313 protein-coding genes, 1 other RNA gene and 1 riboswitch are annotated in these 345,721 nt (G+C 64.1%); of the genes, 178 read left to right on the plus strand and 136 right to left on the minus strand.

From position 1 onward, the window contains the following. The first annotated feature begins 44 nt into the window (after positions 1 to 44). The 13 genes from HD842_RS20440 (at position 45) to HD842_RS20500 (ending at position 12,460) form a co-directional block, all read left to right on the plus strand. Positions 45 to 710: a YbhB/YbcL family Raf kinase inhibitor-like protein gene (locus tag HD842_RS20440; RefSeq protein WP_183556760.1), complete on the plus strand. Its 666-nt coding sequence runs from the start codon at positions 45 to 47 to the stop codon at positions 708 to 710. Positions 711 to 752: 42 nt separating this feature from the next. Beyond that, positions 753 to 1,427, plus strand: coding sequence for a histidine phosphatase family protein (locus HD842_RS20445; protein WP_183556777.1), 675 nt, complete (start codon positions 753 to 755; stop codon positions 1,425 to 1,427). A 112-nt stretch (positions 1,428 to 1,539) separates the two neighbouring features. Continuing rightward, positions 1,540 to 1,731 (plus strand): hypothetical protein, encoded by a 192-nt coding sequence (locus tag HD842_RS20450; RefSeq protein WP_183556779.1) that lies wholly within the window; start codon positions 1,540 to 1,542, stop codon positions 1,729 to 1,731. Further along, positions 1,728 to 2,189, plus strand: a complete 462-nt coding sequence (locus HD842_RS20455; protein WP_221290775.1) for a PIN domain-containing protein — start codon at positions 1,728 to 1,730, stop codon at positions 2,187 to 2,189. The genes HD842_RS20450 and HD842_RS20455 overlap by 4 nt, the downstream gene beginning before the upstream one ends. Before the next feature lie 209 nt (positions 2,190 to 2,398). Further along, complete coding sequence (gene dusB / locus HD842_RS20460) at positions 2,399 to 3,424, plus strand: tRNA dihydrouridine synthase DusB (RefSeq protein ID WP_183556789.1); 1,026 nt, start codon at positions 2,399 to 2,401, stop codon at positions 3,422 to 3,424. Between the two features lie 116 nt (positions 3,425 to 3,540). Beyond that, complete coding sequence (locus HD842_RS20465; protein WP_005667930.1) at positions 3,541 to 3,774, plus strand: helix-turn-helix domain-containing protein; 234 nt, start codon at positions 3,541 to 3,543, stop codon at positions 3,772 to 3,774. A 91-nt stretch (positions 3,775 to 3,865) separates the two neighbouring features. Next, the gene (gene purH, locus HD842_RS20470) at positions 3,866 to 5,452 is read left to right on the plus strand and encodes a bifunctional phosphoribosylaminoimidazolecarboxamide formyltransferase/IMP cyclohydrolase (RefSeq protein WP_183556791.1); all 1,587 of its coding nucleotides are present in this window, start codon (positions 3,866 to 3,868) and stop codon (positions 5,450 to 5,452) included. Positions 5,453 to 5,639: 187 nt separating this feature from the next. Further along, entirely contained in the window at positions 5,640 to 6,179 is a 540-nt protein-coding gene (ruvC, locus tag HD842_RS20475) for a crossover junction endodeoxyribonuclease RuvC (protein WP_183556793.1), read from the plus strand. A 15-nt stretch (positions 6,180 to 6,194) separates the two neighbouring features. Next, positions 6,195 to 6,773 carry a Holliday junction branch migration protein RuvA gene (gene ruvA / locus HD842_RS20480; RefSeq protein ID WP_183556795.1) on the plus strand — a complete coding sequence of 193 codons (579 nt, stop codon included), beginning with the start codon at positions 6,195 to 6,197 and terminating at the stop codon, positions 6,771 to 6,773. A 13-nt stretch (positions 6,774 to 6,786) separates the two neighbouring features. Beyond that, positions 6,787 to 7,863 (plus strand): Holliday junction branch migration DNA helicase RuvB, encoded by a 1,077-nt coding sequence (gene ruvB, locus HD842_RS20485; protein WP_183556797.1) that lies wholly within the window; start codon positions 6,787 to 6,789, stop codon positions 7,861 to 7,863. Between the two features lie 129 nt (positions 7,864 to 7,992). Further along, on the plus strand, positions 7,993 to 10,329 hold the full coding sequence (locus HD842_RS20490; RefSeq protein ID WP_183556799.1) for an ATP-binding protein: 2,337 nt from the start codon (positions 7,993 to 7,995) through the stop codon (positions 10,327 to 10,329). Then, complete coding sequence (locus tag HD842_RS20495; RefSeq protein WP_183556801.1) at positions 10,326 to 10,793, plus strand: response regulator; 468 nt, start codon at positions 10,326 to 10,328, stop codon at positions 10,791 to 10,793. Before HD842_RS20490 ends, HD842_RS20495 begins: the two co-directional genes overlap by 4 nt. Then, entirely contained in the window at positions 10,784 to 12,460 is a 1,677-nt protein-coding gene (locus HD842_RS20500) for an ATP-binding response regulator (RefSeq protein ID WP_183556803.1), read from the plus strand. The genes HD842_RS20495 and HD842_RS20500 overlap by 10 nt, the downstream gene beginning before the upstream one ends. Here the strand turns inward: HD842_RS20500 and HD842_RS20505 are convergent. Further along, positions 12,452 to 12,907 carry a hypothetical protein gene (locus HD842_RS20505; RefSeq protein ID WP_183556805.1) on the minus strand — a complete coding sequence of 152 codons (456 nt, stop codon included), beginning with the start codon at positions 12,905 to 12,907 and terminating at the stop codon, positions 12,452 to 12,454. The genes HD842_RS20500 and HD842_RS20505 overlap by 9 nt on opposite strands. Before the next feature lie 248 nt (positions 12,908 to 13,155). Here HD842_RS20505 and HD842_RS20510 point away from each other — a divergent pair, with 248 nt between their 5' ends. Genes HD842_RS20510 through HD842_RS20520 form a run of 3 tightly spaced genes read left to right on the plus strand, consistent with a single transcriptional unit; the run spans position 13,156 to position 16,707 of the window. Further along, a complete protein-coding gene (locus tag HD842_RS20510) occupies positions 13,156 to 14,967 on the plus strand; it encodes a CIA30 family protein (RefSeq protein WP_183556807.1) in 1,812 nt (603 codons plus the stop codon). A gap of 16 nt (positions 14,968 to 14,983) precedes the next feature. Next, positions 14,984 to 16,105: a sensor histidine kinase gene (locus HD842_RS20515; protein ID WP_183556809.1), complete on the plus strand. Its 1,122-nt coding sequence runs from the start codon at positions 14,984 to 14,986 to the stop codon at positions 16,103 to 16,105. After that, positions 16,102 to 16,707, plus strand: a complete 606-nt coding sequence (locus tag HD842_RS20520) for a response regulator transcription factor (RefSeq protein ID WP_183556811.1) — start codon at positions 16,102 to 16,104, stop codon at positions 16,705 to 16,707. Before HD842_RS20515 ends, HD842_RS20520 begins: the two co-directional genes overlap by 4 nt. Positions 16,708 to 16,827: 120 nt before the next feature. On the opposite strand, the gene HD842_RS20525 is transcribed toward HD842_RS20520, so the two are convergent. Then, positions 16,828 to 17,664: a dienelactone hydrolase family protein gene (locus HD842_RS20525; protein ID WP_183556813.1), complete on the minus strand. Its 837-nt coding sequence runs from the start codon at positions 17,662 to 17,664 to the stop codon at positions 16,828 to 16,830. Between the two features lie 1,196 nt (positions 17,665 to 18,860). On the opposite strand from HD842_RS20525, the gene HD842_RS20530 reads away from it, so the two are divergent. The 3 genes from HD842_RS20530 (at position 18,861) to HD842_RS20540 (ending at position 20,595) form a co-directional block, all read left to right on the plus strand. Continuing rightward, entirely contained in the window at positions 18,861 to 19,145 is a 285-nt protein-coding gene (locus tag HD842_RS20530) for an EexN family lipoprotein (RefSeq protein WP_183556815.1), read from the plus strand. A 306-nt stretch (positions 19,146 to 19,451) separates the two neighbouring features. Further along, on the plus strand, positions 19,452 to 19,991 hold the full coding sequence (locus HD842_RS20535; protein WP_183556817.1) for a GNAT family N-acetyltransferase: 540 nt from the start codon (positions 19,452 to 19,454) through the stop codon (positions 19,989 to 19,991). Between the two features lie 253 nt (positions 19,992 to 20,244). Further along, a complete protein-coding gene (locus tag HD842_RS20540; protein WP_183556819.1) occupies positions 20,245 to 20,595 on the plus strand; it encodes a hypothetical protein in 351 nt (116 codons plus the stop codon). 421 nt (positions 20,596 to 21,016) lie between these two features. Here the strand turns inward: HD842_RS20540 and HD842_RS20545 are convergent, their stop codons facing one another. The 4 genes from HD842_RS20545 to HD842_RS20560 all read right to left on the minus strand — a co-directional run bounded on the left by HD842_RS20545 (position 21,017) and on the right by HD842_RS20560 (position 22,712). Next, a complete protein-coding gene (locus tag HD842_RS20545; RefSeq protein ID WP_229424868.1) occupies positions 21,017 to 21,517 on the minus strand; it encodes a hypothetical protein in 501 nt (166 codons plus the stop codon). 61 nt (positions 21,518 to 21,578) lie between these two features. Next, complete coding sequence (locus HD842_RS20550) at positions 21,579 to 21,920, minus strand: SMR family transporter (protein ID WP_183556821.1); 342 nt, start codon at positions 21,918 to 21,920, stop codon at positions 21,579 to 21,581. A 38-nt stretch (positions 21,921 to 21,958) separates the two neighbouring features. Further along, positions 21,959 to 22,411: a DUF2147 domain-containing protein gene (locus tag HD842_RS20555; RefSeq protein ID WP_183556824.1), complete on the minus strand. Its 453-nt coding sequence runs from the start codon at positions 22,409 to 22,411 to the stop codon at positions 21,959 to 21,961. A gap of 106 nt (positions 22,412 to 22,517) precedes the next feature. Continuing rightward, positions 22,518 to 22,712, minus strand: a complete 195-nt coding sequence (locus tag HD842_RS20560) for a hypothetical protein (protein WP_183556826.1) — start codon at positions 22,710 to 22,712, stop codon at positions 22,518 to 22,520. A gap of 232 nt (positions 22,713 to 22,944) precedes the next feature. On the opposite strand from HD842_RS20560, the gene HD842_RS20565 reads away from it, so the two are divergent. Further along, entirely contained in the window at positions 22,945 to 24,423 is a 1,479-nt protein-coding gene (locus tag HD842_RS20565; RefSeq protein WP_183556828.1) for an alanine/glycine:cation symporter family protein, read from the plus strand. On the opposite strand, the gene HD842_RS20570 is transcribed toward HD842_RS20565, so the two are convergent. The 3 genes from HD842_RS20570 to HD842_RS20580 are packed head-to-tail and all read right to left on the minus strand — an operon-like array spanning position 24,420 to position 28,845. Continuing rightward, positions 24,420 to 26,822, minus strand: coding sequence for an ABC transporter permease (locus tag HD842_RS20570; RefSeq protein WP_183556830.1), 2,403 nt, complete (start codon positions 26,820 to 26,822; stop codon positions 24,420 to 24,422). The genes HD842_RS20565 and HD842_RS20570 overlap by 4 nt on opposite strands. Before the next feature lie 10 nt (positions 26,823 to 26,832). Continuing rightward, entirely contained in the window at positions 26,833 to 27,513 is a 681-nt protein-coding gene (locus HD842_RS20575) for an ABC transporter ATP-binding protein (RefSeq protein WP_183556832.1), read from the minus strand. Between the two features lie 39 nt (positions 27,514 to 27,552). Beyond that, the gene (locus HD842_RS20580; protein WP_229424869.1) at positions 27,553 to 28,845 is read right to left on the minus strand and encodes an efflux RND transporter periplasmic adaptor subunit; all 1,293 of its coding nucleotides are present in this window, start codon (positions 28,843 to 28,845) and stop codon (positions 27,553 to 27,555) included. Positions 28,846 to 29,025: 180 nt separating this feature from the next. On the opposite strand from HD842_RS20580, the gene HD842_RS20585 reads away from it, so the two are divergent. From HD842_RS20585 to HD842_RS20595, 3 genes are all read left to right on the plus strand, one after another. Beyond that, positions 29,026 to 30,357, plus strand: coding sequence for a sigma-54-dependent transcriptional regulator (locus tag HD842_RS20585; protein WP_183556834.1), 1,332 nt, complete (start codon positions 29,026 to 29,028; stop codon positions 30,355 to 30,357). After that, the gene (locus HD842_RS20590; RefSeq protein ID WP_183556836.1) at positions 30,347 to 31,564 is read left to right on the plus strand and encodes a sensor histidine kinase; all 1,218 of its coding nucleotides are present in this window, start codon (positions 30,347 to 30,349) and stop codon (positions 31,562 to 31,564) included. Before HD842_RS20585 ends, HD842_RS20590 begins: the two co-directional genes overlap by 11 nt. A 152-nt stretch (positions 31,565 to 31,716) precedes the next feature. Beyond that, positions 31,717 to 32,742 carry an MBL fold metallo-hydrolase gene (locus HD842_RS20595; RefSeq protein WP_221290777.1) on the plus strand — a complete coding sequence of 342 codons (1,026 nt, stop codon included), beginning with the start codon at positions 31,717 to 31,719 and terminating at the stop codon, positions 32,740 to 32,742. Here HD842_RS20595 and HD842_RS20600 read toward each other — a convergent pair whose 3' ends face one another. The 6 genes from HD842_RS20600 to HD842_RS20625 all read right to left on the minus strand — a co-directional run bounded on the left by HD842_RS20600 (position 32,743) and on the right by HD842_RS20625 (position 41,633). Next, on the minus strand, positions 32,743 to 33,426 hold the full coding sequence (locus HD842_RS20600) for a transglycosylase domain-containing protein (RefSeq protein ID WP_183556840.1): 684 nt from the start codon (positions 33,424 to 33,426) through the stop codon (positions 32,743 to 32,745). Further along, positions 33,426 to 34,571: an acyltransferase family protein gene (locus tag HD842_RS20605; RefSeq protein WP_183556842.1), complete on the minus strand. Its 1,146-nt coding sequence runs from the start codon at positions 34,569 to 34,571 to the stop codon at positions 33,426 to 33,428. Before HD842_RS20605 ends, HD842_RS20600 begins: the two co-directional genes overlap by 1 nt. Before the next feature lie 32 nt (positions 34,572 to 34,603). Then, positions 34,604 to 36,733 carry a TonB-dependent receptor plug domain-containing protein gene (locus HD842_RS20610; protein ID WP_183556844.1) on the minus strand — a complete coding sequence of 710 codons (2,130 nt, stop codon included), beginning with the start codon at positions 36,731 to 36,733 and terminating at the stop codon, positions 34,604 to 34,606. 8 nt (positions 36,734 to 36,741) lie between these two features. Then, positions 36,742 to 38,307 carry a M23/M56 family metallopeptidase gene (locus HD842_RS20615; RefSeq protein ID WP_183556846.1) on the minus strand — a complete coding sequence of 522 codons (1,566 nt, stop codon included), beginning with the start codon at positions 38,305 to 38,307 and terminating at the stop codon, positions 36,742 to 36,744. Then, positions 38,307 to 38,687: a BlaI/MecI/CopY family transcriptional regulator gene (locus tag HD842_RS20620; RefSeq protein WP_183556848.1), complete on the minus strand. Its 381-nt coding sequence runs from the start codon at positions 38,685 to 38,687 to the stop codon at positions 38,307 to 38,309. Before HD842_RS20620 ends, HD842_RS20615 begins: the two co-directional genes overlap by 1 nt. Before the next feature lie 147 nt (positions 38,688 to 38,834). Next, positions 38,835 to 41,633 (minus strand): valine--tRNA ligase, encoded by a 2,799-nt coding sequence (locus HD842_RS20625; RefSeq protein WP_183556850.1) that lies wholly within the window; start codon positions 41,631 to 41,633, stop codon positions 38,835 to 38,837. A gap of 245 nt (positions 41,634 to 41,878) precedes the next feature. Between HD842_RS20625 and HD842_RS20630 the strand changes: the two genes are divergently transcribed. Beyond that, on the plus strand, positions 41,879 to 43,129 hold the full coding sequence (locus HD842_RS20630) for a hypothetical protein (RefSeq protein WP_183556851.1): 1,251 nt from the start codon (positions 41,879 to 41,881) through the stop codon (positions 43,127 to 43,129). Between the two features lie 326 nt (positions 43,130 to 43,455). On the opposite strand, the gene HD842_RS20635 is transcribed toward HD842_RS20630, so the two are convergent. After that, the gene (locus HD842_RS20635; RefSeq protein WP_183556853.1) at positions 43,456 to 43,785 is read right to left on the minus strand and encodes a hypothetical protein; all 330 of its coding nucleotides are present in this window, start codon (positions 43,783 to 43,785) and stop codon (positions 43,456 to 43,458) included. Positions 43,786 to 44,386: 601 nt separating this feature from the next. On the opposite strand from HD842_RS20635, the gene HD842_RS20640 reads away from it, so the two are divergent. Then, positions 44,387 to 44,620: a hypothetical protein gene (locus HD842_RS20640; RefSeq protein WP_183556855.1), complete on the plus strand. Its 234-nt coding sequence runs from the start codon at positions 44,387 to 44,389 to the stop codon at positions 44,618 to 44,620. 50 nt (positions 44,621 to 44,670) lie between these two features. On the opposite strand, the gene HD842_RS20645 is transcribed toward HD842_RS20640, so the two are convergent. The 6 genes from HD842_RS20645 to HD842_RS20670 form a co-directional block, all read right to left on the minus strand. Next, a complete protein-coding gene (locus HD842_RS20645; RefSeq protein ID WP_183556858.1) occupies positions 44,671 to 45,297 on the minus strand; it encodes a recombinase family protein in 627 nt (208 codons plus the stop codon). 136 nt (positions 45,298 to 45,433) lie between these two features. Continuing rightward, entirely contained in the window at positions 45,434 to 46,336 is a 903-nt protein-coding gene (locus HD842_RS20650) for a hypothetical protein (RefSeq protein WP_183556860.1), read from the minus strand. Positions 46,337 to 46,612: 276 nt separating this feature from the next. After that, positions 46,613 to 46,828, minus strand: a complete 216-nt coding sequence (locus HD842_RS20655; RefSeq protein WP_183556862.1) for a hypothetical protein — start codon at positions 46,826 to 46,828, stop codon at positions 46,613 to 46,615. After that, positions 46,825 to 47,268 (minus strand): hypothetical protein, encoded by a 444-nt coding sequence (locus tag HD842_RS20660; protein WP_183556865.1) that lies wholly within the window; start codon positions 47,266 to 47,268, stop codon positions 46,825 to 46,827. The genes HD842_RS20655 and HD842_RS20660 overlap by 4 nt, the downstream gene beginning before the upstream one ends. Positions 47,269 to 47,279: 11 nt before the next feature. After that, positions 47,280 to 47,492, minus strand: a complete 213-nt coding sequence (locus HD842_RS20665) for a hypothetical protein (protein WP_183556867.1) — start codon at positions 47,490 to 47,492, stop codon at positions 47,280 to 47,282. 352 nt (positions 47,493 to 47,844) lie between these two features. Continuing rightward, the gene (locus HD842_RS20670; protein WP_183556869.1) at positions 47,845 to 49,533 is read right to left on the minus strand and encodes a recombinase family protein; all 1,689 of its coding nucleotides are present in this window, start codon (positions 49,531 to 49,533) and stop codon (positions 47,845 to 47,847) included. Between HD842_RS20670 and HD842_RS20675 the strand changes: the two genes are divergently transcribed. The 9 genes from HD842_RS20675 (at position 49,532) to HD842_RS20715 (ending at position 56,976) form a co-directional block, all read left to right on the plus strand. After that, positions 49,532 to 50,608, plus strand: coding sequence for a hypothetical protein (locus tag HD842_RS20675; RefSeq protein ID WP_183556871.1), 1,077 nt, complete (start codon positions 49,532 to 49,534; stop codon positions 50,606 to 50,608). The two genes, HD842_RS20670 and HD842_RS20675, sit on opposite strands and share 2 nt — an antisense overlap. 143 nt (positions 50,609 to 50,751) lie before the next feature. Next, complete coding sequence (locus HD842_RS20680) at positions 50,752 to 51,045, plus strand: hypothetical protein (RefSeq protein ID WP_183556873.1); 294 nt, start codon at positions 50,752 to 50,754, stop codon at positions 51,043 to 51,045. 56 nt (positions 51,046 to 51,101) lie between these two features. Continuing rightward, a riboswitch (TPP riboswitch) is annotated at positions 51,102 to 51,214 on the plus strand. 77 nt (positions 51,215 to 51,291) lie between these two features. Continuing rightward, positions 51,292 to 53,217 carry a phosphomethylpyrimidine synthase ThiC gene (gene thiC / locus HD842_RS20685; RefSeq protein WP_229424870.1) on the plus strand — a complete coding sequence of 642 codons (1,926 nt, stop codon included), beginning with the start codon at positions 51,292 to 51,294 and terminating at the stop codon, positions 53,215 to 53,217. After that, positions 53,218 to 53,421, plus strand: coding sequence for a sulfur carrier protein ThiS (gene thiS / locus HD842_RS20690; RefSeq protein WP_183556875.1), 204 nt, complete (start codon positions 53,218 to 53,220; stop codon positions 53,419 to 53,421). Positions 53,422 to 53,441: 20 nt separating this feature from the next. After that, entirely contained in the window at positions 53,442 to 54,275 is an 834-nt protein-coding gene (locus HD842_RS20695; protein WP_370660871.1) for a thiazole synthase, read from the plus strand. After that, positions 54,272 to 55,015 (plus strand): bifunctional hydroxymethylpyrimidine kinase/phosphomethylpyrimidine kinase, encoded by a 744-nt coding sequence (locus HD842_RS20700; protein ID WP_183556877.1) that lies wholly within the window; start codon positions 54,272 to 54,274, stop codon positions 55,013 to 55,015. The genes HD842_RS20695 and HD842_RS20700 overlap by 4 nt, the downstream gene beginning before the upstream one ends. A gap of 10 nt (positions 55,016 to 55,025) precedes the next feature. Further along, entirely contained in the window at positions 55,026 to 55,640 is a 615-nt protein-coding gene (gene thiE / locus HD842_RS20705) for a thiamine phosphate synthase (RefSeq protein ID WP_183556879.1), read from the plus strand. A 38-nt stretch (positions 55,641 to 55,678) separates the two neighbouring features. Then, entirely contained in the window at positions 55,679 to 56,392 is a 714-nt protein-coding gene (locus HD842_RS20710; protein WP_183556881.1) for an ion channel, read from the plus strand. A 59-nt stretch (positions 56,393 to 56,451) separates the two neighbouring features. Then, a complete protein-coding gene (locus HD842_RS20715; protein WP_183556883.1) occupies positions 56,452 to 56,976 on the plus strand; it encodes a GNAT family N-acetyltransferase in 525 nt (174 codons plus the stop codon). Here HD842_RS20715 and HD842_RS20720 read toward each other — a convergent pair. Then, complete coding sequence (locus HD842_RS20720) at positions 56,971 to 58,098, minus strand: metallophosphoesterase (protein ID WP_183556885.1); 1,128 nt, start codon at positions 58,096 to 58,098, stop codon at positions 56,971 to 56,973. The genes HD842_RS20715 and HD842_RS20720 overlap by 6 nt on opposite strands. A gap of 282 nt (positions 58,099 to 58,380) precedes the next feature. Between HD842_RS20720 and HD842_RS20725 the strand changes: the two genes are divergently transcribed. The 4 genes from HD842_RS20725 to hpaR all read left to right on the plus strand — a co-directional run bounded on the left by HD842_RS20725 (position 58,381) and on the right by hpaR (position 61,782). Beyond that, complete coding sequence (locus HD842_RS20725) at positions 58,381 to 58,740, plus strand: hypothetical protein (protein ID WP_229424884.1); 360 nt, start codon at positions 58,381 to 58,383, stop codon at positions 58,738 to 58,740. Between the two features lie 75 nt (positions 58,741 to 58,815). After that, complete coding sequence (locus HD842_RS20730; protein ID WP_183556889.1) at positions 58,816 to 59,922, plus strand: S-(hydroxymethyl)glutathione dehydrogenase/class III alcohol dehydrogenase; 1,107 nt, start codon at positions 58,816 to 58,818, stop codon at positions 59,920 to 59,922. Between the two features lie 211 nt (positions 59,923 to 60,133). Next, positions 60,134 to 60,979 (plus strand): hypothetical protein, encoded by an 846-nt coding sequence (locus HD842_RS20735; protein WP_183556891.1) that lies wholly within the window; start codon positions 60,134 to 60,136, stop codon positions 60,977 to 60,979. Positions 60,980 to 61,293: 314 nt separating this feature from the next. Continuing rightward, positions 61,294 to 61,782 (plus strand): homoprotocatechuate degradation operon regulator HpaR, encoded by a 489-nt coding sequence (gene hpaR, locus HD842_RS20740; protein ID WP_183556894.1) that lies wholly within the window; start codon positions 61,294 to 61,296, stop codon positions 61,780 to 61,782. 56 nt (positions 61,783 to 61,838) lie between these two features. Here the strand turns inward: hpaR and HD842_RS20745 are convergent, their stop codons facing one another. Further along, positions 61,839 to 62,384: an SRPBCC family protein gene (locus HD842_RS20745; RefSeq protein WP_183556896.1), complete on the minus strand. Its 546-nt coding sequence runs from the start codon at positions 62,382 to 62,384 to the stop codon at positions 61,839 to 61,841. A gap of 167 nt (positions 62,385 to 62,551) precedes the next feature. On the opposite strand from HD842_RS20745, the gene HD842_RS20750 reads away from it, so the two are divergent. Beyond that, positions 62,552 to 62,953: a GFA family protein gene (locus HD842_RS20750; RefSeq protein WP_183556898.1), complete on the plus strand. Its 402-nt coding sequence runs from the start codon at positions 62,552 to 62,554 to the stop codon at positions 62,951 to 62,953. Positions 62,954 to 63,032: 79 nt separating this feature from the next. Continuing rightward, the gene (locus tag HD842_RS20755) at positions 63,033 to 65,345 is read left to right on the plus strand and encodes a UvrD-helicase domain-containing protein (protein ID WP_183556900.1); all 2,313 of its coding nucleotides are present in this window, start codon (positions 63,033 to 63,035) and stop codon (positions 65,343 to 65,345) included. A gap of 73 nt (positions 65,346 to 65,418) precedes the next feature. On the opposite strand, the gene HD842_RS20760 is transcribed toward HD842_RS20755, so the two are convergent. The 3 genes from HD842_RS20760 to HD842_RS20770 form a co-directional block, all read right to left on the minus strand. Then, positions 65,419 to 66,204, minus strand: a complete 786-nt coding sequence (locus HD842_RS20760) for a BPSS1780 family membrane protein (RefSeq protein WP_183556903.1) — start codon at positions 66,202 to 66,204, stop codon at positions 65,419 to 65,421. Next, a complete protein-coding gene (locus tag HD842_RS20765; RefSeq protein WP_183556905.1) occupies positions 66,201 to 67,196 on the minus strand; it encodes a homoserine kinase in 996 nt (331 codons plus the stop codon). The genes HD842_RS20760 and HD842_RS20765 overlap by 4 nt, the downstream gene beginning before the upstream one ends. Positions 67,197 to 67,259: 63 nt before the next feature. Continuing rightward, the gene (locus tag HD842_RS20770) at positions 67,260 to 67,802 is read right to left on the minus strand and encodes a hypothetical protein (RefSeq protein WP_183556907.1); all 543 of its coding nucleotides are present in this window, start codon (positions 67,800 to 67,802) and stop codon (positions 67,260 to 67,262) included. A 193-nt stretch (positions 67,803 to 67,995) separates the two neighbouring features. Between HD842_RS20770 and polA the strand changes: the two genes are divergently transcribed. Continuing rightward, on the plus strand, positions 67,996 to 70,770 hold the full coding sequence (gene polA, locus HD842_RS20775; RefSeq protein WP_183556909.1) for a DNA polymerase I: 2,775 nt from the start codon (positions 67,996 to 67,998) through the stop codon (positions 70,768 to 70,770). Positions 70,771 to 70,863: 93 nt separating this feature from the next. After that, complete coding sequence (locus HD842_RS20780; protein ID WP_183556912.1) at positions 70,864 to 73,812, plus strand: hybrid sensor histidine kinase/response regulator; 2,949 nt, start codon at positions 70,864 to 70,866, stop codon at positions 73,810 to 73,812. On the opposite strand, the gene HD842_RS20785 is transcribed toward HD842_RS20780, so the two are convergent. Then, complete coding sequence (locus tag HD842_RS20785) at positions 73,809 to 76,052, minus strand: TonB-dependent siderophore receptor (RefSeq protein ID WP_183556914.1); 2,244 nt, start codon at positions 76,050 to 76,052, stop codon at positions 73,809 to 73,811. The genes HD842_RS20780 and HD842_RS20785 overlap by 4 nt on opposite strands. Positions 76,053 to 76,280: 228 nt before the next feature. Between HD842_RS20785 and HD842_RS20790 the strand changes: the two genes are divergently transcribed. Continuing rightward, entirely contained in the window at positions 76,281 to 77,165 is an 885-nt protein-coding gene (locus HD842_RS20790) for a dienelactone hydrolase family protein (RefSeq protein WP_183556916.1), read from the plus strand. Between the two features lie 352 nt (positions 77,166 to 77,517). Beyond that, positions 77,518 to 78,216, plus strand: coding sequence for a ZIP family metal transporter (locus HD842_RS20795; protein ID WP_370660872.1), 699 nt, complete (start codon positions 77,518 to 77,520; stop codon positions 78,214 to 78,216). Between the two features lie 142 nt (positions 78,217 to 78,358). Here HD842_RS20795 and HD842_RS20800 read toward each other — a convergent pair whose 3' ends face one another. From HD842_RS20800 to HD842_RS20810, 3 genes are all read right to left on the minus strand, one after another. After that, positions 78,359 to 79,213, minus strand: coding sequence for a sulfurtransferase (locus tag HD842_RS20800; protein ID WP_183556918.1), 855 nt, complete (start codon positions 79,211 to 79,213; stop codon positions 78,359 to 78,361). Between the two features lie 10 nt (positions 79,214 to 79,223). Beyond that, positions 79,224 to 80,144 carry a DMT family transporter gene (locus HD842_RS20805; protein ID WP_183556920.1) on the minus strand — a complete coding sequence of 307 codons (921 nt, stop codon included), beginning with the start codon at positions 80,142 to 80,144 and terminating at the stop codon, positions 79,224 to 79,226. A 72-nt stretch (positions 80,145 to 80,216) separates the two neighbouring features. Beyond that, positions 80,217 to 81,317, minus strand: coding sequence for an aromatic ring-hydroxylating oxygenase subunit alpha (locus tag HD842_RS20810; protein ID WP_183556922.1), 1,101 nt, complete (start codon positions 81,315 to 81,317; stop codon positions 80,217 to 80,219). Positions 81,318 to 81,648: 331 nt separating this feature from the next. Here HD842_RS20810 and HD842_RS20815 point away from each other — a divergent pair, with 331 nt between their 5' ends. The 3 genes from HD842_RS20815 to dxs are packed head-to-tail and all read left to right on the plus strand — an operon-like array spanning position 81,649 to position 84,680. After that, on the plus strand, positions 81,649 to 81,915 hold the full coding sequence (locus HD842_RS20815; protein WP_229424871.1) for an exodeoxyribonuclease VII small subunit: 267 nt from the start codon (positions 81,649 to 81,651) through the stop codon (positions 81,913 to 81,915). Continuing rightward, positions 81,912 to 82,805 carry a polyprenyl synthetase family protein gene (locus tag HD842_RS20820; protein ID WP_183556924.1) on the plus strand — a complete coding sequence of 298 codons (894 nt, stop codon included), beginning with the start codon at positions 81,912 to 81,914 and terminating at the stop codon, positions 82,803 to 82,805. The genes HD842_RS20815 and HD842_RS20820 overlap by 4 nt, the downstream gene beginning before the upstream one ends. Then, positions 82,806 to 84,680: a 1-deoxy-D-xylulose-5-phosphate synthase gene (dxs, locus tag HD842_RS20825; protein ID WP_183556926.1), complete on the plus strand. Its 1,875-nt coding sequence runs from the start codon at positions 82,806 to 82,808 to the stop codon at positions 84,678 to 84,680. Positions 84,681 to 84,769: 89 nt separating this feature from the next. Here the strand turns inward: dxs and HD842_RS20830 are convergent, their stop codons facing one another. From HD842_RS20830 to HD842_RS20855, 6 genes are all read right to left on the minus strand, one after another. Continuing rightward, positions 84,770 to 85,693 carry a hypothetical protein gene (locus HD842_RS20830; protein WP_229424872.1) on the minus strand — a complete coding sequence of 308 codons (924 nt, stop codon included), beginning with the start codon at positions 85,691 to 85,693 and terminating at the stop codon, positions 84,770 to 84,772. 119 nt (positions 85,694 to 85,812) lie between these two features. After that, entirely contained in the window at positions 85,813 to 86,490 is a 678-nt protein-coding gene (locus tag HD842_RS20835) for a TorF family putative porin (protein WP_183556928.1), read from the minus strand. Then, on the minus strand, positions 86,442 to 87,719 hold the full coding sequence (locus HD842_RS20840) for a S8 family peptidase (RefSeq protein ID WP_183556930.1): 1,278 nt from the start codon (positions 87,717 to 87,719) through the stop codon (positions 86,442 to 86,444). The genes HD842_RS20835 and HD842_RS20840 overlap by 49 nt, the downstream gene beginning before the upstream one ends. Continuing rightward, positions 87,716 to 88,387, minus strand: a complete 672-nt coding sequence (locus HD842_RS20845) for a zf-HC2 domain-containing protein (protein WP_183556931.1) — start codon at positions 88,385 to 88,387, stop codon at positions 87,716 to 87,718. Before HD842_RS20845 ends, HD842_RS20840 begins: the two co-directional genes overlap by 4 nt. Further along, positions 88,384 to 88,971 (minus strand): RNA polymerase sigma factor, encoded by a 588-nt coding sequence (locus HD842_RS20850; RefSeq protein ID WP_183556933.1) that lies wholly within the window; start codon positions 88,969 to 88,971, stop codon positions 88,384 to 88,386. Before HD842_RS20850 ends, HD842_RS20845 begins: the two co-directional genes overlap by 4 nt. Positions 88,972 to 89,097: 126 nt before the next feature. Then, positions 89,098 to 90,000 (minus strand): DMT family transporter, encoded by a 903-nt coding sequence (locus HD842_RS20855; RefSeq protein WP_183556935.1) that lies wholly within the window; start codon positions 89,998 to 90,000, stop codon positions 89,098 to 89,100. A 94-nt stretch (positions 90,001 to 90,094) separates the two neighbouring features. Here HD842_RS20855 and HD842_RS20860 point away from each other — a divergent pair, with 94 nt between their 5' ends. Then, positions 90,095 to 91,048 (plus strand): LysR family transcriptional regulator, encoded by a 954-nt coding sequence (locus tag HD842_RS20860; protein WP_183556937.1) that lies wholly within the window; start codon positions 90,095 to 90,097, stop codon positions 91,046 to 91,048. Here HD842_RS20860 and HD842_RS20865 read toward each other — a convergent pair. The 3 genes from HD842_RS20865 to HD842_RS20875 are packed head-to-tail and all read right to left on the minus strand — an operon-like array spanning position 91,045 to position 93,069. Beyond that, positions 91,045 to 91,791 (minus strand): SDR family oxidoreductase, encoded by a 747-nt coding sequence (locus HD842_RS20865; RefSeq protein ID WP_183556939.1) that lies wholly within the window; start codon positions 91,789 to 91,791, stop codon positions 91,045 to 91,047. The genes HD842_RS20860 and HD842_RS20865 overlap by 4 nt on opposite strands. A 27-nt stretch (positions 91,792 to 91,818) precedes the next feature. After that, the gene (locus HD842_RS20870) at positions 91,819 to 92,511 is read right to left on the minus strand and encodes a 2OG-Fe(II) oxygenase (RefSeq protein ID WP_183556941.1); all 693 of its coding nucleotides are present in this window, start codon (positions 92,509 to 92,511) and stop codon (positions 91,819 to 91,821) included. A 3-nt stretch (positions 92,512 to 92,514) separates the two neighbouring features. Next, complete coding sequence (locus HD842_RS20875; protein WP_183556943.1) at positions 92,515 to 93,069, minus strand: cob(I)yrinic acid a,c-diamide adenosyltransferase; 555 nt, start codon at positions 93,067 to 93,069, stop codon at positions 92,515 to 92,517. A gap of 80 nt (positions 93,070 to 93,149) precedes the next feature. Here HD842_RS20875 and HD842_RS20880 point away from each other — a divergent pair, with 80 nt between their 5' ends. The 7 genes from HD842_RS20880 (at position 93,150) to HD842_RS20910 (ending at position 99,081) form a co-directional block, all read left to right on the plus strand. Next, a complete protein-coding gene (locus HD842_RS20880; RefSeq protein WP_183556945.1) occupies positions 93,150 to 94,631 on the plus strand; it encodes an FAD-linked oxidase C-terminal domain-containing protein in 1,482 nt (493 codons plus the stop codon). Beyond that, complete coding sequence (glcE, locus tag HD842_RS20885) at positions 94,631 to 95,689, plus strand: glycolate oxidase subunit GlcE (RefSeq protein WP_183556948.1); 1,059 nt, start codon at positions 94,631 to 94,633, stop codon at positions 95,687 to 95,689. Before HD842_RS20880 ends, glcE begins: the two co-directional genes overlap by 1 nt. Positions 95,690 to 95,701: 12 nt before the next feature. After that, positions 95,702 to 96,928 carry a glycolate oxidase subunit GlcF gene (gene glcF / locus HD842_RS20890; protein ID WP_183556950.1) on the plus strand — a complete coding sequence of 409 codons (1,227 nt, stop codon included), beginning with the start codon at positions 95,702 to 95,704 and terminating at the stop codon, positions 96,926 to 96,928. 37 nt (positions 96,929 to 96,965) lie between these two features. Continuing rightward, a complete protein-coding gene (locus HD842_RS20895; RefSeq protein ID WP_183556951.1) occupies positions 96,966 to 97,193 on the plus strand; it encodes a type II toxin-antitoxin system Phd/YefM family antitoxin in 228 nt (75 codons plus the stop codon). Positions 97,194 to 97,330: 137 nt separating this feature from the next. Beyond that, a complete protein-coding gene (locus tag HD842_RS20900; protein ID WP_183556954.1) occupies positions 97,331 to 97,645 on the plus strand; it encodes a hypothetical protein in 315 nt (104 codons plus the stop codon). Between the two features lie 72 nt (positions 97,646 to 97,717). Then, positions 97,718 to 98,182, plus strand: a complete 465-nt coding sequence (locus HD842_RS20905) for a hypothetical protein (protein WP_183556956.1) — start codon at positions 97,718 to 97,720, stop codon at positions 98,180 to 98,182. Further along, positions 98,182 to 99,081, plus strand: a complete 900-nt coding sequence (locus HD842_RS20910) for a DUF2145 domain-containing protein (protein ID WP_183556958.1) — start codon at positions 98,182 to 98,184, stop codon at positions 99,079 to 99,081. The genes HD842_RS20905 and HD842_RS20910 overlap by 1 nt, the downstream gene beginning before the upstream one ends. 12 nt (positions 99,082 to 99,093) lie before the next feature. Here HD842_RS20910 and HD842_RS20915 read toward each other — a convergent pair whose 3' ends face one another. Further along, positions 99,094 to 99,582 (minus strand): glutathione peroxidase, encoded by a 489-nt coding sequence (locus tag HD842_RS20915; protein ID WP_183556960.1) that lies wholly within the window; start codon positions 99,580 to 99,582, stop codon positions 99,094 to 99,096. Positions 99,583 to 99,774: 192 nt separating this feature from the next. Here HD842_RS20915 and HD842_RS20920 point away from each other — a divergent pair, with 192 nt between their 5' ends. Continuing rightward, positions 99,775 to 102,048, plus strand: coding sequence for a TonB-dependent receptor domain-containing protein (locus tag HD842_RS20920; RefSeq protein WP_183556962.1), 2,274 nt, complete (start codon positions 99,775 to 99,777; stop codon positions 102,046 to 102,048). 144 nt (positions 102,049 to 102,192) lie between these two features. Next, positions 102,193 to 104,325 (plus strand): TonB-dependent receptor plug domain-containing protein, encoded by a 2,133-nt coding sequence (locus HD842_RS20925; protein ID WP_229424873.1) that lies wholly within the window; start codon positions 102,193 to 102,195, stop codon positions 104,323 to 104,325. A 149-nt stretch (positions 104,326 to 104,474) separates the two neighbouring features. Here HD842_RS20925 and HD842_RS20930 read toward each other — a convergent pair whose 3' ends face one another. Further along, positions 104,475 to 105,611, minus strand: coding sequence for a PilT/PilU family type 4a pilus ATPase (locus tag HD842_RS20930; protein ID WP_183556964.1), 1,137 nt, complete (start codon positions 105,609 to 105,611; stop codon positions 104,475 to 104,477). A gap of 9 nt (positions 105,612 to 105,620) precedes the next feature. Further along, positions 105,621 to 106,664 (minus strand): type IV pilus twitching motility protein PilT, encoded by a 1,044-nt coding sequence (locus HD842_RS20935; protein WP_183556967.1) that lies wholly within the window; start codon positions 106,662 to 106,664, stop codon positions 105,621 to 105,623. Positions 106,665 to 106,718: 54 nt separating this feature from the next. Here HD842_RS20935 and HD842_RS20940 point away from each other — a divergent pair, with 54 nt between their 5' ends. Both HD842_RS20940 and proC read left to right on the plus strand, forming a co-directional pair. Then, positions 106,719 to 107,420, plus strand: a complete 702-nt coding sequence (locus HD842_RS20940; protein ID WP_183556969.1) for a YggS family pyridoxal phosphate-dependent enzyme — start codon at positions 106,719 to 106,721, stop codon at positions 107,418 to 107,420. A gap of 10 nt (positions 107,421 to 107,430) precedes the next feature. Further along, a complete protein-coding gene (proC, locus tag HD842_RS20945) occupies positions 107,431 to 108,243 on the plus strand; it encodes a pyrroline-5-carboxylate reductase (RefSeq protein WP_229424874.1) in 813 nt (270 codons plus the stop codon). Between the two features lie 153 nt (positions 108,244 to 108,396). Here the strand turns inward: proC and HD842_RS20950 are convergent, their stop codons facing one another. The 4 genes from HD842_RS20950 to ubiA all read right to left on the minus strand — a co-directional run bounded on the left by HD842_RS20950 (position 108,397) and on the right by ubiA (position 110,309). Continuing rightward, entirely contained in the window at positions 108,397 to 108,699 is a 303-nt protein-coding gene (locus HD842_RS20950) for a hypothetical protein (RefSeq protein WP_183556973.1), read from the minus strand. Further along, complete coding sequence (locus HD842_RS20955) at positions 108,683 to 109,066, minus strand: phage holin family protein (RefSeq protein ID WP_183556975.1); 384 nt, start codon at positions 109,064 to 109,066, stop codon at positions 108,683 to 108,685. The genes HD842_RS20950 and HD842_RS20955 overlap by 17 nt, the downstream gene beginning before the upstream one ends. Before the next feature lies 1 nt (position 109,067). Then, entirely contained in the window at positions 109,068 to 109,388 is a 321-nt protein-coding gene (locus HD842_RS20960; protein ID WP_183556976.1) for a DUF883 family protein, read from the minus strand. A gap of 66 nt (positions 109,389 to 109,454) precedes the next feature. After that, positions 109,455 to 110,309, minus strand: a complete 855-nt coding sequence (gene ubiA, locus HD842_RS20965; RefSeq protein WP_183556978.1) for a 4-hydroxybenzoate octaprenyltransferase — start codon at positions 110,307 to 110,309, stop codon at positions 109,455 to 109,457. 304 nt (positions 110,310 to 110,613) lie between these two features. On the opposite strand from ubiA, the gene HD842_RS20970 reads away from it, so the two are divergent. Both HD842_RS20970 and HD842_RS20975 read left to right on the plus strand, forming a co-directional pair. Then, a complete protein-coding gene (locus HD842_RS20970) occupies positions 110,614 to 112,116 on the plus strand; it encodes a PhoX family protein (protein ID WP_183556980.1) in 1,503 nt (500 codons plus the stop codon). Positions 112,117 to 112,147: 31 nt separating this feature from the next. Beyond that, a complete protein-coding gene (locus HD842_RS20975; RefSeq protein WP_183556982.1) occupies positions 112,148 to 112,720 on the plus strand; it encodes a PEP-CTERM sorting domain-containing protein in 573 nt (190 codons plus the stop codon). Positions 112,721 to 112,900: 180 nt separating this feature from the next. Here HD842_RS20975 and HD842_RS20980 read toward each other — a convergent pair whose 3' ends face one another. After that, positions 112,901 to 113,746: a rhomboid family intramembrane serine protease gene (locus HD842_RS20980; protein ID WP_183556984.1), complete on the minus strand. Its 846-nt coding sequence runs from the start codon at positions 113,744 to 113,746 to the stop codon at positions 112,901 to 112,903. 409 nt (positions 113,747 to 114,155) lie between these two features. Here HD842_RS20980 and HD842_RS20985 point away from each other — a divergent pair, with 409 nt between their 5' ends. Next, positions 114,156 to 115,862 (plus strand): mechanosensitive ion channel family protein, encoded by a 1,707-nt coding sequence (locus tag HD842_RS20985; RefSeq protein WP_183556986.1) that lies wholly within the window; start codon positions 114,156 to 114,158, stop codon positions 115,860 to 115,862. Here HD842_RS20985 and HD842_RS20990 read toward each other — a convergent pair. After that, positions 115,840 to 116,787, minus strand: a complete 948-nt coding sequence (locus HD842_RS20990) for a LysR substrate-binding domain-containing protein (RefSeq protein ID WP_183556988.1) — start codon at positions 116,785 to 116,787, stop codon at positions 115,840 to 115,842. The two genes, HD842_RS20985 and HD842_RS20990, sit on opposite strands and share 23 nt — an antisense overlap. Before the next feature lie 146 nt (positions 116,788 to 116,933). Here HD842_RS20990 and HD842_RS20995 point away from each other — a divergent pair, with 146 nt between their 5' ends. Genes HD842_RS20995 through HD842_RS21010 form a run of 4 tightly spaced genes read left to right on the plus strand, consistent with a single transcriptional unit; the run spans position 116,934 to position 120,966 of the window. Beyond that, the gene (locus HD842_RS20995; protein ID WP_183556990.1) at positions 116,934 to 118,124 is read left to right on the plus strand and encodes a PilT/PilU family type 4a pilus ATPase; all 1,191 of its coding nucleotides are present in this window, start codon (positions 116,934 to 116,936) and stop codon (positions 118,122 to 118,124) included. A gap of 12 nt (positions 118,125 to 118,136) precedes the next feature. Further along, positions 118,137 to 118,610, plus strand: a complete 474-nt coding sequence (gene rfaE2, locus HD842_RS21000; RefSeq protein ID WP_183556992.1) for a D-glycero-beta-D-manno-heptose 1-phosphate adenylyltransferase — start codon at positions 118,137 to 118,139, stop codon at positions 118,608 to 118,610. A 5-nt stretch (positions 118,611 to 118,615) separates the two neighbouring features. Then, positions 118,616 to 119,785, plus strand: coding sequence for an aminotransferase class V-fold PLP-dependent enzyme (locus HD842_RS21005; RefSeq protein WP_183556994.1), 1,170 nt, complete (start codon positions 118,616 to 118,618; stop codon positions 119,783 to 119,785). Beyond that, positions 119,785 to 120,966: an SGNH/GDSL hydrolase family protein gene (locus HD842_RS21010; RefSeq protein ID WP_183556996.1), complete on the plus strand. Its 1,182-nt coding sequence runs from the start codon at positions 119,785 to 119,787 to the stop codon at positions 120,964 to 120,966. The genes HD842_RS21005 and HD842_RS21010 overlap by 1 nt, the downstream gene beginning before the upstream one ends. Positions 120,967 to 120,971: 5 nt before the next feature. Here the strand turns inward: HD842_RS21010 and HD842_RS21015 are convergent, their stop codons facing one another. Both HD842_RS21015 and HD842_RS21020 read right to left on the minus strand, forming a co-directional pair. After that, positions 120,972 to 122,126, minus strand: a complete 1,155-nt coding sequence (locus HD842_RS21015) for an epoxide hydrolase family protein (protein WP_183556998.1) — start codon at positions 122,124 to 122,126, stop codon at positions 120,972 to 120,974. 66 nt (positions 122,127 to 122,192) lie between these two features. Beyond that, complete coding sequence (locus HD842_RS21020; protein WP_183557000.1) at positions 122,193 to 122,624, minus strand: pyridoxamine 5'-phosphate oxidase family protein; 432 nt, start codon at positions 122,622 to 122,624, stop codon at positions 122,193 to 122,195. Positions 122,625 to 122,699: 75 nt separating this feature from the next. Between HD842_RS21020 and HD842_RS21025 the strand changes: the two genes are divergently transcribed. Continuing rightward, positions 122,700 to 123,401 (plus strand): TetR/AcrR family transcriptional regulator, encoded by a 702-nt coding sequence (locus tag HD842_RS21025; protein WP_183557002.1) that lies wholly within the window; start codon positions 122,700 to 122,702, stop codon positions 123,399 to 123,401. Here the strand turns inward: HD842_RS21025 and trmL are convergent. Both trmL and HD842_RS21035 read right to left on the minus strand, forming a co-directional pair. Beyond that, positions 123,383 to 123,853, minus strand: a complete 471-nt coding sequence (gene trmL / locus HD842_RS21030) for a tRNA (uridine(34)/cytosine(34)/5-carboxymethylaminomethyluridine(34)-2'-O)-methyltransferase TrmL (RefSeq protein WP_183557004.1) — start codon at positions 123,851 to 123,853, stop codon at positions 123,383 to 123,385. The genes HD842_RS21025 and trmL overlap by 19 nt on opposite strands. A gap of 24 nt (positions 123,854 to 123,877) precedes the next feature. Continuing rightward, positions 123,878 to 124,609 (minus strand): ComF family protein, encoded by a 732-nt coding sequence (locus HD842_RS21035; protein WP_183557006.1) that lies wholly within the window; start codon positions 124,607 to 124,609, stop codon positions 123,878 to 123,880. 60 nt (positions 124,610 to 124,669) lie between these two features. On the opposite strand from HD842_RS21035, the gene HD842_RS21040 reads away from it, so the two are divergent. The 7 genes from HD842_RS21040 (at position 124,670) to HD842_RS21065 (ending at position 130,594) form a co-directional block, all read left to right on the plus strand. Beyond that, complete coding sequence (locus HD842_RS21040; RefSeq protein ID WP_183557008.1) at positions 124,670 to 125,584, plus strand: methyltransferase domain-containing protein; 915 nt, start codon at positions 124,670 to 124,672, stop codon at positions 125,582 to 125,584. Between the two features lie 298 nt (positions 125,585 to 125,882). Continuing rightward, complete coding sequence (gene coxB / locus HD842_RS21045; protein WP_183557010.1) at positions 125,883 to 127,076, plus strand: cytochrome c oxidase subunit II; 1,194 nt, start codon at positions 125,883 to 125,885, stop codon at positions 127,074 to 127,076. A gap of 39 nt (positions 127,077 to 127,115) precedes the next feature. Then, positions 127,116 to 128,741 (plus strand): cytochrome c oxidase subunit I, encoded by a 1,626-nt coding sequence (gene ctaD / locus HD842_RS21050; RefSeq protein ID WP_183557012.1) that lies wholly within the window; start codon positions 127,116 to 127,118, stop codon positions 128,739 to 128,741. A gap of 10 nt (positions 128,742 to 128,751) precedes the next feature. Beyond that, complete coding sequence (locus HD842_RS23875; RefSeq protein ID WP_221290780.1) at positions 128,752 to 128,859, plus strand: cytochrome oxidase small assembly protein; 108 nt, start codon at positions 128,752 to 128,754, stop codon at positions 128,857 to 128,859. Position 128,860: 1 nt separating this feature from the next. Next, positions 128,861 to 129,442 carry a cytochrome c oxidase assembly protein gene (locus HD842_RS21055; RefSeq protein WP_183557014.1) on the plus strand — a complete coding sequence of 194 codons (582 nt, stop codon included), beginning with the start codon at positions 128,861 to 128,863 and terminating at the stop codon, positions 129,440 to 129,442. Next, positions 129,429 to 129,638 (plus strand): DUF2970 domain-containing protein, encoded by a 210-nt coding sequence (locus tag HD842_RS21060; protein WP_183557016.1) that lies wholly within the window; start codon positions 129,429 to 129,431, stop codon positions 129,636 to 129,638. Before HD842_RS21055 ends, HD842_RS21060 begins: the two co-directional genes overlap by 14 nt. A gap of 80 nt (positions 129,639 to 129,718) precedes the next feature. Continuing rightward, positions 129,719 to 130,594, plus strand: a complete 876-nt coding sequence (locus HD842_RS21065; protein WP_183557018.1) for a cytochrome c oxidase subunit 3 — start codon at positions 129,719 to 129,721, stop codon at positions 130,592 to 130,594. A gap of 187 nt (positions 130,595 to 130,781) precedes the next feature. On the opposite strand, the gene HD842_RS21070 is transcribed toward HD842_RS21065, so the two are convergent. Further along, positions 130,782 to 130,982 (minus strand): twin transmembrane helix small protein, encoded by a 201-nt coding sequence (locus HD842_RS21070; protein ID WP_183557020.1) that lies wholly within the window; start codon positions 130,980 to 130,982, stop codon positions 130,782 to 130,784. Between the two features lie 33 nt (positions 130,983 to 131,015). Between HD842_RS21070 and HD842_RS21075 the strand changes: the two genes are divergently transcribed. The 7 genes from HD842_RS21075 (at position 131,016) to HD842_RS21105 (ending at position 137,044) form a co-directional block, all read left to right on the plus strand. Beyond that, positions 131,016 to 131,741 (plus strand): SURF1 family protein, encoded by a 726-nt coding sequence (locus HD842_RS21075; protein ID WP_183557022.1) that lies wholly within the window; start codon positions 131,016 to 131,018, stop codon positions 131,739 to 131,741. Continuing rightward, positions 131,719 to 132,327: an SCO family protein gene (locus HD842_RS21080; RefSeq protein ID WP_370660865.1), complete on the plus strand. Its 609-nt coding sequence runs from the start codon at positions 131,719 to 131,721 to the stop codon at positions 132,325 to 132,327. The genes HD842_RS21075 and HD842_RS21080 overlap by 23 nt, the downstream gene beginning before the upstream one ends. Before the next feature lie 24 nt (positions 132,328 to 132,351). Beyond that, entirely contained in the window at positions 132,352 to 133,509 is a 1,158-nt protein-coding gene (locus HD842_RS21085; RefSeq protein WP_183557024.1) for a COX15/CtaA family protein, read from the plus strand. Further along, the gene (gene cyoE, locus HD842_RS21090) at positions 133,509 to 134,402 is read left to right on the plus strand and encodes a heme o synthase (protein WP_183557026.1); all 894 of its coding nucleotides are present in this window, start codon (positions 133,509 to 133,511) and stop codon (positions 134,400 to 134,402) included. Before HD842_RS21085 ends, cyoE begins: the two co-directional genes overlap by 1 nt. Before the next feature lie 27 nt (positions 134,403 to 134,429). Beyond that, positions 134,430 to 135,020 (plus strand): SCO family protein, encoded by a 591-nt coding sequence (locus tag HD842_RS21095; RefSeq protein WP_183557027.1) that lies wholly within the window; start codon positions 134,430 to 134,432, stop codon positions 135,018 to 135,020. A gap of 29 nt (positions 135,021 to 135,049) precedes the next feature. After that, positions 135,050 to 136,129, plus strand: coding sequence for an AI-2E family transporter (locus HD842_RS21100; RefSeq protein ID WP_183557029.1), 1,080 nt, complete (start codon positions 135,050 to 135,052; stop codon positions 136,127 to 136,129). Between the two features lie 153 nt (positions 136,130 to 136,282). After that, complete coding sequence (locus tag HD842_RS21105) at positions 136,283 to 137,044, plus strand: SDR family NAD(P)-dependent oxidoreductase (protein WP_183557031.1); 762 nt, start codon at positions 136,283 to 136,285, stop codon at positions 137,042 to 137,044. 67 nt (positions 137,045 to 137,111) lie between these two features. Here the strand turns inward: HD842_RS21105 and HD842_RS21110 are convergent, their stop codons facing one another. Next, positions 137,112 to 137,288: a hypothetical protein gene (locus HD842_RS21110; protein WP_183557033.1), complete on the minus strand. Its 177-nt coding sequence runs from the start codon at positions 137,286 to 137,288 to the stop codon at positions 137,112 to 137,114. A gap of 153 nt (positions 137,289 to 137,441) precedes the next feature. After that, a complete protein-coding gene (locus tag HD842_RS21115) occupies positions 137,442 to 138,542 on the minus strand; it encodes an NADH:flavin oxidoreductase/NADH oxidase (protein ID WP_183557035.1) in 1,101 nt (366 codons plus the stop codon). Between the two features lie 202 nt (positions 138,543 to 138,744). Between HD842_RS21115 and HD842_RS21120 the strand changes: the two genes are divergently transcribed. Beyond that, entirely contained in the window at positions 138,745 to 139,044 is a 300-nt protein-coding gene (locus tag HD842_RS21120) for a putative quinol monooxygenase (RefSeq protein ID WP_183557037.1), read from the plus strand. Between the two features lie 37 nt (positions 139,045 to 139,081). Here HD842_RS21120 and HD842_RS21125 read toward each other — a convergent pair whose 3' ends face one another. Next, positions 139,082 to 139,297: a glutaredoxin domain-containing protein gene (locus HD842_RS21125; protein ID WP_183557039.1), complete on the minus strand. Its 216-nt coding sequence runs from the start codon at positions 139,295 to 139,297 to the stop codon at positions 139,082 to 139,084. Between the two features lie 891 nt (positions 139,298 to 140,188). Here HD842_RS21125 and HD842_RS21130 point away from each other — a divergent pair. Together HD842_RS21130 and HD842_RS21135 are read left to right on the plus strand one after the other, a co-directional pair. Then, positions 140,189 to 140,581 carry a hypothetical protein gene (locus HD842_RS21130; RefSeq protein WP_183557041.1) on the plus strand — a complete coding sequence of 131 codons (393 nt, stop codon included), beginning with the start codon at positions 140,189 to 140,191 and terminating at the stop codon, positions 140,579 to 140,581. A 92-nt stretch (positions 140,582 to 140,673) separates the two neighbouring features. Continuing rightward, positions 140,674 to 141,240 (plus strand): DUF3617 domain-containing protein, encoded by a 567-nt coding sequence (locus HD842_RS21135; protein WP_183557043.1) that lies wholly within the window; start codon positions 140,674 to 140,676, stop codon positions 141,238 to 141,240. A 13-nt stretch (positions 141,241 to 141,253) separates the two neighbouring features. Here HD842_RS21135 and HD842_RS21140 read toward each other — a convergent pair whose 3' ends face one another. Beyond that, positions 141,254 to 142,534: an Nramp family divalent metal transporter gene (locus HD842_RS21140; protein ID WP_183557045.1), complete on the minus strand. Its 1,281-nt coding sequence runs from the start codon at positions 142,532 to 142,534 to the stop codon at positions 141,254 to 141,256. A gap of 309 nt (positions 142,535 to 142,843) precedes the next feature. On the opposite strand from HD842_RS21140, the gene HD842_RS21145 reads away from it, so the two are divergent. Continuing rightward, a complete protein-coding gene (locus HD842_RS21145; RefSeq protein ID WP_183557560.1) occupies positions 142,844 to 143,872 on the plus strand; it encodes a glycerophosphodiester phosphodiesterase in 1,029 nt (342 codons plus the stop codon). 152 nt (positions 143,873 to 144,024) lie between these two features. Beyond that, complete coding sequence (locus HD842_RS21150; protein WP_183557047.1) at positions 144,025 to 145,707, plus strand: alkaline phosphatase D family protein; 1,683 nt, start codon at positions 144,025 to 144,027, stop codon at positions 145,705 to 145,707. A gap of 46 nt (positions 145,708 to 145,753) precedes the next feature. On the opposite strand, the gene HD842_RS21155 is transcribed toward HD842_RS21150, so the two are convergent. The 5 genes from HD842_RS21155 to nhaR all read right to left on the minus strand — a co-directional run bounded on the left by HD842_RS21155 (position 145,754) and on the right by nhaR (position 150,897). After that, positions 145,754 to 146,113 carry a hypothetical protein gene (locus HD842_RS21155; protein ID WP_183557049.1) on the minus strand — a complete coding sequence of 120 codons (360 nt, stop codon included), beginning with the start codon at positions 146,111 to 146,113 and terminating at the stop codon, positions 145,754 to 145,756. A gap of 28 nt (positions 146,114 to 146,141) precedes the next feature. After that, on the minus strand, positions 146,142 to 147,692 hold the full coding sequence (locus tag HD842_RS21160) for a hybrid sensor histidine kinase/response regulator (protein WP_183557051.1): 1,551 nt from the start codon (positions 147,690 to 147,692) through the stop codon (positions 146,142 to 146,144). Positions 147,693 to 147,698: 6 nt separating this feature from the next. Continuing rightward, positions 147,699 to 148,502, minus strand: coding sequence for an alpha/beta fold hydrolase (locus HD842_RS21165; RefSeq protein ID WP_183557053.1), 804 nt, complete (start codon positions 148,500 to 148,502; stop codon positions 147,699 to 147,701). An 86-nt stretch (positions 148,503 to 148,588) separates the two neighbouring features. Continuing rightward, positions 148,589 to 149,929: a hemolysin family protein gene (locus HD842_RS21170; protein WP_183557055.1), complete on the minus strand. Its 1,341-nt coding sequence runs from the start codon at positions 149,927 to 149,929 to the stop codon at positions 148,589 to 148,591. A gap of 59 nt (positions 149,930 to 149,988) precedes the next feature. Beyond that, on the minus strand, positions 149,989 to 150,897 hold the full coding sequence (gene nhaR, locus HD842_RS21175) for a transcriptional activator NhaR (RefSeq protein ID WP_183557057.1): 909 nt from the start codon (positions 150,895 to 150,897) through the stop codon (positions 149,989 to 149,991). Between the two features lie 116 nt (positions 150,898 to 151,013). Here nhaR and HD842_RS21180 point away from each other — a divergent pair, with 116 nt between their 5' ends. From HD842_RS21180 to HD842_RS21195, 4 genes are all read left to right on the plus strand, one after another. After that, the gene (locus tag HD842_RS21180; RefSeq protein ID WP_183557059.1) at positions 151,014 to 152,060 is read left to right on the plus strand and encodes a DUF475 domain-containing protein; all 1,047 of its coding nucleotides are present in this window, start codon (positions 151,014 to 151,016) and stop codon (positions 152,058 to 152,060) included. 253 nt (positions 152,061 to 152,313) lie between these two features. After that, positions 152,314 to 152,889, plus strand: coding sequence for a TerD family protein (locus tag HD842_RS21185; protein WP_183557061.1), 576 nt, complete (start codon positions 152,314 to 152,316; stop codon positions 152,887 to 152,889). A 63-nt stretch (positions 152,890 to 152,952) separates the two neighbouring features. Then, entirely contained in the window at positions 152,953 to 153,648 is a 696-nt protein-coding gene (locus tag HD842_RS21190; RefSeq protein ID WP_183557064.1) for a TIGR00266 family protein, read from the plus strand. A 12-nt stretch (positions 153,649 to 153,660) separates the two neighbouring features. Next, on the plus strand, positions 153,661 to 154,245 hold the full coding sequence (locus tag HD842_RS21195) for a TerD family protein (RefSeq protein WP_183557066.1): 585 nt from the start codon (positions 153,661 to 153,663) through the stop codon (positions 154,243 to 154,245). Positions 154,246 to 154,293: 48 nt separating this feature from the next. Here the strand turns inward: HD842_RS21195 and HD842_RS21200 are convergent, their stop codons facing one another. After that, a complete protein-coding gene (locus HD842_RS21200) occupies positions 154,294 to 154,590 on the minus strand; it encodes a hypothetical protein (RefSeq protein ID WP_183557068.1) in 297 nt (98 codons plus the stop codon). A 16-nt stretch (positions 154,591 to 154,606) separates the two neighbouring features. After that, positions 154,607 to 156,775 (minus strand): TonB-dependent receptor plug domain-containing protein, encoded by a 2,169-nt coding sequence (locus tag HD842_RS21205; protein ID WP_183557070.1) that lies wholly within the window; start codon positions 156,773 to 156,775, stop codon positions 154,607 to 154,609. A 153-nt stretch (positions 156,776 to 156,928) separates the two neighbouring features. Between HD842_RS21205 and HD842_RS21210 the strand changes: the two genes are divergently transcribed. The 5 genes from HD842_RS21210 to HD842_RS21230 all read left to right on the plus strand — a co-directional run bounded on the left by HD842_RS21210 (position 156,929) and on the right by HD842_RS21230 (position 164,352). Further along, positions 156,929 to 157,333 (plus strand): GntR family transcriptional regulator, encoded by a 405-nt coding sequence (locus HD842_RS21210; RefSeq protein WP_183557072.1) that lies wholly within the window; start codon positions 156,929 to 156,931, stop codon positions 157,331 to 157,333. Continuing rightward, positions 157,330 to 158,190 carry an ABC transporter ATP-binding protein gene (locus HD842_RS21215; RefSeq protein WP_183557074.1) on the plus strand — a complete coding sequence of 287 codons (861 nt, stop codon included), beginning with the start codon at positions 157,330 to 157,332 and terminating at the stop codon, positions 158,188 to 158,190. Before HD842_RS21210 ends, HD842_RS21215 begins: the two co-directional genes overlap by 4 nt. Then, on the plus strand, positions 158,187 to 159,581 hold the full coding sequence (locus tag HD842_RS21220) for a hypothetical protein (protein WP_183557076.1): 1,395 nt from the start codon (positions 158,187 to 158,189) through the stop codon (positions 159,579 to 159,581). The genes HD842_RS21215 and HD842_RS21220 overlap by 4 nt, the downstream gene beginning before the upstream one ends. A gap of 213 nt (positions 159,582 to 159,794) precedes the next feature. Further along, the gene (locus tag HD842_RS21225) at positions 159,795 to 161,411 is read left to right on the plus strand and encodes a methyl-accepting chemotaxis protein (protein ID WP_183557078.1); all 1,617 of its coding nucleotides are present in this window, start codon (positions 159,795 to 159,797) and stop codon (positions 161,409 to 161,411) included. Positions 161,412 to 161,505: 94 nt separating this feature from the next. Continuing rightward, positions 161,506 to 164,352 carry a PAS domain-containing hybrid sensor histidine kinase/response regulator gene (locus HD842_RS21230; RefSeq protein ID WP_221290781.1) on the plus strand — a complete coding sequence of 949 codons (2,847 nt, stop codon included), beginning with the start codon at positions 161,506 to 161,508 and terminating at the stop codon, positions 164,350 to 164,352. Between the two features lie 113 nt (positions 164,353 to 164,465). Here HD842_RS21230 and HD842_RS21235 read toward each other — a convergent pair whose 3' ends face one another. The 4 genes from HD842_RS21235 to HD842_RS21250 are packed head-to-tail and all read right to left on the minus strand — an operon-like array spanning position 164,466 to position 170,812. Continuing rightward, positions 164,466 to 167,741 (minus strand): CHAT domain-containing protein, encoded by a 3,276-nt coding sequence (locus HD842_RS21235; RefSeq protein ID WP_183557080.1) that lies wholly within the window; start codon positions 167,739 to 167,741, stop codon positions 164,466 to 164,468. After that, the gene (locus HD842_RS21240) at positions 167,738 to 169,582 is read right to left on the minus strand and encodes a caspase family protein (protein WP_183557082.1); all 1,845 of its coding nucleotides are present in this window, start codon (positions 169,580 to 169,582) and stop codon (positions 167,738 to 167,740) included. Before HD842_RS21240 ends, HD842_RS21235 begins: the two co-directional genes overlap by 4 nt. After that, positions 169,582 to 170,199: a hypothetical protein gene (locus HD842_RS21245; protein ID WP_183557084.1), complete on the minus strand. Its 618-nt coding sequence runs from the start codon at positions 170,197 to 170,199 to the stop codon at positions 169,582 to 169,584. The genes HD842_RS21240 and HD842_RS21245 overlap by 1 nt, the downstream gene beginning before the upstream one ends. Then, positions 170,192 to 170,812 carry an RNA polymerase sigma factor gene (locus HD842_RS21250; RefSeq protein ID WP_183557086.1) on the minus strand — a complete coding sequence of 207 codons (621 nt, stop codon included), beginning with the start codon at positions 170,810 to 170,812 and terminating at the stop codon, positions 170,192 to 170,194. Before HD842_RS21250 ends, HD842_RS21245 begins: the two co-directional genes overlap by 8 nt. Positions 170,813 to 171,043: 231 nt before the next feature. Here HD842_RS21250 and HD842_RS21255 point away from each other — a divergent pair, with 231 nt between their 5' ends. The 3 genes from HD842_RS21255 to HD842_RS21265 all read left to right on the plus strand — a co-directional run bounded on the left by HD842_RS21255 (position 171,044) and on the right by HD842_RS21265 (position 173,026). Further along, the gene (locus HD842_RS21255; RefSeq protein WP_183557088.1) at positions 171,044 to 171,850 is read left to right on the plus strand and encodes a hypothetical protein; all 807 of its coding nucleotides are present in this window, start codon (positions 171,044 to 171,046) and stop codon (positions 171,848 to 171,850) included. 48 nt (positions 171,851 to 171,898) lie between these two features. After that, positions 171,899 to 172,654, plus strand: coding sequence for a DUF4852 domain-containing protein (locus HD842_RS21260; RefSeq protein ID WP_183557091.1), 756 nt, complete (start codon positions 171,899 to 171,901; stop codon positions 172,652 to 172,654). Between the two features lie 66 nt (positions 172,655 to 172,720). Then, the gene (locus HD842_RS21265) at positions 172,721 to 173,026 is read left to right on the plus strand and encodes a hypothetical protein (RefSeq protein ID WP_183557093.1); all 306 of its coding nucleotides are present in this window, start codon (positions 172,721 to 172,723) and stop codon (positions 173,024 to 173,026) included. 73 nt (positions 173,027 to 173,099) lie between these two features. Here the strand turns inward: HD842_RS21265 and ggt are convergent, their stop codons facing one another. Both ggt and HD842_RS21275 read right to left on the minus strand, forming a co-directional pair. Then, on the minus strand, positions 173,100 to 174,866 hold the full coding sequence (gene ggt / locus HD842_RS21270; RefSeq protein WP_370660866.1) for a gamma-glutamyltransferase: 1,767 nt from the start codon (positions 174,864 to 174,866) through the stop codon (positions 173,100 to 173,102). A gap of 2 nt (positions 174,867 to 174,868) precedes the next feature. Beyond that, positions 174,869 to 175,297 carry a hypothetical protein gene (locus tag HD842_RS21275; protein WP_183557095.1) on the minus strand — a complete coding sequence of 143 codons (429 nt, stop codon included), beginning with the start codon at positions 175,295 to 175,297 and terminating at the stop codon, positions 174,869 to 174,871. Between the two features lie 177 nt (positions 175,298 to 175,474). On the opposite strand from HD842_RS21275, the gene pstS reads away from it, so the two are divergent. The 3 genes from pstS (at position 175,475) to HD842_RS21290 (ending at position 179,965) form a co-directional block, all read left to right on the plus strand. Continuing rightward, positions 175,475 to 176,503, plus strand: a complete 1,029-nt coding sequence (gene pstS / locus HD842_RS21280) for a phosphate ABC transporter substrate-binding protein PstS (protein ID WP_183557097.1) — start codon at positions 175,475 to 175,477, stop codon at positions 176,501 to 176,503. 90 nt (positions 176,504 to 176,593) lie between these two features. Beyond that, positions 176,594 to 177,256 carry a winged helix-turn-helix transcriptional regulator gene (locus HD842_RS21285; RefSeq protein WP_183557099.1) on the plus strand — a complete coding sequence of 221 codons (663 nt, stop codon included), beginning with the start codon at positions 176,594 to 176,596 and terminating at the stop codon, positions 177,254 to 177,256. A gap of 21 nt (positions 177,257 to 177,277) precedes the next feature. Then, positions 177,278 to 179,965, plus strand: coding sequence for a bifunctional diguanylate cyclase/phosphodiesterase (locus HD842_RS21290; RefSeq protein ID WP_183557101.1), 2,688 nt, complete (start codon positions 177,278 to 177,280; stop codon positions 179,963 to 179,965). Positions 179,966 to 180,002: 37 nt separating this feature from the next. Here HD842_RS21290 and yghU read toward each other — a convergent pair whose 3' ends face one another. From yghU to HD842_RS21320, 6 genes are all read right to left on the minus strand, one after another. Next, positions 180,003 to 180,845 carry a glutathione-dependent disulfide-bond oxidoreductase gene (gene yghU / locus HD842_RS21295; protein WP_183557103.1) on the minus strand — a complete coding sequence of 281 codons (843 nt, stop codon included), beginning with the start codon at positions 180,843 to 180,845 and terminating at the stop codon, positions 180,003 to 180,005. A 284-nt stretch (positions 180,846 to 181,129) separates the two neighbouring features. Then, positions 181,130 to 182,020 carry an RNA polymerase sigma factor RpoH gene (rpoH, locus tag HD842_RS21300; protein ID WP_183557105.1) on the minus strand — a complete coding sequence of 297 codons (891 nt, stop codon included), beginning with the start codon at positions 182,018 to 182,020 and terminating at the stop codon, positions 181,130 to 181,132. Positions 182,021 to 182,607: 587 nt separating this feature from the next. Further along, complete coding sequence (ftsX, locus tag HD842_RS21305) at positions 182,608 to 183,528, minus strand: permease-like cell division protein FtsX (RefSeq protein ID WP_183557107.1); 921 nt, start codon at positions 183,526 to 183,528, stop codon at positions 182,608 to 182,610. Further along, positions 183,525 to 184,196, minus strand: a complete 672-nt coding sequence (locus HD842_RS21310) for a cell division ATP-binding protein FtsE (RefSeq protein ID WP_183557109.1) — start codon at positions 184,194 to 184,196, stop codon at positions 183,525 to 183,527. The genes ftsX and HD842_RS21310 overlap by 4 nt, the downstream gene beginning before the upstream one ends. 23 nt (positions 184,197 to 184,219) lie before the next feature. Continuing rightward, complete coding sequence (ftsY, locus tag HD842_RS21315; RefSeq protein WP_183557111.1) at positions 184,220 to 185,383, minus strand: signal recognition particle-docking protein FtsY; 1,164 nt, start codon at positions 185,381 to 185,383, stop codon at positions 184,220 to 184,222. 99 nt (positions 185,384 to 185,482) lie between these two features. After that, entirely contained in the window at positions 185,483 to 187,180 is a 1,698-nt protein-coding gene (locus HD842_RS21320) for a thiamine pyrophosphate-binding protein (protein ID WP_183557113.1), read from the minus strand. Between the two features lie 368 nt (positions 187,181 to 187,548). On the opposite strand from HD842_RS21320, the gene HD842_RS21325 reads away from it, so the two are divergent. From HD842_RS21325 to HD842_RS21365, 9 genes are all read left to right on the plus strand, one after another. Continuing rightward, entirely contained in the window at positions 187,549 to 188,547 is a 999-nt protein-coding gene (locus HD842_RS21325) for a hypothetical protein (RefSeq protein ID WP_183557115.1), read from the plus strand. Next, positions 188,544 to 189,365 carry an SUMF1/EgtB/PvdO family nonheme iron enzyme gene (locus HD842_RS21330; RefSeq protein WP_183557117.1) on the plus strand — a complete coding sequence of 274 codons (822 nt, stop codon included), beginning with the start codon at positions 188,544 to 188,546 and terminating at the stop codon, positions 189,363 to 189,365. The genes HD842_RS21325 and HD842_RS21330 overlap by 4 nt, the downstream gene beginning before the upstream one ends. A 44-nt stretch (positions 189,366 to 189,409) precedes the next feature. After that, positions 189,410 to 189,613 (plus strand): hypothetical protein, encoded by a 204-nt coding sequence (locus tag HD842_RS21335; RefSeq protein WP_183557119.1) that lies wholly within the window; start codon positions 189,410 to 189,412, stop codon positions 189,611 to 189,613. Between the two features lie 141 nt (positions 189,614 to 189,754). Beyond that, positions 189,755 to 190,102, plus strand: an RNA gene (gene rnpB, locus HD842_RS21340) — RNase P RNA component class A. A gap of 58 nt (positions 190,103 to 190,160) precedes the next feature. Next, complete coding sequence (gene glpK, locus HD842_RS21345; protein ID WP_183557122.1) at positions 190,161 to 191,654, plus strand: glycerol kinase GlpK; 1,494 nt, start codon at positions 190,161 to 190,163, stop codon at positions 191,652 to 191,654. A 177-nt stretch (positions 191,655 to 191,831) separates the two neighbouring features. Further along, positions 191,832 to 192,344: a Csu type fimbrial protein gene (locus tag HD842_RS21350; protein WP_183557124.1), complete on the plus strand. Its 513-nt coding sequence runs from the start codon at positions 191,832 to 191,834 to the stop codon at positions 192,342 to 192,344. A gap of 12 nt (positions 192,345 to 192,356) precedes the next feature. Next, complete coding sequence (locus tag HD842_RS21355) at positions 192,357 to 193,094, plus strand: fimbrial biogenesis chaperone (protein WP_183557126.1); 738 nt, start codon at positions 192,357 to 192,359, stop codon at positions 193,092 to 193,094. 14 nt (positions 193,095 to 193,108) lie between these two features. After that, complete coding sequence (locus tag HD842_RS21360) at positions 193,109 to 195,571, plus strand: fimbria/pilus outer membrane usher protein (RefSeq protein ID WP_183557129.1); 2,463 nt, start codon at positions 193,109 to 193,111, stop codon at positions 195,569 to 195,571. A 4-nt stretch (positions 195,572 to 195,575) separates the two neighbouring features. Then, positions 195,576 to 196,559 (plus strand): Csu type fimbrial protein, encoded by a 984-nt coding sequence (locus tag HD842_RS21365; RefSeq protein ID WP_183557152.1) that lies wholly within the window; start codon positions 195,576 to 195,578, stop codon positions 196,557 to 196,559. Between the two features lie 19 nt (positions 196,560 to 196,578). Here HD842_RS21365 and HD842_RS21370 read toward each other — a convergent pair whose 3' ends face one another. Further along, the gene (locus HD842_RS21370) at positions 196,579 to 198,873 is read right to left on the minus strand and encodes a putative bifunctional diguanylate cyclase/phosphodiesterase (RefSeq protein WP_183557155.1); all 2,295 of its coding nucleotides are present in this window, start codon (positions 198,871 to 198,873) and stop codon (positions 196,579 to 196,581) included. 325 nt (positions 198,874 to 199,198) lie between these two features. Here HD842_RS21370 and HD842_RS21375 point away from each other — a divergent pair, with 325 nt between their 5' ends. Further along, positions 199,199 to 200,689: a sensor domain-containing diguanylate cyclase gene (locus HD842_RS21375; RefSeq protein WP_183557170.1), complete on the plus strand. Its 1,491-nt coding sequence runs from the start codon at positions 199,199 to 199,201 to the stop codon at positions 200,687 to 200,689. Positions 200,690 to 200,848: 159 nt separating this feature from the next. Continuing rightward, positions 200,849 to 201,256 carry a response regulator gene (locus tag HD842_RS21380; RefSeq protein WP_183557173.1) on the plus strand — a complete coding sequence of 136 codons (408 nt, stop codon included), beginning with the start codon at positions 200,849 to 200,851 and terminating at the stop codon, positions 201,254 to 201,256. 10 nt (positions 201,257 to 201,266) lie between these two features. Here HD842_RS21380 and udk read toward each other — a convergent pair whose 3' ends face one another. The 5 genes from udk to HD842_RS21400 all read right to left on the minus strand — a co-directional run bounded on the left by udk (position 201,267) and on the right by HD842_RS21400 (position 203,734). Next, entirely contained in the window at positions 201,267 to 201,908 is a 642-nt protein-coding gene (udk, locus tag HD842_RS21385; RefSeq protein WP_183557176.1) for a uridine kinase, read from the minus strand. Positions 201,909 to 201,993: 85 nt separating this feature from the next. After that, the gene (locus HD842_RS21390; protein ID WP_183557179.1) at positions 201,994 to 202,251 is read right to left on the minus strand and encodes a hypothetical protein; all 258 of its coding nucleotides are present in this window, start codon (positions 202,249 to 202,251) and stop codon (positions 201,994 to 201,996) included. A gap of 280 nt (positions 202,252 to 202,531) precedes the next feature. Then, positions 202,532 to 202,921 carry a response regulator transcription factor gene (locus HD842_RS21395; protein WP_183557182.1) on the minus strand — a complete coding sequence of 130 codons (390 nt, stop codon included), beginning with the start codon at positions 202,919 to 202,921 and terminating at the stop codon, positions 202,532 to 202,534. Further along, a complete protein-coding gene (locus HD842_RS24315; RefSeq protein WP_267875191.1) occupies positions 202,911 to 203,042 on the minus strand; it encodes a hypothetical protein in 132 nt (43 codons plus the stop codon). Before HD842_RS24315 ends, HD842_RS21395 begins: the two co-directional genes overlap by 11 nt. Positions 203,043 to 203,098: 56 nt before the next feature. After that, the gene (locus HD842_RS21400) at positions 203,099 to 203,734 is read right to left on the minus strand and encodes a response regulator (protein WP_183557185.1); all 636 of its coding nucleotides are present in this window, start codon (positions 203,732 to 203,734) and stop codon (positions 203,099 to 203,101) included. A gap of 504 nt (positions 203,735 to 204,238) precedes the next feature. Between HD842_RS21400 and mraZ the strand changes: the two genes are divergently transcribed. The 18 genes from mraZ (at position 204,239) to lpxC (ending at position 224,416) form a co-directional block, all read left to right on the plus strand. Then, a complete protein-coding gene (gene mraZ / locus HD842_RS21405) occupies positions 204,239 to 204,667 on the plus strand; it encodes a division/cell wall cluster transcriptional repressor MraZ (protein ID WP_183557569.1) in 429 nt (142 codons plus the stop codon). 7 nt (positions 204,668 to 204,674) lie between these two features. Then, complete coding sequence (gene rsmH, locus HD842_RS21410) at positions 204,675 to 205,634, plus strand: 16S rRNA (cytosine(1402)-N(4))-methyltransferase RsmH (RefSeq protein WP_183557188.1); 960 nt, start codon at positions 204,675 to 204,677, stop codon at positions 205,632 to 205,634. Further along, positions 205,631 to 205,903, plus strand: a complete 273-nt coding sequence (ftsL, locus tag HD842_RS21415) for a cell division protein FtsL (protein ID WP_183557193.1) — start codon at positions 205,631 to 205,633, stop codon at positions 205,901 to 205,903. The genes rsmH and ftsL overlap by 4 nt, the downstream gene beginning before the upstream one ends. Beyond that, complete coding sequence (locus tag HD842_RS21420; protein WP_183557196.1) at positions 205,900 to 207,675, plus strand: peptidoglycan D,D-transpeptidase FtsI family protein; 1,776 nt, start codon at positions 205,900 to 205,902, stop codon at positions 207,673 to 207,675. The genes ftsL and HD842_RS21420 overlap by 4 nt, the downstream gene beginning before the upstream one ends. Beyond that, positions 207,675 to 209,210 carry a UDP-N-acetylmuramoyl-L-alanyl-D-glutamate--2,6-diaminopimelate ligase gene (locus tag HD842_RS21425; RefSeq protein WP_183557200.1) on the plus strand — a complete coding sequence of 512 codons (1,536 nt, stop codon included), beginning with the start codon at positions 207,675 to 207,677 and terminating at the stop codon, positions 209,208 to 209,210. Before HD842_RS21420 ends, HD842_RS21425 begins: the two co-directional genes overlap by 1 nt. Then, positions 209,210 to 210,733, plus strand: a complete 1,524-nt coding sequence (locus HD842_RS21430) for a UDP-N-acetylmuramoyl-tripeptide--D-alanyl-D-alanine ligase (RefSeq protein WP_183557203.1) — start codon at positions 209,210 to 209,212, stop codon at positions 210,731 to 210,733. Before HD842_RS21425 ends, HD842_RS21430 begins: the two co-directional genes overlap by 1 nt. 1 nt (position 210,734) lies before the next feature. Further along, positions 210,735 to 211,904: a phospho-N-acetylmuramoyl-pentapeptide-transferase gene (gene mraY / locus HD842_RS21435; RefSeq protein ID WP_183557206.1), complete on the plus strand. Its 1,170-nt coding sequence runs from the start codon at positions 210,735 to 210,737 to the stop codon at positions 211,902 to 211,904. Positions 211,905 to 211,914: 10 nt separating this feature from the next. Continuing rightward, the gene (gene murD, locus HD842_RS21440) at positions 211,915 to 213,408 is read left to right on the plus strand and encodes a UDP-N-acetylmuramoyl-L-alanine--D-glutamate ligase (protein ID WP_183557209.1); all 1,494 of its coding nucleotides are present in this window, start codon (positions 211,915 to 211,917) and stop codon (positions 213,406 to 213,408) included. Then, positions 213,408 to 214,625: a putative lipid II flippase FtsW gene (gene ftsW / locus HD842_RS21445; protein WP_183557212.1), complete on the plus strand. Its 1,218-nt coding sequence runs from the start codon at positions 213,408 to 213,410 to the stop codon at positions 214,623 to 214,625. The genes murD and ftsW overlap by 1 nt, the downstream gene beginning before the upstream one ends. Then, positions 214,622 to 215,707, plus strand: coding sequence for an undecaprenyldiphospho-muramoylpentapeptide beta-N-acetylglucosaminyltransferase (gene murG / locus HD842_RS21450; protein ID WP_229424876.1), 1,086 nt, complete (start codon positions 214,622 to 214,624; stop codon positions 215,705 to 215,707). The genes ftsW and murG overlap by 4 nt, the downstream gene beginning before the upstream one ends. Next, on the plus strand, positions 215,704 to 217,092 hold the full coding sequence (murC, locus tag HD842_RS21455; RefSeq protein WP_183557215.1) for a UDP-N-acetylmuramate--L-alanine ligase: 1,389 nt from the start codon (positions 215,704 to 215,706) through the stop codon (positions 217,090 to 217,092). The genes murG and murC overlap by 4 nt, the downstream gene beginning before the upstream one ends. A gap of 2 nt (positions 217,093 to 217,094) precedes the next feature. Continuing rightward, entirely contained in the window at positions 217,095 to 218,084 is a 990-nt protein-coding gene (locus HD842_RS21460; protein WP_183557218.1) for a D-alanine--D-alanine ligase, read from the plus strand. Between the two features lie 5 nt (positions 218,085 to 218,089). Next, positions 218,090 to 218,926, plus strand: coding sequence for a cell division protein FtsQ/DivIB (locus HD842_RS21465; RefSeq protein WP_183557221.1), 837 nt, complete (start codon positions 218,090 to 218,092; stop codon positions 218,924 to 218,926). 13 nt (positions 218,927 to 218,939) lie between these two features. Next, positions 218,940 to 220,172 (plus strand): cell division protein FtsA, encoded by a 1,233-nt coding sequence (ftsA, locus tag HD842_RS21470; RefSeq protein ID WP_183557224.1) that lies wholly within the window; start codon positions 218,940 to 218,942, stop codon positions 220,170 to 220,172. Positions 220,173 to 220,335: 163 nt separating this feature from the next. Then, positions 220,336 to 221,535, plus strand: coding sequence for a cell division protein FtsZ (ftsZ, locus tag HD842_RS21475; protein WP_183557227.1), 1,200 nt, complete (start codon positions 220,336 to 220,338; stop codon positions 221,533 to 221,535). Positions 221,536 to 221,855: 320 nt separating this feature from the next. Then, positions 221,856 to 222,359, plus strand: coding sequence for a peroxiredoxin (locus HD842_RS21480; RefSeq protein ID WP_183557230.1), 504 nt, complete (start codon positions 221,856 to 221,858; stop codon positions 222,357 to 222,359). A 226-nt stretch (positions 222,360 to 222,585) separates the two neighbouring features. Beyond that, on the plus strand, positions 222,586 to 223,428 hold the full coding sequence (locus tag HD842_RS21485) for a DMT family transporter (RefSeq protein WP_183557575.1): 843 nt from the start codon (positions 222,586 to 222,588) through the stop codon (positions 223,426 to 223,428). 52 nt (positions 223,429 to 223,480) lie between these two features. Further along, on the plus strand, positions 223,481 to 224,416 hold the full coding sequence (gene lpxC, locus HD842_RS21490; RefSeq protein WP_183557233.1) for a UDP-3-O-acyl-N-acetylglucosamine deacetylase: 936 nt from the start codon (positions 223,481 to 223,483) through the stop codon (positions 224,414 to 224,416). 15 nt (positions 224,417 to 224,431) lie between these two features. Here lpxC and HD842_RS21495 read toward each other — a convergent pair whose 3' ends face one another. Beyond that, positions 224,432 to 224,923, minus strand: a complete 492-nt coding sequence (locus HD842_RS21495) for a DciA family protein (RefSeq protein ID WP_183557578.1) — start codon at positions 224,921 to 224,923, stop codon at positions 224,432 to 224,434. Between the two features lie 279 nt (positions 224,924 to 225,202). Between HD842_RS21495 and secA the strand changes: the two genes are divergently transcribed. The 4 genes from secA (at position 225,203) to HD842_RS21515 (ending at position 230,861) form a co-directional block, all read left to right on the plus strand. Further along, positions 225,203 to 227,989: a preprotein translocase subunit SecA gene (secA, locus tag HD842_RS21500; RefSeq protein WP_183557237.1), complete on the plus strand. Its 2,787-nt coding sequence runs from the start codon at positions 225,203 to 225,205 to the stop codon at positions 227,987 to 227,989. A gap of 327 nt (positions 227,990 to 228,316) precedes the next feature. Further along, positions 228,317 to 229,555 (plus strand): bifunctional glutamate N-acetyltransferase/amino-acid acetyltransferase ArgJ, encoded by a 1,239-nt coding sequence (gene argJ / locus HD842_RS21505; RefSeq protein ID WP_183557240.1) that lies wholly within the window; start codon positions 228,317 to 228,319, stop codon positions 229,553 to 229,555. Positions 229,556 to 229,557: 2 nt separating this feature from the next. Next, on the plus strand, positions 229,558 to 230,445 hold the full coding sequence (locus HD842_RS21510) for an ATP-binding protein (RefSeq protein WP_370660867.1): 888 nt from the start codon (positions 229,558 to 229,560) through the stop codon (positions 230,443 to 230,445). Continuing rightward, the gene (locus tag HD842_RS21515; RefSeq protein WP_183557247.1) at positions 230,442 to 230,861 is read left to right on the plus strand and encodes an NUDIX domain-containing protein; all 420 of its coding nucleotides are present in this window, start codon (positions 230,442 to 230,444) and stop codon (positions 230,859 to 230,861) included. Before HD842_RS21510 ends, HD842_RS21515 begins: the two co-directional genes overlap by 4 nt. 90 nt (positions 230,862 to 230,951) lie before the next feature. Here the strand turns inward: HD842_RS21515 and yidD are convergent, their stop codons facing one another. The 5 genes from yidD to HD842_RS21540 all read right to left on the minus strand — a co-directional run bounded on the left by yidD (position 230,952) and on the right by HD842_RS21540 (position 233,939). Continuing rightward, the gene (gene yidD, locus HD842_RS21520; protein WP_183557250.1) at positions 230,952 to 231,407 is read right to left on the minus strand and encodes a membrane protein insertion efficiency factor YidD; all 456 of its coding nucleotides are present in this window, start codon (positions 231,405 to 231,407) and stop codon (positions 230,952 to 230,954) included. A gap of 1 nt (position 231,408) precedes the next feature. Next, entirely contained in the window at positions 231,409 to 231,609 is a 201-nt protein-coding gene (locus HD842_RS21525) for a DNA gyrase inhibitor YacG (protein ID WP_183557253.1), read from the minus strand. A 15-nt stretch (positions 231,610 to 231,624) separates the two neighbouring features. Next, a complete protein-coding gene (zapD, locus tag HD842_RS21530) occupies positions 231,625 to 232,380 on the minus strand; it encodes a cell division protein ZapD (protein ID WP_183557256.1) in 756 nt (251 codons plus the stop codon). An 87-nt stretch (positions 232,381 to 232,467) separates the two neighbouring features. Beyond that, entirely contained in the window at positions 232,468 to 233,073 is a 606-nt protein-coding gene (gene coaE, locus HD842_RS21535; RefSeq protein WP_183557259.1) for a dephospho-CoA kinase, read from the minus strand. Further along, a complete protein-coding gene (locus HD842_RS21540) occupies positions 233,070 to 233,939 on the minus strand; it encodes a prepilin peptidase (RefSeq protein WP_183557262.1) in 870 nt (289 codons plus the stop codon). Before HD842_RS21540 ends, coaE begins: the two co-directional genes overlap by 4 nt. Positions 233,940 to 234,134: 195 nt before the next feature. On the opposite strand from HD842_RS21540, the gene HD842_RS21545 reads away from it, so the two are divergent. From HD842_RS21545 to HD842_RS21585, 9 genes are all read left to right on the plus strand, one after another. Further along, positions 234,135 to 235,478, plus strand: a complete 1,344-nt coding sequence (locus HD842_RS21545) for an MBL fold metallo-hydrolase (RefSeq protein ID WP_183557265.1) — start codon at positions 234,135 to 234,137, stop codon at positions 235,476 to 235,478. Positions 235,479 to 236,260: 782 nt separating this feature from the next. Further along, on the plus strand, positions 236,261 to 236,986 hold the full coding sequence (locus tag HD842_RS21550; protein WP_183557268.1) for a gluconate 2-dehydrogenase subunit 3 family protein: 726 nt from the start codon (positions 236,261 to 236,263) through the stop codon (positions 236,984 to 236,986). Positions 236,987 to 236,988: 2 nt separating this feature from the next. Further along, on the plus strand, positions 236,989 to 238,764 hold the full coding sequence (locus HD842_RS21555) for a GMC family oxidoreductase (RefSeq protein ID WP_183557271.1): 1,776 nt from the start codon (positions 236,989 to 236,991) through the stop codon (positions 238,762 to 238,764). Between the two features lie 12 nt (positions 238,765 to 238,776). Further along, positions 238,777 to 240,165: a c-type cytochrome gene (locus HD842_RS21560; protein WP_183557274.1), complete on the plus strand. Its 1,389-nt coding sequence runs from the start codon at positions 238,777 to 238,779 to the stop codon at positions 240,163 to 240,165. A gap of 340 nt (positions 240,166 to 240,505) precedes the next feature. Continuing rightward, positions 240,506 to 241,210 (plus strand): MarC family protein, encoded by a 705-nt coding sequence (locus HD842_RS21565; protein WP_183557277.1) that lies wholly within the window; start codon positions 240,506 to 240,508, stop codon positions 241,208 to 241,210. A gap of 30 nt (positions 241,211 to 241,240) precedes the next feature. Beyond that, positions 241,241 to 242,266 (plus strand): porin, encoded by a 1,026-nt coding sequence (locus HD842_RS21570; protein WP_183557280.1) that lies wholly within the window; start codon positions 241,241 to 241,243, stop codon positions 242,264 to 242,266. A 187-nt stretch (positions 242,267 to 242,453) separates the two neighbouring features. Next, complete coding sequence (locus HD842_RS24400) at positions 242,454 to 244,142, plus strand: methyl-accepting chemotaxis protein (RefSeq protein ID WP_308638664.1); 1,689 nt, start codon at positions 242,454 to 242,456, stop codon at positions 244,140 to 244,142. A gap of 138 nt (positions 244,143 to 244,280) precedes the next feature. Then, positions 244,281 to 248,312, plus strand: coding sequence for a Pls/PosA family non-ribosomal peptide synthetase (locus HD842_RS21580; RefSeq protein ID WP_183557282.1), 4,032 nt, complete (start codon positions 244,281 to 244,283; stop codon positions 248,310 to 248,312). Between the two features lie 8 nt (positions 248,313 to 248,320). After that, positions 248,321 to 248,920, plus strand: coding sequence for a 4'-phosphopantetheinyl transferase family protein (locus HD842_RS21585; protein ID WP_183557284.1), 600 nt, complete (start codon positions 248,321 to 248,323; stop codon positions 248,918 to 248,920). 45 nt (positions 248,921 to 248,965) lie between these two features. On the opposite strand, the gene HD842_RS21590 is transcribed toward HD842_RS21585, so the two are convergent. The 11 genes from HD842_RS21590 to uraH form a co-directional block, all read right to left on the minus strand. Next, positions 248,966 to 249,394 (minus strand): MarR family winged helix-turn-helix transcriptional regulator, encoded by a 429-nt coding sequence (locus HD842_RS21590; protein ID WP_183557287.1) that lies wholly within the window; start codon positions 249,392 to 249,394, stop codon positions 248,966 to 248,968. Further along, complete coding sequence (locus tag HD842_RS21595; RefSeq protein ID WP_183557290.1) at positions 249,391 to 250,308, minus strand: alpha/beta hydrolase family protein; 918 nt, start codon at positions 250,306 to 250,308, stop codon at positions 249,391 to 249,393. Before HD842_RS21595 ends, HD842_RS21590 begins: the two co-directional genes overlap by 4 nt. Positions 250,309 to 250,493: 185 nt before the next feature. Next, entirely contained in the window at positions 250,494 to 251,555 is a 1,062-nt protein-coding gene (locus tag HD842_RS21600) for a S41 family peptidase (protein WP_183557293.1), read from the minus strand. Positions 251,556 to 251,691: 136 nt separating this feature from the next. Beyond that, on the minus strand, positions 251,692 to 252,924 hold the full coding sequence (locus tag HD842_RS21605) for a type II secretion system F family protein (RefSeq protein WP_183557297.1): 1,233 nt from the start codon (positions 252,922 to 252,924) through the stop codon (positions 251,692 to 251,694). A gap of 20 nt (positions 252,925 to 252,944) precedes the next feature. Next, positions 252,945 to 254,669, minus strand: a complete 1,725-nt coding sequence (gene pilB, locus HD842_RS21610; RefSeq protein ID WP_183557300.1) for a type IV-A pilus assembly ATPase PilB — start codon at positions 254,667 to 254,669, stop codon at positions 252,945 to 252,947. 301 nt (positions 254,670 to 254,970) lie between these two features. Next, complete coding sequence (locus HD842_RS21615; RefSeq protein WP_183557303.1) at positions 254,971 to 256,539, minus strand: methyl-accepting chemotaxis protein; 1,569 nt, start codon at positions 256,537 to 256,539, stop codon at positions 254,971 to 254,973. Between the two features lie 66 nt (positions 256,540 to 256,605). Beyond that, positions 256,606 to 257,007: a hypothetical protein gene (locus HD842_RS21620; protein WP_183557306.1), complete on the minus strand. Its 402-nt coding sequence runs from the start codon at positions 257,005 to 257,007 to the stop codon at positions 256,606 to 256,608. A gap of 9 nt (positions 257,008 to 257,016) precedes the next feature. Continuing rightward, complete coding sequence (locus HD842_RS21625) at positions 257,017 to 258,243, minus strand: hypothetical protein (protein WP_308638669.1); 1,227 nt, start codon at positions 258,241 to 258,243, stop codon at positions 257,017 to 257,019. Positions 258,244 to 258,468: 225 nt separating this feature from the next. Then, on the minus strand, positions 258,469 to 258,831 hold the full coding sequence (locus HD842_RS21630; protein ID WP_183557312.1) for a hypothetical protein: 363 nt from the start codon (positions 258,829 to 258,831) through the stop codon (positions 258,469 to 258,471). 51 nt (positions 258,832 to 258,882) lie between these two features. Beyond that, positions 258,883 to 260,232: a DUF4153 domain-containing protein gene (locus HD842_RS21635; RefSeq protein WP_183557315.1), complete on the minus strand. Its 1,350-nt coding sequence runs from the start codon at positions 260,230 to 260,232 to the stop codon at positions 258,883 to 258,885. 1 nt (position 260,233) lies between these two features. Continuing rightward, a complete protein-coding gene (uraH, locus tag HD842_RS21640; RefSeq protein ID WP_183557318.1) occupies positions 260,234 to 260,587 on the minus strand; it encodes a hydroxyisourate hydrolase in 354 nt (117 codons plus the stop codon). Between the two features lie 105 nt (positions 260,588 to 260,692). Between uraH and puuE the strand changes: the two genes are divergently transcribed. From puuE to HD842_RS21690, 10 genes are all read left to right on the plus strand, one after another. Further along, positions 260,693 to 261,646, plus strand: a complete 954-nt coding sequence (gene puuE / locus HD842_RS21645; RefSeq protein WP_183557321.1) for an allantoinase PuuE — start codon at positions 260,693 to 260,695, stop codon at positions 261,644 to 261,646. A gap of 204 nt (positions 261,647 to 261,850) precedes the next feature. Further along, on the plus strand, positions 261,851 to 263,320 hold the full coding sequence (xdhA, locus tag HD842_RS21650) for a xanthine dehydrogenase small subunit (protein ID WP_183557324.1): 1,470 nt from the start codon (positions 261,851 to 261,853) through the stop codon (positions 263,318 to 263,320). A gap of 10 nt (positions 263,321 to 263,330) precedes the next feature. Next, positions 263,331 to 265,664 carry a xanthine dehydrogenase molybdopterin binding subunit gene (xdhB, locus tag HD842_RS21655; protein ID WP_183557327.1) on the plus strand — a complete coding sequence of 778 codons (2,334 nt, stop codon included), beginning with the start codon at positions 263,331 to 263,333 and terminating at the stop codon, positions 265,662 to 265,664. Between the two features lie 2 nt (positions 265,665 to 265,666). Beyond that, positions 265,667 to 266,671, plus strand: coding sequence for a xanthine dehydrogenase accessory protein XdhC (gene xdhC, locus HD842_RS21660; RefSeq protein WP_183557330.1), 1,005 nt, complete (start codon positions 265,667 to 265,669; stop codon positions 266,669 to 266,671). Next, the gene (gene guaD / locus HD842_RS21665; RefSeq protein WP_183557333.1) at positions 266,671 to 267,975 is read left to right on the plus strand and encodes a guanine deaminase; all 1,305 of its coding nucleotides are present in this window, start codon (positions 266,671 to 266,673) and stop codon (positions 267,973 to 267,975) included. Before xdhC ends, guaD begins: the two co-directional genes overlap by 1 nt. 222 nt (positions 267,976 to 268,197) lie before the next feature. Next, complete coding sequence (locus HD842_RS21670; protein WP_183557336.1) at positions 268,198 to 269,691, plus strand: adenosine deaminase; 1,494 nt, start codon at positions 268,198 to 268,200, stop codon at positions 269,689 to 269,691. A 511-nt stretch (positions 269,692 to 270,202) separates the two neighbouring features. Next, the gene (locus HD842_RS21675; RefSeq protein ID WP_183557339.1) at positions 270,203 to 273,622 is read left to right on the plus strand and encodes a TonB-dependent receptor; all 3,420 of its coding nucleotides are present in this window, start codon (positions 270,203 to 270,205) and stop codon (positions 273,620 to 273,622) included. 212 nt (positions 273,623 to 273,834) lie between these two features. Beyond that, positions 273,835 to 275,520, plus strand: a complete 1,686-nt coding sequence (locus tag HD842_RS21680; protein ID WP_183557342.1) for a bifunctional metallophosphatase/5'-nucleotidase — start codon at positions 273,835 to 273,837, stop codon at positions 275,518 to 275,520. 16 nt (positions 275,521 to 275,536) lie between these two features. Continuing rightward, on the plus strand, positions 275,537 to 276,610 hold the full coding sequence (locus tag HD842_RS21685) for a S1/P1 nuclease (RefSeq protein ID WP_183557345.1): 1,074 nt from the start codon (positions 275,537 to 275,539) through the stop codon (positions 276,608 to 276,610). Between the two features lie 101 nt (positions 276,611 to 276,711). After that, positions 276,712 to 277,587, plus strand: a complete 876-nt coding sequence (locus HD842_RS21690; RefSeq protein WP_183557347.1) for a MipA/OmpV family protein — start codon at positions 276,712 to 276,714, stop codon at positions 277,585 to 277,587. A gap of 190 nt (positions 277,588 to 277,777) precedes the next feature. On the opposite strand, the gene HD842_RS21695 is transcribed toward HD842_RS21690, so the two are convergent. The 12 genes from HD842_RS21695 to HD842_RS21750 all read right to left on the minus strand — a co-directional run bounded on the left by HD842_RS21695 (position 277,778) and on the right by HD842_RS21750 (position 290,832). Next, positions 277,778 to 278,275 carry a hypothetical protein gene (locus HD842_RS21695; RefSeq protein ID WP_183557350.1) on the minus strand — a complete coding sequence of 166 codons (498 nt, stop codon included), beginning with the start codon at positions 278,273 to 278,275 and terminating at the stop codon, positions 277,778 to 277,780. Next, positions 278,275 to 278,532: a hypothetical protein gene (locus tag HD842_RS21700; RefSeq protein ID WP_183557353.1), complete on the minus strand. Its 258-nt coding sequence runs from the start codon at positions 278,530 to 278,532 to the stop codon at positions 278,275 to 278,277. The genes HD842_RS21695 and HD842_RS21700 overlap by 1 nt, the downstream gene beginning before the upstream one ends. 14 nt (positions 278,533 to 278,546) lie before the next feature. Further along, positions 278,547 to 280,547, minus strand: a complete 2,001-nt coding sequence (locus HD842_RS21705) for a DKNYY domain-containing protein (RefSeq protein WP_183557356.1) — start codon at positions 280,545 to 280,547, stop codon at positions 278,547 to 278,549. Between the two features lie 77 nt (positions 280,548 to 280,624). Continuing rightward, positions 280,625 to 281,221, minus strand: a complete 597-nt coding sequence (locus HD842_RS21710) for a hypothetical protein (protein WP_183557359.1) — start codon at positions 281,219 to 281,221, stop codon at positions 280,625 to 280,627. A gap of 48 nt (positions 281,222 to 281,269) precedes the next feature. Beyond that, entirely contained in the window at positions 281,270 to 281,767 is a 498-nt protein-coding gene (locus tag HD842_RS21715) for a hypothetical protein (protein ID WP_183557362.1), read from the minus strand. A 20-nt stretch (positions 281,768 to 281,787) separates the two neighbouring features. Next, the gene (locus tag HD842_RS21720; protein ID WP_183557365.1) at positions 281,788 to 282,795 is read right to left on the minus strand and encodes a hypothetical protein; all 1,008 of its coding nucleotides are present in this window, start codon (positions 282,793 to 282,795) and stop codon (positions 281,788 to 281,790) included. 271 nt (positions 282,796 to 283,066) lie between these two features. Next, positions 283,067 to 284,680: a methyl-accepting chemotaxis protein gene (locus HD842_RS21725; RefSeq protein ID WP_183557368.1), complete on the minus strand. Its 1,614-nt coding sequence runs from the start codon at positions 284,678 to 284,680 to the stop codon at positions 283,067 to 283,069. A gap of 253 nt (positions 284,681 to 284,933) precedes the next feature. Continuing rightward, on the minus strand, positions 284,934 to 285,899 hold the full coding sequence (locus HD842_RS21730) for an ABC transporter permease (protein WP_183557370.1): 966 nt from the start codon (positions 285,897 to 285,899) through the stop codon (positions 284,934 to 284,936). Positions 285,900 to 285,902: 3 nt separating this feature from the next. Further along, positions 285,903 to 287,009 (minus strand): ABC transporter permease, encoded by a 1,107-nt coding sequence (locus tag HD842_RS21735; RefSeq protein ID WP_183557372.1) that lies wholly within the window; start codon positions 287,007 to 287,009, stop codon positions 285,903 to 285,905. Then, positions 287,006 to 288,535: an ABC transporter ATP-binding protein gene (locus HD842_RS21740; RefSeq protein WP_183557375.1), complete on the minus strand. Its 1,530-nt coding sequence runs from the start codon at positions 288,533 to 288,535 to the stop codon at positions 287,006 to 287,008. Before HD842_RS21740 ends, HD842_RS21735 begins: the two co-directional genes overlap by 4 nt. Positions 288,536 to 288,631: 96 nt before the next feature. After that, positions 288,632 to 289,648 carry a BMP family lipoprotein gene (locus HD842_RS21745; protein ID WP_183557378.1) on the minus strand — a complete coding sequence of 339 codons (1,017 nt, stop codon included), beginning with the start codon at positions 289,646 to 289,648 and terminating at the stop codon, positions 288,632 to 288,634. Positions 289,649 to 289,893: 245 nt separating this feature from the next. Next, entirely contained in the window at positions 289,894 to 290,832 is a 939-nt protein-coding gene (locus HD842_RS21750) for an alpha/beta hydrolase (protein ID WP_183557381.1), read from the minus strand. 211 nt (positions 290,833 to 291,043) lie between these two features. Here HD842_RS21750 and HD842_RS21755 point away from each other — a divergent pair, with 211 nt between their 5' ends. From HD842_RS21755 to pcp, 4 genes are all read left to right on the plus strand, one after another. Further along, a complete protein-coding gene (locus HD842_RS21755) occupies positions 291,044 to 291,346 on the plus strand; it encodes a YciI-like protein (RefSeq protein WP_183557384.1) in 303 nt (100 codons plus the stop codon). A 77-nt stretch (positions 291,347 to 291,423) separates the two neighbouring features. After that, positions 291,424 to 292,128: a DUF969 domain-containing protein gene (locus HD842_RS21760; protein ID WP_183557387.1), complete on the plus strand. Its 705-nt coding sequence runs from the start codon at positions 291,424 to 291,426 to the stop codon at positions 292,126 to 292,128. Then, a complete protein-coding gene (locus tag HD842_RS21765) occupies positions 292,125 to 293,081 on the plus strand; it encodes a DUF979 domain-containing protein (protein ID WP_183557390.1) in 957 nt (318 codons plus the stop codon). The genes HD842_RS21760 and HD842_RS21765 overlap by 4 nt, the downstream gene beginning before the upstream one ends. Before the next feature lie 2 nt (positions 293,082 to 293,083). Beyond that, on the plus strand, positions 293,084 to 293,734 hold the full coding sequence (pcp, locus tag HD842_RS21770; RefSeq protein ID WP_183557583.1) for a pyroglutamyl-peptidase I: 651 nt from the start codon (positions 293,084 to 293,086) through the stop codon (positions 293,732 to 293,734). A 434-nt stretch (positions 293,735 to 294,168) separates the two neighbouring features. Here the strand turns inward: pcp and HD842_RS21775 are convergent, their stop codons facing one another. Beyond that, entirely contained in the window at positions 294,169 to 294,582 is a 414-nt protein-coding gene (locus HD842_RS21775; RefSeq protein WP_183557394.1) for a DUF2141 domain-containing protein, read from the minus strand. Between the two features lie 141 nt (positions 294,583 to 294,723). Here HD842_RS21775 and HD842_RS21780 point away from each other — a divergent pair, with 141 nt between their 5' ends. Continuing rightward, entirely contained in the window at positions 294,724 to 295,248 is a 525-nt protein-coding gene (locus HD842_RS21780) for a sterol desaturase family protein (protein ID WP_183557398.1), read from the plus strand. Here the strand turns inward: HD842_RS21780 and crtB are convergent. From crtB to HD842_RS21820, 8 genes are all read right to left on the minus strand, one after another. Continuing rightward, complete coding sequence (crtB, locus tag HD842_RS21785) at positions 295,154 to 296,149, minus strand: 15-cis-phytoene synthase CrtB (RefSeq protein WP_183557401.1); 996 nt, start codon at positions 296,147 to 296,149, stop codon at positions 295,154 to 295,156. The two genes, HD842_RS21780 and crtB, sit on opposite strands and share 95 nt — an antisense overlap. Beyond that, positions 296,146 to 297,672: a phytoene desaturase gene (locus tag HD842_RS21790; protein WP_183557404.1), complete on the minus strand. Its 1,527-nt coding sequence runs from the start codon at positions 297,670 to 297,672 to the stop codon at positions 296,146 to 296,148. The genes crtB and HD842_RS21790 overlap by 4 nt, the downstream gene beginning before the upstream one ends. Further along, positions 297,669 to 298,880, minus strand: coding sequence for a lycopene beta-cyclase CrtY (gene crtY / locus HD842_RS21795; protein WP_183557407.1), 1,212 nt, complete (start codon positions 298,878 to 298,880; stop codon positions 297,669 to 297,671). The genes HD842_RS21790 and crtY overlap by 4 nt, the downstream gene beginning before the upstream one ends. Next, complete coding sequence (locus HD842_RS21800) at positions 298,873 to 300,174, minus strand: glycosyltransferase (RefSeq protein WP_183557410.1); 1,302 nt, start codon at positions 300,172 to 300,174, stop codon at positions 298,873 to 298,875. Before HD842_RS21800 ends, crtY begins: the two co-directional genes overlap by 8 nt. A 38-nt stretch (positions 300,175 to 300,212) precedes the next feature. After that, on the minus strand, positions 300,213 to 301,214 hold the full coding sequence (locus tag HD842_RS21805; RefSeq protein ID WP_183557413.1) for a polyprenyl synthetase family protein: 1,002 nt from the start codon (positions 301,212 to 301,214) through the stop codon (positions 300,213 to 300,215). A 160-nt stretch (positions 301,215 to 301,374) separates the two neighbouring features. After that, positions 301,375 to 302,283: a LysR family transcriptional regulator gene (locus HD842_RS21810; RefSeq protein WP_183557416.1), complete on the minus strand. Its 909-nt coding sequence runs from the start codon at positions 302,281 to 302,283 to the stop codon at positions 301,375 to 301,377. A 19-nt stretch (positions 302,284 to 302,302) separates the two neighbouring features. Then, positions 302,303 to 303,220, minus strand: coding sequence for a pseudouridine-5'-phosphate glycosidase (locus HD842_RS21815; RefSeq protein ID WP_183557419.1), 918 nt, complete (start codon positions 303,218 to 303,220; stop codon positions 302,303 to 302,305). A gap of 13 nt (positions 303,221 to 303,233) precedes the next feature. Beyond that, positions 303,234 to 304,340, minus strand: a complete 1,107-nt coding sequence (locus tag HD842_RS21820; RefSeq protein WP_183557422.1) for a carbohydrate kinase — start codon at positions 304,338 to 304,340, stop codon at positions 303,234 to 303,236. Positions 304,341 to 304,588: 248 nt separating this feature from the next. On the opposite strand from HD842_RS21820, the gene xapA reads away from it, so the two are divergent. The 7 genes from xapA (at position 304,589) to HD842_RS21855 (ending at position 312,356) form a co-directional block, all read left to right on the plus strand. Next, positions 304,589 to 305,431 (plus strand): xanthosine phosphorylase, encoded by an 843-nt coding sequence (xapA, locus tag HD842_RS21825; protein WP_183557425.1) that lies wholly within the window; start codon positions 304,589 to 304,591, stop codon positions 305,429 to 305,431. A 27-nt stretch (positions 305,432 to 305,458) separates the two neighbouring features. Continuing rightward, positions 305,459 to 306,652 (plus strand): phosphopentomutase, encoded by a 1,194-nt coding sequence (locus HD842_RS21830; RefSeq protein ID WP_183557428.1) that lies wholly within the window; start codon positions 305,459 to 305,461, stop codon positions 306,650 to 306,652. Continuing rightward, entirely contained in the window at positions 306,649 to 307,605 is a 957-nt protein-coding gene (gene deoC / locus HD842_RS21835) for a deoxyribose-phosphate aldolase (RefSeq protein WP_183557430.1), read from the plus strand. Before HD842_RS21830 ends, deoC begins: the two co-directional genes overlap by 4 nt. Before the next feature lie 13 nt (positions 307,606 to 307,618). Next, the gene (locus HD842_RS21840) at positions 307,619 to 309,997 is read left to right on the plus strand and encodes an aldehyde dehydrogenase family protein (protein WP_370660868.1); all 2,379 of its coding nucleotides are present in this window, start codon (positions 307,619 to 307,621) and stop codon (positions 309,995 to 309,997) included. A gap of 173 nt (positions 309,998 to 310,170) precedes the next feature. Further along, on the plus strand, positions 310,171 to 311,493 hold the full coding sequence (gene deoA / locus HD842_RS21845; RefSeq protein WP_183557434.1) for a thymidine phosphorylase: 1,323 nt from the start codon (positions 310,171 to 310,173) through the stop codon (positions 311,491 to 311,493). A 10-nt stretch (positions 311,494 to 311,503) separates the two neighbouring features. Next, positions 311,504 to 311,908, plus strand: a complete 405-nt coding sequence (locus HD842_RS21850; protein ID WP_183557437.1) for a cytidine deaminase — start codon at positions 311,504 to 311,506, stop codon at positions 311,906 to 311,908. Positions 311,909 to 312,032: 124 nt separating this feature from the next. Continuing rightward, positions 312,033 to 312,356 (plus strand): hypothetical protein, encoded by a 324-nt coding sequence (locus HD842_RS21855; RefSeq protein WP_183557440.1) that lies wholly within the window; start codon positions 312,033 to 312,035, stop codon positions 312,354 to 312,356. A gap of 53 nt (positions 312,357 to 312,409) precedes the next feature. On the opposite strand, the gene HD842_RS21860 is transcribed toward HD842_RS21855, so the two are convergent. Continuing rightward, a complete protein-coding gene (locus HD842_RS21860) occupies positions 312,410 to 312,946 on the minus strand; it encodes a DUF2058 domain-containing protein (protein ID WP_183557442.1) in 537 nt (178 codons plus the stop codon). Between the two features lie 91 nt (positions 312,947 to 313,037). Further along, the gene (locus HD842_RS21865; protein WP_183557445.1) at positions 313,038 to 313,448 is read right to left on the minus strand and encodes a VOC family protein; all 411 of its coding nucleotides are present in this window, start codon (positions 313,446 to 313,448) and stop codon (positions 313,038 to 313,040) included. A gap of 112 nt (positions 313,449 to 313,560) precedes the next feature. Between HD842_RS21865 and HD842_RS21870 the strand changes: the two genes are divergently transcribed. Then, positions 313,561 to 314,232: a DUF2076 domain-containing protein gene (locus HD842_RS21870; protein WP_183557448.1), complete on the plus strand. Its 672-nt coding sequence runs from the start codon at positions 313,561 to 313,563 to the stop codon at positions 314,230 to 314,232. A 20-nt stretch (positions 314,233 to 314,252) separates the two neighbouring features. Here the strand turns inward: HD842_RS21870 and HD842_RS21875 are convergent, their stop codons facing one another. After that, positions 314,253 to 315,065, minus strand: coding sequence for a helix-turn-helix transcriptional regulator (locus tag HD842_RS21875; protein ID WP_229424877.1), 813 nt, complete (start codon positions 315,063 to 315,065; stop codon positions 314,253 to 314,255). Positions 315,066 to 315,166: 101 nt separating this feature from the next. Between HD842_RS21875 and HD842_RS21880 the strand changes: the two genes are divergently transcribed. Beyond that, on the plus strand, positions 315,167 to 316,060 hold the full coding sequence (locus tag HD842_RS21880; RefSeq protein ID WP_183557454.1) for an SDR family oxidoreductase: 894 nt from the start codon (positions 315,167 to 315,169) through the stop codon (positions 316,058 to 316,060). An 18-nt stretch (positions 316,061 to 316,078) separates the two neighbouring features. On the opposite strand, the gene chrA is transcribed toward HD842_RS21880, so the two are convergent. From chrA to HD842_RS21910, 6 genes are all read right to left on the minus strand, one after another. After that, on the minus strand, positions 316,079 to 317,314 hold the full coding sequence (gene chrA / locus HD842_RS21885) for a chromate efflux transporter (protein WP_370660869.1): 1,236 nt from the start codon (positions 317,312 to 317,314) through the stop codon (positions 316,079 to 316,081). Positions 317,315 to 317,316: 2 nt separating this feature from the next. Next, positions 317,317 to 318,090: a LytR/AlgR family response regulator transcription factor gene (locus tag HD842_RS21890; protein WP_183557457.1), complete on the minus strand. Its 774-nt coding sequence runs from the start codon at positions 318,088 to 318,090 to the stop codon at positions 317,317 to 317,319. A 31-nt stretch (positions 318,091 to 318,121) separates the two neighbouring features. After that, positions 318,122 to 319,027: a sensor histidine kinase gene (locus HD842_RS21895; protein ID WP_183557460.1), complete on the minus strand. Its 906-nt coding sequence runs from the start codon at positions 319,025 to 319,027 to the stop codon at positions 318,122 to 318,124. A 3-nt stretch (positions 319,028 to 319,030) separates the two neighbouring features. Next, the gene (locus HD842_RS21900; RefSeq protein ID WP_183557463.1) at positions 319,031 to 319,309 is read right to left on the minus strand and encodes a hypothetical protein; all 279 of its coding nucleotides are present in this window, start codon (positions 319,307 to 319,309) and stop codon (positions 319,031 to 319,033) included. A gap of 161 nt (positions 319,310 to 319,470) precedes the next feature. Continuing rightward, entirely contained in the window at positions 319,471 to 320,085 is a 615-nt protein-coding gene (locus tag HD842_RS21905) for an energy transducer TonB (RefSeq protein ID WP_183557466.1), read from the minus strand. 20 nt (positions 320,086 to 320,105) lie between these two features. Then, on the minus strand, positions 320,106 to 320,645 hold the full coding sequence (locus HD842_RS21910; RefSeq protein WP_229424878.1) for a GNAT family N-acetyltransferase: 540 nt from the start codon (positions 320,643 to 320,645) through the stop codon (positions 320,106 to 320,108). A 151-nt stretch (positions 320,646 to 320,796) separates the two neighbouring features. On the opposite strand from HD842_RS21910, the gene HD842_RS21915 reads away from it, so the two are divergent. After that, on the plus strand, positions 320,797 to 322,089 hold the full coding sequence (locus HD842_RS21915) for an aspartate aminotransferase family protein (RefSeq protein WP_370660870.1): 1,293 nt from the start codon (positions 320,797 to 320,799) through the stop codon (positions 322,087 to 322,089). Positions 322,090 to 322,096: 7 nt separating this feature from the next. Here HD842_RS21915 and HD842_RS21920 read toward each other — a convergent pair whose 3' ends face one another. Together HD842_RS21920 and HD842_RS21925 are read right to left on the minus strand one after the other, a co-directional pair. Then, the gene (locus HD842_RS21920) at positions 322,097 to 323,848 is read right to left on the minus strand and encodes an allantoate amidohydrolase (RefSeq protein WP_183557475.1); all 1,752 of its coding nucleotides are present in this window, start codon (positions 323,846 to 323,848) and stop codon (positions 322,097 to 322,099) included. 97 nt (positions 323,849 to 323,945) lie between these two features. After that, entirely contained in the window at positions 323,946 to 324,884 is a 939-nt protein-coding gene (locus tag HD842_RS21925) for a LysR substrate-binding domain-containing protein (RefSeq protein ID WP_183557478.1), read from the minus strand. Between the two features lie 162 nt (positions 324,885 to 325,046). Here HD842_RS21925 and HD842_RS21930 point away from each other — a divergent pair, with 162 nt between their 5' ends. Together HD842_RS21930 and HD842_RS21935 are read left to right on the plus strand one after the other, a co-directional pair. Then, positions 325,047 to 326,291 carry a urate hydroxylase PuuD gene (locus HD842_RS21930; protein ID WP_183557481.1) on the plus strand — a complete coding sequence of 415 codons (1,245 nt, stop codon included), beginning with the start codon at positions 325,047 to 325,049 and terminating at the stop codon, positions 326,289 to 326,291. Then, positions 326,288 to 327,544, plus strand: coding sequence for a M20/M25/M40 family metallo-hydrolase (locus HD842_RS21935; protein WP_183557484.1), 1,257 nt, complete (start codon positions 326,288 to 326,290; stop codon positions 327,542 to 327,544). The genes HD842_RS21930 and HD842_RS21935 overlap by 4 nt, the downstream gene beginning before the upstream one ends. 163 nt (positions 327,545 to 327,707) lie before the next feature. Here HD842_RS21935 and HD842_RS21940 read toward each other — a convergent pair whose 3' ends face one another. Continuing rightward, positions 327,708 to 329,420 (minus strand): vWA domain-containing protein, encoded by a 1,713-nt coding sequence (locus HD842_RS21940; RefSeq protein ID WP_183557487.1) that lies wholly within the window; start codon positions 329,418 to 329,420, stop codon positions 327,708 to 327,710. A gap of 122 nt (positions 329,421 to 329,542) precedes the next feature. After that, positions 329,543 to 331,939 (minus strand): S9 family peptidase, encoded by a 2,397-nt coding sequence (locus HD842_RS21945; RefSeq protein ID WP_183557490.1) that lies wholly within the window; start codon positions 331,937 to 331,939, stop codon positions 329,543 to 329,545. 650 nt (positions 331,940 to 332,589) lie between these two features. On the opposite strand from HD842_RS21945, the gene HD842_RS21950 reads away from it, so the two are divergent. From HD842_RS21950 to HD842_RS21980, 7 genes are all read left to right on the plus strand, one after another. After that, positions 332,590 to 333,234 (plus strand): ANTAR domain-containing response regulator, encoded by a 645-nt coding sequence (locus HD842_RS21950; RefSeq protein ID WP_183557494.1) that lies wholly within the window; start codon positions 332,590 to 332,592, stop codon positions 333,232 to 333,234. A 34-nt stretch (positions 333,235 to 333,268) separates the two neighbouring features. Continuing rightward, on the plus strand, positions 333,269 to 334,420 hold the full coding sequence (locus HD842_RS21955) for a CmpA/NrtA family ABC transporter substrate-binding protein (RefSeq protein ID WP_183557497.1): 1,152 nt from the start codon (positions 333,269 to 333,271) through the stop codon (positions 334,418 to 334,420). 255 nt (positions 334,421 to 334,675) lie between these two features. Then, entirely contained in the window at positions 334,676 to 335,983 is a 1,308-nt protein-coding gene (locus HD842_RS21960) for an MFS transporter (RefSeq protein WP_183557500.1), read from the plus strand. A gap of 11 nt (positions 335,984 to 335,994) precedes the next feature. After that, positions 335,995 to 338,559 (plus strand): nitrite reductase large subunit NirB, encoded by a 2,565-nt coding sequence (gene nirB, locus HD842_RS21965; protein ID WP_183557503.1) that lies wholly within the window; start codon positions 335,995 to 335,997, stop codon positions 338,557 to 338,559. Positions 338,560 to 338,570: 11 nt separating this feature from the next. Then, a complete protein-coding gene (gene nirD / locus HD842_RS21970) occupies positions 338,571 to 338,918 on the plus strand; it encodes a nitrite reductase small subunit NirD (protein ID WP_183557506.1) in 348 nt (115 codons plus the stop codon). 14 nt (positions 338,919 to 338,932) lie between these two features. After that, positions 338,933 to 340,162, plus strand: coding sequence for an NAD(P)/FAD-dependent oxidoreductase (locus tag HD842_RS21975; RefSeq protein WP_183557592.1), 1,230 nt, complete (start codon positions 338,933 to 338,935; stop codon positions 340,160 to 340,162). A gap of 11 nt (positions 340,163 to 340,173) precedes the next feature. Then, positions 340,174 to 342,867, plus strand: a complete 2,694-nt coding sequence (locus HD842_RS21980; protein WP_183557509.1) for a nitrate reductase — start codon at positions 340,174 to 340,176, stop codon at positions 342,865 to 342,867. Here the strand turns inward: HD842_RS21980 and HD842_RS21985 are convergent, their stop codons facing one another. Both HD842_RS21985 and HD842_RS21990 read right to left on the minus strand, forming a co-directional pair. Continuing rightward, a complete protein-coding gene (locus HD842_RS21985; protein ID WP_183557512.1) occupies positions 342,868 to 343,836 on the minus strand; it encodes a TerC family protein in 969 nt (322 codons plus the stop codon). A 507-nt stretch (positions 343,837 to 344,343) separates the two neighbouring features. Beyond that, entirely contained in the window at positions 344,344 to 344,781 is a 438-nt protein-coding gene (locus HD842_RS21990; protein ID WP_183557514.1) for a hypothetical protein, read from the minus strand. Between the two features lie 40 nt (positions 344,782 to 344,821). On the opposite strand from HD842_RS21990, the gene HD842_RS21995 reads away from it, so the two are divergent. Further along, positions 344,822 to 345,205: a GNAT family N-acetyltransferase gene (locus HD842_RS21995; protein WP_183557517.1), complete on the plus strand. Its 384-nt coding sequence runs from the start codon at positions 344,822 to 344,824 to the stop codon at positions 345,203 to 345,205. Positions 345,206 to 345,721: the final 516 nt, after the last annotated feature.

Below are 345,721 nucleotides of genomic sequence, written 5' to 3' on the forward strand. Positions count from 1 at the left end.
CCCCGGCTGGCTCCAGGTGTCAAACCCAGTAGCCGGGAGGAATCATGCGCATTTGGAGCAATTCGTTTACCAACGGGGCCGCCATGCCCGCCGCCTGCGCGTTTGCCGTGGGCGACTCTGCCGCCCACGTCAGGCTGTCGAGCAACCGCAACCCGCATATCGCCTGGGCCGACGTACCGAACGGCACCGAATCGCTGGTGCTGGTCTGCCACGACCCCGACGTCCCGCGCGATGGCCGCCGCGTCAATGTCGACGGCTGCACGGTGCCGCTGACGGCGCCACGCATCCACTTCTTCCACTGGACGCTGGCCGATATCCCCGTATGCCTCACGGCGCTGGCCGAGGGCAGGTTCTCCAACCGCGTCACGCCGCACGGCAAACCGGGTCCGCTGGTGCCGTTCACCATCAAGAACGGCACCGAGCACCAATTGCGCCATGGCCTCAATGACTATACCGACTGGTTTGCCGGCGCCCCCGGCATGGCCGGCGAATTCTATGGCTATGACGGCCCGTGCCCGCCCTGGAACGACGAGCGCGTGCACCACTATGTCTTTACCCTGTATGCGCTCGATATGCCGCGTCTCCCGCTCACGGGCCGCTTCACAGGGCTGGAAGCCCGCATGGCCATCTACGGGCACATCCTCGATGAGGCGTGCATCTTCGGCACCTATGCACTCAATCCCCACGCCGTCGCCGATCTGCCAAAATAGCGCTTCCATCCGATTGCCCCGAGGTTCGGGCACAAGAACCTCATGACCCTGACCACGGCGCCCCAGGGCGCGACCACGATCCTGCTCATCCGCCACGGCGAAACCGCCTGGAATGCCGAACGCCGGCTGCAGGGCCATCTCGATATCCCGCTCAATGCCGAAGGCGAGCGCCAGGCGGCGCTGCTTGGCGCGGCACTGGCCGGCGAAGCCATCGACCACGTGCTGTCCAGCGACCTGGGCCGTGCCCGGCAAACCGCCGAAGCGATCCTGTGCGTGCGCGGCGCAACGACGGCGTTGCAGGTCGATCCCCAATTGCGAGAACGCTGCTACGGCGGCTTCGAAGGCTTGCTCTATAGTGAGATCGCGGCCCGCTATCCGGCGGACTTTGCCGCCTGGCAGGCGCGCAATGTCGACGCAACGCTGCCACCGGGCAAAAACCAGGGTGAATCGTTCCGCGCCTTTTTCGACCGCGTCACGACAGCAATCGTGGCCCACGCCGCCCGCCATTCGGGGCAGACGCTCGCGCTGGTGGCGCACGGTGGCGTGCTCGAGTGCGCCTACCGGGCCGCGCTGGGCCTGGCCCTGGACACCCCGCGCGACTTCAAGGTGCACAACGCCAGCATCAACCGTTTTGCGGTCGAGCAGGGCAAGCTGCGCCTGCTTAGCTGGGGCGAAGTCGAGCATCTGCGGCAAGTGGCCCTGGACGATTTGCCGTAATGTCATTCGTCGAGCCGCCCTGTCTGCATCGGTTGGGACCCAGGCCGACGACACCTCGCTGCAATTGCGCTACACTCACCCTACGATCGAATTGCGTAGCGGGAGGTGCAAGATGAGCGAGGCGATGTATCGCAGCAAGCGCAAGGAGCCGGCTGTGCCAGAGCCGCCGTTGACGCCTGTGGAAGCTGCCCGGCAACGCCGTCTGGCTGCGCTGAAGATGGCGGCAGGGCTGTGGAAAGACCGCACTGACACAGTGAAAGATGGTGTTCAAGCGCAAGAGCAACTAAGAAACGAATGGCGTTGATTTTATTCGACACCAATATCTTCATCGACATGCTCAACGGCGTTCACGAAGCCGCAACCGAGCTTGGGAGGTACGATTTTCCGGCCATCAGCACAATTACATACATGGAATTGCGCGTTGGCCAAATTGCTCGCCCCCATGAGGTACCGATCCTCGACGCATTGCTCGCAGAATTCACAGTACTACCGCTGGATCCGCAAATTACCGAGCTTGCCATCGACATCCGCGGCAATAGCCTCATCAGCGGTCCCAAAGTAAAACTTCCGGATGCAATCATTGGCGGCACCGCCGCTGCCTATGGCATGCCGATCGTCACACGAAATCCAACGGATTTTTCGTGGTCGGGTATCGTCGTTCACATTCCATACGACTATGACTCGGCAACTGGCCAAGTCACCAACGTGCGCCCGGCATTCACCGATTTCAAACCTCGTCCCACGCTCACGCGCATCCGCTGACGCGTTTTGTATCCACGATCCGCCTCTGCATTGCCTATGAGCGATGACGCTGCAACGTCAATCACTGAGCGCGGTGCGACCCAGGCGAAAGCTAATTAGCACAACTTGCCAATATCGCACACACAACAATTTGAAAAATTGTGCTGATAAATTGAGCAGCGCTTGAGGTAAAATAGCAGGTTCCCGTGTCACTTTTGAGTCTGCCAGCTGTGCAAATAGGTCCTTATCTCCTGCGTAATAACGTCTTTGTCGCGCCGATGGCTGGTGTGACGGACCGTCCGTTCCGGCAACTGTGCAAGCAGCTCGGCGCGGGCTATGCGGTGTCCGAGATGGCTGCGTCCAATCCGCGCCTGTGGGCCAGCGAAAAGACGTCGCGCCGGATCGACCACGCGGGCGAGATGGAGCCCAAGGCGGTGCAGATCGCCGGTGCCGATCCGAAAGACCTCGCCGATTGTGCGAAGTTCAACGTCGAGCGTGGCGCGCAGATCATCGATATCAATATGGGGTGCCCGGTCAAGAAGGTGTGCAACAGCTGGTGCGGGTCGGCCCTGTTGCAGCACGAAGACCTGGTCGAGCGCATCCTGCACGCGGTGGTCGAGGCCGTCGATGTGCCGGTCACGCTGAAATTCCGCACCGGCTGGGATCGTCAAAACAGGAACGCGCTGCGCATTGCGCGTCTGGCCGAGCAGGCCGGCATCCAGATGCTGACCCTGCACGGCCGCACCCGGGCCGATGGCTACAAGGGCGACGCCGAGTACGACACCATCCGCGCGGTGAAGGCGTCGGTCGGCATCCCGGTGGTGGCCAACGGCGACATCACCACGCCCGAGAAGGCAAAGTTCGTGCTCGACTACACGGGGGCGGACGCCGTCATGATCGGCCGGGCGGCCCAGGGCCGGCCATGGATCTGCCGTGAAATTGATCACTTCCTGCGCACGGGCGAGCACATGCCGGCGCCGCTGGTGGAAGAGGTGCGCGAACTGATGCACGAGCACTTGCCGGCGCACTACGCTTTTTATGGCGAGTTCATCGGCGTACGCACCGCGCGCAAGCACATCGGTTGGTATGTCCAGGACTTGCCAGATGGCGAGGAATTCCGTCAGCGCATGAATCTGCTGGAATCGACCGCCGAGCAACTTGCGGCGATGGATGACTTCCTGAAATCCCAGCACCGCCATGGCGAGCGGTTACAATACCGCCCCGCGCTTCCCGCCGTGGACGCGATCGCGGCATAGAAGACCAGCACGACAAGCGACAAGAAGAACAATTGGGGACGCGCTGCCCGCAGATGCAGCAAGCCAGTGCAGCAAGCTGGGCAGCAATCACACAACCAGGATGAAGCAGCAAAGACATGAGCAAAGAAAGTATCCAGGAAGTCGTCCAGAAGAGTCTTGAAGACTATTTCAACGATCTCGGCGAGCAAAAACCGACCAACATCTACGACATGATGGTGTTGACCGTCGAAAAGCCCGTCCTTGAAGTGGTCATGTCGCGCGCCGACGGCAACCAGTCGCATGCCGCGCAGATGCTGGGCATCAATCGCAATACATTGCGCAAGAAACTGCAAGAGCACGGGCTGCTCTAAGCGTTGCCGGTTGGCTGCGCTTCCTGCGCGGCCCCGGAGACCCAACGGTCTCCACGTCCGGCGCCAGGAATTCTCAACCATAGGCCTCACCATGATCAAACAAGCTCTCATTTCCGTATCCGACAAGACCGGCGTGCTCGATTTCGCACGCGCGCTGAACCAGCTGGGCGTGAACATCCTGTCCACTGGCGGCACCGCCAAGCTGCTGCAAGAAAATGGCGTGCCCGTCACGGAAGTGGCCGATTACACCGGTTTCCCGGAAATGCTCGATGGCCGCGTCAAGACGCTGCACCCGAAAGTGCACGGCGGCATCCTGGCCCGTCGCGATTTCCCCGAGCACATCGCGAAACTGGAAGAGCACAATATTCCGCAGATCGACATGGTCGTGGTCAATCTGTACCCGTTCCAGCAAACCGTCGCCAAAGAGCAATGCTCGCTGGAAGATGCAATTGAAAACATCGACATCGGTGGCCCGACCATGCTGCGTTCGGCTGCCAAGAACCACCGCGACGTGGTCGTGGTCGTCGATCCGGCCGACTATGGCGTCGTGCTGGCGGAAATGAAGGGCTCGGGCGGCGACGCCGGTCCGGTCAGCTACGAGACCAAGTTCCGCCTGGCCAAGAAAGTGTTCGCACACACCGCCCAGTACGACGGCGCGATCACCAATTACCTGACCAGCCTGGGCGAAGACCGCGCACACGCGACCCGCTCGAACTTCCCGGCCACGCTGAACATGGGCTTCGAGAAAGTCCAGGAAATGCGCTACGGCGAGAACCCGCACCAGGGCGCCGCCTTCTACCGCGACCTCGTCACGATCGACGGCGCGCTGGCCAACTACCGCCAGCTGCAAGGTAAAGAGCTGTCGTACAACAATATCGCCGATGCCGATGCGGCCTGGGAATGCGTCAAGTCGCTCGGCGGCCTGGGCCAGGCGGCCGGTTGCGTGATCGTCAAGCACGCCAATCCGTGCGGCGTCGCCATCGGCGTCGATGCACTGGACGCGTATTCACGCGCGCTGCAGACCGATCCGACCTCGGCCTTTGGCGGCATCATCGCCTTCAACGTCGAAGTCGATGGCAAGGCGGCCGAAGCGCTGGCCAAGCTGTTCGTCGAGGTGCTGATTGCGCCGAGCTTTACCGCCGAAGCACGCCAGATCATGTCGGCCAAGCAGAACGTGCGTCTGCTGGAAATCGCTCTGGGTGCCGGTCAGAATGCCTACGACGTCAAGCGCGTTGGCGGCGGCCTGCTGGTGCAATCGCCGGACGCGAAGAACGTCGGCATGGAAGACCTGCGCGTCGTTTCCAAGCTGCAGCCATCGCCGCAGCAGCTGCAAGACCTGATGTTCGCATGGCGCGTGGCCAAGTTCGTCAAGTCGAACGCGATCGTGTTCTGCGGTAACGGCATGACGCTGGGCGTCGGCGCCGGCCAGATGAGCCGCATCGACTCGGCGCGCATCGCCTCGATCAAGGCCCAGAACGCTGGCCTGAGCTTGACCGGCTCGGCCGTGGCGTCGGATGCATTCTTCCCGTTCCGCGATGGCCTGGACGTCGTCGTCGATGCCGGCGCGACCTGCGTGATCCACCCGGGTGGCTCGATGCGCGACCAGGAAGTCATCGATGCCGCCGACGAGCGCGGCGTCGTCATGCTGTACACGGGCACGCGTCACTTCCGTCATTAATTGCAGTAATCTAAACGCGTGGACGGCATAGCCGTCCACCCTACGATGAAGTGTAGGGTGGGCGGCTTCGCCGCTCACGCGTTCAAATCACGTATGATTTGTGGATGGTTTCCCCAAACCGTCATGCACCTGTGTTTTTGCACAGTATTTTTCCCACGAACACCCCCAGCCGGGGTAACATTCCAGCATGATTATTCTCGGCATCGACCCGGGCCTGCGCACGACGGGGTTCGGCGTCATTGAAAAACACGGCACGAAGCTGCGCTACATCGCTTCGGGCACCATCAAGACCGGGCTGGAAGGCGCCTTGCCGCCACGCCTGAAAGTCATCCTGCACGGCGTCAGCGAGATCATCGCGACCTACCAGCCGGCCTGTTCCGCCATCGAAAAAGTGTTCGTCAACGTCAATCCGCAATCGACCTTGCTGCTGGGCCAGGCGCGCGGCGCGGCCATCACGGCGCTCGTGGGCGCCGATCTCGATGTGGCCGAATACACGGCGGTGCAGGTCAAACAAGCAGTTGTCGGCACGGGCCGCGCGGCCAAGCCGCAAGTGCAGGATATGGTTGCGCGCCTGCTCAAGCTGCCGGGCCTGCCGGGCAGCGACGCCGCCGATGCGCTTGGCGTGGCCATTTGCCATGCCCACACGATCGACACGCTGGCCCTCTTGGGCGCGATTGCGCCCGACATGATCGGGCTGCGCATGAAAAACAGCCGTCTCGTCTCATAACAAGGAATTTATTCGATGATCGGTCGTCTCTCCGGAACCCTGCTCGAAAAAGCGCCGCCGCATGTGCTGGTGGATTGCAATGGCGTCGGCTATGAAGTCGATGTGCCGATGAGCACGTTCTACAACCTGCCGCACACGGGCGAAAAAGTCGTCCTGTTTACGCACCTGACCGTGCGCGAAGATGCGCACCTGCTGTTCGGCTTTGGCAGCGCCGCCGAACGCGCGCTGTTCCGGCAGCTGATCAAGATTACCGGTGTCGGCGCGCGCATGGCGCTGTCGATCCTGTCGGGCATGACCGTGGCCGAGCTGTCGCAAGCCGTCACGCTGCAAGAGACAGGCCGCCTGGTCAAGGTGCCCGGCATCGGCAAGAAGACCGCCGAGCGTCTGCTGCTGGAACTCAAGGGCAAACTTGGCGCCGATATCGGCATGGTGGCCGGCGTGCCGCGCGACGACACGCAGACCGACGTGCTCAACGCGCTCGCCGCGCTGGGTTACTCCGACAAGGAAGCGCTGCTCGCGATCAAGAACATGCCAGCCGGCGCCGGCGTCTCGGATGGCATCAAATTTGCGCTCAAGGCGCTCTCCAAAGCCTGACCGGAAGTAAGCAATGAGTATCCAGACCGACAATTTTACCGAACAGCGCGTGATCGACGCCGCGCCGGCCTCGCCCAACGAAGAGGCGATCGAACGCGCGCTGCGGCCCAAGCAGCTCGACGAATACGTCGGCCAGGAGAAAATCCGCGACCAGCTCGAGATCTTCATCACGGCTGCGCGCAACCGGCGCGAAGCGCTCGACCACACGCTGCTGTTTGGCCCACCGGGCCTGGGCAAGACGACGCTCGCGCACATCATCGCGCGCGAGATGGGCGTGAACCTGCGCCAGACCTCGGGCCCCGTGCTCGAGCGCCCGGGCGACCTGGCGGCATTGCTGACCAATCTCGAGCCGAACGACGTGCTGTTCATCGACGAGATCCACCGCCTGTCGCCGGTGGTCGAAGAGATCCTGTACCCGGCGCTCGAGGACTACCAGATCGACATCATGATCGGCGAAGGCCCCGCTGCGCGCTCCGTGAAACTCGACCTGCAGCCGTTCACGCTGGTGGGCGCGACCACGCGCGCCGGCATGCTGACCAATCCGCTGCGCGACCGTTTCGGCATCGTGGCGCGCCTGGAGTTCTACAACGTCCCCGAGCTGACCAAGATCGTGCTGCGCAGCGCCGCGCTGCTGGTGGCGCCGATCGACGAAGAAGGCGCGCGCGAAGTGGCCAAGCGCGCCCGCGGCACGCCGCGTATTGCCAACCGCTTGCTGCGCCGCGTGCGCGACTTCGCGCAGGTGAAAGGCACCGGCGAGATCACGCGCGACATCGCCGACCGCGCATTGAAAATGCTCGACGTCGACAGCGTGGGCTTCGACGTGATGGACCGCAAGCTGCTCGAAGCAGTGCTGTTCAAGTTTGCCGGCGGCCCGGTCGGCATCGGCAACCTGGCCGCCGCCATCGGCGAAGCGGCCGACACGATCGAAGACGTGCTCGAACCCTTCCTGATCCAGCAAGGCTATCTGCAGCGCACCCCGCGCGGACGCATCGCCACGCCGCTGGCGTACCAGCACTTTGGGGTGACCGCGCCGCGTATCAGCCCAACGGGCGACTTGTGGGACAGTCTGCCGCCAGGGCAGGGCGCTTGACCGCTTGATGTGCTTGTCCGAAAACCATCGGTTTTCGGCCGCACACGACGATTATTTACCCTGTTCTCATGTAAGTGCTACTCTTCGCCCCTTCGTCTAGCAAACGGCCATGCGATAAAGAGTTACTCAATGAGTCGCAGCACCCTGCCGTTCCCGTACAGTATCAAGCGCCATGGCGTCTCCCTGTCCAACTGCGATGATGAGCCGGTGCAGACCCCGGGCTGCATCCAGGCGCATGGCTTGCTGCTGGCGCTCAGTCTTGACGACCTGATCGTGCGTCAGGCCAGTGAAAACTGGCCGCAGCGTACCGGCCTGGCCATGAGCCAGGTACTGGACCAGCCCCTGGCCGCCGTCGTCGGCCCCGATGCGGCGCAGTGCATCGTGCATGCGATGCGCACCGAAGTCCTGGAGCGCAATGCGCTGTACGTGCTCACGGCGCCGCTGCCCCATGCTCCTTGCCGCGACATCGCGATGGACTTTTCGGTGCACCAGGCCGACGGCGTCCTGATCGTCGAGATCGAGCCGGCCAGCCAGCCGGGCGACACGGTCGTGACCGACAGCGACTATTATTCGATGGTGAAAACGACGCTGGTGCGCCTGAAGTCGGCCAGCAGCCTGAGCGCCTTCTGCGACATCGCCGCCAACGAGGTACGCCGCACGACGGGCCTGGACCGCGTGATGATCTACCGCTTCCATCGCGACGAGACGGGCGAAGTGATCGCCGACGCGCACCGCAGCGACCTCAATTCGTGGCTGGGATTGCGTTATCCGGCCAGCGACATTCCGGTGCCCGCGCGCGCCATCTTCAAGCGCATCGGCGTGCGGCCCTTGCCGGACGTGGACGGCGCGCTGATGGAGATCGCGCCGCTGCTGAACCCCGTGACGGGGCGGCCACTGGACATGACCTATTGCGCACTGCGCGGCGCGTCCGTCATGTATACCGATTACCTGCGCAACATGGGCGTGGCGGCCACACTGACGATGCCGATCCTGCGTGATGGCCGCCTGTGGGGCCTGATCGCGTGCCACCATTACGCGCCGATCGTGCTGCCCTATACCTTGCGCGCGGCCGCCGAATTCCTCGGCCAGGTCACGTCCCTCGAAATCGCCTCGGCCGAGGGCCGGGAACACCTGGAATACCGGCTGAAGCTCGAGGCCGCGCACCAGGCCGTGCTGGGCCAGGCTCTCGCGGACGGCAACTACGCGGCGCTGACGCATGGTGCGCCTTCGCTGCTCGACGGGATCGACGCGGGCGGCGTGGCGGTATCGGAGAATGGGCAGTGGAGCATGGCGGGCGCCACGCCGGATGCGCAGCAGCTCACGGCACTGGCAGCCTGGCTGACGCTGCACAGCGCGCGCCTTGCCGATGGCGGCACGGTCATCGCGCTGGACGACCTGGGCCGCGCGTATCCCGAGGGGGGCGACGCGCTCGGTTGCTGCAGCGGCCTGCTGGCATTTCCGATCTCGCAGCGCAGCCAGGGCGACTGGGTCATCTGGTTCCGCCCCGAGCAGCTGCAGACGTATCGTTGGGGCGGCAATCCGTACGAAGCCGGCAAGGCCACCGCGGAGCACGGCACGCGCCTGACGCCGCGCCAGAGCTTCGCCGTGTGGCAGGAAGAAGTGCGGGGCCGCGCCGAACCATGGAAGCCGGTCGAGATCGAGGCGGCCAAGAACCTGCGCCTGTTGATGCTCGACGTCGTCGTCGCACGCGCTGAACAGCTGGCGGCGCTGAACACGGATCTGGTGCGCAGCAACGATGAACTCGATGCGTTTGCCTACGTCGCCGGCCATGATCTGAAAGAGCCGCTGCGCGGCATCCACAAGTACGCCCACTTCCTGCTCGAAGAAACGAAGGCGGGCCGCCCGCTCGACGCCCAGGGCCGCGAACGCATCGACGCCATGCTGCGCCTCACGGTGCGCATGGACAGCCTGCTCGACGCGCTGCTGCACTTTTCGCGCGTCGGCCGGCTCTCGCTCGCGCGCCAGCCAATCGCGCTGGGCGACGTGGTGGCCGAGGCGACCGACATGCTGGGCGCGAGTCTGCTCGGACGCGACATCGACGTGCAGATTCCCCGCCCGCTGCCAACGATCTCGTGCGACCGTATTCGCGTGCGCGAAGTATTCGCCAACCTGATCTCCAACGCCGCCAAGTACAACGACAAGCCGCAGCGCCACATCGAGATCGGCTACCTCGATCCGGTCGATGGCGCGGATGTCGTTTCCACGTTCTACGTGCGCGACAACGGCATCGGCATCGACACCAAGCACAGTGAGCGCGTCTTCATGATGTTCAAGCGCCTGCACACGCGCGACGCGTACGGGGGCGGCAGTGGCGCCGGCCTGGCGATCGTCAAGAAGCTCGTCGAGCAGCACAATGGCCACAGCTGGTTCACGTCCGAACTGGGCGTGGGCACCACGTTTTATTTCACGCTGATCGGCGCCGGCATGAAGCAGCCAGGCGCATGACGCCCCTGGTGCGGAGCGACTTGCCGCCCATTCTGGTCGTCGACGACAGCGACGAGGATTTCGACACCGTCTCAATTGCCGCGCGGCGCGCCGGCATCGGCAACCTGCTGGTGCATGCCATGGATGCCGACGACGCCAGGCGCCAGCTGTTCGCCGTGCCTGGCGCAGACTACGCCTTCATGCTCCTGGACTGCAACCTGCCGGGTGAAGACGGCCTGACGCTGCTGGAAGAAGTGCGCCGCCATCCGCAGCGCCGCACGCTGCCCGTCATCGTGCTGACAGCCAGCATCAACCCGCGCGACCGGGACGCGTTCTATGCGGCCGGCGGCAACGCCTATCACGTCAAACTGGTGAACTTCGAGGACGGCCTGGCCAACCTCGAGAGCATCTTTCGCTACTGGCTGACGCACGTCGTCCTGCCGGGCGCGGACACATCATCGACTGGAAAACCCTTATGCCCGTGACCTGTGACACCGATCGTCCCTGGCGCATCCTGCTGGTCGATGACAATGCGCTGGACCGCGCGGATGCCAAAGCGGCGCTGCTGGGCGGGCACGATCGCCGCTACCAGTTCGTCGAAGCGACGTCCGCGAACGAGGCGATGCATCTGTGCGCGAGTTCGGCGCCGTTCGACTGCATGCTGCTCGACTTCTTTTTGCCCGATGGCGATGCGCACGACGTGCTGGCGCGCCTGCCGTGCGACGCCGACAAGATTCCGCACCTGCCGGTCGTGATCCTGACCGGCGTGGCGGGCACGGAGAGCCGCGCGTCGCTGCGCCACGGCGCCCAGGATTTCGTGGGCAAGGCCTGGCTGGGCCGCGAAAGTCTAACCTGGGCCGTCGAAAACGCCATCGAGCGGCGCAAGATCGCGCGCGAAGTCATGGCCGAACGCCACCTGATGGACAACCAGCGCCAGTACCTGTTCGAGGCCGAACGCACCGCGCGCCTGGAAAGCGAACGGGTGGCGCTGCTGAAGGACGAATTTCTCGCCACGCTCAGCCATGAGCTGCGCACGCCACTGGCCGTGATCGTCGGCTGGGCCGGCGTGCTGCAACGCGCGCAGGACAACCCTGCCACGGTCAAGCGCGGCGTCGACGCCATCGCGCGCAATGCCGGGCTGCAGGCCAAGCTGATCAACGATCTACTGGACATGAACCGCATCGTGACCGGCAAGTTGATCCTGGATCTGCAGCGGGTTGACCTGGGCGTGCTGCTCGATTCGGCCGCCGAATTCTTGCGTCCGCTCGCCATCGAGAAGGGCGTCGAGATCCGGATCGACACGCATGACGGCGCGCCGCTGGAACTCGATGGCGATCCGGTCCGCCTGCAGCAGATCTTCGCCAATTTGCTGGGCAACGCGCTCAAGTTCACCCCTGGCGGCGGCGCGATCACCCTGACGGCGCGGCGCCGCGACGATGCGCAGGTCGCGGTGACGGTGCACGACAACGGCGAGGGCATCGATGCGTCATTCCTGCCGCAGTTGTTTACGCGCTTCAGCCAGGAAAACAGCAAGGCTGCGCGCGTGCATGGCGGGCTGGGGATCGGGCTGTCGATCGTCAAGCAGTTGACCGAGCTGCATGGCGGCACCGTCAGCGGCGACAGCGCCGGCGTGGGCCAGGGCGCGACCTTCACGGTGATGCTGCCACTGCGCGCCATCGAACAGGTGGGCGGCGACGCGGCTGGCACGGTCGCGCAAGCAGGAGCAGAAGCAGAGGCAGAATCAGAGGCGGATCAACTGATGCTGATCGACCTGCGCGGCGTCAGCGTGCTGCTGGTGGACGACAACGAAGACATCCTGGAGCTGAGCCGGCGCGTGCTGGAAGAGCGGGGCGCCGCTGTCGTTACCGTGAATTCGGTCGTGGCGGCGCTCGCGCAATTAAGCGCTGTGCGCCCGCAGGTGCTGGTCAGCGATATCAGCATGCCCAAGCTCAATGGCTACGACCTGATCCGCACGGTGCGCAATGACATGCGGCTCGATGAATACATGCTGCCGGCGGTGGCGATGTCCGCGTTTGCGCGGCCACTGGACCAGCAGCGCGCCTTGCAGGCGGGGTATCAGGCGTATGTGATCAAGCCGCTGCAGCCGCATCTGCTGATCCGGGCGGTGGCGCGTCTGGCAGGGCTAGTGTAATGACGCCAACTGCCGCGCAGCGCGCCAGCGCAGCCAGGCCTGCGTCTGCGCGCGCAGCACCGGATAGACGAACGTCAGGTACAGCGTCAGCGTGAAGCCAAGCAGCACGCCGGCGGTCCACATGAAGGCAGGCGCGGCGCCGCGCCACAGCAAGGCAGCGCAAAAGGCGAGGGGCACGGCCAGCAGCAGGGCGGCCAGTGCGCGCAGCAGGCCAGAGCGGCGCAGCAAGTGGCCGGCCATCCCGGTCACGAAGAAGGCGCACGCGCCGAGCACGAGGCAGGCCAGCGTTGCTGCCGCCTTGCCCGCGTGCGGCGTCATGGCGCCGGCCGGGAGCAGGATCGCCGGGGCGACGAGCACCAGCATGCCGGCGGCAAAGCACAGCAGCCGCAGGATCGTCATGGCGATTTTTCGCGCGGCAAAGTTGACAGGGGTGGTGTTCTGGCTCATACGAGATCGATTGCATTATTCAGCCAGCACGGCAGTGTGACAAAGATAGCACACAGGCAATATTGCGGTCTTAATTACTGTCTTTGGCACACGACAGATTTGTCCTTGTTTTGCCGTGAATGTGTCGTTCAGATGTAGCACGGGCCTGGTCGCACATGACAGTTGTCATCCGATAGTGATGGCAAGTGCGCCTGTCGGCATACCCGCGCGATCGCCATACTGGTTTCACACCAACCCGTGAGGAAACCATGTCCACCATCGTCGCAAAAGCGGCAGTTGCCGCAGCCGGTCTGTCCCTCTCCTGCCTGGCGCTGGGCGCCGCCACCCTGGTCCAGGACGTACGCGTCTTCGACGGCAGGGCCGTGCACGAACGGCGCTCGGTGCTGTTCGATGATGCGCGCGTCGTCGATGCGGATTTTCTCGGGTCGGCCCCGGCAGGGGCGCGCATCGTCCAGGGGGCCGGGCGCACGCTGCTGCCGGGCCTGATCGACGCCCACACCCACGCGTTCAGGCAATTCGACCTGCCGGTGCTGTTTGGCGTGACGACCCAAATCGACATGTTCACCGCCGTGCCGGTCATGCAGGACGCCAAACGCAGCATGGCTGCAGGCAGGCATGCGGGCCAGGCCGACCTGTTCTCGGCCGGCACCCTGGCCACGGCGCCGGGCGGCCATGGCACCCAGTTCGGCGTGCCGATCCCGACCCTGAACAGCCCGGACGAGGCGCAGGCCTTTGTCGATGCCCGCATCGCCGAAGGCTCCGACTTCATCAAGATCGTGCTGGAAGCGGGCGGGCACGGTATCGGCGCAATGAACTCGCTCGACATCGCAACCGCCACCGCGCTGATCGAGGCGGCGCACCGGCGCGGCAAGCTGGCCGTGGTCCATGTCAGCACCGAAAAAGATGCCCGTGCTGCGCTCGAGGCGGGCGCCGACGCGCTGGTCCATCTGTTTCTGGGCGCGGCGCCCGATGCCACAGCGGTCGACAGCCTGGCCAGGCTGGCCAAACGCAAGAATGCCTTCGTGATCCCGACCTTTACCGTGATGGAAAGCATGGCCGGCGTGCGCGGCGACGACTTGCTGGGCGATGCGGACCTGGCGGCGCTGGTCGAACGCGAGGGCGCGACGACCCTCAAGGCGCGCTACGGCCAGCAGGCGCAGCCCCAATTGCTGGCCATGCCGAAGGCGGTTACCGCCGCATTGGCGAAGGCGGGCGTGCCCATCCTGGCCGGCACCGATGCCGGCAATGCGGGCACGCTGTACGGCATCAGCATGCACCGCGAACTGGCTGCGCTGGTGGAGGCGGGTTTGACGCCGACTGCTGCACTGGCCGCCGCCACGAGCGCGCCGGCCGCCGCCTTCCGGCTGGGCCGGCGCGGTTGTATCGCCACGGGCTGCAAGGCCGACCTGCTGCTGGTCGAGGGCGACCCGACACGCGACATCACGGCCACGCGCCGCATCGTCGAGGTGTGGAAAGACGGGCAGAGCGCGAATGCCCTGCGCGACGCCAGGCGTGAACAGGTCGCGCAGGAGCGCGGCGCATCGACGCGCCAGGGCTTGCCGGCCGATGGACGCATCAGCCAGTTCAGCGCGGCGAAACTGGCCAGTCCATTTGGCAGCGGCTGGATGCCATCGACTGACCAGTACGCCGGCGGCAAGTCGACCGTCAAGCTCGACGTGCTGCCGGCGCTGTCCGACGGGCAGGTACCGCTGGCGGTGCAGGCCAGCGTCGCCCCCGGCCTGCCGTATGCGTGGTCGAGCGTCGCCTTCATGCCCGGTGCGCAGCCGATGCAGCCGGCCGACCTGAGCGCGGCCCGGGTCTTGCGCTTCAAGGTGCGCGGTGACGGTAAAACCTACCAGGTGATGCTCATGGGCGCGGCCAATGGCCGGCCAAGCAGTGTGCCATTCGTCGCCGGCCCGGAATGGGCGGAAATCAGCGTGCCACTGTCGGCCTTTGCCGGCATCGATCCGGCGGCGGTTGCCATGCTAGCATTCAGTGCCGGGCCACAGCCGGGCGAGTACCGCTTCGAACTCGCCGACGTGCGCCTGCTGGCGCAATAACGATCACGGAGTCACGATGACGACGACCTTCAGGCAGGTGCTGGCGCGACCGTGGATGCCGGCCGACTACGGCGCATTGCAGTACACGTGGCTGCTGTCGCTGGGCTACCTGTTCTGGAAGTTTTATTACGTGAGGCCCGGCGTGGTCGAGGCGGCTCTGCTGGCGCTGACGATCATCCTGTTCGTGCCGCTGTACTGCGCCAGCTTCTGGCCCCGCGGCTGGCGCGTCGGCGCCTGCGTGGCAGCCACGTGCCTGATCGGCGCTGCCTGGGCGCCGTGGAATCCGGGCGCTGCCTGCTTCTTCATCTTTGCCTGCGCCATGTGCGCCCGCATTCCCGGCACGGCTCGCCCCGTGTGCGCCATGCTGGGCGTGATTGCCGGCGGCGCGGTCGTTGCCTTGCTGATCCCGCAGATGCAGATGGTGTTCCTGCTGCCGATCCTGATGGCCGGCATGCCGGTCGGCCTGTCGTGCATCATGGATGCCCGGCTGCGCACGTCGCGCACGCTGCTCATGCGCAAGCAGGAAGAGGTCGAGCACATGGCGCGCATCGCCGAGCGCGAACGCATCTCGCGCGACCTGCACGACCTGCTGGGCCACTCGCTGTCGATGATTGCGCTGAAGGCCGAACTGGCGCGCAAGCTGGCGCGGCGCGATCTGGCGGCCTGCGAGCGCGAAATCGCCGACATCGAAACCAATGCGCGCGGTGCGCTGGCCGAGGTACGCGCCGCCGTGACGGGGTTTCGCCACGGTGGCCTGGTGCAGGCGCTGGCCAGTGCGCGCGCCAGCCTGCTGGCAGCCGACGTACTCCTCGACGAGCGCATCGAGCGCATCGACCTGGCACCGGCGGCCGAACACGTGGTGGCGCTGGCCGTGCGCGAAGCCGTGACGAACATCGTGCGCCATGCCGGGGCGTCCCACTGCACGCTGAGTCTGGTGCAAGAGCAGCAGGATGGGCAGACGCACGCCGTGCTGCGCGTGCTCGACGACGGCAAGCTGCGCAGCACGGATGGCCTGCAGCAGGGTAACGGCCTGGCCGGCATGCGCGAGCGGGTGGCGGCGCTCGGTGGGCGCTTGTCGCTGCAGGCCGGCGCCGGCCTGGCGCTCGAATTGCACGTGCCGGCGGGAGCATCGGCATGATCCGCATCCTGATCGCCGAAGACCAGACGCTGGTGCTTGGCGCGCTGAGCGCGCTGCTGCGGCTCGAGCCCGACTTCGATGTCGTGGGCGGCGCTGCGGATGGGCGTGCAGCGCTGGCACTGTGCGAGCGCCTGGTGCCGGACATCGTGCTGACCGATATCGAGATGCCGCACATGACGGGCCTCGAACTGGCGCAGGGCCTGGTTCAGCGCAAGCTGGCGTGCCGTGTCGTGGTCGTGACCACGTTTGCGCGCAGCGGCTACCTGCGCCGCGCGATGGAAGCGGGCGTGCGCGGCTATCTGCTGAAAGACGCACCGGTCGACGCGCTGGCGGCGGCAATCCGCGTCGTGCACGGCGGTGGCCGCGCAATCGCGCCCGAGTTGGCGCTGGAAAGCTGGAACAGCGGCAGCGATCCGCTGACCGAGCGCGAGCGGCAGGTATTGCGGCTGGCGGGGGAAGGGCGCAGCAGCAGCGAGATCGCGCGCCAGGTGCATCTGTCGGAAGGCACGGTGCGCAACTACCTGTCCGAGGCGATCAGCAAGCTGGGGGCCGGGAACCGCGTCGAAGCCTACCGGTTGGCGCGCGATGCCGGCTGGTTGTAGTCGTCGGCGTTGCCGACAAAGGACGCATGTCTGCAATGCCTCGGCCGGGATGGGGAAGTCAGTGCCTCAACCACGTTCGCATCGCGCCCGGCCACCGCCATCCACCTCTCGTCAAACGGTCTAAGGCTCACGGTTGATGCCGAGTTGTATCTGCATGAAGGATATGACCCGACGACGGGCATCCACTGGATCTTTCCCTGTCGGGGCGAAGTCAAAACCATGGCCAGCTTTTGGATAAACCACCATCTCCACTTGGTTACCCAGCGTCTGCGCTTTTAAAAAAGCCGCGTTGCCGTCGCTTAGTGGCACCAACTTGTCGTCAGCACCATGAAGTATCAGCAATGGCGGCAGCTTGCGTATTGCACGCTCCAGTTCATCGGATTGTGGCAGGCGCGCATAGAATACGGCCAAGGCCGCGATATCTGGATTATCGGCAGCGCTGGCAATCGCGAGTTTGCCTCCCTGCGAAAATCCGATCAGTGCAACGCGACCGTCGGCCCTTGGTTGCCTGGCGACGATACGCGCGATCTCGCGAACCAAGCGTGTCCATTCCTTGAACCTCACATCATAGTCGATGGTCTTGAATTGCCGGGCCGCGACGGCCCTGACATCGCTGGCCGAATAGTAATTGACCACGTAAGCATCGATTCCCTTGGAAGCCAGCGCACGTCCATACCGCTGGAAGTCCGCAGCGCAAGCTTCAACGCACTGATAGCCGTGCAGTAAGAGAACAGAAGGGCGTCTGACTTTCCCCGGCGCAGAGTAATGCATCACGGCGACCGAACGTTCGCTGTTTTTGCTTAGCATCGAATTTTCCGCGTTCGTTTCCGAAGCGGCTGCCAACCGAAACGAAAAGGCCAGAAAGAAGATAGTGATAAAGCCAAACGTCCTGCAAAGTGACATAGAAAAATTTCGAGTTGGGTTGACTATTTGGTCGCGTTTCTGGCCGAATGGCACAAGGTTTCCAGTATCGCATTTGTTCGAAAGCCTACGTTACCAAGTTTCAAGTCTGAGAGCGCTGAACGACTATGCAGCCTGGCGCACGTGAGTGCAAGACAGCCTGGGACATTGAATCCTGAGTCACCTGTGATTTTCCGAAATAGATGCGACGTTGGAAATTGCTGCGACGACCGCAGGCGTGAAGTAGCGAAGTTCACCGCTTCTTGCTGGGTTACACTGAGTGCGAAGAACTTCCGCTTTCGGCCAAAAGCAGTTCTTCGGATCATCTTAGATGCTTTCTTCTATTCTGAACATATGTTAAAAAAATCAGTCATTGCTGGGGCAATTGGAATTTTCGTAAGCGTTATCGCTGTTTCGCTTTGGATGCAAAAAAGCTCCATCGGCGTGTTGATGATGAGTTTTTTTGGGATGGAGTGAAGAGTCAAGAAATTTCCCCCAGCTATGTGGCCGCTTTGGGTCGGTACCGGCCCGTCGTGATAGTCAGTGCTTTTTTAAGCGAAGCAGCCTGCTAAGCTGACACAAACGGCCTGTTTCGGCCAAAAGCGGTCCTTCGTGACAGTCCGTGAATTTCTCGATCCGGCAACCTGCTATGCTGGCTGAATGTTCAGATGCGGCTTAAAGCAGCCCATATGGAATCTACAGACAACTTAAATTAACTCAGAGTGAGAAGGCGCCATGAATATAAGCAAGAACTTTATCACCCAGAGCATCCTTGTTGGATTAGTCATTGCCGTGCTCGTCGTTGCTTATGAATATAATTTTGGTTCAATATCTGGCAATTATTGGATAAGAGGCATAGGCACAGGAATAATCTGCGGTTTTGCAACAGTCATTTTTTTATCGATGTGGAATAAAAAACGTTGATGAGTATCTGAATATGTTCGGCTCCTGCCCTTCGTGACAGTCTGCGATTTTTCTGCCCTGGCGACATAAATTCCAGACCAAGAGCTTCGCCCTTCGTCCAGCAAGGTCCGCTTAGAGCCGATAGCTGCCGGTCGAGACAGTGTGTGAATTTTCTAGATCGACGATCCGCTAGACTGATACGAACGGCCGAATTTGACCAAGTCCGGACATTGGTTTTTTGCAATTTTTCGGTTTTGATAAACCGTCTTTTTCGAGAGTTAGAGCCCGCTATGCTGCGTCCAGCGGCTAGCAATGCGGGTCGATTTTCCCTTTCACTTTCTAGAACTAAAATGAAAAAATCTACTATTTCAATGGTCATGGTGGCCGTCCTCTCAATCCTAAGCGGCTGCCAAGAAGAAAAGCCGGTCGACGTTGTACAGACGGTGGATTGGTACAAAGCCAATAAAGCCGAACGTTTGGAAATGCTCGCCAAGTGCAAAAATAATCCAGGCGAGCTGGCAGCTACGCCGAACTGCATTAATGCAAGTAGAGCCGCATCCGCAATTACATGGGGTGCAAAAGGCGGCATTCAGGTGGAGCCACTGACAGCCGAGGACCTTAAAAAAAATAGGTGATTTGAGTATGACGAACGCTGCATTAAACAAGCTGCAGATAGGGCGCGTGGAATCGCTATATGATTTGAATGAGCACATTACGACGCTTTCTACCGGTACTTTTTAGCTATAGCACTGTGATTGCCACGCGGCCGTCCACTTTGGGTCGTACCAGCCAGTCACGGCCACCGCTAAATTTTCAACCGGGCAGCCTGCTATACTGGCTCGACCGGCCGGACTCGGCCAGAAGCGGAAGTTCGAGCCACAGCATAATTTGTCAAAATAAAGGACGTCGTGCAACCTCAGCCGCTCATAACGAACTCAGGCGTGTCTATCATCCCCGTTGCGGTCGAACACGCAATTGCCCTCGCGTCATTGGTCGAGAAAAATATCGAGCACCTAGCGGCCTTTCTTCCTGCTGTCTCAAATCTATCCTCAGTCGAGGCCGCAAATGATCATCTTTGCTCTGCCTTGGAACGAGCCTCAAAAGGTGATATTTTTGAGTGGCACCTTTTTGTTGAAGGGGCATTATGCGGATCGATACGTCTCAAGGATATCGACAAAGAGGATCAAAAAGCGAAGATTGGATATTTTATTGATCGGCAATACGCCGGGAGAGGCATAGTCACTTCAGCGGTGTCTACAGTCCTCGGATTCTGCTTCGGACCACTCAACCTGAACAGGATAGAGCTGCGGTGTGCGATAGGAAATGCGCCTAGCATGCGGGTTGCCGAGAAATTGGGATTTATGCATGAGGGGACCTTACGACAAGAAGAATGCCTGAACGGTGTTTTCGTGGACCAACACATTTATGCGCTGTTGAAGCACGATTTCGAACTTTATTCACACTCTTCAATGTCCCGTTAGCGTCCTCGTAAGATCTGGTTAGGGTCGGTAGCGGCCTGTCGTGACAGTCAGTGCTTTTTCAAGCGAAGCAACCTGCTAAGCTGACACAAACGGCCTGTTTCGGCCAAAAGCGGTCGTTAGGCAGCACTTACCTACACACTCAACAATTTCGCCAAGTAACCCAATGTCTGATCAGAAGTTCACTGATAAGTTCGGTGCTATGACTTAAGTCTCGGCAGGAGGCAGGTATGAAACGGAACTTGAAGTCCCCCACATGGGGTCGTTGAAATCAACTATTTCCGCTGAAGAGTTCGAGGAAGGCTTGGAAAAAACATCGGCGTTTATAGCTTGGTTGAGCGAGAACGATTCCGAATTTAAGATTTCCTTGGAGCATGAAATCCAGAACTATGACCTTATCTGGGACGACGTTTGGGACTCAGTCTTAGGTAACGAATGGGTTGATGCAGAGGATGGCTTTCTTGGCGAATACCTTCGTTATGAATCTGTCGACTTCCTGCACGGCGCCGTACACATCTGGATCGACACTAGCGGCCTCCACATGGACCACAAGATCAGAGCAACCATTAGCGACACGATGCAGATTCGATGCTGCGAGCTGATGTGAACTTGTAGTGCGAGACGTACCCCCGTTTCTATTAGAAAGGTCCGCGCGAAGCTCTGCTATGGGTCGGAAGCAGCCGGTTCCGGTCCCTGTCTCTGTTGGTGGCGTCACGACGTTGTGAGGTTAGGGACGCAGCGGGCCGCGGCTATTTCGGTATCCCTAAGGGTCGGTCGCAGGCATTCAGCGAAAATTCGTCGCAGCTATCAGCAAAATCTGGTGGGCGCAGCCCGGCGCCGCAGTACTTTTCGTCGCATCTATTCCAGAAAGTCACATCACCTCGTTAGAGTACGTCCGCTTGCGCAGATATGCTACGAGATCATCGGCAAGGAATGCCGAAGCTCGCCCGACCTTGGTGCCTGGCAGTTTGCCTGCCGCGGCCAGCGATAGCGCGTACTGCCTGTCAATTCGAGAGATTCGGCGCACTCTATGATTTCGAATGAAAGTCGCCGCGCGGCCGGCTCAGCTGGTTCCAGGCAGGTGTTTTACCACCGCGCCGGGGCGGCGCTGGTGGCTGTGGCACATGCATCAACGGATAGATGAAACTGCAATAAAGCAGGACCGTGTGCACCAGGAAGAACGTGCACAGGTAGACCATCAGCATATTGCTGCCATGCCAGATGACGATACCGCTGGCGCCGAACGGCACCATCAGCAGCAGCGCCGCGAACGAGCGCAGCATGGCGTCGCGCCCCATGCGGTGGCCCGCCATCGCCACCAGAAAGAACCCGCCCGAGCCCAGCGCCACGCCTACCAGCACGATGTACGGTTCGAGCCAGTCGGGGATGCCATGCGCTGTCGAGGCCAGCAGCGCAGCCGGCAGCAGGATGGCAAACACGCCGGCCGCCATGCTCAGAAGCCGCAGCACGCGCATTTCGCGCCCGCGAAAAACGGGGCGTGCGGTACGCGTGATCGGGATGGGTGTCATGGTGCGAATGATCGGGATGGGGCCGGATGTAACGTCCGGGCGCACGACGCGGTTGACATGGTCAGTGGCCGACGCTTTTTGAAAACAGGTTGATGACCAGCACGCCGGCGATGATCAGGGCCAGGCCGGCGATGGCCGCCAGATCCAGGCTTTGCTTGAAATACAACCAGCTGACGATCGAAATGAGCACGATGCCCACGCCCGACCAGATCGCGTAGGCGATGCCGGTTGGCAGCACGCGCAGGCTGAAGGTGAGCAGGTAGAACGACAGGGCGTAGCAGCCGACCGTGATCAGGCTGGGCAGGGGGCGGGTGAAGCTGTCGGAGGCTTTGAGGGCCGTGGTGCCGATCACTTCGGCAACGATGGCAAATCCGAGATAGAGGTAAGCGAGGTGCAGGGTCATGGACAATAAAACGGCCCGTCGCCGGGCCGTGGTAATGATTACTGCTCGCGCTGCCAGGTCTGGGTGCGCCCGAACATCGGCGCGCCGATGTAGCCGCGCACTTCGAGCTTGTTGCCGTTGTCGGCCAGCGTGGCTTTGCTCTTGTAGGTCTTGCCGGCGGCCGGGTCGAGGATTTCGCCGCCGGTGTAGTCGCCGCCGTCTTTCTTCAGGCCCGACAGGATCGTCATGCCGATGATCGGCTGGTCCTTGCGCGCGTCGCTGCATTTCCCGCACAGCGGGTTCTGCTCTTCGGATGGCGCGCGGTACAGTTTTTCGATCTTGCCGGTCAGGACGCCGCCTTCTTCGGTGATCCGCACCAGCGCTTTTGGCTTGCCGGTCTTGTCATCGATGGTTTTCCAGGTGCCGACAGGCGAGGTGGCCTGTGCCCACGCAGCGGCGGGCAGGGCGAGCATGGTGGCGGCGATCAGGCTTGCTTGAATCAGGTGGCGCATGGTGGTGTCTCCAGTGTTGTTGTAGGTACGGCGCCAGTGTAGCCTACCGCTTCGCCCGTGTGACAGGTTGACGCCCGAGGATGTCTTCCAATCGCGCAGCACGCGATCATGGCGCGTTGCGCACGTCTTCCGGTGTGACCTGGTGGCGTCGTTCGGCCGGGCGGGTGAGCACGCGCAGGCTCACTTCCAGCGGCACGCCGAGCGTTGCCAGTTCGCGCGCCGCAGGGCGGGCCTCGATCGACACGTCGTGCAGCACGGCGTCGATGAGGAGGGAGGTCTTGTAATCGCTTCGTCGGTCCATGGTGGGGTCGTATCATGTCCACCACGCTTTAGATCGTCAGCAATTGGTGCGCCGATTGGGCACGCCTGCACCAGCAGCGCCCATTTTCCGTCCATCCTGAGCCAGCCCGGCGCATGGCGCCACAGGGCCGAAAAAATGATGTTAATTCCCTACGGAATCATGTAACTTGTGCGACGTCACGGCGGCGATATGCCGCCCTTCCTGAACCCCTCAACGCAGGAGTCGCACCCCCATGCTCGACCTGGTCAACGCAGTCAACGGTATCATCTGGAGCCCCATCATGATCGCCCTGTGCCTCGGGGCGGGCTTGTATTTCTCGATCCGCGGCCGCTTCCTGCAGGTGCGGCACATCCGCGAGATGCTGCGCCTGATGCGAGAAGGGAAGAGCTCGGAGCAGGGCGTGTCGTCGTTCCAGGCGCTGGCCATGACGCTGGCCGGCCGCGTCGGCACCGGCAATATCGCGGGCGTGGCAACCGCCATCACGTTCGGCGGCCCCGGCGCCGTGTTCTGGATGTGGGCCGTGGCCTTCCTGGGCGCCAGTTCGGCCTTCGTCGAATCGACGCTGGGCCAGGTCTACAAGGAGCAGATCGGCAACCAGTACCGCGGCGGCCCGGCGTTCTATATCGAAAAAGGCCTGGGCATGAAGCGCTACGCCTGGACCTTCGCCATCGCCACGCTGTTCGCCACGGGCCTGTTGCTGCCGGGTGTGCAGGCCAACTCGATCGCCGAAGGCCTCAAGACCGCCGCCGGCATCGATCCGCTCTATACCGGCATCGGCCTGGCCGTGGTGCTGGCCGCGATCATCTTCGGTGGCGTCAAGCGCATCGCCCATTTCGCCGAGATCGTGGTGCCATTCATGGCGGCCGCCTACATCCTCGTGGCCGTCGTGGTGGTGGCGATGAACATCGAAGCGCTGCCTGGCGTGCTGCGCCTGATCGTCAGCTCGGCCTTCGGCCTGGACGCGGGCTTTGGCGCCATGCTCGGCATGGCGATCCAGTGGGGTGTCAAGCGTGGCATCTATTCGAACGAAGCCGGGCAGGGCACTGGCCCACATGCGTCGTCGGCGGCCGAAGTGAGCCACCCGGCCAAGCAGGGCCTGGTGCAGGGCTTTTCGGTCTACATCGACACGCTGTTCGTGTGTTCGGCCACCGCCTTCATGCTCCTGGTCACAGGTCAGTACAACGTCGAAAATACTGACGGCACGGCGCGCTTCATCGGCGTGCAGGGCGTGGCGTCGGGCCCGGGCTATGTGCAGACCGCGCTCGAAAATGTGCTGCCGGGCTTCGGTGCGCTGTTCGTCGCGATCGCGCTGCTGTTCTTCGCGTTCACGACCATCGTCGCCTACTACTACATCGCCGAAACCAATATCGCTTACATGGACCGCCATAACCGCCATCCGTGGCTGGGCGTGCTCCTCAAGCTGTGCATCGTCTCGGCCACCATCTATGGCGCGGTCAAGACCGCTGACGTAGCCTGGGGCCTGGGCGACATCGGCGTCGGCCTGATGGCCTGGCTGAACATCGTCGCGATCTTCCTGCTGCGCAAGGACGCCTTCAAGTGCCTGCGCGACTACGAAGCGCAGAAGAAGGCCGGCAAGGAACCCGAGTTCGACCCGGTCGCACTCGGGATCAAGAATGCGCATTACTGGGAAGCGCGCGCGAGCGCGCTGAAGGCCAAGCCGGCCAGCGCGCCCGCAGACGTCGCGCGCTAGTCGCGCAGCGCCAGCACTGGCCGCATGCGCATTGCCGCCAGTGCGTGCCGCAGCGCTGCTGCCAGCACCACGATGCAGGCCAGCGCCAGCCCGATCGCCAGCGTCCAGCCACCCACCGGCGCCTGTTCGGCAAAGCCGCCCAGATAGCGCCGGATCGCCAGGTACGCCAGCGGCAGACCGATGGCCGCGCCGGCGCCCACCAGCAGCGCGAACTCGCGCGCCACCAGCAGGCCGATGGCGCCGTTGCCCGCGCCGTACAGCTTGCGCAGCACGATTTCGCGCGTCCGGCGCTGCACGCTGTAGGCAGCCAGCACATAGATGCCAAAGGCGGCGATGGCGCTGGCAATCACGCTGGCCGCGCCCAGGAGCTTGGCCAGGCGCAGGTCATCGGCGTAGAACAGGTCGGACGCCACTTTCTGCATGCGCATCACCGACAATGTCTCGTTCGGGAAGTGGCGCGGCCACAGCGCTTCGATGGCCCGCGCCGCCGCATCCGGATCACGGCGGGCGCGCACGATGAACATGCCCACCTGGTCGCGCACATAGTAGGCAATCGGCGGTTGGGCGTCGCGCGCCGAGCGGTGGCGCAGGTCCGGTGCCACCCCGACGATCTGCATGCCGTTGCCCGATCCGCCCGGCCTGACGAGGGTCTTGCCAATGGCATCCTCCGGGCTGGCGTAGCCCAGCTTGCGGGCTGCGGACGCATTGATCACCACGCGCCCCGGCTCGTTCTGCCGGTCGAGTGCCGGATCGTACAGGCGGCCTGCCACCGGCTTGATTCCCAGCACCCCGAAGAATTCGGGGCTGACGGCGTACAGTCCGAGGTCGGCGGCGATGCCCCCTTCACGGCGCAGGCTGACGATATTGTGGCCGACGCTGAAGGGCATGTGCGACAGCGCCACGCCGGCAACGTCCGGCAGGCGCGCGATCTCGTCCCGCAAGGCGCGGATGCGCGGGTCGCGCGCATCGTTCGCGGCTGGCGCCATCAACAGGGGCGTCATGTCGAAGCCGGGATCCAGGGTGCTTGCATGGCGCGTCTGCCAGGCCACGGCGAGCGTGGTTGCAATCAGGCCCATGGCGGTGGCCAGCTGCACCACGGTGAGCGCGCGCCGCGCCCACAGCCCGCGCGCCGTTTCGCTGTTGCCGCGGCCGGCCAGCGCCGCGCTGGCGCACACACGCAGCGCCGACCAGGTGGGCCAGGCGCCAGCCAACAGGCCGAGCACCAGGCCAAGCGCCAGCGTGGCCGCCAGCGCGCCGGGGCTGAACATGCGGTCCAGTTCGCGCTGCACAAGGTCGGAAAACACCGGCAGCAGCAGCCACGCCAGCAACAGGCCAAGCAGCGTCGCCACCAGGCACACCAGCACCGATTCGGCCAGGAACTGGCGCGCCACGGCCGGCGCCGAGGCGCCCAGCACCTTGCGCACGGCGATTTCACGCTGGCGCGCCAGGGTGCGCACGGTGGCCAGGTTGACATAGTTGGTCGCCGCCAGCAGCAGGATCAGGCCGGCCACCGCGGCCAGCCCGAACATTCCCTGGCGATTGCCGCGCAGTGCAAACGTGCTGTCCAGATCGGGATCGAGATAGGCATCCGCAAGGGGGCTCAGGCGATACTCGATGAAGTCGCGGCCGCCCAGCGCGGCGACCTGCTCGGCATATTCGCGCCGCACCAGCGATGACTGGCGCAAGCCGCGCCGTACGTTGTCCAGCACTGCTTGCGGATCAGCCCCCGGCAGCAGTTTGAGGTAGACGCTGCCGGCCGTGAAGCCCCACGACCTTTCCATGCTGCTTCGCGACGCCTCCTTCAGGAATGGCCCCTTGATGCCGGACAGCGCTTCGTAGGGCGTGGTGGTTGCCGCCGGCTGGTCGGCCAGCACCGCCGCCACGCTGTAGGTCGCGCCATCGCCCTGCAAGGTCGCGCCGACCACGTCGACGCGGCCGAACAGCTTGATGGCGGTGGCGCGCGTCAGGGCCAGCGCGCCGGGCCGGCTCAGGGCCAGCGTCAGGTCGCCGGCCAGCACCTTCGGTTGAAAGATCTGCTCGAACGCCGGATCGACCAGGGTCAGGCCGAAGGCGCGCACGTCCTTGCCGACCCGCGCATCGAGCCCGCGCTGCATGAAGGCCGTGGCCAGCACCGGCTGGCCGCTGGCCAGCGCCGCGTCGCGCGCCGGCATGCTGGCCGTGGCCCACCCGTCGCCCAGCAGCGGCAGGTTCCAGTGTTCCAGCAGCTGGTAGACGCGTTCGTGTTGCGGCACGTGCCGATCATACGAAAACGCATGGCGCACCAGCCCAAGCAGCAGGAAGCAGGTCGCGATGCCCACCGCCAGTCCCAGGATGACGACGGCCGAATACGAGCGGTCCTTGGCCAGCAGACGCCAGCCGATACGAAAGTCACGCAGCATGCCGGTCTCCTTACGCCGCGCGCAGCGCGTCGACCACGATGCGCCCGTCGAGCAGGTGCAGCGTGCGCGAGGCCTGCGCCGCGTGGGCGGGCGAGTGGGTCACCATGACAACCGTCGTGCCTTCGGCATTGATGGTGCGCAGCAGGCGCATCACCTCGTCGCCGTGCGCGGTATCGAGGTTGCCCGTCGGTTCATCGGCCAGCAGCATCGACGGCCTGGCCACGAGTGCGCGCGCGATCGCCACGCGCTGCTGCTGGCCGCCCGACAATTGCGACGGACGGTGCCCGCTGCGGTGGCTGATGCCAAGGCGTTCGAGCATCGCGCCCACGCGGCGGCGCCGTTCGGCAGCCGGGGTGCCCGTGTATTCGAGCGCCAGTTCGACATTCTCGAACACGCACAGTTCTTCGATCAGGTTAAAGCTCTGGAAAATGAAACCGACCGCGCCGCGGCGCAGCGCGTTCAGGCGCGCCTCGCTCCAGCCGGCGACATTCTGGCCATCGAACCAGTAGTCGCCCGACGTCGGCACATCGAGCAGTCCGAGCACGCCAAGCAGGGTGGATTTGCCGCAGCCGGATGGACCGGTGATGGCGACGTATTCGCCGGCGCCGATCTCGAGATCGATGCGGTCCAGGGCCGTGGTGCGGACTTCGCCGGCCACGTGGATCTTGGTAACGCCTGAGAGCTTGAGCATGTAAATTCCTGGTTGATGGTGGGGATGATAAACGCTGGACTAATGTGTCAGCCGCAGCCGCTCGGTCTTGCCGAAGGCGTCGTAGCCGGACACGATGACCTGTTCGCCTGCCGCCAGGCCGGCGAGTACTTCGACCTGCGTATTGCTGCGCCGCCCCAGGCGCACGGCGCGCCGCTCGGCATGGCCGCCATCGGGCGCGACCACGAACACCCAGGCGCCGCCGCCGTCGTTGGCAAACGCGCCGTTGGGCAGCAACAGGGCCTTTGCCGACTGGCCGAGCGTGAGCTGCACGTCCATGCCCTGGCCGGGGCTGATCACGGCCGGCTGGCCGCGCACGAATGCCAGTTCGGCGGTGAAGCGGCCTTCCTTGATCTGCGGGTAGACGGTCAGCACTTCCAGCGGCCAGCTCTGGCCATCCTGTACCAGCCGGCCCTGGCGGCCGGGCGCAATGCGGCTCAGGTAAAACTCGTCGACCTGCGCGCGCAGCTTGAAGCGGTTCGGATCGTCGATGCGGCCGATGGCCTGGTCCTGGCGCACGGCTTGCCCGACCAGCAGGCGAAAGTCGGTCAGCACGCCGGCGCTGGGCGCGCGCACGGCCAGCGCATCGACGGTGGCGCCCACCAACGCCAGGCCCGAGGCCAGGCCGTCGATCGCCCCCTCCATCTGCGTCAACGCGCGCCGGCGCACGCTTTGTTCGAGGTCGATGCCGCGCTGTTCCTGGGCCAGCAGATGACGCGCCTGCGTGAGCTTGTCGTGCGATTCTTCCAGCGCCACCGCCGAGATGAACCCCTTGCCGGCAAGCTGGCTGCTGCGCGCGTACTGCTTCTCGGCCTGCGTGAGCGCGAACGTCAGTTCGCTCAGGCGCCGCCCGTAGTCGAGGCGCACTGCCTCTTGCGCTACCTGCAGATTGGCCAGGTTGGAAATTTGCTGCGCGTGCTCCGCCTGGCGCGCCAGCAGGTCAAGGTTGCGCTGCGGGTTCGACAGGCGGAACAGCAGGTCGCCTTTCTTGACGGCCTGCCCGTCGCGCGCAAACACTTCTTCGACCCGCCCCGATTCGACCGCATCGAGCATGATCGAATTGAGTGGTTCGGCCAGCGCGCGCACGACGATCTCGTCGCGAAACACGCCGGCAGCGACGCTGGCAATGCGCACGTCGCGCGTTTCGACTTCCAGGCCGCGCGGCAGCAGCTGCCATAGCAGCCAGGCGACAAGGCAGCCGGCAAGCGGCAGGGCAAGCAGCAGGGCAAAGCGTGCTGCGCGCAGCCCGGGACGTTGTGGGAGCGGGGTGTCCATGGCGACGCCGGTGACGGCGGGGTGGGAAATGTGGTCCATGCCAGCCTCATTGCAAACGCCGTGCCATGGTGTTTTTCCGGCCCCTTCGGCCGTGTTTCAGGCAGAACTGTCCGGTTCCGGACAGTGGCAGTGTGCGTATCCGGACAGGTGGCCGGATGGACCCGCACGGGCACGACCGGCGCTGCTAAAATGCCCGTTGACCTGCCCACCCCGACCTCCATGCCTGACTCCACCGCGCGCATCCTCATTCTCGACGACGACCCTGACGTCGCCTGCGCCGCACAGATGCTGCTGCGTCGGCGCCACGGGGCGGTGACCACGCTGGACGATCCGGCGCGCCTGGCGCCCGCACTGGCCGCAGGTGTGCCCGACGTGGTGTTGCTCGACCTGAACTTCACGCCAGGGCGCGTCGATGGCGGCGAAGGCCTGGCCGTGCTGGACCGCCTGCGCGCCCTGGCGCAGCCGCCAGCGGTCATCGTGTTGACTGCGTACGCCGACGTGCCGCTGGCGGTCGAAGCGCTCAAGCGCGGCGCGACGGATTTCATCACCAAGCCCTGGGACAATGCGCGTCTGCTGGCGGCAGTGGATGCGGCACTCGCGCGCCGCGCGGGCAGCAAACCTGCAGCATCGACGGACTGCCTGATGGGCGATTCGCCCGCGATGCGCGACGTGAAAGCGATGATCGCCAGCGTGGCGCCGACCGAGGCCAACGTGATGGTGCTGGGCGAGAACGGCGTGGGCAAGGAACTGGTGGCGCGCGCCATCCACGCCGCCTCGCGCCGCGCCGCCGCGACTTTCCTGGCGGTGGACATGGGCGCCTTGCCGGAAGCGACGTTCGAGAGCGAATTGTTCGGCCACCGCCGTGGATCGTTCACCGATGCGAAGGCCGACCGCGCCGGCCGCTTCCAGGCCGCGCAGGGCGGCACGCTGTTCCTCGACGAGATCGGCAACCTGGCGCTTGGCGCGCAGGCCAAGCTGTTGACGGTGCTCGAACGGCGCCAGGTAACGCCGCTGGGCGCCGACCGTCCCGAGCCAATCGATGTGCGCATCGTCAGCGCCACCAATCTCGACGAAGCGCGCATGTTCGACGCAGCCGTATTTCGCACCGATCTGCTGTTTCGCCTGAATACCATCGTGATCCGCGTGCCGTCGCTGCGCGAGCGCCAGGGCGATATTCCGGGACTGCTGCATCACTACCTGTCGCTGTATGAACAGCAGTACGGCCGGCCCGTGCGCGAACTGGCGCCCGGCGCGCTCGACCGCCTGGTTGCGTACGACTGGCCCGGCAATGTGCGCGCACTGCGCCATGCCTGCGAGCGCGCCGTGATTCTCGGGAGCCGGCCCGACTATCACGTCGACGACTTCCGGCTGGTCGCACCGGCGAGCGCGGTGGCGCCGGCAGGCGGCGCGGACTTCAAGCTCGGCGCGCTGGAACGCGACACCATCGCCGCTGCCATGGCGCAGGCCGGCGGCAATATCAGCCTGGCCGCGCGCCTGCTGGGCCTGAGCCGCGCGGCGCTGTACCGCAAGCTGGGCAAGCATGGCATCTGATACCCGCCCCCACGCGGCCATCGCGATCGCTCTGGCCGGGATGCTGGCGCTGGCGTTTGGCGCCGGCATGTCGCTGGACTCGCCGCGCGTGCTGGTGTTGTGCGCACTGGCCGGCGTGCCCTTGCTGGCGCTGCTGTGGTGGTGCCTCGGTCGCCTGGCACGCGCCGGGTGCCTGCCGGTGACCGAGGCGCCGCCGGCAATCGGCATCGAGCAGCGCGCACTGCTGGCCAATGCGCTGGCGTTCGAGGCGCGGCTCGAGCACGCGCCCATTGCATTGTTCTGCATCGATGGCGTCCAGGTCGCACCCCTCAATGCCAGCGCACGCAAGCTGGTCGCGCCGGGCCGGGCCGCCGATCCGGGCGCGTTGTATGGGCAGCTGGCCGCGCAGGCGGATGGACGGCGTTTGATCGACTTCGACACCGAACGCGGCGTCGAGCGGGCATTGGTTGCCGTGTCGATGCTGACGCTGCACGGCGCGCCGCAGCGCCTGGCCGCCCTGATGCCGGTGGAGAGCGAACTGGAAGCCGAGGCGCTGGGCGCCTGGCGCCAGCTGGTGCACGTGCTGACCCACGAGATCATGAATTCGCTCACGCCGATCGCCTCGCTGTCGCGCACCGCGCACGATCTGGTGGCTGAATTTCAAGCCAGTCTGCCGGCCGACGTTGGCGCCGATCTGACGACGGCGCTCGACGCGATCAATCGCCGTGCAGACAGCTTGGTGACATTTGTCGCCAGCTACCGCAGCCTGTCGAACGTACCGCCCGCGCAGCCCGAGCGCGTGCGCATCGAGGACCTGTTCGCGCGCGTCGCCGCGCTGGTGGCGCCGGCCTGGCGCGCACGCGGCGGCACGCTCGTGTTCTCGGCCCTGCCAGCGTCACTGGAACTGATGGCCGATCCGGGACAGCTGGAACAGGCCCTCATCAACCTGCTCAAGAATGCATTCGAGGCGACCGCATCGAACGGAGGCAGCGCCTGGGTCGAGGCGCGCCTGGTGCGAGGTAGCCGCCTGCATATCACCGTGCGCGATGACGGCCCGGGCGTGCCCGATGCGCTGGTCGCGCATATCTTCACGCCGTTCTTCACGACCAAAAAGCAGGGCGGGGGCATCGGGCTGGCGATGGTGCGGCACCTGATCCATGAAAATGGCGGCGCCGTGCGGTATGCGAAGTCGGTCGGGCCAGGCGCCCGCTTCGTGATCAGTTTCTAATTCACTGCTAGATAGACAAAAACATGGTCATCACGGTTTCGCCAAACAAGTGTCACTTGCTGGTGAAGTGGTTGTAGACGGTGTACTTTTATTGAATCGACGATCTCATGCGCCTGCTTATCGGCATCATTTTTCTGGGAGCTCTCGCTACCATGGCAATCTGTACCCCTGTCTCTGCAACGACGACCGCGCCAATCTCGCCTCAATACCACGACGGTAAATACCGCAATCCGGTCGCCATGCACAAGCTGGGTGCCGGCGGCATTGCCAAGCTGTGGTGGGCTTTCCTGTTCGACAAGCGGGCCGGGACCACGCCACAGCAGGCGGTGCCGGTGCAGCCGCTGACCCGGGCGGCACTGCTGGCCGCGCCCGACAACACGCTGTACCGCCTCGGCCACTCGACGATGCTGATCAAGCTCGCCGGTGAGTTCTACCTGACCGACCCCGTGTTCTCGCAGCGTGCATCGCCCGTGCAGTGGTTCGGCCCGGCGCGCTTTCATGCGCCGCCCATCTCGATTGACGAACTGCCGCCCATCAAGGCGATCATCCTGTCGCACGACCATTACGATCACCTCGACTACGCGGCGATCATGGCGCTGGCGCCGAAGACGTCGGTGTTCCTCACGCCCTTGGGCGTGGGCGACCGGCTGGTCGACTGGGGCATCGATCGCGCCAAAGTGCGCCAGTTCGACTGGTGGCAGGACGCCGAGATCGACGGCGTGCACTTCGTCGCGACGCCGGCCCAGCACTTCTCGGGGCGCGGGCCGCTCGACGGCAACTCGACGCTGTGGGCGTCATGGGTGATCCGGCACGACGACCTGCGCCTGTTCTTCAGCGGGGACACTGGCTATTTCAAGGGCTTCAAGGAGATCGGCGCCAGGTACGGACCATTCGACATGGCGCTGATTGAAACCGGCGCCTACGACAAGCTCTGGCCGGACATCCACATGCAGCCGGAAGAAACGCTGCAGGCGTTTGTCGACCTGAACGCAGCCTGGCTGCTGCCGATGCATAACGGGACGTTCGACCTGGCGCTGCACCGCTGGCAGGAGCCGCTCGACCGGATCGAGACGCTGGCTGATGATCGGGGCATCAAGCTGGCCACGCCGGAGATGGGCGAAGCACTGAGCTTGACGCAGCCGCATGCCGGCGGGCGCTGGTGGCATGGCCTCAAGTGATCACGCGCCGCAGTGCGCCAGTGTTGTATCGAACCAGCCGTGAGCCTTGCAGGTGCCCTGCACCAGCGCACGCACCCGTGCCACGCGCGTGGCATACGCTGCGGGCTGCCTGACAGGATGGTACGCGTTGGGTGCCTTGATCATGGCAACCAGGCCAATGAATTCTTCTTCGCTGGTCTGTTCCAGCGACTTGCCGAGATAATTCCGGGACGCCGCTGACAAGCCCATGATCTGCCTGCCGTTGTGCGTTCCCAAATAGACATGGGTGGTGTACAGCGCCAGTTGTCGCGCCTTGGACAGCCTGGCATCGAGCACCACGGCCATCGCATCACGGCCCAGATCGATCCGTTTGCAGCATGCGAAGACGCCGCGGTACAGGGCCTGCAACGCGCCGCCAGCCCCGCCCAGGTCCGCACCTTCGAGGTAGACGTCGCGCGCGACCGCGCCCGAGATCGTCGCAAAGCCCTGGCCGCTGGTCAGGCTCACGCCGTGGTGTACGAAGAAGGCAGGATCTTCGACTCGCAGCAGGATCTGCGTCTGCCGCGCGGACAGGGGCGCGTCAGCGATTGCAGGCATGTGCGCAGTGACAGTGTCAAAGGTGGCCCAGGCCCAGATGACGACAAGGAGCAGATAGCCCGCCACCATCGCGGGCAGGATCGACAGCCAACGGGTTCGTCGTCGCATCACACGCCTTTGACGGGCGCCTGGCCCACGGATGGTCTGCGCTGCAAACCCAGATGCACGGCGCCGTGTTCGAGCAGGCGCGCCAGCGCGTAACAGCACAGCAGCACCGGCACGTAGACGACGAAGGTCCAGGTTTGCACATTGCCCATCAGCGCGCGGTACAGACCCACGGTGCCAAGCACGATGAACATGTGGAACAGGTATAGCTCATAACTGAGGCTTCCCATGCGCGCCAGCCATCCTAGCCCGCGGCGCGGCGCAGGTGGCTGCGCGTGAAAGGCCAGTAGCAGCAGGCAGGCGCCAACGCACATCATGTACATGCCGGACTTGAACAGATGACGGTAGACCACGTCCGACCAGCCCAATGCCAGCACGAGGCACAATGCACCAGCCAGGCCCATGATGCGGGCCCCTCGCTTGCCTGGCTGCCACCGGCACGCCAGCAGTGCACCGAGCACGCCCCAGGCCAGCGCCGCCATCCCGGGCAGGTATGCTTTTTCCCACCAGACCTCATCGCTCATCGGCACCAGCGAGCGCAGCGGTTGCAGTCCCAGCGCCAGCACGACGAGCATGCCGATCAGGACACGGCGCGGTAGCCACAGGCACAGCAGCGGAAAGCCCACGTAGAACACCTCTTCGATCGACAGCGACCACAGGACATCCCAGCCCGCCGGCGCCCAGCCAGTGCGGCCCTCGTACCAGTTAAACGTGAACGTCAGCGCCGAACCGAGCAAGCCGGCCAGCGAGTGGCGGTCGGTCTCTGGCATGAATCCCGGCACCTGGCACACGGCCAGCAGCGAGAGCAACGTCAGGGCCAGGCCGAGCAGGGGCAGGATGCGCCGCGCGCGGGCGCGGTAGAAGCGGCGCAGGTCGACCCGTCCAATGTCGCCATCGCATTCGATGATACGCAGCGTGATCAGAAAGCCCGACAACGTGAAGAAGATGAAGACTGCTTCGTAGCCGTTGAAGCTGATGGCGTCGATCAGTCGCTTGGGCAGCCACTGGCCAAGCAGGCTTGGACCCAGCGGCAGGCGAAACGGCAAGGCCAGATGGTGCACGATCACGAGCAGGATCGCCAGGCCACGCAGGCAATCGATGCCGACGTTGCGCCGCGCGGCGTGCCAGTGGGGAAGGGAAGTCGTCATGCGGTGCTTTCCAGGGTGATTGCTGCCATTGTCTACAGGGAGTGCTCCCATACCAGGCGCCAGGTTGCGCGCACCCGATATGTCGTTGCGCGAATCAGCGGCGCGTTGCCTTCGAACGTGCGCCGTTCGCGAACGTCTTGCTGCAGCAGGTCCGAGACCGACAGCCGCAGGCGCGATCTTGCATCACGCTTCCACAGTGCGTAAAGGTCAAGCTGGCGTTTCATGCTGTCTGCATCGACGATCGATGCGCTGCTGCGGCTGACAACGCGGCTGGTGTGGGTATAGCTGCCGCCGATGTCGATGCGCCCGCTCGCTGTGCTGTAGTCCAGACCCAGATTACCGTTGTACGCCGGCTGCCCGGCGATGCGGTTATCTGGTCCCGGCACATTGTCGACACGCGACCAGTTGCGCGCCAGGTTCACGCGTGCCGCCAGTCGGCCGATCGTGGCCTTGCCTTCGAATTCGATGCCACGCACGGTCGCCATGCCTGCATTGACCGGCGTCGCGGTCCACACACCCAGGTTCTGCCTGATATCGATGAGCGTGATGTCGCGGATGCGTTTGTGGAATGCGCTCACGCTGGTCATGCCGTTCTTGCCGAAGGTACGCTCCCAGGCCACGTCGACGCCAAGTGCGAGTTCCGGGCGCAGGCCCGGATTGCCCTGCTGGTCGGGGTTGGTGGCGCTGTTGTTGTTGTCGACCGTGTAGCGGCGCGGCATCAGCTGGACAATGTTCGGCGCCTTGTAGGTGCGGCTCACGGCCAGCCGAAAACCATCGCGGGGCCCCGTGTCGCCATCCGGGCGCGCGCGCCGGTACAGGGTCTGGAAGACCGGGCTCCAGGCCCCGGCATCGACGTCGACGGGGGCTGCCGCATTGCCTTCGCCGGTCGTGCGCACCTCTTCGCGGCGCAGGCCGACGTAGGCTGACCAGGCCGGGGTGATGTCCCATTCGTCCTGGATGAAGAAGGCGCTGCGCGTTACCTGCGCGCGGTAATCTTCGTCGCTGGTCAACAACTGTGCACCGTTGCCATCGACCTGGCGCTCGCGCCGGTACTCGGTGCGCATCTTGCGGCCGGTTTCCCAGCCGGCGGCCAGTGTATGGCTGCCCCACAGCGGGCGGCGCCAGCTTCCACTGCCAGTCCACTCGCGTTCCGTCGGTCCGGAGGCGACGGCATTCGTGCGCAGCAGCGTCCCGTCAAGACTTCTGCCGCGATAGACAAAATCGGCATCCCTCGTTGTATAAAAACTGGACAGCTTGAGCGCCAGCCGCGCGCCGGCATCGAGCTTGCGGTTCCAGGCCAGGTCGGCGTAGCCATGCAGCGGGTCGGTCCGATAACCCTGATCGGAACGCGGATAGGCGGTCGGGTTGCCAAGCATGGTCGACTCCAGCTCGCGCTTGGCGTTATCGATGCGGCGCCGGCGCAGATAGCTTTGCGAGGTGATGCTGTCGCGGCCATTCGGTTGCCAGGTCAGGCGTGGCGCCAGTTCCAGCACGTCTTCGACCTGGTGCTCGAACCAGTCGGTGTTGCGCAGCAGGATGGGGCGCGTGCCTTCTTCGCGCGTGACCGCCTCGATCGGATTGCGGTTGCGCCTGAGCGTCGCCGACAGTGAGTACGCGAGCGGGCCGAGGCGGGCGCTGTGCTGCGCCAACAGTTGCGGAGCGGCGTAGCCGGCAATCAGCGCGCTGCCGGCTTTGATCTCGTTCGTGCCGGCGCTGGCACGCCGCAGGATGACATTGATGGAGCCTGCCACCGCCTGGCTGCTTGTCTCGGCCGTGGCCACGCGTCCGATCTCGATGCGCTCGATCATGCCGGGCTCGAGCGACTCGAGCGAAAAGCCGGCCGGTGCCGGCACGCCATCCAGCAGGATGGCGACGTAGTCTCCACCCAGGCCGCGCATGCGGATGGTGGGCGGCGCACCGGGACTGCCGCCGAGCGTGATGCCGGGCTGGCGCTTGAGCACATCGGCCAGGCTGGTATCGCCATGGCGCACGATGTCGTCGTGCCGGATCACGATCGCAGTGGTCGTGGCCTGCGTGCGCAAGGTGTCGGCGTCGGCCTTGACCATCACCTGCTGCATCGGTGCGGGTGTGGTCTGGGCCAGCGTCGCGGCGTGCGCCGCCACCAGCAGCGCGCAGGCGCTGCCGTTTCGGATGATTCGCATGGGATGTCTTACCGGTCGGTGGGGACGGGGTTGCCTTGTGCCTCGCGCCGGGCGATGGCCTTTTTGGTGGCGTGCTGCAGCAGGTCGGGAAGCATCTGCACCGGATCGAGGCGCTGCCGGCCTTCCCAGTACTCCAGGTGCAGGTGCGGCCCGGTGGCCTTGCCACTGGCGCCCGAGGTGCCAAGCAGGTCGCCGGCCTTGACGCGCTGGCCAGGAGCCACGTCGATGCGATCGAGATGAATCAGCAGCGAGCTGGTGTCGGCCCCATGACCGACGCGTACATAGTGGCCCCAGGCGGCATCGAAGGCCGCTTCCAGTACCGTGCCGGCGGCGACCGCCAGGACCGGTGTGCCGCGCGGGGCCGCCAGGTCGATGCCGTGGTGACCCTTTGGCACGCTCGGACTGAGCACGCCGTACAGGCTCGTGATGCGTGGCTGGTCGAGCGGGTAGCGCCAGGTTGCAAGCGGTGCGTGCGGCGCGATCGGCGGCGTCGGGGCAAGGATAGGCGCGCTCGCCGAGAAGGCCGGTTGCAGCGCTGCACCGAGCAGCGCGAGTGCGGCAACGCCGCCGCCGACCAGCAGGCGGCCTTGTGCCGACAGGCGCGGTGGCCGGGCGGCCTGCATCCGCTGCACCCGGCCGACGATGCCCGGACTGCCGAATGCCGCACCTGCTTGCCATCCGGGTTTCCAGCCCGCCTGCAAGCCCGCTTGCCGCCGCAGTTGCGCCACCAGAGCGCCCGCATAGCCCTGGCGTTCGCGGTTCGATGCGCCGGAAAGCACGGCATCGTCGCAACCCAGTTCCACCGCCTCGCGCAGCGCGCCGTCCAGGCGTTGATACGGCCGGTTGAACCAGAACAGCAGGGCGAGCATGCCCGAGACCGTGAGCCACAACGGATCGGCGCGGCGCCAGTGGGTCAGCTCATGCTCGACGATCATTTGCTGCTGCCTGACGTCAAGCGCCGACACGTGCGCCGGCAGCAGCAGGGAAGGGCGCCGCACGCCATGCAGCATGGGAGAAATCGGGAGGTCGATCGTACGCACTGTGAGGCGACCGGCGATAACAGTACGCTGGGCCGGCGTCATGCCGGGCCAGGCGCGCAGTTCTGCATCGTCAACGCGGCGCGTCTGGCGCAGCAGCACCGTCCAGCAACGCTGCATGCGTAGTCGCTTCACGGCGTGAAAAGTCAGTCCGGCCAAATAAGCGGCCAGCCAGGCGACGGGCAGATAGCGCAAGACGGTGTCGATCGGGTCCTGCGCCGGCGCCGGGGGCAGCGCCAGGGTTGCCTGCGTCAGCGGCGGCAGCACATCGGGTTCGACCGTCAAGGCGTGCTGGGCGGCAGGCGCTGGCAGGATCAAGGCTGGCGCAATCGCGCTGCGCGGCAGCGGCAGCGGTGCAGCGGCCAGCAGGAACACCAGCACCACGGCCGCCTGGCCGCCCAGCCACACGCTGCGGTGCGCCAGCAGTGCCGGCCAGCGCCGTGCTGCCAGGCGCAGCAGCATCGACAGGGCGAACGCGAGCACCAGGCTGCCTGCGCAAGCCACGGCAAAGTGCACCAGCAGCCACGAACCGGTCATCATGCCTCGTCCTCGGGCCAGTCCTGCAGCAGGCTGTCGAGGCGTTCAAGTTCGTGCTCATCGACCAGTTTGCTACCGGTGAACATCGACGCGGCCAGCGGCGCGTCCATCTCCATCACGCGCCGGCTGAAGTCATGCGCAAACGCTGCCAGCGTGCCGACCTTTTCCAGCAGCGGGCGGTAGACCTGCAGACCGCCGCTGGCCTCCTGTGCCACCATGCTCTTGTCGAGCATGCGCTCCAGCGTTTTGCGGGTCGATGAAAACGACCAGGCCAGTTCATCCTCGACTTGTCCATGCAGTGCGCGCGCACTGAGCGGTGCGTCGCGCCACAGCGCCTTGAGCAGGCATAGTTCAGTCGGTGATGGAATCGCTGCAGTCATGAATTCTCCTTGTCAGGAGCGATTATGCGACACTTGTCACATGCTCGGCAAGCAGTTTGTGTGACACATGTCGCACGCATAAAAACGGCAGCGTAAACGAACAACGCGGCCACCCGGGCCGCGTTGTTCGTCTACACCGTCAGCTGCTTACGCCGCTGCCAGCTTCTCCAGCTGCTCCTGCATCTTGCTGAGCGTGGCCGAGAAGTTTGCCACGCGTTCCTGCTCCTGTGCCACGACGGCGGCCGGGGCGCGCGCGACGAAGCTCTCGTTCGACAGCTTGCCGTTGGCCTTGGCGATTTCGCCGGCCACGCGCGCGATCTCCTTCGACAGGCGCTCGCGTTCAGCGGCGACGTCGATCTCGACCTTGAGCATCAGCTTGGTGGTGCCGACGATCGACACGGCCGCTGGCGATTCCGGCAGTGCGTCGACGATCTGCACTTCAGCCAGCTTGCCCAGCAGCTGGATGTACGGTGCGAACACCGCCATGTCAGCGCGCCCGGCATCGCTCGACGGTTCGACGATCAGCGGCACGCGCAGCGACGGCGCCAGCGACATCTCGCCGCGCAGGTTGCGGGTGGCGTCGACCAGTGCTTTCAACTGCTCCATCCAGGCTTCGGCGCCTTCGTCGATCTGCGTCGCATCGGCCTGCGGATACGGTTGCAGCATGATCGTCGGGCCGGTCTTGCCGCTAAGAGGCGCGATGCTCTGCCACAGCGCTTCGGTCACGAACGGGATGATCGGATGCGCCAGACGCAGGATCACTTCCAGCACGCGCAGCAGCGTGTGGCGCGTCGCGCGTTGCTGCGCTTCGGTGCCTTGCTGGACCTGGACTTTCGACACTTCAAGGTACCAGTCGCAGTATTCGTCCCAGACGAACTTGTAGATGCTGTTCGCAATATTGTCGAAGCGGTAGTCGGCAAAGCCCTTGGCGACATCCTGCTCGACGCGGTTCATCAGCGAGATGATCCAGCGATCCGCCTGCGACAAATCTTCCGGTGCCGGTGCACCGCAATCCTTGCCTTCGGTGTTCATCATCACGAAGCGGGTTGCGTTCCACAGCTTGTTGCAGAAGTTGCGGTAGCCTTCGGCGCGGCCCAGGTCGAAGTTGATGTTGCGGCCCAGCGACGCGTAGCTTGCCATCGTGAAGCGCACGGCGTCGGTGCCGAACGCCGGGATGCCATCCGGGAATTCGCGGCGCGTGGCCTTGCCGATTTTCTCGGCGGCGCGCGGGTCCATCAGGCCCGTGGTGCGCTTGGCCACCAGCGTCTCGACGTCGATGCCGTCGATCAGGTCGATCGGGTCGAGCGTGTTGCCCTTCGACTTCGACATCTTCTGGCCTTGCGAGTCGCGCACCAGGCCGTGCACGTAGACGGTCTCGAACGGCACCTTGCCGGTGAAGTGCGCGGTCATCATGACCATGCGCGCCACCCAGAAGAAGATGATGTCAAAGCCCGTGACCAGTACCGACGACGGCAGGAACATTTTCATGTCCGGCGTTTCTTCGGGCCAGCCCATGGTCGAGAAGGGCACCAGCGCCGACGAGAACCACGTGTCGAGCACGTCGTCGTCGCGGCGCAGCGCGCCGGTGATGCCGGCAGCTGCGGCCTTGGCCTGCGCCTCGGCTTCATCGCGCGCGACGACGATCTGGCCGTCTTCGGCGAACCAGGCCGGGATGCGGTGGCCCCACCACAGCTGGCGCGAGATGCACCAGTCCTGGATGTTGCCCAGCCACTGGTTGTAGGTCGTGCTCCAGTTGTCGGGCACGAACTTGATCTCGCCGCTGGCGACTTTTTCCAGCGCCACGTCGGTGATCGACTTGCCCGGATTGAACGTGCCTTCCGGCGCCGGCTTGGTCATCGCGACGAACCACTGGTCGGTGAGCATCGGCTCGATCACGACGTTGGTGCGGTCGCCCCGCGGGACCATCAGCTTGTGCGGCTTGATCTGTTCCATCAGGCCGAGGGCTTCGAGGTCGGCCACGATCTGCTTGCGCGCGGCGAAACGGTCCAGCCCCTGGTACTGGGCCGGGCCGTTTTCGTTGATCTTGGCGTCGAGCGTGAAGATGCTGATCGGCGCGAGGCCGGCGCGCTGGCCAACCGCGTAATCGTTGAAGTCGTGGGCCGGCGTGATCTTCACGCAGCCGGTGCCGAATTCCTTGTCGACATAGCTGTCGGCGATGATCGGGATTTCGCGGCCCGTCAATGGCAGCGTCAGTGTCTTGCCGTGCAAATGCAGGTAGCGTTCATCGGTCGGGTCGACCGCGACGGCGACGTCGCCCAGCATCGTTTCAGGACGCGTGGTGGCGACCGTCAGGTGGCCGCTGCCGTCGGTGAGCGGGTACTGGATGTACCACATGAAGCCGTCTTCTTCCTGCGAGTCGACTTCGAGGTCGGACACGGCCGTGCCGAGCACCGGGTCCCAGTTCACCAGGCGCTTGCCGCGGTAGATCAGGCCCTGCTCGTACAGGCGCACGAAGACTTCGACGACCGATTTCGAGCGTGGCTCGTCCATCGTGAAGTATTCGCGCTGCCAGTCGGGCGACGTACCCAGGCGGCGCATCTGGCCGGTGATCGTGCTGCCCGATTTTTCTTTCCACTCCCAGACTTTTTCGAGGAACGCGTCGCGGCCCAGGTCATGGCGCGAAATCTTTTGCGCGTCCAGCTGGCGCTCGACGACGATCTGGGTGGCGATGCCGGCGTGGTCGGTGCCCGGAACCCATGCGGTGTTGTAGCCGCGCATGCGGTAGTAGCGCGTCAGGCCATCCATGATCGTCTGGTTGAACGCGTGGCCCATGTGCAGGGTACCGGTGACGTTCGGCGGCGGCAGCTGGGTGCTGAAGGAGGGCTTGCCCTCGTCCATGGTCGCGGCAAAGTAGCCGCGCTGCTCCCACTCGGCGCGCCAGAACTGTTCAATATCGGCTGGCTCGAAAGACTTGGCTAATTCCATGATGTGGTCTGTGTGAATTTTGCGAAAGAAACCATTATAGGTCACCTTCCAGCGCCAGCCTATCCTGGCAACGTCGCTGAATTGCCACTCGTTGTCCAGCTCGTTTGAATCCTTCTTTGTTTGACCGGGCTCCTTGATCTACCTCCAGATGCGCACGTGATTCCTCTGAATATCTGCAGCCTCGACGAACCATCACCCCCACTCCACTGGTCGAACGAGGGCTTTTTGACCATGAGGAGAACACCATGTCACAACTCGACCCAACCGGGATCGATAATGCAAACGAAGACGCCATCGGCGACACCGGCGTGATGACCTATGAAGAAGTGTCCGGGCTGTCCAATGGCGATCTGGGGATTCCCGAGCCGTACGACACCGGGCCCACCGGCGCTGCGCCCGGGATTGCTGCGGGGCCGGGCATCGCGCCTGCCCCGCAGGTGCCCTTGCCGATCCCCTCGCTGCCCATCCCGTCCATACCGGCCATCAAGAAGGCAGTCAGCGGTTGCTACGCCAGTTCGCTGGGCAGCTTCCAGCTCGATCTGCGGGTCGACGTCGACCGCAACCGGCCGATGCGCCGGGTCAGCGGCGACTTTTACCAAACCAGCGGCAAGACCAAGTCGTACTTCGGCTCGTTCGTGGTCGACAGTCCGACCGTCACCGTGTCGACCACCCGCATCGTCGTCAAGGGCATGGGCCGCTTCACGTTCTCGGCCGGGGCGCCGGTAATACAAGTCACGATCCCGCGCGTGAACATCTTCCAGCCGCAGGCCGCGGCCACGCTGCAGTTCTTCACGGTTAACAATACGCCGGGTGCGTCCTACCATTGCCCGTTCTCGTCACTGCATTTCCGCACGGTGCGTATTGAAACCGACAGCGTGTCCGACGTGAAGACCACGCCGTTTTCGAGCTACAACACGGGCTCACTGCCTTCGGGCGGCAGCGCCCGCACGGTCAATGTGGTCAGCGCCTTTGGTGAAGCGGGCATCGGCATGGTGCCCACTGCCGGCAACAACGTCATCGATGTCAGCGCGGCCGGGGCCAACGCCACCTGGAGCAATGCCGAGCTGCACGCGTCGATGCAGCAGCATTTTTCCCTGTGGGGCGACCTGCAGCAGTGGTGCGTCTGGCAGCTGGTGGCACAGCAGCATGACCTGGGCACGGGCCTGTACGGCATCATGTTCGACCAGCAGGGCAAGCAGCGCCAGGGCTGCGCCGTGTTTCACGCCGGGATCGGCGGTGCCACGGCCGAGCAACACCGGCTGCAGCTCTACACCTACGTGCACGAACTGGGGCATTGCTTCAACCTGATTAGGTCGTGGCGGTTTGCACGCACTATTTTAATCAGGGATAGAACAGGTTGGCACGCGTGCAGCGTGCGAAGACGGCCAATTTGGAAAGTTGCGAAAATACTAAAATTTCAAATTTCAGATTGCCCTTTGCCGAAGGCACCCCCCCTCCTGATTTGGAAAATATCCAAGTGTCGAACGGCTCACTGAACAGGTTTGTATGTACAGCGGAAGGGTGATGTTTCCCCAGCGGAATATCTGTGGGCAGATTTGGGAAAAGTCGAAGTGTCGAGCGGTGCATTGAACAGGGCAGGGGTAGTTACCTGCATTCAATGTTTCCAAAATGAAATATCTTGGGTAGCGACTCTGCTTGTTAATGGCGAAAATGCGACAGGTACTTCTGGCGACAGCGGATTTAAGATATCTACAGTGCCTCTAGGAGGCTCTCAGAGGCTCTAGGAGGCGTCCAGAACGTTTCAGGCTAGGTCGGTATAAACCGGCCCTCTGCGGGGCTGTGTGGGGGCGCTGGTGGGGCGTCACGTATTTGGGCTTACTTTGCGCTTGCCCATTTCCGGGATGGCGGGGCCACTGTCGAGCATGACAAGCCACGACTGTCTGAATTCCACGACTTGACCCGCATCATCGTTGATCTGTTCGTAGCCGGTCAGCGTCATACGTCCCTCTGCCAACCATACGATCTGTGTATCCCGCAATTCCGCTCGTACTAACTCCCCCTGTGAGAGCTTGGCTACCTTCGTCGGCCTGTTTTTGCCTTGGTCGGTGGTATCTGCGATTGCAAGCTGTCCGCGTGTACCCGCCGCATCACGTAGCACGCGCCTGTCTATCTCGATACCCTTGTTTCGCATCTTCACAATCCGTACGTGCAAGGCTTACCCCCATGATCCACTGCGATTGTGACTGCTATTAAGCGCTCCAATCATCGTCAATTCTTTCACTTCATCAGCAGAAAGATGTGAGTGGTAACGGAGGTCGCGCTATGCGCGTGGCAGCGGCGATTTAATCGTGTCTATGGCGATAGCCACAGGCCAATATGCTGCATCTGCTTAACCTGCATGTATACGCCGATGCGCTAATCTCACGGCGTCGAATCGGGAATAAAAGGCGGCTGTACGCGATAAGTCTGCGGAATCGACAAACGAATGCTACGGCAAACGGAGAAAAGTGCTTTATCATCTAAGCATCCGATGGCGAAACACAGTTATCGTGGATACGTCGAGTAGGAAGGGCGGTTGGAGGACCGACCCCCTACTCTCCGAAAGTAACCCCGTGCTGAAGAAGCTATTCAACAGCATGATGCTAAGAACTGGGAGGGATTAACAGGCTACACCGTAAGAAGCGGGATAGACTGGGCACATACTCTACTATGAACTTCATGCCCATTCTATGCCCGTGTACTTGGTTTGTTCAAGCGGTTTTCGTAAAAACCTATACACGGAAGGATAGTTTATGAAAGACAACAACCCTCTTACGCAGAGTGATAATCGTGGTAAAAGCTTCCTTTTGGCAGGGAAGCTGACTGCAACTATTACGGCTGTCAGTATCGCCTTGCCAAACTTGGTGGCGCTTCTAGAGGCTATCGAGCGCAATCGCTTTGCCAGCTGCACCACAGCCATCGTGATCGTTGCATGGTTCTGTCGTGACGTTAGCCTTGCTTTGGTAAACAACCCCCAACGAAGCTAACCATAGCTGACTGGTAGGCTTGACCGTACTAGCGTCGAGCCTACTTTTATTCATGCTGCTGCTTGGCTCGCTTTCAGTAGCTCTGCTTGCTTCGCTACGGTGCCACGGCTGCAACCTACCAGTTCCATAATCTCCTTCCAGCTTGATTGCCCCGCCTTCAAATGGCGTTGGATCAGGGCGTTACGGTCGGTGTCTTCCTTACGTCCCTTGTACGCGCCTTTGGCCTTGGCCTTCTCAATGCCCTGTGCAGCACGGCGGCGGCGGTCTTCGTAGTCCTTACGGGCGATAGCGGCCAGCATGTCCAACATCATGTCGTTGATGGACGCGAACATACGCGCCGTTGTTGGATCGCTTACCGCCATCATCCAAGAGGTAGGCAGGTCTTGAGCCACCACGCGGATTTCTTTTTCCTTCAGAGTCGTTTTGAGTGTGTCCCAATCCTTTTCGTCCAGACGGGACAGGCGGTCTACCTGCTCCAACAACAGAATGTCGCCCTTTTCGGCGTCTGCGATCAGGTCCAGAAGGGCCGGACGTTGGAGCGATGCGCCTGATTCGTTTTCGACGTACCACGCTGCCACGGTCAGGTTACGTTCAGCGGCGAATGCCTTCAGTTGCTCTTTCGCACGGCTGGCGTCTTGTTGATTGGTACTGGCCCTGAGATATGCACGGACAAACATGGAAGTTCCTTACGGTTTGGGTTAATTAGTCTATTATACGTGGTCTATTAAATGCAGTCCAGTATAAGTGGTACATTTTAATTTCGGCTTGGGCTTGGCCCTTACCGATGAGTGATCTAGTTAGGCCATAGCCTATTTAGACCGACAATCTGACCTGTCTTGCGGGTTGTCGTTGGCGTAGTACCGCGTCAATCTCGGCTAGGGTTTGGTAGGCTGGCGCTGGGTGGCTGGCTGCGTACCCTGAAAAGCTGAACACGTGATCGAGGTCGTATCGAATCGCCATCAGTCCTTTGTGAATGCCCCGCTTCGAAAGGTGCGCTTGAATCTCGGTAAGGTTCAGGCCAGCATCGACAGCTTGCTCATAGACATCTCCCAGATAGGCAAAGCCGACAGGCGACAGGGGCAGGGTTGGTAGGGGCATCGTTTCCTCTTGTTCGTTAGTGGCGTGTGCGGCCTGTTCTGGGGCCTTCGTGGCCCTGTTGCGGCTGGCGCTGTAGATCGTCCCGACGACGCCTGCTTTGCTTCGCACTTTGTAGATGTATGCGATCCATTCCCGGCAATCGTGGCGCTTGACGCCTTCTTTCTTCGGAACGTACATGTAAGGCTGTCCACCATGAATCCCGAGGTCATCACCGGGCGGTGCAATGTGGAATTTGACGCCGTACAGCGCCAGCTTGGCCCGTAGCCCGGTTGCCCCTGCTTTGTTGTTGAGGATGGCAATGGGTTTGTGGGTGCTGGCTTCGATCATCAGGAACACGTGACGGTGTAGCGCCTTGTGCGATTCCTTTTCGCTGTCGTACTCGTAAGCTGCTCGCCATTCCACGCGCATCCCGGCATCACGAAGAAGCTCTAGAAGTCGATCTAAGGCTTTCTGGTAGCTGGCCCGGTCTGTCGATCCGAACAGGACGATGTGCCATAGCTGTGCATTGATGAAGGTGTGAGTGTTGATCCAGTCGCAGGCTGCTTTGTAGTGCCTTACCGAATGAATACCGCCATTCTTGAGCGTGTCTGTCGTTTTCGTAGTTGTTCGCTTCGTCATGTCTTCTTTCTGGTTTGTTGTTAATGATCCATAGTTCCTCCTGTCTGCTTGGTGGCCTACTTGGTCAGCTACTCTTGCTTGCTACTCCTTACTATCTAGACTCAATTTCTTTCGTTCAACGGGCCGGGGCCGGTTCTCCTATGAAGGCGACGTTTCCGGGCCGCTGTCATGAAAACCGCTTGACGCCGTGAAAACGACGCTTTACCATAGGAGTGTTAGTAGAAATCCGCCTTCCCCATGCGTTCCTGTTATTCGCATAGTGCGGGCGTTCTTCGTTTACTTGGCCTTGCCCGGTTTCCACACCCTGCCGAACTTTGCCAACAGGGCCGTGATCTTGGCGTCACTGACGCGTGGCTTTGTACGCGCCCCGCGTGGGTTAGCGGCAACACGTTTAGAGCCGGATTCGTTCGCGGTAGTCGCACGTGTGCCGACGCGTTGAACTGGCACAAGAGCAGTGGACACCATCAGCGGGGAGAAGATTACTTCGCTCATGCCATCGCCTCTGCTGCTGCCTTCATGGCCGCTAGTTCTGCTTCATGTTGGGCTACTTTCACCGCCATTGCAGCTCTGCGTGCGGCCTGCTCACGTTCGCGGACCAGCTGGGCTGCTGCGGCTTCGATGTCGCGGGTACGCTGGAATTCGGCCTGCTCGATTGCGTCTGCTAGATCAGCGTCGGCGGCTTCCAAGTACATCGGATTTGGAGTACCAAGCTCTAGGGCGGCGTGTAGCTGGCCTGTTGCCGGGAACGTCTGTACAAGCGTTAGCATGTAGCCTTTGCGCACCATTGCCGTGATCTTTTGCATGGTTTCGAAGATAGGCCCGATGAGGGTCATTGTCTGGGGCTTTTGTGGCGTGACGGTCGGGACCGGGGCCGCTGCTGATGTCGGTGCCGGAGCTTCCGGTGCGACGATTGCTGTTGTTACTTTGCTCATTGTTGCCTCTATCAGATTGATTTTTTGCGTAGAAAATTAGCGACCGTGGCCCTGTTGAATGGCTTGCCGGTCGGTGATCTGTAGCCTGCTCCATTCAACATCCCGGCGATCTGGCGTTGCGGGGTGGTGCTGCGCAACGACGTGATAAAAGCGGTCACGGCGGCGTAGTAGTCAGGTGTCTTGCGTGGCTTTCCGAAAGCCGGTGCTGCGTCTTGATTGCCCATAGGGGAATCCTCCAAAGAAAATTGGATAACAAAGTCTTGTCATCGGTGCTGCGTTAGTGGGAAGTTTTATCGTTGGCGAGCGGGTTTTGCCTGTCGCACTTGATAGCAGAATTCTACATCACATCGCTCAAAAAGTCAAGGTTTTAGATCACCACTCTTATCGAAATGCAAGGAATAAATTGTTACACAATGTAACCGCCATCGCATAGCAAATCGGCATCATCCCGCCGTGATGGGGGTCGAGATGAGGCGTATTTCCTGCAAGAGCTTTCTGATTGAAACGAGCCGGATTTCTTAACTAAGCGGCTGTTGGGGAAGGGGTATGTAATCCGGCGTGGGCTGGTGCTGCCTGTTAATAACCGTCGCGTGTATCATAGCCTTCGTTCTCGTATTCCTCATCGCCCATATCGTTTTCATCGTTGTTGATGAATGGCGTGAATGTACCGTCCTGAATTTGAATGATTGCGCTGTATTCATGGTTGGCGGGCATAGCGCCAATCTTATCTTCCTTGCCCAATACTAGATCAAAAGCAGGCTTCCCATCCTTAACGATATGGAATCTCTGGTGAGAAGTATTAATTCCAATCTGTACTTTTAATCGCTTTAAAATTGAATTTGCTCTTGAGCGTCCAGTAAAGGATTCCAAGTCCAAGCGTGAAAAGAAATCAGCCTTATCCACGATTTGATCCGCAGCAAGGTCAGCAATATAATCCTTCTCTTGCTTTTCCAGAGCCTTTACAACGTCCTCCGCCTCATAGATAAGGGATAAGATAGTCTCAGAGTCCCGCGTGGCGTAGTCGCCTCTGAAACGCTTCAGCTTGGCACGCTCGGCGGCTAACTTCCCTGTCACCACATCTAGCTTTGCATTTATCTCGCTGGCGCTACTTTGCACCAAAGCTAGAATGTTCAGCTTAGCCAATATCTCTTTAAATACCGGCTCCAGCTTATCAAGGCGAATGCTTACGGCTTCGCATTTGCCACGCTTTGCAGAGTAGCAGCGAATCCACCGCTGTTTGTTTCCTTCAATCAGCTTTCCCTTTACCTTCTTCCCTGTGCCATAGCTGTGCAGGCGGCTACCACACAGGGCGCACGTAGCTAAGCCTTGCCATATCTGGAATTCTGGTGGGTGTTTTCGGGCCTTATGATGATTACGGCTTTCCGTTGCCGCTCGCGCCTTTTCAAAGGTGTCTGGATCAATGACTTCAGGATAATAGTTCTTAATCGGCTCTCCTCGGTTTACACGCTTTCCTTCGATTAACGTAGTAGGTTGATGATAGCCCATTACTGAAATACTGGTTATTACCTTGTAGATGCCCGACGATCCCCACCCAAGCTCGGACCGTGGTGCGTTTATACCTTCTTCGTTCAACATACGGGCGATTGTCTCTCTACCATAACCATCGATCGTGTACTGGAATATCTTCTTAACGGCTTTGGCGAAATCATTAGGGGCGAAACCTATAGGCTTCTTCTTTAGATTCCCATCGTTTTCATCATAAACGGGATCAAGCCATGCCGGGCAGACCTTGCTTAGTTTAATCGTGGCGGCATTATTATGCTTATTTTGCCAAGCCTCCAATAGGCGTACCGACTTCCACAACGATTCCTTGTGCGACCTTGACATTTCAAGAATCGATTGGAATAGATCATAATCGTCAGTGGAATCGTGGAGATAGGTCTTGTTGCTTTGCAGAGTATGAATGTTAATGCCTGCATTTAATATGTCTAGGAATCTCGGTAGTGCTGCGCGTACCCTCTCCCGACTGAGCCGATCCAGTGATTCAATGATTAGCGTGGAGCCTACCGGGATCGCTCCCTCTTTCACGAAGTTGTAGAACTTTGAAAGTGACGTTTCGTCGTCGTGCAAGCTTCCGTCGAAAGCCGATACGCCCTCGTCGAAGAACACGTAAGCAGTTTCGCTCACGAGGGTAAGGTTGTTCTCTTTGCAATATCTCTGAGTGGCTTCAAACTGACGGCGGTAGCTGTCGCCCTTGGCTTGCGATGGGTCGGAGAACCGAATATAGGAATAGGCTTTGGTCATGAGTGCAGTCTATCTCAACTTGATGCACTCGTGGCAAAAATCGTATGCCAATCCACCCAAACCCAACCGTCCTGAAGCGCTGTCGTGGATGAACTACCCATGGTACTACCCGAATGGCGGCGCGCCCGGCTTCTGGAGCAGCTTCGACTTCCGTTTCGACGACGAAGAGCTGATCCACCTGCGCCACGGTTTCCGCAACGACGTCATCATGGGCGGCAACAGCTTCACGAGCGGCGCCTCGCTTGGCCGTGACGTGATGGCCGATCCGATCTCGGACGAATCCGGCTTGGTGCTCGATATCTCGACCCACCAGCGCAGCTTCGCGCTGGGCGAGCCGGTGGTGCTCCAGCTCAAGCTGCGCGCCACCGACACGCGCGGGCGCCGCGCCCACACGTGGCTGCATCCGAACTATGGGCTGGTGAAGGTCATCATCGAACAACCTGGCGGCCGGCTCTGCGCCTACGAGCCGATGATCGATCACCTGGTGGGCGAACGCCAGACCATGCTCGGGGTGGACAATCCGGTCCAGGACAGCGCCTATATCGGCTATGGCAAGGATGGTTTCTATTTTGACCAGCCGGGCCAGTACCGGGTGCGGGCCGCGTATGCGGCGCTCGACGGATCGCAAGTGCTGTCCGATATCCTGACGGTGCGCGTGCGCTATCCGGTCAGCACTGACGACAACGTGCTGGCCGACCTGTTCATGGGCGAAGACCAGGGCGCGCTGTTGTACCTGCAAGGGTCGGACAACGACACGCTGCGCTCGGGTAATGCTGCCTTCGACCAGGTCCTCGACCGCTTCGGCACGCATCAGATGGCCGCCTATGTGCGCATGGTCAAGGGCGTCAATGCCGCCCGCGCGTTCAAGACAGTGAACGCGGGCGAGGGCAAGCCGCTGTTTGTGCGCGCAGCGCGTCTCGACGAGAGTGTTGCATTGCTCTCGAGCGCCACCCACGCCAAGGTACTCGATCCGGTGTCCCAGGGCGAGTTGCTCACCTGCCTGGCCACGATCCAGGATGGTACTGCGGCGACTGGTGCGACCGGGCCGGGCACGCGGCCGCACCGCAAGGCATGATCCATGCTGGACCGCAGGGGCTGCGCCGGGCAATCGGGCTGGTCGGGCTGGTCGTGCTGGCGTTACTCTGTTCCGGACAAGCCTGCCGTTCAGGCGGCTTGTCCGGCAAACCTGTTGCAGTCAATGGAAAGGCGAGGCAAGCGATGACGTTACGCGTGAGGTTGGGCGAGGGGTTTCAAGACAATACGGTCAGCGTGCGGGTCGACGGCAAGCAGGTCTATGACCGGCCGAACGTGAGTACCGACCTGACGATTTCGCGTGCGGATTCGTTCGATGTGGCGGTCGACGGCCCCAGCGTGCAGCTCGAGGTGGCGGTGCAGGGCGGGCCGACGGTGCGCCGGGTGGTCGAGCCGGCGCAGACGCCGTTCGTCGAAGTGCGTTTCATCGACGGCGCTTTGCATTTGCTGCCATTGCCGGCCGAGCCGCCGATGTTGTAACCATGAGGCCCATTCAATAGTTGTTCGGCTATAATCCACCCGCTGCCATCACTGGCAGCAAACGCTAGGGGTCCTGCGTGTCGTTGCTTTTACAACGATGCGTGGGTGAGAAATACCCTCCGAACCTGATCTGGATAATGCCAGCGAAGGGAAGCAGCCGATTCGCCGCAAGCGTGCGCACATTGCGCCCGACCTTGCCGCACCCGGTAACTCCTTTGCTGGCTCTCATGCACGCAAGGGAGCCACATGAACGCACCGCCGAAGTCTTCGCAACTGTTCGATGCCGCCACCGCCACGGTGGACCAGGCAGCCATCGCATCGCTACCCAATTCCCGCAAGGTCTACATCGAAGGCAGCCGGCCCGATATCCGCGTGCCGATGCGCGCGATCAGCCAGTCGGCCACGTCCGACAGCTTTGGCGGCGAACCCAATCCGCCGCTGTTCGTCTACGACACGTCGGGGCCGTACACCGAACCGGCTACCGCGATCGATATCCGCAGCGGCCTCGCGCCGATGCGCCAACCATGGATCGACGCGCGCGGCGACACCGAGCAACTGGCCGGGCCATCGTCCCAGTATGGCCAGCAGCGGCTGAACGATCCGGCCTTGAGCGCGCTGCGCTTCGATCTGCAGCGCGCGCCCCGTCGCGCCAGGAGCGGTGCCAACGTCACGCAGATGCACTACGCGCGCCAGGGCATCATCACGCCCGAAATGGAATTCATCGCGCTGCGCGAAAACATGCAGCGCAAGGAATACATCGCGTCGCTGCATGCGTCCGGCCCGATGGGCAAGCGGGTCGCCGACCTGATGGGGCGCCAGCATCCGGGCCAGTCGTTCGGCGCCAGCATCCCGGCCGAGATCACGCCCGAATTCGTGCGCTCCGAGGTCGCGCGCGGCCGCGCCGTCATCCCCCTCAATATCAACCACCCTGAAATCGAGCCGATGATCATCGGCCGCAATTTCCTGGTCAAGGTCAATGCCAATATCGGCAATTCGGCCGTGACTTCGTCGATTGGCGAAGAAGTCGAAAAGATGACCTGGGCGATCCGCTGGGGCGCCGACACGGTGATGGACCTGTCCACCGGCAAGCATATCCACGAAACGCGCGAATGGATCCTGCGTAACAGCCCGGTCCCGATCGGCACGGTGCCGATCTACCAGGCGCTGGAAAAGGTCAATGGCAAGGCGGAGGACCTGACCTGGGAGATCTTCCGCGACACGCTGATCGAACAGGCCGAGCAGGGCGTCGACTACTTCACGATCCACGCCGGCGTGTTGCTGCGCTACGTGCCGATGACGGCGAATCGCCTGACGGGCATCGTCTCGCGCGGCGGCTCGATCATGGCCAAGTGGTGCCTGGCGCACCACCGCGAATCGTTCCTGTACACCCATTTCGAAGACATCTGCGCCATCATGAAGGCGTACGACGTGACCTTCAGCCTGGGCGATGGCCTGCGCCCCGGCTCGATCTACGACGCCAACGACGAAGCGCAACTGGCCGAACTGAAAACGCTGGGCGAACTCACGCAGATCGCGTGGAAGCACGACGTGCAGACGATCATCGAGGGCCCCGGCCACGTGCCGCTGCACCTGATCAAAGAGAATATGGACCTGCAGCTCGAGCAGTGCCATGAAGCGCCGTTCTACACCCTCGGGCCGCTCACGACCGATATCGCGCCCGGCTACGACCACATCACGTCCGGCATCGGCGCGGCCACGATCGGCTGGTACGGCACGGCGATGCTGTGCTACGTGACGCCCAAGGAGCACCTGGGCCTGCCCGACAAGCAGGACGTCAAGGACGGCATCATCACGTACAAGATCGCCGCCCACGCGGCCGACCTGGCCAAGGGCCATCCGGGCGCGCAATTGCGCGACAACGCGCTGTCGAAGGCGCGTTTCGAATTCCGCTGGGACGACCAGTTCAACCTGGGCCTGGATCCCGACAAGGCGCGCGAATTCCACGACGAGACACTGCCCAAGGATTCGGCCAAGGTAGCCCATTTCTGCTCGATGTGCGGCCCGCATTTCTGCTCGATGAAGATCACGCAGGAAGTACGTGCCTACGCCGCCGCCAAGGGCGTGCAGGGTGAAACAGCCTTGCAGCAGGGGATGCAGGAAAAAGCGATCGAGTTCGTGCGCGATGGCGCCCGGCTGTACCGGGAGGTCTGAATGACATCCATCGAAGTCAACGGCGCGCCGTGCGGCGTGCCGCCGGGCCAGACGCTCGCCGGGCTGCTCGAACAGCTGGACCTGAGCGGGCAGGGGATGGCGCTGGCCGTCAATCGCGAGGTGGTGCCACGCCAGCAGTGGCCGACGCGCCGCCTGCAGGCGCAGGACCGGGTCGATATCGTGCGCGCCATCGGTGGCGGCTAAAGGAGAACAGGATGAATGTCATGAACGAAAACATGAAACCAGACGGGCAACCGGATGTACTCACCATCGCCGGGCGCGCCTATCACTCGCGCCTGCTGGTGGGTAGCGGCAAATACCGCGACCTGGCGCAAACGCGCGAGGCCACGCTGGCGGCCGGCGCCGAGATCATCACGGTGGCGATCCGCCGCGTCAACATTGGCCAGGACCCGAACGCGCCCAGCCTGCTCGACGTGCTGCCGCCGTCGGAGTTCACCATCCTGCCCAACACGGCCGGCTGCTTCAATGCCAAGGACGCGGTCTACACGCTGCAGATGGCGCGCGAGCTGCTGGGCGGGCGCAACCTCGTCAAGCTCGAAGTGCTGGGCGACGCCACGACGCTGTTCCCGCACATGCCCGAAACGCTCAAGGCCGCCGAAACGCTGGTGCGCGACGGCTTCGACGTGATGGTCTATTGCAGCGACGATCCGATCCAGGCCCGCATCCTGCAGGAGATCGGCTGCGTGGCCGTGATGCCGCTGGCGTCGCTGATCGGCTCGGGGATGGGCATTCTCAATCCGTGGAACCTGTCGCTGATCATCGAGCAGGCCACGGTGCCGGTGCTGGTCGATGCCGGTGTGGGCACGGCGTCGGATGCCGCGATCGCGATGGAACTCGGCTGCGACGGCGTGCTGATGAACACCGCGATTGCCGGCGCGCGCGACCCGGTGCGCATGGCGCGCGCGATGAAGCATGCTGTGCTGGCCGGGCGCGACGCCTACCTGGCGGGGCGCATGCCGAAGCGTTTCGCAGCCTCGCCGTCGTCGCCGGTCGATGGCAAGATCACGGGCGACGTCAGTGGTAACGTCACCGCATGACACCGTGCGTGCTGGTCTTCGCCGGGCTCGATCCCGGCGGCGGCGCGGGCCTGGCGGCCGACATCCTGGCCATTGCCGCGCAGGGCGCCCACGCGCTGCCGGTGGCCACGGCGCTGACCTGCCAGGACAACAACCGCGTGTTCGAAGCGCACCCGGTCGACGCCGGCCTGGTCGCGCGCCAGGCCGCGCCGCTGGTCGCGGCCTTCGACATTCGCGCCGTCAAGCTGGGCATCCCCGGCAACGCGGCCAATGCAGCGGCAATCGCGGCCATCATCCGCGACCTGCGCGCACGGCAGCCGGCGTTGCCGGTGGTGCTCGACCCGGTGCTGGCCAGCGGCCATGGCGATGCGCTGGGACCGGGCAGCGCCATGGCCGCCTTGTCCGATTTGCTGACGCTGGCGACGATCGTGCTGCCCAATCTGCCAGAGCGCGCTGCGCTGGATATGCCAGGCACTAGGCAAATGCTCGTCACGGGCGGCCATGCGCCGGGCGACACGGTGATCAACCGCTGGCTGCAGGACGGTCAAGCGTTGCGCGAGTGGCGCTGGCCGCGCCTGCCCGACACCTACCACGGCAGCGGCTGCACGCTGGCCGCAGCGCTGGCGGCGCGCCTGGCGCTGGGCGAGTCAATGGCCATCGCCCTCGGGCACGCGCAGGCTTACACGCACGCCACGCTGGCGCAATCGTTCGCAGTCGCGCCGGGTCAGCGCATTCCGCGCCGCCTGCCTCAACCACATTGAAGGAGCCACCATGCAAGGCCTGTATCTCGTCACACCGAACTGGAACGACACCGACCGGCTGCTGGCCGCCACCGACGCCGCACTGCGCGCCGGCGCCGCGCTGCTGCAGTACCGGCACAAGGAGGCAGACGCGCGCCTGCGCCTCGAACAGGCGACGGCGCTGCTGGCGTTGTGCCGCCGCCACGGCTGCCCGCTCGTCATCAACGACCATCTCGACCTGTGCCAGGCGATCGACGCCGATGGCGTTCACCTGGGGCATACGGATGGGGCGATCGCCGTTGCCCGCGCGCTGCTGGGTCCGGCCAAAATCGTCGGCGCCTCGTGCTACGGCGAGCTGGCGCTGGCGCGCGCTGCGCGCGATGCCGGCGCCAGCTATCTTGCCTTTGGCGGCTTCTATCCGTCTCCGGTCAAGAAGTACACATTCGTGACGCCGCCGGCACTGCTCGAACAGGCACGTGCCGAGTTCACGCTGCCCCTCGTCGTCATTGGCGGCATGACGCCGGGCAACGCCGCGCCGCTGGTCGCGCGGGGCGCCGACATGGTCGCGGCAATCACGAGCGTGTACGGGGCGGCCGACCCGCACACGGCCGCGCACGCATTCGGGAGCCTGTTTTCGGCCGGCTGAACCTACAATGGCAGTACTTACGACTTTGTCCTGCCGCCATGATCGCTCCACGCCTGTTCATCCACACCCGCCGCCATCCGTCCGCCATCCTGCTGCTGGTGCAGCTGCTCGGCATGCTGTCCTATCCGTTCATCGAAGGCACCCGAGCCGGCCAGGTGGCGTTCAACTGCTTCGGCATCGTGGTGCTGGCATTTGCCATCCGCATGGTGCGGCGCACGCCCGGCGAAGTGCGCGTGAGCTGGGCGCTGGCGGTGCCGATCATCGCGCTGCTGCTGGCGCAGATCCTGCTCGGCTATAACCACCTGCTGGCCTGGTCGTCCGGGCTGGAAGCGCTGTTCTACTTCTATGCGGCCGGCAGCCTGATCGCCTACATGATGGAAGACGAACGGGCCACGACCGACGAGCTGTTCGCGGCCGGCGCCACCTTCACGCTGCTGGCCTGGGCCTTCACGCACATGTACATCCTGCTCCAGGAAGTCCAGCCCGGCACCTTTGCCGCCGCCGTCAACGCGGGCGCGCCGCGTACCTGGACCGAGCTCAATTACCTGAGCTTCGCGCTGCTCTCGAGCACGGGCATTGGCGACGTGATTCCGCTGACGCCACCGGCGCGGGCGCTGGCCAGCGTCGAGATGCTGGTCGGTTTGATGTACCTGGCAGTGGTCGTGGCACGGTTGATTGCCTTCACGACCCGCAACCGGATCGAGGTCGGCCGCGCACGCAAGCGCAAGCTGGAAGAGTGGGAACAGGATTGAGCCACAACGCTAGAATTGCTTGCTAGAATCGTCCTCCGACAACCAACAGGAGCACGTGCATGGCGTACCAACTGGCTACTTTCACGATTCGCAGTTTCACGCCGGATGAATGGCCAGCCTATCGCGCGCTCCGCCTGTGCGCGCTGGAAGACGCGCCCGACGCCTTCGGCAGTACGCTGGCCGCCGAATCCACGCGGCCGCCCGAAGAATGGGCGGCGCGCATGGCCCGCGCGGCCACGTCCGGCATCGACCATCCACTCGTGGCCCATGTCGCTGGCCAACCGGTCGGGCTGGCCTGGGCGAAGGTCGACGCGGACGACCCGGCCCTCGTGAACCTGTTCCAGATGTGGGTGGCGCCCGAAGCGCGCGGGCAGGGCGTGGCCGCGGCCTTGCTGGCCGAAGCGGTGCGCTGGGCGCGGGCGCGCGGCGCCACTGCCATGCAGCTTGGTGTCAATTGCGCCAACGATGGGGCAGTGCGCCTCTACACGCGCGCCGGCTTCGTCGCCACGGGGTGGCAAGAGCCGATGCGGCCCGGGTCGGATCAGGTCGAGCAGCGCATGCGGCTGGTCATCGCAGGATCATGAACGCGCCGTCTGGCGCCGCAGCGTGATCCGGGTCAGCTCGGACGGCACGCCCAGGCGCAGCGCGAAGCCCGGCCACAATGCGGTGCCGTTGTTCAGGTACAGCGTCATCCCGTCGACATCGTAGCGGCCCGACACGAAACCGTTGTTGGCACGCGCCACCACCCGGTCGAGCCCGACAATCATCCCGCCATGGGTGTGGCCGGACAGTTGCAGCGCGACGCCGCGGCTGGCGGCGTGGCGGGCATTGCGCGGCTGGTGGTCGAGCAGGATCACCGGTGCGCCGGCCGGCGCACCGCGCAAGGCGGCATCGACATCGGGCGGCGCGGCGCCGGTCTGTGGGGCGGTCACGTCGTTGACACCGGCCAGTACCAGCTGCCCGGCGCCGCGCTTGAGAACGGTATGGCTGTTGTCCAGCGGCGTCATGTTCAGCCCCGCGAAATACGCCATCCACGCCTTGTGGCCGAAGAAGTACTCGTGGTTACCGGGAATGACCCAGACGCCGTCGGGTGCGCGCAGGTCGCGCAGCGGCGCCACGTCGCGTTCGCGGTGCGCGATATTGCCGTCGATAAGGTCGCCGGTAATGACGATCAGGTCGGCGTCCAGCGCATTGGCGTCGGCGACGACCTTGCGCGTCCAGGGCGCGTCGAACAGGCGGCTGATATGCAGGTCGGTCAGGTGCACGACCTGATAGCCGTCGAATTCGTGCGGCAGGTTCTTCACCTCGATCAGCACGTCTTCGAGTGACGGCGACTTGATCGCCTGGTTCACGCCCAGGGCTGCCAGCAGCGCAGCCGCAATGGCGATGCCGTAGCGCAGGCGCGGCGCAATGGCCACGCGCCGGCGCCGGATCGCCATCACGATCAGGGCGCCGGTATCGACCAGCAGCTGGAACACGGCCAGCAGCAGGATCGCGCCGAAGCCCCAGTTGAACAGGATCACCAGCCCTTTCGGGAATTCGGGCGAGAACACGCTGCCCGAGGACAGGCGCGACCACAGGTGGTATTGCGAAATCAGCACCAGCACGACGGCGCTGGCCACTTTGGATTTCGTGGACAACGGCAGTGGCCAGAGCCAGCGCACCAGGACCAGCAGGCAGGGAAGGCTGAACATCAGATGAAACATCAGGTGCGCTCCGTTCGTGCCGGGAAGCGGCCTGCAGTTGTCGGGGTGGTGAGTGGGCGCGTCATGACGCCCACGGAATGAGTCGAGTAAATATGCATCGTGCGGTCTGCCTGAATAATTCAACCGGTAAGCATAGCCCAGATTGGCATCAAGCATAGGCGGCCTCGCCAGCATGAACCGGGCGCGGTATAGTCTTCGATGAAACGCCAGTGCCGGCACGGTGGCTGGCACGGACCCGATCATGATTGGATGGCCATGCAGAAAATAGAGTTCGCCATGTTGATGCGCCTTGCCCAGGCGTCGGCGGCAGTCACGATCCCATGCACCTGTATCGAGGCTCCCCTGAACGCCTGGATGGCGCAGCCGTTGACGCTGGAACTCGACCGCTTCGAAGACATCGGCACCTTGCTCGATGATCCGTATGACGAGCCCACGTTCACCGAATACCATCCGGCTGGAACGCGCTACGAGAGTGTGGACGCCCCCATCGCGCCGCATTTCTATCCGTATAACCGCTGCACGGTGGCGCGCTGCATGACGTGTAGCCGGGTTTACCTGCGCTACAACGAGGCCGGCGGCTACTTTACCGAGTGGCGTATCCGCGCGCTGCAACCCGCCTTGCTGGTGGACGCGCGGCCTTGATGCCGCAAGCTTGTTATCATGACGTTTTGCAGCGCGCCTGCGCGCGCCGGTCCATTCAAGCAACGGGAAAACGACATGAAAACCAAGGCAGCAATCGCGTGGAAGGCGGGTCAGCCGCTGACGATCGAAGAAGTGGAACTCGAAGGCCCGAAGGCCGGTGAAGTACTGGTCGAGATCAAGGCCACCGGCATTTGCCACACCGACTACTACACGCTGTCGGGCGCCGACCCGGAAGGCATCTTCCCGTCGATCCTGGGCCATGAAGGCGCCGGCGTGGTGGTCGATGTCGGCCCGGGCGTGACCAGCCTGCGTAAAGACGATCACGTGATCCCGCTGTACACGCCGGAATGCCGCCAGTGCAAATTCTGCCTGTCGCAAAAGACCAATCTGTGCCAGGCAATCCGCTCGACGCAGGGCCGCGGCCTGATGCCGGATGCAACGTCGCGCTTTTCGATCGACGGCCAGCCGATCTATCACTACATGGGCACGTCGACCTTCTCGAACTACATCGTGGTGCCCGAGATCGCCCTGGCGAAGGTGCGCAACGACGCGCCATTCGACAAGATCTGCTATATCGGTTGTGGCGTGACCACCGGCATCGGCGCAGTGATCTTCACCGCCAAGGTCGAGGCGGGCGCGAATGTGGTCGTGTTCGGCCTGGGCGGCATCGGCCTGAACGTGATCCAGGCAGCCCGGATGGTGGGCGCCGATAAGATCATCGGTGTCGACCTGAACCCGGAACGCGAAGCGATGGCGCGCAAATTCGGCATGACCCATTTCATCAATCCGACCCAGGTCGAGAACGTGGTCGACGCCATTGTTCAATTGACCGATGGCGGCGCCGACTACAGCTTCGAGTGCATCGGCAACGTGAACACGATGCGCCAGGCGCTCGAGTGCTGCCACAAGGGCTGGGGCAAGTCGATCATCATCGGCGTGGCCGCTGCCGGCCAGGAAATTGCCACACGTCCGTTCCAGCTGGTGACCGGCCGCGAATGGAAGGGCTCGGCCTTCGGCGGCGCGCGCGGGCGCACCGACGTGCCGAAGATCGTCGACTGGTATATGGAAAACAAGATCAATATCGATGACCTGATCACCCATCACCTGCCGCTCGACCGCATCAACGAAGGCTTCGACCTGATGAAGTCGGGCGAGTCGATCCGCTCGGTGGTCGTGTATTAATTCAAGGCAGGCCTTGCGGCTTGCGTTGTATGCATGAATTGAACGCGGCCTTCGGGCCGCGTTGTCGTTCTGAGTCTCGATTGACGGCCTGCGCCGCGATTTCGACGGCCTGTCGCAGTGTGCTGGTTCATGGCGGGAGCGGCGGCTAGAGTGATGTCATCGCCGGCTGCGTCCGGCCCGTTGCCATTGTCCCTGGCCCAAGGAGAACATCATGCCGCATCCTGCACCGCTCACACGCCGACTGGCGCTTCCTTTCATTGGCCTGGCGCTGTGCGCCGCGTCGCTTGCATTGACCGTGCCCATCCAGGCTGGCGCGCAGGAGGCCAAACGCGCAGTGCGTGTGACGCAAGGCGAGCCGTACGCGCTGGTGCGCGGCAAGGAAGGCAGCTTCAATATCAGTGGCAGCAGCGACGACTGGCCAGCGGTGAAAGCGGCCCAGCGCGCCATTCCCGGCGAGTTCATCTGGTTCCGTGAAGCCGGGCGCGATTACGTGATCCAGGATGCCGCGGTGATGGCCAAAGTGCGTACCGCCTGGGCGCCGCTGGACCGGCTGAGTGCCCGCATGGACGTGCACAGTAAGGAGATGGATGTCCACAGCAAGAAAATGGACGCCCTGGGACGCGAGATGGACCGGGTTGCCGTCAGCAAGGACAACCTGCCCAGCGAGCGCGACATGCGTGAAATCGATGGCGGCATGCAGGCCCTGAGCCAGCACATGGAACGCCTGAGCAGCCAGATGGAAACGGCACGTGACCAGGCCGAGCGCGAGCGCCTGAGCCGCGAGATGGCAGCGACCGGTGCGCGCATGAATGCTGCGGGCCGGCAGATTGGCCAGGCCTACGACTCGCCGCAGATACGCAAGTCACACGCCTCGATGGAGGCAATTGGCCGCCAGATGGAAGAGGCCGGCAAACCGATGCATGTGCTGGGCGAACAGATGGGCATGCTGGGCAAGGAGATGGAGCGCGAAAGCAAAGTCGCCGATAAAACAGTGCGCGCGTTGATCCGCGATGCGCGGGCGAAGGGCCTGGCGCGACCGGCGCCGGTTGCGGGTTGATGATGGCGCCAGGTAGGGTGGGCGGGTATCCCGCCCACGCGTCCAAACACCCTCGCTCCGTGGTATGCGAGATCGGGTTGAACGCGTGGGCGACAGAGCCGCCCACCCTACAGCATCAGGCCATCGAACCGCCGTTTCGTGCGTCGGAACGCCTGCGGTAATATCTGTTCACAAAAAATTCGCATGGAATCGGCTGCGTGAAGCGAAATCCACGGGGCTGGCAAGTATATTAGTCAGCCAGGCACGACTGCGGCGCTCGTTGCGCAGCGGTCGATGCAGAACCAGAGACAGAATTACCTATCACGGAGCATTCCTTGGCACGCCGGATCACCCACCGCAATCTTCCCCAGCTTTTTCTGAAGGCGCGAGAGTCGTTGTTGCTGCACTTCCGTCCCATCCTCAACCACTTCGGTGTGACCGAACAGCAATGGCGTATCCTGCGCGTGCTGGACGAGCATGAGCAACTGGAGCCACGGGAGATGTGCGAACTATGCCAGATCCTGAGCCCGAGCATGACGGGCGTGCTGTCGCGGATGGAAGAGCTGGGGCTGATCGAGCGCCAGCGTGTGGCGGCTGACCAGCGCCGCATCTGGGTGCGCCTCGCGCCCAAGGGCGACCGCCTGATCGACGATATCGCGCCGCTCATCGAGCGCCAGTACAAACTGATCGAAGCGGCCTACGGTGCGCAGGTCGTGGCCGATCTGTCGCTGGCGCTCGAAGGTTTTATTGCCGCGCAGACGACGCCGGTCGAGCGCGTCGCACTGCCGGCGTCGATCAAGCCGGTCAACAGCCGCCGGCCGTAGCCGGCGTGCCTGTGCCAGCGTGGATCGAACAATGCTGCTCGACCCACGCTGCTCGATCAATGCTGATCGACCTTGCCGCGCCAGGCGCCGGTTTCACTGCCACGCTGCTCGAGCAGTTCCTTGAGGTTAGCCAGGTTGGCGCGCGTTTCCATGCGCACGGCGCCCAGGGCGTCGCCCAGGGTTTCCAGCGCGCCTTCGGGCTCGTAATCCATTTGCAGCGCGATGCGCGTGACCGTGTCCGAGATCTTGTGGAAGGTGACGACGCCGCCGTTCTTGACGCCAGTGACGCTGCGCCACGCGATGCGGTTGTCCGGGATTTGCTCGGTGATCTCGGCATCCCACTCTTTTTCTTCGCCGGCGACGTTGGCACGCCAGTGCAGGTGCGTGTCGTCGAGCTGGCGGATTTCCTTCACGCTCTTCATGAATTGCGGGAAGTCTTCGAACTGCGTGAACTGGTTATAGGCGGTGCTCACCGGCACATTGATCTCGATGGTTTCGACGATTCCCGAGCTGGCGCCAAAGCCATTGTTTCCCTTGAATTTTTTCGACAGTATGACACCGCCGACGGCCAGTGCGGCCATGGTCACTACGCGTCCTAGCATGATCATTCTCCTTGTTAAGGTTTTCACGAGCTTGTCGCAAAGCTGGTGTTAACATAAGCGAAACACTCGTCACACGGCGCGCGCTTGCGAAGTTTGAACTCAGACGATTGAGCGCAGTTGATGAGATTTCCTCGACGAAATGTACGAAGATAACGACAGGAGACGAGATGACGTTCATTGGCGGATGTTCCTGCGGCGCAGTCCGATTCGAAACCGATGGCGAGCCGTTCAATAGCACGTTGTGCCACTGCGCCGATTGCCGCAAGGCGTCGGGTGCGCCGGCGTTTGCATGGTTCAGTGTCGCCAGCAATTCGCTGCGCTGGATTGCCGGCCAGCTGGCGGTACGCCGGTCGAGCAGCCAGGCCGTGCGCGGCTTCTGCGCGGCGTGCGGCACGACACTGACCTACCAGGACGACAAGTGGCCCGACGAGATCGATATCGCCACTGCCAGCCTGGATGACCCGAACCAGGTGCCGCCAGCCGATCACGTCTTTGTACGCAGCCGCCTGGGCTGGCTCAAGCTCGATGACGGCCTGCCGCAATTCCAGACAACCCGCACGAACGGTTAGTCAGTAACTCGCACATTCGTCACGCGTACGCCACGAAACTGGATGGGCATACAGTATATGGCGGCGGTATAATGGCCGGATGCTGAAACTCGATACCCTGAATCCTGAACAATTTGCCGCCGTCACCTTGCCGGCGCAAAGCGCCCTGATCCTCGCCGGCGCCGGCTCGGGCAAGACGCGCGTTCTGACCACGCGCATTGCCTGGCTGATCCAGACCAATCAGGTCTCGCCCGCCGGCATCATGGCGGTGACGTTCACGAACAAGGCCGCGAAAGAAATGCTCACGCGCCTGTCGTCGATGCTGCCGATCAACACGCGGGGCATGTGGATCGGCACGTTCCACGGCCTGTGCAACCGGCTGCTGCGCACGCACTACCGCGACGCCGCGCTGCCGCAGACGTTCCAGATTCTCGATTCGCAAGACCAGCTCTCGCTGATCAAGCGCATGCTCAAGGCGCACAACGTCGACGATGAAAAGTACCCGGCCAAGGCGCTGATGTACTTCATCAACAACGCGAAAGACCAGGGCTTGCGCGCGTCGCAGGTCGAGGCCTACGACCCGATCGAGCGCCGCATGGTCGAGCTGTATGAACTGTACGACCAGCAATGCCAGCGCGAAGGCGTCGTCGATTTCGCCGAACTGCTGCTGCGCTCCTACGAACTGCTGTCACGCAACACGCCGCTGCGCCACCACTACCAGATGCGCTTCCGCCACATCCTGGTCGACGAGTTCCAGGATACCAACGACCTCCAATACAATCTGCTCAAGCTGCTGGCGGGGCAGGGCGAATCGGGCGGCGGCGCCATCTTTGCCGTCGGCGACGATGACCAGAGCATCTATGCCTTCCGCGGCGCCAACGTGGGCAATATGTCGGCGTTCGAACGCGACTACCAGGTCAAGAACCTGATCAAGCTCGAGCAGAATTACCGCTCGCATGGCCACATCCTCGACAGCGCCAACTTCTTGATCGCCAACAACGCCAAGCGTCTGGGCAAGAACCTGCGCACGGATGCCGGCCAGGGCGAGCAGGTGCGCGTCTACGAAGCCTCATCGGACCTCGAAGAAGCGCAGTGGATCATCGAAGAATCCAAGAGCCTCATGAACGAGGGCATGGGCCGCAACGAGATCGCGATCCTGTACCGCAGCAACGCGCAGAGCCGCGTGATCGAGCATGCGCTGTTCGCGGCCGGCATTCCGTACACCGTGTATGGCGGCCTGCGCTACTTCCAGCGCGCCGAGGTCAAGCACGCGATCGCCTATCTGCAGCTGATGGACAATCCGCACAACGATTCGGCCTTCATGCGCGTGGTGAACTTCCCCACGCGCGGCATCGGTGCGCGTTCGATCGAGCAGTTGCAGATGGCGGCCGACAGTTACGGCATTTCGCTGTATGCGGCCGTGCCGTACATGACGGGCAAGGCCGGCACCGTGCTGGGCAATTTCGTCAAGCTGATCGAAGGCGCGCGCTTCGAGACCCAGCAATTGCCGCTGCCCGAACTGGTGCGCGTGGTGCTCGAGCGCAGTACGCTGCTGACGCACTACGGCAACGAAAAAGAAGGCGCCGACCGCATCGAAAACCTGGAGCAAATGGTCAGCGCCGCGACCCAGTTCGTACAAGAAGAGGGCTTCGGCACCCAGGCGCCGGCCCACCTTGGCCCGCCGGCGCAGGCGCAGGCCGGCGAATCGGTCGTGTTCCAGGATGGCATCGAAATCCTCGATGGCGGCGCGCCGCTGCCCACCGTGATGTCGCCGCTGTCGGCCTTCCTGTCGCACGCGTCGCTCGAAGCGGGCGATGCCCAGGCGCAGGCCGGGCAAGAGGCGCTGCAACTCATGACAGTGCACTCGGCCAAGGGCCTCGAATTTGACGCCGTGTTCATCACGGGCCTCGAAGAAGGCCTGTTCCCGCACGAGAGCAGCGCGCGCGAAGCCGACGGTGTCGACGAAGAACGGCGCCTGATGTACGTGGCGATCACGCGCGCGCGCCGCCGTCTGTACATGAGCTTTACGCAGCAGCGCATGCTGCACGGCCAGACCCGCTTCAACATGAAATCGCGCTTCTTCGACGAACTGCCCGATGAATCGATCAAGTGGCTGTCGCCACGCGTGCAGGGCAACTGGTTTGGCGGGCGCAAGTCGACGACGGCATGGGACGACGCCAAGTTCCGCGAAGGCGGCAGCGACAACAAGATCGCGCAGCAGATCACGCAAAAGGCCGGCAACGGCACCGGTTGGCGCGTGGGCGAGAGCGTGGTCCACGCCAAATTTGGCGAAGGCGTGATCGTCAATATCGAGGGCGGCGCCGGCGCGGCGCGGGCCCAGATCAACTTTGGTTCGGCGGGGGTGAAGGTGCTGGATCTGTCGATCGCGAAGCTGGAGCGGGTGGGCCGCTAAGGGAAAAGCAAACAATGGCGGCATGGCCGCCATTGTTTGCTGATTGCTGCTGATTGCTGCTGATTGTTGCTGATTACCGCTGCTTGTCGAGGCTGACCTTGCTGCCTGGCTCTGCTGGTGGCTTGCCGAAGATCTCGCGGTAACCCACATACAGCGCGCACTGCAGCAGCAGGATGAACAAAAAGATCACCCACATGATCACGACGCGGGCGATGCTGCTACCGCCCAGGATGACGGCGATCACCATGCACACGGTAAAGAAGATGCCGAACCACGCCAGCAGCATCACGATGAAGATGCCGGCGCTGCGCTTGACGGCAAAAAAGCTGTAGAACACGGCCTTGAACGGCGGCATTTTCTGCCAGTAGGTCAGCGGCGCGGCAAAGCACAGCGAAATCAGCGCCACCGCGTCGAGCGCGAAAATCAGGAACATCGCCAGCACGTCCTGGCCTGCCAGCACGGCCGGGGTGCCACTGGTGCTCTGGGCCTGTACCTGTTCCCAGAAGTCAGGCTGCACGGCAAAGCGCGTGATCAGTGTCAGGATCAGCGACACGCCCAGGTAGACGATGCCGACCTTGCACAGCTCACGCAGCACCGGCTTGCGAAAACCCGTCAGCGCCACGGCCGGCGTGACGCGCTGGCCGTTTTCGATCATCGAGCACGCCATCATGAACGCCATCGAGAACGAGGGAATCAGCACCACCGCCACCATCGCGCCCAGCAGCGGCACGGCGCTGATCAGGATGCTGACCAGAATATTGGCGAACAGCAGCGTGGTCAGCGCGGCCGGTTGTTGACGAAACAGCAGGGCGCCATTTTTGAGCCAGGTCCAGCCGGTAGATGCAGGTAGTTTGTTCATGTAATGACAGTGGTGGGCAAGCCCGGCGCGGGGTGCGCAATGCGCTCGCGCAGAATACGTTCGAAATGGGTGGGGTCGTGCGGCGTCAACAGTTCGGCCGCGCGGGGAAGGTGCAGATCATACAGGCGTGACAGCCAGAAGCGTAGTGCGCCCGCGCGCAATAGTGGTTGCCAGGCGTCGCGCTCGTCGTCGGTGAACGGGCGCACCGCGTGGTAAGCGTCGAGCAGGGCGCGCACGCGTGCTTCGTCCAGCTCGCCCGTGGCGAGGTCGACGCACCAGTCGTTGACGGTAACGGCCACGTCGTACAGCCAGGTGTCGATGCCGGCAAAGTAAAAGTCGAAGCAACCGCTCAGGCGCTCGCCCTCGAACATCACGTTATTGCGAAACAGGTCGGCGTGCACCGGGCCGCGGGTCAGGTTGGCATAGGTAGCGCTTGCGGCGAATGTGGCCTGGAACGCGACTTCGTCCCGCAGCAGCGTGGCTTCGGCTTCGCTCAGGAGCGGCGCCACCTCGGGTGCGGTCGCTGTCCACCAGTCGATACCGCGCAGGTTCGGCTGCTGCAATGCAAAGTCCTGCGCCGCCAGATGCATCCGCGCCAGCATGCGGCCCACTTCGGCGCAATGCACGGGCTGGGGAGCGAGTTGCGAGCTGCCATTCAGGCGGCTGACGATGATCGCCGGCTTGCCGTGCAGGCTCACGATCAGCTCGCCATCGTTGTTGGGCACCGGCGCCGGCACGGGAATGCCGCGCCCGGCCAGGTGGCGCATCAGGTTGACATAGAAGGGGAGCTGATCGAAGCGCAGGTTCTCGAAAATCGTCAGCACGTAGTGACCGGACTGCGGACCGGACTGCGTACCGTGCTGAGTATTCAGGAAGAAATTGCTGTTGTCGATGCCGGAGGAAATGCCTTCGAGCCCGACGGCCTGGCCGAGGGGGAACTGCTTGATCCACTGGTGAAGGTCATCCAGTGAGACCGCGGTAAAAACTGCCATGAGCTAGCAAGAAAGAGAAGTGGACGATGGCCGGAGACTGCCGCGCGAACGCGGCAGGCGGGATCATTGTTTGGTGGTCGGCTCGAGCGCAGGTGGCGGCGGCACATCGGCGCGCGCCGGGATCGTCCCGGCTGCACCGGCACGGGCTGGCGCCGCGGCAGCTGGCTGCTCGTCGGTGTTCTGCTTCTTGGGATTGCCAAAATCAAATTCCATCACTTGCCATTGTGGGGCGCGGATGCTGCTGCCCGAGATATCGCCTGGTTGGGCATTTCCCGGTGCAACGTTGGGCTTCATGGTGTAGCGGCTTGGGCCGGCTTGCACTTCGACTTCGTTGATCTTGCCATCATTGCCGCGTTTCTCGGTAATGACTGTGCCTTTGCGCGGCGGAATCGTCGTGGCCGGCACGTCGCTGCCCGGCTCGATGCGTTCGAGCTGCGGCGGCGCGTCGCTAGGCCGCTGCTGCTGCGCTGGCTGGGCTGGCGTCGTGGCGCGTGGCGCCGGCTGGGTCTGCGTTTGCGGTGGAGTCGTCGGCTGCGCCGAGGCCAGGCCCGCGTGGGCGAACAGGCACAGCGTCAGGAAGGCAAAGCGGGGTGTCGAGCGCAGCATGATGGTCACCTAATGTCGTTTAGTCCATTGTAGCAAACAGTACCGCCTCCCTGTGAAACGTGTGCCACATCCCATCATTGCTGCGAGGCATTGAGACGCTGGAGCGGGCGCTGCTCATCATGCGGATTCTGCGATAATGGTGACGACCCTGGCGCCACCCTGACGCCGCATGCTTACCTGATTTTCGCCCCCTATGGACAATACCCTTCTGCTCGTCGACGGTTCCAGCTATCTCTACCGCGCCTTCCATGCATTGCCCGACCTGAGGAGCCCGGATGGCTTCCCGACCGGCGCCATGCACGGCATGGTCAATATGCTGCGCCGCCTGCGCGCCGACTTCCCGGCCGCCTACATCGCCTGCGTGTTCGATGCCAAGGGCAAGACCTTCCGCGACGACCTGTATCCCGAATACAAGGCCACGCGGGCGTCGATGCCGGAAGACCTGGGCAAGCAGATCGAGCCGATCCACGAAGTGGTGCGGCTCATGGGCTGGCCGATCCTGATGGTCGAGGGTGTCGAGGCCGACGACGTGATCGGCACGCTGGCCGTGCAGGCCACCGCGCGCGGCATGAACACGGTCGTCTCCACCGGCGACAAGGATCTGGCCCAGCTCGTCAACGACAAGGTCATGCTGATCAACACGATGAGCAACGAGCGCCTGGACGACGCCGGCGTGCTGGCCAAGTTCGGCGTGCCGCCGAACCGCATCATCGATTACCTGACCCTCGTCGGCGACACCGTCGACAACGTGCCGGGCGTGCCCAAGTGCGGTCCCAAGACGGCTGTCAAATGGCTCACGCTGCACGGCTCGCTCGACGGCGTGATGGAAAACGCCGGCAGTATCGGTGGCGCCGTGGGCGAAAACCTGCGCGCGGCGCTCGACTGGCTGCCGAAAGGCCGCGAACTCATCACCGTGAAAACCGACTGCGACCTGGTCAAGCACGTGGTGTCGTTCGAGGAAACGCTCATTGGCCGACCGGAAGACGCCGACGCGCTGCGCGAATTCTTCAGCCGCTACGGCTTCAAGACGATGCTGCGCGACCTGGGCGGCGCCAAAGCCGGCGACGGCAGCGTGCGCCCGGCCGCCGGCAGCGCGCCGGGCGGTGGTCCGCTCAATTCGCCGGAAGGCGCGCAGGCCACGCTCGATGGCATGCCGGTCATCAAGGGCGAGTACGAAACGATTCTGACTGACGCGCAGCTCGACGCGTGGCTGGCGCTGATCGATGCTGCTGCACTCACGTCGGTCGATACCGAAACGACGTCGCTCGATCCGATGACGGCGCAGATGGTGGGCATTTCGCTGTCGGTCGAACCGGGCAAGGGCGCCTACATCCCGCTGGCGCACCGCTACGCCGGTGCACCGGACCAGCTCGAGCGTGAACACGTGCTGGAAAAGATGCGCGCCTGGCTGGAAAATCCGGCCAAGCCCAAGCTCGGCCAGAACCTCAAGTACGACATGCACATCTTCGCCAACCATGGCATCACCCTGAAGGGCATCGTGCACGACACGCTGCTGCAGTCGTATGTATTCGAGTCGCACAAGCCGCACGACATGGACACGATGGCCATGCGCCACCTGGGCTACACGACGATTCCGTTCGTCGATGTTTGCGGCAAGGGCGTCAACCAGATCTGCTTCGATCAGGTCGAACTGGGCCGCGCCACCGAGTACGCGGCCGAGGATTCCGACATCACGCTGCGCCTGCACGGGTCGATGCTGCCGCACGTCGAAGCCGACAAGGGCCTCACCTACATCTACCGCGACATCGAGATGCCGACGATGGAAGTGCTGCACAAGATCGAGCGCAACGGCGTGCTGATCGACAGCGAGCTGCTGGGTGTGCAATCGAACGAGCTGGGCAAGCGCATGCTCGAACTCGAGCAGCAGGCCTACGAGCTGGCCGGCGGCCCATTCAACCTGGGTTCGCCGAAGCAGATCGGCGAGATCTTCTTCGTCAAACTCGGCCTGCCGGTGATCAAGAAGACCGCTACCGGCGCGGCGTCGACCGACGAAGAAGTGCTGCAAAAGCTCGCCGAGGATTACCCGCTGCCAAAGATTCTGCTCGAGCACCGTGGCATGTCCAAGCTCAAGTCGACCTATACCGACAAGCTGCCGAAGATGGTCAATGCCAGCACGGGCCGCGTGCACACCAATTACTCGCAGGCGGTGGCGATCACGGGGCGCCTGTCGTCCAATGAGCCGAACCTGCAGAATATCCCGGTGCGCAACGCTGAAGGGCGCCGTATCCGCGAAGCCTTCATCGCGCCGCCGGGCAGCGTGATCGTCTCGGCCGACTATTCGCAGATCGAGCTGCGCATCATGGCGCATATCTCGGGCGACACCGCGATGCTCAAGGCCTTTGCCGATGGCGAAGACATCCACCGCGCGACGGCCGCCGAGATCTTCGGCATCCCGCCAGCGGACGTGCAGAGCGAACAGCGCCGTTACGCCAAGGTCATCAACTTTGGCCTGATCTACGGCATGAGCGCGTTCGGCCTGGCGGCCAACCTGAACATCGAACGGGGCGCAGCGGCCAATTATATTGAACGCTATTTCGCGCGCTTCTCGGGCGTGAAGCAGTACATGGACGAGACGCGCCTGCAGGCCAAGGCGCGCGGCTATGTCGAAACGGTGTTCGGCCGCCGGCTGTGGCTGCCCGAGATCAATTCGCCGAACGGCCCGCGCCGCGCCGGCGCCGAACGGGCCGCAATCAATGCGCCAATGCAGGGCACGGCCGCCGACCTGATCAAGCTGGCGATGATCGCCGTGCAGGGTTGGCTCGAAACCGAACAGCTGGGCACGCGCATGATCATGCAGGTGCACGATGAACTGGTGCTCGAAGTGCCGCAGGCGGAGCTTGAACTGGTGCGCGTGAAGCTGCCCGAACTGATGGCTGGCGTGGCAACGCTGAAGGTGCCGCTGGTGGCCGAAACGGGCGTCGGCGCAAACTGGGAAAAGGCGCACTAACCGTAGGGTGGACGGCTACGCTGTCCACGCGTTGACCCAAAAATCCGTTACAGAACGCGTATTTTTCTCGCAATTTATATGTGAGAATAAGTGATGTTTACGCAACCTGACTACGCGGCACTGTTCGCGGCCTCGCCGTATCCTTACCTGCTCATCAACCGGGATTTCACCATCATTGGTGCGAATCCCGCGTATCTGGAATCGACCGGGCGCACGGCGCAGCAGATCGTTGGCCAGCACATCTTCGAAGCGTTTCCGACCGATCCAAACGACCCCGCATCGACCAACGTCGACGAGGTACGCCGCTCGATCGAACAAGCTTTTGCGACGAAGCAGCCGCACACCAGCGCGCTGCTGCGCTATGCGGTACCGCGCGAAACGCCGGGCGGCCACGTGTTCGGCGAGCGTTACTGGAGCGCGATCCATACACCGGTGTTCGATGCCGCCGGCGAGGTCGCCTTCGTGGCGCAAAACGCCATCGATGTCACGGATCTGTACCGCTTCGACGCCGCCACCGGCGCCTACCATCTCAGGCATGGCGCGCATGCGGTGCCCGACATGCCGCAGATGACCCGGCCGCAGATGCACGAGGCAATGACGCGCATCCTGAGCCTGGAGCGCAGCCAGTTGCAGACAATGTTCAACCAGGCGCCGAGCTTCATCGCGGTGCTCACCGGCCCAGATCACGTCTTCGAGATGGCCAACGAAGCGTATTACCAGCTGGTCGGGCGCCGGGAGCTGATTGGCAAACCCTTGCTCGACGCCCTGCCCGAGCTGGCGGCGCAGGGCGTGCGCCGCGTATTCGATGGCGTCTTCGCGGGCGGCAAGCCGGTTGTGCTGCGCGATTCATTGATCTCGCTGCAGCGCCGGCCGGATGGCGCGCTGGAACAACGCTACGTCGATCTGCTGTGCCAGCCGATCTTCGGCCACGACGGGCAGGTGACGGGCATCTTCGCCCAGGGCAGCGATGTCACCGAGGCCTATCACGCGGCGCAGGCGCTGTTCGAAAAAGTCCAGCAGCTCGAAGAGGTCCGCGAAAACCAGACCTTCCAGCTCACACTGGCCGACCGCATCCGGCAGCTCGCCGACCCCGATGACGTGACCGAGGCAGCCTGCGAGCTGCTGGGCCGCGCCCTGCAGGTGTCGCGCGTGCTGTATGCGCAGATCGACGACGCCGCCGGCACCGTTGCGATCGTGCGCGACTGGACCGCCCAGGGCGTGGCGAGCCTGGCCGGCAAGGCCATGGTCATGGACGATTTCGGCCCGCCGATGATCGCCGCGTTGCGCGCCGGCCAGACCGTCGTCAACCACGATGTCGCGCGGGACAGCCGGACCGCGGGCAATACCGGCATCTATGCGCAGATCGGCGTCGGCGCCGACCTGCTGGTCCCGTATATCAAGGCCGGAAAGATGCGGGTCGTGCTGACGGTGCAGAATGCTTCGCCGCGGCGGTGGCGCGAGGCCGAGATACGGATGGCGCAGGAGACCGCCGAGCGCACCTGGTCGGCGGTCGAAGCGGCGCGCGCGCACGCCGCGCTGCGCCGTGAACGCGACCAGAGCCAGAGCATCTTCGACAGCATGGGCGAGGGCTTCGCGGTGCTCGACAAGGACTGGAACATCCTGCGCATGAACGCCGAAGGCCTGCGCCTGACCCAGCGCCGCGCCGAAGATGTCATCGGCCACAACCACTGGGAAGTCTGGCCCGAACTGCGCGCTACCCCGGCCGACGCGGTGTTCCGGCGCGTGATGAGCACCGGCGCTCCCGGGATTCTCGAGCTGGCCCACCGCATGCCCGATGGGCGCCAGGCCTGGATCGAAACGCGCACCCACCGCTCGCTCGATGGCGGCATCGCGTTCTTCTTCCGCGATGTCACCGAGCGCCGCGAAGCGCAAGAGCAGCTCACTGCCGCCGACCGGCGCAAGGATGAATTCCTGGCGATGCTGGCGCACGAACTGCGCAATCCGCTCGCACCCATCGGCGCGGCCGCCGACCTGCTGCAACGGGCGCGGCTCGATGAAGCGCAGGTGCGCAAGACCAGCCAGGTCATCGGGCGCCAGGTGCGCCACATGACGAGCCTCGTCGACGATCTGCTGGACGTCTCGCGCGTCACGCGTGGCCTGGTGGCGCTGCACACCGAGCGCCTGGACATCCGGCATATCGTGAACGACGCGATCGAGCAGGTCACGCCCCTGATTCACGCGCGCCGCCATCACCTGGCGCTCGAATTGCCGCCGCAAGCGCCGCTGGTCGAGGGCGACCACAAGCGCCTGGTGCAGGTGCTGGCCAACCTGCTCAGCAATGCAGCGAAATACACGCCCGAAGGTGGCCACATCACCTTGGGCACCGAAGTGCGCGCCACGCACGTGCTGCTGCGGGTGGCCGACAACGGCATCGGCATGGCGCCCGAACTGGTCGCGCGTGCGTTCGAGCTGTTTTCGCAGGCCGAGCGCTCGTCCGACCGGTCGCTGGGCGGGCTGGGACTGGGTCTGGCGCTGGTGAAAAGCCTGGTCGGCCTGCATCACGGCACCGTCGCCTGCGAGAGTGCGGGGCAGGGCAAGGGCAGTACCTTCACGGTGTGCCTGCCGCGCCTGGACAGTGAGGTCGCGGCCGCAGGCGCGTTGGCCGCCGGCCCGGTGAGCGCACCGGCGCCGTCAGACCATCTTCGTATCATGGTGGTGGACGACAACGTGGATGCCGCGACGATGCTCGCGCTGCTGCTCGAATCGAACGGGCACGAGGTGCGCGTCGAGCATGCGGCGTTGCCGGCGCTGGCTGCGGCCGAGCACGCGGCGCCGCATGTGTACCTGCTCGATATCGGCCTGCCCGACCTCGATGGCATCGAACTGGCACGGCGCCTGCGCGCCCGGGCCAGCGCGCAGCGCGCGGTGCTGGTGGCGATCACCGGCTACGGCCAGGAGCAGGATCGCGCGCGCACTGCGGCCGCCGGCTTCAACCACCATCTGGTCAAACCGGTCGACATGCAGAAGCTGTACGCGATCCTGGGCGAAGTCTGCTCTGCGCGCGTGCGGGACAGTGCTTAGAACGTCGCGCGCAGCGTGGCCGATGCCGTGCGCGGCTCGGCGTAGTGCAGGCCGTTGTAAAAGCCCACCCGGTTGTAGTAGATCTTGTTGAAGACGTTGTTCAGATTGACGCTGGCCGTCAGGTTCTTGTTGATACGGTAGCTGGCCATCAGATTGGCCAGCCACACCGACCCTTGTTCGATGCGCGACAGGCTCGTGACCGGCGCCCCGCTGGCGGCGTAGCTGCCGGTCGGCTTCTGCGCAGTGTTCCACAGATTGCTCTGCCAGTTCACGCCGCCCCCGAGTGCATACTGGCCGTCGGCGCCGAAGCGGTAACTGGTAAACACCCGCAGCAGGTTGCGTGGAATGACCGTATTGATGGCCACGCCCTGCGCGTTACGCGAGCGCGTATGGCTGTAGCCTGTCGTCAGATTCCATTGCCGTACGATCTGGCCTGATGCTTCGACCTCGACGCCATCGATGACATTGCCCTTGCCGGTGGTGCGGTATGCCTGCACCGCGCCCGGCAGCGAATTGGGGGGCACGCTGTCGTCGATTTCGGCGACGTTGTCCTTCTTGCTGCGGAAGATCGCTGCGGAGAAGTTCATGCGCCGGTCGAACAGTTCGGCCTTCACCCCGGCCTCGATATTGTTGCCCTCGACCGGATCGAGGAGGACATTGCCCACATCGCGGAAATTCTGTGGCTGGAAGATGCTCGTGTAGGCGGTGTAGGCCGTCCATTGCTGGTTCAGGTCGAACAGCAGGCCAATATACGGTGTGACGATATCGTCGTTGGTAAAGCCGGTGGTGGTCGTGACGGGGCCGGCGGCACTGAAGTTGCGGGTATGGGTCGTGTACTTGCCATGTCGCACGCCGACGACGGCCTTCAGCGCATCGGACAGATTCAGGCGCGTGGCCAGGAAAGCCGCCTTCTGGTCAACCTGGCCGATGCTGGTCGGGACCGCGCCGACCGTGGTCGGAAATTCAGGCACGTCGCCACTCCAGCCGCGCCAGTCGGGGATCGCGCCATAGCCCGCCGGGACCGCGCCGAGCGTGATGCGCGGCGAGACCGTTTCGCGCTCGGCCTTTCCCCAGCCGAAGACCAGGTCGTGCTGGCGACCGAACAGGTCGAATTTGCCGTCGATGTTCCATTCGAGGACGTCCATCGTTTCATCGGCCGGGAAGCGACCGTAGGCCACCGTGATGCCGCTGCCGTCGGGCCGCGGGTAGCCGCCATAGCCGAAGTACAGGCTGCCATCCTGTTCGCGATCGGCCGTGGTCCAGCCGGCGCGCAGGCGCCAGTTGCGGTTGAAGCGATGTTCGAGCGTGGCGAAGGTTTTTTCTTCCAGCAGATTCCACGACGCCCACGGCGTGGACAGGTTCAGGTCATGCGGCATGTTCGCCAGCGAGCCGTCGGCGTTCCAGTACGGGACCGTTCCCCAGGTCGACCCGCGCGGGGCGGACTTCTGACGCTCGTGGCCGATTGCCAGTACCGTTGCCGGGCCCAGGTCGGCCTCCAGGATGCCGTACACGGCGCCCAGGTCCTGTTCATACAGCGGGCGGAACGATTTCGCTTCTTGCTTGGCCACGACGAAGCGTCCGCGCAGCTTGCCGTCGAAGGCGAGCGGGCCACTCACATCGAGTTCGGCGCGGCGCAGGTCGTGCGTGCCGATGCGCAGCGCGGCATTGGCCTGGAAGGTCCTGGTCGGGCGCTTGCGCACCTGGTTGATCGTGGCCGACGGATCGCCCGCGCCGGTGGTCAAGCCAGTGGCACCCCGTACCACCTCGATGCGGTCGTAGACCACGTTGTCGCCATTGGCCTTGAGCGAGCTGCCGAACAGGTTCAGCATGCCGTCGACCTGGAAGTTGTTCACTGCGTAGCCCCGCGCGTTGTAGGTCACGCGTTCGGTGTCGTTGTAGTTGACGTAGATGCCAGTGACCTGCTGCATGGTGTCGGCCAGCGTCTGCAGGCCTTGCTCTTGCATGCGCTCGCGCGTGACGATCGAGAGCGACTGCGGGGTCTCGCGCGGCGTCAGGTTCAGGCGCGACCCGGTGGTCAAAGGGCCGGTCGTCGTGTACGAACCACTTCCTTCAGTCGTCGCGTCGCGCGCGCCGGTAATGGTCACCGCCTGCAGCGTGGTCGGGATGGTTTCCGGTGCCTCTTCGGCCTGGGCATGCCAGGACGGCAGGATGCCGAGGATGGCGGCGGTGCAAGTGCGAAGGACGAGGCAGCGAGGCAGCAAGGAGCGTGGCGGGAGCATGAGCAGGTCTTCTCGGTATGAATGAATGAATGAGCGATGACTGGACACGCCCGTCAGCGTTGCTGAAGGGATGGTCCTGTCAAGATGCTCTAAATTATAATGCGAATCATTCTCATTTGGAAAGTGTTATCACGTCATCATCGGGGCGTATGCGTATGCGTATGCGTGTGCCGGGCTGCACCGATGCTAAACTCGCAAGCCTGTCCACCACTGATCGAAGGGATGACCATGAAAGACCTCGTCAACGACGCCGGCAGTCTGCTCGGCGCGAGCGCATACACCGATGGCGTCGGCCGCCGCGACTTCATCCGGGCCGCCATCGGCACCGGCTTTGCCGCCAGCGCGCTGCCGGTCATGGCGCAGACCCAGATCCAGACCGATACCGACGGCCTTGACGCCGGCGATACCATCCTTGTCATCGATGGCCAGGACGTGCCGGTCTATCGCGCCCAGCCCAAGGGCAAGACGGGCGTGCCGGTGATCCTGGTGATCTCCGAGATCTTCGGTGTGCACGAATACATCAAGGACGTCGTGCGCCGCTTCGCCAAGCAGGGTTATATGGCGATTGCGCCCGACCTGTTCGTGCGCCAGGGCGACGCGACCAAGGCCCCGAGCACGGCCGAGCTGATGAAGAACATCGTCTCGAAGACGCCCGATGCACAGGTGATGTCGGACCTCGACCGCGTGGTCGCATGGGCCAAGCAGCGCGGCGGCGACACCGAGAAACTGGGCATCACCGGTTTTTGCTGGGGTGGCCGCATCACCTGGCTGTACGCGGCGCATAACCTCAACGTCAAGGCGGGCGTCGCCTGGTACGGGCGTCTGGTCGGCGAGGCAACCGCCACGTCGCCCAAGCACCCGATCGATTTTGCCCAGAACCTGAAAGTGCCGGTACTGGGCCTGTACGGCGCGAAGGACACCGGCATCCCGGTCGAATCGGTCCAGCGCATGCAGGCCGCGCTCGACAAGGGCAACAGCCGCTCGACGATCCACGTGTACCCGGAGTCGGGCCACGCCTTCCACGCCGACTACCGCCCGATGTACAACGCGGCCGACGCGCAGGATGGCTGGAACCGCGCGCTGGCGTGGTTTGCCAAATACGGCGTCGCCTGATCTAGGGAAGCACTGATTAATTCATGGCGGCGGACTTGGCGTTGAAAAGAGCCATCCTGCGGCGTTGCAAATTCTCGCAATAGCTCGCTATTGCTTCGATTTTGCGCCTTGCAGGCTGACTTTTTCAACTGCCAATTCCATCCCCCAGAATAAATCAGTGCTTCCCTGGCAGGCTTTGCCTTGGACGAGGGCAGGCCGGGAGCGGTACAATGCCCGGTTTGCGGCTCGTCGCACGTACAGAACAAGAGGCCTTCAAATCGACCCGTTTTCAGCCCCATTCATCGACCCGACCCTGCGCTCGATCCTGCTCGCGACGCTCGTCGCCGGCGTTGTCAGCATCTCCGGGGCTGCCATTTTCTCGTTTGCCCTGCTGTCGAAAGTGGTGGAAAAGATGGTCAGCCTGTCGGTCGGCATCATGCTGGCCACGTCGCTGCTGCACGCGCTGCCGGAAGCATTCGATTCGGGCGCCGATACCAGGAGCCTGTTCGCCACGCTGCTGGGCGGCTTGCTGGCCTTCTTTTTGCTGGAAAAGGTCGCCCTGCTGCGCCACTCGCACCACCACGAAGGCGACGGTCACCACCACGCCCATGGCCACGATGCGCGTGAAGCGGGCAAGGCCGGCTGGATGATCCTGCTCGGTGACGGCATGCACAACTTCACCGACGGCATCCTGATCGCCGCGGCCTTCCTGGCCAATCCGGAGCTGGGCATCGTTACCGCACTGGCGATCGTCGCCCATGAAATCCCGCAGGAAATCGGCGACTTCATCGTGCTGCTCAATGCCGGCTTTTCGCGCCTGCGCGCGTATGTGTTCAACCTGCTGTGCAGCCTGATGGCGGTGGCGGGGGGCTTGCTGGGGTATTACACGCTGGACCGGGCCAGCGGCCTGATTCCGTACGTGCTGGTGTTTGCGTCGTCAGGGTTCATCTATATCGCGGTGAGCGACCTGATGCCGCAGATGCAGCGGCGTTCGACGATGCGCGAGTCAATCCCGCAGGTGGTGCTGATCGGATTGGGCGTGGCGATCGTCGTCGCGTTGCACGCGTTTTGATGTTGAATTAGTGGCAGCGCTGCGGACTTGGGTTCCAGCCTCCGCTGGAACGAGATGTTTGTGTCGCGTGTCGCAATCGCCGCTTTTAGCTGCTTGCATGGAAACCGTCGTTCCAGCGAAGGCTGGAACCCAGGTCGGTTGACTAATTCGCGCCTTTGGCGACTGGCCGTGCCGGATCGCCGACCCACTCGCTCCACGACCCCGGATACAGCGCGGCGCCCGGCAAGCCTGCCACTTCCAGTGCCAGCAGATTGTGGCAGGCGGTCACGCCCGAGCCGCACTGCATGATGGCTGCGGCAGGATCGTCGATCAATGCGCCCAATTCCTCGCGCAGCTGCGCGGCATCCTTGAAACGCCCGTCAGGTCCCAGGTTGTCCTTGAAGAAGCGGTTCTTCGCGCCGGGAATATGCCCGCCCACCGGATCGATGGTCTCGTTCTCGCCGCGATAGCGATCGGCCGCGCGGGCATCGATCACGATCCGTTTGCCGCTTTCCAGATTGTCCAGCACCTCACGCACCGTCACGGTCGGCACGAACGGCGCCCTTACGCTGAACGAACCGCGCGGCCTGGTGCGCACCTCGGTCGTCAATGGCTGCCCAGCTGCTTCCCACGCTGCCATCCCGCCATCGAGCACCGCCACCGCCTCGTGTCCCAGCCAGCGCAGCAACCACCACAGGCGCGCCGCGAACATGCCGCCGTGCGCGTCATACGCCACTACCTGCGTGGTGTCGTCGATGCCGAAGTCGCGCAGGGCTTCGGCCAGCGCGTCTTTGTCGGGCAGCGGATGCCGGCCCAGGAACACGCCATCGGCGCCGTTCTTGGCACCCGACAGCACCGTCTCGATATCGGCAAATACCGCGCCCGGCAGGTGGCCGCTCGCGTAAGCGCCACGGCCGGCGGCCAGGTTCATCAGGTCGTGGCGGCAATCGACGACGACCCAGGCCGGGTCGTCGATGTGCGCAGTCAGGTCGGCGGCAGAGATCAGGGTCTGGTGCATGACGGTTCCTTTACGTTTCGCTGGCGATCGGATCGGTGTCCTTGACGACGGCGCCACGCGCCGTCTTGCGGGTATTGTAGAACGTCGCGGCCACGCCCGACACCAGGATCACGCCCACGCCCAGCCACACGTGCCAGTCGAACGTGTCATTCCACAGCAGCAGGCCCCACAGGCACGAGAACACGATGCCGGTGTACTGCAGATTGGCCACCACCAGCACCTTGCCGACGCGGTAGGCGCGCGTCATCGCCATCTGCGCCATCAGCGCCGCGGCGCCAATGCCGGCCAGCAGCAGCAGGCCATACGGCGTATGAGCATGGAACACGGCGCCCTTCGGTCCGTCGCCGGCCAGCGTGGCCAGCAGGCCCACAACCGCGGTGGTGAGCGAAAAGAAGAACACGACGCGGTATTCCGGCTCGCCCAAGAGGCCCAGTTTGCGCACCTGCATATAGGCTGCGGCGGACACCACCGACGAGCACACACCGGCCAGGGCGCCGAGCCACTGCTGGCTTTCGACCGCCGGCTGCAGCACCATCGTGACGCCAAAAAAACTCATGCCGATGGCGACGACCAGTGGCCACTCGGCGTGTTTGGTGCGGGTCCACCAGCCCAGCGCGAACATCCAGGCTGCGATCCAGATCGGGGCCATGTAGTTCAGCGTCATGGCCGTGGCCAGCGGCAGGCGGCCGATGGCGAAGAACCACATCCACAGCGCGGTTACGCCGACGAAGCTGCGGATCAGGTGCGATTTGGCGAACGGCGTCCTGAACGTGCCGCCACGGTGGCGCACCATGGCCAGCAGGATGACGGTGCCGATCAGGCCCCGATACATCAGCAGTTCGGACGTGGAGTAGAACTCGGAGGCGAGCTTGACGCCCGCGCCCATCGCGGCGAACGCGAAGCTGGCGAACAGCATCCAGAGTGAAGCCATGGTATTCCCAATAAAAAAAGGAGGGGCAGCCGACTGGCCACACCCTCCGCAGCGCTGCGTGTCACGACACCCCTAAAGCGCCATCTTGCTGCGATACCACTCATGGAAGTGCTGCATGCCGTCTTCCATGGGCGACTGGTAGGGACCGACCTCGTTGACGCCGCGCGCGACCAGGATCTTGCGGCCGGCATCCATGCGCAGGCCGATTTCATCGTCCTCGACCGCCGTTTCCATGTACGCAGCGCGTTCGGCCTCGACGAATTCGCGCTCGAACAGCATGATCTCTTCGGGGTAGTAGAACTCGACCACGTTGCGCGTCTTGTCCGGACCATCGGGCCACAGCGTCGACACCACCAGCACGTGCGGATACCACTCGACCATGATGTTCGGGTAGAGCGTGAGCCAGATTGCACCGTACTTCGGCGGCGTACCGTTGTTGAACTTGAGGATCTGCTCCTGCCAGCGTTTATAGGCAGGCGAGCCTGCCTTTTGCAGCGCGCGGTTTACGCCCACGGTCTGCACGCTGTAGTCGGCGCCGAATTCCCATTTCAGGTCATCGCACGAGACGAAGTTGCCCAGGCCCGGGTGGAACGGTTCGACGTGGTAATCCTCGAGGTAGACCTCGATGAAGGTCTTCCAGTTGTAGTCACACTGGTGCACTTCGACGTGGTCGAGCATATAGCCCGAAAAATCGAGGTCTTTCGTCACCGACAGCTGGCCGAGCTTGTCCATCACGTTGTAGCCGTTCTGTTCGAACAGCAGCCCGTTCCAGTTCTGGAGCGGGGTCTTGGACAGGTTCAGGCACGGGGTGTCGGCAAAATGCGGCGCGCCGATCAGTTCACCCTTCAGGTCATAGGTCCAGCGGTGCAGCGGGCAGACGATGTTCGTCGCATTGCCGCGCCCATTGAACATGAGCGCCTGGCGATGACGGCAGACGTTGGACAGCACCTCGATGCCGTTGGCATTACGCACCAGCATACGGCCTTCGTGCTCGGCAGCGAGCGTGGCGAAGTCGCCCGTTTCGGGCACCATCAATTCATGGCCGACGTAGCGCGGGCCATTCACGAACAGCTGCTGCATCTCTTGTTTGAGCAGCGCCTCGTCAAAATACACAGTTACCGGAAGCTGCGCGTTGGATCGCGCCAGCTTGGCGTGGGTAGCCAGATCGGACATCCCAACCCCCCTTAAATAAGCATCCAAAGAAGAGAAAGAATCCAAAGACCAGTATTTAAGTAAAGGAATACGGTATTTCGGACAGAACCGGCGATTATACTTCGGAACGAGCTCTACCGTCTCGGTCCCGCGCGCGGCTGTTGCGTGCGCTGGTGGGGAAATTGCCTTCGTGGCATGATTTTCATGATGAGGGAGGGCGTGGCCCAATCGATGGACGGGGCTGCATGTTGCGAATGGTGCAATGTGCGCCCCCCGTGGTGTGGGATTGATCTAAAATACGCGATTGGATTGACCCACGGCGCACAACTGGACGCCCTTACGATACCGACCTATGGCAAAGAATATGACAGCGGGCAGCGCAGCAGCAGCGGCGGCGCCACCCGAATCCTTCGAGGGGGCGATGGCCGAACTGGCCCAGCTCGTGACACAGATGGAGTCCGGCGCCTTGCCGCTGGACGCCTCGGTCGCGGCGTATGCGCGCGGCTCCGAACTCGTCAAGTACTGCGCAGGGCAGCTCGAGAAGGTCGAGTCGCAGGTCAAGGTACTTGAAGGCGACATGCTCAAGCCGTTCTCGGGCGACGACGAGGGCGCGCAATGAGCGCGCTGGCGTTCGCCGACTGGACCCGCCAGGTCCAGCACGACATCGAGGGCGCGCTCGACGCGTTCCTGCCGGCGGCCACCCAGGTGCCGCACAAGCTGCACGAAGCGATGCGCTACACGACGCTGGGCGGCGGCAAGCGCGTGCGCCCGCTGCTGGCGTACGCCGCCGGCGCGCTGTTCGACGCCGACCCGGCCGCGCTCGCGCGGGTGGCGAGCGCCGTCGAAATGATCCACGTGTATTCGCTCGTGCACGACGACATGCCGTGCATGGACGACGACGCGCTGCGCCGCGGCAAACCGACGGTGCACGTGGCCTACGACGAAGCGACTGCGCTGCTGGTGGGCGACACGCTGCAGGCGCAGGCCTTCACCGTGCTGGCCGAATGCGCCACCGTACCGCCGGCGCGCCTGTTGACGATGGTGCGCCTGCTGGCGCAGGCCGCCGGCTCGAACGGCATGTGCGGCGGCCAGGCCATTGACCTCGACAGCGTGGGCCTGGCCCTGACGCGCGACGAACTCGAACGCATGCACCAGCTGAAAACGGGCGCCATGCTGCGCGTGTCGGTGCTGCTGGGCGCGCTCGCGGGCCGCGACCTGACGCCACTCGAAGTCGAGGCCCTGAACGCCTATTCGGCCGCGATTGGCCTGGCGTTCCAGGTGGTCGACGATGTACTTGATGCGACCGCCGACTCGGCCACGCTGGGCAAGACCGCCGGCAAGGATGCGGCCGACAACAAGCCGACCTATGTGTCGATCCTCGGCCTGGCGCGTTCGCGCGACCTGGCCGAGCAATTGCGGCGTGACGCGCATGACGCGCTGGCGCCATTCGGAGAACAAGCACAGCGGCTGCGTGAACTGGCAGACCTGATCGTGCAGCGGAAGGCCTAAATGAACCTGCTAGACAATATCAACGACCCGTCCGACCTGCGCAAGCTGCCGCGCACCCAGCTCACGCCACTGGCCAAGGAGCTGCGCCAGTTCCTGCTCGAGTCGGTCTCGAAAACGGGCGGCCACCTGTCGTCCAACCTGGGCACGGTCGAACTGACCATCGCGCTGCACTATGTGTACGACACGCCGCGCGACCGCATCGTCTGGGACGTCGGCCACCAGACCTATTCGCACAAGATCCTCACGGGCCGCCGCGGCCGCATGCCGTCGCTACGCCAGTTGAATGGCCTGTCGGGCTTCCCGAAGCGCGACGAGAGCGAGTACGACACGTTCGGCACCGCCCACTCGTCGACCTCGATCTCGGCCGCGCTCGGCATGGCCGCAGCGGCCAAGATCAAGGGTGAAGACCGCCACGCTATCGCCGTCATCGGCGACGGCTCCATGACCGCCGGCATGGCGTTCGAGGCCCTGAACAATGCGGGCGTCGAAGACGACGTGAACCTTCTGGTCATCCTGAACGACAACGACATGTCGATCTCGCCGCCGGTCGGCGCGCTCAATCGCTACCTGGCGCGCCTGCTGTCGGGTCAGTTCTACGCCGCTGCCAAGAACGTGGGCAAGAGCGTGTTGCCGGCGCCCGTGCTCGACCTGGCGCGCAAGCTCGAAGAACATGCCAAGGGCATGGTGGTCCCGGCCACGATGTTCGAGGAATTCGGCTTTAACTACATCGGCCCGATCGACGGCCATGACCTCGAATCGCTGATCCCGACGCTGGAAAACATCAAGAAGCTCAAGGGCCCGCAGTTCCTGCACGTGGTGACCAAGAAGGGCCAGGGCTACAAGCTGGCCGAGGCCGAGCCGATCCTGTACCACGGCACCGGCAAGTTCAATCACCTCGAAGGCATCAAGCCGGCCACCGCGCCGGGCAAGATCACCTACACCGAAGTCTTTGGCAACTGGCTGTGCGACATGGCAGCGGCCGATCAGCGCCTGGTCGGCATCACGCCGGCGATGCGCGAAGGCTCGGGCATGGTCCGCTTCCACCAGGAATACCCGCAGCGCTACTTCGACGTCGGCATCGCCGAGCAGCATTCGGTGACGTTCGCGGCCGGCATGGCCACTGAAGGGGTAAAACCTGTATTGGCGATCTACTCGACGTTCCTGCAGCGCGGCTACGACCAGCTGATCCACGACGTGGCGCTGCAGAACCTCGACGTGACCTTCGCGCTGGACCGCGCGGGCCTGGTTGGCGCCGACGGCGCAACCCACGCCGGCAACTACGACCTGGCCTATCTGCGCTGCATCCCGAACATGGTCGTCATGGCTGCGTCGGACGAAAACGAATGCCGCCAGATGCTCACGACGGCTTACCACTATCCGGGCCCTGCGGCTGTGCGCTATCCGCGCGGCGCCGGTGTCGGCACGCCAATCGTGGAGGCCTTGAACTCGATCGAGATCGGCAAGGGCGAAGTGCGCCGGACCGGCAAGAACATCGCCATCCTGGCGTTCGGCTCGATGGTCTCGCACAGCATCCTGGCCGGCGACGAACTCGATGCGACGGTCGCGAACATGCGCTTTGTGAAGCCGCTGGACGTCGACCTGGTCAAGCGCCTGGCGCAGGAGCACGACCTGATCGTGACGGTGGAAGAGGGCTGCATCATGGGCGGCGCGGGCGCTGCCGTGATGGAAGCGATGGCCGCTGCCGGCATCGCCAAGCCGGTGCTCAATCTGGGCTTGCCGGATACCTTCATCGACCAGGGCGATCCGGTGGCGCTGCTGTCGTCGGTGGGCCTGGACGCCAAGGGCATCGCGGCATCGATCCGTGTGCGCCTGTCGGCATCCGGCGAACCGCGCCTGGTGGTCAACAACGGCTGACGCGGCTTCTTCGCCGTTTCTGCGCGGCTTGACGCAAAAAAGGGCTGGCGATTTACGCCAGCCCTTTTTTTATCCCGTCTGTTTGACGGTTATTGCGCCTGGTGCCCCTTGAGACGGTCGGCTTCGGCCACCGGGAACGGCGCGCCGAGGACGACAGCGCCGCCGCGGGTGCGGTTCTGGGCCTGGCACTTGTGCGTGCAGGCAGTGGCTGGTGGCGCCACTTCAACGGCATCCTCGCCCATCACCTGACCCATGCGCCCGCCGCTGGCGACGGACCATTGTGACACGCCGCCGCAATGCTGGACCCTGGCCACGCCGCCGGTACGGGTGACGATATTGTTGGTGCACAGCGGTTCGGCGATGCGGTCGGCGAACTGCGGGCTGTCGCGACCGACGAATTTCGCCGCGTAGTCGTTGCCGAAATTGATGCGGGGCGTGACGGTCAGCGTGGTGTCCTTGAACGGCACCGTATCGCCTTCACGGTTACGGAAATTGCGGTTGTCGAAGTAGAAGGCGCTTTGCGCCAGCTTGTGCGTGAACACGGTTTTGGTTTCGTCGCTGCGCTCGACTTCCATCTGGAACAGGCCGCCGGTGGCGCAATCCTTGGCCTGGATCTTCATCGTGACGCCCGGCCCGCTGCGAGTCAGCACGATGTCGGCCGAACTGCTCAATTCGACGCTGACGGCGCCGTTCAGGACCAGGCCCCGGTGATCGGGCATCTTGCTGTCGAAGACGGGCGTGGCCTTGCCACCCGTGATGTCCTCCTTGTTGGCGGCGCCAGTCAGCGTGTAATTGAGCACGCCGAACGAGGCGGCATCGACATCGAACTGGACGTAGCGGCCCTGTACCCGAAACACCGATGTCACGGCGCCCGGCGCGACCGACACCGTTTGCGCGCCGCGTTTGCCCAGCACCGTGAAGCCGCCGCTCTCGCAGCCGGCCGAATCTGCTGCGTACGCAGCGTGCGCAGTCATCAACAGGCCCATGCTGCAAGCCACCATCCAATTTTTCATGCTGTTCTCCGTTGTCGGAACGTGGCGCCCGATGCGCTGGTGTTCTGAACCGTTAATACCCTCGCTCGCGGCCAGGGTTCAAAGAAGATCAACAAATTTTTTCAAGGGATGCGGACGTGTCAAAAATGGTAGCTGGCGCTGGCCGTGAACGCACTTGGCTTCGGGAAGTCAGGCAGGTAGGTCCGCCAGCGCGCCTGCCAGCCGGCCTGCAGCGTGACATCGCCAACGTCGGTCACGAGCGCGATGCGCACGTCGGCGCTGTCCCTGGCCGCGACGCCGTCATAGGCAAACGGATGCAGCACACCGACGTGGGCGGCCAGGCGCAGTGTGTCGGTGAGGGGGTAGGCGCCGCTCAGGTCGAGGTAGACGCTGCGCCCTTCGCCATAGTAGGTAGGGGAGTAGAACACGCGTATGCTGGCGCGTTGCAGCGCCACGCCGGCATAGAACTCGTGGTAATTCCGGCGGCCATCCCGCAGATAGGTGTTGCGCGTGACGCCCGCGTCCCATGACAGCGTCGACGTCAGCCTGCGGGCCCTGCCGGCATAGGCAGTCAGCTGGCCCTGCGTGCGATTGTCGAGCGTGACGGGCGACGCGAAGGCGCCGCCGTACCAGCCTGCGGCGGTGTCGTGCTCGAGCCGCAACTGGAGCGCGGGGCGCGTGTACAGCGCGACGCCGCGGCCGGCATATTCCGAAACCAGTGTGAGATCGCCACTGGTCTGGGCCCGTGCGTCCTTGTACAGCGGCAGGGTCAGCGCAAGCGCAAGGAGGATGGCGCCGTGGCGACGGTGGAAGGGCATAGGCAGACGCAGGTGTCAGCTGCCCGTGACAGGGCGGCACATGCGTCAATGTTACCACCCGTCCGCGCTGCCACGGCGCCGTCCGTCTGGCGCCGCAGGGTCTGTGCGACCGTGCCCGGCTGGCGCTCGGCCAGCAGCGCCGCGAGGCCAGCCACGTGCGCCGCCGCATACGACGAGCCGGACACCATATGCCAACGCTGGCCCGGTGCGCAGGTCGGGATGTCGGTCCCGGGTGCGTACACCAGCGTCGACGGCGCCGGGTGGCGGTCGCCTGGCCGCGCGACCCCGATCACGCCCGGCAGCGCGGCCGGGAAGCCGCCGTCGGGCATGCGCGGGTCGGCCGCAGCCACGACGATGACGCCGCGCGCCAGTGCCGCCTGCAGCAACGCTTGCAGCAGGCGGTCGGCTGGCCCGGCCAGGCTCAGGTTGATGATCCGGGCGCCGTTTTCAAGCGCATAGTTGATTGCCTTGCCGAGCGTGAGGCTGTTGCAGCGCGCAGGCCGCGCACCGGTTTCCCAGCAGGCGCGCAGGGCCATCAGTTTGACGCCCGGCGCCACGCCGGCGATGCCCGCGCCATTGCCGGCCAGTGCGCCGATGATGCCAGCCACTGCCGTGCCATGGACCTCGGCGACATCGCCGCTGTCGTCGACGAAGTTGCGGCGCACCTTGATGCGCCCTGCCAGGTCGGGGTGGTCGGCATCGACACCGCTGTCGATCACCGCGACGCTCACGTTGCGCCCCGTGCTGACGCGGTGCAGGTCAGTCAGGTGCCAGTCGTGGCCGGCCGGCTGCAGCGGGTAGAGCGGATCGCCGCCGTCCTGCGCCTGGAAATCGGCCAGCGGCTGGGCCCATGCCACGCGCGCATCGTGCGCCAGCGCGGCCACCACGCGCTCGATCGGGGCGTCATCGGATTCTTCCATCACGAAGCAGTCGACGCCGATGGCCGGCATCGGCCAGCTGTCGAGGAGGCGCAAACCGTGCGCGGCGGCGATGTCGCTCGCCACGCGGCGGCGCGCGGCGCTGCCGCCATCCTTGAGGTAACCGCCGCCGTACGATGCATCGGGACGAAAGTGCTGCGCTGGCAGGCGCAGCATCACCAGCACCTGTCGGCGCGCGGCCTGCGCCAATGGGTCGGCGTGGTCCTGTGCATGGTCCTGTGCATGCACCGGCACGCCGGCCAGGCCGAGCAGGGCGGCGATCAGGGTCGCCCAGGCGAGCAGTCGGTTCATGGACTGGCCTGCATGCCGAGCGGCTCGGCCAGCGTGACGGCCGATTCGGTGCGCAGGCGCGCCGCGACATCGGCCGGCGCTTGCGCGCTGCCCAGCATCCACGCACCCGTGACCGTCGGGCCACCGACGATGTGCGCGCCGCTGGCTGTCACGATGCGGCGCAGTTCATGTTCGGGCGTGGCCGGCTTGAAGGTCACGGCCACGATGCTGTCTGCCCCGGTGTCGGCGCCGAGCACGCGGTACGCGTCGTCCTGTACCGCCACCTGCGCCGCCATCTGCGTGTCGCCGGACGGGCGCACCAGCAATGCGCCCAGCACGACGATGGCGCAGAACTGCAGGCCCACGGCGGCGCGCAGCCAGCGCCCGTCATTGGCGGCAAGGCGCGTGCGCCAGCCGGGGATCACGGGCGCCGCATCCGCCGGCGCCACCGCATCGAGCTGCGGCAGCAGGCGCGCGAACGCCTTGTCCACGTCCAGGCCTGGTGCCGGCAGGTCGCCGACATCCTGCAGTGTGTACAGCGTATCGAGATCGGCCCGGCATGTGGCGCAGGTAGCCAGGTGCGCCTGGACGCGCCGCAGCTCCGCACCGTCGAGGCGACCGTTGGCCAGCCAGGGCAGCAGGTCCTGCGCCTCGCGATGCGCCGCCTCGCGATCAGACTCGCGGGTCATGACCGCACCTCGATCTGGCCTTCCAGCAGCACGGCCAGGCGCTTGCGGGCATGGAACAGGCGGGTTTTGATGGTATTCACTGGGCACTCCATGATCTCGGCAATCTCTGTGTAACTCATGTCATGATAAAAAGTCAGCTGGAACGCAGTACGCTGCGCCAGCGGCAATTGGGCCAGCGCGGCATGGACCGCACCGGTCAGCTGCAGCTGCGCCAGTTGCCAGTCGGGCCGGTCGGCCTCGATACCCTCGCGTTCATCGCTGCCGGCGTCGACCGGCTCGTCCAGCGCCTGCAGGCTTTTGCAGGCGCGCCGGTAGGCAATGGCAAAAATCCACGTCGAGACCTTGCTGCTGCCATTGAACGTCGCCGCCTTGCGCCAGACCACCAGCAGCGTGTCGTTGACGATTTCCTCGATCAGCGGCGCGCTGCGCGTCATGCGCTGCAGGAAGCGCGCCAGCCGCGGGTGGTAGGCCCGGTACAGCGTCTCGAAGGCGCGCCGGTCGCCCGTTGCGACACGCCCGATGAGTTCCGCTTCGTCGTGCTCCGTGCGCGCCGCGGCCGGTCTGGCGTCAAATCGTTGTTCCACGCACGTCCTCTCGTTCTTCTACGGTAGATACCCCGCCACGCCGAAAAGGTTCATGGCGTCGTCACGATTGTCGAATGGGGGCATGCTGCATGCTAACTGACAGCAGCAGGGCAGCGTGCGGCTTTTTCAGGATTTGGCGGTGCGTGTGCACAGATACACGGCGCCGGCCGTGACGGCAAAGCCGGCGATCGACATGGGGCCAAGCCGTTCGCCCAGGATAGCAAAGCCCATCAGCGCCGTCGTTCCCGGGATCAGATAGAACAGGCTGGCGACCCGGCTCGCGTCGCCGCGCCGCATCATCAGGAACAACAGGCTGACGGCGCCGATGGAATTGACGACCGACAGCCAGCCGGACGCCAGGATCAGCGTCGGCGTCCATGCCACCTGCCAGCCTTCCAGACCCAGTGCCAGCGGCAACGCGACGGCGGTGGCCACCGCCAGCTGGATGCAGCCGCCGGTGCGCAGATCGAGGCCGGTGCAGTACTTCTTCTGGTACAGCGTGCCGAGTGTGATGCCGGCCAGGGCCAGCAGCACGGCGCCGATTCCGGCGGCGCCCGTGCCCCAGGCGACCCCCTTGCCAAGCGCCACCAGCTGCACGCCGGCAATGCCTGCGATGAGGCCCATCCATTGGCGCACGCCAACGCGTTCGTGCAGGAACACGCCCGCCCCGAATGCGGTACAGAGAGGCATCGCGCCAATGATCAGCGCCGAGACGCCTGCGCTCACGCCCAGTTTCAGGCCCGTGTACAGGCCACCGAACTGCAGCGCCTGGACCAGCAGCCCGACGACGACGAGATGCGCGTACTGCGCGCGCTGGCGTGGCCACGGCGCGCGGGTGACGATGGCCACGAGCAGCAGCACCAGCGCCGCCAGGCCAAAGCGCAGCACCAGCAATGTGAACGGGCCGGCGAAGGGCAGGGCCAGCTTGCCGACGACGTAGCCGGAACTCCACATCAGGATGAACAGCATGGGCAGCACAAGCACGGGTGGCGCCAGGCTGACGGGAAGGGCAGTACGCAACGTGGTCATGATGGTCTCCGGTGGTGAGAAGACAGCATACGACCCCCTGTTTACCGATACAATCCTCTGTAATTACAACACATTGTTTCCAACAGGGATACGCATGCCCGGTTTAACACCACGCGACTTTTCGGATATCTGGGCCTTCGTGCGGGTCGTCGATGCCGGCAGCTTTTCGGAAGCAGCGCGCCAGATGGGGACCACCAAAGCCAGCATCAGCAAGGCGGTCGCGCGGCTGGAAGCGGCATTGCAGGTCAAGCTGCTGAACCGGTCGACGCGCCGCATCGGCCTGAGCGAAGCGGGGCGTGACATCCACCAGCATGCGCTGCGGATGGTCGAGGAGGCCCGGGCCATCGAGTCCACCGCTGCAGGTCAGCAGTCCGGGCCGGGCGGCACGTTGCGCGTTTCCACGTCGATGGCGTTCGGGAATGCGCAGCTGGCGGCGCTGCTGCCGGCATTCATGGCGCGTTACCCGGCTGTGCGCGTGGTCCTGCAACTGCAGGACCGGTATGTCGACCTGGTCGAAGAGGGCATCGATGTTGCCCTGCGGCTGAGCCCAAAGGTCGATCTGATGAGCGCTGTCGCGCGGCCGGTCGCGCCGCTGAACTATGTGCTGGCCGCGTCACCGGGCTACCTCGAACAGTATGGTGTGCCCGCCGATCTCGCCGCGCTGCATGAGCACCGCTGCCTGACCTTCGGCGACTCCGGCCCCGCCGGCGGCTGGCAATTCGACGTGGCAGGCGCGCGCCTGCAGTTCAAGCCCGCCGCTGCGCTGGCCATCAACAGCAGCCAGGCCTTGCGCGAGGCGATGCTTGGCGGCGCCGGCATCGCGTTGCTGCCGACCTTTGTCGTGGGCGAGGATATGCGCACCGGGCGCGCCGTCCATGTGCTGCCGGCGCTTGCGCCGGTGGGCATGTTCGGCACGCACGTGCTGGCGGTGTACCGTGAAAACCGCTTCCTGCCGCAGAAGGTCAGGGTGTTCATCGACTTCGTGCTCGAGCACTTCGGCGAGCATCCGCCCTGGGATGCGTTCCTTCGCCGCCCTGCAAGCCGTTAGACGATCCCGCCATTGACCCGCAACGTCTGGCCATTGACCCAGGCGCCCTGCGGACCGACCAGGAACGCCACCGTATCGGCGATATCGTCCGGCGTGCCGAGCCGTTCGAGCGGCGCCATCTTGCCCAGGCGCTCGACCAGCTCGGGTGTCTTGCCTTCCATGAACAGGTCGGTCGCCGTCGGACCCGGGGCCACGGCCGTCACCGAGATCCCCTTGCCGCGCAATTCCTTGGCAAAGATATTGGTGAACGTTTCAACCGCTGCTTTCGAACCGGCATAGATGGCGTAGCCGGGCAGCGCCAGGCCGATCACGCTGCTGGAAAAATTGACGATGCGGCCGTTGGACCGCATGCGTGTGGCGGCCAGGCGCAGCATGTTGAACGTGCCGCGCGTGTTGATGGCGAAGATGCGCTCGTACAGGGCGTCGTCGGTATCGGCCAGCATGGTCGTGCCGGGCTGGATGACGCCGGCGTTGTTGATGACGATGTCGACACCGCCATACTCCGCTTCGGTCGCATCGAACAACCGTGCGCAATCGCTTGCGTTGGCCACATCGCCCTGCAGCGCGATGGCCCTGCCACCGGCTGCCTCGATGGCCTGCACGACGTCGTCGGCATCGCTAGCGCGGTGGGCGTAGTTGACGACAACGGCGATATTGTCTTGCGCCAGGCGCAGTGCAATCGCCCGGCCGATGCCGCGCGAGGCGCCCGTGATGATGGCGACTTTACTGATATTGGTATCCATGCTTGCCTTCTCGGTGATCAAGGTGATTTATGTGAACAGCGTCTCGGCGCGCTGGTACAGGATCCACGAGGTGGCGATGTATTTGTCGCCACTGACCGCCACATTGCCCCGGTGCGTGTGCGTAAAGCCCGCCGGTGCGATGACCAGCCGGCCTTGTTTGGGGGCGATCTTGCGGCCCTGGTAGAGGAACTCGGTCTCGCCGCCCTCGGCCACATCGTTCAGGTAGACCATCCACAGCAACACGCGATGAAGCGATTCGCAGCTTGCGTTCTGCGGATAGATCTCGGAATGCCAGTGGTGATAGCCGCCGCTGCCGCGCAGGTATTTTTGCAGGTTGATCGTGCCGGGCCGGTACAGCACGCGCAGCAACTCATCGATGTTGGGCTGCCCCAGTTCGTCGAAGTTGGCCATCGACAGCACGGTCGGCACGCCCGTCACGGGATGCTCGAGCGTGGGCGAGAGTGACCCCATCAGCAGCATCCGGTAGCGTTCGGCGTAGGCAGCCAGGTGGCGCGCCATCGTGTCCACCAGGAGGCCCGTGGCGTCGGCCCACTCGGGATGCTGGTTGATCGTGATGTCGTAACTGTCCTTCTTGACGACATCGACGCCGTTGCCCGTCTGCCCGCGCACCACCTTGTCGCTGGCGTCGAAGCGCTCCATGAGCGCTTCGCACTGCTGCGCGGTGAGCGCGTCGTCATAGACGCCGATGAAGTCGTCCATGACTTATCTGGCCTTGCGCTCGTGGTTCCACAGCACGTCACCCCCGCCCGCGAAGCGGTTCAGTACGCGCGCCAGCACGAACATCAGGTCGGACAGGCGATTGACGTACTGGCGCGGGTGCGCGTGAATCTCTTCTGCCTTCGACAGCGCGACGATCGCGCGTTCGGCGCGCCGGCACACCGTGCGGCACAGGTGCGCCGTGGACGCCGCGCGCGAACCGGCCGGCAGGATGAATTCCTTCAGCACCGGCAGGTCGGCGTTGTATTTCTCGAGCATGGTGTCAAGGCGCAGCACGTGTTCTTCCTTGATCATCTGGTAGCCCGGAATGCACAGCTCACCGCCCAGGTCGAACAGGTCGTGCTGGATGCCCACGAGTTCGTCGCGCAGATCCGCCGGCATGTCTTCGCACAGCAGCAGGCCGACAAAGGAATTGAGTTCGTCGACTTCGCCCAGCGCGTGGATGCGCGCGCTGTCCTTGCCGGTGCGGCTGCCGTCGCCGAGGCCCGTGCTGCCATCGTCGCCGGTGCGGGTTGCTATTTTTGAGAGGCGGTTGCCCATGATGTTCTCTTATGCAGTAGGGTGAAAATACGATGGCATGAGGATACGACAAAACCTGTCGATTTGCTTACAATCGACCCATGTCTTCGTCCAATCCAGCCTTGCCTGACCGACGTGCGCAGGTCGTCGCCGCGCTCCTGGCGCGTGTGCCCGCCGCATGCGTCCTGTTTGCGCCCGAAGACACGCGGCCCTACGAATGCGATGGTCTGGCCGCCTACCGCCAGTTGCCCATGATCGTGACGTTGCCGACCGACGAAGCGCAGGTGCTGGCCATCCTGGCCGTGTGCCGCGCATTGAACGTGCCGGTGGTCCCGCGCGGCGCCGGCACCGGCCTGTCGGGCGGCGCGCTGCCGATCCACGATGGCGTCGTGCTCTCGACCGCGCGCATGAACGCCATCAAGCGGGTCGATCATCTGGCGCGTACCGCCGTCGTGCAGCCGGGCGTGCGCAACCTGGCCATTTCCGAAGCGGCTGCGATCCACGGCCTGTATTACGCGCCCGACCCGTCGTCGCAGATTGCCTGCACGATCGGCGGCAACGTGGCCGAAAATGCGGGCGGCGTGCATTGCCTCAAATACGGTCTGACGATTCACAACGTGCTGCGCGTGCGCGTGGCCACGATCGAGGGCGACATCGTCGAACTGGGCGGTGGTGCGCTCGATGCGCCGGGCCTGGATCTGCTGGCCGTGTTCATCGGCTCGGAAGGCATGCTCGGCATCGTTGTCGAGGTGACGGTAAAACTGGTGCCCAAGCCGGCGCTGGCGCAGGTCATCATGGCCTCGTTTGCCGACGTGGTCACGGCCGGCAATGCGGTGGCCGACGTCATTGCGGCCGGCATTATCCCGGCGGGCCTCGAGATGATGGACCGCACCTCGGTGCGCATGGTCGAACCGTTCGTCAAGGCCGGTTACGACCTGGACGCCGCTGCGATCCTGCTGTGCGAAGCCGATGGCACAGCGCTCGAAGTGGCCGAGGAAATCAGCCGCATGAGCGCGGTGCTGGCGCGCGCCGGCGCCACCGCGATTACCGTCTCGCAGAGCGAAGCGGAGCGCGGGCGCTTCTGGTCAGGCCGCAAGAATGCGTTCCCAGCGGCGGGGCGCATCTCACCCGATTACTACTGCATGGACGGCACCATCCCCCGCAAGCAGCTCGCGCGCGTGCTGGCCGGGATCGCGGCGATGGAAGTCACGTACGGCCTGCGCTGCTCGAACGTGTTTCATGCGGGCGACGGCAATATGCATCCGCTGATCCTGTTCGACGCCAGCGTGCCGGGCGAATTCGATCGCGCCGAAGCCTTCGGCGCGGCCATCCTGGCGCTGTGCGTCGAGGTGGGCGGCACCATCACGGGCGAGCACGGCGTGGGCATGGAAAAGATCGGGTCGATGTGCGTGCAGTTCGGACGCAAGGAGCTCGACGCCTTCTTCGCCGTCAAGCACGCGTTCGATCCGTGCGCGCTGCTCAACCCCGACAAGGCCATCCCCACGCCGCACCGCTGCGCCGAATTCGGCAAGCTGCACGTGCACCACGGCCAGGTGCCGTTTCCAGAATTGCCGCGCTTCTGATGAACACCATCGAACACTTCCAGCAGCAGGTCAGGGCGGCCGCCGCCAGCGGGCAGGCCCTGTGCATCCGTGGCGGAGGCACCAAGGACTGGTACGGTGGCGCGCCGGCAGGCGCCATCCTCGATACACGCGCCCATACCGGCATCGTCGACTACGAGCCGACCGAACTCGTGATCACGGCGCGCTGCGGCACGCCGCTGGCCGAGATCGAGGCCGCGCTGGCAGAACGCAACCAGATGCTGGCGTTCGAGCCGCCGCATTTCGGTCCGCACGCCACGCTGGGCGGCGTGATTGCCAGTGGCTTGTGCGGCCCGCGCCGCGCGACGAGCGGCGCCGCGCGCGACTTCGTGCTGGGCGCGACGCTGCTCGATGGCCGCGGCGACGTGCTGGCCTTCGGCGGGCGCGTCATGAAGAACGTGGCCGGCTACGACGTCTCGCGCATGCTGGCCGGCTCGCTCGGTACGCTGGGCGTGCTGCTGGAAGTCTCGGTCAAGGTGCTGCCACGGCCCTTTGCCGAAACGACGCTGCGGTTTGCACTGGACGAGATCGATGCGCTGCGATCCCTGAACATGTGGGGCGGCCAGCCCTTGCCCATCTCGGCCAGTGCCTGGGTCGACGGCGAGCTGGCGCTGCGTTTGTCGGGCGCCGAGGCAGCGGTCGATGCCGCCGTGCGAAGTCTGGGTGGCGAGGTGATGCCGGAGCCCGATGCATTCTGGCGCGCCGTGCGCGAGCAACGCACGTCATTCTTTGACGGCGACGGTGCGCTGTGGCGCCTGTCGGTGCCATCCACCACCGGCGCGCTGGTGCTGGGCGGCGCGCAGATGATCGAATGGGGCGGCGCCCAGCGCTGGTTGCGCGCGGATGGTGACGCAGGTACTGCGCAGGCGATCCGGCGCACCGCGCAGGCCTGCGGCGGCCATGCGACGCTGTTCCGGGGCGGCGACAAGTCGGTCGGCGTGTTCCAGCCGCTCGCGCCCGCGCTGGCGCGCATCCATGCGCGCATGAAAGACGCGTTCGATCCCGCGCATATCTTCAACCCCGGTCGCATGTACCCATAAGGCGCACAAGACATGCAAACCACGTTGGCCGATTTCATCAAGGGCACGCGCGAGGGCACCGAGGCCGAAGCGATCCTGCGATCCTGCGTGCACTGCGGCTTTTGCACCGCCACCTGCCCGACGTACCAATTGCTGGGCGACGAACTCGATGGCCCGCGCGGGCGCATCTACCTGATCAAGAACGTGCTCGAAGGCGCCGAACCAACCCGCAAGACCCAGCTGCATCTGGACCGCTGCCTGACGTGCCTGAACTGCGAAACCACGTGCCCGTCGGGCGTGAAGTACGGGCGCCTGCTCGACATCGGCCGCAAGCTGGTTGACGAGCGCGTAGCGCGGCCCCTGGGCGAGCGGCTCACGCGCACGACGCTCAAGGCCTGTCTGCCTCGCGCGGGCCTGGCCACACCCGCATTCAGGGCAGGGCGCCTGCTGCGGCACCTATTGCCGGAGAAGCTGCAGGCCAAATTGCCGCCCGTGCGCGCGGCGGGTCGCTGGCCGACGCGCACCCACCCGCGCAAGATGCTGGTGCTCGATGGCTGCGTGCAGCCCGGGATGGCGCCGAATATCAACGCCGCCGCGGCGCGTGTGCTCGATGCGCTGGGCGTGCAGCTGACCGTGGCGCCCAAGGCCGGCTGCTGCGGCGCGCTGCGCTATCATATGAACGACCAGGACGGCGGGCTGGATGACATGCGCCGCAATATCGATGCCTGGTGGCCAAGCGTTGAAAACGGCGCGGTCGAGGCGATCGTCATGACCGCATCGGGCTGCGGCGTCACCGTCAAGGAATACGGCCACCTGCTGGCGCATGATCCGGCGTACGCCGCCAAGGCCGAACAAATCAGCGCGATGACGCGCGACCTGTCGGAAGTCTTGGCGCTATTTCAGGACCGCATCGCCGCACTGGCAAAGGGGAAGGGCGGCCCGCCCGTGGCGTACCACCCACCGTGCACGCTGCAGCATGGTCAGCAAATCCGAGGCAAGGTCGAAGGCGTGCTGCAGGCGGCCGGCGTGGACGTGGTGCTGTGCGCCGACAACCACCTGTGTTGCGGTTCGGCCGGCACCTATTCGGTGCTGCAGCCGGCCATCTCGCTCGCGCTGCGCGAGCGCAAGCTGGCCAGCTTGGCCGCGACGGGGGCTGACCACATCGTGTCCGCCAATATCGGGTGCATCGCGCATTTGCAGGCAGGGACCGGGACGCCCGTGACGCACTGGATCGAGCTGCTGGAGCAGATGCTGTCGTGATCTGCATTTTTTTCTACCAATGCAAGCGTGAATGCATATGAGAATCTTCAATTTGCCTGACCCGCATGTGACTCTTGAGTCTGTTATCGACCACGCTGTCCAGGATGCCGACGTGATGGTGATTGCGCGTTGCAATGCCCCAAACGCGGTTGTCATGTCGTTCGACTATTACAGCAGCCTGATGGAAACGATGTACTTATTGGGCACGCCAGCAAACGCTGCTCACCTGGCGAAGTCGCTTGCTCAGGCGCGAAAGGGAACATGAGGTATCGAAGGGTGCGCCGGACTGGATAGCGTGGTAAATATCGTGTCTTTGCGTGGATCGGCGTGAGGCGAGGCGCGTCAAGCGCGCCCGTGGTAGCATCGCCCCGACCCCAGCAACGAACACCAGCAGGAACGATCTTGAGCTTTACCTTTCAACTCGTGCGCGAGGACGAAGACAGTCCGCGCGCCATCGTCTTCGAAGACAGCAGCACCCCGGGCCTCGTGCCGGTATGGGAGGCCGCCGGCGTCTACGACGCGCTCTACAACAGCGATGGCCAACTGGCGCGCGACGTGTCGCGCCGGCTGGCGTATGGCGTCGATCGCCTGAATGACGATCCCGGGCTTGCCAACCTGCTGCCGCCTGGCCTGTCGATGGATGTGGCGATCCGCTTCCTGGACAACGTCACGCGCGGCTGCATCACCCACGGCGCGGCACGCATTCAGACGCGATAAAATTGCCCTATGGTCATTCGGCGCAAGGGCTTGTACCATAGGAGCGTTCTGCTCGCCAAATGAAAGAGTTTTATGACCTTGCCTATCCTCTCCCGCACGCTGTGCCTGACCCTGTTCGCCGCGGCCTGCAATGCGCCTGCGCAGGCTGACAGCTTTGCGTCGTCCGCGTCCAGCGCCGGCTCGGCGTCGTCGGCCAGCATTTCCGATTCGGTCAGCGGTTCCAGCAACAGCTCGAGCGACAACGACAAGGTCGCCGCCGGCCAGTACCGCGTGATCAATATCGCGCACGCCCCGAACAAGCCCGACACCACCCGCCTCACGCTGCGCGCAACCGCTGCCGGCCAGGCCCGTTCGTTCGAGCTTGACGTGCCCAACCGCGCCCTCGCGACGCGCACCGTGATCGCGGGCGACGTGGTCCAGGTCAATGAGCGCGCCTACGGCTACGAATTCGCCTACGCCGACACCCAGCGGCCATTCTTCCTGGCACTGCAGGATGAGTGGTACCGCGAACTGGGCTCGCGCAAAGTCACGATCTGATGCTCGTGCGCCAGGCTGCGCTGGCGCTGCTGTTGTGTGCGAGCGGCAGTGCCTGGGCTGGCTTTCCCACCTTCTGCGACCGCTCGCGCGACCTCAACGCGACCGAGCAGGACCGCGTGCTGCGCTTTGCCGGCGTGGTCAAGCAGGAGCTGGCGCGTTCGAACGGCAAGGTCGCCCTGATCGCGCGCGCCGGCACGGACCTGAGCCGCTTCGATCTGGTGTATTCACACGCCGGCGTCGCACTGCGCGACACGCCGGACAGCCCGTGGGCCGTGCGCCAGCTGTACTACGAATGCGACGAGGCGCGTCCGTACATCTTTGACCAGGGCATCGCCGGCTTCGCGCTGGGCGCCGATGCACCGGGCAAGGGCCATATTGCCTTGATGTTCCTGCCGGATGACGACAGCGCATCGCTCGAACGCGCCGCCCGTGACAAGGCGCTGGCGCTGGCCCTGCTGGCCGGTCAATACAGTGCCAACGCCTATGCCTACGGCACCAAGTACCAGAACTGCAACCAGTGGGTGGCCGAGCTGATGGCCAGCGCCTGGGGCGGCGCGGCCGGTGAAGGCAACGCGCGGAAAAAAGCACAGGCCTGGCTGCGCGCGAACGATTACGTCCCCGGTCCGGTCAAGGTGCCATCGCACTTCACGATGTTCGCCGGGCAGTTCGTGCCGCTCGTGCACGTGGACGACCACCCGGTGGAAGACCTGCACGCACTATCGCTGCAGGTCAGCGTGCCGGCATCGATCGAAGCGTTCGTGCAGCGCCGCGCGCCCGACACGCAGCGTGTGGAAATCTGCCATGACGAGCGCCGCATCGTCGTGCGGCGCGGCTGGACGCCACTGGGCGCAAGCTGCGAGCCGCAGCCCGGCGATGAAGTGATCGCCATTGCGCCGTGAGCGCTGGCGCAATCAGACCCCGTTCGCCAGCACCTTCTCGATATCGCTGCCCAGGTCTTCCGGCTTGGTGGTCGGCGCATAGCGCGTGACGACCGCGCCTTCGCGGTTGACGAGGAATTTGGTGAAGTTCCATTTGACCGCTTCAGTGCCCAGCACGCCGGGCGCTTCGCCCTTCAGGAAGCGAAACAGCGGATGCGCGTCGTCGCCATTGACGTCGACCTTGGCGAACATCGGGAACGTCACGCCGTAGTTCTTTTCGCAGAAGGCGCCGATCGCTGCTTCGTCGCCCGGTTCCTGGTGCCCGAACTGGTTGCACGGGAAGCCGAGCACCACGAGGCCCTGGTCCGCATAGCGGCGCTGCAGCGCTTCGAGCCCCTGGTACTGCGGCGTGAAGCCGCAGGCGCTGGCCGTATTGACGATCAGGAGCGCCTTGCCGCGGTAGCGCTGCAGGTCGACCGGCTGGCCGTCGAGGGCAGTGGCGTTGAAATCGTAGGCATTCATTTGAGGTCTCCTTGTTGTAAACAATGCAGTTTACGCTACTGCTGACGAACGCACGGCAGAGCGTTGGCCCCGGCGGTGTCCGTTCGCCGATCAATGCTGTGACATTTCGCCGTCTTAGCATTTCTTAACAAATTCCGGGCATGACGCGTGCGACAATCACGCTCGTCCAAACGTCCCGTCACCCAGGTATTCATGTCACGTCACCGTTCTTCCGCTCTGTTATTCGCGCTGCTGGCGCCCGTCTGCGCATTGGCCCAGGAAACCGCCGTCCGGCCGGCGGAACCCGTCACCGGCGCCGTGACGCCGACTGCCCCGGCGCTGCAGGGGGCCGAGGTTCCCGTCGCCTCCACCGTCGCCGTGACGGCCGCGCGTTCGTCGAACCGGATCGACCGCCAGGCGTATGACGTCAAGAGCGACGCCGCCTCGACCAACGACACGGTGGCCGACACGCTCAACAAGGTGCCGTCGGTGGCGGTGGATGCGGATGGCAACGTGACGCTGCGCGGGCGCAGCAATGTGCAGATCCTCGTCGATGGCAAGCCGTCGGCGATGATGCAGGGCGAGAACCGCGCTGCGGCGCTGGGCGCAATCCCAGCGGCCGATCTCGATTCGGTGGAAGTGATCAACAACCCCGGCGCGCAGTTCGGCAACGAAGGCGGGGGCGGCCCGATCATCAACCTGGTGATGCGGCGCGAGCGCACGCCGGGCGGCTTCGGCGCCGTCAATGCGAACGTCGGGCCGGAAGGGCGCGCCAATGCGTCGAGCTTCGGCAGCTACACGACCGGGCGCATGAGCGTGCAGGGCGGCGTGTACGTCCGGCGCGACACGCGTGGCTCCGACGGCGAAACAAACCGCGACCGGATCGATCCGCTCACCGGCGCCGTGGCCAGCAGCACACAACGCTCCAGCAGCGAGACCGACACCGAGGCCGTGGGCATGAACAGCTCACTGACCTACAACCTGGGCGACAAGGACGTGCTGTCGGCCAAGGCCAGCTTCTCGGCCAACGGCAGCGACGGGCAGTCGCAGGAACGCTATCGCGGCCTGAACGCCGACGGCAGCATCGACGGCGACTACCTGCGTTCGAGCGTGCGTGACAACGACAACCGCAGCTACAGCCTGAGTGGTGGCCTGGATCACAAGGGCGCGCGCCCCGGTGAAATCCTCAAGCTCGACCTGCGCCTGTCGGGCAACAAGGGCGAGGCCGACACGCGCTTTGCCAGCGATTACACGGTGCGCCCCGCCAATTCGACCGCGCCGCGAACGCACCAGAACAACCTGACCGAAACGCGCGTGATCGACTTCACGGGCGACTATGAACTGCCGGGCGAGAAGGGCGTGTTCAAGGCGGGCTACAAGGTCGCGCAGAACAGCAATGTGTTCGACACGCGCTTTTTCAATGTCGATGAGGCGACGCTGGCCGAAAGCCTCAGTAACCAGCGCACCAACCGCTTCGAGCTCGATGAAACGACGGTGGCGTTGTACGGTACCTATCAACTGCGCCTGGCCGAAAAATGGGGCTTGCTGGGCGGGTTGCGCACCGAGTACACCGACCTCGATCTGAACCAGGTCACCACGAACGTCAAGGCCAACAACCATTACTTCGACGCGATCCCGAGCGCATTCCTGACCTACGACCTGTCAGACGACACGGCGCTGCGCCTGAGTTACGCGCACCGCATCCGCCGGCCGGGCGCGGGCGACCTCAATCCCTTCGTCGTCTACCGCGACGAAACCAACGTCTCGTCCGGCAATCCCGACCTGATGCCCACCAAGACCGACTCGATCGAGCTGGGGCTCGAGACCAAACTGGGCAAGGTCGAGACCAATGTGCGCCTGTACGCGCGGCGCGACTCGGACCTGATCCAGGAGCGACGCACCTTCATCTCCGACACCGTGCTGCTGACCACGCGCGAGAACGCCGGCAGCAGCAACTCGGGTGGCATGGAATTCACGTTCAGCGGGCGCGTGACCCCGAGCTTGACGGTCAACGCCAGCGGCAATCTGGGGTACTCCGAGCAATCAGTACTGGGCAACAGCCAGGACGACAAGCGCAGCGCCACGTCGCTCAGTGGCCGCGCGCGCGTGAGCTACCAGATCAATCCGACCAACAGCCTGCAACTGGTGCTCAATGCGCAGGGCAAGACGCTGTTCGGCGAAGGCTACCGCCAGCCGACGCGCAGCGCTGACCTGAGCTACCGCCGCAACCTGAGCCAGGCCCTGAGCCTCGTCGTGAACGTCAACGATGTCTTCGACTCGCAGAAAACCGAATCGATCACCGAGACCGACCGCCTGCGCGAATACAGCATCCGTCGCCAGGAAGGGCGCCTCGTGTATGTCGGGCTGTCGTACCGCTTCGGTAGCTTTGGTGGCGCGGGCGGGCGCCGACCGGATGGACCGCGGGGCGGGCCCGGCGGTGGACCAGGGTTCGGGCCACCGGGCGGCGGCATGGGACCCGGCGGGTGAGCGTTTGACCCGTATGCGGGTCGGGTAATTTGACGACGTGCTGTTCGCAGCAGCAGGGGCATGACAGAATACGGCACCTTTGAATTTGCCATGACTGCCCCCCAGATGCTTCGCCCCACGCTCGTCGCGCTTTCCCTGTCTGCCTTGCCTGCTTACGCTCAGAACACCGCGGCACCGGCACTCTCCACGGACACTGTCCAGAAGGTCGAAGTCAAGGCCGACGCCAACGGCTACGATCCGCGCCGCGACGATACCGCCAGCAAGATCGTCGTGTCGACCGAGGAAATCCGGCGCTACGGCGACACCTCGGTGCTCGACGTGTTCAAGCGCCTGCCAGGGATCACCGTCAGCGGCGGCGCAGGGCGTGGCGGTGGCGAGATCCGCATGCGTGGCCTGGGCAGCGGCTACACGCAGATCCTTCTGAATGGTGAGCGCGCGCCGGCCGGCTTCGACATCGACCAGCTTTCGCCCGATTCGATCGAGCGCATCGAAATCCTGCGCGCCGCCAGCGCCGAGTTCTCGACCCAGTCGATCGCAGGCACCATCAATATCGTCCTCAAGCGCGCGGTGAAAAAGGCGCAGCGCGAACTGCGCGTGGGCTACGGCAAAAGTGGGGAGGTCAGCAATCCTTCCGCCAGCCTCACCATGTCGGACCGCGTCGGCAAGATGTCGTATTCGCTCGCTGCGAGCGCCTGGCGCTACGAGTTCGATCGCCCGTCGCCATTTGAGGAGTCGCAGATCGACGCGGCTGGGCGTCCTACCTTTTTGCGGCGCAGCGAGCAGACCGATCGTGGCAGCCCGCAAGGCATCAACCTCACACCACGGCTGAACTGGAGCCTGGAGAACGACGACACGGTCAGCTGGCAATCGCTCGTCGCGCACCAGCGCAACAACTACCAGGGCAGCACTTCGACCGAGACTATTCTTGGCCTGCGCCCTCTGTACGACGAGCGCGACGTGCGCAGCAAGGGCACCAACACGACGCTGCGTTCGGACCTGACCTGGATGCATAACCTGGAAGAAGGCGCCAGGTTCGAGCTGAAACTGGGCGTGAACGGGTCGCGCAGCCGCGGCAACTGGCATGAAGACGACTTTCGCACGCTGGACAGTGTTGATCGTCTGGCGCGCGACTCCACCGTGCTCAGTGCCACTGACGAAGTTGGCGTTACCGCGGTGGGCAAGTATTCGCGGCCATGGAAGAAGGACCACGCGCTGTCGATGGGTTGGGACGGCGGCCATACCTTGCGCGACGATGGACGCGGCGAACTGGAGCTGTTCCCGCTCGCCGGCAGCACGCTGCGCCGCGATGAAGATTACGACGCCACCCTCAAGCGCCTGGCGCTGTTCGTGCAGGACGAGTGGAACGTCACCAAGCAATGGTCGATGTACGCGGGCCTGCGCTGGGAAGGGCTGGAGACGCGCAGCAGCGGCAACACATTCGACACCAGCACCAACCGCGCCAGCGTCTGGAGCCCGCTCGCGCAGACGCTCTACAAGCTGCCGGACAGCCGCGACCAGGTGCGCCTGGCATTGACGCGTACGTTCAAGGCGCCGGCGGCCAGCAACCTGATCCCACGGCGCTTCACGACCCCGAACAACAGCCAGACCGACCCTGACTACCGCGGCAATCCCGACCTCAAGCCCGAGCTGGCGACCGGCATCGACGCGTCCTACGAACATTATTGGGCCGAGAAGGCGCTGCTGAGCGCCAGCGTATCGGTACGGCGCATCAGCGACTACACGCGCCAGGGCCTGCTCTTTGAAGACGGTCGCTGGATCCAGACGCCGGTGAATGATGGCGACGCGCTCACGCGCAGCCTGGAGCTCGAGGCGAAGTTTCCGCTGTCGGCCGTGCTGCAGGACGTGCCGGACATCGACCTGCGCGCCAGCCTGGCGCGCAACTGGTCGCGGGTCGATGCGGTGCCGGGGCCGGACAACCGGCTCGATCAGCAGGTGCCGGTGTCGGGCACGCTGGGCGTGGACTACAAGACGCCCGGCGGCAAGCTCACGACAGGCGCGAGCTTCGCCTTCAAGAACGGCGGCAACGTGCGTGTGAACGTGGAGCAGTCACGCTACCAGAGCGTGCGGCGCGAACTGGATGTGTATGCGCTGTGGAAGCTCAATCCAACTTACCAGCTGCGGCTGGCGGCAACCAATCTGCTGGCGCAGGATACGGTGTCCGAATCGCGCTACGTGGATGACAACGGCGTGCAGCGCAGGACGACGTTTTCGGATGGGCAGGCGATGGCGCGGGTGACGCTGGAGTCGCGGTTCTAACCGGGACGCGCCACCTGAAAACGTCGTTCCCGCGAAGGCGGGAACCTAAGTCCTGTGCATTGCCACGAAAGTGCCCGTCGGTGGCTGTGCTCGAGCTTGGGTTCCCGCCTGCGCGGGAACGACGGTGACGAGGTTGATGCTACAAGCGGCTACACTAACCCCAGCGCCTCCGTCCCGCTCGAAAAATCGCGATTCTTCGCATGCTTGCTATTGAGCTTGATGTTCAATCGCAGGTCGTTGACCGAGTCCGCATTGCGCAGCGCGTCTTCGTAGGTGATCTTGTCGGCCTCGTACAGGTCGAACAGCGCCTGGTCGAACGTCTGCATCCCCAGCTCGCGCGACTTCTTCATGATTTCCTTGATCTCATGGACTTCGCCCTTGAAGATCAGGTCCGAAATCAACGGTGAGTTCAGCAGGATTTCGATCGCCACCACGCGGCCCTTCGATTCCTTCTTCGGAATCAGGCGCTGCGACACCAGGCCTTTCAGGTTCAGCGACAAATCCATCAGCAGTTGCTGACGGCGCTCTTCGGGGAAGAAGTTGATGATCCGGTCCAGCGCCTGGTTGGCGCTGTTGGCATGCAGCGTGGCCAGGCACAGGTGGCCCGTTTCGGCAAACGCGATGGCGTGTTCCATCGTTTCACGGTCGCGGATCTCGCCGATCTGGATCACGTCCGGCGCCTGGCGCAGCGAGTTTTTCAGGGCTGCTTCAAAGCTGTCGGTGTCCACGCCCACTTCGCGCTGCGTGATCACGCAGTTCCGGTGCGGGTGGACGAATTCGACGGGGTCTTCGACCGTGATGATGTGGCCGTAGCTGTTCTCGTTGCGGTAGCCGACCATCGCCGCCAGCGTCGTCGACTTGCCCGAACCCGTCGCGCCGACCATGATCACCAGCCCGCGCTTGGTCATCACGACGTCCTTGAGCGTGTCGGGCAAGCTCAGTTCCTCGAACTTCGGGATCGCCGTGGTGATCACGCGCAGCACCATGCCCACGCAGCCCATCTGCATGAAGGCCGAGACCCGGAAGCGTCCCAGGTCGCCCGGCGTGATGGCGAAATTGGCTTCGCGCGTCAGCTCGAAGCCGGCCCCCTGCTTGTCGTTCATGATGGCGCGCGCCAGGTCGCCCGTGTGACCGCTGGTGAGGGGCTGGCTCGACACGGGCGTCATGCGCCCGTCGATCTTGATCGCCGGCGGAAAGCCCGCCGTGATGAACAGGTCCGAGCCGCCCTTGGTCACCATCAGGCGCAGCAGGTCGAACATGAATTTGGTAGCCTGGTCGCGTTCCATGGATCGCCCTTAGCCGAGGAAGTTTTCGGGGATCTTGGCGGCGCTGCGCGCAGCAACCGACGAGATCATGTTGCGGCGTACGAGGTCGGTCAGGTTCTGGTCCAGCGTCTGCATACCCACGTTGCTGCCGGTCTGGATGGCCGAGTACATCTGGGCGATTTTCGCTTCGCGGATCAGGTTACGGATGGCTGGCGTACCGATCATGATTTCGTGCGCCGCCACGCGGCCCGAGCCGTCCTTGGTCTTGAGCAGCGTCTGCGAAATCACCGCCTGCAGCGATTCGGACAGCATCGCGCGCACCATCTCTTTTTCCTCGGCCGGGAACACGTCGACGATACGGTCGATCGTCTTGGCGGCCGACGACGTGTGCAGCGTGCCGAACACGAGGTGGCCCGTCTCGGCGGCCGACAGCGCCAGGCGGATCGTTTCCAGGTCGCGCAGTTCGCCGACCAGGATCGCGTCCGGATCTTCGCGCAGCGCCGAGCGCAGTGCATTGCTGAACGAGAGCGTGTGCGGGCCGACTTCGCGCTGATTGATCAGGCATTTCTTGGAGTCGTGCACGAATTCGATCGGGTCTTCGATCGTCAGGATGTGGCCATATTCCTGCTCGTTGAGGTGATTCACCATCGCCGCCAGCGTGGTCGATTTGCCCGAACCGGTGGGGCCGGTGACCAGCACCAGGCCGCGGGGTTTGAGCGCCAGTTCGCCGAAGATCTTCGGCGCGTTCAGGTCTTCGAGCGACAGGATCTTGGACGGAATCGTGCGCAGCACGGCGGCAGCGCCCCGTTCCTGGTTGAAGGCGTTGACACGGAAACGCGCCAGGCCCGGAATCGCGAACGAGAAGTCGCACTCGAGCACTTCTTCGTACTGCTTGCGCTGGCCGTCGTTCATGATGTCATAGATCATGCCGTGCACGTCCTTGTGCTCCAGCGGCGGCAGGTTAATCCGGCGCACGTCGCCATGGACGCGGATCATCGGCGGCAGGCCGGCCGACAGGTGCAGGTCCGAGGCCTTGTTCTTGACCGAGAAAGCGAGTAATTCCGATATGTCCATTTATAATCCCAATGCCGCAAACGGCCTCAAAAATATTTCCTATAGAAAATCATTATGTCCATAATCGCCGGGAACTTGCAAGCTGTCGAAGCGACAATCACCGATGCTGTAAAGGCATCGGAACGCACCAGAAACGACGTCCAGTTGCTGGCCGTGTCGAAGACGTTCCCTGCGCAGGCGGTGCTGGATGCGATGGCCGCCGGCCAGCTGGCGTTCGGCGAAAACTATTTGCAGGAAGCGCTCGACAAGATCGCAAGCGTCGCGCAGGCGCAACCAGATGCGGCCGTCGAGTGGCATTTCATCGGCCCGATCCAGAGCAACAAGACGCGGCCCATCGCTGCCAGCTTCGCCTGGGTCCATACGGTCGAGCGGCTCAAGATCGCGCAGCGCCTGTCGGAGCAGAGGCCGCCCGAACTGGGCCCGCTGAATATCTGCCTGCAAGTGAACATCAGCGGTGAGGCCAGCAAGAGCGGCGCAACGCCTGAAGAATTACCGGGGCTGGCGCGTGAGGTGGCGCAACTGCCGAACCTGCGCCTGCGCGGCCTGATGGCGATCCCCGAGCCCACCACCGATATCGCGGCACAGCGCGCCGCCTTTGCCCGCGTGCGCGCCCTGTTCGACGCGCTGCGCGCCGACGGCCTGGAAATGGACACGCTGTCGATGGGCATGTCGGGCGACCTGGCGCCCGCGATTGCCGAAGGCGCGACGATCGTGCGCGTTGGCAGCGCCATCTTTGGCAAACGCGATGACACCTGACAGGATCACCATGAACATCGTCTTTATCGGCGGCGGCAATATGGCCGCGGCCCTGATTTCCGGGCTCGTGAAGGTCGCGGGTTCCGGCGCGCAGATCCACGTGGTGGACCGCAATCCCGAAGCACTGGAGCGTCTGGCGCGCGAGTATGGCGTGCGCACTGCGACTGACATCGACGAGGGGGTCCAGCACGCTGAAGTCGTCGTGCTGGCCGTGAAGCCGCAGCAGATGCGCGAAGTGGCCACAGCACTGGCGCCGCACCTGACGCGCCAGCTGGTGCTGTCAATCGCGGCGGGTATCCGCAGCAGCGACCTGACGCGCTGGCTCGGTGGCTACGACGCCATCGTGCGCACGATGCCGAATACACCAGCGCTGATCGGCATGGGCGTGACGGGTCTGGCGGCGCAGGCGGGCGTGAACGCCGCGCAGCGCGAGCAGGCCGACGCCGTCATGCGCGCGGTCGGCAAGACTGTGTGGCTGGACGACGAGGCGCAGATCGATGCGGTGACGGCGGTGTCGGGTAGCGGGCCGGCCTACGTGTTTTACTTCCTTGAAGCGATGCAGGAAGCGGCGCGCGCGATGGGCCTGAATGCGGAGCAGGGCAGGGAACTGGCGCTGGCCACGTTCACGGGCGCAGCGCAGCTGGCGGCGCAGTCCGATGAAGCAGTCGACGTGCTGCGTGCGCGCGTGACGTCAAAGGGCGGCACGACGCACGCGGCAATCGAGAGCATGGAAGCGGCAGGCGTGAAAGGCGCGATCGTCGCAGCGATGCAGGCCGCAGCGGCGCGTGGCAAGGCACTCGGGGACGAGCTGGGTCAGGATTGAGCGTGCGGTGCCTGTAAAAAGCTTGGGTTCCCGCCTTCGCGGGAACGACGGTCTGGAGGCTGGTTGCCACGATCAACATCCGTAGCTGCCAACCCTAAAACCGTCGTTCCCGCGCAGGCGGGAACCCAAGTCAGTTCGCGAACCGCAAACCGTTCAATGTACTTCGAACTTCCGCCACCCTAATACGGGCAGCACCTTCTGCGCCAGCTTGTAGGCCGACAACGCTGCCGTGATCGCACCTACCACCCAGGTCGGCTTGGTCAGCAGGATGCCAACCCCGACGCCGGCGGCGGTCAGGATGGCTTTCTTGTGCTGCACCACGTAGCCCGTGGTGCCGCCCATCGCCGACGGCGTGCGCAGCAGCGTCACGTCGGCCGACATCTGGGCGCGCTGTTCGGCGCATTGCGCGGCCAGCAAGCGGCGGCGCACCGCCAGTGGTTCAGATTTTGACGTCATCGATCGGCTCTCCTTTGACAGCTTGCGCATCCTTGCGCAGTTCGGCCAGCGTGGCAGCCATGATTGGTCCACGGTTCGTCAGGTCGCCACGGACCTTGAAGAACGCCAGCACACTGCCCAGCGCGAACAGCAGCGTCATACCGCCGACGGCGAGCAGGCGGTGTGTATCCCAGAACAGCACCAGCACGAACAGAATCAGCAGCAGCACCGCGACCAGGCCGAAGAAGGCGGCCGCGATGCCCCAGGCCACATAGCCGAACAGGCGGTGCGTTTCTTCCTGCAGTTCGAGCGTCGCCAGCTCAAGCCGCGTGCGCAGCATGGCCAGCAGCGTGGCCCCGATGCGCGAAATGGTCGCGGGGATCGTCATCTTATTTACGGACGATCAGCATGCCGATGACGACACCGATGGCAGCGCCCAGGCCAACCGATTTCCATGGGTTGTCCTTGACGTATTCGTCGGTGGCCTTGGCGGCGACCTTGGTGCGCTCGACCACGGTTTCTTCGGCGTTGATCAGGCCGACCTTGGCCGAGGCCAGCGTCTGCTCGAACTTGGCCTTGGCCGACTTGAACTCTTCGCCGGTCAGCTGGCTGCCGTTGCGCAGCCACGATTCCGCGTCGCCGATGACGCTTTTCAGGTCGTCGACCAGCTGGTCGCGGGTATTGGACTGGGTCGGGATTTTTTGGATCATATTGGGCCTCTTGGTTTGGTGGTCGATCACGCTGCAGCAGCAGCGATGAATGCATTTTGGATAATATTAACCTAATGCATAATCTAGTGCGACACCAATGAACAGTGCGGCCCCCAGCCAGTTGTTATGGCGGAAGGCCTTGAAGCAGTTCATCCGGTCGCGATGACGGATCAGCGTGTAGTGATACAGCGCGATCGCGCCCGCCACCGCCACCCCGGCCACGAACCACCAGCGCAGGCCCAGCGACCAGCCGCACAGCAAAAAGATGGCCAGCGACGCGCCGTAGCACAGCATGATCGCGGCCACGTCGAAGCGCCCGAAGGTGATCGCCGACGTCCGCATGCCCAGCTTGATGTCGTCATCGCGGTCGACCATCGCATACGCGGTGTCGTAGGCCACCGCCCAGAACACGTTCGCTACCAGCAGCCACCAGGCCACGCTAGGGACCGCGCCCTGCACGGCGGCAAACGCCATCGGGATGCCGAAGCCGAACGCGATACCCAGGTAAGCCTGCGGAATGGCGAAGAAGCGCTTGAAATACGGGTAGGTGCCGGCAACCACCACGGCCACCACCGACAACTGCTTGGTCAGCGCATTGAGCGGCAGGATCAGCAGGAACGACGCGATTGCCAGCACGGCCGCGACCATCACCGCTTCCCAGCCCCGGATCTTGCCGCTCGTGAGCGGGCGGTCGACCGTGCGCTTGACGTGGCGGTCGAAGTCGCGGTCGGCGTAGTCGTTGATGGCGCAGCCGGCTGATCGCATCAGCGCCGTGCCGATCACGAAGATCGCCAGCACATCGAGGGCCGGCACGCCGCCCGAGGCCATCCACAGCGCCCACAGGGTGGGCCACAGCAGCAACAGGATGCCGATCGGCTTGTCGGCCCGGATCAGGCGAAAGTAGAGCGCCAGCTTGTTCATGTGTTCGCTTTTTTGTCGCAAAAAATATTGATCGGAAGACAGCAATTCTAGCCGGTTTGGGGACGCTGCGCGGCGCACCCTTGCCGCAGCAGGCCGCATGCGATGTGCATGACAGGCAGATGTCACGACCAACCGTGCAGGGTAAAAAATTGTCTTTTTGTTGTCATTAACTTGACATGATCGTTTGCTTTAATGCATCGGTCCAAGCCGGGGTGGTAAGGACAGGCGGGCCGCCGCTCAGGCGCTGCCAACATTCGAGATGCCGGTCCACCGGCTCGCACGTCCAATCAATGGAGAAGTACACATGAACAACCACGACACGTCGCCGTCGCGCCGCAACCTGCTCAAGGGCATCGCCGGCGCCAGCGCGCTGCCATTCGTTGGCGCCTTCGCCGCGCTGCACGCCCGTGAAGCTGCCGCCGCCAATGGCGTCACCGCGCTGGTCGACAGCCCGTACGGCCCGATCGCGCCGACCAATGACCTGAGCACCGGCCTGCCGCTGCTGCAACTGCCGCCTGGCTTCACGTACAAGAGCTATGGCTGGCGGGGCGACATCATGACCGACGGCCGGCCATGCCCGGCGGGCCACGACGGCATGGGCGTGATCGCCACCCGCAAGGTCGGCCGCAGCACCGAGCAGGTGTTGGTGCGCAATCATGAAATCACCAGCAGCGCAGCTGGCAATTTCATCAACGCCTACAGCTTCTACGACGGCGGCACGATCAACACCACCACGACCAACCGTTCGTGCGGCGGCACCACCAATCTGGTGTTCCGTGACGGCGACTGGGTCAGCATGACGCCAAGCCTGGGCGGCACCCAGCAGAACTGCGCCGGCGGCGTCACGCCGTGGGGCACGTGGCTGACCTGCGAAGAAGTCGGTTCCGACGCGATCACTGCCGGCGGCAAGAAGCACGGCTACGTGTTCGAAGTGACGGTCGATCCGCGCCAGACGACCGGTCAGCCGATCGTGAACATGGGCCGCTTCGCGCACGAAGCCGCCGCCGTCGATCCGACCAACTGCAATGTCTACCTGACCGAAGATGCATCGGGCAAGTCGGGCTTCTACCGCTACGTGCCAGACATCAAGACCGGTGCGGCCGGTTCGCTGGCGCGCGGCGGCGTGCTCGAGATGGCGAAGGTCAAGGGCGTCAACAACGTCAACCTGGCCACTGCATCGGTCGACCTGACGTACGAACTGGAATGGGTGTCGATCCCGAACCCGGACGCCAACCGCGGCAACAGCGTGGGCCTGAACGGCCAGGCAATCAGCAATGCCGCCGGTCCGTTCAACCAGGGCTGGGCCAAGGGCGCGCTGCGCATGAACCGCGGCGAAGGCATCTTTTACACCAAGGGCAAGCTGTACGTGATGGACACGTCGGGTGGCCCCGTCAACCGTGGCGCGATCTGGGAGCTGGACCTGGCCAGCCAGACGCTCAAGTGCATCTACTCGAGCCCGAGCCCGCTGATCGGCAATATGGGCGACAACCTGGCCGTCAGCCCGCGCGATGGCCTGCTGATCTGCGAAGACTCGTCCAGCCCGATCACCGATTCCTTCGGTTTCGGCCAGCGCCTGATGGGCCTGACGGGCGCCGGTGACGCCTACATCTTCGCCAAGAACAACGTGAACCTGACGACGGCCCAGCTGACCGCCGCCGGCAAGTCGACGGCGCTGGCCGGCGATGGCCGCGGCAATGAATTTGCCGGCGCCTGCTTCGATCCGACCGGCCGCTACCTGTTCGTCAATATCCAGACGCCGGGCATCACCTTCGCAATCTCGGGTCCATGGGCCAAGGGTCCGCTGTAATTTTCACCGTATTCATTCAAGGATATTCACCATGACCATCAACAAATTCATTACCGCCGGCCTGGTTGCGCTGGCGTTCTCGACGTCGAGCCACGCGGCGCTGCTGGTCAGCTCGAACAGTGCGGCCGGCAATGCCGTGACCGACTACAGCGCCGCCGGCGCTGTCTCGTTCGATCTGGCGCTGGGCAATTTTGCCGGCACGACGCTCAACTTCGTGCTGCAGGAAGCTGACCTGGCTGGACCGCTGAGCCTGAGCGCAATGGTGTTCAACCTGAGCGGCATGTCGTTCCCGCAGTTTAACTTTGGCTTGCAGGGCATTCGTTTCGCGGCGCCGGGCACCGTGACCGCGTTCTCGCAGGATCTCAGCGTCAATAGTTCGTTCTACAACGCGGCGATCACGTTCGCCAATGGCGAGCCGGCCGAGTTCCAGTTCGGGAACCCGACGCTCGTCAATGGCCGCAGCGACTGGCTGCTCGATACCACTGGCATGCGCGCTGGCGACACGTTCTCGATCGTGGCCGAAGTGCCGGAACCGTCGACGATCGCGCTGATGCTGCCGCTGCTGCTGGGTGGCTTGATGGTGGCCCGTCGCCGCCAAGGCTGATCGGCCTAGTTGCGTTGCTTTGAACGCGTGGACGGCATAGCCGTCCACCCTACGGATTTGCTCTAACGCAAATCAATTTCGCCCCGCGCTATGCCACGTGACGTTGAACGTGTGGGCGGCGTAGGGTGGGCGGGTATCCCGCCCACGCGTTTAGCGCAATTTTGCGCCGCGTGGACGGCGTTACGGGCGTTCCGGGTTCACGGCCCGCGCCGCGTCGCGCTGCGCGGCGAGCACCTCTGATGCACGCAGGATGTGCGCGATCCGGCTGACCTGGTCGGACGGCGGCTGCCTGACCAGCACCACCAGCACGCCCAGGCTGACGGCGAACACGACTGCCGACTGCACCGCAGTACCGATCCGCAACACGCGCCCCGGCAGCATCAGCAAGGCGCCAATGGCGATCCCGGCCAGCGCGCCACCGACGTGGGCCGCGTTATCGGTGCCGGTCATCAAGAAGCCCATGCCGATATTCAGCACCACCACCTGGAAGATGACTTTCAATTCGATTTTCGCCGCCGTGCCGGCGCACAGCGCATGCACCAGCAGGGCGCCGGACGCGCCGAGCAGCGCGCCGGATGCGCCAATGCTGACCGTGGTCGCGAAATGCGGCGTGAAGCCCATGGCCGATGGCACTAGCTCGTAGCTCGTGTTGCGCACGGCCACGCCTGCATACCACCAGGCGCTGGCCAGCCCACCGAACAGGCCCGACAACAGATAGAGCAATGCAAAGCGTGTGCGGCCCCAGACCGCCTCGGACAATGGCCCGATCTGCGACAGCATGAACATGTTCAGGCCCAGGTGCAGCGCGCCGCCGTGCAGGAACATCGACGTGACGAGCCTCGTCCAGTCGCCAGTGAGAGTGTAGGGGCCAAGGTTGCCGCCCCAGGCAGTCAGGTCGGCCGGGCTGGGCGACATCCAGTCGACGCCGTTCATGCCCAGATACACCCAGGCGCCCATATTGAGCAGGATGAGCCAGAAGGTGGGGGAGGTGAAGAAGCTCGGGCGCGTGCCCGGTGTGGTCTGCATGATTGTTACCGAAAATAAATTATCGGTGAAAATAGCACCTTTCAACGAAGCCGTCGATTCGATATCGCTCGTTCATTGCCAATCGCCTGCGACATCCTTGCGCTGCCAGCAATAGTGCGGGCATGACATCGGCAGGATGCTAGACTTTGGTTCCCGGGCACCACTGTCCGGCCATCCAGACCGATCGCATCGCAGGTCCGGGCCAGCGCATTTGCCCCGGCACGGCATGTGCATCGCCGCGCATCGACAGGCGCGCCATTACCCGTGCGCGCTTGCCAGGAATGCGACGCACCAGTCGCTTGCCATCCCGCGGATGTCGCGGTGTCCGCACCGTCACTCCCGCCCGGGCCGCGCCATGCGCCATGCGATCAAACACGTGCAAGGAGTCGTTTTGAATAGAATATTTTCCATGAGATTACTGGTCTCGCTGTCCCTGGCATTATTGCTGGGGCTGACCCAACCGCCGGCGTTTGCCGCCGGCCAGGATGCCGAGGCCCCCGCCGCCGCTGAACCCGCCGTCCCCGATCCGCTCAAGCGCGAGACCCCGCGCTCCATGGTCTCCGGCCTGCTTGGCGCGCTTGGCCAATCCGACTACGATCGCACCGCGTTGTACTTCGACTTGCCGCCAGCAACCAGCTCGCGCCAGCGTACCAACGCGGTGGAGCAAGCGCGCGCGTTCCATGCGGTGCTGGACGATGGCGGCACGCTCGACACCTTCATCACGCTCTCTAACGACCCCAACGGCAAGGTGAGTGACGACTTGCCGGTCGATCAGGAGCGCGTCGGTGAGATCGCCATCCAGGACAAGAAAATCCCGGTGCTGCTCACGAAAGGGCAGGACGGCGAGCACCAGGTGTGGCGCGTCTCGCGCGAGACGCTCACCCAGATCACCGCAGCCACCAAGCGCGCGCCCGTGGTCACCGAGCCTGCGGCCGACCAGGTCGTCGTCGCCGGCGCGCCGCTGAAGGATTGGGCGCTGCTGCTGGGCCTTGGCGTGCTGGTATTCGGCGGCTTGTGGATGCTGTCGGCACTGATCGTGTTCTGCATGCGCAAACTCGTGCCCGATCCGGAAGCCAATGGCCTGTACCGCTTCTTCGAGGCGGCGTTGCCGCCGGTGAGCCTGTTGATCGCTGTCGGCGTGTTCTACAACTGGGCCGAGCAGCTGCCGGTGTCGATCGTGGCGCGCCAGACCTTGCTGCGCTACACCGGCATCGTTTCCGTCATCGCGCTGGTGTGGTTCGGCCTGCGGCTGGTCGATGCGATCTCGGAACTGGCGATCGCCCGCATGCAGCGCAGCCAGCGGCGCCAGGTCATTTCGGTCATCACGCTGGCGCGCCGCGCCGCCAAGGTGATCCTGCTGGCGTTTTCGTGCATTGCGATCCTGAGCACCTTCGGCATCGACGTCACGACGGGTATTGCGGCGCTCGGTATCGGTGGTATCGCGCTGGCGCTGGGCGCCCAGAAGACGGTGGAAAACCTGGTCGGCAGCGTGACCGTGATCGCCGACCGCCCGATGCAGGTGGGCGACTTCATCAAGGTCGGCGACGTGGTGGGCACCGTGGAAGACGTCGGCATCCGCTCGACCCGCATCCGCACCAACGAGCGCACGGTGGTGACGATTCCGAATGGCGACCTGTCGGCGCGCCAGATCGAAAACTACGCTGCGCGCGACCGGTTCCTGTTCAATCCGGTGATCGCGATCGCTTATGGCAACTCGTCGGCCAAGCTGAAGGAAGCGATTTCCATCGTCCAGCAAGTTCTCGCCGAAGAAAAGAACATGGCGGAAGGGCACCGCGCGCGCCTGGGCAGCATCAGCGAGCGCGCCTTCAATATCGAGGTGTTTTCCCACATCGATGTGCACGAGTTCGACACGCAGGTGATCATTCGCGAAAAGCTGCTGCTGACGATCTTCGAGCGGCTGGAAGCGGCTGACATCAGCCTGGCGTTCCCGACCCAGACCATCGTGTTCTCGCCGTCGCAGCTCGAGGCGGTCAGGGGCGGGTCTGCGGCCAACGGCGATGCGGCCGATGTAGACGAGACCGCCAAAGCCGTTACACCCGCGCTGCCAGCGCCGCCAGTCGTCTGGACTGACGCTACGCCGCCGCCTCGTACGTGATCATCTCCACGCCGGCCAGATGACATTCACTCACCGCCTGCATCACCGCATCGATGGCGGCGCGGCGGGTGAAGCTCTTGCGCCAGGCGATCACGACGCGGCGCGACGGCGCCGGCCTGGTGAACGGCACATAGGCCAGCAAGCCGTTCGACTCGCTCAGGTCGGTGACCGACGCACGCGGCAGCACCGTCAGGCCGATGCCGCTGGCAACCATATGGCGGATCGTTTCCAGCGACGAGCCTTCGAACGTGCGCTGCATGCCGGTGCCACCGCCCGGCGCCGAGAAGCGCGCCATTTCCGGACACACTTCCAGTACCTGGTCGCGGAAGCAGTGGCCCGCACCGAGCAGCAGCATCGTTTCGCTTTTCAGGTCTTCGGCCGAAATTTCCTTGCGCTTGGCCCACGGGTGGTGTTTGGGCATCGCCACGATGAATGGCTCGTCGTACAGCGGCTGCACCGCCATGCCGTGGTCCGGCAGCGGCAGCGCCATGATCGCGGCGTCGAGCTCGCCCTGGCGCAGCAGTTCGAGCAGCTTGTGCGTGAAATTCTCTTGCAGCACCAGCGGCATCTGCGGCACCGTCTCGATCAGGTTTTTGACCAGTGGCGGCAGCAGGTACGGGCCGATCGTGTAGATCACCCCCAGGCGCAGCGGGCCCGCCAGCGGATCCTTGTTCTGTTTGGCCAGTTCCTTGATGGCAGCGGTCTGCTCCAGCACGCGCTCGGCCTGCGCCACGATCTGGGCGCCCAGGGGCGTGACGGAGACTTCGGAGCCGCCGCGCTCGAACAGCAGCACGCCCAGCTCGTCTTCCAGCTTCTTGATGGCGACCGACAGCGTGGGCTGGGCCACGAAACAGGCTTCGGCCGCGTGGCCGAAGTGCTTGGCGCGGGCGACGGCGACAATGTATTTCAACTCGGTCAGGGTCATGGTAGGCGTCTCGGCAAGGCGCGCTGCCGGCGCCTCGCGAGAGCGGGGCAGCAGGGCGCGCGCCATGAAATAATGGTGTAGCGAGAATGATAGTCGATATAATCTCTTGATAGGCTCCGCCTATGCATCTTTTCTGAAAGGCCCGCATGTCCACCACGTTTGGCCCGGCGGAAGCCCAGGTCTATATCCATAAACTGCTCACGGTGATGCATCACCAGGGCGGCTCCGACCTCTTCATCTCGGCTGATTTCCCGCCGAGCATGAAATACCAGGGCGCCATGAAAGCCCTCAGCCAGCAGCGCCTGAGCGGCGAAGTCACGCGCGCGCTCGCGGTCTCGCTGATGAACGAGCGTCAGCGCGCCGAGTTCGAAACAGAGATGGAGTGCAATTTCGCGATCTCGCTGCCCAACGTGTGCCGCTTTCGCGTCAACGTCTACGTGCAGCAGCAAAGCGTCGGCATGGTCGTGCGCACCATCTCGTCCGAGATCCCCAACTTTGAAAAGCTCGACCTGCCCGAGGTGCTCAAGGATGTCGTGATGACCAAGCGCGGCCTGGTGCTGGTCGTTGGCGGCACCGGTTCGGGCAAGTCGACGACGCTGGCGGCGATGATCGACTACCGCAACAACAATTCGGCCGGCCACATCATCACGGTGGAAGACCCGGTTGAATACGTCCACAAGAACAAGAATTGCCTGATCACGCACCGCGAAGTGGGCGTCGATACGCTGTCGTGGCATAACGCGCTGAAGAACACGCTGCGCCAGGCGCCGGACGTGATCCTGATCGGCGAGATCCGCGATACCGAAACGATGGAGCACGCGATCGCGTTCGCCGAAACGGGCCACCTGTGCCTGGGCACGCTGCACGCGAACAATGCCAACCAGACGATGGACCGGATCATCAACTTCTTCCCGGAAGAGCGGCGCAACCAACTGCTGATGGACCTGTCGTCGAACCTGCGCGCCATTGTTTCGCAGCGCCTGGTGCGTACCGAGGACGGCAAGGGCCGCAAGGCCGCCATTGAAATCCTGCTCAACACGCCGACGATTGCCGAGATGATCCTGAAAGGGAACTTCCAGAGCATCAAGGAGATCATGCACAAGTCGCGCGAGCTCGGCATGTGCACGTTCGACCAGGCCTTGTTCGAGCTGTACAACAAAGGCTTCATCAGCTACGACGAAGCGATCCGCAATGCCGACTCGGCTAACGGCCTGCGCCTGCAGGTCAAGCTATCGGGCGAGCGCAAGGAACCGGGCCTGCCGGCCGGCGCGGCGCGGCCATCCGAATTGTCGATGGCGCTCGATGAAGAACCCGACGACGAACTGCCCAAACACTGACACTGAATACCCATGCCTTCATTTGAAAACAAGCTCTGCACGCGCGCCGACCTGGCTGCGCGGATCGCCGCACTGCCAAAGCCGGTGGTGCTGACCAACGGCGTATTCGACATCCTGCACCGTGGCCACGTGACCTATCTGGCGCAGGCGCGCGAGCTGGGCGCCTCGCTCGTGGTGGCAGTCAACACGGATGCGTCCGTCAAGCGGCTGGGCAAGGGCGACGACCGCCCGCACAACACGCTGGCCGATCGCATGGCGGTGCTGGCTTCGCTGGAATCGGTCAGCCTGGTGGTCGAATTCGACGAACAGACGGCGCTCGAAGTGGTGCAGGAAGGCCGGCCCGATATCTATGCCAAGGGCGGCGACTACGTCATGGACCAGATTCCCGAAGGGCAGGCCGTGCTGGCCTATGGCGGGCGCGCGGTGGCGATCGACTTCAAGCATGACCGCTCGACCACGAAATTAGTGGCGCGGATCCGGGGCTGACCCGCATGGCCAAACTCCCTGTGATGCCGGCACTGGCCAGCCTGTATCCGCCAGCGCCCGACGGCATCGTCAATCTTGAGCACGGCTATTTTGGCGCGATGGCGCAGCCGGTGCAGGCGGCGCTGGTCGAATCGGTCGACTATCTGAATCATCATCTGAGTCCGTTCCTGCGGAGCAGGCAGGCCTTCGAGCATGGCGGGGTGCTGTGCGCGCGGCTGGCCAAGCTGATCAACGCCGAACCGTATGAGATCCTGCTCACGCGCAGCGCGAGCGAATCGATGCAGGTGCTGATCGGCCAGTACCACCGGCTGGCGCCGGGCGACGGCGTCCTGTGGAGCAACCTCGATTATCCGGCGATGCGCTATGCGATGGCGTGGCTGGAAGGACGGCGCGGCGTGGTGCCGACCGAACTGCAATTGACGCTGCCCTTGTCCGGTGATGCGCTGCTGGAACAGTATGCGACGGCGATCCGCGATACGCCGGGGCTGAAATTGCTTTTGCTCTCGCAAGTATTTCCGGCCAATGGCCAGTCGGTGCCGGTGCGCGAGATCGCCGCACTGGCGCGGGCGCGCGGCGTCGATGTGCTGGTCGACAGCGCGCATGCGCTGGGCCAGCTGGACGTCGACGTGCAAGCGATGGGCATCGACTTCGCGGGCTTCAACCTGCACAAGTGGATCGGCGCGCCGCCGGGGCTGGGCTTTGCGTACATCCGGTCGTCACGCCTGGACCGGATCGAGCCGCACTTCGGCGACCGCGATTATCCGGCGGACGATATCCGGGGGCGCCTGCATGCCGGCATGCCGCCGATGAGCGCGATCATGGCGGCGCCGGTGGCGCTGGACGTGCATGCGCAATTGGGCGGCTCCCCCGCAAAAGGCGCGCGGCTCGCGTGGCTCAGGAATTACTGGGTGCAGCGCGTGGCGGACCTGCCGGGCCTACAGTTGATGAGTCCGTTGGTGGGCGACACGGCGCTGGCGGCGTTCACGATCGACGGCATGCGCGCGCGCGACGTGCAGGCGGCGCTGCTGGAGCGCTTTGGCGTGTTCACGGTGGAGCGGCCGGTGGGCGCCGCCAGCCTCGTGCGGGCCACGGTGGCGTTGACGACCACGGTGGAAGAACTCGATCGCCTGGTGGAGGGCTTGACGGTGCTGACCCGCGAAGCGGCAGGTGCCTGATGACGGGCACGTCGATGTACACGCTCTCGCCCATTCCCGCAGACCTGATCCATGGCGCGGTCGAGCTCGAACGCACCGATGCCGGCCTGCTGCCGCAGCGTTTGCCGGCCTGGGCGCTCGCGCAGCACCTGGATGTGCAACTGGCGCTGGCTGCGGCGCAGCCATCCGGCGTGCGGCTGGTGTTTCGGACGACGGCCCGTGTCGTCGAGGCGCTGGTGCTGCCAACCAAGCGCCGCTACGGCAAGATGGTGCCGCGGCCCGACGGTATCTTTGATCTGGTGGTCGATGGGAAGCTGCTTGCCCAGGCGAGCGCGCCGGGTGGCAAGCTCCTTGAGATCGACATGATCAGCGGCGCAACGCGGGTACATCCGGGCGAGCCGCACTGGCTGCGCTTTACCGACCTGCCGGCGGGCGACAAGACCGTCGAACTCTGGTTGCCGCATGACGAGACGACCGAGCTGGTGAGTTTGCGCGCGGATGCGCCGGTGTCGCCGCTGTTGGCAGGCAGCCAGCGCCGCTGGCTGCACCATGGCAGTTCGATCAGCCAGGGCTCGAATGCGACCCACCCGACCGGCATCTGGCCTGCAGTGGCTGCCGGTCTGGCCAACGTCGACCTGTTCAATCTTGGCTTCGGCGGCAATGCCTTGCTCGATCCGTTCACGGCGCGCACGATCCGCGATCTGTCGGCGGACCTGATCAGCCTGAAGCTCGGCATCAACCTCGTCAACACCGACCTGATGCGCGTGCGCGCGTTCGGGCCGGCCGTGCACGGCTTTCTCGACACGATCCGCGAAGGGATGCACCGGAGCACGCCGCTGCTGGTGATTTCGCCGACCTGGTGCCCGATCCACGAAACGACGCCGGGGCCCACCATGTTCGATGGCAAGGCCATGGAGCAGGGCAGGCTCCTGTTCCGTGCGATGGGCAACGACGCCGAGCGGCGTCAGGGCAAGCTGACGCTGGGTGTGATCCGCGAGCAGTTGCAGAGGATCGTCGCGCAGCGGGCAGCGACCGATGCGCACATCCATTACCTCGATGGCAGCGCGCTGTATGGGGCCGCGGACAACGCGCACCTGCCGCTGGCGGATGCGCTGCATCCGGACGCTGCCACGCACCGGCTGATCGGCGAACGGTTTCATGCGCAGGTGTTTGCCGATGGCGTGTTCGGCCATCGGGGCTGATTTGCTCAGAGCATCGTGCGGAACGTTGCGCGCAGATGCTCAACGAAAGTGGCCGGGTTTTCCATCGCCGCGAAGTGGCCACCGCGTTCGGCCTCGCCAAAGAAGCGCAGGTCGGCGAAGCGCGATGCGGCCCATCGCTCCGACAGCCGCATCTGCTCGCCTGGAAACATGCTGATGCCGGCTGGCAGGGGCAGCGGGGCAGTGGGCATGCCGCGCGCCATCTCGCGTGCGCCTTCCCAGTAAAAACGTGCCGAACTGGGTCCGGTATTGGTCAGCCAGTACATCATCACGTCGTCGATCAGGCGGTCCGGCGCGATCGTGCGCTCCGGCTGGCCGTCGGTATCGGACACATCCTGGAACAGCGCGTACAGCCAGCTGGCCAAGCCCACCGGCGAGTCGGCCAGCGCAAACGCGACCGATTGCGGGCGCGTGCACTGGAGCTTCATGTAGCCCGAATAGTCCTTTTCGTAGCGCGCGGCATCGTCGAGCATGCGCTGTTCTTCTGGCGTTGCGTCAGCGATTTCCTGCTCGGTCGGGTGAAACATCACCATATTCAGGTGGATGCCCGCCAGGCCCGGCACGCGCATGTGCGCCATGGCGCTCGTGACCGCCGCGCCCCAGTCGCCACCTTGCGCCACCCAGCGCTCGCCATAGCCGAGGCGGCGCATCAATTCCGCAAACGCCTGCGCCGTGCGGCCCACGCCCCAGCCCGGTTCGGTCGGCTTGTCGGAAAAGCCAAAGCCGGGCAAGGCTGGAATCACCAGATGGAATGCATCGGACGCCAGGCCGCCATGCGCCTGTGGCTGCGTCAGCGGACCGATCAGCTCGCGAAATTCCAGCACGGAGCCCGGCCAGCCATGCGTCAGCAGCAGTGGGGTCGCGTTCGGTTCCGGTGAGCGGATATGCAGGAAGTGAATGCCCAGCCCATCGATGACGGTACGGCTGCTGCCCCATTCGTTGAGCGCCGCTTCCGTGCTGCGCCAGTCGTAACCGTCCTGCCAGCGTTCCACCAGTGCGCGGATGCGGGCCAGTTGCGGGCCCTGCGAGGTGTCGTTGACGGTCTCGGTATCGGGCCAGCGCGTGCGCGCCAGGCGGTCGGCAAGGTCGGTCAGGTCGGCGTCTGGAATATGGATGGGAAATGCGTCGATTGCAGTGTGCATGGCGGGCCTGTCAAGTCGGTGATGGGGCAGTGGGCAGGGCCGGCGCGGCCCAGGTCCTTTTGGGTTTTACAGAACGATCTCGCCCTGGTCGGCGCTGCTCCAATAGTGGATTCGGGCGGCGCGAACGCGTATCATGACCAATCCCGGCGTGTCGACGCCTTGCTCGAACCAATGGTCGAGCCCTGCCGTCCAGTGCTCTGCAAACATGGCTTTGTCGCGAATCAGTTCCGCGTTGCCTTGTACCGCGATGAACAGCGGTGGCTGCCCATGTGGTCCAGGGGCACCGGTAAAGGTCAGACCGACCGCTGCGTCGCCCTCGATGTCCGCCACCGTACGGGCCTGGTCGTAGGTGAAAAAGTAGCTGTCCCCGTCATAATCGACCTCGCCGTTGTTGCTCATGGGCCGGCTGGCGAAAGCGCCGCCTTCGGTGCGGGTCGAGAGCATGCCAAAATCAATGGCCCTCATATTGTCAGATAGAAATTTCAAACGCATGTCCATCGCTTCACCTTTGATTGAGAGTCCAGAAACTGAACTATACCATTCAGTTCAGTTTATTATGATGACTATTTTGCCATGCGCGTGACATCCAACCTGCAGGAGCCAGAACCAGCGCCAGCCACACGTAAGCGCGGTGGCCGGCCATCTGCCGAGCATGCTGGCGAAGTGGACCGCCGCATCCTCGACGCAGCGACAACCCTGTTCCTGCGCGCGGGTTTCGATGCAACGAGCTGCGACCAGGTCGTCGCCATGGCGGGCGCCGGCAAGGCAACGCTGTACGCGCGCTACGCTAACAAGGATGCGTTGTTCAGCGCGGTCGTGCACCGCGCGCTTGAGGGCACGGCGCCGGCTGCGCCCGACCTGGCGCCTGCCATGTCGATACGGGAACGCTTGCGCGCAGTGGGGCTGCATCTGCTGCAGCAGGCGCTCACGGAAGAGTCGGTGGCGCTGCTGCGGGTCTGTTTGACGACCGCGCAGCGGCTACCAGAATTGTCGCGGATGGTGGACCAGTCTGGACGCGACAGCGGCGTGGCGAGCATCGTTGACGCGCTGGCCGGGCCGGCGCAAGACCAGGCCGCAGCGGCCACGGCCGTCGCGCAGCGCTTCATCGACCTGGTCATCGTGCCGCAGCAGATGCGCGCGCTGGTTGGCGACGACCGCGAGCAACTCGACGCCGCCGCACCACGCCGGGTCGATGAAGCCATCGACCTGCTGGCGCGCGCCGGTCTGCTCGAAGCCTTCGAGGCAGTAACGCCGGTTCAGGCGCCGCCGGCGTAGCCGTTCTGGCGCCAGGCTTCGTAGACGACGACTGCCACGGTATTGGACAGGTTCAGGCTACGGTTGTCGGGTCGCATCGGCAAGCGGATGCGCTGGGCGGGTGGGAAGGTCTCGCGCAGGGCAGGGGGCAGGCCGCGCGATTCCGGGCCGAACACGAATACGTCGCCCGGCTGGAAGTGGGCCTCGGCGAAGGGCGCCGAGCCGTGCGTGGTCAGGGCGAACATGCGCGCCGGATCGGGTTGGGTGTCCGCCAGAAACGCATCCCAGTCCTTGTGCACCTTCATCGTCGCGTAGTCGTGGTAATCGAGCCCGGCGCGGCGCATCTTGGCGTCGTCCAGCGGAAAGCCGAGCGGCTCGATCAGGTGCAGTTGCACGCCAGTGTTGGCGCACAGGCGGATCACATTGCCGGTATTCGGCGGGATTTCTGGTTCGACCAGGACGACGTGGAACAACGTGCTTCTCCTTGATGATGAGGCTTATCCATGCGGCGGGGTGCGCGCGAAGACGATGTTCGTCACGCGCGCGGCGCCCGCCCGTTTCAATACGGCGGCAATTTCTGCCAGCGTGTGGCCGCTCGACATGACATCGTCGACCACGCCCACATGCCGGCCATGTACGTCGAACGTGCTGCTCACGCCAAACGCGCCCCGCACGTTCCTGCGCCGGTCGCCTGGTGCGGCGCCCGATTGCGGCGCTGTCTCGCGCAGCCGGTGCAGCAGTTGCGGGACGACCGGTACGCCCAGCGCGCGGGCCAGTGGGCGCGCGACTTCGAGCGCCTGGTTGTAGCCGCGCTCGATCAGGCGTGCCGGGCCCAGCGGCACCGGGCACAGCACGTCGGGCAATGCCCGCGACTCGGACGCGATGGCCGCATGCAGCACCCGCGCCATCCACGGCGCCAGCGCCAGTTGCGCGCCAAACTTCAGCTGCAGCACCAGGCTATCGAGCGGCGATGCGTAATCACAGGCTGCCCAGGTGGCGTCGAAGGGCGGCGCCTGCGCCAGACAGGCGCCGCAATGCCGTGTGCTGTCCAGCGCGCCGGTCGGGTTGGCGCAACAGGGGCAACGCGGCGCCGGCGCCACATACGCCTGCTCGCAAGCCGCGCACACCGCCGCCCGCGCCTGACCGCCACAGAGTGCGCAGCATGAGGGCAGGAGCGCGTCCAGCAGCGCGTGCACGAGGCGCATCGGCAGCGGGCGAAGGTCCGGCATCGGCTCGGCGTCCCACAAACGGTTAAACTGCCCACATTATCTCATCACGCATCCGATCCCATGGCATCTCCTCAATCCCCGTCCAAGCTGAGCGCGCCCATTGACCTGTCGCGTGTGCGCAACCTGTTCGCGCGGCCCGAACGTATTGCGTCGTCGGATTTCCTGCGCCGCGAAATCGCCGCGCGCATGCACGAGCGCCTGGCCCTGGTGAAGATCATCCCGAAGCAAGTGCTCGACGCCGGCTGCGGCCCCGGGGGCGACCTGGCCCTGCTGCAAAAGACCTATCCCTCGGCGCAGATCGTCGGCCTGGATGGCGCCGGCGCCATGGCGCGCGCGGCGAAAAAGCCGGGCGCCTCGGGTTCGCTCAATCAGTTATTGAGCCGGCTGATGCCGGCCAAGGCAGGTGTCGACATTCTGTGCGGTGACTACGGCAACCTGCCGCTCGGCCCGAACTCGGTCGATTTGTTGTGGTCGAACTTGGCATTGCACTGGCATCCGCTGCCCGACCGCGTGTTTGCCGAATGGCGCCGCGTGCTGCGCGTCGAGGGCTTGCTGATGTTTTCCAGCTTCGGTCCCGACACGTTCACCGAACTGCGCACGGCATTTGCGGCGCTGGATGCCTACCCGCACACGTTGCCATTTGTCGACATGCACGATTTCGGCGATCAGCTGGTCGAGGCGGGCTTTTCGACACCGGTCATGGACATGGAGCGCATCACGGTCACCTACGACACGCCACAGGCGCTGCTGCGCGATGTGCGCGCACTGGGCGGCAATCCGCTCGAATCGCGCCGGCGCGGCTTGATTGGCCGTGCGGCCTGGCAGCGTGTGCTCGCTGCGCTCGAGGCGCAGCGCCTCCCCGATGGCAAGCTGGGCCTGACGTTCGAAGTGATCTATGGGCACGCGTTTCGCCCGGCCCCGCGCCAGACGGCAGCTGGCGAATCGATCGTCCGCTTCCAGCCACGCAAGCCGTAACGGCGTCGCCGTGCACGGGCAGATTGGCGGGGCCCCCGATATTCCTTGAATAAAAATTAGTGCTTTAGATATAATCAATTGCTATTTTTCACGTCTAGCCGATAGAATCGCTTGAAAAAGCGGCATCGCAAGCCGCGAAACAGAGTCAAAACAGAAACAGAAAAAGAATTGCAGCAGCCGCAGAGATGCCCCGGCACGGCATCGGTGTTCTGCGGCCAGCACGGAGCGGCGTCGTTCGTTCGTGGAATGGCTGACCGTTTAAAAATAATTCTTATTTTTTGGGTGGTTGGGGACATACATGACATATGCAACGCGACTTCGGGCCGTGCTGTACGGCTGTGCCGTACTCGGCGCCGCCGCTGGCTCTGCGCCTGCTTGGGCGCAGCAACTGACGGGCCGGCCTCAGGAGCACCAGCTCAATATGCAGGCCCCGGTCACCGCCGTCGGCGCCGACATCTACGGCTTGCACATCTGGATGATGATCGTCTGCCTGGTGATCTTCGTCGCCGTGTTCGGCGTCATGTTCTACTCGGTCTTCAAGCACCGCAAATCCCTCGGCCACAAGCCGGCCACCTTCCACGAATCCACCGCTGTCGAAATCGCCTGGACGATCGTGCCGTTCCTGATCGTCATCGGGATGGCGCTGCCGGCCACCAAGACCGTCGTCGCCCTGAAAGACACGTCCAATGCCGACCTGACCATCAAGGCCACCGGTATGCAGTGGAAATGGGGCTACGACTACCTGAAAGGCGAGGGCGAGGGCATCTCGTTCCTGTCAAACCTGTCCACGCCACGCTCGCAGATCGGTGAGCCCGGCGTCGCCCCCACTGAGGCCCGTACCGAGAACTACCTGCTCGAAGTCGATAACGAGATGGTCGTGCCGGTCAACAAGAAGATCCGCATGGTGTTCACGGCCAACGACGTGATCCACGCCTGGACCGTGCCGGCGTTTGCCATCAAGCAGGATGCGATCCCCGGCTTCGTGCGCGACGGCTGGTTCAAGGCCGAGCGGCCTGGCGTGTACCGCGGCAACTGCGTCGAGCTGTGCGGCAAGGACCACGCGTTCATGCCGATCGTCGTGCGCGTCGTGTCCGATGCCGACTACACGGCCTGGGTCGCAGGCAAGAAAAAAGAGATGGCGGCGCTGGCCGACGACCCGACCAAGGTCTGGACCATCGACGAACTCAAAACCCGTGGTGAAGCCGTCTACACCGCCAACTGCGTGGCCTGCCATCAGGTCAACGGCAAGGGCATCCCGGCCGCGTTTGCGGCACTGGACGGCTCGCCGAATGTCTTGGGCAGCAAGGCGCACCAGATCGACATTTTGCTGCACGGCCAGAAGAGCGGCAAGTTCCCGACCGCGATGCCGGCCTGGCCGCAATTGTCCGACACCGAGATCGCCGCCGTGATCACCTATACCCGCAATTCCTGGTCGAACAAGGCTGCGGAAAATATCGTCCAGCCGGCCGAAGTCCTGGCCGCCCGCAAATAATGTCCGCCACCAACGCACGTAACGAGCAGGGGTAACGCCATGAGCACCACGACGATCGACCACGCACCAGGTCACGGCAATGAGCACGGCAATGAGCACGGCCACGCACACGACGAACACCACGACCATCCGCACGGTTGGCGTCGCTGGGTGTATGCCACCAACCACAAGGACATCGGCAGCCTGTACCTGTGGTTCTCGTTCATCATGCTGCTCTCGGGCGGCGTGCTGGCGCTGATGATCCGGGCCGAGCTGTTCCAGCCCGGCCTGCAGTTCGTGCGCCCCGAATTCTTCAACCAGCTCACCACGATGCATGGCCTGATCATGGTGTTCGGCGCGATCATGCCGGCCTTCGTCGGCTTTGCCAACTGGATGCTGCCGCTGCAGGTCGGCGCATCCGACATGGCGTTTGCGCGCATGAACAACTTCTCGTTCTGGCTGCTGCCACCGGCGGCGATCCTGCTGGCCACGTCGTTCCTGGTGCCGGGCGGGGCCACCGCTGCCGGCTGGACGCTGTACGCGCCGCTGTCGACGCAGATGGGCCTGGGCATGGACATGGCGATCTTCGCGATGCACATCATGGGCGCCTCGTCGATCATGGGCTCGATCAACATCATCGTCACCATCCTGAACATGCGCGCGCCCGGCATGACCCTGATGAAGATGCCGATGTTCTGCTGGACCTGGCTGATCACCGCCTACCTGCTCATCGCCGTGATGCCGGTGCTGGCCGGCGCGATCACGATGACGCTGACCGACCGCCACTTCGGCACCTCGTTCTTCAATGCCGCTGGCGGTGGCGATCCGGTGATGTACCAGCACATCTTCTGGTTCTTCGGCCACCCCGAGGTCTACATCATGATCCTGCCGGCGTTCGGCATCGTCTCGCAGATCATTCCGGCGTTTGCCCGCAAGCCGCTGTTTGGCTACGCCTCGATGGTCTACGCAACGGCGTCGATCGCGATCCTGTCGTTCGTCGTCTGGGCGCACCACATGTTCACGACCGGCATGCCGGTCACGTCGCAGCTGTTCTTCATGTACGCGACGATGCTCATTGCCGTGCCCACCGGCGTCAAAATCTTCAACTGGGTCGCCACGATGTGGAAGGGCTCGATGACGTTCGAGACGCCGATGCTGTTTGCGGTCGGCTTCATTTTCGTGTTCACCATCGGCGGCTTCACGGGCCTGATCCTGGCGGTCACGCCAATCGACATCCAGGTGCACGACACCTATTACGTCGTGGCCCACTTCCACTACGTGCTAGTGGCCGGCTCGCTGTTCGCGCTGTTCGCGGGCTTCTATTACTGGGCGCCAAAGTGGACCGGGCACATGTACCCGGAAGCGCGCGGCAAGATGCACTTCTGGCTCTCGCTGATCACGTTCAACGTCACGTTCTTCCCGATGCACTTCCTGGGCCTGGCCGGCATGCCGCGCCGCTATGCCGATTACGCGGTGCAGTTCACCGACTTCAACATGATCGTCTCGATCGGCGCATTCGGCTTCGGCTTCAGCCAGGTGTACTTCCTGTTTGCAGTCGTGCTGCCGACGATCCGCGGCGGCGCCAAGGCGCCCGCGAAACCGTGGGAAGGCGCCGAAGGCCTGGAGTGGACCGTGCCGAGCCCGGCGCCGTTCCACACCTTTGAAACGCCGCCGCTGGTGAAGTAAGGACAATCCGATGACCGCGCCACGCAAACCCAATAACCTGAGAACCGCGCTGTGGCTGGCCGGCCTGGCGCTGTTCTTCTTCATCAGCGTGTTCGTCAAGTTCACGCTGCTGCGCTGAGATGGCCACCGGCGTCAAACTGCTGCGCCTGAACCGCCGCACCTTCGGCAAGCTGGTGGTGGTGGCCGTGGCGATGTTCGGCTTCGGCTATGCACTGGTGCCCGTGTACCGGCAGATTTGTGAAGTCCTGGGCATCAACGTGCTCACGCAGCAGGATGGGTTTGTCGCGGCGCCGACCAATAGCCAGGTCGACAAGTCGCGCACGATCACGATCGAGCTCGACGGCAATTCGCAGGGCCCGTGGCGGTTCCGGCCGACCACGCGCAGCATCGATGTGCATCCGGGCGAACTGGCCACCGTCATGTACGAGGTCGTCAACACGCAGGGCAGGGCGGTCAAAGCGCAGGCGATTCCCAGTTACGCGCCGCAGTCGGCCACGCCGCACTTCATGAAGGTCGAGTGCTTCTGCTTCCGCGAGCAGACGCTGGCCCCGAACGAAGCGCGCCAGATGCCGGTGGTGTTCTTCATCGATCCCAAATTACCGCGCGAAGTGAAGAACATCACGCTGTCGTACACGTTTTTTGAAATTGGCGGGGCGTTCAAGGCTGCCGCCGCGCCGAAAGAAGGCGATGCAAACGGATAAGCCCCATCAGCGCAAGGGGAGTTTTCTGGCCAGCATGAAGGCCGTGCTGTGGTCGTTCTTCGGGGTGCGCAAGCGCGCCGATTACGAGAACGATGCGGCCAGCCTGAACCCGGTCCACGTGATCGTCGCCGGCCTGATCGGGGTGGCGATCTTCATCGGCCTGATCATGCTGGCGGTGAGTTTCGCGGTGGCATAAGTACGTCATTCCCGCAGAGGCGGGAATCCAAGCAAGCATGCATGACGCAACAATCAACAGCATCGCCCGAGGAGATAAAGATGAGTTCGTCACAACCAGCTTCGCCACAGACCGCCGCGCCTTATTACTTCGTTCCCGGCCCCTCGCGCTGGCCGCTGCTGGCCGGCCTGTCGATGCTGGTGACGATGGCCGGCGCGTCGGGATGGGTCAACGGGCTGCCGTTCGCGATGCCCGTGTGCCTGACGGGCATTGTCGCGATGCTGGTCGTGCTGTACTTCTGGTTCGGCGAAGCAATTGGCGAATCCGAATCCGGGTTGTACGGCAAGCGCATCGATTTGTCGTTCCGCTGGTCGATGAGCTGGTTCATTTTCTCGGAAGTGATGTTCTTCGGCGCGTTCTTTGGTGCGCTGTTTTATGCACGCGTGATTTCGATGCCGTGGCTGGGCGACCTGGATCACCAGATCCTGTGGCCTGATTTTTCGGCGCACTGGGGCAATACCGGACCGGCCGGCATCGTCGAGGGGTTCCGCACGATGGGGCCGTTCCCGATCCCGACCATCAACACGGCGCTGCTGCTGACGTCGGGCGTGACGCTGACCATTTCGCACCACGCCCTGCGCGCCGGCCACCGCGCCAAGACGGCGTTCTGGCTGGCCGCGACCATTTTGCTGGGCGCCGTGTTCATGGGCTTCCAGGTGTATGAATACATGCACGCCTACCAGGACCTGAACCTCAAGCTCACGTCGGGCATCTACGGTTCGACCTTCTTCATGCTGACCGGGTTCCACGGTTTCCACGTGACGATGGGCGCGATCATGCTGTCGGTGATCCTCTACCGCGTTCTGCGCGGGCACTTCACGGCCGAGCACCACTTCGGCTTTGAAGGCGCCGCATGGTACTGGCACTTCGTCGATGTGGTGTGGCTTGGGCTGTACGTGGTGGTGTACTGGCTGTAACGGGGGTGGGGCGATGGTTGAACGCGTGGAAGGCGGAGCCTTCCACCCTACGGTCATCTGGCACGGTCGATCATTCCAGGGCGGATGGGTCCAATGATGACCTGGCATCGCTCATCGTAGGGTGGACGGGTTCCCCGTCCACGCGTTCACGCTCATGCAACGCCGTCAACCCTGATCCACGTGCACCTCAACGCAAACCCGTCGGCGCAATCCACCCCATCTGGTGCGCCGCCAGCAGGCACAGGAACAGCACGATCGACAAGCCCACCCGCAGCGCCAGCGCATTGACGGTGCGGTTGGTGCGCCCCTTGTCGCGCATCATGAAGAACAGGGCCGACGCCAGGCTGGCCAGGATCAGGACGAAGGCGATGGCAACGAAGATTTTCATGATGGACCCGCGAAAGGTTGAGAATTCATTGTAATGCGCTTCGCCTTCCGATTTCGCCCCGTCGCCCTGATTGCAGCACTGATTGTGGCCCTCATCGGCATCCTGCTCGGCAACTGGCAACAGGACCGGGCCGCCTACAAGACCGACCTGCAGGCGCGCCAGCTGGCGCGTGCCGCCGAGCCGCCATTCAACCTCGATCCCAACATCGCCGCCTCCCCGGATCTTGAATTTCGCCGCGTGCGTGTGCACGGCGAATTCATTGCCGGCTGGCCCGTCCTGCTCGCGAACCGCCCGCGCGGGAGCCAGTCCGGGTTCTATCTCGCAATGCCGTTTAAAATAGCGGGTGCGGACGAGCACGTGCTGGTGCTGCGTGGCTGGTTGCCGCGCCAGGCCGAGTTCGACAAGCTGCCAACGTTTGCGACGCCAGCCGGGCCGGTCACGCTCGAAGGACGGCTCGTCCTGTCCGCTGGCAAGGTGATGGAACTGGGCGACGGCCCGCCGCTGGCGCCGGGCGCGGCGGTGCAGAACCTGACGCCGCAAGCGCTCGCACAGGCAAGCGGCCTGCGCCTGCTGCCGTTCCTAGTGCAGCAAACGTTGCCGGCGACGCCGGCAGACCTGATGGCGCGCGACTGGCCGCTGCCCGAGGCAGGCATCGACAAACACCGCGGCTATGCCTTCCAGTGGTATGCACTGGCGGCGCTGGCCCTTCTTTTTTATGTGATGACGGGATTTCGACGTGGCTCAAGAACAACTCGCTGACCCTGACACCGCGCGCCGCCGTGGCCGCCTCAAGCTGCTGCTAGTGCTGCTGATCTGCGCTGCGCCGCTGATCGTGTCGTACATTACCTTCTACATCGTCAAGCCGACCGACCGCACCAACTACGGCACGATCCTCGATGCGCGCACGCTGCCGATCCCGCAGATGGCCACGACCACGCTCGACGGCCAGCCGCGCACGCTCGCCGACCTGAAAGGCAAATGGGTCATGCTGCGCGTGGGCGGGGGCAAGTGCAACGATGAATGCATGCGCCAGCTGTACGCGATGCGCCAGTGGCGCACGATGCAGGGCAAGAACATGGAACGCATGGAACGCGTGTGGCTGATCACGGACAGTGAACCGCTCGACACCGTCATGATGCGCGAATACGACGGCATGGAATTGCTGCGCGCGCCGGCTGCGACGGTGGCGAAGTGGCTACCGACCGAAGCAGGCCACCCTCCGAGCGACCATATCTACCTGATCGACCCGCTGGGCAACCTCATGATGCGCTTCCCGTTCCAGCCCGAACCGGGCCGCGTCTACAAGGACATCGCCAAACTGCTCAAGGCATCGGCCATCGGCTGAACCACGTTACCGGTAAAGAATCACATGGACCTGTCTTCCCTCATACACCTCGGCCTGATGGGCCTGCTCGTGGCCAGCCTGCCGCTGGCGATCGTCTGGATGTCGTCCGACGCCCACAAATACCGCAAACTGGTCTGGGTGATGGTGTTTTTGACGTTCGACCTGATCGTGTTCGGCGGATTCACGCGCCTGACCGACTCGGGCCTGGGTTGCCCGGACTGGCCGGGCTGCTACGGCGAAGCCAACCCGTTCCTGGCGCACGAGCAGATTGCCGCGGCCGAAGCGGCGATGCCGACCGGTCCGGTCACGGTGGCCAAGGCCTGGATCGAGATGATCCACCGCTACCTGGCGATGGGCATCGGCGCGCTGATCCTGGCGCTGCTGTTCACGTCGGTAAAACAATGGCGCCGGACGCACGACGCCGTGTTCCAGCCGGCCATGCCGATCGCGTTGCTGGCCTCGGTGCTGGTGCAGGGCGCTTTCGGCGCCTGGACCGTCACGCTCAAGCTGCAACCGGTGATCGTCACGATCCACCTGTTGCTGGGCATGACGCTGCTGGCGATGCTGGTCTGGATGGGCTGCCGCGAAGACGCGCTGCTCAAGCGGCCGGCGCCGTTGCAGGGGCCTGGAATGATCGCGCGGCTGCGCAGTCTGCGCTGGCTGTCGCTACTCGCCGCCATCGTGCTCACCGTGCAGATCGCGCTGGGCGGGTGGGTAAGCACTAACTATGCAACCATGGCCTGCGACACGTTCCCGCTGTGCCAGGGTGCGATCGTGCCGGAACTCGACTTCGAGCATGGCTTCCACCTGTGGCGCGAGCTGGGCAAGACGATGGAAGGGCATTATTTGCCGTTCTCGGCGCTGGTGGCGATCCACTGGGTGCACCGCGCCTTTGCGCTGGCCGTCGTGCTGGTGCTGGGTCTGGCGGCGTGGCGTGCCTGGCGTCTGCCGGCGCTGGGCAAGACCGCACGCCTGCTGGTGCTGGTCATGGTGGCGCAGCTGTTCACCGGCATCGCGACCGTGTATTTCAGCTTCCCGCTGGCGATTGCCGTCATGCATAACGCCGGGGCGGCGCTGCTGGTGATTTTGGTGACCATGTTAAACTACCGGGTGAAGTTCCAACTCGACGCGGCCTGCGCTGTCCCAGCGCCCGGACTCGCCGCGTCCGCAAGCACCCATTGATGACAACCCAGACAGCCATTTCCAAGCCCCAGAGCCGTTTCTCGCAGTATTGGACCCTGACCAAGCCGCGCGTGACGAAGCTGGCGGTATTTTGCGCCGTGATCGGGATGTTTCTCGCCACGGACGGCTTCCCGGGCTGGCAAACGCTGATCGCCGGCACCGCCGGTATCTGGCTGCTGGCGGCCGCCGCATTCGCTGTCAATTGCCTGGTCGAGGCGCGCGTCGATGCGCGCATGACGCGCACCGCGCGCCGCGCCACCGCCTCGGGCGAACTGAGCACGACGCAGACCGTGGTCTTTTCGTCGATCATCGGCGGCCTGGGCATGCTGGTGCTGTACACGCTCGTCAATCCGCTGACCATGTGGCTGACCTTCGTCACGTTCGTCGGCTACGCCTTCATCTACACGCTGCTGCTCAAGCCGAACACGTCGCAGAACATCGTCATCGGCGGCCTGTCGGGCGCGATGCCGCCCGCGCTGGGCTGGGCGGCGGTGGCCAACGAAGTCCCGATGGAAGCATGGCTGCTGGTCCTGATCATTTTCATGTGGACCCCGCCGCACTTTTGGGTGCTGGCGATGTACCGCCGCGAAGACTACGCGCGCTCGGGCCTGCCGATGCTGCCGATCACGCACGGCATGAAATTCACCGGCCTGCAGGTGTGGCTGTACACGATCGGCCTGGCCGCCACCACCTTGCTGCCGTTTGCGGTCGGCATGAGCGGCCTGATCTATCTGGCGGCCGCGGTGCCGCTCAATGCGGTCTTCCTGCGCCACTCCTGGCGCGTGCACCGCAACTACAGCGATGCGCAGGCGCGCAAGACGTTCACCTGGTCGATCGTCTACCTGTCGCTGCTGTTCGCGGCGCTGCTGGTCGATCATTATTTCAAGTTTTGATTCGCAAGTTCTGATGATGGGTTCAAGATGAAACGACTGCTGACCATCGCGGCGTTCTCGGCCGTGGCGCTGTTTGCCACCGGCTGCGACAAGCTGCGCGACAAAGCCCCGGCGTTCCACAACACGGACGTGACGGGCGTCGACTATGCCAAGGGCTTCACGCTGACCGACCACACCGGCAAGGTGCGCACGCTGGAAGACTTCCGCGGCAAGATCGTCGTGATGTTCTTCGGCTATACCCAGTGCCCGGACGTGTGCCCGACCACGATGGCCGAGATGGCGACTGTGCTGAAAGAACTGGGCCCGTCGGCCGACGAAGTGCAGGTGCTGTTCGTCACGGTCGATCCCGAGCGCGACACGCAGGAACTGCTGTCGCACTATGTGCCGGCGTTCGACAAGCGCTTCATCGGCCTGTACGGCGACGCTGCCGCGACCGCGAAAGTGGCCAAGGAATTCAAGGTGTTCTACGCCAAGGCACCGGGTGCCGACGCGAGCAGCTACACGGTCGACCACACGGCCGGCAGTTTCGTGTTCGACAAGCAGGGCCAGCTGCGCCTGTTCGTGCGCCATGGCCAGGGGCCGGGCCTGATCGCCCACGACCTGCGCCAACTGCTATGATGCCGTAAATACCACTTCCCTGAGGCAGCATGGAGCAGCAACGACCCGGCAGGAACTACACCCGCATCGCCATGGTCATCCTGCTCACGCTGGGCTGCCTTTATGTGCTGCGGCCGTTTTTGCCGGCGATCCTGTTCGCCGCAGCCGTCGCCATTTCGAGCTGGCCGCTGTACCTGCGGCTGCTCACGCGCCTGAACGGCCAGCGCACAATCGCAGCGCTGACCATGACGCTCTCGCTCACGCTGCTGTTCATCATTCCGCTGTCGATGGTCGCCTACAACCTGGGCGACGACGTCGCGCGTGGCTTCGGTGAACTGCGCCTCTTGATCGAGCACCGCGAACTGGCGCCGCCCACCTGGCTGCGCGACATCCCTCTGGTCGGCCCGTCGGTCGAGACCTATCTGAACGACCTGATCGCCAGCCGCGAGCAGATGCTGGCGCTGGCCCAGCGCATGCTCGAACCGGCGCGCCACTGGCTCGTCAAAGGCGGGCTGATGCTCGGCACCGGCGTCGTGCAAATGAGCCTGGCCGCATTCGTGAGCTTCTTCCTGTACCGCGACGGTAATGGCTTGCTGTCGATCATCGAAGTGACGATGCGTAAGGTGATGGGGGAGGGTGCAGACTCGATCCAGGCCACCGTCAGCCAGACGGTGCGCGGCGTGATGTACGGCCTGCTCGGCACTGCGCTGGCGCAGGCGATCGTCGCCGCCATCGGCTTTGCGATTGCCGGCGTGCCAGCCGTGCCGCTGCTGTCGGTGCTGATCTTCCTGACGTCGCTGATCCCGTTCGGCCCGCCGCTGGTCTGGGGCGGGGCGGCGCTCTGGCTGTTCGCGCAAGGCGAGACCGGCTGGTCGATCTTCATGACGGTCTGGGGCGCGGTCTTGATCAGCGGCGTCGACAACGTCGTGCGGCCGATGCTGATCAGCCGTGGCAGCAGCCTGCCGTTCTTGCTCACGCTGCTCGGCGTGCTGGGCGGCCTGATCGCGTTCGGCTTCATCGGGATGTTCATCGGGCCGGTCTTGCTGGCAGTCGGTTACTCCTTGATGAGCGAGTGGACCGGCACCGAAGACCCCATCGTCAAGCACGACGAAGAACGCATCGTCGAATAGCGTTCACCTGGGTTTTCCTGCTGGAACCGTAAGAGGGGTGCGCGAACCCCTGTGCTATCGTCGACAGCACATTCTCGTGAACCAACAAGGCGTGATGAATGGCTCGCTTGCCGCGCGCAACCGGGCTGTTTCTGCCTGCTCGAAAGGAATTCAATGAACCGTTTCAACGATAAAACTGTCCTCGTCACCGGCGCCGCATCCGGCATCGGCCTGTCGGCTGCCCGCCGTTTTCTGGACGAGGGCGCCCGTGTCGTCATGCTCGATATCGATGGCGATAAACTCGACAAAGCTGCTGCCAGCCTTCCCCAGGATCGCGTGCTCGTGCAGGTCGGCGACACCGCCGACAAGGCCACCGCAACGGCAACCGTCAAGGCGACGGTCGAGCGCTTCGGCGGCCTGCATATCCTGATCAACAACGCCGGTATCGCGACGGACGGCGACATCATGGCCACCAGCGAAGAAGACTTCGCGCGCGTCATGGCCGTCAATGTCACCGGCTACTATCACATGGCCAAGGCGGCAATGCTTGAACTCGTCAAGACCCGCGGATCGATCGTCATGACGTCATCAGTCTCGGGGCTGGGTGGTGACTGGGAAATGTTCGCCTACAACACGTCGAAAGGCGCGGTCAGCAATATGGTGCGCGCGATGGCAATGGATGCAGCCAAGGACGGGGTGCGCGTTAACGCGGTCAATCCAAGCTTTACCGACACCGGATTGACCCAGGATATGATCAAAAAGCCCGAGCTGGTCGCCAAGTTCAACGAACGCATGCCGCTGGGCGCGCCGGAAGATCCGGATGGTGTTGCAGCCGCGATGGCGTTCCTGGCGAGCGACGATGCGCGCCTGATTACTGGCGTAAACTTGCCGGTGGATGCGGGCTTGATGGCGTCGAACGGCCAGCCGCCGCAGTAAAACACTGGCAGCACGGGGCGATGCGTTTGGCATGCCCCGCGCTGCAAGAGAATGTCAGGCGAGGCGCTTAGCCGCCGCCAATACCCACAATCACATGGCCACTGCCGCCGCATTGCGGGCATGCCTTGCCGTCCGGAAGTGTGCCTTTGCCGGCACAGGCGTCGCAGACGTCTTCGCCGGTACCGGGCGTACCGGGTTCGGCGTCGTCGCCGGGATTGAGGTCGTGTTCGGGATGAATGCTCATGATGCTCCTCGTTGCTGATCGGTCAACCGATTGTAGTGAGGTTTTCGAGCGGGTGGCGCGAGGCAGGCACTGCAGGAAACGCGCGCGCCCGAATCGCTTGCCGGACAACGGTTCGGCAGTCAGGGCAACGCTCCCTGCCTGCCGAAACACGGCTTACTTCTGCATGCTGTAACGCTCGAGCCAGTGCGCATACGGCGCCGGCAACACCCAGGTTGGACGCTCGATGCCAAGCTCTTTGGCCGCTTCCAGCGGGTAGTGCGGATTGGCCAGGTGGGCGCGGCCGACCATGACCAGGTCCAGCTGTTCGTCAGCCACGGCGCGTTCTGCCAGGTGCGGACCGTCGAAGCCCCACGCCGATGCGACAGGAATGCCGGCTTCGTCACGCACGCGCTTGGCCACCGGGCCCAGGAAGGCAGGGCCCCACGGGATATTCACATCCGGAATCGTGAAGTTGACGCTGACACTCAGCATGTCCAGGCCGCGCTGGCGCATCATGCGAATCAGTTCGATCGACTCATTCACCGTTTGTTCATCGTTGCCATCGTATTCGATGACGCCAAGACGCGCGGTCAGCGGCAGGTTGGCTGGCCAGACTTCGCGCACGGCCTCAAGCGTCTCGAGCAAAAAGCGGCTGCGGCCGGCGAAATCGCCGCCGTACTGGTCGGTGCGCTTGTTGGAGTGCGGCGAAAAGAAGCTCTGGCCCAGGTAACCGTGGGCAAAGTGCAGTTCGAGCCATTCGAAGCCGGCAGCAAGTGCGCGGCGGGCAGCGTCGACGAAATTGGCCTTGACGCGCGCGATGTCGTCCAGCGTCATTTCCTTCGGCACTTTTGGCAGGTTCTTGCCGAAGGCAATCGCCGACGGTGCGATGGTGTCCCACCCATACGCATCGTCCGATGGAATATGGTCATCGCCTTCCCATGGACGGTTGGCGCTGGCCTTGCGGCCGGCGTGGCCGATCTGGATGCCGGCGACCGAGCCTGCGGCCTTGATACGGGCGGCGATGTGGGCCATGCCCTCGACCTGTGCATCATTCCACAGGCCGGTACAGCCCGGCGTGATACGGCCTTCGGGCGAGACTGCGGTCGCTTCGACGATCACCAGACCTGCGCCGCCACGGGCAATGCTGGCGTAGTGCGTCTGATGCCAATCGTTGACGAAGCCGTCATTGGCGGTGTACTGGCACATTGGCGGCACCGCGATACGGTTGCGCAACGTGACGTCTTTGAGGGTGAACGGGGTAAACAAGGCTGCCATGAATTTTTCGTTTTCTTAACATAGGGGTCAAGCCGCGGTCTGCGCCGCGGCGGTCGGCCAGTATAGAAGGAAGGCGGAAAACGTGCTGGCGAGGCCAGCATTTTGCGGTCGGACCGGTCGATTTGTGCCCAGCGCCCGTTGCGGAAGTTTCCCCTGGCGCCCTTGTGATAATCTTGTCGGTCGCTCACTTTCAGGGACCACCATGACCTTGCCCGTCGTCGCTATTTTTGTTGCCAAGCCCGGTTTGGAAGAGAAACTGGAAACACTGTTACGCAGCGTTGTCGAGCCGACGCTGCGCGAGGAAGGATGCATCAGCTACCAGGTGAACCGCGATATCGCCAATCCACGTCGCTTCGTGTTCACCGAGGAGTGGCAGAGCAAGGCCGACCTTGACCGGCATCTTGCAACGCCACATCTGCGGATGCTGTCGGAGCAGATACCGGCGTTGATCGAATCGAGTGATGTGATCTTGCTGGCGAAGGTTGCTGGCGGTCCGGCATAAGACGGAGGGCGCCTGGCGCCGGCCAGGCGGCTGGCTTTTACTTCTCGCCTAAAAAAGCGACGAGTTCTTCATGCCCGCCAATGCGCTTGCCGTCAATATAGGTCTGCGGTGTCGTTTCGACGCCCTCGGCCTGCATGAACGAATCGACTTCGCTCCGGGTCGTCAACTGATGATCCTCGACCTGGTAACCCGCCTGTTGCAACAAGTCGAGTGATGCGACGCCGAATGGGCAAGTATGTTCCGGGGTGACCATGCGGTGCAGTGTTGCTTGCTTCGATTCCATTGAGATATAACCTTTCTTGAAAAGCTCAGTTGCTTATGGCAACGCGACGAGCGGTGACATTGGAAGTCCGAGATTAGGCGTGTGGTACGGGCCGCGCCGTGCGTGAACGCACGCACATCCGTAAATCACGGAGCTTAATTCTGGCAAGTGATCCCTGGGTTTTCCATGGGTCAGGTCCGGCCCTTCATCGCCTGCTTGTCGAGACAGTGGGCGGCTTTTCCAGCAGGGCAAGCTGCTACGATAGATGCAACGACCAGGTTGGCCACCACTTCACACCTACGCTCCTGACTATTGGAGGCAATTTGAAAACACGTTTCGCATTCTTGATGATCGCTGCACTAGCTGGCTGTGCCAGCGAAAAGTCTCAAGCAGAGAAGGCTGGCGCAACCGCTGCGATCACGTCCACTTTGACGCGACATGCAACCGCGAGCTCGTCGTACACCGATCTGATCAGCGGCCAATCTCGCCTACCATCAGCGATCGATTTTGACGTCGCGTGGGACGAAATCGCACATAGAGGCAATACGAGATGGGAATGCCGTGGAGTTCCTAGCGGAAAGCTCATCGCCAGCTCACTGTGTGCAGACAAGCCAATGGTTGACTTGCGATGGCCAGACAAGAAGGCGCCGCCAAATTATAGCGGCGTCATTGTTGCCGACTAAGCGGCTACGTGACGATGCACCATTTTCCCTGGAAGACGGCATCGGCGGGTCGCTCAAGTGCATCTGGTGTGGCGGGTAGGTAACCACCCCTGTGGCCGCATACAACCATCTTTGCAAACCAGGAAGAATGGTGAAAGCAGTATGCTTCCGGCGCATGTAAACCGGTATTTCATCATCGGACGAGGAGGAATGCAATCCAATGCTTAGAGCGTATGCCTACGTTGATGGCAGTGATCTCGATGAGATCGGCGACCAATTGGCCGAAGTGTTCGCCAATTTCCTGCCTACTTGGGGTATTTCATCCGCCCGACTCGTCAACGATAAGTCTCCCCGTACGCCTGATTTGCATGGCGATGACCTGCCGGACTGGAACCTTGGCTTGAACTTTGAAACAGAACGACTCTCACTAGCTGAATTCAACCAGTTGATCCTGTTTTTATCCCGGACAGCAGAGCAGACACAGCGGGAATTCGTCATCGGTGGGTATGGGCCTTCGTCCCGGTTCGCTGAGGACTGGGGGTATATTGGCACGCACGTCGAACGGCCTGAGCTCCAGTCTCTTCAAGATATTCTCGTTGGACCTCAACGATGAGTCCGACCGCCCGCTTGCCAGTTGCACGACCTCAGAATTCACTCCCTGGCCGAATCGCATACACTGAAATACTCTACCTATCAGGAGCCAGTATGCGAACAACAAGCGCCGCACACATCGTCCTTGTCCTTGCCAGCCTGTGTGCAGGGCAGGCATTCGCACAGCAACCGGTCATCAAACCCGGGCTGTGGCAGATCGATATGACGCTGCCCGACAAGGCCAGTAGCAACCCGCTGGGGGGCTACCTCGAAATGATGAAAAGCCAGATGGCCATGATGACGCCCGAGCAGCGCGCGCAGATCGACAAGATGATGGCCGCCAATGGTACCGAACTGAATGGCGATGGTTTGCGCACGAGACAGTGCATTACCCGGCAAAACATCACCGACTTCGATTTGTTCGGTAAAAAAGGCGCGGATTCCTGCACCAAGAAGATGACGCCAACCGCTGGCGGAATGAATGTGAGCATGACCTGCGCCCAGCCCCGGATGAAGGTCGACGCCGTCCTGAAGGCCGAGAGTGAGACATCGTATCGGTTTGAATCAGTCACGACCGTACCGGGGCCGGGTGGCGCCGACATCAGCCAGAAATCAAACGGCACCGGAAAATGGCTGGGAAGCGATTGTGGCAAGACCGCTGCAGCAGCGGTTGGCCGGTAACGGGCACGCCCGTTCAGGCGAGGGCAAACATGCACGCCACAGCGAGCGCCATCACCGACGTGCATAGCCATCCAAGGATTTTCAAGCGCCGGGAGATGGTCAATGCGCCCATGACGTCGTGGCGCGCTGCCATCAGCAGCATCACGGCCATGATCGGGATCGAGACGACGCCGTTGATAACGGCGCTCCAGTAGAGCGCCTTGATCGGGTCGATGGGTGCGTAGATCAGTGCCACCCCAAGCAGCGTCGCCAGAACGATGATCGCGTAGAAACGCGGTGCCACGGCCGGCTTGTCCTGCAAGCTGTTTTTCCATTCGAAGGTGCCCGCCATCGCGTAGGCAGCCGATCCCGCAAGCACGGGAATTGCCAGCAGGCCGGTGCCGATGATGCCAAGACTGAAAAGGGTGAACGCGAATTCGCCGGCAATCGGCCGCAGCGCTTCGGCCGCCTGCGCCGAGGATGAAATGTCGGTGATGCCGTGCAGGTGCAACGTCACGGCAAAGGTCAGCATGATGGCAAATGCCACGGCATTTGAAAACCCCATGCCAATATAGGTATCGACCTTGATACGGTCGAGGCTTGCCTTCGCTTCGGCCGGTGCATATTTCAGGGCCCGCGCGTCGGGTATCGCACGCAGGTTTTCGACTTCCTGCGATGACTGCCAAAAAAACAGGTACGGGCTGATGGTGGTGCCGAATACCGCGACAATCGTCGTGACGTACGCAGCCTTCCAGGGCAGGTGCGGGAACGTGATCAAGCCGACTGCGACTGTGGCCCATGGCACCCTGACGACAAACACGGTCACCACGTACGCCAGTAGCGCCAGCGTCATCCATTTCAGGATGCGCACATAGCGGGTGTACGGAATCATCACCTGCAGCACGGCGGACAATGCGCCGAAACCGATCGCGTACACATGTGCGGGGCCGCCTATTACCAGCCGCAGGGCGTCGCCCATTGCCGCGATGTCGGCGGCGATATTGATGATATTTGCAAGCAGCAACAGCATGACGATTGCATACAGCAACGTCTTCGAATAATGGCGCCGGATATTGGTGGCCAAACCATGCCCCGTCACCACGCCAATACGTGCGCTGACAATCTGGATGCCGACCATCAGCGGATAGGTAAATATCACCGTCCACAGCAACCCGAAACCGAATTGTGCACCGGCCTGCGAGTAGGTTGCGATGCCGCTCGGATCGTCGTCGGCCGCGCCGGTGATCAGGCCAGGTCCTAATTTGGACAGTAACGTGGTGGGTTTTTCTGCGAACGCCGGCAGGGACTCTTCCATAATTGCAGGCTATTCCATTTACTCATGCATGGTCCAGAACGGACTGGAGGGGATGTTCATCACTTTCCCACGAGTCTAACGTGTTAATTCGTCTTGTAGGATATTTCTTACACGGCCCTGATAGCGATGGTGACGCCTTGAACGCAGCGTTGTCAACAACACATTGGCACGCAAATTCATGCCACTGTCATCATGCCGAATTAGCATCCCTCCGTCAGCCCCGCCGATATGGCGCTGACAACTTCTGATGCGCTCGCCCGTCATGCGTGGCGCGAAATAACTCATCACACTTGAAGAGGGTTTGCTTTTATGAAAACGTCGTATCTGGGACTGTTGCCGCTTGCGGCCATGCTGTTCGCGCCGGTCGCCGCCCATGCCATGCCGGTATCGACGCTCACCGGTGAACGTCCGCTCGTCATTTCCCACCGCGGCGCCAGCGGGTATCTGCCGGAAGAGTCGGTGCAGTCCTATCAACTGGCCATGCGGATGGGCGCCGACTATATCGAAGGCGACGTCTACCTGACCGCCGACAACAAGGCCGTGATGCTGCATGACGGCACCTTGAACGCCACGACGAACGTCGTCGCATTCGCAGCCACGCATCCCGAGATCGCCGCCCTGCGTTCCAGCAACGGGACCTACGATGTGCGTAAATTCACGCTGGCGCAGCTCGAGCAGTTGTCCGTGACGTGCCGCAACGCCAATGGCTACTGCACCGACAAGACCTATTTCAACCCGGCCATTTCGTACAGCTTCACGTCGTACGACGCCTTCCTCGACCTGGCCTACAACCATTTTCTGGAAACCGGTGTCGCCATCGGCGTCTTCCCCGAAGCCAAGCAAAGTGGGCTGGAGGTGGCGGAAGCCATCCTGGCAGGCCTGACCAATGCGAAGTACAACGGCTACTTCACGACGGCGGGCCGCGCCCTGACGCAGTCCTTCAACGCGGCGCAGGTGGAATACCTGAACGCCAACTCGTCCATTCCGGTCAGCTATCTGGGCGTCTGCCCCACCACGGCGGCAGGGGCGGCTGCGGTCGCCGCCATCGCCGACGGCATCGGTCCATCGGCGGGTCAGCTCAGCGCAGCCTGCGTGCAGGCTGCGCACGATGCCGGGATGACGGTCACGCCGTACACGTTCCTGAACAACCCGGCCAGCTACGAGGCGGCCTACAACCTCGGTGTGGACGGCGTCTTCACCAACTATCCGGACATCGCCGTCACCGTGCGCGACCAGGTATTCGGCCCGGCCACGCCAGTGCCCGAGCCGCATTCGCTGGCGCTGCTGGGGCTGGGTCTGGCCGGCATCGTCGGATTGAAAAAGCGCAAGCAGGCTTGATCACGCACGTGATTGGCACGCCCGGCCGGCATATCCGATCGGGCGTGCAAATCATGCCCAGCACTTCATGCCCCGTGCATCGCCCGCGTCATCAGAGCGTCATCGGCGCTGGCTAAGATTTGCCGTCTTTCACTTTTACCAATTGCCATCCCATGAACCAATCGCATTCGCGCCGCAATTTCATTCGTACCTTCTCCCTCGGCACCGTCGCCGTGTCGGCCCTCCCGCTCGCGGCCTGCGGCGGTGATGGCGACGACCGCACCGTCAGCTTCGCGCATGGCGTGGCCAGCGGCGATCCGCTGGCCGACCGCGTCATCCTGTGGACGCGCATCACGGCCACCGGCACTGCCGACATCGATGTCGGCTGGGAGATTTCCGAGACGAGCGACTTTTCGCGTACGGTGGCCTCGGGCAGCCTGCGCACTGGCAGCGCCAGCGACTTCACGGTCAAAGTGGATGCCACCGGCCTGACGGCCAACCGCAGCTATTTCTACCGCTTCGGCTGCTACGGCCAGCTCTCGCCGGTGGGGCGTACCAAGACGCTGCCAACCGGCAGCGTCTCACGCGTGCGCTTTGCCGTGTTCAGCTGCTCGAACTACCCGGCCGGCTACTTCAACGTGTACGCCGATGCCGCCAGGTTCGACGATATCGATGTCGGCCTGCACCTGGGCGACTACATCTACGAATACGCCGCCGGCGGCTATGCGTCGCAAAACGCGGGTAACCTGGGGCGCGTGTCGAAGCCGGCCACCGAGATCATCACGCTGACGGATTACCGCATCCGTTTCCAGCAATACCGCACCGACCCGGACCTGCAGGCGGTGCATGCGCGCATGCCCTTCATCGCTGTCTGGGATGACCATGAACTGAGCAATGACACCTGGAGCGGTGGCGCCGAAAATCACGACCCGGCCACGGAAGGCCTGTGGTCGGCGCGGCGCCAGATGGCGATCCAGGCGTATCACGAGTGGATGCCGATCCGTGTGCCGGATGCCGCGCGCCCGGACAGGATCTACCGATCGTTCGATTTCGGCAACCTGCTGTCGCTGCACATGCTGGACACCCGCGTGATCGGTCGCGACAAGCAGCTGGCCCTGGCCAGCTATGTCGGCGCCGACCGCAGCTTCAACAGCGCTGCCTTCACCGCTGACGTGACGAACCCGGCGCGCCAGCTGATGGGCACGGAGCAGACCGCGTGGCTGCGCAACCAGATGAGCAAGTCGACGGCCACCTGGCAGATCCTGGGCCAGCAGGTACTGATGGCGCGCATGCTGCTGCCGGCGCCGATGGTGCTGGGCACGACGGGCTATGCGGCGTACTTCGCGATTGCTGCCAAGGTCAAGGCCGGCGTGGCGCTGAGCGCCGCCGAACAGCAGCTGCTCGCGGCCACGCCGGTGCCGTACAACCTCGATGCCTGGGATGGCTACCACGCCGCGCGCGAGACGGTGCTGAACATGGCGCAGACGCTGAACAAGAACATGGTGGTGCTGGCGGGTGACACCCACAATGCCTGGGCCAGCGACCTGGCCGACCAGCAGGGGCGGGCAGTGGGCGTTGAATTCGGCGTGCCGGCCGTGACCTCGCCTGGTTTCGAAAGCTATTTCCCGACTGTTGCGCCGGCCATCGTGGCGGGCGGCATGGAGCAGCTGATCGGGCCGCTGCAATACGCCGAGACGGCCTCGCGCGGCTTCGTGGTGCTGACGGTCACGCCGACCGAAACACGGGCCGAGTACCGTTATGTCGATACGGTCACGTCGAAAACGTACAAGGCGGTCGTCGGCAAGACGCTGCGCATGTTGCCGGGCGCAGCGAACCGCAAGATCGTCGCCGCCTGACGTAGAGCATGGAGCGAGGCGCAAGTCCTCGCTCCCCTTCATACCATCAACACATTCCCAGCTGCCAGACGAGTTTCTCGCGATCCTTTTCCAGCAGCTGCACCTCGACCCCCTTGCTGGCCGAGCGCGTGATCACGACCGTCTTGTGAAAATACGCGTACTGGATGCTGACCGCGCCCGAACTCTCGCTGCGCTTGACGTCGGCCCGGTCGAAATTGAGCTTCAGGTTCTGCAGGATCTGCGCATCGGGCCAGTCGGCCGACAGGCGCACGTGGCGCGTGCGGTCGTCGCCATTGGCCTGCGGGTAGACGCGCTCGCAGGCGTGGGTGGGCGCTGGCGCCACGACGAACGCAGACAGTGACAGCAAGCCTGCTGCAAGAAGGTTCAGGGACAAGGCGCGGGTCATGTTGTCGATGCCGGTGAGGAACAGGTGCTTACTGTAGCAGCAAGCGCAGCCGCTCGATATCGATCGGCTTGGTCAGGTGATGATCGAACCCCGCATCGCGCGCCAGTTGCCGGTCGCGCTCCTGGCCCCAGCCCGTCGCCGCAATCAGTTTGGTGCTGGCGCAGGCATCCAGCCCGCGCAGGCGCCGCGCCAGCTCGTAGCCATTGAAGTCGGGCAGGCCGATATCGAGCAGCGCGACCTCGGGCAAGAAGTCCGGCGCCAGCGCCAGTGCGCCGGCCGCCGTATGCGCCAGCAGCGTCGTGCAGCCGAACAGCTCGAGCATCGTCGCCATCGTCTCGGCCGCATCGACATTGTCATCCACCACCAGCACCCGCAGTGGCGCCGGCTGGCCAGGCGCCGTTGCTATTTCTTCCGCCACCACACAACCCGCGATCAGCGGCAGGCGCAACGTGAACTGGCTGCCGCGGCCCGGGCCATCGCTCTCGACCAGGATCTCGCCACCATGCAGCAGGGCGATGCCGCGCGCTAGCGCCAGACCGATGCCCAGGCCGCCGCAGGCGCGCTCGCGCCCCGGTTCCAGCTGCGTGAACAACTGGAAGATCGTCCCCAGCGCGCCCGCCGGGATGCCGATGCCGTTGTCGCGCACGCGCAGTTCGGCGTGACCGGCCTGGCCCGCCAGTTCCACATCGATCAGCCCGCCATCGGGCGTGTACTTGGCTGCGTTGCCCAGCAGGTTGATCACGACCTGCGCCAGGCGCGTGGCATCGCCATCCACCGTCAGCGGCGCCTCTGGCAGCGCCAGGCGCAGCGTGTGGCGCGCCGCCGTCATCATCGGCGCCATGTCGTGCACCGCGCCGCGCACCAGCGCCGCCATGTCGACCGGCGCGCGCCGCAGCTGCATGCGGTTCTGCGTGATGCGCGAGACTTCCATCAGGTCGTCCACCAGCCGCGTCAGGTGGCGTAGCTGGCGGTCGAATGCGCCGATCACGCGCGCGTCGTCGTCGTTGCCGTGCTTGATCTTGAGAACGTCGAGCGCGCTGCGCATCGGGGCGAGCGGATTGCGCAGCTCGTGCGACAGCGTGGCCAGAAATTCATCCTTGCGCAGGTCGGCCGCCGACAACTGCGTGTTCGCCGCCTGCAGTTGCAGGTCGCGCTGGCGCTGCACGTTGTGGGCGCCGTCGGCGGCCTCCGACTTGCACAGCAGTGCGTTTTCGTAGGCATGTCTGCCACCGGCGCGAAACAGTGCCCAGTGGTCGATCTCGCGATCGCCATCGCGCTGGCGCACGAGCTGGAGCAGTACCGGCAGCCGCGCGCCGCCCGCCATCAAGAGGTCGACCTGGATGTCGTGCGCCGCGCCCTCGCTCTGCAGGCGCGGCACGCAGCACGTGTAGTGGAACAGGCGGGCGCTGGCCGGCAGCAGGTCGTGCAGGCGCGTGCCCACCAGCGCGCCGGGGGCCATGCCGAGCCACGCATGCAGGCTGGCATTGGCCGTGAGGATCATGCCGTGTGCATCGGTTGCCATCAGGCCGCAAGCAGCCTGGTCGAAGAACAGGTCGGTCGCGGTGAGGGCAGCGTTCATGGATGGTCAGCTTGGCTGCTGTGTGAGGAAGGTGTCGATTGCGGCCGAGACGTCGGTCGGCGCACTCATGTGCGGACAGTGGCCGACATTCGGTACCAGCGCGAACGTGCTGCCGGGCAGGTTCTGGTGCAGCCATTGGCCGGCCGTGCGCGGCGCAATCAGGTCGTCGCTGCATTGCAGGATCAGCGCCGGCGTCGTGGACCTGGGCACATCAAGGCGGTGGTCCGAGCGGAACGTGACGCTGGCAAAGTGATGGGCGATCTCGGGATCGTTGCGGCAGAAACTGGCCGTCAGCCCGGAGGCCAGATGGGGCTGGTTGGGCGCGCCCATGATGGTGGGTGCAAGGCTGTGCGACCAGGTGATGAAGTTCGTCTCCATCGTCTCGAGCAGTTCGTCGATGTCGTCGCGCGTGAAGCCGCCCGTGTAGTCGCCGTCGTTGATGTAGCAGGGCGACGGACTGACCATGATCTGCGCGGCGAAGCGCTCGGGCGCGGCGATCGTGGCCAGCATGCCGATTGTCGCGCCGACCGAGTGCCCGACAAACACGACCGGGCCACTGGCATGGGCGTCGATCAAAGCGAGCAGGTCGTCGGCGTGACCCTGCAGCGTCGAATGGCGGGCGCGGTCATAGGCCGACAGGTCCGAGCCGCCGGAGCCGACGAGATCGTAGGTGAGGACGCGGTACCGGTGCTGGTAGGCGGGGGCGAGGTGACGCCACATCGTCTGGTCGCACCCGAAACCATGGGCAAATACCATGGTGGCGGCGCCCTGGCCGGCGAGGTGAACGTTATGGCGAAGCTGGGCGGACATTGAATGCCTCTCGTCGGTTCACGCAGATATACACAAAAAATAGCATCATTCTTGTGTAATGTCAGCAATGCCGATGTAAAAGGCGGTTAGTCGTGGTCGTCGTTCTCGCCAGCGCGGGTCAATTGCGGGATCACCTTGACCAGCAGGATGCGCGGGCCATTCATCTTCTTGACCACGACATCGAACTGCGGAAAACCAATGCGCTGGCCTTGCTTGGGGATGTCGCCCAGCTTGGCCATCAACAGGCCGCCGACCGATTCGACATCGTCCAGCCCCATTTGTTCGTTGTCGATGTCGATGCCCAGCAGGCGTTCGAGCGAGAAGATCGGCAGGCTGGCCTTGCCGATCCAGGTGCCGTCGGCCTGCTTGAGCCAATCGTTTTCGTTCATCCGGAATTCGTCGCGGATCTCGCCGACCATCGCGCCCAGCAGGTTGTCGAGTGTGACGAAGCCAACCGGGCGCTTGCCCTTTTCGCCGATCAGCGCGAAGTGGGGCGCGCCGCCGCGGAAGCGCCGGAAGATGTCCTGCGCCGGCGTGCGCGCCGAAATCGATTCGACCGGTCGCAGGAACTGGGTCAGATCGCCAATGGGCCGGCCCGACTGCAGCGCGAAATACAGGTCTTTCAGATGGACGATACCGATGACTTCTTCACCGTCCTTGTCGAAATACGGGTAGCGCGAAAAGCGGTTGCGGCGCACGGTTTCCAGGTTCTGCTCAAGCGAGCGGCTGGCGTACAGGGCGCTGACTTCGTTGATCGGACGCATCAGCTCGGACACGGCCAGCTGGCTGAAGTCGAGCGACTGGGCCAGGATATTGCGGTCGTCCTGCGTGATCTTTTCAGCCGGGTTGCTGGTGCGCAGGATCAGTTTGAGTTCGTCCAGCGAGTAGTGGTGGTCGTGCCCGCCCTTGCCGGCCAGGCCCGCCACGCGCAGCAGCGTATTGGCGCTCGCATTGAGCAGGGCGATCGCCGGGTACATGGCCCAGTAGAACGCATACAGCGGGATCGCGCACCACAGCGCCACCGATTCCGGCAGCCGGATCGCCAGCGTTTTCGGGGCCAGTTCGCCCACCACGATGTGCAGGAACGAAATCACCGAGAACGCGACGATGAACGAAATGCTGTGGATCAGCTCTTCGGACGTGACGCCGACAAACGCGAAGACCGGTTCGAGGAGGCTGGCGAAGGCCGGCTCACCGACCCAGCCCAGACCCAGCGATGCCAGCGTGATGCCCAGCTGGCAGGCCGACAGGTAGGCGTCGAGCTTGCCGTGGACTTTCTCCAGGATGCGTCCGCGCAGGCCGGTGGTCTTGGCGATGGCGTTCACGCGGGTCTTGCGCAGCGTGACGATACTGAATTCGGCGGCGACGAACAGGCCGTTCAGCGCGACCAGAAACAGGGCGAGAACGAGGAAGAGGATATTTTCCATGCTGGAGATGTATTAACAAAAGGCAAAGCAAGAGGGCATTGTACAACCCAACACGGCCCTTATCCGTCTGCTAACGCGCCTTTGTGCACGGCTGACAGGATTGCCTCGACCGCCGGATGCTTGATCTTGCGTTCATTCGAGATCGCATAGAAGTGTTCGCGCACCTCCGGCACCCGCCCGACGAGCTCGGCGCCGAGCTGGTAGTCGATGTCAGCGGCGGGCGCGGCCGGCGTGAAGAACAGCCCGAGGCCGCGCCGGCCGAAGGTATTCAATAGCGCGTTGTCCTCGAACTCGCCGACCACGTCGGGCCGGATCGCATGGCGCTCGAACCAGTCGTCGATCTTGCCGCGCAGGGCGTTGTTGCGCGTGGGCAGCAAGAATGGCGCACCGTGCAGCGACGCCGGAAAGTCGTCACGGTACTCGTGCGCCAGCGCTGCGGCGCCGACGACGAACATCTCGCTTTCGGACAGCAGGTGGCTGAACACGCGCAGCGTGGTGCCGGTGGGCACGGCGCGGTCGGTCAGCACGACATCGAGCTTGTGCAGCGCCAGGTCGCCCAGCAGCGCCTCGTACTGGTCTTCGTGGCACACCAGACGCACCGGCGTGGCCAACTGAGTCGTTACCTCGAGCAGGCGGTAGGCGGTGAACTTGGGCAGCGAATCGGAAATGCCCACCGCCAGGCGGATGCGCGTGCTGTCGGAAGCGTCGAGCGCTTCCTGCATCTGCTCGCCCAGCAGGAAGATCTGGTCCGCGTACGACAGCGCCAAACGACCGGCTTCGGTCAGATTGAGGCGCCGGCCTTGCTGCGTGAACAGTGCCTTGCCAAACGCCTGTTCAAGTAAGGTAAGCTGCGTACTCACTGTCTGGATGGCCAGGCCAAGGCGCTCGGCAGCGCGCGTAATGCTGCCTTCCTTGGCAACCACCCAGAAGTAATAGAGGTGGCGAAAGTTGGGGAGTGCGTGGCTCATGGCTTCTGTTTTTCGGAAGTAATCTTCCAATTATCTTCGCTTTTTCAATCGCTTGGCAACCTTTACAATTGTTCGTCAGCACCGTTTTTCATAAATCTATAAGAGGGGAAATATTAATGAAGTACTTTACCTGGTCATTCATCGTGACCGCGGTCTGTCTTGCCCTTGCGGCATGGTGGGGATTCGATCATGGTGGCACGTCGGGCATGATTACCGCGCTGGGCGTGGCGGCCATTCTGGCCGTCATGGAAGTCTCGCTGTCATTCGATAACGCGGTGGTCAACGCCTCGGTCCTCAAGACCTGGGACGAGTTCTGGATCAAGCTCTTCCTGGGCGTCGGTATCATCATCGCCGTGTTCGGCATGCGTCTGGTGTTCCCGCTGGTCATCGTGGCCGTGGCTGCCGACCTGGGCGCGGCGGAAGTGTGGAACCTGGCGCTGACCAATCCAAAAGCCTTCTCGATGCACCTGACCAACCACCACGCTGAAGTGGCGGCATTCGGCGGCATGTTCCTGCTGCTGGTGTTCCTGAACTTCATGCTGGACGATGAAAAAGAAACCCACTGGCTGGGCAACTTCGAAGCAAAACTGGGTTCGCTCGGCAAAGTGTCGTCGATCGCCGTCATGATCGCCATCGCCGCGCTGCTGTTCAGCCTGACGTATGTTGATGAAGCGCAGAAGATGGTCGTTGCGATCGCCGGTATGTGGGGCATCCTGGTCTATGTTGCTGTCGATATGCTCAGCAGCCTGCTGGAAAAGAGCGAATCGGGCGAGGGCGCTGTCGGTGACGCGGTCAAAAAAGGCGGTATCGGTGGTTTCCTGTACCTCGAAGTGCTGGATGCGTCGTTCTCGTTCGATGGTGTGATCGGCGCATTCGCGATCACCAGCGACGTCGTGATCATCATGCTGGGCCTGGCAATCGGCGCGATGTTCGTGCGTTCGATGACTGTGTTCCTGGTGCGCAAGGGCACGCTCGATGAATACGTCTACCTCGAGCACGGCGCGCACTACGCGATCGGTATCCTGGCCGTGATCATGCTGGCCAGTATGAAGTGGCACGTGCCAGAGCTGATCACCGGCGGTGTGGGCGTGGCCTTCATCCTGGCGTCGCTGTGGAGCTCGATTCAGTACAAGAAGAAGCACGCCGCACTCGCCGGCGCGTAATGTGATGGCTTCGCCGTCCACTCTACGTGGCTGATCTTGCGGCAACGATCGACGCGTGGACGGGGTACCCGTCCACCCTACGTGGCAACGGTTCATTGATGTAGGGTGGACGCGGACGGCGAGGCGGCTCTGCCGTCCACGCGGTGATGGTTGGCGGTAGAGCCGCCATAGCAGTACAGAATTCGCTGCGAGTGGCAGAACACCAGCTCGCGGCGCTTGCAACCCGGTGTTCACAATTTAGGAGATTCTCATCATGGCAATCAGTCTGCAAAAAGGCGGCAACGTCAACCTGTCGAAAGAAGCACCAGGCCTGACTTCACTGAAAGTCGCACTCGGCTGGGACATTCGCGCCACCGATGGCGCAGCCTTTGACCTCGACGGCGCTGTGTTCCTGCTCAATTCGTCCGGCAAGGTCCGTTCGGATGGCGACTTCATCTTCTATAACAACCTGAAGTCGAGCGACGGTTCGATCGTCCACTCGGGCGACAACACGACCGGCGCCGGCGATGGCGACGACGAATTCGTCACCATCGACCTGACCAAGGTTCCGGCTGACGTCGACAAGGTCGTCCTGGGCGTGACCATTCACGATGCCGAAACCCGTCGCCAGAACTTCGGCATGGTCGGCAAGGCGTTCATCCGCTGCGTCAACAACGCCACCAACGCCGAAGTCGCGCGCTACGACCTGTCGGAAGACGGTTCGACCGAAGCGGCCATGATCTTCGGTGAGGTCTACCGCAACGGCGCGGACTGGAAATTCCGCGCAATCGGCCAGGGCTTTGCCGGCGGCCTGGGCCCACTCGCCCGCAACTACGGCGTCAACGTTTAATCATGCAAGCCAGGGCGCTTCTGCGGAGGCGCCCTGCGTGGAACCTCATTCTAAGGAAGCCAAATGCCAGTATTTACCGTGACCGGGGACGTCGATCCTTTCCTTCATGTGTCGATGAAGCAGGGCGAGACCATCTATTGCGAATCCGACGCGATGGTGATGATGGAATCGACCCTCGACCTCAAAGGCAAGATGAAGGGCGGGCTCGGTAGTGCGCTGATGCGCACCTTTGCCAACGGCGAGTCGTTCTTTCAGCAGCACATCGAAGCCACGCGCGGCGATGGCGACTGCCTGCTGTCGCCAACCCTGCCGGGTGCGATGCAGACGGTCGATGTCGGCCCGAACCACTACATCATCAGCGATGGCGCGTTTGTCGCGGCCACGTCCGGCGTCGACCTCAAGGTCCGTACGCAAAGCCTGGGCAATGCGCTGTTTGCCAACAGTGGCGGCTTCTTCGTCACCGAGACAGGTGGCCAGGGCCAGGTGGTGGTGTCGGGCTTCGGCTCGATGTCGGTGCTGGATGTCGAGCCGGGCAAGGACGCGATCATCGACAATTCGCACGTGGTGTGCTGGGACAGCACGCTGCGCTACGAAATTTCGATCACGACCGGCACCAGCGGCGGCTTCCTGGGTAACCTGATCAACAGCCAGACCAGCGGCGAGGGCATGGTCCTGCGCTTCTCCGGTCGTGGCAAGGTGTATGTATGTTCGCGCAACCGCACTGCATTCAAAGCCTGGATGCAGCAGCCAGCGAAATAACGGAGGAACACAATGTCAGTCAATCTGCAAAAAGGCCAGAAGATCTCTCTGGACAAGGAAGCCGGTGGCGGCCTGTCCCGCGTGACCATGGGTCTGGGTTGGGATGCGATCAAGTCGAAGGGTTTCTTCGGCTTCGGCGGCGGCAAGTCGGACGCCGTCGACCTGGACGCATCGGTGGTCATGTTCGACGAGTCGAACAAGCCGGTGGACGTGATCTGGTTCCGCCAGCTCAAGAGCAAGGACGGCAGCATCGTGCACACGGGCGACAACCGCACCGGCGCCGGTGATGGCGACGACGAGCAGATCACCGTCGACCTGAACGCTGTGCCGGCATCGGTCAAGGCACTGGTCTTCACGGTCAACAGCTTCACCGGGCAAACCTTTGCCACGGTTGAAAACGCTTACTGCCGCCTGATCAATGCAGCCAACCAGCAGGAAGTCGCGCGCTTCAATCTGTCGGTGACGGGTTCGCACTCGGCGCAGATCATGGCCAAGCTGTACCGCCATGGCGGCGAGTGGAAGATGCACGCGATCGGCGAGAACGGCAACGGCCGTACGTTCGACGACCTGATGCCGCAGATTTCAGTGCATTTGTAATCGGCGTGATTGTTTGACCACAGAGCCGGGGCCATGTGCCCCGGTTTTTTATTGCTGCGGCAAGCCTTCGCAAATATGGCGGCACAGTTTTTCCGTATCGTCCTCGTGCTTTTCGATGATCGACGCTTCGCGTTCCTTGAGCTGTGCCAGCTTTTGCGGATCGGTCTCCTTGCTTTTTTCGTCGTTCAGCGTCGCCATCCTGTGCGCAAACTGTTCGTTCTTCGCCGTGGATGGGCCCACTTCGGCGCATGCGCGCATGCAGCTGCCGTACGTCCTTGGGGCAGCAGTGGCGTGCGAAGCGATGCATGCCAGTGCCAGTGCCAGTGCGGTGATGATCTTGTTCATGGTTTCTCCCGGTAAGTCATAGTCTGGTTTCCAGCCGAATCGCCACGCGCGAATGGTTGGACGTATCGGTCGTGCGCCGCACGATCTCAGCCGCGCCCAGATACTCGTCGATGCGTGACCGTGTGCGTGGCACGAGATTGTCGAGATTGAGCACCAGCCTGGTCTGCTTGCTGACCGTCCAGCTCGCATTCATGCTCAGCACCCGCTTGCCCGATTCATACACGCGCTGGTTCACGCTGTCGCGTACCCAGTCGCCCGGCAGATAACTGGCGTCGATGCCCAGCTTGACCGGCACCGCCTGGAGCGTATAGCTGCCGCCCACCTTGGCGCGCCATGGCGATTGGCCGGACAGACGGTTGTCGGGGCCCGGCAGGTCGCTCAGCGTCGAGTCGGCCAGGCCCACGCTGCCATGCAGGTCCAGGCGCGTCAGATGGCTGCCGATATCCTTGCCCGACATGCGTGCTTCCAGGTCCAGCCCCCGGATCCGGGCGCTGCCCAGATTGGCCTGGCGGCCGATGTAGCGCGGTGTGCTTGCCCACGGCACATCGGCCAGCGCGATCTCGTAGCCGGTCTTGTTGCTGATGTTGCGAGAGTAGGCCTCGAGTGTGATCTCGCTGTCCTTGCCGATGCCATGGCTGTACGACAGGTTCACACCCAGCGCCCGCTCGGGCTGCAGGCCGGGATTGCCGGCAGTGTCGGCGGTATCGAGCGTGTTGGCACCGCACAGCATCTGGCCGCGACACGGTGCAAACGTGTTGATCACGGGGCGCCACAGCAGTTCATCGAAAAACGGCGCGCGAAAGCTGCGCGCGACCGAAAGCCGGAGCTGGCGCTTGCGGTCAGCGCCGAGCTTGCGCGACACGTGCAGTGACGGCGCCCACATCGTGAAGCCGGGGCTGCTGCTGGCCGTGCCTTCGCGCAGACGATAGGCGCGCCGCTCGACCGAGCTGCCGATGTTCACGGCCCAGCTGCGATTGATGCGCCATTCGTCCTGCAAGAACAGCTCGCTACTCGTCAGGCGGGCCGTGTCGCTACGGCCCAGGACAGCCAGGCTGTAGTCGGGCACGCCATTGAAGAAGTCGCTGTAGGAATTGTTGGCCCGGTTGTGCGCGAACTTGGCGCCAGCCGTGATCGCATGGCCGTTTTCGAACTCGTTTGCGTAGTCCACGTGCAGGAAGGTATTCGTGCTGACGGACGTCGGGCGCGATACCAGTTCGTCCATGAGCGCCGCATTGCTGGTATCGATGCGCAGCGCATCGCTGTCAATGTGGGCGCGGTTCACGTTCAGCTTCACGCTCAGGCTGCTCTCGGGATCGATGCGCCAGTCCCAGCGCAAGGGAATCTCGAGCGACGTCATCGCACTGTCGCCATCCTGGCGCGTGAGCAGGGTGCTGCCGTCGCGCCAGAAGCGTTGTTGCCGGCTGCGTCGCGGCCCACCGAAATAACTGGCCGCCGGACTGAATGTCAGCGTGTGCGCGTTGTCGACGTTCCAGGTGAACTCCCCGGAGGCGCTGACGATGTTCGCGGCATTGCGGTTGCGCGCCTGGCCGGTGTAGGCCAGAACCGGCACGGCAAAAGCGCTCTCGCGGGTCGCGATGTAGTCCATCCGGCTGGACACCGGCTTGTGTACGGCCGACAGGCGCACGCTGTACACGAGCGGCTTGCCGTCGATCGGACCACCCGTCGACCAGGCCACATCGGCGCCAGGAAGCCCAGCCGTCGCTGACAGGCCGGCATTGACCTGTGCCAGCCGCGTCTTCTGCGCTTTGCGGCGGATGATATTGATCGTGCCGGCGATGCCGATCGGGCCGGTCGCGGCAGTACTCGATTTGATGATCTCGATGCGCTCGACATGCACCAGGTCGAGCGTGAACGTGTCGCCCTGGGGCGGCATGCCGTCCACCAGCACCTGCGTGTAGCCGGGCAGGCCGAGCAAACCGATGCGTCCATCCTTGCCGACGCTGACCGACGGCTCACGGTTGAGCAGCTCGCCGACATTCTGCAGGCCGCTTTCGGCGATGCGCACCTTGCCGATGACTACTTTACCGGCAACAAAATCACGACTTGCCTCGACGTCGCCCTGGGCGCCGTTGACGACGACTTGCTGGGGCGTGGCCGTATCCGGTGGTTCGGCCCTGGCCACGGCCGACAGGCAGACAGCAAAACAAGTGAGTGCAAAACGCATCCGGCGACATCTCGTGTGACAACCAAAGAAGCTTAGCAGCCCAGTCACGCCGAATTATCAAACAATGTCACGGTTGCAATAATCTCGAATCACCGCATTGACAAGGCCCACCATCGCGGTTACTGTATTAACCAACTAATACACTAATACGCAATGGCCACTTCACTGTTTTCGATCATCCCCGGCTCTTCCGATCCGATCTACCGGCAACTGGTCGATCAGGTGCGGCGCCTGGTTGCCGGTGGCCAGCTGGCGCCCGGCGCGGCGTTGCCCTCGGTGCGTGACGTGGCCCAGCAGTTGACGGTCAATCCGATGACGGTTTCCAAGGCTTACGGCCTGCTCGAACTCGAAGGCGTGCTCGCTCGCCGGCGCGGTGTCGGCATGGTCGTGGCCGATCGCGCAGCCGGTGGGGGCGAGGGCACTGCTGCCGATGCCACTGATCGCGCCGCGCTGCTGCGGCCCACGCTGGAACGCGCTGCGCGTGAAGCGCGCGAACTTGAACTCGATCCGGCCACCGTGCTCGCTCTTTTCACACTCATTCTCAAGGAGTCACCGTGACACCATCCCCGATCCAGATGCGCGGCGTGGCCAAGCAGTTCGGCAGCAAGGCCATTCTCGATAACCTCGACTGGGAAGTGCGGGCCGGGCAGGTGGTTGGCCTGCTCGGGCGCAATGGCGCCGGCAAGTCGACGTTGATGGAGTGCCTGCTGGGCCTGCGCGAGACCGATGGCGGCAGCGTCCTGCTGTTTGGCGAACCGCTGAATGCGTTGACGGACGCAACGCGCGCCCGCATCGGCTACGTGCCGCAGAAATCGGATCTGTTCGAGTGGATGACGGCGCTGCAGATGCTGGATTACTTCAAGGCCATGTATCCGCGCTGGAACGACGCGAAGGTCGCGTCGCTGCTCGACCGCTGGGGCTTCGATGGGCTCATGCGCAACAAGCCGATCCGCAGGCTCTCCGGCGGCGAACAGCAGCGCCTGTCGATCGTTCGCGCACTGGCGCATGATCCCGAGCTGCTGGTGCTCGACGAGCCCGCGTCGGCGCTCGATCCGGCCGGCCGGCGAAGCTTCCTGGCCGAGCTGGTCGACGGCGTGATCGAGCAGGGCACCACGGTGGTGTTTTCGACGCACATCCTGACCGATCTGGAGCGCGTGGCACCCGATGTGGCGTTTCTCAAGAATGGCCGCATCGCGCTGCAGGGCGAACTCGACACCCTGCTCGATGGTGCGCGCCGCGTGATCGGCCCGGCCAACCTGCTGGGCGCCGCCTTGCCGGGCGAGCTGCGCCGCAGCCAGACGGGCGATGGGTCCGTCTGCGTCATCGTGCAGGGTGGGGCGCCGCTCGCTGACACGCCAGGCGTACGCGTCGAGCCGCTCGGCCTGGAAGATCTGTTCATCGAGGTCACGCGGTGAGCGCGCGTCTGCAACAGTACCGCATGCTGTGGCAAGCCGCGCATGCGCACATCCATCCCCGTGCGCAAACGGTTTTGTGGTCCGCCATCGTCATCCTGACCGTGGCCATGGCGCCTCTCATGGGCGCGGTGTATGGCGTACTGGCCGGGCTCGGCTGGGCCTTGTGCACGCCAGCGGGTCTGCTGCTGTTTGACTGGACCTTTGCTTTTGTTCCAGGCGCGCTCGGCGTGAACACGCCCGCCAATGCCCAACTGGTGCCGGCCATGCGCACTCGTCTGGTCGAGCTGGTGCTGCTGGTCTGGTTAGCTGCAGTCGGCTTGCTGGCTGCAGGGCTGCAGTTGATCCCTGAGACGCCGCACCTGGTGCTGCCATTCGCCATGGCCGGCACACTGGGCGCGGCGATGCTGGTCGCTGGTGTCGGCGCGGGTGTGGTCCTGGTGCTGCCATTCTTCTTTTCATTCCTGAGCGACGAATGGCAGGAATGGCTGCGCGACGCTGCCGCGCAGCCCGGCGTCGTGCCGCTGCTGGCAGTGGCCATGGTCCTGCTCGCCGTCCCGGCGGTGCGGTCGCTATTTCCTCGTGGCGGCGAGCGCCACTGGGCCATGCGCGAGCATCTGGCCCTGTGGTCAGGCGGCAGCGGCGGCAGCGCCTGGTGGGAAGGCACACGCCGGTACTCGGTGCGCCGTTTCCGTGCACGCCATGGGACGAGGCGGCATACGCCGGGCGCGCTGCTGCTGCGTGCACTCGGCCCGGATCTGTTCTACCTGATGGTGTCGACAACCCTGGGTGTGGCACTGGCCTTCGCTGCCATCACCTGGCACTTGCGCGGCACGCTCATCGCTCAAGAGACTGTGCCCACGATGGTGATGATCGGCGCCGTCATGCTGTGCTTCTTGTTTCCCGCTGCCGCCGTGCCATTCTGGCTGGCACGCACCCGCGGCGAGCAGGCGCTGGTACGGCTGGCGCCGGTGTCGCCGGTCGATCCGGCCCGCTTCAACACGCTGCTGGCCCGGACCATGCTGCGACAGGGTCTGGCGGTCTGGGCCTGGTGCTCGGCGGTTTCGCTGTTGTTGGCCCTTGCCAGCGGCGCTGGCGGGATCGAACTGGTGTGGCAGGCGTGCCTGTGCTGCGTCACCTTGCCGGCACTGGCCCTCGTGCTGCGCGACCATGCGCGTGCGCCGCGCTGGGGTATGGTGTTCTACGGACTGGCGGCGCTCGGACTCAGCCTGATCGGCCCGATCCTGGCCGTGTTTGGCGCAAAGTGGCTGGGCTGGCCGGTCTGGTCCATCGCAACGCCCATTGCACTCGTTCTTACCGCCACGCTCGTGCAGCGGCGCTGGCGGCGCATGTGCAGCGCGCCGATGGCATTTCCGGCCGGCCGCCTTGAATGACGAACAACCGGCATTTAACAATCTGGCGTGGCCTTCTCAGCAAGCTTGCCGACAAAACCGACAAGCAGGCCATGCTGTTGTTGCTTGAGGACAACTACTTTGCACGATATTGAACGTCAGACTCTCTTTTTTGACGAGAAGTAGTCACTTCCGGGCTATCGTCTTTCTGTTGCGGTATTCACTCCGCGCAAGAAAACTTTATCCAGGGCCCCCATGCTTTCCAAATTAACATTGCGTTTCCGACTGATCGCCACGCTGGCGGTCCTCGGTCTTCTCATTGCCGCCATTGGCGTGCTCGGCATCTACGGCATGCGTTCGAATCATGCTGCGCTTGAGCAGGTGTACAGCAACCAGCTCGCCTCGAGCATCGCGATCAACAATTCCAAGAATTTCCTGAACCGCGCCCGGTTTGGCCTGGATCGTGCGGTTTTTCACCCGGAGGCGCCCGACGTCGCCAAGACGATCACGCGTGCCAAGGGCTTCATCGACGATGCCAACAAATCGTGGCAAACCTATCTGAGCATGCCGCGCGATGGTGAAGAGTCAGCACTGGCCAAGACGCTGGAAACCGAACGCACACGCTACATCAACGACGGCATGCTGGCACTGGCGACTGCCCTCGAGCAGGGTAATAGCGAGCGCATCGAAGCGCTGTCGATGAAAGAAATGACGGCGCTGTACGGTGTCTTCGACAAGGCCTCGGTTGCCTTGGACGATTACCAGCTGGCCACTGCCCGCCACGAGTTCGAGTCCAGCCTGGCGCTGTTTACCACATTGATGTGGGCGGCCGGTCTGAGCGTCGTGTTCGGCCTTTTGCTGGCGATCGTGTCGTCGGTGCTCTTGCTGCGCGCAATCATGCGGCCACTCGAACAAGCCATCGGCCACTTTGACGCGATGGCCCACGGCGACCTGTCGACGACGGTCGTCGTCGATCGCCAGGATGAAATGGGCGCGCTGCTCAAGGGCCTGGCCTCGATGCAGGAGCAGTTGTCCGGCACCGTGCGCAGCGTGCGTGACAGCAGCATGTCGATCGCCACCGCCAGCGCTGAAATCGCCGCCGGCAACATGAACCTGTCGGGCCGCACCGAGCAGCAGGCCAGCAGCCTGGAAGAAACCGCGTCCTCGCTGGAAGAACTGACCAGCACCGTGCAGCACAATGCCGACAACGTCCGTCAGGCCAACAATGTGGCGCGCTCGGCGTCCGAAGTCGCCATCCGCGGCGGCAAGCTGGTCGGGGACGTGGTCGAGACCATGAGCGCGATCAACGCGTCGTCCAAGCGCATCGTCGACATCATTTCCGTCATTGACGGTATCGCATTCCAGACCAATATCCTGGCGCTCAATGCGGCCGTCGAAGCAGCGCGCGCTGGCGAGCAGGGCCGGGGCTTTGCGGTCGTCGCCAGCGAAGTGCGCAATCTGGCGCAGCGCTCGGCGGCGGCAGCTAAAGAGATCAAGGAATTGATCGGCACATCGGTGACCAATGTCGAGGCGGGTACGGCCCTCGTCGACAGCACGGGCACCACGATGAACGAGATCGTTTCGAGTGTGAAACGGGTCTCGGACATCATGGCCGAGATCCTGGCTGCCGGTGAAGAGCAGACGTCGGGCATCGGCCAGATCAACGAAGCGGTCAGCCTGATGGACCAGGCAACACAGCAGAACGCGGCCCTGGTCGAAGAAGCGGCGGCCGCCACCGGCGCGCTGCAAGAGCAGGCCCAGGCGCTGCAGCAGATGGTGAGCGTGTTCAAGGTCGATGCACAGGCGACCGGGCAGCAGCACGGGCGCGCGCTCGGGCACAAGGCGCAGCAGCGCATCGCCATCGCAGCGTAGTGCAAGCGGGCGCACTGCCCATGCCATAATGCCGGCATCATGAGCGTGCGCACCCCATTTCCGCTGACAGCCGGCCCCGCAGCCTGTCGATCCCATGCGTGATCCCAACGCATTTCCCATCGACGGCGGGGCGCTCGGCGCCGCGATTCGCGAGCATGACTGGGCCGCCACGCCGCTGGGGCCCATCGAGGATTGGCCGGCCACGCTGCGCACCGGCGTGAGCATCGTGCTCGGTTCGGCGTTCCCCAGTTTTCTGGTCTGGGGCGCCGGGCAAACCCTCCTGTACAACGATTCCTACGCCGAGATACTGTGCGACAAGCACCCGCGCGCACTGGGCGGCAGCTTCCAGGCTGCCTGGCCCGAAATCTGGGACGTGCTCGCGCCGCTGGTCGACCGCACGCTGATTGGCGGCGAGTCGTACAAGATGCACGATCTGCCGCTGGTCATGCAGCGCAAGGGCTATGCCGAGCACACCTGGTTTACGTTTTCGTACGGCCCGGTGCGCGGCGACGACGGCGAGATCCTTGGCCTGCTATGCACCTGTATCGAAACCACCGACACCATCCTCACCCGGCGCCGCCAGGTGGCCGACGAGGCCGTGCTGCGCGAGCACGAAAGCAATTCGCGCATCGATGCCGAGCGGGTGCAGCTGGCGCTGTCCGCTGGCGCCATCATCGGCACCTGGTTCTGGGATTTGCCAACCGACCGGTTCACGGTCGACGAGGCATTCGCGCGCGCCTTCGGCCTTGATCCGGCGCTCGGGCGCGTCGGCCTGAGCCTGGCCCAGATTGTTGCCACGGTCCATCCCGACGACCAGGCTGGCCTGGCGCAGGCGATCAACACCGTCATCGCGCGCGGTGGCCATTACGCCCACCAGTACCGCGTCAGGCGCACCGACGGGCGCTACTACTGGATCGAGGCCAACGGCCGGGTCGATCTGGCGCCGGATGGCACCGGGCTGCTGTTCCCGGGCGTGCTGATCGACGTCGAGGGCCGGCGCGCGGTCGAAGCAGAACGCGACCAGGCGATCCTCAAGCTGCGCGCGCTCAACGAGCAGCTCGAGCAGAAAGTCATTGCCCAGGCGCTGGCGCGTGGCCGCACCTGGCAGGTCAGCCCGGACATCCTGGGCGTGCTCAATGCCGACGGCTTCGTCGAAACGTCGAACGCGGCCTGGGAAGCCAGCCTGGGCTGGACCGAGGAGGAGATCGCCAGCACCCACTTCATGGAGTTCGTCCATCCGGACGACCAGGCACTGACCCAGGCCGTGTGGCGCGACGCACTCGAGCGCGACATCCCGGCGCTGCGCTTCGAAAACCGCCATCGCCACAAGGCCGGCGGCTGGCGCTGGCTGTCGTGGGTGGCCGTGCCGGACGACGGCAAGGTGTATTGCTCGGCGCGTGACGTGACCCTTGAAAAAGAAGCGCAGGCCGAACGCGACCGCATGTGGGACACGTCGCCCGACCTGCTGCTGACGATCGATTTCAATGGTGTGTTCCGGCGTGTCAATCCGGCCTGGACCCACTTGCTCGGTTATACCCCCGAGGAACTCGTTGGCCATCACGTCACTGAATTCGTCGTGGCCGAGGACCACGCCCCGACCGTCGACGCCAACCTCGCCGCAGCCGAAGGCGGGCAGCCGCGCCTGGTCAACCGCTATCGCCACAAGGATGGCTCGACACGCTCGATTTCGTGGGTCGCCGCGCCGGCGGGCAGCGTGACGTATGCGACCGGCCGCGACATCACGGTCGAACGCGAGCGCCAGGCCGAGCTCGAGCGCGCCCAGGAGCAGCTGCGCCACTCGCAGAAAATGGAAGCAGTCGGCCAGCTCACCGGTGGCCTGGCGCATGACTTCAACAATCTGCTGGCCGGCATCGCGGGCAGCCTGGACCTGGTCAAGATCCGCATCGCGCAAGACCGCGTGGGCGATGTCGACCGCTACATCGGCGTGGCACAGGGTGCGACCCGGCGCGCTGCCGCGCTGACCCATCGCCTGCTGGCGTTCTCGCGCCGCCAGACGCTTGCGCCCACGGCGATCTGCGTGAATGCCATGATCGATGGCATGCTCGACATGATCCGGCGCACGGCCGGCCCCGCCGTGCAGGTAGAGCCGCGCGCCGAGCGCGCGCTGTGGGCAGCGCTGGTGGACCAGTCGCAGCTCGAAAACGCGCTGCTGAACCTGTGCATCAACGCGCGCGACGCGATGCCGGCCGGCGGCGCGATCACCATCGAAACCGCCAATCGCCAGATCGACCCCGTTGCCGCCCGCGCGCTCGAACTGCCGCCTGGCGACTACCTGACGCTGTCGGTATCCGACGCCGGCACCGGCATGGCGCCGGACGTGGTGGCCAAGGCCTTCGACCCGTTCTTCACGACCAAGCCGATCGGGCAGGGCACGGGGCTGGGCCTGTCGATGATCTACGGCTTCGCCAAGCAGTCAGACGGCCAGGTGCACATCGATTCAGCGGTAGGGCGGGGCACCACGGTGAGCATCTACCTGCCGCGCCACCGCGGCCAGGCCGAGGGTGTCGATACCGCGCAGCCGGTGGCGCTGGCGTCGCCGGACGGCCGCGGCGAGACGATCCTGGTGGTCGACGACGAGCCGAGCGTGCGCATGCTGGTGGTCGACCTGCTGGAAGACCTGGGATACCACGTGCTGAACGCCGAAGATGGCGCTGGCGGCCTGGCCTTGTTGCAATCGGGCGCGCGTATCGATCTGTTGATTACTGACGTCGGCTTGCCCGGGATGATGAACGGGCGGCAGATGGCCGATGCCGCGCGCGTGGCGCGGCCCGAACTGAAGGTGCTGTTCATCACTGGCTATGCCGAGACCGCCTTGCTCGACAACGGGCAGCTGGGCCCTGACATGGCGATCCTGACCAAACCGTTTTCAATCGATACGATGGCGCAGCGGGTGCGGGATATGGTGGCGCGGCACGGGTGACCGAAGGATCACCAGGCCGGCTTTGCGTATCTGATGAAGAAGCCCGAGGCGCTGGGTCAGCCGCGTCACAGCGTGCGCAGCCCGTTGTTCGTAGTACGCGCCGACGTCGGACATCAGGATCCCAGCAGCGTGAAACCGGCCCAATAGTAGGGATGCCCCTGCACCGGTGCCAGATCCGGTTGGTCGATGGCTTTCAGGCCGCGTGCAGGTTCGGTGCCGTTCGGTGCCGCACTGCGGATCTGGCGTAACTGGGCTTCGCGCAGCGCCTCCGGCTTGCCGGCACCGCGTCCGAGCGCTCGGTAGAAGTCAGTCATCAATGTGGCGGTCGAGCGATCGGATACGCGCCACAGGCTGGCCAGCACGTGGCGTGCGCCACGCTCGCGTGCCAGCCAGGCCAGGCCGGCCAGTTCGCGGCCGGTGGCATCGAGCCCGGCCGGCACGGCGGTTTCACAGGCCGACAGGGTCAACAGATCCAGTCCGGCAAAGTGAAAGCGCGCCTGCGCCAATTCGGCCAGACTCAGTTGCTGACCATCGCCCAGCACCAGGTACGAGCCGTCGTTGCGGCCTGGCTGCAGCACGAAGTGACTGGCGATGTGCACCATGCTGTGCTGTTGCAGCGCACGCTCGAGCGTGGCGGCTGTGAAGCCGGCGTCGAGGTGGATCCGGCTGGGAATCCGCCCTGCCGTTCCGACGGCCCGCAACTCGCGCACCACGAAAGGCAGGGCTGGCAAGTCGCCGCTGGCCTGGCTGTGGCCCAACAGGGCGACCGATCGTGGCCGCGTAGGCGCTGACGGCGTGACTGTCGCATCATCCATGCCGGCACTGCCGGTCACCTGCAAGGGCAGGCGCTCGACCAGCCACTGGCGGCCATCGTGTAGCATGGCAAACGGCAGATAACGTAGCACGCCACCCAGCGACAGTGTCAGCGTGCGCGCCCGCGTCAGTTCCGGCAGCACAGGCCCCAGTAATTGGCGGAACAGGCGCTGGGCGTGTGCACGCGGGTCCTTGCCGGGTGCTTGCGCCAGACGACGCAGCAAGGCGATGTCGTGTACCAGGCTGGCTGGATCGGCATCGAGCGTGACGACGCGCGCGCTGCGATCGTGCTGCACGACGATGCGCAGGCGGCGTTCGCCCACGAGATAGGTCAGATGCAGTCGGCCTGGTGGCAAAGCAGCGCTGGTGTTCGCCGTCCAGGTCGCATCGCCTGGCACGCTGGCGGCGCCGGTCGCCGCTGGCACGCCCGATGGGGCCGGCGAACTCCAGGCCGCCGTCGCCTGATCGAGCAAATCGTTCATGGCCTCTTGCGCTGCAGCCAGCTCGTCCGGGCCATTGGCACTGCCCTGCGCATGACGCGCACGTGCTTGCGCCAGCTTTTGTGCAAGCTGCTCCAGGATGCGTGTGTGCAGCGCGAATTGCTGCTCGGCCGCTGCGTCGATGCCGTCGAAATGCAGGCGCACGACGCGGACATCGTGTCGCTCGCCGGCGGCTGCATTGGCGCCCGCATCCGCGCCACGCACCAGGTCGTGGAATTCGTTTTGCTCCATCATCGCCAGTACGCGCTCGGCTTCACCGATACGGTGCCGATCCAGCAGCTGGTCCACCAGTTGCTGATACGCTGCCTTCTTCAACTGGAGAAAGCTGTGTTGCTGCTCGATCGGCAGGCCGGTCGTGTTTTCGCGCACCGCTTGCAAGGCATTGACCGCCACCTTGCCGAGAAAGACCGCATGCGCGCCAGTATCGAGCGCACTGAGCTGAGCAGCGGCCCGCGCCTGCAACAGGGGGGCACGGTTGGCCAGCCCGATCGCCATTGCGCGTGCTCCCTGCATGCGCGCCAGTGCGGGGTCGGTCCCGCGCGCATTGAGCGCAGCAGCATCGAGCAGGGCGCTCGCATAGGCAGGGTGAGATTGTCCGCGCTCAGTAGCCACCTGCCGCGCGAGGACGTTACTGCGTTCGGCCAGCGCGGCCAGGTCGGCTGCGCCGATACCGTCGTGCTCGGCGCGTACCACGTTCAACGCCAGCGCGACGTCCAGCTCGCTGCCGGCGAGGGCCGGCAGTCCGGCCATCCGCTGCGAGAGCGCGGCCAGAGCGCTCTCGGCCTGAGCCGGCCGGCCCTGGGCGCGCAATGCTTGTGCGCCCAGCATGACGCCGGCACTCTCGTCAGCCCACATCTGGCCATGGCTGCGTGCCAGGGCCGCGGCGCGGTCGGCTTGTTCCAGTGCCGCGCCAGCCTGGCCAAGGGCCAGCAGCGCCCTGGCATGATCGAGCTGGTGCGCCACGCACGAGGCAGCCACACCGCCCGGGATCGCCTGGCATGCCTTGAACGCCGATTGCGCGGCCGCAGCCGAGCGTCCGAGACGGTTGTTGGCAAGCTGTGTCTTGGCCACGTCTTGCCAGGCGTTCACGGTCTGGGCATGGTACTCGCCCAACGCGGTCCGGCGGATGCGCAGCACGTGCTCGGCCTCGTCCGCTGCCTGTGCCGCTTCGCCCAGCCGAAGGTGGATGCGAGCCACGCGCGCCAACGCGTAGCTGCTGTCAAGCGCATCGGGTCCGAAGCGGCGCACGGCGCTGGCCAGTCCCAGTTCGGCAAATGCCAGTGCTGCTGTGTCGTTCCCAGCCTGGGTGTGCCAGGCTGACATGTCCTGGACACTGGTTTGGGTCTCGGTCCTGTCCTGGCCAAATGCCGCCAGCCGAATGCGGTACGCGCGCTCGAGATAGTAGTACGCCTCTTGCATCTTGCCTTGACCGAGCAGCAGTGCGCCGACATCCCGCATGCCCCAGGCGTGATCAGTGCTGTCTGTGCCTGAGGTGCCCTCCCAGATGTCCATGGCCTGGCGCGCATACGGCAGCGCGCGCGCATAGTCGCGTGTGATCATGGCGATGCCCGACAGGTTGGACAGCGACGTGCCGTACGAACTGGACTTGGTGCCGGCCAGCCGCGCCTTTGCCAGAAGCGCTTTTTCGCCCCATTCCCATGCCAGATCGTAGCGGCCCCATTGGCGGTACAGGTACATCAGCTCAGCTGGGAAGTACATGTTCTCGCGCTCCGGATCGCCATCTGCCAGTGGACCGCTGTCGATCTGCTGGCGCAGCGCCAGGCCTTCGAGCAGGGACGACTCGCTTTCGGCAAAGCGGCGCAGCAATTGCAGGCCCTTGCCATAGGCAAGCAGGCTGGCCGAGATACCGCGCTGGTCGGCTGCCGTGCGGCACAGGCGCAGCGCCTCACTGAACGGGACAATGGCATCCTGTAAGCGTTCTTGCTCGACGGCCTGCGCGCCCTGTTCGATCAGCGCATCGGCGGCGGGCCGGCAGCCGGGCGCGGCATGTACCGGCAGCAGGCTTGTTGCCGCGCACAGCCATGCGACCGATGCGAGCATGCGCAGACGCATCATTGACCAGTTCCCGATGTCACACGCCAGCTGATGCGTGCCACCTGTGCCAGGTCGGCATCACGCCGGGTGGCCAGCGCGACGCCGCGTTGCTGCGCTTCCGCCGTTACGCCGCGCAAGGGCTCGAACAGCACGAAGCGGCGTGGCAGCGCGTCCTGGCTGGTTGGTGCGGCCACCAGTGCCAGCCATTCCGGTGCCCCGGCAAGGCCTTGCCGCGTGACCTCGAATTCGCGTTCGAAGCGGCTGACCTGCGACGGCATGGCGGGAGAAAGCCGGTTGCTGTCGCCTTCAAAAGGTGGAAACACACGGGTGGCAGCCCCTGTCAGCGGCAGGTGCACGATGCCGACGTCAACGGATTGCTTGCTGTCGTTTTCGACAATGATGCGCAGGCGCGTGCCGACCGCCAGCAGGCCCAGGTCGCGGTCGGTGAACGGCAGGCTGACGACTGTCTGGCCGGGCGCCTGGACTTCAATGCGGGCCGCCAGCAGTGGCGCCAAGTTCGAGGTGGCGGGCAGCGCCAGCAGCGAGGCGATGCCTGCGGCACGGCCACGCAGCGCTGGCAGTTCGCTGTCGCGCAGGCGCAGGCGCAGCGCGCTGCGGCCGGGCAGGGTAAGGTCAACCATGCGCACGCCGCGCTGCCGGCTCACCAGCGTCAGAATGGGTGTACTTGCCGGGGCCGGCGTAACTGGCTGGCGCCGGGCCCAGCCAGTGGTCGCCGTGATGCTGTCGTTCGGCATGAGCCGCGCTTGATTCCAACCCAGCTCGGTAACGCGCCAGGTACCTGCGTCGCGCTGCAGCACGTCGCCCGACTGCAGACCATCGAGACGCCCGTACGGCACGAACCAGCCGCGTTCATCCTGACGGACCGGCCACAATTGCGGCGCCTCGACATCGGTCCAGAGCGTCTGCTCCAGTGCGCCTGCATACACTGGCGAAGGGCGCGCGCTGGCCGGCAGCCGGCGGGCATCGAGCGCCTGGCGGTAGTACCCGTTGATCAGGCTTGCCCAGGCCAGATAGCTGGCCGGGTTGTCGCGCAAGCCGGCGATCACGGCCCGCGTGAAGATGCCTCGTGCCTGGCCGGGATAGTCGCTTGCCAGCGCCTCGGCGCTGCGTTGCTGCGACTCCGCGGCAAAGAAGCCGATGAACTGTGGTCGTTCGCCTGGCCCCCTCGCGTCGGCAGGGGCTGCCTGTGCGCGTGCCAGAGATGCAGGGCGGCCGCTGACGCTGCTTATCGCTGGCGACCAGCCAAGCTCGGTACTGGACAGGCCTCGCCAGGCCAGGCCGGCGTCGCCGCGCGTGCTGCCAGCCGCATGGCAGCTGTCGAACACGGCCACGACCTGGACGCGCCGGGCGGCAAGAGCATCGATCACCCTGCCGATATCGGTGCTGCTGACGGCGCCCGCCAGCTGCCGGCTACGCGCATCGATACGGGCATCCTGCGCCAGCAGATGCACCTGCTGGCCGGAGGGCGTTTGCCACAGCCCCGGCTGGCCCGGCAGCAGGAGACCGTGGCCGGACCAGTAGAGCACCAGCACGTCGCCTGGCCGAAGCGTCCTGCCCAGGCGTGTCATATGGTCGAGGATCGCGGCACGGGTGGGCATGCCCGCGCCGGCCACGCCGTCGGCCAGGCTGACGATGTGGGCGGGTGCGAAGCCTTGCGCCAGCAGCGCATTGCGCATGGCCGGCACGTCGTGGCGTGGCCCGCTGAGCCAACCGCTGCGGGGCAGCGCCGGCATGCTTGATACGCCCACCAGCAGGGCGTGGCGTTCGGCGGCGGCAAGCGGTGCCTGCAGGCCGATGGCAACCGTCCAGGCCCAACAGAGTGCGACACAGTGGCGCCGCATCAGGGAGGCGGTCCGGCCACGAGCACGGTGGACTCGACAACCACGGCACTGGCGCGCAGCTGCACCACGGCTGCGGCAGGGTCGCGCGCCTGCAGCAGGTAGCGCTGGCCGCCCTGCGGTCCGGCAACAATGCGCGACTCGGCCCGGATCAGCGCCGCCTCGACCTGCGCCAGACTGGCATCGGCGGAAAAACGCACCTCCAGATTGGCCGCTGGCGTGGCCACGCCCAGCGGCGCGTTGCGCCACGCTATCTCGGTATCGGGCGTGCTGTACAGCATCCATCCCTGCATTACGCAGACACCTGCCAGCGTGGCCATGAGCGCAGGTGCCAGGGCGGGCCCCAGGAAGCTGGCCCCCAGACGCTGCCACCAACTGCTGCGGGGCACGGCAGTATCCGGCTTGGCGATGCGACGCTTCAACTCCGCAAGACCGGTGTCGTTATCGACCTCCTCCATCTGCGCAGCGATGGCGGCGCGCACGTCACCCAGCAGAGCGGCCTGCGTCTTCCATGCTGCGTCGCTCTCGAGCAATGCAGCAATGTGACGGGCATCGTCTCCTTCGACATGACCGTTGAGATAGTCGGGCAGGCGTTCCAGCAAGCGTTGTTGTTCATCCATGGCGTCCACCTTCTTGTACGAACCAGCGCTCCAGGCACGATTTCAGATTGAGCCGGCCATGAAACAACCGGGTCTTCACGGTACCTTCAGGAGCACCCTGGATACGCGCGATGTCGCGTACCGATAAATCCTCGAGCGCCCACAGGGTCAGGCTTTCTCGCTGCAGCGGATTGCGCAGGCGTTGCAGGCAGCGCTGCACCGCCGTGTGACGCTGCGCGGTTTCGCGGAGCGCAAGCGGATCGGGCGCTGTCTCGGCATGCATGCCTGCCTCGAGTTCGAACGTGCTGTCGTCACTGAACATGTCCTCGGCCGCCTGTCGCTTGCCATGGCGGCGAATCTGATCGACCGTCTTGTTGCGGGTGAGTGTGAGCAGCCAGGTCACGAATTCGACGCGCCCGTCATAACGCAAGGGATCGCGCCACAGGTCGTGAAAGACATCGACCGTGATCTCGCCGGCGATGGCATCGGCGTCCAGGCCGCAGCGCACCAGTTTGGCGTGGGCGAACACCCTGACCTTGCGTGACCAGTCCCGATACAGCGCGTCGAGCGCGCGCTGGTCACCGCCGGCCATGGCTGCCAGCAGCTCGCTCGGTGATAGTGACTGCATGCTCATGTCTGCCTCCGCGAAGGCGTCACGACGGCCATTTTGGGTGTCTGATGGTAACCATGAGCAAGATTATCAGTTACAAGATCACGCTTTGTCGACGGAAATGATGAAATTAATACACAAAAAAATAATCTTCAACGAATCGAAAAATAAATTGAACCGGTGGCGTGGTGGTAACGAACAAGACGGCAACAGGCTGCGTTCGCAGTTCTGAAACCTGAAGAGGAACCCACCACCATGAAACATCGCGGCAAGATTTTGCGGGATACAAACACCGGCCCAGGCCTGTTGAGTAGCGACGGCGTACAGCATCCATTCACACTGGAATCGCATTGGAAATCAGACATCCCGCCGAAGGTCGGCATGGTGGTCGATGTGACGTTCGATCCGGCCGGCGGCCTGGGAATGCTGATGCCAGTGGCCGATTCCCAGCTGGCTAGGGAACAGGCCGAGCTTGCCGTGCAGGCAGCCAGGGCCAGGAGCGGTGAACTGGCCGCCGGCATGACCGCGCGTTTTGGTGTGCCGACCATGTTGGCGATGGCCGCGCTCGTGGCGGGCTGGTTCGTCCTCAACACGATTGCGATCCAGATGTCGGCCCAGTTCGGCATGGGGCTGACGTTCTGGAAAATCCTGGGCATGATCAATTCGCCAGCCGGGCTGCTGATGGGATTGGATGGCGGCAGCGGCGGCGGCAGCAGCGGCATCTACGGCGTTATGTGCATCGTCGCGCTGGTTGCACCATTGGCGCCGCAGTTCTGGAAAGACAAGCGCGCCCATCTTGGCGGCCTGCTGCCGCTGGCCTTCATGCTGGTGATCGCGCTGATGATCTACCTCGGCATCAACGACGGCCTGAAGCAGGCGCAGGGCGTGGCCGGCTTTATGGGCGGCAACAATGCTTCTCGCATGGCCGAAGACGTCAGCAGCATGATGCTGCGCGAAGCCATGCGCGCCATTTCCATCGGTGCTGGCGGTTATTTGTCCCTGCTTGCCAGCCTCTATCTGGCCGGTCGCGGCGCCATGAAATTTCTCGCAGCCCGCGCTTGAATTCAAGCCGCCATTTTCTCCATCCAAGAATCATCCACAAGGAACATCATGTCCCACTTCGCATCTCCGCTGGCCGCCTTGTTGGCGCTTTCCCTGCTCGCCGGCCTGACCGGCTGCAAAGACAAGGCGCCGACCGATACCGCCATCACACCCAACCTGGCTGACGCCGCAACGCCCGCCGCCGTCGAGGAGCGCGTCAAGGAAGCGGCCCGCGCCAAACTGCCCAAGGGTGACCCGAGTACGCCTGCCGGCAGCTATATCGATCTCGACAGCGGCAACCAGATCATGTTCGCCTACCTGGGCGTCGCCGGCATGCCGATCGATTACAACGAGGTGGCTGGCAGCTATTCGCGGGACTACATGATGGCGTCGGACGAGTTCAAGAAAAACGATCTGCTCAATGCGTTGAAAGTCAAGATTGACGCTGGTGTGGCGCAAGCAGCGCAGCAACGCTACGTGAAGCTGGAGGTCGCAGACTCGGTCGGAAAATACGACTTCGAGAAAAAGGGTTTCCCGCTTGATTCGTCGGTGTGGGAAAAAGGCTCATACCGCTATTTCAACGACAACAGCAGCTACAAGATCGGCTTTAACAACGGCGCGGACTTTCGCTACCTGAACGTGCCCGAAGAAGACAAGGCCCGCGCGATCGAGAGTCTGCGCAGCAAGAATGAAACGATGCGCACGGTGGTGTATGGCTATGTGCAGGATGCCGACATCAGCAAGAAAGTGGTGCAGGCGCAGATTCTCAAGGTCGAACTGGTCAGCAGGAACGGCGACGTCCTTGCCACCCGCACTGCGCAATAACGATCATGCCGGACGGCGGCCTGCCGTCCGCATTCATTCAATCAACGATATCCCATACCCATCATCATGCAAAAAATCGTCACGACAATCGTTTCCCTGTGCGGCCTTGCCTTGCTCGCCGCATGCACCACCGTTGCGCCCAATACCATCCGTGAGGTCAACGACAATGAGGTCGCGCGCTGCAGACTGGCCGGCCCGGTTCAGGGCGCCGATGCCGTGTTTGTCGGCCTGAGCGCCGCAATCGGCTCGAAGAATGCGCGGGCAAAGGCGATGAATCAGGCGGTACGCCTGCAGGCAACCGACGTGGTCTGGTCACAGCAGGGCACCAGCATGACCAGCGAATGGGTGGGCAAGGCGTACGTCTGCAAATAAACCATTTTTAAAACCCGGAATCGGCTTGTCGGCACGGGGCGATCCGGTGATGGCGCCTCGTGCCGGCCGATGTTCAGTGGCCGCGCCGCTGCACCAGCGCCGTACCCGCTCCATGGCGCTTGCTTTCGCTGACTGCGGTTACGGTGCCATCCGGGTTGAACACCAGCGCATTGGCCGCGCCGATTTCTTCTGGTGGTGATTCCCAGCGCTGGCCGAAGCGCGCGAGCGCCGTTGCCTGTGCGCTGCCCCCAAAGCCCGGCTCGACCGATGTGGTGGCGGCGTTGCGCTGGCTGATGCGCGGGGCATCCACTGCCTGGTGCATCGGCATGCCGAAGTCGACGTAGTTGACGATCGTTTGCAGCACGGTCGTGATGATCGTCGCGCCGCCCGGGCTGCCCACTGAAAATGCCGGCTTGCCATCCTTCAATGCAATCGTCGGCGCCATGCTGGAGCGGGGCCGCTTGCCGGCTTCGGGCACGTTGGGGTGCGGGCCGGCGAAGTCGAAGTCGGTCATCTCATTATTGAGCAGGAAGCCGTAGCCTGGCACAACAATGCCGCTGCCGCCCCACGATTCGATCGTGAACGTGTACGCGACCACGTTGCCATCCTTGTCTGACACCGTCAGGTGTGTCGTGTGCAGGCTTTCCGGTGGAGGCCGGATGCTGGCACGCACCGGTGGCAGCAGCGGCACGCTGGGATCATTCTGGAATGCATACGGATTGCCTGCCGCCACCGCGCCCGGTGCGGCCTGCTGCAGCGAGATCAGTGCGCGGCGCGTGGCAGCAAAGTCCTTCGACAGGAAGCCCGCCAGCGGCGCATCGATGTATTCGGGATCGGCCAGATAGGCGTTGCGGTCGGCGAACGCGAAGCGGCTCGCTTCGATATACAGGTGCTCGGCCTGCGCGCGCGGCAGGGCTTTCAGGTCGTAGCCTTCGAGGATATTGAGCGCATGCGCGACCGTCGTGCCGCCACTGCTGGGCAGCGGCATGCCATACAGTTCATAGCCGCGGTAGGTGCTGCGCAGGGCAGGGCGGATACGTGCCTCGTAGTTGGCCAGATCGGCTAGCGTCATCGTGCCAGCGCGGACATTAACGCCCTTGGCCACGGGCGGGCGGTTGACGGTGTCGACGATCGCGCGCGCCATCGGGCCTTCGTAGAATGCTTTCACGCCGCCCGAGGCGATGGCGCGGTAGGCCCGCGCCATATCGGGATTGCGCAGCAGCGTGCCGGTAGGGATGGCCTTGCCGTCGTGCAGGTACAGCGCGCTCGTCGGTGTGAACTGGCGAAACTTGGCCAGGTTCTGGTCGACCAGGCCATTGAACGTGGCGTTGACCCGAAAGCCCGTGTCGGCCACCGCGATGGCCGGCGCCAGTACCTGCGCGAAGCGCATGCTGCCGTAGCGTTCGAGCGCCTCGTGCCAGCCGCGCACCGTGCCCGGCACGCCCACTGCCGCGCCGCTGGCCACCGCCGTGTCGAAGTCGATCGGCTTGCCATCACGCTCGAACAGCGTGGGGCCGGCCTTGGCTGGCGCCGTCTCGCGGTGGTCGATCGTGATCACCCGTTTGTCCCTGGCCAGATAGATCACCATGAAGCCGCCGCCGCCGATGCCGCAGCTGAACGGATCCGTCACGCCCAGCGTGGCGGCTGCGGCAACGGCCGCATCGACTGCATTGCCACCGTTGTTCAGGATGGTCAGCGCGGCTTGCGAGGCCTGCGCGCTGATGGTGGCAACGGCGCCGCCGTGCCCCGTCGCGACGGGCGCGCCGGTGGCGGGCGCAATGACGATCGACAGGACCAGGCCGCAGGCCAGTGCGGCATTGACCGGCGAGCGGGCCGCCACGATTACGTACCGTACATATTGAGCACCACCGGATACGACGCCGGCTTCGCCTCGATCATGCCGCGCGCCGGTGGCTCGAACGAGCGGTCGAGCTCGACGCGCGCGCCGCGCAGCGCCGGCGATGTGAAGCCCGGTTTGCCCGGCACCAGCCAGAATGCCTGCGCCACGTTCTGGATGCGCAGCGTGAAGCGGTAGGCGACACGCCCGGCCACGATGCAGCGTGCATTGTCCGGGCAGCGGGTGTCGTCGGCACCTTCATAGGTCAGGCTCAGGCGCTGTTCGGGCGCCAGCAGCAGGCTCTGGCTTTCGCTGAGGTTGTACTGCGCGTCCGGCAGGCGCTCCGGCGCGGCGCAGCCGGACAACAGGCCAGCGCCGAGGCAGACGGCGGCGGTGCAGAAGACGCGGGCCGGACGGAAGATCGAGGGGCGCATGGTGTCATCCAGTGTTTGGCAGGGAAAACCCATGATAGCAAAAGCGCAAGCGCAGCGGCGCGGCATGATGCGCCCGGGCGTCATGAACACGACGATTGTGAAGTCATAAACAGGTCATATTCGCAGGCTATTCTTTGTCCCGTAGTGCAAAACATATCCCTCAACTAAGGAATAACAATGTTCAAAAAGATCCTCGCCGGCGCCGCTGCCGCACTCGTGATGACGACCTCGTTTGCCGCCGACATGACCGGTGCAGGCGCTACCTTCCCGTACCCGATCTACGCCAAGTGGGCCGAGGGTTACAAGGCAGCGACCGGCAATGGCCTGAACTACCAGTCGGTGGGTTCGGGCGCCGGTATCAAGCAGATCAAGGCCAAGACCGTCGACTTCGGCGCGTCGGACATGCCACTCAAGGCAGATGAGTTGGACAAGGAAGGCCTGATGCAGTTCCCGGCCATCATGGGCGGCGTGGTTGCCGTGGTCAACGTCGACGGCGTGACCCCAGGCCAGCTGAAGATGACCGGCCCGGTGCTGGCTGACATCTACATGGGCAAGATCACCAAGTGGAACGCCGCGCCGATCGCCGCGTTGAACCCGGGCGTCAAGCTGCCGGACACCGACATCACCGTCGTGCACCGTGCTGACAGCTCGGGCACCTCGTTCCTGTGGACCGACTTCCTGGCAAAAACCAGCCCGGCCTGGAAAGAAAGCATCGGCTCGGGCACCACCGTGAAGTGGGCCGTGGGCGTGGGCGGCAAGGGCAACGAAGGCGTCGCCGCCAACGTGCAGCGTATCAAGGGTTCGATCGGCTACGTCGAGTGGGCTTACGCGAAAAAGAACAAGCTGTCGCACACCCAGCTGCGCAATAAAGAAGGCGTCGATCTGCAGCCAAGCGACGACGTGTTCAAGGCAGCTGCGGCGAACGCCGAGTGGAACAAGACCCCAGGCTTCGGCGTGGTCCTGACCGACGGCGCTGGCAAGCAAAGCTGGCCAGTCACCGGCGTGTCGTACATCCTGATGCACAAGGAACAGGCTGATGCGAACAAGGGCAAGGAAGTCGTCAAGTTCTTCGACTGGGCCTTCAAGAACGGCGCGCCAGCAGCAGCTGAACTGGACTACGTCCCGATGCCAGCCAGCGTCGTCAAGCAAGTGCAGGATGCCTGGAAAGCCAACCTGAAAGACGCTTCCGGCAAAGCGATCATGTAATCAGGCAGGTGAAGTAACGATCCGGCAGCGCGACTGCCGGATTTTTTTATCAGCACATCCAACCTCGGCATCTCACAGACTGGGTATCCCATGACAATGGCGAACACGATCGTCCTGGTGATTGACGACAAGCCGGCCATCGCCGAACTGCTCAAATTTTCACTGCACGAGGACGAGTGGGTCTGGCACAACGTGCCGAGCCTGGCGCAAGCCTGGGACTTCATCGGACGCGAACGGCCCGAACTGCTGCTGCAGGAATCGATGCTGCGCAACGAAGGCGGCATGCGCCTGCTGGCCCGCCTGCGCGGCGACAGGCGTCTGCGCGAACAACCCGTCATCCTGCTGGCGGCCGAATGTGCTGAAGGCGAGCGTCCGCTGGCATTGCCGGCGCCGGTCACCCATCCCGAATTCATTCCGCAGGCGCCGATCGGCGAAGCGCGCGAACTGTCGCCCGAATCGCGGGTGCTGCGCTCGGGCCGCCTGGTGCTCGATCCGCTCAGCTGCAGCGTCAGGGTCGGCAACAGCCGGGTCGAAGTACGCCACGCCGAATATCGCCTGCTGCGATTCTTGCTGTGCCATCCGGGCCAGGTCTTCTCACGCTCACAATTACTTGAACAGCTGTGGGACGCGCACCAGTCGCTCGACCAGCGCACCGTCGACGTCCACGTGCTGCGCCTGCGCAAGGCGCTGGGCCGCGCCAAATCGCTGATCAAGACCGTGCGTGGCGCCGGTTACATGCTCGCGCCAACCTGACATGCAGTGTTTGCCGGCAGCATGAGCCACCACCCCCGTATCGCGCCTTCCATCACGCCTCACCGCAACAAGCGCTACCTGGTGCTGGCATGGCCGCTGCTTGCGCTGTTGCTCTGCATTGCGCTGTGGGGCGCGACCCTGGTGCGGGTGGACGCCGAACAGGAGCGCGTTGCCGGCCAGATCCGCAAGGATGCCGCTGCCTACGCCGAAGCCTACGAGCAGTACATCACGCGCTCGGTCGCGCAGATGGACCAGATCACGATGCAGCTCAAGTTCAGCTGGGAGAACTCGCGCAAGCCGGAACTCCTGGCGGACATGCGGCGCGACGGCATGTTCACCGACAGCGCCTTCCACGTGGTCGCCGTGCTCGACCGACGTGGCATCGTGCGTTCCAGCACGCGGCCCGGCCTGGTTGGCGCCGACCTGGCGGACGGCCCGTATTTTTCGCGCCACCGCGACAACAATTCGACGGCGCTGCGGCTGGGCACCACGCCGGTGCAGTTCGGCGCGGCCGACGACGTGGTGCTGTTCACGCGCCGCCTGGATGACCGCGAAGACGAGTTCGACGGTGTGATCATGATGGCGGTCGATGCGCGCTACTTCACGTCGTTCGTCAGCCCGGCCACGCTCGGTGCCGGCGGCATCGTGGCGCTGGCCGGCAGCGAAGGGCGCCTGCGCGTCGAACAGCGCAGCGACGGCGCCGCGTTTTTCGACACTGCCACGCTGCCGCGCCGCGGCGCCGCCTGGTCGGGCGAGCAGGGCGTGCGCGAAGTCGATGGGGCGAATGGCTTTGCCGACGGCCAGTCGCGCGTGCTGGGCTGGCGCCAGTCGCCGGTCTATCCACTGGTCGCACTGGTCGGCTTGCCGCGCGCCGATACGCTGGCCGCGACCAATACCTACTGGACCGACAGCCGCGACCGCGCCATTGCCGCGACGCTGTGCCTGATGCTGCTGGGCGCCGTCGGCGCCGTGCTGGCGCAGCGCGCGCTGCAGCGCGGCACCGAACAGGACGACGTACGGCGCGCCTACCGCACCGCCACCGAAAGCGGCAACGACGGCTTCTACATGGCAGCCGCCGTGCGCGGGCGGGATGGGCAGATCGTCGACTTTCGCATCGTCGACTGCAATGAACGGGGCGCCTTCTTCTATGGCATGACGCGTGACGACCTGGTCGGCGCGAGCCTGGCCGAGATCGACACCGGCCTGTTCGGCGAAGAATTGCTGGCCACCTACCGCAAGGCGATGGAGACGGGCTTCCATGAGGACGACCGCAAGATGCCAAGCGACAATCGCCTGAACATCAGTTGGGGCCGGCGTCGCCTGGTGCGGGTCGGTCATGGCCTGGCCGTCACGCTGCAGGACATCAGCGAGCGCAAGGCCCACGAGTCGCAGCTCGAGCGCCTGGCCAACGTCGACTCGCTGACGGGCCTGGCCACCCGCCACGCGTTGTTGGAGCGCATGCCGGCGATGCTGGCACAGGCACAGACCGCCGACATGGGGGCGGCGCTGCTGTTCATCGACCTGGACGAATTCAAGCACATCAACGATTCGCACGGCCACGCCACCGGCGACGGGGTGCTCAAGTGCGCGGCCCAGCGCCTGCTGTCGCTGCTGCGCCCGTCAGACCAGGTGGCCCGCTTCGGCGGCGACGAATTCGTCGTCCTGCTCACGCCCTGCGATGGCGAGCGCCAGGCGGCGTCGGTTGCGGCGCGCATCGTCGAGGCGTTTGGTGTGCCGTTCCTGCTGGGCGACGAGCTGCACGCGGTGGGCGCATCGATCGGCATCAGCATGTACCCGCGCGACGGCGCCGATGCCGAGACGCTGGTGCGCCACAGCGATATCGCCATGTATGTCGGCAAGAATGACGGCAAGGGCCAGTACCGCTTCTTCGATCCATCGCTGTCGACGACGCTCAATTCACGCGCGCGCCTAAAGCAGCACATTCTGGAAGCGCTCGAGGGCGACCAGTTCGTGCTGCATTACCAGCCGCGTGTCGATGCCCGCAGCGGCGAGTTGCTGAGCATGGAAGCGCTGGTGCGCTGGCGCCATCCGACGCTGGGCATGGTGGCGCCGGGCGACTTCATTCCACTGGCCGAATCGACCGGCCTGATCGTGCGCATCGGCGAAGCCGTGATCGACAAGGCGTGCGCGCAACTGGCCGCGTGGCGCGAGGCCGGCGTGGCGCTGGTGCCCGTCTCGATCAATGTCTCGCCCAAGCAGTTTTTGCGCGGCGGCGTGCAGCGGCAGCTGCGCGCGGCGATGGCGCGCCACGGCGTGCCGGCCAGCCTGATCGAGGTGGAAATCACCGAGTCGGCGATGATGGGCGACCAGGACGACATCCTGGCCGAACTGGCGGCGCTGCGCGCGCTGGGCGTGAAGCTGCACGTGGACGACTTCGGCACGGGCTACTCGTCGCTGTCGCAATTGCAGCGCCTGAAAATGGACGTGCTGAAGGTCGACCGTGCGTTCACGAACGAGCTGGCCAGGTCGAAAGAGGGCAAGGTGTTCTTCCAGGCGATCGTGTCGATGGCGCACGCGCTGGGGATGTCGGTCGTGGCCGAGGGCGTGGAAACCGCCGAGCAGCTGGCGATCCTGCGCGGCCTGGAATGCAATGAAGTGCAGGGTTACTTCATCGCGCGCCCGATGCCGGCGCACGAGATGGCGGTGTTGATGGCGCAGCGCTATTTACTTGAGATAACAGCAGCTTGAGATAGCGGCGGCGCCGTCGTGAGCGCCGCCGCGACGATCAGTCGAGGTCGGCAGCGCTGTGGCGTTCCAGCACCTGGTCTTCCGCCGGTCCGAACGACCGGTTGACCTTGCGCCCACGCACCACGGCCGGCCGCGCTGCGATTGCATCGGCCCAGCGCTTGACGTGCTTGTACTCGTGCACCGACAGGAATGTGGCCGCTTCGTACAGCTGACCGAGTACCATGCCGCCATACCATGGCCAGATGGCCATGTCAGCGATCGTGTAGTCGTCGCCGGCCATGTAGCGGTTGTCGGCCAGATGGCGATCCAGCACGTCGAGCTGGCGCTTGGTTTCCATCGCGTAGCGGTCGATCGGGTATTGCAGTTTTTCCGGCGCATACGCGTAGAAGTGGCCAAAGCCGCCGCCCATGAATGGCGCCGAACCCATCTGCCAGAACAGCCAGTTCATCGTCTCGGTGCGCGCCACGCCATCTTTCGGCAGGAACGCGCCGAACTTCTCGGCCAGGTACACGAGGATCGCACCCGATTCGAACACCCGCACGGGCTCGGCGCCACTGCGGTCGACCAGGGCAGGGATCTTCGAATTCGGGTTGGCGTCAACGAAGCCGCTCGAGAACTGCATGCCTTCGTTAATGCGGATCAGCCAGGCATCGTACTCGGCGCCCGCATGGCCGGCGGCCAGCAGTTCTTCGAGCATGATCGAGACTTTCACGCCATTGGGCGTGGCCAGCGAATACAGCTGCAGCGGATGTTCGCCGACCGGCAGCGCCTGGTCGTGCGTCGGTCCGGCGACCGGGCGATTGATGTTGGCAAAGGCGCCGCCCGGGGTGGCGGGCGGGGTCCAGACAGTTGGTGGGACATACGGCGTTGAATCAGGCATGGCGTTTCCTTGAGCTGACGTGTCAGAAGAACCATTCTAGCCAATGGGCGACAAACGTGTCGGCGGCGGCTTCACGCGTTCAAGTTACCCCGGTTTCGTGGCGGCCACGTGTTGTTGAACGCGTGGACGGGGAACCCGTCCACCCTACAAAAATACCGTAGTGTGGGCGGCTATGCCGCCCACGCGTTCAACGGAACCACAATCCGCCAAGTCGGGGTTGAAAAGCGCAACGCCACATAAGAAAAAACCCCGCCGAAGCGGGGTTTGGGAGATGGCAGAGGGGCTCAGACAAACGCCGTCAGCGCACCCTTCATCTTTTTGAGGGCAGCCGACTCGATCTGGCGAATCCGCTCGGCCGACACGCTGAATTCTTCCGCCAGCGTGTGCAGCGTGGCACCCGACCCATCGTCGTTGGCCAGCCAGCGTGCTTCGATGATGCGGCGCGAACGCGGATCCAGCTTGCCGAGCGCCGATTCCAGGCCTTCGGACTGCAGGCGCGTGACTTGCTGGGCTTCGAGCACCTTGGTCGGCTCTTGCTGCTCCGACGACAGGTAGGCGATCGGCGAGAACTTGTCGTCTTCGTCGTCGGTTGGCGACTCGAGCGCGATATCGCGGCCCGACAGACGGGTTTCCATCTCGATCACTTCTTCACGCTTGACGCCCAGCAGCTTGGCCAGATCATCGACCTGACCCGGCGACATCGCATCCAGGCCCACCTTGTTGCTGCGCAGGTTGAAAAACAGCTTGCGCTGCGCCTTCGTCGTCGCGACCTTTACGAGGCGCCAGTTCTTGAGAATGTACTCATGCATCTCGGCCTTGATCCAGTGCATCGCGTACGACACCAGGCGCACGCCCTGGTTCGGGTCGAAACGCTTGACTGCCTTCATCAGGCCGATATTGCCTTCCTGGATCAGGTCCGCGTGCGGCAGGCCGTAGCCCAGATAGCCACGCGCGATCGACACCACCAGGCGCAGGTGCGACAGCACCATCTTTTGCGCTGCGTCGAGATCGTTATCGTCGCGCAGCCGCTTTGCCAGCGACATCTCTTCTTCGTGCGTCAGCATCGGCAGGCGGTTCACTGCCGAGATGTACGCATCGATATTGCCGAGATTGCCGGTGAAACCTAGTCCCAGAGCACGATTGCCGGTCGGGACCAATGCGGATTGTGCGGACATGTTTATTTCCCTTTTAATAATCTTGCTGCATCCTGACGGGCCTCGGCCTCATGCCGGTGACACCATCCTGAAGCCAACATCGCTTCGTCATGCGGATACTTTTGCTTGAAATTTGATTGCCTTGGACCATATATTAGCACTCCCCCAAAGAGAGTGCCAGAACGTGGCCAGAACTTAAGACTGTCCAAAGTATTGCCTATGGGAATTAAATCCGCAAGCAAACTTACTGTAGAACAGCACTTGAATATTCGTTTGATTCAGATCAGAACCGAGCCGATAAACACTGGAAATCGCGTACAGGTTCAGAGTAAGGCGCGACAGACAAGCTCTCTGTTGAATGGCGCACGTACGAATGGGACGGCCTGTAGGAGTTCTACGCAAGACAGCGTAGGGAAGTGCGAAGCGACCGTAGGAGCATTAGCGCACTGCGGCGCATTCCGACGGTCAGGTAATCGGGGAGGCAGCGCAACGGCCGCCTCGCCCTGCTATGGAAGTGGTGCCACTTCCGCCATTTTCAACACCCTGAATCAATCTTTTTTATTCAGCAATATTGTAGGAGTGCCGTTGCCGGCACTCCTGTAGCGCTGTCAGCGCCCCCGCGCTAGGTGACGCCGTACCGACAGCATGGCGCCGATCAGGCCCAGTCCAGCGCTCACCGCCAGCAAGCCGGCAATTTCCAGTCCGCCCAGCGCCATCAGCTGGAATTGTGAGCCATACAGCCGCGCAAATTCGGCGATGGCGCCATTCAGTGGGTGCAAGGCAAGCGCCACCACGCCCAGGGCCACGCCGCCGGCGCACAGGCCGAGCAGGGCGCCCGTATAGAAGAACGGGCGGTGAATGAAGTCATTGGTCGCGCCGAGCAGTTGCGAGACGGAGATTTCTTCTTTCTGCGTCAGCACCTGCAGGCGGATGGTATTGAACACCACGGCGATGACGACGATGCCGAGCGTACCGGCCAGCAGCAGCAGGGCCAGGCGCAGGATGCCCAGCAGCGCAGCCAGGCGCTTGACCCAGGCCGAGTCGACCTGCACCGTCTCGACGCCGGGCAGGGCGCGCAGGCGCTCGGTGATGGCGTCGACCTGCGCGGCGGCGCCGGCGCTGGCAAAGCCGCCCAGCTTCATCACGTAACTGTCCGGCAGCGGATTCTCGCCCAGCGTTTCCAGCACCCCGCCCAGGCTGCTGCGTGCCTTGAGCGATTCCAGCGCTTCTTCGCGCGGCACGAACATGACTTCGCCCTTGCCCTGCGCGACGATCTGGCGAATCTGCGGCAGCAGGGCCTGTGCATCGGGCCGGCTGACATCTTCGCGCATGAACAGGCTGATCTCGGGGTCGACCGACAACTGCTCGGACAGCGGCCGTACATTGTCGAGCAGGGTCAGGCCAGCAAACGGCAGCGTGAGCGCCAGCGCGACGACGAGCACGTTGAACAGGAAGCTGCCGGGCGACTTGCGCACGGTCGACAGCGCGGCCACCAGGGCGAAACGGTGCTGGCGCAACCACGGGCTCATGCTGCACCTCCGACCAGTTGGCCATTTTCGAGGCGGATGACGCGCTCGGCGCGCTCCAGCACGTAATCGTCGTGGGTCGAGATCACGCACGTGACACCCACTGCATGGAACGAGCGCAGCGCATCGAGCACCTTGTCGGCCGCGACGCGGTCGAGGTTGGCGGTCGGTTCGTCGGCCAGGATGATCTGCGGCCGGTTGACAATCGCACGGGCCACGGCCACGCGCTGCTGCTCGCCGCCGGACAGTTCCAGCGGCATCGCGCGCGCACGATCGAGCAGGCCGACCTTGTCGAGCGCGGCGCGGGCGCGCTGCTCGGCTTCGGCCGTGCGCGCACCGGTTACCAGCATCGGCAGCATCGTGTTGGCCAGGATATTGCGGTCGTTGAGCAGGCGTTGCTGCTGGAAGATGATGCCGATATTGCGGCGCAGGAACGGGATCCCGGCCGGCTTGATGCGCCCGACGTCATGCCCGCTGACGATCACCTTGCCGCTGGTGGGCCGCTCGACGCCGGCGACCATTTTCATCAGGGTCGACTTGCCTGCGCCCGACGGGCCGGCCAGGTAGACCAGCTCGCCCTTGCCGATGGCGAGCGTGACGTCGTGCAGCGCATAGCTGCCCTGCGCGTCGCCGTGCGTGTACTGCTTCGATACTGACTGGAATGCAATCATGGTGTCCTTGTTCGATCAGCCGCTCAGCCGAGCAGCGCGTCGACGAATTCTTCGGCATTGAATGGCTGCAGGTCTTCCAGCTTTTCGCCCACGCCGATGAAGTACACGGGAATCGGGCGGTTCTGCGCGATTGCAGCCAGCACGCCGCCTTTCGCGGTGCCGTCGAGCTTGGTAACGACCAGGCCCGTCAGGCCCAGCGCATCGTCGAATGCCTTCACTTGCGCCAGCGCGTTCTGGCCCGTGTTGCCGTCGATGACGAGCAGGATTTCATGAGGCGCGCCCGCCATGCCCTTGCCGATTACGCGCTTGATCTTTTTCAGCTCTTCCATCAGGTGCAGCTGGGTCGGCAGGCGGCCGGCCGTGTCGATCATGACGACATCGGTACCGCGCGCCTTGCCGGACTGGACCGCATCAAAGGCAACGGCAGCAGGATCGCCCGACTGCTGCGAAATCACGGTCACGTTGTTACGCTGGCCCCAGACCATCAACTGCTCGCGCGCGGCGGCGCGGAACGTGTCACCCGCAGCCAGCAGCACCGACTGGTCGAAGCTTTGCATGTGCTTGGCTAGCTTGCCGATGGTGGTGGTCTTGCCGGCGCCGTTCACGCCCGCGATCATCATCACCAACGGGTCGTGGCGGCCCAGCTCGAGCGGCTTTTGCAACGGCAGCAGCATCTCGATCATCAGGCTCTTGAGCGCCGTCTTGACGGCGGGCGCGTCGAGCAGCTTGTCTTCCTTGACCTTGCGGCGCAGTTCGGTGAGCAGGTGTTCGGTGGCACCGATGCCGGCGTCGGACATCAGCAGCGCTGCTTCGAGTTCGTCGTACAGGTCTTCGTCGATGCGCGCACCGACGAACAGCAGCGACAGGTTGCTCGAGGTCTTGGACAGGCCGGCCTTCAGGCGCGCCATCCACGATTGTTTCTTTTCCAGCTCGGTGGTGGGGCGCTCGGCGGTTTCCGGGAACAGGTTGCTGCCTTCGTGCAGCACGCTGACCTCGGTCTTGAGGTCAGGCTTGAGGTCGGGCTTTACCTCGGGCTTGGCGTCCTTCTTGATATCGGGCTTGGCCACGGCTGGCGCCGGCGGCGCCGGCCTGGTGGCAGGCGCGGCAGGCGCCGCGGGTGCAGCAGGTACAACAGGTTCCGGCGCCGGGGTATCGGGCGCTTTCTTTCTTTTGAAGAAGCTGAACATAGTGTCTGGTGGGGGACTTCGTGCGAACGCCGGCGGGGCCGGCGATGAAAAAACGTGCGAATATTTTACCAGAGCAGCAATACGTTCCCGCTTTGCGCGCTAGCGTGCTCCTTTTGCGGCCTCGGCCTGTGCACGCATCATCTCGAGCGTGGCGTTCGGGGTGATCAGATTGCCGTCGTAGCGCAGCTCGATCACGGCCGGCAGCTGTTCCTGCGCCGTGTAGGCCAGCGCGCGCGCCAGCGCCGGTGCAAAGTCGGCGGTCTGGTCGACCACTTCGCCATGGCCGCCATAGGCGCGCGCCAGCGCCGCGAAATCGGGATTGTGCAGGTTCGTGCCCGACACGCGGCCCGGATAGGTGCGCTCCTGGTGCATGCGGATCGTGCCGAACATATTGTTGTTGAAGACCAGGATCACGACGCCGGCGCCGTACTGCACGGCAGTGGCCAGTTCCTGGCCGGTCATCATGAATTCGCCGTCACCGGCAAAGGTCACCACGGCGCGCTCGGGATGCACGATCTTGGCCGCGACGCCGCTCGGCACCGCATACCCCATCGCGCCATTGGTCGGCGCCAGCTGCGTGCGCATGCCGCCATAGCGGTAGAAGCGGTGCGCCCACGACGCGTAATTGCCGGCGCCGTTGGTAATGATCGCGTCCGCTGGCAGGGCGCTTTGCAGATCCTGCACCACTTGCCACAGGTCGAGCGGGACGCCTTCGCGCAGCAGGGCAGGTTGCGACTGCCACGCGGCCAGCTCAAGCCTGGCCTGCGTCACGCTGTCGTGCCAGGTGGCCTCGACCGGGTCCATCGCGGCGAGCATGGCGCACGCCTGCGGCATGCCGGCAGCGATCATCAGTTCGCCCTGATACACGCTGCCCAGTTCTTCGGGATCGGGATGGATGTGCACCAGGCGCTGGGCCGGCACGGGCGCGGCCAGCAAGGTGTAGCCGCCGGTCGTCATTTCGCCCAAGCGCGGGCCGATGGCGATGATGAGATCCGCATCTTTCACGCGCGCGGCCAGCTTCGGATTGATGCCGATGCCCACGTCGCCAATGTAGTTCGGATGCGCGTTATCGAGCAGGTCCTGGAAGCGGAACGTGCAGCCCACCGGCAGGTGATTGCGCTCGGCGAACTGCGCCAGGTCGGCGCACGCTTGCGCAGTCCAGGTGCCGCCGCCCAGCAGCACGACCGGACGCTCGGCCTCTGCCAGCATCGTGCGCAGTTGCGCGATCTGCTCGGCAGATGGTGCCCCGTGCGCTGGCGTGTAGGCACGCGTGTCGGCGACTTCCGCCAGCGACACCAGCATGTCTTCGGGCAGCGCCAGCACCACCGGACCGGGACGGCCGCTGGTGGCGACCTGGAACGCGCGCGCCAGGTATTCAGGGATGCGGTCAGCGCGGTCGATCTGGGCCACCCACTTGGCCATCTGGCCATACATGCGGCGGTAGTCGATTTCCTGGAACGCTTCGCGATCAACGAAGTCATTGCCGACCTGGCCGATGAACAGGATCATCGGCGTGGAATCCTGGTAAGCCGTGTGTACGCCGATCGATGCATTGGTGGCGCCCGGCCCGCGCGTGACGAAGCAGATGCCCGGCTTGCCGGTGAGTTTGCCGTAGGCCTCGGCCATGAACGCCGCGCCCCCTTCCTGGCGGTTGATCACAAACCGGATGTTCGAATCGTGCAGCGCGTCGAGCACGTCCAGGTAGCTTTCACCCGGGACACCGAAGGCGGTATCGACGCCGTGAATGGAGAGGGCATCGACCAAGATCTGGCCGCCGGTGCGGGAAGGGTGCGTCATGGGGGGATCATCCTTGATGTTTTGGCTTAGGTATTTTATGTGAGCGGTTGACACGCGGCTTTTGAAATGGCGACACGAATTATCAGAAAAGACAGGTGTGACGGTTGTCCGCTGTCGGCATGTACGACGTCGGCGTGACCAACAGTGCAGATAATCGGTGCTCCGTAAAGTCATTGACATAGCCGATGTTGAGCGATAACCTTCTCATAAGGGCTGGAGACGCCCCGCTGGATCGTCGGCGCCGCCAACGCCGAGAGCAAGTCTCACGTATCGAAACATCGAACGACAATCATTGCGACACACGCCCATTAATCCATTGCACTTCCCACTGGCGGCCTCGGGGATGTTGGATGGAACCGGAGAACGCTGTGTCTAATCAAATCAAACCCCTGTCAACGCCTGGTTATTTGCTCCTGCGCGATGGCCACGCTGTTCCACTGCACGGAATCTCCCCTGACCATATCAAGGCAGGGGCCAAAGAACGTGTTTCAAACCTCGACATCGATTCCATAAGACATCGGCAGTGCTTGACAGCTATTGTTGATCGCCTTGGTTTTGCCGGTGACTTCGGCACTTTCCAGCAGCAAGGCTGGCCCGAATTCCAGCGCTTCCTCAATCGAAAAGGTTGTACTCGCCAGGCCGGACTTTTCCCATCGGAACATGGCGGCTGTATCGACTTGCACTTCGGTACATACGGAGGGCCGAGGCCGCGCGAGCTTGCAGACCGCATTTTTGCAGATTCAGACGCGATTCCAACCCGCGTGTTTCTTGGTTATGGCGTTGATTGGCAAGCTTGGGACAGTGGCAATGGCATCGTCGCGCCGGTCGAAGCCATTGCATCAATCGGTGCCGATGAAAACACTGCAGCACAGTATGCGAAAGAACTATTCGGATGTCGTCACGATCTGGCAGGTCAGTGGGGGTTCCTTGACGACAAACTGATCGATGGCCCGTTACTGACCGTCGTGGACAAAAGTTACTGGCCGCCCGGCTCTTCTAAAGAGGAACGGCATCGGCACCTGGAGAAGGTCACTGCTGCAGTCAAGGCGTTTCGAAAAGTATTCGACTCCCGGCATAATGGATGGGTTGATGTCCTTCCCTACAATAATAATCTCGTCGTACTTCGTGCACACGATGGCTGTTGGAACGTCTTATGGCGAAACTACAGGGAAACAGAACCTCCACGAGCCATGCAGTCGGAAGATGATTCTGATCTGGACGTAGAAGATATGCCCTCGTGTCTGAGGAGTCAGGTAGCGCATCAGCGCGCGATCTATTTGCGGCAAGACCTCTGGGACGAGAGGGAAAGCATGACGCCGAGCAGGCGTTCTACGATCGGGGCGGGAGCATTCCTGAACGCCAGATGACTGACAACACGGCGGTCATGACAGTGTGGCTGCGCCAGCAGGGGAAACTCCCTGTACCCGAATTTGTTTCTCACGATCGAGATCTGCCGCCGGGCTTCAGCGTGGTAGCTCTCGGCGGACGTGTGGTTGCGGTGAGTGAGATGATCAGCGTCGGTGCATTCCGAAGCATGCTTCGTGATAGCGGTTACGACGAGCGACAGCGAGAGCGAAGTGAACCGTGGAGCCGAGCCAACGAAGACGTTTCGAATGAAATGCCGGTAGGTGCTTCGTGGTTTGACGCACAGGCGTTCTGCGCTTGGAAGGAAAAGGAGCTCGGCGTCATGCTTAGACTTCCAACGCGAGATGAACTTCGTACGCTTCGTCCAGCCTTTTCGCCGCACTATGAGCGGCTTGCGATGCTTGATTTTCCATGGGAACACTACCCGCCGCTCCCCATTTTGGACGCTACGAGAGTAATGCAGGAGCATGAAGTCCCCTCGGCCGTTGCCTGGTCCGAACCGCGGTTTTTGGGACATGGGAAAGACGTACCTGAGTTCCCTGAAGACAGCGGGTTGTCGCTCACGTCGCGCAAGCGCTGGATTACGGACTTTCCGCCCCGTGCTCCGTGGAAGAGTTCAATACCTATCGCGCAGTACTATGGACTTACGTTCATTGATGCATGGGATACCTGCGAGTGGTGTCAGGAAAAGGGTTGGGTAAGCGGTCGTTTCTGGGAAGGTGCGATTGGTGCAAGCTCTTGGGGAGGTTACAAGAACATGAAGACGACTTTCAGACTCGTTATGGATATTGAGGACCTAAACCGCAGGCCACCAAACTGAGCATTTTTTATATCAGGAGAAAATTATGAGCAAGAATAGCGGAAATGGACATGCGTCTCAGGGAGCAGGTAAAAGCTCGGGGTCAGGTAAAAGTTCAGGAGGCGCCGCTGGTGGGCGACCTGGTGCGGGCGCCGGAAAAGGTCCTGGCAATGCAGGTGGTTGGCCAAGCACAACAGGAGGGGTTTCTGGGGGAAATCGTAGCAATGGTAAAGCACGCTGACACCGGCTTGTTCAACCTACCGAGGTGACACCGGGCATCTGACATAAATATAGTCGGGTATTGGGAAGGCGAGGCCGGCACAAACACCTGTCGGCTATACCTGTAATTCGCTTGCAGCGTCGGCAAGAATGGCGGCACTGCGCCCAGCCATCGGTTACAATGCCCCCGTGAAGCAGGCCAGGCAGTCGCTGGTCCACGCCGCAAGGTCGTGGACGGGAGGAAGGTCCGGACTCCATAGAGCAGGGTGACGGTTAACGGCCGTCCGCCGAAATCCGCTGGCGCAAGCCAGTGGTACAAGGCGAGGAATAGGGCCACAGAGACGAGCGTATTTAGTTACGGTGAAACGCGGTAACCTCCACTCGGAGCAATTCCAAATAGGCACGCGTTGATGTTGCTCGCGGAGCGTGCGGGTAGGAAGCTTGAGCGCTGGAGTAATTCAGCGCCTAGAGGAATGATTGTCCAAGTGTCGCCGCAAGGTGGCGCTACACAGAATCCGGCCTATCGGCCTGCTTTACACATAATTCATGACGCGCACCGCTCGGTGCGCGTTTTCCCGGTCGTTCCGGAGACCGTCAGTGACCCACTACATCCTCGCCCTCGACCAGGGCACCACCAGTTCGCGCGCGATCGTGTTCGACGACGCCGGCGTGGCCGTGGCCAGCTGCCAGCGCGAATTTCCCCAGCATTTTCCGCAGCCCGGCTGGGTCGAGCACGATCCGCTGGACATCTGGGCCAGCCAGCTTGCCTGCGCGCGCGCCGCGCTGACCGACAGCGGCGTCGACCCTGCGCGCATTGCCGCGATCGGCATCGCCAACCAGCGCGAAACGACGCTGCTGTGGGACCGCGTTACCGGCGAACCCGTGGCCAACGCCATCGTCTGGCAAGACCGGCGCACGGCCGGCGCCTGCGACCGGCTGCGCGAGGCGGGCAGGGCGGCCATGATCGCCGAACTGACCGGCCTGGAACTGGACGCGTATTTTTCGGCCACCAAGCTGCAATGGTTGCTCGACCATGTCCCGGGCGCCCGCCAGCGCGCCGAGCGGGGCGAGCTGGCCTTTGGCACCGTCGACAGCTATCTGGTCTACCGCCTGTGCGGGCGCCACGTGACCGACACCAGCAATGCGGCGCGCACGATGCTGTTCAACATCCACACGCTGGCCTGGGATGACGCCTTGCTGGCGCTGTTCGACATCCCGCGCGCCGTGCTGCCCGAGATCGTGCCCAGCAGTGGCCTGGTCGGGCATGCCGCCGCCGAGTGGTTCGGCCACCCGATCCCGATTGCCGGGATTGCCGGCGACCAGCAGGCAGCCACCTTTGGCCAGGCGTGCCATCGCAAGGGCATGGTCAAGAATACCTATGGCACCGGCTGCTTCATGCTGATGCATGCCGGCGCTACGCCACCGGTATCGCATCACCGCCTGCTGTCGACGGTGGGCTGGACGCTCGACGGGCGCAGTGATTACCTGCTCGAAGGCAGCGTCTTCATGGGCGGCGCCACGGTGCAGTGGCTGCGCGATGGCCTGGGCATCATCCGCCAGTCGCGCGAGGTCGAGGCGCTGTCCACCAGCGTGCCCGACAGCGGGGGCGTGATGCTGGTGCCGGCATTCACCGGCCTGGGCGCGCCGCACTGGGATCCATACGCACGCGCCACCATCCTCGGCATGACGCGCGGCACCACGGCCGCCCATATCGCGCGCGCCGCGCTCGAGGCGATTGCCTACCAGAGTGCCGACCTGCTTACCACGATGCAGAAGGATGCTGCCTGCGCCGTTACCGAACTGCGCGCCGATGGCGGGGCGGCGCGCAACGACCTGCTGATGCAATTCCAGGCCGACCTGCTCGGCATTCCCGTGGTGCGCCCGCGCGTGACCGAAACGACGGCGCTGGGCGCCGCCTGGCTCGCCGGCCTGGCGTGCGGTGTCTGGGAGTCGCCCGCAGCACTCGAACACCAGTGGCAGGTCGACACCTGTTTCGAGCCCCGAATGCCGGCCGAGCGCCGCGCGGCGCTGATGGCGCGCTGGGCGCGGGCCGTTGCGCATGCACGGTCCTGGGCCGAGCCGGAGGATTAAATCCGCTGCTGGATGACAACGATGCAACGAGTGTTGCAAAAAACCAGCAAATCGCGCAGATTCAGCAGAATTGAAAAAAGCGCTTTGATTCCACATGGAAACACATGTATCATATTTTCTGAGTTGAGCAAGACGATGCGCGTCGCGGTGACAGCGCCCTTGAATCTGGAGAATATGATGATGACCACCCCAAAACGTATCCGTGTCCTGGCTGCTGTCCTGGCTGCTGTCATGCCTTTCACCACGGGCGCGGCGGTGTACTCCAAGAGCAAGAGCAGCACCTTCGACGTCACGATGCGCGTCGTGGCCGACTGCACCATCGCCGCCAACGGCATCGACTTCGGCCAGACCGGTGTCATCACCTCGGCGCTCACCGGCTCGTCGAACATCAATGTGACCTGCACCAACACCACGCCCTACAATGTGGGTCTGGACGCCGGCACCGGCGCCGGTTCGACCGGCACCACGCGCTTCCTGAGCGGCACCGGTGCCAACGTCGACACCGTCGCCGTCAACCTGTACCGCAGCGCCGGCTCTAGCCTGTGGGGCAATACCCAGGGCACCGACACGCTGGCCGGCACCGGTACCGGCACTGCGCAGACGCTGACCGTGTACGGTGAAATCCCGGTCCAGAAGGCGCCGACGCCGGACAACTACAAATCGACGATCACCGCGACCATCTACTTCTGATCGGAGTCGTGCATGCGGGGTTTCTTCTCCATCGCGCTGGCGGCGGCACTGTGTTCCGGTACGGCGGCGCACGGCGCCAACCTGCAGATTTCACCGGTGTCGATCAGCTTCCAGCCTGGCCAGAACTCGGCCGGCATCCAGTTGCAGAACAATGGCGACACGCCGCTGTACGGCCAGGTCCGGGTGTATGCCTGGGACCAGCGTGATGGCATCGACGCCTTGACCCCAACCACGCAGCTCGTGGCCAGCCCGCCGATCATCGAGATCGCGGGCAAGAGCGCCCAGACGATCCGCCTCGTGCGCCGCGCCGGCGCCCCAGTCGGCACACCCGCGACGCCGGGCGGCGCCGAACAGACCTACCGCATCCTGATCGATGAACTGCCACGTGGCGATCCCCAGCAGGCCAACGTCGCGATCCGCCTGCAGTATTCGGTCCCGGCGTTCGTGCTGCCAAGCGATACCCAAGCTGCCCCGCAGATCGAATGGAGCACCTTCCAGCGCGCCGGCGCGTGGCACCTGCGCGCCCGCAATACCGGCGCGCTGCATGCGCAGATCGGCGCCACCAGCGTGACGGTCGGCAGCCGCGACGTCGTGCTCAGCAAAGGCTTGCTGGGTTACGCACTGCCAGGCCGCACGCGCGAATGGGCCTTGCCCGCCGACGTTGCCGGTGCACTGCCGGCGCCGCTCGCCATCGCCACCAACGTCAACGCCAAGCCGCAGTCCGCCAAGGCGGCCGTCGCGCGCGACTGACGACCGGGGCAGCCATGCACACGCGCCACCGGGCGTGGCGGGCCCTGAGGTCGTCGTCCCTGCCCACCTGCCTGCTGGCCCTCGCCATCACACCTGTCACCCCCATCGCGGCGGCGGCCGCCATGGTGGCCGCCGCCCCGGCCTCGGCCTCGCTGGCCGCGCTCGAAGCGCAGGCCGGCCTGGTGGCGGCCCAACCCACCGAACTGTATCTGGACGTGTCGATCGACGGCCAGCCCACGGGCCTGCTCGTCTCCGTACTCCAGCAGGGCGCCAGCCTGCGCATGACGGTCGAGAGCCTGCGCGAACTGGGGCTGGACCCGGCGCGCTTTGGTGTCGCCGACCGCACCGATTTTCTGCTCGACGAGATCGATGGCATGACCTGGCGCTACGACAGCGCCGCCCAGACGCTGGCGCTGACCCTGTCGGATCGCCTGCGCGTCGCGCGCGTGATCAGCGCGCGCACCGTGCGCGCCAGCGGTGCTGGCCAGGCCAGCCGCGGCATGCTGCTGAACTACAACGTGTTTGCCCAGAGCAGCGGCGGCTCGGTGGCCAGCAACCTCGATCTGCGTTATTTCGATCCGTACGGCAGCTTGAGCAGCACCGGCGCGGCCATCCTGCGCGGCGAAGAGCGCGGCTACACGCGTTACGACACCACCTGGACTTACGCCAACCAGGACCGCTTGACCACCGTGCAACTGGGCGACACCGTCACCCCGGCGCTGAGCTGGTCGCGCGCGCTGCGCCTGGGCGGCATCGAGTGGCGCCGCAACTTCGAGTTGCGCCCGGACCTGGTGACCTATCCGGTGGCCTCGATTGCCGGTTCGGCGGTCGTCCCTACGAGCGTGGACCTGTTCGTCAACAACGTGCGCCAGTTCAGCACCAGCGTGCCCACCGGCCCGTTCGTGGTCGACCAGGTGGCGGGCCTGAACGGCGCCGGCCAGGCCACCGTCATCACGCGCGATGCGCTGGGGCGCGAAGTTGCCACCACGCTGCCGCTGTACGTCGACACCCGCCTGCTGGCGCGCGGCCTGACCGATTTTGCCGTCTCCCTTGGCGCACTGCGGCGCGACTACGGCGTGGCATCGTTCCGCTACGGCGGTCCGGCGGCGGTGGGTTCGGTGCGCCACGGCTGGACCGACCGCATGACGCTGGAAGGGCATGCCGAAGCCGGCAGCGGCCAGGTGCTGCTCGGCGGCGGCGTGCTCGCGCGCGTGCTCGGCGCCGGCGTGGCCAGTGGCGCACTGGCGGCCAGTGCCGGCCGCTACCGTGGCTGGCAAGCCACGCTCGGCTACCAGTACGTGTCGCCGCGCTTCGCGCTCGACCTGCAATCGATCCGCGCCAGCGCTGGCTTCGGCGACCTGGGCACGCTCGAAGGCACGCCGGTGCCGCGCGCGCTCGACCGGGCCAGCATCAGTACGGCATTCGGCGGCAACAGCTTCAGCATGAACCTGATTCAGCTGCGCACGCCGCTGGTGGCGGGCGTCGCGCCGCTGCTCGATCCGTTTGGCAATCCGTTGACCAGGCTGACTGCGCCGGCCCTGACCCCGACCCCGGCTCTGGTGACGCGCACCGTGTCGCTGGCCTGGTCGCGCAGCGTCGGCCTGCGCGGCTACTTCAGCCTGGGCGCATTCCAGGATCTCGAGCGGCGTGCCGAGCGGGGCATCACGGCCACCTTCAGCATGGCCTTCGATTCGCGCGTGGCGGTCAACGCCAATGCGGGGCGCCAGCGTGGCGAGCAGGTGGCGTCGGTGTCGATGGGGCGCGCGCCGGACTTCGACGGCGGCCTCGGCTGGGCCGTCCAGGCGGGCAAGACCGGTGCGCAACGCTACGACCAGGCCCAGCTGCAATACCTGGGCGCGCACGGCCGCGCAATCGTGTCGACGCAGCGCGTGGGCGAGAGCCGCAACACGAGCCTGGATGTCAGCGGCGCCATCGTCGCGATGGATGGCGCGCTGATCACCGCTCGCAATGTCGGGCGTGGTTTTGCGCTCGTCTCGGGCGGCGCGCCCGACCTGCCGGTGCTGCAGGACAATCGCCCGATCGGCCGCACCGACCGCAACGGGCGCCTCTTGGTGCCTGACCTGCAACCGTACGCCGCGAGCCGGATTGCGATCGACCCGTCGTCGCTGCCGTCCGATACCCGCATCCCGCACACGGTCCTCGAAATCGTGCCGCGCCAGAATGCCGGCGTGGTGGCGCGCTTCGCCATCGAGCGCTATGCAGCTGCAACGCTCACGCTGGTACGCGCCGATGGCACGGTGCCCGACGTCGGCACGCTGGCGCGCCTGGACGGCAGCGAACTGACCGCGATGGTCGGGTACGATGGCGTCCTGTTCATCGAAGGCTTGCGCGCACAGAACCGCGTGCGCGTCGGCAGCGGCAAGGATGTGTGCGAAGTGCGTTTCGACTACAAGCCGGTCGCGGGCGAACTGCCCGTGATCGGACCGCTGGTTTGCCAGCCCCTGCAAGGAGAATGACCAAATGATCGCAATCTGCCGCCTGATCCTGATGACTGTCACGCTGTGGTTGCTGGCCGCCACCGCGGCGCGCGCCGACAACTGCGTGGCCACGATGACCGATGTCGACTTTGGCGTGGTCAGCCCGATCGCGGGCAGCGACGTGACCGCCAGCGGCACGCTGACCGTCACCTGCTACTGGACTGTGGGAACCAATCCGCTGCTGCTGCCGGCGGCGAACGTCTGCGTCAACCTGGGCGTGGGCCCGGGGGGCGGCACTGGCGCCCCGCGCTATCTGCTCAACGGCAGCAACCGCATGGCCTTCAACCTCTACACCGACAGCTCGTACACGGCGGCCAAGATCTGGGGCAGCACCGCCAGCACTATCGGCGCCAGACCGATCAACGGGACGCTGGTGGGCTTGCTGGGCCTGGGCGGGGTGACGCAAAGCTTCACCGTGTACGGCAAGATTCCGGCGGCGAGCTTGGTGGGCGTGGCCACGGTCGGCAATGCCGATACGCTCTATGGCGCCAGCTTCGCCGGCCACGGCACCGTGCAGTACGGCTTTGGCAGCGTGCCGTGCACGGGCGGGGCCAGCGCGGCGTTCTCGTTCCAGGCACGCGCCACGGCGGTTAATAATTGCCTGATCAGCACCAGCAACCTGGCCTTTGCCAGCGGCAGCCCGATCACCGACCAGCGCATCAGCGCGCCGCTGAGCGTGGCATGCACGGCCAACAGCACCTACCAGATCGCGCTGAACGGCGGGGTGTCGAACAATCCGGGAGCGCGCACGATGAAGAACAGCGTGACCGGGGAGACGCTCGGCTACCGGATTTCATCGACGCCCGACGGCGCGGCCTGGGGCGACGGCACGGCCAGCACCACGGTCTACAGCGGCACCGGCACCGGTAGCGCGCAGAACGTCATGATGTACGGGATCGTGCCGCGCCAGCGCGCCCCGACGCCGGGCGACTACCGCGACACGGTGACGGTGTTGCTGATGTTCTGATGACAGGTTGGTGCGCCGTTCAGGCCGCGGCTTCGAGTTGGCTGATCAGTTCGCCCAGCGGCATCGGGCGGCAGAACAGGAAGCCCTGCATGCACGGTTTGCCGTGCGACGCGAGAAACTGCGCCTGTTCCCGGGTTTCGATGCCTTCGGCGACCACGCGCAGGCCAAGCTGGCCGGCCATGGCGAGGATGGACTTGACCAGCGCCGTGCCATTCACGTCGTGCGGCATGTCGCGCATGAAGCCCTTGTCGATCTTCAGTTCGTACAACGGCATTTTCTGCAGATAGGCCAGGCTCGAGTAGCCGGTGCCGAAGTCGTCGATCGAGAACCGGATGCCCAGCTCGGCCAGCACATGCATCCGGGCGACGGTCGCGTCCATGTTCTCGACCAGCAGGCCTTCGGTCAGCTCGAAGATCAGCTGGGTGGCGGGCACGCCCGTCTCGGCGAGGATCGAGCGCACCACGTCGACGAAGTCGGCTTGCTGGAACTGGCGCGGGCTGACGTTGACCGACAGCGGCAGCGCGTGGCCGGCGCGCGACAGGCGCAGCCAGGACAGGCAGGCCTGCCGCAGCACCCAGGTCCCCAGCGGGACGATCAGGCCGGTTTTTTCGGCGATCGGAATGAACACGTCGGGTGGCACGAGCACGCCGTCGGCACGGCGCCAGCGCAACAGCGATTCCGCACCGATCGGCTGGCCGTCGGGGCTGACCTGCAGCTGCAGGTGCAGCGCGAACTCGTCGTTGTCGAGGGCATTGCCCAGATCGCGTTCGAGCATCAGCGTATTTTCGGCGGCGGCCAGCATGGTCGTCTCGAACAGGGCGGCGCCATTGCGGCCTGCGGCCTTGGCATGGTACATCGCCGTATCGGCTTCGCGCAGCAGGTCCTGGGCGGTCTGCTCGGGCCGGGTAGGCAGCGAAATGCCCACGCTGCCCGACGACTGGTAGACCTGGCCATCGATGTCGATGGGCCGGCGCAGGGCGGTGCCGACGCGCTCGGCCAACGCCACTGCGGCGGCGGTGGCCGCGCTGGCGTCGTCGCCCAGATGCTCGGCCAGCACGACGAATTCGTCGCCACCGAGGCGCGCCACGGTGTCGCGCCGGTGGACGGTATCGCGCAGGATGCCGGCCACGTGTTTCAGCAGCGCGTCCCCGGTCGCATGGCCGCGCGCATCGTTGACGCTCTTGAAGTTGTCGAGGTCGAGATAGAGCACGGCCCCGATCCCTTCGCCGCGCTGCGCCTTGTCGGTCAGGGCGCCCAGGCGCTCCATCAGCAACCGGCGGTTCGGCAGTTCGGTCAGCACGTCGTAGAACGCCAGCTTGCGGATCGATTCGGCCGACTGGCGCTTTTCGGTGATGTCGCGGCCGACAGCCACCCAGTGCGTGATCGGTCCGCCTTCGCCGGCGAACGGCACGATATCGACTTCCACCCAGCGCGGTTCGCCTGCTTTCGTGTAGTTGACCAGTTGCGCCGACGCCGGTTCGTAGCGCGCCATTGCATCCGACAGCGCAGCAACGGTTTCGGTGCTGGTTTCCGGTCCGTGCAGCGCATGCAGGCTTTGCCCGATGATTTCGTCGATGCGATAACCGCTGTGGCGCTCGAACGCAGCGTTCGCGAAGATGATCGGTTGGTGTGAGGCTTTGCCGTGAACCGCCTGGACAATCAGCACCATGTCCTGCAAGCCTGCCAGTGCAGCCGACGTCAGCTGCCATTCCTGATTGACACGGCGCAGTGCGGTGCGTTCCTGCTCGAGGGACGCGGAGACGGTGTCCGCCTTGTTCAGCGAGCGCGACAAGCCCTTGAGCACGCTGCCGGCCGTCAGCGTGCCCAGCGCGCCAACGCATGCATAGTTGAGCGCGAAGAGCAGTACGCCCACGGGCGAGTCGCTCGCGAGGTCGCCCATGGTCAGCTCGCTGTATCCGGCCAGGCCGAGCACGATCATGGCCAGGGCGCCGGCGCCGATCGTGGCATACGCCGCGCGCTGTCCCAGCAGGATCACGGCGATGACGGGTATCGCGAGAAGGTAGCAAAGGCCGACCGCGCCAACCGAGACGATTGAACCGACGGCGACGAAAAACAGCATGGCCAAAAAGTTGACAACGCGTGTCGTGTGCGACCAGCGGTCGAAACGCCAGATCGCCAGGATCCACGCCAGTGCGATCGTGTCCATCAAGGCGACTTGCGCATAGCCCCGGTACGCAGCAACCAGCGCGCTCGGCACCGCCACGACCAGCGCCAGTACGAGCACTGCCGACATCAGCCTGGCGAAGGCCCGCACGCGCCACCGGAAGAGGTCCCGATTGATTCTATGAGGCATCCAGGCTGTCCAAAAATAGTGCGATCATATGTAAATTTCTATCAGGAAACATTCTATCAGTTTGTATCGGATCACATCGTTTGATGCGTCCCTGTTGCGCGCACGCGACCATTGGCCAGCTTCCCATGCTCGCCCGTCCGGCCCTGTATCTAAGCGATGAACAGAACGAGGCTTCACGTTCTAATCTGCAAGACATTTCCAATAGGAACTATTAAGCTGTCGGGAATCTTTCTTTTTCCTCGTTGCCATTCTTGCCATGCCGCCTTCCGCCGATCTCAACCTGCTCCGCCTGCAACATCTCGACGAGCGGCGCAGACCGCTGGTCGTGCGGTCGATTATTCTGATGGCGGGCTTCTGCCTGTTGCTGATCGGTCTGCATGGGTGGAGCCTGTGGGCGTCGCGCCAGGGGGAACTGGACCAGACGGCAATCAGCACCGAAAACATGGCGCGCGCGCTGGCCTCGCACGCCGAGCGCTCGCTGACCGTGGCCGACTCGGTGCTGGCGGAGATGGTCGAGCGGGTCGAGCAGTCAACCACGCAGCCAGTGGACGCACGGCGCCTGCATGCACGGATGGCGCGCATCACCCGCACCAGCGAAGAAGTGCGTGAGTTGTTCATTTACGGCGCTGACGGCATGCGGCTGGCAACCTCGCTGCCAGCAGTCCTACCGGGCAGCAATATCGACCGTGAGTTCTTCCGTTACCACATGACCCATACCGACCTGGGCACGCGCATCGGCAAGCCGATCTTCAGCCGCTCCACCGGCGTCCAGACGATTCCCGTGTCACGCCGGATCAACCGCCCCGATGGCAGTTTCGGCGGGGTTGCGATGGCGTCGCTCAATCTGGATTATTTCGGCAAGTTCTACGACAGCTTCGATGTCGGCCGCACCGGCACGATCATCCTGGCCATCGATGACGGCACACTGCTGTATCGCCGCCCGTTCAACGCCGTGATGGTGGGGACGAGCATCAGCAACGGTCCCGTGTTCCAGACCTATGCCAAATCGGGCCCCGTCGGCACAGCGATGATGACCTCCAGAATCGATGGCGTCGAGCGCCTCTACAGTTACCGCCACCTGGACGGCTTTCCGCTGCTGGTGGCGACGGCCCAGTCGAAGGACGAAATCCTGGACGGCTGGTGGATGGCCGTGATCAAGATGAGCTGTGTGGTCGTGTTCGCCGTGTGCATGCTGGGCTGGGGAGGGCACCGCATGATCAGCCAGTTGCGCGTGCGCGAAGCGCTGGAGTCCGAATTGCGCGCGGCGCGCAGCGCGCTCGAACTGCACAATGTATCGCTGCGCCACCTGGCCGACGTCGACGCCCTGACCGGGCTGGCCAACCGGCGCCGCTTCGACGAAGTGCTGGCCGTCGAATACGAACGGGGACGCAGGAGCGGCCTGCCGTTTTCGCTGATCCTGCTCGATGTCGACCACTTCAAGAAGTTCAACGACTGCTATGGCCACGTCGCCGGCGACGACTGCCTGCGCCGGGTCGCGGGCGCGATCGCGTCGGGACCACGGCGACCGACCGACCTGACGGCGCGCTACGGCGGCGAAGAATTCGCCATCATCCTGCCCGATACCGACAGCGACGGCGCCCGCGCGGTGGCCGAGAACATCCGGTGTGCCGTGCAGGCACTCCGCCTGGCGCACGAGGGAAGTTCCTACGGCCATGTCACGGTCAGTCTCGGGGTCCATACCTGCGACCAGGCCGATGGCACGTGCGGCGCGCCGCTGGCCGCCATCGAAGCCGCGGACCGCCTGTTGTACCAGGCGAAGATGGATGGGCGCAATCGCCTTGTCGCCGGTCCGTAGCAGCGGCAGGCAGCGTGGGGCTGAACGGTTGCCTCAGATTGGCGGGACATCCGCCGGACATGGCACAACGCCAGGGCAACAGCTCGTCTATACTGTATTGATGATGCCGACGACCAGCACGACCCCCACGAAGCGATTCACCGGAAGCCAGACTGTGCAATGACCAAGACAGACAATGCTGCCAAAAAAGTCATTCTGGTCGTCGAGGATCTGCCGTTCGACGCCGAATTCACGCTGCAGGCGCTGGAAAAATTCGAAGGCAGCGTCGATGTCGATGTCGCGCGCGACGGCTGGGATGCGCTGGTCCTGATGAAGCAACGTCATTTCGACCTGATCCTGATGGACCTGAAGATGCCCCGGATGGATGGCTTCGAGACGATGATCCTGATGCGGGGCTACCAGCTGCAGTACGACGTGCCGTTGATCATCCTGACCAACTCGGATCTCCACACCGACCGCGAGCGTGCCCGCCAGCTCGGCGCCGTCGACTATGTCCACAAGTCGGGCGACCTGGCCCGGTTCAGATCCGCGCTGCAGGCCACCGTCGAAAAGCACATGCGCATCTGAGCGCCATGGTTCAGGGCCGCTTCGAGCGGCCGATGATGCTCGCGACCTTGGTGGTGATCATGTCGACCGCCGGGCCGTTGGCGCCATGGGGCAGGATCACGTCGGCATTGCGCTTGGTGGGTTCGATGAACTGCTTGTGCATCGGCCGCACGGTGTCCAGGTACTGGCTGACGATGCTCTCCAATGAACGGCCGCGTTCGGCAATATCGCGCTGCATGCGGCGGATGAAGCGCACGTCGGACGCCGTATCGACAAAGATCTTCAGCGACATCATGTCGCGCAGATCGGCGTCGTACAGCGCAAACAACCCCTCGACCACGATCACCGGCGCCGGCTTGACAGGAATGGTCTTGTCCGAGCGGTTGTCGATCGTGAAATCGTACTCGGGCATCGCGATCGCCTCGCCGTTGCGCAGCGCCTGGACGTGCTGGATCAGCAACGGCCAGTCGAACGCGTGCGGATGATCGTAGTTCTGCTTGCGGCGCACTTCAGGGGGCAGGTCGGACTGGTCGCGGTAGTAATCGTCCTGCATCACGATCGAGACCATGTCGGCGCCGAACGACGCCAGTACCTGCTGGGAGACCGTGGACTTGCCACTGCCGCTGCCACCGGCGACCCCGATGACGAATGGCGAAAAAGGAATGGAATTCATCCCTGCATGATACCGGAGAGGCGCGCAGGCCGACAGGGCGGGCCTGGCGCTGATTTGGCCCTGACCTGGCCCGAATGGCGGAGGGTTAGAAGTAGACGGTAACGCGGCCAGCGTCCGGGCCGGCGCTGCGCAGCGATGGCGCGGCCGGGGCATCGAGAAGATACGGCGTGGTCGCGCTGGCGCACTGCACCTGCACGGCGGCGCCGGCACTGATCGAGCAGGTAGCCACGATCGTCAGGCGCGCTTCGAAGCTTGCCGACACCACGTGCGCATCCGCACCGACCGGCAAGGTCAGGGTGGCGGTGGCCAGGAGAGCAGCAAGGAAACGAAGGGAGCGCGACATGCTTTGTGGTGGGCAACTTGCCCGTAGATGATCGATGAAGACCATCATAGCCACATCGGCAAAGCCGTGTGCGAACGCTGTGTGAAACGAGACGAAGAGAGGATTTAGCGGTATTTCGGGTTTGACGGTATTTACTTGCCGGTTCGACCGAATATGTTTCGCAGGTCGAGAACTTGACCCCGAAGAATTGCGATAAAGATAAAACAGTTGTCGGATTTGCGGATTTTTAACGAATTAGAGAATAGTCTCTAAAAGCAATATTAGTTTCAAAAAAGAAATATCAGGCCGTGTTTTCCGGCAGACTCGCCAGCAATCCCGATACCGCGTCGATCAGTTCGATCGGGCTGAACGGCTTGACGATGTACAGATCGGCGCCCGCATCCATGCCGGCTGCAACATCGCTTTGCTGGCCGCAGGCCGACAGCAGCACGATCTTGACGCCGGCATTGGCCGGATCCTGCCGCAGCCGCGCGCAGACGTCGAGGCCACTCTCGCCGGGGCCGAGCCAGATGTCGAGCATGACGACGTCGGGCCGCTCGGTCGCAAACAGGGCGAGCGCCTGTTCGGCGTTGGACGCTTCGACGATGCGGCCCAGTGCCTGCAGGCTCAGCGAGATCAGCAGGCGCAGTTCGTCTTGGTCATCGACGACAAGAATGGTGTTAGCGGGCATCGCCGTGCTCCTGCCGTAAATGCAGGCTGATAGCACCTATCCGGTCGCACCGCAAGACCGGCAGGGTAGGCAGGGCAGGCAAGATCGGCAGGATCGGCATGGAGGCCAGGGTGGCGGTCATGGATAGGCTGGCATGAAAGGCGCGTCGGTGCGCCGAGCATAGCAGTTCTTTGCTGATCAAGCGCGCGCCAGACCGTGTTCAACAGCAGCGCGCAATTCGCCAAATGGCACCGGTTTCGGGAACACCGGAATATCGGCAGGCAAGCCCATCGCCTTGATCGTTGCACGGTCCAGGCCGCTGACCACGATCATGCTCATGCCGGCGCTGCCGCTGTCTTCGCGCAGCGTGCGGATCATGCGGAATCCGTCCATGCCCGGCATGTTCAAGTCGCTCACCAGCAGGTCGGGACGCTCTTCGCCGATGCGGATCAGGGCCTCGAAGCCGTTGTTGGCCTTGACCACGTCCAGGTCCATGCCCCAGCCGGCCATCTCGAGTTCGTACAGGCGCAGCATCAGGGGATCATCGTCCACCACCAGCACGCGCCGCGTCGAGCACGCCGGGGCGACCGGCGCGGCGGGTGGCGGTGCGTGCGCGGCGATGGCAACGCGACGCCCTTCGACCAGGCGATTGACCGATTCCAGCGTGATGCGGCGATGGCCGCCGGCCGTGCGCCACGCTTGCAGCGTCCCGCTCTCCACCCACAGTTGCACCGTGCGATGCGACACGCCAAGGACTGCGGCCGCCTCCTTGGTCGAGCAAAAGTCGGCGGCGTTGTACGGTGCTGCCGGCTGCAGGTCGGGGGAATTTTTCATATTTGCCGATGTTACGTTTTAAGTTTCCCAAAGTCAAAATAGTTAACCGGATAAATGAAGCATTCCTTAAACCAAAAGTCGTTATCCGGCGCTGTCAAATCGGAGCATAGCGCATTGGCAAGTTCTTGGGGTGCATCAGAGTGCTGGATGCCCGTACAGTGGTTTCAAACGCACGCTGGTTGTTACTTTACGTCAATTTTATTCTTTGCCTTGCGCTTGCACAAACGTAAATATCTGGTTGCGGAATGAGGCACGACCTTCACTGTGACGGCTAAGTCCCTAATTTAAAGGAATATTTTGAATTGTCGAGTACCCCAAACAAGCACCTAAGTCATTGGTTTCATTGGCAAAATTAGGAAAGCACGGTTGGGATTTCGCTTGACCGTCAACATTGCTTCCACTAAAGTGGGAAACAGTGTGAAAAAGTGTCGATTTGTGGGAAGAAATCCAGATCCCGGCGCCAGACAACAACGACCAACCGAATTCTCCAAGCTAGGCATTTACGTGTTCCAGGGCGCGTCAGCGATCAACCTCGATGCAAAAGGGCGGATGTCCATTCCAGCCAAGCATCGTGACGCCCTGACACTTCAGTGCGAAGGTCGCGTCACGCTGACCAAGCATCCACAGGGCTGCCTGTTGTTCTTTCCGCGCCCGGTGTGGGAAGAGCATCGCAAGCAGATCGCTGCCTGGCCGATGTCGGCCCGTTCGTGGCAGCGTATTTTCCTTGGCAATGCCGTCGATGTCGAGCTCGACAGCGCCGGACGGATCCTGATCTCCCCCGAGCTGCGCGCTGCAGTCGGGCTCGAGAAGGAAGTGATGATGCTCGGTATGGGCAGCCACTTCGAGATCTGGAACGCCGCCAAACTGGCCGAGGACGAGGCCGCAGCTGTGGCTGGCGGCATGCCGGATGTACTTTCCAATTTTTCTTTCTGAGGCGCCGATGACGGATTCTTTGACGGTGCCTGATTATCAGCATCGCACGGTGCTACTTGACGAAGCAGTCGATGCGCTCGAGCTGAGCGGCGCACGTGCTGCCGGTACGTATATAGACGGGACCTTCGGTCGCGGCGGTCACAGCCGCCTGCTGCTGTCGCGCCTGGCGCCGGAAGGGCGCCTGATCGCGTTCGACAAGGACCCGCAAGCCATTGCAACCGCGGAGCAGATCAACGATCCGCGTTTCAGCATTGTTCACGACAGCTTTGCCACGATGGCCGACGCGCTTGCCGCGCGCGGCATTCATCAGGTCGACGGCATCCTGCTTGACCTGGGCATTTCGTCGCCCCAGGTCGACGACGCCAGCCGCGGCTTCAGCTTCCGCCAGGACGGCCCCCTCGACATGCGCATGGACACCACGCGCGGCATGTCGGCGGCCGAATGGGTCGCGACGGCAGAGCAAAACCATTTGGAAAAGGTGATACGCAATTATGGAGAAGAGCGGTTTGCTTTTCAGATTGCAAAGGCGATTGTTGCTCGCCGCGCAGTCGAACCAATTTCAAGCACACGACAGCTTGCCGCAATCGTGGCAAGCACGGTCAAAAGCAGGGAGAAAGGCAAGGATCCGGCAACCAGGACCTTTCAGGCTATCCGGATTTTCATCAATCAAGAGCTTGAAGACCTCGAAGCGGGGTTGACCGCTGCCTACAGCATGCTTGCGCCCGGCGCGCGCATGTCGGTGATCAGCTTTCACTCGCTGGAAGACCGCATGGTCAAGCAGTTCTTCGCATCCAAAGCCAATGTCGAACAGCCCGACCGGCGCCTGCCGATCCGCGCCGTCGATTTGCCGCAGCCGTTGATGAAGCTGATCACGAAGATCAAGCCATCGGATGCCGAAGTGTCGGACAACCCGCGCTCGCGCTCGGCCGTGCTGCGCGTCGCTGAACGCCTGGGAACGCCGACATGAGCGTGAAGGTCAATGTGTTTCTTACCACGCTGCTGGTCGGCTGCGCGCTGTCGGTCGTCAATGCCCGCTACCAAGCGCGCCATTTGCTGATCGAACTCGAACGCCTGCAGCAGCATGCGCGCCAGCTCGACGTCGACTGGGACCAGCTCCAGCTCGACCAGTCGCGCCTGGCCAAGAACGACCGCATCGAGCAGATCGCCCGTTCCGAACTGAATATGGCACCGCTCACGCCCGCCCGTACCCAATACCTGACCGAAGGCGCCCCATGACGCGCGGTGCTTCCAAATCCGGCGCACGCGTTGCTGCCTCGAAGGGCGTTGCATTCACCAAGAGCCCGGTGCTCGCGGTGCGCCTGCCCGACTGGCGCTCGCGCATGGTGCTGTTTGTCCTGTTCGCGTCGTTTGCTGCGCTGGGCGCGCGCGCCGTCTGGCTGCAGGGCGTGTCGAACCAGTTCCTGCAAAGCCAGGGCAAGAGCCGCTACGAGCGCACGCTCGAACTGCCGGCCACCCGTGGCCGCATCCTCGACCGCAACGGCGCCGTGCTGGCCACGTCGCTGCCGGTGCGCGCCGTGTGGGCGATCCCCGAAGACGTGCTGGCCTCGCCGCCGGAGAAAATCACCGCGCTGGCCAAGCTGCTGGGCATGCCCGAAGCCGACATCCGCAAGAAGCTCGACTCGGACCGCACCTTCGTCTACCTGAAACGCCAGGTCGAAATGCCGGTGATCGCCGAAATCGAGAAGCTCAAGATCAATGGCCTCGACACGCGCAAGGAATACAAGCGCTTCTACCCGCAGGGCGAAGTCGTTACCCACCTGGTCGGTTTCACCAACGTGGAAGACAAGGGCCAGGAAGGCATGGAGCTGCAACACCAGAAAACGCTGATGGGCGTGCCTGGCAGCCGCCGCGTGATCAAGGACCGCCTGGGCCACATCGCCGAGGATCTGGGCATGTTCCGTGAACCGCACCAGGGCCGCGACCTGACGCTGTCGGTCGACAGCAAGCTGCAGTACATCGCCTTTACCAGTATCAAGAACGCCGTCGAGAAGTTCAATGCGAAGGCCGGCGCCGCCGTGGTGCTCGACGTCCATACGGGCGAAGTGCTGGCGTTGGCGAACTACCCGACCTACAACCCGAACGACCGCTCCAAGCTGACCGGCGAGCAGCTGCGCAACCGCGTCATCACCGACACGTTCGAGCCGGGTTCGACGATCAAGCCGATCACCATCGGCCTGGGCCTGGACACGGGTCGCATCACGCCTGACACGGTGTTCGACAACAACCCGGGCTGGATGACGATCACCGGCAAGCGCATTCGCGATACCCACAACTACGGCGTGCAGACGGTCAGCGGCATCATCCAGAAGTCGTCGAATATCGGCGCCGTCAAGGTGTCGCAGCGCATCCCGCCGCAGGAAATGTGGGAGATGTACACCAAGGTCGGCTATGGCCAGGCGCCGCGCTTCGGCTTCCCGGGCGCGACCGCCGGCCGCGTGCGGCCATGGAAATCGTGGCGTCCGATCGAGTACGCGAACATGGCCTTCGGCCACGGCCTGTCGGTCTCGTTGCTGCAGATGGCGCGCTCGTACATGATCTTCGCCCGCAACGGCGACATCATTCCGCTGTCGTTCGTGAAGGTCAACGAAGAGCCGGTCGGCCAGCAGGTGATTTCGCCCAAGACCGCAGCGCAGGTGCGCACGATGCTCGAATCGGTGGTCGGTCCACAGGGCACGGCGTCCAAAGCGCAGGTCGCCGGCTACCGCATCGGCGGCAAGACCGGTACGGCCGAAAAACTCGTCAACGGCCGCTACTCGCGCACCAACAATATCGGCTACTTCGCCGGCATCGGGCCGATGTCCAAACCGCGCTTCATCATCGCCGTGATGGTCGACGATCCGAGCGGCGCCCTGCGCACCGGCGGCAGCGTCGCCGCACCGACGGCCGCCGACCTGTTTGCCAGCGCGCTGCGCGCGGCCAACGTGCCGCCCGATTCCTCCATCACGGACATCATCATTCCGGAAGTCCCACTCGAGGAGAGCATGTGATGAGCCCAGACCTGAACGATATCCGCAGCTGGATCGCCGCCGCCGCACCGGGCGGGGGTCTCGTTTCCGACTCGCGCCGCGTGCAGTCGGGCGACGTGTTCTTTGCCTATCCGGGCGACGCGCAGGATGGCCGCCGCTTCATTGGCGCCGCTGCCGACGCGGGCGCCGCCGCCATCGTGTATGACGATCAGGACTTCACCTGGCCTGACACCGTCACGACGCCACACCTGGCCGTGGCGGGCCTCAAGCAGCTGGCCGGTCCGATCGCGCATGCGGTGCTGGGCCAGCCGGACAGCGCGATGTTTACCGTCGCCGTCACCGGCACCAACGGCAAGACCTCGTGCGCGCTGTGGACGGCGCAAGCGCTGGCGCGCCTGGGCGAAACCGCCGGCGTGATCGGCACGCTGGGCGTGGGCGTCATCGCGCCCAAGGCAAAGACCGAAGCGCAGTTCGACGTCACCGGCTACACGACGCCGGACGCCGTGCTGCTGGCGCAGACGCTGGCGGAGCTGAACGGCAAGGGCGTCACGGCGCTGGCAATCGAAGCCTCGTCCATCGGCCTGGTGCAGCAGCGCACGGCCGGCATGCATGTCGACGTGGCGATCTTCACGAACCTGACGCGCGACCACCTCGACTTCCATGGCGACATGGCCAGCTACGAAGCGGCCAAGGTCAGGCTGTTCGAGTGGCCCGGCCTGAAGCACGCGATCGTGAATCTCGACGACGCAGCCGGACAGCGCCTGGTGGCGCATTTGCGCGCGAACTTCCCGGCGCTGGCCGTCACGGGCTATACGCTGAACGCCACTGCTGCTGTGCCGGATGGCGTGGCCGTCCTGCGCGCCAGCGGCATGCGCAGCAAGAACGCCGGCACCGAATGCCAGGTCGAGACGCCGGCAGGCAGCGCGACCATCCGCAGCCGCCTGGTGGGCAACTACAACGTGAGCAATACGCTGGCGGTGCTGGGCGCCTTGCTGGCGCGCGGCGTGGCGCTCAAAAGCGCGGTCGAGGCGATTGAATCGCTGGCTCCGGCGCCGGGCCGCATGCAGCAGATGGGCGGGCAGGATGCACCGATGGTCGTGATCGACTACGCGCACACGCCGGACGCGCTGGAAAAAACCCTGGACGCGCTGCGCCAGGTGGCGGCCGACCGCGGCGGCCAGCTGTGGTGCGTGTTTGGCTGCGGGGGCGATCGCGATCCGGGCAAGCGCCCGCAGATGGGCCGCATCGCGCAGGCCGCCGACCAGGTGCTCGTCACCAGCGACAACCCGCGCAGCGAAGAACCAAGCGCCATCATCGCCCAGATCGTGGCGGGGATGGATGCCAATGCCCCGGGCTCGCGCCTGCAGACGGTGGAAGACCGCGCGTCGGCCATTCTGCTGGCCGTGAAACAGGCCGCCAAGCAGGACGTGATCCTGCTGGCCGGGAAGGGCCATGAGCCTTACCAGGAAATCAAGGGACGCAAGATGCCGTTTTCGGATACGGACCACGCTTCGCTCGCATTGACGGCGCGGCTTACCATGTTGAGGACGCATTGATGCGCGGTACGCTCGCACAACTCGTGGCGGCCATTCCCGGCGCGCGCCTCGTCGGCGCGGATGTCGCCTTTGGCGGCGTGTCGACCGACAGCCGCAAGGTCGACGCCGGCGCGCTGTTTGTCGCATTGCGCGGCGAATCGTTCGACGCCCACGATTTCCTCGACCAGGTCGCCGCGCGCGACGTCGCGGCGGTGGTCGTGTCGACGCTGCCGGCCGGCTGGACGCTGCCGGCGATCGTCGTGCCGGACACGCTGGTCGCGCTGGGCCGCATCGCGCATGCCTGGCGCTCCGGGTTCGAGTTGCCCGTCATCGGCGTCACCGGTAGCAACGGCAAGACGACGGTCAAGGAAATGATCGCGTCGATCCTGGCGGCGGCAGTGGGCGAAGAAGCGCGCCTGGCCACGCAGGGTAATCTGAACAACGAGATCGGCGTGCCACTCACGCTGTTCCGCCTGACGGCCTCCCATCGCGCGGCGGTGGTGGAGCTGGGCATGAACCATCCGGGCGAGATCGCGCGCCTGGCGGCCATCGCCGCGCCGACGGTCGCGCTGGTGAACAATGCGCAGCGCGAGCACCAGGAATTCATGCATACGGTGGAAGCGGTAGCGCGCGAAAATGGCGCCGTGCTGCAAGCGCTGGCACCAAATGGCGTGGCCGTGTTCCCGGGCGACGACGAGTACACCGGCCTGTGGCGCGGCCTGGCTGCCTGCGACGTCATCACGTTTGGCCTGTCTGACGCCTGCGACGTGCGCGCGAGCTACACCAGCAACGGTTTCGGTAGCCTGCTGCACGTAACAACGTCGCTTGAGCGTGATACAGCGGCAACGCAATCAACGTCGTTCCCGCGCAGGCGGGAACCCGAGTTGCCAGCGCCGTCGGCTGCGGATGCAGTGGTGGCAGCACATGCTGACCTGGATTCCCGCCTGCGCGGGAATGACGGTCTTGAAGATGCGGGCGACAACAGGTTCACAGTCACACTTGCAGCCGCAGGCGAGCACAATGTGCGCAACGCGCTGGCCGCGATCGCCTGTGCGCTCGGCGCTGGCATCGACCAGGACGCCATCGTGCGCGGCCTCGAAGCCTTCGCACCGGTGGGCGGGCGCCTGCAGCGCAAGCAGGCTGCTGGCGGCGCGACCGTCATCGACGACACCTACAACGCCAATCCCGACTCGATGCGCGCTGCCATCGACGTGCTGGCCGCGTACCCGGCGCCGCGCATCCTGGTGGTGGGCGATATGGGCGAAGTTGGCGCGCAGGGCAAAGAATTTCACGAAGAAATCGGGGCTTACGCAAAGACGCGTGGCATCGACACCGTGCTCGCGACGGGCGAGCTGGCGCGCCATCTGGCCGCGTCGGGAGCACAGCATTACGAGCAGTTCGACGAGTTATTGGCAGCACTGGATAAAAAACTGGGCAGCAATACGGACGCGACTGTGCTGGTGAAGGGCTCGCGTTTCATGAAAATGGAACGCGTGGTCCTGCACCTGACCGGATCAACCCCCCTTGGCAAGGACGCCCACTAATATGCTTCTCTGGCTCGCACAATACTTTCAGGACTATCTCGGTCCGCTGCGCGTGTTTAACTACCTCACGTTCCGCGCGGTGTTCGCCACCATCACGGCCATCACCATTGGCCTGGTGGCCGGCCCGATCGTCATCCGCAAACTGACCGAACTGAAAGTCGGCCAGGCCGTGCGTACCTACGGCCCGCAAAGCCACCTGACCAAGCACGGCACCCCGACGATGGGCGGCGTGCTGGTCCTGATCGCAATTGGCATCTCGACGCTGCTGTGGTGCGACCTGTCGAACCGCCTGATCTGGCCAGTGCTGGTCGTGACGATGGGCTTTGGCGCCGTCGGCTGGGTCGACGATTACCGCAAGGTGGTCTACAAGGACCCGGAAGGCATGCGCTCGCGCGAAAAATACTTCTGGATGTCGCTGATCGGCATCGCTTCGGCCCTCTACCTGGCATTCTCGGTCTCGGCCGCCAATCCATGGGAAGTCGCGCAACTGTTCTACGCCTGGGTGCAGTCGGGCTTCTCGATGAGCCTGCCGCCGAAGGCCGACCTGATCGTCCCGTTCTTCAAGACCATCAGCTATCCGCTGGGCGTCTGGGGCTTCATCGCGCTGACCTATTGCGTGATCGTGGGCGCGTCCAATGCCGTGAACTTCACCGACGGCCTCGATGGCCTGGCAATCATGCCGACCGTGATGGTCGGCGCGGCCCTGGGACTGTTCGCGTACCTGACCGGCAGCGTGACGTTCTCGAAATACCTGTTGATCCCGTATATCCCGGGCGCCGGCGAACTGCTGATCTTCTGCGGCGCGATGGCCGGCGCGGGCCTGGCCTTCCTGTGGTTCAACGCGCACCCGGCCCAGATGTTCATGGGCGACGTCGGCGCGCTGGCCCTCGGCGGCGCACTCGGCACGATCGCCGTCATCGTGCGCCAGGAAATCGTCCTGTTCATCATGGGCGGCGTGTTCGTGGCCGAAACGCTGTCGGTGATCATCCAGGTGACCTGGTTCAAGTACACGAAGAAGCGCTATGGCACCGGCCGCCGCGTGTTCCTCATGGCGCCGCTGCACCACCACTTTGAACAAAAGGGCTGGAACGAAACCAAGGTCGTGGTCCGCTTCTGGATTGTGACCATCGTGCTGATCCTGGTTGGTCTCTCTACATTGAAACTTCGCTGAAACTGGGCTGATGAATTACAACGGCAAACTCGCACTGGTACTGGGCCTCGGTGAATCCGGGCTCGCGATGGCGCACTGGCTCGCGCGGGGCGGCGCACGCGTGCGCGTGGCCGATACGCGCGCGGAACCGCAACGCCTGCCGGCGCTGCGCGCGGCCGCGCCCGATGCGCAGTTCGTCGCTGGCGAATTTGGCGCCGACCTGCTCGAGGGCGTCGACTTTGTCGCCGTCAGCCCGGGCCTGGCCCCGGAGCGCGAACTGGCTGCCATCATGCCTGCTGCCGCTACCCGCGACATCCCTGTCTGGGGCGAGATCGAACTGTTTGCCCAGGCGCTGGCGCACCTGCGTGAGACCAACGGCTATGCGCCGAAAGTCATTGCGATCACGGGCACCAACGGCAAGACGACGGTGACGAGCCTGACCGGCCTGCTGTGCCGCCGCGCGGGGTTGACCACGCGGGTGGCCGGCAATATCAGCCCGGCCGCGCTGGACGTGCTGCGCGAGTCGATCGATGCGAACGAGTTGCCGCAAGCCTGGGTGCTGGAGTTGTCCAGCTTCCAGTTGCACACCACCTTCAGCCTGCAGGCCGACGCTGCGACGGTGCTGAACCTGACCCAGGACCACCTCGACTGGCACGGCACGATGGATGCCTACGCGGCCGACAAGGCGCGCATCTTTGGCCCGGACACCGTGCGCGTCCTGAATCGCGACGATGCGCGCGTGATGCGCATGGCGGTCGATGCGCCGCTGTTCACCTTTGGGACCGATGAACCGGTCGACGCCGACAGCTTTGGTCTGATCGACGAGCGCGGCGTGCTGTGGCTGGCCAACGCCGTGGCGGGCGAGGCGAGCGACAAGAAACTGAAACGCGGCGAAATCCGCGAACAGGTCGACGCCATCGTGAGCCGCCTGATGCCGGCCGATGCGCTCAAGATTCGCGGCCTGCACAATGCGGCCAACGCACTGGCCGCGCTGGCCCTGTGCCGCGCCTGCGGCCTGCCGCTCGCGCCGCTGCTGCACGGCTTGCGCGAGTACGCGGGCGAACCGCACCGCGTCGAACTGGTGGCCACCATCGACGGCGTTGACTATTACGACGACAGCAAGGGCACCAATGTCGGCGCCACTGTCGCTGCGCTGCAGGGCCTGGGCAAGGCCTTTGCCGGCGCCGACCAGCAGATCCTGTTGATCGCCGGTGGCGATGGCAAGGGGCAGGACTTTTCGCCGCTGGCCCAGCCCGTGGCCGCGTATGCCCGCGCCGTGCTGCTGATCGGCCGCGATGCGCCTGCCGTGCGCGCCGCGATCGATGCGACCGGCGTGCCGGCCTTTGACCTCGACGACCTGCCGCAGGCGGTGCGCCGCGCAGCCGGTCTGGCACGTGCCGGTGACGCAGTGCTGCTGTCCCCTGCGTGCGCCAGCCTGGACATGTTCACCAATTACGCGCACCGCGCGCAGGTGTTCGTCGAGACCGTGCGCGACATCGCACTCGATAAAGGGCAGGAGATCTGATGGCCTTCCAGCTGCCCTTCAAGTTTTCCGGCAATGCTGTCGACGCCACCGTCGACGGGCGCAGCCGGCCGTCCAAAATGATGGACTACGACCAGCCGCTGGTCTGGGTCACGCTGCTCCTGATGCTGTTCGGGATGGTGATGGTGTATTCGGCGTCGATTGCGCTGCCCGATTCGCCGAAATTCCGCTATCTGCAGGACCGCAACGAATACTTCCTGTACCGCCAGGCGGTCTACATCCTCGTCTCGATGGTGGCTGCCGCGGTCGTGTTCCGCGTGCCGATCGCGGTCTGGCAGCGCCATGCGCCGATGATCTTCATCGGCACGCTGGTGCTGCTGGTGCTGGTGCTGATTCCAGGCCTGGGCGTGTCGGTCAACGGCGCGCGCCGCTGGCTCTCGCTCAAGGTCTTCATGGTGCAGCCATCCGAGATCATGAAGATCGCCGTGGTGCTGTACGCGGCCGACTTCACGGTGCGCAAGCAAGAGTACATGCACAAGCTGACCAAGGGCTTCGTGCCGATGGTCGTGGCCATTGGCCTGGTGGGCGGCCTCTTGCTGATGGAGCCGGATCTGGGCGCCTTCGGCGTGATCGTCTGCATCGCCATGGGCATCCTGTTCCTGGGCGGGATCAACATCATCTGGTTCGGCGGCATCGGCGCGCTGCTGGTCGTGATCTTCAGCGCGATCATCGCGCTCTCGCCGTTTCGCCGTGCGCGCATGTTCGCTTACCTGAACCCGTGGGAAGAGGGCAACGCCCTGGACAAGGCATACCAGCTGACGCACTCGCTGATCGCGTTCGGGCGCGGCGAGATCTTTGGCGTGGGCCTGGGTGGCTCGGTCGAGAAACTGTTCTACCTGCCCGAAGCGCACACCGACTTCATCATGGCCGTCATCGGCGAAGAACTGGGCCTGGTCGGCGTGCTGGTCGTGGTGGCGATGTTCTACTGGCTCGTCAAGCGCGCCTTCGACATCGGCCGCCAGGCGATCGCGCTGGAACAGGTGTTCGCTGGCCTGGCCGCCAAAGGCATCGGCATCTGGATCGGCGTGCAGACCTTCATCAATATGGGCGTGAACCTGGGCCTGTTGCCCACCAAGGGCCTGACCTTGCCTTTGATGAGCTTTGGCGGTTCGGGCGTGCTGTTCAACTGCGTCGGCCTGGCGATCCTGCTGCGCATCGATTACGAAAATCGCGTGCGCATGCGCGGAGGCCGCACATGACCAAAAAGCTGATGATCATGGCCGCCGGCACCGGTGGCCACATCTTCCCCGGCATCGCGATCGCGCAGACGATGCGCGCGCGCGGCTGGGAGGTGAGCTGGCTGGGCACTGCCCACGGCATGGAAACCGATCTGGTGCCGAAGGCCGGCATCGACATGGACACGATCGACTTCGCCGGCCTGCGCGGCAAGGGCCTGGCGCACACCATCAAGGGCGCGCTCAAGATGGCGGCCGCCTTTGCGACCTGCCGGCGCTACCTGGCCGCGCGCCGGCCCGACGTCGTGCTGGGCATGGGCGGTTACGTGACAGTACCGGGCGGCATGATGGCGCGCGCCGCCGGCATCCCGCTGGCCCTGATCAATGCCGACGCCGCGCTGCTGCTGTCGAACAAAACGCTGACGCCATTGGCGCAGCGCGTGCTGTTCGGCTTCCCGGCCGATTTCGGCAAGGCGGCCGGCAAGGCCGTCGTCACGGGCAACCCGGTGCGCCAGCAGATCCTCGATCTGCCCACGCCCGCCGAACGCTTCGCCGGTCGCACGGGCGTGCTGCGCGTGCTGGTCGTGGGCGGCAGCCTGGGGGCCAAGGTGCTCAACGATGGCGTGCCGGCAGCCTTGGGCCTGATCGACCCGGCTGCGCGGCCGGTCGTCACGCACCAGTCGGGCAAGAAGAACATCGATGCGCTGCGCGCCGCGTATGCGCGCGCTGGCGTGCAGGCCAATGTGGTCGACTTCATCGACAATATGGCGGCGGCGTATGCAGAGGCCGACTTGGTGATCTGCCGCGCCGGTGCGATCACGGTGTCCGAACTGACGGCGGCCGGCGTGGCCAGCGTGCTGGTGCCGTTCGTCGCCAGCACCACGAGCCACCAGCGCGACAACGCCATCTGGATGGACGGGCAAGGCGCGGCCGTGCACCTGCCGCAGGGTGAACTGAATCCACAGCGACTGAAAAGTCTGCTGCAAACGACGCGCGAGCAGTGTCTGGCCATGGCGCAGGCGGCAGCGCGCGTCGGCCAGCGCGACGCCAACGAGGCGATCGCGCGCGAACTCGAACAACTTGCAGCAAGGGTAAAAGCAGCATGAAACACAAGATCAAGAACATCCACTTCGTGGGCATCGGCGGCAGCGGCATGAGCGGCATCGCCGAAGTGCTGCTCAATCTCGGCTATCAGGTGTCGGGCTCGGACCTGGGCAGCAATGCCGCCAGCCAGCGCCTGGCCGACCTGGGCGCCAAGGTGTACCTGGGCCACCACGAAGATCACGTCACGGGCGCCGACGTCGTCGTGACCTCGACCGCCGTCAACGAGGCCAACCCCGAAGTGGTGGCCGCGCGTACCAACAAGGTGCCAGTGGTGCCGCGCGCGATCATGCTGGGCGAATTGATGCGTCTGAAGCGCGGTATCGCGATTGCGGGCACGCACGGCAAGACGACCACTACCAGCCTGGTCGCATCGGTGCTGGCGCAGGGCGGGCTCGATCCGACCTTCGTCATCGGTGGCCGCCTGACCGCCGCCGGCGCCAATGCGGCGCTGGGCAGCGGCGACTACATCGTGGCCGAAGCCGATGAGTCGGATGCGTCGTTCCTGAACCTGTCGCCGATGATCGAAGTGATCACGAACATCGACGCCGATCACATGGAAACCTACGAGCACGACTTCGAGAAGCTCAAGAGCGCGTTCGTCAATTTCACGCACCGCCTGCCGTTCTACGGCCGCGTCATGCTGTGCATCGACGACAAGCACGTGCGCGAGATCCTGCCGCAGGTGACCAAGCCGGTCACCACCTACGGTTTTTCTGAAGAAGCCGAAGTGCGCGCGCTGGATGCCTATGCCGACGGCACCCACATGCACTTCACCGTGCGCCAGGAAGGCTACGCCGACACCAAGTTCGTGCTGAACCAGCCCGGCATGCACAATGTGCTCAACGCCTGCTCGGCGATTGCGATTGCGCGCGAAATCGGCATCGACGACGCCGCCACCGCCCAGGGCCTGCTGGAATTTCGTGGCGTGGGCCGCCGCTTCACGCGCTACGGCGACGTGGCGCTGGCGTCCGGCGGCAGTTTCACGCTGGTCGACGACTTCGGCCACCACCCGGTGGAAACCGAAGTCACGCTGGCCGCCGCGCGCGCCGCCTACCCGGGCCGGCGCCTCGTGCTGGCCTTCCAGCCGCACCGCTACAGCCGCACGCGCGACCTGTTCGAAGACTTCGTCAAGGTGCTGGCCACGCCGGACGTGCTGCTGCTGGCCGATGTGTACCCGGCCGGCGAAGCGCCGATCGTGGCCGCTGACGGCCGCGCCCTGGCGCGCGCACTGCGCACGTCCAGCAAGATCGAGCCGATCTTCGTCGAGTCGATCGCCGAGATGCGCGACGCCATCCTGAACGTGGCGCGCGACGGCGACGTCGTGCTGACGATGGGCGCCGGCTCGATCAGCGGCATTCCGCAACAACTGACCACAGCGAAAGGCTGAGCATGACGACGACCATTCAACTTCTCGATGCCACCGTCTTCGGCAAGGTCGGCGTCCTGTTCGGCGGCCGCTCGGCCGAGCGCGAAATCTCGCTCATTTCCGGCAACGGCGTGCTGCAGGCGCTGAAAAGCCGCGGCATCGATGCGCACCCGTTCGATCCGGGTACGCACAGCCTGGCCGACCTGGCTGCGCAGGGTTTTGACCGCGTGTTCATCGCGCTGCATGGCCGCTACGGCGAAGACGGCAGCCTGCAGGGCGCCCTCGAGCAGCTGGGCATTCCGTACACCGGCAGCGGCGTGATGGCGTCGAGCGTCGGCATGGACAAGATCACCACCAAGAAGCTGTGGCTGATGGAAGGCGTGCCAACGCCAAAATACGCGACGGTCGACGCCGACACCGACCTGGATGCGCTGGTGGCCGAACTGGGCCTGCCGCTGATCGTCAAGCCGCCGCTCGAAGGCTCGAGCATCGGCATCACCAAGGTCACCGACCGCGACCAGCTGGCCGACGCGATCGCGCTCGTGGCCAGCATGGACGATGCGGTACTGGCCGAGCAGTTCGTGACCGGCCGCGAATTCACGGTCGCCGTGCTGGGGCAGGGCGCTGCTGCCCGCGCGCTGCCGATCGTCGAGATCGTCGCGCCCGAAGGCAAGTACGACTACCAGAACAAGTACTTCACCGACGACACGCAATACCACTGCCCGGCGCCGTTGCCCGACGAACTGACGCAGCAAATCCAGCGTCACGCCGTGAACGCCTACCGCGCGATCGGCTGCGAAGGCTGGGGCCGCGTCGATGTGCTGGTACGCGAGAGCGACATGCGGCCGTTCCTGCTCGAGGTGAATACGTCCCCGGGCATGACGACGCACTCGCTGGTGCCGATGGCGGCGCGCGCAGTGGGCATCGGCTACGAAGACCTGTGCGTCGAGATCCTGCGCTCGGCGCGGCTCAAGATGGGCAACCGGGGTGCGAAACCCGAAGCGAAGGACTGAGCGCAATGTGGCATGACGTCCGCTCCCTCAATGCAACCGCCAGCTTCCTGACGGCGCTGACGGTGCTCGCCGCGCTGGTGACCGGCGTCTGGTGGCTGTCGCAGCGCCCGATGTTCGCACTGGGCTCGGTGACGGTGGAGAGCATGTACGGGATCGACCTGAAACACGTGAACGAACTGACCGTGCGTAACGGCGTGGTCGGTAAAATTCGCGGCAACTTCTTTACCGCCGACCTGGAACAGGTGCGCGCGACGTTCGAGACCGTGCCCTGGGTACGCCGCGCCACGGTGCGCCGCGAATGGCCCAACGCGCTGGTGGTCGAAGTCGAAGAGCACGAGGCACTCGGCACCTGGGGCGACGAAGGCCGCCTGCTGTCGGTCAAGGGCGACGTGTTTACGGCCAATATCGCCGAAGCCGACGATGAACAGACGCTGCCGGAGTTCGACGGACCGGTGGGCAGCGAGAAGGATGTGCTGGCGCGCTTCAATGAATTGCGCACGGCGTTTGCCAAGGTGGCGCTGGTGCCACACGCGTTGTCGCTATCGAATCGCTATGCATGGACCGTGAAGCTGGATAATGGCATGAGCGTCGAACTGGGACGCGAACAGGATCGCAACACGTTGAACAAGCGCGTCGCGCGTCTGGTCGGCGTGTACCCGCAGCTGGTGGCCCGGCTGCAGGAGGGCCGTATCGATACGATCGATATGCGCTATCCGAACGGACTGGCCTTGTCGTCGGCGGCGCTGAACGTGCCGCTGGATGCGACCAAGCCGGTCAAGGCAGCCAAGAAGCCCAAAGCCGCACCGAATACAAAAACCAATACAACAACCAAGCAAATCTGAGCAGGCTACAGCAATGACAAAAGACGCGAAAAACCTGATCGTCGGTCTCGACATCGGCACCTCCAAGGTGGTGGCCGTGGTCGCCGAAGTGATGTCCGACGGACGCCACGAGGTGATCGGGCTGGGTCAGCACGAGTCCAGGGGATTGAAGAAAGGCGTGGTCGTCAACATCGAGGCCACCGTCGAATCGATCCAGCGCGCGCTGGAAGAGGCCGAGCTGATGGCGGATTGCAAGATCCGCAACGTCTATGCCGGCATCGCCGGCAGCCATATCCGTTCGTTCAATTCGAGCGGGATGGTGGCGATCAAGGAGAAGGAAGTCACGGCGACCGACGTGGCGCGCGTGATCGAGACGGCCAAGGCGGTGAACATCCCGACCGACCAGCAATTGCTGCACACGGTGCCGCAGGAATTCATCGTCGACAACCAGGAAGACGTGCGCGAGCCGATCGGCATGAGCGGCATCCGCCTCGAAGTGCGGGTGCACATCGTCACCGGTGCGGTCTCCGCGGTACAAAACATTGTAAAGTGCGTGCGCCGCTGCGGTCTCGAGGTCTCGGACCTGATCCTGCAGCCGATGGCGTCCGCCGACGCGGTGCTGACGGTCGACGAGAAAGAACTGGGCGTGGTGCTGATCGACATCGGCGGCGGCACCACCGACATCGCGGTGTTCTCGGACGGCGCGATCCGCCACACGGCCGTGATCCCGATCGCGGGTGACCAGATCACCAGCGACATCGCGATGGCCTTGCGCACACCGACCGGCGAAGCCGAAGATATCAAGATCCGCTACGGCGTGGCCAAGCAGGTGCTGGCCGACCCGGGCGAGACACTCGAAGTGCCAGGTCTCGGTGACCGCGGCCCGCGCGCCCTGTCGCGCCAGGCGCTGGCGGCCGTGATCGAGCCCCGGGTGGAGGAGCTGTTTGCGATGGTGCACCAGGCGGTGCGCGAATCGGGCTACGAAGGCGTGCTGTCGTCCGGCATCGTCCTGACCGGCGGCAGCGCGATCATGCCCGGCATGATCGAAATGGCGGAAGACATCTTCCTCAAACCGGCACGCCTCGGCACGCCGGACTACCGCGGGCAATTGGCCGATGTGGTGCGCAGCCCCCGCTACGCCACCGTGCTTGGCTTGCTGCTCGAAGCAAAGAAACAGTACCTGCGCGGGCACATCGTCACGCGCCAGGATGGTTCGGTGAAGGCAGTCTGGCAGCGCATGAAGGAGTGGATCGCGGGGAACTTCTGACGCACATGCAATCGCACTAGCACTTGGTAACAAATTAGGTAGCGAAATTTCATCACGAATTACAGTTTTTTACATACAATCGCAGATACCGGTTTGAGGCGGCGAACCAGATACGCACAGGCCTCGTTCCCGTAACTGCACTTTGAAAATTAGGGAGCACATCATGGAGTTCGATATGGTCGATAACGCAGCACTGGGGACCGTGATCAAGGTCGTGGGCGTCGGTGGCGCCGGCGGCAACGCGGTTCAGCACATGATCAATAAAGGTGTATCCGGTGTCGAGTTCATCGCCGCGAACACGGACGCGCAAGCGCTGGCCGTATCGAGCGCCGGCAACATCATCCAGATCGGTGACTCGGGCCTGGGCGCAGGGATGCGTCCTGAGGTCGGCCGCCAGCTCGCCGAACAATCGCGCTCGCGCATCGAAGACGCACTGCGCGGCGCGCACATGGTCTTCATCGCAGCCGGCATGGGCGGCGGCACCGGTACCGGCGCCGCACCGATCGTGGCCGAAGTGGCCAAGGCGATGGGCGCGCTGACCGTGGCTGTCGTTTCAAAGCCGTTCTCGTACGAAGGCCAGAAGTGCATGGACGTGGCCGAAGCGGGCCTCGAAGAACTGACCAAGCACGTCGACTCCCTGATCGTCATCCTGAACGAAAAGCTTGAAGACATCTACGAAGATGAAAGCATGCTCGACTGGATGCAGCACGCCGACGATGTGCTGAACAACGCGGTTGCCGGTATCGCCGAGATCATCAACGTGCCGGGCCACATCAACGTCGACTTCAATGACGTCAAGACGATCATGGGCGAGCAGGGCAAGGCCATGATGGGCACCGCGACCGCCGCTGGCGTCGACCGCGCGCGCATCGCTGCCGAGCAGGCTGTGGCTTCGCCGCTGCTCGACGGTATCGACCTGTCGGGCGCCAAGGGCGTGCTGGTCAACGTGACCGCAAGCCGTGGCCTGAAGGGTAAAGAGATCAAGGAAGTCATGGCCGCCGTGCGCGCCTTCGCCGCGCCGGACGCGTCGATCGCCCAGGGTATCGCTTACGACGACTCGATGGGCGACGAGATCCGCGTGACCGTGGTCGCAACGGGCCTGGGCAAGAACAAGAAGTCGATCCAGCTGGTCCAGCCGCAACAGGTCATGCGCACCGGTACCTACGATGCGCCAGTGATGCAGGGCGCTGCAGCCGTGCCGGGCGGCCTGACCGCCGGCAAGGCCAGCCCCGATGCGCTGGGCGGCATGAAGCAGCCAGCCGTGTGGCGCCGCGAGCAGGCATCCGAGCAGGTGCAGGCGATGCAGCGCAATGGCGTCGAGACCTACGACATTCCGGCGTTCCTGCGCAAGCAGGCGGACTGATGTTCGCATGATGGTCGGCGCAGGCTGACTAGAGTGCAAGAGGCCAGCGCAAGCTGGCCTTTTCGTTTGCGCGGCGCTTGCGCGCTGCTTCCAGCCCTGCCGGCCAGCTGCCACGACACACGTCATTCCCGCGCAGGCGGGAATCCCAGTCCTGAGCGCTACCGCTATGTATGGCAAATGTGGCTGCGCGTGCAACTTGGGTTCCCGCCTTCGCGGGAACGACGTGCCGGGGGAGTGGTCAACTGCCGAGGCAATGCCCTGCACACCCCTCCCGGATCGGCGATAATGGCCGGATTCACACAACCTTCACAGGAGCGAACATGAGCATCCAGATTGGCGAACGCCTGCCCGACGGCACGCTGGCTGAATTCATCGAGAACGAAACCGCAGGCTGCAGCCTGGGCCCGAACACGTTCCAGGTCGCCGATCTGGTCAAGGGCAAGAAGATCGTCATCTTCGGCCTGCCAGGCGCGTTCACGCCGGGTTGCTCGGTGCAGCACGTGCCGGGCTACGTCAAGCACGCCGACGCGCTTAAAGCCAAGGGCATCGATGAAATCTGGTGCATCTCGGTCAACGACGCGTTTGTGATGGGCGCCTGGGGCCGCGACCAGAAAGCCACCGGTATCGTGCGCATGATGGCCGACGGTAACGCCACGTTCACCAAGGCGCTGGGCCTGGACAACGATTACTCGGCCCACGGCATGGGCGTGCGCTCGAAGCGCTATGCGATGCTGGTCGACGATGGCGTGGTCAAGACGCTGGACCTGGATGCCAAGGGCGTCGAAGCGTCGAGCGCCGAAGCGATGCTGGAAAAGCTGGGCTGATTTCGATCATCCGTTTTGTGGTGTGCCACGGTGCGTTGAACGCGTGGACGGCATAGCCGTCCACCCTACGGTGCAGGGCAGTTCGTAGGGTGGACGGGTTTCCCGTCCACGCGTTCAACAAACTCTGACTGAACGACATCGGCGCCGCGGCGCCGTTTTTTTTACCGCCAACCAGGACAACCTCACCGTGAAGCGCCCATCCGGAAACCTGTACAGCATCTACGCGATGCTGCTTGCCGTCTTCATGTTTGCGCTGATGGACACGGCCATGAAGCTGCTGTCGGCGCGCTATCCGGCGCTGCAGGTCGCGGCTCTGCGGGCCATCTGTTCGCTGCCCCTGATTGCCCTGTACGTGGCCTGGCGCGGTGCGTTTGCCGGCATCTTCCGGGTGCGCTGGCCGATGCACCTGCTGCGCGCCGGGCTGGGCATCCTGATGCTGGCGCTGTTCGCATTCGGCCTGCAAAAGCTGTCGCTGGCCGAAGCCTATTCGATCTTCTTCATTGCGCCAGCCCTGATCACGGCGTTGTCGGTGCTGCTGCTGCGCGAGCGCGTCGACCTGGCGCGCTGGGTCGCCATCGGTGTCGGGCTGATTGGCGTACTGGTCGTGCTGCGCCCCAGCGGCGCGGGCTTCCTGACGGTGGGCGGCCTGGCGGTGCTGGGGTCGGCCGCCTGTTACGCCGTCTCGGCGATCACGGTGCGCGTGCTGTCGCGGACCGACCGCAGCGAGCACACGGTGTTCTGGCTGATGGTGCTGATCGCCATTGGCGCCGGCGCCCTGGCGGCGCCTGACTGGGTACCAATGTCGGCCCGTGACATTCCGATCCTGTGCGGCCTGGCGGTGTCGGGCTTCATCGGCCAGCTGGCGATCACCGAAGCGTTTTCGCGCGGCGAAGCGTCGAGCGTGGCGCCGTTCGAATACTCGGCCCTGGCCTGGGGCGTTGGGCTGGACTGGCTGCTGTGGCGCGCGCTGCCCGACAGCTACACGCTGCTGGGCGCGGCGATCATCATCGGCAGCGGCCTGTATCTGATCCGCCACGAGAAAGAGCATGTCGAAGCCGAGCATCCTTGACGAGCAGGGGAGGGGCGCAGCAGCGCAGGAAGCGCTGGGCTATAATCGATCCATGCTGAAACAACGAACCATCAAGGAACTGGTCCGCGCTACGGGCGTCGGACTGCACTCGGGCCGCAAGGTCGAACTCACGCTGCGCCCGGCCGGTCCGGACACGGGCATCGTGTTTCGCCGGGTCGATCTCGATCCGATCGTGTCCATTCCCAGCTCCGCGCACGTCGTGGGCGACACGCGCATGGCGTCGGTCCTGATCAAGGACGATGCGCGCGTCTCGACCGTCGAACACGTGATGTCGGCCTGCGCCGGCCTGGGCATCGACAACCTCGTCATCGACGTGACGGCCGAGGAAATCCCGATCATGGATGGTTCGGCATCGTCGTTCGTGTTCCTGCTGCAGCAGGCCGGCGTGCAAGAGCAGCCATCGGCCCGCAAGTTCATCCGCGTGCTGAAGGACGTCGAAGTGCGCCAGGGCAGCGGCGCGGCCGAAAAGTGGGCGCGCCTGTCGCCGCACAATGGCTACAAGCTCGACTTCTTCATCGAATTCAATCACCCGGCGGTCGATGGCACGATGCAGCGCGCGAGCGTGGACTTCGGCGACATCACCTATGTTCGCGACGTGGCGCGTGCGCGCACGTTTGGCTTCATGCAGGACGTGGAAAGCCTGCGCGGCATGGGCCTGGCGCGCGGCGGCTCGTTCGAGAACGCGATCGTGATGGATGAATACCGCATCCTGAATGCCGACGGCCTGCGCTACGAGGATGAATTCGTGCGCCACAAGATTCTCGACGCGATCGGCGACCTGTACCTGGTTGGGCATCCGCTGCTGGCCAGCTACACGGCCCATAAATCGGGCCATGCGCTCAACAACGACCTGCTGCGCGCCTTGCTGGCGCAGCCGGATTCGTACGAGATCGTCAGCTTTGATGCACTCGATACCGCGCCGCCGTCGTACGTCAAGCAGATGACGCGGGAGTGGGCGCAGAGCTGATCCGGTCTGCTGCCGCTATCGTCTCTTTGCCGCCAGCGCCCTGAGCGCCGCCACCAGATCGTGATTGTGCTTGTCGTCCGGCAGTGACGCGGCCAGTTCCTCGAACGCGCGCACGGCCGTCGGCGGCAGCTCCAGCGTGCGCATCTCGGGTTTGTCGGGCAGCGCGCGCGTGACCTGCACCTTGATGCGGGTCGATTCCACCTGCCAGCCGCGCCCGATGAGCGTGCTCTGCAGCTTGGGCAGCATCTGCTTGAGCCGCGCCGCCAGCGCCGAGCTGGGCACGGCAAGAATCAACACCCCTTCCTGGAACGACAGCACATCGCAGTTGTGAAACACGGCCGGCAGCGCCGCGGCGCAATCGGCCTGCAGGCGCGCCATGCGCGTGATGGCCGGCATCAGGCTGGCCAGGCGGTCGTTCGAGCGCAGGAAGTCGGTGGCGGCGTGCGAGGTCTGCCGGTTCTTGGTGCCGAAGATATGGACCGGGCGCTTTGGGGGAGGTTGCTGCATGCTCGGAACATACCACAGCGCGCGGCAGATGGGGAAACCCCGGCGCAGCGCCGGGTCGCGGGCAATGCAGGGTGGGATTTTGCAGGCCATACGAGGCAGTCTGATAACGTTTCTGTCCCTGCGGGACTTGTTATCCTGCCCACGATCCCCAAGTGTGGCCGAATCGCATGATAAAATCAGTGGTTATTTGCCTAACGCGGTCTTTGGTGAAATCTGTTGATATCATCTTGGCTCCCTCATTGGCGTCTATTGCGGCGTATTTAATACTAGAAACCAAGCATGTCATTCCTGACCCAGATTTTCGGCAGTCGCAACCAGCGACTGCTCAAGCAATATCAAAAGACCGTGCGTGTCATCAACGCGCTCGAGCCACAGATGGAGCAGCTCTCGGACGCGGAACTGCAAGCCAAGACGCCTGAATTCAAGGACCGGCTGGCCAAGGGCACGACCCTCGACGAGATCCTGCCGGAAGCATTCGCCGTCTGCCGCGAAGCGGCCAAGCGCGTGATGAAGATGCGCCACTTCGACGTCCAGCTGATCGGCGGCATGGTCCTGCACCAGGGCAAGATCGCGGAGATGGGCACGGGCGAGGGCAAGACCCTGATGGCCACGCTGCCGGTCTACCTGAACGGCCTGTCGGGCAAGGGCGTGCACGTCATTACCGTCAACGATTACCTGGCACAGCGCGATGCTGACCAGATGGGCCAGCTGTACGGCTGGCTGGGCCTCACGACCGGTGTCAACCTGTCGCAGCTCGACCACGACAGCAAGCAAAAAGCCTACAGCTCGGACATCACGTACGGCACCAACAACGAATTCGGCTTCGACTACCTGCGCGACAATATGGTCTACGACCTGCGCGAGCGCGTCCAGCGCGGCCTGAATTTCTCGGTGGTCGATGAAGTCGACTCGATCCTGATCGATGAAGCGCGCACGCCGCTCATCATCTCGGGCCAGGCCGAGAACCACACCGACCTGTACATCCGCCTGAACGCGGTGCCGCCACAGCTGGTCCAGCAAATCGGCGAAGAAACGCCGGATGGCAAGGGCAAGATCGAAGTCCCGGGCGACTACCTGAAGGACGAAAAAGCGCACACCGTGCTGCTGACCGAATCGGGCCACGAGCACGCCGAAGCGATCCTGACCGAGATGGGTCTGCTGCCTGAAGGCGCGTCGCTGTACGATGCCGGCAACATCACGTTGATCCACCACCTGTACGCGGCGCTGCGCGCCCACGTCCTGTACCACAAGGACCAGCACTACGTGGTGCAAAACAATGAAGTCGTCATCGTCGACGAATTCACCGGCCGCCTGATGACGGGCCGCCGCTGGTCGGATGGCCTGCACCAGGCCGTCGAAGCGAAAGAGGGCGTGCGCATCCAGAACGAGAACCAGACGCTGGCCTCGATCACGTTCCAGAACTACTTCCGCATGTACGGCAAGCTGGCCGGCATGACCGGTACGGCCGACACCGAAGCGTTCGAATTCCAGGAAATCTACGGGCTGGAGACCGTCGTCGTCCCGCCGAACCGGCCGTCGCAGCGCAAGGACCGCCAGGACCAGGTCTACAAGACGTCCGACGAGAAGTACAACGCGATGGTCATGGACATCCGCGACTGCTACGAGCGCGGCCAGCCGGTCCTGGTGGGCACCACCTCGATCGAGAACTCCGAGCTTCTCTCGGGCATCCTGACCAAGGCGAACCTGCCGCACAACGTCCTGAACGCGAAGCAGCACGCACGCGAAGCGGAAATCGTCGCGCAGGCGGGCCGTCCCAAGATGATCACCATCGCCACCAATATGGCCGGCCGTGGTACCGACATCGTCCTGGGTGGCAATATGGGCAAGCAGATCCAGCTCATCGAAGCCGATGGCAGCTTGAGCCCCGAGCAGAAAGCTGCCCAGTCGCAGACGCTGCGCGACGAGTGGCAGTCGCTGCACGACCACGTGGTCAATGCCGGCGGCCTGCACATCATCGGCACCGAGCGCCACGAATCGCGCCGCGTCGACAACCAGCTGCGCGGCCGTTCGGGCCGTCAGGGCGATCCGGGTTCGTCCCGCTTCTACCTGTGCCTGGACGACGCACTGCTGCGCATCTTCGCGGGCGACCGCGTGCGCGCGATCATGGACCGCCTGAAAATGCCGGAAGGCGAACCGATCGAAGCGGGCATCGTCTCGCGTTCGATCGAGTCGGCCCAGCGCAAGGTCGAGGCCCGCAACTTCGACGTGCGTAAGCAATTGCTCGAGTACGACGACGTCGCCAACGACCAGCGCAAGGTGATCTACACCCAGCGTAACGAACTGCTCGAAGCGACCGACATCAGCGAGATGATCAATTCGCTGCGTGTGGGCGTGTTCACCGACCAGGTGCGCATCCATGTGCCGGCCGAATCGGTCGAAGAACAGTGGGACGTCAAGGCGCTGGAAACAACGCTGGCGGGCGAGTGGAGCCTGAACGTGCCGCTGCAGCAGATGCTGCAGGATGAGCCGAACCTGAACGACGACGAACTGCTCGAGCGCGTGCTGACGGCGGCCGAAACGTCGTACAACAGCAAGGTCGGCATCGTGGGCCGCGAATCGTTCGGTGGTTTCGAGCGCAACGTCATGCTGCAGAGCGTCGACACCCACTGGCGCGAACACCTGGCGGCGCTGGACCACCTGCGCCAGGGTATCCACCTGCGCGGCTACGCACAGAAGAACCCGAAGCAGGAATACAAGCGCGAAGCATTCGAGCTGTTCAGCAGCATGCTGGATCTGATCAAGAATGAAGTGATCCGCACTGTCATGACGGTCCACATCCAGTCGCGCGAAGAAGTCGAAGCAGCCGAAGCGGCAATGGCGGCGCAGGCGGCCCAGCTCGAGAACGTCAACTACCAGCACGCCGACTACAACCCGTCGGCCGCGCCGGAAGAGCTGTTCAATCCGAACCCGAACAAGGGCGGTGAAGGCGACGCAGTCTCGGCCGAAGACCACAGCAGCTATATGGGCGTGAAGGTCGGCCGCAACGACCCATGCCCTTGCGGCAGCGGCAAGAAGTTCAAGCAGTGCCACGGCAAGCTGGCGTAAGCGCAGATTGCAGTTAGCATGTGGAGGCGGCCGGGGAAACCTGGCCGTTTTTCATTGAGGACACTGATATTTTCGCAGGTGGGCGTAGGGTGGGCGGCTATGCCGTCCACGCGGTGATCGTTATCGGGCGATATCACGAACGGCCCTTCGTTTTAGTGTCGGAAGACCGGGCGGCCAACCATCACCGCGTGGACGGGAAGACCCGTCCACCCTACGCATCAAGTGAAAACGGAGGGGAAACGCGGCCGGTTTATTTTGGCCCGCAATTTCGTACGGGATGATCGTGCCGTTACAATAAGCGATTCGAATTTTTCCAACGAGATCACCATGGCCGTCAATTCCCCCCTGCCAGTCGCAGCCGACCTGAAACCCGTCAACGGCATCGAGATCGGTTTCGCCGAAGCCGGCATCAAGAAGCCCAACCGCAAGGACATCCTCGTCATGCGCGTGGCCGAAGGCGCCACTGTCGCCGGCGTGTTCACGCTCAATCGCTTCTGCGCTGCGCCGGTCCAGGTCAGCAAGGCCAATCTGGCCGCCGTCAAGAATGGCGGCGCGCCGATTCGCGCGCTGGTGGTCAATACCGGCAACGCGAACGCCGGCACGGGCGAAGAGGGCCTGGCCAATGCGCAGGCCACCTGCGCCGAGCTGGCCAGGCTGCTGGATATCGAGCCGGGCCAGGTGCTGCCGTTTTCGACCGGCGTGATCCTGGAACAGCTGCCGCTGCAGAAGGTCGTCGCCGGCCTGCCGGCCGCGGTGTCGAACCTGAAGGCGGATAACTGGTATAACGCCGCCGAGGCGATCATGACCACCGATACCCAGCCGAAGGCCGCGTCGCGCACCGTCACCATCGGCGGGCACACCGTCACGATGAGCGGCATCAGCAAGGGCGCCGGCATGATCAAGCCGAACATGGCCACGATGCTGGGCTACCTGGCGTTCGATGCCAAGGTCGCGCAGCCGGTGCTCGATGAACTGGTCAAGCACGCGGCTGACCACTCGTTCAATGCGATCACGATCGATGGCGATACGTCGACCAATGACTCGTTCATCATCGTCGCCACCGGCGCCGGTTCGCTCGTGATCGACAAGGCCGAAGGCGCTGACTACGAAGCGTTGAAAGATGCCGTCACCGACATCTCGCGCAACCTGGCGCAGCAGATCATCCGCGACGGCGAAGGCGCCACCAAGTTCATGACCATCACGGTCGACGAAGGCGCGGACGTAGCGGAATGCCGCAAGATCGCCTACGCGATCGCGCATTCGCCGCTGGTGAAAACCGCGTTCTTCGCATCCGACCCGAACCTGGGCCGCATCCTGGCCGCCATCGGCTATGCCGGCGTGGACGATCTGGATGTCACGAAGCTCGACCTGTACCTGGATGACGTCTGGGTCGCCAAGGCGGGCGGGCGCAATCCCGACTACAAGGAAGAAGACGGCCAGCGCATCATGAAGCAGTCCGAGATCACGGTGCGCGTCAAGCTCGCGCGTGGCGACGCCACGGCCACGGTCTGGACCTGCGACCTGTCGCACGACTACGTCACGATCAACGCCGACTACCGGTCCTGATGGTGACGTCGCCACTGGACCAGTTTCTGCGCCGCGCCGAAGGGCTGCTCGAGCGCCTCGAGGCGGTGCTGCCGGCCGCGCATGCGCGTGAGCCGGACTGGAAGCGCAGCACGGCCTTCCGCTGGCGCCGGCGCGCGGGCGGCGCCGGCAACTACCTGCAGCCGGTGCTGCATGCGTCCACCATCAACCTGGACGACCTGCACCACGTGGCCGCGCAAAAGCGCCAGATCGAGCAGAACACGCGCCAGTTCGTCGCGCGCCGCCCGGCCAACAACGTGCTGCTCACTGGCGCGCGCGGCACCGGCAAATCGTCGCTGATCAAGGCGTGCCTGAACGGCTACGCCGACCAGGGCCTGCGCCTGATCGAAGTCGACAAGGCCGACCTGGCCGACTTGCCCGACATCGTCGACCTGGTCGCCGGCCGGCCCGAGCGCTTCGTGATCTTTTGCGACGACCTGTCGTTCGAAGAGGGTGAGGCGGGCTACAAGGCGCTGAAGGTCGCGCTCGATGGCAGCATCTCGGCGCAGTCCGACAATGTGCTGATCTACGCGACGTCCAACCGGCGTCACCTGATGCCCGAGAAAATGTCGGACAACGCCAGCTATCAGCATGGCGCCGATGGTGACCTGCATCCGGGCGAGACGGTCGAAGAGAAAATCTCGCTGTCCGAGCGTTTCGGTTTGTGGCTGTCGTTCTACCCGTTCCGCCAGGATGACTACCTCGCGATCGCCGGCCACTGGCTGGCGAGCTTCGGCTGCACGCCGGAGCAGATCGCGGCGGCGCGACCCGAAGCGCTGCAGTGGGCCTTGCAGCGCGGCTCGCGTTCGGGCCGTGTGGCCTGGCAGTTCGCGAAAGACTACGCAGGCAAGTTGCCGGATCAAGCCGCATGAGTGATGTGAACATTCAACCCGTCGATGTTGCCGTCGGCGTGCTGATGCGCCCGAATGGCGACGTGCTGCTTGGCCAGCGCCCGGACGGCAAGCCCTACGCCGGCTATTGGGAATTCCCAGGCGGGAAAGTCGAAGCGGGTGAAGACATCTTCGCAGCGCTGCAGCGCGAGTTCATGGAAGAACTCGGGGTGCAGGTTGTGAGCGGGGAGGCCTGGTGCTGCGTCGAACACGTCTACGAGCACGCGCACGTGCGCCTGTATTTCTATATCTGCCGCGAGTGGCTTGGTGAACCGCAAAGCCTGGAAGGGCAGGCGTTTGCCTGGCAAGGTTCGTATGGCGTCAGCCCGCTGCTGCCGGCCACGATCCCGCTGCTCGAATGGCTCGACCGCGTCCGTTTTCCGGATCGCATAACGTAAAGTTCGGTAGCGCAGGCCCCTTGCCAGCGCCGACTTCAACTGGCGAAGGATCCTGGGTGTGTCGTTCCGCGACGGCGTCGGGATGGCAGATCAGCGCGGCTGACGCGACTTCTTGCGCGCGTCGCCCCAGCCGCGCAGCCAGCGCGTGAGCCAGCGGTCGACCTTGTCGCACGCGCATTCCCCCGCTGCCTGGCAACCCAGACTCGCCAGAGCATTGCCCAGCGGCCTGCTGCAGCAATCGCACGGCAGCAGGTCGCACTCCCCACGCTGATAATGCAAGACAGGATTGGGCGCCGCAACCACACGTGCAGCCAGCGCGCGGTCGTGCGCAGCACCACAACGCCGCAACTGGCGCCGCAGGAGCGGCAATCCCAGCCTCAGGCCATGGCGCGCAATGACACGGTAGCCATGGCCCGAGCAGCTGGCGCGGCCCGTGGTGGCGCGCCAGGCGCAGGAAAAACCCTTGAGGGGAGAGAGGTGGCGCTGGTACAGGCGAATCGCCCACAGCGCCAGGCGCGTGCCGGTGGAATGCGGCGCGCGACCCATGTCAGCGCTGTGGCTGCGGTGGTGGCGGCTCGTCGAACGGATCGAGCGGGTCGGCCGGCACGGCGCCGGGGATGACGAATTTCTCTTCGGCCCAGGCGCCCAGGTCGATTTGCTTGCAACGCTCGGAGCAGAACGGGCGATACTTGTTCGCCTCGATCCATTCGACTTTCTTGCTGCAGGTAGGGCAGGAGACAACGGTCATCGTACGGTCAATCGGTTAAAAATTACAGAGCGTCAGGTCGAACGGCACGTCCACCTCGAGCGGCTTGGGCTTGCAGTCGCCGTCCTGGCTGGTAAAGCGCACCCACAGCATGTACTTGTTGGCCGAGATCTCGGGGATCGCGCCCGTCGTTTCGTCGAGCGTCAGGCGCAGCATCTGGTAGATTTTACCCTGCAACATCTGCTGGTAGCTGCCAGCGGCGGCGAACATCTTGACCGATGCGCCTGAATTGCGCAGCAGGCGCAGCACCAGCGACAGTGCTTCGAGCAGCGGCGAGAGCGGGCCAAACCAGCCCATGATGTCGTCAAAACGCTTGTCGAACGGGCGCTTCTGCCAGGCAAAATACGACGGCAGGTCGAACTCGCAGGCGCCGCCCGGGATGATCGTGCGGCCGCGAATGCTCATGAGCCACTCGTTCTCGCGCACGTTCTGCCCGGTCTTGCCCTGGCTCGCGACCAGCGCGCTGCTGGCTGCATCGAGTTCGGCCAGCACGGCGTCGAGCGTTTCGGCCACGACGGCCGGATTGCTGCGGTAGGCCAGCAGCGATTGCTTCTGGCGCTCGAGCTCTTGCAGCAGGTCGGATTTGAGATCGGCGCGGCCGGCCACTTCCAGCATGTCGAAGATCGTCGCGAGCGCGACATGGTGCTGCATCGGGTGTTCCTGATGCACGAAGAACTTGAATTTTTCGTACAGGTCTTCCAGCCGCAACAACGTGCGAATCCGCTCGTTGAAAGGGTATTCGTAGACGATCAAAATGACATTCCTCTGAATGTAGGCTGGAAGGCAACTGCGTGATTCTGAACCATGCGGGCCGAAATTACAAACCCTGCATCACTATTGTTACAGACTTAACGCGAGATACCGTTCATGCAATGCTTGCACCTGCGCCCGCAGGGCCTCCAGGCCGGCGTCGTTGTCGACGACATCGTCGGCTTCGGCCAGGCGCCGGGCGCGCGTGACCTGGGTTGCCATGATCGCGCGCACCTCGTCGGCGGAGAGGTGGCTGCGCTGCATGACGCGCGCCACCTGCGTGTCTTCGCTGCAGTCGATGGCCAGCACGCGCGTGACCCGTTCGCGCCAGCTGCCCGATTCGATCAGGAGTGGTACGACATAGATCACGTAAGCGCCCGTGGCCGCCTGGCCGGCTGCCTCGGTCGCGGCGCGGATGCGCGGGTGCAGGATGGCTTCCAGCCGCGCGCGGGCGGTGGCATCCGAAAACACGAGGGTGCGCATGCGGGCGCGGTCGAGCGCGCCGTCCGGTTGCGCGAAGTCGGGCCCGAACTCGGCCACGATGGCCGGCATCGCCGCACCCTGTGGCGCGGTCAGCGCATGGGCAATGACGTCGGTGTCGACGATCGTCGCGCCCAGCGCGGCAAACAGGTCGGCGACCGTGCTCTTGCCGCAACCGATGCCGCCGGTCAGTCCTACCGAAAACGCCGGCGTCATCCGAACAGACCCGCCGTGAAGCCGCCCAGCTGCGCGCCGTACAGCATCGTCAGCAAGCCCGCCGCCGCCAGGTAAGGGCCGAAGGGGATGGCCTTGTCGCGCGCGCGTTTGGCGAACACGATCAGGCTGATGCCGACGATGGCGCCGACGACCGACGACAGCAGGATGATGGTCGGCAGCGCGGTCCAGCCCAGCCACGCGCCCAGGCCGGCGAGCAGCTTGAAGTCGCCGTAGCCCATGCCTTCCTTGCCGGTGGCAAGCTTGAACAGCCAGTACACGGACCACAGCACCAGATAACCGGCGGCGGCGCCGATGACGGCGTCCTGCAGCGGCACGAAGGTGCCGTGCAGGTTGATGAGCAGGCCCGCCCACAGCAGCGGATAGGTCAGGTCATCCGGCAGCAACTGCGTGTCGTAGTCGATGCACGTCATCGCGATCAGCAGCCACGCGAACAGCAGGCTGCCCATGCCCATCGCGCCGCTGCCGAAGGTCCAGACCAGCAAGCCAGACACGATGGCGGTGAACAGTTCGACGGCCGGATAGCGCGGCGAGATCGGCGTCTTGCACTTGCGGCACTTGCCGCCCAGGACGAGATAACTGATGACCGGGATGTTTTCCATCGCCGTGATCCGGTGCCCGCAGCACGGGCAGGCAGAGCGGGGGACCGTCAGGTTGAAGCGGTCCGTGTGCGGTGGCGGCTGGCCACTTTCTTGCGCAACATAATTGTCGGACTCGCGCTGCATCATCTTCGGGATGCGGTAGATGACGACGTTCAGGAAGCTGCCGACCAACAGGCCCAGGAGGGCCGCTACCAGCGTGGGTGCAAGCTGCGCAGGGAGCGCGAACAAAAGGGATTCCAGGGGCATGTCGGTCGTTTCGGGTCGGGTGGCATGCAGTACGGGCAAGCTGCACGGAGATTCTGTAGAACAACCTTATTGTAGGGCGTTTCCCCCGTTTGGCGAAGCGCTTTGCCGGTTCCCGCGCACGATTGCGACGCCTCACGCGTGGTGCGCGGCCACGCACCAGACTCGATCGTATCGACGCCCCGTGCCATCACCCCCATGCAAACGCCGACCTTCACCTTCCTGAACCACGCCAGCTGGTTGCTGCGCACTGACGGTGCGCTGTTGCTGGTTGACCCGTGGCTCGAAGGCACCGTGCACAACAATGCCTGCCGCCTGCTCGACGACGTTACCCGCGACGCGCACGTGATCGACGAACTCAACGCAAGCAGTTTGCCGGTGTTTATCTGGTGCTCGAGTAGCCGGCCCGAGCACCTGTCGCACTCCTTCGTGCAGCGTTTTCGCACCGAGTTTCGCGGCATCGCCACCTTCCTGTGCCGCGAGGGCGACTGGCGCCTGGCGGACGCACTGCGGCGTCACCGCCTGCCCATCGCCACATGCCCCGTCGGGGCGCCGCGCGCGCTGGCCCCCGGCCTGCACCTGACGGCCCATGCCAGCGACGAGGGCGAGTCCTATTGCCTGATCGCGTGCGGGCAGCACACGCTGCTGCACTTGGGCGAACGGGCGCTAGTCAGCGGCGCGGCATGCCGCCGCGCCGCTGCGCAACTGCGTGCGGCGCAGGTCCGTATCGATCTGCTGCTGACCAGCTTTGCCGCCCATGCAACGCCGGGCGAAGCAGCAGCCGAGCGCGGCATCGGGCGCATGGCGTGCCAGATCGACGTTTTCCGGCCACGGCTGGTCGTGCCGGTCGCATCGTTCGCGCACTTCAGCCGCATCGACAACACGTGGCGCAATCACGGCCGTCCCACGCCACTGGACGTGCTTGATGCGCCAGCGCTGGCCCCGCTGCGTGGCATCGTCCGGTTCATGCGGCCCGGTGCGCAGTTCGATCTGGCCACTGCAACGCCGGCCGCCTTGTGCGCGCAGCACACCGAAGCGCTGGCGTACTGGATGGCGCGCTGGCGAGAGCAACCTGCGCCGTTGGCGCGTCCGGCTCAGGCCACGCTGGCCGAGCTGAAAGAGGCGTTCGCCAGTTATCGCGACCGCGTCGGTGTGCATCTGTACGGTCTGCCCAGCCTGCTGGAATGGCTTTGCATACTGCGCCCGCTGCACCTTGCGCTGCCGGACCTGCACCGGACGATCGTGCTGTCGTACCGGCATGGCCTGCGCCCACTGGCGCGCGACGCCTGCGCCGATATCGCGATGTGTTCGGGCACGGCGTTGTACCTGCTGCGCGACGGGGATGGGTTCAACACGACGGTTGCGGGCGGTTGTTTCCAGAGCATGCGTGCGCAAGGTATGCCGATGTTCAGGCGTTTCTTCTTGCCGCAGCGCGTATGCCAGCGTGTGCTGGCGCGGCAACGGCCATGGAGTATTGGCGCTGCGCTGCTGCGTGCGACATTGGTTTGGGCATGGCGTGCAATACGTACACCATTGTCGTGAATGCATAGCCTGAATTAACTGCGCCACTGCCAATTACCAGCCGAATCCAATGCCGGCGTGATGCTATATCGGTAATGTATTTGCTCTCATCATATTGGGTGATAGCAGCATTAAAAATATGCATGGGGCTGTCATTACATCTTCAGCCAACTATTACCGCGCAGATACTGAAAATATTATTAGCTTGATATTATTAGGAATTCTTTTTCATCTGATGTGGGCAGTAAAAATCGGATGATAGGGTGTTTTCAGGGATTGACGACGACTGTTACAGTGTTTCATTTATGCAACGTGTGAAGTTTTTTGTTGTCACATGCTGAGCCCATGTCGATGTGCCGGCAGCAGCCTGCAGCAGCGGCGCTCGCCTCCCTTAGACGCCGATTGCGGTGTTGTCTCCCCATGCGCTTTTCCTCTAGTCATTTCCAGAATGGGTCCATAGCGACACATTTGTATTGACGATGATTTCAGTGTATCCGTGCGGCAATTACTTGGTGCAGCGGTGTATCCGCATAGGTGCGCACTCCACCTAATACATTAAAACTCTTGAAATTTCTGAATATTCGAATGTTTCATTTGTAAATATATTAGTGGTACGGACGCTGGTTTCCCTATACGGCAATTAGCACGGTCGTATTACTGCAAATCGGCATCAATCAACAAACCCGTAATGGATCGCGCCAATTCCGGCGCCGGGATTTTCAATAGCGTATCAAGATCAGCATGGTTATCATGCGAGATGCCTGATGCATATATATCCAACGTCAATATGGAGCAAAGACATTATGTCCGATGACCAGCAATCTCCTTCCCGGCGCCGCACGCTCATCAAGACCCTGGTGTTCGTGCCGATGGGTGCGGGCGCTGCAGCGGCGATCCAGCAGAACTTGCCCAACGCGACGGCCGCAGCGCCGGCCGAAGGCAAGCCAGATGCTTACACCCCAAAATTCTTCACCGCGACCGAATGGAAATTCGTCATCGCTGCCGTCGATCGTCTGATTCCGCATGACCAGCACGGCCCTGGCGCCGTCGAACTGGGCGTGCCCGAATTCCTCGATCGCCATATGCAGAGCCCGTACGCCGCTGGCGCGATCTGGTATATGCAGGGGCCATTCCTCGAAGCGACGTCCGAATTCGGCTACCAGGGCAAGCTGGCGCTCAAGGACATCATCCGCGTGGGCATCAAAGCCGTCGACGCGCATTGCGCCAGCAGCTTCTCGGGCAAGGCGTTTGCCGATCTCGACCTGCGCATGCAGGAGGCGGTGTTGAAAGATCTCGAAGAAGGCAAGATCAAGCTGGCCGACATTTCGTCGAAGCTGTTCTTCGCTGATTTCCTCGCCGAAGTGCGCGCCGGCTACTTTGCCGACCCGAGCCACGGCGGCAACAAAAACATGGGCGCATGGAAGATGATCGGCTACCCCGGCATGCGGGGCGATTATCTCGAGTGGGTCAAGATTCGCGACAAACCGTATCCGCTCGGACCGGTCGATCTGGCGGGACGGAGAGGATAAGCATGGCAATCGTAAAACCAAAAACAGATGCAGTGATCGTTGGCATGGGCTGGGTTGGCGCCATCATTGCCAAGGAATTGACGGACGCCGGCATGAACGTCGTCGTGCTCGAGCGCGGTCCTGACCGCGACACGCAGCCCGACTTCGCCTATCCGCGCGTGATCGACGAGCTCGAAGGCTCGGTGCACCGCAAGTACCTGCAGTCGCTGGCGCAGGAAACCATCGCCATCCGCCACAACGGCACGACGTCGGCGGTGCCGATGCGTCGCATGGGCTCGTTCAAGCCGGGCACGGGCGTCGGCGGCGCCGGTTCGCACTGGTCGGGCTGCCACTTCCGCGCGCTGCCAGAGGATTTCAAGATCCGCAGCATCATGGAACAGAAGTACGGCAAGAAGATCCTGCCGGCTGGCATGTCGATCCAGGATTTCCCGATCACGTATGAAGATCTGGAACCGCACTTCGACCACTTCGAATACGTGTGCGGCACCTCGGGCAAGGGCGGCATCATCAATGGCGCGCAAGTTGCTGGCGGCAATCCGTACGAAGGCTCGCGCTCGCGCGAATTCCCGCTCGGGCCCAACCCGGACTACCTGGGCGCCGAATACTTCTACAAGGCCGCCAACGCGATGGGTTACCACCCATACCCGATCCCGGCCTCGAACGCCTCGGGCACCTATGTCAACCCGTACGGTTGCCAGATGGGTCCGTGCAACTTCTGCGGCTTCTGCTCCGACTATGGCTGCCTGAACTACTCGAAGGCAAGCCCGAACGCGAACATCCTGCCGGTGCTGCGTGGCCGCAAGGGGTTTGATCTGCGCACGATGGCGCAGGTCATGAAGGTCAACCTGACGCCGGACGGCAAGATGGCCACCGGCGTGAACTACCTCGATGCCCAGGGCCGCGAGACCGAGCAGCCGGCGGACATCGTCATCCTGGCCGCATTCTCGCTCTACAACGTGCACTTGATGCTGCTCTCGGGCATTGGCCCGGCCTACGATCCTGTCACCAAGACCGGTACCGTCGGCAAGAACTACTCGTACCAGAACCTGAACCGCGTCTCGCTGTTCTTCGACGAGACCGTGCATGCCAACCAGTTCATGGGCATTGGCGGCGGCGGCGCCACGTTCGATGACCTGAACGGCAACCGCAACGATCCGACCAAGACCGGCTTCATCGGTGGCGGCATCATCTGGGCGCGCCAGCCGGGCGGCGGGCCAGTGCGCGGCATCGCGACCGCGCCGGGCGTACCGGGCTGGGGCAGCGACTGGAAGAAGGGCGCCAAGGAAGCGATGCGCCATTCGTTCTACTTCGAAGTGCAGGGCTCCTGCATGTCGTACGACGATGCCTACCTCGACCTCGATCCGAACTACAAGGATGGTTTCGGCCGGCCATTGCTGCGCATGACGTTCGACTGGCACGAGAACGAAATCATCGCGTCGCAATACTTGGTCGGCAAGGCGCAGGACATGTGCCAGGTGCTCAATCCATTGGCCATCAAGGGCGATGCGAAAAAGGCGGGCAGCCACTACAACATCAACCAGTACCAGAGCACGCACACGGTTGGCGGCGCGATCATGGGCGACAACCCGAAGACGTCGGCCCTGAACAAGTATCTGCAGTCGTGGGATGTGCCGAACGTGTTTGCGCCGGGCGCCAACGCGTTCCCGCAGAACAATGGCTACAACCCGACCGGCATGGTCGGCGCGCTGGCGTACTGGTGTGCCAAGGCGATCCGTGAGCAGTACATCAAGAACCCAGGCCCACTGGTCCAGGCATAAGAGGACGAACAGATGACGACGAAAAAACCTGTGAAAAAAGTCCTCCTGACCCTTGGCATCGTTGGCGCGCTGGTGGTTGCCGGCATGTATGGCTATGCGGTCGCGCCGACCGAGACGCGCAAGATCGAACCCGGTCCGCAGCTTGCAGCAGGCGCCAAGCCTGATGCCGGCCTGATCGAGAAGGGGCGCTATGTCGCCACCGCCTCGGACTGTATCGCCTGCCACACGGCGCCAAGCGGCAAAGCCTTCGCGGGCGGCCGCGTGATCCAGTCGCCGATCGGCAATATGTACTCGACGAACATCACGCCGGACAAGGCGACCGGTATCGGCAACTACACGCTGGACGATTTCGATCGTGCGATCCGCCACGGCATCACGCCGACCGGTGGCACGCTGTATCCGGCGATGCCGTTCCCGTCGTATGCCCGCATGAGCGACGACGACCTGCGCGCGCTGTACGCCTACTTCATGCATGGCGTGGCGCCGGCAAGCGCCGCGAACCGCGCGGCCGACATCCGCTGGCCGCTGTCGATCCGCTGGCCGCTGGGCATCTGGCGCAAGACCTTCGTGCCGGTGCAGGGCCCGATGGACCTGTCGAAGTACGCCGACCAGCGCATCGCGCGCGGCGCCTACCTGGTGCAGAGCCTGGGGCACTGCGGCACCTGTCACACCCCGCGCGCCGCCACGCTCAATGAGCTGGCGCTGGACGAGTCCGGTCCTGAGTACCTGGCTGGCGGTCCGCTGATCGACGGCTGGCTCGCAGTGAACCTGCGTGGTGACAAGGTCGACGGCATGGGCAACTGGAGCGAGAAGGATATCGTCGATACCCTCAAGACCGGTCGCAACAGCCATTCCGGCGTGCTCGGCGAGCCGATGCAGGACGTCGTCCTGCACAGCACGCAGAACATGACGGATGACGACCTGAGCGCCATGGCAGGCTATCTCAAGACGCTGCCGGCCACGGGCAACAAGAAAGCCAGCTTCACGGCCAGCACGGCAACGGTCGACGCCATCATGAGCGGCGACGATAGCCAGCGCGGTGTCCAGCTATATCTGGACAATTGCTCGGCCTGCCACCGTGTCGACGGCAAGGCCTCGGGCAATGTGTTCCCTGCGCTGCCGGGCAACCCGACCGTGCTGCAGCAGGACCCGAGCTCGCTGATTCGCGTGATCCTGGCCGGCGCACGCCTGCCATCGACGAAGACGGCGCCATCGGAGCTGGGCATGCCGGGCTTCGCATGGCGTCTGTCGGACGAAGAGACGGCGCACTTGACCACCTTCGTGCGCAATGCCTGGGGTAACAAGGCCGCGCCAGTCGGTGCAGCCGATGTGGCCAAGGTGCGCAAGGCACTGAAGGACCACGAAATCCACGAGATGGACAAGGGCGATACCAAGCACTAAACGTGTGAGGGTAGCGTGACGGCGGCGCCGTCAGTGCAGGGTCATTCACGTGATCCGGTGCTGGCGGCGCCGCTTTTTTTTCCACGGGTAGGGTGGGGCGGGTTTCCCGCCCACGCGTTCAACACACCTTCGCACACCGCGGAGCGACGCCAGGCGTGTGTCCATCCCGCCCGACCTTCCTGTACAGTTTATGCTGTGAGACTAAGAGCCCCCGTGACGACGGCAGGTTCGACATCGGCACGCGTCGTGTTTCGCTTGAAGGTGTGCACGTGAACAACCCCACGCCAGCGCTGCATGCGCGGGCACCCGAGTTCAGCCTGACGGGGCTGCCGGACTACCCATGACGATCGAACTTGTTCTAGTTGCTGCCAGGAGCTTCCTGTTTGTATTGGTGACGATGTTGCCAATCCTTAATCCGGCCGCGACCGCGCCGATTTTCCTGAGCCTGACCGAAGGCGCGTCGCCAACGATCCGGGCACTGCTGGCACGCCGCATCGCCCGCAACATGTTCTGGCTGATGGCCGGTTCGATGCTGATCGGTTCGTACGTCCTCGATTTTTTCGGCATCTCGCTGCCGATCGTCCGCATTGGTGGTGGCCTGATCCTGGCGTCCGTCGCCTGGCGCCTGCTCGGGGCGACGCCTGCCACCCCCGACAGCCGGGCTTCCCTGGCCGAGACCTTCACACCCGAACATGCGCAGCGCCAGGCCTTTTATCCGCTGACCTTCCCGATCAGCTGTGGGCCGGCCTCGATCGCCGTCGCCATCACGGTCGGCGTCGCCCTGCATGATGTCAAGGTGGTGTTTTCACTGGCGCGCATGGGCGGCGCCTTGCTCGCCCTGGGCCTGATTGGCGTGCTGCTGTACCTCGCGTTCCGCTACGGCGAACATTTCCTGCGCCTGATCGGCGAAGCCGGCACCGCCGTCTTCCTGCGCCTGACCGCGTTCATCCTGCTGTGTCTGGGCGTGCAGATCGTCTGGGACGGGGTGCGCGAACTGGTGCTCGGGCTGATGCCGGTAGCTACCCATCTTGCCGCTTTAATTTGACCTTATGGTCCTGACCTTTGGAGACCATCAATGACTTTCCTCACCACCACACCTGCCCGCATGGCGTTTGCATTATCGGGCTCGCTCTGCTGCAGCGCCGCGTTCGCGCAGGACACGCCGGAACTCGATTTCTACGGCTCGCTGCGCACCCAGGTCGAATCAGTCCACCCAGATCGTGCTGATTCCTATACCGGCCTGCGCGACGCGTATTCGCGCGTGGGCATCAGCGGCAAATACCCGATCAATGCAAATCTGGCGCTCGTCGGACAGGTCGAACTGCCGGTCGATGTCGCCAATGCCAGGCTGCGCGACCCCTACGACCAGGATGAAAACATCCGCATCGCCAGCGTCGGGGTGAAGGGCACGCTCGGCGCGCTCACCTACGGCCAGCAGTGGATGCCTTACTACAACGCCGTGGCAGCGCCGGTGGACATGTTCAGCACGTACTACAGCGGCTATGCGACCTACACCGTATTCCGGGTGGCCAAGACGCTGGCGTACTCAACCCCGACCTACAACGGCCTGTCGTTTGGCGCAGGCTATGCGCCCAGCAGCGGCAACCGCCGCTCGACCTCGCGCATCGACGACCGCCGCTGGCAGGCAGTGGCCACGTATGTCCGCGGCGACACCCGCCTGGCGGCAGGCGTCGATGACCGCGGCGACGCGGGCTATGGCAAGAACCGCATCTACGGCGTCACGCTGAGCCATCAGGCCGATGCCTTGTACCTCGCAGTGAAGTACGAGGCATTCGAGACGGGCAACCGCCAGCCTGGCAGCTTCTCGACCGATGGCAACCGCGCCATCAATCTGTATGGCCACTATGCGCTGGGCAAGAGCACGATCAAGCTGATGCTTGCCAAGGTGGACAACTACGGTGACGAGATCATCCACCTCGGCATCGATTACGCGCTGTCGCGCGACGCCAGGTTGTTTGCCGAGTTGTATCGTGAAGCCGAAACGGCGGCACTGACGACGCGCCGTGGTGGCCTGGCGGACGTGGATGGCGGTGTGCGTGGTGGTCGTGCGCTGGCGGTGGGGCTGCGTTACGATTTCTGATGTGGCGGGCAGGGCGCAGGAACGCAGGATGCCGTGCAGCGCCGGCTCGATGGACCTCGGTTGCATGAAAACCACAACGGTCTCAAGATGGTTGCGCAGGCTCGTACTACGAACATCCCGCGAGAAGTAATGCATCACACACGCAAAATAATTTTCCACTAGGAAACTTCATGCTGTGTGGGTGACAATGCATTTCATCCCTTCTCGTGTCGCGACCTACCGAATCATGCTGAAAAATCTCAACGTCACCCGCAAACTTGGTTTGCTCGTCGCCATCATGCTGGCGGCAATGATCGCTTTTGGCTGGAGCGCCCATACCGGCCTGCAACGGGTCTCGGCTGCAGGCGCTGAAGTTGGCCACGTGCGCCTGCCGTCGATCCATGGGCTGCTGTCAGTCAGCGAAGGACAGACGGCAGTGAAGGGCTACGACATGTCGGTAGCGCTGTACCAGAACAATCCTGATGCGCGGCAGCAGCTGGATGCCATTCTTGAGCACCGCCGCAAAGCCTGGGAACGGATCGATGCTGGCTGGCGCCTGTATGAGCCTCTGCCACAGACGCCCGAAGAGACCGTACTCTGGAATCAGTTCCAGGGCGAGTGGAAGGCCTGGCAAGTCGCGGAAGAACAGGTTGCCCGTACCATGACTGCGCTTGCGGGCAATACGTCACCCGAGCGGCGGCAGGAACTGTTTGCGTCTTTCTTCCAGCAGGTAAGCGCTGCCGAACCGCTGTTCGTGCGCTCTGAAGGGACATTGGAGAAAATCGTGGCCCTCAATAACGCCATTGCCAGTGCCAGCATCGAGATGGCCGACGACAGTGCCGCCGCTGCACGGATGGCAATGGTGACGGTCGCCCTGGTGGCGCTGACGATCGCCACCATCTGCGCCGTCGCCATTACGCGCAGCATCGTGCAGCCACTGCGCCAGGCCGTGTCGGTGGCATTGACCGTCGCCGCCGGCGACCTGACGAGCGTCATCGTCGTCAGCGGCAAAGATGAAACCAGTCAACTGCTCGGCGCGCTAAAGCAGATGAACGACAGCCTGGCCGGCATTGTGGAACGTGTCCGGGCCAGCACCGAGACCATCGCGATCGCCTCCTCGCAAGTAGCGGTGGGCAGCCAGGATCTGTCGTCCCGTACCGAAGAGCAGGCATCGTCGCTCGAGGAAACCGCATCGTCGATGGAGGAACTCACCTCTACGGTCAAACAGAATGCCGACAACGCACGCCAGGCCGATGCATTGGCCGCGCAGGCTTCCCGGGTAGCAGTCCGTGGCGGGGAAGTGATTGCCGGCGTGGTCGATACCATGGACGGCATCAACCGCCATTCGAGCAAGATTGCCGACATCATCGGCGTGATCGACGGCATTGCGTTCCAGACCAACATCCTGGCGCTGAACGCCGCGGTCGAAGCGGCGCGTGCGGGTGAGCAGGGGCGAGGCTTCGCCGTGGTCGCCGGTGAAGTGCGCACGCTGGCGCAGCGCAGCGCGAGCGCGTCGAAGGAAATCAAGGCTCTCATCAATGAATCGGTGGTCCAGGTCGCCCAAGGGACACGACTGGTGGGCGACGCCCGCGCCACCATGACCGAAGTGGTCGACAGCATTCGCCGTGTGAACGACGTGATGTCCCACATCAGTGCCGCCAGTGCCGAACAGTCATCCGGCATCGAGCAGATCAACACTGCCGTCGTACAGATGGATCAGGTGACACAGCAAAACGCGGCCCTGGTCGAAGAGGCAGCCGCTGCCGCCGAATCGATGCAGAACCAGGCAGCCCAGCTGACGCACGTGGTGTCGTCGTTCAAGACCAATCGAGCAGTCGCGCAGCAGGGCGGAGCAGCGCGCGTGTCCGCCCGGACGCTGCCAGCATTGCCAGCATAAAAAAGACTGATCGCCGTCCTCTTTGAGGGAAGCGATCATTCCCGTGGCTTGCGGGTGTTGCCGGACGCGCCGTGACGATCTGAATTTTTTGTTTTACAGCATCCTTGCGTAAATGCGTCTCAGCCTTATGTGGTGTCGATGAAAAATTCTATTTCCTCGACGCAGCATCCCGACATCCTGTACGGACCCCACCAGCCCGAGCTGCTGCGCGATGAAATCCTGGCCGACCTGCTCGAAGCCAGCGCGCAGCGAGCGCCCGACCAGCCCGCCTTCGTGTCCGGCGCACGCCAGCTCAGCTACCGCGAACTCGACGAGCAGGCCAGCCTGGCCGCCTCGCGCCTGATCGACTCCGGCATCGGGCCAGGCGATATCGTTGGTCTGTGGATGCCACGCGGGATCGACCTGTTGATCATGCAGGCGGCAATCGCCAAGACCGGGGCCGCCTGGCTGCCGGTCGACGAAGACACGCCGGCCGAGCGCCTGCTGGTTTGCATGACGGACGCCGGGTCGCCGGCGCTGGTGACCAGCGAACGGATGCGCGAGCGTCTCGGCAGTATTACCCAACCCATCCACATGGCCGAGGATCTGCTGCTGCCGGCAACCGACGACTACGTGCTCAAGCGTCGTGGCGTGGTGTCGGGGAGCGCGCCGGCCTATGTGATCTACACGTCGGGGTCGACCGGTAAGCCGAAAGGCATCCTGATCGACCAGCGCAGCATCTGTCACTTCCTGCGCAGCGAGAACGCGGTGCTTGGCGTGCGTGCGGATGACCGTGTCTACCAGGGCTTCTCGGTTGCCTTCGACATGTCGTTCGAAGAAATCTGGATTTCCTACCTGGTCGGCGCGACGCTCTGGCTCGGACCGAAAGAAGCCGCGGGCGATCCGGAAGCGCTGCCGCGCCTGCTCGCCGAAAACGGCGTCACCGTGCTGCATGCGGTGCCGACCCTGCTGTCCCTGTTCGCCCAGGATGTCCCGAGCCTGCGAATCATCAACCTGGGCGGCGAGATGTGTCCGGAAGCCGTGGTCGAGCGCTTCTCGCGACCCGGCCGTGTCATGTTCAACACGTATGGTCCGACCGAAGCGACGGTTTCGGCCAGCCTGGCGCGCATGGAACCGGGACGCACGATCACCATCGGCGATCCACTGCCGAACTATGGTCTGCTGGTCATCTCGACCGAGACCGACAAGGGCCTGCAGATCCTGCCGCGCGGCGCCACCGGGGAACTGTGCATCACCGGTCCCGGCCTGTCTGCCGGCTACCTGGGCCGCCCTGATCTGACTGTCGAAAAATTCCTGCCCAACCCATGGGCCAGTGGCAGCGACGATGCGCGCCTGTACCGCACGGGCGACCTTGCGCGCATCGAACCGGACGGGCAGGTCGTGTGCCTGGGCCGGACCGACGATCAGGTCAAGATCCGCGGTTTTCGCGTGGAACTGGGCGAGATCGAGGCCGTACTGGCCCAGCAGGACGGCATCGGTACCACCGCCGTCCTGCTGCGCAAGGACGATGGCATCGACCGCCTGGTCGCCTATCTGGTACCGACGCCGGCAGCGACCGACGAACAGCTTGCGAGCGCCACGCTGCGCACGGCGCTGTCCGGCCGCCTGCCGCCCTACATGGTGCCGAGCCGCTTTGAAGTCCTTGCGGTCATGCCGCGCCTGACCTCGGGAAAGATCGACCGCAAGGCCCTGAAGGCCATGGCACTGAGCGCGCCACTGCCGAGCGACCTGGCGGCATCGGACGCGCCGGAAACCGCGGGTGAGACCGCCTTGTTTGCGGCCCTTGCCCAGTTGTTCCCGGGCCAGCCGATCCGGCGCGAGCAGGATTTCTTCTCCGACCTGGGCGGTCACTCGTTCTTTGCCGCCCGCCTGGCAAGCGCGTTGCGCCAGGATCCGCGCTTCGCTCACATGACGGTGGGCGACATCTACCAGAAGCGCCAGATTGGCGCGATTGCGGCCAGCCTCGATCAAGGCGCGGGAACGGCGGCGATGGAGGCCGACTGGACCCCGCCGCCGGCAAGGCAGCGCTGGCTGTGCGGCCTGGCCCAGCTGGCGGTCTTTCCGTTGCTGGTGACGCTGCGCATGGCGCAGTGGCTGGCGCCGTTCTTCGCGTATCACTACCTGACCGGCGAGCCCGGCGACAGCGTTCCCCGGGCGGTCGCGGCGGCGATCGGCGTGTTCCTGCTGGCAACGGTCATGGAGTTCGTGCTGGCAATTGGCGGTAAATGGCTTGTCGCCGGGCGGCTCAAGCCTGGCTCGTACCCACTGTGGGGCATGACGTACTATCGCTGGTGGCTGGCCGACCGCCTGATCGATGCGGCGCCCACCTACCTGCTCGCCGGGTCGTCGCTGTACACCTGGTGGCTGCGTCTCTTGGGCGCGAAGATTGGCGACGATGTCGTGATCGGCTCGATGACCGTGCGCGCGCCTGAACTGCTGCAGTTTGGTGACAACGTCAGCATCGGCAATGCCGTCAATATCGAGAACGCGCGCGTGGAGCGCGGCCGCCTGCTCCTGGGCAGTGTCACGCTCGAAGACGACGCCTTCGTGTCGTCGTACGCCATCTTGGAAGGGAACACCCGCGTGGAGCGGCATGGCCATCTGGAGGGCCAGTCGGCGCTGCAGGACGGTGGTGTCGTGCCCGCAAACCGCGTCTGGAAGGGCTCTCCGGCACGCGATGCCCATGCGTTCGATCCATCGGCACTGCCGCCGCGCCCGCACACGAGCCAGCTGCGCCGCGCAGGGGAAGCGCTGTTCTTCGTTTTCGGCATCCTGCTGGTTGCGACGCTGTTCTTCATGCCGGTGTTCCCGAGCTTGTTGCTGATCGACTGGTTCGACGAGCGCGGTGCGCTGGCCTGGCTGCAGGCGAGCACCATCGAAGGCCAGCTGGTGCGCTACTTCGTGCTGGCGTTACCGGCCAGTGCCGTGCTGGTGTTCCTGACCATGCTGGTGTCGGCGGCGATCCGCTGGGGCTTTTTGCCGCGCATCCAGCCGGGCCGCTACGCTGTCCACTCGAACGCCTATTGCAAGAAGTGGCTGGTCAGCCATATCCAGGAGTCCAGCCTGAACGTCCTGCACGGCATCTACGCCACTGTCTACGCGCCGTTCTGGTACCGCCTGCTGGGCGCCAAGGTGGGACGCGATGCCGAGATCTCCACCGCGCTGGGCGTGGTCCCGGACATGCTGACGCTGGGTGACGAGACTTTCATTGCCGACGCCGTGATGCTGGGCGACGAACATGTCGATGGCGGCTGGATGACGATGCAGCCGACCGTCGTGTCGAACCGCTCGTTCGTCGGCAACGGCAGCTACATCCCGGACGGCACCATCCTGCCGGAGGGCGTGCTGGTTGGCGTGCATACCCACGCTCCGGACAACGAGCGCATGACGGCCGGCGACACGTGGCTCGGCTCGCCCCCGATTCGCCTGCCCGCGCGCGAACAGGTCGGCGGTTATCCGGAGCACCTGACCTACAAGCCATCGCCCCTGCGCCGCCTGGGCCGCTCGCTGGTGGAAGCCTTCCGCATCGTGGCGCCGCATGCCATGGTAATTACGGTCGGCTACACGGTAGTGCTGGACCTGATGCCGATCGCGGGGGCAGGGCACTGGGGCGCTGTCATTGCCTACCTGGCGTTGATCGGGCTGGCCTACGGCATCGGTAACTACCTGTTCGTGCTGGCCTTCAAGTGGCTGTTACTGGGCCGCTACGAGAAGCGCGCGGAGCCGATGTGGACGCCGTTCGTGTGGTTGTCCGAAGGCGTCACCAATATGTACGAAGGCATTGCGGTGCCCAACTTCATGCGCTACCTGCGCGGCACGCCATGGCTGCCAGTCGCCTTCCGCCTGCTCGGCTGCCACATCGGCAAGGGCGTGTACATGGACACCACCGACATCACCGAGTTCGACTGCGTGCACATTGGCGACCATAGCGAACTCAATGCGCTGTCCTGTCCGCAGACCCACCTGTTCGAAGACCGGGTGATGAAGATCGACCGGGTCGATATCGGCAGCAAGGTCTACCTCGGCCCGCGCAGCGCGGTGCTGTACAGCGCTCGGGTGGGAGATAACGCGCGCCTGGGACCACTGACGCTGGTGATGAAGGGCGAGCATATTCCGGCCGCGACGAGCTGGGTTGGTCTGCCTGCGGCGCCTTTACGGGCGGCGGGGTGAGTGTGGTGATGCCTCTGGCCATTTGCTGGGCTGGCGACGCCAGCGGTTCCCCGCTTGCTGTGCCACCTGGCCTGGCGTTGCTGGGTGTACGCGGGCAGTCAGACCGTGAAGCGGCCCGGCTGCGCATTCGTGCTGTCCTGACAGCGGCGCTGGCCGCGCATGTCGGCATCGATGCGGGCCGAATCGCACTGCATTCGCCGCAGGGTGTTGCGCCCTGGGCGATCGTGGCGCTGGACGCCGGGGATCAGCGGGTTGCACTGTCGATCAGCCATGACGGCAACCTCTCGGTAGCGGCGTATTCCTTCAATGGTGCGGTTGGTATCGACGTGATGTCAATCTCGCCGGTGCCGGACTGGCGGGCAGTGGCGCGCGATTACCTGGGACCGGAAGCAGCCCGTAAGCTGGCAGCCCGGTCCGAGGGCGAGCGAGATGCCGCGTTTGCGCGTGCCTGGAGCGAACACGAGGCACGCCTGAAGTGCCTTGGCCTGCAACTGGCCGAGTGGTGCGACGAGCGCGCCGTCGCGCTGCAGGCCTGCCGCTGCTTTCCGCTGGCGCTGCCGGACGGCTACGTGGGTTATGTCGCGCTGCCGGCTATATCACCTGCGTGATGTCAGACCTGAACGCTTTACCGAGATGAAATAGCGTCGCAACTATCATTCCAGGTCGCCCACGTGTGAGAGCCAACGTGCAACGGTCGCCAATTCTTCGCTGGAGAAACCGTCGCTCATCCGTTTGTTCAGCTCTTTGAGCATCTCCCTGCTTCGTGCACTTGCTTCCTCGCCGGATTGCGTCAGTCGCAGCCGGGTTACTCTTCCGTCATCACGGTCAGCAATGCGTTCGATCAGCCCCGAAACTTCCATGCGTTTGGAGAGGTTGGTGGTTGCCGCAGGCGCTACCTGCAATGCCTGGGCAATCTCGCCAATCGTGGCCTGGTTGCGCGATGCCAGCAAAAAAAGAAGCCCGACTTGTGCTGTGCTGATCCCTTCCCACGTCCCCGGCCTGGTTTCGGTCCAGCGCTGCAGTTTTCGGTGGGCCTGATTGACCAGGAAAACGAAGCGCGGAGATTTGACGTCGTTGCTCATGTCGTACTCTGTTTCGTTTGCAGATCATCGGCAATATCGGCAGGTTCGCCGTCGACATGCCTGAGTTGTTCCAGTAACCAAGACCCAATCTGCGGCCATAGACGTTCTGAACGTTTGCGGAAGAACCCCATGTGCCCGATGACCGGCAGGTTAGCGTCACGCGGCGCAATCTGATGCCGCTCTATTTTTGCGTTGACAAGTGGTGCAATGAGCATACCGATTGCGTCCGGGTTGGCCCAGGGATCGTCATCGAAGCCCACGACGAGCAGGGGTATCTGCACGCGCGCCATGCGCCGCTCGGCGTCCATTGCAGGATCATCGAAAAAATAGCGAGGCAGCGTTGTCCAGCGGCTCCATTGCAGCATCACATTACGGGGCAAGTCTTCGCCAAGTCCAAGTTTGCGTCCAGGCATGTAGCCAAGCACTGAGCACAGCAGCGGCGCGAGGATACGCATGATTGTCCATACCTTGATTCGTTCTGCAACGCCGCGAATTGACGCAGTCACCCCGGCATGCGCAGCAATCAGTACGGCGGCGCGAAGCGAGTTCGTGTGCTCCGAGAGAGCAAGGGCATGTCCGCCCAAGCTGTGTCCAACCGCGAACATTGGCAGAGCGGGAAAGCGTGCAGCAGCCCAGCGTGTGACTGCGCCCACGTCGTCGTCCATCCAGTCGGACATCGACACAGTGAGGCCGCGCAGATCAGCAGGGCGCGATCGTCCCGTGCCACGGTAGTCATAAGTCACCACGTTCAAACCCAGCGTTAACAGATAGCGCGCGAACGATTCGTAATAACGTTGCGTGACCGCTGTTCCGGGGTGCAGAAGCACGACCGCCCTGGCGCCACGCGTCGTCCAAAGACTTCCCCCGATGTTGCCGTCTGCAGGAAGCGTGATGTGGAAGGGTTCTGAATTCATGATGGCGCCATTTAGTTAACGTGTTAAATAAATTAGCATGAGTGAAGCGACGGTACAAGTATCAAAATGAAGATGGGGCGTATAACCTTACGGACCATGGCGAGCGGCTTTTGGCCAGGCGCTGACCTACCTGGACGGCAGCGGTCCATCCGACTCGAACGATCAACGGCTTGGTTCGATCGCTGTTACTTGCGCCCGGTGGCACGACAACTGGCAGAGTTCTCCGCGACCCATTCAGCAGCGCTGGCAACCCGATCAACTAAACTCTCTCCCGGGTTGATCGGGTGCATCGGTGCAATCCCTCCATGAATCACCGGCCCTTTTCCAAGTGCATATCGGGACTGCGTCAACACCAGGGTCGAACCATCCGGCAAAGGATACGTCGCGTTGGCAGTCGTCATCCCTGACGAGGTGCTGCCGAAGGTCTGCACTCTGGCCTCGCCCAGCAGAGCAATCAACAACATTTCACCCGCACTCGATGTGCGTTTGTCGGTGACGACCGCCAGCGGTCCCTTGTCGAAGCGGTTCAACGGATTGGCACGGCCTTCACCCGCCCTCTGGCGCATGTCTTCCAGGCCAGCACGATTCATCAGCGTCGTGCGCTTTCCGTCGCGGTCGACCCACATCGCGTTGTTGGCATCGCTGAACAAGGGATACATCGCCACGAGGGGTGGCCAGGCGTTCCCACCAGTCTGCTCGCTCAGGTCGACCACCAGGGCGCAGGCGTCGGCGATGTCGGGCGTTGTCCCGGCCTCGTCATGAAAGCGTGTCAGGTAGGGGCCAAGTGCCATCGTCGTGCTATTGACGACAGGCGGCGGTGTCCAGCGCAGGACTTTGCCTTTGCTTGTTTGCAGCACCTGGAAAGTCGCCGGTGGAAGATCGTTTGACGTTGATTGCGTGCTCCGTGTGGTCAAGTCATGGCTTGCAGGGATCAGGAAGCTATGCCCGTTCGTGTCGAGGGTCGCCAGGAGACCAGTGATGCGTGTGTACAGCCCTGTCCGGTCGATTTCCAGCGGTTGACCGTCAAACATAGCCAGCAGTGCCATCCTGGCCCGGTCATATTCAGCCTGCTGGCGTGGGTACAGGCCACGGCTTTCGACAAGCGCGACCGTCTTGCTGGCGACTTCACGTGCCAATGAAACAGACATGGTTTGGGCAGGCGCTTCAGCACCGACGGCAGGCGTTAAAAACATCGCAGCCAGGACCGCGATGCCAAATGCTCGATGCATATTGAGATCCGCTTCCATATGAGAGGAGGATCAAAAGTTTGGCACACTCAACGCGGGAAAGATGCGCACATTTTCACGGGCCTGAAAAGGCTGCTCCTGCCTGAGCTCCACGGCGCGTTCACCGCAACGTTTTCCGAAACCCTGCAGACCCCACTTACACCACCGACCCAAGCTTAAAGATCGGCAAATACATCGCGACCACCAGCCCACCGATCAGCACACCCAGAATCACCATGATCAACGGCTCCATCAACGACGACAGCGCCGCGACAGCCTCGTCGACTTCTTCCTCGAAGAAGTCGGCGACCTTGCCCAGCATGGCGTCGAGCGAGCCGGATTCTTCGCCGATCTGCACCATCTGGATCACCAGGTTCGGGAACACGTCGACATTCTGCATCGACGCCGTCAGGCTGGTGCCGGTGCTGACCTCGTTCTGGATCTTGCGTGTCGCTTCCAGGTAGACAGCATTGCCGGACGCGCCACCGACCGAGTCGAGCGCTTCCACCAGCGGCACGCCGGCGGCAAACATGGTGGCGAGCGTGCGGGTCCAGCGCGCGATGGTGGCCTTGCGAATCACGGGGCCGAAGATGGGCAGGCGCAGCAGCAGGCGGTCCATGGCCTGCTGCATCTTGAGCGAGCGGCGCCAGGCCTGGAAGAAGAAATAGCCGGTGGCGAACATCGAGCCGAAGATCAGGTACCACCAGGTGACGAAGAAGTCCGAGATCGCCATCACCACCAGCGTGGGCGTGGGCAGGTCGGCGCCGAAGCTTTCGAATACCTGCTTGAAGGCCGGCACCACCCAGATCATGATCACGGCGGTGACGATGAACGCGATGGCCAGGATGGCGATCGGGTAGGTCAGCGCCGACTTGATCTTGCCCTTGAGCGCGAGCGTTTTCTCTTTGTAGATCGCCAGGCGCGTGAGCAGGTCTTCCAGAATACCGGCCTGTTCGCCGGCCCCGACCAGGTTGCAGAACAGCGGATCGAAGTACAGCGGGAACTTGCGGAATGCGCGGTTCAGGCTGGTGCCGGTTTCGACGTCGTTGCGCAGGTCCTGGATCAGCTTGGCCATCGACGGGTTGCCGTGGCCCTTGCCGACGATGTCGAACGATTGCAGCAGCGGCACGCCGGCCTTCATCATGGTCGCGAGCTGGCGCGTGAACATGGTCAGGTCCTTGTCGGTGATTTTCTTACCGCTGCGGTAGACCTTCTTCTTGACCTTGGTGACCATGATGCCCTGGCGGCGCAGGGTCACGTTGACGATCGCCTCGCCGCCGGCGCGCACTTCGCCGCGCACGGTGCGCCCGGTCTTGTCCTTGCCTTCCCACGCGTACACGTTCTCCTTGACCTGTGCGCCGCGGCTCTTGGGGGATAGGGAAGTTGCCATGGGGGTTCCTGTTCAGGGTCTTATTCGTTGGTGCAGCCGAGGACTTCTTCGACGCTGGTCAGGCCTTGCTTGACTTTCATGAGGCCCGAGCGGCGCAGCGAGTTCACGCCTTCCTTCTCGGCCTGGGCCGCGATTTCCATCGCGTTGCCGTTGCCCAGGATCAGCGCCTCGATCGCGGGCGAGATCGGCATGATCTGGTAGATGCCGACCCGGCCCTTGTAGCCCGAGCCCAGGCAGCGGTCGCAGCCGACCGGGCCGTACGGCTTCCACGTGTCGTCGATATCGGTCTCGCGGTAGCCGGCGGCAAGCAGCGCGTCGTGGCTTGTCTCGAGCGGCTGCTTGCAGGTGCACAGGCGGCGCGCGAGGCGCTGGGCCGTGATCAGGATGACCGACGAGGCGATGTTGAACGGCGCCACGCCCATATTCATCAGGCGCGTCAGCGTCGACGGCGCATCGTTCGTGTGCAGCGTCGAGAACACCATGTGGCCCGTCTGCGCGGCCTTGATCGCGATGTCAGCCGTTTCCAGGTCGCGGATCTCGCCGACCATGATGATGTCGGGATCCTGGCGAAGGAACGACTTCAGGGCGACAGGGAAGGTCAGACCGGCTTTTTCGTTGACGTTGACCTGGTTCACGCCGGGCAGGTTGATCTCGGCCGGGTCTTCCGCAGTCGAGATATTGATGCCCGGTTTGTTGAGCAGGTTCAGGCAGCTGTACAGCGAGACGGTCTTGCCGGAGCCGGTCGGGCCCGTCACGAGCACCATGCCATAGGGACGGGCAATGGCGTCGAGAAGCAGCGCCTTCTGGTCCGGGTCGTAACCGAGCGCGTCGATGCCCATCTGGGCCTGGGTCGCATCCAGAATACGCATGACGGTCTTTTCGCCGAACAGCGTGGGCAGCGTGCTGACGCGAAAATCGATCGTGCGCGTGGCCGACATGATCAGGCGCATGCGGCCATCCTGCGGCACGCGCTTTTCGGCGATGTCCAGGCGCGCCAGCACCTTGATGCGCGAGACCAGCTTTTCGCGGATCGCCAGTGGCGGCGAGGCGTGGTCGCGCAGCACGCCGTCCACGCGCAGGCGGATGCGGTAGAACTTTTCGAAGGGCTCGAAGTGGATGTCCGATGCACCCATCGTCACCGCGTCGATCAGGATCTTGTTCAGGAAGCGCACGATCGGCGCGTCCTCGACATCGTTGGCCGCCTCGGGCGGCGCGGCTTCCTTGTCGTCGTCGGCGAACTCGATCGCCGCTTCTTCGCCGGCCAGGTCGCTCAGGTCCTGCTCGGCGCCCTTGGCGATGGCTGCCAGCAGGGCCAGCAGGGCGTCGTGCGGCACGATGACGGGTTCGACCGTGGCCTCGCTCTGGAACTTGATCTGGTCCAGCGCCTGGCTGTTGGTGGGGTCGGACAGCGCGACCGACAGCTTGTTGCCGCGCTTGGCCAGCGCGATCACGCGCTGGGCCTGCATCAGCTTGGCGTCGATGGCGCTGGCGGGCAGCACGCCCACCGAAAAGGCCGACAGGTCGAGCAGCGGATAACCAAAGGTCTCGGCGCAAAACGCAGCCAGCGTGCGCGCCTCGATGGCGCCGCTGGCCAAGAGGGCATCGATGAACGCGATCTTTTCCTGCGCGGCTTTCTTGTGCAGCATGTCCGCCTGCACGGCGCTCAGGCGGTTGGCCTGGACGAGCGCGCGCGCAAGGCCCGACAACGGTGTGCCGGTGGTCGGATGAGGGAGGACTGCTGCCATATGAGCCGGGTGTGGGTACCTCAGGAATGTGACCAGAACGCCAGAGTCACCGGCGGATCAAGGGATGATGCCTATGGGCATTAATTTTGTAAAGGATTTGGTGTGACGTGCAGCAAGACGGGCATGTGGACAATCTGGCATGGCATGCCGGATCGTCCACATGGCGCTGCGCCCATCGGTCGCGCTACAGAGTGAGCCGCCTTGGCGGCGATGAAACACTCTTGGTAAAGCTATTACGGTTGTGGTCGCCTTGCAAAGCTGGGTTTTCGCAACACTTCAGCTCGCTAATTTTGCATGCGTGTCAGTGCGTGAGCGCCAGGCGCGTGCTCGATGTCGAGCCACTCACGCCAGGCGTATGCGCGAGCTTGAACACGGCCAGCGCATCGGTCAGGTGGCCGGTCTGGCCCGTCAGCGATTCGGCGGCGGCTGCTGCTTCCTCGACCAGCGCCGCATTTTGCTGCGTCATCGCGTCGATGCTGCCGATGGCCAGGCCAATGTCTTCGATGCCCGCGTTCTGGCGCGTACCCGCATCGCGGATCTCGAGCATGATGGTTTGCACCTTGCCCACGGCCTCGACGATCTGCGCCATCGTCACGCCGGCCTGGTCCACCAGCGCGCTGCCGGCGCCGACCTTGGCGACCGAGTCGCCGATCAATTCCTTGATCTCCTTGGCGGCCGATGCCGAGCGATGCGCCAGCGTGCGCACTTCGCTGGCCACCACGGCAAAGCCGCGGCCCTGCTCGCCGGCGCGGGCTGCTTCAACGGCCGCATTCAGGGCCAGGATATTGGTCTGGAAGGCGATGCCGTCAATGGTCGCGATGATGTCGACGATCTTTTTCGACGAAGCGCTGATGTCGCCCATCGTCGTGACCACGCCACCGACGACGTCGCCGCCGCGTGATGCGATTTCGTTGGCTGTGACCACCAGCGCACTGGCTTCGCTGGCATTGGCGGCATTCTGGCGCACTTCGCCCGTCAGCTCGGCCATCGCGCGCGTGGTGCGGTCGACGTTCGAGGCCTGCGATTCAGTGCGGCTGGCCAGGTCGGCGTTGCCGCTGGCGATCTCGCTGCTGGCGCTGGCGATGGCATCGGCCGACGCTTTGATGTCGCCCACCAGCGTCGACAGGCGGGTGCGCATTTCCTTCAGCGCGGCCAGCAGGCTGCTGCTGTCGCCCGCGTCGGTGTGGATCTCCATCGACAGGTCGCCGGCGGCCACCGCCTGCGCGATCGTGCGCGCATAGGCCGGCTCGCCGCCGAGCTGCTGCCAGATCGTGCGAACCATGAACCACGAGATGGCTACCAGCACCGCGATCACGATCAGGGCCGACAGCACCATCGCGATCACGGTCTGGCGCACGCTGTTCTGGCTGGCTTCGATGCCGGCGGCGAACTGGCGCTGGGCCAGATCGGCTGTCTTGGCCAGGTCGGCATTGAGCGCGGCCAGCGCCTTCTGCATGGCGCCGACGGTGGCCTGCGGGTCGCCTTGCTCCATCTCGAGCATGATGCGGGCCGACGACAGTGCCGGCGTGTAGTAAGCAGTGAATTCGGTATTCAGGCGTGCGCTCGTGGCTTGCTGGCCAGGGATCTTGGCGAGCTGGTCGAGTGCGGTGCGCACCTTGGTGGCCTGGTTGTTGGCCTGGTCGACGAGCGCCTTGTCGTTCTCGGTGACGGCATCGGTCAGCATGACGGTGACGGCCCCGATGTCGAGCGACAGGACCTTGACCGCGTCCATCAGCGGATAGTCCACCGACTCGGTGGTGGTGATCGACTTCAGGGCGCCGTTCGCGATGGTCGCGCTGATGCCGGCCCCCAGGCCGAAGATGATGGCGGAAATAATGGGCAGTGCCCAGATCCTGCGCTTGATGCTCATGCTTGTCTCCAGATACAACGCCCGCCACGCGGCGCAGAGCCGGTGGCGGGCGTGGTTAGTGCTTGCTTATGGGGTGAGGACGACCTTGACGCTCGCATCGACGGCGCTCTTGTCGATGTAGCCGATGGCCTTCGGGTTGGCGGCGACGGCGGCCTTGACGCCGGCACTGTCGGCGACTTCCTTCGGCATCGTGGCCTTGCCGGTAAACACCAGCTTGGACCACAGGGCTTTGGCCTGGGCCGCGTCCTTGTCCGCGACCTTCTTGTAGAACTCGGCGCGTACCGGGGCGTTGTCGGGCTGGTCGATCGGCGTCATCGACGTCGATTTACCCAGGAAGAACTGGGCGACCTGATCCTTGGTCAGTGCGCTTTCGGCGGCCTTCGGATTGACGACGACAACCACTTCGGCCAGAGCCGGCAGTGCAGCGAAAGCGGTGCTCAGGCAGGCAGCGATGAGAATTTTTTTCATGGGCGCTCCTTAGAACACGAAGTCGAGGGCGACGGCGCCGACGGTCACAGGACCGGAGAAACCTGGCTTGACATTGATGAACAGGCCGCTGCCGGTTGGCTTGATGCGGTCGATCTGCACCTTCAGTGCGGCCGACTTGTAGAAGTCCCAGCGCACGCCGATGGTGTCGGTGGTCTGCTCGCCCTGGCCAACGCCCGAGACGGCAATCCGGCTCACGCCGGCGCGCAGCGCCTGCAGGGTCGGGGTGCAGGCGACCGGGAAGCCGGCGGGGCAGGCGGTCGGCACGGTGTTGTTGATGGTGCTGTCGATCTTCAGTTCCGAGCGCGTGTAGTACGGCAGGAACTTGCCGATGCGGTAGCCGCCCATCACGTACCACGACGTGGTGTCGTTGATGTAGGTCTCGGTCTTGCGCTTGGCAAATTCGCTTTGCAGCACGAAATTGTTCCAGTCAGCGGTCAGGCCGATCGAATTGAACGTGCCCTTGTCGCCCTTGGCTTCCACCTCGCTTGCCAGCGCGGTCAGCTGGGGCAGGCGATAGCCGGCACCGGCGGCGCGCAGCGAGCCGACCAGCGTATTGAGCGATGGCAGGTCGTCGAGCGTGACCTTGGTGCGGGCGTGGCCCACGCGCAGCGTGAACGGGCCGTTTTCGGCCACCAGGTTCAGTGCCAGGATGTCCTTGCCGCGCACGTGGAAGCTCGTCACCGGCGCCTTGGTGCTGCCGGCTGCGAACTGCGTGGTCAGGCTGGTGTTGCCGAACTCGTGGCGCCAGGTGATGTCGGCGCCATCGACGCTGTTGAACGGCACTTGCGAATACACTTCCGACGGCGGGCGCAGCATCGTGTTGGCATAGCCCACGTTGCGATAATCCGAGATCATGAAGATCGGCAGGCCGACGCGGCCCACGCGCACGCTCAGTTCATCCGAGATGCGGAACTTGGCGAAGGCCCAGCTCAGTTCGGCGCCATAACCTTCTTCGGCATCCTTGCGCACCAGACCTTGCGCGGTCAGCGACAGCCAGTCGTTGACGGTGTAGTCAGCCTGCAGGCCGAGGTTCGAGTCGATACCGGTGCGGAAGTCGCCTGCACTGCCACTGGCCTGGTTCGGACGGGCAAATTCGGCGCGGTCTTCATCCGCGTAGGTAGCGGCAGCGGTGCCGAAGCCGCTGATTTTGACGGCGTTCTCCTGTGCTTGTGCGACCGACGCGCACAGAGGCAGCGCCAGAAGACTGGCGATCATTGTTTTTTTCATAATAGGGGTATGCTGAAACGTAAGCTGCTGGAAACGACGGCGCTGACAAGGGCAGCAGGCAGGAGCGCCGGTACATACTGGAATTTATTCTATCCAGACGGCAATATTTACGGCAACAGTTTTATGACATACCGAGAGTATTGGAGACATTTCCGGAAGGAATGTGGCCTGACTGACACACAACGTCGTCAGGACACATTCCTTTATGGCAAGTTACTCAACAGGCTTGACGGACGACACAGTGCAGTCCAGATGACCGGGATCGTTTTGCAGGGGAATGCGGCGGCCGTCGATCTCCAGATCCGCCAGCACCGGCGGCGCGGCGCGCAGGCGCCCAGCGCGCATGGCGTCGAACAGCGTTGCGCAATCGCCGTACAGCTCAGGCAGGGTGGCAGCCAGTTCCCAGGCGCCGTGCGCATCCTGGCGCAACACGGCGCTTTCATGGCCATTGCCATTGACGTTGCGGCCGACCACGACGACCTCTGGCCGACCATCGCCGCCCAGGTCGAGCACGAACGCGTCACACACCGCGCCCTGGGTGCGCATGCACCACGGCAGGCGCGTCGATTGCTGCATGCGGCGCCAGTTGTTCTGCGCGAAGCCTGCCGGCAGCGTGGCGCCCGTCGGCTACACGTGCAGCTGCTTGACCATGTTGATGGCGCCGGTGTCCGGGGCAGGCTGGCGCAGGTCCGCCAGTTCGGTCCGCAACCAGGCGGCATCCGGGCCGGTCGTGCTGCTCTGCAGCCGGGCCAGTGCGTCGCGGCCGTAGCGCTCGCCGTGATGCCAGAGATGGTCCACGTCCAGTTGCCGTAACGTGATCTGGCCGGCATCCAGGCGCGCCAGCTGGCTGGCCACGGCGATGCGTCCGGGGTCAAGCAGTGGCGAGAGCAGTAGCACCAGCACGCCGAGCACCGTGAAGGCGGCGGCGATGTTCACGCCGGCCAGTGTGGGCAACCAGCCCCGCCGCGCGGCCGCCGCCGCATAGCCGCTGGCGTAGCACACCGCCACCAGCAGGCAGGCGGCGGCGATCACGCGGTTGGTCGACCAGCCATGATCGAGCACGCGCAGCGCGAGCGCGTACGCCGCGAGCAGCGTCAGCGGCGCCAGCAGCAGGCTCGCCACGCGCGCCGAAACGGCGATGATGCGCACCGGGCGCTCGCTGCCATCCTGCCAGGCCGCATTGATCAGCACCACAAAGCAGGCTGCCGCTGACAGCAGCATCCCGGCGGCGCTGCGCGTGGCCCACAGCGGCGCAAGCCCGGTAAATGGCAGGCTGGCCAGGAAGCCGCCCACCAGCAGGGTGAGCACCGGCAGGGTCCACGACAACAGTACATGCACCAGATTGCGGATGCCGCGCACGATGGCCGGCTTGACGTCGGTCAGGTGCATCGCGCTGGCAAAGGCGAAGGCGGTGACGGGAATGGAAAACCAGGCTTTTTCCATGGCCTGGCTCAGGAAGTCGAGCCGGATCAGGTCGAACAGCGATGCGCCCATTTGCAGCACGAGCCAGGTTGCGCCGACGAACAGGGCGCTGAAGACGAGCTGCAGGCCAAGCGTCCACGCCACGTCAAAATACGTGGCATACGCTGCGATGCGCCGGCGATCGCGCGCGCCGGCGAGCACCAGCGCGTGGGCGATGAAGCAACCGGCCGCCAGGCACGCCGACAGGGCGTCCGACGGCGTCGGTCGCAGTGCATCGACGCCGCCCAGCCGGCGCCAGACATCGTGGATCGCCAGCAGCACGATCGCGATGGCTGCGGCGCTCACCCAGCCTGCCAGCGTCCGGCGCGTCACATGCCCGAGGGCGCTGATCAGAATTACCGGCAGCAGCACGCCCAATAGCACCAGCGGCGCGAACAGCAGGGGAGCGGTCGCGGGCCAAAGCTTGTCCTGCAGGGCCGTGTAGAGCAGGTACAGCAACACGCCCTGGATCAGGCCAATGCCGATGCGTGCGGGGCCAAGCCGGTGCGGCGCCAAGCTAGCTGCCCCGGTAGGTCGAGTACGACCAGGGCGTCATCACCAGCGGCACGTGGTAATTCTGGTCCGTGGCCGCGATGCCGAAGCCCAGCGTGATGCGGTCCAGAAAGCGCGGGGTGGACAAGGCCACGCCGCGCGCCGTGTAATAGTCGCCCGCATGAAACACCAGCTCATACTGGCCGGGCTGCATCGTTGCCTCCTCGAGTAGGGGCGTGGCGCAGCGGCCGTCGTCGTTCGTCACGTCGGCCTTGAGCAGCGTGCGGCCCGCCGCGTCGATCGCATACAGCTCGACGGTGATGCCGGCGCCGGGGCAGCCGTGCGCGGTGTCGAGTACGTGGGTGGTGAGTTTGCCCATCCGGTCTCCCATATGTGGTGGATGCGTTGCGGTATGCGTCGCATCTTATACCGCTGTTCGCCCAGCGCTATATGATCAGGCTTATATCATTCTTCGGAGTGCTTCATGTCCACGACCTATCCACGCGACCTGGCCGGCTACGGCCGCACGCCGCCTCATCCGCAGTGGCCGGGCGCGGCGCGCATCGCGCTGCAGTTCGTGCTCAACTACGAAGAGGGCGCTGAAAATAACGTTCTGCATGGCGATGCGGCGTCCGAGACCTTCCTGTCCGAGATCGTTGGCGCCAGCGCCTTCCCCGCGCGTCACATGAGCATGGAGTCGCTCTACGAATACGGCTCGCGCGCCGGCCTGTGGCGCCTGCTGCGCCTGTTCGAGGAGCGCAAGCTGCCGTTGACCGTGTTCGGCGTGGCCCAGGCGCTGGCGCGCCATCCCGAGGCGGTGGCCGCGTTCCAGGAGCTGGGCCATGAGATCGCCTGCCATGGGCTGCGCTGGATCTCGTACCAGAACGTCGACGAAGCCACCGAGCGCGCGCACCTGCACGAAGCGGTGGCGATTTTCCGTGACCTGACGGGGGCGGCGCCGCAGGGCTGGTACACGGGACGCGACTCGCCCAACACGCGCCGCCTCGTGGTCGAGCATGGCGGCTTTGCCTACGACGCCGACCATTACGGCGACGACCTGCCGTTCTGGCAGCAGGTCGACGCGGCCGGCCCGGATGGGGTGGTGCGCCGCACGCCGCACCTGGTGGTGCCGTACACGCTCGACACCAACGACATGCGCTTTGCCTCGGCCGGCGGTTTCAATTCGGGCACGCAGTTCTTTGATTACCTGAAGGACGCGTTCGACGTGCTGTACGCCGAGGGCGACCCGGATGGCCTGAACCAGCCCAAGATGCTGTCGGTCGGCCTGCATTGCCGCCTGGCGGGCCGCCCGGGCCGCACGGCGGCGCTGGCGCGCTTTCTCGATTATGTGGGCCGGCACGACAAGGTCTGGGTCACGAGGCGTATCGATATCGCCAATCATTGGAAAATGGTGCATCCTTGGCTTGACCACAAGTAGGGTGGGCGGATTTCCGCCCACGCGTTCAAACCAACCGTGCTCTGTGGTGTGCGACGGCAAGTCGGACGCGTGGACGGCATAGCCGTCCACCCTACGTATATGCCTTTCGATATGAGCGATATCACATATTGGTTATAGGTTGGCGGGCGCCGAATGGTAGCCTTCCGCCTTTGGCGTCCAGCAATCCACTCACCAAAGACAGGCATGTCAGAACCGATCCGATTCCTCTACCAGGGCCAGGTGCGCGAACTGCGCGACGTAAAGCCCACGCAAACCATCCTGCAGCATCTGCGGGAGGACTTGCGCTGCACCGGCACCAAGGAAGGCTGCGCCGAGGGCGATTGCGGCGCCTGCACCGTCGTGATCGGCTCGCTGGAAGATGGCGAACTGGCGCTGCGCGCCGTGAACGCCTGCATCCAGTTCACGCCGACCCTTGATGGCAAGGCGCTGTTCACGGTCGAAGACCTGGCGCAGCCCGATGGCGCGCCCCATCCCGTGCAGCAGGCGCTGGTCGAATGTCACGGCTCGCAATGCGGCTTTTGCACGCCGGGGTTTGCGATGTCGCTGTTTGGCATGTACCTGAAGCAGGAAGGGCGCGCGCCATCGCGCTGCCAGATCAACGATGCGCTGTCCGGCAACCTGTGCCGCTGCACCGGCTACCGCCCGATCATCGACGCCGCGCGTCGCATGGTCGAACTGCCGCCGGTTGCCTTCGATCGCGCTGCGCTGGCCGAACGCCTGCGCACGCTGCAGCGCAGCCACGGCTTCACCTACGCTGCGCATGGCCAGCACTTCCACGTGCCGCGCACCGTGGCCGAGCTGGCGGCGCTGCGCGCAGACCATCCGGCCGCCGTGCTGCTGGCCGGTTCGACCGATGTCGGGCTGTGGGTCACCAAGCAACTGCGCGAACTGGGCGACGTGATCTATCTTGGCCAGGTCGCCGAGCTCAAAACGATGCACGAACAGGACGGCATGCTGGAGATCGGCGCCGGTGTCTCGCTGCAGGACGCTTATCAGGCACTGGCTGCGCGCTATCCCGCCGAACTGACGGAACTCTGGCAGCGCTTCGCGTCGCTGCCGATCCGCCATGCCGGCACGCTGGGCGGCAACGTGGCCAACGGCTCGCCCATCGGCGACTCGATGCCATGGATGATCGCACTGGGCAGCCAGGTGGTCCTGACCAGCAGCGCCGGTACGCGCGTGCTGGCGCTGGACGACTTTTACCTGGGCTACCAGAAGAAGGATCTGCGGCCCGGTGAATTCGTCCAGGCCGTGCGCGTGCCGCTGCCGCAATCGCGTCCGGGCCTGCGCTTTCGCACCTACAAGCTGGCCAAGCGCTTCGACCAGGACATCTCGGCCGTGTGCGCTGCGTTTGCCATCGTGCTCGACGGCGAGACGATCGTCGACGCCCGCATCGCGTTCGGCGGCATGGCCGCAACGCCGCAGCGCGCTGCGCAGGCTGAGGCCGCGCTAATGGGCCAGCCGTGGAACGAAGCCGTCTTGACGGCGGCCATGGCGGCGCTGGGCCGCGACTATGCGCCGCTGTCGGATGCCAGGGCCTCGAGCAGCTACCGGATGCGCACGGCGCAGAACCTGCTGCGCCGCTTCTGGCTGGAGACTCGCCTGCACGATCCGCTGCCCGCGCAGGCAGTCAATGCCTTTGCCGGCGCCTGAGGAGACGACCATGAACGACGGCGGCATCAAGAACCTGGACGCCTGGGCCGAAGTGGGCCGCGCCCGCAAGCACGAATCGAGCGAACTGCACGTGCGTGGCGGCGCGACCTTCACCGACGATATCGCCGAGCTTGCCGGCACGCTACATGCGGCGCTCGGCCTGTCATCGCGCGCGCATGCGCACATCACTGCCATCGACCTGGCTCCGGTGCGGGCCAGCGCTGGCGTGGTCGCCGTGCTGACCGTGGCCGACATCCCGGGCCTGAACGATTGCGGCCCGATCATCCACGACGATCCGATCCTGGCCGATGGCCTGGTGCAGTACGTCGGCCAGCCGGTCTTCATCGTCATTGCCGACAGCCACGACAACGCCCGGCGCGCGGCGCGCCTGGCGCAGGTGACCTACGAAGACCTGCCCGCAATCCTGACGCCGCAGGCAGCGCGCGCTGCGCAATCGTACGTGCTGCCGCCCATGCGCCTGACGCGTGGCGATGCCGAAGCAGCGTTCGCGCGCGCGCCGCACACGGTCAAGGGCCAGCTGTACGTGGGCGGGCAGGAGCAGTTCTACCTCGAAGGCCAGATCGCGTATGCGATTCCCGGCGAAGACCGCGGCATGCACGTGTACTCGTCGACCCAGCACCCGAGCGAGATGCAGCACGTGATCGCCCATGCGCTCGGCCTGCATTCGCACCACGTCACGGTCGAGTGCCGCCGCATGGGCGGCGGCTTTGGCGGCAAGGAATCGCAGTCGGCGCTGTGGGCCGCGGCGGCCGCCATCGCCGCGGTGCGTACGGGCCGCCCGGTCAAGCTGCGCGCCGACCGCGACGACGACATGCTCGTCACCGGCAAGCGCCACTGCTTCCATTACGAGTACGAAGTCGGCTACGACGAAGAAGGCCGGATCCTGGCCGCGCGGGTCGATATGGTCACGCGCGCCGGCTACTCGGCCGACCTGTCCGGGCCTGTCGCCACGCGCGCAGTCTGCCACTTCGACAATGCGTATTACCTGTCCGACGTCGACATCCGCGCCGCCTGCGGCAAGACCAACACGCAATCGAACACCGCGTTTCGCGGCTTCGGCGGTCCGCAGGGCGCGATCGCCATCGAATACGTGCTCGACGAAATCGCGCGCAACCTGGGCCGCGATGCGCTCGATATCCGGTGCCTGAATTTCTACGGCAAGCAGGAGTGCAACGTCACGCCCTATGGCCAGACGATTGTCGACAATGTCATCCCCGAACTGGTGGCCGAGCTGGAAACGGGCAGCGACTACCGCGCGCGCCGCGCGGCCGTGGAGGACTACAACCGCACCAGCCCCGTGCTCAAGAAGGGGCTGGCGCTCACGCCGCTCAAGTTCGGCATCGCGTTCAATGTCACGCACCTGAACCAGGCCGGCGCGCTGGTGCACGTCTACGTGGACGGCTCCATCCTCGTCAACCACGGCGGCACCGAGATGGGGCAGGGCATCAACACCAAGGTGATGCAGGTCGTGGCGCACGAGCTGGGCGTGGAGCTGGGGCGCGTGCGCGCCACCGCGACCAATACCAGCAAGGTCTCGAACACGTCGGCCACCGCCGCCTCGACTGGCGCGGACCTGAACGGCAAGGCCGCGCAGGATGCCGCCGGCAAGATCCGAGCGCGCCTCGCGCAATTCGCGGCGCAGCAGTACGGGGGCGCGGCCAGCGACGTGCGCTTCGCGGCCGGCACTGTGTTCGTCGCCGGCCTGGCGCTGCCGTTCGAGGAGCTCGTCGCCAAGGCCTACCTGGCGCGCGTGCAGCTGTGGTCCGATGGCTTCTATGCCACGCCTGGCCTGCACTGGGACCCGAAGACGATGACGGGCCGCCCGTTCTCGTACTTCGCGTACGGCGCGGCGGTGTCCGAAGTGGTGGTCGACACGCTCACCGGCGAATGGAAGCTGCTGCGTGTCGACGCACTGTACGACGCAGGCCGCTCGCTCAATCCGGCGATCGACATCGGCCAGGTCGAAGGCGCGTTCATCCAGGGCATGGGGTGGTTGACCACGGAAGAACTGTGGTGGAACCCGGCCGGCAAGCTGATGACGCATGCGCCGTCGACCTACAAAATACCGGCAGTCTCGGACTGCCCGGAGGATTTTCGCATCGCGCTGTTCGACAACGCCAACGTCGAAGACAGCATCCACCGCTCCAAGGCCGTGGGCGAGCCGCCTCTGCTGTTACCATTCTCGGTCTTCTTCGCGCTGCGCGACGCCATCTCGAGCGTGGGCGGGCACCGGGTCAACCCACCACTGAATGCTCCCGCGACGAGCGAAGCCATTCTGGATGCGATCGCGTTCGTCGAGGGCGCCGCCGGCGCGCGCGCTTGACGATGGACTGGTTGCGCGCCTGTGGCGATGTGCCGTCCGTGCTGGTCACAGTGGCGGCCGTGAAGGGCTCGGCGCCGCGCGAGCCGGGCGCGAAGATGCTCGTGCGCGCGCACGACTTTGACGACACCATCGGCGGCGGCCATCTCGAACACCGCGCGCTGGAGATTGCGCGCACGATGCTGCAGCTTGGCGAAGCGCGCCGTTTCGAGCGCTTTGCGCTGGGCCCGAGCCTGGGCCAGTGCTGCGGCGGCGTCGCCTGGCTGGCGTTTGAACGTGTCGATGCCGCGCAGGTCGAGATTCTTCGCGCGCGCCGCAATGTCGACACCTGGCGCCTTGTTGCGCTGGACGGCGCGTTCGAATGGGCTTTGTTCGACGACGCGGCGCTGCTGGCGGGTACGCCGGCCGCACCGGCATTTGAACGCGCGCTTTACGCCCGGGTGCTGGACGGCGAGGGCGCTCGCCGCTGGCTGCTCGACCCGGTACTGGCGCCGCGTGCACACCTGATGCTGTTCGGCGCCGGCCATGTCGGCGCCGCCATCGTGCGCGCGCTGGCCGAGCTGCCATGCCGCGTGACGTGGGTCGACGAACGCGACGTCATGTTCCCGGCCTCCATCCCCTCGAACGTGAGGATCGAGGCGACCGATACGCCCGAGGCGCTGGTAGAACACGCCGCGTCCGGCACGAGCTTTCTCGTCATGACCCACAGCCACGCGCTCGACCTGCGCCTGTGCCATGCCATCCTGGCGCGCCCAGCGTATCAGGCCACGCCCGACTGGTTTGGCCTGATTGGATCAAGCACCAAACGCAGCCAGTTCGAAGCGCGCCTGCGCGAGCGCGGCATCGACGATGCGCGCCTGGCCAATATGGTCTGTCCGATCGGCCTGCCCGATATTGCCGGCAAGGCCCCGGCCGTGATCGCCGCATCGAGTGTGGCGCAATTGCTGGCCGTGTGGGAAGCTGCAGGCCACACTGCATATCACCCAGAACCTCAACCGGAATTTCTGTAATGCCCACTGCATCACCCAATGTGCAGGCCTATCGCGCCAGCCTGCTGCACTTTCGCGCCGATCCGGCGTTCGACGATGGCGCCGCGCTGTTGTATGAAGACGGCCTGCTGATCGTCGAGGATGGCCGCATCCAGGCCGCCGGCGACTACGCCGCGCTCGCACCCACGCTGCCTGCTGGCCTCGAACCCGTCGACTACCGCGGCAAGCTGATCGTGCCCGGCTTCATCGACACGCACCTGCATTACCCGCAGACCGACATGATCGCCTCGCCGGCCCCGGGCCTGCTGCCGTGGCTCGAGACCTATACCTTCCCGACCGAGCGCCGCTACGAAGATCACGAAGATGGCCGCACCACGGCCGACTTCTTCCTCGACGAACTGCTGCGCTGCGGGACCACCACGGCGATGGTCTACTGCACCGTGCACCCGCAATCGGTCGACGCGTTCTTTGCCGCGAGCGAAGCGCGCAACCTGCGCATGGTGGCCGGCAAGGTGCTGATGGACCGCAACTGCCCGGACTTCCTGCGCGATCTCGAAGGCGAGCTTGGCGAGAGCGAAGCGCTGATCAAGCGCTGGCACAAGCGCGGCCGCGCACTGTACGCGATCACGCCGCGCTTTGCGCCAACGTCGACCGAAGCCCAGCTGCGCCTGACGGGTGAGCTGGCGGCGGCGTACCCGGACACCTTCATCCAGACCCACGTGGCAGAGAACCGCGACGAGTGCACCTGGGTGGGCGAGCTGTTCCCGCAGGCGCGCAGCTATCTGGACGTGTACGACAGCTACGGCCTGATGCGCCCGCGCGCAATGTTCGGCCACTGCATCTGGCTTGACGACGAGGATATGGCGCGCATGGCGGCCACCGGCTCGGCCGCCGCCGTGTGTCCGACGTCGAACCTGTTCCTGGGCAGCGGCCTGTTCGACTTCGAGCGCGCCGACAAGGCCGGCATGCTGCTGTCGCTGGGCACGGACGTGGGCGCCGGTACGTCGTTCTCGCTGCTGCAGACGATGAACGAAGCGTACAAGGTCGCACGCATGAAGGGCAGCTACCTGACGGCGCTGCGCATGTTCTATCTCGCCACGCTGGGCGCGGCGCGCGCGATGGGGCTGGCCGAAACGATCGGCAGCTTCGCTCCCGGGCTCGAAGCCGACTTCGTGGTGCTTGACCGCGAGGCGACGCCGCTGATGGCGCGCCGCACGGGCCACAGTCACTCGCTCGAAGAGCTGCTGTTCGCGCTGGCGCTGCTGGGGGATGATCGTACGGTGGCCGCGACGTATTCGTATGGCCGCCTCGTCCACGAACGTTAATTTGCCGAGGTCACGTAGTGTGGAAGGCTCTGCCTTCCACGCGTTGATCGTTGGCGGCGCCGTTCTCGTACCGGATGATCTGCTGCCAACCATCACCGCGTGGACGGCGCAGCCGTCCACCCTACGCACAAGAGTCACGGCGGCGGTCCAAGCTGCAATATTGCCAACCCCGGGCGAAGGCGTTAGAGTCTGACGCTTGCCATCCATCCTGAAAGTCTCACCATGCACAAGTATTTGCCCGGCAGTGCGCTGCTGGCGCTGGCCGTCGTCGCTTCGCCCGTCCTGGCCCGTGCGCCATCGGTCACCGCCAACGAAGCGGCCACCGCGCGCCACTACGCCAGCCTGATCGAGGGCAGCACGCCGCGCCTGTCCGAGCTGACGATGTTCTTCACGCAGATGCCCAAGGGTGGCGATTTGCACCACCATTATTCGGGCGCGATCTATGCCGAGACCTATGTCGATTTCGTCGACAAGCAGGGCTTCTGTATCGACAAGACCACCTACCGCATCGAGACCGACAAGGCGACCATCGCCGCGCAGCGCGCCAAACCGGCTGCCCAGCGCACCTGCCTGTCGGGCGCAGAGGTCAATGCCGACGAAAACACCTGGCGCGAGCTGGTCAAGCGCTGGTCGAACAAGGATTTCAGTAACCACGTCGCCATCCAGCCGGCGCCGGACCGCCTGTTCTTCGGCACCTTCGGCTACTTCGGCCCGGTAGCCAACGACAATCTGCGCGAAGGCCTGCAAGAGATCAAGGCGCGCGCCATCGCCGAGAATGTCGGCTACATCGAAACGATGTTCCTGCTCTCGCCGTTCGTGGCCAACGCCGCCTTCGACACGAGCACCCGCGCCAGCGTGAACGACGACGCGGCGCTCGGCGCCCAGTTGCGCGCCGAGCTGGCGGCGCTGGACGCCAACGCGGCCTACAACACGTCGATCGACAGCTTCGTCGCGCAGATCAATGCGGCATCCGAAGGCATCGACGACGAGCGCTTCACGATGCGCTACCAGAACTACACGCTGCGCCTCCTGGGCCCGTCGCAGGTGTTTTCGGCGATGGTGTCGAGCTTCAAGGCCGCCGCCAAGGGCGGACGCATCGTCGGCGTCAACATCGTCGGCCAGGAAAGCCTGCACGTGTCGATGCGCGACTACCTGCTGCACATGAAGATGTTCCGCTTCCTGAAAACGGTGTATCCGGACGTGAAAGTGGCGATGCATGCGGGCGAGCTGGCGCTGGGCGAGGTGCCACCGGAAGGCCTGAAGTTCCACATCGACAGCGCCCTGGGCATTGCCGGCGCCGACCGCATCGGCCATGGCCTGGACCTGGCGCATGAAGCCAATGCACCGGCGATCATCAAGACGATGCGCGAGAAGGATATTCCGGTCGAAATCAACCTGACCTCGAACGCGTTCATCAGCGGCGTGGCCGGTGCGGATCACCCGATCCACCTGTACCGCAAGTATGGCGTGCCGTACGTGATTTCGACCGACGACGCCGGCGTGACCCGCCACACGCTGTCGCACGAGTACGTGCAATTTGCCAGCCAGTTCAAGCCGTCTTACGCTGAAATCAAGAAAGCGTCATACAACAGTATCCGCTACGCCTTCCTGCCTGTGGCAGAAAAGCAACGCTTAACAAAACAGCTCGATGGGCGCTACGCCCAATTCGAGGCGCAGGTTGCTGCCATGGCGACTCAGGCAGCGCGCGCGAAATAAAGTGTGTCATCCCCGATCCGGCGCTCGCCGGATCGCCTGCCTGTCATAAACAACCTTCGACTTTTCGGCACTAAGTTAACCGGGAAGAAAGGTTTGTCGTCTTCTTGCTACACAATTCTGTGTTGCACCGCTGGTTCTACTGATTTTTCACCGAAAAAATTTCGCCGTGGAATGCCACGCATATAATTCCGCCATGTCATAAAGCGCGCCAAATGACACCATTTCTGTCGCGTAACGACAACGCCGGCGGGGTGATTTATACGGAAAAGCTCTGAATAGCCAAGCCAAATTGAATTTGTCGGGCTGAAAACGCTGATGCATATTGGCGCAATTCTGGTGTAAATCAAACCACACATCGTGTCATTTTGTTGAAACATTGTACCGATACAATCGCAGCCGCTTGCCGGCTGAATCACTGGCGCGGCACGACGAATACAACAAGCAGTAAAGCAGGGGAGGACGTCCGTCGGACGTCCAACAAACAACTTTGAAGTTCTTTTTGGGGTAATCAATGATCACTCAGCAGCAGATCCGGCTCACCAAGTTGGCGCTGGCTTTGTCAGTTGCGTTGGCGGCGTCGCCGTCGTTCGCACAGAACACTACTTCGGCCGTCGGTGGCCGTATCTCGAACGTCTCGGGTCAGCCGGCTGCCGGCGCGCAAGTGCAGATCCTGCACACCGAGTCGGGTTCTGTCAGCAATGTCGTAACCGACGCTGAAGGCCGCTACGTTGCACGTGGCCTGCGCGTGGGTGGTCCTTACACCATCACTATCACCAAAGACGGGATTACCCAAACCCGTAACAACGTCTTCCTCGACCTGGCACAGACCGCAGAAGTCGACGCCACCCTGGGCGTGCAGACCGTGACCATCGCCGGTACCGCATCGCGTTCGGAAGTCTTCACGAGCAACAACATGGGTGCGGGCACCGCCATCAGCAACACCCAGCTCCAGACCCAGGCATCGATCCAGCGTAACCTGCAAGACTATGCGCGTGCCGACCCGCGCGTGTCGCAGACCGACAAGGACCGTGGCGAAATCTCGGTCGCCGGCCAGAACTCGCGCTACAACTCGACCACCATCGACGGCGTCGCCATCAATGACACCTTCGGCCTGGAAGCCAATGGCAGCCCGACCGCGCGTCAGCCGATCTCGATCGAAGCGATCCAGTCGGTGCAGGTCAACGTCGCCAACTACGACGTCACCCAGAAGGGCTACACCGGCGCGAACATCAACGCCGTGACCAAGTCGGGTACCAACACCTACAAGGGCGGCGTGTACTACGTGTACCGCAACGACAATCTGTCGGGCGACCGTTACAACCCAATCACCGACGTCTACACCGACGCGCCGAAATCCAAGGAAACCACCAAGGGTGTCTGGGCATCGGGTCCGCTGATCCAGGACAAGCTGTTCATCTACGCTCTGGCCGAAAACTTCGAGAGCTCGCGTTCGAGCCCTGAGTTCGGCGCCATCGGCAGCGGCGCCGGCACCACCGTCGGCATCAGCCAGTCGTCCATCTCGGAAGCCCAGCGCATCGCCCAGCAGACCTACGGCGTCGACATCGGCAGCACTGCCGTGCCGACCGGCTCGATGCTGACCTCGAAAGAGCGCCTGGTGAAGTTCGACTGGAACATCACCGACGAACACCGCGCCAACCTGCGTTACGCCAAGACCGAACAGGGCGAGCCGTTCTACCCGGGCTTCTCGGCGACCGGTGTCGGCCTGTCGTCGAGCTTCTACAACCAGGGCAAGTCGATCGAGACCACCGTTGCCCAGTTGTTCTCGGACTGGACCCCGAATTTCTCGACCGAGCTCAAGTTCTCGAACCGCGATTACGATTCGGTCCCGGTCAACGCGACCCGCACGCCATCGATGGCCCTGCAGTTCAGCGGCGCACTGCCGGCTGACGCACCAAGTGGCCTGTCGACCGCCAACCGTAACATCAACTTCGGTACCGAGTTCAGCCGTCACAACAACGTGCTGCGCAACAAGACCAAGGATCTGTACGCCGGTGCCAACTGGATCGTGGGCGACCATGAAATGAAGTTCGGTGCCGACTACACCAAGAACGATGTCTACAACGCGTTCCTGCAGGGTATCAACGGCTCGTACACCTACGCCTGCCTGGATTCGGCGGATGCGAACTTCTACAGCTTCGGCGCACTGCCAAGCTGCGCACGTGCGACCAATGCACAAGTGCAGCAAGCTGTGCTGGAGAACTTCCGCAGGGGTCGTCCACTGAGCTACAGCCAGCAGCGCGCGCTGCCAGGCGCATCGCTGAATGATGCGGTCGCCGAGTTCAGCACCAAGAACACCGGCCTGTTCCTGCAAGACACCTGGACCGTCAACGACCAGCTGACCCTGACCTACGGCGTGCGCTACGACCGTAACGATGTCGGCGGCCGTCCATTGGCCAACATCGCTGCTGGCCAGCCACTGGTGGCCGGCAACCCAGCCACCGGCGCGCGCCAGTCCGGCGGCTTCGGTCTGGACAATACCCGCACCATCGACGGTACCGACCTGATCCAGCCACGCTTCGGCTTCAACTACCGTTTCGACAAGTCGCCACGTCCAACCCAGATCCGCGGCGGCTTCGGCCTGTTCCAGGGCGCGGCAGCCACCGTGTGGATGTCGAACCCGTTCTCGGGCACTGGCGTGGCCACCGCCACGATCAGCTGCTCGGGCACCGGCGCCACCCGCTGCCCGACCACCGGCGGCCTGACCAGCTTCAATCCTGACGCCCAGCCTGCCATTTCCGGCGCGATTCCGGCCGCGGACGTCAACTTCCTGGATCCAAGCTTCCGTCAGCCATCGATCTGGAAAACCAACCTGGCGTTCGACACCGAACTGCCATGGTACGGCCTGGTCTTCGGCGCTGAAGCGCTGTACACCAAGAACAAGAACGGCATCTATTACGAGCACCTGAACCTGGGCGCAGCAACGCGCAACGGTTCGGATGGCCGTCCGCTGTTCTGGAACGCAGCCGGCCTGAGCACGGCGTGCTACGGCGTGTCGAACAACACGGCGAACATCATCACCAGCTGCGGCGCGGTCAACCGTTCGCTGAACAACCGCAGCTTCGGCAACGTGCTGGTGGCGCGTGATACCGACAAGGGCGACGCGAAAGTGCTGACCATGTCGCTGTCGCAGCCGATGACCAAGGGCTTTGGCTGGTCGGTGGCGTACACCTACACCGATGCAACCGAAGTCTCGCCGCTGACGTCGTCGGTGGCCAACTCGAACTTCAACGGCCGTTCGTCGTTCAACCCGAACGAAGAAGTCGCCGCGACCTCGAGCTACGCCATCAAGAACCGCGTCAATGCGCTGATGAACTTCCAGAAGAAATTCTTCGAAGGCTACAACACGCGTCTGGGCGTCTTCTACGAAGGTCGTGAAGGCCGTCCATACAGCTGGACGTTCAACAACGACATGAACGGTGACAATCTGGCCGGTAACGACCTGATGTACATCCCGACCGCCTTCGGTTCGAACGAAGTCGCGTTCGCAGGTGACACCGCAACGAACCGTGCCAACGAGCAGCGCTTCTGGGACGTCGTCAATGCGAACAAGGGCCTGAGCAAGGCTGCCGGTGGTGTCGTCAAGCGTAACAACTCGACCGCTGAATGGGTCAACACCTTCGACGTGCGCATCAGCCAGGAAATCCCGGGCATCTTCGCACGCAACAAGGCGACCTTCTCGCTGGACTTCATGAACTTCGGCAACCTGCTGAACAAGAAATGGGGCCGTACCGAAGAGATCAGCTTCCAGGGCTCCGGTGGCCAGGCACGCAGCTTCGTCGACGTCGCTGGTATCGATGCACAAGGTCGTTATGTCTACGTCGTGCGTAACGACGTCGAGCGTCAAGACCTGAAGCAAGCCAAGGGCGAGTCGCAGTGGGCAATCCAGGCAACCCTGCGTTACGAATTCTAAGCAGCGCGAATTGGTAAATTGAAGTAGCCTGAGGTAACCAGAACGGCCGGTGGAAACACCGGCCGTTTTTTCATCAAAAAAGTCCGCAGCCCTGCTGCTGTAAGGATTTCCTGCGCACAGGTGGCATGGGATAATGCCTGCTGTTGCGCTTATCCAAGCCCCGCTGTCCGGGTGCCGGCCACGCCGGCCCGATTCCATAAAAGGTGTTTTTCATGATCGTCTCGCGTCGCGCAAGCGCCCGTCTGTCCATACTCACCGTTGCGCTGCTGCTGGCCGGCTGCGTGACCGCGCCGCAGGGCCCGGTCACCATCAACCTCGTGTCGCTCAATGACTTCCACGGCAATCTGGAACCAAGCCGTTATGTGCTCAAGGGCGCCGACGGCAAGGACCAGGTCATGCGCGCCGGCGGCGCCGAAGCAGTGGCTGCGGCCCTGCAGGCCTGGCGCAAGGAAGACAAGGAGTTGCTGCTGGTGTCGACCGGCGACATCGTCGGCGCCAGCCCGGCGCTGTCGTCGCTGTGGGCCGACGAGCCGACGATCGAAGTGATGAACATGCTGAACCTGCGCGCGAGCGCGGTGGGCAACCATGAATTCGATGGCGGCCGCAAGGAACTGCTGCGTCAGCAGAACGGCGGCTGCGATTCGCCGCACCCGACCAAGGCCTGCAAGTTCACGCCGAATTTTGGTGGCGCCAAATTCACGTACCTGGGCGCGAACGTGATCGACAAGGTCACCGGCAAGCCGATCATCCCGGGCTTCACCATCGAAACCGTCAAGGGCATCAAGGTCGGCCTGGTTGGTGTGGTGCTGCGCGATACGCCGAACATGGTGGTCGCATCGGGCATCGCGGGCTTGACGTTCGGCGACGAAGCCGAAGCGATCAACAACGCGCTGCCGGCCATGCGCGCGGCCGGTGCCAAGGTCATCGTGGCCCTGGTGCACCAGGGCGGCCGCACGGTCGAGTCGCCGTTGCAAACCGGTTGCAGCAAGCTGACGGGCGACATCGTCCCCGTTGTCCGGAAGATCGACCCGTCGGTCAAGCTGGTGCTGACCGGACACTCGCACCAGGGCTATCTGTGCGACGTCGATGGCCGCGTCGTGACCCAGGCCGATACGGCCGGCCACCTGCTCACGCGCGTGTCGATGCAGGTCGAACCAACCACCGGCGCGGTCTCGAACCTGACCGTCGCCAACGTGGTGATGAAGCCGGGCGAGTATCCGGCCGATCCGAAGATCGTCGCGTATGTCGCGCAAGTGAAAGAGCGCAGCGAAGCCGCCTTGACGCGCCCGATCGCCAAGATCGCCGTCGCGCCGCTGCTGCGCAAGAATAACGACGCGGGTGAATCGCCCCTTGGCAGCCTGGTTGCCGATGCGGCGCTGGACTCTGCGCGCAGCCTGGGCGCGCAGTTCGCGTTCATGAACAATGGTGGCGTGCGGCGTGATCTCGAGGCAGGCGCTGACAAGACCGTCAACTTTGGCCAGGCCCAGGCCGTGCTTCCGTTCGGGAACACGACCGTCGTGATGAACCTTACGGGCGCGCAGATCCGCAACCTGCTCGAACGCCAGTGGCCCGAAGGCCCGAACGTGTCGTCCAGCGTGCTGCAAGTCTCGCAGGGCTTCACCTACACGTGGGACGCAAAGCGGCCGGCTGGCACCCGCCTGGTGCCGGGCAGCGTCAAGCTCGATGGCAAGCCGCTGGTTGATACCGCAACATACCGCCTGGCGCTGAATAACTTCCTGGCCGAAGGCAGCGACGGCTATCCGGAATTCGCACTGGGCACCGAGCGCATCGATACCGGCCTGCGCGACCTGGACGGCTTCATCGCCTACCTGAAAAAACTCGAAGGGCAGGGCGCCGCGCTGGCCCCGGCTACCCCGCGCATCGTGCGCCTCAATTAAGTACACCAGGACCATCATGAAAAAACTCGCATGCGTGCTGGCGCTCACCAGCGCCTTCGGATTACTGGGCGCATCGGACGCCGCCGCCTGGGGCCGCGACGGCCACCGCGCTGTCGGCTCGATCGCCGACAAGCTGCTCAAGGGGACCAATGCCCAGAAGCAGATCGCACTGCTGTTGCAACCGGGCGAATCGCTGGCGTCGGTCGCCAACTGGGCCGACTGCGTCAAGGGCACGTACTGCGGCCCGCAGACGCCAGAGATGGTGGAATACGTCGAAGGCAATCCGCGCCACAGCGAATACCATTACACCAACGTGCCGTTCCAGCTCGATCACTATCACGAGCATGGCGTGGGCACGAGCGATGTCGACATCGTGCAGACGCTGGAGCAGTGCATCGCTGTCTTGCAGGGCAAGACCGATCCCGCGCTGAACCCGCACAAGTTCACCAAGCGCCAGGCCCTGATCCTGCTGGCGCACTTTGCTGGCGACATCCACCAGCCGCTGCACGTCGGTTCGGCGTTCGTCAGCAAAGACGGCAAGTTCATCGTGCCGAAATCACGCGCCGAGATCGACGACGCGCTCGTGTTCGATTCGCGCGGCGGCAACAACCTGCTGCTCGATGACGAGAAACTGGCAGCGCTGTCGAAAGGGGTGATTCCTGCTGCAGAAGCGGGCGATGCGCCGGTCGTCATCAAGGAAGGCGTGCCGAAGGCGCTGACCAAGCCGTTCCACTCGTACTGGGACAGCACGACGGTCGACTATGCATTCCGCCGCATCAAGACGCGCACGCCGGAGCAGTTCGCGGACGTGGCGATTGCCAGCGCGCCGCTGGTCGCGAAAGCCAAGGGCGACGTGGCCACCTGGCCCGTGCAGTGGGTGGAAGACGGCCTCAAATCCGCCAAGCTGGCGTATGCCGACGTGGTGCCGGGCAAGCTGACGCCGCAAACCGGCAAGAAAGGCGAGACCTACTACACCTTCGCGCTCGAAGTGCCGGCCAACTATCCGGTGCCGAGCTCCGAAATCGCCAAGACCCAGCTGATCAAGGGCGGATACAACCTGGCCGCGATGCTGCAGGCAATCTGGCCGTAAGCCCACGGCATGCAGCGCGCGGATTGTTCGCGCGCGCGGTGCACTTTTGGCACGGCCTCGGATAGAATCCGGTCATCCCCCGACCAGACTCCCGAGGCCCCATGCACGTTCCATTGAAGGCTGCCATCGCGGCAGCCTGCCTGTTCCCCGCACTCCACGCTCACGCGCAATCGCCTGTCGGCGCCAGCCTGCCGCTGTGGGAATTCGGCCTTGGCGCCGCCGCCCTGAGCACGCCGGCATATCCCGGCGCCGACGACCGTACCACCCGCGTCCTGCCCATCCCGTTTTTGCTCTACCGCGGGGAAGTGCTGCGTGCTGACCAGTCAGGTATCGGTGCGCGCCTGTTCCGCTCCGATCGGCTTGAATTCGACGTCGGCTTGTCAGGCGCCTTGCCATCCGATTCGGACGACGTCGAGGCGCGCGCCGGCATGCCGGATCTGGGTGCGCTGTTCGAATTTGGCCCGCGCCTGAAAATCCGCGTGGCAGATATCGACGCGTTTGGCGGTCAACGCGGCCGCCTGCGCGCCGAACTGCCGCTGCGCGCCGTGATCGAAGCACGCGGCGGCCTGCGGCGCCAGGGCTGGACGTTCGAGCCGAAGCTGGCCTACGAGACGCGCGGCGAGCGCGGCCTGTGGTCGTTCGAAGCCAATACGTCGGTGGTGTTCGGCGACAAGCGCATCAATCGTTATTTCTATGAAGTCGCGCCGCAGTATGCAACCGCCAGCCGCGACGCCTACAGCGCCGACGCCGGCCTGGTGCTCGCGCGCGTGGGGCTGTTTGCGACGCGCCAGCTCAATCCCGATGTGCGCCTGTTCGGCTACGTGCGCTACGAGTCGTACGCCGGCAGCGCCAACCGCGACAGCCCGCTGCACCTGAAGAATTCGGGCACGTCGGCCGGTATCGGTTTTGCCTGGACGCTGGCGCGCTCGAGCCGCCGCGCGGCGGGCTTCGAGCCGGTCGATCCGGTCACGCCATGACGTGACGCAGGCAAGGCTGGCGCTTGGAGGCAATCAGTTTCACGGCTTGTTAATGGCACCATCAGAAATCGGCAAGCAAAAGAGCGGCATGTAAAAAGAGCGGGATACTCGCCGCTCTTTTTACATGCCGCTCTTTTTTCCTCAGGCCGTCACGACGCAGTATGAGCGTCGCTCGGCGCAGTTTCAGCGATTACTTCGGCTTGTAAGAAACACGACCCGACAATCCAATCGTACCGGCGCCGTTCGACAAGTCTTCAGTGCCGCTCAGCGAGCCGCCGCCGGTTGCGTGAAAATAGGTGCCGGAGCCGCCGGTGATGGTGAAGGTGCCACCGTTCATGACGTAGGCAGTGCCTGCGCCGGTAGGGACGAACTGGCCACTGTAGTCGGCGAAAATCTGGTCGCCGTTTGGATACAGCAGGATGAACTTGCCCTTGCTGAAGGTGAACGTCGTGCCGGACTGGGCGAAGCAATCACCGCCGACGAACGCGACTGGCGTACCTTCAGCCGTCTCTCCGTGGCCGGCAAGCTTGCCGCCGAGGGTGGACGCACATTGCGGCGCAGGTCCCACTTTTTCATTGAATACGCCTTTGACTTCAAGCGCCTTGACCACGTTCGGACCGGCCGAGGCCGAGAACGAGGCGGCCATCAGGACCAGGCTGGACAGGAGGCGTACGGAGACAGTCTTCATTACAATAATTCCTTGGCTGTTAAAAAAATGATATTGCACATACTAAGATAAGAGAACAAATCCTCTTGCGCGCACGATTCCATTTTTTCACGTTGTTGCAGGTTGCCCACATGCTCCGGCGTCACTGGCCCGGCCGGATCGCCATTGAGGGTGTCGATGCCATGCCGTTCGCTGACCAATTTTCTGCGCTGGCAGGGAGGGCCGGTCCAGTTCGAGCGGTGCAGTGTCGTCGCGGAGAAGTCCCGGTGTTCGATCATCAATGTGACCGGACCTACCACAGCAGGTAGTCCGCTTGGCTCACTTCAGTCAGTCCGGCATAGCCGTCGTATCGGTAGAACCGCCGCTTGTCGCGCGCATGGCGATCATCGAGAAACGTTAGCGTGGCCAGGTCGATGCGCCTGGCGCTCACCGGACGCCGGCCACAAAACAATTTGCGCGTGCCCAGCTGCAGAAAATGAGGATGCGGCACCGAGACTTCTTCCGGGCTGAACTCGACATTCAGTGGCTTGCCATCGACCATGATCAACGTGTCGCTAAACGCATAAGTGCCCAGTATCTGCGTGTTTTTTGGGTCGAGGTATTTTTTTGCCTGCCCCATGTAGTAAATGGCACGGCTATCTCTGGCCCAGCCATAACCGCAGCTCACGAAGGTGGCCATGTCAGCCTTCAAAATGGGCTGAGGACAGTAATAGAAAACCCGGTGGCAATAGATTGTTTTACCGTCGCTCAGGTAAGTCGAATCAAATGCGCGGAAATGTTCCACCGACTTGGTAGAAAACCGTTCAGGAACGTCTTTGTCAGCGGAATGAAACGGGATCAAATACAAGCCATTGACATCGCCACACAGATGTTCCCCCAGTAACTTGAAACTGGCCGCATCCAAACCGATGATCAGCCGTCCATGAAAGTATACCTGCTGGCCCAGTTCAAAACCAAGACCAATAACACGTCGCACCGGGATTTCTTTTTGTGGTGCCGCCTGCGCTTCCTCCTGCGCTTGCAAGCGGTGCCACCAGTAATCCGTCAGCTCCGGATGCGCCTCGAAAAATGGCGCCCACTGCAAATGCATTGCCGCGTCGAGTATCCCGTTGCTGCCCAGCGGCCCATTTCGATGGCCTGCCAGTATTGGCCAGTAATTGCTGCCTGCATCATATAACTGCGCCACGATGAAACTGTCCAGGTCCACCTGCAGCGGCTTCTTGCGAAAGTACGCGCGTTGATGATCGCGGTAATAGTCGAATCCGAGGTGTTGAAAGCTGGGACCGTGGGCGCCGCGCAGACGCGTCCCTGCTGCATATACAAACTGATCATCCACGGCAAAATAGTCGTGATGGTATTCATGCGCAGACACTACGCGGCCAATTTCATCAAATACTGGTTGCGTGCATTTGAGCAATTGAAAATCTCCCACATAGCGAATGGACTTTCCCGTCACGTAATACGCACGTTGCTTGTCCTTGGCATAACGTTCATTGAGTACGGTGAACGTGGCCAGGTCAGCATTGTCGATGCGGTAAAAATATTCGTATGAAATGCTTGAACCCTGCTGTGCCTGCACGATAATCGACTCGCCATCCGTCCCCCAGCGCTGCGCAAGCATGTGAAAGGCCTCTGGATTGGCGATATGCAAAGGCGTGCCGTCCTTTTGATGTAATGGCTTGAATCCTCTGTAAACTTGCCCGTTGATGACGCGGTAGTCCGGGTGATTGGTATAAAGAACCTGGTCGTGCGCGCTCGCGATGACCTTTCCCTGCAAAAAAATATGGGCGCCGTCGCTGAACATCGCGCAATCGGCTGATACAAAATTGGGCGCCGGCTCGAGTAGAGCAAGATCCTGATGCTTTACGCCCACCATCAAGGTGACAGAATATTCACCAAACCAATAGGCGCTGGACTGGTCCCTCCAGTATTCGTAACCCAGTTTTTCTAGCGTACCTTCAAAACGAAATGGTAACGCCTGCACCGTATGGTAGCCATATCGTTCGTGGTAATGCGGGAGCAGGTAATAATCACGCTGACTGTCGCGCAACAAACCTGGGTTGGTTCGATGTCGCCAGATTGTCCGCCGAACACACAACGGCGATGGCGGAAAATGCCTGGCGCTTGCCTCTTGAGCGATTTCAACGAGCGGCTTTCCTTCAAGCGCGAGCATCATGTAGACATCGCGTGCAGGATCGTCGCCCAGTAATGCCCCGTCCATGAACGCGAAGTCCCCATGCCATTCAAGGTCAAGTGACTCCCACTGCGTAACATCCATATCAGGCGTCGTCATCGTTGCATTCCAGGATAGTAAGTCGATCGCTTGAAATTTTTGCAAGAAAAACCGCACACTTCAGGTGCAGTGGTTTATTACACCAATGCCTCTACCCACTCGGTACTGGCGCCGAATCTTACGCAATATGCTTTCTTTTGCTCAGTATCCAAACATCGAAAGAACGGTGAAAAGTAGTGGTCGTTGTAATACGCCTGCGCTCCCTGCATCGCGCCGCCCCACCAAGCCGGGTTGTAATCCTCAAATGCAAGCCATGGCGGGGGCGGTGCAAAACGCGATTGATCGATGGCGTCAAGGATCGTGATGCTGTCAGTTACCAGGCTGACCACATAGCCTCCGAATTCCTCGGTGACCTGGAAGCACACACGCGCATCGCCCACGGCACTTTTTTTCTGGACCACTGCTACGCCATGAAACTGTTTCTGCGCCTCAGCAAGAAAGTCATGCTCCACAATGGTCATGAAATTTTTCAGCTCGCTTTGAACGATCAGGACAGCGACGTAGATGGCATGAATGCTGGCCGGCTCCAACGAAGACTTTTGCGGATACGCACTGGACAGGTCTGTCTGTTCCGCTCGAACTGGATGAGGGAAAAGCAGCCGCAACTCGGTTGGTGAGTAGCCAAGAACCTGCTCAACCAGCTCGGACCGGAAAATTGTTGATATGGGATTCAATTAGTCGCGCTGGGAGATGAGTATTGTCTTCGATGGCTTTGTTGTGCTTTAACTGGCACGGATTCTGTCAATGATCTGTTGAGGCTCATTCACCAAGAACGGCTCGCCAAGGGTCTCTACCATTCCCTCGGGCAGGTGTCCGATGCTCTCAAGCTGGCCGACGACAAGCGAGTCATTACCAGGCCAGAACAAAGCAGAGTGCGTAGTTTGCAGAAGGCGCAGCAGTGCCGCATAGAAGTCCTGATGCCCGGCTGGCCTGTTGACCATGAACCCGTCCGTCATTGGTTGTGCATCGGTAGCTATCTCAACGGTCAGGTACACGTCCGCGCAATCCCTCACCACGACGGGGTACTCGCGACCATTCAACTGCACCACTGGCGGAACGTCTGGTGAATCAAGAACTGGGTATTCCAGTTGCCACAAGAGGCCGCTTCCCGTGTGTTCGCGGCTCACAATGGCTGCCTGAAATGCAGACTCAGCAGCCGACAGGGGGAAGGAGTGAGGTTGACCCCGCTCGTAGCTATTAAAAAAGATATCGAAGCTCATTGTTTACCTGTCTGTGGTGATCACTCCGGAGGAGGCGTCGACAGGGCGAGGTCGGGCGGGACCAGGTAGGTGAAGCTCTTCGGATCGAACATTACCTTCCACTTGCGCGCTTCGACCGCCTGGCCGTCCTGGCTGCCCGACAGCGTGACGGTGATTGGCGCTGGAATCGTGCCGTTGACGACGCCGACGCGGTAGCGCCAGCGCCGCTTGTCGCAGCGCAGCGGCTCTTCGGGTTCTTCGATATCCATCTCGGTTTCGTCGACGCCGTGGCTACCCAAGTCGGGCGGGGTAGTGCTGTTGTAGGCATCATAGGCGGCCTTGACCTCGGCGCATGGCTGGGCCGGAACGTATTCGCTCGAGCCCGGAAAAGCAGTCAGGATTGCGACGCTGTCCTTGTGCGGTGCCAGCACATTATTAGTCACCGTAACCGGCGAATGGTTCGGATCGCTTCCGGTCTGGGTCTTGATCACCCAGCCCCAAAGGTTCTCGCTCAATGCTTCGAAGTAGACCTGTTCGGGTTGCACGGCGACGCTTGCACTGTACTGCACCTGCAAATTGGCTGCGGTCAGGTTGCCATCGCGTGTTTCGTTCGGTTGCACGTGGAACGCGCCGTAGCGCGCACGGTCACTGCCGTCGACGGCGACGCCGCTGGTCACGAAATACATCTCGTCGCCAATGGGGTTATCCGGGATTTTGACTTGCTGCACCACCCGCATGATGTAGGTGACGTCGTCGTCGTCGACATACACCCAGCCCTTTTTCGCGGCCGAGTATTTGCCGTAGGCGTCGCCCATCACATCATCGATGACGGTCGCTTCATCGATGACAACGCGTTCGGGCGCTGGTGTGATGCTGTTGTGATGGTAGATGGCGTAAGCGAACGTCAACAGCGCCAGCAAACCGACCGCAGCCAGCAGATACAGGAGCACGCGCAGCGAGCGGCGGCGCCCACGCCCGCTCCCGAGCGCCGCGGCATCAATCTCGCCTCCAGCCGGCGCAGGAGCCGGGTGTTCCTTCAGATCGTCCATCGAGCCATCACGCAAATGAATAATGTTACTGATAATCACTCATTGTACGTTCAGTGCCAGGGTTTGAAACGGCATCCGTGCGCGGCTATGCACAGTGCTTGAACGCTTTGGGCAGGAGCAATGAACGTGGTGTCGGAACACGCTGTCCCTCTGGAGTATCGTTGACTGCGACGGCCAGCGCGGTTCTGTCCCATGACGCGTCACTTCCCTTCACGCATACAAAAAACGCCGGGCGAACCCGGCGTTTAACAACAACACAGCAGCCCCCGCCTTATGCCGCCTCGCGCATCCCCAGCGCTGGCCGCGCCGCGCTCTTGAGGGCCGGACGCGCCTGCTGCGCTTCGAAGCGGAACGTCGACACCAGCTGCGACAGCGCCTTCGCCTGCTCCCGCATCGACGTCGATGCGGCGGCCGCTTCTTCGACCAGCGCTGCGTTCTGCTGCGTTACCTGGTCCATTTGCGCGATCGCCTGGTTCACCTGTTCGATGCCGGCTGACTGCTCCTGGCTGGCCATGGCGATGCCCGACATGATGCTGGTCACGCGGCCGATGCTGTCGACGATTTCCTGCATCGTCGCGCCGGCATCCGACACCAGGCGGCTGCCTTCCTCGACCTTGGCGCTCGAGTCGCCGATCAGGGTCTTGATCTCTTTCGCTGCTGCGGCCGAACGCTGCGCCAGATTGCGCACTTCAGAGGCCACGACCGCGAAACCGCGGCCCTGTTCACCGGCACGCGCTGCTTCGACTGCCGCGTTGAGCGCGAGGATATTGGTCTGGAACGCGATGCCGTCGATGACGCCGATGATGTCCACGATCTTCTTCGACGAATCGGTGATGGCGTCCATCGTCTGGACGACGCGCCCGACCGTGTCGCCGCCGCGGCCGGCCACTTGCGAGGCGTTCTGCGCCAGCGTGTTGGCTTCGCGGGCGTTGTCCGCATTCTGGCGCACGGTCGAGGTCAACTCTTCCATCGACGATGCGGTTTCTTCCAGCGCGCCGGCCTGCTGCTCGGTGCGGGCCGACAGTTCGAGGTTGCCGGCCGAGATCTGGTCGGCCGCTTCGGCGATGGTTTCGGTACCGGTGCGCACCTGGCTGACGATGCCGACCAGGTTGTCGTTCATGTCCTTCAGGGCGCCCATCAGCGCGCCCGTCTCGTTCCTGCCCTGGACGACGATCTGGCTGCTCAGGTCGCCCGTGGCGACGGTCTGCGCGACCAGCACGGCTTCTTCGAGCGGGGTCGTGATGCGACGGCCGATCCACCAGGCGAACAGGCCGCCGCAGACCAGCGCGAGGGCGGCCAGCGTGACCTGCAGCTTCAGGCTCGTTGCGAAGCTCTCGTCGATCTTCACCGAATCGGCGGCCACGACGTCCTGCTGGAACTTGACGATGGCGCGCAGGCTGTCGAGATACGACTGCACGCGCGGCAGCATGTCGGTATTGAGGAAGTTGCGCACGGCCGCATCGTCGCCGGCCGCCTTCTGTGCCATCACGCTCTTGCGCGCCTTGCGGTAGCCTTCGCGCTGCTCGTCGACCTTGGCAAACAGGGCCATCGCGGCGGGGTTGTTCGCCAGGCTCGTGGTCAGTTCCTTGTGCACGACGTCCGAACGCTTGGACGATTCGGCGATCGCGTCGAGGAAGTATTTTTCATCGTTCGCATCGGCCATCTTGATCGCGGCGATCGTGCGCGCGGCGTTGGTCTCGATGATGGCCTGCCATTCCTGCAGCAGGGCGAGGCGGTGCAGGCTCTCGCCGGTCAGCTCGTCGGTCAGGTTTTCCGCTTTCTGCATCTGAAACTGGCCAATGCCAACCAGCAGCACCATCGCAGCGAGGATGGTGGCGAAGCCGCCGAGGATCAGCGTGCGGATCTTGAGATTTTGAAAGTTCATGAAATTCCGTCTATCGGTGAAAAGCAAAATTCGTGGCATACAAAGTATTGCCACAAGGCATTGCATTTTCACAGATTCGGAACAGAAAATCCGGAAAAATTGTGCGAAGCACAATGACTTTCGCGGAATGTGGCGCGCTGTGTACGCGTTGTGCACGCGCTGTAATGACGAAGTTTTCGCAGTACGTGCACCCTGAAACGTTTGACGCTGCCAGGGTGGCAGCGTCATTGTTCAGGCACCGGCCGGCGAACGATCAGCGCGACTTGACGAACGGCTTGCCCAGCGCCTTGGGCGCCACCGACTTGGCCATCAGGCCCGCCAGCACGACCACGGTAACGATGTACGGAATCATCTGGATCAGCGAACCCGGGATGCGGCCCACGACCGGCAGGTCGACGCCTTCGATCTGGATCTGCACCGCGGCAAAGAAGCCGAACATCATGCAACCGAGCACCGTGTGCACGGGGCGCCAGTTGCCGAACACCAGCGCCGTCAGTGCCAGGTAGCCGGCGCCGGCCGACATGTCGCGCAAGAAGAAGCCGCTCTGGACGATCGACAGGTAGGCGCCCGAGAACGAGCACAGCACGCCGGCGATGATCATCGCCGTGTAGCGGGTGCGCTGGACCGAGATGCCGGCCGCGTCCGCCGCATGCGGGTTTTCGCCACAGGCGCGCAGGCGCAGGCCGAAGCGGCTGTAGAACAGCACCCAATGCACGATCGGGAGCAGGGCGAAGGCCAGGTACACCAGCACCGAGTGCCCGCCGATCAGGCTGCCGTAGACCCAGCCCAGCACCGGCACGTCGGCCACCAGTTCGGTCCCAGGCAGGATCACGCTCGCCAGGCGCGCCTCGCCGAGGTCCGGCGTGCGCCCGCCCTGCTGGAAGAAGTACTGGGCGACGACGAACGTCAGTCCGCTCATCGCGATATTGATCGCGATGCCGGCCACGAGCTGGTTGCCCTTTTGCGTGATCGAGACGAAGGCCTGGATCAGTGCCAGCACGACGGAGGCGACGATGCCGGCCGCGATGCCCAGCCACGGATCCTGGTAGGTGTAGGCAACGCCGGCCGAGACGAAGGCCGACGCGAGGATCTTGCCTTCGAGGCCGATGTCGACCACGCCGCTGCGCTCGGCGAACAGGCCGGCCATGGCCGCGAACATCAGCACCGGCGCGTTGCGGATGGTGGAGACGACGATACTGGCGAACTGGAAGTCTTCCATGGCTTATCCCTTGCTTGCGCCGTTGTTGGAGCGTGTTGCGTTGATCAGTTTGAGTACCGCCGGCGCGTACATGTTTTCCATGGCGCCGCAGAACAGGATGATCAGGCCCTGGATGAAAATGAAGGTCTCTTGCGGGATGTTCGGTTTTTCCAGCGACAGGTCGAACCCGCCCTGGATCAGCGCGCCGAACAGGATGGACGAGAGCAGGATGCCCACCGGATGCTGGCGGCCCATCAGCGCAATCGCGATGCCGATGAAGCCTGCCCCGGCCGGGAAGTTCAGGCTCAGGTAGTGGGTCGAGCCGAGGATCGAGTTCACGGCCGCCAGGCCCGCCAGGGCGCCCGAGATCAGCATCGCAATGATGATCGTGCGGCTGATCCGCACGCCCGCATAGTGCGCGGCGTGGGCGTTCAGGCCCGTCGCCTGCAGGCGGTAGCCCCAGCTCGAACGCGACACGGCCACCCAGTAGACAACCAGCGCGACCAGGGCCAGGATAAAGGCCAGATTCAGCGGCGTGCTCTCGCCGAAGAACGGCAGCCAGTTCGACAGCAGCGGGATCGCGGCAGCGTCGGTGAAGGTGCGGCTGGCCGGGTTCTGGTCGCCCTCGGGGATCATGTACTTGACGATGATGAAGTTCATCAGGCCGGCGGCGATGAAGTTGAACATGATGGTCGTGACCACCACGTGGCTGCCGCGCTTGGCCTGCAGGTAGCCCGGCAGGAAGGCCCAGGCGGCACCGAAGACGGCGCTGGCAACGATCGCCAGCGGGATCAGCAGCCACGGCGAGAGCGTCGCGTCGAACGCCAGCATCGCCAGCGTCAGGCCCAGGCCACCCAGATACATCTGGCCTTCGGCGCCGATGTTGAACAGGCCCGCCTTCATCGCGATCGACACGGCCAGGCCGGTAAACACGAAGGTCGACGCGTAGAACAGCGTGTAGCTCAGGCCTTCCGGATTGATGACGGCGCTGTTGACGAGGATTTGCAGCGACTCGACCGGGCTTTCGCCCAGCAGATGGATCACGAGCGCCGCGACCAGCAGGGCAGAGAGCAGATTCAGGACCGGCAGGACAAAGCCCGAGGCCCAGCGTGGGAGTTCAGTGGTTTTCATGATTTGTGCATCCCGCCCATCAACAGGCCAATGCGGGTCGTGTCGAATTCGTCGATCGGCAATTCGCCGGTAATGCGCCCGCCCGACATCACGATGATGCGGTCCGCCAGCGCGCGCACTTCTTCCAGCTCGGTGGAGACCAGCAGGATCGCGACGCCCTCGTCGCGCAGGCGCAGCAACTGCGTGTGGATGCTCTCGATGGTGCCGATGTCCACGCCGCGCGTGGGCTGGCCCACCAGCAGCAGCTTGGGCGCCGCAGAGACCTCACGCGCGATGACGACCTTCTGCTGATTGCCGCCCGAGAGCAAGCCGATGCGCACGTTGGGGTCTTTCGGGCGCACATCGAAGGCCTCCAGCAAATGGGCGCAGCGCTTGGCAATGGCGTCGAAATCGAACAGGCCCATGCCTTTCGTGACGCGCTCCTGGTAGCCGAACACGGTGTTCTGCATGACCGAGAAATCCTTGATCACGCCGTCGCGCAGGCGGTCTTCCGGCACGTGGCCGATGCCCATGTCGCGCAATTCGGCGGGCAGGCCGTCGGCGTTCGAGCGGCCGGCCCAGGGCAGAGGCTTGCCTTCCACAGCCACGGTGCCGGACGTCGGCAGGCGCATGCCCGACAGGATGTGCATCAGCTCGCTCTGGCCATTGCCCGACACGCCGGCAATGGCGACGATCTCGCCGGCGCGCACCGAGAGGGCGATGTCGCCCAGCAGCTGCACGCCGTTGGCGTCTTTCAGTTGCAGGTTCTCGACCTGCAGCACCGGGGCGCCCGGCGCATACGGTTTGCGCGGCAGGTTGCCTTCGATCGGACGGCCGACCATCATATTGGCCAGCTGCTCCTTGCTGGTGTCGACCGTGGCGACGGCGCCGGCCAGGCGGCCGGCGCGCATCACGGTCACCTGGTCGGTGATGTCCATGATCTCGCCCAGCTTGTGGGTGATCAGGATGATGGTCTTGCCCTGTTCCTTGAACAGCCGCAGGATGTCGAACAGCGATGCGATTTCCTGCGTGGTGAGCACGGCGGTCGGCTCGTCCAGGATCAGGATCTCGGCGCTGCGGTAGATCTGCTTGAGGATTTCGACGCGCTGCTGCGCGCCCACCGACAGGTCGGAAATCACGGCCAGCGGATCGACGTCGAGGTGGTAGCGCGCGCAGATCTCGCGCAGCTTCACTTCCGTCTCGCGGCGTTTCTTCGACAGCTTGAAGGCGCCTTCGGCCCCAAGCATCACGTTGTCGAGCACCGTCATGTTCTCGACCAGCATGAAGTGCTGGTGGACCATGCCGATGCCAAGGGCGATGGCTTCCTGGCTCGAGCGGATCTGCTGCTCCTTGCCGTTGATGACGAGCTGCCCGCTGTCGGCATGGTAGTAGCCGTACAGGATGCTCATCAGGGTGGATTTGCCCGCGCCATTTTCGCCGATCACACCATGGATCGAACCCTTGGCGATCGAGAAGCTGACGTCGGCGTTCGCCTGCACCGGCCCGAAGGCCTTGCTCACGTTGCGAAATTCTACGGCTGGCTGCATTGCGATCTGTCGTAAAAAGGAAGTGTGCTTATCATTCAAAAGCGCGCCGGACCGGTAATCAACCGGCGCGGCGCGCTTCGAATGGAATGAAGGTGATCAGACCGGGCAGGAACTGCCGGCGCGGTAATCGATGACCTTGATCTTGCCGTTGATGATGTCCTGGCGTACGCCGTTGACGCGCTTTTCGATTTCCGGCGTGACGACCGCGCGGTTATCCTTGTCGAGCACCCAGTCGACGCCGCCTTCTTTCAGGCCCTTGTAGGTGACGCCTGCTTTCCAGGTGCCTTTCTTGACTGCCATGAACGAGTCATACACGGCCACGTCGACGCGCTTGACCATCGAGGTCAGCATCGTGCCCGGGTGCAGGTAGTTCTGGTTCGAGTCGACGCCCACGGCCAGCTTGCCCTTGGTCTTGGCCATCTGCAGCGCGCCCATGCCGCTGCCGCCGGCCACGGCGAAGACCACGTCCACGCCACGGTCAAATTGCGCGCGTGCCAGTTCGCCGCCTTTGGCCGGGTCGTTCCAGGCTGCTGCCGTGGTGCCGACCATGTTCTGGATGATTTCCGCTTTTGGTGCCTGCGCCTTTGCGCCCTGGCCATAGCCGCAAGCGAATGCGCGGATCAGCGGAATGTCCATGCCGCCGACAAAGCCGAGCTTCTTGGTCTTGGACGCCATGGCCGATGCCACGCCGACCAGATACGCGCCTTCCTGCTCCTTGAACATCACCGATTCGATATTCGGGCCTTGCGCCACGCTGTCGATCAAGATGAAGCGCACGTTCGGGAATTCACGGGCGACTTTTTGCACGGCCTGGGTTTGCGAGAAACCGATGGCGGCGATCAGGTCGACCTTCTTGCGCGCCAGACCGCGCATGACTTGCTCGGCCTGGGTATCACTATTGGCCTGGACCTCGAACACCTTCACGCCGGTCTCTTTCGAGAAGCGCTGCAGGCCCTCGAAGGCCGACTGGTTGAACGACTTGTCGAACTTGCCGCCCGCATCGTAGACCATGCCGAATTTCGGCGCGGCGATCGGTGCGGTCGATGGCGCTGCCAGCGCGCTGCCGGCAAGGCACATGGCCGCCACGGTGATGCTGAGTTGCTTGAATTTCATGGTTGAGCTCCTGGAATAGCGATATTGTACCCGCCGCATGCCTTGCGATGGGATCGGCTGCGCGATTGTCGCAGCACGGCGCCGTGCAAGTGGTTACGGTTTGTATCTGGGGAGGGTCGTTGAGGCCAGGCCCGCGCCCTTCGGGCACAAGCTGTCAAATATGCATCAAGCTGCAAGTTGATGACAAATACGATTTTACTTCCCAATTTATTCGCTGGAAATATAAATGCTGACAAATTCGGCGATTATTTTGCGGTGAGGGCCAGATCGGGCGCTGCCGCCGTCGTTTCGACGGGTGGCGTGGCATTGGCCACGGCATCGGCCACGGCAGCAGCAGCGGCCGGCGTCACCGGCGCGCTGAACTGGCGCGTGAGGAAACCGGCGACCATGTCGTGCGTCGCTTCCAGATACGGGATGGTCATGTGGTCGGAATCCGGCACCACTTCGTCGGCCACCAGCGCGCCCAGCTTGGCCACCAGGAGGTCGGTGTGGAAATGGGGCACGACGTCGTCGCTGGCGGCGCGCAGCACGTAGGTAGGCGCCTTGAGCATCGGTGCGTACTTGATTGACTCGAAGCGGTGGCGCAGCATGTACTCGATGGGCATCACGCGGAAGCGCCGCTTGGCAATCGCCAGGATCGAATCGTACGGCGTGATCAGCACGACCGAATGCGCGGGGCGTTCGCGCGCCACCTGTACGGCGACACCGGAGCCCAGGCTGCGGCCGACCACGGCGATGCGCTGCGGGTCGACCTGGCCGCGTGTGGCGAGCCAGTCGTAGAGCAGGGCGCCGTCCTCGATCATGTGGATCTCGGCCGGGATGCCTTGCGAGTCGCCATAGCCGCGGTAATTCATCGCCAGCACGGTCATGTTGGGAAACAGCTTGCCGGCGTCGCGCGCGACCCACGACACTTCTTCGGAGCGTCCGCCGAAGTACAGCACGGCAGGGCGCGGGCCGGGAATGACGGGCGTCATCAGCCAGCCGGCCAGGCGCGTGCCGTCCTTGGCGCGCAAGACGACAGGGCGGGTGCGGTGACCGCTTGAACGGGGACTTTTCACTTCGCGTTCGAGCGTCGGATTGAACACAAGGCGGCGCTGGTTGGCCGCGACGGCAGCGGTCAGGCCCAGCCACAGCATGCTGGCCAGTCCAGTGAGTCCCGCCGCCATTTTTTTCGAGGTGTCCATGCTTGCAAGTCTACGCCTGCTGTCGAGTTTTGTTCTTAGAGGCATTCTTCTATGCATGGTCAATGATGGTTTGTCAGCCTAAAAAGTTGTTTTATTCCAACATGGCAGAGGCTGCCCTATGGTAGCGATGCCGGACGGCACGCTTGCGCCGCCGGTTTGGGTTTCCGGTAGGATTGATGCATCCGGCCACGTGCCATCTCCTGGAGTCTTTGTGCATTTTCTTCTGACCTATGATCTGGCCCCCGACTATCTCGAACGTCGCGGTGAATTTCGCGACGCCCACCTGGCGCTGGCGTGGGAAGCGCAGGAGCGTGGCGAGCTGATTCTTGCCGGTGCCATGGCCGAGCCGGCCGACAAGGCCGTCCTCGTGTTCGACTGCGAGACCGCAGAGCTGGTGCAGCTGTTCGCGGCGCGCGACCCGTACGTGCTCAATGGCCTCGTGCGCGCCTTCCACGTGCGCCAGTGGAATACGGTGGTCGGTGACCTGGCGACCAATCCCGTCCGGCCCGGCTAACCTTCATCCGACATTCGCCTCGGCGCCCCATGAACATCGGGTAAGATTGCCCGCGTTTATCACCGCCGGGGAAAGCAATGCAATCTGCTGTGAATCTGTGGCCACTGCTCGGCGTGGTCGTCATTGTGGTCGGGTTCGTGCTGCGCGCCAATCCGGTGCTGGTGGCTGTGGCCGCCTGCGGCGTGACCGGCGTTGCCGCCGCGATGTCGGTCATGACGCTGCTCGAAACGCTTGGCGCTGCCTTCCTCAAGACCCGCAACCTGCCACTCATCCTGCTGCTGCCGCTGGCCGCCATCGGCCTGCTCGAGCGCTTCGGTCTGCGTGACCGCGCCCAGGCCGCCATTGGCAAGGTGCGCTCGGCCACCGCCGGGCGCCTGCTGATCGTTTACCTGTTCGCGCGCGAGAGCACGGCAGCGCTGGGCCTGACCAGCCTGGGCGGGCATCCGACAATGGTGCGCCCGCTGGTCGCGCCAATGGCCGAAGCAGCGGCCGAAGCGCAGCACGGTCCGCTGCCACAGCGCATCCGCTACCGGATCCGCGCGATGTCGGCGGCCACCGACAATATCGGCCTGTTCTTCGGCGAAGACATCTTTGTGGCGTTCGGCGCCATCGTCCTGATGCACACGATCCTGCAGGCCGAAGGCATCGAGGTCAATCCGCTGCACATCGCGCTGTGGGGCATCCCGACGGCGATCACGGCGTTCGTCATCCACGCCTGGAACCTGCGGCGCCTTGACGCCGAGATTGCCCGCGCCGTGCTGGACGAGAAGGGCGCCGTATGACGCTCTCGATCGATCACTTCTACATTCTCGTCGGCCTGCTGCTGGCGGCCGTGGCCATCATGAACCTGGTGGACCGCAGCAATCCGCGGCGGGTCACGACGGCCCTGTTCTGGGGCCTGTACGCGCTGCTGTACCTGGCGGGCGAAGCGCTGCCGCTGGCGGCGGTCGGCGCCCTCATGATCGGCATGGCGCTGCTGGCCGGCTTTGGCGGCGTCAAGGCCGGCCAGCCCAAGGCGCTGGCGCCCGAAGCGCGCCAGGCCAGCGCCGCGCGGCTGGGCAACCGCCTGTTCATCCCGGCGCTGCTGCTGCCGCTGGTGACGGTCATCGGCGCGACCCTGCTGAAGGACGTGCAGCTGGGCGGCCTGCCGCTCCTTGATCCGGCCCACATCACCATCGTCAGCATGGGCTGCGGCGCGGTCGTGGCGCTGATCGCTGCCTGCTGGCTCACGCGCGCCACGCCGCTGCAGGGCGTGCGTGAAGCGCGCCGCCTGGTCGATGCGATGAGCTGGGCCGTCGTGCTGCCGCACATCCTGGCGGTGCTGGGCCTGCTGTTTTCCGAAGCGGGGGTCGGCAAGGCAGTGGCGCACCTGACGACGACCTATATCGGCCTGGATTCGGCGTTCATCGCGGTGGCCGTCTACTGCCTCGGCATGGCCTTGTTTACGATCGTGATGGGCAACGGCTTTGCCGCGTTTCCCGTCATGGCAGGCGGCGTCGGGATTCCGGTGCTGGTGGGCGTGTACGGCGCCAACCCGGCCGTGATGGCGGCAATCGGCATGTTCAGCGCGTATTGCGGTACCCTGATGACGCCGATGGCGGCCAACTTCAATATCGTGCCGGCGGCGCTGCTGGAACTGCCCGACAAGAACGCCGTGATCCGGGCCCAGATCCCGAGTGCGCTGCCGATCCTGGTGGCCAATATCTTTTTGCTCTACTTTTTGATGAACCTGTGATGATCAAGACTGTGTTGCTGACGGGCTTCGAGCCGTTCAATGGCGCCACCATCAATCCGGCCTGGGAGGCTGTGCGCGCGCTGGAAGGCTGGCAGGGCGACAGTTTTCAGGTCGAGGTGCGCCAGTTGCCGTGCGTGTTCGGCGACGCCATCGAGGATCTGACGGCGCTGATCGATGAGCTGCATCCGGATGTCGTGATCGCGGTGGGCCAGGCAGGCGGGCGGCCGGATATCTCGGTCGAGCGGGTGGCGATCAATGTCGACGATGCGTCGATTCTGGACAACGGCGGGCAGCAGCCGGTCGATACGGCGATTGCCGCCGATGGTCCGGCCGCGTATTTCTCGACGCTGCCAATCAAGGCGATCGTGCACGCGTTGCGCGCACGGGGGCTGGTGGCGGGGGTCTCGCAGACGGCCGGCACGTTCGTTTGCAACCATGTGTTCTATGGCCTGATGCATCACGCGGCGATGCAGCCGCAGCCGATCAAGGCAGGCTTTATCCACGTGCCGTTTTTGCCGGAGCAAGCAGCCGCGCGGCCGGATGCGCCACCGTCGATGGCGCTGGAAGACATCATCGCCGGGGTCAAGCTGGCGGTGGAAGTCACGCTCGGCGTCGACACCGACCTGCGCGAAGCAGGCGGCGCGACGCACTAACTCGTCCTGAAGACCGTCGTTCCCGCGCAGGCGGGAACCCAAGTCATCAGCGCAGCCACCAGTGCAAATGACAGTGGCCCAGCGCGCACACTTGGGTTCCCGCCTTCGCGGGAACGACGCTGGTGTGGCGCACTGACATATCCTGAAAACCGTCGTTCCCGCGCAGGCGGGGACCCAAGTCATCAGCGCAGCCACCAGTGCAATTGACAGTGGCCCGGCGCGCACACTTTGGTTCCCGCCTTCGCGGGAACGACGCTGGTGTGGCGTACTGACGTGTCCTGAAAACCGTCGTTCCCGCGCAGGCGGGGACCCAAGTCATCAGCGCAGCCAAGCGGGCAATCGATAGTGGCCTGGCGCGCACACTTGGGTTCCCGCCTTCGCGGGAACGACGCTTTAGTGGGTTCCCGCCTTTGCGGGAACGACGCGGTGGTGGATTACCGCAGCTTGATCGTGGTGACGGCTTTTTCGTCACGCAGCTCGAATGCGGCATCCTCGAAGCTCGGCGGACCGAAGCGGCCACGGGCATCGCGGCTGAATGCGTACGGCTCTTTCGGGATGCCCAGCACGTTGCGATCGAGCTTGCCGTTGTCGTTCTCGTCCTGATACGACAGCACGGCCCACGAACCGGTCGGTACGCCATCGACCGTGACGACCGTCTCACCCGCCTTGGCCGGGGCCGAGCCCGAATACGCGCAATCCTTTAAAAAGGTCGTCTTGTCGCACACGGCGACGAGCACCTTGCCCTTGGCCGTGACGCCCTGGACGCGCACTTCGATCGATGCGGCCGAGGCGCTGCCTGCGGCGCAGAATGCTGCGGCGAGTGCTAAAGTACGAAAAGTCGATTGCATGTATTCTCCAATGGTTCAATTGTTGGTGTATCGTGTTTGACCGCCTGCCGCCGTTGCTGCGCTACCGTGCGCGGCGGTCGCATGTTAGGCTGTCGGCATCCGCTTCCATGCCCGCCATCCCATCAAGGCGCTTACTTCATTATGCTGCTCAACGCGCTCATCGTTATCGCCACCATCGCCTTCATGGAATTGTTTTCCATCGTCGCGCACAAGTACATCATGCACGGCTTCGGCTGGGGCTGGCACCGCTCGCACCACGAGCCGCGCACCGGCTGGTTCGAAAAGAACGACCTGTACGCCGTTGTCTTTGCCGGCATCGCCATCGCCCTGATCTGGTTCGGCACGCGCGGTTACGGGCGGATCGAATGGATCGGCGCCGGCATGACCGGCTACGGCCTGCTGTACTTCATCGCCCACGATGGCCTGGTGCACCAGCGCTGGCCGTTCCGCTACGTGCCGCGCAGCGGCTACTTCAAGCGCCTGTACCAGGCCCACCGCATGCACCATGCGGTCGAGGGCAAAGAGGGCGCCGTGTCGTTCGGCTTCCTGTACGCGCCGCCCGTCACCAAACTCAAGCAGCAGTTGCAGGCCCAGCAGAACCAGTTGCGGGGGCCGCGCGGCCAGGCCGCTGCCACAGACCACGCCGCACCGGCAGCTCGCGACTAGCCCCAAAACGCGAGGCCAGCGCCTGCAGCCCGCCCAGCGCGAGCAGGCGCAGCTTGGTCGCCTTTGACGTGCCGACCCGCTTGTCCCACGCGCGCGGTCCGCGCCGTTTCACTTCCACCCCGATCTGCCGATACACATTGCGCGCCGTGGCAATCGCCCACGCCGAGCGCAGCGGCAACGCCGCCAGGCCGATCGATGCCGACGCGTAGTAGGGCTCCGCATGGTCCACCAGGCGCGCAGCCACTGTCGCCAGTGCGGCCCGGTGGCGCGGCAGCGCGACCAGATCCGGCTGGATGCCGGCCTCGAGCAGCCACGCGTCCGGCACGTAGCAACGGCCGATGGCGGCGTCGTCGATGATGTCACGCGCGATATTCGTCAGCTGGAACGCGAGGCCCAGGTCGCAGGCCCGGTCGAGCACCGCCTCGTCGCGCGCGCCCATGATCGACGCCATCATCAGCCCGACGACGCCGGCCACGTGGTAGCAGTAGCGCAGCGTGTCGTCGATCGTGCGATAGCGCGCCTCGTTGACGTCCATCGCAAAGCCCGCCAGGTGATCGTACGCATAGCGCGGCGCGATCGCGTGGCCCAGCGCCACTTCCTGGAACGCGGCAAAGGCCGGGTCGCGCATCGGCTCGCCCTCGTAGGCGCGGCGGGTGTTGTCGTACAGCCGGTCGAGTTCGAACGGCGCATCGTGCGTGACCTGCGCCATCGGGGCGCTGGCAAAGCCCAGCTCCTGGCCGTCGACGACGTCGTCGCAGTGGCGGCACCACGCATACAGCATCAGCACGGCACGCCGCGTGGCCGGCGGGAACAGTTTGGCCGCCGCTGCAAAGCTCTTCGACCCGACCTCGATGGTCTGGGTCGCGTGCGCCATCAGGTTCTGGCCAGCCTGCGTCGTCATCGCAGCCCTCCGGCATGCGCTCCCGCGTTGACACCTTCGAGCATCAGGCCGGCCGTGGCCTTGGCCGAACCGATCACGCCCGGCACGCCCGCGCCCGGGTGGGTGCCGGCGCCGACCAGGTACAGGTTCGGCAGTTCGGCGTCGCGGTTGTGCGGACGGAACCAGGCGCTTTGCGTCAGGATCGGCTCGAGCGAGAAGGCCGAACCCACGTGCGCATTGAGCTCGTCGCGGAAGTCGTTCGGCGTGAAGATGCGGCTCGTGACCAGCTGGCTGCGCAGGCCCGGCATGTAGCGCTTCTCGAGGTAGTCGAAGATGCGGTCGCGGTAGCGCGGCCCTTCGACATCCCAGTCGATCGGCGCATTGCCCAGGTGCGGCACCGGCGCGAGCACGTAGTGGCTGCCGCAGCCCGGTGGCGCCAGCGACGGGTCGGTCACGCACGGCGCGTGCAGGTACAGCGAAAAGTCGTCGGCCAGCTTGTCGCTCTTGAAGATCTCGGTGATCAGGTCCTTGTAGCGCGCGCCGAAGCAGACCGTGTGGTGCTGCAGCTGCTCATGGTGCTTGTTCAGGCCGAAGTAGATCACGAACAGCGAATTGCTCCAGCGCTTCTTGCGCAGCGTCTCGCCCTGGCTGCTGCCGCGACCGTGGTTGCTCAGCAGGTTGGCGTAGGTGTGCACGACGTCGGCATTCGAGGCAACGGCGTCGGCCGGGAACCAGCGGCCGTCTTCGAGGCGCACGCCGCTGGCCAGGTTGCCGACGGTTTCGATGCGCGCCACGGGGGCGTTCAGTTCGAGCTTGCCGCCCATGTCCTGGAACAGGCGCACGAGGCCATTGACGAGTGCACCGGTGCCGCCGCGCGGGAACCAGACGCCCCAGCGCCGTTCCAGCGCGTGGATCAGCGTGTAGATCGAGCTGGTGGCAAATGGATTGCCGCCCACCAGCAGCGAATGGAACGAGAAGGCCTGGCGCAGGTGCTCGTTCTTCACGAAGCGCGAGACCATGCTGTAGACGCTCTTCCATGCTTCGAGGCGCGCCAGCTTCGGGCCGGCGTTGATCATGTCGCGGAACGACAGGAACGGCACCGCGCCCAGCTTCAGATAGCCCTCGTCGAACACGGCTTTCGAATAGGCGAGAAAACGCTGGTAGCCGGCCACGTCAGCCGGATTGAGGGCATGGATCTGGCGGTCGAGCGCTTCCTGGTCGTTCGCGTAGTCGAAGAAGGTGCCGTCTTCCCAGCACAGGCGGTAGAACGGCGTGACCGGCAGCATTTCGACGTAGTCGCTCATCTTCTTGCCGCACACCGTGAACAGTTCTTCGATCGCGGTCGGATCCGTGATGACGGTGGGGCCGGCGTCGAACGTGAAGCCCTGGTCTTCGTAGACGTAGGCGCGGCCGCCCGGTTTGTCGCGTTTTTCGAGCAGGGTGGTCTGCGTGCCGCCGGCCTGCAGCCGGATGGCCAGGGCCAGGCCACCGAAGCCGGCGCCGATCACGACGGCGCGCTTGGGTTCGATTTTCATCTGGTTCATTCGGGATTCCTGATCTGATGTGGTTGTGTCTTGCGGACGGCGACGAAGGCTTCCATGACCGGGACCGGCGGCTTGCCGGTCAACAGGCGCAGCTTGTCGGCGAATGTCAGGCGGCCGGCGTAAAAGCGCGCGATCATTGGCGCGCCCAGGCGGTAAAAGCGCTGCATCACGTGCCAGCGGTGGTCGGGGCTGCCGGCCATGAACAGCATGCGGTTGAGCATGCGGAAAAAGCCCTGGCGCTGCCACTCTGCGCGCGCCTCGGTGCGGATCGCGGCAAACAGTGATTGTGCCGCAAATGGCGCTGCAAGGTCGGGCAGGGCCGCAATGCGTTCGGCCAGGCGCACGGCCACCGGCAGCGAATAACCGGTCGTCTGGTGAAACAGGCCGGCGCGCAGGCCGACGGTGGGCTGGCCGTCCAGCGCAGCCCAGAAGCGGTCGAAGTCGCCGGCCAGCACGATCGGCAACGAGCCCTGTTCTTCGCGCAGCACGTCGCGGATCTGCCAGCCGCGCCCGGCCGCGTAGGCGGCGATGTTGGCGCGCAGCCGTTCCGGTTCCCAGACCGAGCTGTCGACGTAATGGGTGTCTTCGATCAGCACGCGGTCGGGGCCAAACGGCAGCAGGTAGACGAAGCGGTAGCCGCCTTGCTGGGCCACGCTCGCATCCATGATCAACGGCTGGCTCAAGCCGTGCGGCGCGTGCAGGCGTACTTCCTGGCCCAGAAAGGTCTGGTAGCCAAGCGCCAGGTGCGGGCTGGCGCTGGGGCCGCGCCCGTCGATGACGGCGTGCGCATGCAGCAGCGTGCCATCGGCCAGGCGCACGCTCGTGGGCGTGACGGCGTCGATCCGCACGCCGGTGCGCAGCAGCGGGCCGAGGGCGGCTTCGATCGTGCGCGCAAAATCGGGCGAGGCAATGCTGGCGTAGCCGCCATTCAGCGCGCGCGCGTGTTCGGGGAACACGACGTCGTAGCCGGGCCAGCGGTGCGAGACAAGCGGCGCGATCCAGCGCAGCTGGGCCGCCGTCAGGTCGCTGTCGTGGAACGACCAGGTATGGTTGCCGCCCAGGTGCCGGCCCTGCTCGAGCAGCAGGATGCGCAGTTCTGGGCGCTCAGTCTGCAGGCGCCAGGCGATCAGGCTGTTGGCCAGGCCGCCGCCGACCAGGATCAGGTCATGGTCGATGCTGTCACGACTACTGTTGCTGCGCTCATCCATGGCTGGCCACCGCCGTTGGCAGGTGCAGAGCGGTCTCGATGATGTCGGCTGCGCGCGGCGCACCACCGGCAACGCGGATCGCGTCGGACAATGGCGCCATGCGTGCAGCGAAATCCGGTTCGGCCAGCAGCCGGCTCAGCTTGCGCACCAGGTCGGCCACACTGCTCATGCGCGGTGAGGCGCGCAGACCAACGCCACTGTACTCGACGCGCGCCGCGCCGCCCGGGTGGTCGAAGGCAATCGGCAGCGCCAGGATCGGCGTGCACGCCGCCACTGCTTCCATGATGGTGTTCGCGCCGGCATGCGAGACGATGGCGTCGGCGCGCGCCAAGACGGCCAGTTGCGGTACATAGGCGTGCACGCGCGTGCTGCCGATGGCTTCGAGTGCGCGCACCTGCGCGTCATTCAGGCCGCCGCAGTGGGCGATCAACAGGTCGGCATCGAGCTGCTTGCAGGCCTTGGCGATGCGCTTGAAGAGGCTGTAGCGGTCGCTCACCAGCGTGCCGAGCGACGCGTAGATGAACGGGCGCTTGCTGGATGCCGGCGGCAGGAACGGCGCCAGTTCTTGGGGGCTCAAGGCCGGCGCCACATTGGCCGCGTGCAGCGGCCCGACATGGTGAAAATGCGCCGGCAGTTCGCGGCGCGGGAAATCGAAGCCCGGCACGATCTGCGCAATCTGCGCCAGCGGCGACAGGCATTCGTGCAGCATGCTGCGCGGTGGCAGGCCAAGGCGTTGGGCCTGCGCCGCAATCGCGCGGTGGTGCGGGCCCATCATCCAGTCATACACGCGCGTGCTGCCTTCGACGATCTTGAAGGCGCGCTCGCTGTCCTCGTACACGAACGGCATCACCGGCAGCGGAATGCCCGGCTCGCGGTTGACGGGCAGGGCGCACGCGATCGAGATGAACGGCATGCCGATGCTCTCGGCCACCATGCCGCCGGCCGCTTCCATCTGGTCGGCCAGCACGCAGTCGACCTGCAGCGCCTTCAGCGCGGCCGGCAGTTCGCGGCACAGCATCTCGGTGCTGGCGGCCATGTCGAGGATCACGCGGCGCAGGCCCAGCGGGCTGCCGGGATTGGCCACGCGCGCGAGCATCGCAGGCAGCGAGCCGGCCGGGTGGGTGGCCGCGCCGATGGCGTGAAAGCCGACGCGCGCATCCTTGACGTAGGCGGCCGCGTCCGGGCGATGGATGAAGGTGACGCGGTGGCCGCGCGTGACGAGTTCGCGCGCCAGCACCATCAGCGTGTTGAAGTGGCTATACAGGGCCGGAGCCACGACCGCGAAGTGCGTCATGCGAGGGGTGATCAGATCAGGGATTCGATTCGGAGAATTCAGTTCAGGCGCAACTCGGCCAGCTGGGGGCTCGGACGCAGTTCGCGCGGCTTGGCAGGTTCGGCGATAAAGCGCGTGCCCTTGGCTTCCTTGGCGAACAGCGCGCCCATGAAATGCCGCGTGCGGCCCTTGCCGCCGACGGCGGCGCCCAGGCAGCGATCGGCCTCGATCAGGCAGGCCGACAGGCGGCGCTGCGCTTCGTCGAAGCCGAGCGTATTGATCAGGGTGGCCTTGCCGATGTCCTTGCCGGTGTCCTTGCCCGTGATCGCGCTGTCATTGCCGGCGCCGTCCAGGAAGTCATCCTTGATCTGGAACGCCTGGCCGGCTGCCAGCGCAAAGGCGCGCAGCTGCTGCGACACGCTTTCGTCGGCATGGCACATGATCGCGGCCATATCGACGGCAACGCCCAGCAGCAGGCCGGTCTTGAGTTCATTGGTGGTGGCAATCGCCTCGGGCGAGCGCGCGCCGCCGTGCAGGTCTTCGAACTGGCCGCGCACGAGGCCCTGGTCGCCCACCGTCTGCGCCAGCGTCGCGACCAGGCGCGCACGGGTGGCCGGCTGGATATCCTGGGATTGCGACAGCACGCCAAAAGCGCGGCTCAGCAGGGCCACCGAGGCCAGAATGGCGACGTCCTGGCCGAACTGGATGTGGATTGCCGGTTTGCCGCGGCGCAGGCTGGCGTCGTCCATGCATGGCAGGTCGTCGAGAATCAGCGACGCCGCATGCACCAGTTCGACCGAGCAGGCCACGTCGATCAGGGCAGGCGAGGCGCAGCCGAGATCGCGCGCCACCAGCATGACCAGCAGCGGACGCATGCGCTTGCCGGCTGACAGGGCCGACGTGCGCATGGCCTTGGCCAGGCTGTCGGACTGGCCGTTTGCGCTCAATAGTTGTTCAATGCGGTCGTCGATCGCCGAGCGCAGCGTGTCGATGTCATCGAACACGGCGTCGTCGAATTTTTTCAGGCGGAGCCCGTCGTAGCGCGGCGTTGCTGTAGTCATACGAGCTCCTCTGGAAAATTGATGGTCTTGATAACTATCATACCGGACCCAAAGTTAAAAAATAATTAATTGGCCTCAATCGTGCGTAGTTTCCTGCCTAGAAATTATACACATGCATGCAAAAAAGCAATGCATGACGGGTCAATATCGGTTCGATAGTTCACGCGGCAGGTGGATCGGGGAAAAGGATTTTCAGAAACGCCCGCACCACCGGCGCATCGTCCTGTGCCGGGTAACTGATGTACAGGTTGGCCGACGGCGCATGCTCGTTAATTGGCAGGAAGCGCACCCCCGGCCAGCCGATGCGGCTCGTCGTTTCCGGCATCAGGGCCACGCCCAGGCCAGCGCCCACCATCGCCAGCAGCGTCTGCGGCTCGGCCGCTTCCTGGAAAATGGTCGGCTCAAAGCCTGCGTTCACGCAGCATTGCATCAGGTAGCGCGGCTCGGCCGACTGGTCCAGGTGCAGCGTCAGCATCGGCTCGCCGGCGATGTCGAGCAGCGAAATTGCGTCACGGCTAGAGAGCGGATGGCGCGCATTGACGGCCACGCAGAACTGCTCCTTGAAGCACAGCTCCTGACGTAGATTGGCAGCCTTCAGCACGTCCGGCTCGATGCGCGGCTCGCGCCAGAAGCCCACGTCAATCTGCTTGTTGCGCAGTGCTTCCCACTGGTCGTTCGGGCCCAGCTCGTGGATCGTCCACGTCACGCGCGGGAAATCCGTCTGGAAGCGTTCGAGCAGGCCCGGAATCGGCCCCCACATCGCCGAGCCGACGATGCCCACGCGCAGCCGGCCCACCTGGCCGCGGTCGATCTGGCGGATGGTGTCAATTGTCATGCGCATCCGGCCCAGCAGGTCGGCTGCCTCGACCATCAGCGCGCGTCCCGCCACGGTCAGCTCGAAGCTGCGCGTCGTGCGGGTAAACAGGCGCACCCCCAGTTCGCTTTCGAGCTTCATGATCTGCTGCGACAGCGGCGGCTGCGAAATATGCAGGCGCTCGGCGGCGCGGCTGAAGCTCTTTTCTTCAGCCACCGCCAGGAAGTACTTCAGTTGTTTCAGGTCGATCGACATGGGCGGCTACGCTGACGACTCAGGCCGCGCGGTGGTTCAGCGCCACGGCTAGGCGCGCGCCGATCAGCGCGTTGTGCTTGACCAGTGCGATATTGGTGGCCAGGCTGCGGCCCTCCGTCAGCTCCTTGATGCGGCCCAGCAGGAACGGCGTGACCTTCTTGCCGGTGACGTTCTGGCTCGCCGCTTCGCCCAGTGCCTGCGTGATGATGGTGTCGATTTCGGCGGGCGCCATCGCGGCGTCAGCCGGCACCGGATTGCTCACCACGACGCCGCCGGCCAGGCCGAGCTGCCACTTGGTGCGGATGAACGCCGCCTGGTCTTCGGGCGAGTCGATCTGGAAGTCGGCCTGGAAGCCGCTCTCGCGCGTGAAGAAGGCCGGAAAGCCGGGCTGGCCGACGCTCAGCACCGGTACGCCATGCGTTTCCAGGTATTCGAGCGTCAGGCCAATGTCGAGGATCGATTTGACGCCAGCGCAGACGACCGCCACGCTGGTCTGCGCCAGTTCCTGCAGGTCGGCCGAGATGTCGAAGCTCGTTTCGGCGCCGCGGTGCACGCCGCCGATGCCGCCGGTGACGAAGACTTCGATGCCGGCCAGCTGCGCGCAGATCATCGTCGCAGCGACGGTGGTTGCGCCCAGGCGCGCCTGCGCCAGCACGTAGGCCAGGTCGCGCCGGCTCACTTTCATTGCGTCCGGCGAGGCGCCCAGCAGTTCGAGCTGATCGTCCGACAGGCCGATGCAGATCTTGCCGGCAATGACGGCGATCGTGGCCGGCACGGCGCCGGCGTCGCGGATGATCTGCTCGACTTCGCGCGCGGTGCGCACGTTCTGCGGGTACGGCATGCCGTGCGAGATGATGGTCGATTCGAGGGCGACAATCGGTTTGCCGGCGGTGCGGGCGGCGGCCACTTCGGGCGAGAGCAGGAGGAAGTTGTGCATGAGAGGTCTCTGGTTAGTCTTTAAGAAGGCGCGGGCTGTCGACAGGTTCGTCGAGCAGTCCAGGCGCAAGTTGTGGGCAGACGGTCTGCGCGCAGCCGATGGTCATGGCGGACAGGGCCAGGCCGCGGCGGCAGGCCAGGTCGAGCGATGAGGCGCCGCTGTACAGGCTCCAGCAGACGGCAGCGGCAAACGCGTCGCCGGCGCCGGTGACGTCGACCACGTCGACGGCGGGTGCGGCCAGGCTGCGCAGGCCATCGGGCGTTGTAAACATGACGCCCTGGGCGCCGCGCGTGACGATCACGTCCTGCGCGCCGTCGGTCTGCAGATCAAGGCAGGCGCGCGCGATTGCGGCCTCGCTGTCCATCGCGCGGCCGGCGCGTTCTGCCAGTTCGCCCAGGTTCAGGATCAACAGACGCAGGCCGCGCAGGTCGCGTGGCAGGCGGTTGATCTTCGGTTCGGACACGGCGACGACAACCATCGGCACGCCGCCCGCCAGTGCGTCGCCCAGCAATCCGGCCACGGCATCGTGCGGCAGGTTCAGGTCGGCCACGATCAGTGCGGCGCCGGCGCGCTGTGGCGCGCGGCTGGCAAAGAACGCCGGCGTGAGCGCGTCGTTGATCGCCATGTCGGCCAGCGCGACGCGCATCTCGCCATCTTCATCGAGCACCGCCGTGTAGGTGCCGCTGGCGGCGCCATCGACCAGCAGCACGCTGCGCGTGTCGATGCCCGCTTCGTCGGCATGCGCGAGCAGTGCGCGGCCCGAGGCATCCGGGCCGACTGCGGTGATGAGGCTGGTGGGGGCGCCCAGGCGCGCGAGGTTCTCGGCGATATTGCGCGCCACGCCGCCGAACGACTCGGTCTGGCGCGCCGGATTCGACGTGCCCAGGGCCAGCGGGCCGAGCGAGCGCAGCTTGCGGTCGAGGTTCGACGCGCCGATGCAGACGACAGGGCGGTGATCCGGCAGCACATAGGCGCGGCCCAGGATGCGCCGCTCGCGCACGAGGGTGGCAATATAGTTGGCGACGGCCGAACGCGACAGACCCAGCCGGGCCGCCAGGTCTTGCTGGGAGATGAACGGGTTGGCGCGGATCAGCTCGTACAACTGGTCTTTTTTGGGCATCGCTCGGCAAATGATTTAAACTTATGTCCGGCAATCCTAGACATTTGTCATGGCGCCGTCAACGTCGGCGTGGTCCTGCTAATTTATCGCGAAAACATATAAATCGGGAAGAAAAAGTGTATTTGCCATACATATCGGCATTCATGCATAGTTATAATATTCAGCTGACCAGATGCCGCCGCGCCTGACAAGGCCGCGCCAGTCTCACTCCCATCCCCCGGATTCACCAGAACTTCACAAGGAATATCATGTCCAGCAATCTCCCGTTCGACGCCGCCGACATCATCCGCGCCCGCAAGCCGGGCTTCGCACCGCGCGTCGCGCTGATCCTCGGCTCCGGACTGGGTGTGCTGGCCGAACAGATGACGGACGCCGTCTCGATCAGCTACGCCGACCTGCCGGGCTTCCCGATCAGCACCGTGCACGGCCATGCCGGTGAACTGGTGCTGGGCCAACTGGCCGGCGTGCCGGTCGCCTGCATGAAGGGCCGCGGCCACTTCTACGAAGGCTACGGCCCGGGCGTGATGACCAACGCCGTGCGCACCCTCAAGCAGATCGGCTGCGAACTGCTGTTTGTGACGAATGCCGCGGGCTCGCTGAACATCGAAGCCGATGCCGGCTCGCTGGTCGCGATCACCGACCACATCAACTTCTTGCCGGGCAGCCCGATGTCGGGCCCGAACGACGAGCGCTTCGGCCCGCGCTTCTTCAGCATGTCCAATGCGTATGACGCCGAGACGCGCGAGCAGGTCAAGGCCGTCGCAAAGGAGAAGGGCATCGTGCTGAACGAAGGCGTGTACCTGGCCGCCGCCGGCCCGCACTTCGAGACCGTCGCCGAAATCCGCGCCTTCAAGACGCTGGGCGCCGATGTCGTCGGCATGTCGCTGATCCCTGAAGTGATCGCGGCGCGCCACTGCGGCCTGAAAGTGACGGCCGTCTCGGCAATCACCAACCTGGCAGAAGGTCTGTCGCCGTTCGCGCTGTCGCACGAGCAGACCCTGAAGTACGCGGCGATCGCGGCCAAGGACATGGTCACGCTGATCCATGCGTATATCGAGCGCCTTGGTTCGACCCCACGCGCAGACGCTTAATCACACTTACCGAAAGCGAGCGATCCAATGTCCCGTGCATTCATCCTCCTGCTGGACTCCTTCGGCCTGGGCGCGCTGCCCGACGCCGACAAATATGGCGACCTTGATGCCAACACCTTCGGCCACATCGCCGAATGGGCCGCGAAGGAAGGCAAGCCGATGGCGCTGCCGAACCTCGAGCGCCTCGGCCTGGGCGCGGCCGGTCACAAGGCCAGCGGCGAATGGGCGCCGGGTTTCAGCCAGCGCGACGGTTTCACCGGCGCCTGGGGCATCGCGCGCGAACAGTCGACCGGCAAGGACACGCAAAGCGGTCACTGGGAAATCGCCGGCGTGCCGGTGCTGTTCGACTGGGGTTACTTCCCGAAGACCGTGCCGTCGTTCCCGAAGGAGCTCACTGACAAGCTGCAGGCGTTGACCGGCGTGCCGGGCTGGCTGGCCAACTGCCACGCCTCGGGCACCACCGTCATCAACGACTTCGGCGATGAACACGTCGCCACCGGTAAGCCGATCCTGTACACGTCAGCCGACTCGGTGCTGCAGATCGCCGCGCACGAAGAGCACTTCGGCCTGGAGCGCCTGTACGCCGTCTGCGAAGCGGCCTATGAACTGGTCAAGCCGTACAACATCGGCCGCGTGATCGCGCGGCCGTTCACGGGTGCCAACGGCGACTACAAGCGCACATCGAACCGCCACGACTACGCTGTGCCGCCGGTCGCACCGACGCTGCTGGACCACGTCAAGGATGCGGGCGGCGACGTCTTCGCCCTCGGCAAGATCAGCGACATCTATGCGGGGCAGGGCGTCACGCGGCGGATCTTGGGCCCGGACAATATGGCGCTCTTTGACCGCCTGCTCGAAGTGGCCGACGAAGCGGGCGACAAGTCGCTCACGTTCGTCAACTTCGTCGACTTCGACATGCATTTCGGCCACCGCCGCGACGTCGCCGGCTACGCCAACGCGCTGCACGAACTGGATGCGCGCCTGCCGGCATTCATGGCCAAGCTGAAGGACGGCGATCTGGTCGTACTCACGGCCGACCACGGGTGCGATCCGACCGCGCCGGGTTCGGACCATACCCGAGAATACATCCCAATGATCTTCTTCGGCCCGAACGTCGCGCCGCAGGAACTGCCGGTGGCCGACACCTTCTCGGATATCGGCGCCACGCTGGCGAAACACCTCGGCGTCAAACCACTTTCGAACGGAATCGCACAGCTATGAGCCAGCCGCTGGACTTCAAACGCAACGTCGCCATGGACCTGGACCTTGGCCTGATCAACAGTCTCAAGGTCAACCGCAACGCGGCCGACCGCCGCGCCGCGAGCCTGGCGAACCGCCGCACGGTGAAAAAGGAATACCAGGCCGCATGGCTGGTGCGCGCGATCGAGTGCATGGACCTGACTACGCTGTCGGGCGACGATACGCCAGGCCGCGTTGAGCGCCTGTGCATGAAGGCGATGCGCCCGCTGCGCGCCGATCTGATGGCCGCGCTGGGTCTCGAGACCCTGAGCACCGGCGCCGTCTGCGTGTACCACGAGATGATCACGCCAGCCGTCAAGGTGTTGCAGGGCCGCTTGCCGATCGCTGCGGTGTCGACGGCATTCCCGGCCGGCCTGTCGAGCATGGAAACCAAGCTGCGCGAGATCGAACTGTCGGTCGCTGCCGGCGCCACCGAAATCGACATCGTCATCACGCGCCAGCACGTCTTGCTGGGCAACTGGCAGGCGCTGTACAACGAGATGGTGGCGTACCGCCAGGCTTGCGGCGACGCGCACGTCAAAGCCATCCTGGCCACCGGTGACCTGGTCACGCTGGAAAACGTGGCAAAAGCCTCGTGGGTCTGCATGATGGCCGGTGCGGACTTCATCAAGACCTCGACCGGCAAGGAAGGCGTGAACGCCACCATCCCGGTCTCGCTGGTGATGGTGCGCGCGATTCGCGACTACCACGAACTGACCGGTTTCCAGGTTGGCTACAAGCCGGCCGGCGGCGTCTCGACGGCGAAGTCGGCGCTGCAATACCTGACCGTGATGAAGGAAGAACTGGGCAACGACTGGCTGCAGCCGCACCTGTTCCGCATCGGTGCATCGAGCCTCCTGACCGACATCGAACGCCAGCTCGAGCATTACGTGACCGGGAACTACTCGGCCGCCCATCGTCACGCGCAACCTTAAATCCGGATACGTCATGCCAACAATTAAAGAGATTCTTCAGACCATGGACTACGGCCCCGCTCTCGAGACCACCAAGGAAGCGCAAGCATGGCTGGACGGTCACGAGCGCCGCTTTGGCCTGTTCATCGACAACGCCTGGAGCGACGCTGGTGAAACGTTCGCCACGACCAATCCGGCCGATGGCGTCGAACTGGCGCAGGTCACGCAGGCGACGGACGATGATGTCGAACGTGCCGTCGCAGCCGCGCGCCGCGCGCAGCCGGGCTGGGTCGCGCTGGGTGGCCATGGCCGCGCCAAGATCATGTACGCGCTTTCGCGCCTGCTGCAAAAGCACGCGCGCCTGTTCGCTGTGCTTGAAACGCTCGACAACGGCAAGACGATCCGCGAAACGCGCGACGCCGACCTGCCGCTCGTGGCCCGCCATTTCTACCATCACGCCGGCTGGGCGCAGCTGCAGGCCGAAGAATTCGCGGACTACCGCGCCGTCGGTGTTGTCGGCCAGATCGTGCCGTGGAACTTCCCGCTGTTGATGCTGGCGTGGAAGATCGCGCCAGCGCTGGCTGCTGGTAACACGGTGGTGTTCAAGCCGGCCGAGTACACGCCGCTGACCGCCTTGCTGTTTGCCGAACTCTGCCAGCGCGCTGGTGTGCCCGCCGGTGTCGTCAACATCGTCACGGGCGATGGCCGCGTCGGCGAGGCCATCGTCAACCATCCGGGCATCGACAAGATCGCGTTCACCGGCTCGACCGAAGTCGGGCGCCTGATCCGCAAATCGACCGCCGGCAGCGGCAAGAAGCTGTCGCTCGAACTGGGTGGCAAGTCGCCGTTCATCGTGTTCGATGATGCCGACCTGGACGCCGCCGTCGAAGGCCTGGTCGACTCGATCTGGTTCAACCAGGGCCAGGTCTGCTGCGCCGGTTCGCGCCTGCTGGTGCAAGAGTCGGTGTACGAGCGCTTCATCAAGAAGGTCAAGGCGCGCATGGAAACCCTGCGCGTCGGTTCGCCACTGGACAAGTCGAACGACATCGGCGCGCTGGTCGATCCGGTGCAGCAGCAGCGCATCCACGGCCTGGTGGAATCGGCCCGCGCCGAAGGCTGCGAAGTCTGGCAACCGGCCGGTGAGCTGTCGACGTCGGGTTCGTGGTACCTGCCAACCCTGATCACGGGCGCGTCGACGTCGGCCGCCGTGGCGCAGGCCGAAATCTTCGGGCCGGTGCTGGTGGCGATGAGCTTCCGCACCCCGGCCGAAGCCGTCCAGCTGGCGAACAACACCGTCTACGGTCTGGCCGCCTGTGTCTGGAGCGAGTCGATCAGCCTGGCGCTGGACGTCGTCCCGCAGATCAAGGCCGGTGTGGTCTGGATCAACACGGCGAACCAGTTCGATGCAGGCTGCGGTTTCGGCGGCTACAAGGAGTCGGGCTATGGCCGCGAAGGCGGCAAGGAAGGCATGTACGAATACCTGACGCCGCTGTCGGAAGATGCACGGCCTGCGGCGCCGGTGTTTGCCGCGAAGGGCGCCGTGAAAGCAGCGGACGCCGACAGCCCGTTCGCGATCGACCGCACCGCCAAGCTGTACATCGGCGGCAAGCAGGCGCGCCCTGACGGCGCCTACAGCCGCGCGATCAATGGCGCGAACGGCGCGTTCCTGGCCGATATCGGCGAAGGCAGCCGCAAGGACATCCGCAACGCTGTCGAAGCAGCGCACAAGGCGGCCGGCTGGGCCAAGGCCACCGCGTACAACCGCGCGCAGGTGCTGTACTACATCGCCGAGAACCTGGCGATCCGCGCCGACGAATTCGCCGCGCGCATTGCGCAGCAGACCGGTTCGACCGACGCTGCGCGCGAAGTGGCAGCCTCGGTCGAGCGCCTGTTCTACTGGGCCGCCTGGGCCGACAAGTACGACGGCCAGGTGCACCAGCCGCCGATGCACGGCATCACTGTGGCGCTGAACGAGCCAGTGGGCGTGATCGGCATCGTGTGCCCGAACGAGAACCCGCTGCTGGGCTTCATCTCGCTGGTGGCACCAGCGCTGGCGCTGGGCAACCGCGTGGTGGCGGTGCCGTCGGAACAGTATCCGCTGTCGGCGATCGACCTGTACCAGGTGCTCGATACGTCGGACCTGCCGGGTGGGGCGCTCAATATCGTCACCGGATCAAGCGACGAGCTGGCGCGCACGCTGGCCTCGCACGGCGAGATCGACGCCGTGTGGCGCCATGACGGTTCTGCCGATGGTTGTGCCGAAGTCGAGCGCCTGTCGAGCGAGACGCTCAAGCGCACCTGGACCGGCGGCGCGAAAGGGCGCGACTGGTTCGATCCGAAGCAGGCCGGTGGTCGTGTCGTGCTGCAGCATGCGAGCCAGGTGAAGAACGTCTGGATTCCGTACGGCGTCTGACGTCCTGACTCTTCTTCAACCCTTAACTTCCTGACGACGTAGGGTGGGCGGCTATGCCGCCCACGCGGTGATCGGTAGTGGCGCCGCTCTCGTGCGCGAGCTGGCACACGCCAACCATCACCGCGTGGGCGGGGAACCCGCCCACCCTACGCCGCCGACGCGAAAGCACCAATATGTTCCTCCCCCAAGAAATCATCCGCAAAAAACGCGATGGCGGCATCCTGTCGGCCGAAGAGATCCAGTTTTTTGTCCGCGGCATCCCTGACGGCAGCGTCACCGAAGGCCAGATCGCCGCGCTGGCGATGGCGGTCTACTTCAACGACATGACGATGGATGAACGCGTCGCCTTCACGCTGGCGATGCGCGACTCGGGCCAGGTCATGGAATGGACATCACTGGACCTGCCAGGTCCGGTCGTCGACAAGCACTCGACCGGCGGCGTCGGCGACGTCGTCTCGCTGATGCTCGGCCCGATGATCGCGGCCTGCGGCGGTTTCGTGCCGATGATCTCGGGCCGGGGCCTGGGCCACACCGGCGGCACGCTCGACAAGTTCGACGCAATCCCCGGCTACAGCACCGTGCCTGACCCGGACACCTTCCGCCGTGTCGTCAAGGACGTGGGCGTGGCCATCATCGGCCAGACCGCCCAGCTGGCGCCGGCCGACAAGCGCTTCTACAGCATCCGCGACACCACGGCGACCGTCGAATCGGTGGCCATGATCACCGGCTCGATCCTGTCGAAAAAGCTGTCGGCAGGGCTCGATGCGCTGGTGATGGATGTGAAAGTGGGCAGCGGCGCCTTCATGCCGACGGCGGAAAAATCGCTGGAGCTGGCCGAATCGATTGTCAGCGTCGGCAATGGCGCCGGCACCCGCACGTCGGCCATCCTGACCGGCATGAACGAGTCGCTGTGCCATGCAGCCGGCAATGCGGTGGAAGTGCGCGTCGCCATTGACTACCTGACCGGCAAGGCGCGCCCGGCACGCCTGCACGAAGTGACGATGGCCCTGTGCGCCGAGATGCTGGTGATTTCCGGTCTGGCAGGCACGGACGCCGAAGCACGCGCCAAACTGCAGACCGCGCTTGATTCGGGCGAAGCGGCCGAGCGCTTCGCGCGCATGGTCACGGCGCTGGGCGGCCCGGCCGACTTGATGGACAAGCCGGATGCGCACCTGGAAACGGCGCCTGTCATCGTGCCCGCGCCAGCCCTGCAGGCCGGCTACGCCGTCTCGGTCGACACCCGTGGCCTGGGCCTGGCGGTTGTCGGGCTGGGTGGCGGCCGTGTGCGGCCACAGGACACCATCGACTTCGCCGTGGGCCTGACTGGCCTGGTTGAACTGGGTGATCAGATTGCCGTCGGCCAACCGCTGGCGATGGTGCATGCACGTTCGGCGGAGGCCGCTGAACGCGCCGTGCGCCAGGTGCAGGCGGCTTACCAGATCGGCGACACGCAGCCCGCTGCCGAGCCAATGATTCACCGCATCGTCCGTCCTTGAAAGAAACGCCATGACCTACACAAAACTGATCGATGAAGCGCGCGCCGCGCGCGAGCTGGCGTACGCGCCGTATTCCAACTTCCAGGTGGGGGCAGCGCTCGAGTGCAAGGATGGCCGCATCTTCCGCGGCTGCAATGTGGAAAATGCCGCCTACGGCCTGTGCAATTGTGCCGAGCGCACGGCGTTCTTCAGCGCCATTGCCAACGGCTACAAGCCGGGCGATTTCGCGGCGCTGGCCGTGATCGGCCAGACCGAAGGCCCGATCGCGCCGTGTGGCGCCTGCCGGCAAGTGATCCTGGAATTGGGTGGTAATGAATTGCCGGTGATCCTGACCAACCTGACCGGTGCCATCTTCGAAACCACGGCAGCGGCGCAGTTGCCGAATGCATTCGGGGGCCAGGACCTGCAGTCCTGAAGGAAAGTGTTCATGGCGCGCAGAAACGTCTGCGGGCCATGATCGCAGCTTCGGTCAATCAACCCTTGTAATCGCCAAGTTGATCACAAAGTGATGATATATACACATCGACTTGGAGCTTGTTATGAAAAAATTGATCGTCTTGCTTAGTGGCGTCGTCATCGCGTCAAGTGCCGCAGCCCAGACCACCCCGACCACGCCGCAGCCAGCCAAAGCAGGGGCTGCCCAGCAAAAAGCACCGGTGATGGGCACTGCGGACAAGCGCGCCAATCCTGCAGCCGAGCCGGAAGACAGTGCGAACTCGGTCTCGACCGATTTCCAGGGCACCAGCAAGCAGGAAACCACGGCGGCAGGCATGGGCCAGCCTAAGAAGCAGACGGAGCGTACCTCGAGCGCGAGCCGGACTGGCTCAGCGACGCAGAACATCGAAGACAAGACCAAGAAATAATGTAGTACTGGAACGGCGTCGCAACGCCGTTCCAACCCCGTTCTAGCCCCGCATCACCACATCAGATCGTCCGGAATCTTGAAGTCCGCGTACGGATCGTCCTCTTCTACTTCCTGTACTTTCTTCTTGATCTGCACGACGATCGACGCATCGCGCTGGGCGATTTTTTCGCCGATGATGCGTGGCACCAGCTCGAAGCTGCCATTCATGTGCACGATCACCAGGCGACCCGCGACCAGGTGCTCGACAATCTGCGACGTCACGTGGATGCGCTCGATCTTGGTGCCGAACGTGAAGTTGTAGGGCACATCACCCTTGCCCTTGGGCTGCTTGTTCTTCTGCACCATCTGCGCGATCTGCGCCAGGATGGCTTTTTGCGCTGCGGCCGCATCGCGCTGCGTGTTCAGTTCACGCGCACGCTCGGCGTTCTTGCGCTGCAGCTCGAGCGCCGCTTCGCGCGCCTCGTTGACCGACTCCACGCCCGTGCGCAGCTCGTGCTTGTGCTGTTTGCTTTTTGCCTGGGTGACCTGTTTGACCTTCTTCTTGTCGACCAGGCCGGCCTTGAGTAACTGCTCTTGCAGCGAAACCATAATGTGCTTTCCCTAAAGATGACGGGCCGCCCGATCACGAAGGCGGCGCAAGGGCGCTAGCATAGCAAACAAGCGCCGAGCCGAGCCAGCATCAGGCGGCGCCCCACGGATCGTAGGTGCCGACCTGCCACAGATGGCCCTCGGGATCGCGGCAGGCAAATGCGCGCCCGCCCTGCGGCGCGTCGCCGATCGGCTGGGTGATCACCGCGCCACTGCCGAGCACGCGGGCATGCACGGCGTCGGCATCGTCCACATGAAGCCAGATCGTTTGCGTCAGCAAGCCGCCAGCCTGGGCCGGTGTCGCCAGCAAGCGGCCATAGTCATCTTCCGAGTGGGTGCCGATCATGACCATGCCATCGCCCAGTGTGAGCTCGGCATGGGCAACTTCGCCCTGCCGGCCCGGGATGCAACGCCGTATCGTGAAGCCGAAATTCGTGCACAGCCAGGCGAGCATGGCGGGGGTGTCGTGGTAACGCAGGCAGGGGACGACGGTGGAAGGCATGGCACGCTCCCGGTTCGGTTGGTTGGAACAGCGAAGACAATCCAAAGATGCTTGAAATTTCGACAACGGGCCCACAATGTAAGCATATCGTACCTTCCAACCGGAGACCATCATGAACCCGTCAGACGAAAAAATCTTGCAGGACTTCCTGGGCCAGCTGGTCCAGGCCCGTGGCGTGACGAAAGATCCGCAAGCCGATGCGCTGATCCAGCGCGCCGTGGCCGAGCAACCGGACGCCGCCTACCTGCTGGTGCAGCGCGCTCTGCTGGTTGAGCAGGCGCTGGGCAATGCCAAGGCGCGCATCGCCGAGCTGGAACGTCAGACCACGAAAGGCAGCGGCGGGTTCCTCGACGCGAACACGTGGGGTAATTCGGCGCAAAGCAATCCATCGTCACCAGCGCAGGCGCCAGCGCAAGGCGCAGTGCAGGGTACGGCAGCACCGGCGCGCAGCGGCGGCTTCCTGGGTGGCGCTGGCGGCGGCATGCTGGGCACGATCGCGGCCACGGCGGCTGGCGTAGCAGCTGGTAGTTTCCTGTTCCATGGCATCGGCAATCTGCTCGATCACGATGGTGCGGGAAGCGGCGCGGAAGGTAGCGCCAATCATTTGCTGGCTGATGCCGGGACGGGTGAGGCGAACAGCGGTGGCGCGCTCGCCGATCAAGCGGGCATTGGCGCCATCGACGAACCGGGCGCGGCCGACGATCCGCTGGCCGACAGCAACCATGGCGATGAGCCGAGCGGGTTCTTCGACGGCGACGGGTCGGACGAGGGCGTGTTCGGCTGAATAAACCGACCGGCACAAGCTCAGCCGGTCACGAGCGCCGTGATCCTCGCCGCATCCTCCGGCGTCGCCGGGTTATAGACGACCATCGACAGATCCGGCCGGCTATCGACGGCAAACGACGAATATTCCAGCGCGAGCCAGCCGGCTACCGGATGGTGCAACTGCTTCGTACCTTCGCCGTAGGTGCCGACATCCCGGCTTTGCCACAGCGCGTCGAAGTCCGGGCTGCGCTCGCGCAGTTCGCGCACCAGCGGATCCGACTGGACGTCGACACCAGCGCGCGTCATATCGGCCCGGAATGCCGCAACGACGAACCGCGCCACGCTGTCCCAGTCGCGCTGGGCGGCGCGGGTGGCGGGGTCACAAAAGATGCGGCGCAGGATATTGCGTTGCTCGGGCGTCGCGCTGTCGTAGCCGAACACCGCCGCAGCGGCGCGGTTCCAGGCGACCACATCCCAACTGGCGGTCTTGATGAAGGCCGGGCTGGCCGGTAATGCGTCGAGCACGCGCTGGATGCGCGGCGAGATTGCCGCGTGCGGTGCATGGTGAGGGGCTGGCGGGCGGCCGAGCGCCAGCAGGAACAGGTGCTCGCGCTCGGCCCCGGTGAGCATCAGTGCCCGTGCGATGCGCCCAGCGACCTCAGCTGACGGTGCGCCGCCCCGGCCCTGTTCCAGCCAGGTGTACCAGGTGGTGCTGATGCTGGCGCGCTGCGCGACTTCTTCGCGCCGCAGGCCAGGCGTTCGCCGGCGCGTGTTGCCCAGCCCGAGCGCTGCTGGGTCGAGGCGGGCACGGCGGTCTTTCAGGTAGCTGCCCAGCGGATTGTCGCGGCTCATTGCCCCATCCATCCTGTTACCTCTTATACCCGTATAAAGTCACTACTTTACCCGGATACGCAGCCCGTCGATAGTGGACATCTACCCAACAGGAGGATGTCATGCATGTATTCATTACCGGTGCGACCGGATTCGTCGGCACTGCCGTGGTACAGGATTTACTTGCCGCCGGCCACACCGTCACCGGCCTGACGCGGTCGGAAGCCGGTGCGGCGGCTCTGGCCGCGCTTGGCGTGCGGGCGTGGCGTGGCACGCTCGATGATGTGGAGGGACTGCGCGACGCGGTTGCGGCGGCCGATGGCGTGATCCATACCGCGTTCGATCACGACTTTTCACGGTACGCCACCAACTGCCAGCAGGACCGGCGCGCGATCGAGGCGCTGGGCGCGGCGCTCAAGGGTTCGGATCGCCCGTTGATTGTGACGTCAGGCATGGTGCTCGATGTGCAGGGCCGACCGGCGACCGAGGAGGATGTGACGTTCCCGCTCAGCCCGGCCTATCCGCGCGCATCGGAACATGCCGCCAGCGCGCTGGTCGCGCGCGGTGTGAATGCGTCAGTCGTGCGCCTGCCGCCATCCGTGCACGGTGAGGGCGATCATGGCCTGGTGCCGATGATGATCGGTTTCGCCCGCACAAAAAGGGTGGCGGCATTTGTCGACGATGGCGCCAACCGCTGGTCGGCGGTGCATCGTCTGGACGCCGCGCGCGTGTTTCGTCTGGCGCTCGAGCGCGCCGCCCCGGGCGCGCGGTATCACGCCGTGGCCGAGGAGGGCGTCCCATTCAGCGAGATCGCAGCGGCGATCGGACGCCGGCTGGGCGTGCCGGTGACCGGCATCGCGCGCGCTGCAGCAGCGCAGCACTTTGGCGCACTGGCGCATTTCGCCGGCATGGACGTGCCGGCGGCGTGCAGCTGGACGCGCAAGGCGCTGGATTGGCATCCACGCCAGGGCACGCTGATGGAGGATGTCGACAGCACGCGTTATTTCCCGGCTTGATCGGGCACGCGACGCTCGTCAGACGGGCGTCATCAGCACGCCGGTTGCGGCTGCCAGGGCCACGACGAGCCAGGCCGGCGCGCGCCACGTCACCAGCAGCAGGAAGCAGCCCAGCGCCACGGCGGCGTCACGCAGGTCGAGCACGGCGCTCGTCCAGACGGGGTTGTACAGCGCGGCGCCGAGGATGCCCACGACGGCGGCATTGGCACCCATGACCGCGTGGCGCAGCGCGCGCTGGCGCTGCAGTCGGGCCCAGAACGGCAGGGCGCCGTAGACGAGCAGCAGCCCCGGCAGGAACAACCCTACCAGCGCCACGCAGGCGCCGCCCACGGCGGTCGCGCTCATCCCGGCCTGCGCGCCAAGGAATGCGGCAAATGCAAACAATGGTCCGGGCAGTGCCTGGGCCATGCCATACCCCGAGAGGAACGTTTCGCTGCTGATCCAGCCGCTGGCAACGGTTTCGGCCTGCAGCAACGGCAAGACCACGTGGCCGCCGCCGAACACGAGCGCGCCCGAGCGGTAGAAGGCGTCGAATAAAGCGAGCGGCCGGTACTGGGTGGCAGCGGCGGCGACGGGCAACAGCACGAACAGCAAACCACACAGGACCAGCGCGGCGATGCCACCCGCCACGCTGATCGGAAACGCAAGCGGCGCAGCGCCGTGCGGGGCCTCCCCGCGACACCAGGCCCACCCGGCCAGCGCGCCGGCCGCAATGGCAATCAACTGGCCACCGGGACCGGCGGCAACGACCACCATTGCGATGGCGGCCAGGGCAATCACCTTGCGCTGCCAATCGGGCGTCAGCGTGCCCGCCATGCCCCACACGGCCTGCGCGACAACGGCCACCGCCACCAGTTTCAGCCCGTGCACCGCGCCGGTGGCCAGCGGGCCGGTCGTGACGGCGGCCCCGAGCGCCCAGGCGAGCATCAGCAGCGCCGACGGCAAGGTAAAACCCAGCCACGCCGCGCAGCCGCCCAGCACGCCCCCGCCGCGCAGCACGCCGAGCGCAAAGCCAACCTGGCTCGACGCCGGGCCGGGCAGGAACTGGCACAGTGCGACCAGTTCGCCATAGCGCGCGTCGTCCAGCCAGCGGCGGCGCAGGACGAATTCATTGCGGAAGTAGCCCAGGTGGGCGATCGGGCCGCCGAACGAGCGCAGGCCCAGCAGCAGGAAGATCCGGAAGATGGCGAACACAGAACTGGCGCCTGCGCCATCGGCAGCAGCGTCGGTCGTTGGGGCGGTGTGGTCGTGCACGACTACATCTGCTGGAACAGCGTACTGTGATTGCGGCTGACTTCCAGCGCCTCGGGATACCCGTGCAACGTGAGCATCTGCCGGCCACGCAGGTCGCGCCGCACTTCGGCGATCGCATCGACCCGCACCAGCGTCGAGCGGTGGATGCGCCAGAATTCGTCCGGGTCGAGGGCTTCTTCGAGTTCCTTGAGCGTCTTGCGGATCAGGTGCTGGGCGGTAGCCGTCTGCACCCGCGTGTACTTGTCGTCGGACTGGAAAAACAGCACCTCGGACGTCGCGACCATCCGCAGACTGGTGCCAGACTGGGCCTGGATCCAGCGCAGATAAGCCGGTTTTGACGAAGGCGCCGCGCGACCCAGCAGCTGGTCACCCAGTTGTGCCAGCCGCGCCAGTTGGGCGCCGATGTCCTGCGGCTTGTGCTCGAGCTGGCGGCGCAGACGCGCCACCGTGGTATCGAGCCGCGCCAGCGTCACCGGCTTGAGCAGGTAATCGATCGCACCATGCTCGAACGCTTCGACCGCGTACTGGTCGTAGGCGGTGGCAAACACGATGTGGCAGTCGGCGTACAGCTGCCGCGCCGCGTCGATGCCGCCCATGCCCGGCATGCGGATGTCGAGGAACGCGATGTCCGGCTTGTGCTGCGCCGCCAGCGTCACCGCTTCGACGCCGTTGGCGGCTTCGGCGACGATGCGCAGCTCGGGCCACGCCTCGTGCAGGCGCGCCCGTAACTGGTCGCGCATCAGGGCTTCATCATCGGCAATCAGGGCAGTGGGCATGGCGGAGTGCATCGCGGAGTGCATCGGAATATCAACCGTCTTCGGTCATCCGGTACGGCAGGCGAATCGACACGCAGGCGCCGCCCGTCACGGGTGCTTCGATCACGAGTTCGGCCGACGTGCCGTACAACAGCGCCAGGCGTTCGCGGATATTCGCCAGGCCCACGCCGCTGCCGGCATGCAGGTTGAAGCCGACGCCGTCGTCCAGAACATCGACATGCAGCGTGGCGCCTTCGACCCGCGAGCGCACGACGATCGTGCCGCCGGCAACCTTGGGCTCGAGCCCATGCTTGATCGCGTTCTCGATCAGCGTCTGCAGCATCATCGGCGGGAACGGCGCACTGCCGAGAAAATCGGGTACCTCGAAGCGGACGTGGAGCCGTTCCTTCATGCGCGCCTGCATGATGGCGAGATAGGCGCGCGAGAGTTCGACCTGCTTGCCCAGCGTACCGCCGGTGCCGCCTTTGCCCATCGCCCCGCGCATCTGCGGCAACGACGCGCGCAGGTATTCGATCAGGTGGCCGTGCACGCGCGCCGCTTCCTTTGGATCGGTTTCGATCAGCTGGCCGATCAGCGCCAGCGTGTTGAACAGGAAGTGCGGCTCGACCTGGGCCTGGAGCGTGGCCATCTGCGCTTCGGTCAGGCGCCGTTCGAGATTGGCCACGTCGGCCTTGCTCGACGCATCGCGCGCCAGCAGTTCGGCGCGGCGCTTGCCGCCGGCAAGTACCTTGACGCCGAACGAGACCAGGATGAACCAGATCGCCGGTTCGACCAGGTTGACGAACAGACCCGCGACGAAGCCCAGGAACCAGACCAGGTACAGCTGGCGCCATTCGATCAGCGCGAGCCAGTCGAAGAAGCGCCACCACAGGGCGCCCGCTTCGCGCATGGCATCGCGCACGAAGTCGAGCGCGCGGTTGATCTGGACCGCTGCCATCGCTTATTCTCCGCTCGTGTGGCGCAGGCGGCGCTGTGGGCGGCCAAACACGGCCACGGCGACGAACTTCAGTACCAGCAGGCCAACGAACAGGGCCAGCACGATCGGCACGATGGTGACCAGCGCGGCGAGGGCGATGGCGAGCACCAGCAGCACCGGCCACGGCATGCGGGTCAGGTAGCGCGCGCCGGCTTTGGCCAGGCGCCAGGTGGTGCGGCCGGCCACTTCGGCGTTGCGCAGGATCGACTGGAAGCGGCTGGCGGGCGTATGAATGGTTTTCACGTGCAGTCCTTTCAAAGAGTGATGACCCTACTGTAGGGATGCAGCCGGCCCAGGCCAAGGGCGATCCGACGAACGGTGCGATTTCCGGGGCGAGCGGTCGTCAGCGTGGATGAGCGGGGCACGGTTTTGCGTGTCAATACGGCGACGCTGCACGATGGGTGTTACGGCGCAATGAGCTTGAGCGCTTCCTGGCGCATCACGTCGAGCATGCCCGCCTGCGGCGTGCGTGCGCAGCCGGCCAGCGTCGCGTCGAACAGCGTGTCGGCCGGCGGAAAGGTGCGGTGTTCGCCTTCACGTTGAAAGCTGTAGATCAGTTTGCCGACGCTCTCGTAGAACACGGGCAGTTCGCGCAGGCTGCGCTCCGGGAACGTTGCGCTGTGGTAGGCCACATCGACGTTCAGGTCGGCGCAGGTCTTGGTGGCGATGGTCGACGGGTGATCCTTGCGGAAGCCGTACGTGACCATCCCACTGGGGGCGCCGTCCGCGCCGGCGATGTCGAGCCGCTTGGCCATGCCGAGTGCCAGCGCATCGAGATCGGCCGAGCGCGACGAAGCGCGCACCGTCGCTGCCGCCTTGCGGCCCCGTGTGCCGGGCGTGAGTTCAATCGCGACCATGCCCTGAACGCCCTGCCGCACGAGTGCCTGCGGATAGCTGGCGTCGCTGGCATAGATCGTGATTTCGCGCCAGGCCGGCACCGTGGCCTGCGCTGCGACCGATTGCGGGGCCAGCCCAAGAACTCCAAGCGCCAGGGTCGAACACGCTGCGATGGTTTTCATGGGAGGCCTTTGGATCGTTGTCAGGACGCCTTGCGGTCGTTCCAGTAATCGCGCAGCAGGCCGTAGAACACGGTATCGGCGTATTCACCGTGCACGCGCCAGCGCTGCGGCATGAAGCCTTCCTTGCGAAAACCGAGTTTTTCCAGCACGTGGGCGGACGCGTCGTTGCGCGGGTCGATGTCGGCCTCGACCCGGTTGATACCGACCTCGTTGAAGCCGTGATCGAGCACGGCTTCGATCGCTTCGCTGGCGTAGCCGTTGCCCCAGTGGCCGCTGGCGATGGCGTAGCCCAGTTCGCAGCGGTTGTACTGGTTATAGAAGTGGTGCAGGGCGACGGTGCCGATCACTTCGCGGCTGCCCGCCAGCTCGATGGCAAAGCGCAGCTCGGTCTCGTCGCGGTAGGCTTCGAGGGCGCGCGCGATGGCGGTGTCGGCCATCGAGATGTCGGTCCACGGCTCGGCGCTCCAGTAGCGCACGACGGTGGGGTCGGAAAAAATGGCATACAGAGCCCGTGCATCGGTGGCGGCCAGCGGGCGCAGCATCAGGCGTTGGGTGGTCAATACAGGGGTGCTATAAGTCGACATGGGTTTGCATTGTCATAGTTGTAAGCGTTAGCATACCATCGACTCGGGGCGTACAGACAAGCGCCGCACTGTTGACCATTGCCATCGAGGCAGGAGAATCGTCATGCACCAGGCCAGGCCCAGCACCATGTCATCCTTCTGGATGCCATTCACGAACAACCGCGACTTTAAACGCGACCCGCGCCTGCTGGTCTCGGCCGAAGGCATGTACTACCGCGACGTCGACGGTAACCAGGTGCTCGACGGCGCGGCCGGCCTGTGGTGCGTGCCGTGCGGGCACGGCCAGCCAAAGATCGCGGCGGCGATCGCGCAGATGGCCGGCCAGCTCGACTTCGCACCCACGTTCCAGATGGGGCATCCGGCTGCGTTCGAACTGGCCGAACGGCTGATCGATTTCAGCGGGGGCCGTTTCTCCCATGTGTTTTATACCAACTCCGGTTCGGAAGCGGTCGACACCGCACTCAAGATCGCGCTGGCCTACCACCGGCTGCGCGGCGAAGGCGGGCGCACGCGTTTGATCGGCCGCGAGCGCGGTTATCACGGCGTGGGCTTCGGCGGGCTGTCGGTCGGCGGCATCGGCGCCAACCGCAAGGCGTTCGGCCCGCTGCTGCCGGGTGTCGACCATCTGCGCCACACGCACGACCCCGAGCGCAACGCCTTCGCGCGCGGCGAACCCGAACACGGCGCCGAGCTGGCCGACGACCTTGAACGCATGCTGCTGCTGCACGATCCGTCGACGATCGCCGCCGTGATCGTCGAACCGGTGGCCGGTTCGACCGGCGTCTTGATTCCGCCCAAGGGCTATCTGGCGCGGCTGCGCGCGATCTGCGACCGGCACGGCATCCTGCTCATCTTCGATGAAGTCATCACGGGCTTTGGCCGCCTGACCACGCCGTTTGCGGGCGACTGGTTCGGCGTCGAACCCGACATGATGACGACCGCGAAAGGCATCACCAATGGCGCCGTACCGATGGGCGCCGTGTTTTCCAAGGGCTTCATCCACGACGCGTTCATGGACGCGCCGCCCGGCATCGAGCTGTTTCACGGCTATACCTATTCGGGCCACCCGCTGGCGTGCGCCGCGGCGCTGGCCACGCTCGACGTGTTTGCCGAGCAGGGCGTACTGGCCAATGCGGCGGCCATCCAGCCGTATTTCGAAGAAGCGCTGCAGTCGCTGCGCGGCCTGCCGCACGTGATCGACCTGCGCTCACTCGGCATCATCGCCGGCATCGAGCTGGCCCCGATCCCGGGTCAGCCGGGCGCGCGCGGCTATGCGGCGCTCAAGGCGGCGTTCGCCGACGGGCTGTTGATCCGCACGACGGGCGACATCATCGCGCTGTCGCCGCCGCTGGTCATGGAGCGGCAGCATGTGGATGAATTGTTCGGCAAGCTGGCGGATGTGTTGAAACGGCTGGCTTGATCCGGCGTCAAGCTTGCGGCAAATCCAGCAAGAAGTCAGAGAAGACCCGTCCCGCAATATCGGCATCATCGGCCGTCATCGTCTCGAGCGGATTGTGGCTGATTCCGCCGTTGCCGCAGCGGACGAACAGCATTGCCACGTCGGTCAATTCTGCCATGCGCATGGCGTCGTGGCCGGCGCCGGATGGCAGGTCGACATGGGGCAGGCCAGCCCGTTCCACCGCTGCGCCCAGCTGCGCCATCAGGCGCGGCGCGCACGGTACGGCATCGATCTCCAGCAGCTTGACCAGCCGCTCGCCGATGCCGCGCGCGGCGCAGATGGTACTGATGCCGGCCAGGATATCGGCCACCGCAGCCAGGCGCACCGCATCGTCGGCGGCGCGGATGTCGAGTGACAGGCGACACGCGCCGGGAATCACGTTGACCGAGCCGCCCGGCACCTCGAGCTGGCCAACCGTGCCGACCAGCGCCGCGCCCTGGCGGCAGCGCGCTTCCACCAGCAGCACGATCTCGGCGGCGGCAGCGGCCGCATCGCGCCGCATGCCCATTGGCGTGGTGCCCGCGTGGCTGGCCACGCCGCGCAGTTCGACGATATAGCGTGAGCTGCCGGCAATCGCGCTCACCACGCCCAGCGGCAGGCCGCGTTCGAGCAGCACCGGGCCTTGCTCGATGTGGACTTCTACAAAGCCGAGCAGCAGCGCCGGATCGCGCGCGATGCCGGCGATATCAGAATGGTCGTGGCCAGCCTGCGCCAGCGCGTCCCCGAGCGTGACGCCGTCGCTGTCGACCGCGCTTAATAAACCCATGTCGAAGCTGCCCGTAATGGCGCTGCTGCCCAGGAACGTGCTGCGAAAACGCACGCCTTCTTCTTCGGCAAACGCGATCACCTCCAGGTCGTACGGCAGGCGCTGGTCGCGCGCGTGCAGGTCGGCGACGACGGCGATTGGCAGCAGGATGCCCAGGCGCCCGTCGTACTTGCCGCCATCGCGCACGGTGTCGTAGTGCGAGCCGGTCGCCAGCGTGTTTGCGCCCGGCTGCGCAGCGGCGTAGCGGCCGACGACATTGCCTACCGCGTCGATGTGGACCGTCATGCCGGCCTCGCGCATCCAGCCGGCGATGCACGCGGCGGTGCGCTGGTGGGCCGGCGTCATGTAGGCGCAGGTCAGGTTCGTTTCAACGTCGCTGATGGTGCCGAGCGTTTCGCACCAGTCCATCACGCGCGCGCCAAGCGACGGCGTCACACCCAGCAGCGCGTTCAGGCGGATCTCGGCGATGCGGTGCACCTGGCGCAGCGCTTCGCGCAGCTCGTCGCCGCGCGCATTGCCGATGCGCCGCTCGAAGGTGGCGATGATGGCCTGGCGCGACAGGCCCTGGCCGGTCGGCCCCTTGACCGCGAGGATGAACGGAAAGCCGAAGCGGCCGTTGTAGTCGGCATTGAGCGCATGCAGCTGCGCGTACTCGTGCGGCGTGCAGCGGTCCAGCCCCGAGCTGGCTTGCTCGCTCGTGGATTCGGCGGTCAGGGCGCCGGCGATCGCCGCCTTGCCCGCCAGTTCAGGGTGAGCGCGCAGCAGCGCCAGTTGCTCGTCGATGCTGGCCGCGTCTACCACCGACTGCAAGGCGCGCTTGAGCGCGGCCAGGCTGGCGAACGGGCGGGCCTGCGCCGCGCGCGCGGCGATCCATGGCGAATGTTCGTAGATGCCGCGCAGGGCCTCGACAAAGCCGGCGGCTTCGCATGCGTTCAGCGTCGCGATCGTGGTCATGTGCGCTCCATGGTGGTCAAGCGATCGATGATACGGGCTGGCGGTGGCTGCGCCCATATCGCCCGGCGGATGGCTGCCAGCAGCCGGCGCATATAGACTAGCCCTGCACCAGGGCGCGCGCCGCGCTGCTGACCTGGTCGCGCAGCCATTTGTGCTCGGTTGACTGGTGCACGCGCTGGTGCCACAACTGATAGAAGCGCATCGGCGGAAACTTCACCGGCACCGTGAAGCTTTTCAAAGGCAGCGTCTTCTCGTAGGCGCGGATGAACTGGCGGCCGGTGGTCAGGACCAGGTCACTCTGCGTGAGCATGTAAGGGATCACGCCGAAGTAGGGCGACTCCACCGCCACGCGGCGCTGCAGGCCCAGGCGCTCGAGATGCGCGTCGATCACGCCGTGGTACCCGGGCAGCATCTGGGTCGGGGCGACGTGGGGCAGGTCGAGATAATCCTCGAGCGTCATTGCGTCCGGCGCCGTGCGCCGCGCGTATGGGCTGTCGGCGCGCATCGTGCAGATGATCGGGTCTTCGAACAGCTTCGAGATGTGCAGGTGCGCCGGCGGCTCGTCCCAGTTGGCGATCACCAGGTCCATGTCGCCGTCGGACAGCATGCGCAGATAATCCTGGCCCGGCCCCAGCGCATGGATCACGACCTTGCTGCCGGGCGAGCCGCGGCGCAGCAGCGCCACGACGTTGGGCAGGAAGCGTGCATCGAGGTAGTCCGGCGCGGCGATGTGGAAGGTGCGCGTGGCGTCTTCGGGCTGAAACGGTGCCTTGCGCACGAACAGGCTCTCGGCTTCGTCCAGAATGCGCTTGGCGGGCTTGAGCAGACCTTCTCCGTGCTGCGTGGGCACCATGCCGCGCGCGCCGCGCACGAGAATCGGGTCGCCCGTCAGCTCGCGCAACTTGCGCAGCGAGGCCGAAATCGAGGGCTGCGGTTGATTGAGTTTGAGCGCCACGCGCGAGACGTTTTTCTCCACCAGCAGCAGGTAAAGGATGCGGATCAGGTGCAGGTCGAGGTTGCGGGGAAGGCTGGACATGGCCGTGCAATCTTGGTTGTATATCGAGTCGGATATGTCGAATATACGCCGATTTTGTTGTTGCAGAAATGGAAATCAGCGTATCGTCAAGCCGTCGGTCGCTCTGGTTGCACTGGCGCGCTTGCGTATGTTCCCTTGAATCTGCGACCCTGAAGGACGCCCATGTTCGACCCCGGATACCTGGCCCCCTACGTTCTCGAATGGCTCAATCTATTGGTGCGCTGGCTGCACATCATCACCGGCATCGCCTGGATCGGCGCATCGTTCTACTTCGTCTGGCTCGACAACACGATTAAGCCGCCGGCGCCCGGTTCGGACCTCGAGCGCAAGGGCGTCGCCGGCGAGCTGTGGGCGGTGCACGGCGGCGGCTTCTACAACCCGCAAAAATACCTGGTGGCGCCTGCCGAACTGCCAAAGGAGCTGCACTGGTTCAAGTGGGAAGCCTATTCCACGTGGCTGTCGGGCTTTGCGCTCCTGAGCATCGTCTATTACATGAACGCGAAAGCGATGATGATCGACCGCAGCGTGGCCGATCTGTCGAGCGGGCAGGCGATCGGGATCGGCATCGGCAGCCTGGTCGTGGGCTGGATCGTCTACGACCTGCTGTGCCGCTCACCGCTGGTGCAGCGCCAGCTGGCCTTTGGCGCGACGGTCTTCCTGTTTTTGGTTGGCAGCAGCTGGGTGCTCACGCACCTGCTCAGCGGCCGCGCGGCGTACCTGCACGTGGGCGCGATGATCGGCACGATGATGGTCGCGAACGTGGCGATGCTGATCATTCCCGGCCAGCGCAAGATGGTGGATGCCATGCTGGCAGGGCAGAAGCCCGACCCGGTCCACGGCATCAAGGCCAAGCAACGCAGCGTCCACAATAATTACTTCACGCTGCCGGTGCTGTTCATCATGATCAGCAACCACTACGCGATGACCTACAACCACCCGCATGCGTGGGCGGTGCTGGGCGTGATCATGCTGGCCGGCGTGCTGATCCGCCACTTCTTCAACCTGCGCCACAAGGGCCGTATCGAATGGCGGTACCCTGTGGCGGGCGCCGCGCTGCTGCTGGGGCTTGGCGTGCTGCTGGCGCCGGCCCGGCCGGTGCACGTCGATCCGGTCGTTACCACTGCGACCACCGACGCCGCACGCTTTGCCGAGGTCCGCACGATCATGGGGGCGCGCTGCGTTTCGTGCCATGCAGCGCAACCGACGCAGCCCGGCTTTGCGGCCGCGCCGCTGGGCGTCATGCTCGAAACGCCCGAGCAGATCGGCCAGAACGCTGCGCGCATTTACCAGCAGACCGTGCAAACCAGGGCCATGCCGCTGGCGAATCTGACGCACATGACCGATGCTGAACGCGCCGTGGTCAAGGCCTGGTTCGAGGCCGGCGCCAACACAGGAAACACACGATGAACGCATTGCAGACACGCCTGACCGACTGGATCGACGCGCACTTCGATGACGAAGTGGGCTTCCTGCAGGCCGTCGTGCGGATCCCCACCGATACGCCGCCGGGCAACAACGCACCGCATGCCGAGGCCGTGGCCGACATGCTGGAGGGCGCCGGCTGGCCGGTTGAGCGGCACGCGGTGCCGTCGCAGCAGGTCGTCGACTACGGCCTGGAAAGCATCACGAACCTGATCGTGCGCCGGCCGTATGGCGGGGACGGGCCGACGCTCGCGCTCAATGCGCATGGCGATGTCGTACCGCCGGGCGAAGGCTGGACCCATCCGCCTTATGGCGCCGTGATCGAAGATGGCTACCTGTACGGGCGCGCGGCGGCAGTATCTAAAAGCGACTTTGCCACCTATGTCTTCGCGGTGCGCGCACTCGAAGCACTGGGCGCGCCGCTGCGTGGCGGCGTCGAGCTGCACTTTACTTATGACGAAGAATTCGGCGGGCTGCTGGGGCCGGGCTGGTTGCTGGAGCAGGGCCTGACGCAGCCCGATTACGTGATTGCCGCCGGTTTTGGCTACAGCATCATCACGGCGCACAACGCCTGCCTGCAGCTGGTAGTGACGGTGCACGGCAAGGCCGGCCACGGCGCGATGCCCGACACAGCGGTCGATGCGCTGCAGGCAGCCACGCGCGTGCTGAACGCCATCTACGGCGACCTGCCACGGCTCAAGACCATCAAGTCGGGCGTGCCCGGCATCGATTCGCCGACGATGCTCGTCGGGCGCATCGACGGCGGCACCAATACCAACGTAGTACCTGGCAAGGTGGTGCTGAAGCTCGACCGGCGCATGATTCCCGAAGAAGACCCGGTCGCGGTCGAAGCGCAGGTACGTGCGCTGATCACGGACGCGGTGGCCGGTATGCCCGGCATCCGGCTCGAGGTCAAGCGCCTGCTGCTGTCGCAGGCATTGCGCCCGCTACCCGGCGCGCAGCCGCTGGTCGAGAGCCTGCGCCGCAACGCACACACTGTGCTGGGCGAAGCGATTCCCGCTGTCGGCACGCCGCTGTATGCCGATGCGCGCCTGTACGGCGAGCGCGGTATTCCGGCCGTCCTGTATGGGGCCGGGCCGCGCACGGTCACGGAGGCCAATGCGAAAAAGGCGGACGAGCGGCTGGCGCTGGACGACTTGCGCCGCGCCACCAAGGTGGTGGCGCTGACGCTGCTGGACATGCTGGGCGTCGAGGCGCAGCAGGCCGTCAGTCGTTAGCATCAGCACGTCGTTCCCGCGAGGCGGGAACCCAAGTCAGTAAGCATACCGCGTTGATCGAACTTTGATGCGACGCGGGCAACCTCGGGTTCCCGCCTGCGCGGGAACGACGGTTTTACGTGTCGCTGATCGCATGATGCCATCGTCCCTCAGACCTGGCACATCAGGGCCGTCCGGTTGCCCCGGCCTGGTCCAGCGATTCCGCCATCCGCACGAGCTTGACGAACTCGGCGCGATAGCCGTCAGTGTCGGCGCCCCGTGCGTCGTTCGCCAGCGTGGCGATGTCGGCGTAGCTGTAGTCGCTCACCTGCGGCTCGCCGCGCAGGCGCTGGCCGAACGCGGCCACCGCCACCGCGAAGCGCTGGTCGGCCGGCGCGGCGGCCAGCGTGGCGTGCGCCGTTGCCGGGCGCACCGGCTGCTCGGCCAGGCGGCTCTTGCTCTCGCCCGGCAGCTTGTAGCGCACCCGCACGAATGCCAGCTCGTCATTTTTACCCGCCGGGACGGCTGTCTTGCCGGTGCCATAGCGCAGTGGGTCGACCAGTTTGCCTGCGCCCGCTGCCGGCGTGATCTCGTAGATCGCGGTCACCGTGTGGCCGGCGCCCATGTCGCCCGCATCGACCTTGTCGTCCTTGAAGTCCTGGCGCGCCAGCATGCGCGTTTCGTACCCGATCAGGCGGTAGGCCGCCACGCGCGCCGGGTTGAACTCGACCTGCATCTTGACGTCGTTCGCGATCGGGAACATGGTCGAGCCAAGTTCAGCCTGCAGCGCCTTGCGCGCTTCCAGCAGCGAGTCGATGTAGGCGGCATTGCCATTGCCCGACTGCGTAAGGCGCTGGATCAGCGCGTCGTTCAGGTTGCCGTTGCCGACGCCGAAAATCGACAGGTAGACGCCGCTCTTGCGCTTGCCGGCGATGAAGGTTTCGAGCTGGCGCGGGTCCTTCACGCCAATATTGAAGTCGCCGTCGGTGGCCAGGATGATGCGGTTGACGGCTTTCGCATCGAAGTGGCGTTGGGCCATGGCGTAGGCGCGCTCCAGGCCATCGCGGCCGGCCGTACCGCCGGCTGCCTGCAACGCATCGATGGCGTCGATGATCTTCTGCTTGTCGCTGCCCGTGGTCGGTTCGAGTGCCACCGCCGTGCCATTGGCATAGGTGACGATCGCCACCCGGTCCTGTTCGCGCAGGCCCTGTGCGAACAGGCGAAAGCCCTGCTTGAGCAGCGGCAGGCGGTCCTGCGCGGCCATCGAGCCGGACACGTCGACCAGCAGCACGACGTTCATCGGCGGCCGTTCGGCGCGCTGCAGGTCGTAGCCGCGCACGGCCACGTGCAGCAGCTGGTTGTCCGCATTCCAGGGGCTGGGCATGGTGGCCGTGGTCAGCGCGAATGGCTGGCTGGCCTTGCCAGGTGCGGCATAGGCATAGGGGAAGTAGTTCACCATTTCCTCGACCCGCACGGCGGCCGGTGGCGGCATGCGGCCCGCGTTCAACTGGCGCCGCACGTAGGCATACGAGGCGGTATCGACATCGCTGCTGAACGTCGATACGGGTTGTTCTTCGACCAGTACCGCGCGGTTGGCCTGGACATCGGGGAAATGCTCGGCGTCGGGTGCGTAGCTCGGGGATCGGGAAAGCGCCGCGAAAGGCGACATGGCGGCGCGGCGCTGGAAGGTCGTCGGCGGCACGCCGGTGTAGCCTGAATACGAAGAGATCGCGCTGCCGGTCATCTCGACCCGCGTACCGGGTGCCGGCGCCGGCGGCGCCGGTGGCGCTGCGGCGGTATCCGCTTGCAGTTGCTGCGGGGCGCTGCAGGCTGCCAGCAGCAGGGTCGTTGCAAGGAGGGACAGGGCGGGCAGGGCGGCGGCGCGCGAGCGTGGCATGGCAGGACCTCATGACGTGATGGTTGTCATAAGGTGCACCAGCCGCGCGCCGCCGGCAATCGCGCTTACATCCTGTAATGCCTATGCATGCAGGGTATGCGCAGCGGTTGCCGGCGCGTGGATTACTTCTGCTTGAGCGAGCGCTCGAACAGCTGATAGATCCGGCGGTACTGGTCGTACCAGGCTTCGGGCTGCACGTAGCCGTGGCGTTCGAGCGGGTAGCTCGCCATCTCCCAGTGGTCCTTCTTCATCTCGATCAGGCGCTGCGCCATGCGCACCGAGTCCTGATACAGCACGTTATCGTCGATCATGCCGTGCGAGATGAGCAGGTGGCCCTTGAGGTTCTGCGCGTACTCGATCGGTGACGATTTTTTATACGCTTCCGGGTCGATGTCCGGCGTGTTGAGGATGTTGGCCGTGTACTCGTGGTTGTAGCTGGTCCAGTCGGTCACGGGGCGCAGCGCGGCGCCGGCCTTGAACACGTCCGGTGCGCGCATCAGCGCCATGAAGGTCATGAAGCCGCCGTAGCTGCCGCCATACACGCCGATATTGTTGGCGTCGCCCTGCTGCTGGCCGACCAGGTACTTCACGCCGTCGAGGTAGTCGTCCAGTTCCGGGTGGCCCATCTGGCGATAGATCGCGGTGCGCCATTTTGCGCCATAGCCTTTCGAGGCGCGGTAATCCATGTCCAGCACGATGTACCCCTGCTGGACCAGCAGGTTATGGAACATCTGCTCGCGGAAGTACACCGGATAACGCTTGCTGACGTTCTGCAGGTAGCCGGCGCCGTGCACGAACATCACGACCGGGTAGGTCTTGCCGGCTTCCAGCTGCGCAGGGCGATACAGCTTGGCGTGCACCGGATCGCCACCGGCGCTCGATGGCACGGCCACGTATTGCGGCTCGATCCACTCGCGTGCCTTGAAGTCCGGCGTGCGGGTGTCGGTCAGTTTGGTGGCGGCGCCGCCCGAGACGGGCACGGTCGCGATCTGGACCGGCGTGTAGCTCGACGACCAGTGCACCAGCAGCTTGTTCTGGTCCGGCGACAGGTTGAAGCGTTCGACGCCGTCGAGCTTCGTCACTTCGCGCACCGCGCCGCCTTTGGCGCTCACGGCGCAGACTTCGTAGTCGCCCGGCGCTTCGTGGTTGCACAGCATGTAGGCGGTGCTGCCATCTGCGCTCCAGCGCACGTCGCTGGCTTCCCATTTGCCCGAGGTCAGCGCGCGTGGCGCGGCCGATCCGGCGGCCATGGTGTCCTGCGTGTACAGGTGCGAGTAGCCCGATTCTTCCGACAGGTACCACAGCGTACGGTTGTCCGGCAGCCAGCCGAATTCGGCGTTGTCGTAATTGACCCAGGCGCCGTCGGTGACGCGGTTCAGGGGTTTGAGCTTGGCGTCACGCAGGTCGACGCTGGCGATCCAGCGGTCCTTGTTGTCGACCGAACGCAGCATCACGGCGACGTTGGCGCCGTTGCTGCTCCAGTCGATCGCGTTGCGGCCACCCGAGACGACCACCGGCCGGTTGCCCTTGAGCGGGTCCTTCTTGGCAGCGGCGCGCAGCGCGGCCAGCGGATCGACGGTGATGCCGGGCAGGGTGTCGAAGCCGATGTCCTTGATGGTATTGGTGCGCAGGTCGACCAGTTTCAGCGAATGCGCTGGCGGCATATTGCGGCCCACGCGCGTGCGCACGTCTTCCGTTTCTTCGTAACCCGACTCGTTCACGTAGCGCGGCATCTTGCCCACGCGGCCCTTGTCGGCGCCCTTGGCGGCGGTGACGACCAGCAGCCAGCGGCCGTCCGGCGACAGCGAACTGGCCTCCAGCGTGACCTTGTCGCCCAGGTAGACGGGCGTTGGCGCCATCGAGGTATCGACCCGGCGCAGTTCGTCGTTGCGGGCGCGCAGCGCGTCGCGGTCATCCTTCTGGCGCTTGAGGTGCTCGATCAGGCGCAGCTCGGTCGCGCGGTAGGCGTCGTCTTCCGGTGCATTCGGGTCCTTCGCCGCGCGCGGCAGTGCGGCCGGGCCGGTGACCCGGGTGACGCGGTCCCACACATACCAGTCGGTCCCGATGCGGTACTGCACCGAGCGTTCGTCGGCCGCGTACTGTGCGTTGCCAATACGGCTCGCGCCGCGCGTGACCTGCACCAGCTGGCCCGATTTCAGGTCGCGCTCGAACAGGTCGTTGTTGCGGATGACCAGCATGCGCGTGTTGTTGCGGTTGTAGACCACGTCGGCGCTGTCGATCTTCGTCAGCTCGGTGTCGCTCACCATCTGCGCCTTGCCGGTGTTCGCGCCGGCCTGGAACGTGTCGCGCACGGGCGAGCCGGTGCGCTTCTGCTTGTAGTACACCTGCTTGCTGTCCCAGCTGAACCAGGCGTCTTCCACCGGCGTGCCGATCCAGTCGGGATGGCTCATGGCCTGGTCGAGGGTGATGGGTGTCGGTGCTGCTGCTGCCGGCAGTGCGATCGATGCCAGCGAGGCCGCGAACGAGGCCGCAAAGAGGGTGAGTGCAGGTGTGCGCATGGGTATGTGGTAAGTGAAAAAAGGGCTTTCTGGCCAGAAATGCGAATGCATTCTAGCGCAGCCACTTGCCACGGCGCGCGGATTGGAGAAGGTTTTTTTACTATAAATACAAACGCCGGCAGTATGTCAATACGGCCGGCGCTCGGTAAAACAGGCGGATTATTCTGCCTTCAACGGGCATGTGCCTTGAAGCTTACATTGCCTTGAACGGGCCTTTTGGCGGACGTGGCAGGTACATCGAGACGCGGGCGGCAACGGTCAGCACGGCCAGGGCGATGGTCAGGTATTCGAGTGGATGCATGATTAACCCCGCACCGATGGAGCGTAACCGCCGTGGGCGATGTACAGGTCTTGCGAGAAACTACGGATAGCGGCGATGGCCGCTGCGAAGAAATTGGTTTGCTGGATAGCTGCAGTCATGTTGCGCTCCTGGTTAAATACTGTCATGTTGCGTTGCAGTATAAGAGTCATCGAGTCATAAGAAAACTTTTCATTCGTGATTCCCGCGATTCATGAAACGAATAATTGTTTAGTTGCTCACTGGAAAGATATGCGGTTGACGCATATCTCGACAGTGGTTACACGCATAAGAAGGGCAAGGATTCAATGCAATGGGGCAACACGGTACGATTCTTGCATGCAAAAACAGCATGAAACCGCGAGACACAACAACCCCACATTTGCGCATTGTTGTCGTGCTGTCCGCAACGGCACCCGGCGCCGACCCCGATGCGGCGCAGGCAGCGCAGACCCGGCGCAGTACTGCGCTGCGCATTGGCCTGCTCGAATCGGGCTACGATCTGGTCGCATCGCTCCCGGCCGACGTGTTCCTGCCCGAGCGCATCGCGCAATTGCAGCCCGACCTGATCATCCTCGACAGCGAGTCCGACGCGCGTGACGTGCTCGAACACATCGTGATCGCCACCCGCGACGCGCGCCGGCCCATCGTGCTGTTCACCGAAGACGACGCCCCGGCCAGCATGGACGCCGCACTGGAAGCGGGCGTGTCGGCGTACATCGTCGCCGGTCTGCAGGCCGAGCGCGTCAAACCGGTGCTCGACGTCGCACTGGCACGCTTCCGGCGTGAGCAACGGCTGCTGGATGAACTGAGCGACACGCGCCAGAAGCTCGCTGAGCGCAAGGTGCTCGACCGCGCCAAAGGCATGTTGATGACGCGCTACCAGCTGACCGAAGACCAGGCCTACCAGCGCCTGCGCAGCCTGGCCATGAACAAGAACATGAAGCTGGTCGACGTCGCGCAGCGCCTGATCGACGTGGAAGACCTGCTGGGCTGAGCGCCCCGCAGCTAACAAGAACATCAGGATATCTATGACATTGGCAGGCAAGGGCGCATGGATCGCCGGTACCGACCGTCCCGAGATCGAAACCATCCGCATCGGCTTCATGCCGCTGGCCGATTGCGCGCCTTTGGTGATGGCGTCGGTGCTGGGCTTCGATGAACTGTACGGCGTGCGCTTTGCACTGAGCCGCGAACAATCCTGGACCGGCATGCGCGAGCACCTGGTGGGCGGGCAGCTCGATGCGGCGCAGGCGCTGTACGGCATGGTGTATGGCATTCAGAACGGCATCGGCACCGGCCAGTGCGACATGGCCGTCTTGATGAACCTGAACCAGAATGGCCAGAACATCACGCTCTCGCGCACCTGGGCCGACGCGGCAGCAGAACCGGGCGGGCTGGCGCGCCTGGTGCAGGCCGGGCAGCGCCTGACGCTGGCGCACACGTTCCCGACCGGGAACCACGCGATGTTCCTGTATTACTGGCTGGCCGCGCAGGGCGTCGATCCGATGAAGGACTGCCGGGTGGTGACGGTGCCACCGGGGCAGATGGCGGCCAGCCTGGCGGCCGGTCATATGGATGGCTTCTGTGCGGGCGAGCCGTGGGGCCAGCGCGCGCTGCGCGACGGCGCCGGTGTGCAGGCCGCGTCGAGCGAGCAGGTATGGCCGAACCATCCCGGCAAGGCGCTGGGCACGCGCGCCGCTTTTGCCGCCACCCACCCGAATGCCTGCCGCGCGATGATCGCCGCGCTGCTGCAAGCCGCGCGCTGGCTCGACGCCTCGCGCGCCAACCGCGAAGCGGCGGCCGAGGTGCTGGCCAGTCCTGCATACGTCAATGCCAGCCGCGAGACGCTGCAGTACTGCCTGGCCGGCGCGGACGAAGGCGCGGCCTGGCGTGGCCACAACGGCCTGCGCTTTTACGGGGACGGCGAAGCGAACTTCCCGTGGCTGTCCGACGGCATGTGGTTCATGACGCAGCACCGCCGCTGGGGCTTGCTCCGCACCGATCCCGATTACCTGGCGCTGGCGCAGCAGGTCAACCGCATCGACCTGTATCGCGAAGCGGCCGAGCGCACCGGCACGCCGCTGCCTGCCGCCACGCTGCGCACGTCCACGCTGATGGATGGCCGGGTCTGGGATGGCAGCGATCCGCACGCTTTCACTCAAGACCTCGCACCGGCGTGACGCCAATCGCGGTGCATGCGAGTGCATCATTTTGGGGAATGGTGCACCGCAATGCAGCGTCGAGCGGGCGCCGGTTGCCGGCCTCGCCCTGAACCGCGCGTGGCACGCTTCTTGCTGATACAGAGCACAGGATCAATGACGATCTCCTTCATATAACGCCAGCCCAACGACGGGCCGGCACCAGGACAACGGCGTCCGCAGCTTCTGCCCCAGGCAGCAGCGCGGACGCCTTTTTGTTTTCCAAGGACGAAAATCATGACCGGCAAAGCAGACAACATCAACCTCTTCTCGTTCCAGGGCGCGCCGATGCGGGCCTTCCACCTGACCTGGGTGGCCTTCTTCATTTGCTTCTTCGCGTGGTTCGCCTGCGCGCCACTGATGCCCGTCATCAAGGGCGAGTTCGGCCTCTCGATGGAGCAGATCGCCAACATCAATATCGCGGCGGTGGCGATCACGATTTTTGTCCGCCTGCTGGTCGGCCCCCTGTGCGACCGCTACGGCCCGCGCAAGACCTACACGGGTCTGCTGCTGATCGGCGCGATTCCCGTGCTGGGCGTGGCCATGGCACAGAGCTACGAAACCTTCCTGCTGGCGCGCCTCGGTATCGGCGCGGTCGGCGCCAGCTTCGTCATCACCCAGTACCACACGTCGGTGATGTTTTCGCCCAAGGTGGTCGGTACGGCCAACGCCGCCGCTGCCGGCTGGGGCAATGCCGGTGGCGGCGCGGCGCAGGCGTTGATGCCGCTGCTGCTTACTGCCGTCGTGATGCTGGGCGTGAGCCAGTCGATGAGCTGGCGCGTGGCGCTGGTGGTCCCGGGCGTCATGATGATCGTCATGGCCTTTGTCTACTGGCGCTATACGCAGGATTGCCCGGCCGGTAACTACGACGACCTGCGCAAGACCGGCAACCTGCCGGCCAGCGCCGGCAAGGGCGGCTGGGCCAGTTTCACCGAAGGCTGCCGCAACCACCGCGCCTGGCTGCTGTTCGTTACCTACGGTGCCTGCTTCGGCATCGAGATCTTCATCCACAACATCGCCGCCGTGTACTACGTCGATCACTTCGACCTGACCCTGGGCCAGGCCGGCATGGCCGCCGGCAGCTTCGGCCTGCTGGCGTTGTTTGCCCGCGCGCTGGGCGGCTGGCTGTCGGACCGCGCTGCCAGGGGCGGTGACGTCAATCGCCGCGTGACCATCCTGTTTGTCCTGATGATCGGCGAAGCACTGGGCCTGTTGTGGTTCGCGCAGGCCGACGGCGTCGTGTTCGCCGTGGTGGCCATGCTGGTGTTTGGCCTGTTCACGCACATGGCCTGCGGCGCGACCTATGCGCTGGTGCCGTTCGTGGCGCCCAAGGCGCTGGGCGGCGTGGCCGGCATCGTCGGCGCCGGGGGAAATGTCGGCGCCGTCGCCGCGGGCTTCCTGATGAAAGGCACGGGTGACATCCAGAGCACGCTCACGATCCTGAGCGGCCTGGTGGTGGTGGCCAGCCTGTGCGCGCTTGGCGCGCGCTTCGGCAGCACGTCCCGCATCCCGTCCAGCACCCCGTCCGCAACCGTTGCAGCATAAAGGAGAACGTCATGCATATCGTCGTCATCGGCCACGGAATGGTGGGCCACAAATTTCTCGAAACGCTAGCTGCCAGCAGCATGCTCGACCCGGCGACACCGCTGCGGGTCACGGTGCTGGGCGAAGAGCCGCGCCCGGCCTACGACCGCGTGCACCTGTCGGAATTCTTTGCCGGTAAAAGCGCGGACGACCTGTCGCTGGTCGCGCCGGGCTACTTCGAGCGCGCCGAGCTGGCCGAGCGCGTCGTGCTGCGCCTGAACGCAAAGGTAGTGGCCATCGACCGCGCCGCGCAATCGGTGCTGCTGGGCGACGGCAGCGCGGTCTCCTACGATCGCCTGGTATTGGCCACCGGCTCGTACCCGTTCGTGCCGCCCGTGCCCGGCGCCGAGCGCAAGGACTGCTTCGTGTACCGCACGATCGAAGACCTCGAGAAGATGAAGGAATGCGCCGCCCGCGGCGACGGCACGCGCCAGCGCATCGGCGTCGTCATCGGCGGCGGGCTGCTGGGCCTGGAGTGCGCCAAGGCGCTGCGCGACCTGGGCCTGCAGGCGCACGTCGTCGAATTCGCACCGCGCCTGATGGCGGTGCAGGTCGACGATGCCGGCGCGCGCGTGCTGCGCACCCGCATCGAAGAACTGGGTGTCGGCGTCCACACCGGCAAGAACACGCTGGCCATCGTCGATGGCGACGAGACCACCCACCGCATGCAGTTCGCCGACGGCACAAGTCTGGACACCGACATGATCGTGTTCTCGGCCGGCATCCGCCCGCGCGACGAACTGGCGCGCCAGGCGGGGCTCGAGCTGGGCGCGCGCGGCGGCATCGTCATCGACGGCCAGTGCCTGACGTCCGACCCGCACATCTACGCGATCGGCGAATGCGCGCTGTGGAGCGGCCAGCTGTTTGGCCTGGTGGCGCCGGGCTACGACATGGCGCGCACCGCCGCGCGCCATGTGCTGGGCGCCGAATGCGGCTTTGCCGGCGCCGACATGAGCACGAAGCTCAAGCTGATGGGCGTGGACGTGGCCAGCCTGGGCGACGCACATGGCACCACGCCAGGCAGCCGCAGTTACCAATTCCTCGATGAGCGGCGCCAGACCTACCGCAAGATCGTCGTCTCGAGCTGTGGCAAGTACCTGCTCGGCGGCGTGCTGGTGGGCGACGCCGCATCGTACGGCGCGCTGCTGCAGACAATGCTGAACAAGATCGAGCTGCCCGAAGCGCCGGAATACCTGATCCTGCCCGAGAGCGGCAACACCGTGCGGCCTGCGCTGGGCGTGGACAAGCTGCCGGCCACGGCGCAGGTCTGCTCGTGCAACGACATCTCGAAGGGCGCGCTGTGCGAGGCGGTGGCCGGCGGCGCGACGACGATCGGCGCGCTGAAAAGCTGCACCACGGCCGGCACGGCCTGCGGTGGCTGCGTGCCGCTGGTGACGCAGGTGCTGAACGCCGAACTCAAAAAGCTGGGCGTGGCCGTCAACAACCACTTGTGCGAGCACTTTGCTTACTCTCGCCAGGAGCTGTACCACCTGGTGCGCGTGGAAGGCATCAAGGAATTCGGCGAACTGCTGGCGCGCCATGGCCGTGGCCTGGGTTGCGACGTCTGCAAGCCGACCGCCGCGAACATCCTGGCCTCGGTGTGGAACGATTTCGTGCTCAAACCGAAGCACGCCAGCCTGCAGGATTCGAACGACTACTTCCTTGGCAACATCCAGAAGGACGGCACCTACTCGGTCATACCGCGCATGGCGGGCGGCGAAGTGACGGCCGATGGCCTGATCGCCGTGGGCATGGTGGCCAAGAAGTATGGCCTGTACACCAAGATCACGGGCGGCCAGCGGGTCGACCTGTTCGGCGCGCGCGTGGACCAGTTGCCGTCGATCTGGGAAGAGCTGATCGACGCCGGCTTCGAGTCGGGCCATGCCTACGGCAAGTCGCTGCGCACCGTCAAATCGTGCGTCGGCTCGACCTGGTGCCGCTATGGCGTGGGCGACAGCGTGGGCTTTGCCATCGAACTGGAAAACCGCTACAAGGGTTTGCGCGCACCGCACAAGATCAAGTTCGGCGTGTCGGGCTGCACCCGCGAATGCGCCGAGGCGCAGGGCAAGGACGTGGGCCTGATCGCCACCGACAAGGGCTGGAACCTGTACGTATGCGGCAACGGCGGCATGAAGCCGCGCCACGCGGAACTGATCGCATCAAACCTGACCGAAGCTGAAGTGGTGCGCCTGACCGACCGCTTCCTGATGTTCTACGTGCGTACGGCCGAACGCCTGCAGCGCACGTCGACCTGGCGCGAAAACCTCGAAGGGGGCCTTGAGTACCTGCGCCAAGTGGTGGTCGAGGACAGCCTGGGCATCGGCGGCGAACTCGAGGCGCAGATGCAGCACGTGGTCGACACCTACGCCTGCGAATGGAAGGAAGCGATCACCAATCCGGCCGTGCGCAGTCGCTTCCGCCACTTCGTCAACAGCGAGGAAACCGACAGCAACGTGGTGTTCGTGCCCGAGCGCGGGCAGGTGCGCCCGGCCACGTTCGATGAGCGCCGCCGCACGATTCCCATCGCCGTGGCTTGAGGAGAATGACCATGCATCGTGATACCCAACTTGCCAACTGGACGGCGGTCTGCCGGCTCGACGAGATCGTTCCCGACACCGGCGTGTGCGCGCTGCTCAACGGCCGCCAGGTGGCCGTGTTCCGCATCGGCGACATTGAGCCGCGCGTGTTCGCCATCGATAACTACGACCCGAACTCGCAGGCCGCCGTGCTCTCGCGCGGACTGGTGGGCAGCATCGGCGAGCGCATCGTCGTGGCCTCGCCCATCTACAAGCAGCACTTCGACCTGGCCAGCGGCGAGTGCCTGGAAGCGCCGGCGCAGTCGGTGGCGAGCTATCCGGCCCGGATCGATGGCGCCGTCGTCTGGGTCGCCGCATGAGCACTACGAGCACCATGAGCGCAACGCACAGGCCCGCGCTGGTGGTGGTCGGCAACGGCATGGCCGGGATGCGCACGGTCGAGGAACTGCTCGCGCTGGCCCCTGGCATGTACGACATCACCGTGTTCGGCGCCGAACCGCACGTGAACTACAACCGCATCATGCTCTCGCCCGTGCTGGCCGGCGACAAGACGCAGGACGACATCGTGCTGCATCCGCGCGCCTGGTACGCCGAGCATGGCATCACGCTGCACACGGGCGACCCGGTCGTGGCCATCGACCGCCGCCGCCGCATCGTGTGCTCGCAGTCGGGCGTCGAGGTGGCGTATGACCGCCTGCTGCTGGCCACCGGTTCGCAGCCGTTCATCGTGCCGGTGCCGGGCGCGGATCTGCCGGGCGTGGTGGGTTTTCGCGACCTCGATGATGTCGACACGATGCTGCAGGCGGCGCGCGACGGCCGGCACGCGGTGGTGATCGGCGGCGGCCTGCTGGGACTGGAAGCGGCCAATGGCCTGCTGCGGCGCGGGATGGACGTGACGGTCGTGCACCTGACCGGCAGCCTGCTGAACCAGCAGCTCGATGGCGATGCATCGCTGCTGCTCAAGGGCGCGCTCGAGCGGCGCGGTTTGCGCATCCTGCTGGGCGTGCAGACCGAGGCCATCCTGGGTGACGGCAAGGTGGCATCGGTGCGCCTGTCGGACGGCGTCACGCTGCCGGCCGACCTGGTGGTGATGGCAGCCGGCGTGCGCCCGAACGTGGCACTGGCACGCGCGGCCGGCCTGCATGTCGAGCGCGCGATCGTTGTCGACGACACGCTGCAAAGCTACGACCCGCGCGTGTATGCGGTGGGCGAATGCGTCCAGCACCGCCGCGCGACCTTCGGCCTGGTCGCGCCGATCTGGGAACAGGCGCGCGTCTGCGCGGCGCACCTGGCCGGCTTCGGGCACCGCCGCTATGTGCAGCAGGCCGTGGCTACCAAACTCAAGGTGACGGGGATCGATCTGTACTCGGCCGGCGACATCGTCGGCGGTCCGGGTACGCAAGACCTGGTGCTGCGCGACCGCCGCTCCGGCATGTACAAGCGCCTGGTCCTCGACGGCAATCGCCTCACGGGCGCCGTGCTGTATGGCGATGTGGCCGACGGCCCCTGGTATTTCGACCTGATCGGGCGCGGTGTCGACATCTCGGCGCTGCGCGACCGCCTGTTGTTCGGCCCTGCGTTGTGCGACGCGCAGGCTGCCTAGAAAGCGACTCCATGACCATCCAGATCCACGCTGTGCGTACCACCTGTCCTTACTGCGGCGTCGGCTGCGGCGTGAAGGCGACCGCGCTGCCCGGTGGCGGCGCGACGATCGAAGGCGACATCGACCATGCCGCGAACCGCGGCCGCCTGTGCGTGAAAGGCTCGGCGCTGGGCGAGACGCTCGATCTGGACAGCCGCCTGCTGCATCCGGCCGTGCGGCAGGGAGGGGCGCTGGCGCGCGCCAGCTGGGACGAGGCACTGGATACGGTGGCAGAAGGCTTCGCCCGCATCATCGCCGAGCACGGACCGGACGCGGTGGCGCTGTACGTGTCCGGCCAGATCCTGACCGAGGATTACTACGTCGCCAACAAGTTCATGAAGGGGTACGTCGGCAGCGCCAATATCGACACCAACTCGCGCCTGTGCATGTCGTCCGCCGTGGCCGGTCACAAGCGCGCTTTCGGCGAAGACGTGGTGCCGGGCTGCTACGAGGATTTCGAGCTGGCCGACCTGATAGTGCTGGTCGGCTCGAACGCGGCCTGGTGCCATCCGACGCTGTTCCAGCGCATCGTAAAAGCCAAGGAAGCACGCCCTGACTTGCAGATCGTCGTGCTCGACCCGCGCCGTACGGCCACCTGCGAGCTGGCGGACCTGCACCTGGCGCTCAAGCCCGGCAGCGACGTGGCGCTGTTCAACGGTCTGCTGGCGCACCTGGCGCGCAGCGATGCGTTCGATGCCCACTACGTCGCATCGCACACGACCGGCCTGGAGGCAGCGCTCGATGTCGCCAACGCAGGCGACGACGTCGCGCGTGTCTGCGGCCTCGATCCGGACGACCTGCAGGCGTTCTACGACCTGTTTGCCCGCACCGAAAAAGTGGTTACTGCATTCTCGATGGGCGTGAACCAGTCCAGCAGCGGCACCGACAAGGTCAACGCGATCATCAACTGCCACCTGGCCACCGGCCGCATCGGCCGGCCCGGCATGGGGCCGTTCTCGCTGACGGGCCAGCCCAATGCGATGGGCGGGCGCGAAGTGGGCGGCCTGGCCAATATGCTGGCGGTCCACCTGGACCTGGACAATGCCGGGCACCGCGACGCCGTGCGCACGTTCTGGGATGCGCCGCGCATCGCCGACAAGCCGGGCCTGAAAGCTGTGGACCTGTTCCGTGCGATCGAAGCGGGCAGCGTCAAAGCGGTGTGGATCATGGCGACCAATCCGGTGGTCAGCATGCCGGACGCCGACCAGGTGCGGCGCGCGCTGGCGGCCTGCGAGCTGGTGGTGGTGTCGGATGTCATGGCCAGCACCGACTTGGCGCCGTATGCGCATGTGGCGCTGCCGGCGCTGGCCTGGGGCGAGAAGGATGGCACGGTCACCAATTCCGAACGGTGCATCTCGCGCCAGCGCGCCTTTTTGCCGGCGCCGGGCGAGGCGCGGGCCGACTGGCGCGCGCTGTGCGATGTCGCGCAGCGCATGGGCTACGCCGGGTTCAACTTCGACAGCGCGCATGCGATCTTCGACGAACACGCGCGCCTGTCGGCCTGGAAGAATGACGACGATGGCCACCGCCGCGCATTCCGGCTCGATCCGCTGGTGGGGCTGAGCCGCGCCGCGTATGACGCGCTGCAACCGGTGCAGTGGCCGCTGAACGCAGACGGGGAGGGCACCGCGCGCCTGTTCGGCAGCGGTGGCTTTTCGTACCCGGACCGCAAGGCGCGCTTCATCGCGACGGGCGTGCGCGCACCGGCCAATGTGCCTTGCAGTGAGTTCCCGCTGGTGCTCAACACGGGCCGCCTGCGCGACCAATGGCACACGATGACGCGTACCGGCAAGTCGCCGCGCCTGGCCGGCCATGCGGCCGAGCCGTTCGTTGACCTGCACCCGCACGATGCGCTGCTCGCTGGCGTGCGCGAAGGTGAACTGGCCCGCATCAGCTCACGCTGGGGCGCGATGGTCGCGCGCGTGGCGCACGGCGGCGGTATCGCGCGCGGCGCCGCGTTCGTGCCGATCCACTGGAACGGCCAGACGGCGTCCGATGCGCGGGTGGGGGCACTGGTCAATCCGGCCGTCGACCCGGTGTCGGGCGAGCCCGAGTTCAAGCACACGCCGGTACGGATCGAGCCGTTCGGCGTGGCCTGGTATGGCTTCATCATGAGCCGGCACGATCTCGCCCTCGACCAGGTGGCGCACTGGACGCGGGTGCGCGGCAGCGGCTTCATTCGCTATGAGCTGGCCGGGCGCGCACCGGTCACGCCCGACATGGCGCGCGCGTTGCTGGGTGCCGGTGACGACGCCGATGCGGACGCCGACTGGATCGAGTACCAGGATCAATCGGCAGGCATGCTGCGCGCCGCGCTGCTGGTCGACGGGCGCCTCGAAGCCTGCCTGTTCGTGGCGCGCGTGCCCGATCTGCCAGCGCGCGCGTGGCTGGGTGGACTGTTCGCCGCCCCTGAACTGGGGCCGCGCGAACGGGCCACGCTGCTGGCCGGCCGCGCCGTGCAAGCCGGGCCCGACCCCGGACCGACGGTCTGCTCGTGCTTCGGCGTTGGCCGCAACACGATCTGCGCCGCGATCCGGGCCGGGGATCTGCAGACGCCGGGGCAGGTGACGGCCTGCCTGAAGGCGGGCGGCAACTGCGGCTCGTGCATCCCGGAGATCAAGTCGCTGCTGCACGAGGTGCGCTTCGCCGCCGCCGCCGCGGCGTGATCAGCCAGGCGGCGTTTTCGGGATGGGTTTGGAGGTGAGCAGACTGGCCACCACCGACCCTGCCAGGATCACCCCGACCACGCCCAGCGCGATGCCGGTCGGGATCTTGTAGATATCGAGCAGCAGCATCTTGATGCCGATGAAGATCAGGATCCCCGCCAGACCGTACTTGAGCAGGTGGAAGCGGTCCGCCATGTCGGCCAGCAGGAAGTACATCGCGCGCAGGCCGAGGATAGCGAACACGTTCGACGTGAACACGATGAACGGGTCGCTCGTGACGGCGAAGATCGCCGGAATCGAATCGACCGCGAAGATCACGTCCGTGATCTCGACCATGATCAGCACCACGAACATCGGCGTGGCAAAGCGCAGGCCGTCGCGCATGATGAAGAACTTCTCGCCATGGTATTCGTCGGTGATCCGCATGTGGCCGCGCAGCCATTTCAGCACCTTGTTGTCGGCCAGGTCGGGTTCGCTGTCGGCCGAGATCAGCATCTGGATACCGGTGTAGAGTAGGAATAGCCCGAAGATGTAGAGGATCCAGTGGAACTGGGCCAGCAGGAGCGCGCCCAGATAAATCAGGATCGCGCGCAGCACGATCGCGCCCAGCACGCCATACAGCAGCACGCGCTTCTGGTACTGCGGTGGCACACCGAAAAAGCCGAACAGGGTGATCCAGACGAACACGTTGTCGACCGCCAGCGATTTTTCGATCAGGTAGCCGGTGAGGTATTCAAGCGACTTGGCCTTGGCCACGACCGGGCCGGCAATGCCTTCCAGATACCAATAGAACCAGGCGCCAAAGGCCAGCGCCACCGAGATCCAGATCAGCGACCAGATGGCCGCTTCTTTGGTGCTGACCTTATGGTCGCCCGACGTTCTGAGGCCAAAGAAGTCGATGGCCAGCATGACGACGACGAACGCGGTGAAGGAGAGATAGAGAGTGGGTGTGCCGACCGATTCGATCATGTTGACTCCGTGGAGTGGCAATGGACGCTGGGGGCGCGTGCTGACCGGCACGCGCTGTCATTACAGCATGAATTTTTTGGGCATGCCGCACGCATGAAGGTCCTTGATGCGCGCGTTTGATGACGGGGGCTAAAGGCGAATGAGCCGCTTGTCAGGGCTGTATCGGGGCAGACAGCGGGTGATACAGAACGTGAGAAGTGCTCCAGGTTAGTGAAGAGCGCGAAGTACACTTTTCGTAAAAATGATCAGGATAGACTGGTCGGACAGGCCGAAATCCTTGATCTCTAAACCGATTTTTGGCGTGGTGCGGGCTTGGGAAGAATGCGTAAACTCGCGCTCGATACGGTGGCGTACTGCGAGGGGATGACGAACGCTGCGAGAAGGCAGAAATTATCTTATCGAGCACGGCCTTGGCACAGAACAAGGCCATGCTGCGACGGGGATCATGATCAAACGAAACCCTACAAGTAGGTAACGCTGCCTCAGCTCCCAAGTTACGATTCCAAGCTACTTTAGAGCCGTTTTACCTTTAGCGACGCAGACCGCTCGCGCACTTTCATTGGCAGCAATGTGCGCAGCTGTTCGACCTACGCCAGACCCACAATCAGCGTGAGCTAGAGTGTAGTAGGCGGTAGTAACTTCCACGGGAACTTGCGCCCCACGCAATGTGACCATTATTGATTCAGTTTTCTTTTCTCTAATAGAACAGCCAATATCATTACCGGCCCAAGAGCGGATAGAACCTTCAGGCTCGAAGCTGAACGAGGAAAAGAATCGGCCTGCCGGCGCTTCGATCCATTTAAAATCTTTCACCTCATTGCCGCTATCGGACACGCAGCGCTCTTCCCCACCTGTTTTTTTCTCGAAGTTTTGAAGGTCTTCGGCGAATAGTTCCGATGTGAATGCAAGAACAAATAAAAAACTTGCTGCTTTTAAATTTTTCATTTTCTTACTCCAAGAAATTTGTAATGTAGGAAGGCGTACATTGAATGAATTGATGATTAATTCAGTTTACGTCAATTTACTTTCATTTTCAACTAACCCCAGCTTTGTTGTCAGTACTTTGCAAAGTATCGGCGCCGAGCCACTGCTAAAATTTGAATTGGAAAGCCGTCAATGGTTTGAACGAAATATTGCCGCCCGCAACGCCGCTTTCTATTCATTGGAAGGCTTTACGGACCATGTCGCCTCTTATTTATCTGGTCTTGATAACAGAGCCCGGTATCCGCTGGTTATCGAAGATTTCGGAGAAAAAATAATTGGTCGAGCGAACCTGAAAGATATTGATGGAGCGGAAAGATCGGCAGAAGTCGGCTGCCAGATTGCGGCGAACGCATGTGAATCTTACTCTAAGAAATTTGTAATTTAGGAAGGCGTATTTTCAGGCGTACACTGAATGAATTGATGATTAATTCAGTGTGCCTCAATTTGCTTTCATTTTCAACTGACCCCAGCTTTGTTGTCAGTACTTTGCAAAGTATTGACGCCGAGCTACTGCTGAAGTTTGAATTGGAAAGCCGTCAATGGTTTGAACGAAATATTGCCGCCCGCAACGCCGCTTTCTATTTATTGGAAGGCGTTACCGACCATGTCGCCTCTTATTTATCTTATCTGTCGTTCGGGATCAGGTCTGACATTTGGACACGGACTCTAACGTGGTCAAACGTGTTCGCCTTCCAACGCCATTGCTGAGGAAGGATGGGCTCGTTCCGGGCGCCGTCGCCTAAAACTGGAGATAGATGAAAACGTCAACTCTGAACGAATTGGAATTGTGCAACGCTGAGGCCGTTTCCAAATGTCAGACCTCGTATATTGAAGATGCCAGCGCACCAGTAGATAATATTGTTGATGTGGCCGGTCGGGGTGACACTGTTCAGACTGAGTG

This window comes from Massilia aurea, assembly GCF_014200505.1.
Taxonomy (GTDB): domain Bacteria; phylum Pseudomonadota; class Gammaproteobacteria; order Burkholderiales; family Burkholderiaceae_D; genus Telluria; species Telluria aurea_B.

Coding starts and splice junctions, on each gene's coding strand:
- HD842_RS20440 (WP_183556760.1), top strand. CDS start 45: ATGCGCATTTGGAGCAATTCGTTTACCAACGGGGCCGCCATGCCCGCC.
- HD842_RS20445 (WP_183556777.1), top strand. CDS start 753: ATGACCCTGACCACGGCGCCCCAGGGCGCGACCACGATCCTGCTCATC.
- HD842_RS20450 (WP_183556779.1), top strand. CDS start 1,540: ATGAGCGAGGCGATGTATCGCAGCAAGCGCAAGGAGCCGGCTGTGCCA.
- HD842_RS20465 (WP_005667930.1), top strand. CDS start 3,541: ATGAGCAAAGAAAGTATCCAGGAAGTCGTCCAGAAGAGTCTTGAAGAC.
- purH (WP_183556791.1), top strand. CDS start 3,866: ATGATCAAACAAGCTCTCATTTCCGTATCCGACAAGACCGGCGTGCTC.
- ruvC (WP_183556793.1), top strand. CDS start 5,640: ATGATTATTCTCGGCATCGACCCGGGCCTGCGCACGACGGGGTTCGGC.
- ruvA (WP_183556795.1), top strand. CDS start 6,195: ATGATCGGTCGTCTCTCCGGAACCCTGCTCGAAAAAGCGCCGCCGCAT.
- ruvB (WP_183556797.1), top strand. CDS start 6,787: ATGAGTATCCAGACCGACAATTTTACCGAACAGCGCGTGATCGACGCC.
- HD842_RS20490 (WP_183556799.1), top strand. CDS start 7,993: ATGAGTCGCAGCACCCTGCCGTTCCCGTACAGTATCAAGCGCCATGGC.
- HD842_RS20495 (WP_183556801.1), top strand. CDS start 10,326: ATGACGCCCCTGGTGCGGAGCGACTTGCCGCCCATTCTGGTCGTCGAC.
- HD842_RS20500 (WP_183556803.1), top strand. CDS start 10,784: ATGCCCGTGACCTGTGACACCGATCGTCCCTGGCGCATCCTGCTGGTC.
- HD842_RS20505 (WP_183556805.1), bottom strand. CDS start 12,907: ATGAGCCAGAACACCACCCCTGTCAACTTTGCCGCGCGAAAAATCGCC.
- HD842_RS20510 (WP_183556807.1), top strand. CDS start 13,156: ATGTCCACCATCGTCGCAAAAGCGGCAGTTGCCGCAGCCGGTCTGTCC.
- HD842_RS20515 (WP_183556809.1), top strand. CDS start 14,984: ATGACGACGACCTTCAGGCAGGTGCTGGCGCGACCGTGGATGCCGGCC.
- HD842_RS20520 (WP_183556811.1), top strand. CDS start 16,102: ATGATCCGCATCCTGATCGCCGAAGACCAGACGCTGGTGCTTGGCGCG.
- HD842_RS20530 (WP_183556815.1), top strand. CDS start 18,861: ATGAAAAAATCTACTATTTCAATGGTCATGGTGGCCGTCCTCTCAATC.
- HD842_RS20540 (WP_183556819.1), top strand. CDS start 20,245: ATGGGGTCGTTGAAATCAACTATTTCCGCTGAAGAGTTCGAGGAAGGC.
- HD842_RS20545 (WP_229424868.1), bottom strand. CDS start 21,517: ATGACACCCATCCCGATCACGCGTACCGCACGCCCCGTTTTTCGCGGG.
- HD842_RS20550 (WP_183556821.1), bottom strand. CDS start 21,920: ATGACCCTGCACCTCGCTTACCTCTATCTCGGATTTGCCATCGTTGCC.
- HD842_RS20555 (WP_183556824.1), bottom strand. CDS start 22,411: ATGCGCCACCTGATTCAAGCAAGCCTGATCGCCGCCACCATGCTCGCC.
- HD842_RS20560 (WP_183556826.1), bottom strand. CDS start 22,712: ATGGACCGACGAAGCGATTACAAGACCTCCCTCCTCATCGACGCCGTG.
- HD842_RS20565 (WP_183556828.1), top strand. CDS start 22,945: ATGCTCGACCTGGTCAACGCAGTCAACGGTATCATCTGGAGCCCCATC.
- HD842_RS20570 (WP_183556830.1), bottom strand. CDS start 26,822: ATGCTGCGTGACTTTCGTATCGGCTGGCGTCTGCTGGCCAAGGACCGC.
- HD842_RS20575 (WP_183556832.1), bottom strand. CDS start 27,513: ATGCTCAAGCTCTCAGGCGTTACCAAGATCCACGTGGCCGGCGAAGTC.
- HD842_RS20580 (WP_229424869.1), bottom strand. CDS start 28,845: ATGGACCACATTTCCCACCCCGCCGTCACCGGCGTCGCCATGGACACC.
- HD842_RS20585 (WP_183556834.1), top strand. CDS start 29,026: ATGCCTGACTCCACCGCGCGCATCCTCATTCTCGACGACGACCCTGAC.
- HD842_RS20590 (WP_183556836.1), top strand. CDS start 30,347: ATGGCATCTGATACCCGCCCCCACGCGGCCATCGCGATCGCTCTGGCC.
- HD842_RS20595 (WP_221290777.1), top strand. CDS start 31,717: ATGGCAATCTGTACCCCTGTCTCTGCAACGACGACCGCGCCAATCTCG.
- HD842_RS20600 (WP_183556840.1), bottom strand. CDS start 33,426: ATGCGACGACGAACCCGTTGGCTGTCGATCCTGCCCGCGATGGTGGCG.
- HD842_RS20605 (WP_183556842.1), bottom strand. CDS start 34,571: ATGACGACTTCCCTTCCCCACTGGCACGCCGCGCGGCGCAACGTCGGC.
- HD842_RS20610 (WP_183556844.1), bottom strand. CDS start 36,733: ATGCGAATCATCCGAAACGGCAGCGCCTGCGCGCTGCTGGTGGCGGCG.
- HD842_RS20615 (WP_183556846.1), bottom strand. CDS start 38,307: ATGACCGGTTCGTGGCTGCTGGTGCACTTTGCCGTGGCTTGCGCAGGC.
- HD842_RS20620 (WP_183556848.1), bottom strand. CDS start 38,687: ATGACTGCAGCGATTCCATCACCGACTGAACTATGCCTGCTCAAGGCG.
- HD842_RS20625 (WP_183556850.1), bottom strand. CDS start 41,633: ATGGAATTAGCCAAGTCTTTCGAGCCAGCCGATATTGAACAGTTCTGG.
- HD842_RS20630 (WP_183556851.1), top strand. CDS start 41,879: ATGTCACAACTCGACCCAACCGGGATCGATAATGCAAACGAAGACGCC.
- HD842_RS20635 (WP_183556853.1), bottom strand. CDS start 43,785: ATGCGAAACAAGGGTATCGAGATAGACAGGCGCGTGCTACGTGATGCG.
- HD842_RS20640 (WP_183556855.1), top strand. CDS start 44,387: ATGAAAGACAACAACCCTCTTACGCAGAGTGATAATCGTGGTAAAAGC.
- HD842_RS20645 (WP_183556858.1), bottom strand. CDS start 45,297: ATGTTTGTCCGTGCATATCTCAGGGCCAGTACCAATCAACAAGACGCC.
- HD842_RS20650 (WP_183556860.1), bottom strand. CDS start 46,336: ATGACGAAGCGAACAACTACGAAAACGACAGACACGCTCAAGAATGGC.
- HD842_RS20655 (WP_183556862.1), bottom strand. CDS start 46,828: ATGAGCGAAGTAATCTTCTCCCCGCTGATGGTGTCCACTGCTCTTGTG.
- HD842_RS20660 (WP_183556865.1), bottom strand. CDS start 47,268: ATGAGCAAAGTAACAACAGCAATCGTCGCACCGGAAGCTCCGGCACCG.
- HD842_RS20665 (WP_183556867.1), bottom strand. CDS start 47,492: ATGGGCAATCAAGACGCAGCACCGGCTTTCGGAAAGCCACGCAAGACA.
- HD842_RS20675 (WP_183556871.1), top strand. CDS start 49,532: ATGAGTGCAGTCTATCTCAACTTGATGCACTCGTGGCAAAAATCGTAT.
- HD842_RS20670 (WP_183556869.1), bottom strand. CDS start 49,533: ATGACCAAAGCCTATTCCTATATTCGGTTCTCCGACCCATCGCAAGCC.
- HD842_RS20680 (WP_183556873.1), top strand. CDS start 50,752: ATGACGTTACGCGTGAGGTTGGGCGAGGGGTTTCAAGACAATACGGTC.
- thiC (WP_229424870.1), top strand. CDS start 51,292: ATGAACGCACCGCCGAAGTCTTCGCAACTGTTCGATGCCGCCACCGCC.
- thiS (WP_183556875.1), top strand. CDS start 53,218: ATGACATCCATCGAAGTCAACGGCGCGCCGTGCGGCGTGCCGCCGGGC.
- HD842_RS20695 (WP_370660871.1), top strand. CDS start 53,442: ATGAACGAAAACATGAAACCAGACGGGCAACCGGATGTACTCACCATC.
- HD842_RS20700 (WP_183556877.1), top strand. CDS start 54,272: ATGACACCGTGCGTGCTGGTCTTCGCCGGGCTCGATCCCGGCGGCGGC.
- thiE (WP_183556879.1), top strand. CDS start 55,026: ATGCAAGGCCTGTATCTCGTCACACCGAACTGGAACGACACCGACCGG.
- HD842_RS20710 (WP_183556881.1), top strand. CDS start 55,679: ATGATCGCTCCACGCCTGTTCATCCACACCCGCCGCCATCCGTCCGCC.
- HD842_RS20715 (WP_183556883.1), top strand. CDS start 56,452: ATGGCGTACCAACTGGCTACTTTCACGATTCGCAGTTTCACGCCGGAT.
- HD842_RS20720 (WP_183556885.1), bottom strand. CDS start 58,098: ATGTTTCATCTGATGTTCAGCCTTCCCTGCCTGCTGGTCCTGGTGCGC.
- HD842_RS20725 (WP_229424884.1), top strand. CDS start 58,381: ATGCGCCTTGCCCAGGCGTCGGCGGCAGTCACGATCCCATGCACCTGT.
- HD842_RS20730 (WP_183556889.1), top strand. CDS start 58,816: ATGAAAACCAAGGCAGCAATCGCGTGGAAGGCGGGTCAGCCGCTGACG.
- HD842_RS20735 (WP_183556891.1), top strand. CDS start 60,134: ATGCCGCATCCTGCACCGCTCACACGCCGACTGGCGCTTCCTTTCATT.
- HD842_RS20745 (WP_183556896.1), bottom strand. CDS start 62,384: ATGCTAGGACGCGTAGTGACCATGGCCGCACTGGCCGTCGGCGGTGTC.
- HD842_RS20750 (WP_183556898.1), top strand. CDS start 62,552: ATGACGTTCATTGGCGGATGTTCCTGCGGCGCAGTCCGATTCGAAACC.
- HD842_RS20755 (WP_183556900.1), top strand. CDS start 63,033: ATGCTGAAACTCGATACCCTGAATCCTGAACAATTTGCCGCCGTCACC.
- HD842_RS20760 (WP_183556903.1), bottom strand. CDS start 66,204: ATGAACAAACTACCTGCATCTACCGGCTGGACCTGGCTCAAAAATGGC.
- HD842_RS20765 (WP_183556905.1), bottom strand. CDS start 67,196: ATGGCAGTTTTTACCGCGGTCTCACTGGATGACCTTCACCAGTGGATC.
- HD842_RS20770 (WP_183556907.1), bottom strand. CDS start 67,802: ATGCTGCGCTCGACACCCCGCTTTGCCTTCCTGACGCTGTGCCTGTTC.
- polA (WP_183556909.1), top strand. CDS start 67,996: ATGGACAATACCCTTCTGCTCGTCGACGGTTCCAGCTATCTCTACCGC.
- HD842_RS20780 (WP_183556912.1), top strand. CDS start 70,864: ATGTTTACGCAACCTGACTACGCGGCACTGTTCGCGGCCTCGCCGTAT.
- HD842_RS20785 (WP_183556914.1), bottom strand. CDS start 76,052: ATGCTCCCGCCACGCTCCTTGCTGCCTCGCTGCCTCGTCCTTCGCACT.
- HD842_RS20790 (WP_183556916.1), top strand. CDS start 76,281: ATGAAAGACCTCGTCAACGACGCCGGCAGTCTGCTCGGCGCGAGCGCA.
- HD842_RS20800 (WP_183556918.1), bottom strand. CDS start 79,213: ATGCACCAGACCCTGATCTCTGCCGCCGACCTGACTGCGCACATCGAC.
- HD842_RS20805 (WP_183556920.1), bottom strand. CDS start 80,144: ATGGCTTCACTCTGGATGCTGTTCGCCAGCTTCGCGTTCGCCGCGATG.
- HD842_RS20810 (WP_183556922.1), bottom strand. CDS start 81,317: ATGTCCGATCTGGCTACCCACGCCAAGCTGGCGCGATCCAACGCGCAG.
- HD842_RS20815 (WP_229424871.1), top strand. CDS start 81,649: ATGGCAAAGAATATGACAGCGGGCAGCGCAGCAGCAGCGGCGGCGCCA.
- HD842_RS20820 (WP_183556924.1), top strand. CDS start 81,912: ATGAGCGCGCTGGCGTTCGCCGACTGGACCCGCCAGGTCCAGCACGAC.
- dxs (WP_183556926.1), top strand. CDS start 82,806: ATGAACCTGCTAGACAATATCAACGACCCGTCCGACCTGCGCAAGCTG.
- HD842_RS20830 (WP_229424872.1), bottom strand. CDS start 85,693: ATGAAAAATTGGATGGTGGCTTGCAGCATGGGCCTGTTGATGACTGCG.
- HD842_RS20835 (WP_183556928.1), bottom strand. CDS start 86,490: ATGCCCTTCCACCGTCGCCACGGCGCCATCCTCCTTGCGCTTGCGCTG.
- HD842_RS20840 (WP_183556930.1), bottom strand. CDS start 87,719: ATGAACCGACTGCTCGCCTGGGCGACCCTGATCGCCGCCCTGCTCGGC.
- HD842_RS20845 (WP_183556931.1), bottom strand. CDS start 88,387: ATGACCCGCGAGTCTGATCGCGAGGCGGCGCATCGCGAGGCGCAGGAC.
- HD842_RS20855 (WP_183556935.1), bottom strand. CDS start 90,000: ATGACCACGTTGCGTACTGCCCTTCCCGTCAGCCTGGCGCCACCCGTG.
- HD842_RS20860 (WP_183556937.1), top strand. CDS start 90,095: ATGCCCGGTTTAACACCACGCGACTTTTCGGATATCTGGGCCTTCGTG.
- HD842_RS20865 (WP_183556939.1), bottom strand. CDS start 91,791: ATGGATACCAATATCAGTAAAGTCGCCATCATCACGGGCGCCTCGCGC.
- HD842_RS20870 (WP_183556941.1), bottom strand. CDS start 92,511: ATGGACGACTTCATCGGCGTCTATGACGACGCGCTCACCGCGCAGCAG.
- HD842_RS20875 (WP_183556943.1), bottom strand. CDS start 93,069: ATGGGCAACCGCCTCTCAAAAATAGCAACCCGCACCGGCGACGATGGC.
- HD842_RS20880 (WP_183556945.1), top strand. CDS start 93,150: ATGTCTTCGTCCAATCCAGCCTTGCCTGACCGACGTGCGCAGGTCGTC.
- glcE (WP_183556948.1), top strand. CDS start 94,631: ATGAACACCATCGAACACTTCCAGCAGCAGGTCAGGGCGGCCGCCGCC.
- glcF (WP_183556950.1), top strand. CDS start 95,702: ATGCAAACCACGTTGGCCGATTTCATCAAGGGCACGCGCGAGGGCACC.
- HD842_RS20895 (WP_183556951.1), top strand. CDS start 96,966: ATGAGAATCTTCAATTTGCCTGACCCGCATGTGACTCTTGAGTCTGTT.
- HD842_RS20905 (WP_183556956.1), top strand. CDS start 97,718: ATGACCTTGCCTATCCTCTCCCGCACGCTGTGCCTGACCCTGTTCGCC.
- HD842_RS20910 (WP_183556958.1), top strand. CDS start 98,182: ATGCTCGTGCGCCAGGCTGCGCTGGCGCTGCTGTTGTGTGCGAGCGGC.
- HD842_RS20915 (WP_183556960.1), bottom strand. CDS start 99,582: ATGAATGCCTACGATTTCAACGCCACTGCCCTCGACGGCCAGCCGGTC.
- HD842_RS20920 (WP_183556962.1), top strand. CDS start 99,775: ATGTCACGTCACCGTTCTTCCGCTCTGTTATTCGCGCTGCTGGCGCCC.
- HD842_RS20930 (WP_183556964.1), bottom strand. CDS start 105,611: ATGGAACGCGACCAGGCTACCAAATTCATGTTCGACCTGCTGCGCCTG.
- HD842_RS20935 (WP_183556967.1), bottom strand. CDS start 106,664: ATGGACATATCGGAATTACTCGCTTTCTCGGTCAAGAACAAGGCCTCG.
- HD842_RS20940 (WP_183556969.1), top strand. CDS start 106,719: ATGTCCATAATCGCCGGGAACTTGCAAGCTGTCGAAGCGACAATCACC.
- proC (WP_229424874.1), top strand. CDS start 107,431: ATGAACATCGTCTTTATCGGCGGCGGCAATATGGCCGCGGCCCTGATT.
- HD842_RS20950 (WP_183556973.1), bottom strand. CDS start 108,699: ATGACGTCAAAATCTGAACCACTGGCGGTGCGCCGCCGCTTGCTGGCC.
- HD842_RS20955 (WP_183556975.1), bottom strand. CDS start 109,066: ATGACGATCCCCGCGACCATTTCGCGCATCGGGGCCACGCTGCTGGCC.
- HD842_RS20960 (WP_183556976.1), bottom strand. CDS start 109,388: ATGATCCAAAAAATCCCGACCCAGTCCAATACCCGCGACCAGCTGGTC.
- ubiA (WP_183556978.1), bottom strand. CDS start 110,309: ATGAACAAGCTGGCGCTCTACTTTCGCCTGATCCGGGCCGACAAGCCG.
- HD842_RS20970 (WP_183556980.1), top strand. CDS start 110,614: ATGAACAACCACGACACGTCGCCGTCGCGCCGCAACCTGCTCAAGGGC.
- HD842_RS20975 (WP_183556982.1), top strand. CDS start 112,148: ATGACCATCAACAAATTCATTACCGCCGGCCTGGTTGCGCTGGCGTTC.
- HD842_RS20980 (WP_183556984.1), bottom strand. CDS start 113,746: ATGCAGACCACACCGGGCACGCGCCCGAGCTTCTTCACCTCCCCCACC.
- HD842_RS20985 (WP_183556986.1), top strand. CDS start 114,156: ATGAGATTACTGGTCTCGCTGTCCCTGGCATTATTGCTGGGGCTGACC.
- HD842_RS20990 (WP_183556988.1), bottom strand. CDS start 116,787: ATGACCCTGACCGAGTTGAAATACATTGTCGCCGTCGCCCGCGCCAAG.
- HD842_RS20995 (WP_183556990.1), top strand. CDS start 116,934: ATGTCCACCACGTTTGGCCCGGCGGAAGCCCAGGTCTATATCCATAAA.
- rfaE2 (WP_183556992.1), top strand. CDS start 118,137: ATGCCTTCATTTGAAAACAAGCTCTGCACGCGCGCCGACCTGGCTGCG.
- HD842_RS21005 (WP_183556994.1), top strand. CDS start 118,616: ATGGCCAAACTCCCTGTGATGCCGGCACTGGCCAGCCTGTATCCGCCA.
- HD842_RS21010 (WP_183556996.1), top strand. CDS start 119,785: ATGACGGGCACGTCGATGTACACGCTCTCGCCCATTCCCGCAGACCTG.
- HD842_RS21015 (WP_183556998.1), bottom strand. CDS start 122,126: ATGCACACTGCAATCGACGCATTTCCCATCCATATTCCAGACGCCGAC.
- HD842_RS21020 (WP_183557000.1), bottom strand. CDS start 122,624: ATGGACATGCGTTTGAAATTTCTATCTGACAATATGAGGGCCATTGAT.
- HD842_RS21025 (WP_183557002.1), top strand. CDS start 122,700: ATGCGCGTGACATCCAACCTGCAGGAGCCAGAACCAGCGCCAGCCACA.
- HD842_RS21035 (WP_183557006.1), bottom strand. CDS start 124,609: ATGCCGGACCTTCGCCCGCTGCCGATGCGCCTCGTGCACGCGCTGCTG.
- HD842_RS21040 (WP_183557008.1), top strand. CDS start 124,670: ATGGCATCTCCTCAATCCCCGTCCAAGCTGAGCGCGCCCATTGACCTG.
- coxB (WP_183557010.1), top strand. CDS start 125,883: ATGACATATGCAACGCGACTTCGGGCCGTGCTGTACGGCTGTGCCGTA.
- ctaD (WP_183557012.1), top strand. CDS start 127,116: ATGAGCACCACGACGATCGACCACGCACCAGGTCACGGCAATGAGCAC.
- HD842_RS23875 (WP_221290780.1), top strand. CDS start 128,752: ATGACCGCGCCACGCAAACCCAATAACCTGAGAACCGCGCTGTGGCTG.
- HD842_RS21055 (WP_183557014.1), top strand. CDS start 128,861: ATGGCCACCGGCGTCAAACTGCTGCGCCTGAACCGCCGCACCTTCGGC.
- HD842_RS21060 (WP_183557016.1), top strand. CDS start 129,429: ATGCAAACGGATAAGCCCCATCAGCGCAAGGGGAGTTTTCTGGCCAGC.
- HD842_RS21065 (WP_183557018.1), top strand. CDS start 129,719: ATGAGTTCGTCACAACCAGCTTCGCCACAGACCGCCGCGCCTTATTAC.
- HD842_RS21070 (WP_183557020.1), bottom strand. CDS start 130,982: ATGAAAATCTTCGTTGCCATCGCCTTCGTCCTGATCCTGGCCAGCCTG.
- HD842_RS21075 (WP_183557022.1), top strand. CDS start 131,016: ATGCGCTTCGCCTTCCGATTTCGCCCCGTCGCCCTGATTGCAGCACTG.
- HD842_RS21085 (WP_183557024.1), top strand. CDS start 132,352: ATGGACCTGTCTTCCCTCATACACCTCGGCCTGATGGGCCTGCTCGTG.
- cyoE (WP_183557026.1), top strand. CDS start 133,509: ATGACAACCCAGACAGCCATTTCCAAGCCCCAGAGCCGTTTCTCGCAG.
- HD842_RS21095 (WP_183557027.1), top strand. CDS start 134,430: ATGAAACGACTGCTGACCATCGCGGCGTTCTCGGCCGTGGCGCTGTTT.
- HD842_RS21100 (WP_183557029.1), top strand. CDS start 135,050: ATGGAGCAGCAACGACCCGGCAGGAACTACACCCGCATCGCCATGGTC.
- HD842_RS21105 (WP_183557031.1), top strand. CDS start 136,283: ATGAACCGTTTCAACGATAAAACTGTCCTCGTCACCGGCGCCGCATCC.
- HD842_RS21110 (WP_183557033.1), bottom strand. CDS start 137,288: ATGAGCATTCATCCCGAACACGACCTCAATCCCGGCGACGACGCCGAA.
- HD842_RS21115 (WP_183557035.1), bottom strand. CDS start 138,542: ATGGCAGCCTTGTTTACCCCGTTCACCCTCAAAGACGTCACGTTGCGC.
- HD842_RS21120 (WP_183557037.1), top strand. CDS start 138,745: ATGACCTTGCCCGTCGTCGCTATTTTTGTTGCCAAGCCCGGTTTGGAA.
- HD842_RS21125 (WP_183557039.1), bottom strand. CDS start 139,297: ATGGTCACCCCGGAACATACTTGCCCATTCGGCGTCGCATCACTCGAC.
- HD842_RS21130 (WP_183557041.1), top strand. CDS start 140,189: ATGCTTAGAGCGTATGCCTACGTTGATGGCAGTGATCTCGATGAGATC.
- HD842_RS21135 (WP_183557043.1), top strand. CDS start 140,674: ATGCGAACAACAAGCGCCGCACACATCGTCCTTGTCCTTGCCAGCCTG.
- HD842_RS21140 (WP_183557045.1), bottom strand. CDS start 142,534: ATGGAAGAGTCCCTGCCGGCGTTCGCAGAAAAACCCACCACGTTACTG.
- HD842_RS21145 (WP_183557560.1), top strand. CDS start 142,844: ATGAAAACGTCGTATCTGGGACTGTTGCCGCTTGCGGCCATGCTGTTC.
- HD842_RS21150 (WP_183557047.1), top strand. CDS start 144,025: ATGAACCAATCGCATTCGCGCCGCAATTTCATTCGTACCTTCTCCCTC.
- HD842_RS21155 (WP_183557049.1), bottom strand. CDS start 146,113: ATGACCCGCGCCTTGTCCCTGAACCTTCTTGCAGCAGGCTTGCTGTCA.
- HD842_RS21160 (WP_183557051.1), bottom strand. CDS start 147,692: ATGAACGCTGCCCTCACCGCGACCGACCTGTTCTTCGACCAGGCTGCT.
- HD842_RS21165 (WP_183557053.1), bottom strand. CDS start 148,502: ATGTCCGCCCAGCTTCGCCATAACGTTCACCTCGCCGGCCAGGGCGCC.
- HD842_RS21170 (WP_183557055.1), bottom strand. CDS start 149,929: ATGGAAAATATCCTCTTCCTCGTTCTCGCCCTGTTTCTGGTCGCGCTG.
- nhaR (WP_183557057.1), bottom strand. CDS start 150,897: ATGAGCCACGCACTCCCCAACTTTCGCCACCTCTATTACTTCTGGGTG.
- HD842_RS21180 (WP_183557059.1), top strand. CDS start 151,014: ATGAAGTACTTTACCTGGTCATTCATCGTGACCGCGGTCTGTCTTGCC.
- HD842_RS21185 (WP_183557061.1), top strand. CDS start 152,314: ATGGCAATCAGTCTGCAAAAAGGCGGCAACGTCAACCTGTCGAAAGAA.
- HD842_RS21190 (WP_183557064.1), top strand. CDS start 152,953: ATGCCAGTATTTACCGTGACCGGGGACGTCGATCCTTTCCTTCATGTG.
- HD842_RS21195 (WP_183557066.1), top strand. CDS start 153,661: ATGTCAGTCAATCTGCAAAAAGGCCAGAAGATCTCTCTGGACAAGGAA.
- HD842_RS21200 (WP_183557068.1), bottom strand. CDS start 154,590: ATGAACAAGATCATCACCGCACTGGCACTGGCACTGGCATGCATCGCT.
- HD842_RS21205 (WP_183557070.1), bottom strand. CDS start 156,775: ATGCGTTTTGCACTCACTTGTTTTGCTGTCTGCCTGTCGGCCGTGGCC.
- HD842_RS21210 (WP_183557072.1), top strand. CDS start 156,929: ATGGCCACTTCACTGTTTTCGATCATCCCCGGCTCTTCCGATCCGATC.
- HD842_RS21225 (WP_183557078.1), top strand. CDS start 159,795: ATGCTTTCCAAATTAACATTGCGTTTCCGACTGATCGCCACGCTGGCG.
- HD842_RS21230 (WP_221290781.1), top strand. CDS start 161,506: ATGCGTGATCCCAACGCATTTCCCATCGACGGCGGGGCGCTCGGCGCC.
- HD842_RS21235 (WP_183557080.1), bottom strand. CDS start 167,741: ATGATGCGTCTGCGCATGCTCGCATCGGTCGCATGGCTGTGCGCGGCA.
- HD842_RS21240 (WP_183557082.1), bottom strand. CDS start 169,582: ATGCGGCGCCACTGTGTCGCACTCTGTTGGGCCTGGACGGTTGCCATC.
- HD842_RS21245 (WP_183557084.1), bottom strand. CDS start 170,199: ATGGATGAACAACAACGCTTGCTGGAACGCCTGCCCGACTATCTCAAC.
- HD842_RS21250 (WP_183557086.1), bottom strand. CDS start 170,812: ATGAGCATGCAGTCACTATCACCGAGCGAGCTGCTGGCAGCCATGGCC.
- HD842_RS21255 (WP_183557088.1), top strand. CDS start 171,044: ATGAAACATCGCGGCAAGATTTTGCGGGATACAAACACCGGCCCAGGC.
- HD842_RS21260 (WP_183557091.1), top strand. CDS start 171,899: ATGTCCCACTTCGCATCTCCGCTGGCCGCCTTGTTGGCGCTTTCCCTG.
- HD842_RS21265 (WP_183557093.1), top strand. CDS start 172,721: ATGCAAAAAATCGTCACGACAATCGTTTCCCTGTGCGGCCTTGCCTTG.
- HD842_RS21275 (WP_183557095.1), bottom strand. CDS start 175,297: ATGCGCCCCTCGATCTTCCGTCCGGCCCGCGTCTTCTGCACCGCCGCC.
- pstS (WP_183557097.1), top strand. CDS start 175,475: ATGTTCAAAAAGATCCTCGCCGGCGCCGCTGCCGCACTCGTGATGACG.
- HD842_RS21285 (WP_183557099.1), top strand. CDS start 176,594: ATGACAATGGCGAACACGATCGTCCTGGTGATTGACGACAAGCCGGCC.
- HD842_RS21290 (WP_183557101.1), top strand. CDS start 177,278: ATGAGCCACCACCCCCGTATCGCGCCTTCCATCACGCCTCACCGCAAC.
- yghU (WP_183557103.1), bottom strand. CDS start 180,845: ATGCCTGATTCAACGCCGTATGTCCCACCAACTGTCTGGACCCCGCCC.
- rpoH (WP_183557105.1), bottom strand. CDS start 182,020: ATGTCCGCACAATCCGCATTGGTCCCGACCGGCAATCGTGCTCTGGGA.
- ftsX (WP_183557107.1), bottom strand. CDS start 183,528: ATGAGCCCGTGGTTGCGCCAGCACCGTTTCGCCCTGGTGGCCGCGCTG.
- HD842_RS21310 (WP_183557109.1), bottom strand. CDS start 184,196: ATGATTGCATTCCAGTCAGTATCGAAGCAGTACACGCACGGCGACGCG.
- ftsY (WP_183557111.1), bottom strand. CDS start 185,383: ATGTTCAGCTTCTTCAAAAGAAAGAAAGCGCCCGATACCCCGGCGCCG.
- HD842_RS21320 (WP_183557113.1), bottom strand. CDS start 187,180: ATGACGCACCCTTCCCGCACCGGCGGCCAGATCTTGGTCGATGCCCTC.
- HD842_RS21330 (WP_183557117.1), top strand. CDS start 188,544: ATGACTGACAACACGGCGGTCATGACAGTGTGGCTGCGCCAGCAGGGG.
- HD842_RS21335 (WP_183557119.1), top strand. CDS start 189,410: ATGGACATGCGTCTCAGGGAGCAGGTAAAAGCTCGGGGTCAGGTAAAA.
- HD842_RS21350 (WP_183557124.1), top strand. CDS start 191,832: ATGATGACCACCCCAAAACGTATCCGTGTCCTGGCTGCTGTCCTGGCT.
- HD842_RS21355 (WP_183557126.1), top strand. CDS start 192,357: ATGCGGGGTTTCTTCTCCATCGCGCTGGCGGCGGCACTGTGTTCCGGT.
- HD842_RS21360 (WP_183557129.1), top strand. CDS start 193,109: ATGCACACGCGCCACCGGGCGTGGCGGGCCCTGAGGTCGTCGTCCCTG.
- HD842_RS21365 (WP_183557152.1), top strand. CDS start 195,576: ATGATCGCAATCTGCCGCCTGATCCTGATGACTGTCACGCTGTGGTTG.
- HD842_RS21370 (WP_183557155.1), bottom strand. CDS start 198,873: ATGCCTCATAGAATCAATCGGGACCTCTTCCGGTGGCGCGTGCGGGCC.
- HD842_RS21380 (WP_183557173.1), top strand. CDS start 200,849: ATGACCAAGACAGACAATGCTGCCAAAAAAGTCATTCTGGTCGTCGAG.
- udk (WP_183557176.1), bottom strand. CDS start 201,908: ATGAATTCCATTCCTTTTTCGCCATTCGTCATCGGGGTCGCCGGTGGC.
- HD842_RS21390 (WP_183557179.1), bottom strand. CDS start 202,251: ATGTCGCGCTCCCTTCGTTTCCTTGCTGCTCTCCTGGCCACCGCCACC.
- HD842_RS21395 (WP_183557182.1), bottom strand. CDS start 202,921: ATGCCCGCTAACACCATTCTTGTCGTCGATGACCAAGACGAACTGCGC.
- HD842_RS24315 (WP_267875191.1), bottom strand. CDS start 203,042: ATGACCGCCACCCTGGCCTCCATGCCGATCCTGCCGATCTTGCCTGCC.
- HD842_RS21400 (WP_183557185.1), bottom strand. CDS start 203,734: ATGAAAAATTCCCCCGACCTGCAGCCGGCAGCACCGTACAACGCCGCC.
- rsmH (WP_183557188.1), top strand. CDS start 204,675: ATGACGGATTCTTTGACGGTGCCTGATTATCAGCATCGCACGGTGCTA.
- ftsL (WP_183557193.1), top strand. CDS start 205,631: ATGAGCGTGAAGGTCAATGTGTTTCTTACCACGCTGCTGGTCGGCTGC.
- HD842_RS21420 (WP_183557196.1), top strand. CDS start 205,900: ATGACGCGCGGTGCTTCCAAATCCGGCGCACGCGTTGCTGCCTCGAAG.
- HD842_RS21425 (WP_183557200.1), top strand. CDS start 207,675: ATGAGCCCAGACCTGAACGATATCCGCAGCTGGATCGCCGCCGCCGCA.
- HD842_RS21430 (WP_183557203.1), top strand. CDS start 209,210: ATGCGCGGTACGCTCGCACAACTCGTGGCGGCCATTCCCGGCGCGCGC.
- mraY (WP_183557206.1), top strand. CDS start 210,735: ATGCTTCTCTGGCTCGCACAATACTTTCAGGACTATCTCGGTCCGCTG.
- murD (WP_183557209.1), top strand. CDS start 211,915: ATGAATTACAACGGCAAACTCGCACTGGTACTGGGCCTCGGTGAATCC.
- ftsW (WP_183557212.1), top strand. CDS start 213,408: ATGGCCTTCCAGCTGCCCTTCAAGTTTTCCGGCAATGCTGTCGACGCC.
- murG (WP_229424876.1), top strand. CDS start 214,622: ATGACCAAAAAGCTGATGATCATGGCCGCCGGCACCGGTGGCCACATC.
- murC (WP_183557215.1), top strand. CDS start 215,704: ATGAAACACAAGATCAAGAACATCCACTTCGTGGGCATCGGCGGCAGC.
- HD842_RS21460 (WP_183557218.1), top strand. CDS start 217,095: ATGACGACGACCATTCAACTTCTCGATGCCACCGTCTTCGGCAAGGTC.
- HD842_RS21465 (WP_183557221.1), top strand. CDS start 218,090: ATGTGGCATGACGTCCGCTCCCTCAATGCAACCGCCAGCTTCCTGACG.
- ftsA (WP_183557224.1), top strand. CDS start 218,940: ATGACAAAAGACGCGAAAAACCTGATCGTCGGTCTCGACATCGGCACC.
- ftsZ (WP_183557227.1), top strand. CDS start 220,336: ATGGAGTTCGATATGGTCGATAACGCAGCACTGGGGACCGTGATCAAG.
- HD842_RS21480 (WP_183557230.1), top strand. CDS start 221,856: ATGAGCATCCAGATTGGCGAACGCCTGCCCGACGGCACGCTGGCTGAA.
- HD842_RS21485 (WP_183557575.1), top strand. CDS start 222,586: ATGCTGCTTGCCGTCTTCATGTTTGCGCTGATGGACACGGCCATGAAG.
- lpxC (WP_183557233.1), top strand. CDS start 223,481: ATGCTGAAACAACGAACCATCAAGGAACTGGTCCGCGCTACGGGCGTC.
- HD842_RS21495 (WP_183557578.1), bottom strand. CDS start 224,923: ATGCAGCAACCTCCCCCAAAGCGCCCGGTCCATATCTTCGGCACCAAG.
- secA (WP_183557237.1), top strand. CDS start 225,203: ATGTCATTCCTGACCCAGATTTTCGGCAGTCGCAACCAGCGACTGCTC.
- argJ (WP_183557240.1), top strand. CDS start 228,317: ATGGCCGTCAATTCCCCCCTGCCAGTCGCAGCCGACCTGAAACCCGTC.
- HD842_RS21515 (WP_183557247.1), top strand. CDS start 230,442: ATGAGTGATGTGAACATTCAACCCGTCGATGTTGCCGTCGGCGTGCTG.
- yidD (WP_183557250.1), bottom strand. CDS start 231,407: ATGGGTCGCGCGCCGCATTCCACCGGCACGCGCCTGGCGCTGTGGGCG.
- HD842_RS21525 (WP_183557253.1), bottom strand. CDS start 231,609: ATGACCGTTGTCTCCTGCCCTACCTGCAGCAAGAAAGTCGAATGGATC.
- coaE (WP_183557259.1), bottom strand. CDS start 233,073: ATGACGCCGGCGTTTTCGGTAGGACTGACCGGCGGCATCGGTTGCGGC.
- HD842_RS21540 (WP_183557262.1), bottom strand. CDS start 233,939: ATGCCCCTGGAATCCCTTTTGTTCGCGCTCCCTGCGCAGCTTGCACCC.
- HD842_RS21545 (WP_183557265.1), top strand. CDS start 234,135: ATGCAAACGCCGACCTTCACCTTCCTGAACCACGCCAGCTGGTTGCTG.
- HD842_RS21550 (WP_183557268.1), top strand. CDS start 236,261: ATGTCCGATGACCAGCAATCTCCTTCCCGGCGCCGCACGCTCATCAAG.
- HD842_RS21555 (WP_183557271.1), top strand. CDS start 236,989: ATGGCAATCGTAAAACCAAAAACAGATGCAGTGATCGTTGGCATGGGC.
- HD842_RS21560 (WP_183557274.1), top strand. CDS start 238,777: ATGACGACGAAAAAACCTGTGAAAAAAGTCCTCCTGACCCTTGGCATC.
- HD842_RS21565 (WP_183557277.1), top strand. CDS start 240,506: ATGACGATCGAACTTGTTCTAGTTGCTGCCAGGAGCTTCCTGTTTGTA.
- HD842_RS21570 (WP_183557280.1), top strand. CDS start 241,241: ATGACTTTCCTCACCACCACACCTGCCCGCATGGCGTTTGCATTATCG.
- HD842_RS24400 (WP_308638664.1), top strand. CDS start 242,454: ATGCATTTCATCCCTTCTCGTGTCGCGACCTACCGAATCATGCTGAAA.
- HD842_RS21580 (WP_183557282.1), top strand. CDS start 244,281: ATGAAAAATTCTATTTCCTCGACGCAGCATCCCGACATCCTGTACGGA.
- HD842_RS21585 (WP_183557284.1), top strand. CDS start 248,321: ATGCCTCTGGCCATTTGCTGGGCTGGCGACGCCAGCGGTTCCCCGCTT.
- HD842_RS21590 (WP_183557287.1), bottom strand. CDS start 249,394: ATGAGCAACGACGTCAAATCTCCGCGCTTCGTTTTCCTGGTCAATCAG.
- HD842_RS21595 (WP_183557290.1), bottom strand. CDS start 250,308: ATGAATTCAGAACCCTTCCACATCACGCTTCCTGCAGACGGCAACATC.
- HD842_RS21600 (WP_183557293.1), bottom strand. CDS start 251,555: ATGGAAGCGGATCTCAATATGCATCGAGCATTTGGCATCGCGGTCCTG.
- HD842_RS21605 (WP_183557297.1), bottom strand. CDS start 252,924: ATGGCAACTTCCCTATCCCCCAAGAGCCGCGGCGCACAGGTCAAGGAG.
- pilB (WP_183557300.1), bottom strand. CDS start 254,669: ATGGCAGCAGTCCTCCCTCATCCGACCACCGGCACACCGTTGTCGGGC.
- HD842_RS21615 (WP_183557303.1), bottom strand. CDS start 256,539: ATGAGCATCAAGCGCAGGATCTGGGCACTGCCCATTATTTCCGCCATC.
- HD842_RS21620 (WP_183557306.1), bottom strand. CDS start 257,007: ATGAAAAAAATTCTCATCGCTGCCTGCCTGAGCACCGCTTTCGCTGCA.
- HD842_RS21625 (WP_308638669.1), bottom strand. CDS start 258,243: ATGATCGCCAGTCTTCTGGCGCTGCCTCTGTGCGCGTCGGTCGCACAA.
- HD842_RS21630 (WP_183557312.1), bottom strand. CDS start 258,831: ATGCAGCAATCGACGCGCCTGCCGTGGTGCATGCGCACCCAGGGCGCG.
- uraH (WP_183557318.1), bottom strand. CDS start 260,587: ATGGGCAAACTCACCACCCACGTACTCGACACCGCGCACGGCTGCCCC.
- puuE (WP_183557321.1), top strand. CDS start 260,693: ATGTCCACGACCTATCCACGCGACCTGGCCGGCTACGGCCGCACGCCG.
- xdhA (WP_183557324.1), top strand. CDS start 261,851: ATGTCAGAACCGATCCGATTCCTCTACCAGGGCCAGGTGCGCGAACTG.
- xdhB (WP_183557327.1), top strand. CDS start 263,331: ATGAACGACGGCGGCATCAAGAACCTGGACGCCTGGGCCGAAGTGGGC.
- xdhC (WP_183557330.1), top strand. CDS start 265,667: ATGGACTGGTTGCGCGCCTGTGGCGATGTGCCGTCCGTGCTGGTCACA.
- guaD (WP_183557333.1), top strand. CDS start 266,671: ATGCCCACTGCATCACCCAATGTGCAGGCCTATCGCGCCAGCCTGCTG.
- HD842_RS21670 (WP_183557336.1), top strand. CDS start 268,198: ATGCACAAGTATTTGCCCGGCAGTGCGCTGCTGGCGCTGGCCGTCGTC.
- HD842_RS21675 (WP_183557339.1), top strand. CDS start 270,203: ATGATCACTCAGCAGCAGATCCGGCTCACCAAGTTGGCGCTGGCTTTG.
- HD842_RS21680 (WP_183557342.1), top strand. CDS start 273,835: ATGATCGTCTCGCGTCGCGCAAGCGCCCGTCTGTCCATACTCACCGTT.
- HD842_RS21685 (WP_183557345.1), top strand. CDS start 275,537: ATGAAAAAACTCGCATGCGTGCTGGCGCTCACCAGCGCCTTCGGATTA.
- HD842_RS21690 (WP_183557347.1), top strand. CDS start 276,712: ATGCACGTTCCATTGAAGGCTGCCATCGCGGCAGCCTGCCTGTTCCCC.
- HD842_RS21695 (WP_183557350.1), bottom strand. CDS start 278,275: ATGAAGACTGTCTCCGTACGCCTCCTGTCCAGCCTGGTCCTGATGGCC.
- HD842_RS21700 (WP_183557353.1), bottom strand. CDS start 278,532: ATGATCGAACACCGGGACTTCTCCGCGACGACACTGCACCGCTCGAAC.
- HD842_RS21705 (WP_183557356.1), bottom strand. CDS start 280,547: ATGACGACGCCTGATATGGATGTTACGCAGTGGGAGTCACTTGACCTT.
- HD842_RS21715 (WP_183557362.1), bottom strand. CDS start 281,767: ATGAGCTTCGATATCTTTTTTAATAGCTACGAGCGGGGTCAACCTCAC.
- HD842_RS21720 (WP_183557365.1), bottom strand. CDS start 282,795: ATGGACGATCTGAAGGAACACCCGGCTCCTGCGCCGGCTGGAGGCGAG.
- HD842_RS21725 (WP_183557368.1), bottom strand. CDS start 284,680: ATGAACTTTCAAAATCTCAAGATCCGCACGCTGATCCTCGGCGGCTTC.
- HD842_RS21730 (WP_183557370.1), bottom strand. CDS start 285,899: ATGGAAGACTTCCAGTTCGCCAGTATCGTCGTCTCCACCATCCGCAAC.
- HD842_RS21735 (WP_183557372.1), bottom strand. CDS start 287,009: ATGAAAACCACTGAACTCCCACGCTGGGCCTCGGGCTTTGTCCTGCCG.
- HD842_RS21740 (WP_183557375.1), bottom strand. CDS start 288,535: ATGCAGCCAGCCGTAGAATTTCGCAACGTGAGCAAGGCCTTCGGGCCG.
- HD842_RS21745 (WP_183557378.1), bottom strand. CDS start 289,648: ATGAAATTCAAGCAACTCAGCATCACCGTGGCGGCCATGTGCCTTGCC.
- HD842_RS21750 (WP_183557381.1), bottom strand. CDS start 290,832: ATGGACACCTCGAAAAAAATGGCGGCGGGACTCACTGGACTGGCCAGC.
- HD842_RS21760 (WP_183557387.1), top strand. CDS start 291,424: ATGCAATCTGCTGTGAATCTGTGGCCACTGCTCGGCGTGGTCGTCATT.
- HD842_RS21765 (WP_183557390.1), top strand. CDS start 292,125: ATGACGCTCTCGATCGATCACTTCTACATTCTCGTCGGCCTGCTGCTG.
- HD842_RS21775 (WP_183557394.1), bottom strand. CDS start 294,582: ATGCAATCGACTTTTCGTACTTTAGCACTCGCCGCAGCATTCTGCGCC.
- HD842_RS21780 (WP_183557398.1), top strand. CDS start 294,724: ATGCTGCTCAACGCGCTCATCGTTATCGCCACCATCGCCTTCATGGAA.
- crtB (WP_183557401.1), bottom strand. CDS start 296,149: ATGACGACGCAGGCTGGCCAGAACCTGATGGCGCACGCGACCCAGACC.
- HD842_RS21790 (WP_183557404.1), bottom strand. CDS start 297,672: ATGAACCAGATGAAAATCGAACCCAAGCGCGCCGTCGTGATCGGCGCC.
- crtY (WP_183557407.1), bottom strand. CDS start 298,880: ATGGATGAGCGCAGCAACAGTAGTCGTGACAGCATCGACCATGACCTG.
- HD842_RS21800 (WP_183557410.1), bottom strand. CDS start 300,174: ATGACGCACTTCGCGGTCGTGGCTCCGGCCCTGTATAGCCACTTCAAC.
- HD842_RS21805 (WP_183557413.1), bottom strand. CDS start 301,214: ATGACTACAGCAACGCCGCGCTACGACGGGCTCCGCCTGAAAAAATTC.
- HD842_RS21810 (WP_183557416.1), bottom strand. CDS start 302,283: ATGTCGATCGACCTGAAACAACTGAAGTACTTCCTGGCGGTGGCTGAA.
- HD842_RS21815 (WP_183557419.1), bottom strand. CDS start 303,220: ATGCACAACTTCCTCCTGCTCTCGCCCGAAGTGGCCGCCGCCCGCACC.
- HD842_RS21820 (WP_183557422.1), bottom strand. CDS start 304,340: ATGCCCAAAAAAGACCAGTTGTACGAGCTGATCCGCGCCAACCCGTTC.
- xapA (WP_183557425.1), top strand. CDS start 304,589: ATGTCCAGCAATCTCCCGTTCGACGCCGCCGACATCATCCGCGCCCGC.
- HD842_RS21830 (WP_183557428.1), top strand. CDS start 305,459: ATGTCCCGTGCATTCATCCTCCTGCTGGACTCCTTCGGCCTGGGCGCG.
- deoC (WP_183557430.1), top strand. CDS start 306,649: ATGAGCCAGCCGCTGGACTTCAAACGCAACGTCGCCATGGACCTGGAC.
- HD842_RS21840 (WP_370660868.1), top strand. CDS start 307,619: ATGCCAACAATTAAAGAGATTCTTCAGACCATGGACTACGGCCCCGCT.
- deoA (WP_183557434.1), top strand. CDS start 310,171: ATGTTCCTCCCCCAAGAAATCATCCGCAAAAAACGCGATGGCGGCATC.
- HD842_RS21850 (WP_183557437.1), top strand. CDS start 311,504: ATGACCTACACAAAACTGATCGATGAAGCGCGCGCCGCGCGCGAGCTG.
- HD842_RS21855 (WP_183557440.1), top strand. CDS start 312,033: ATGAAAAAATTGATCGTCTTGCTTAGTGGCGTCGTCATCGCGTCAAGT.
- HD842_RS21860 (WP_183557442.1), bottom strand. CDS start 312,946: ATGGTTTCGCTGCAAGAGCAGTTACTCAAGGCCGGCCTGGTCGACAAG.
- HD842_RS21865 (WP_183557445.1), bottom strand. CDS start 313,448: ATGCCTTCCACCGTCGTCCCCTGCCTGCGTTACCACGACACCCCCGCC.
- HD842_RS21870 (WP_183557448.1), top strand. CDS start 313,561: ATGAACCCGTCAGACGAAAAAATCTTGCAGGACTTCCTGGGCCAGCTG.
- HD842_RS21875 (WP_229424877.1), bottom strand. CDS start 315,065: ATGAGCCGCGACAATCCGCTGGGCAGCTACCTGAAAGACCGCCGTGCC.
- HD842_RS21880 (WP_183557454.1), top strand. CDS start 315,167: ATGCATGTATTCATTACCGGTGCGACCGGATTCGTCGGCACTGCCGTG.
- HD842_RS21890 (WP_183557457.1), bottom strand. CDS start 318,090: ATGCCCACTGCCCTGATTGCCGATGATGAAGCCCTGATGCGCGACCAG.
- HD842_RS21895 (WP_183557460.1), bottom strand. CDS start 319,027: ATGGCAGCGGTCCAGATCAACCGCGCGCTCGACTTCGTGCGCGATGCC.
- HD842_RS21905 (WP_183557466.1), bottom strand. CDS start 320,085: ATGAAAACCATCGCAGCGTGTTCGACCCTGGCGCTTGGAGTTCTTGGG.
- HD842_RS21915 (WP_370660870.1), top strand. CDS start 320,797: ATGTCATCCTTCTGGATGCCATTCACGAACAACCGCGACTTTAAACGC.
- HD842_RS21920 (WP_183557475.1), bottom strand. CDS start 323,848: ATGACCACGATCGCGACGCTGAACGCATGCGAAGCCGCCGGCTTTGTC.
- HD842_RS21925 (WP_183557478.1), bottom strand. CDS start 324,884: ATGTCCAGCCTTCCCCGCAACCTCGACCTGCACCTGATCCGCATCCTT.
- HD842_RS21930 (WP_183557481.1), top strand. CDS start 325,047: ATGTTCGACCCCGGATACCTGGCCCCCTACGTTCTCGAATGGCTCAAT.
- HD842_RS21935 (WP_183557484.1), top strand. CDS start 326,288: ATGAACGCATTGCAGACACGCCTGACCGACTGGATCGACGCGCACTTC.
- HD842_RS21940 (WP_183557487.1), bottom strand. CDS start 329,420: ATGCCACGCTCGCGCGCCGCCGCCCTGCCCGCCCTGTCCCTCCTTGCA.
- HD842_RS21945 (WP_183557490.1), bottom strand. CDS start 331,939: ATGCGCACACCTGCACTCACCCTCTTTGCGGCCTCGTTCGCGGCCTCG.
- HD842_RS21950 (WP_183557494.1), top strand. CDS start 332,590: ATGAAACCGCGAGACACAACAACCCCACATTTGCGCATTGTTGTCGTG.
- HD842_RS21955 (WP_183557497.1), top strand. CDS start 333,269: ATGACATTGGCAGGCAAGGGCGCATGGATCGCCGGTACCGACCGTCCC.
- HD842_RS21960 (WP_183557500.1), top strand. CDS start 334,676: ATGACCGGCAAAGCAGACAACATCAACCTCTTCTCGTTCCAGGGCGCG.
- nirB (WP_183557503.1), top strand. CDS start 335,995: ATGCATATCGTCGTCATCGGCCACGGAATGGTGGGCCACAAATTTCTC.
- nirD (WP_183557506.1), top strand. CDS start 338,571: ATGCATCGTGATACCCAACTTGCCAACTGGACGGCGGTCTGCCGGCTC.
- HD842_RS21975 (WP_183557592.1), top strand. CDS start 338,933: ATGAGCGCAACGCACAGGCCCGCGCTGGTGGTGGTCGGCAACGGCATG.
- HD842_RS21980 (WP_183557509.1), top strand. CDS start 340,174: ATGACCATCCAGATCCACGCTGTGCGTACCACCTGTCCTTACTGCGGC.
- HD842_RS21985 (WP_183557512.1), bottom strand. CDS start 343,836: ATGATCGAATCGGTCGGCACACCCACTCTCTATCTCTCCTTCACCGCG.
- HD842_RS21990 (WP_183557514.1), bottom strand. CDS start 344,781: ATGAAAAATTTAAAAGCAGCAAGTTTTTTATTTGTTCTTGCATTCACA.